Origin of the sequence: Flavobacterium suzhouense (assembly GCF_042684765.1) — a bacterium.
GTDB lineage: Bacteria > Bacteroidota > Bacteroidia > Flavobacteriales > Flavobacteriaceae > Flavobacterium > Flavobacterium suzhouense.
Genome location: NZ_JBHUMD010000007.1, coordinates 230,685 through 603,078, shown reverse-complemented (window position 1 = coordinate 603,078; position 372,394 = coordinate 230,685). Strand labels below are relative to the sequence as shown.

General features: G+C 38.7%; 343 protein-coding genes, 6 tRNA genes and 2 riboswitches (1 of these 351 running past the window's edge). Of the genes, 154 read left to right on the top strand and 195 right to left on the bottom strand.

Annotated elements, in window-relative coordinates:
* Positions 1-59 precede the first annotated feature (59 nt).
* Positions 60-1,991: an ABC-F family ATP-binding cassette domain-containing protein gene (locus ACFSR3_RS07990; protein ID WP_379820495.1), complete on the bottom strand. Its 1,932-nt coding sequence runs from the start codon at positions 1,989-1,991 to the stop codon at positions 60-62.
* A 54-nt stretch (positions 1,992-2,045) separates the two neighbouring features.
* Between ACFSR3_RS07990 and ACFSR3_RS07985 the strand changes: the two genes are divergently transcribed.
* On the top strand, positions 2,046-2,438 hold the full coding sequence (locus tag ACFSR3_RS07985; protein ID WP_379820494.1) for a DUF983 domain-containing protein: 393 nt from the start codon (positions 2,046-2,048) through the stop codon (positions 2,436-2,438).
* Here the strand turns inward: ACFSR3_RS07985 and ACFSR3_RS07980 are convergent.
* The 7 genes from ACFSR3_RS07980 to topA all read right to left on the bottom strand — a co-directional run bounded on the left by ACFSR3_RS07980 (position 2,425) and on the right by topA (position 12,010).
* Positions 2,425-3,468 carry an NAD(P)/FAD-dependent oxidoreductase gene (locus ACFSR3_RS07980; protein ID WP_379820493.1) on the bottom strand — a complete coding sequence of 348 codons (1,044 nt, stop codon included), beginning with the start codon at positions 3,466-3,468 and terminating at the stop codon, positions 2,425-2,427. The genes ACFSR3_RS07985 and ACFSR3_RS07980 overlap by 14 nt on opposite strands.
* A gap of 67 nt (positions 3,469-3,535) precedes the next feature.
* A complete protein-coding gene (porN, locus tag ACFSR3_RS07975; RefSeq protein ID WP_379820492.1) occupies positions 3,536-4,462 on the bottom strand; it encodes a type IX secretion system ring subunit PorN/GldN in 927 nt (308 codons plus the stop codon).
* A gap of 46 nt (positions 4,463-4,508) precedes the next feature.
* A complete protein-coding gene (gene porM / locus ACFSR3_RS07970) occupies positions 4,509-6,059 on the bottom strand; it encodes a type IX secretion system motor protein PorM/GldM (protein ID WP_379820491.1) in 1,551 nt (516 codons plus the stop codon).
* A 53-nt stretch (positions 6,060-6,112) separates the two neighbouring features.
* On the bottom strand, positions 6,113-6,745 hold the full coding sequence (gene porL, locus ACFSR3_RS07965; RefSeq protein ID WP_379820490.1) for a type IX secretion system motor protein PorL/GldL: 633 nt from the start codon (positions 6,743-6,745) through the stop codon (positions 6,113-6,115).
* 72 nt (positions 6,746-6,817) lie between these two features.
* Positions 6,818-8,197: a T9SS ring complex lipoprotein PorK/GldK gene (gene porK / locus ACFSR3_RS07960; RefSeq protein ID WP_114756493.1), complete on the bottom strand. Its 1,380-nt coding sequence runs from the start codon at positions 8,195-8,197 to the stop codon at positions 6,818-6,820.
* 150 nt (positions 8,198-8,347) lie between these two features.
* A complete protein-coding gene (locus ACFSR3_RS07955) occupies positions 8,348-9,502 on the bottom strand; it encodes a formimidoylglutamase (protein WP_379820489.1) in 1,155 nt (384 codons plus the stop codon).
* Between the two features lie 3 nt (positions 9,503-9,505).
* Positions 9,506-12,010 carry a type I DNA topoisomerase gene (gene topA, locus ACFSR3_RS07950; RefSeq protein ID WP_379820488.1) on the bottom strand — a complete coding sequence of 835 codons (2,505 nt, stop codon included), beginning with the start codon at positions 12,008-12,010 and terminating at the stop codon, positions 9,506-9,508.
* Between the two features lie 218 nt (positions 12,011-12,228).
* Here topA and miaB point away from each other — a divergent pair, with 218 nt between their 5' ends.
* The 8 genes from miaB to ACFSR3_RS07910 all read left to right on the top strand — a co-directional run bounded on the left by miaB (position 12,229) and on the right by ACFSR3_RS07910 (position 21,629).
* The gene (miaB, locus tag ACFSR3_RS07945; protein WP_379820487.1) at positions 12,229-13,680 is read left to right on the top strand and encodes a tRNA (N6-isopentenyl adenosine(37)-C2)-methylthiotransferase MiaB; all 1,452 of its coding nucleotides are present in this window, start codon (positions 12,229-12,231) and stop codon (positions 13,678-13,680) included.
* 62 nt (positions 13,681-13,742) lie between these two features.
* Positions 13,743-15,029, top strand: coding sequence for a sigma-54 interaction domain-containing protein (locus ACFSR3_RS07940; protein ID WP_379820486.1), 1,287 nt, complete (start codon positions 13,743-13,745; stop codon positions 15,027-15,029).
* A gap of 14 nt (positions 15,030-15,043) precedes the next feature.
* Positions 15,044-15,553, top strand: coding sequence for an LptE family protein (locus tag ACFSR3_RS07935; protein WP_114756488.1), 510 nt, complete (start codon positions 15,044-15,046; stop codon positions 15,551-15,553).
* A gap of 335 nt (positions 15,554-15,888) precedes the next feature.
* Entirely contained in the window at positions 15,889-16,644 is a 756-nt protein-coding gene (locus tag ACFSR3_RS07930) for a tetratricopeptide repeat protein (protein WP_379820485.1), read from the top strand.
* Positions 16,637-17,002, top strand: a complete 366-nt coding sequence (gene secG, locus ACFSR3_RS07925) for a preprotein translocase subunit SecG (RefSeq protein WP_379820484.1) — start codon at positions 16,637-16,639, stop codon at positions 17,000-17,002. Before ACFSR3_RS07930 ends, secG begins: the two co-directional genes overlap by 8 nt.
* 146 nt (positions 17,003-17,148) lie before the next feature.
* Positions 17,149-17,424 carry a co-chaperone GroES gene (locus tag ACFSR3_RS07920; protein WP_114756485.1) on the top strand — a complete coding sequence of 92 codons (276 nt, stop codon included), beginning with the start codon at positions 17,149-17,151 and terminating at the stop codon, positions 17,422-17,424.
* 40 nt (positions 17,425-17,464) lie between these two features.
* Positions 17,465-19,096 (top strand): chaperonin GroEL, encoded by a 1,632-nt coding sequence (gene groL / locus ACFSR3_RS07915; protein ID WP_114756484.1) that lies wholly within the window; start codon positions 17,465-17,467, stop codon positions 19,094-19,096.
* A gap of 160 nt (positions 19,097-19,256) precedes the next feature.
* A complete protein-coding gene (locus tag ACFSR3_RS07910) occupies positions 19,257-21,629 on the top strand; it encodes a hypothetical protein (protein WP_379820483.1) in 2,373 nt (790 codons plus the stop codon).
* Positions 21,630-21,668: 39 nt separating this feature from the next.
* Here the strand turns inward: ACFSR3_RS07910 and ACFSR3_RS07905 are convergent, their stop codons facing one another.
* The 4 genes from ACFSR3_RS07905 to ACFSR3_RS07890 form a co-directional block, all read right to left on the bottom strand.
* A complete protein-coding gene (locus ACFSR3_RS07905; protein WP_379820482.1) occupies positions 21,669-22,883 on the bottom strand; it encodes a Ca2+-dependent phosphoinositide-specific phospholipase C in 1,215 nt (404 codons plus the stop codon).
* A gap of 166 nt (positions 22,884-23,049) precedes the next feature.
* Positions 23,050-23,400, bottom strand: a complete 351-nt coding sequence (locus ACFSR3_RS07900) for a heavy-metal-associated domain-containing protein (RefSeq protein ID WP_379820481.1) — start codon at positions 23,398-23,400, stop codon at positions 23,050-23,052.
* A gap of 17 nt (positions 23,401-23,417) precedes the next feature.
* Positions 23,418-25,652 (bottom strand): TonB-dependent receptor, encoded by a 2,235-nt coding sequence (locus ACFSR3_RS07895; protein ID WP_379820480.1) that lies wholly within the window; start codon positions 25,650-25,652, stop codon positions 23,418-23,420.
* 66 nt (positions 25,653-25,718) lie between these two features.
* The gene (locus tag ACFSR3_RS07890) at positions 25,719-26,144 is read right to left on the bottom strand and encodes an HYC_CC_PP family protein (RefSeq protein ID WP_379820479.1); all 426 of its coding nucleotides are present in this window, start codon (positions 26,142-26,144) and stop codon (positions 25,719-25,721) included.
* Positions 26,145-26,290: 146 nt separating this feature from the next.
* Here ACFSR3_RS07890 and ACFSR3_RS07885 point away from each other — a divergent pair, with 146 nt between their 5' ends.
* The 7 genes from ACFSR3_RS07885 (at position 26,291) to ACFSR3_RS07855 (ending at position 32,167) form a co-directional block, all read left to right on the top strand.
* Positions 26,291-26,749: a GAF domain-containing protein gene (locus ACFSR3_RS07885; RefSeq protein WP_379820477.1), complete on the top strand. Its 459-nt coding sequence runs from the start codon at positions 26,291-26,293 to the stop codon at positions 26,747-26,749.
* 179 nt (positions 26,750-26,928) lie between these two features.
* Positions 26,929-27,198: a 30S ribosomal protein S15 gene (gene rpsO / locus ACFSR3_RS07880; RefSeq protein WP_114756477.1), complete on the top strand. Its 270-nt coding sequence runs from the start codon at positions 26,929-26,931 to the stop codon at positions 27,196-27,198.
* Positions 27,199-27,338: 140 nt separating this feature from the next.
* A complete protein-coding gene (locus tag ACFSR3_RS07875) occupies positions 27,339-29,648 on the top strand; it encodes a polyribonucleotide nucleotidyltransferase (protein ID WP_379820476.1) in 2,310 nt (769 codons plus the stop codon).
* Between the two features lie 111 nt (positions 29,649-29,759).
* The gene (locus tag ACFSR3_RS07870; RefSeq protein ID WP_379820475.1) at positions 29,760-30,350 is read left to right on the top strand and encodes a TetR/AcrR family transcriptional regulator; all 591 of its coding nucleotides are present in this window, start codon (positions 29,760-29,762) and stop codon (positions 30,348-30,350) included.
* Between the two features lie 73 nt (positions 30,351-30,423).
* Positions 30,424-30,882, top strand: a complete 459-nt coding sequence (locus tag ACFSR3_RS07865) for a hypothetical protein (protein WP_379820473.1) — start codon at positions 30,424-30,426, stop codon at positions 30,880-30,882.
* 2 nt (positions 30,883-30,884) lie between these two features.
* Positions 30,885-31,202, top strand: coding sequence for a DUF3817 domain-containing protein (locus tag ACFSR3_RS07860; RefSeq protein WP_379820472.1), 318 nt, complete (start codon positions 30,885-30,887; stop codon positions 31,200-31,202).
* Positions 31,199-32,167 (top strand): hypothetical protein, encoded by a 969-nt coding sequence (locus ACFSR3_RS07855; RefSeq protein WP_379820470.1) that lies wholly within the window; start codon positions 31,199-31,201, stop codon positions 32,165-32,167. The genes ACFSR3_RS07860 and ACFSR3_RS07855 overlap by 4 nt, the downstream gene beginning before the upstream one ends.
* Before the next feature lie 106 nt (positions 32,168-32,273).
* On the opposite strand, the gene ACFSR3_RS07850 is transcribed toward ACFSR3_RS07855, so the two are convergent.
* Positions 32,274-32,876, bottom strand: coding sequence for a CDP-alcohol phosphatidyltransferase family protein (locus tag ACFSR3_RS07850; RefSeq protein ID WP_379820469.1), 603 nt, complete (start codon positions 32,874-32,876; stop codon positions 32,274-32,276).
* 85 nt (positions 32,877-32,961) lie between these two features.
* On the opposite strand from ACFSR3_RS07850, the gene ACFSR3_RS07845 reads away from it, so the two are divergent.
* Positions 32,962-33,939: a hypothetical protein gene (locus ACFSR3_RS07845; RefSeq protein ID WP_379820468.1), complete on the top strand. Its 978-nt coding sequence runs from the start codon at positions 32,962-32,964 to the stop codon at positions 33,937-33,939.
* A 100-nt stretch (positions 33,940-34,039) separates the two neighbouring features.
* Here ACFSR3_RS07845 and ACFSR3_RS07840 read toward each other — a convergent pair whose 3' ends face one another.
* Genes ACFSR3_RS07840 through ACFSR3_RS07825 form a run of 4 tightly spaced genes read right to left on the bottom strand, consistent with a single transcriptional unit; the run spans position 34,040 to position 39,930 of the window.
* Positions 34,040-35,581 carry a DUF6770 family protein gene (locus ACFSR3_RS07840; protein WP_379820467.1) on the bottom strand — a complete coding sequence of 514 codons (1,542 nt, stop codon included), beginning with the start codon at positions 35,579-35,581 and terminating at the stop codon, positions 34,040-34,042.
* Positions 35,582-35,595: 14 nt separating this feature from the next.
* Positions 35,596-37,110, bottom strand: coding sequence for a DUF6770 family protein (locus tag ACFSR3_RS07835; RefSeq protein WP_379820466.1), 1,515 nt, complete (start codon positions 37,108-37,110; stop codon positions 35,596-35,598).
* 13 nt (positions 37,111-37,123) lie between these two features.
* Positions 37,124-38,647, bottom strand: coding sequence for a DUF6770 family protein (locus ACFSR3_RS07830; RefSeq protein WP_379820465.1), 1,524 nt, complete (start codon positions 38,645-38,647; stop codon positions 37,124-37,126).
* A 2-nt stretch (positions 38,648-38,649) separates the two neighbouring features.
* Entirely contained in the window at positions 38,650-39,930 is a 1,281-nt protein-coding gene (locus ACFSR3_RS07825; protein ID WP_379820464.1) for a M48 family metallopeptidase, read from the bottom strand.
* A gap of 172 nt (positions 39,931-40,102) precedes the next feature.
* Here ACFSR3_RS07825 and ACFSR3_RS07820 point away from each other — a divergent pair, with 172 nt between their 5' ends.
* The 8 genes from ACFSR3_RS07820 to ACFSR3_RS07785 all read left to right on the top strand — a co-directional run bounded on the left by ACFSR3_RS07820 (position 40,103) and on the right by ACFSR3_RS07785 (position 49,269).
* On the top strand, positions 40,103-41,638 hold the full coding sequence (locus ACFSR3_RS07820) for a helicase HerA-like domain-containing protein (protein WP_379820463.1): 1,536 nt from the start codon (positions 40,103-40,105) through the stop codon (positions 41,636-41,638).
* Positions 41,639-41,766: 128 nt separating this feature from the next.
* Positions 41,767-42,627 carry a hypothetical protein gene (locus ACFSR3_RS07815; RefSeq protein ID WP_379820462.1) on the top strand — a complete coding sequence of 287 codons (861 nt, stop codon included), beginning with the start codon at positions 41,767-41,769 and terminating at the stop codon, positions 42,625-42,627.
* Between the two features lie 38 nt (positions 42,628-42,665).
* The gene (locus ACFSR3_RS07810; RefSeq protein ID WP_379820461.1) at positions 42,666-43,214 is read left to right on the top strand and encodes an RNA polymerase sigma factor; all 549 of its coding nucleotides are present in this window, start codon (positions 42,666-42,668) and stop codon (positions 43,212-43,214) included.
* Positions 43,183-44,874: a hypothetical protein gene (locus tag ACFSR3_RS07805; RefSeq protein ID WP_379820460.1), complete on the top strand. Its 1,692-nt coding sequence runs from the start codon at positions 43,183-43,185 to the stop codon at positions 44,872-44,874. Before ACFSR3_RS07810 ends, ACFSR3_RS07805 begins: the two co-directional genes overlap by 32 nt.
* Before the next feature lie 148 nt (positions 44,875-45,022).
* Entirely contained in the window at positions 45,023-45,886 is an 864-nt protein-coding gene (locus tag ACFSR3_RS07800; RefSeq protein ID WP_020212501.1) for a sigma-70 family RNA polymerase sigma factor, read from the top strand.
* A 430-nt stretch (positions 45,887-46,316) separates the two neighbouring features.
* Positions 46,317-46,979 carry a ribulose-phosphate 3-epimerase gene (gene rpe / locus ACFSR3_RS07795; RefSeq protein WP_379820459.1) on the top strand — a complete coding sequence of 221 codons (663 nt, stop codon included), beginning with the start codon at positions 46,317-46,319 and terminating at the stop codon, positions 46,977-46,979.
* A 62-nt stretch (positions 46,980-47,041) separates the two neighbouring features.
* A complete protein-coding gene (locus ACFSR3_RS07790) occupies positions 47,042-48,487 on the top strand; it encodes a glycoside hydrolase family 30 protein (protein ID WP_379820458.1) in 1,446 nt (481 codons plus the stop codon).
* A 122-nt stretch (positions 48,488-48,609) separates the two neighbouring features.
* Positions 48,610-49,269: a hypothetical protein gene (locus tag ACFSR3_RS07785; RefSeq protein ID WP_379820457.1), complete on the top strand. Its 660-nt coding sequence runs from the start codon at positions 48,610-48,612 to the stop codon at positions 49,267-49,269.
* On the opposite strand, the gene ACFSR3_RS07780 is transcribed toward ACFSR3_RS07785, so the two are convergent.
* From ACFSR3_RS07780 to ACFSR3_RS07755, 6 genes are all read right to left on the bottom strand, one after another.
* Positions 49,266-50,564, bottom strand: coding sequence for a TolC family protein (locus ACFSR3_RS07780; RefSeq protein WP_379820456.1), 1,299 nt, complete (start codon positions 50,562-50,564; stop codon positions 49,266-49,268). The two genes, ACFSR3_RS07785 and ACFSR3_RS07780, sit on opposite strands and share 4 nt — an antisense overlap.
* 13 nt (positions 50,565-50,577) lie before the next feature.
* The gene (locus ACFSR3_RS07775; protein ID WP_379820455.1) at positions 50,578-53,652 is read right to left on the bottom strand and encodes an efflux RND transporter permease subunit; all 3,075 of its coding nucleotides are present in this window, start codon (positions 53,650-53,652) and stop codon (positions 50,578-50,580) included.
* Between the two features lie 2 nt (positions 53,653-53,654).
* On the bottom strand, positions 53,655-54,734 hold the full coding sequence (locus ACFSR3_RS07770) for an efflux RND transporter periplasmic adaptor subunit (RefSeq protein WP_379820454.1): 1,080 nt from the start codon (positions 54,732-54,734) through the stop codon (positions 53,655-53,657).
* A gap of 543 nt (positions 54,735-55,277) precedes the next feature.
* Complete coding sequence (locus tag ACFSR3_RS07765; RefSeq protein ID WP_379820453.1) at positions 55,278-55,634, bottom strand: hypothetical protein; 357 nt, start codon at positions 55,632-55,634, stop codon at positions 55,278-55,280.
* An 8-nt stretch (positions 55,635-55,642) separates the two neighbouring features.
* Positions 55,643-55,831, bottom strand: coding sequence for a hypothetical protein (locus ACFSR3_RS07760; RefSeq protein ID WP_379820452.1), 189 nt, complete (start codon positions 55,829-55,831; stop codon positions 55,643-55,645).
* A gap of 79 nt (positions 55,832-55,910) precedes the next feature.
* Positions 55,911-56,759 (bottom strand): helix-turn-helix domain-containing protein, encoded by an 849-nt coding sequence (locus ACFSR3_RS07755; RefSeq protein WP_379820451.1) that lies wholly within the window; start codon positions 56,757-56,759, stop codon positions 55,911-55,913.
* Between the two features lie 201 nt (positions 56,760-56,960).
* Here ACFSR3_RS07755 and ACFSR3_RS07750 point away from each other — a divergent pair, with 201 nt between their 5' ends.
* Positions 56,961-59,207 (top strand): TonB-dependent receptor, encoded by a 2,247-nt coding sequence (locus ACFSR3_RS07750; protein ID WP_379820450.1) that lies wholly within the window; start codon positions 56,961-56,963, stop codon positions 59,205-59,207.
* Between the two features lie 101 nt (positions 59,208-59,308).
* Here the strand turns inward: ACFSR3_RS07750 and ACFSR3_RS07745 are convergent, their stop codons facing one another.
* The 3 genes from ACFSR3_RS07745 to ACFSR3_RS07735 form a co-directional block, all read right to left on the bottom strand.
* The gene (locus tag ACFSR3_RS07745) at positions 59,309-59,695 is read right to left on the bottom strand and encodes an acyl-CoA thioesterase (RefSeq protein WP_114756456.1); all 387 of its coding nucleotides are present in this window, start codon (positions 59,693-59,695) and stop codon (positions 59,309-59,311) included.
* Positions 59,696-59,697: 2 nt separating this feature from the next.
* A complete protein-coding gene (locus ACFSR3_RS07740) occupies positions 59,698-60,702 on the bottom strand; it encodes a beta-ketoacyl-ACP synthase III (protein ID WP_379820449.1) in 1,005 nt (334 codons plus the stop codon).
* A gap of 267 nt (positions 60,703-60,969) precedes the next feature.
* A riboswitch (cobalamin riboswitch) is annotated at positions 60,970-61,163 on the bottom strand.
* Positions 61,164-61,268: 105 nt separating this feature from the next.
* A complete protein-coding gene (locus ACFSR3_RS07735) occupies positions 61,269-63,689 on the bottom strand; it encodes an outer membrane beta-barrel family protein (protein WP_379820448.1) in 2,421 nt (806 codons plus the stop codon).
* Positions 63,690-63,838: 149 nt separating this feature from the next.
* Here ACFSR3_RS07735 and ACFSR3_RS07730 point away from each other — a divergent pair, with 149 nt between their 5' ends.
* The 3 genes from ACFSR3_RS07730 to ACFSR3_RS07720 are packed head-to-tail and all read left to right on the top strand — an operon-like array spanning position 63,839 to position 66,205.
* Positions 63,839-65,191: a sensor histidine kinase gene (locus ACFSR3_RS07730; protein ID WP_379820447.1), complete on the top strand. Its 1,353-nt coding sequence runs from the start codon at positions 63,839-63,841 to the stop codon at positions 65,189-65,191.
* On the top strand, positions 65,188-65,880 hold the full coding sequence (locus ACFSR3_RS07725; protein ID WP_379820446.1) for a response regulator transcription factor: 693 nt from the start codon (positions 65,188-65,190) through the stop codon (positions 65,878-65,880). The genes ACFSR3_RS07730 and ACFSR3_RS07725 overlap by 4 nt, the downstream gene beginning before the upstream one ends.
* A 43-nt stretch (positions 65,881-65,923) precedes the next feature.
* Positions 65,924-66,205: a hypothetical protein gene (locus tag ACFSR3_RS07720; protein ID WP_379820445.1), complete on the top strand. Its 282-nt coding sequence runs from the start codon at positions 65,924-65,926 to the stop codon at positions 66,203-66,205.
* 2 nt (positions 66,206-66,207) lie between these two features.
* On the opposite strand, the gene ACFSR3_RS07715 is transcribed toward ACFSR3_RS07720, so the two are convergent.
* A complete protein-coding gene (locus tag ACFSR3_RS07715) occupies positions 66,208-67,173 on the bottom strand; it encodes a GlxA family transcriptional regulator (RefSeq protein WP_379820444.1) in 966 nt (321 codons plus the stop codon).
* A 199-nt stretch (positions 67,174-67,372) separates the two neighbouring features.
* Here ACFSR3_RS07715 and ACFSR3_RS07710 point away from each other — a divergent pair, with 199 nt between their 5' ends.
* The 6 genes from ACFSR3_RS07710 to ACFSR3_RS07685 all read left to right on the top strand — a co-directional run bounded on the left by ACFSR3_RS07710 (position 67,373) and on the right by ACFSR3_RS07685 (position 70,358).
* Positions 67,373-67,816: an SRPBCC family protein gene (locus ACFSR3_RS07710; protein WP_379820443.1), complete on the top strand. Its 444-nt coding sequence runs from the start codon at positions 67,373-67,375 to the stop codon at positions 67,814-67,816.
* A 24-nt stretch (positions 67,817-67,840) separates the two neighbouring features.
* Positions 67,841-68,368 carry an SRPBCC family protein gene (locus tag ACFSR3_RS07705; protein ID WP_379820442.1) on the top strand — a complete coding sequence of 176 codons (528 nt, stop codon included), beginning with the start codon at positions 67,841-67,843 and terminating at the stop codon, positions 68,366-68,368.
* A 6-nt stretch (positions 68,369-68,374) separates the two neighbouring features.
* On the top strand, positions 68,375-68,896 hold the full coding sequence (locus ACFSR3_RS07700) for an SRPBCC family protein (RefSeq protein WP_379820441.1): 522 nt from the start codon (positions 68,375-68,377) through the stop codon (positions 68,894-68,896).
* A 28-nt stretch (positions 68,897-68,924) separates the two neighbouring features.
* Complete coding sequence (locus tag ACFSR3_RS07695) at positions 68,925-69,350, top strand: VOC family protein (protein WP_379820440.1); 426 nt, start codon at positions 68,925-68,927, stop codon at positions 69,348-69,350.
* A 63-nt stretch (positions 69,351-69,413) separates the two neighbouring features.
* Positions 69,414-69,791: a VOC family protein gene (locus ACFSR3_RS07690; RefSeq protein WP_379820439.1), complete on the top strand. Its 378-nt coding sequence runs from the start codon at positions 69,414-69,416 to the stop codon at positions 69,789-69,791.
* Positions 69,792-69,854: 63 nt separating this feature from the next.
* Positions 69,855-70,358, top strand: a complete 504-nt coding sequence (locus ACFSR3_RS07685; RefSeq protein WP_379820438.1) for a DinB family protein — start codon at positions 69,855-69,857, stop codon at positions 70,356-70,358.
* 63 nt (positions 70,359-70,421) lie between these two features.
* On the opposite strand, the gene ACFSR3_RS07680 is transcribed toward ACFSR3_RS07685, so the two are convergent.
* A complete protein-coding gene (locus ACFSR3_RS07680; protein ID WP_379820437.1) occupies positions 70,422-71,243 on the bottom strand; it encodes a zinc-dependent peptidase in 822 nt (273 codons plus the stop codon).
* Positions 71,244-71,361: 118 nt separating this feature from the next.
* Here ACFSR3_RS07680 and ACFSR3_RS07675 point away from each other — a divergent pair, with 118 nt between their 5' ends.
* The 4 genes from ACFSR3_RS07675 (at position 71,362) to ACFSR3_RS07660 (ending at position 74,003) form a co-directional block, all read left to right on the top strand.
* Complete coding sequence (locus ACFSR3_RS07675) at positions 71,362-71,898, top strand: hypothetical protein (protein WP_379820436.1); 537 nt, start codon at positions 71,362-71,364, stop codon at positions 71,896-71,898.
* Positions 71,868-72,278 carry a YARHG domain-containing protein gene (locus tag ACFSR3_RS07670; RefSeq protein WP_379820435.1) on the top strand — a complete coding sequence of 137 codons (411 nt, stop codon included), beginning with the start codon at positions 71,868-71,870 and terminating at the stop codon, positions 72,276-72,278. The genes ACFSR3_RS07675 and ACFSR3_RS07670 overlap by 31 nt, the downstream gene beginning before the upstream one ends.
* Positions 72,279-72,438: 160 nt before the next feature.
* On the top strand, positions 72,439-73,101 hold the full coding sequence (locus ACFSR3_RS07665; RefSeq protein ID WP_379820434.1) for a DUF2306 domain-containing protein: 663 nt from the start codon (positions 72,439-72,441) through the stop codon (positions 73,099-73,101).
* Positions 73,098-74,003 carry a YARHG domain-containing protein gene (locus tag ACFSR3_RS07660; protein WP_379820433.1) on the top strand — a complete coding sequence of 302 codons (906 nt, stop codon included), beginning with the start codon at positions 73,098-73,100 and terminating at the stop codon, positions 74,001-74,003. Before ACFSR3_RS07665 ends, ACFSR3_RS07660 begins: the two co-directional genes overlap by 4 nt.
* Positions 74,004-74,034: 31 nt before the next feature.
* On the opposite strand, the gene kynU is transcribed toward ACFSR3_RS07660, so the two are convergent.
* Positions 74,035-75,318: a kynureninase gene (gene kynU / locus ACFSR3_RS07655; protein ID WP_379820431.1), complete on the bottom strand. Its 1,284-nt coding sequence runs from the start codon at positions 75,316-75,318 to the stop codon at positions 74,035-74,037.
* 86 nt (positions 75,319-75,404) lie between these two features.
* On the opposite strand from kynU, the gene ACFSR3_RS07650 reads away from it, so the two are divergent.
* Positions 75,405-76,136: an SIMPL domain-containing protein gene (locus ACFSR3_RS07650; RefSeq protein ID WP_379820430.1), complete on the top strand. Its 732-nt coding sequence runs from the start codon at positions 75,405-75,407 to the stop codon at positions 76,134-76,136.
* 47 nt (positions 76,137-76,183) lie between these two features.
* Here ACFSR3_RS07650 and queA read toward each other — a convergent pair whose 3' ends face one another.
* From queA to ACFSR3_RS07615, 7 genes are all read right to left on the bottom strand, one after another.
* Positions 76,184-77,233: a tRNA preQ1(34) S-adenosylmethionine ribosyltransferase-isomerase QueA gene (gene queA, locus ACFSR3_RS07645; RefSeq protein ID WP_114756439.1), complete on the bottom strand. Its 1,050-nt coding sequence runs from the start codon at positions 77,231-77,233 to the stop codon at positions 76,184-76,186.
* 142 nt (positions 77,234-77,375) lie between these two features.
* A complete protein-coding gene (gene aroA, locus ACFSR3_RS07640; RefSeq protein WP_379820429.1) occupies positions 77,376-78,599 on the bottom strand; it encodes a 3-phosphoshikimate 1-carboxyvinyltransferase in 1,224 nt (407 codons plus the stop codon).
* Positions 78,600-78,815 (bottom strand): hypothetical protein, encoded by a 216-nt coding sequence (locus ACFSR3_RS07635; protein ID WP_379820428.1) that lies wholly within the window; start codon positions 78,813-78,815, stop codon positions 78,600-78,602. It abuts the gene before it with no gap.
* Position 78,816: 1 nt separating this feature from the next.
* Positions 78,817-79,143 (bottom strand): nucleotide pyrophosphohydrolase, encoded by a 327-nt coding sequence (locus ACFSR3_RS07630; RefSeq protein WP_379820427.1) that lies wholly within the window; start codon positions 79,141-79,143, stop codon positions 78,817-78,819.
* Complete coding sequence (gene dtd, locus ACFSR3_RS07625) at positions 79,144-79,596, bottom strand: D-aminoacyl-tRNA deacylase (RefSeq protein WP_379820426.1); 453 nt, start codon at positions 79,594-79,596, stop codon at positions 79,144-79,146.
* Positions 79,596-80,567: a ribosome small subunit-dependent GTPase A gene (gene rsgA, locus ACFSR3_RS07620; protein ID WP_379820425.1), complete on the bottom strand. Its 972-nt coding sequence runs from the start codon at positions 80,565-80,567 to the stop codon at positions 79,596-79,598. The genes dtd and rsgA overlap by 1 nt, the downstream gene beginning before the upstream one ends.
* Before the next feature lie 20 nt (positions 80,568-80,587).
* Positions 80,588-81,694 (bottom strand): chorismate mutase, encoded by a 1,107-nt coding sequence (locus ACFSR3_RS07615; RefSeq protein ID WP_379820424.1) that lies wholly within the window; start codon positions 81,692-81,694, stop codon positions 80,588-80,590.
* A 61-nt stretch (positions 81,695-81,755) separates the two neighbouring features.
* On the opposite strand from ACFSR3_RS07615, the gene gldA reads away from it, so the two are divergent.
* Positions 81,756-82,661, top strand: a complete 906-nt coding sequence (gldA, locus tag ACFSR3_RS07610; protein ID WP_379820423.1) for a gliding motility-associated ABC transporter ATP-binding subunit GldA — start codon at positions 81,756-81,758, stop codon at positions 82,659-82,661.
* Between the two features lie 441 nt (positions 82,662-83,102).
* On the opposite strand, the gene metF is transcribed toward gldA, so the two are convergent.
* The 3 genes from metF to ACFSR3_RS07595 all read right to left on the bottom strand — a co-directional run bounded on the left by metF (position 83,103) and on the right by ACFSR3_RS07595 (position 88,359).
* Positions 83,103-84,059, bottom strand: coding sequence for a methylenetetrahydrofolate reductase [NAD(P)H] (gene metF, locus ACFSR3_RS07605; RefSeq protein WP_379820422.1), 957 nt, complete (start codon positions 84,057-84,059; stop codon positions 83,103-83,105).
* Between the two features lie 166 nt (positions 84,060-84,225).
* Entirely contained in the window at positions 84,226-87,357 is a 3,132-nt protein-coding gene (locus ACFSR3_RS07600; RefSeq protein ID WP_379820421.1) for a vitamin B12 dependent-methionine synthase activation domain-containing protein, read from the bottom strand.
* Positions 87,358-88,359 carry a homocysteine S-methyltransferase family protein gene (locus ACFSR3_RS07595; protein ID WP_379820420.1) on the bottom strand — a complete coding sequence of 334 codons (1,002 nt, stop codon included), beginning with the start codon at positions 88,357-88,359 and terminating at the stop codon, positions 87,358-87,360. It abuts the gene before it with no gap.
* 176 nt (positions 88,360-88,535) lie between these two features.
* A riboswitch (SAM riboswitch) is annotated at positions 88,536-88,642 on the bottom strand.
* Between the two features lie 98 nt (positions 88,643-88,740).
* On the opposite strand from ACFSR3_RS07595, the gene ACFSR3_RS07590 reads away from it, so the two are divergent.
* Positions 88,741-89,160 (top strand): hypothetical protein, encoded by a 420-nt coding sequence (locus ACFSR3_RS07590; protein ID WP_379820419.1) that lies wholly within the window; start codon positions 88,741-88,743, stop codon positions 89,158-89,160.
* Positions 89,161-89,170: 10 nt separating this feature from the next.
* Positions 89,171-89,701: a GNAT family N-acetyltransferase gene (locus tag ACFSR3_RS07585; protein WP_379820418.1), complete on the top strand. Its 531-nt coding sequence runs from the start codon at positions 89,171-89,173 to the stop codon at positions 89,699-89,701.
* 62 nt (positions 89,702-89,763) lie between these two features.
* On the opposite strand, the gene ACFSR3_RS07580 is transcribed toward ACFSR3_RS07585, so the two are convergent.
* Positions 89,764-90,288, bottom strand: a complete 525-nt coding sequence (locus ACFSR3_RS07580) for a hypothetical protein (RefSeq protein ID WP_379820417.1) — start codon at positions 90,286-90,288, stop codon at positions 89,764-89,766.
* Positions 90,289-90,516: 228 nt separating this feature from the next.
* Positions 90,517-90,954, bottom strand: a complete 438-nt coding sequence (locus ACFSR3_RS07575; RefSeq protein ID WP_379820416.1) for an OsmC family protein — start codon at positions 90,952-90,954, stop codon at positions 90,517-90,519.
* 731 nt (positions 90,955-91,685) lie between these two features.
* Here ACFSR3_RS07575 and metK point away from each other — a divergent pair.
* A complete protein-coding gene (gene metK, locus ACFSR3_RS07570; RefSeq protein WP_379820415.1) occupies positions 91,686-92,936 on the top strand; it encodes a methionine adenosyltransferase in 1,251 nt (416 codons plus the stop codon).
* Positions 92,937-93,025: 89 nt separating this feature from the next.
* On the opposite strand, the gene ACFSR3_RS07565 is transcribed toward metK, so the two are convergent.
* The 4 genes from ACFSR3_RS07565 to ACFSR3_RS07550 form a co-directional block, all read right to left on the bottom strand.
* On the bottom strand, positions 93,026-93,295 hold the full coding sequence (locus ACFSR3_RS07565) for a hypothetical protein (RefSeq protein WP_379820414.1): 270 nt from the start codon (positions 93,293-93,295) through the stop codon (positions 93,026-93,028).
* Between the two features lie 161 nt (positions 93,296-93,456).
* The gene (locus tag ACFSR3_RS07560) at positions 93,457-96,201 is read right to left on the bottom strand and encodes a carboxypeptidase regulatory-like domain-containing protein (protein WP_379820413.1); all 2,745 of its coding nucleotides are present in this window, start codon (positions 96,199-96,201) and stop codon (positions 93,457-93,459) included.
* Positions 96,202-96,290: 89 nt separating this feature from the next.
* On the bottom strand, positions 96,291-97,178 hold the full coding sequence (locus ACFSR3_RS07555) for a GLPGLI family protein (RefSeq protein WP_114756418.1): 888 nt from the start codon (positions 97,176-97,178) through the stop codon (positions 96,291-96,293).
* Positions 97,179-97,257: 79 nt separating this feature from the next.
* Positions 97,258-98,070 (bottom strand): GLPGLI family protein, encoded by an 813-nt coding sequence (locus ACFSR3_RS07550; protein ID WP_379820412.1) that lies wholly within the window; start codon positions 98,068-98,070, stop codon positions 97,258-97,260.
* 135 nt (positions 98,071-98,205) lie between these two features.
* Between ACFSR3_RS07550 and ACFSR3_RS07545 the strand changes: the two genes are divergently transcribed.
* Both ACFSR3_RS07545 and ACFSR3_RS07540 read left to right on the top strand, forming a co-directional pair.
* Positions 98,206-99,000: a hypothetical protein gene (locus tag ACFSR3_RS07545; RefSeq protein WP_379820411.1), complete on the top strand. Its 795-nt coding sequence runs from the start codon at positions 98,206-98,208 to the stop codon at positions 98,998-99,000.
* Positions 99,000-99,614, top strand: coding sequence for a deoxynucleoside kinase (locus ACFSR3_RS07540; RefSeq protein ID WP_114756415.1), 615 nt, complete (start codon positions 99,000-99,002; stop codon positions 99,612-99,614). The genes ACFSR3_RS07545 and ACFSR3_RS07540 overlap by 1 nt, the downstream gene beginning before the upstream one ends.
* Positions 99,615-99,681: 67 nt before the next feature.
* Here ACFSR3_RS07540 and ACFSR3_RS07535 read toward each other — a convergent pair whose 3' ends face one another.
* The 6 genes from ACFSR3_RS07535 to ACFSR3_RS07510 all read right to left on the bottom strand — a co-directional run bounded on the left by ACFSR3_RS07535 (position 99,682) and on the right by ACFSR3_RS07510 (position 107,825).
* Entirely contained in the window at positions 99,682-102,108 is a 2,427-nt protein-coding gene (locus ACFSR3_RS07535; RefSeq protein ID WP_379820410.1) for a sodium-translocating pyrophosphatase, read from the bottom strand.
* 113 nt (positions 102,109-102,221) lie between these two features.
* A complete protein-coding gene (locus ACFSR3_RS07530) occupies positions 102,222-102,752 on the bottom strand; it encodes an inorganic diphosphatase (RefSeq protein WP_114756413.1) in 531 nt (176 codons plus the stop codon).
* Positions 102,753-103,056: 304 nt separating this feature from the next.
* The gene (locus ACFSR3_RS07525; RefSeq protein ID WP_379820409.1) at positions 103,057-103,605 is read right to left on the bottom strand and encodes a hypothetical protein; all 549 of its coding nucleotides are present in this window, start codon (positions 103,603-103,605) and stop codon (positions 103,057-103,059) included.
* Positions 103,606-103,690: 85 nt separating this feature from the next.
* Positions 103,691-104,227, bottom strand: coding sequence for a hypothetical protein (locus ACFSR3_RS07520; protein WP_114756411.1), 537 nt, complete (start codon positions 104,225-104,227; stop codon positions 103,691-103,693).
* Between the two features lie 57 nt (positions 104,228-104,284).
* Positions 104,285-106,780, bottom strand: a complete 2,496-nt coding sequence (locus ACFSR3_RS07515; protein ID WP_379820408.1) for a DUF5686 and carboxypeptidase-like regulatory domain-containing protein — start codon at positions 106,778-106,780, stop codon at positions 104,285-104,287.
* A gap of 67 nt (positions 106,781-106,847) precedes the next feature.
* Positions 106,848-107,825 carry a pyruvate dehydrogenase complex E1 component subunit beta gene (locus ACFSR3_RS07510; protein WP_169519578.1) on the bottom strand — a complete coding sequence of 326 codons (978 nt, stop codon included), beginning with the start codon at positions 107,823-107,825 and terminating at the stop codon, positions 106,848-106,850.
* Between the two features lie 274 nt (positions 107,826-108,099).
* Here ACFSR3_RS07510 and ACFSR3_RS07505 point away from each other — a divergent pair, with 274 nt between their 5' ends.
* The 12 genes from ACFSR3_RS07505 to porT all read left to right on the top strand — a co-directional run bounded on the left by ACFSR3_RS07505 (position 108,100) and on the right by porT (position 116,691).
* Complete coding sequence (locus ACFSR3_RS07505) at positions 108,100-108,846, top strand: electron transfer flavoprotein subunit beta/FixA family protein (protein WP_379820407.1); 747 nt, start codon at positions 108,100-108,102, stop codon at positions 108,844-108,846.
* Positions 108,847-108,952: 106 nt separating this feature from the next.
* The gene (locus tag ACFSR3_RS07500; protein WP_379820406.1) at positions 108,953-109,921 is read left to right on the top strand and encodes an electron transfer flavoprotein subunit alpha/FixB family protein; all 969 of its coding nucleotides are present in this window, start codon (positions 108,953-108,955) and stop codon (positions 109,919-109,921) included.
* Between the two features lie 95 nt (positions 109,922-110,016).
* Entirely contained in the window at positions 110,017-110,640 is a 624-nt protein-coding gene (locus tag ACFSR3_RS07495; RefSeq protein ID WP_379820405.1) for a bifunctional nuclease family protein, read from the top strand.
* Between the two features lie 146 nt (positions 110,641-110,786).
* Positions 110,787-111,611, top strand: a complete 825-nt coding sequence (locus tag ACFSR3_RS07490) for a thymidylate synthase (protein ID WP_114756406.1) — start codon at positions 110,787-110,789, stop codon at positions 111,609-111,611.
* 18 nt (positions 111,612-111,629) lie between these two features.
* Entirely contained in the window at positions 111,630-112,454 is an 825-nt protein-coding gene (locus tag ACFSR3_RS07485; RefSeq protein ID WP_379820404.1) for a hypothetical protein, read from the top strand.
* Positions 112,455-112,541: 87 nt separating this feature from the next.
* Positions 112,542-113,378, top strand: a complete 837-nt coding sequence (locus ACFSR3_RS07480; RefSeq protein WP_379820403.1) for a hypothetical protein — start codon at positions 112,542-112,544, stop codon at positions 113,376-113,378.
* 75 nt (positions 113,379-113,453) lie between these two features.
* Positions 113,454-113,795, top strand: a complete 342-nt coding sequence (locus ACFSR3_RS07475; protein WP_379820402.1) for a 2TM domain-containing protein — start codon at positions 113,454-113,456, stop codon at positions 113,793-113,795.
* Positions 113,795-114,286, top strand: a complete 492-nt coding sequence (locus ACFSR3_RS07470) for a dihydrofolate reductase (protein WP_379820401.1) — start codon at positions 113,795-113,797, stop codon at positions 114,284-114,286. The genes ACFSR3_RS07475 and ACFSR3_RS07470 overlap by 1 nt, the downstream gene beginning before the upstream one ends.
* 2 nt (positions 114,287-114,288) lie before the next feature.
* Entirely contained in the window at positions 114,289-114,720 is a 432-nt protein-coding gene (locus tag ACFSR3_RS07465) for a hypothetical protein (protein ID WP_379820400.1), read from the top strand.
* A gap of 8 nt (positions 114,721-114,728) precedes the next feature.
* On the top strand, positions 114,729-115,166 hold the full coding sequence (locus tag ACFSR3_RS07460; protein ID WP_379820399.1) for a GNAT family N-acetyltransferase: 438 nt from the start codon (positions 114,729-114,731) through the stop codon (positions 115,164-115,166).
* Between the two features lie 78 nt (positions 115,167-115,244).
* The gene (ubiE, locus tag ACFSR3_RS07455) at positions 115,245-115,976 is read left to right on the top strand and encodes a bifunctional demethylmenaquinone methyltransferase/2-methoxy-6-polyprenyl-1,4-benzoquinol methylase UbiE (protein WP_169519592.1); all 732 of its coding nucleotides are present in this window, start codon (positions 115,245-115,247) and stop codon (positions 115,974-115,976) included.
* Position 115,977: 1 nt separating this feature from the next.
* Positions 115,978-116,691 (top strand): type IX secretion/gliding motility protein PorT/SprT, encoded by a 714-nt coding sequence (gene porT / locus ACFSR3_RS07450; RefSeq protein WP_379820398.1) that lies wholly within the window; start codon positions 115,978-115,980, stop codon positions 116,689-116,691.
* Here porT and ACFSR3_RS07445 read toward each other — a convergent pair.
* Positions 116,678-117,415: a TrmH family RNA methyltransferase gene (locus ACFSR3_RS07445; protein WP_379820397.1), complete on the bottom strand. Its 738-nt coding sequence runs from the start codon at positions 117,413-117,415 to the stop codon at positions 116,678-116,680. The genes porT and ACFSR3_RS07445 overlap by 14 nt on opposite strands.
* Before the next feature lie 39 nt (positions 117,416-117,454).
* Here ACFSR3_RS07445 and tamL point away from each other — a divergent pair, with 39 nt between their 5' ends.
* The 4 genes from tamL (at position 117,455) to ACFSR3_RS07425 (ending at position 124,042) form a co-directional block, all read left to right on the top strand.
* The gene (gene tamL / locus ACFSR3_RS07440; protein WP_379820396.1) at positions 117,455-120,010 is read left to right on the top strand and encodes a translocation and assembly module lipoprotein TamL; all 2,556 of its coding nucleotides are present in this window, start codon (positions 117,455-117,457) and stop codon (positions 120,008-120,010) included.
* Between the two features lie 47 nt (positions 120,011-120,057).
* Positions 120,058-121,125, top strand: coding sequence for a class II fructose-bisphosphate aldolase (fbaA, locus tag ACFSR3_RS07435; RefSeq protein ID WP_114756396.1), 1,068 nt, complete (start codon positions 120,058-120,060; stop codon positions 121,123-121,125).
* A 41-nt stretch (positions 121,126-121,166) separates the two neighbouring features.
* Complete coding sequence (gene accD, locus ACFSR3_RS07430) at positions 121,167-122,021, top strand: acetyl-CoA carboxylase, carboxyltransferase subunit beta (RefSeq protein ID WP_379820395.1); 855 nt, start codon at positions 121,167-121,169, stop codon at positions 122,019-122,021.
* A 170-nt stretch (positions 122,022-122,191) separates the two neighbouring features.
* A complete protein-coding gene (locus ACFSR3_RS07425) occupies positions 122,192-124,042 on the top strand; it encodes a tetratricopeptide repeat protein (RefSeq protein WP_379820394.1) in 1,851 nt (616 codons plus the stop codon).
* A 247-nt stretch (positions 124,043-124,289) separates the two neighbouring features.
* Here the strand turns inward: ACFSR3_RS07425 and ACFSR3_RS07420 are convergent, their stop codons facing one another.
* On the bottom strand, positions 124,290-125,540 hold the full coding sequence (locus ACFSR3_RS07420; RefSeq protein ID WP_379820393.1) for an ABC transporter permease: 1,251 nt from the start codon (positions 125,538-125,540) through the stop codon (positions 124,290-124,292).
* A gap of 156 nt (positions 125,541-125,696) precedes the next feature.
* On the opposite strand from ACFSR3_RS07420, the gene purH reads away from it, so the two are divergent.
* The 6 genes from purH to rodA all read left to right on the top strand — a co-directional run bounded on the left by purH (position 125,697) and on the right by rodA (position 132,800).
* On the top strand, positions 125,697-127,220 hold the full coding sequence (gene purH, locus ACFSR3_RS07415; RefSeq protein ID WP_379820392.1) for a bifunctional phosphoribosylaminoimidazolecarboxamide formyltransferase/IMP cyclohydrolase: 1,524 nt from the start codon (positions 125,697-125,699) through the stop codon (positions 127,218-127,220).
* 62 nt (positions 127,221-127,282) lie between these two features.
* Positions 127,283-128,311, top strand: coding sequence for a rod shape-determining protein (locus ACFSR3_RS07410; RefSeq protein ID WP_114756391.1), 1,029 nt, complete (start codon positions 127,283-127,285; stop codon positions 128,309-128,311).
* Positions 128,312-128,324: 13 nt separating this feature from the next.
* Positions 128,325-129,161, top strand: coding sequence for a rod shape-determining protein MreC (gene mreC, locus ACFSR3_RS07405; protein WP_379820391.1), 837 nt, complete (start codon positions 128,325-128,327; stop codon positions 129,159-129,161).
* Positions 129,151-129,657 carry a rod shape-determining protein MreD gene (locus tag ACFSR3_RS07400; protein WP_114756389.1) on the top strand — a complete coding sequence of 169 codons (507 nt, stop codon included), beginning with the start codon at positions 129,151-129,153 and terminating at the stop codon, positions 129,655-129,657. The genes mreC and ACFSR3_RS07400 overlap by 11 nt, the downstream gene beginning before the upstream one ends.
* Positions 129,654-131,531, top strand: a complete 1,878-nt coding sequence (gene mrdA, locus ACFSR3_RS07395) for a penicillin-binding protein 2 (protein WP_379820390.1) — start codon at positions 129,654-129,656, stop codon at positions 131,529-131,531. Before ACFSR3_RS07400 ends, mrdA begins: the two co-directional genes overlap by 4 nt.
* A gap of 12 nt (positions 131,532-131,543) precedes the next feature.
* Positions 131,544-132,800: a rod shape-determining protein RodA gene (gene rodA / locus ACFSR3_RS07390; protein WP_114756387.1), complete on the top strand. Its 1,257-nt coding sequence runs from the start codon at positions 131,544-131,546 to the stop codon at positions 132,798-132,800.
* A 17-nt stretch (positions 132,801-132,817) separates the two neighbouring features.
* On the opposite strand, the gene ACFSR3_RS07385 is transcribed toward rodA, so the two are convergent.
* From ACFSR3_RS07385 to ACFSR3_RS07375, 3 genes are read right to left on the bottom strand one after another with little or no spacing between them, the layout of a single operon-like run.
* A complete protein-coding gene (locus tag ACFSR3_RS07385) occupies positions 132,818-133,054 on the bottom strand; it encodes a hypothetical protein (RefSeq protein WP_379820389.1) in 237 nt (78 codons plus the stop codon).
* Positions 133,055-133,056: 2 nt separating this feature from the next.
* Positions 133,057-134,163: an ABC transporter permease gene (locus ACFSR3_RS07380; RefSeq protein WP_379820388.1), complete on the bottom strand. Its 1,107-nt coding sequence runs from the start codon at positions 134,161-134,163 to the stop codon at positions 133,057-133,059.
* Positions 134,164-134,171: 8 nt separating this feature from the next.
* Complete coding sequence (locus ACFSR3_RS07375) at positions 134,172-136,397, bottom strand: carboxy terminal-processing peptidase (protein WP_379820387.1); 2,226 nt, start codon at positions 136,395-136,397, stop codon at positions 134,172-134,174.
* A gap of 159 nt (positions 136,398-136,556) precedes the next feature.
* Here ACFSR3_RS07375 and surE point away from each other — a divergent pair, with 159 nt between their 5' ends.
* The 5 genes from surE (at position 136,557) to ACFSR3_RS07350 (ending at position 141,915) form a co-directional block, all read left to right on the top strand.
* The gene (gene surE / locus ACFSR3_RS07370) at positions 136,557-137,333 is read left to right on the top strand and encodes a 5'/3'-nucleotidase SurE (RefSeq protein ID WP_379820386.1); all 777 of its coding nucleotides are present in this window, start codon (positions 136,557-136,559) and stop codon (positions 137,331-137,333) included.
* Between the two features lie 2 nt (positions 137,334-137,335).
* Positions 137,336-137,881 (top strand): GNAT family N-acetyltransferase, encoded by a 546-nt coding sequence (locus tag ACFSR3_RS07365; RefSeq protein WP_379820385.1) that lies wholly within the window; start codon positions 137,336-137,338, stop codon positions 137,879-137,881.
* A 30-nt stretch (positions 137,882-137,911) separates the two neighbouring features.
* Positions 137,912-139,024: a lipid-A-disaccharide synthase gene (lpxB, locus tag ACFSR3_RS07360; protein WP_379820384.1), complete on the top strand. Its 1,113-nt coding sequence runs from the start codon at positions 137,912-137,914 to the stop codon at positions 139,022-139,024.
* 72 nt (positions 139,025-139,096) lie between these two features.
* On the top strand, positions 139,097-139,852 hold the full coding sequence (locus ACFSR3_RS07355) for a C40 family peptidase (RefSeq protein ID WP_379820383.1): 756 nt from the start codon (positions 139,097-139,099) through the stop codon (positions 139,850-139,852).
* 47 nt (positions 139,853-139,899) lie between these two features.
* Entirely contained in the window at positions 139,900-141,915 is a 2,016-nt protein-coding gene (locus tag ACFSR3_RS07350) for a ComEC/Rec2 family competence protein (protein ID WP_379820382.1), read from the top strand.
* Positions 141,916-141,920: 5 nt separating this feature from the next.
* On the opposite strand, the gene ACFSR3_RS07345 is transcribed toward ACFSR3_RS07350, so the two are convergent.
* The 5 genes from ACFSR3_RS07345 to ACFSR3_RS07325 all read right to left on the bottom strand — a co-directional run bounded on the left by ACFSR3_RS07345 (position 141,921) and on the right by ACFSR3_RS07325 (position 148,671).
* Complete coding sequence (locus ACFSR3_RS07345; protein WP_379820381.1) at positions 141,921-142,388, bottom strand: thioredoxin family protein; 468 nt, start codon at positions 142,386-142,388, stop codon at positions 141,921-141,923.
* Positions 142,389-142,491: 103 nt separating this feature from the next.
* Entirely contained in the window at positions 142,492-142,953 is a 462-nt protein-coding gene (locus ACFSR3_RS07340) for a thioredoxin family protein (protein ID WP_379820380.1), read from the bottom strand.
* A 44-nt stretch (positions 142,954-142,997) separates the two neighbouring features.
* Entirely contained in the window at positions 142,998-144,722 is a 1,725-nt protein-coding gene (locus tag ACFSR3_RS07335) for a peptide MFS transporter (protein WP_379820379.1), read from the bottom strand.
* Positions 144,723-144,750: 28 nt separating this feature from the next.
* Positions 144,751-146,484 carry a peptide MFS transporter gene (locus ACFSR3_RS07330; protein ID WP_379820378.1) on the bottom strand — a complete coding sequence of 578 codons (1,734 nt, stop codon included), beginning with the start codon at positions 146,482-146,484 and terminating at the stop codon, positions 144,751-144,753.
* Positions 146,485-146,496: 12 nt separating this feature from the next.
* A complete protein-coding gene (locus ACFSR3_RS07325) occupies positions 146,497-148,671 on the bottom strand; it encodes a S9 family peptidase (RefSeq protein ID WP_379820377.1) in 2,175 nt (724 codons plus the stop codon).
* Between the two features lie 165 nt (positions 148,672-148,836).
* Here ACFSR3_RS07325 and ACFSR3_RS07320 point away from each other — a divergent pair, with 165 nt between their 5' ends.
* Positions 148,837-150,189 (top strand): hydroxymethylglutaryl-CoA reductase, degradative, encoded by a 1,353-nt coding sequence (locus ACFSR3_RS07320; RefSeq protein WP_379820376.1) that lies wholly within the window; start codon positions 148,837-148,839, stop codon positions 150,187-150,189.
* Complete coding sequence (locus tag ACFSR3_RS07315; RefSeq protein ID WP_379820375.1) at positions 150,167-151,084, top strand: GYDIA family GHMP kinase; 918 nt, start codon at positions 150,167-150,169, stop codon at positions 151,082-151,084. Before ACFSR3_RS07320 ends, ACFSR3_RS07315 begins: the two co-directional genes overlap by 23 nt.
* Here ACFSR3_RS07315 and ACFSR3_RS07310 read toward each other — a convergent pair.
* The 8 genes from ACFSR3_RS07310 to ACFSR3_RS07275 form a co-directional block, all read right to left on the bottom strand.
* The gene (locus ACFSR3_RS07310) at positions 151,081-152,139 is read right to left on the bottom strand and encodes a glycosyltransferase family 9 protein (RefSeq protein WP_379820374.1); all 1,059 of its coding nucleotides are present in this window, start codon (positions 152,137-152,139) and stop codon (positions 151,081-151,083) included. The two genes, ACFSR3_RS07315 and ACFSR3_RS07310, sit on opposite strands and share 4 nt — an antisense overlap.
* A gap of 198 nt (positions 152,140-152,337) precedes the next feature.
* Positions 152,338-154,443: a peptidylprolyl isomerase gene (locus ACFSR3_RS07305; RefSeq protein WP_379820373.1), complete on the bottom strand. Its 2,106-nt coding sequence runs from the start codon at positions 154,441-154,443 to the stop codon at positions 152,338-152,340.
* Positions 154,444-154,545: 102 nt separating this feature from the next.
* Positions 154,546-155,808, bottom strand: coding sequence for a hemolysin family protein (locus ACFSR3_RS07300; protein ID WP_379820372.1), 1,263 nt, complete (start codon positions 155,806-155,808; stop codon positions 154,546-154,548).
* 2 nt (positions 155,809-155,810) lie between these two features.
* The gene (locus ACFSR3_RS07295) at positions 155,811-156,005 is read right to left on the bottom strand and encodes a hypothetical protein (RefSeq protein WP_379820371.1); all 195 of its coding nucleotides are present in this window, start codon (positions 156,003-156,005) and stop codon (positions 155,811-155,813) included.
* Positions 156,005-156,559 (bottom strand): LPS export ABC transporter periplasmic protein LptC, encoded by a 555-nt coding sequence (gene lptC, locus ACFSR3_RS07290; RefSeq protein WP_379820370.1) that lies wholly within the window; start codon positions 156,557-156,559, stop codon positions 156,005-156,007. Before lptC ends, ACFSR3_RS07295 begins: the two co-directional genes overlap by 1 nt.
* Positions 156,560-156,562: 3 nt before the next feature.
* The gene (locus ACFSR3_RS07285) at positions 156,563-157,921 is read right to left on the bottom strand and encodes a tetratricopeptide repeat protein (RefSeq protein WP_379820369.1); all 1,359 of its coding nucleotides are present in this window, start codon (positions 157,919-157,921) and stop codon (positions 156,563-156,565) included.
* A gap of 17 nt (positions 157,922-157,938) precedes the next feature.
* Complete coding sequence (locus ACFSR3_RS07280) at positions 157,939-159,201, bottom strand: hypothetical protein (RefSeq protein WP_379820368.1); 1,263 nt, start codon at positions 159,199-159,201, stop codon at positions 157,939-157,941.
* Positions 159,194-159,928, bottom strand: coding sequence for a type III pantothenate kinase (locus ACFSR3_RS07275; protein WP_379820367.1), 735 nt, complete (start codon positions 159,926-159,928; stop codon positions 159,194-159,196). Before ACFSR3_RS07275 ends, ACFSR3_RS07280 begins: the two co-directional genes overlap by 8 nt.
* Positions 159,929-160,072: 144 nt before the next feature.
* Here ACFSR3_RS07275 and ACFSR3_RS07270 point away from each other — a divergent pair.
* A tRNA-Phe gene (locus ACFSR3_RS07270) sits at positions 160,073-160,145 on the top strand.
* 79 nt (positions 160,146-160,224) lie between these two features.
* Positions 160,225-160,297 (top strand) — tRNA-Phe (locus ACFSR3_RS07265).
* 205 nt (positions 160,298-160,502) lie between these two features.
* Here ACFSR3_RS07265 and ACFSR3_RS07260 read toward each other — a convergent pair.
* The 5 genes from ACFSR3_RS07260 to ACFSR3_RS07240 form a co-directional block, all read right to left on the bottom strand.
* Positions 160,503-160,862 carry a hypothetical protein gene (locus tag ACFSR3_RS07260; protein WP_379820366.1) on the bottom strand — a complete coding sequence of 120 codons (360 nt, stop codon included), beginning with the start codon at positions 160,860-160,862 and terminating at the stop codon, positions 160,503-160,505.
* A gap of 255 nt (positions 160,863-161,117) precedes the next feature.
* Entirely contained in the window at positions 161,118-161,534 is a 417-nt protein-coding gene (locus tag ACFSR3_RS07255) for an SRPBCC family protein (RefSeq protein WP_379820365.1), read from the bottom strand.
* Positions 161,535-161,557: 23 nt separating this feature from the next.
* A complete protein-coding gene (locus ACFSR3_RS07250; RefSeq protein WP_379820364.1) occupies positions 161,558-161,938 on the bottom strand; it encodes a DoxX family membrane protein in 381 nt (126 codons plus the stop codon).
* A gap of 132 nt (positions 161,939-162,070) precedes the next feature.
* Positions 162,071-162,448 carry an SRPBCC family protein gene (locus ACFSR3_RS07245; RefSeq protein WP_379820363.1) on the bottom strand — a complete coding sequence of 126 codons (378 nt, stop codon included), beginning with the start codon at positions 162,446-162,448 and terminating at the stop codon, positions 162,071-162,073.
* Positions 162,449-162,450: 2 nt separating this feature from the next.
* A complete protein-coding gene (locus tag ACFSR3_RS07240) occupies positions 162,451-162,765 on the bottom strand; it encodes an ArsR/SmtB family transcription factor (protein ID WP_114756361.1) in 315 nt (104 codons plus the stop codon).
* A gap of 262 nt (positions 162,766-163,027) precedes the next feature.
* Between ACFSR3_RS07240 and ACFSR3_RS07235 the strand changes: the two genes are divergently transcribed.
* Positions 163,028-164,158 (top strand): OprO/OprP family phosphate-selective porin, encoded by a 1,131-nt coding sequence (locus ACFSR3_RS07235; protein ID WP_379820362.1) that lies wholly within the window; start codon positions 163,028-163,030, stop codon positions 164,156-164,158.
* Position 164,159: 1 nt separating this feature from the next.
* Here the strand turns inward: ACFSR3_RS07235 and ACFSR3_RS07230 are convergent, their stop codons facing one another.
* Positions 164,160-165,260 (bottom strand): fatty acid desaturase family protein, encoded by a 1,101-nt coding sequence (locus ACFSR3_RS07230; RefSeq protein ID WP_379820361.1) that lies wholly within the window; start codon positions 165,258-165,260, stop codon positions 164,160-164,162.
* A gap of 167 nt (positions 165,261-165,427) precedes the next feature.
* On the opposite strand from ACFSR3_RS07230, the gene ACFSR3_RS07225 reads away from it, so the two are divergent.
* The 3 genes from ACFSR3_RS07225 (at position 165,428) to ACFSR3_RS07215 (ending at position 169,120) form a co-directional block, all read left to right on the top strand.
* Positions 165,428-167,446: a thioredoxin domain-containing protein gene (locus ACFSR3_RS07225; protein ID WP_379820360.1), complete on the top strand. Its 2,019-nt coding sequence runs from the start codon at positions 165,428-165,430 to the stop codon at positions 167,444-167,446.
* Positions 167,446-168,270: a mechanosensitive ion channel family protein gene (locus ACFSR3_RS07220; RefSeq protein WP_379820359.1), complete on the top strand. Its 825-nt coding sequence runs from the start codon at positions 167,446-167,448 to the stop codon at positions 168,268-168,270. The genes ACFSR3_RS07225 and ACFSR3_RS07220 overlap by 1 nt, the downstream gene beginning before the upstream one ends.
* A gap of 169 nt (positions 168,271-168,439) precedes the next feature.
* A complete protein-coding gene (locus tag ACFSR3_RS07215) occupies positions 168,440-169,120 on the top strand; it encodes a hypothetical protein (protein ID WP_147278030.1) in 681 nt (226 codons plus the stop codon).
* Here ACFSR3_RS07215 and tsaB read toward each other — a convergent pair whose 3' ends face one another.
* From tsaB to ACFSR3_RS07200, 3 genes are read right to left on the bottom strand one after another with little or no spacing between them, the layout of a single operon-like run.
* Complete coding sequence (tsaB, locus tag ACFSR3_RS07210) at positions 169,121-169,780, bottom strand: tRNA (adenosine(37)-N6)-threonylcarbamoyltransferase complex dimerization subunit type 1 TsaB (RefSeq protein ID WP_379820358.1); 660 nt, start codon at positions 169,778-169,780, stop codon at positions 169,121-169,123.
* A gap of 3 nt (positions 169,781-169,783) precedes the next feature.
* A complete protein-coding gene (locus ACFSR3_RS07205; protein ID WP_379820357.1) occupies positions 169,784-171,082 on the bottom strand; it encodes an efflux RND transporter periplasmic adaptor subunit in 1,299 nt (432 codons plus the stop codon).
* A gap of 2 nt (positions 171,083-171,084) precedes the next feature.
* Positions 171,085-172,416, bottom strand: a complete 1,332-nt coding sequence (locus ACFSR3_RS07200) for a TolC family protein (protein WP_379820356.1) — start codon at positions 172,414-172,416, stop codon at positions 171,085-171,087.
* A 135-nt stretch (positions 172,417-172,551) separates the two neighbouring features.
* On the opposite strand from ACFSR3_RS07200, the gene ACFSR3_RS07195 reads away from it, so the two are divergent.
* The gene (locus tag ACFSR3_RS07195) at positions 172,552-173,946 is read left to right on the top strand and encodes a DUF4403 family protein (protein WP_379820355.1); all 1,395 of its coding nucleotides are present in this window, start codon (positions 172,552-172,554) and stop codon (positions 173,944-173,946) included.
* A 47-nt stretch (positions 173,947-173,993) separates the two neighbouring features.
* Here ACFSR3_RS07195 and ACFSR3_RS07190 read toward each other — a convergent pair whose 3' ends face one another.
* The 14 genes from ACFSR3_RS07190 to ACFSR3_RS07125 all read right to left on the bottom strand — a co-directional run bounded on the left by ACFSR3_RS07190 (position 173,994) and on the right by ACFSR3_RS07125 (position 191,280).
* Complete coding sequence (locus ACFSR3_RS07190; protein ID WP_379820354.1) at positions 173,994-174,230, bottom strand: hypothetical protein; 237 nt, start codon at positions 174,228-174,230, stop codon at positions 173,994-173,996.
* A gap of 11 nt (positions 174,231-174,241) precedes the next feature.
* Positions 174,242-174,826: a DUF420 domain-containing protein gene (locus ACFSR3_RS07185; RefSeq protein ID WP_379820353.1), complete on the bottom strand. Its 585-nt coding sequence runs from the start codon at positions 174,824-174,826 to the stop codon at positions 174,242-174,244.
* Positions 174,826-175,455: an SCO family protein gene (locus ACFSR3_RS07180; protein WP_379820352.1), complete on the bottom strand. Its 630-nt coding sequence runs from the start codon at positions 175,453-175,455 to the stop codon at positions 174,826-174,828. The genes ACFSR3_RS07185 and ACFSR3_RS07180 overlap by 1 nt, the downstream gene beginning before the upstream one ends.
* 2 nt (positions 175,456-175,457) lie before the next feature.
* Entirely contained in the window at positions 175,458-176,132 is a 675-nt protein-coding gene (locus ACFSR3_RS07175) for a hypothetical protein (protein WP_379820351.1), read from the bottom strand.
* 76 nt (positions 176,133-176,208) lie between these two features.
* On the bottom strand, positions 176,209-176,562 hold the full coding sequence (locus ACFSR3_RS07170; RefSeq protein ID WP_114756347.1) for a cytochrome C oxidase subunit IV family protein: 354 nt from the start codon (positions 176,560-176,562) through the stop codon (positions 176,209-176,211).
* Positions 176,563-176,583: 21 nt separating this feature from the next.
* Positions 176,584-177,573 carry a cytochrome c oxidase subunit 3 gene (locus ACFSR3_RS07165; RefSeq protein WP_114756346.1) on the bottom strand — a complete coding sequence of 330 codons (990 nt, stop codon included), beginning with the start codon at positions 177,571-177,573 and terminating at the stop codon, positions 176,584-176,586.
* Positions 177,574-177,620: 47 nt separating this feature from the next.
* Entirely contained in the window at positions 177,621-178,199 is a 579-nt protein-coding gene (locus tag ACFSR3_RS07160; protein ID WP_379820350.1) for a cytochrome c oxidase subunit 3, read from the bottom strand.
* A gap of 2 nt (positions 178,200-178,201) precedes the next feature.
* Positions 178,202-179,104, bottom strand: a complete 903-nt coding sequence (cyoE, locus tag ACFSR3_RS07155) for a heme o synthase (RefSeq protein WP_379820501.1) — start codon at positions 179,102-179,104, stop codon at positions 178,202-178,204.
* Between the two features lie 302 nt (positions 179,105-179,406).
* Positions 179,407-180,150 carry a deoxyribose-phosphate aldolase gene (gene deoC / locus ACFSR3_RS07150; RefSeq protein ID WP_379820349.1) on the bottom strand — a complete coding sequence of 248 codons (744 nt, stop codon included), beginning with the start codon at positions 180,148-180,150 and terminating at the stop codon, positions 179,407-179,409.
* 49 nt (positions 180,151-180,199) lie between these two features.
* Positions 180,200-180,517, bottom strand: coding sequence for a VanZ family protein (locus tag ACFSR3_RS07145; protein ID WP_379820500.1), 318 nt, complete (start codon positions 180,515-180,517; stop codon positions 180,200-180,202).
* 46 nt (positions 180,518-180,563) lie between these two features.
* Positions 180,564-180,944, bottom strand: coding sequence for a glycine cleavage system protein GcvH (gene gcvH / locus ACFSR3_RS07140; protein ID WP_114756341.1), 381 nt, complete (start codon positions 180,942-180,944; stop codon positions 180,564-180,566).
* 58 nt (positions 180,945-181,002) lie between these two features.
* Positions 181,003-188,346, bottom strand: coding sequence for a T9SS outer membrane translocon Sov/SprA (sov, locus tag ACFSR3_RS07135; protein ID WP_379820348.1), 7,344 nt, complete (start codon positions 188,344-188,346; stop codon positions 181,003-181,005).
* A 3-nt stretch (positions 188,347-188,349) separates the two neighbouring features.
* Complete coding sequence (ruvA, locus tag ACFSR3_RS07130) at positions 188,350-188,931, bottom strand: Holliday junction branch migration protein RuvA (RefSeq protein ID WP_379820347.1); 582 nt, start codon at positions 188,929-188,931, stop codon at positions 188,350-188,352.
* 57 nt (positions 188,932-188,988) lie between these two features.
* Positions 188,989-191,280: an NADP-dependent malic enzyme gene (locus ACFSR3_RS07125; protein WP_379820346.1), complete on the bottom strand. Its 2,292-nt coding sequence runs from the start codon at positions 191,278-191,280 to the stop codon at positions 188,989-188,991.
* 131 nt (positions 191,281-191,411) lie between these two features.
* Between ACFSR3_RS07125 and ACFSR3_RS07120 the strand changes: the two genes are divergently transcribed.
* Positions 191,412-193,184, top strand: a complete 1,773-nt coding sequence (locus ACFSR3_RS07120) for a DUF885 domain-containing protein (RefSeq protein ID WP_379820345.1) — start codon at positions 191,412-191,414, stop codon at positions 193,182-193,184.
* A 40-nt stretch (positions 193,185-193,224) separates the two neighbouring features.
* Here the strand turns inward: ACFSR3_RS07120 and ACFSR3_RS07115 are convergent, their stop codons facing one another.
* The 5 genes from ACFSR3_RS07115 to ACFSR3_RS07095 all read right to left on the bottom strand — a co-directional run bounded on the left by ACFSR3_RS07115 (position 193,225) and on the right by ACFSR3_RS07095 (position 196,768).
* Positions 193,225-193,689 (bottom strand): OsmC family protein, encoded by a 465-nt coding sequence (locus ACFSR3_RS07115; RefSeq protein ID WP_379820344.1) that lies wholly within the window; start codon positions 193,687-193,689, stop codon positions 193,225-193,227.
* Between the two features lie 11 nt (positions 193,690-193,700).
* Positions 193,701-194,627: a tRNA epoxyqueuosine(34) reductase QueG gene (queG, locus tag ACFSR3_RS07110; protein WP_379820343.1), complete on the bottom strand. Its 927-nt coding sequence runs from the start codon at positions 194,625-194,627 to the stop codon at positions 193,701-193,703.
* 121 nt (positions 194,628-194,748) lie between these two features.
* Positions 194,749-195,237: an SRPBCC family protein gene (locus tag ACFSR3_RS07105; RefSeq protein WP_379820342.1), complete on the bottom strand. Its 489-nt coding sequence runs from the start codon at positions 195,235-195,237 to the stop codon at positions 194,749-194,751.
* Between the two features lie 173 nt (positions 195,238-195,410).
* The gene (ruvB, locus tag ACFSR3_RS07100; protein WP_379820341.1) at positions 195,411-196,436 is read right to left on the bottom strand and encodes a Holliday junction branch migration DNA helicase RuvB; all 1,026 of its coding nucleotides are present in this window, start codon (positions 196,434-196,436) and stop codon (positions 195,411-195,413) included.
* Between the two features lie 29 nt (positions 196,437-196,465).
* Entirely contained in the window at positions 196,466-196,768 is a 303-nt protein-coding gene (locus ACFSR3_RS07095) for a GNAT family N-acetyltransferase (RefSeq protein ID WP_379820340.1), read from the bottom strand.
* Between the two features lie 95 nt (positions 196,769-196,863).
* Here ACFSR3_RS07095 and ACFSR3_RS07090 point away from each other — a divergent pair, with 95 nt between their 5' ends.
* Positions 196,864-198,276, top strand: coding sequence for an APC family permease (locus ACFSR3_RS07090; RefSeq protein WP_379820339.1), 1,413 nt, complete (start codon positions 196,864-196,866; stop codon positions 198,274-198,276).
* Positions 198,277-198,286: 10 nt separating this feature from the next.
* Positions 198,287-198,634, top strand: coding sequence for a hypothetical protein (locus ACFSR3_RS07085; protein WP_379820338.1), 348 nt, complete (start codon positions 198,287-198,289; stop codon positions 198,632-198,634).
* A gap of 96 nt (positions 198,635-198,730) precedes the next feature.
* On the opposite strand, the gene ACFSR3_RS07080 is transcribed toward ACFSR3_RS07085, so the two are convergent.
* The 8 genes from ACFSR3_RS07080 to ACFSR3_RS07045 are packed head-to-tail and all read right to left on the bottom strand — an operon-like array spanning position 198,731 to position 210,297.
* Complete coding sequence (locus ACFSR3_RS07080) at positions 198,731-200,539, bottom strand: cytochrome c oxidase subunit I (RefSeq protein ID WP_379820337.1); 1,809 nt, start codon at positions 200,537-200,539, stop codon at positions 198,731-198,733.
* Between the two features lie 31 nt (positions 200,540-200,570).
* Positions 200,571-201,773, bottom strand: coding sequence for a cytochrome c oxidase subunit II (locus ACFSR3_RS07075; protein WP_114756330.1), 1,203 nt, complete (start codon positions 201,771-201,773; stop codon positions 200,571-200,573).
* A 19-nt stretch (positions 201,774-201,792) separates the two neighbouring features.
* Entirely contained in the window at positions 201,793-203,304 is a 1,512-nt protein-coding gene (locus tag ACFSR3_RS07070) for a quinol:cytochrome C oxidoreductase (protein WP_379820336.1), read from the bottom strand.
* Positions 203,305-203,330: 26 nt separating this feature from the next.
* Positions 203,331-203,876 (bottom strand): c-type cytochrome, encoded by a 546-nt coding sequence (locus ACFSR3_RS07065; protein WP_379820335.1) that lies wholly within the window; start codon positions 203,874-203,876, stop codon positions 203,331-203,333.
* A gap of 8 nt (positions 203,877-203,884) precedes the next feature.
* Positions 203,885-204,409, bottom strand: a complete 525-nt coding sequence (locus ACFSR3_RS07060) for a DUF3341 domain-containing protein (RefSeq protein WP_114756327.1) — start codon at positions 204,407-204,409, stop codon at positions 203,885-203,887.
* A gap of 4 nt (positions 204,410-204,413) precedes the next feature.
* Positions 204,414-205,838, bottom strand: a complete 1,425-nt coding sequence (gene nrfD / locus ACFSR3_RS07055; protein ID WP_114756326.1) for an NrfD/PsrC family molybdoenzyme membrane anchor subunit — start codon at positions 205,836-205,838, stop codon at positions 204,414-204,416.
* A gap of 37 nt (positions 205,839-205,875) precedes the next feature.
* Complete coding sequence (locus ACFSR3_RS07050; protein WP_379820334.1) at positions 205,876-208,923, bottom strand: TAT-variant-translocated molybdopterin oxidoreductase; 3,048 nt, start codon at positions 208,921-208,923, stop codon at positions 205,876-205,878.
* Positions 208,924-208,956: 33 nt separating this feature from the next.
* Positions 208,957-210,297 (bottom strand): cytochrome c3 family protein, encoded by a 1,341-nt coding sequence (locus ACFSR3_RS07045; RefSeq protein ID WP_379820333.1) that lies wholly within the window; start codon positions 210,295-210,297, stop codon positions 208,957-208,959.
* Between the two features lie 212 nt (positions 210,298-210,509).
* Between ACFSR3_RS07045 and ACFSR3_RS07040 the strand changes: the two genes are divergently transcribed.
* Positions 210,510-210,899 carry an SPOR domain-containing protein gene (locus tag ACFSR3_RS07040; protein ID WP_379820332.1) on the top strand — a complete coding sequence of 130 codons (390 nt, stop codon included), beginning with the start codon at positions 210,510-210,512 and terminating at the stop codon, positions 210,897-210,899.
* A gap of 43 nt (positions 210,900-210,942) precedes the next feature.
* Here ACFSR3_RS07040 and ACFSR3_RS07035 read toward each other — a convergent pair whose 3' ends face one another.
* The 4 genes from ACFSR3_RS07035 to rimP form a co-directional block, all read right to left on the bottom strand.
* The gene (locus ACFSR3_RS07035; protein WP_379820331.1) at positions 210,943-212,046 is read right to left on the bottom strand and encodes a hypothetical protein; all 1,104 of its coding nucleotides are present in this window, start codon (positions 212,044-212,046) and stop codon (positions 210,943-210,945) included.
* A gap of 65 nt (positions 212,047-212,111) precedes the next feature.
* Positions 212,112-215,039 (bottom strand): translation initiation factor IF-2, encoded by a 2,928-nt coding sequence (gene infB / locus ACFSR3_RS07030; protein ID WP_379820330.1) that lies wholly within the window; start codon positions 215,037-215,039, stop codon positions 212,112-212,114.
* A 55-nt stretch (positions 215,040-215,094) separates the two neighbouring features.
* Complete coding sequence (nusA, locus tag ACFSR3_RS07025; protein ID WP_114756321.1) at positions 215,095-216,336, bottom strand: transcription termination factor NusA; 1,242 nt, start codon at positions 216,334-216,336, stop codon at positions 215,095-215,097.
* Positions 216,337-216,354: 18 nt separating this feature from the next.
* Positions 216,355-216,819 carry a ribosome assembly cofactor RimP gene (gene rimP / locus ACFSR3_RS07020; protein WP_379820329.1) on the bottom strand — a complete coding sequence of 155 codons (465 nt, stop codon included), beginning with the start codon at positions 216,817-216,819 and terminating at the stop codon, positions 216,355-216,357.
* Between the two features lie 175 nt (positions 216,820-216,994).
* Here rimP and ACFSR3_RS07015 point away from each other — a divergent pair, with 175 nt between their 5' ends.
* Entirely contained in the window at positions 216,995-217,840 is an 846-nt protein-coding gene (locus ACFSR3_RS07015; protein ID WP_379820328.1) for a universal stress protein, read from the top strand.
* A gap of 119 nt (positions 217,841-217,959) precedes the next feature.
* On the opposite strand, the gene ACFSR3_RS07010 is transcribed toward ACFSR3_RS07015, so the two are convergent.
* Positions 217,960-218,030 (bottom strand) — tRNA-Gln (locus tag ACFSR3_RS07010).
* 345 nt (positions 218,031-218,375) lie between these two features.
* On the opposite strand from ACFSR3_RS07010, the gene ACFSR3_RS07005 reads away from it, so the two are divergent.
* On the top strand, positions 218,376-221,657 hold the full coding sequence (locus ACFSR3_RS07005; RefSeq protein WP_379820327.1) for a glycosyltransferase family 117 protein: 3,282 nt from the start codon (positions 218,376-218,378) through the stop codon (positions 221,655-221,657).
* 75 nt (positions 221,658-221,732) lie between these two features.
* The gene (locus ACFSR3_RS07000; protein ID WP_114756317.1) at positions 221,733-222,371 is read left to right on the top strand and encodes a polysaccharide deacetylase family protein; all 639 of its coding nucleotides are present in this window, start codon (positions 221,733-221,735) and stop codon (positions 222,369-222,371) included.
* Here ACFSR3_RS07000 and ACFSR3_RS06995 read toward each other — a convergent pair.
* On the bottom strand, positions 222,368-222,664 hold the full coding sequence (locus ACFSR3_RS06995; protein WP_114756316.1) for a thioredoxin family protein: 297 nt from the start codon (positions 222,662-222,664) through the stop codon (positions 222,368-222,370). The two genes, ACFSR3_RS07000 and ACFSR3_RS06995, sit on opposite strands and share 4 nt — an antisense overlap.
* 84 nt (positions 222,665-222,748) lie before the next feature.
* On the bottom strand, positions 222,749-223,966 hold the full coding sequence (locus ACFSR3_RS06990; RefSeq protein ID WP_379820326.1) for a metallophosphoesterase: 1,218 nt from the start codon (positions 223,964-223,966) through the stop codon (positions 222,749-222,751).
* 157 nt (positions 223,967-224,123) lie between these two features.
* Here ACFSR3_RS06990 and polA point away from each other — a divergent pair, with 157 nt between their 5' ends.
* Entirely contained in the window at positions 224,124-226,958 is a 2,835-nt protein-coding gene (polA, locus tag ACFSR3_RS06985; protein ID WP_379820325.1) for a DNA polymerase I, read from the top strand.
* Between the two features lie 28 nt (positions 226,959-226,986).
* Positions 226,987-228,309, top strand: coding sequence for a serine hydrolase domain-containing protein (locus ACFSR3_RS06980; RefSeq protein WP_379820324.1), 1,323 nt, complete (start codon positions 226,987-226,989; stop codon positions 228,307-228,309).
* Between the two features lie 33 nt (positions 228,310-228,342).
* On the opposite strand, the gene ACFSR3_RS06975 is transcribed toward ACFSR3_RS06980, so the two are convergent.
* Positions 228,343-229,368 (bottom strand): LacI family DNA-binding transcriptional regulator, encoded by a 1,026-nt coding sequence (locus tag ACFSR3_RS06975; RefSeq protein WP_379820323.1) that lies wholly within the window; start codon positions 229,366-229,368, stop codon positions 228,343-228,345.
* Between the two features lie 285 nt (positions 229,369-229,653).
* On the opposite strand from ACFSR3_RS06975, the gene ACFSR3_RS06970 reads away from it, so the two are divergent.
* Together ACFSR3_RS06970 and ACFSR3_RS06965 are read left to right on the top strand one after the other, a co-directional pair.
* A complete protein-coding gene (locus ACFSR3_RS06970) occupies positions 229,654-230,394 on the top strand; it encodes a ferritin-like domain-containing protein (RefSeq protein WP_379820322.1) in 741 nt (246 codons plus the stop codon).
* 22 nt (positions 230,395-230,416) lie between these two features.
* On the top strand, positions 230,417-231,223 hold the full coding sequence (locus ACFSR3_RS06965) for a ferritin-like domain-containing protein (RefSeq protein ID WP_379820321.1): 807 nt from the start codon (positions 230,417-230,419) through the stop codon (positions 231,221-231,223).
* A gap of 53 nt (positions 231,224-231,276) precedes the next feature.
* Here ACFSR3_RS06965 and ACFSR3_RS06960 read toward each other — a convergent pair whose 3' ends face one another.
* Positions 231,277-231,876 carry a hypothetical protein gene (locus ACFSR3_RS06960; protein WP_379820320.1) on the bottom strand — a complete coding sequence of 200 codons (600 nt, stop codon included), beginning with the start codon at positions 231,874-231,876 and terminating at the stop codon, positions 231,277-231,279.
* 147 nt (positions 231,877-232,023) lie between these two features.
* Positions 232,024-232,105: transfer RNA gene (locus ACFSR3_RS06955), tRNA-Leu, on the bottom strand.
* A 108-nt stretch (positions 232,106-232,213) separates the two neighbouring features.
* Here ACFSR3_RS06955 and ACFSR3_RS06950 point away from each other — a divergent pair.
* The gene (locus ACFSR3_RS06950; RefSeq protein WP_379820319.1) at positions 232,214-232,495 is read left to right on the top strand and encodes a hypothetical protein; all 282 of its coding nucleotides are present in this window, start codon (positions 232,214-232,216) and stop codon (positions 232,493-232,495) included.
* Between the two features lie 81 nt (positions 232,496-232,576).
* Here the strand turns inward: ACFSR3_RS06950 and ACFSR3_RS06945 are convergent, their stop codons facing one another.
* Both ACFSR3_RS06945 and ACFSR3_RS06940 read right to left on the bottom strand, forming a co-directional pair.
* Positions 232,577-233,098, bottom strand: coding sequence for a hypothetical protein (locus tag ACFSR3_RS06945; protein WP_379820318.1), 522 nt, complete (start codon positions 233,096-233,098; stop codon positions 232,577-232,579).
* 172 nt (positions 233,099-233,270) lie between these two features.
* A tRNA-Leu gene (locus tag ACFSR3_RS06940) sits at positions 233,271-233,352 on the bottom strand.
* A 144-nt stretch (positions 233,353-233,496) separates the two neighbouring features.
* Between ACFSR3_RS06940 and ACFSR3_RS06935 the strand changes: the two genes are divergently transcribed.
* The 6 genes from ACFSR3_RS06935 (at position 233,497) to ACFSR3_RS06910 (ending at position 241,391) form a co-directional block, all read left to right on the top strand.
* Positions 233,497-234,885 carry a dipeptidase gene (locus ACFSR3_RS06935; protein ID WP_379820317.1) on the top strand — a complete coding sequence of 463 codons (1,389 nt, stop codon included), beginning with the start codon at positions 233,497-233,499 and terminating at the stop codon, positions 234,883-234,885.
* A gap of 228 nt (positions 234,886-235,113) precedes the next feature.
* Positions 235,114-235,485 (top strand): BlaI/MecI/CopY family transcriptional regulator, encoded by a 372-nt coding sequence (locus ACFSR3_RS06930; protein WP_169519695.1) that lies wholly within the window; start codon positions 235,114-235,116, stop codon positions 235,483-235,485.
* Positions 235,486-235,519: 34 nt separating this feature from the next.
* Positions 235,520-237,451 carry a M56 family metallopeptidase gene (locus ACFSR3_RS06925; protein ID WP_379820316.1) on the top strand — a complete coding sequence of 644 codons (1,932 nt, stop codon included), beginning with the start codon at positions 235,520-235,522 and terminating at the stop codon, positions 237,449-237,451.
* A gap of 110 nt (positions 237,452-237,561) precedes the next feature.
* A complete protein-coding gene (locus ACFSR3_RS06920; protein ID WP_379820315.1) occupies positions 237,562-238,893 on the top strand; it encodes a M56 family metallopeptidase in 1,332 nt (443 codons plus the stop codon).
* Positions 238,894-238,927: 34 nt separating this feature from the next.
* Entirely contained in the window at positions 238,928-240,166 is a 1,239-nt protein-coding gene (locus ACFSR3_RS06915) for a M56 family metallopeptidase (protein WP_379820314.1), read from the top strand.
* 124 nt (positions 240,167-240,290) lie between these two features.
* Positions 240,291-241,391, top strand: a complete 1,101-nt coding sequence (locus tag ACFSR3_RS06910) for a DUF4407 domain-containing protein (protein ID WP_379820313.1) — start codon at positions 240,291-240,293, stop codon at positions 241,389-241,391.
* Between the two features lie 42 nt (positions 241,392-241,433).
* On the opposite strand, the gene ACFSR3_RS06905 is transcribed toward ACFSR3_RS06910, so the two are convergent.
* From ACFSR3_RS06905 to ACFSR3_RS06885, 5 genes are all read right to left on the bottom strand, one after another.
* Positions 241,434-241,859: a 3-hydroxyacyl-ACP dehydratase FabZ family protein gene (locus tag ACFSR3_RS06905; protein ID WP_379820312.1), complete on the bottom strand. Its 426-nt coding sequence runs from the start codon at positions 241,857-241,859 to the stop codon at positions 241,434-241,436.
* An 11-nt stretch (positions 241,860-241,870) separates the two neighbouring features.
* Positions 241,871-242,605, bottom strand: coding sequence for a PH domain-containing protein (locus tag ACFSR3_RS06900; RefSeq protein ID WP_379820311.1), 735 nt, complete (start codon positions 242,603-242,605; stop codon positions 241,871-241,873).
* Between the two features lie 61 nt (positions 242,606-242,666).
* Positions 242,667-243,035, bottom strand: a complete 369-nt coding sequence (locus tag ACFSR3_RS06895; protein WP_379820310.1) for an MmcQ/YjbR family DNA-binding protein — start codon at positions 243,033-243,035, stop codon at positions 242,667-242,669.
* 77 nt (positions 243,036-243,112) lie between these two features.
* The gene (locus ACFSR3_RS06890) at positions 243,113-243,463 is read right to left on the bottom strand and encodes a DUF4260 domain-containing protein (protein ID WP_379820309.1); all 351 of its coding nucleotides are present in this window, start codon (positions 243,461-243,463) and stop codon (positions 243,113-243,115) included.
* Positions 243,460-244,212 carry a cyclase family protein gene (locus ACFSR3_RS06885; RefSeq protein WP_379820308.1) on the bottom strand — a complete coding sequence of 251 codons (753 nt, stop codon included), beginning with the start codon at positions 244,210-244,212 and terminating at the stop codon, positions 243,460-243,462. The genes ACFSR3_RS06890 and ACFSR3_RS06885 overlap by 4 nt, the downstream gene beginning before the upstream one ends.
* A gap of 78 nt (positions 244,213-244,290) precedes the next feature.
* On the opposite strand from ACFSR3_RS06885, the gene ACFSR3_RS06880 reads away from it, so the two are divergent.
* Positions 244,291-245,190, top strand: coding sequence for a hypothetical protein (locus ACFSR3_RS06880; RefSeq protein ID WP_379820307.1), 900 nt, complete (start codon positions 244,291-244,293; stop codon positions 245,188-245,190).
* Here ACFSR3_RS06880 and hemW read toward each other — a convergent pair.
* The 3 genes from hemW to ruvC all read right to left on the bottom strand — a co-directional run bounded on the left by hemW (position 245,187) and on the right by ruvC (position 247,872).
* Complete coding sequence (gene hemW, locus ACFSR3_RS06875) at positions 245,187-246,314, bottom strand: radical SAM family heme chaperone HemW (RefSeq protein ID WP_379820306.1); 1,128 nt, start codon at positions 246,312-246,314, stop codon at positions 245,187-245,189. The two genes, ACFSR3_RS06880 and hemW, sit on opposite strands and share 4 nt — an antisense overlap.
* A gap of 76 nt (positions 246,315-246,390) precedes the next feature.
* A complete protein-coding gene (locus ACFSR3_RS06870) occupies positions 246,391-247,275 on the bottom strand; it encodes a hypothetical protein (RefSeq protein WP_379820305.1) in 885 nt (294 codons plus the stop codon).
* A gap of 42 nt (positions 247,276-247,317) precedes the next feature.
* Positions 247,318-247,872: a crossover junction endodeoxyribonuclease RuvC gene (gene ruvC / locus ACFSR3_RS06865; RefSeq protein ID WP_379820304.1), complete on the bottom strand. Its 555-nt coding sequence runs from the start codon at positions 247,870-247,872 to the stop codon at positions 247,318-247,320.
* 23 nt (positions 247,873-247,895) lie between these two features.
* Here ruvC and ACFSR3_RS06860 point away from each other — a divergent pair, with 23 nt between their 5' ends.
* Positions 247,896-248,843 (top strand): lysylphosphatidylglycerol synthase domain-containing protein, encoded by a 948-nt coding sequence (locus tag ACFSR3_RS06860; RefSeq protein WP_379820303.1) that lies wholly within the window; start codon positions 247,896-247,898, stop codon positions 248,841-248,843.
* Here the strand turns inward: ACFSR3_RS06860 and ACFSR3_RS06855 are convergent.
* Complete coding sequence (locus tag ACFSR3_RS06855; protein WP_114756294.1) at positions 248,821-249,297, bottom strand: hypothetical protein; 477 nt, start codon at positions 249,295-249,297, stop codon at positions 248,821-248,823. The genes ACFSR3_RS06860 and ACFSR3_RS06855 overlap by 23 nt on opposite strands.
* Positions 249,298-249,559: 262 nt before the next feature.
* Here ACFSR3_RS06855 and ACFSR3_RS06850 point away from each other — a divergent pair, with 262 nt between their 5' ends.
* The 8 genes from ACFSR3_RS06850 to ACFSR3_RS06815 all read left to right on the top strand — a co-directional run bounded on the left by ACFSR3_RS06850 (position 249,560) and on the right by ACFSR3_RS06815 (position 260,434).
* A complete protein-coding gene (locus ACFSR3_RS06850; RefSeq protein ID WP_379820302.1) occupies positions 249,560-249,934 on the top strand; it encodes a hypothetical protein in 375 nt (124 codons plus the stop codon).
* Between the two features lie 51 nt (positions 249,935-249,985).
* Entirely contained in the window at positions 249,986-250,951 is a 966-nt protein-coding gene (locus ACFSR3_RS06845) for a hypothetical protein (RefSeq protein WP_379820301.1), read from the top strand.
* Positions 250,952-251,252: 301 nt separating this feature from the next.
* The gene (locus ACFSR3_RS06840; RefSeq protein ID WP_379820300.1) at positions 251,253-251,663 is read left to right on the top strand and encodes a very short patch repair endonuclease; all 411 of its coding nucleotides are present in this window, start codon (positions 251,253-251,255) and stop codon (positions 251,661-251,663) included.
* 424 nt (positions 251,664-252,087) lie between these two features.
* Positions 252,088-253,599 carry an AAA family ATPase gene (locus ACFSR3_RS06835; protein WP_379820299.1) on the top strand — a complete coding sequence of 504 codons (1,512 nt, stop codon included), beginning with the start codon at positions 252,088-252,090 and terminating at the stop codon, positions 253,597-253,599.
* Complete coding sequence (locus ACFSR3_RS06830; RefSeq protein ID WP_379820298.1) at positions 253,592-254,269, top strand: HNH endonuclease; 678 nt, start codon at positions 253,592-253,594, stop codon at positions 254,267-254,269. Before ACFSR3_RS06835 ends, ACFSR3_RS06830 begins: the two co-directional genes overlap by 8 nt.
* An 81-nt stretch (positions 254,270-254,350) precedes the next feature.
* On the top strand, positions 254,351-256,915 hold the full coding sequence (locus tag ACFSR3_RS06825) for an ATP-binding protein (RefSeq protein WP_379820297.1): 2,565 nt from the start codon (positions 254,351-254,353) through the stop codon (positions 256,913-256,915).
* Positions 256,915-259,290, top strand: coding sequence for a hypothetical protein (locus ACFSR3_RS06820; RefSeq protein WP_379820296.1), 2,376 nt, complete (start codon positions 256,915-256,917; stop codon positions 259,288-259,290). The genes ACFSR3_RS06825 and ACFSR3_RS06820 overlap by 1 nt, the downstream gene beginning before the upstream one ends.
* Complete coding sequence (locus ACFSR3_RS06815; RefSeq protein ID WP_379820295.1) at positions 259,283-260,434, top strand: DNA cytosine methyltransferase; 1,152 nt, start codon at positions 259,283-259,285, stop codon at positions 260,432-260,434. The genes ACFSR3_RS06820 and ACFSR3_RS06815 overlap by 8 nt, the downstream gene beginning before the upstream one ends.
* A gap of 35 nt (positions 260,435-260,469) precedes the next feature.
* Here the strand turns inward: ACFSR3_RS06815 and ACFSR3_RS06810 are convergent, their stop codons facing one another.
* From ACFSR3_RS06810 to ACFSR3_RS06795, 4 genes are all read right to left on the bottom strand, one after another.
* The gene (locus ACFSR3_RS06810; RefSeq protein WP_379820294.1) at positions 260,470-261,189 is read right to left on the bottom strand and encodes a hypothetical protein; all 720 of its coding nucleotides are present in this window, start codon (positions 261,187-261,189) and stop codon (positions 260,470-260,472) included.
* A gap of 4 nt (positions 261,190-261,193) precedes the next feature.
* Positions 261,194-261,520 (bottom strand): hypothetical protein, encoded by a 327-nt coding sequence (locus ACFSR3_RS06805; RefSeq protein ID WP_379820293.1) that lies wholly within the window; start codon positions 261,518-261,520, stop codon positions 261,194-261,196.
* Between the two features lie 204 nt (positions 261,521-261,724).
* Complete coding sequence (locus ACFSR3_RS06800) at positions 261,725-262,732, bottom strand: hypothetical protein (protein ID WP_379820292.1); 1,008 nt, start codon at positions 262,730-262,732, stop codon at positions 261,725-261,727.
* 5 nt (positions 262,733-262,737) lie between these two features.
* Positions 262,738-262,989, bottom strand: a complete 252-nt coding sequence (locus tag ACFSR3_RS06795; RefSeq protein ID WP_379820291.1) for a hypothetical protein — start codon at positions 262,987-262,989, stop codon at positions 262,738-262,740.
* 131 nt (positions 262,990-263,120) lie between these two features.
* On the opposite strand from ACFSR3_RS06795, the gene ACFSR3_RS06790 reads away from it, so the two are divergent.
* Entirely contained in the window at positions 263,121-263,354 is a 234-nt protein-coding gene (locus ACFSR3_RS06790) for a helix-turn-helix domain-containing protein (protein WP_379820290.1), read from the top strand.
* Here ACFSR3_RS06790 and ACFSR3_RS06785 read toward each other — a convergent pair whose 3' ends face one another.
* The 4 genes from ACFSR3_RS06785 to ACFSR3_RS06770 all read right to left on the bottom strand — a co-directional run bounded on the left by ACFSR3_RS06785 (position 263,355) and on the right by ACFSR3_RS06770 (position 267,299).
* A complete protein-coding gene (locus ACFSR3_RS06785) occupies positions 263,355-264,500 on the bottom strand; it encodes a site-specific integrase (protein ID WP_379820288.1) in 1,146 nt (381 codons plus the stop codon).
* 547 nt (positions 264,501-265,047) lie between these two features.
* Positions 265,048-265,124: transfer RNA gene (locus ACFSR3_RS06780), tRNA-Asp, on the bottom strand.
* Positions 265,125-265,245: 121 nt separating this feature from the next.
* Entirely contained in the window at positions 265,246-266,172 is a 927-nt protein-coding gene (locus ACFSR3_RS06775) for a DUF58 domain-containing protein (RefSeq protein ID WP_379820287.1), read from the bottom strand.
* A gap of 65 nt (positions 266,173-266,237) precedes the next feature.
* Positions 266,238-267,299, bottom strand: coding sequence for an NADH:flavin oxidoreductase (locus ACFSR3_RS06770; protein ID WP_379820286.1), 1,062 nt, complete (start codon positions 267,297-267,299; stop codon positions 266,238-266,240).
* Positions 267,300-267,428: 129 nt separating this feature from the next.
* On the opposite strand from ACFSR3_RS06770, the gene ACFSR3_RS06765 reads away from it, so the two are divergent.
* The gene (locus ACFSR3_RS06765; RefSeq protein ID WP_379820285.1) at positions 267,429-267,785 is read left to right on the top strand and encodes a winged helix-turn-helix transcriptional regulator; all 357 of its coding nucleotides are present in this window, start codon (positions 267,429-267,431) and stop codon (positions 267,783-267,785) included.
* 24 nt (positions 267,786-267,809) lie between these two features.
* Here ACFSR3_RS06765 and ACFSR3_RS06760 read toward each other — a convergent pair whose 3' ends face one another.
* The 11 genes from ACFSR3_RS06760 to ACFSR3_RS06710 all read right to left on the bottom strand — a co-directional run bounded on the left by ACFSR3_RS06760 (position 267,810) and on the right by ACFSR3_RS06710 (position 281,462).
* The gene (locus ACFSR3_RS06760; protein WP_379820284.1) at positions 267,810-268,952 is read right to left on the bottom strand and encodes a hypothetical protein; all 1,143 of its coding nucleotides are present in this window, start codon (positions 268,950-268,952) and stop codon (positions 267,810-267,812) included.
* Positions 268,953-268,971: 19 nt separating this feature from the next.
* Positions 268,972-269,655: a hypothetical protein gene (locus ACFSR3_RS06755; RefSeq protein WP_379820283.1), complete on the bottom strand. Its 684-nt coding sequence runs from the start codon at positions 269,653-269,655 to the stop codon at positions 268,972-268,974.
* Complete coding sequence (locus ACFSR3_RS06750) at positions 269,645-270,202, bottom strand: RNA polymerase sigma factor (protein WP_379820282.1); 558 nt, start codon at positions 270,200-270,202, stop codon at positions 269,645-269,647. Before ACFSR3_RS06750 ends, ACFSR3_RS06755 begins: the two co-directional genes overlap by 11 nt.
* A 118-nt stretch (positions 270,203-270,320) precedes the next feature.
* Positions 270,321-270,965, bottom strand: coding sequence for a TetR/AcrR family transcriptional regulator (locus ACFSR3_RS06745; RefSeq protein ID WP_379820281.1), 645 nt, complete (start codon positions 270,963-270,965; stop codon positions 270,321-270,323).
* Between the two features lie 234 nt (positions 270,966-271,199).
* Entirely contained in the window at positions 271,200-271,517 is a 318-nt protein-coding gene (gene trxA, locus ACFSR3_RS06740; protein ID WP_114756287.1) for a thioredoxin, read from the bottom strand.
* A 116-nt stretch (positions 271,518-271,633) separates the two neighbouring features.
* Entirely contained in the window at positions 271,634-276,133 is a 4,500-nt protein-coding gene (gene dnaE / locus ACFSR3_RS06735) for a DNA polymerase III subunit alpha (protein WP_379820280.1), read from the bottom strand.
* A gap of 130 nt (positions 276,134-276,263) precedes the next feature.
* Complete coding sequence (locus ACFSR3_RS06730; protein ID WP_379820279.1) at positions 276,264-277,853, bottom strand: MFS transporter; 1,590 nt, start codon at positions 277,851-277,853, stop codon at positions 276,264-276,266.
* Complete coding sequence (locus tag ACFSR3_RS06725; RefSeq protein WP_379820278.1) at positions 277,853-278,893, bottom strand: HlyD family secretion protein; 1,041 nt, start codon at positions 278,891-278,893, stop codon at positions 277,853-277,855. Before ACFSR3_RS06725 ends, ACFSR3_RS06730 begins: the two co-directional genes overlap by 1 nt.
* An 11-nt stretch (positions 278,894-278,904) precedes the next feature.
* The gene (locus ACFSR3_RS06720; RefSeq protein WP_379820277.1) at positions 278,905-280,254 is read right to left on the bottom strand and encodes a TolC family protein; all 1,350 of its coding nucleotides are present in this window, start codon (positions 280,252-280,254) and stop codon (positions 278,905-278,907) included.
* Positions 280,255-280,437: 183 nt separating this feature from the next.
* On the bottom strand, positions 280,438-280,806 hold the full coding sequence (locus ACFSR3_RS06715; protein WP_379820276.1) for an RNA recognition motif domain-containing protein: 369 nt from the start codon (positions 280,804-280,806) through the stop codon (positions 280,438-280,440).
* Positions 280,807-280,970: 164 nt separating this feature from the next.
* Positions 280,971-281,462, bottom strand: a complete 492-nt coding sequence (locus ACFSR3_RS06710) for a DUF6252 family protein (protein WP_379820275.1) — start codon at positions 281,460-281,462, stop codon at positions 280,971-280,973.
* Between the two features lie 231 nt (positions 281,463-281,693).
* On the opposite strand from ACFSR3_RS06710, the gene ACFSR3_RS06705 reads away from it, so the two are divergent.
* From ACFSR3_RS06705 to ACFSR3_RS06695, 3 genes are all read left to right on the top strand, one after another.
* The gene (locus ACFSR3_RS06705; protein WP_114756280.1) at positions 281,694-282,254 is read left to right on the top strand and encodes a 30S ribosomal protein S16; all 561 of its coding nucleotides are present in this window, start codon (positions 281,694-281,696) and stop codon (positions 282,252-282,254) included.
* Between the two features lie 17 nt (positions 282,255-282,271).
* Complete coding sequence (rimM, locus tag ACFSR3_RS06700) at positions 282,272-282,802, top strand: ribosome maturation factor RimM (protein ID WP_379820274.1); 531 nt, start codon at positions 282,272-282,274, stop codon at positions 282,800-282,802.
* 66 nt (positions 282,803-282,868) lie between these two features.
* Positions 282,869-283,573, top strand: a complete 705-nt coding sequence (locus ACFSR3_RS06695) for a tRNA1(Val) (adenine(37)-N6)-methyltransferase (RefSeq protein ID WP_379820273.1) — start codon at positions 282,869-282,871, stop codon at positions 283,571-283,573.
* Here ACFSR3_RS06695 and ACFSR3_RS06690 read toward each other — a convergent pair whose 3' ends face one another.
* A complete protein-coding gene (locus tag ACFSR3_RS06690; protein ID WP_379820272.1) occupies positions 283,574-284,305 on the bottom strand; it encodes a hypothetical protein in 732 nt (243 codons plus the stop codon).
* 168 nt (positions 284,306-284,473) lie between these two features.
* On the opposite strand from ACFSR3_RS06690, the gene ACFSR3_RS06685 reads away from it, so the two are divergent.
* From ACFSR3_RS06685 to ACFSR3_RS06660, 6 genes are all read left to right on the top strand, one after another.
* Positions 284,474-285,652, top strand: coding sequence for an acyl-CoA dehydrogenase family protein (locus tag ACFSR3_RS06685; protein WP_114756276.1), 1,179 nt, complete (start codon positions 284,474-284,476; stop codon positions 285,650-285,652).
* A 262-nt stretch (positions 285,653-285,914) separates the two neighbouring features.
* The gene (locus ACFSR3_RS06680) at positions 285,915-286,700 is read left to right on the top strand and encodes a DUF3050 domain-containing protein (protein WP_379820271.1); all 786 of its coding nucleotides are present in this window, start codon (positions 285,915-285,917) and stop codon (positions 286,698-286,700) included.
* Positions 286,701-286,936: 236 nt separating this feature from the next.
* Positions 286,937-288,985: a M43 family zinc metalloprotease gene (locus ACFSR3_RS06675; RefSeq protein ID WP_379820270.1), complete on the top strand. Its 2,049-nt coding sequence runs from the start codon at positions 286,937-286,939 to the stop codon at positions 288,983-288,985.
* Between the two features lie 587 nt (positions 288,986-289,572).
* On the top strand, positions 289,573-290,172 hold the full coding sequence (locus ACFSR3_RS06670) for a sensor histidine kinase (protein ID WP_379820269.1): 600 nt from the start codon (positions 289,573-289,575) through the stop codon (positions 290,170-290,172).
* On the top strand, positions 290,169-290,849 hold the full coding sequence (locus tag ACFSR3_RS06665; protein WP_379820268.1) for a LytR/AlgR family response regulator transcription factor: 681 nt from the start codon (positions 290,169-290,171) through the stop codon (positions 290,847-290,849). Before ACFSR3_RS06670 ends, ACFSR3_RS06665 begins: the two co-directional genes overlap by 4 nt.
* Before the next feature lie 206 nt (positions 290,850-291,055).
* Positions 291,056-292,423 (top strand): M43 family zinc metalloprotease, encoded by a 1,368-nt coding sequence (locus ACFSR3_RS06660; protein ID WP_379820267.1) that lies wholly within the window; start codon positions 291,056-291,058, stop codon positions 292,421-292,423.
* A 37-nt stretch (positions 292,424-292,460) separates the two neighbouring features.
* On the opposite strand, the gene ACFSR3_RS06655 is transcribed toward ACFSR3_RS06660, so the two are convergent.
* The 14 genes from ACFSR3_RS06655 to trmB all read right to left on the bottom strand — a co-directional run bounded on the left by ACFSR3_RS06655 (position 292,461) and on the right by trmB (position 303,532).
* Positions 292,461-293,489, bottom strand: a complete 1,029-nt coding sequence (locus ACFSR3_RS06655) for a hypothetical protein (protein ID WP_379820266.1) — start codon at positions 293,487-293,489, stop codon at positions 292,461-292,463.
* Positions 293,467-295,089, bottom strand: coding sequence for an NAD(P)/FAD-dependent oxidoreductase (locus ACFSR3_RS06650; protein WP_379820265.1), 1,623 nt, complete (start codon positions 295,087-295,089; stop codon positions 293,467-293,469). Before ACFSR3_RS06650 ends, ACFSR3_RS06655 begins: the two co-directional genes overlap by 23 nt.
* A complete protein-coding gene (locus ACFSR3_RS06645; RefSeq protein WP_379820264.1) occupies positions 295,067-296,584 on the bottom strand; it encodes a polyamine aminopropyltransferase in 1,518 nt (505 codons plus the stop codon). Before ACFSR3_RS06645 ends, ACFSR3_RS06650 begins: the two co-directional genes overlap by 23 nt.
* Complete coding sequence (locus ACFSR3_RS06640) at positions 296,577-296,789, bottom strand: DUF350 domain-containing protein (protein ID WP_169519740.1); 213 nt, start codon at positions 296,787-296,789, stop codon at positions 296,577-296,579. The genes ACFSR3_RS06645 and ACFSR3_RS06640 overlap by 8 nt, the downstream gene beginning before the upstream one ends.
* A gap of 11 nt (positions 296,790-296,800) precedes the next feature.
* On the bottom strand, positions 296,801-296,995 hold the full coding sequence (locus ACFSR3_RS06635; protein ID WP_114756266.1) for a hypothetical protein: 195 nt from the start codon (positions 296,993-296,995) through the stop codon (positions 296,801-296,803).
* Positions 296,996-297,000: 5 nt separating this feature from the next.
* On the bottom strand, positions 297,001-298,233 hold the full coding sequence (locus ACFSR3_RS06630; protein ID WP_379820263.1) for a DUF4178 domain-containing protein: 1,233 nt from the start codon (positions 298,231-298,233) through the stop codon (positions 297,001-297,003).
* Position 298,234: 1 nt separating this feature from the next.
* Positions 298,235-298,588 carry an S-adenosylmethionine decarboxylase family protein gene (locus ACFSR3_RS06625; protein WP_379820262.1) on the bottom strand — a complete coding sequence of 118 codons (354 nt, stop codon included), beginning with the start codon at positions 298,586-298,588 and terminating at the stop codon, positions 298,235-298,237.
* Between the two features lie 104 nt (positions 298,589-298,692).
* The gene (locus tag ACFSR3_RS06620; protein WP_379820261.1) at positions 298,693-299,016 is read right to left on the bottom strand and encodes a ferredoxin; all 324 of its coding nucleotides are present in this window, start codon (positions 299,014-299,016) and stop codon (positions 298,693-298,695) included.
* An 84-nt stretch (positions 299,017-299,100) separates the two neighbouring features.
* Positions 299,101-300,153 carry an NAD(P)/FAD-dependent oxidoreductase gene (locus tag ACFSR3_RS06615; RefSeq protein WP_379820260.1) on the bottom strand — a complete coding sequence of 351 codons (1,053 nt, stop codon included), beginning with the start codon at positions 300,151-300,153 and terminating at the stop codon, positions 299,101-299,103.
* Positions 300,154-300,257: 104 nt separating this feature from the next.
* The gene (locus ACFSR3_RS06610) at positions 300,258-300,497 is read right to left on the bottom strand and encodes a NifU family protein (RefSeq protein WP_114756262.1); all 240 of its coding nucleotides are present in this window, start codon (positions 300,495-300,497) and stop codon (positions 300,258-300,260) included.
* Positions 300,498-300,499: 2 nt separating this feature from the next.
* Positions 300,500-301,630: an Mrp/NBP35 family ATP-binding protein gene (locus tag ACFSR3_RS06605; RefSeq protein ID WP_379820259.1), complete on the bottom strand. Its 1,131-nt coding sequence runs from the start codon at positions 301,628-301,630 to the stop codon at positions 300,500-300,502.
* Between the two features lie 238 nt (positions 301,631-301,868).
* A complete protein-coding gene (locus tag ACFSR3_RS06600; protein WP_379820258.1) occupies positions 301,869-302,204 on the bottom strand; it encodes an MGMT family protein in 336 nt (111 codons plus the stop codon).
* Positions 302,205-302,215: 11 nt separating this feature from the next.
* Positions 302,216-302,857 (bottom strand): LysE family transporter, encoded by a 642-nt coding sequence (locus tag ACFSR3_RS06595; protein WP_169519747.1) that lies wholly within the window; start codon positions 302,855-302,857, stop codon positions 302,216-302,218.
* Between the two features lie 3 nt (positions 302,858-302,860).
* Positions 302,861-303,532 (bottom strand): tRNA (guanosine(46)-N7)-methyltransferase TrmB, encoded by a 672-nt coding sequence (gene trmB / locus ACFSR3_RS06590; protein WP_169519748.1) that lies wholly within the window; start codon positions 303,530-303,532, stop codon positions 302,861-302,863.
* 95 nt (positions 303,533-303,627) lie between these two features.
* Between trmB and ACFSR3_RS06585 the strand changes: the two genes are divergently transcribed.
* Complete coding sequence (locus tag ACFSR3_RS06585) at positions 303,628-304,689, top strand: glycosyltransferase (RefSeq protein ID WP_379820257.1); 1,062 nt, start codon at positions 303,628-303,630, stop codon at positions 304,687-304,689.
* Here the strand turns inward: ACFSR3_RS06585 and ACFSR3_RS06580 are convergent.
* Positions 304,663-305,706, bottom strand: a complete 1,044-nt coding sequence (locus tag ACFSR3_RS06580) for a sensor histidine kinase (RefSeq protein WP_379820256.1) — start codon at positions 305,704-305,706, stop codon at positions 304,663-304,665. The genes ACFSR3_RS06585 and ACFSR3_RS06580 overlap by 27 nt on opposite strands.
* Complete coding sequence (locus tag ACFSR3_RS06575; protein WP_114756255.1) at positions 305,706-306,389, bottom strand: response regulator transcription factor; 684 nt, start codon at positions 306,387-306,389, stop codon at positions 305,706-305,708. Before ACFSR3_RS06575 ends, ACFSR3_RS06580 begins: the two co-directional genes overlap by 1 nt.
* A gap of 182 nt (positions 306,390-306,571) precedes the next feature.
* Here ACFSR3_RS06575 and ACFSR3_RS06570 point away from each other — a divergent pair, with 182 nt between their 5' ends.
* The 4 genes from ACFSR3_RS06570 to ACFSR3_RS06555 all read left to right on the top strand — a co-directional run bounded on the left by ACFSR3_RS06570 (position 306,572) and on the right by ACFSR3_RS06555 (position 312,233).
* On the top strand, positions 306,572-309,361 hold the full coding sequence (locus ACFSR3_RS06570) for a TonB-dependent receptor (protein WP_379820255.1): 2,790 nt from the start codon (positions 306,572-306,574) through the stop codon (positions 309,359-309,361).
* A 69-nt stretch (positions 309,362-309,430) separates the two neighbouring features.
* The gene (locus ACFSR3_RS06565; protein ID WP_379820254.1) at positions 309,431-310,606 is read left to right on the top strand and encodes a hypothetical protein; all 1,176 of its coding nucleotides are present in this window, start codon (positions 309,431-309,433) and stop codon (positions 310,604-310,606) included.
* Between the two features lie 224 nt (positions 310,607-310,830).
* Complete coding sequence (locus tag ACFSR3_RS06560) at positions 310,831-311,175, top strand: T9SS type A sorting domain-containing protein (RefSeq protein ID WP_379820253.1); 345 nt, start codon at positions 310,831-310,833, stop codon at positions 311,173-311,175.
* 77 nt (positions 311,176-311,252) lie between these two features.
* The gene (locus tag ACFSR3_RS06555) at positions 311,253-312,233 is read left to right on the top strand and encodes a LuxE/PaaK family acyltransferase (RefSeq protein WP_379820252.1); all 981 of its coding nucleotides are present in this window, start codon (positions 311,253-311,255) and stop codon (positions 312,231-312,233) included.
* 192 nt (positions 312,234-312,425) lie between these two features.
* Here ACFSR3_RS06555 and tyrS read toward each other — a convergent pair whose 3' ends face one another.
* Positions 312,426-313,733: a tyrosine--tRNA ligase gene (tyrS, locus tag ACFSR3_RS06550; protein WP_379820251.1), complete on the bottom strand. Its 1,308-nt coding sequence runs from the start codon at positions 313,731-313,733 to the stop codon at positions 312,426-312,428.
* A gap of 105 nt (positions 313,734-313,838) precedes the next feature.
* Here tyrS and ACFSR3_RS06545 point away from each other — a divergent pair, with 105 nt between their 5' ends.
* On the top strand, positions 313,839-314,837 hold the full coding sequence (locus ACFSR3_RS06545; RefSeq protein WP_379820250.1) for an NAD-dependent epimerase/dehydratase family protein: 999 nt from the start codon (positions 313,839-313,841) through the stop codon (positions 314,835-314,837).
* Here ACFSR3_RS06545 and ACFSR3_RS06540 read toward each other — a convergent pair.
* The 3 genes from ACFSR3_RS06540 to ACFSR3_RS06530 are packed head-to-tail and all read right to left on the bottom strand — an operon-like array spanning position 314,773 to position 317,319.
* On the bottom strand, positions 314,773-315,225 hold the full coding sequence (locus tag ACFSR3_RS06540; protein WP_379820249.1) for a DUF4296 domain-containing protein: 453 nt from the start codon (positions 315,223-315,225) through the stop codon (positions 314,773-314,775). The genes ACFSR3_RS06545 and ACFSR3_RS06540 overlap by 65 nt on opposite strands.
* A gap of 20 nt (positions 315,226-315,245) precedes the next feature.
* Complete coding sequence (locus tag ACFSR3_RS06535) at positions 315,246-316,586, bottom strand: dihydroorotase (RefSeq protein WP_379820248.1); 1,341 nt, start codon at positions 316,584-316,586, stop codon at positions 315,246-315,248.
* Positions 316,587-316,596: 10 nt separating this feature from the next.
* On the bottom strand, positions 316,597-317,319 hold the full coding sequence (locus ACFSR3_RS06530) for a polyprenol monophosphomannose synthase (RefSeq protein WP_379820247.1): 723 nt from the start codon (positions 317,317-317,319) through the stop codon (positions 316,597-316,599).
* A gap of 107 nt (positions 317,320-317,426) precedes the next feature.
* On the opposite strand from ACFSR3_RS06530, the gene ACFSR3_RS06525 reads away from it, so the two are divergent.
* The gene (locus ACFSR3_RS06525; protein ID WP_114756245.1) at positions 317,427-318,098 is read left to right on the top strand and encodes a DUF4271 domain-containing protein; all 672 of its coding nucleotides are present in this window, start codon (positions 317,427-317,429) and stop codon (positions 318,096-318,098) included.
* A gap of 15 nt (positions 318,099-318,113) precedes the next feature.
* Entirely contained in the window at positions 318,114-318,872 is a 759-nt protein-coding gene (locus ACFSR3_RS06520) for a uroporphyrinogen-III synthase (RefSeq protein WP_114756244.1), read from the top strand.
* A gap of 275 nt (positions 318,873-319,147) precedes the next feature.
* On the opposite strand, the gene pckA is transcribed toward ACFSR3_RS06520, so the two are convergent.
* Complete coding sequence (pckA, locus tag ACFSR3_RS06515; protein WP_379820246.1) at positions 319,148-320,749, bottom strand: phosphoenolpyruvate carboxykinase (ATP); 1,602 nt, start codon at positions 320,747-320,749, stop codon at positions 319,148-319,150.
* Positions 320,750-320,828: 79 nt separating this feature from the next.
* Complete coding sequence (locus ACFSR3_RS06510) at positions 320,829-321,218, bottom strand: DUF423 domain-containing protein (protein ID WP_379820245.1); 390 nt, start codon at positions 321,216-321,218, stop codon at positions 320,829-320,831.
* 105 nt (positions 321,219-321,323) lie between these two features.
* Here ACFSR3_RS06510 and ACFSR3_RS06505 point away from each other — a divergent pair, with 105 nt between their 5' ends.
* Together ACFSR3_RS06505 and ACFSR3_RS06500 are read left to right on the top strand one after the other, a co-directional pair.
* On the top strand, positions 321,324-322,694 hold the full coding sequence (locus ACFSR3_RS06505; RefSeq protein WP_379820244.1) for a saccharopine dehydrogenase family protein: 1,371 nt from the start codon (positions 321,324-321,326) through the stop codon (positions 322,692-322,694).
* 113 nt (positions 322,695-322,807) lie between these two features.
* On the top strand, positions 322,808-323,278 hold the full coding sequence (locus ACFSR3_RS06500; RefSeq protein ID WP_114756241.1) for an Lrp/AsnC family transcriptional regulator: 471 nt from the start codon (positions 322,808-322,810) through the stop codon (positions 323,276-323,278).
* An 85-nt stretch (positions 323,279-323,363) separates the two neighbouring features.
* On the opposite strand, the gene metE is transcribed toward ACFSR3_RS06500, so the two are convergent.
* Positions 323,364-325,667: a 5-methyltetrahydropteroyltriglutamate--homocysteine S-methyltransferase gene (metE, locus tag ACFSR3_RS06495; protein ID WP_379820243.1), complete on the bottom strand. Its 2,304-nt coding sequence runs from the start codon at positions 325,665-325,667 to the stop codon at positions 323,364-323,366.
* Between the two features lie 147 nt (positions 325,668-325,814).
* Between metE and ACFSR3_RS06490 the strand changes: the two genes are divergently transcribed.
* Together ACFSR3_RS06490 and ACFSR3_RS06485 are read left to right on the top strand one after the other, a co-directional pair.
* The gene (locus ACFSR3_RS06490) at positions 325,815-326,300 is read left to right on the top strand and encodes an Lrp/AsnC family transcriptional regulator (RefSeq protein ID WP_114756239.1); all 486 of its coding nucleotides are present in this window, start codon (positions 325,815-325,817) and stop codon (positions 326,298-326,300) included.
* A gap of 50 nt (positions 326,301-326,350) precedes the next feature.
* On the top strand, positions 326,351-327,217 hold the full coding sequence (locus ACFSR3_RS06485; protein ID WP_379820242.1) for a glycoside hydrolase family 16 protein: 867 nt from the start codon (positions 326,351-326,353) through the stop codon (positions 327,215-327,217).
* A gap of 99 nt (positions 327,218-327,316) precedes the next feature.
* Here ACFSR3_RS06485 and ACFSR3_RS06480 read toward each other — a convergent pair whose 3' ends face one another.
* The 4 genes from ACFSR3_RS06480 to ACFSR3_RS06465 form a co-directional block, all read right to left on the bottom strand.
* On the bottom strand, positions 327,317-328,018 hold the full coding sequence (locus ACFSR3_RS06480; protein ID WP_379820241.1) for a zinc metallopeptidase: 702 nt from the start codon (positions 328,016-328,018) through the stop codon (positions 327,317-327,319).
* A gap of 115 nt (positions 328,019-328,133) precedes the next feature.
* The gene (locus ACFSR3_RS06475) at positions 328,134-328,829 is read right to left on the bottom strand and encodes a hypothetical protein (RefSeq protein WP_379820240.1); all 696 of its coding nucleotides are present in this window, start codon (positions 328,827-328,829) and stop codon (positions 328,134-328,136) included.
* A 99-nt stretch (positions 328,830-328,928) separates the two neighbouring features.
* Positions 328,929-329,651: a hypothetical protein gene (locus ACFSR3_RS06470; protein WP_379820239.1), complete on the bottom strand. Its 723-nt coding sequence runs from the start codon at positions 329,649-329,651 to the stop codon at positions 328,929-328,931.
* A gap of 568 nt (positions 329,652-330,219) precedes the next feature.
* Positions 330,220-333,243 carry a leucine--tRNA ligase gene (locus tag ACFSR3_RS06465; RefSeq protein WP_379820238.1) on the bottom strand — a complete coding sequence of 1,008 codons (3,024 nt, stop codon included), beginning with the start codon at positions 333,241-333,243 and terminating at the stop codon, positions 330,220-330,222.
* 203 nt (positions 333,244-333,446) lie between these two features.
* Between ACFSR3_RS06465 and ACFSR3_RS06460 the strand changes: the two genes are divergently transcribed.
* From ACFSR3_RS06460 to ACFSR3_RS06425, 8 genes are all read left to right on the top strand, one after another.
* The gene (locus ACFSR3_RS06460; RefSeq protein WP_379820237.1) at positions 333,447-334,319 is read left to right on the top strand and encodes a cell division protein FtsX; all 873 of its coding nucleotides are present in this window, start codon (positions 333,447-333,449) and stop codon (positions 334,317-334,319) included.
* A gap of 114 nt (positions 334,320-334,433) precedes the next feature.
* Positions 334,434-334,736 (top strand): DUF3098 domain-containing protein, encoded by a 303-nt coding sequence (locus tag ACFSR3_RS06455; RefSeq protein WP_379820236.1) that lies wholly within the window; start codon positions 334,434-334,436, stop codon positions 334,734-334,736.
* 12 nt (positions 334,737-334,748) lie between these two features.
* On the top strand, positions 334,749-335,558 hold the full coding sequence (locus tag ACFSR3_RS06450) for an undecaprenyl-diphosphate phosphatase (protein ID WP_379820235.1): 810 nt from the start codon (positions 334,749-334,751) through the stop codon (positions 335,556-335,558).
* A gap of 7 nt (positions 335,559-335,565) precedes the next feature.
* The gene (gene truB, locus ACFSR3_RS06445) at positions 335,566-336,258 is read left to right on the top strand and encodes a tRNA pseudouridine(55) synthase TruB (RefSeq protein WP_379820234.1); all 693 of its coding nucleotides are present in this window, start codon (positions 335,566-335,568) and stop codon (positions 336,256-336,258) included.
* A 22-nt stretch (positions 336,259-336,280) separates the two neighbouring features.
* Entirely contained in the window at positions 336,281-336,844 is a 564-nt protein-coding gene (locus ACFSR3_RS06440) for a hypothetical protein (protein ID WP_379820233.1), read from the top strand.
* A 2-nt stretch (positions 336,845-336,846) separates the two neighbouring features.
* Positions 336,847-337,479, top strand: a complete 633-nt coding sequence (locus ACFSR3_RS06435) for a YiiX/YebB-like N1pC/P60 family cysteine hydrolase (RefSeq protein ID WP_379820232.1) — start codon at positions 336,847-336,849, stop codon at positions 337,477-337,479.
* Between the two features lie 93 nt (positions 337,480-337,572).
* Positions 337,573-337,941: a hypothetical protein gene (locus tag ACFSR3_RS06430; RefSeq protein ID WP_379820231.1), complete on the top strand. Its 369-nt coding sequence runs from the start codon at positions 337,573-337,575 to the stop codon at positions 337,939-337,941.
* 84 nt (positions 337,942-338,025) lie between these two features.
* On the top strand, positions 338,026-338,433 hold the full coding sequence (locus ACFSR3_RS06425; protein WP_379820230.1) for a hypothetical protein: 408 nt from the start codon (positions 338,026-338,028) through the stop codon (positions 338,431-338,433).
* A gap of 138 nt (positions 338,434-338,571) precedes the next feature.
* Here the strand turns inward: ACFSR3_RS06425 and ACFSR3_RS06420 are convergent, their stop codons facing one another.
* Positions 338,572-339,189, bottom strand: a complete 618-nt coding sequence (locus ACFSR3_RS06420; protein ID WP_379820229.1) for a thioredoxin family protein — start codon at positions 339,187-339,189, stop codon at positions 338,572-338,574.
* Between the two features lie 122 nt (positions 339,190-339,311).
* On the opposite strand from ACFSR3_RS06420, the gene ACFSR3_RS06415 reads away from it, so the two are divergent.
* The 4 genes from ACFSR3_RS06415 (at position 339,312) to ACFSR3_RS06400 (ending at position 344,067) form a co-directional block, all read left to right on the top strand.
* On the top strand, positions 339,312-340,106 hold the full coding sequence (locus ACFSR3_RS06415) for a patatin-like phospholipase family protein (RefSeq protein WP_379820228.1): 795 nt from the start codon (positions 339,312-339,314) through the stop codon (positions 340,104-340,106).
* 82 nt (positions 340,107-340,188) lie between these two features.
* Positions 340,189-340,896 (top strand): UMP kinase, encoded by a 708-nt coding sequence (pyrH, locus tag ACFSR3_RS06410; protein WP_114758091.1) that lies wholly within the window; start codon positions 340,189-340,191, stop codon positions 340,894-340,896.
* A 23-nt stretch (positions 340,897-340,919) separates the two neighbouring features.
* Positions 340,920-341,480 (top strand): ribosome recycling factor, encoded by a 561-nt coding sequence (gene frr / locus ACFSR3_RS06405; RefSeq protein WP_114758092.1) that lies wholly within the window; start codon positions 340,920-340,922, stop codon positions 341,478-341,480.
* A 91-nt stretch (positions 341,481-341,571) separates the two neighbouring features.
* Positions 341,572-344,067 (top strand): DUF5686 family protein, encoded by a 2,496-nt coding sequence (locus ACFSR3_RS06400; protein ID WP_379820227.1) that lies wholly within the window; start codon positions 341,572-341,574, stop codon positions 344,065-344,067.
* A gap of 70 nt (positions 344,068-344,137) precedes the next feature.
* Here ACFSR3_RS06400 and ACFSR3_RS06395 read toward each other — a convergent pair whose 3' ends face one another.
* Positions 344,138-344,467 (bottom strand): DMT family transporter, encoded by a 330-nt coding sequence (locus ACFSR3_RS06395; protein WP_114758094.1) that lies wholly within the window; start codon positions 344,465-344,467, stop codon positions 344,138-344,140.
* Positions 344,468-344,670: 203 nt separating this feature from the next.
* Here ACFSR3_RS06395 and asnS point away from each other — a divergent pair, with 203 nt between their 5' ends.
* The 4 genes from asnS to ACFSR3_RS06375 all read left to right on the top strand — a co-directional run bounded on the left by asnS (position 344,671) and on the right by ACFSR3_RS06375 (position 349,536).
* On the top strand, positions 344,671-346,104 hold the full coding sequence (asnS, locus tag ACFSR3_RS06390) for an asparagine--tRNA ligase (RefSeq protein WP_379820226.1): 1,434 nt from the start codon (positions 344,671-344,673) through the stop codon (positions 346,102-346,104).
* A gap of 422 nt (positions 346,105-346,526) precedes the next feature.
* Positions 346,527-347,993: an RNA polymerase factor sigma-54 gene (gene rpoN / locus ACFSR3_RS06385; RefSeq protein ID WP_379820225.1), complete on the top strand. Its 1,467-nt coding sequence runs from the start codon at positions 346,527-346,529 to the stop codon at positions 347,991-347,993.
* Between the two features lie 6 nt (positions 347,994-347,999).
* Positions 348,000-348,614: a phosphatase PAP2 family protein gene (locus tag ACFSR3_RS06380; protein ID WP_379820224.1), complete on the top strand. Its 615-nt coding sequence runs from the start codon at positions 348,000-348,002 to the stop codon at positions 348,612-348,614.
* Positions 348,615-348,984: 370 nt separating this feature from the next.
* Positions 348,985-349,536 (top strand): hypothetical protein, encoded by a 552-nt coding sequence (locus ACFSR3_RS06375; protein ID WP_379820223.1) that lies wholly within the window; start codon positions 348,985-348,987, stop codon positions 349,534-349,536.
* A gap of 77 nt (positions 349,537-349,613) precedes the next feature.
* Here ACFSR3_RS06375 and ACFSR3_RS06370 read toward each other — a convergent pair whose 3' ends face one another.
* The 11 genes from ACFSR3_RS06370 to ACFSR3_RS06320 form a co-directional block, all read right to left on the bottom strand.
* Positions 349,614-350,375: a type 1 glutamine amidotransferase domain-containing protein gene (locus ACFSR3_RS06370; protein ID WP_379820222.1), complete on the bottom strand. Its 762-nt coding sequence runs from the start codon at positions 350,373-350,375 to the stop codon at positions 349,614-349,616.
* A 96-nt stretch (positions 350,376-350,471) separates the two neighbouring features.
* On the bottom strand, positions 350,472-351,035 hold the full coding sequence (locus tag ACFSR3_RS06365; protein WP_379820221.1) for a Crp/Fnr family transcriptional regulator: 564 nt from the start codon (positions 351,033-351,035) through the stop codon (positions 350,472-350,474).
* An 83-nt stretch (positions 351,036-351,118) separates the two neighbouring features.
* Positions 351,119-351,508: a RidA family protein gene (locus tag ACFSR3_RS06360; RefSeq protein WP_379820499.1), complete on the bottom strand. Its 390-nt coding sequence runs from the start codon at positions 351,506-351,508 to the stop codon at positions 351,119-351,121.
* A 175-nt stretch (positions 351,509-351,683) separates the two neighbouring features.
* Positions 351,684-352,247, bottom strand: coding sequence for a Crp/Fnr family transcriptional regulator (locus ACFSR3_RS06355; RefSeq protein ID WP_379820220.1), 564 nt, complete (start codon positions 352,245-352,247; stop codon positions 351,684-351,686).
* Positions 352,247-352,726, bottom strand: coding sequence for a hypothetical protein (locus ACFSR3_RS06350; RefSeq protein WP_379820219.1), 480 nt, complete (start codon positions 352,724-352,726; stop codon positions 352,247-352,249). Before ACFSR3_RS06350 ends, ACFSR3_RS06355 begins: the two co-directional genes overlap by 1 nt.
* Positions 352,726-353,445 (bottom strand): porin family protein, encoded by a 720-nt coding sequence (locus tag ACFSR3_RS06345; protein WP_379820218.1) that lies wholly within the window; start codon positions 353,443-353,445, stop codon positions 352,726-352,728. Before ACFSR3_RS06345 ends, ACFSR3_RS06350 begins: the two co-directional genes overlap by 1 nt.
* A 154-nt stretch (positions 353,446-353,599) precedes the next feature.
* Positions 353,600-354,343: an SDR family oxidoreductase gene (locus ACFSR3_RS06340; RefSeq protein WP_379820217.1), complete on the bottom strand. Its 744-nt coding sequence runs from the start codon at positions 354,341-354,343 to the stop codon at positions 353,600-353,602.
* Between the two features lie 155 nt (positions 354,344-354,498).
* On the bottom strand, positions 354,499-355,746 hold the full coding sequence (gene fabF, locus ACFSR3_RS06335) for a beta-ketoacyl-ACP synthase II (RefSeq protein WP_379820216.1): 1,248 nt from the start codon (positions 355,744-355,746) through the stop codon (positions 354,499-354,501).
* 3 nt (positions 355,747-355,749) lie between these two features.
* Positions 355,750-356,187, bottom strand: coding sequence for a PaaI family thioesterase (locus ACFSR3_RS06330; RefSeq protein WP_379820215.1), 438 nt, complete (start codon positions 356,185-356,187; stop codon positions 355,750-355,752).
* A 1-nt stretch (position 356,188) separates the two neighbouring features.
* Positions 356,189-357,370, bottom strand: coding sequence for an acetyl-CoA C-acyltransferase (locus ACFSR3_RS06325; RefSeq protein WP_379820214.1), 1,182 nt, complete (start codon positions 357,368-357,370; stop codon positions 356,189-356,191).
* 111 nt (positions 357,371-357,481) lie between these two features.
* On the bottom strand, positions 357,482-358,075 hold the full coding sequence (locus ACFSR3_RS06320) for a TetR/AcrR family transcriptional regulator (RefSeq protein ID WP_233506655.1): 594 nt from the start codon (positions 358,073-358,075) through the stop codon (positions 357,482-357,484).
* Positions 358,076-358,252: 177 nt separating this feature from the next.
* Between ACFSR3_RS06320 and ACFSR3_RS06315 the strand changes: the two genes are divergently transcribed.
* Entirely contained in the window at positions 358,253-358,570 is a 318-nt protein-coding gene (locus ACFSR3_RS06315) for an HPF/RaiA family ribosome-associated protein (RefSeq protein WP_379820213.1), read from the top strand.
* Between the two features lie 96 nt (positions 358,571-358,666).
* Complete coding sequence (locus tag ACFSR3_RS06310; RefSeq protein ID WP_379820212.1) at positions 358,667-359,767, top strand: DNA alkylation repair protein; 1,101 nt, start codon at positions 358,667-358,669, stop codon at positions 359,765-359,767.
* Here the strand turns inward: ACFSR3_RS06310 and ACFSR3_RS06305 are convergent.
* The 4 genes from ACFSR3_RS06305 to ACFSR3_RS06290 form a co-directional block, all read right to left on the bottom strand.
* Positions 359,742-360,344 (bottom strand): low affinity iron permease family protein, encoded by a 603-nt coding sequence (locus ACFSR3_RS06305; RefSeq protein ID WP_379820211.1) that lies wholly within the window; start codon positions 360,342-360,344, stop codon positions 359,742-359,744. The genes ACFSR3_RS06310 and ACFSR3_RS06305 overlap by 26 nt on opposite strands.
* An 80-nt stretch (positions 360,345-360,424) precedes the next feature.
* Entirely contained in the window at positions 360,425-361,417 is a 993-nt protein-coding gene (locus ACFSR3_RS06300; RefSeq protein WP_379820210.1) for a hypothetical protein, read from the bottom strand.
* Positions 361,418-361,450: 33 nt separating this feature from the next.
* A complete protein-coding gene (locus tag ACFSR3_RS06295) occupies positions 361,451-362,170 on the bottom strand; it encodes a LytR/AlgR family response regulator transcription factor (protein ID WP_169519800.1) in 720 nt (239 codons plus the stop codon).
* Positions 362,167-363,255: a sensor histidine kinase gene (locus tag ACFSR3_RS06290; protein WP_379820209.1), complete on the bottom strand. Its 1,089-nt coding sequence runs from the start codon at positions 363,253-363,255 to the stop codon at positions 362,167-362,169. Before ACFSR3_RS06290 ends, ACFSR3_RS06295 begins: the two co-directional genes overlap by 4 nt.
* Positions 363,256-363,462: 207 nt before the next feature.
* Between ACFSR3_RS06290 and ACFSR3_RS06285 the strand changes: the two genes are divergently transcribed.
* Positions 363,463-364,134, top strand: coding sequence for a hypothetical protein (locus ACFSR3_RS06285; RefSeq protein WP_379820208.1), 672 nt, complete (start codon positions 363,463-363,465; stop codon positions 364,132-364,134).
* 110 nt (positions 364,135-364,244) lie between these two features.
* Here ACFSR3_RS06285 and ACFSR3_RS06280 read toward each other — a convergent pair whose 3' ends face one another.
* Genes ACFSR3_RS06280 through ACFSR3_RS06265 form a run of 4 tightly spaced genes read right to left on the bottom strand, consistent with a single transcriptional unit; the run spans position 364,245 to position 369,235 of the window.
* Entirely contained in the window at positions 364,245-365,915 is a 1,671-nt protein-coding gene (locus ACFSR3_RS06280; protein WP_114758113.1) for a sodium/sugar symporter, read from the bottom strand.
* 24 nt (positions 365,916-365,939) lie between these two features.
* Positions 365,940-366,986 carry a UDP-glucose--hexose-1-phosphate uridylyltransferase gene (locus ACFSR3_RS06275; RefSeq protein WP_379820207.1) on the bottom strand — a complete coding sequence of 349 codons (1,047 nt, stop codon included), beginning with the start codon at positions 366,984-366,986 and terminating at the stop codon, positions 365,940-365,942.
* A 1-nt stretch (position 366,987) separates the two neighbouring features.
* Entirely contained in the window at positions 366,988-368,157 is a 1,170-nt protein-coding gene (galK, locus tag ACFSR3_RS06270; RefSeq protein WP_379820206.1) for a galactokinase, read from the bottom strand.
* A 22-nt stretch (positions 368,158-368,179) separates the two neighbouring features.
* Positions 368,180-369,235 (bottom strand): aldose epimerase family protein, encoded by a 1,056-nt coding sequence (locus ACFSR3_RS06265; protein ID WP_379820205.1) that lies wholly within the window; start codon positions 369,233-369,235, stop codon positions 368,180-368,182.
* 99 nt (positions 369,236-369,334) lie between these two features.
* Here ACFSR3_RS06265 and ACFSR3_RS06260 point away from each other — a divergent pair, with 99 nt between their 5' ends.
* Positions 369,335-370,333: a substrate-binding domain-containing protein gene (locus tag ACFSR3_RS06260; RefSeq protein ID WP_379820204.1), complete on the top strand. Its 999-nt coding sequence runs from the start codon at positions 369,335-369,337 to the stop codon at positions 370,331-370,333.
* A 189-nt stretch (positions 370,334-370,522) separates the two neighbouring features.
* On the opposite strand, the gene ACFSR3_RS06255 is transcribed toward ACFSR3_RS06260, so the two are convergent.
* A complete protein-coding gene (locus ACFSR3_RS06255) occupies positions 370,523-371,242 on the bottom strand; it encodes an NUDIX hydrolase (RefSeq protein WP_379820498.1) in 720 nt (239 codons plus the stop codon).
* 246 nt (positions 371,243-371,488) lie between these two features.
* Here ACFSR3_RS06255 and ACFSR3_RS06250 point away from each other — a divergent pair, with 246 nt between their 5' ends.
* A protein-coding gene (locus ACFSR3_RS06250; RefSeq protein ID WP_379820203.1) for a xylulokinase crosses the window boundary here: on the top strand, positions 371,489-372,394 show its 5' portion. The gene runs 576 nt beyond the window's last position; 906 of the gene's 1,482 nt are visible here — the first part of the coding sequence; the start codon lies at positions 371,489-371,491; its stop codon lies off the right edge, out of view.

Genomic DNA, 372,394 nt, shown 5'->3' with positions numbered 1-372,394 from the left:
AAGTTCAGACAACTTGAAAATGCCTGAACTTTTATCAAATTTGTATAATCAAAAAATAGTCAACCTATTTTAGGACTAGTCACGTTCTCTAAATCTTCCTGAACCTGTTCCCAATCTTGCATGAGTTTTTCCAGTTCTTTTTTCTTATTTTCATAAGCAGTAAAAAAAGCGGCATCAGCCATCAGCTTTTCATAATCTCCTGCTAAAAGCTTATCATCGTGCTGAATTTGCTTTTCCACTTCGGCAATCTGGCTTTCAATTTTACTTAATCTGTTCTGAAGAGTTTTATTCTTCTTCTGGTCCTCATAAGAAACCTGCTTTTTTGGAGCTTCCTTTTCTTTTTCTTTTACCACTACATCCCTTTTCTCAACTTCACGCATATTCTGCATATTGCGCTGCTCAAGATAGAAATTGATATCCCCAAGATATTCCCTTATTTTCTGATCTTTGAATTCATAAACGATATTACTCATCCCCTGAAGGAAATCCCTGTCGTGAGATACTAGCAACAAAGTACCCTCAAATTTCTGTAATGCAGCTTTCAGAACGTTCTTAGATTTAATATCAAGGTGATTGGTAGGCTCATCCATTACAAGTACGTTGATTGGCTGTAGCAATAGCTTACACAATGCCAGACGGTTTCTTTCACCTCCCGAAAGTACTTTTACTTTCTTTTCTACATCATCTCCTCTGAAAAGGAAAGCACCAAGCATATCGCGCACTTTAGAACGGTTAGTGTCAGTTGCAGCATTTTCCATCGTTTCAAGAAGCGTTATTTCGCCATCAAGATATTCGGCCTGATTCTGGGCAAAATAACCTAACTGCACGTTATGTCCTAACTTAATCGTTCCCTGATAATCTATATCCTTAGTAATGGCTTTGATCAGTGTAGATTTACCCTGACCATTCTGCCCAACAAAAGCAATCTTGCTTCCGCGTTCAACAAGCAAACTAATATCTTTAAGAATGGTTTTTTCACCATATTTTTTAGTTACGTGTTCAGCTTCAACAACCACTCGCCCGGGCGTAATCGAAACCGGAAAAGATATATTCATTACCGAATTATCATCTTCATCAACCTCTATACGCTCAACTTTATCGAGTTTTTTGATAAGTGATTGCGCCATCGAAGCCTTTGAAGCCTTCGCCCTGAATTTCTCGATCAGCTTTTCAGTCTGTTCGATTTTCTTATCCTGATTTTTTTGCGTAGCAAGTTGTTTCTCTCTAAGCTCCTGCCTTAATTCAAGATACTGCGAATAGGGTTTACTAAAATCGTAGGCTTTTCCCAACGATATTTCTATAGTCCTGTTGGTAACATTGTCCAGGAACATCTTATCGTGCGATACGATAACCACAACCCCGGGATAAGTCCTCAGGAATGATTCAAGCCATATGATACTCTCAATATCAAGGTGGTTGGTAGGCTCATCCAGAAGCAGTACATCATTATACTGAAGTAGCAGTTTTGCCAATTCGATACGCATACGCCATCCTCCTGAAAAAGTATCCGTTGCTTTATCAAAATCCTCACGCTTAAAACCAAGACCTAATAATATTTTTTCAGTATCGCCAACATAATTATATCCGCCTAAAATCTCATAATGATGCGTCACATCACTCAGATCTTCAATCAGCTGAGAGTATTCAGCACTTTCATAATCGGTACGGGTAGCCAACTGATGATTTATCTTATCGATTTTCTCCTCAGCTTTTTTTATTTCAACGAATGCCTGATATGCTTCCTCAAGAACAGCACGCCCTTTGATGAAATCGATATCCTGTTTAAGGAAACCTATTTTAATTTCCTTCTCAGTAGCGATCACACCCGAGTCATATTGCTGTTCTCCTGAAAGTATTTTTAGCATGGTCGATTTTCCTGCACCATTCTTCCCAACAAGACCAACCCTGTCTCCGGCACCAAGCCTGAAAGTAACTTCCTCAAACAAATATGTCCCTCCGAAAGAAACTGATAAATTATGTATGTTAAGCATTATTCTTTATGTCTTATTAATCGTAAATTTGTGTATCAACAAATTTTTTTGCAAATGTTAAAAAAAGGATCCAAACTATATAGCATTTTAACAGGAACCTGTCCCCGATGCCACGAAGAAAGTATGTATATTGATAAAAACCCCTTCAATCTGGCTAAAATATACAAAATGCACGAGCGATGCAGCCATTGTGGGCAACCGTACAAAATTGAACCATCATTTTATTTTGGTGCCATGTATGTAAGTTATGCACTTGGTGTGGCTATCAGCGTTGCTATATTTATTATCTGTTTCTCATTTATAGGTACCGACTTAAAAACAGCATTCATCAGTATAATCGCCGGACTCGTACTACTCATGCCCTACATTATGAGAATATCCCGAAACATCTGGATAAACTTCTTTGTAGGCTATGATAAGGACTGGAATAAACCTAAAGATTCTTAAACCTCTGAATTCCAACTTCTCTCCTTACCGGGTTACCGGTAATTATGGAATCATACAATTCTTTGGCCATAGAAGGCCCCAGCATTACACCACGAGTACCTAAACCATTCAGCAAATGGACGTTCTTGTATAGTGGATGCGTACCAATAAGCGGCTTCCTGTCTTTAACAGTTGGGCGAATTCCTGCAAAGTGTTCAATAATTTCATAATCACAGTTAATAAGCTCGTTGAGTTTTTCAACCAACTCATCCCTACCCGCCTGTGTAGGCAAAGCAGTCTTATCATACCATTCATAAGTTGCACCTACTTTGAAAAAACCATCGCCCATAGGTAATATAAAGATACTTGCATTAACGGCAACATCCAGTTTTAAGCTAGGAGCTTTTATTAGCAATAATTCCCCTTTAGTCCCATCAAGTGGCAAATGCTTAAAATAAGGATTCGCATGAATTCCGAAACCTTCAGCAAATATAATTTGGCGAGCTTCAATTCCCTTATAAACTACATAGTCTTCTTTAATTTCAAGCAGATCATGCTCAAAAGTTTCCTCAACTAACCACCCATTATCACTTAAAAATTCTTTATAAGTATTCAATAAGGTCTCCGTATCTACATAACCTGTATGCATAACTTTACCGAAACCAAACTCAGCAGGCAAACCTTCATAATCAGTATGTAGAACTTCTGGTGATAGAAAGGGCTCAAGAGCGGGTTTATCAGCAGCCTGAAACCAGTTGTTTTGTTCTTCAACAGAAGCAAATTTTCTGTAAACAGGTAAACTTATATCAAACTTAACTCCAAGACGCTCCTCAATTCTTTTATAAAAAGGCACCATATAGTCTAAATGTACTGCAGCATCCTGCGGAAGGCTAAACCTTTTTAATATTACAGGATTGTATAACCCTGCCGCAACATATGATGAATTTTGAGAATTGTCACTAATAACAACAAACGACTTGTCATTAAGCAAAGCGGTTTCCGCAAAACTAATACCGGCAAGACCAGCTCCAACGATTAAAAAATCTTTCATAGTGTAAAAATAAAAAAACTCTTACCACTAGGGTAAGAGTTTTTAATATTATTAGAAGAATAACTTCTTAGTAGTTCCACATGTCCTGCTCAAAGTTACGTATCTTATCTTTGATACGCTCAGCTTCAAGAAGCTGCATTTGAGAGTTATCTTTCATGTAGTCTTCGATAAGTCTGTCTCCATAAACGTTCTCTTCTTTAACAATCACAGCAGTGAAACGTCTTGAGTTAAGTAAGTGGTCAAAAGTGATAGGCTGCGCAGAGTTTTTCTCATTGAAAGCCTTCGCTTTGTGAAGCACGTCTCTCGCTCCTGGATAGAATACCCAGAAAAGCTCGATTGGTTCTGCTTCAGACCCTTGTCTTAACTTAGTAAGAGCATCTACAGCCATTGGACAAATTCCAAGGATTCTGTATTTCATCTCACCCTGTCTCTTATCAAAGTACCAGGTACCAACGATCTTATATTTAGATACGTCTGCACCGTTTAGCTCAGAAGTTGTATAGTGTTCAGCAGTAAGAGTACCATTAGCTTTAAGCTGCTCCTCTGTTTTACCCGGGTTCTGATTCATAAGCTCACGACCATAGTCGTTAAGCTCTTTGAAGTAGAATGAAGACTGGATATCATCACCTGTCTTTTTAAGGGTAAAGTATGAATCATCATATACCTCCGTAAGCTGACCGTCTTTGATAGCTGTCATTAAAACACTGAATAGTGACCTTCTATCATCGCCTATATTATCCTCAATAGGAAAGTACATAGGAAAGTTAATTCTTTGGTCAAGATCAATTACTTCCCAAACTTTTCTGGCAAGCAAAACATCCCTATCTCCCACATAACCGTAAGGTAGCGGCTTGTCATTATCTAATGAGTCCTGCTCAGCTGTTTTTTTACCTATTTCATCCGGCGTCTTTGCATTAAGCAAGTTTGACTGGGCAAAAGATGTAGTTACACCTGCAAAAAATAGAGCCGCTAATAAAAAATTTCTGCTATTCATTATTTTAATTTTATACTGTAAAAGAAAAACGTTCTTTTAAATCAAATTATTGTATCTCCCAAGTGAAAGACCCTGATGGCGGTGGAGTATATCCTGCTGCACCAACAATAGATGTTTCGATACGGCTGATAACTACTACGTCACCTCTTTTTGTTTTACCAATTGCAGCTAGCGCCTGAGGGCTAAATCTGTTACCCTGACAAACCATAGTACCTGAACCAGATACAAACACCTCAAACGACTTAACTGAAGTTTTAACATCGAATACGAAGTCAGGGAACGCTACGTTAATTGTAGAAGATGAAAGGTCATTTTTATTACCTTTTGCCGAAGTTCTCTTACCTCTAAGTTCCGGTACCGGAGCAGGGATAGGACGAACATTGAATTCTTTCATATCAGTAACTGTCTTACCATCAGAAAGCTTAGCTGTAACCTGAATTTTAGCTGTTGTTCCAGAAACACCAGTTACGTTCCAGTTGTATTTACCTTTAGCTCCCGCTGATCTCCAAGCACCAGGTGCCGAAGCTTTAACGTCAGTATCAGGAACACCTGCAAATGAAACTGTCATAGGGTTATCAACCCCACGGTAAACAGAGTTCATCTTATCAGCTGAAATAGTAGCAGAATTTGGTCTTGGAACAACCACATATTTACCCTCAAATTCTAATGGAATATTTTTACCATCTTCAAGGAAATTAAATTTACCTTTAATTGTTTGTTCACCAACAGAACCAGCAGTCATATCAATAACAGCCTGACCAGTAGCTGGATCAATTTTACCAGGACCTTGGAATGATGTAGGCTTAGTATCCTCATCATAACGACCAAGAACTACTTTACCTGTAACTTTTTCACCCTGGAAGTAAGCGTTTTTATCAAGAACAATAATCGCTTTATACTTACTCATTGAGCTCATTTCAAGAGCAGCTTTACCTAATGCAATGTTATAAACATTAGCCTCAATTGTCTTAACATTATTCTGTAATGCAGATAATTTTGTTAATGATGCAATCGAAGGGAAACCTTTATAATGATAGTCAAGATACTTTTTTGTAACTCCTTCACCATCTTTTACATCAGCAGTACTGAATTTTGCATCTAGCTCTTTACTTATCGGAAGGTATTTAACGTCATTACCAATAGCTGCTTTCATGTCAGCTTTATATTTCTCGATAGCAGCAACAATTTCTTTACCCTTTTTAGAGTAACCGTCACCTTCAAACCAATGCTCATCGATTTTATCACCTTTATCCATTGCTTCGTATGGTAATTTACCATTCTCTCTCTCAATGTCTTTAGTGATATCACCTTTAAGGCTTTCAATATAGCTGTTAAATTCTGCAGAAATACCTTTAACTTTTTCTGACACTGCTTTCGCAGCGCTAAAAGCTGGATTCTCAGCAGCCTTTGCAACTAAAGCATCATAAAGTCCTGTATTATTTTTAGTAGCTTCTACGTTAGAAGACTCAAATTGTTCGTTCATCAAGCCGAAAGCTGAAAGTACTTCTTTCGACATGTTTAGGGCCAACATTGCGATGAAAACCAGATACATCAGGTTAATCATCTTTTGCCTAGGGGTTAATTTTCCTCCTGCCATTTCTAATTAGTTATCTTTTGGTTTTTAGTGTTAAAATATATAGTAACTAATTATTAAGCTCTGTTACCCATAGCAGAAAGCATACCACCGTAAACATTGTTAAGAGAAGCGATGTTTTGAGTCATGTTAGCCATCTCTTGTTTTAGTTTAGCAGCGTTGTCAGCGATTTCTTTGTTAGCTTCAGCGTTACGAGAAGCGCTCTCTAACTGAACTTTGTAAAGACTGTTTAGAGACTCCATCTGAGCTGCAGCCTGAGACATTTCTTCGCTGTATTTTTTCTGAGAAGCGATTGAATCAACTGTTGGAGAAATTCCTTTGGCAGCAGATTCGAAGTTTTTGATACTGTTTCCTAGGCTTTCCATAAGAGCACCATCAATTTTAGCTTCTTTTAATAGGTTGTCAAGTTTTTGAGATAGAAGACCTTGAGCTTCAGTTGGGTTTTCTTTCTTCACGTCTTTTTTCTTAGCCTCACCACCAGCTAGTTCAGGGTAAACCAGAGACCAGTCAAGATCTTTTTCAGGTGCATCAAATGCAGAGATTGCGAAGATAAAAGCCTCAGCTCCCAGACCGATGATAAGCATCGCGCTCGCTCCAGGCCAGTGCATCAATTTGAATAGAGCTCCAACGATTACAACTGCCGCTCCAAGACCATAGGCCATGTTCATAACTCTTTTAGGTAGTGCCATAATAAATAATTTTTAGTTTTTAGTTAAGTTAATTAATTTAAATATTCAAAAAAAAATTCGAGTTGGTTAAAATTATTCGTTTGAGGTATTTTGTGTACCCATGTAATCCTGTACAGTTCTGAAACCAATGTAGCTTCTTGCAGAATCAGCATATTCCCAATCCCTGCTGCTCACCTGAAGGAAGTAAGCAACGTCTTTCCAAGAACCACCACGAACAACTTTACGTTTGTTAGCCTGATCTGGAACGTTAGGGTTCATAGTAGAAACATACTCATATGAAGATGCATCATAAGAAGAGTCAGTCCACTCAGAAACGTTACCTGCCATATTGTAAAGGTTGTGATCATTCGGATCGAATGAACGAGCCTCTACAGTATAAAGAGCACCGTCAGCAGCGTAGTCACCTCTGTTTGGTTTAAAGTTTGCAAGGAAACAACCTCTGTCGTTTTTAGCATAAGGACCACCCCAAGGGAAAGTAGCTGATTGCAGACCACCTCTTGCAGCGAATTCCCACTCAGCCTCAGTTGGCAAACGGAAAGAGTTTACAAATTGTCTCTTTTTATCTTTTTGATAAGCATTTTTATAAAGAGTTCTCCAAGCACAAAATGCTTTAGCTTTCTGCCATGTAACACCTACTACAGGATATTCTCCGTAAGCTTCGTGCCAGAAATAGTCATTATGCATCGGCTCATTATATGAGTAAGCAAAGTCTTTGATCCATACAGTAGTATCCGGATATACCTGAACCTGCTCATGTCTCATATATTTACTTCTCTTCGCCCTTGTATTTTTAGTAGACTTGTCTTTTGCAGCAGCCTGAATATCCATCCAAGAGTAACGGAATACCAATTTAGAAACATCAATAGTTCTTAAACCATTGTATGATTCCGACTCAGGCAGATACATAGAATCCATAACCTCTACATAGTACTCATCCGGATATTTCTGAGGATCAGTAATAAGCTTAGCTTTATGATTAAGCTTTCTTCCCGCATACATATCATCATCTGTACCTAAACTATAGTAGTTCTCATACATATATTTATCATACGCAGACTGATCTTCCGTAGCCTCCTGATCTTTGAACGCAAATTCTCCAATACCACCTGCACCAGGCTTCTGTCCTTGCTCATCCGCAAGAATAGCCAATCTGGTTCTGATTGTAGAATCTTTAACCCATTGAACAAACTGACGGTACTCACTGTTGGTAATCTCTGTCTCATCCATATAGAAAGAACGAACAGTTACCGTTTTTGTAGGAGCATCCTGAACATTTGCTAAGTCGTCATCCGACTTACCCATAATGTAAGCGCCACCAGGAATCAAAGCCATACCATAAGGCTTTTCAGGCCTCCACTTTCTGCCTTTAACTCCTACCAGTTCCCCTCGGTCACTGGAACCACAGCTGATTAAAAATGATAAAGTTGCTGTTAATGCAATGAACTTCTTCATAAAACTTGGGTTATTAATGTAATTCTATTTTTAAGGGCGTAAACCTATTTATTTATTTTTAAAAAAACAATTTTTTTATTAAAAAAACCTAAACAAAAAGCAAACAATTCAACACTTCTTGTAAAACATGCCATTTTTATAGCAAAAAAGTTAAATTATGTTCTTTCTTTGCGCTTTCCATAATCTTTCAGGATACTCACCGTTAGTTGCACTAAGATAATCCTGATGATTACATGGTAATAACGTGTTCCTTTTTAATTTATTGCTAAAATCCGAAACAAAAGGAACTTCAATCCACCATCTGTCGGTCTTATCACTCTTATAAAAAACGAGCTCTTCATCCTCCGACGGCACTATATATTTAATATAAGCCTCCTTACTTCCGAACGGGTATTCATTCGAGCGATAATGCACCCCTTCGATGAAATACCATATAATCTGCGCAATAAGAGCCGCTTCCTGAAGACTGTCTCCGTGATTAAAAATCCCAAAAGAACTCACCTTGTCGCTTATCCCTGCATAGCGTGCTAATGTACAAATTTCTTTGCCATCAAAACCATTTGGTATAAATTTAACAATATTTCCGGAATCACCTGACTTAACTGCCATCATATCAACACTTACAACATCAGCATCTCTTAACACAGGCTCAGCAATTACGGGGTTTCCGCACACTTCTCCAAGCCGGTAAGCATCAAAATACAGCTTTTCAATCAAATCAATCTCTTCCTGCGGATTGTAATACGTCTGATATCCTAAATTAGAATAATTGAAAAGATTATTAGGTTCATCAACAATCATTCTCGTAAGGTAAGACACTGCTGAAAGCTCATCATCCTGCTTACCAAAGTCAAACCTACTATCAATTGAAACAAAATTCACCATTTGCTCCAACTTATCGTAAGCCCTGTACATCGCATAAGATAAATCCTGAGAACCACCGATAACAACCGGCAATACACCATTTTTTATAAGCTCTTCTGCAATACTTTTGAGCGCAAAGTAAGTATCCTGCTGTGAATTCCCTGCAGGTATATTACCCAAATCTACAACCTGTTTATCCCAGTTACCCGGGAAAAGACCGTAAAGCTCCTTTCTAACATAGTTAAGATGAATGTGGTGCTCACGCTTGTTACCCGCCCCTCTGTCATCCAACACGCCAATAATAGCAATTTTTGCGTTTTCAAGATTCGGAAATCGTCCATCGGCATGAAAATCTGTTTTATGACCTAACGCCTGCGCTGAACCTTCAGAAATAAAAGTAAGAAGTCCCTCATCTAAAGGCTGTAAAAAATCGAATATCATTTATTATTTCTTTTTAGCTGCAGGTTTTTTAGTTGTAGTCTTCTTAGCTGCCGCCTTTTTCTTAGCCGGAGCTTTCTCCTCTATCATTGCCTTAACCTGATCAAGTGTCAGTTTAGAAGCATCAATATCTTTATTCAGTTCGATCTTGGTTTTTCCTTTAAGGATTACCGAACGTCCCCAGCGTGCTTTTTCCACACGGATACCTTCGTCCTCCCAGTTATGAATAACCTTATCGATGTCTTTTTGTAATTTATCTTCAATCAGCTCCACAATATCAGATTGCGAAAGCTTATCAAAATTATATTTTTTGCTTACATTGATAAAGATGCCATTCCATTTTATGAACGGACCAAATCGGCCAACACCTTTTTGCACAGGTTCATTTTTATACGTTCCTATCGGAGCATCGGCCTGTTGCTTTTCATTAATCAGCTGTTGCGCTCTTTCAAAAGTCACATCCAGCGGATCTTCTCCTTTTGGAAGCGAAATAAACACTTTTCCAAAACGCACATACGGACCAAAACGACCATTATTTACCTCTACTTCTTCTCCCTGGTAATTACCAAGATTCTTCGGCAGCATAAACAAACCTAAAACTTCATCAAGTGTAATAGTACCAATATTTTGCTCCGGAAGAAGGCTTGCAAACTGTTTATTTTCGTCTTCGGCATCACCAATCTGAGCCATTGGGCCAAATTTACCCAAACGAACACTCACCGGCTTACCTGTTTTTGGATCAGTACCCAAAATACGCTCACCCGATTCCCTCTCAGCATTTTTCTCAACATTGATCACAGTAGGATGGAAATGACTGTAAAATTCACTCATCATTTTCGTCCAGTCTTCTTTACCTGAAGCGATTTCGTCAAAATCCTGCTCCACCTTAGCGGTAAAGTTATAATCAAGAATGGTTTCGAAATGATTTACAAGGAAATCATTAACAATAATACCTATATCTGTCGGCACCAGTTTCCCTTTATCAGAACCAACATTTTCATGAAGCTCCTGTTCAGAAACTGCTCCCGCTTTTAACACCAATTGCTTATATCTTCTCTCCTGCCCTTCAAAACTTCCTTTCTCAACATAATTTCTGCTGATAATAGTAGAAATAGTCGGCGCATACGTAGACGGACGCCCGATACCCAGTTCCTCAAGTTTCTTAACCAGTGCCGCCTCAGTATATCGTGCAGGCGGTCTTGAGAAACGCTCGGTAGCAGTTATATAATTATTAATAAGTTTCTCACTCACTCTTAGTGCCGGAAGCATCCCTTCCTGTTCTACATCCTCATCATCATTCCCTTCAAGATATACTTTAAGGAAACCCTCAAACATCAACACCTCACCGGATGCTGAAAATAATTCTTTATGATTATTAGCTTCAATCTTTACATTGGTACGTTCCAATTCGGCATCACTCATTTGCGAAGCTACTGTTCTTTTCCAGATAAGATCGTAAAGCCTTGCCTGGTCACGGTCGATATTCACGCCATGTCGCGACATATCTGTAGGACGGATAGCCTCGTGAGCTTCCTGCGCCCCTTTACTTTTGGTTGCGTAATTTCTCGGCTTGCTAAACTCTTTACCATAAGACCTGATAATTTCAGCCTCGGCAGCAGCCATAGCCTCCTGAGAAAGGTTAACGCTATCCGTTCTCATATAAGTAATAAGTCCGGCCTCATACAGTCGTTGCGCAAGCATCATGGTAACACCAACCGGAAAATACAGCTTTCTTGCTGCCTCCTGCTGTAACGTAGATGTAGTAAATGGTGCTGCAGGCGATTTTTTAGCCGGCTTGGTCTCAAGATCTGACACCTTATATATAGACCCAATATTTTTATTCAGGAAATCCTGGGCTTCCTGCTTAGTTGTAAAATTTTTAGGCAGCTTCGCTTTAAAAGATTTACCGGCTTCGTTTACAAACTCAGCTGTTACACTATAAGAAGCCTCTGCGTTAAAATTTTGTATCTCGCGTTCGCGTTCAACAATTAGACGTACAGAAACCGACTGCACCCTACCCGCCGAAAGTCCGCTTTTTACTTTTTTCCAAAGCACAGGAGACAACTCATAACCTACTAACCTGTCAAGCACGCGGCGAGCCTGTTGCGCATTTACAAGATCATAGTTGATATCCCTTGGATTTTCAATTGCTTTTTGTATCGCGGTTTTGGTGATCTCATGAAAAACAATCCTTTTCGTTTTAGACTTGTCCAGTTTCAGTTCTTCCGCCAGGTGCCATGCAATAGCCTCCCCCTCGCGGTCCTCATCGGAAGCCAGCCAAACGGTCTCGGCCGATTTAGAAAGATCTTTAAGTTTTTTTACCAGTGCTTTTTTATCGGGAGACACTTCATATTTTGGCTTAAAGCCATTATTAACATCCACCCCTATTTCCTTAGCCGGAATATCAGCTATATGCCCATAACTGGACTCCACCTGATATCCTGAACCCAGAAATTTCTCAATGGTTTTTGCCTTCGCAGGCGACTCAACGATCACTAAATTCTTTGCCATATTGCTTTTCTTTGTGTCGCAAAAGTATTGGTTTTTTTTAAATATTGGTTTTTTGTCGATTTTTTTAAAATCATTTTTATGAAATCTGCAATATATATTAAGGAGTAAAACATAACAATGAGCGTTTCCTAAATCTTATCAACTAAGGCTGTCAACTTGTCATAATATTGAAATTAATGCTATCTTTGCGACCTGATTAAGCACTACAGGAGTGAATTATGGAAAAGATTATTGAAGAAAACAAACAGGGACAAAGTCTTGTTTTAGAACAGAAAGAAGGAAATACTAAAAAACTTTTCATCGAAAGCTATGGCTGCCAGATGAATTTCTCTGATAGCGAGATTGTAGCTTCTATTCTTGCCAATGAAGGTTTTAACACCACCCAAAATATTGAGGAGGCCGATCTTGTATTAGTAAATACTTGTTCTATCCGTGATAAAGCGGAACAAACTGTGCGCAAAAGACTGGAAACTTATAATGCCGTAAAAAAGATAAATCCGGGAATGAAAGTGGGCGTACTGGGCTGTATGGCCGAGCGTCTTAAAAGTCAGTTCCTTGAGGAAGAAAAAATTGTAGACATGGTTATTGGACCCGATGCCTACAAAGATCTTCCGAATCTTTTAAAAGAGGTTGAAGAAGGCCGTGACGCTATTAATGTAATCCTTTCCAAAGAAGAAACTTACGGAGACATTTCACCTGTACGTCTTAACAGCAATGGTGTTACTGCATTTGTATCAATAACCCGCGGATGCGACAACATGTGTACCTTCTGTGTGGTTCCGTTTACCCGAGGAAGAGAAAGAAGCCGTGAGCCGCAAAGCATCATGGAAGAAATTGCAGACCTTTACGACAAAGGATTTAAAGAAGTTACCCTGTTAGGACAAAACGTAGACAGCTACCTTTGGTATGGCGGCGGACTTAAAAAGGATTTCGTAAAAGCTTCTGAAATGCAGAAAGCTACTGCTGTAGATTTTGCACAGCTACTGGATATGGTTGCTAAAGCATTCCCTAAAATGCGTTTCCGTTTCTCTACTTCAAACCCTCAGGATATGCACCTTGAAGTAATTGAAGTTATGGCGAAACACCATAATATATGTAAATATATTCACTTACCTGTACAATCAGGAAGTACACGCATACTAAAAGAAATGAACCGCCAGCACACCCGCGAGGAATATATGGAGTTGGTAGACAACATATACCGTATCATCCCTGAAATGTCACTTTCTCAGGATATGATTGCCGGCTTCCCTACCGAAACAGAAGAAGATCATCAGGATACGCTTTCGCTTATGGAGCATTGTAATTATGACTTTGGTTTCATGTTTGCTTATTCTGAAAGACCGGGAACACTCGCTGCCCGTAAAATGGAGGATGATGTCCCTGCCGATGTAAAAAACCGCAGACTTACTGAGATCATCAACCTTCAGCAAAAAATGGCACTTGAAAGAACACAGCGTTTCATTGGTCAGGTAGTTGAAGTATTGGTAGAAAAAGAATCTAAACGTTCTGACGCACACTGGAGCGGAAGAAACTCTCAAAATACGGTGGTGGTATTTCCTAAAGGAGACTATAAACCGGGCGACTTTGTAAATGTATTGATCAGCGAATGTACATCGGCCACACTTATAGGTGAAGCTGTTGGGTACAACGAAATCATGCAAGCTTAATCTTTGTTTGCTACGAATTACAAAAATTTTCGCTAATTTGAGGAATAGCTAAGAATAATATAATGGAAAGTGTACAAGCCATAAAACAACGGTTCGAGATTATAGGGAACGACCCTAAGCTTAACCGTGCTGTAGAAAAAGCCATTCAGGTCGCTCCTACCGATATTTCGGTACTGGTTACCGGTGAGAGCGGTGTAGGTAAAGAAAACATTCCGAGAATCATCCATGCCCTGTCACACAGAAAGCATGGTAAATATATTGCCGTAAACTGCGGCGCAATTCCTGAAGGCACGATTGACAGTGAGCTTTTTGGCCACGAAAAAGGTGCCTTTACAGGAGCAACATCAACACGTGAAGGTTATTTTGAAGTAGCCGATGGCGGAACAATATTTCTTGACGAGGTTGGTGAATTACCTCTTACCACTCAGGTAAGGCTGCTTCGTGTACTCGAAAATGGTGAATTTATAAAAGTAGGTTCGTCGCAGGTGCAGAAAACGAATGTGCGCATTGTAGCTGCTACAAACGTTAATATGTTTGATGCTATCGAAAAGGGCAAATTCAGGGAAGACCTTTATTATAGGTTAAGTACTGTTGAGATTTCGCTTCCTCCATTGAGAGACAGAAAGGATGACATACACTTACTGTTTAGAAAATTCTCTTCTGACTTTGCGCACAAATACAAAATGCCTCCCATTAAGCTTGAAGATGACGCTATCCAATTATTACTGCGTTACCGCTGGAGTGGAAACATCCGCCAGCTACGTAATGTAGCCGAACAGATATCGGTTCTCGAAACAAACAGAAATATAACCCTGGCCACATTACGTGGCTACCTTCCTGAAGAAGGTTCTAACCTGCCGGCTGTAGTAAGGGATAAAAAACCGGAAAGCGATTTTAGTACCGAAAGAGAGATATTATATAAGGTGTTGTTCGATATGAAAAGCGACCTTAACGACCTGAAGAAGCTTACCATGGAGCTGATGCAAAACGGCAACACCTCTAAAGTTCAGGAAAGCAACAAAGGCCTTATCCAGAAAATATACGGATCGCAAAACGGAAACGCAATAAACGAGTACGAAGAGCTGCACCGCGCTGAAGTTTTCCCTCCTCAAAAAACAGTACATACCGAACCTGCTGTAATTGATCATCATGACGAAGATGAAGATGATGACAATTACCTTTTTGCCGAAACTGTCGAAGAAGAAGAAACACTTCGCCTTGACGAAAAAGAAATAGAGCTTATTAAAAAAGCACTGGAACGCAACAAAGGAAAACGCAAAGCTGCTGCTGATGAGCTTGGCATATCTGAAAGGACTTTATACCGAAAAATAAAACAATACGACCTATAGCCATTGCAAACACTATGAGATATTTAAAATTTATAATGGCGTTTGCCGTACTTTTATCTTTAGGCGGATGTACTGTAGCCTATAACTTTACCGGAACTACGGGGGCGATTAATGCCAAAACGTTTCAGGTAAACCATTTTCAGAATAATGCCGATCTGATAGAGCCGGGAATTGACGTTACGTTTACAAGAAGGCTTCAGGATCTTATACAGAACCAAACCAATCTGAGCCTTACCAATTCAGGAGGTGATTTGCTTTATGAAGGAGAGATTACGCAATACCGCATCTCTCCTATGACAGCAACAGCAGACCAAAGGGCAGCGCAAAACAGACTAAGCATTACCGTAAACGTGAGGTTTACCAACAAGAATAACGAAAAAGATGATTTTGAAAAACCTTTCAGCTTCTATCATGACTTTTCCGGAACTGACCTACCTACAGGAACTGTTCTAAATGAAGCCCTTGAAGCTATTTTTGAAAGGATAACTCAGGATATATTTAACGAATCGCTGGCGAAATGGTAAAATGAGTTTTCAGCATGCAGTCACAGTTGGCAGTTGCCTTCTGAGCACTGAACACTGAACACTGAACACTGAAAAAACTGAACACAAAAGACTATACATACCTGCTCAACAAGCCTTATTCATTAAATGAAAGGCAGACGGCCGAACTGGAGAAAATCCTTTCGGAATTTCCGTTCCTGCAAAGCGCGCGCGCCATTTACCTGAAAGGGCTATACAATCAGGACAGTTTTCGTTACAACACTGAGCTAAAAAAAACGGCTGCCTACACAACAGATCGTTCAGTTCTTTTTGATTTTATTACATCAGAACAATTCCAAAGCATTGAAAAAGACGTGATGGCTCAGCAGGAAAATGCTTTGCAGTCTATCACCGTTGCTGATAGCGAAATCTTAGAAATTGAACCTGTAGAGGAAACTATCACTCAAGCTGAAACGGTAGAACAATCTCCTGTTGACAAAATAGAGGAATCTATTAAACGCTCGATACAGGCTACAGAAGAAGCTAATAACACTACTCATGTTCAGCCTCAATCCTCAGACAAACTTGAAGACTCCATAAAACGTTCAATACAGGCAACAGAAGAACTTAATAGCTTTCAAGAAGAAGAGGTAACACCGGAAGTTGCAGAAAACACTATTGAGACAACAGAAGAAAAACTCAGCATAGGAAAACCTTTAGACTTTGATAAAAATGAAACTCATTCTTTCGCCGAATGGCTGCAATTATCAAGACTTACCCCAATAAACAGGGATAATGAAGAAAAAGCAGAGCCAAAAGAGGAAGAAAATGAGAGTCCTATCGCAAAAAAAATGGAGCTTATTGATAAATTCATTGAGACAAATCCAAAAATTGCTCCTGTTAAAAACAATACGCCAACCCCTGCAAACGTTGAGCGTAGCACGCAGGACAGCTCAATGCTGATGACTGAAACTCTGGCAAGGGTTTATCTCGAACAAAAAAAATACAGCAAAGCAATACAGGCTTATGAAATTTTAATTTTGAAATATCCGGAAAAAAGTGTTTTCTTTGCAGACCGTATTTCAGATATAAAGATAATTCAACAAAATAACAACTTAAAGAACGATGCTTAACTTTTCAATTTTTCTGGTACTTATAACAATAGTAAGCTTTTTGCTTGTAGTGGTAATCATGGTGCAAAACCCAAAAAGTGGAGGCCTTTCCTCTTCTATTGGAGGTTCTCAGATGATGGGCGGCGTTCAAAAGACCACAGACTTCCTTGACAAGAGTACATGGACACTTGCTGCTATCCTTGTAGCACTTATCCTTTTATCTAGCATTAGCTTCTCTTCAATTGGAGGTAATGAGTCATTCATTGATGAGTCTGCTGTACCGGCTGCTCAGGCTCCGGCTGCTAAACCTGCAGGTGAAGCTGCTCCGGTTGCTCAACCGGCAACAACTCCGGCTCCGGCTACACAACCACAACAGTAATTTCTTCGTAAATAACGATATTAAAATGCCAGCCTCATTAAGCTGGCATTTTTTCTGAAAATATGTCAGGTTAGTTCCGAATGGCATAATTTCTGAAAAAAAGGAAACAGCAAATATTTACAATAAACAAAATAAAATTTACCAATATGGCTTTAAACATCAAACCCCTTTCAGACCGCGTACTTATTGAACCGGTAGCTGCAGAAACGCAAACTGCTTCAGGGATTTTTATTCCTGACACCGCTAAGGAAAAACCACAAAAAGGTATTGTAGTGGCAGTAGGCAATGGCACTAAAGACCATGAAATGACCGTAAAAGTAGGTGACACTGTATTATACGGAAAATATGCCGGTACTGAATTGAAATTCGAAGGCAAGGATTACCTTATAATGAAAGAAGAAGAGATTTTTGCTGTAATCTAATTTTAGGTTAACATATTTAAAAACATATATTAAAGACACAATGGCTAAAGAAATAAAATTTGATATAGAAGCACGCGACGGTTTAAAACGCGGTGTTGATGCATTAGCAAATGCTGTAAAAGTAACTCTTGGTCCTAAAGGACGTAACGTAATTATCAGCAAATCATTTGGCGGACCAACTGTAACTAAAGACGGGGTATCTGTAGCTAAAGAAATTGAACTTGCTGACACTCTTGAGAACATGGGCGCTCAGATGGTTAAAGAAGTAGCTTCTAAAACCAACGATCTTGCAGGTGATGGTACTACTACTGCTACTGTTCTTGCACAGGCTATCGTAAAAGAAGGGCTTAAGAACGTTGCTGCAGGTGCAAATCCTATGGATCTTAAACGTGGTATAGACAAGGCCGTATCTGCAATTGTGGGCGACCTTTCTAAACAATCTAAAGAAGTAGGTAGCACTTCTGAAAAAATAAAACAAGTAGCTTCTATCTCTGCTAACAACGACGAAAGCGTAGGAGAACTAATCGCTACTGCTTTTGAAAAAGTAGGTAAAGAAGGCGTTATCACTGTTGAAGAAGCTAAAGGAACTGATACTTATGTTGATGTTGTAGAAGGTATGCAGTTTGACAGAGGATACCTGTCAGCTTACTTTGTAACAAATTCAGAAAAAATGGAGGCTGAACTTGACAGACCTTACATTTTATTATATGACAAAAAAGTGTCTTCAATGAAAGACCTGCTTCCGGTACTTGAACCGGTTGCACAATCTGGCAAACCTCTACTAATCATCGCTGAAGATGTAGATGGCGAAGCTCTTGCTACTTTAGTAGTAAACAAACTAAGAGGTGCGCTTAAGATTGCGGCTGTTAAAGCTCCGGGCTTTGGTGACAGAAGAAAAGCACTTCTTGAAGACATTGCTATCCTTACAGGTGGTACTGTAATTGCTGAGGAGCAAGGTTACACACTTGAAAATGCCACTCTTGATATGCTGGGGACTTGCGAGAAAGTAGTTATTGACAAAGACAATACTACAATCGTAAACGGTGCAGGTGATCAGGATAACATCAAAAACCGTGTAAACCAAATTAAAGCTCAGATGGAAACTACAACATCTGACTATGACAGAGAAAAGCTTCAGGAGCGTCTTGCAAAACTTGCAGGAGGTGTAGCTGTACTTTATGTAGGTGCAGCATCGGAAGTAGAAATGAAAGAGAAAAAAGACCGTGTAGATGATGCCCTTCACGCTACCAGAGCAGCTGTTGAAGAAGGTATCGTTGCCGGAGGTGGTGTTGCTTTACTAAGAGCTAAAGCTACCCTTTCTTCAATTCAGGCTGAAAACGCTGATGAAGCAACAGGTGTTCAGATAGTGGCTCGCGCTATCGAAGCTCCACTAAGAACTATTGTTGAAAATGCTGGTCTTGAAGGATCTGTGGTTGTTGCAAAAGTTGCTGAAGGATCTGGAGATTTTGGTTACAACGCTAAAACTGACGAATATGTAGATATGCTTGCAGCAGGTATTATTGACCCTAAAAAAGTTACACGTGTAGCTCTTGAAAATGCTGCTTCGGTAGCAGGAATGATACTTACGACTGAGTGTGCCTTAATAGATATCAAAGAAGATAATGCCGGAGGCGGAATGCCAATGGGAGGCGGAATGCCGGGAATGATGTAATACATTATCTTATAAAACTTAAAGGGAGCGTTAAAAATAAACGCTCCCTTTTTGCGTTTATTTTACAAATAATTTAAACCCTTTTATAAATGTACATTTAATTAAATCGCATATTTTTACGTCCTAAATTTGAAAGAAAATTTCTACCAACCATCCAACCATGAAAAAAATACTCTTAACCCTTTTAGCAACCATCCCATTGCTAAGCCTAACTGCGCATGCACAGCAAAGCCGTAGTGAAGAAATCATGAAACTAGTAACCGATTATTATCTCCTGGAAAGAGAAAATATTCACGTTCAGTTCGACAAAAACGCCTTTATGACCAACGAGACCATCTGGTTTAAAGGATATGTATTTCATCGCAAAATAAACGCCCCTTCACCCAACACAACTAACATTTACGCATCATTAATGGATGACCAGGGGAAGATTATCGAAACAAAGCTTCTTTTTGGCAACAGGGGTGGATTTACAGGTTTTTTTAAACTTAACAGCAAATTCAATTCAGGCAAATATTACCTACAGTTTTACACCAACTGGATGAATAATTTTTCGGAAGACGACTCCGCCGTTTACGAAATAGCTGTTATTAACCCTCAACAAGGATCAGGCACAGCTTTAGCAAAAGCTGACCCCTCTAAAATCAATATTGACATAAATCCTGAAGGAGGAAAAATAATAAGCGGCTTATCCAGCACTATTGGTATACATGTAACAGATTGCAATAATAATCCGTTAGCCATATCTACAGTTGATATAGTAGATGGATCCGGAAAGATCTTTAAACAGGTACAACTTAACAAGCTTGGTTTTGGAAAATTTGATCTTCCTGCAAATGCATCTACAAACTATAAAGCTGTCGTAACAATTGAAGACATTAAGCACGAAAAAACTTTTCCTGTTGCTGACTTAACCGGTATATCACTCGAAGTGAACAATTATGCGATCGCTGATAAAACAATGATAAAAGCTCGCACTAATAAAGCCACTATTAATCTACTTAATAAACAGCCGGTATACATGTTGGTGCATCAGGATGCAAAAACAGTGATAATGGAACTGAACCTGAACAATGCCAATTTTGAACAAACACTTGTTATCCCTAATGCAGATTTATCACCGGGAATGAATACCATAAGGATATTAGACAGTAACCTCATACAACTTTCTGAAAGGTTATTCTTTAATTATCCCAAAACAGGACTTACGGTAGATATTACTAAAACAGAACAATCGGCTAACAAGCAAAAATACCAGGGAAAAGTTAACCACTCTAATATGAACTTAAGTCTAACAGTGTTACCTGAAAACACAATAAGCTTTGATGACACTAACGACATCTATGGTTCATTTCTGTTATTACCCTATATACAAAACCAGCATAAAGCTTCCGGAAGACATTATTTCACAACACTTTCTAAGAACAAACTCTATGAGCTTGATTTATTTCTGATAAATCAAAAAAGTAAATACCAATGGATAAACATTAAACAAAATCCACCTAAAAGCAATTATCCTTTCGACCTTGGTCTTACTCTTAAGGGAACAATACCATCCACTATAGATAGTAAAGGCGGTCGTATAAGACTATATTCACTTACTTCAGGCATTGACGAAAATACTGAAGTAAATGATAACAGAGAATTTGAGTTCAAAAATCTTGTTATTGACGATTCTTCTTACGTAAACTTTACATTGATAAAGCGAGGCCTTAAGCCTAAGGAAATTACAATCGCACCGCAAATTTTGAATGGGTCACGCAAATTTAACAAACCATACAAACCGGAGCCTCATTTCTATACACCTCAGTATAATGATGAAACATTTAAAAACCCGAATATTTTTAGCGACAATACATCAATAGAACTTGAAGAAGTAAAGATTGAAGGTAATGCCTTAAAATACGCCAATAGCTATGGTAATGGTGATTTAAGGGGATACAAAATATCCGATTCTAATGCCAATTCATATCAAACCTTACTCCAGTTTATTAAAACCTATGGTGGCTTTTATATCAATGAGAATCATGCAACAGGGCAATTAGACATATACACCCGTACAATTAACAGTGTAAATGCGGCACAGGCAAAACCTATTATTTATCTTGATAATTTTCAGCTGATGGATTATTCCATGCTTAGTCTTATACAAACATCAGAAGTTGATGAGATTTACATGAGCTCAACCGCCATTGTACCATCAATTCGAAATTTTCAGGGTATGATAAAAATTTACCTTAAAAAGGGTGTCAGACCAAGATATTTAAAAAACAACACTCCCGATATTGTTGTCAAATCCGGGTTTGAAAAACCTAAACTTTTTCAAAATGTAACCTACAACAGCGTAGATGATAAAGGTTTTGAAAACTTCGGCATTATTGACTGGCAACCCAATGTTTGGAGCGACAATAAAGGTGAATTCAGCATTTCGATTCCTAAAATGACTTCGAAACCCATGAAAGTTTTAATAGAAGGCTTTAGTGCTGACGGAAAACTAATATCCGAAATAAAGACAATAGACCCTAAAAGCTAATATATAAAGGGGCCGTTTTAAAAAACGGCCCCTTTTCTTTTAACGATTCTCTATTATATATACTTCATCTTTTCCATGATTTTTTGAAAGCTGAGAAGCTTTTTTGGTCATATATTCTCCATTTTTTACATTTTTGATATAATACTCATTCGCTCCTCCAGTTGGAATAAGCGACCATCGCTGACAATCATCGTTAATTGTTGGCGACATGGTTGAAATAGTACAATCAAAATACTCTTGGGTTTTATAATTCTTAATCGCATAAATATCTCTTTCCGGATCTTGCTCAAAAATAAAAAGACATGTATTGCTGTCATAATGAGCTGTCATATGTGTAGCTCTATCTGTTCTGTACTCATTATTAGATTTATTACGTAAAGAACGTTTAGATATTCTGCTTTTTTCTTTAATCGGACTCGTATAATGTATTTCAGCCCATTCATGGTTTCGAACTGCGTTTGTAGCGATTTCACTAAAATTAAGATTCTTGGCAAGGTTCCATAACGTTGCATCATTAGCGCCATACCCTCTTGTTATGAAGTTTTTAAACTGAAGATCAATAAGCCCTTGCTGCATTCTCGCATTAATGAAAGGAAAAATAAAGCCTGATACTTCAGCATTAAAAAACACGATATTTGGATCAGTTGAAGGTAAATTACCTGTGTCACTAAAACAAAAGCGTTGCCTTACCCCTTTGGCATATTCAGTTTTCCAGTCTTTATTACCGCTAAGACAAAATATAAATTTACCTCTCATATCGGCTATTTTAGGCCATCCATGATTACGAATATTATCAACCAAAGATGCATTAGGGTCATATCCCCTGTTCTTTTCAAATAACTCCCCAGGCTTAAAAATGAGACTTTCATCAAAATAACATTTAAGATAGGTATCAATTTCGTTATTAAAACCATCATAGCCACCTTCTTTACTTTTTATATCTAATGTTATTAAAACAGGATAATGGTTTTTGTTAGCCAGCCAGTTATGCCAATTCTTAAGCTCAACAAGGTATTTTTTCAAAATTGTTTTACCCGGCGTAACGTGACTTACCGTAAAATACGATTCCGGAATACTTTGAAATGGTGTGTAATTAGCTGAATGTCTCCAGATATCAAATTCAAGGCCCAAACAGCCTGAATTATAGGGTTGATCGGGATGAAAAGTAAGTTGTTCCCCAATAGTCTCATTACGTTCATAGCTGTTATGAGAAGCCTTGAACATAATCTGATCGTACCTTAAGTTGTCATACATAAATTAGTAATTTAATAGTTAGGATTTCAAAATTATCTCATTTTAAAACACTGACTACAAGTACAATTACCTGATTTACATATAAAAAAACAGAAGCAACTAAAAGCTGCTTCTGTTGAAAATTTATTTAATCTTATAATTTCAATGCTATATTGGTAATACCCAATTATAGCCTTTCATATTGACAACATCCGTGAAGTTTTTCAAAATCTTCGTCTTTTGCTTTTACTTTATCAGTATCATGTCCTGCTTTAGCAATTGCTGCATGAACATCATCAATACTGCATTTGTTTTCATCTATGATTAAATGCATATCGTGATGATCCTGGTGCCACTGAGCCGATTTAACTCCTTTAACACTATAAGCGGCAGCTTCAATTCGTTTTTTACACATCCCGCAATTACCATTTACAGGAATTTCATAAGTAGCATTCTTTTTCTTTTCCTGTTTTTTCTCCTGTGCCTGCACTGCAAAACCTACAAGTGTTACAAGCATTACTAAAATTAATTTTTTCATGTTAAGTGGTTTAGTTGTTATTTTATTTTAAATCGAATTCCCGCATAATACATTTGTCCAAAAATAGGCGCATAGATAATTGAAGTGTCAAAATATGAGCCAAAGGGATCATCTGCTCCTAAAATAGCTTTCTTTTGCTGATAATTACCTAAGTTTTCTGCCCCTACATAAGCCTCAAAAACACTTGAGAATGTTCTGGTTACCTGTGCATTCATTAACGAGAAAGATGGAGAATAATTGTCCATTTGCTCATCTACAGGATTACTGCCCGTATAAGGCAAACGCTGTTTACCCATCCAGTTATAGGTAAAATCAAACTTCCATTGTTTTCCTCCGTCAACTATATGTGTTTCATAAGCCAAGTTAGTAAAGAAACGGTGTTTAGCCTGCAGTGGTCTTTCCTGCATTCCGGTTGTATATTGCGTCTCAATATCGTAATATTTATAGGCTGTACGAACATTAAAATGATGTGTTATCTCATAGTTCAGCTCCAGTTGAAGACTGTTTGCATACGACTTCCCATCAAGATTATAGAACAACACCTGTTGTGGTGAAGCAAAAAGATCGACAACTGCCTGGTTCTGAAAGTCGGTACGATAAAAGTCAATAACAAATTCGGTGTTTTTACCAAACAATGTAAAGCCCTGAATAAAACTCAGACCGTAATTCCAAGCAATTTCCGGATTAAGTCCGTATAATTTACCTCCATTGTTTGCAATGGTAAATGTTCTTGAGCTACCGAAAAGTGACTGATTTTCAGCAAAGATATTCGCTGCCCTTTTACCTCTTCCGGCCGATGCTCTGAAGGTTCCTTTTTCCCATGGATTGTAACGCAAATGCATTCTTGGTGTCACAAAAGCCCCAAGACGGTTGTGCACGTCAAAACGCCCGCCAAATACCACGGTAAAATCGTTAGCATTATCATAGGTATACTCAAAGAAAGCACCAACAGAATTATCTATCCTGCTATAATCAATAGCATTAACGAACTCGCCATACTTATCATAAGTAAAGTTAAGGCCGGTAGCAAACTTATTTCTTGTATTGGTAATGATTGAATTAAAGATAAGGTTTGAGTAAAAGCTCTTCTGATCGATATCGTACGTCCTGAAGCCAAAATAAGACTCCTGTTTGTGCCAGTTGAAAGCTGATTGTAAACCGATACTCTGAAAAGGCATATCAGGAAACACATAACCCAGTTTTCCCGAAAAATCTACTTTATCAGTATTGATTTCTGAACCCCAGTGATTAGTCGTGAATTTGTCGGTATCAGGATCGAAGCCAAGTTCTCCGGTTTGCTTTTCATCACGCATGTATCGCGCGTTGATGAAACCAACCCAGCCTTTCTCCATATCGTTGTATTGCCAACGGTTCATGATATTAATTTGTTTTCCAAGCGGATTATCCAGAAAACCATCATCATTCATATCATTTTTACTTACTCTGGCATTGCCGTGAACAAAAAGGCTGCTGCTCCATTTATCAGAGAATTTCTTGTTGAAATGGGTATTCAGCTCAAAACGGCTATCTGTAGAACCATAGGCATTCAAAAAGAAAGGTATATCATTAACAGGCTTAAGTAATTCATAGTTTATCTGCCCTGAAATACTTTCATAACCATTAACAACCGGACCGGCTCCTTTAGTAATCTGGATACTTTCAACCCATGTACCAGGAATAAAAGAAAGTCCATAAACCTGCGAAGCACCACGCACAGCCGGAATATTCTCTTCTGCAATAAGAAGGTACGGACTGGTAAGTCCCAGCATTTTTATCTGACGTGTACCTGTAAGCGCGTCTGAAAAGCTAACATCAATAGAAGGATTGGTTTCAAAAGCTTCGGCAATATTACAACAGGCAGCTTTAAGTAATTCTTTACTACCCATAGTCACTACGTTTGTTGCTTTAACATGGCTCCGCTCAAGGCTTTTACGGGTCTTATCTACCACAACCTCATTAAGATCGCTGCCCTTAGCAGGTTTCATTTTGTGGGTAATATATTGAGGCGAAACTATATCAAGCGTATCGGTAGGAAATCCTAAATAGCTAATTAAAAGTTTTTTGTGTTCCGGAGAATATGGAATTGTAAATGTACCGTCTTCTAAGGTTGATGAAGAAATAGTAGTATTAAGCCAGTTTATGCCGGCTCCCGGAAGCGGAAGATTCTGCTCATCAAGAACTTTACCGCTTAATGTTTCCTGTGCCTGTGCAAATGATACGCACACTAACAGCAATAAATATATTTTACGCATAAAAAAAGTTATATCATTAATAATCGTTCGATTCCTCCCAAAAGGAAACTAATTATAATGTATAACTCAGGCGTAGAAAATGTATTGGCAGTATAACTGGAATAAAGGCGGTGCATGAGCCTCACAATAGAAAGAAGGTGACTCATGGTTAATTACAGGAGTATATGTAGCAAAATGAGCAGGTTTCCACTCCTCTACCGTATAAAAAGCGCTAAGGTCTAATTGCAGCGATTTAACTATAATGTTATCAGCTTTGTCGTCCTGTAGTTTTACAAGATCATTTTTACAGCATTTTTTATGGCTTTCTGAAGCTTTAGCACAACAGCTTTTTGACTCTTCCTTATGATGGTCGTTACAAGGTTCGTCTATTTTATAAGCTAACGAAACTGACGAAACTTCATCATGACAATAATGCACATTGATAGCAAACCCCATATTGGAAGCCAATATCAGGAACGCTAAAAGTATACCTATGTGCTTATTAAATTTCATACCGTGACAAATGTATATATTTTCTATTAAAAGCGGACAGCCTGACAGCCAATAAAATGCATAATGTGGGAATTTTATATTTTCCAACCATAAAAACATAAGTGGAATAGTGTTTGTCGTAATTTTGTATAAAATAATTATACATCATGACATTCGAAGAATTAAAACCAAAAGTTACCGACATACTTCACCACGACAATACGCTAAGAGAAGAGAAATTACTACAGCTTTGCCATCTTTTACGTGATAACATTGACTACTACGACTGGGTAGGCTTTTATTTTGCCAATGGCGATAAACCGGAACTTTTATTGGGGCCTTATGCCGGCGAACCTACAGATCATACCGTAATACCTTTTGGAAAAGGCATTTGCGGACAGGTGGCGGTTTCTAACCAAAATTTTGTAGTGCCGGATGTTAAAGCACAGGACAACTATATAGCGTGCTCTTTTACGGTAAAATCTGAAATCGTAATTCCATTATTCGTAAACGGAAAGAACATAGGACAGATAGATATCGACTCTAATGTACTGGATCCGTTTACCGAAAGGGATGAACGCTTCCTTGAGTTTGTAAATGAAGAAGTAGCGAAGCTTTATTATTAGTTATAAAGTTGAAAGTTGGAAAGTTAAAATTCGCTGAATCACATAGTAACAAAACTTTATAACATTAAAACTTTACGACTTTCAACTATACAGGGTTGCACGTAAAAAAATATTGATTACCTTTGCAGCCGTATAGGATAAACTTATACATACATAATAATCATTTAAATAATATTAGCATGTACTTAACTAAAGAAGTTAAAGCGGAAATTTTCGCAAAACACGGTAAAGCTGCAACTAACACCGGTTCAGCTGAAGGTCAGATTGCCCTTTTTACATTCAGAATCAACCATCTTACTGAGCACCTTAAGAAAAATCGTCATGATTACAACACTGAGCGTTCTCTTGTAAAACTGGTAGGTAAAAGAAGAAGTCTTCTTGATTATCTGAAGAAAAAAGATATCAACAGATACCGTGAGATTATCAAAGAACTAAACATCAGAAAATAATCGAAATGAGAAGAGGTGCCCGCGCGCCTCTTTTTATTTTTATATAATGCAGAAAAAGTTTTGGTTTTTCATTGGGTACTAAACAACTACACGACAACAACACACTAAACAACCCATTGTTTAATCAAACGAATTAATTTATGATTCCTAACGTAATTAAAGAAATCATCGATCTGGGAGATGGACGAAGCATCTCGATCGAAACAGGTAAATTAGCGAAACAGGCAGACGGATCTGTGGTAGTACAGATGGGCAACTCTATGTTGCTTGCTACTGTAGTATCAGCAAGAACTGCTGCTCCCGGTATCGACTTTTTACCACTTACGGTAGATTACCGTGAAAAATTTGCCGCTGCAGGGCGTTTCCCTGGCGGATTCTTCAAACGTGAAGCAAGACCAAGTGATGCAGAGGTATTAACCATGAGATTGGTTGACCGTGTATTGCGTCCGCTTTTCCCGGATGACTACCACGCTGAAACGCAGGTAATGATCCAGCTTATGTCTCACGACGAAGAAGTAATGCCTGATGCACTTGCAGGTCTTGCAGCTTCTGCCGCACTTGCAGTGTCTGACGTTCCTTTCTACACACTTATCTCTGAGGTACGTGTAGGACGTGTAAACGGACAGCTTATCATCAACCCTAGCAAAGCTCAGCTTGCTGAATCAGACATCGATATGATCATCGGAGCTTCTGCTGATACTATCGCGATGGTTGAGGGTGAGATGAAAGAGATCTCTGAAGCTGAAATGGTTGAGGCAATTAAATTTGCTCACGAAGCTATTAAACTTCAGGTTGCTGCTCAGGAAAAACTAAGAGCTGCTATCGGAAAAGAATTCAGAACATACGAGCCTGAAGCTAATGACGATGAAGTAAAAGCTAAAGTTTACGAACTTGCTTACGATAAATTCTTCAACATCGCTAAAGAAAGTTCTGCTAAGCATGAGCGTTCTGAGAAATTTGCTGAGGTGAAAGAAGAAGTTAAAGCTGCCTTTACAGAAGAAGAACTTCTTGAAAAAGCGGAGCTTATCTCTAAATACCTTTACAAATCTCAAAAAGAGGCTGTAAGAAACGTTATCCTTGATCTTGGTATCCGCCTTGATGGAAGGAAAACAACTGAAATCCGTCCAATATGGTGTGAGATAGATTATCTTCCATCTGCACACGGATCATCAATCTTCACAAGAGGTGAAACTCAGGCGCTTGCTACTGTAACGCTTGGTACATCTCGTGAGGCTAACATCATCGACCTACCGTCTGAACAAGGTGAAGAGCGTTTCTACCTTCACTATAACTTCCCTCCTTTCTCTACAGGTGAGGCTAAACCACTAAGAGGAACTTCAAGAAGAGAGGTTGGACACGGTAACCTTGCACAACGTGCACTTAAAAACATGATTGCTGACGAGAACCCATATACTGTACGTGTAGTATCTGAAGTACTTGAATCTAACGGTTCATCTTCAATGGCTACTGTATGTGCGGGTACGCTTGCACTTCTTGATGCTGGTGTAAAAATGAAAAAACCGGTTTCCGGTATCGCTATGGGACTTATCTCTGACGATGCTACAGGACGTTGGGCTGTACTTTCAGACATCCTTGGTGATGAGGATCACTTAGGAGATATGGACTTTAAAGTTACAGGTACGGCTGATGGTATCACTGCTTGTCAGATGGACATCAAAATCGACGGTCTTAACTACGAGATCATGGAACAAGCCCTTAACCAGGCTCGCGACGGACGTCTTCATATACTTGGTAAACTTACTGAGGTTATCGATACTCCAAGAGAAACTGTTAAGCGTCATGCTCCAAAAATTGTTACTGTTACTATCCCTGGTGCATACATTGGTGCACTTATCGGACCTGGTGGAAAAGTTATTCAGGAACTTCAGAAAGCTTCAGGCACAACTATCGTTATCAACGAGGTTAATGAGCAGGGAGAAGTTGAGATCCTTGGTACAAGCCCTGAAGGAATCGATATGGTACTACGTAAAATTGACTCTATTATCTTCAAACCACAAGTTGGCGAAACTTACAGCGTAAAAGTTATAAAAATGCTTGACTTTGGTGCTGTAGTAGAGTATATGGATGCTCCTGGTAATGAAGTATTGCTTCACGTATCTGAGCTTGCATGGGAACGTACTGAAAACGTAACTGACGTTGTGAATATGGGAGACGTATTTGATGTAAAATACATCGGTATCGATCCTAAAACAAGAAAAGAAAAAGTTTCAAGAAAAGCATTACTGCCTCGCCCTCCAAGGGATGAGAATGCTCCTAAACGCGAAGACCGTGGCCCTCGTGACAACAACCGTGACAACCGTGGCGGTGGAAACAGAGACAACCGTGGATCAAGAGATGACAGAAACTCTCGTGACCGTGGCCCAAGAGAAGAGCGCAGGAATGACGCTCCGCAAAATGAAAATAATGGTGAAGCTCCTCAGGAGTCTTAATCATCCTTATAAAAGGTTAATTATAAAAACCCTGTTACTGAAAAGTGACAGGGTTTTTACTTTTACCGTATTTACAAAAAAGTTGCATCTTTGCAGCCTAATCAAATTATAATGTCTGCTAAAGCTGCCGCTACCCGACTCAACATACTGCAGAAAGCCTTTGGGCTTGTGTACCAGAACGGCTACCGCAGTACCAGCGTAGACGAGATTATTGCTACAACACAGGTTACAAAGGGTGCTTTCTTTTATCATTTTAAAAACAAGGACGAAATGGGTCTGGCGATGATAAATGAAGTTATAGTTCCCGGTATGCAGGGAGCATTGATAGGTCCGCTTTCTGATAGCGACGACCCTGTTACCGAGATTTATGCCATGATGCATTCGCTACTCATGGAAAACCCTTTTTTCATTGTGAAATATGGCTGCCCTGCCGTTAATCTGGTTGAAGAAATGGCTTCTCACAATGAGGCCTTTCAATCGGCTTTAATGAAGCTTAACAACCAATGGCACGAAGCCATAGCTATTTGCCTGGAAAAAGGCAAAACTTCAGGAAAAATAAAAAAAGACACTGACAGCAAGCAGGTTGCCTACTTCATTATGGCAGGTTATGGGGGCATCAGAAACCTTGGTAAAATCTATGGAAAAGAGATTTACAAAGGCCATTTGGAACAGCTTAAAATTTACCTTGAAACACTGATGTAATTTTTTTTTATAAAAACATACTAATTGGTATGTTTTTAATATATCTTTGCATCATCAATCAAAAATCACAGTTATGCATCAATCACTTCTTGCCGCCCATTCCCTCTTCAGGTGGGCGGTTCTTTTCGCTTTGCTGTTTTCAATTTATAAGGCATGGCAGGGACATAGAAAACTATTGCCCTTTACTAAAACAGACAATTCCTTACGCCACTGGACAGCAACTATTGCGCACATCCAACTGCTATTGGGAATTATACTATATACCCAAAGTCCGGTTGCCAAAGCAATGGTTTCTGAAATAAAAAACGGCTGGAGTGATCCTGTTTTCTTTGGGTTGCTGCATCTATGCCTGATGCTTACCGCAGTTGTTTTTATTACAATAGGATCAGCGAAAGCTAAAAGAGCAGCAACAGACAGCAGTAAATTTAAAATTATGCTGACATTCTTCTCAATTGGGCTATGCATCATCCTGATAGCTATTCCATGGCCTTTCTCACCTCTTACGCAACGCCCTTATCTAAGACATTTTTAACTATGACACATTTATTCAAAACCAATATTGGCCGTCTCAGGATACTGGGATTTTTAGAAGGCCTGTCACTATTAGTACTTGTATTTATTGCTGTACCCCTTAAATACTTTTCGCAGGATCCATCACTTGTAAAAGCAATGGGACCTATACATGGTGGACTTTTTTTGTTGTTCATTTTCAATGCGCTGAGTGTTGGCGTAGAGCAGCAATGGAAATTCAAAGAAACAACATGGAAAGTATTACTTGCCTGCTTTATACCTTTTGGCACATTTTACATTGACCATAAAATATTGGCTAAAATCGCAACACCTAAACAATGAAATCAGGAATAACATCCCTTCTCTTCTGTTTTATTTTAATAGCGTGTTCATCTAATAATGGAAAAGAAGGCTTTTCAAAAAACAATATAAAGTTCCCCGATTCATTATCATCCTTCCATTTGTTCAAAGGAAACATGGCAGATTTAATTCCGGCGGACAGTGTTCAGGCACTTGAACTCTCCTCTACCCTGTTTACAGACTATGCAGAAAAACAGCGACTGCTAAAGCTCCCAACAGGAACATCAATAAAGGGAAAAGGTGACGGCCTTCCTGATTTTCCTGACGGAGCTATACTTGCCAAAACTTTTTATTATACTGCAAAACAGACAGAAGGGAAGAAAAAAATTATTGAAACACGAATATTAAAAAAGCATAACGGCTTATGGAATGTCGCTACTTATAAATGGAATGACAATCAGACTAATGCTTTTTTGGTAAATGATGGCGACAAAGTCCCGGTAACTGTTACCCTACCGGATGGCGAAAGAAAACAGATAAATTATAAAATCCCTACCGTATATGATTGTTATGATTGCCACAGAAGCAATAACGAACTGACACCCATTGGCCCAAAACTCCATAATCTTAATGTGGATATTTTCATTCAGGGAAAAACGATCCCTCAATTACAATTACTGAGCAATAAGGGATTGCTTTCGTTAAAAGGGCATGAAAAAATAGCAAAGCTGCCATCCTATAAAAATGGCAACCTCACTACAGAAAAAAGAGCAAGGGCCTATTTTGAAATAAACTGTGCCCATTGTCATAACCCTAACGGCTTTGCCGGTGCATATAGTCTTGATCTGCGGTATGAAAATGAGTTTGAAAACACTGGCATTTTCTTCAACAAATGGAATATAGAGCACCGAATGACCGTTAGGGACATGCCTAAGCTAGGAACAACCATAGTTGACAAAGAAGGCCTGAAGCTTATTCAGGACTACCTTAAGACCCTAAAAAAGTAATCAGGTTTTATGGCTAACCCAGTAAAAAACCCTCGCTGCAAAGTAACAGGCATCAAAGTAAAAAATGGAATGCTGCCAAAGCCTGATTATAACGGGGAGCATACAGCTATCCGTTAAAAAGACTGTTCTTTTTAAAGCTTTTCCCTTTTCTGATAAGCCAGGCGTGGTAGCAGCTGGGCACATCATGCGTCCATTTGGGCAGGAACAGGATTATGAGGTAAACATCTATATGGGAAATAAAAGCAAAAACTATTGCCAGCGCAAATGCCCAGCCTGCCTGACCAAAACCTATAATAGACACAAAAGCCATAAACAAAGTTATTCCCCATAATTTTGAAAGAAAGGCATGGGTACAGGTTTCCTTCCCAAACTTCAGTATACTGAACAGATAGGTAAGGCCTTCCATAACAAAGATCATGATGATCGCATATTTATTATGGATTACAATTTCAGGATTGAGCAGCCAGGCACACCATCCGGCACTCACCCAAAAGACTAAATCAGTCTGACTATCCATTCTTCTCAGTTTTTCAGAAGAAACACCAGTTTTGCGTGCAATGATGCCATCGAAAACATCAGACAGTATACCTAACAACAGTAATATCACCAATTCACTCCTAACAGCATCATGATACGTATAAGTAAGCAGAATCATTACCGGAGCCAGTAAAAAGCGGAATCCAATCAATAAATATGGTACAATTTTCATAATAAAGTGGTTAAATTTCATATCAAACTTATTGTGATTAAAACAATTAAAGTTGTGGAAATGAATAATATTAAATATTATATTTGTGAAAATCGCAAATATGGATAACCAGGATAAATTGCTGAAAGCCATACGGCAGAAGCTGGAAAAATCAGTTTCATTAATTGATGAGATTGCTGCAATACTCAACATCAGCTATGATGCTTCGCACAGGCGTGTATCACAAAAGAGTAAGTTTTCTATTGAAGAAACCATAGCGCTATGCAGGCATTATTCGTTATCAATGGATTCGCTTTTTACCGGTGAGGAAAATGTAATAGTGCAAAAGACAAGTGAGATACGCTCCATGCAGGATATGGAAAACTATTTTAAAGAGTCGTCCGAAAAACTGAAAGACTACCTTCATATGCCTGATACCGTTATGTATTATTCAGCGAAGGACATCCCTCTATTTTATACCATAGGCGGAACACTGCTATCTAAATTCAAATTATATGTATGGCTCAACCTGCTATCGGGTACGCAAAACCAGGACAGCTTTGAGAATTTTTCCATAAACAGTTCACTAATTGAATATAGTTCAGGACTTAAAGCTGTTTACGACAAAGTGGAAGTAAACGAGGTGTGGAACGACACTACCATAAACAGTACACTGCAACAGGTATATTATTTCTTTCAGTCGGGGCTGCTCTCCCTGCCCAATGCCATAGCCTTGTGCGAAGACCTGAAAAAGATTCTTACTACCGCTGAAGAACGTTGCAGTAAAACTGATACAGGCTTTAACCTTTACTACAATGAACTACTGATTTTAAATAACAATGTTTTGCTTTCTGCGAAACAACAGCAATCTTTATTTGTGCCCTACACCATGTTAGGTTATTTTATAACTTCCGATATAACAACCTGCCAAAATGCACTTGACTTTTTTAAGCATCAGGTTCGCAGTTCAAAATCGCTGAACCAGTCGGGTACGCGCGACAGAAAATTATTCTTTAACCGCGGACATCAGAAGGTTGAATTTTACCTTCAGAAAATGCAGAACGAAGTAGAAATCAGTTTTTAAATTTTGCTTCAAAATAATGGAACAAAAAAACCTGCTCAATCTAATGAACAGGTTTAGTATAATTTTTTTAATTAAGAGTCATCTTTTAGATGCGCTCATTCTAATAATTAATCTTTTCAAGCCTATATTCTAAAGGTTTTTGTCCTTCAAAATCTTCTACTAATAAAATATAGCCTTGTTTAGCATTATAAGCACTTATTGTGCTTGTCTCTGTCTTAAGTTCTAATGTTTGCTTTTTAAATTCCCCATCAGAGTAGGATACTATACCATAATGAGTGCTTTTTTTCTTTTTATTTGATTTCTTCTCATTATCATTAAAGAAAAACAAATACTCATTATCACCCAAATCCTGATAGTCTATAAAATCGAATGCTCCGGCCCTCTTAATTGTTCCGGAAAACGCATTAGACCCTGATAATTTATTCCTGAATTTAGACACTTCAAAAACCTCTTTAAAAGCCAGCTTATTATCGAGCTTAAAAAAATACAGATTATTTGTTGTTACGGGCTTATTAATGAATGCTTCTGTAACAACTATTACGTCTCCATTTTCCTGCAAGAGCATATTATGAGTATATAAATACCCTTCTTTTTTTACGTATCCTTTTTTAGTGATGTCCAGTTTGCCTGCAAGACTCTCCCATTTTAAATAATCCTTACTTAATAAATTTCCGGTTGACTTATCCAGCACAAAACAATACCAGCCAATATTCTTAACATCGTCAACCAGCTTCCCTGCATAATAATTCCCCATAAGATATATCTTATCTTTTGTGAGCTTACATTCCATGGTATAGCTGTATTTGTCAATTTCAGGATAGACAAATTCACTTTGTTGTTTTCCGGTTTTAGAATCAACTAATAAAATAGAAAATCCACGCTTATACTCAACATATATTTTTCCTCTCACCTTTGCTTTTTGATTAAGCATCACTATAACATCCTCATCTGATTTAAGGTAAATCAGTCTTTTTAAGTCATTTTTCGGGTTAACCTGATATACATATTTCCATTTTTCTTTTAAATCGCCATCATAGCACTTTAAATACCTTTCCGTAACATCTTCTTCGTTTAAAAGGCCTTCTACATTAACTACCAGACCAACTTTATCATAAGGTTGAAAATACTCCGTTTGATTTTTTTTCCAATTTGTATTTTTTCTATCAAAAACAGGATTAACAAATAATTCGTTGTTGTTAAAAATAAACGGCTGACTTAGTTCATTGGTTTTAAGATCAAGAATCCTATATCGCCCAAAATCAAATCCATATGCAGATATAAAACCATCAGATGTTACATTATCCCTGAAATCAAGTAATAACTTGTTATCTTCGCTCAAAGTTGCATTGACTTTAACCCCCTCTGCTTTTATTAGCCACGATTCATATTTCATTTCTGAAATAAAGCCGTTTGTAACTTTTACCAGATTTTCGTCAAGAACCACATATTCAAGCTCATAAGTTTCTTTAGCTATCTTATCAGACATAAAAAGAAGAAAATACCCTTTTATATTATTTCTGCTATCTTTAATAATAGATGTAGAGTATAGTTTGCCTTTAGAAAACTCATTAAGTTTAGCAATTTGTCCATTCATGGAAAAAAGGCAAAACAAAGAAAACACCAGCAAGTATATCTGTCTCATTTTAAATATTTAGTTTAGTAATTTATCTTTTCAAGCCTAAACTCTGAAGACTTATTGCCATCAAAATTTTCTATAAGTAAAAGATATCCTTTTTTTGCACTGTAAGCACGGATAGCACTTTTATCTGTCTTTAAGTTAATTGTTTGTTTTTTAAATTTCCCACCTGAATAAGAAACTACACCATATAATGTAGCTGATTTTCTGTTTTTTACATTCTTTTCGTTATCATTAAAGAAAAACAAATATTCATCATCGCCAAGATCCTGACAATCCATAAAGTCAAAATAACCACGTGCCCTTATGGTTTCTGCCGTAATGCTTGCTCCTGAAAATGAATTTTTAAATTTACTTACCTCAAGCATATCCTTAAGTCCCAATTTGCTGTCAAATTCAAAGAAAAACAAATCATTAGTAGTTATGCCATCAGTAAACGCCTCTGCTACCGCTATTATTCCCCCATCCTCTTTCAACAACATACGATGCGTATATAACAAACCTTCTTTTTTTACATACCCATTCTTTTTTATATCCAGCTTGCCCATCAAACTTTCCCATTTAAAATAATTGCTTTCCAACAATTTCCCGGAAGCTTTATCAAAAACCAGTTCATACAAACCAAAATTATCCTCATCCCTCAACAAACCTATCTTATTACCATCTCCATATTTCCCTAACACATACACTTTGCCTCCTTTAATATAACAGTCAACGATTCTGTAACTAAACTCTTCTCTTTCAGGAAATCCGGTTTCGACTTTAAGTTTACCCTTTTTTGCATCAATAAATAACAATGAAAGCTGATTCGTAGCCTTATCATATTTAGAATATTGATTAAACAAAACCAAAACGTCTTCATCTGATGCCAGATATGAAATATTTTTAGTTTTTTCCCTATTGTTTTTATCGCTATACTCATACCTCCAAACTTCCTTAAAATTATCATCATAATGAGCCAGATACCTTTTAGGAGAGTTTTTGCTAACCTCGTAATGGTTATCTACAACAAGTCCAATCCCATCAAAAACACCAATACGTTCAGACTCACGCTCATAAGCCAGAGACATACGGCTGCGTTTAAACACAGGATCCATATCCATTTTATTTTTTTTATAAACAAAGGGCTTGCTTATTTCATAACTTTTCAAGTCAAGCACTCTGTAGCGTGTATAAAAATCAATGCCTTCAATTTCATCAGAAAGTTCAATCAATAACTTATTATTATACACGCCCACAACATTTACATTAATTCTTTCAGAATCCAGTATCCAAGATTCATATTTCATTTCTGTAATATAGCCATTTGTAACCCTGGTAAAATTTTCATCAAGCACTACATATTCAATACCAAAAGTTTGATTCGCCACCTTATCCGTCTTATACAATAAAAAGTAGCCTTTGATATTATTTTTTTCATCCCTGATAACATCTGACGAATAAAAATTTCCTTTAGAAAACTCGTTCAGTTTAGCAATTTGCCCCTTCATTGAAAGACAAAACAAGCAAAGCAACAATAAGTATATGTGTTTCATTTTAAATATTAATTTAATAATTTATCTTTTCCAATCGAAGTTCAGATGATTTATTGTTTTCAAAATTCTCTACAAGCATTATATATCCTTTTTTTGCACTGTAAGCTTTAATAGAACTTGTTTCCGTCTTTAAATTAAGCGTTTGTCTCTTGAATTTCCCTTCTGAATAAGAAACTATACCGTATAATGTAGAAGCTTTTCTGTTTCTGGAATTCTTTTCGTTATCATTTAAAAAGAAAAGATACTCATTATCTCCTAAATCCTGAAAATCAATAAAATCAAAGAGACCATATCTATCAATATCGCTCGAGTGTGCAGCAGTTCTGGGAAATTTGTTTCTAAACTTTTCAACCGTAAAAATCTGGTTTATAGAAAACTCTTCGCTAAGTTCAAAAAGATACATGTTATTCGTAATAATAGGTCCGGATTCAAATGTTTCAGCTACAGTCACTATCTTTCCGTTATCAAGCATTAACATATTATGAATGTAGATATAGCCTTCCTTCTTTACTTTTCCTACTTTATTAATTTCAAATCCATCTCTCTTAATCGTTTCCCACTTAATAATCTTACTTTCTTCAACTTTTCCGGTTTGTTTGTTTAGCACAAACTTAAAAAGTCCTAAATTATTAGTATCGTCAAGCCACCCTGTTTTAGACCTCGCAGAATAATTCCCCATAAGATAAACCTTATCATCAGTAATCTTACAGTTTACTACCCTGTACGTATTCTTATCCATCTCCGGAAAATTAAACTCTGTTATAAGTATACCCTTTTTAGAATCCAGCATAACTACAGAATGCCCTTCTTTCCAGTCTAACATCGAATTATTCTTAGTCTCATGATTAAAAAGAAGAATAACGTCCTGATCAGAATTCAAATAAGTAAGATCTTTTAATAGCTTATCTTTAATATTATTATAGGTGTAGCTCCAGACTTTATTGAATTTATCATCATAGTGTACCAGCCTGCGTGATGTAACATTTTCTTTTTTAAAAAAAGCTCTGGAATTCACAACCATCCCAACCTTGTTGAAAAGTAAAATTCTTTCAGATTGATTATCCGAAAAATTAGACAACTTACGGTCAAATTCAGGATTTAGCTTTATGGAATCTTTATTAAAAATAAAGGGCTCGGTCAAATCGTTTGTTGATATATCCAGCATCCTGTATCTCTCATAATATTCTACACCATTAAAACTATCTGTAAACTTTAGCAATAGTTTATCTTTCTCCAGCGAAGCGCGTACACGCACCTTATCAGCTTTAAACATAAAGCCTTCATACTTCATTTCTGTAATAAAACCATTGGTAACTTTTGCAAGATTCTCATCAAGAATTATATATTCCAATTCATAAGTTTCTTTTGCAATCTTATCAGTTTCAAACAATAAAAGATAACCTCTTATATTATTATTTACGTCTTTAATAATATCTGAAGAATAAAATTTCCCTTTTGAAAGTTTACTCAAGTTAGTGATCTGAGCACTCATAGAGAGGTAAAAGAAGCAAATCAACAGTAGAAATTTAGGTCTCATTTTTAAGATTTAAAATTGTTAATGATAAGTTCCAGGTCGGTGGTTTTTATGTTATTTATAAAAGAAATAAAGCGGTTGAGACTTGAGGTATTATTAAGATTATCCCGCCTAGGCACATATCTGTTTATTGTGTGGTTTTCTCGTGAATTGCGAATCTTTACAAGATTTAAGTATATGATATTTCTCAAAACCTCATTTTGAGTATCTTTCTTATAGAGCTTCAGCCCCTCATACAAAGAAATCCCATACCTCTGAAGTGCAATTAAATTAAGCAAGTTTTGATAATCGCTATTCTTTTTTATTTCAGAAAAATTATCTGAAACGCTGTAGTTTTCAGATAATTTAACATCAAGATTATTTTTTATCAATTTAATGCGTGTGGCACAATCAGGATGCGATTTTAAAGAATCAACATCCATTCCTTTATCCTTGTCATATTTAACAAACAAACTTTGCTCCTCCTCAAAGTATTTTTGCTTAACTAAAAAACCATTTTTCTCAAAAATCAATTTATAGTCTGCTATTGTTAGCGAATCCTTTTCTCTATCTGAAACATTTAATTTCTCTAAAACACTTATGGCAGCTTTAGGATTACGAAGTGTTTTTTTGTAAAAAACAAAGCCCAATGAGTCCGCTTCAATTTCTTTTTTTCTGCGCACATTATAATTTTGGTATGTTATATCTTTTAATAAATCATTTGCTTTAGCAGCTTTCCCATACTTCTGACGTTCAATGGCTTTAGTTTTAGCTTTAATTTCATCTGAAGTTGTGACTTTTACGTAGCTTTCAATACCTTCTTTTACATGATTCAGATACTGATGCCCAATTTCATGCGAAATGACAAAAACTAATTCATCTTCATTATCAAGACTCAAAAAAAGACCATAATGCACCACTATGGTACCGTCACCAGTATTATATGCATTTTCGGTAGAATTTCGTGATAATAAAATTCTGTAATCTTTTTTATTCACGCCATTTTTCTCAAGTACTTCATACATTAGCTTTTGCAGATAAGGATTAACCTTATCATCGCAAATAAAATTGTTGCTATCAATTTTATCAAAAAAATTATTCTGTACATCATTATAAATCTCCTTGATAATATTCTGCTGCGAACTGGTCAACGTCCCCATATTTGTGTTGAGACTTTGAAACTTAGATTTATATTCATTATGTAATGTTGTTCTACAAGCAGCGGATGTATCAATAGAAATGATATTAATTTGTCCAAGTGAACACAAGCTATTAAAAAATAACAACAGACATATTATTCCTTTCATAATATTGTTTAAAAAAAAGTTAAATATACATTTTTTTAACAAATTGTTGTTTGCCAAAAATATTTATTGCCGACACAACATAGTCTTATGTAAAAATTACCTTTTTTTATGTTCTGATTTATTTCTATAAAAAATTATCCCGAACTTAGAATCTTAAATAAACAATACTACAATGGCAGATACAGCCCGCTTTTTAGAATCCATTACTTCAGGTTATCAGCCTAAAGGCTCATCAATAACGCTTGGTACGGCAATGCTTAACGAAACCCCTGTTGAAGGCGCATTCGTGAAGATCCCGCTTAAGACCATGAACCGCCACGGACTGATTGCCGGAGCAACAGGTACCGGTAAAACAAAGACTCTGCAAGTACTGGCAGAACAGCTTTCTGAAAATGGCGTTCCTGTACTGATGATGGATATAAAAGGCGATTTGAGTGGTATTGCCAAAGCTGCCATAGAACAACCATTCATTACTGAAAGGCATGCTAAAATTGGTTTGCCTTATGAGGCAAAAGCTTTTCCTGTAGAGCTGATGTCATTATCACATCAGGATGGGGTAAGACTACGCTCTACAGTGTCTGAATTTGGCCCCGTACTGTTTTCAAGAGTATTGGGATTGAATGATACCCAGACCGGTGTTGTAAATGTGATCTTCAAGTACTGCGACGACAATAACATGCCATTGCTTGATTTGAAAGACATTAAAAAAGTACTGCAATACATTACCGATGAAGGCAAAGCCGAAATTGAAAAAGAATACGGAATGATCTCGACGTCTACATCGGGAGCTATACTTCGCAAAATAATTGAGTTGGAACAGCAGGATGCCGACTTATTCTTTGGCGAACTGTCATTTGATATTCATGACCTGATGCGCATGGACGACCAAGGGCGCGGTTATGTAAACATCATCCGCCTTACTGATATCCAGGATAAGCCTAAACTGTTCTCTACATTCATGCTTTCGCTATTGGCGGAAATTTATAACACCATGCCCGAAAAAGGCGATGCCGACCAGCCGGAGCTGGTAATATTCATTGACGAAGCCCATCTTATCTTTGATGAGGCAACTAAAACATTGTTAGACCAGATCGAGACCATTGTAAAACTGATACGTTCTAAAGGTGTTGGTATCTTCTTTGTGACCCAAAACCCTACCGATGTACCTAACGGTGTACTAAGCCAGTTGGGGCTTAAAATTCAGCATGCGCTTCGTGCCTTTACCGCTACCGACCGAAAAGCTATTAAGCTTACCGCTGAGAACTATCCACTATCTGACTTTTATAATACGGATGAGATAATTACCCAACTGGGAACCGGTGAAGCCCTTGTTACCGCACTGAGCGAAAAAGGAAATCCTACCCCACTTGCGGCTACGATGCTACGCGCACCCATGAGCCGTATGGATATTTTAACCGCTGATGAAATCTCACAACTGAATGCTTCCTCAAAACTGGTTAAAAAATACAGTGAAGTTATAGACCGCGAAAGCGCCTGCGAAATCCTGACCCGTAAGATGGAAGCCGCATTGCAACAAGAGGCACAGGCAGAACAACAGAAAGCAGAGGAAAAAGCCGCTAAAGCAGCTCCAAAACAATCAACTTCCACTATGGGAGGCACTATTGAAAAACAAATTATTAAAACTGTAACCAGTGCTACGTTTATAAGGGGTGTGTTTGGGGTATTGAATAAAATGTTTGGGAAGTAAAAAACATTAAACATAGATATAAAGCTCCTATCCAGGGGCTTTTTTATTTTACCTGAAAATATTTTTAATACCATACGCAACCTTTTTCATTTTCAATTACTAAAGAGTAAATCAAAAAAGTAATTATTATGAAAAAACATTTCCTTGTGGCTTTTACAGCCTTATCAGTTTTAGCTTCATGCTCGGATAGCGATACCGAAAACATGAGCCCGAATGAGTCTCCGGTGACACTTCAAAAAACCATTACTTATTTTCCTGCCCTGGAAAATTTTGAAACCCGTAATGTAAAATACTATGACAGCAACATGCACATTGTTGCGGATAGCACCTATGATGCCAGCGGTAATTTTATATCGCGTAATGTACATACCTACAACACGAGCAACTATACCATTGATAAAAAAGATCCTGAGGGAACAATCATTGCTTCGGCCGCTGAAGAATATGACACACAAGGCAGGCTAATTGCCTTTTTTAATTATGGCGATCATTATGAATACACGTATGAAGACAATACCGTTTCAGTAGATTATTACGATCCGGCCGGCGCATTTATCAACATCGGTGTTTTTATGATAAACAATGATGGTAATATAGAGTCGCATAGTGAATTAACGGGCGACATTATCAGCAATGCTACCGCCCTGCAATTTAGCGGTAACACCAAGCCGGTTGCGCTAATGGCTCAGGGAATTACAGGCCCTATGGAACAGATAGGGACTTTCACGTATTATTCTAATAGCATGCCGGCTATGCTTCAAAAGTCTACAGTGCAGATAAACAACGAAGTCCTTAAAGCCCTTAAACTGGAATCTTCAGCATTATTAGGCAATTATTTTTTACAGGATTTTACAGTTGCAGGTAATCCTTACTACCATTCTGACATAGTATTCAATCCGGTTTCAGGAATGGAAGGATATCCGCAGAACCAAACTGTATCTATCCAGGGACAACCATTCTGCTATATTGATTATTTTTTCCAGAATTAAACCCTAAATACTTAGCTTTAACACTTTAAACTTCATTCTTGGACTTAGAGCAAATCATAAAAGGCTGCCGAAATTATAATCGCGCTTCGCAGGAAGAACTGTACCACCTTTATAAAGGGGTACTTTTCTCTCTGTGCCTCAAGTATTGCCGTAACGAAGCTGAAGCTGAAGACAACCTGCACAATGCATTCATCGAAATATTTACTACCATCGATAAATTTAAGGGAACAGGCTCCTTTGAAGGCTGGATGAAGCGTATCACTATAAATAAAGCCATAAGCAGCTTTAAAAAGAACAAACAACTGACACCTATAAAGGATAACTTTACAAGCGACACCGATGTGGGCGAAGAAGAAATGAATATTCCGGCAGATATAATACTCGAAATGGTACAGCAACTGCCCGATCAGTATCGGCTTGTATTCTGCCTTTATCAACTGGATGATTATCCGCATAAAGAGATTGCAACAATGCTGTCGATATCCGAAAGCACATCGAAATCGAACCTGCATAGGGCAAAAGCCATATTAAAAGAAAAAATTACAGCACTGAAAAATGCTGAGCATACCCAAAGCCATGGAAGCTAAAAAAGACATAGGAAAAGTAATTCGTGAAAAACTGGACAGCCTCGACAGGCAGCCCAACGATGCTATGTGGGGTGCTATCAGTGCCGACCTCGACAAACAACAGAAAAAGAAAAGAAAATTTTTCCCATTCTTCTGGTTGTATATCATCAGTTGTACCGTTGCAGGTATTACGGTAGCAGCATATGTGCTTTTTAATACGGAGAACACTGATAAAAAGGACAATTCTCAGCGTAAAGAAACTATAAATACTACTGTTACTTCTGAGGACTCTAAAAACGCTGAAAGTAATACAATAAGCACTCCTACCCCATCTGGGAGCAACACAAGCGAAAATAGAATTGCTGCAGAAAATAATACAGTTTCGATTTCGACAACAAAAACGGAAGGAAATACAACTATGCCTTCTAAAAACGTAAAAAACACTGTGAACGATTCTAAAGCTTCTCATAAAAATTCCGCGGCAAAAGTCACAATACAATCCTCATCAGTCAAAACCAAACAAAAACAGGCACGAACAAATAACAACATCAGCAATAAACATTCGCAGCCTGAAACAGCTTATACAGAAAAAAACAAACCTGTAAAATCTAAAAAAACATCAAAAACCGATACAGCCGCGACAGATCATATAGCCACTTTAGGAAACAAGTCTAAAAATGCTAATCGCTCTGATGCTTTAAATAAAAATACTACTGCAAAAAACAACCAAAGAACTGAAAAAACGGACACTATAAATGATTCATCATTAGCTGCCACCACTAACAACGATAATGCTGCTACAAATGATAAAACGAGTTCATCGGCTATAGAAACAAAGAACATTGGAAATGGAAATATTGAAAGCATAACCGATACAACAAAAGTTGCAGCAGACAGTCTTAAAGTAACTGTTCCCACAGAAGAGGCTAAAAAAGAAGATGAAAACAAAAAAGACAGCATACCACCTGTGCCCTACACAAAATTCTCGGTATATGCTTATGGAGGCCCGTCGTATTTTAGCTTCCCGAACAGAACGGTTGTAACCGATTCCACGACTTCTGACATCAATACCAAATCTACAACACGTTTTGGTGTGCTTTTTGGCTATCATTTTAATCATAAGCTAAGCATTCGCACCGGTGTTTCAGTGTATAAACTGAAACAATCGGCTAATGGCATTAAGCTAAATTATACAATGGAATCCACCGGTACAGAAATCGGAATAATGCCACCTGATAATTTTACCTGGATAGACTACTCTGATGGAGTAACCAATGGTTCCGTAATTGATAAACTTGCTACTGTTTCTGTTAACAACTATGACGCTATAATAAACATTGACCGCGAACTAAGTTACCTTGAGATTCCCCTTGAAGTGAATTATAACCTGTTTGATCGTCGTTTTGGTGTAAATCTATTTGGAGGAGGCAGTATGCTTTTACTAAACAAAAATGAAGTGACCGCTTATAATGAAAATGGAAAAATGTATTTAGGAAAATGGAATGCAGCTGAAAAAACAAGCTTTACGGGAACACTGGGACTTGGATTATACTATAAAATAAGACCCTCTTTCCTGGTGAATACCGAACCGGTATTTAATTATTATTTCAATTCGTATAGCGACAGTAAACCCTATTCCTTCACTTTCAGAATTGGCCTTCAATATAATTTTGACTTCTAAAACACTAACCCACAAACAAATACATCATATACAAAATTTTATCTTTCCTTATGAAAAGTTAAAATCAAAAAATAATTACACTATCGTGTAACTTTTTGCCTGCTCGCTACGTATAATATATACATACATAAAACTCAGGAAACGTTACATGAGACAATTAAAAATTACCAAGCAGGTAACCAACAGGGAGACTGCTTCATTAGACAAGTACCTTCAGGAAATTGGAAAAGTGGATTTGATCACTGCAGATGAGGAGGTAGAGTTAGCACAACGTATAAAAGCCGGAGACCAGAGAGCACTTGAAAAACTGACAAAAGCTAACTTACGTTTCGTTGTATCAGTAGCTAAACAATATCAAAATCAGGGTCTGACACTTCCCGATCTTATTAATGAAGGGAATTTAGGACTTATTAAAGCCGCACAACGTTTTGACGAAACACGTGGTTTTAAATTTATATCCTATGCTGTATGGTGGATTCGTCAATCTATACTTCAGGCTCTTGCAGAGCAATCACGTATAGTACGTTTGCCACTTAACAAAATTGGTTCTATCAACAAGATCAATAAAATGTATGCTTTGCTTGAGCAGAGCAACGAGCGTGCTCCTTCAGCTGAAGAGATTGCAAAAGAGCTTGACATGACAGTAAATGACGTTAAAGAGAGTATGAAAAACTCCGGTCGTCACCTGTCAATGGATGCTCCGCTTGTAGAGGGTGAAGATTCTAACCTTTATGACGTACTACGTTCAGGTGAGTCTCCAAACCCGGATCGTGAACTTATCCACGAATCGCTTCGTACTGAAATTGAGCGTGCACTTGAAACATTAACGCCTCGTGAGGCCGATGTTGTTAGACTTTACTTCGGTTTAGGTGACCAGCACCCAATGACACTTGAAGAAATTGGAGAAACTTTTGACCTTACACGTGAGCGTGTTCGCCAAATTAAAGAAAAGGCAATCAGAAGGTTAAAACATACTTCGAGAAGCAAGATACTTAAAACCTATTTAGGCTAATTACATATTACTACAAAAAAGACTGCCCGGATTTCATATTTTAAATAAAATTTGTATTTTGGCAGTCTGATTTTGTATGTAAAAACTAAAAATATTTAAAACTACAAACAGTTCAATAACTGTTCGTTTTTTGATTGATGATTGAACTCCGGCTGATTACCGGAGTTTTTTTTGGTCTAAACCTTCCGTTTTAGCATAACTCAAATTAATTAAATACGGAAAATCTTACATCATAACGCAAACAGTAAACAATAAATTGTACGATTTATCTTTTATTTTACTCAACACTTCTTATCACCACTCCAATATAGATTAATAGAAATTCGCTAAAAAATACATTATTGCGATTTTTAGAATGGTAATTTTATGACATTGGCATTTTGTAGCTTAGGCAGTTAAGGTTATCTTTGCCTAAACATACAAATTCACGATGAAAAATACTCTAATTGCACCTTCTGTGCTTTCGGCTGATTTTGCCAACCTGCAACGCGATATCGAAATGATTAATAACAGTGAGGCTGACTGGTTTCACATTGATATCATGGATGGTGTTTTCGTACCAAACATCTCTTTCGGTATGCCGGTACTTGAGGCTATAACACGTCACGCTAAAAAAACAATTGACGTACACCTTATGATCGTTAATCCTGATCAGTACATCAAAACATTTGCTCAGCTTGGCGCTACTAACCTTACCGTGCATATTGAGGCTTGCACCCACCTTCACCGTACGCTTCAGGCTATCAAAGCTGAAGGCATGAAAGCAGGTATTGCAGTTAACCCGCATACTAACGTATCGCTTCTTGAAGACGTTATAAAAGATGTTGACGTAGTTTGCCTTATGAGTGTTAATCCCGGATTTGGCGGACAATCTTTCATTGAAAGAACATACGACAAAGTAAAACAGCTAAAAGAAATTATTACCCGTAACGGTGCTTCTACACTTATCGAGATTGATGGTGGGGTGAGCGACAAAAATGCAAAACAACTGGTTGAGGCAGGTGCCGATGTGCTTGTTGCCGGAAACTATGTGTTCAGGGCTGAAGACCCGGTTGCAACCATAGCGGGACTTAAGAAGCTGACCTCTTTTTAAATTTCCAAAACCCAAATAAACATCCAAACCGGCCGAAAGGCCAAACATCTATTCAACATTCTATGAAAAAAATTCCATTATTAATCCTTTTGGCTTCAGGCAGTGTGCTTTGGGGTCAGAACAAAAATCCTTTTGCTACAGATGGCAAAAAGGTAACAGTGTACACCACTGCCGAAAAAACAGGCCAAAAGCTAAGCGCCGAACAGGGCACGCTTTCGTTCACCGAACTGAAGCAGCCGCTTGAAACGCAAATTTCTGTATTTGTCGACCCGAACAAGACTTTCCAAACGATTATGGGTATAGGTGGTGCGATTACTGATGCTTCTGCGGAGACTTTTGCAAAATTGCCAAAAGACAAACAGAAGGAAATCATCGAGGCCTACTATGACCCGAACAAAGGTATTGGCTACACGCTGGCAAGAACTACCATCCACAGTAGTGACTTTTCAAGTGGCAGCTACACTTACATCAAAGAAGGTGATAAGGAACTGAAATCGTTCAGCGTAGACCACGACAAGAAGTACCGCATCCCGATGATCAAGCAGGCTATTGCTACTGCAGGAGGCAAACTGACGATGTATGCTTCTCCCTGGAGTCCACCAGCTTTTATGAAGGACAACAAAAATATGCTGAAAGGCGGAAAATTGCTGCCTGAATTCTACCAACCATGGGCAACCTATTACACTAAGTTCATTAAAGCTTACGAAAAAGAAGGTATTCCAATCTGGGGAATCTCTATCCAGAATGAGCCAATGGCAACCCAAACATGGGAGTCTTGTATCTTTACAGGTGAGGAAGAGCGTGATTTCCTTAAAAACTACCTTGGGCCAACAATGAAAAAAGAAGGTCTTAGTGATAAAAAGATCATCGCATGGGACCACAACCGTGATATGCTGTTCCAAAGGGCAAGCACTGTGCTTAACGACCCTGAAGCTGCAAAATACGTTTGGGGTATCGGTTACCACTGGTATGAGAACTGGAGCGGTGGTGAACAGATGTTCAACAACCTGAAACTGGTTCACGAAACATATCCTGAAACCAACCTTATCTTTACCGAAGGCTGTAAAGAGAAATTTGACATCAACAAAGTATACGACTGGAAACTGGGCGAGCTTTACGGAACGAACATGATCAACGATTTCAATAATGGTATCGTTGCATGGACAGATTGGAACATCCTTCTTGATGAAACAGGGGGACCTAACCACGTTTTCAACCTTTGTTTTGCACCAATACACGCTAATGTAAAAACAGGAGAGGTTATGTACACCAATGAATATTACTACATCGGTCACTTCTCTAAATTCGTGCGTCCGGGTGCTAAACGTATCGCTGTTTCACCAAGCCGTAGTGCTATCAGTGCAACAGGATTTATTAACACTGATGGTAAAGTTGCTGTTATCGTAATGAATAAAGGCGACCAGAAAGTAAACTACAACCTTTGGATAGAAGGTAAAGCCGTAGAAGTTGCGAGTGAACCTCACTCTATACAGACACTGGTTTTCTAAACTAAATTCTCTTATAAAACAAAACCTCCAAAGGCAGCTTTGGAGGTTTTTTGTTTATATTTACAACTTAAAATATAGTATTATTATTGTATTGTTTCTCAACCCAAACCACTTCCAATTTAATGAAGAAAATTATCATCATGGCAGTTTGTTACTGCTTAATCTCTTGTGGAGGCATAAGATCAAATCCTGTTAAATCATATCCCTATTCAAACGACCTTTTAATAACCGATAAGATTTATGTAAAAGAGATTGGAAATCCTTTAATTGAAAAAACAAGTGGATATCAATCAAAATCCATATTAATCACCAAAGGAAGTAGAATAATAAATTCAAGATCAAAGATTGAACCGGGTGATGTTTATGCTCTTAAAGGGGATTCTGAAAAATATGATTTTTATTACTCTATAACAACTGGAAGTACAAGGGGAATAGCAATCCCAAAAGATGGAAGCAAACCAAAATATTTCTATGCTCTTTCAGGCACAACAAGTTTGACTTTGGAGACAATAAAAGAAGATATAGAATATAAAGCACAAACAACTCCTGACGCATCCAAAGATTATTTTAAACAGGAATTTATATTTAGTGGAAGGTTTGGAAATGAAGCAAGATTCACATACAGAGAATACATAAATGGTTTAGCTCGCAATTCTTTTTCTCAAGATCTTCAATATGATTTATCTCAGGACAATGTTGTTGGATTCAAAGGACTCAGGATTGAGGTAATTAAAGCCAATAATACTTCTATAGAATATAAAATATTAAAAACATTTGATTAAAAAGTAACATTTCCTGCCAGTTGCTTTAATGTAATCTCCGATATTTTTGCCTGAAACTGCGCTGTACTACTACGTACACGGGCATTTACATAGTTAAGCTGTGCTGCACGAACTTCTAACTGCGTTATCGTTCCTATGCGGTATTTTTCGAGCGTAATATCAAGGTTTTGCATGGCAATATCTTCGTTGGTTGCCTCAAGCTTTACCAATTCTATATTCGTTAGATATGTCTGAAAAGCCGAGATCAATTGAGAATTGATAGTCTGCGTTTGCTGATCGACAAGTACTTTACTGTTATCAATCTGTATTTTAGCGATCTTCTCGTTACGGTTCTGCAAAAAGCCATTAAAGATATTTATAGATGCAGAAACACCATAGTTAAGTCCGCGGCTGTTGCTCTGCTGGGTAAATCCAAGGCTCGATTCACTGTTATTAAAAACATAACCGGTATTTACCGCTACCTGCGGATAACGTGCACCCTTAACCTGTTTGAGGTTTAGTTCTGCCACCCGTTTATTGATGAGTGCCAGTTGTATCTGCGGATTTTGCTGTGAAGCGATATTCATCAGGTCGGCAAGCTTTAGTTTATCATCGATATTAACCGAATCGATCACCATAAATTTTGTTGTCAGGTCGCGCGCCAAAAGTTCATTCAGGTAGGTTTTTGTATTCTCATACAATTCCTTCTGTCGAAGCAGGTTCGTTTGGTCGGTATTCAAATCCACCTGTGCATTCAGCACCTCGAGTTTTGCGGCTTTACCAATCTTAAATCGGTTGTCTGCTGTGGTTACCCTTTGTTTTGAGATTACAATAGCCGTATCCATCACGGTAAGATTCTGCTGTTGCTGCACCAGGTCAAAGTACGTTGTCATTACATCGCTAACCCTGTTCAGTATCATCAGCTTTAATTCAGTTTCTCCCTGCTTCTGTAATTCCTGTAATTGGTCATAACGGGCAAACATCTTAAAACCATCAAAAATGGTCCACCCCAGGTTCACACCATAATTCATACTGTTATTATGTGCATTATCCTGTTCCTGAACTGTACCGTCACTACGTGTCTGTTTCAGGTGCTGAATATTATTATTCTGCGTAAATGTACCTGCTACATTGGGTAACAAACCGGCATTCGCAAGGCTAACATTCTGCTCATCAATTTTCAGGTCATTTTGAGCCAGTTTGATGTCGTAGTTATTTTCTAACGCAATAGCTATGGCCTGTTGCGGCGTAAGCACTTCCTGTGCCTGCGAAAGCGTTGTGATAAATATAAATGCTATATATAAATAAAACCTCATAGGTACAATGGCTTTAGTCTTCAAGATTATCAAATTCAGGTCGGTGCTTCTTAGGGCGCGACCACATAAAGTAAATTGCCGGAATTATAAAAAGGGTAAGTACAAGTGAAAATACCGTTCCTCCAACAATTACAACCCCCATACCAATACGGCTTGTAGATGCTGCCCCTAATGACATCGCAATTGGTAAAGCTCCAAGAGCAATCGCCAAACTCGTCATTAATATCGGGCGAAGGCGTGATTCGGCAGCCTCCATAATGGCTTCATATTTTTCTTTTCCTTCTTCACGCAGCTGATTGGCAAATTCCACGATAAGGATACCATTTTTAGTTACAAGCCCAATAAGCATAATGGTACCAATCTGGCTGAAAATATTCCATGTCTGCCCGAACAACCACAATGATAATAATGCCCCGGCAACTGCCATTGGCACGGTAAGAATAATAATAAAAGGATCTATAAAACTTTCAAATTGTCCTGCCAGTATCAGATATATTAGCAATAATGCCAATCCGAAAGCAAAAAGGGTGTTCGAGCTACTTTCAACAAAGTCACGCGACTCACCACCAAGATCGGTAGTAAATGAATCGTCCAGCACTTTTTCTTTGGCACGCTCCATCGCATCAATACCGTCGCTTATACTCATACCCGGCGCAAGCCCGGCCGAGACGGTAGCCGACATATACCTGTTGTTATGGTATAACTGCGGCGGACTGCTTTGCTCATCTACCGAAACAAGGTTATCCAACTGTATTAATTGTCCCGTATTGCTCTTTACAAATGTTGATGTTAAATCGATAGGTGCTGCACGGTCATCCTGTTCAAACTGCCCGATAACCTGGTATTGTTTACCATTCATCATAAAGTATCCAAAACGCTGCCCGCTTAAAGATAATTGTAATGTCTGCGCAACATCAAGCAATGATACGCCAAGGCTTTCTGCCTTTTCACGATCTATGGTCACATTGATTTCAGGCTTATTGAACTTAAGATTAACATCGGTCATAGAAAAAGTAGGATCTTTAGCTACTTCATCCATAAATACCGGAATTTTTTCCTGTAGTTTCTCAAAATTCTGTGCCTGTATAATATATTGAATCGGCGGGCCTCCCCTACGGTTTACGGCAATCGTAGGCTGCTCAGACACCGCTGTTTTGGCCTCGCTGTATTTTTTTGTCCATTTGGTAAGGTTAGCAGCGATTTCTTTCTGTGAACGCTCCCTGTTTTCAGGTTCTGTAAGTGCAATTCTAATACGTCCGCTATTTACAGAAGCAGAACCAAAGCCCGGAGATGTAATTACAAGACTCGCCTTTTTCTCAGGAACAGAATCCTTTATCAACTGCTCCATTTCTTGCATAAAACGATCCATATATTCATAGGAAGCACCTTCGGGTGCCGTAATATTCATCCCTATAAAACTCCTGTCGTCGTATGGTGCTGTTTCTTTTTGAATGATAGTGTAGAACAATCCAATAAAACCAATACAGATGATAAGTATAGGGAAACTCACCCATTTCCTTTTCATAAAATTGGTAAGCATTCCTGCATAGCCTTTGTTCATCTTTTCGAAATAAGGCTCGGTAAATTCGTAGAACCTCGATTTTTTATGCACTCCTTTTATCAGGTAGGCATTAAGCATTGGTGTAAGTGTAAGTGATACAAATGCCGATACCAGTACTGCTGCCGCGATTACGACCCCAAACTCCCGGAAGAGTCGGCCTACAAAGCCTTCAAGGAAAATTACCGGAAGGAACACTGCCGCAAGTGTTATAGAAATAGAGATAACTGCAAAGAAAATCTCGTTAGCACCTTTCATAGCTGCCTCAATAGGCGTCATACCTTCTTCCACCTTTTTAAAGATATTTTCGGTAACAACAATACCATCATCTACTACAAGCCCGGTAGCCAGTACAATAGCCAATAGCGTAAGTACATTTATGGAGAATCCGAAAATATACATGATAAAGAATGTAGCAATAAGTGAAACCGGTATATCTAATAACGGGCGCAATGCTATTGCCCAATCACGGAAAAACAGGTAAATAATCAGGGTTACGAGTATAATTGATATTGCCAGTGTTTCAGCAACCTCGAGTACCGACTTTTTGATGAATCTGGTATTATCAATAACGATATTAGTAACCAGATCGGCAGGAAGGTCTTTCTTCATCTGGTCATACTGTGCATAGAAAGCATCAGCAATCTCTACATAGTTTGTTCCCGGCTGCGGAATAATTGCAAGCCCTACCAGCTGCTGGCCATCATTGGTCATTTTAGTTTCTGTATTCTCAGGCCCCAGTTCGGCATTACCTACATCACTGAAGCGTACTATCTTCTCCCCTTCGGATTTTATTATGATATTATTAAACTGCTCAGGTGTTGCAAGGTTACCCAATGTTTTAATGGTCAACTCTGTATTAGCTCCTGTAAGCTTACCTGTTGGCAACTCTACGTTTTGGCTATTCAGCGCATTGCGAACATCACTAACAGTAACTCCATACGAATTTAGTTGTATAGGGTCAAGCCAAAGCCTCATGGCATAACGTTTCTGCCCCCATATCTGCACGCTACTCACACCGGGAATCGTCTGTAACCTTTCGGCAATTACATTCTCGGCATAATCACTCAATTCCAATGGATTTCTTGTAGCACTTTGAACGGTCATTGTAATGATCGGTTCCGAATCGGCGTCAGCCTTAGATACTACGGGTGGAGCATCTATATCCTGCGGAAGACTGCGAACGGCCTGCGATACTTTGTCACGCACATCATTAGCAGCTTCCTCAAGGTTCTTTTCAAGTTCAAATTCTATGGTAATATTACTAGAACCCTGGTTACTCGACGAGGTAATATTTCGGATACCATCAATAGAGTTAATGGCTTTTTCGAGTGGCTCTGTAATTTGCGATTCAATAATATCGGCATTAGCACCGGCATAACTTGTACGAACAGATATTTGTGCCGGATCGATTGAAGGAAACTCCCTTACTCCAAGAAAGGTATAACCAATAACCCCGAAAAGGATTATACCCACATTCATTACAATGGTAAGTACGGGGCGTTTTATGCTTAAGGTAGATAAACTCATCGCTACTTCGCTTTTTTAGTTAGCGATACTTTTACCGGAGTCTCTTTCTTCAGGGTTAGCACACCAGTAGTTAGCACAGTATCTCCGGCTTTTAGTCCTGAAAGCACTACAATATCCTTATCAGTACGTGTACCTGTTTCTACAGTAGCTTCCTGAGCCTGCCCATTCCTTACAACAAATACCTTTTTACCTCCCTGTACAGGAACAATAGCCTCGGTAGGAATTACAAAAGCATCCTTAACCTCATCAAGCGGAAGGATAACATTCGCAAAAGTACCAGGTAACAATTTACCCTGTGCGTTTTCAGCAATAGCCCTAACCTTTAGGGTACGGGTAGTAACTTCTACCGAAGGCTCTAATGCATATACTTTAGCCTGGAATGTCTCGTTGCTTCCTGATACAGTAAAAGTAATTACTGAATTTACCTTCATTTGTGATGCATATTTTTCAGGAACAGAAAAGGTAATCTTAATCTGGCTGCTATTTACAAGATTTGTAATAAGCGTAGTAGGCGTTACATAAGTTCCGGGCGAGATATTACGCAAACCAATAGTCCCTGAAAACGGGGCCCTTATTGAAGTTTTTCCTATTTGTGCATTAATAAGTTCTGTTTGCGCCAAAGCTGTTTTATAATCAGCACTTGCTATATCATATTCTTCCTGGCTTATGGCCTCTTTTTGCAGCAGCAATCGGGCGCGTCTTTCATTTTCAGCCGCAAGGGTTTGCCTTGTTTTTGCCTGACCTGCCTGAGCACGCAATTCTATATCATTAATTTTTACCAATACCTGGCCTTTGCTCACCTTAGCACCTTCGGTAAAAAATATTTTCTCGGCAATACCCGACACCTCTGAATGCACTTCAATCTGTTCATTAGCCTCGATTGAACCTGAAAGCGAAAGTGTATTGGCAAATTCCTGAGGAGCAACAACTACTCCGTTTACAGCCATAGGAGGCTTTTTACCATCTTTTCCTCCACCTCCGGCAGCGTCCATTTTTTGTTTTTTATTTTCAGATATCCTGTAAAATACAAGGGCTCCAACGCCCGCAATCAAGAGTGTGTATACGATGTATTTAACCTTCATAATTATGATATAGTATAGCGATTCGCAAATCTACACGAATAGCATGCCATTGTTATTACGAAACTGTAATAAATGACCAATTCAATTCGTCAAAGGCATAATATGCAGTTGCTTTGCAAAGCTAAGTCAATATACTATTGAATAATAAAAATCAGCCAATACTTTAACACAAATATTCAGACTTATTTTCTTACATAAAACAATAATTATCAAACAACTACATATTTTTCCATACAGGAAAAATGAAGCTTTTTATAAAAATGCTAAAGAAAAACACGATAAGATGGCAGAATATCAGGACAAAAGGTAATTTTTAACCGCTTTTTAATGAGCTATGTTTTTTTTAGGTAAATTGACTCATTGTTAGTTAGTTAATTGCATCACAAACAGTATTTGCGGTCCCAAACAGATACTTAAAGATAATGTGTGTGCTTATTTCAGAAAAAAGGCTTCCCGTTCCTTGCGGGAAGCTTTTTTAGCAAAATATACTTATGAGAATTTCCTGTATAAAGGTAATAATCATTATTATAAACTGTAACATAACTATTGTTTTTTAATTGTGGTTTTTCTTTGATTAAAGAACATTGTAAACGTGATAATAAAGCCAAATAGTATGGGCTTTACAAAATCGATCCCAAAAATAATGTGACCTAAAAATCCAAGAGCACTAAAAATAAGCAGTAGTACTAATATGCCTATCCCAAACCTTAAATAAGGATGAGCCGTCTCCATGAAAGGCTTTGGCTGGCTATTGATGTACAGAAAACAGCTTATTGCTGCTCCCACTGCAAGGTAACCATACCATCTTACATCAAATAATGTATCGGCAAGATAACCTATAACCATACTAATGAATAGTGTAGTGCAAAAAATTAAAATATGCTCGAAGGTAATTTTCATTTGGATAACTATACCTGAGGAAGTTGTTTTTTCCTCATATTATACTGAATAGCTGTAACTGCTGCAGCGGCACCTAAAAGAGGGGCAAGAATTCTTATTCCGTCAAAGTAAAACAGTACTGCTCCAATAATTGAAAAGACAAGAAGGTTTACAAGAATCAGGATGGCAAGCAATTGTTTTTTAGTTGTAATTTTCATATTCGGTTGATTTATCTGATTTATAATACAAACTTACCAAACCTCTAAAACAGAAAATTGTAAAATTGGGACATCCCGTTTAATCTTCAAAATACCAATACGTTTCCTGGCTTCCCAATTTTGTAAGTTTAGACAGCAACGCTTTAGGTGACTGATTCGTAACCGATTTAAAATGTTTAATGTAATGTGCCTGATCGTAGTAAAGACTGTAAAGAGCAACATCGGTTAAAGATGCTTCTTCTCCCATAGCCTGAGAATAGTTTAATGCATTACGGAACATTACCAACTTCTTATACTCCTCCACACTACAGCAAAGATGCTTTTTAAAAAGGCGCAATAAAGTTTTACGGTTCACATTCAGAAGTTCCGAAAGTTCATCAACCTTAACCGAACCATTTGAATTTAAAATTTCCTGCACCGCTTTCTTTACGACCGGCTCATTAAATCCTGAAAAAGCATCGGCAAAAAAAGTATCCAGCACTGTACCTTTAGCTTCAGCATCTCTTTCGGCAAACACACTTTGCAAAGTTTTTACAAAAGAGGCTCCAAAGCAATCGAGCTTATTAGTTGCCTGATCGAAAAAGTTTCCCAGGGGTTCTTTTAGGAAATGATTCAATCCCAGAGGATTGAAAACAATACCCACCTTATTGAAAATGCCGTTAAGCTGTACTTTAAAATTCTGGTCTGTATTAATTGAGTAAAAAGAAAGTATAGTATCGTCTGCTGAAGGCAGGACTACAGATCCTTCTTCGGTAAGACTAACGTCGGATCCTTTGTAAACCGTAATTGCATGCTTGTAATTAGGATAAAAAAAGAATCTTTTAGTGAATAAAGGATCGTCAGACACATGAAAATAGTAGTAGTCAATATATTTTGCTACTACCTCATCTTTTGGTTTTATAGTTATGAAATTACCCGTCGAATCCAAATTTCATTTTCTTTTCTGTCCTGTAAAAATAAGGAATTAGAAAATATAACAGAAAAATAACCTAAGATATTACACATAAAAACATTATTGGAACAGCAATAATAATTAGCCTTCCAAAAAATTATTTTAAAATAATATAAAAAATAATTTTTAGACTAATCTAAATTTATACTTTTGCAATACTAACTATTAGTTTAGATAATGAAAAAAAATATACTTTTTATATTATTATTTGCTACAATACCCCTGTTTGCACAAACCGGAAGCATAAAGGGAAAAATTACGCAAAACAATGAACCCGTTCCCGCAGTAAGCATTGTTCTGCTTCCTACAGGACAATCAATCGCCGCCGATAATGACGGAAAGTATGAAATAAAAAACATACCGTTCGGCACCTATGAGGTTATATTCAGTTCGGTTGGAATGCTTAACGAACGTAAAAAAATTACCGTAAACAGTACCACACCTATAATCCTGAATATTGTTATGCAGGACGAGAATAAAGCCCTTGATGAAGTGGTTATTACCGGTACCATGAAGGAAGTAAGCCGTAGTGACAGCCCTATTCCTGTAGAAATAATAACACCAAAATTGTTTAAAAAGAATCCCACTGCCAGTCTTTTTGAGGCTGTAGGAATGGTAAACGGTGTTATGCCACAACTTAACTGTAACGTATGCAATACAGGTGACATCCATATTAATGGTATGGAAGGCCCATACACTATGATACTCATAGACGGTATGCCGATAGTTAGTGCCCTGTCCACCGTCTATGGGCTTAGTGGCATTCCCAACAGTATTGTAGAACGCATTGAAGTGGTAAAAGGCCCTGCATCATCATTGTATGGTTCTGAAGCGATGGGCGGCATTATTAATGTGATAACCAAAAGTCCAACTAAAGCGCCTGTTGTAAGCGCCGATTATTTTTTTACAAGCTGGGGTGAACAAAGTCTTGATGCCGCAGTAAAGCTTAAAGCCGGAAAAGCTACTTCACTATTAGGGGTAAACTATTTTAACTATAGTGTACTTGCCGATAAAAACGGTGATAATTTTACCGATGTTACCCAACAAAACCGTATCTCAGTATTCAATAAGTGGAATTTTGAACCTAAAGAAAATCGTGCTTTTAGCCTGGGTGCGCGCTATGTATATGAAGACCGTTGGGGTGGCGAAATGAACTGGACCAAACAATGGCGTGGCAGTGACAGTATTTATGGCGAGAGCATTTATACCAAACGTGCAGAACTTATAGGATTGTATCAGCTACCTACAACCGAAAGGATATTTACTCAGTTCTCCTATAACTGGCATGATCAAAATTCGTATTATGGTTTTACGCCTTATATGGCCAATCAGCAGGTAGCCTTTATACAAACCTATTGGGATAAGCAGTTTGGAGCTAACCACAATTTCCTTTTAGGCGGGGCTTTCCGTTACACTTATTATGACGACAACACTCCGGCTACCTCCAGTACAGATGGTTTAGCCAACAGGCCACAGGAAACACCACTACCGGGATTATTTGTACAGGATGAATGGACACTTAATGAAAAACACAAGTTATTGGGAGGTTATCGTTTTGATTATGACAAAAACCACGGTGGCGTGCATTCGCCAAGGGTAGCTTATAAATTTGCTCCTAACCACAATAATACTGTGAGAGCAAGCTTTGGTACAGGCTTTAGAGTGGTAAACCTTTTTACCGAAGACCATGCGGCGCTAACAGGTGCACGCGATGTTGTAATTACCGAAGCACTGAAACCGGAACGCTCCTATAATGGTAACCTGAACTATATATTAAAAGTTCCTTCAAATTTTGCCTTCCTTAATTTTGACATTACAGGCTTTTACTCCTATTTTACCAATAAGATCGTAGGCGATTTCGATACTGATCCGGATAAGATTATTTACGACAACCTGAAAGGGCATGCCATATCGCAGGGTGTATCCTTAAACACAGATGTAACTTTCAATTTTCCGTTGAAGATGATGGTGGGCGTATCATACATGGATGTTTTCCAGATAGAAAACAAAGGTAATGGCGAAGAAAGGTCACAACAGCTTCATGCGCCTAAATGGACCGGTAATTTTGTTGCTACCTACAGCTTTAAAAACAATTACAGCATAGATGTTACCGGCAACTGGTATGGCCCGATGCGGCTACCCATATTACCTAATGACTACAGACCGGAATACTCACCGTGGTTCTGCATTGCCAATATTCAGTTTACCAAAAAATTCACTTACGGACTTGAATTGTATATGGGAATGAAAAACCTGTTTGATTTTGTACCGAATGCGCCGTTAATGCGTCCGTTTGACCCTTTTAATAAAACAGCCGATGATCCGGTAACCAATCCTAACGGATACACTTTTGACACCAGTTATAATTATGGATCGCTACAGGGCAGAAGAATTTATATAGGGATGCGCTATAACCTGTTTTAAAACAGGAATAATTTTTAATCATTGCGAGTGAAGTGAACGTAACGCGACAATCCTTGAGATTACCGTGCTATACTTCCACGCAATGATAAAAAGGGAACAGGTTACTTATTAATTGGGATTGGTTCTTTCTGTTCATTAATAGCCACAAAAGTAAAATCGCCTGTTATGGCTTTTTCCCTGTTATCAGAATACATATTCTCGACATATATCTCAACATGTACCTTAAGGCTGGTATTACCAATATGCGTAACCTTGCCTATCAGTTCAGCAAAAGTACCCGCCGGTATGGGCTTTTTAAAATCAATACGGTCACTGCTTACGGTAACCATTCGCTGTCTACTGAAACGTGTAGCAGTAATAAAGGCTACCTCATCCATAAGATGCATGGCCATACCTCCAAAGAGCGTATCGTAATGATTGGTAGTATTAGGAAATATTGCTTTAAAAATGTGTGTTTGAGCAGCGTCTATTTTTTCTTGTAAAGTCATTATTAGTTATTGTTTCTAAGGTCTCCCCACACTACGCAGGTACTCCCCCATGTGAATCCGGCACCAAAAGCGGTAAGCAATATTTTATCGCCGGGTTTAAAATCATTATGAAAATCCCACAGGCAAAGCGGCAATGTCGCTGCAGTGGTGTTGCCATAGCGCTCAATATTTACCTTTATCTTTTGTTTAGGAATACCAAGGTTTTGCCCTACTGAATCGATAATACGCAGGTTAGCCTGATGTGGCACTACCCAGTCTATGGTTTCGGTCGTAAGGCTCAGCTTTTGCAAAAGTTCATTGCTGGCTGTAGTCATACCATTTATGGCGTTCTTAAACACTGTGCGTCCATCCTGTTGTACATAATGCCTTTTCTCATCGAGTGTCTGCTGACCTGTTCCTTCTGCCGATCCTCCTGCCGGAACCGAAAGAAACTGTATACCGCTTCCGTCAGATTTATAGACTGTATCTAAAACTCCTGTCCCGTCCTGAGCAGGTTCCAGTAATACCGCTCCTGCCCCATCTCCAAAAAGCACACAGGTATTACGGTCTTCGTAGTTTACAATAGCACTCATTTTGTCGGCTCCAACTAAAAGTACTTTTTTATGCCTGCCGCTCTCTACAAGTGACGCTGCTACGGAAAGCGCGTATAAAAACCCACTACAGGCAGCATTCAGGTCAAAACCCCAGGCATTTTTGAGACCTGCTTTTACACAGGCAAGCGGTGCAGTAGGCGAAAGTATCGTATCAGGTGTAGAAGTAGCCAGTATAAGTACTTCTATTTCTTCTGGGTCTACTCCTGAATTCTCAAGCAGGTTTTGTATTGCAAAAGCAGCCATATCTGAAGTTGCTTTGCCCGGTTCGAGTATTCTGCGTTCTTTTATTCCGGTTCGGGTAATAATCCATTCGTCTGATGTATCTACCATCTTCTCCAGAGTGGCATTATCAAGTATGGTTTGGGGTACATAACCACCAACAGCAGTAATTGCTGCATTCATTTTGGTATTCATAAAATTAAATTGGTAAATAAGTAAGCCTTAGGCCGCAATTGTTTTGCCCGACTAACCCGATGCCGTTACTACGGCAAATGTTGCTTTAGGACTCAGGCGTTCACCAAAGTAACATTTCTGAATGTGTCTCATGTTTACTTGCTTTTAAAAAATTAATAAATTAGTTAAAAGCCCTTTTGCCCATTTCACAATGCCTTAAGAAGCTTAGGTTCGGGCACGGGAATACCATGAAATAACCGAAAACCAATTGCTTCAAACCGCGAAAGCATTGTCAAGTAAGTAATGGCAGGTCTCCTGACTTATGCCGTTTTTACGGTCCTTCCCATCCGCCTATTGCGAACAGTGGACATGAGTAGTAAAAACTGTGGTGTGGCATTTACAGTTGCGCGACAGTTCGTGATTTGCACACGATTCCCTTTTCATTCCGGCTAATGCCGAAAACCATTCCTGTTTGAAAAGAAATTAAGTAAAGAACTTATGGCTGCAAATATACCAACAATAATCTATACAAAAGTCCTGTCCCGCCAATAATGACGGGGTAGGACAACTAACTCAAACGTTATTGTTTATAAACGGTTCTGTTCTTCGGTTTTTTGTACAGCTTTTCCATCCTGCAATTTCTGGTTACCAAAACGGTACCTGAACTGAATCCTGAAACTTTGTGTATCTCCATAAGACCTATAGCTACTGTACTGATTGGCATAACTTGTAGTGGTAGTTTGGCGTTCCCCTCTATAGATATCAGAGAATATAAGTGAGATTTCGCCATTTTCCTTCCAGAATCGTTTCCTGAAGCTTATAGAGAGACTCGAAATATCTCCTAATTTGTAAGCACCATATACCGTTGGCGATGAGTAAAAGAAACTAAGCTCTGCAAAGAAGTCCTTCTTTTTATTCAGCATAAAACGGTTGTTGGTATTGCCGTAAAATGTCCACCTGTCTATTTCCCGAATAGCTCCATCTGCCCCCTGAAAGCTGTTTTGCTGATAGCCTGCCGTTAAAAAAGTCCCTGCTTCCCACCACGGAAACAATTCTACATTAGTATTGAATTCAGCTCCCACTGATACATTGCTGCTGATATTGGTATACTCTGTTATTATGGTACTGGTTTCATAGTCCTGATAAGTAATATTAGCAAAAGGATCTTTTTCGTAGCGGTAAAACGCACCAAACATATATTTGCCTTTTAGCGTATACTGCAGCCCAAAATTATGGGCTATGGTAGGCTGTAGTTGCGGATTTCCTGTTGTATAGGAAAAAGGAGTACTGTAGGACCTGAACGGATTAAGCATCCCATACTGTGGCCTTATGATGCGCTTGCCATACGAGAACCCAATCTGGTGATTGTCGGAAGCTTTATAAAGCGCATACGCCGACGGAAATAATTTAAAGTAGTTCTGACTGTTTACCTCTCCGGTAGTTTCGAGATCGCCCTCAAGCTTGGTGTGTTCGCCACGAAGCCCCAACTTAAAGCCCCATTTACCAAACTCCCTGTCGGCACCAATATAACCGGCCATGATGGTTTCATCATACAAAAACATATTCGAGAGGTTGCCCGGAACCGGTACACCGTCAATTTCGCTATAGTAATCAAAGTTATTTTCGGCATCAACCTTGCCATAACGCATTCCTCCTTCAATTCTGGTGGTTCCTAACTGTCCGTTATAATCCGCCTGAACGGATAACAAATCGATACGTCGGGTGTCATCACTCTGAATATTCTGTCGTCTGTATGGCGCGGCATCGGGCAGTGAAAAAGCAGTATTTATATCCTGATCCTGATTAGTGTAATATGATGTATAATCGGACGAAAGAACCAGCACGTGCTTAGCATTAAACTTATGCTCAAAAGACCCTGTAAAAGTGCTGTTCTTTTCCGGATAGTCCCTGTGGTTATAGCTGGTAAACAATGAGTCAAGCTGCCCGGATGAATTGTAAATATAGGTTGGCGTATCTACAAGCGCAGTGCTCTTAAGACTTTGAAAACCGTTGAATCCTGCCGAAAAGGCATTAAGTGAATCGATGGCATATTCAGCAGTTATGTTATAGCTGTTTTGCTGTTTTGCACGGTAATGCGATATCTCTATGCTCTTCCATGTAGATGAGACATCGCCTTTGGCATCAAAGTATTTTACATCACCTTTGCTTTCGCCATAATAATGCCCCGACCCAAACATATACCCACCAAAAACCGTAAGCTTCTTACCTTTATAATAATGGTTGGTCGCAACCACACCTTTAGGATACATTGACTGTACATAGGCACCCGTTACCATACCTTTATAACCCCCTCCAATATTCTTTTTCATTTTAATGTTTAGCACAGCACTACCCTGGGCTTCATATTTAGCCGGCGGAGTGGTTATTACCTCAACCGATTTTATATTGCTGCCATCTGTATTTTCAAGAAGATTTTTGAGTTCCGTTCCTGTAAGGTATACTTTCTTGTCGTTTATGGTAACCAGTATACCGCTGCTTGCGCGAATGGAAAGTCCGTCGCCCGAAGCAATCACTCCTGGAGTTTTCTTAACTATTTCCCATGCATTATCAGATGACAGTATCGAATTTTCAACATCAAACTCAAGACGGTCTATCTTACGTATTACCACAGGCCTTTTTTGATCTATCACTACACCATCAAGCTCTTTAGCCGATGCCTGAAGCACAATATCCGGCAGTTTCAAATTTGCTGTTATCTCAAGTGCGGCACTATAACTCTCGTAACCTATAGTATTTATCTCTAATGTATATTCTTTCTGATTTGGATCGGATGCAATTTCAAAACGGCCATTTTCATCTGTAAACGATGTCCTCATAAAAGTACTATCCTTTACTACTGCTTTCAGTATTACATTGGCAAATGCAACCGGCTGTTTATTGGTATCTATTACTTTACCCGATACGGCGGGGTTCTGCGCCGCACAGGCAAGTGAAATGAAAGTGATTAAAAATGAAAACAAACGTTTTTTGTTGATGATTGAACCCATGATGATGATTTGATGATTATCGCAAAGCTCAGTAAATGTTCTCTCCTTTATGGTTAATGCTAGGTTAACTAGAGGTTAATGGGGTTATTCACTTACCATCGGAATAAAGAAAACCTTAGTTTTGTATCTTGCAGATAGTATACCTTAGTATGAAACGAAAGATTCTTTTCCTTATCATCGGATGCATTGTTACTGTATCGGCTCTTGCCGTAATACAGGGCTATTTTATTTATAACACCTATAAGCTTAAAGCCAAGGAGGCTAACGCCGAAATAACCAGTCAGTTCCTTGCTCTGGAAACTTCAGGAAAACTGGATACCCTTAATAGCGTATGGATGATGCGCACTGGTAAGTTCATCGAAGATTATTACAATCAAAAAGCAAGCAAAGACGAATATGAGGATATGATTGCTAAAGTTGCCGATTCACTTTCCGGCATTATGGGTAATTACGTCAATAGCAATACGATATTTCAAGAATATGAAGTAAACTATATCGACTATCTTAAAACGATAGTACTATTTAGGGAAAGTAGTAAAATACCGGATACCATATTTAAAGGCAAATTGATGCTTTACGGTAATAACGAAGCAAGAACGCCCGAAACTGCAGCATCACAATCTACATGGCGTGATGGTAAATATACCGACAGCTCACTAAAAAAGACCAATTATACTTTTGAAGTGGTATCGCAACGCTATTATAGCATTGCTAACTGGGAACGACAGGTATATATAAAAATGGCAGGCCTGCTTATATTTTCAGTGCTGCTGCTCAGTTTTGTAGTAATCCTCTTTTACCTCTCGATAAAGAATCTGATAACCCAGAAAAAAATTGCCGAGATAAAAACCGACTTCATAAACAATATTACCCACGAGTTTCAAACACCTATAGCCGCACTTGATATTGCCGTAAAGACCCTACGTAAAAAAGAAGGCGAGCTTACCGAAGAACATTTCAGGCATTCGCTCGAAATTATCGACAGGCAAAACATTCGTATGCAAAAGCTCTTTGGACAGGTAACCGAAGCTTCCCTAACCGAAGGAAGCATTACCGCTGCAAGAGAACAAAATATTGACAGGAATTGCATAAATGAGATTTTAGAAGACTTTATGCTTTCGCATCCAGACATTAAAATAGATAACAATGTAACTGCTACTACATTTCGAATGGACAGGTTTCACTTTTCGACCATGCTCATTAATCTTCTTGATAATGCTGTAAAATATGGCGCCAACTGCATTACCATAAACCTGAAGGAAGACAATGATAAAGTTACATTAAGCGTAAACGACAACGGTATCGGCATTGCTAAAAAAGAGCAAAAAGCAATTTTTGAAAAATTCTACAGGGTTCAGAAGGGAAACATACATACATCTAAGGGATTAGGACTCGGACTGTTTTATGTTCAGCAGCTTGTAAAAGCTTACAAGGGATATATAACCGTTAACAGTGATGAAGGCAAAGGTGCTGAATTCTTAATTTCAATACCCCAGCCATGAAGCATATACTATTAGCCGAAGATGATTTTGATTATGCCAGCATCCTGAGACAATATCTGGAGATATCAGGATTCACGGTTACCTGGGCCAAAGATGGCGCTGAAGCATTAGCGTTATTTCCTGACACAAGTCCCGACATATGTGTATTTGATGTAATGATGCCCAAAATGGACGGCTTTAGCCTCGCAGAGAAAGTAATTGCTATTAAGCCCGAAATCCCATTGGTCTTCCTTACAGCAAAAGGCATGAAAGAAGACAAGATAAGAGGCCTGAAATTGGGTGCTGATGATTATGTAGTAAAACCTTTTGAGGCTGACGAACTTATTTTACGCATTACCAATATACTGAAGCGTTCGCAACGCAGTTTTGCTTCCCAAACTTCAGCTGACAATATTATCGCTATAGGGCAATATAAGTTTGACAATGCCAATTATACCCTGACCATAAACGATCTGATACATCGCCTGACTGAAAAAGAAGCCCATCTTATAAGCTATCTGTTTACCAACAGGAATCGAATGATTAAACGTGAAGATATACTCACTGAGGTATGGGGTAACGACGACTTCTTCTCCGGCCGTAGCATGGATGTATTCATCAGCAGGCTCAGAAAGTATTTTGGTGAAGATGCTTCAATTGCAATCAACAGTTACCGCGGACTTGGCCTTGAGTTTAAAATTAAAAACTGACAATCAATATTTTAGTTACATTTACACAACCAACAGTAAAATCATGGCACGAATATTACTTTTAGCACTTTTGTTTTTCTTTTGCGTATCGGATGCTTTATCTCCCGATTCATTAAGATATGATTTCAACAATGAGATTAGTCTGAATTTACCCTTTAACAGTGCTGTGACAATAGTTGATGCTTCAGAAATGTGTAAACCTACCGGGGTTGAAACAGTTATTTACACTGATGGCAAAGCAGAACCAGCTCCTGAAAAAAAGAAGCCTGTGGCCAAAACACCTAAAAAGAAAGCTTCTAAAAAAACACAGCCCAAAAAGGCATGAGTTTACACTAACTGCCCACTAAATTTTTCCCTGTACATTTTAGGGGTCATGCCCACATTCTTTTTAAAAAGTGTCCTGAATGTTTTAAGGTCATTATACCCCGACTCGAGCATTACTTCAAGTATACTATAGCGTGACTGCTCTAACATTTGTTTTGCAGCTTCAATACGGGTTTTTTGTAGGTATTCTATAGGCGTTATACCGGTAACCTGCTTAAAACGACGCACTAAATTACGTCTGCTTGCAGGCACATCGGCAATGAGTTCTTCAATAGTATTTGCCGTATTAAAATTCTTTTGTATCTCTTCCTGAGCCTTTTTAACCAAATCATCTCCATGATCTTCGGCAGGGGCAAATGTTCCAAAATAAGTTTGCCTGTTACGATCCATATCAATAGAAAAAACTTTGGCCGCTTTTACCGCTACCTTTCTGTTGCAATAAATTTCCAGCAGACGCATAAGAAGGTGAAACGTATTAGTTGCTCCACCACTGGTAAACACCCTGTCCTTTTCGGTAACCACGGCTTCAGCCTGCACCTGTACCAAAGGGAATAGTTTTGCAAAAGATTTTTCGGCATTAATATGTGTAGTTGCAGGTTTGTTATCCAGCAGTCCTGATGCTCCCAGTAAAAAAGCACCGGTACAAAAACTTGCTACCGCGGCACCCGATTTATATTGTTTTTGCAGCCAGGGTATCCAGGCCATATTGGCTTTTAACGACCCTGACAGGTTATCTCCTGTAAAAGCAGGAATGAGTATTAAGCCGTATTGCTCCTCCTTTGCCGCTGTTTTTGAAAGATACCCTGAATAAGATACACTTTCATCTCCTGACTGATGAAGCAGGCTTATAGCAAAAGGCTCCTTATCGCCTTCATTCCGATAAAAACGATTAGCCGTTTCAAGTACGTCAAGTAGTGCCGCCACACTTAGCAGACGGTGGTCTTTAGTCAATAGAATTCCTAATTGCATAGCGATAAGATTAGAGGGGAGTAACAAATATACTGTTTTTGTCTCAAACACCCCCTTTGGTTGACTTTTATAACACCATGCCTATAAAATGTTTAACTTAACTTTGTGTAAGTAACTCAAAACAAACACATTTACAATTCAGATGTTAATTTTTTAAAAATACAACATCTCACTAAAAATCAGTAAAATTGAAAAAATCATGAGTGCAAAAATCATACATAAAACAGTAAACCTTAAAGCCTCTCCAGAGAGAGTATGGCAGGTATTGCTTGAATCTCCTTATATAGAAGAATGGTATGCCGAATTTGGCGAAGACCTTAAAGTAGAAACCGACTGGTCACCCGGAAGCAAATACAGGGTTGTCGACAAAAATGGTTTTGGCATGATTGGGAAGATAGCTGAAAATGTACCTATGAAAACCTTATCTATTGAACCAGAAGGTATGGTAAAAGATCATAAAGACGATTTTGAAAGTGCCGAAGCCAAACAATTAAAAGGCAATCGTGAAACCTATTGGCTATCAGAAACTGCTGAAGGGACAAAACTTGATATCGAATCAGCCTGTTCTGAAGAGTATGCCGGGATGATGGCCGATATGTGGGACAAAGCCCTTGTTACTATTAAAAAGCTTGCTGAAAAATAAACCTGATAATATAAAACCCCTCTTATGAAAATACTTAAAAGAATCCTTATTGTAATTGTAATTCTTGTGGCACTGCCATTTGTCGTTGCTTTATTTATAAATAAAGAATATGATGTTACCCGCGAAATCGTAGTTAACAAACCCAGAGCCGAAGTATTTGACTATGTAAAACACATTAAAAATCAGGATTACTATAGCGTTTGGAATATGGCAGACCCAACAATGAAAAAAAACTTTACAGGTACTGATGGCACCGTAGGTTTTATATACCACTGGGATGGTAATGATGAGGTAGGTGAAGGCAAACAGCAAATAACGGCAATTAGCGAAGGTGAGCGTGTAGATATGGATCTTAAATTCATACGTCCGTTTGATGGAGATGCACATACCTACATGGCCACAAAAGATACCACTGGTGGGACTAAAGTAATATGGAACATGAAAGGTTACAGCAACTATCCTATGAATATCATGAACCTTTTTATGAACAAACAATTGGGTGGTGCCTTTGAAGAGGGACTTACTAATTTAAAAAACAATCTTGAAAAATAATTCGATATGATCGTAATCTGGATACTACTTATCATACTGGCAATTCCTGCCATAATAGCCCTTTTTATACCTAAAGAATATGTTGTTGAAGCCCTGACAATAGTAAACAAGTCAAAACACGAAGTATTCGATTATATTAAATACATAAACAATCAGGAAGAATACAGCAAATGGGTAAAAACCGATCCTAATATCAAAAAGACCCTTACAGGAGTCGATGGTACTGTTGGCTACATCTACGCCTGGAACGGGAACAGTAAAGCAGGTGAAGGCGAACAGGAAATAACCGGAATTATTGATGGCGAACGCATAACTACTGAAGTTCGTTTTGTAAGGCCTTTTAAGAGCATCGCTCATTTTTATATGACTACTGAAGCAGAAAGCGAACATAGCACAAAGGTAGTATGGCACATGACCGGAAAAAGCCCGTATCCGTTAAACCTGATGACAGCTCTGATGAAAAATGCGCTGCGTAACGATATGTCGATTAGTCTTAATGACCTGAAAAAAATACTGGAAAGCAAATAAAGCAAACAAACAATTAATCCATAATATTATGAATTCTTTAAACCCGTACCTGAACTTTAACGGAAACACCGAAGAAGTTTTCAACTTTTACAAAAGCGTTTTTGGCGGTGAATTTGCCATGGTGATGCGCTTTGGCGATACGCCCGGTTGTGAAAATATGCCCGAAACTGAAAAGAACGGTATTATGCACATTGCATTACCAATAGGATCGAATGTTCTTATGGGTACCGATGTTCCAAAATCTATGGAGCAGGTAACTGCCGGTACTAATATGTCTATCAGTGTAAATGTAAGCAGCCGCGAAGAGGCTGACAGGGTATATAATGGCCTCAGTGCAGGAGGTAAAGCTACAATGCCTATGAACGATATGTTTTGGGGAGATTACTATGGCATGCTTACTGACAGGTATCAGATACAATGGATGATAAGCTATAGCGAAAAATATCAGTCGTAAAATCTCATCTTCAACCACAAGCAACGCAAAGCGTTGCTTGTGGTTGAAACAAATACCAAAGTTATGTTTAAAGACACTAAAGCATTTAGCGGATATTCGGTAGATGATACTGCCAGGGCAAAGGCCTTTTACAGCGATATTCTTGATATTAAGACAAAGGAGGGTGAAATGGGAATTCTGGAGCTCCACATCAATGGCAATAACCCAATAATACTATACCATAAGCCTAACCATAAACCAGCAACTTTTACCGTTTTAAACTTTCCTGTAAGTGATGTTGAAAAGGCTGTACAACAGCTTAAAGATAAAGGGGTGGTTTTTGAAACCTATGACTTTGAAAATCTTAAAACCGACGCTGATAACATTTTTCGCGGAGGCGGACCAAAAATTGCCTGGTTTAAAGACCCCTACGGAAATATACTATCAGTACTGGAGGAGTAGCCAGTGTTTAAAATTATGAGGCACTGATCCTTAAACTAAAATCATCAATCAAAAAACGAATTTATGTCTAAAGAAATCATCAATCAAATGGACGCTGCATTAACGGAAACTTTACAGCTTTTATCTTCTTTGAATGAAGAACAAATAAATAAAATCCCTTTTGCGGGCAGTTGGACAGCAGCTCAGGTTGTACAGCATCTCTATAAATCTATAAAAGGAATGGATGAGCTGCTGTATACCCCTTCGCAACAGGCCGACAGGAATCCGGAAGAGAAAGCCCAGTGGCTAAAAGATATATTCCTGAACTATGAAAACAAGATGAAATCGCCTGATTTCATCTTACCCGAAGACAAATACTACGATCAATCAGAGCTTAAGGATTCTCTTGAAAGTGCAAAAGATAAAATGACTGAAGCTGCAAAGAATTCCAAACTGGAAGAAATGGCTCCATTACCCGAGGGACATCCGTTAAATGGAATTACTAAGCTGGAAACACTTTACTTTGTGACCTATCATACCATTAGGCACAACCATCAGATGAAGAATATTCGCGAGAATCTTCAATAGTTTTCAGCGGCAGTAACAGCTGTAAGTAATTGATTGAAATTAACTGACACAGATAAATGATAACTAATTTTCCCTGTAATTAATCATCTTTTTTATCATCTCATACAATTCAGGCAGCCTTTGCCTGAATTCCTGAGGTGATTCAAAGAAATATTCAAGTGCCACAGCAATAAACTCATGCTCATTTGTAAAGGCATAATCCCTAAGGTAACCGGCATTAAGTATCTTATCACGGTTATAAGGAACGGCGACATATTGTTTTATACTTGTAAACATATCACTGTAAATTACAAATGCCGATCCCAGCCTTTTAATACCCATCGCGTTGACATGTAACACATGGCCAAACTCGTGTAATCCAAGGTTTATATTACTATTATCGAATTCTATACCTTCCTGAAAATCCCTCCACGAAAAAACAATAGCTCCCGCAGCCGGATTGAATTCGCCTTTGTGATAATCTCCGTTCGCTGATTCAAAAACATCGGGATAAACAATAATAACCTCAAAAAGATCTGGCAGGTATTCCCTCATACCAAATGTTAGCATGATGGCCGTTGCAGCTATTTTCACCTTCATTTCCTCAGTAACTTCAAGGCCTCCCCTACCTACAAACTTATAGTTATCAATAAAGGCATGGATGCGATGGCGAAAATACTTTTTGCGTTGTTCTGAAAGATTACGGTAAAATCTGAAGTTTTTTTCCAGCACTGCTTTCTCACTAAAAGACAGCTCTTTGGGAAACGGATAAAAATGTACATATACCGGCTTATTGAAAAGAAATATATAAGTAGGCTCTACAATTCGCCCGAATATAAAATATAACAGTACACTTATAATAAACGCAAGTAATGAAAAGGCAATAAAGGCTATTAATATTTCCATGCTCAAGGTTAAGAGTGCAAAATAGTATAAAATTATTAATTGCTTTGCTTTACAAATAATTGTTATTTTCTCTTTTTGAGTACATTTGATAACCAATTATTTATACAAACCTAAATCCATGAAACAATTATTATTAGCAGCTTGTCTGCTTACCCTTATGATATCCTGTAAAAAGGAAGATGAAATGAAAAACAAGGCTCCGCTTGCCTACACAGAAGTACCTAAGGAGTCCCATAAAGAACTGTATGGATTATGGACAGGAACTCTTCTGCCTGAATATGACAGTTATGTTTTGAATGAAGACGACACAACAGATACAGGTTATGATGACGGACCTAAAAAAATCACTCTGAAGATTAATCGAATACATAATGATTCTGTGTTTGGGCAGAGTATCGTTGGCGGAAACCAAAGGCCCCTAAAAGGAATCCTCACGAAAATGGGGGCTAATCTTTACATTACTCTGGATGAACCAGGGAAAGCAAAAGATGATGGCAGATTTGAACTCTCCTTTTCTAACGACACACTACAGGGAAGCTGGATAATTTACAAACCCAACAAGCAAATTATACCTAAAAAGAAACTAAAACTTTTCAGAAACAATTTGTATATAACCCCAACTTTATGCTGGCTAAAGATCTTGATGACGCTATAGTAGAATGGGATACACCTTTACAACGTCAGGACACCATCACAGACGAAGACGGTGAGGAGCATATATACCTTAAAGATATATATAGGGTAGCATCAGATGAAATATTCAACATTAATGCCTCAACCGATACACTAACGGAAGAATCACTCAAAAATCTGAGAAAGCTTGATCTTGAAATCGTAAGGAATTGCGTTTTCGCCCGTCACGGTTATTCATTTAAGAAAAGTTCCCTACGTTATTTCTTTGACTTCAGCGACTGGTATGTCCCTGTTTCTAATAATGTTGATAAAGACCTTACTGTGCTCGAAAAACAAAATATCGCTTTGCTAAAACGTATGGAAGAATACGCCACTGATCATTACGATACTTTTGGAAGGTAGTAAAAAAGGGAAGTTATAACTTCCCTTTTTTAATTCTTGTTTTCCTAAAGTCTATAAACGCTACAATCTTAAAAAAGTAAGATTAAAACTGCAAAACAATTTCAAAGACACAATAAAATAAAAATTTTAACGTTTTTAAAATCAACCAATTACCAACATCATGAATACAAATGTAATAAAAGCTTTTCCGTATTTATATTCCAGACGGAACCTGATTCTTACTTTGCTATTCCTGTATTTTTACTGGCTTATGGTAAAAATTACGCTGTATTATGTTCCGTTTAGCACTACAGCGGCATTTTTGAAGATAAAACAAACCGAAGTCACCACCCTACCCGAATATATTTATATATTCTACGCTCATGTATATACCAGTATTTTTTTACTGCTGTTTGGATTTATACAGTTTTTTAATTTCAAATCTAAAGCAGGAAAGCTTATTCATCGTTATTCAGGATACCAATATATCATTTTACTTTTAGTCTTTGCCGCACCAAGTGGCATCTATATGGGCTTTCATGCCAATGGCGATTTTTGGTCAAAGATTTCCTTTGTAATACTTGGCACTTTATGGTGGATATCTACCTTTATTGCTCTCATACGAATAAAACAACATCGATTTGTAGCGCACCGTAACTGGATGATGCGCAGTTATGCCTTATCTTTATCTGCTGTTACTTTACGCCTTTGGAAAGTAATCCTGGTGTATTGTTTTGAACTTCCTCCAATGAACACTTACCAAATTATTGCCTGGCTGGGCTGGATACCGAACTTACTGATCGCCGAATTACTTATTTATAACAAATCCACTCAAAAATCATGAAACACCTACTATTGGCAGTTTGCCTGCTTTCGCTTATTGTTTCCTGTAAAAGGGAAGTCTTCCAGTCAGAAGACGTGATGGATAAAAGCCTGTTGGCTTATGCAGAAATACCTAAAGAATCTCATAGGGAATTGTATGGATTATGGACCGGCATAGCCAAACCCGACTATAACCTTGACGAGGTTGATAATGTGGAGGATACTCCCAGCAAACTGACCATAAAAATAACCAGGATAATAAAAGATTCCGTTTTCGGGCAAAGTATTTCAAAAGGCAGTAGAAGTTCGTTTAAAGGCATATTAAGCAATAAAAATGGGCTGTTATTTTTTACGCTTAATGAAACCGGAAAAAACAAACAGGACGGCAAATTCGAATTGTCTATAAATAATGATACGTTACAGGGCAAATGGGCTATTTACAAACCTAATGATGAAACGAACCCAAGAAAAAAGCTGAAGCTGGTTCAGAAAGATTTTATATACGACCCGAAAGTTATGCTAGAGGAAGACTACAATACCTTTATAGATTGGGATAATCCTGTGGTAAAAGATTTTAGCTACACTACTGAAGAAGGCAAAGAAATACCATACAAAAGAGAGACCTACAGGATAAGTTCTGAAGATGTCTTTAAAATAAATGCCTCTACGGATGTTCTTACTGAGGAATCACTTAAGAACTTTAAAAAAGTAGACCTTGAAATTATAAAAAACAGTATCTATGCCCGCCATGGTTATGCTTTTAAAAAGAAAGCATTCCGCGACTTCTTTGAATCGAATGAATGGTATGTACCACTATCAGACAATGTAGATAAAGAACTAACCAAACTGGAAAAGAAAAACATAGCCCTGCTGAAACGCATGGAAGAATATGCCACAGATCATTACCAGACTTTTGGAAGATAAAAAATGGGAAGCAAGTGCTTCCCATTTTGTTTTATTTCTTATGCGACAAGATACCCTCTTTAAGTACCTGCCCAAACTCATACATGTCTTCAAAAGAACAATACAATGGTACCGGAGCAAGTCGGATAACGTTAGGCTCACGCCAGTCGGTTATCACTCCGTTTTTCATTAGGTACTCAAACAGCGACCTTCCTTCTCCATGAAGGAACACAGATATTTGCGAAGCTCTTTGTACAGGATCAGTTGGCGTTATTACTTCAAAGTTCCCGTTAACTTCTTTATCAACTTCACCCAAAATAAATTCAAGATAAGAAGTGATCAGGTCGCGCTTCTGGATAAGAGCCGGCATACCTACCTCATCAAACATCTCTACCGATGCCAGGTATGGCGCAAGCGCAATTACAGGAAGACAGCTTACCTGCCAGCCGTTTGCTCCACGAATTGGGTCAAAGTTTGGCTCCATAAGGAAACGACGCTCTTTGTTGTGACCCCACCATCCTGCAAAGCGGTTTAGATCCATATCATTGTGGTGCATCTCGTGAATGAACGCCCCAGATGCATTACCCGGTCCTGAGTTCATGTATTTATAGCTGCACCAAGCTGCGAAATCTACATTCCAGTCGTGTAATTCAAGTGCTATATTTCCCGCAGCATGCGCAAGATCCCAGCCTACATAAGCCCCGGCATCCTGACCTGCTTTAGTTATGGTTTTCATATCAAAAACCTGTCCTGTATAATAGTTTACACCACCTATAAGTACAAGCGCAAGCTCATCTCCAACCTCATTAATCTTTGCAAGAACATCTTCCAGACGGATGTTGTGTTCACCCGGCCTTCTTTTAAGTTCTACGATAGCATCTTCAGGATTAAGTCCGTGAAATTTCACTTGGCTTTTGATCATGTACTGATCGCTTGGGAAGGCTTTCTCCTCACAAATGATTTTGAATCTCTTAGCTGTAGGACGGTAAAAAGAAACCATCATAAGGTGTAGGTTAATCGTAAGGGTATTCATTACAGTAACCTCAGAAGGTAATGCACCTACCACTTTACTAAGCGGAGCTGCAAAACGCTCATGATAATCCCACCAGGGTTTATCTGCATAGAAATGTCCTTCTACGGCAAGTTTAGCCCAGTCGTCCATAATTTCGTCAACATAAGCTTTAGTCCTTTTCGGCTGAAGCCCAAGCGAGTTACCCGTAAAGTAAATAACCTGCTTTCCGTTTACGTGCGGGAAATGGAACTCGTCCCTGTATTTTGCCAGCTTATCTTTAGCGTCAAGCTGTTGTGCGAATTCGCGTGTATTTTGAAAATCCATTATAGTTTGTTTGTAGGCTGCAAAAATACTAAATAAAGTAACTATAACGTTATCAGGAAAAACGTATTTTTATATAAAAAAACTTTATGAAGTATCTTGCAAATACAATTGTCGCGGCTTTAGCAATAATTATTGCCGCCTACTTATTCTCAAATGCTTTCCAAAACCGTAATCGTTCTGCCGACACTATTAGTGTAACAGGATTGGGCAAACAAGATTTTATATCTGACCTCATTGTTTGGAGCGGATCGTTCACCAAAAAAAATCCCGTTCTGCGTGATGCCTATGCTTCTCTTGATCAGGACCGTGAAGTAATCCGAAAATACCTTACCTCAAAAGGTATAAAAGCGGAAGAAATTGTATTTTCTGCGGTGTCTATAAACAAGGAGTTTCAATATCAATATGACAGCAATGGCAATATGAGACAACAAACTTTTAGCGGATTTGCACTTACCCAAAATGTAACTATTGAATCTAAAGAAGTAGATAAAGTAGAAAGTATATCGCGCGAAGTATCACAACTTATAAATTCGGGTGTAGAATTTTATTCTAACCCACCAGAATATTATTACACGAAGCTAGCCGAACTGAAAATAAAAATGATCGCTGAAGCTACCAAAGATGCCCATGCACGTGCAAAAAGCATTGCTGAAAATGCAGGATCATCTTTAGGAGATCTAAAAAAGAGTGACATGGGCGTTTTTCAGATCATAGCCCAAAACTCATCTGAAGAATATTCCTGGGGAGGTTCGTTTAATACCTCAGCAAAGAAGAAAACAGCAAACATTACCGTAAAATTAGCCTACCAGGTTGATTAAAAAAGAAAATCCTGCCAATGGCAGGATTTTCTTTTTATTATTATCAATTACAGAATAAGCATTGCGTCTCCGTAAGTATAAAAACGGTATTCTTCTTTAACCGCTTCTTCGTATGCTTTTTTCATCAGATCATGACCCATAAAGGCAGAGATCATCATAAGCAATGTTGATTTTGGTGTATGGAAGTTAGTGATCATACAATCAGCAACGCTAAAGTCGTATGGAGGGAAGATGAATTTGTTTGTCCACCCAACATAAGGATTAAGCGTTTTAGCCGATGATACCGAACTTTCCATAGCACGCATGGTAGTAGTACCTACAGCACATACTTTATGTTTACTTGTCTTAGCTTTGTTTACGATATCACAAGCCTCCTGAGTGATGATAAGTTCCTCAGAATCCATTTTGTGTTTCGAAAGATCCTCAACTTCAACAGGATTAAAAGTACCAAGACCTACGTGAAGTGTAATTTCAGCAAAATCAATACCTTTTATCTCAAGTCTCTTAAGCAGGTGCTTAGAAAAGTGAAGACCGGCAGTAGGAGCTGCTACAGCACCTTCCTCTTTTGCGTAAATTGTTTGGTAACGTTCTGCATCTTCAGGAACTACCTCACGGTTAATATATTTAGGTATTGGAGTCTCACCAAGTTCAGTAAGTTTGTTACGGAATTCTTCATAAGAACCATCATAAAGAAAACGAAGTGTCCTACCTCTTGAAGTTGTGTTATCGATAACCTCTGCTACAAGAGAATCGTCATCGCCAAAATATAGTTTATTACCAATCCTTATTTTTCTTGCAGGATCAACCAAAACATCCCAAAGACGCTGCTCTGAATTAAGCTCTCTTAAAAGGAAAACCTCAATTCTTGCACCGGTTTTTTCTTTGTTACCATAAAGACGCGCAGGGAAAACCTTAGTATTATTAAGTACCATTACATCACCTTCATCAAAGTAATCAAGTACATCCTTAAAGAGTCTGTGCTCTATAGTTCCTGTTTTCCTGTTTACCACCATAAGGCGTGACTCATCTCTGTTTTCTGCAGGGAATTCGGCAAGAAGCTCTTTTGGCAGGTTGAAATTGAAGTTAGATAATTTCATGTTCTGTTTTTATTTTTAGGCAGTTACGGCTTACTTGCCGCCCGCTTTAATTGCGTGCAAATATACTATCGCCAAACAGGCGTTGTCAAGTGTTTTTGCATTTATTTATTCCAGTAATTAAAAAACAGCTATTTAGGAGAGCTTACAACGTATTTATTTCAAAACCCACCTTTTTTAAATCTTCCCAAAAGGCGGGATAAGATTTAGAGACTACTTCGGCATCGTTAATTTTTATCGGCACTTTAATTGCCAAAGGAGCAAAGGCCATTGCCATACGATGATCGTTATAGGTATTAATAGCTACCTCTGCATTTATTGCTAAAGAGGGCTTCAGAAAAAGTGTATCGTTGCTAACCTCAACTTCAGCACCAAGTTTTTCAAATTCTGTTTTAAGCGCCTCAAGCCTGTCAGTCTCTTTTATCTTTAGCGTATGCAATCCGGTAAGATTACAGCCAATTCCTAACCCAAAACAGCTCACAGCTATTGTTTGTGCTAAATCAGGAGTATCTTTTAAGTTTCGGGTAATGGATTTTGAGTTATGGGTTTTACTCAACGTTAAAGTACTTTCTTTAAATTCGGTAGTTACACCAAGATCCTGGTAAATATCTGCCAGGGCTCTGTCTCCCTGTAAGCTTTGTTTTTTAAATGACGATAATGTTATTGATGTACCTATTTCCGAAAGGGCAACTATGGAATAAAAATAAGAAGCTGAACTCCAGTCACTCTCTACAATAATGGCTGCTGGTTGTTGGTTGCCGGTTGCCGGACTTACTTTAATGACATTATCCTGAAATAATGATTTAATTCCAACTTCCTGCAATAGTGAAAGTGTCATTTCGAGATAGGGACGGGATGTAATTTCGCCTTCGAGAATTATCTCAAGTCCATTTTCAAATTTAGCACCGATTAAAAGTAAAGCAGTAATATACTGACTGCTCACATTAGCTTTAATCGTAACACTATCAACCGTAAGTCCTTTACCTTTAATTTTGAGGGGAGGATATCCTTCATTGTCCGTATATTCAATATCAGCACCAAGGGCTCGTAAAGCATCGACTAGCACACCAATAGGGCGTTCCTTCATTCGGGACGAACCCGTAAGCACCACTTCCCTGCCCAGATGAATGGCATAATAAGCAGTAAGGAAACGCATTGCAGTGCCGGCATGGTGTATATCAACTACAGAGTCATTGCCTGCAAGTGCTTTACGCATCGCTTCGCTATCATCTGATTCCGACGCATTTTCAATTGTAATCCCGGGGTAAAGAGATTGTAATAGTAAAAGCCTGTTGGTCTCAGATTTACTCCCGGAAATTTTTATAGTTTCAGAAATAATATTTTTTGATATATGCAGACGTATATCCATTTATTGCTTTTTCTTTTGCAATTCAGCTTTTCTTTTGGCCATTTTCATTCGCATAGGCTCAATAATAAGTACATGCATTAATGACATGCCTACAATCCAGATGCTGAGAAAAGTCCACTGTCCTTTAAACCCAACTCCTGATATCCATATCATTAATGCCCCAAATATTGAGTAAAGAATTATACCTCCAAAAAACTGGGCAATTTTTAATCGCATATTATTTCAGCTTTTCGTTGTTATGATGCCTGTCGTGATCGCGTTTGCTTTTTATATCCATCTTTTTATCAAAAGCAGCCTGAAGGTCTACCCCTGTTTGATTAGCAAGACAAAGAACCACAAATACTACATCGGCAAGTTCCTCACCAAGGTCTTTATTCTTATCGCTTTCTTTTTCGCTCTGCTCACCATAGCGGCGTGCAATAATACGGGCTACTTCACCTACTTCCTCTGTAAGCTGGGCCATATTGGTAAGTTCATTAAAGTAGCGTACTCCATGTTCTTTTATCCAGTTATCTACGTCAAGCTGTGCATTTTTGATATCCATCTATTCCTTATTTTTTGTATCTATGATTATTGTCACCGGTCCATCGTTAATAAGTGCCACCTTCATATCAGCCCCAAACTCACCTGTTTGCACTTTTTTACCAAGGTCTTTTTCCATTTGCAGTACAAATGCTTCATAAAGCGGAATTGCAATATCCGGTTTTGCAGCACGGATATATGACGGGCGATTGCCTTTTTTGGTAGCCGCATGAAGTGTAAACTGGCTCACCACTATTACATCACCATTAATATCTTCTATGGAACGGTTCATAAGCCCCTCATCATCACCAAAAATCCTAAGCTTTACTATTTTGGCAGAAAGCCAGTTGATGTCTTCCAGAGTATCGGCATCTTCAATTCCAACAAGGATAAGTAGTCCTGCTTTTATATCAGCAACTCTTTTTCCTTCAATAGTTACTGATGCCTCACTTACACGCTGTATAACTGCCTTCATTATTCCTGCTCCTCTTTGTTTCTGCCATCAGCATAGGCATCGGTACGGTAATGCTCCTCATCGCCTTCCAGCATTTGCAAATAACTATTGTAACGCGACCACGCAATTTCATCGTTATCAAGCGCTTCTTTTACGGCACAATGTGGTTCTTCCTTATGCAGGCAGTTGTTAAACTTACATTGGTCTTTCAGCGCAAAGAATTCCGGAAAGTAATCCCCAATTTCTTCTTTCTCCATATCAACGATACCAAAACCTCTAATCCCGGGAGTATCAATAATTTTTGCCCCAAAATCAAGATCAAACATTTCAGCAAAAGTAGTAGTATGCTGTCCTTGGCTGTGCTGTTCTGATATTTCTTTAGTCTTCAGGTTAAGATTGGGCTGTAGCGTATTGATAAGAGTAGATTTACCAACTCCTGAATGTCCCGAGAACATACTAACGTTATCCTGCATTTCTGCTTTAAGCTCATCAATACCTTTTTGCTGGGTAGATGAAACCCGCAGGCATTTGTAGCCTATATTACTGTAAATATATTGAAGATACAGCTGCTCATCGAGCATGGCGTCGTCAAACGTATCTATCTTATTGAAAACAAGGATAGCTTCAATACCATATGCTTCGGCGGTTACCAGAAAACGATCGATAAAACTTGTAGTTGTAGGCGGATTGTTTATAGTAACCAAGAGGAAAACCTTATCAATATTCGAAGCGATTATATGCACCTGTTTAGACAGGTTTACCGACTTACGGATAATATAATTTTTCCTTTCCTGTATATTATGGATAAGCCCCGTAGTGGTATCAGAAGTTTCATCAAGGTCAAAGTCAACAATATCACCCACGGCAACGGGGTTTGTACTCTTAATACCCTTAATACGGAATTTCCCTTTTATACGGCATTCGTAAAAAGTTCCCTCTTCTGTCCTTACAGTATACCAGCTTCCGGTAGATTTATAAACCAATCCTGTCATAGCGCAAAGATAGCCAATTATTATTGGCTGTTATTCTCATCTTTTTTACCTCCTATTATTTTCTCCTGATGCGCAATACTTTCCTGATGTATTGCCCTGAACAAATCCAAAATAAACTCTTCACTAAGGTTTTCAGGAAGCCCTTCGGCCTTCATCCTTTCCAGTATCTGTTTCCAGCGCTGGGTTTGCAATACGGCAACGTTATTTTCTTTTTTAAGCTCCCCTATCTTATCTGCAATACGCATTCTTTGCCCCAATACCTGAATAAGCTTCGAATCATACTCATCGATACGCAACCTTAACTTCTCAAGTTCTTCGTTAAAAACACTGTCTTCGTCAGTTTTTTTACGAACGATAAGACTGCTCAAAATTTCTTTAAGCCTTGCCGGAGTAACCTGCTGAGCGGCATCACTCCAGGCCTTTTCAGGGTCATTATGGGTTTCAATCATCAGTCCGTCATAATTCAGGTTCAGTGCCTGTTGCGCTACTTCCTGTATCATATCACGACGTCCCGTTATATGTGATGGATCACCTATCAGCGGCAAATCAGGGAAACGTTCGTGAAGTTCAATGGCAAGCTGCCACTCGGGTATGTTACGGTATTTTGTTTTTTCATATGTAGAAAACCCTCTGTGTATCACACCAAGCTTTTTGATACCCGCATTATACAAACGCTCCACACCTCCCAGCCAAAGGCTCAAATCAGGATTTACCGGATTTTTTATCAGTACAATTTTATCGGTACCTGCAAGCGCATCGGCAATCTCCTGCACCGCAAACGGATTCACTGTTGTACGTGCACCTATCCACAGTACGTCTATATCATGTTCAAGGGCTAATTTTACATGGGTAGCATTGGCCACCTCAATTGCCATAGGCAATCCGGTTTCTGTTTTTGCTTTTTGCAGCCATTTCAGTCCGATGGCACCAACACCTTCAAAACCTCCCGGACGCGTTCTGGGTTTCCAGATACCGGCACGATAAATACTAACATCTGAATCTTTTAACTGACGGGCTATATTCATAACCTGCTCTTCAGTTTCGGCACTGCAGGGACCCGCTATAATCAAAGGCTTAGACGCTTTAAATTCGTCAAGCCACGTTCTCATCTCTGTATTATTTTCCATTTTTTGAAATCTACCACAAATTTAATGTTTTCTTACTACTTTTGTTTCAAATTCAAAGGCTATGTCAATCGAGGTAAAGGATATTTCTAAGAGCTACGGCGAACAAAAAGCGCTTGATGCTGTTTCATTTTCTGTAAACAAAGGAGAAATTGTAGGTTTCCTGGGGCCAAATGGTGCCGGAAAGTCTACCCTAATGAAAATCCTGACCACTTATCTTAATGCCGATAGCGGCACAGCACTGGTAAACGGATCTGACGTAGCTACAGAAGAAAAAGCGGTGCAAAAATCGGTTGGTTACCTTCCGGAACACAATCCGTTATACTTAGATTTATACGTAAGGGAGTACCTTGAATTCAATGCTGATGTTTATAAAGTAAACAAATCACGCATTGAAGAGGTTATCCAGTTAACAGGCCTTACGCCTGAAGCTCATAAAAAGATCGGTGCACTTTCTAAAGGATACCGCCAGCGTGTTGGTCTTGCATCTGCATTACTGCATAATCCCGAAGTACTTATCCTCGATGAGCCTACTACCGGACTTGACCCTAACCAGATTGTAGAGATACGCGATCTTATTAAGAACATTGGTAAAGACAAAACCGTTTTCCTTTCTACGCACATCATGCAGGAAGTCGAGGCCATTTGTGACAGGGTTATCATCATCAACCACGGAAAGATCGTTACCGATAAAGAAATAGGCAATCTTGTAAAAGATCACAAAGAAGCTCAGGTTATCGAGGTGGAATTTGACCAAGCTGTAAACAAATCTTCACTTGAAAGCCTTTCAAACCTCTCGTCGGCTATTAATACTAAAGGTAACGTTTGGGAACTTACTTTTGAGTCTGATAACGATATGCGCCCTGCAGTATTTGACTTTGCTCAGGCTAACAACTTGAAAACGCTTCAGTTATCACTTAAGAGCAAAAACCTAGAAACGGTGTTTAGAGAAATGACGAAAAAGAAGTAAAGGTGAAATTACTTTACTATATTTATTATAAAGAGTCAAGGAACTTTAGACGTAGGTCTGATTTGTTATTCCTGTTTTTTCAAATAGTTGTCTTTATTGCAATGCCTTTATCAATTATCAATTGGTTATTCCCTTTTGATTCAATTGAACAAAGTACTAAAGTAATTATAACTATTATTTTTAGTGGCTTGTTATTTATTTATGATTATATCTATTATTTCAGACCAACTAAGAGAAAAGAGATTCTTGCAAAGTATACTGGCAAATATGAATTCATTGATCAAAGTACAACATTAGCATATTTACTCTTTTTCATGTTCCCTTTCATGTTATCAATGTTTATTTGTGTAATACTAAATGCTGACAGATTACCTTGGCAATAATAAAAAAGCCCAACGCTAACGCCGGGCTTTCTTATACAAACAACAAACAAACAATTATCTAAAATATCGCTGATGCGATAGCTTTTACATTTTCAGCTTTACCCATAGAGTAATAGTGCAGTACAGGAATTCCGGCTTTTACCAGTTCCTTACTTTGCTCGGTACACCACTCAATTCCTATCTGTCGTACAGCATCGTTATCTTTTGCTTTCACCACAGCCATAATAAGATCATCCGGCAAATCTACCTTAAAGCGGTGCGGAATAAGGTTCAGTTGCTTCTTAGTTGCAATAGGCTTTAGTCCCGGAATGATAGGCACAGTAATTCCTTCCTTACGGCATTTAGCCACAAAATCAAAGAATTTCTGATTATCAAAGAACATCTGCGTAACAATGTAAGATGCTCCGTTCTTTATCTTCTGTTTCAGGAAGTGTATATCACTGTCAAGGCTTGGTGCCTCCATATGTTTCTCCGGATAGCCCGCCACACCAATACAAAAATTCGTCGCCGATGTATTTTGTAAATCAGCATCAAGGTAAATACCTCTATTGAGATCAGAAATTTGTGTAACCAATTCCGTTGCGTAATGATTACCTTCTTTTTCCGGCTTGAAATAAATTTCACTCTTTACAGCATCACCTCTCAGCGCTACTACATTTTCAATTCCCAAAAAGTCAAGATCAATAAGGAAGTTCTCTGTATCTTCTTTGGTAAAACCACCGCATAGTATATGCGGAATAGCATCTACCTGATACTTATTCTGTATCGCCGAGCAGATACCTACCGTACCCGGACGTTTCTTTACGATTTTCTTTTCCAGCAGTCCGCTTGGCAGTTCTTTAAATTCGTACTCTTCCCTGTGATAGGTCACATCTATAAACGGTGGATTGAACTCCATCAGCGGATCAATACTGTCAAAAATAGACTGGATGTTCTGTCCCTTTAGCGGAGGCAGTATCTCAAAAGAAAAAAGTGGTTTGCCATTGGCATTCTCTATGTGCTCTGTTACTTTCATTATTTTGTTGTTGGTTGGCGGTTGATGGTTGTCGGCAGCTTCTCTATCCGGCAATTACTTTAATCAATCGGCAACAATTAATCAGCTATACTAAATTTTAAATCCAAAAATCAGGTGTGGTTATAAAATCCTGCAAATCCAGCAACTGACAACCATCACCCGACAACTAATCTGCTATGTTAGGATTGAGCCATTTTGTGGCTTCGTCTGTACTTATATTTCTTCGTTTGGCGTAATCAACAACCTGGTCTTCTTTTATTTTACCAAGTCCAAAATATTTACTCTTCGGATTCGCAAAATAATATCCTGATACCGATGAAGCCGGCCACATGGCAAGGCTTTCGGTTAGTGATACACCTATTTTATTCTCTACATCCAGCAGTTGCCAGATGGTCTTTTTCTCTAAATGGTCCGGACAGGCAGGATAGCCCGGTGCCGGACGTATACCTTCATACTGTTCCTTAATCAGTTCATCATTGCTAAGCGCCTCATCCGATGCATAACCCCAAATTTCCTTACGCATTTTTAAGTGCAAGTATTCGGCAAATGCCTCAGCCAGACGATCAGCGAGTGCCTTAACCATGATAGCGTTGTAATCGTCATGTTCCGCTTCAAATTCAGCAGCTTTTTCATCCACACCAAAACCGGTAGTTACACAAAAGGCACCCATATAATCGGTCTTACCAGTGTCTTTTGGCGCAATAAAGTCAGAAAGTGCAATATTAGGCGCACCTTTTGTCTTTTGCGACTGCTGTCTTAGTGTTAAGAATTTTACATTAGGCTTTCCATTCTCATCATACAACTGAATGTCGTCATCATTTACCTGCTGCGCCGGGAAAACTCCATAAATACCTTTTGCTTCAAGCCAGTTCTCGTCAATCATTTGCTTCAGCATTTTTTGTGCATCGGCAAATAACACCTTAGCCTGTTCGCCCACAACCTCGTCATTCAGTATCGCGGGATATTTACCGTGCAAATCCCAAGTTTGGAAGAAAGGTGTCCAGTCGATAAAATCAACCAGTTCCGACGGATGGGGTTCAATTGTCGCTACTCCTGTAAACTTAGGCGTTACCGGAGTAAACGCATCCCAGTCCAGTTGCAGCTTATTTCGGCGTGCATCTTCAATACTCAGAAAGTCCTTGTCGCGTGAGCGGTTCAGATACCCTTCACGAAGCTTGTCGTATTCCTCACGTATACTCTTTGAATAATCCCTTTTAGTGGCAGTATTCAGTAAATTACCTGCAACAGTTACCGCACGCGACGCATCGTTAACATGCACCACGGTTTCGCGGTATTCAGGAGCGATCTTAACGGCAGTATGTGCACGTGAAGTGGTTGCCCCACCTATCATTATCGGAATACTGATATTCAGCTTATCCATTTCCTTAGCCAGGTACACCATCTCATCAAGTGAAGGCGTGATCAGTCCGCTAAGACCAATAATATCCACCTGCTCCTTAACTGCCACTTCAATGATTCTTTCCGGTGGTACCATTACGCCAAGGTCAATTATCTCAAAATTGTTACAGCCTAAAACTACTGCAACTATATTTTTACCAATATCGTGAACGTCCCCTTTAACGGTTGCCATAAGTACTTTTCCAGCCCCCCCCGCCCCCGAAGGGGGAGCTTGCAACTCAGCCGTTAATTTGTTTGCAGCTAACTCGGACACTATTTTATCCAATACTTCATTTAGCCTGTATATAACCTCATCATTTGTAAACCTTATAACTCTGCAGCCTTGTTCTTCAAGCCATTTTGTTCTTTCAATATCGCTCGCAATATTATCAGGTAATTGATGAATTAATCCATCAACCTCAATAATGATATTTTCTTTAAGACAAATAAAATCGGCGATATAATTACCTAAAATATGTTGCCTTCTAAATTTATATCCTTCAAGCTTCTTACCGCTTAACGCCTCCCATAAAACTTTTTCAGCTTCAGTGGGTATATTCCTCATTGTTTTACAAAACTCTTTTAAGAGTCCGTAATTAACAGGATTAGCCGTTTTCCAATAGAGTTCTCCTTTGACGTCCTGCTTGGGAGTTCCCCCTTTGGGGGCGGAGGGGGCTTGTCTTTTTGCTTCTTCAATAAACGGAAGCAGATAGGCTACCGCTTTTTTCATTACACGTGCCGATTTTACCACCTGTGGCAGGAACATTTTTCCGCTTCCGAAAAGGTCACCCACTACATTCATACCATTCATCAGGTTGATCTCAATAACCTCAATAGGTTTTGATGCCTGCTGTCTTGCCTCCTCAACATCGATCTCGATGAATTCGTCAAGGCCTTTTACAAGCGCATGCGTAAGCCTTTCCTGTACCGGAAGCGAACGCCATTCCTGAGCCTGCTTTTCATTTACCTTAGCATCTCCGGTTACATTTTCGGCAAATGCCAAAAGACGTTCGGTAGCATCATCACGTCGGTCAAGCAATACATCTTCGATATGCTCCAGAAGGTCTTTCGGAATCTCGTCGTAGATCTCAAGCATTTCCGGATTAACGATACCCATATCCATACCGTGCGCAATGGCATGATATAAAAACGCCGAGTGCATCGCTTCCCTTACCTTATCATTACCACGAAAAGAGAATGAAACATTGCTCACTCCCCCACTCACGTGGGCATACGGCAGGTTTTCACGAATCCATTTGGCAGCAAGGAAAAAGTCGAGTGCATTTTTGCGGTGTTCTTCCATACCTGTTGCCACAGGAAATATATTCGGGTCAAAAATGATATCCTCGGGCGCAAAGCCTACTTTATCAACCAGTATATCATACGATCGTTTGCATATCTCGATACGTCTTTCATAAGTGTCTGCCTGACCTACCTCATCAAAGGCCATAACAATTACGGCAGCACCATAACGTTTTACTTTTTTAGCATGAGCTATAAATAATTCCTCACCCTCTTTAAGGCTGATGGAATTTACCACACTCTTACCCTGCGTAACTTTAAGCCCTGCCTCGATAATTTCCCATTTAGAGCTATCGATCATCACAGGAACACGGGCAATATCCGGCTCAGATGCGATGAGATTCAGGAACGTAGTCATGGCATGCACGCCATCCAGCATCCCCTCGTCCATATTGATATCGATGATCTGGGCACCACCATCTACCTGTGCACGGGCAATATCAAGAGCCTCCTCATATTTCTCTTCTTTAATAAGACGGAGGAATTTTCGCGAACCCGTAACGTTTGTACGCTCGCCTATATTCACAAAGTTGCTCTCAGGTGTAACAATAAGTGGCTCTAATCCCGAGAGTTTCAAATATCTTTCAGTCACTTTCATTTATACAGCAATCTCACTTTTTCGGGGTTTGTATTCAGAGGCTACCTCTGCTATAAGACGGATATGTTCCGGCGTAGTGCCACAGCATCCGCCAATGATATTGATAAGGTTATCGTCAAGGTATTCTTTAATGAGTACCTGCATTTCTTCAGCGGTTTGGTCGTACTGGCCAAAGGCATTGGGCAGTCCCGCATTAGGGTGTGCCGAAATACTGAACGAAGTATTATGCGCCAGTCTTTTCAGGTAAGGTTTCAACTGGTCAGCACCAAGGGCGCAGTTAAAACCAACACTCAATAATGGTAAATGCGATATGGATATAAGGAAAGCCTCAACCGTTTGCCCAGAAAGCGTGCGACCTGAAGCATCGGTAATCGTACCGCTCACCATAATAGGAATATCCAGACCTAATTCATCTTTTACTTCTTCTATAGCAAAAAGAGCTGCTTTGGCATTCAGCGTATCAAAAATGGTTTCAACCAAAAGCACATCACAACCGCCATCAATAAGTGCTTTTACCTGCTCTTTGTAAGCAATCAGCAAATCATCAAAGGTCACAGCACGGAAACCCGGATCGTTTACGTCGGGGCTCATACTGGCTGTACGGTTAGTCGGACCTATAGAACCTGCAACAAAACGGGGCTTATGAGGCTCCTTTGCCGTAAACTCATCAGCTACCTCGCGGGCTATGCGAGCCGACTCATAATTCAGTTCATACACCAGATCTTCCATATGGTAATCTGCCATACCGATAGTAGTTCCCGAAAACGTATTGGTCTCTACAATATCGGCACCTGCCGCAAAATATTGGGCATGCACATCGCGAATAGCCTGTGGCTGCGTAAGCGACAACAGGTCGTTATTACCTTTTAAGGGGTGTGGAAAATCTTTGAAACGCTCTCCGCGAAAATCTTCTTCCGAAAAATTATAGCGCTGCAGCATGGTGCCCATAGCTCCGTCGAGCACGAGTATCCTTTCATTTATGGCGTCTTGTATTTTTGACATTTTTACAGTTTCGGGTTTATGGTTTGGCGTTCAGAGTTACTTCTGAGCACCTTGAAAAAATCCCATAACAAAACAGCAAACGACCTCAGGGTTATGAATCCTGCGTTCATTACCGTTGTACTTAAATTATGTCATCAAAATTGGGAGTTGGAATATTGCGAAGAGCAATATTACGTGTGTTATCTATCCGCGCTGTAGCTTGGTAGAATTTAGCACCTTCTTTAGAGATAAAGGGTTGCTAAGGCTTCATCGGGTCTATTCCCTCTGCCTTTCGTGATAACATATCAGTGTGTTAAAGAACACTGCAAAGAAACAACATAAATTTGTGGTTTGCAAATTTGTTTTATTTTCGTAGGACAGATTCCAATTATCTAAACAACAATGAAACCTAAACTGGATTTTACAGGAGGAAATAATAGCTGGTTTGACTTATGGCACACTCATATAGATTTTGACGGTGAAGGAAATAAAAGTCCCGAGTTAAGAAAGATTTATTTGAATAAACTGCTTACAACATTCATAGAACTTAAATCAGAATTAAGAGATTACCCTTATAAATTTCAAATTTGGATCCTTCTTAATGAAAATGATAGCTCTGAAGATGGAGTTTATATACACACCAAAAATCCCAATGAAGATAATTTTCCTTTGAAGATAACTTCTGATAATAATTACCAACCGAATAATACAGTCATTAAAGAATTTATAGCACAAACAGGCTTAAGATCAATTAGTGTAAATCATAATGAGAATATATATTTTTACCTTTACGATGACACTTTTGGCGAAACCTTACTGTAAAAATAACCCTATGACCACCAACCCATTCAACCCCTTTCCTATCCTAACCACCGAAAAGCTCCTCCTCAGGAAAATTTCACCAGATGATGATCAGGCTATTTACCTGCAACGTTCCAGCCCGGTTGTAAACAAATATATTGCACGCACTCCTGTTGCTGATATTACCGAAGCTCAGGCATGGATCGCAAGGATAAACAATAATGTAGATTTAGGACTAAGCATCAACTGGGCGATTACCCTTAAAGATAGCGGAACTTTTATCGGACTCATCTGCCTGTGGAATTTCTCTGAAGACCGCACTATTGCCGAAACGGGTTATGAGTTATCTCCTGCATATCATGGTAAAGGCTATATGAACGAGGCATTGCAATGTGTATTGGACTATGGTTTCTCTAAACTCAACCTGAAAACCATTACCGCCTATACCCATTGGGAAAACAAAAAATCATTAGCACTTTTAAAAAAGATTGGTTTCATCTGGAACGAGGGCGAAATTGATGAAGGCTTTCCGCATAATGTGATCTACTCCATATCAAAATAAAAAAGACAGGCACATTACCACCTGTCTTTTTAAAAACCAAACCAATCTAATTACGGGCTGCCTTATGCTACAGCCTTTGTTTTCTGGGCAATCGCCAGTATCGCTTCAAAAAGCTCATGAGCTGCTGCCTTATCATTACCTTTGGGCAGATCGATAAAATTATAATCGAGACCGCGGTTTAGAGCGGTACGTAATACTTCGCTTTCAAAATCAGGATGCTGATTTTTGAGATTATCATTTATTGATACCAGGTTAAATCCACTTTTTACAAGTCCGGCATATTCTTTTATAAACTCAGCACTTCCGGTAGCATCTACCGCAACAACATTTTCCAGGTTATTGGCATATACGTAATCCACAACGTTTTCCAGATTAAACGGAATACTGAACTGTATAAAATTCGCTTCCCATGAATATTTAGCACCTTCTTTCTCAAAAAACGCTACTGTTGAGTTAGTAATTACAGGAAACCTGATATCTATCTGTTCCTCTATGGCAAGTTCTTTACGGCTTTTTACCGCTTTATTTATGAGAGCACTCCCGGCCTTACCGATTCCAAAAAGCACTATGTTTATCTTATGGTTCATGAGATTAATTTTAAAAAAAAGAAACGGCCTCTAGCCCATCCAGAGGCCGTTTTCTTAACAAACAAACAAAAAACAACTTATAACAAAACTTATATTTTTGGCCTCTAACACACCCCTAACCCCTCTCAAGAGGGGAACTCTTACTCTTATGCAGCCACTGTTGCTAAGGTTGGAGTGAAGCTGGTTCCCCTCTTGAGAGGGGCTAGGGGGTGTGTTTCAATTCATGTTCTAATTATAGGAATACTCCTTAAACAGCGTCACGTCTACCGGGGTGTTATTCACCAGATTATCATAAACCGGGCTTCGTCGCTGTACTTCCTTAAGCCATTCCTGCAGTGTTTCCAAACTGGTGGCCGCAGCAGGCTTAAGTGTAATTTCTATGTTATTAAACCCCGGCCTGCTCTTCCCTTTTTTAGGCTCGTTCAGGTTTCCGGTTATTTCAATCTGCAAAGACCTCAACGTAATGCCCTGCTCATTAGCCACCTGTTGCCCAAGTGCGTTAATACAGCCTGCAAAACCTGCAAGGATATATTCGTAAGGGTTTGGCCCTTCCAACTCGGGATATTTTGAATTTTCGCTAATGCGAAGGTTAGCGTTTAATGTCTTTACGACAAACTGGCTGTTGTTACCTGAGTAACCTAAAACGTTGATGGAATTTGAGTTCATAGCTGTAAAATTTATAATTTGTGAAAAGATGGATTTTAAAAAAAAAGGTCCTTTTGGCTGGGAAAACCAAAAGGACCTGACACTTGAATTTGAAAACTAAGATCTATGTCGAATACTTTTGGCAACATCGTAAAATCATAATACACCATGTGATGCACCATGTACATGTACAGAATGTGCAATAAAAATGGTTGAATATGTTAGAAAATGTTTTCATCGTATTGTTCAAAAATATTGTAATAAAAAAGCCCCTGCTGTTGCAGGGGCTTTAAGTGTTATATAATTTTAAATCTAAAATTAGTCAACAGTTACCCCTGCAGAATCTTTCCACATAAAGAAGTAAGTATGACAAATAATTGATTTCATTTTTTTCTCAGATTTTGATACCACAAACTTCGAAAGTATTTTTTACCTGACCAAACAAAATTTTAAATTTTAACATATATCGTTTTCGAAAACAAGGTATTAAATATTATATATTTAAACTTTTTCAGCCCAATGCTGATTTTAACATTTTATCAAAACCCGATCCTGTTTCGTTTTGCGTAACTATCTAAAATTAAAATACTAAATCAGTTTTTTTTATTCAGATTAGGTTTTTACCTTTGTGGCATAAAATTAGAGGAAAGATTTGACTGATTGCGACCTCATGAAAAAATGCTAAAGCAGGACCTCCCTACTTTTTAGCCGTATCGCAATCTCTTTACTCTACTAAAATTATAGAGAATACTATGGCTTATTTATTTACGTCAGAATCAGTGAGCGAAGGGCATCCTGATAAAATTGCTGACCAAATTTCAGATGCACTGATTGACAACTTCCTTGCTTTCGACCCTGAGTCTAAAGTTGCATGCGAAACCCTTGTTACTACAGGACAGGTTATTCTTGCAGGTGAGGTAAAATCTAAAATATATCTTGATGTACAGCAGATAGCACGTGATGTTATCCGTAAAATTGGGTACACTAAGAGCGAGTATATGTTTGAAGCTAACTCTTGCGGCGTGCTTAGTGCTATTCACGAGCAGTCTCAGGACATTAACCAGGGTGTAGACCGTGCCAGTAAAGAAGATCAGGGCGCAGGAGACCAGGGTATGATGTTTGGTTATGCTACAAACGAAACTGAAGACTATATGCCTTTAGCGCTTAACCTGTCGCACAAACTGCTTCAGGAACTTGCTGCACTTCGTCGTGAGAACAGCGAAATCGCATATCTTCGCCCGGATGCAAAATCTCAGGTAACCCTTGAGTATGACAATAACAACAAGCCTGTGCGCATTGATGCTATTGTTATCTCTACACAGCACGATGATTTTGCTGACGAGCCTGCAATGCTTGCAAAAATCAAAAAAGACATTATTGAGATTCTTATACCAAGGGTAATTAAAAACAATCCTCAGTATGCGCATCTTTTCAATGATAAGATCGAGTACCACATCAACCCTACAGGTAAATTTGTAATCGGTGGACCTCACGGTGATACAGGACTTACAGGAAGAAAAATCATTGTAGATACTTACGGTGGTAAAGGTGCTCACGGTGGTGGTGCTTTCTCAGGAAAAGACCCAAGTAAAGTAGACCGTAGTGCTGCTTATGCAACACGCCATATTGCTAAAAACCTGGTAGCAGCAGGTGTTGCAGATGAAATCCTTGTACAGGTTTCTTATGCTATTGGTGTTGCTAAACCAATGGGTATTTACATAAACACATATGGCACTTCTAAATTAAGCCTTACCGATGGTGAGATCGCTAAAAAAGTAGAAGAATTGTTTGATATGCGTCCTTACTTTATCGAGCAACGCCTTAAACTTAGAAATCCTATATACAGTGAAACTGCTGCTTACGGACACATGGGCCGCAAGCCTGAAACTGTTACCAAAACCTTTAAATCGCCTAGCGGTGAAGAGAAACAGATAACTGTTGAGTTGTTTACATGGGAAAAATTAGACTATGTAGAAAAAGTAAAAGCTACTTTTGGAATATAACTCCTGTAGCTTGTAATATAAAAGTCCCATTCGCTTTTGCAGATGGGACTTTTTTTATTCAGAACTAAACAAAAATAACACTTCTTTTTTTAGGTATAAAAATACTGGAGACAGGCATACAGTATTGCAAATGTTATGACTCCGGCACTAAACATTAGCACTATATATTTCCCTGCGGGCATAAGGCTCTGTTCAAAGTAATCTAAAATAATATAGATAACGGCTGCCAGCATTACCACAACTGAAGCGCATACTATAGCAGAGGTGACATTACTGAAGTCAGAATCACCTTCCTGCCAAATTATAACTGACAGACTAAAAGCAACAAGAATTGGTATGCTTTTAATAAACTTATCCATTATAGCAGTCATCAAGTGCTTTTAATTTTTAGATTGTGATTGGGCATTTGCTAAAAAACCAATTCAAAAATAAAAATTAAGGCTTACAATCAAATCGCAATGTGTTTTATATAGATTAAATGCAAAAAAAGCTGTCAAACGACAGCTTTTTGTAAGAATTTTTATAGGTTGTATTTTATAGTAAGTAAGAGATATCTTGGCTGAACCCTGTAGCGAGATGTTCTTGTAGATACCTGGCTAAAGCTATCATCATTCAATGATGTAGTGTTTAACAGGTTCGTTCCGCCCACCTTAAACTCCCAGTGACTGTCTTTTTTGCGATACATAATATCTGCACTAAGAAAATCATATTCATTATCCGATGTCTTGATATCATTGTAATAATGGGTATACTCGTAGTTTGCTGTTACAGTAAAGGCATCCCAAAAGTAATAATCAAAGTTTACGAATGGACTATGGTTATAAAATTTATTGTCCGCATAATCATTCACAGTAAGCGAATACCCCACTTCAAGATTTGGCCATTGTTTGTAATTGGTTCCTATACTTCCAACATACGTCTGCGAAAACTGTTCACTTGTCTGCCTTATGGAATTTGCGATAGTAACTTCTGAACCGGTTAGCGGATCGTACCTGAAGTTATTAAATTTATTCCATGAAACATTAACGTTAAGTGAAGCTTTATAAAATCTGGCAAAACTTCTGTTATATCCTGCAGCAGCACTAAGCGACTCATCTGCAAACGGAGAATTCTCTACCGTGCTTATCTGGTTTATACCATCAAAAGAAGAAAGGCTTTTTATAGCATCCATTCTATGATTGTAAGTAACATTACCATAAATCTGAGTAAAGTTGAACATATTGTATTTAAAATAGTTCAGCGAGTGGTTTTGGTACAATCCGTTTTTAAGGTTCCTGTTACCCTGAAACAACGATTTATAACTATTAAGCACCAATCCTCTTGCAAAGTCAGACACATCGGTAAAGTCAGTAGTCATTGAGTAGTTATAGGTAAGCCTCTCCGATTTTTTAATCTGAAACTGGGCAAAAACATCCGGCAATACCCTAAAGAAATTATTCTCTACCCTTGTCCCTAACTGATCATTGTACATATTATAGCTATGAGCAGTTACTCCGGGATTAAACTCAAACTTACCGGTAATAAACCTGTAATGAAGGCCTACAAATGCATCATTTAAGCCATAACGAACATTATTAGTAGTAGTTGGGCCAAGGTCATTCTGAGTGTTATCATCCAGAAGCTGGAAAAGAGAAGAATTAAAACTCTGATATAAATAGGCGTCACCTAAGGTAACATTGATGATACTTTTCGGTGTAAGTGAATAATAGTAATCCAGTTTTGCATCTGCCTTATTCGTTTTTATAAAGCGGTTTTGAGTAATATCATAACGATTGGCAGGCTCCAAAACTAAACCTGATAAACTACCGCTACCTCCCGGAAAAGGATTATTCCCCAGGTTAGCATTATATAAAGGATCTTCTTCCTGATACAAATGCTGCGCTTCGAAAGCAAAGACATTTTTATCGGTCAGCGTATAATATATATTTGCGTTTTGATTGAACGAGAAAGGTTTTTGTTTTTTATTGGTATAAATCGACTGTGATTGGGATGTTTCCGGCATTACTGATGATATAAGTCCGCTCCCCTCAGTTTGTTCTGAGGTTTTCATGAAAGCATCATAATCAAACTGGAAATTTTTATTTGGCTTAAAGCTCGAACTCAGTTTGGCCATAGCATAATCTGTCTTTTGCTCTGTAACCTCTTCTGTATCCTGAATGGTTTGTGGCTCTCCTGTAAGAGGATCAAGCAATGTATTTCTGGTTTTGGTATCCATCTCCGTTTTGTTGGAGTTAATTATGGCAAAACCACTCAGCGACCATGTTTTGGTAGGGTTATAACTAAAGTTTGCCGCACCAAATTTGGTTTCGATCTCCTTAGCCCGATTATTACGCATAAGCGAAAGACCCAAATCGTTAGAACCAATATTAAAGGTTGTTCCTCCTTTTTTCATAAGGTTTCTAAAACCTCCAGAGAATTTAAAATAATCCTGCATAGTAAGCGGCAGTTCTCCATTATTATTGAGGTTTCCAATAAAATTGAAGCTAAACTTAGGATTGTAATAAAACAGTTTAGGGTTTACCAGATAACGATCGCCATCGCCAATACTTGCTCCTGCACTCACATCACCAAACCAAAAGTTCTTTTTACCCTCTTTTAATTTAATGTTCATTGCTACATTATCCTGATTGTTTTCAACCCCTTTAAGCTGGCTTATCTCATTATAATTTCGCAGTACCTCAACCTTGCTTATAGCGTCAGCAGGAATATTCTGTACTCCAAGTTTAGTATCACCATCAAAAAAGTCTTTACCTTCAACCATTAGCTTAGATACCTCTTTCCCTTCTACAGTAACACCGCCATCCTTGTCAACCACAACTCCCGGAAGTTTTTTCAAAACATCGCCGAGTTTCCGTTCACTGCCATTCGTAAATGAATCTGAATTATATACAATGGTATCACCTTTTATGGTTACGGGCATTTCGTGTACAATTTCAATACCACTAAGTTCTATACCCTGTTTAAGAACGATGTTCTTAATCATATTTTCCGCTCCCGTAGTAACCGTAATTTCAAACGGAACATAGCCAATATAACTTGCTTTTATGATATAGGTACTGTTAGCCGCCAAAGACAGCTGATACCTTCCTGCCTCGTCAGTAATACCGTAAGAATCCATGCTGTTAGTTACCTTATTTACAGCCATAACATTGGCCATCTCAAGCGCCACGCCGGTAGAATCTTTGATTGTTCCCTGCATGCGGATATTTTGTGCAAATGCTGAAACCGTAATAAGTAAAAGCAATGCGGTAAGATACTTTTTCATTGTGTGATGTTTTTTGGTTTGTGCTTTTTGGACATAGCTACGCCCAAACAACTAAAAGTTGTCATAAAAATCAATCATCCGGAAATTGATTATCCGCCGATTCTCATACCACCAGGTCTGCCTCCCGGACCTCCCATTTCCTGAAGTTCCTTCATCTTTTTCATCATGATATCGGCAAATTCAGCCTGAGTAACCTTCTCGCCTTTTTTCAGCGGTTTTATTTCGGCTTTTTCTTTAGGATTCAGCACTACTTTAGAGCAAAGTATTGTAGTTACACCATCGGTCACTTCAAGGATAAGCCCCGGAAGTCCGTAGTAATTTTCAGGTCCCTGGCTTACAGGTACCTCTGGCGTATACCATGCTGTTATTGTTTTGTCCTTAGGCATTTCGACCATATCCATAAAGTTGGTTTTCTGGGCGTCTTCCTGCTTTAAGTTCTTAAGTTTTTCTTCCTGTCCTTTTTTAGGACGGTAGTTCATCATGTTCGATTTATCAGTAGGCACTACAGCAGTAGCTTTATAACAGGTATACTCTCCTATTTTTTTAGTTTCAGTACCCATAGTCCACTTGATTTGTGGTAACGTATCCGAAACCAGAAATTCTTTCCCAAAAATCTCTTTTTCCTGCAGTATCGTCTTATCCTTTATGTTCTTATACTGCTTTCCTCCGCCGCCCATCATTGAGCCCATCATTTTAAAGCCTCTGCTCATTTCGTCTCCGGCATCAAGCTTTTCCTCTTCAGCATAAATAGAAGCCGTTTTATCAAAATTCAGAACAAAGGTTTTTTCGAACATTGCCTTCATGCGTTCCTCAATCATTTTTTGCATATCGGGCGGAATTTGCTTGTCATCAAATTTTGGCATTTTATCTCCAATACTTGTTTTAGACTCATAGATAGCCATTCCCTGAAAATTTTGGGCATTTATGCTAAGCATAGAAAAAATGGCAACAAAAAGGGTAAAGAATATTTTTTTCATGATATGGATTATGTCTTTACTGATAAGACTACCTCAAACCCTTTTTGTTACCGGGGACAACCATTTTTTTTCTTAAAACTTATCCCCCCATATTAATTATTATGCTGTTACCATCCTGCTCATGCTGTTGCTCAAACTCTTTGGCTTTTTCTTCTTCTATTTTCCTGTACTCTGCAGCCGAAACTTTTTTACCTTTTTTAGGTGCTTTAATCTCGGTCTTATCTTTAGAATTTAAAACGATTTTTGAGCACAAAAGCGTGGTTATACCGTCATTTACTTCAAGAATAAGCCCCGGCAAACCCCAATAGGCACCCGGCCCATGACTTACCGGAATTTCAGGAGCGTACCATGCAATAATTTTGGTGTCTTTAGGCTGCCCTAAGAATACCGTTTTATCGGCTTTTTCCTCTTCAGATTCTTCAGCAGATTTTAAAACGGCAACGGCTTTATAACAAGTATAGTTTCCTATTTTTTTAGTTTCTTTTTCTAATTTCCAGTCAAATTTTTGAAGGTTATCAACAATCAGGAATTCTTTATCAAAGAGTGTGGTTTCAGTTACCATTTTTTTCTCTTTTACATTTTTATACTCAACTCCTTCTGCACCTGTACTTATTGTTATCGCAATCGAAGGGTTATTAGGTGTTAGTTTTTTCTCTTCCTGATATAATGATGCATTTTTATCAAAATTCAGGATGTATGTCCTGTTTAAGGCATTTGCCAACGCTTCTTCAATAAGCTTATTGGTTTCATCATCCATCTGAGGGGTTTCTGTACTTACACCTTCCGGAAGTGTCACCTGCGATGCGTATGTAGCCTGCCCCCTGAATTCCTGAGCTAAAGTGCAGTTTATTACACCCAGGCTTAACACGGTAAATAATGCTAGTTTTTTCATAATTTTACTTTTTGTTTATACGGCTAAATTAGTCCTGCACAATTTTATTTACGGTTATCCAGTTTTATTTAGTGTTAACGAATGTTAACGCGGTCTTCGGTTGCTATTCTGTCTATTTTTTGTATTTTTCGACTAATGAAAAAACTACTTCCGATTATCATCTTTATTTGCTGGAATTCCATAACTGCACAAGAATTGGAAATCCCTGTAAAACTACTGTCAAATTCAAAAGCAGTAACACAGCGCTACCTTGGCATGGATGCCTTTGGATGGGAATACACTATTGCAGATAACGAATTCAGGAAAACAAAAGACAAACAGACTCTTAAATACAGAAGCGTTTCATTAGGAGAAATTTATAAGGCTGATATACAAAACCCTTTACAGATCGTATTGTTTTATCGAAAATTCAATACTGTTGTCCTGCTCGACAACCAACTCAACGAAACATCGCGTATTAATTTTTCAGACCTGCAACAACCCCTTATTGCAGAAGCTGCCGGGCTTTCTTCGCAAAACAAACTATGGTTGTATGATATGACGTCGCAACAATTAGGTTTGTATGATCTTGCCTCCGGTAATTTTAAAACCATTACTCCTCCGTTTAATGACAGCATAAAATATTTTCAGAACGATTACAATTACTTTTACTGGATAGACAGTCATAATAATAGTTATAGAGTAAATATTTTTGGCAATGTGGCCTCCATGGGGGCTGTCCCGGATTTTAACCGGGTGCAAATATTATCAGGTAATGAGCTGATATATGAAAATGACAATAAATTATATTTCTACAACCTTGAAAAACAAAGCAAAACCGCAATACTAACAGTTGAAAAAAGCTTGCGCAATTTTCATTATGCAGCCCAAATTTTAACTATTTTTACAGACTCCGAAATCAACACATATAAAATAACATTACCTAAATAATGCATATAGCTGTAGCAGGAAACATTGGTGCCGGAAAAACAACACTTACCGGGCTGTTATCTAAACATTTTAAGTGGGAACCACATTATGAAGACGTGGTAGACAATCCTTACCTCGACGACTTTTACCACCAAATGGAACGTTGGTCATTCAACCTTCAGGTATATTTCCTTAACACCCGTTTTAGCCAGGTAATGCAAATTCGCCAAAGCGGAAAAAACACCATACAGGACAGGACTATTTATGAAGACTCGCATATTTTTGCACCCAACCTGCATGCTATGGGACTAATGACAAACCGTGATTATAACAACTATAAAACACTGTTTGACATGATGGAAAGTTTTGTTGGCCCACCTGATTTGCTGATTTACCTTCGTAGTTCGATCCCTAACCTGGTAAAGCAAATCCATAAACGTGGTCGTGATTACGAAAATACCATATCAATCGAATACTTAAGCCGCCTGAACGAACGCTATGAGGCCTGGATTCAGAATTATGACAAAGGCAAATTACTGATCATTGATGTTGACAAAAACAATTTTGTAGATAACCCGGAAGATCTTGGTGAGATCATCAACCGAATCAATGCCGAACTCAACGGATTATTTTAATAACATATATAAAAAATGCCCCTCATTTGACTGAGGGGCATTTTCATTTAAATATAGTAGGTTTAGCTTATTTCTTTTTAACAGCTTCTATCTGAGCATTTACTTCATCCTCCGTACCTTCAAAAACTTTTTGTTCGGTCTTAACCTCTTCACTACTTGTTTTGGTAGAGATTGTTACTGTAGCGGTAACTTTGCCATCAGCATTTTTCTGACGGTCTATAGAAATCTCAGTAGTCGATTCCTGTCCTGTAACTACAGGCTGCTCAATAACTGTTGCCGCCTGAATGTTTACAATTTCTGTACCTTCTGTATGACTGCCTAATATTGGTGCTATAACAAGCCCAATAAGACACGAAAGCTTAATAAGGATATTCATCGATGGGCCTGATGTATCCTTGAAAGGATCTCCAACAGTATCACCTGTTACAGCAGCTTTATGCGCATCTGATCCTTTATAAGTCATCTCTCCATTGATCATTACACCAGCCTCAAAAGACTTTTTAGCATTGTCCCATGCACCTCCGGCATTATTCTGAAACACCGCCCAAAGCACACCTGATACAGTTACACCTGCCATATAACCTCCAAGCATCTCAGCTACAAGTTGGTTATTATCCGGATAAATAAGCATTCCCAATAAAGCAATCGCGATTGGGAAACCGATTGTCAGTATTCCCGGAAGCATCATCTCTCTTAGGGCTGCTTTTGTAGATATTTCGACACATTTACCATATTCAGGTTTACCCGTTCCTTCCATAATACCAGCAATTTCCCTGAACTGCCTTCTAACTTCATATACCATATCCATTGCTGCTTTACCCACAGAGTTCATCGCAAGAGCAGAAAACACTACAGGAACCATGCCTCCCACAAAAAGCATAGCCAATACAGGCGCTTTAAATATATTGATCCCATCTATACCTGTAAAGGTTACATAAGCGGCAAACAGTGCCAGTGATGTAAGTGCAGCTGAGGCAATTGCAAAACCTTTACCTGTTGCAGCCGTTGTATTTCCCACAGAGTCTAAAATATCAGTACGTGTACGCACTTCTTTAGGCAGTTCACTCATCTCGGCAATTCCACCCGCATTATCTGATATTGGCCCGAAAGCATCAATAGCCAGCTGCATTGCAGTAGTAGCCATCATGGCAGATGCTGCAAGCGCCACACCGTAGAATCCTGCAAGAGCATAAGAACCCCAGATAGCACCGGCAAATAATAATACCGTTGGGAATGTAGATACCATTCCCGTAGCAAGTCCGGCAATAATATTGGTTCCTGCTCCGGTACTCGATTTTTGCACAATAGCAAGAATAGGTTTTTTACCAAGTCCAGTGTAATATTCCGTAACTGAAGAAATAACACCTCCCACAAAAAGTCCCACTATACAGGCTCCAAAAACTCTTAAAGATGATATTTCTTTACTGCCTTCTCCATAAAACTGCATAGTCATAATTTGAGGAAGCATGTATTGCACAAGGAAATAACATGAAATAGCCACCAGTACGATCGACACCCAGTTACCCACATTAAGAGCGCCCTGTACCTGTGCTTCTTTAGCATTATTATCTTTTATCTTAACCAGCATGGTACCCACAATAGAAAACAATATACCAAAACCAGCAATTGCCATTGGCAATAATATAGGCCCGATACCTCCAAATGCATCCGTGAATGTTGGGTTAGCAACAAGTATATCCCTCAACACATAATTACCTAGCACCATTGCCGCCAACACCGTTGCTACATACGATCCAAAAAGGTCGGCTCCCATACCGGCAACATCTCCCACATTATCACCTACGTTATCGGCAATAGTTGCCGGATTACGGGGATCATCTTCAGGAATTCCGGCCTCAACCTTACCTACAAGGTCGGCACCTACGTCGGCAGCTTTAGTGTAAATACCACCCCCTACACGGGCAAACAATGCAATAGATTCAGCACCAAGTGAAAATCCTGCAAGCGTTTCGAGCACTACGGTCATATCAGCAGCAGTAGTCCATGTACCGTCCATGAAATAGTGAAAAAAGAATATAAAAAAACCGGTAAGCCCTAAAACGGCCAAACCGGCAACACCAAGTCCCATTACAGTTCCTCCGCCAAAAGACACTTTTAAAGCCTGAGGAAGGCTGCTTCGTGCAGCCTGTGTAGTACGCACGTTTGTTTTAGTGGCTATCTTCATCCCCATATTTCCTGCCAGTGCCGAAAATATAGCCCCAAAGATAAAGGCGATAACAATAAGGAGATGTGTTTTAGCTCCCGGTAAAAATGTTATCCCTGCGAGTGCCACACTCGCTATAATAACAAAAATTGTAAGTAACCTGTATTCTGCTTTAAGGAAGGCCAAGGCACCTTCATAGATGTAATCTGAAATTTCCTTCATCTTGCCATCACCGGCATCCTGTTTCAAAACCCATGATCTTTTGGCTGCCATAAAAAGCAGTCCCAAAACGGCCATAATCACGGGCACGTAAATCATTATTGAATCCATAAATAAAGTTTTGGTTTGTTGTTAATATTGTAAATGTAACAAAAAACAAAATAAAAAAAGCAACACTCTTTAACAGAATATTGCTTTTTTTGATAATATCTTATGAAAACTTCTTATCTGATACTGAATAATTCTTCAGGTCTGTTCTCAAGAGCTTCAAAACGATCTACACATTGGTCAATGATTTCGCGTGCTTCGGCAGCATCACCCCATCCACCTACGTCAACTTTCTTGTTTTCAAGATCTTTATACACCTGGAAGAAGTGCTCAATCTCTTTAATTAGGTGAGGATTCACTTCGTTAAGGTCGCTAAGTTTGTTCCAGATTGGGTCTGATACAGGTACACAGATAATTTTTTCATCCGGACCTTTTTCATCTGCCATATGGAAAACACCGATAGGCTTAACTTCCATAACACAACCAGGGAAAGTAGGCTCAGTTACAAGCACAAGAATATCAAGCGGGTCACCATCAAGTGCTAATGTTTCAGGAATAAAACCATAATCAGCAGGATACATCATAGACGAGAACAGCATTCTGTCATAACGTATTTTCTTTAACTGAAAGTCATATTCATATTTGTTTCTGCTCCCTTTAGGGATTTCAATAAGCACGTCAAACGTCTTTAATCTTGCTGCTGTCATCTTTACTAAATCTTTATATTGGTATTTAAGCGGGTGCAAAAGTAGTACAAAAATACTGTTTTGCAAAGCTTTACCCTATTAAAAACGCGGCATTCAGCTTGAGTTTACCGTAATTTAATACCAACAACCCTATCTATTTAGTATAACAATATTATTTCAGCAAAACAGAGCATTATAAGCAAACTAAAATTTCACAGTAACCTATATAATTTGAAATACTACCGAACCAACCGCACATTTTGTTCATAAAAAAACCTGCTCTAAAAAACTGAGCAGGTTTTTGTTTTATATTATTTAAAAGTTACTATTCTAACTTAATCCTGAAGCAATAATCGCCACATCCGGCAGAATCACAATACCCAAGAAGGTGTGTTGCGTCTAATTCATAAAATTCAAGGAAACAACCTCTTGCACACCCCCTGCACATAACTAAAGGCGGACGCTCATGTCCTGAAGAACCAATCATAAAATTATTATTCACCTCAGTCAGCACATAAGCAAATGACATAGAAGAGCCATCAGTACTTAGACCACCTCCCGTAAGAACAGGAAAAGGTATTGACGGAGAATTTGTAGCAAATTTATTTACAATACTTATATTGTCAATTTTAATCTGAACTCCGTTTTCCTGAAGCGCTACATCTTCCAAAGCACTCATAAGTTCCCTTTCATCGACAACAATCTTATATATCCCATTGCCTAAATTTTCTCCAATGACACCAGACAAAACATCTCCTGTTTTTTGCTGAACCTGAGTAGTGCTTTGCATCTGCACATCATTTTCGGTACTACAACTCCAGAAAACACTTAACATAAGAGCACAAATCAGCCCCTTTAACATAATTTTCTTCATAATAATTGATTGTTTTTTTAGTTGGATTTATTTTCTCTAAAATAAAACAAATAATAGAAATATTCCAAAAGCTAATGTTAAAAAATTACCACCAGACTTTTCCTCCAGTTTTTTCACAATTACCTGACGAATCACATATCATACGCTCTTTTCCGCCATGAATTAAAACAAGAGGCTTACAGTCTACTCCTACATTTTCTTTCTTACACATAATTACTTCACTGGAAACTGTCTTAGTTCCTTCATTGATTCTAAAGTAAAACTTATCGCCTTTTAAATCTACAAACAGTGCAATTGAAGCCAATTCATCAGAAGTATTCGTTAAAAAAAGAAAACTGTCTTTTGCTGATTCGCCTTGAGTGGTGGTCTTTATAATTTTGAATTTAGAAAAACTTATACTATCAGACAATCCAAAACACTCCCTTAACCTGCTTTCCAAATACTTAGTTATAGAGTCATCGGTTGATACAACATATTCTCCTTTATTATTTTCACCTATAACCTTTGATGATATATCCAGATGTTTCACTGCCGTAGCCGGCAAAGATATTTCTTCTTCCTTTTTTGTATTACATGATACCGCAAAGAAAAAAAACAACAACCCTACAAGGTAATTTTTCATGTTAAATAAGTGACAGAGTTTATATTACTAAATTACATTTTTTTTATAACATCCTGATTAAAAATGGAATCCAAAAACACCTTTTACAGTAAACATATTAGCCCCCGGAACATCTCTGTAGCCTCCTCTCCAGGCAAAATCAATCCTGAATACCTTAAAGATATTACCGATACCGGCATGATATTCCCAATATAAATCATCCGGAGCTTTATAAACAATACTTGAAGCATTCATGTTGATATTATCCTGCGACACGGTTCCATAGATACCTTTTATACCTACAATCTCCCTCAAATTAAGACTGCGAAGCCCGGGAATCCTTGAAAACAGCCTTCCGTTGAAATTATGTTCAAAATGCAGTGACACATATTCATCAGCCACAAACTCATAGTAATCCAGCAAATTATAAGTATTCTCTATAATAAAATACGACTGGTTACCCGGCACAATTCCCATTAAACCCAGCGGAACCTCTCCAAATATTTTTCCGGCTTCAAGCGTTGCAAACAACCTTCCGAAACCTCCAACCAAAACCGGCTGACGATAATAAAATTGTAATTTTTTATAATCAAAATCACTATCCATTATACCTTTAATCCCCTGAGAAAAGTTCAAATAAATACGTGTGTAATTATAATCTACATCGGTACGCTCAACACCATAACCCACAGTTCTTCTTTTTGGTGTAAAATCCACAAGAAAACCAAATTCATATTGTTTTAAAGATCCTTTAGTCCCTTTAGAATGATCGTTAGGATCTAAATAATAATCCATTTTAAAAGTTGAAGGCGATGCCGATTCTAATGTACGATAATTAAAGCTGCCTCTCAAAACAAGATTCTTAAAGGGCTCTATTTCTGCCGAAAAAGTAGTAAAGTTAACATTGGTAAGTTTACTATTATCGCCACTTGCAAAAAGGGATGAAGAAGCAAAACTTCTACCCAGCACATCGCTCGTCGCCGTTAGGCTGACTCCAATCTGCTCTACATCACGCCTGTTCCCTCCTGCAAGGATAATACGCTTATCCTTATTTACCATCCATTTCCCTGAACTTCCGTATTTGAATTTATTATCCTTAAATCCGTAAGCAACATAACCTTCAACTCGCCATGGGTCATTTTGCCCGAAATAGGTACGCCCACCTGTTCTTAATCGAATCCCTTCAACATCATTATAGCCAAAACTAGAGAAGATCGGACCATAATCAAAATGTCCCATCTGATAATACCCACTACCTAAAGTTGCCACCAAATTATACATCCTCTTAAATTTGCTGACTGTTTGCAGGGTATCTAACATTTTGTAAACCCCTTTCTCGTCTTTATTAAGAGACTCGAAACGGTTTTCTTCCCAAAATTCGTCACTCTTAGTAAGTATAGCCTCATCAAATTTGTTTACGTCGGCTGTATAAAAATTGTCGGGCTTTTTCTTATTAAAGACATAGTCCCTGAAAAGCGTGGTTCTTTTACCATACACGCCTTTCGATTCTTCTTTTTTACTAATTGCGAAATCAGACATCATGTGGTCGCGCTTAAGAAGGAAGACCGAATCATTCAGCACGTCAAATTCCTGTTCGATATAAATATCTTTTACCCAGTTGATATTAGCTTCCTTACTGGCAGACATTGCTATCTTTTTGATGGCAAAAGTCGTGTCGTTTACCCAAAAATTCCCTTTAAAAGTAAGTTCACCTTTGCGCCTTGGATAAAAAACTATATTATAACACCATTTTTTTTCGATAAATGTGCTATCTGCCAATACATAGTTATAAACATTAATACCCGTTCTTGATAAAGGACTCACAAAATCTTTATCAAAAAACTTAAGGTAATTATCGTAGATGTCATAATCAACATACAAATCCTTTATAAAAGCAATTACCTGCTGATTATTACTAAATCCTGAATTTTTATTTGCTTTGGTAATTTCTTTTTTTCTTTTAGCTACATTATCTCCATATACATTACTAAGCGCTTCATTAATAAATATAGGCAGATATGTTTTTCCTGTAACATTAGAAGTATCAACATGATTGAATATGAATTCCATACCCTTAAACACCTTTCTCTTCATAAAAGCACTATCAATGCTGTTCATGTCAAATTCTACCTTTTCGTATTTATCGAATTCATATTGATCAAACATCTTAAGCCCGTTCTTTCTTCGGCGCTCCCATATTTTTCGAAGTATATCTATGGCAGGATTATTTTTTTTAGAAGTTTTTCCGGAATACAACACCAGCTCTTTCAACTCCTGTCCTTCACTAAGTTTTACAGTAAGCCCGTAAGAAACTGCTTTAGTCAGTGTTATTTCTTTAGGTGCAAAACCGACGAATGAAACAACAATTGTAGTATAATTATTAGGAGATTCAAGATAAAATTTACCGTTTTCATCAGAGATAACTCCTTCACTTGTCCCTTTAAAGTAAATATTAGCATAAGGTATCGGGCCATTAGTATCATCTAAAACAATCCCACCCACTTTGGTTTGTGCCAAAAGAGAGCCTGAAAGAAGCAATACAAACCCGAACAAAAACAGTAACTTTTTTTTCATGTATTCTATAAAACAAAAAACTTCATCAAATAGTATGATGAAGTTTCAAATATAGGTGTTTATTTTCTTATTTATACATAACTTTTTTCACCGCTTTTATAACGTCTGCCGCATTTGGAAGCCATTCTTTAAGCAACACTGGTGAAAAAGGTGCCGGTACATCGGCAGTAGTAATTCTCTGGATAGGAGCATCAAGATAATCAAAAGCTCTCTCCTGAACAATGTAAGTTATTTCAGACGAAACACTTGCAAATGGCCAAGCCTCTTCAAGAACAACTAATCTATTTGTTTTCTTAACCGAATTAAGTATCGCATCATGATCCATCGGACGGATAGTTCTTAAGTCGATAATTTCACAGCTAATACCATCCTTAGCAAGTTCATCAGCAGCAATAAATGCTTCTTTAAGGATTTTACCCCATGAAACAATAGTAACATCTTTACCTTCACGTTTCACATCGGCAACGCCAAGAGGAATTGTGTATTCTCCTTCAGGCACCTCACCTTTGTCTCCATACATCTGCTCAGACTCCATGAAGATAACAGGATCATTATCACGGATAGCTGATTTTAAAAGTCCTTTTGCATCATAAGGATTTGAAGGAACTACAACTTTAAGACCCGGAGTATTTGCATACCAGTTTTCAAAAGCCTGAGAGTGCGTAGCAGCAAGCTGACCTGCTGAAGCAGACGGCCCACGGAACACCATTGGCATTGTAAACTGTCCACCTGACATCTGACGCATCTTAGCTGCGTTATTAATGATCTGGTCGATACCTACAAGTGCAAAGTTAAATGTCATAAACTCAACAATTGGTCTGTTACCGTTCATAGCACTACCAACAGCAATACCTGCAAAACCAAGTTCGGCAATAGGAGTATCAATTACCCTTTTTGGACCGAACTCATCAAGCATTCCTTTTGAGGCTTTGTAAGCACCGTTATATTCGGCAACTTCCTCACCCATTAAATATATAGACTCGTCGCGACGCATTTCTTCGCTCATCGCTTCGCAAATAGCTTCTCTAAACTGTATCGTTCTCATGTAACTTCTTATTCGTATTAAATGAATGGCAAAAATAAAGATTTAAAATTATTTAATACCCTTATATCTTTAAATAAATACATTGTTAGCAAGTTGTTGGCAAAACATCAACTATTCGCAATAATCAGTATTTTAACGATTAATTTTTATGATTAATAAATTTATTTTCGGATATTTTTACAAAAATTACATTTGTTATGCATGCATAGTTTTTTATTTAGATAAATTTATTATTTTCGTAACGGAAAAACCTCAACTTTATAACTTTATAAAAATGAAAATATTAGTCTGCATCAGCCACGTGCCTGATACCACAGCAAAAATTAACTTTACAAACGGCGACAGCGAGTTTGACACTAACGGTGTTCAGTTTGTAATCAACCCTAACGACGAATTTGGTTTAACAAGAGCAATATGGTTTAAAGAGCAAGCCGGCGCAAACGTTACAGTTGTAAACGTAGGTGGTGCTGATGCTGAGGCTACGCTTAGAAAAGCCCTTGCTATTGGTGCTGACGAAGCAATACGTGTTAATGCAAATCCAACTGACGGCTTCTTTGTTGCAAAACAGCTTGCAGAAGTTGTTAAGAACGGAGGGTATGATCTTGTAATTGCAGGTAAAGAATCTCTTGATTATAATGGAGGAATGGTTCCGGGAATGCTTGCAGGACTACTTGGCTACAACTTTGTTAACTCTTGTATTAACCTTGATGTAACAGGAACTGACGCTAAAGCAGTAAGAGAAATTGACGGCGGTAAAGAAACACTTAGCGCTACATTACCTCTTGTAATTGGCGGACAAAAAGGTCTGGTAGAAGAAAAAGACCTAAGAATCCCTAACATGCGTGGTATCATGATGGCAAGACAAAAAGCGCTTACTATACTTGAGCCTGTAGGAGCAAACAACAACACCAAAGCTGTGAAATTTGAGAAACCTGCTCCAAAATCGGCTGTTAAGCTAATAAGCCCGGACAACCTTGACGAGCTTGTAAACCTTTTACACAACGAAGCGAAAGTAATCTAATGTAACAATAGTTTAATGTAACAATTAATCAATTCCTTAATGTAGCAATTCTGAGCACAACTAAATTGGTACATTGTTACATTAGTTAATTTTAAAATTGAAAAAAATGTCAATATTAATATATGCTGAATTTGCTGAGGGTAAATTCAAAAAAACAGCTTTCGAGCTTGCTTCATACGCTAAAAAAATTGCAGGAGAAACAGGAACAACTGTTACTGCCTTAACTATAAATGCATCTAACACTGCCGACCTTGGCAAATATGGCGTAGACAAAGTGCTTAACGTAAAATCAGACAAGCTTACTGCATTCAGCGCTAAAGCTTATGCTGACGCTATCAAACAGGCCGCTGAAAAAGAAAGTGCTAAAATCGTTCTTTTCAACTCTACTACAGACAGCCTTTATATCGCTCCGCTTGTAGCTGTAGCTCTTGAGGCTGGTTATGCTTCAAACGTTGTGGCACAGCCGGTAAGCCTTTCTCCTTTCCAGGTAAAAAGAAATGCTTTTTCTAACAAAGCATTCAATATAACTGAAATCAGTACAGACGTAAAAGTTCTTGCTATCGGTAAAAACTCGTATGGCGTATTCGAAAACGCCGCATCAGCTACTGAAGAAGAATTCTCTCCATCACTTAACGATGCAGACTTCGCTGTAAAAGTAGAATCATCAGAAAAAGTTTCAGGAAAAGTAACTATTGCTGATGCTGAAATCGTAGTATCTGGAGGTCGCGGACTTAAAGGCCCTGAGAACTGGGGTATGCTTGAAGATCTTGCTGCTGTTCTTGGCGCTGCTACTGCTTGTTCTAAACCGGTATCTGACCTTGGATGGAGACCTCACAGTGAGCACGTAGGACAAACTGGTAAGCCGGTTGCTTCTAACCTTTACATCGCTATAGGTATTTCAGGAGCTATACAGCATATTGCAGGTATCAACTCCTCTAAAGTAAAAGTAGTTATCAACTCTGACGCTGATGCTCCTTTCTTTAAAGTAGCAGACTATGGTGTAGTTGGTGATGCTTTCGAGATTGTTCCTAAGTTGACTGAAAAAATTAAAGCGTTCAAAGCGCAAAACTCATAATTTTATTATAAATTGTGCCCTTAAAAGGGCTATCAGGCTAACGATAGTTTTTATCTTTGCCCGATAGCCCTTTTTCTATTTAGGTAAAACCAATTATGAGCTTAGTAAAACTTACTATAAAAGGAATCTCATACAGCCAGACTCAAAATGGTGCGTATGCGCTTATCCTTAATGAAGTGGATGGAGAAAGGAAATTGCCAATAGTTATTGGTGCTTTTGAAGCACAGTCTATCGCAATTGCCTTAGAAAAAGAGATCAAGCCTCCAAGGCCGCTGACTCATGATTTATTCAAAAATTTTGCTGACAGGTTTGATATTATCGTCAAGCAGGTTATCATCCATAAACTTGTCGATGGTGTTTTCTTTTCAAGTATTATCTGCGAAAGAGACCGAATTGAAGAGATAATTGATGCAAGAACATCTGACGCAATTGCGCTTGCATTGCGTTTCAACGCACCTATATTTACCTACAAGAATATCCTTGACAAGGCCGGAATTTACCTGAAGATAAATCCGGAGCCGGATGCTGAGGGCAACATTAACGAAGCGGAAGACATCCTTTCAGAACCGCAGACTTTTGGCACCGAAACCGTATCGGGCGAAGGCTATTCTGCATATAATTTACAGGAATTGAACGAAATGCTGGAAAGCGCAGTTCAAAACGAAGATTATGAAAAAGCGGCAAAGATCCGCGACGAGATATCGAAGAGAGAAAGTTAATCAATTGAAGATTTTAAAATTTGAAAATGCCTGTGGATAACTTATAGACAACTGTAGTTTGAAACAGGCATTTATAATTTGATTTATTTTTAACTTGCAGCAGTAATTTTCAAATTACTACATCTTCAAATTTTCAAATTATTACTATGAAGCAGTATCACGATTTAGTAAAGCATGTTTTAGAGAACGGAGTACAAAAAGGCGATCGCACCGGAACGGGCACAAAAAGCGTTTTTGGCTACCAGATGCGTTTCGACCTTAGCGAAGGATTTCCAATGGTTACAACCAAAAAACTGCACCTTAAATCGATTATATACGAGCTGCTTTGGTTCTTACAAGGCAATACTAACATAGGCTACCTTAATGATAATGGCGTACGCATTTGGGACGAATGGGCAGACGAAGACGGAAACCTTGGTCCCGTATACGGCCATCAGTGGCGCAACTGGGACGATAAAGAAATTGACCAGATCACAGAGCTTATCGAAACCCTGAAAACCAACCCTAACAGCCGCAGGATGCTTATATCTGCTTGGAATCCAAGCGTATTGCCGGACACTTCAAAATCATTTGCTGAAAATGTTGCTAATGGCAAAGTTGCACTACCACCGTGTCACGCCTTTTTCCAGTTTTATGTAGCTGAAGGTAAACTATCATGTCAGCTATACCAACGCAGCGCCGATATTTTCCTTGGAGTTCCGTTTAATATTGCTTCGTACGCATTATTAACAATGATGATTGCTCAGGTAGCAGGATTACAACCTGGAGATTTCATCCATACTTTTGGAGATGCCCATATATACAACAACCACATTGAGCAATTGGAATTACAGCTTAGCAGAGAGCCAAGACCACTTCCAACCATGAAAATAAATCCTGAAGTGACCAACATCTTTGATTTCAAATTTGAAGACTTCACTTTAGAGAACTATGATCCGCACCCTCATATTAAAGGTGTAGTGGCAGTTTAACTATCTTCATACCATCCGATGACCAAAACTACTATAGCAATTGTTCTTACCTTTTTATCATTCATTGTAAATGCGCAGGAGCAACGTCTTGAACACGCCGTATTTAAGGAGTGCCTAAACACAGAATCTCCCACAAAATGCACATCTGAAAAGATCAGAGATGATATATCAGCATTAATTTCACCCGAAATCACCGCAGACATACGATGGAAGATGGGGAAAATTTTTTTTTCAGTTGGATTAGCATTCTTGTCCGACCAAAATGGCAACGTAATCCCTGAAACCATCAAGATTGCATGTGATAATAAAGGTTTAGAAAGTGCTGTAAAAGAATATATACTACACCTCTCTCCTTTTAGCCCTAAAGGAGAAAATGAAGAAGACAGAAGAAGCGCTCATTTAGAGAGATATACTTTTATATACAATTCCGAAAGTAAAACATACGAGGCCGCTTCAGAGGAAATTCTTAAAGAAAAAGGCATCAAACCCAACTATGTTAGCTTGGGGAACGAGCCCGTTTTACCTAAATGTGCTTGTGACGATGCTGAAAAAGCCAAGAAATGTACCGTTGAAAAGTTATATGAACATATCTCGAAACGTATTAAGACAAATAGCATTGATAAGAATTTCTCCGGACAAATTTATCTTGTTGCTTCTTTTGCCATTGAAAAAGACGGCTCAATAACCGTAAACGATATCCTATGCAATCTTAACGATTGCGAAGCGCTTATAAATCAATACAAAAGAGCATTTACAGGTTTACCTAACTTTATCCCCGGAAACTATGAAGGCGTCAAAGTAAGAGCCACATACAATCTTCCTGTAACGATAAATATCAAATAGCTTTAAACAACTGCCCCCCTCAATAAGCATAAGCCAATTAAATGACCATATTTAAAGTACGGTCACTTTTAACCACCAAAACCAATCATGAAATCAATATTGATGACACTTGCACTTGCAGTGTGCTTTTTCAGTTTAGCGCAAAACTCAGGTATAAAACCGGGAGATCAGGCGTTATTCAAAGAGTGCTTAAATCAGGAAGACCCATATTTCTGTACCAACGAATCATTTAAAAACTTAATATCTAAATTAATAACCCCTACTCTTACGCAGGAAATTAAAAACTCCACGTATAAAGACGGGCTGGACATATCAATACTCTTTATATCAGACGAGCAGGGAAAAGTAATGCGTGAAGATATAGAAGTATATTGCGAAAACAAAAACCTACAGGCATCAGCGCGATACCTTATATCAAAGCTACCTGCTTTTGAACCCAAGAGTGACAAACATTTAACACGTCAAAGTGTGCACGTTTACAACCTGACATTCATTCCGACACCCGGATATGAAAGCTACATGCTTGCACCACCTCTTCTGACAAATAAACGCATTGGCTACGAAAGATTAGCAACATACAAAAACTGCGAAGGTGACTTACATGAGTCTCAAATCTGTTTCCATAAAAAGGTCTTCGAAGTCATCAGAAAAAATGTAACCCTGCCAGAGACTTTAGTTAGCTACACAGATCAAATCAATGTTTTCTACCTTGTAAATACAGATGGGAGCTTTATACTTGTAGATGTTGTAGGAGGAACCCAGGAACTTCATAAAGAGACAAAAAAACTTAAAGAAGACATTAAAAGAGCTTTTACAAAAATACCTCCTGCACAACCGGCACTAATAAGAGGAATCCCTACAATTCAGGATTTTAATTTACCTGTAAAAACAAGTATGACCATAAAAAATTATTCCGGTAATTAATTTAACTGTAACCAGACTAACACAGATTGTTATCTTCAACATTTTCCCTATCTTTAGCTTACCAAAACCTAAGAAATGGAACCTAATCAACAGGAGCTTTATGAATATGCCCGAAAAAGAGTAAAGCAAAAAAAACGCGTTTATTTTCACTTTATACTGTTTTTCGTTTGCAGCTTCTTCTTTTACATCATCAACAAATGGCTCGATGTAGATCCGCAGGATGACTGGTATCTATGGGCTATAACTGCATGGGCTTTCCTTTTTATCATGCACTTCATAAAAGTGTTTGTTACCGAAAGCTTCATCAACAAAAAATGGGAACAGGACCAGATAACCAAACTTGTTGCCCGCCAGGAACGCCGCATAGAACAACTGGAAAAGAAACTTGAGAACAACAATACAACCTCAACACTATAATGACACTTACCCTTATTGCTGCCATAGCAGAAAACAACGCCTTAGGCAAAGACAACAAAATGATGTGGCACCTGCCGGACGATTTTAAACATTTTAAAACCCGTACTTCCGGACACTACATTATTATGGGAAGAAAGACCTTTGAAAGCTTCCCTTCTGCCCTGCCTAACCGCACTTCGGTAATCATTACCCGTCAGGAAGATTATAAAGCACCGGAAGGATGCATTGTTGTAGGCAGTCTTGACGAGGCTATAAAAGTGAGCCCGAAGGATGAAGAAGTTTTTGTAATTGGAGGCGGCGAAATTTACAACCAGAGCATTGACCATGCCGATAAACTTGACCTGACCCGTGTACACGCTACTTTTGAAGATGCAGACGCTTACTTCCCTGCCATCGACCCTACAAAATGGGAGGTTTCATCTGAAAACTTTCATCCAAAAGATGAAAAGCATAAATATGATATGACGTTTCAGGTGTATACAAAGAGATAAAAATGAGAGCAATAAAACTTATTTTAACATTACTGATATTTGTAAGCTTTACTTTTGCAAAAGCCCAAAACAAAGAGAAACAGATTATTACTGCAGTCGAATTTACCACCGACAAAATCATTCTTAACAAAAAACACGCATTTAATTACGCCCGGGTAGAAAATGATTTCATAATTAAGAATCTCGACGGCAAAATTTTAATAAGCGGCAAGATTACACCTGAAGGGAATAATAAATTTTCGACAACAATTTATTTTATTGATTTAGAAGAACAATTCTACAATGAAAAGATAATTAGTCGCAATGATTTAATTTTTGCACTTTGTGAAAATAATGTCATTACAAAAAAATTTGACCTCGATATCGAAAAGCTTAAACTGTTTATAAAAAATTACAATCAGTTCGAAGAAGCTCCATTAGCAGCCGACGAATAATTTAGTCTATGACCATCCGTTCCTACACTCCTGCCGATGACGAGAGCATTATAACACTGCTCAGACTGAACATGCCTAAATATTTCGCACAGGAAGAAGAACAGGATTTAAAGGATTATTTCGCTAACCACATCGATCGTTATTTTGTAGTGGAAGACAACGGCAACATTATAGGTAGCGGTGGTATCAATATTACCAATAATGGTAAAAACGCAGCACTATCATGGGATATCATTCATCCCGATTATCAGGGCAAAGGAATTGGCAGCCAACTCACTCAACACCGCCTAGATGTGATCAAAACCATTAAAAGCATTGAAAATATATCTGTCCGAACCTCTCAATTAGTATATAAATTCTATGAGAAATTTGACTTTGTGCTACAGGAAATCGTAAAAGATTACTGGGCGGATGGAATTGATATGTACAGGATGGAGATTATGTAATGTCTTTTATAAAACAGAAAACATTTCTAACTCCCTATTAACAAAACTATTTCTATCTTTGTTGCGTAAATAAAAGTAATGTCGCAAAACGTAACCCCCTATAAAGATTCCGGCCTGGGCAAAAAAGAACAGGTAGCACAAATGTTTGATACTATTTCAGGCAATTACGACGGCCTTAACCGTGTAATTTCGTTTGGTATAGACGTTAAATGGCGTAAAAAAGTATTGAAGCTTGTTTCGGATAAAAATCCTAAAACCATTCTTGATATCGCTACAGGAACCGGCGACCTTGCCATTCTTATGGCACAGACATCGGCTACTGAGATTATTGGAGCCGACATTTCTGAAGGCATGATGGAAGTGGGACGCAAGAAAGTGACCGAAAAGGGTCTTGATTCAAAAATCAAACTGGTATACGGCGATAGTGAAAATCTGCCTTTCGAAGACAATTATTTTGATGCCATAACGGTAGCTTTTGGTGTACGTAACTTCGAAACCCTTGAAAAAGGACTTGCTGAAATTTTACGCGTACTGAAACCGGGTGGTATTTTTGTAATACTGGAAACTTCTGTGCCAACAAAATTCCCTTTTAAACAAGGTTACAATTTTTACAGCAAAAACCTGCTGCCTCTTATTGGCAGACTGTTCTCTAAAGACCGTTCGGCTTATGCTTACCTTAGCGAATCGGCATCAGTTTTTCCACATGGTGAAGCTTTAAACAATATTTTACGTAAAATTGGGTTTATAGAGGTTAAGAATATGCCGCAAACTTTTGGAGTGGCAACAATTTACACTGCTTCAAAACAATAAAATGAAGAAACTGTTTTTATATATACTGCTTGTTACCGGCCTGTGCGCTCATGCTCAGTTTGGTACGCAGGTGTTCAGCAAAGACCCGATTGTTAACCTTGAAAACTTTGACAAACAAAGAGTTCACTGGGGGTATTTCCTCGGCTTTAACAGCTATGATTTTAAATTTGACTACATCAACGATCCAAAAGTTGACATAGAACTTAAAAAATCTACTGGTTTTAACGTAGGCCTTGTGGGTAACTTACGCCTTTTTGAATACCTGGATCTTCGTTTTGAACCGGGACTATATTATACGCAGCGTGACCTTACCTTTCATAATGTAGAGGGCACAACTGCTGACAAATTAAGAGAAGTAAAATCGACCTATCTTCATTTTCCGCTATTACTGAAATTCTCATCTAAAAGAACAGGAAATGTAAGGCCTTACCTTGTAGGTGGTGTTTCACGCTCCCTAAACCTTTCGAGTAACTTTAATGTAAAGGACGATAACATGACAGGGGCACGTTTCAGAATGAAAAAATGGACTAACTATTATGAAATTGGTGCCGGAGTCGATCTTTATTTTGAATTCTTTAAGTTCTCGCCGTCTATTCGCGGGGTATTCAGTTTAAATGATGAGATTATCAGGGACAACGACCCTAACAGCCCTTATACCGGAAACATTGAATCGATGAAAACCAGAGGTATTTTCATCAATTTTACCTTCCACTAAAATTTCTCCTGAATTCGCTTAAAATAATAGCTGCTGCCGTGGCTACATTAAGGCTTTCTGTCTGCTGAAGGTCGCCAAAACGTGGTATGGAAATTCTTCGTGTTGACCTGGCCTCTATAGCTTCAGATATACCGTTAGCCTCATTCCCCATAACAATGATTCCGTTAGCTGGCAATGCCTCTTCGTAAATATTATCGCCATCCATAAAAGTACCAAAAACCGGTAGTTTTGTATTTGCCAGATAATTTTCAAGATTGGTATATACTACGTTAACACGTGTGAGCGACCCCATGGTAGCCTGTACAACTTTAGGGTTATAGACATCTACACATTCTTCAGAACATATAAGATGCTGTATCCCAAACCAGTCGCAAAGACGCACGATTGTCCCCAGATTACCCGGATCGCGAATATCATCGAGCGCAACAATAAGTCCATTATTTGGTAACGGTTTTTCATCGGGCATTACAAAAAGTCCGAGACAACCATTAGGCGTAGTGAGTACGCTTATTTTTTTAAGCTCAGCTTCTGTAATAAGTTCAATCTTATCCTTTGCTATTCCCCTGAAGATATCCTGAGTGGTAAATAATTGGTGTAATTCAAAATTGGAATTCAGTAATTCCTGTACTACCTTTATCCCTTCGGCAATAAACAATTTATGCTGCTTCCTGTATTTTTTTTGCTGTAAGCCCGTTATTGTTTTAATTTGGTTTTTACTAAGCATAAAAAATGTATTTTTGAATTACTATTTGGCTATACCGTCTTGAGAAATAAAGCAACAAAAATAATACTATTTATCTTATCGGGCTGGATTTTATATTCCTGTTCTCTTGTAAGGAGAGTTCCGGAAGGTAAACACCTGCTTGAAAAAAATGAAATCCTTGTAAACGACAAGGTTAAGAATGACGAAATAGTTCACGACCAGCTCTACCAACAGCCAAACAGCGACATATTGGGCTTCCACCTCAGGTTGCACATGTATAATATGGCTAAACCCAATGCCGATTCTATGTACCTGGACTGGCTGGACAGAAAACCCGGAAGACACGAACGCTACAGAAAATTACTCTCCGAAAAGCAGGTACAGCGTCTTGGAAATTCATTTGTTGTATCGGGAATTAGTAATTTCCTGAAGAAAACAGGAGAAGCTCCTGTACTTGTAGATATTAACAGGATAAAAAAATCGAGAAATCGTTTGTTTACCTATTACTACAAAAAAGGGTTCTTCAGGGCAAGTGTTGGCTACAAGATAGACACACTCCCTGACAAGAGAGCAAAGGTTACTTATGATGTAATTACAGGCGCTCCATATATGCTGGACACAATTAATCGCTATATAGAAACACCCGCACTTGACAGCCTTTATGCTACTATAAAAGACAAATCACTCATTAAACAGGGGCAGCAGTACGAGGAAACTAATTTTACAGCCGAAAGGGAAAGGATTACCAATCATTTTAGAAATCATGGTGCTTATAATTTTCAGCAGAACTACATTACTTATGTTGTAGACACCGTAAACAATGGAGGAAGAAAAGCCAATGTAGACCTTATTATAGACAATGAGTCGGTAAGGCAGGGGGACTCAACTTTTATAAGGCCATTTAAGCTTTATAAAGTAAGCCAGGTAAATATTTATACCCAAAACCCAAACAGCGAAGACCAGTCTATAGACAGTACCAGCTATAAAGGCTTTAATATTTACAGCACAGGAAAACTTAATTACAGGCCAAAAGCACTAACTGATGCTATTTTCGTTGCTCCGGAAACTGATTATTCCGATATCAGAAGAACACTTACATCACGTTATCTGAGCAACCTTAGGGTTTTCAACAACCCTTCAATAGAGTACACCGAGGATAAAAACGACCCTTCAGGCAAGTCCCTGATTGCAAGCATTAAGCTGATTCCGAAGAAAAAATTCCGATTTAATGTAAGTGCTGACTTTATGCACTCTAATATTCAGGATATAGGTATTGCAGGAAGCCTCGGGGTTTCTATGCGTAACGTTTTCAGAGGTGCAGAAATTCTTGATCTTTCCACGCGTGGAAACATAGGTTCGTCAAACGATAACGCCATAAAGGACAAAGCGTTTTTTAACATCCTGGAATATGGCGCCGATCTTAAACTTACATTCCCAAGGATATTCTTCCCTTTCAATACCGAAAAGATAATTCCTAAAAATCTGATTCCATCAACTATTTTCAGTTTGGGTATAAGCAGTCAAAAGAATATTGGACTTGACAAGGAAAATTTTACCGGAGTATTGAGTTACAACTGGGCTCCGATAAGAAAGCACTATTCTTCCAGACTTGACCTTTTGAATCTTCAATATGTAAGAAACCTTAATCCTGAAAACTACTTTAAGGTATACCAATCATCCTATAATAGATTAAATAACATTGCGCAGGATTATCCAAGCGTACCATCTTCTTATTTTAACGAAAACGGAGATCTGGACATTGAGAACGGAGGTGCAGACAACTTTATTAATGATGTTGAAAACGGCTCAATAGCTGTTTCAACAACAGACAAAGACAATGTAAACAGTATAGAACAGCGTAGGGACAGGCTAACAGAAAACAACCTTATATTCGCGAGCAATTACACCTATACCAGAACCAGTCGTGAAAACCTAAACGACAACACTTTCTTTATATTCAAAACAAAAGTAGAATCGGCAGGCGCGCTTTTATCCCTGCTTGGTGGTACATTGGTAGACCCTAACAACAGCAGTAGCCAGAGAACACTTTTTAATGTGGCATACTCACAATATTTAAAAGGGGAACTCGACTTTATAAAACACTGGGACCTAAGGCGCGGTAAAGTACTTGCCATGCGCGCTTTCTTCGGACTGGCTGTTCCTTATGGCAACTCTACCTCTATTCCCTTTTCCCGAAGTTATTTTGCAGGAGGTTCAAACGACAACCGTGGCTGGCAACCTTATAGTTTAGGCCCCGGAAGTAGTGGTGGAGTTGACGATTTTAACGAAGCCAACCTTAAGATGGCCTATAGTGCAGAACTTCGTTTTAACATCTTCGATAAACTAAATGGAGCAATCTTTGGTGACATCGGAAACATCTGGAATGTTTTTGATGAAGTTGATGACCCGAAAAAAACTTTTAACGGATTCTCATCCTTTAGAGACCTTGCCTTTGGCTCAGGCCTTGGATTCAGGTACGATTTTAACTTTTTCGTGATACGATTTGACGTAGGTTTTAAAACCTACAATCCGGGTCGTGAAGAGGGCGATCGCTGGTTTAAAGAATATAATCTTTCAAAATCAGTTCTAAATGTCGGAATTAATTATCCGTTCTAAGTATAAAATATTATTTTTGTCAATTCTAATTCTAAAAAACAAAAACAATGGCCCACAATATTAAGCCCGGTGTTGCTACCGGAGATCAGGTTCAGGAAATATTCAGATATGCAAAAGAAAAAGGATTTGCACTTCCTGCAGTAAACGTTACAGGTTCAAGCACAGTTAATGGTGTAATGGAAACTGCAGCAAGACTTAAAGCTCCTGTTATCATCCAGTTCTCTAACGGTGGTTCAATTTTCAACGCTGGTAAAGGATTATCAAATGCTGACGAAAAAGCAGCTATCCTTGGTGCAGTTGCAGGTGCAAAACATATACACACGCTTGCTGAAGCTTACGGTGCTACTGTAATTTTACATACTGACCACTGTGCAAAAAAACTTTTGCCTTGGATTGACGGTCTTCTTGACGCCAGCGAAAAACACTTTGCTGAAACTGGAAAACCTCTTTTCAGTTCGCACATGATTGATCTTTCAGAAGAATCTCTTGAAGAAAACATGGAGATCTCTAAAAAATACCTTGAGCGTATGAGCAAAATGGGCATGACCCTTGAGATCGAGCTTGGTATTACAGGTGGTGAAGAAGATGGTGTTGACAACTCTGATGTTGACAGCTCTAAACTTTATACTCAGCCGGAAGAAGTTGCTTATGCTTATGAAGAACTAAGCAAAATATCTCCTCGCTTTACCGTAGCTGCTGCTTTTGGTAACGTACACGGTGTATACAAACCGGGTAACGTAAAACTTACTCCAAAAATCCTTAAAAACTCTCAGGAGTATGTTCAGCAAAAATTCAACACTGGAAACAACCCGGTAGATTTCGTATTCCACGGAGGATCAGGGTCTACTCTTGAAGAAATAAGAGAGGCTATTGGTTACGGTGTTATCAAAATGAACATTGACACTGACCTTCAGTTTGCTTTTACAGAAGGTGTTCGTGATTATGTTGTTAAAAACATCGATTATTTAAAAACACAGATAGGTAGTCCTGACGGACCTGAGTCGCCAAACAAAAAACACTATGATCCAAGAAAATGGATACGTGAAGGTGAACTTACTTTTAATGCAAGACTTGAGCAGGCATTTAAAGACCTAAACAACGTAAATACACTATAATTACAACAAACTGCTTGCAGTACTAAACTTAACTGAAAAAGATGGCTTGGTTTAAAAGAACAGAAAAAGGGATTACAACACCAACCGAAGACAAAAAAGATGTACCTAAAGGACTATGGTACAAGTCGCCAACCGGTAAAATTGTTGATGCAGACGAGCTTGCTAAGAATTTTTACGTAAGCCCTGAAGATGGTTACCACGTAAGAATAGGAAGTAAAGAATACTTCAACATCCTTTTTGATGACAATGAGTTTACAGAGTTTGACAAAAACATGACTTCTAAAGATACCCTAAAGTTTGTTGACACAAAAAAATACGGGGATCGTATAAAAGAAGCTACTGAAAAAACCAAACTTAAAGATGCTGTAAGAACTGCTGTTGGAAAATCTAAAGGAAAAGACCTTGTAGTTGCCTGTATGGACTTCGCATTTATCGGAGGTTCTATGGGAGCTGTAGTGGGTGAAAAGATTGCTCGCGCAATTGATCACTCTATCCAAAACAAGATTCCTTTTGTGATGATATCTAAATCAGGAGGTGCAAGGATGATGGAAGCTGCCTACTCACTAATGCAGTTAGCGAAAACATCGGCTAAACTTGCTCAACTGGCAGATGCTAAAATACCATACATATCATTATGTACTGACCCTACTACAGGAGGAACAACAGCATCGTATGCTATGCTTGGTGATGTAAACATCTCTGAACCTGGTGCACTTATCGGATTTGCAGGGCCACGTGTCGTAAAAGACACTACCGGTAAAGACCTTCCTGAAGGCTTCCAAACTGCAGAATTTGTACTTGAGCACGGCTTCCTTGATTTTATCACTCCACGTAAAGAGCTTAAAGATAAAATAAACTTATTCCTGGATCTTATACAAAACCAGCCGGTAAGATAAAAACCATCCCCCTTTTTAAGGGGGATTTTTTTTACAACAAAACAGGTACATCTCCCCATCTTAAAAATGAATTTAAAATTTCAAATCACTCAATGTTTTATTGAAATTTTATGATTTAATTTGCACCGCATTTCATCTACCCCCGGATATAAAAAATGCTTGTTTGGACTATGAAGCAACTTTTATTCGGTATTATGGTTTTGCTGCTACAATCTGCTTATGCCCAAAACCAAGATATAAATATTCTGGAAAAAGAACGCCAGATAAAGCGTATTATGACTTCTGAACCTGATAGTGCAAAAGTTTTCATCAAAGAAATACTAGCCTATAAAGGAAAACTTCATGACACGGTATATTCAAATACATATCTATCATATGCCTATTATTACCACTTAAAAAACAATACCGACTCTTCCTTATATTATTATGAACGCGCTTTACCATATGCAAACAAGGTAAAGTATCCAAAAGTATATGCACGTATACTCCGAAATAAAGCCGGAACGTATAAAAAAAGAGGAGAAAGTGAAGTTTCACTTAAAATCCTTGCCGAAATAGAAGATATATACCGACAGTTGGGAGACGAAACCGGACTCGCCATAGTTTATGGTGAAATGGCATCAAATTACAACTTATTACTTCGTAACGACGAAGGAATAAACTACCTATTAAAAGCTTTAGCCCTTTTTGAAAAAAACAATGACAACCAACACAGCTTAAATGTTAAGCACAGCCTTGCCAACACTTATCTTAATGCAGGAAACTTTTACTTTGCCGCTGATCTATACAAAGAAGTAATTAAAGGGTTCAAAGAACAAAATTCTACAAAAAACTACTGCATTGCACTTTTAAATTACGGCGATTGCCTGACACATCTCGAAAGATATGAAGAGGCACAAAAAGCTTTGAATGATGCCCTACCCGGCCTTAAAAAGTTCAACGACCAAGAAATTATAGGTATTGTATACTCAAAAATGGGAGCGATACAGGAAAGACTCAACCACCTGTCAACTGCTGAAGGTTACTACAAAATCGCATTAGAGAAAGCTATAAGTTACCATTCCCTTAAAACCATCCCAATTGCATCTGAATACATCGAGATACTTTTGAAACAACAAAAACACAAGGAAGCATTAGAAATCATTGATTTGGTCGAGAAACCAGAATTTCTTCAAAAGGCATCTATTAAAGACCGCATGTTCTTTGAAGCTGTTAAAGCAAAATTACATGAAAAAATGGATAATGATGATGAGGCGCTTTTGTCGATCCAGAATAGCCTTAAACTTCAGGACACACTAGATAAAACAGGAAACGACCTTACCACTTTAAAACTCCAGGAGCAATTCCAGAACAAATACCAGTCAAAAAAAGGAGAAAATCTTGAAAACACAAATCTTACTCTAAAAGAAAGGCTTAATTACAACAAAAAAATACTGTTGCCAATTATAACAGTTCTTTTTCTATTAACAGCGATATCCTTTATTTACATCTACAAAACCAGAAAACGACTTCATAAACTCTCTGTTGAAAAGCATAAAAAAGAAAAAATGCTTCAGGAATATGAAAATGCAAAAAAGTTAAATGAACTGAACAAGCAAAATCTGGAGTATAAAACAGAAGAACTTAGCTCTGGTATTATTTGGCTATCCTCTTTAGAAGTAAGCATCAGCAACCTCATTGTACTTTGTAAAGAAAAGCCACAAGACTTATGTATTGAAAACATCAAAGAACAATTACAGGCTTTAACCAGCGAAAAAAATTATTGGTCTGTATTCAAGAAAAGATTCAGTGAAACCTATGCCGGATTTCAAAAAAACCTGGGAGAACAATTCCCTGCGCTTACCAAAAATGATCTTTTCTTTTGCGCTTTGCTAAAACTCAATTTACCATATAAGGACATGGCCACTTTGATGCAGGTAACTCCCGAAACAATTGTGAAAAAAAAATACAGGGTTAAGAAAAAGATGAGTATCGAAACCGAATCAGACCTTGAAAACATATTATTAAACACACCTTTATAGGAGCAATCAAATACACGCCCAACAAGGCTAAATCACTAAAAAACCCTTTAAAAACAAGGAATGTCCGTGTTTTGTCTATACCTTTTTTAGTCGGTTTTTCAAAAAAGATGTTAGATTTGCTTGCGAAAAATAATAACATCGATATTATTATTTTCATTGTTGTTCATGAAACATATCAGTATGTGAATGGATCGCAATACAAATGCGGCACGTTACAAGTGGGGGCTTAAGACGTGCCGTTTTTTTTTTACATACCACTTCTGATTGCTTCAACAGGATCTAGTTTTGAAGCAGCAATTGCAGGAAGAATTCCGGATACCAATCCTATAAAAATTGCAACCGCAGTACCAAAACATACTATCCCAAAACTCAATACAAATTTGAATTCGATCATACTCGAGAGTAAAGCAGCAATACCCCAAACCATAAGTATACCTATCAGCCCTCCAAAAAGAGAAAGAATAACCGCTTCGAATAAAAACTGGAAAAGTATAAACCTGTTTTTCGCCCCAAGCGCTTTTTGGATACCTATAAGGTTAGTTCTTTCCTTAACCGAAACAAACATGATATTAGCTATACCAAACCCGCCCACTAAAAGTGAAAAGGCGCTGATACCAATACCAATCATGTTCATGGTACCAATTATCTGATCGATCATATCGGTAAATCCGGAAAGTATATCTATGATAAAGTTATCCGTCTCACCTGCCTTTATTCCACGATAGTTACGCAGCTTCTGAGCCACTTCAGCCTTAACCTCTTCTCCATCCTCTCCTGCTTTGGGCTTTATGATAATTATTGGCGTCATAAAATCATTATGGTCGCCATACATATTTCGTAAAAAGTTTACCGGAATTATAATTGCAGTATCGTTGTTTTCGCCAAACATACCCTGCCCCTGTTTTTCGAGCACTCCAATAACTGTAAATCGCTGTCCATACATCCTGAATTTTTTCTCGAGCGGATTAGCGTCACCAAAAAGAGTTTTGGCTATCTCATAACCAATTACAGCAACCGGTGTTCCTGAATTAGATTCCGATTCATTATAAAATCGCCCGTGTTCTATCTTCAGGCTTTGAATTTCGGCAAATTCATAGGAAACCGGAACCACATTTACACTACTGGCAGCTTTATCTTCATATCGAGCCGTTTCACTTTTGGTAAATATCTGAAATGCGGCTTCCTGTATAGAACTTACATTATCCTTTATGTATTGATATTCATCATAACTCACATCCGGAAACTGTTCTCTTTTCCAGCGTGGTATTTCACTTGGCCCAAAAGAGAATCGTTTAAGATACATAGTATTCTTATCGATACTGCTCATATCCTCTTTTATTTTCCTGTCGAGCGAATCGACGGCAGCCAAAATGGCAATAATTGAGAATATCCCTACAGTAACACCAAGAAGAGACAGAAAGGTGCGCAGTTTATTGTTCCTAAGGGCATTTAGGGCAAAAGAAAGACTTTCTTTAAGTAAACGCAGGTATAGCAGCATGATTGTTTTGATTGACTTCTGTAAAATTCCGCATTTTTTTTAAATGAAGCGAACCCAAACGAAATAAATTTTCAATTTCTTTAAAATTTAGTGTTCACAGCTTTTGAATGTTAACGCTACAATAACTACTTTTGCACTTTATTTATACTTACAAAAATGAGCATCAAAAAAATTTCATCAGCACTAATTTCGGTATTTGACAAAGACGGTCTGGAACCTATTGTAAAAAAACTGCACGAGCAGGGCGTAACGTTCTATTCTACAGGCGGTACAGAAGCTTTCATTAAAGATCTGGGAATACCTGTAGTTCCTGTTGAAGATGTAACTTCATATCCATCTATCCTTGGCGGAAGGGTAAAAACGTTGCATCCAAAAGTTTTTGGAGGTATACTTAACCGTCAGGACAATCCATCTGACGTACAACAAATGCAGGAATTTGACATCCCGCAAATAGATCTTGTTATCGTAGATTTATACCCATTTGAAAAAACTGTAGCTTCAGGTGCTTCTGAGGCTGACATCATAGAAAAAATTGACATTGGTGGTATTTCACTTATCCGTGCAGCTGCCAAAAACTTTAAGGACACTGTAATTGTTGCTTCTGTAAACGAATATGCAGAATTTCTTGAGGTAATCACCAACAACAACGGAGGCACTACACTTGCAGAACGTAAATCTTTTGCAACCAAAGCTTTCCACACTTCTTCACATTACGACACAGCCATCTTCAATTATTTCAATGAAGATGAAACTTTCTACAAAGAGAGTGTTAGCAACGGACAAGTGCTTCGTTATGGTGAAAACCCTCACCAAAAAGGTTACTTCTTTGGTGATTTCGATAAGATGTTCACTAAACTACACGGTAAAGAACTATCTTACAACAACCTTCTTGACGTAGACGCTGCCGTTAACCTTATTGGTGAATTTAAAAATGACAATCCAACTTTCGCCATTCTTAAACACAATAATGCTTGTGGTCTTGCTACAAGATCTACAGTAAAAGAAGCTTACCTTGACGCACTTGCAGGAGACCCTACTTCAGCATTTGGAGGTGTACTTATCTCTAATGCTAAGATTGACAAAGCTGCAGCAGACGAAATCAACAATCTTTTCTGCGAAGTTGTAATTGCTCCGGGTTATGAAGATGACGCTCTTGTGGTCCTTCAGGAAAAGAAAAACAGAATTATTCTTATCCAAAACGAAGTAGAACTACCTGCTAAACAGGTTCGTACATGCCTTAACGGATTATTAGTTCAGGATAAAGATAATATTACAGACAATAAAGAACACTTAACTACCGTTACTGTAACATCACCTACTACTCAGGAAGTTGAAGATTTACTTTTTGCCTCAAAAATTTGCAAGCATACAAAATCAAACACGATAGTATTTGCAAAGAACAAACAGCTTTACGCATCAGGTACAGGACAAACCTCTCGCGTTGACGCTTTAAGACAGGCTGTAGAAAAAGCACAATCTTTCAATTTCGACCTAAACGGCGCTGTTATGGCCAGCGATGCATTTTTCCCATTCCCGGATTGTGTTGAGCTTGCTAAAAATGCCGGAATCACTGCGGTTATACAACCCGGAGGTTCAATAAAAGACGAACTTAGCATTAACTACTGCAACGAAAACAATGTTGCCATGGTATTTACTGGTACACGTCATTTCAAACATTAATTTTACTACTTTTGTAGGCTTAAACATTTTTTTATACCAAAACCTTAATACACTAAACCAGTATGGGATTTTTTGATTTCATGACCGAGGATATCGCAATAGACCTTGGTACCGCAAATACCCTAATCATACATAACGATAAAGTTGTTATAGACAGCCCTTCTATTGTTGCTCGTGACCGCATCTCGGGCAAAATAATAGCCGTAGGAAAAGAGGCCAATATGATGCAGGGTAAAACCCATGAAAACATTAAAACCATACGACCACTTAAAGACGGTGTTATTGCTGACTTTGACGCATCAGAAAAGATGCTTACAATGTTCATTAAAAGCATACCTGCACTTAAGAAAAAACTATTCACACCTGCCCTTCGCCTTGTTATCTGTATCCCTTCAGGAATTACAGAAGTTGAGATGCGTGCGGTAAAAGAATCAGCTGAAAGGGTTAATGGTAAAGAGGTATACCTTATCCATGAACCGATGGCAGCAGCAATTGGTATTGGTGTAGACATCATGCAACCTAAAGGTAACATGATTGTAGATATAGGTGGTGGTACTACCGAAATTGCGGTTATTGCACTTGGAGGAATCGTATGTGACAAATCGGTTAAAATTGCCGGTGACGTATTCACAAACGATATTGTTTACTACATGAGAACGCAGCACAACCTTTTTGTTGGGGAAAGCACTGCAGAAAAAATAAAAATAACCATTGGAGCTGCTATAGAAGATCTTGAAAATGCTCCTGAAGATATGTCGGTACAGGGACGTGACCTTTTAACGGGTAAACCAAAACAGGTAGACGTTTCTTACAGGGAAATCGCTAAAGCACTTGACAAATCGATTCAGCGTATTGAAGATGCCGTAATGGAAACATTATCGCAAACACCACCGGAACTTGCTGCCGATATCTACAACACAGGTATCTATCTTGCAGGTGGAGGATCGATGTTAAGAGGTCTTGACAAACGTATCTCTCAAAAAACAGACCTTCCTGTCTATATTGCCGAAGACCCGCTTAGAGCTGTTGTCAGAGGTACAGGAATGGCACTTAAAAACATACAAAAATTCAGAAGCATACTTATCAAATAAAGCAGGCTAAACGATGCAGCAAATATTTAATTTTTTATTTAAAAACAGTATTTTATTACTGTTTTTGCTGCTTTTGGGCGTTTCGTTAACGCTCACTATACAATCGCACTCATACCATAGAAGCCGTGCCGTTACTTCGGCTAATGCTATATCTGGCTATGTATATGAGCAGGTAAACACAGTGGAAGAATACCTTAGCCTTAAAGAGCAAAACGAAGCGCTGGCAGGTGAAAACGCACGCCTGAAAAAAATGCTTTTCAATACTCAGGATACTGTTAATGCCCCGGAGGTAAAAATACCTCTGGCAATGGGTCAGTTTGCTGTAATACAATCTAAAGTAATTCGTAACTCCTACAGTGCTCCTGAAAATTATTTCACGATTAACAGCGGTATTAAAGAAGGCATTAAACCCGACATGGGAGTCGTAAGCAGTCTGGGCGTTGTGGGTATCGTTGAAAATGTATCTAACGGATATGCTACAGTACTCAGCGTACTTAACCCTAAGTTTGAACTTAACGCTAAAATCAAGAAGAATAATCATTTTGGAACCCTTACCTGGAATGGAAAAAATACAGGCTTTGCTCAGCTTATTGATGTACCAAGGCTTGCCACCGTACGTAAAGGCGACACTATAGTAACTGGGGCGGAATCGAGAATATTCCCGGAAAATATACCTATCGGCACTATCGAAAAGGTATATATGGACAAAAAGACAAACTATTACACACTTGAGGTAAGACTATTTAACGACATGACAAGCCTGGGTCATGTTTACATCATAGAAAACAAAGACCGCGACGAAATTATAAAACTGGAAGAAGAAACCACAAATTCGAACAATGAGCAGTAGTACCATAATGAACATATTCAGGTTTATACTCCTGCTTGCCCTTCAGGTAATTATTTTCAGCAGGCTGAATTTGTTTGGATTCCTTAACCCTTACCCTTACATACTATTCATACTTTTATATCCGGTTAACGGAAATAAAGCCGGACTCCTGCTATCCTCTTTCCTTTTAGGATTGATGGTAGATATGTTTACTGATTCTGGTGGTGTGCATGCCACGGCCTGCGTTACGCTTGCGTATCTGAGGCCAACATTCTTTAAGTTTTCATTTGGACTTAGTTACGAATATCAAACTGTAAAAATAAATGAACGATTATCGCCCGAGCGTTTTTCATTTATCCTGATTTCTATTGTAACACATCATTTAATTTTATACCTTTTAGAAGTATTTAAGTTTAGTGGTATTCTTTTGGTTTTGACAAGAACATTGTTTACAACAATATTTACACTGATACTTAGTATAATCATCATTTACCTAATTAAGCCGGGCAAACAATGAGAAAGAGTTTATTGCCAATAATTATAATTGCCGCAACAGTTGTTATTGTGGCAAGGCTTTTTTATTTGCAGATACTTGATGACTCATACATCAAGAAATCTGACAACAACGCTATCAAGATACAGTATGACTATCCTGAAAGAGGATATATATACGACCGTAACGGTAAACTACTGGTAGCAAATCAACCATCTTATGACATCATGGTTACGCCAAATGAAATGGCGAAAGACCTTGACACACTTGAAATATGCTCATTACTGAACATAACTAAAGAATATTTTATCCAAAGGGTAGAAAAAGCCAAGGTATACAGCCCAAGGCTTCCTTCCGTATTCTTACCTCAGCTTAACAAACGGGAATTTGCCGCATTTCAGGAAAAGATACGCCGTTTTAAAGGCTTTGATATTGTTAAACGTTCACTTCGTGACTATCAAACCACTTCGGGAGCTAACGTATTTGGTTATATCGCCCAGGTTAATGACCCTATCATCAAAAAAAATCCTTATTACAAAAGTGGTGACCTCATCGGAAAACAAGGTGTGGAAGAAATGTATGAAGATATCCTGCGAGGGGTAAAAGGGGTAAAATACATCCAGAAAGACCGTTTTAATAGAGAGATAGGCTCTTTTAAAGAAGGAATCTATGACACTATAGCTGTACAAGGCACTGATATAACATTAACCATCGACAAAGAATTACAGGAATATGGTGAACGTCTGATGTTTGAAAAACGTGGAGGTATTGTTGCAATCGAACCCAAAACAGGTGAGATTCTGGCTTTGGTTACTGCTCCCTCTTATGACCCATCCATACTAGTTGGACGTGAGCGTTCTAAGAACTACACCAGAATGTACAAAGATACTATTGAAATGCCACTGTTTGACAGAGGTCTTTTAGCCGAGTATCCTCCCGGATCACCCTTTAAGATACTTACCGGGCTTGTTGGGCTTCAGGAAGAAGTTATTGATGTAAACACAACTTTCATGTGTCACCATGGCTTCTCCTACGGACGCGGTGCGTTTATGAAATGCCATGGTTTTGGGCCTCACCAATTAAATAATGGTATTTATAATTCTTGTAATGCCTATTTTGGAAACGTATTCAAGCTTACCATAGATAAATATCCTAAACCTCAATATGGTGTAGATGCATGGAGCAATCACCTTAAAAGCTTTGGACTTGGCGATTTTCTTGGTTACGATCTTCCTCCGGGACGTAAGGGGCATATCCCAACTGCAAAATATTATAACCGCTGGTATCCAAACGGCGGATGGAGAAGCTCAACTATAATTTCAAACTCAATTGGACAGGGTGAAGTATCGATGACCCCTATACAACTCGCCAACATGATGGCAACTGTAGCCAATCAGGGTTGGTATTATACCCCTCACGTAATTAAAAAAATTGGGAAGAGTGGTAAAAACATAGACAAAAAATTCAGAACTAAACATTACACCACTATAGACAAACAGCATTTCCAGCCCGTTATAGACGGATTGTTTGACGTGTATAACTATGGTACTGCAAGCCATCTAAAAGTAGAGGGTATTGAAATCTGCGGTAAGACAGGTACTGCCGAGAACTTTACCAAGATAGGCGGTGTAAGAACACAGCTTACCGACCACTCTATTTTCGTAGCCTTTGCACCAAGGCACGATCCTAAAATTGCTATTGCGGTATTTGTAGAAAATGGTTACTGGGGATCACGTTGGGCCGGACCGATAACAAGCCTTATGATAGAAAAGTATCTTAAAGGCGAAGTAACTCAAAAAGCCCGTGAGGAATGGATCACTACCCATGGTCTTAGATCAGAATACGACAAAGTAACGAGCGGACAACCATTTAAGATTAATCAAAGCTATAAGCCTTAACAGGCAAAAGGAATGAAAAACCAAAGTGTAACCAACAATATCGACTGGATAACCATATTACTTTACTGTCTTATGGTTATTGCAGGATGGATGACTATTTATTCGGCCTCCCTGCCTAATGAAGAGACATCTATATTTGATATTGGGCAGATATATGGAAAGCAGATACTTTTTATCATATTCAGCATCCCGCTTATCATGGTTATCCTTACGGTTGATGCAAAGATTTATGACAAGTACGCCTTTATCTTCTACGGCTTAGGCATTGTATTACTTGCAGGGCTTTTTGTGGCCGGAAAAACAATTAAAGGACAAACCAACTGGTATTCTTTTGGGGGGTTCAGTTTACAGCCATCAGAGTTTGCCAAGATTGCTACCGCACTCGTGCTTTCTAAATACCTGAGTGACGTACAAATCAATCTTAAAAACATTAATCATCAGCTAATCGCTTTTGCCATAATTGGCTTTCCTGTAGCACTGATCATGATGCAACCTGATGCCGGTAGCGCCATGATATTTGCTTCACTTACCCTTGTACTTTATCGTGAAGGACTGCCCGGCTGGTATCTTGCAACAGGTGCCATTGCGATTATTCTCTTCCTATTGGCTTTATTGGTGAAGCCGTTATTTGTGGTATCACTTGCGTTAATAATTATTATTCTGCAATTCTTTTTGACGAGGAGAGCACATAGAAATCCAATACTTTCGGCAATCGTATTTGTAGCTATAGCCGGATTTGTCTATTCTGTTGACTTTGTGTACGAAAACGTACTGGAAGATCACCAGAAAGACCGTATAAATGTATTATTTGACAAAGATGTAAACCAGCAGGCCGAAGGCTACAACCTTAATCAATCGATGATCGCTATCGGTTCGGGAGGCTGGTTTGGAAAAGGATATCTTGAAGGCACACAAACTAAAGGTGGTTTCGTTCCGGAACAACACACTGACTATATTTTTACCACCGTAGGTGAAGAATGGGGATTTGTTGGGGCATTAGTTGTAATAGGGCTATTCGTAACTCTATTGTTGCGCATCATATATCTCGCAGAGCGTCAAAAATCTAAATTCAGCCGGACATACGGCTATTGTGTCGCATCAATATTATTCATGCACTTCTTCGTAAATATCACAATGCTTATTAAGCTGTTCCCAACCATTGGGGTGCCGCTACCTTTCTTTTCATATGGTGGTTCAAGTTTATGGGCATTTACCATATTGCTATTCATTTTCGTAAAAATGGATGCCAACAAGGTGAATGAATGGTAGCCTCAGCACCAATAAGTTTACTTGATTAAATAGCCATTACTTTCGCAAACTTTTAAATATAACACAGCATCCTTTTCAATCAAAGAATAGGCCTTTATGTTTTTATCAGGAAGATCTTTAAGATATTTCCCAAGACGTGATATTATTTCTCCTCCTGTGGACCCCAAAGTAATACAATCCTTTATTTCTTCAATAACCTCAGGATAATTCTGCAAATTACTCGTTGCTTTTTCTAAAATCAATCGATAATCCATTACTACTCACTCTTTACATCCAAAGCATCCCTCAAAGCATTTCCTACCATCATAAAAGCCAGTACTAGTAACAGCATTGCAATACCAGGAGCCATAGCAAGGTAAGGTTTGCCAAGGATAATATAATTATAGTGATCTTTTATCATTCCGCCCCAGCTTGGTATGGGTGGCTGCGCTCCAAGGCCAAGAAAGCTCAACCCGCTCTCCACTAATATGGCAGAAGCAAAATTAGCCGCTGAGATTACGATAACCGGCGCCATACTATTAGGCAATATATGGTTGAAGATAATTCTGCTGTTTTTATATCCCAATGCTCTTGCTGCCGTAACAAACTGCGTTTGTTTCAAGCTCATTACCTGCCCTCTCACAACCCTTGCAACCTCAACCCACATCGTAAGACCTACAGCGACAAAAACCTGCCAGAAACCTTTACCTAAAGCCAGTGTTATTGCAATTACCAAAAGTAGCGTAGGAATACTCCAAATGATATTTACCAGCCACATTACAAAGGCGTCAACTTTACCGCCATAGTAACCGGCTATAGCACCAAAGAATATCCCGACCACTAACGAAATAAATACTGCAACGAAACCAATAGCAATCGATACTCTTGAGCCAACAATCAAGCGACTAAGAAGGTCACGCCCCTGACTATCGGTACCCAGTATGAATTTCTGCTCTTTTACGAATTCATTACCTACATAATCAGCCTTTGCATCTTTACCAAAAACTGACAAAGGAATTGTTTTGGCAACTGCAAAAGAAGGCTCATCAGTATATTCATAATAGGTAAGACTGTCTTTAGTGACCGAATATTTAAGGATTGGTATTTTTTCAGAAGCCACTTGTTTACCTATAAAATAATCTGAAACACTACCCTCATCCTCCTTTGAAGGAATAGTAAGCATCTTTACTGTAAACCCGGGAGATTTAGAGTGTATTGACAGATCACCCCAGTTTGCATTAACGGTTTTATCGGGTGCCAGCACGTAGGCAAAAATGGAAATGAATAATAGAATTACAATAAATACAAAACTTAAAACGCCCCAAAAATTCTTTTTGAATTTTTGGAGCGCTAAGCCTGTAAGCGAATGATTGGTTTTATCCATCAGGGCTTTTATCTCGTTTTAACCATTTTATCTTTCTTTACGGTTACAGCATTGCTTTTGGCAGCAGGCTGCATATCGCCAAGTACGTTAAGCGCTTCTTCCACATAAATATCCTTAGAAAGGCTTTCATACCATCTTTGTTTTTTCTCGGCCAGCAAAGGCTCTTTTGCAAACAAAGCTTTTTCATAAGGCAGCGCTTCAAACGTAAGGTTGTTTTTGTAATCGTTCAACACCTTGAATTTTTTAGCTGTAGCTTCACTCTTCGCTACATCTGCTTTGAATTTATCAATATTCAGGCTAAAAGTATTTTCATCTTTTTTCTCAAATACCCATTTAGCATTCTCATCCATAAGTTTGAACTGGGCATTGTTAGCCATCCTTTGTTTACTGCTAGCAATAACCCCTGAGAAGTTAGCTGCAAGTGGTTTATAATTAGCAGGGTCAATTTTATCCCACGGCATAGCATTATCAACATCACGCTCGCCCATATCGATATAAGAATATCTGTCCGGCATAACGATGTCACTCATTACACCTTCTCTTTGAGTAGAACCACCATTAATTCTATAGAATTTCTGAGTTGTTGTTTTTAATGCACCAAGGTCACCCATTGAGTTGTTGCGTACGAACTGGTTAAGATCGATAAGATTCTGAACCGTACCTTTTCCGTAAGTATGTTTGCTACCCATAATAATACCTCTGTGGTAATCCTGGATGGCTGCAGCAAATATTTCAGAAGCCGAAGCCGAGAAGTTATTTACAAGAACTACAAGCGGACCATCATAAAGCACTGATGAATCAGTATCGTTAAGCACCTCTTTTTGTTTTCCGGCCGACTTAACCTGAACAACAGGTCCTTGCGGAACGAATAATCCCGTAATATCTACAACCGTTTTAAGTGATCCTCCACCATTATCTCTAAGATCCATGATGATACCATCTACTTTTTGCTCTTTAAGTCTTTTTACTTCAAGTGCAACATCTTTAGCGGCATCACGACTATTTTTATCTTCAAAGTCAATATAGAATTTAGGCAGGTATATCACACCATACGTCTTACCATCTTTTTTAACAACGCTCGATTTAGCATAAGTTTCCTCAAGCTCAACCACTTCCCTAACTATAGCGATAACTTTTATAGAACCGTCTACTTTTTTAACTGTAAGCCTAACCTCTGTTCCTTTAGGTCCTTTAATTTTCTTTACTGTATCATCAAGGCGCATACCTGCAATATCAACCGGAGCATCTTTACCCTGAGCAACTTTCATGATCAGGTCTCCCTGCTCAAGCTCTTTACCTCTCCATGCAGGCCCGCCCGGAATAAGTTCCGATATTTCAACATAATCGCCTTTCTTTTGAAGTCTTGCACCAATACCTTCGAGAGAACCTCTCATACTGGTGTCGAATTTCTCTTTATCATCCGGAGCAAAGTAGAACGTATGCGGATCGAAACGTTCAGCAATAGCATTTAGGTAAACACTAAACCACTCATCGCGCTCAAGATCGTCAATTACATCAAAGTAATCATTTAAGGATTTAAGAGAAGATTCACGTGCCTCTTTTTCCAGTTCTTCGAAAGATTTAGGCTTAGTATCCTCATCCTTTTTATCCTCAAATGCTTTATTTGCTACAGGATCGTTAGCCATCTTGGCATCTTTATCTTTATCAGCAGGAGTCTCCTGAATCTTTTGTTTATCAGTTATAGTAGAAAGCACTGATAACTTAAGTTGCTTTTCCCAACGCTTTTTCAGGTCAGCATCATTTTTAGGATAAGGCATTTTTTCATAATCCACGCTAAACTCTTCGTTAGTGGTAAAATCAAATGGCTTAGCTAAAATATCTTTATAAAAACCTTCAGACTCTTTTATTCTTTGTTGAAGTCTGTTATAAGTAAGATCAAAAAACGAAAGATCTTTGTTAAGTATCATATCGTCAATCTTATCCTCGTATTTAGAGAACTCGTCAATATCAGATTGTATAAAGAAACGCTTAGAAGGATCCAGCGATTCTAAATAACTTTTATAAACTCCTTTCGAAAATGTGTCGTCAATTTTTGCCGGGTCATAATGTCCTTTTTCAATCACAAAAGTTATAAGTTCCAAAAGCAGCTTGTCTTTTTCCGGATCACTTACTGCCTTTTGCTTCGGCATAAAACTCCATAGCGCAACTGCAAGTATAGCAACAAACGCTAAAATTTTATAATTTCTCTTCATATAGCTTAAAATGGCATTCATTTAAATTTCATAGTATTATCAAACACATTAAAAAGTGTGCCAAAATACATCTTACCTAATTTTTTCTTATCAATCTGCGCAGTTAACAACAGCTCCTAAAAAATTATGTACTTTAGCTAAACGTAAAAGTACAATACTTATTTTGATTTTTCTACACCCATGAAGAAAAAACCACTAATACTCGTTACCAATGACGACGGCATTACCGCCCCGGGAATAAGGGCATTAATCAGTGTAATGAAAGAGCTTGGCGATGTGGTAGTTGTCGCACCTGACAGTCCTCAGTCGGCAACAGGACATGCAATAACCATCAACAATACCTTATCTATTAATAAAATTGATATTGACCCGGATGTAGAGCTCGAATTCAGCTGCAGTGGCACTCCGGTAGACTGCGTAAAGTTTGCCGTTACCGAAATACTGAAAAGCAAACCCGACCTGTGCGTATCAGGTGTAAATCACGGCTCCAACTCTTCCATAAACGTAATTTATTCCGGCACTATGAGTGCGGCAGTAGAAGCCGGCATTGAAGGCATTCCCGCTATTGGATTCTCTCTACTGGATTACAATTGGGATGCCGATTTTGAACCGATAAAAACATCTATAAAAAAAATCACTAAAGAAGTACTGGAAAATGGACTTCCCGAAGGTGTCATCCTTAATGTTAACTTCCCCAAATTAAAAGAAGATGAGATAAAAGGCATAAAAATATGCCGCCAGGCCAAAGCCATGTGGCAGGAACGTTTTGATAAACGCCAGACTCCAATGGGCAAAGATTATTACTGGCTTACCGGAAAATTCGTTAATCTTGACCATGGCGAAGATACCGATGAATGGGCACTGGCACACGGTTACATTTCTATAGTCCCGGTACAGTTTGACCTTACCGCACATCATGCAATGCAAACCCTTAATAGCTGGAACCTGAACGATTAATTATGGATATCAACATTCAGCCTGTATTAGAGAATGAAAAGGTTATTTTATATCCTTTACAGGAAAATGATTTTGAAGATTTGTATGCGGTAGCATCCGACCCTCAAATATGGGAACAACATCCTAATAAAGACCGCTGGCAAAAAGATGTGTTTCAAACATTTTTTGAAGGAGCAATGCAAAGCAAGGGAGCTTTTAAAATTACAGATAAAGCCTCCGGCAAGACCATAGGCAGTACACGTTTTTACGATTACAATAAAGAAGATGATTCCATACTTATAGGATATACATTTTACGCAACCTCAATCTGGGGCATGGGTATCAACAAAGCTGTAAAAGCGCTTATGCTCGATTATATTTTTCAATTTGTATCAAGAGTTTATTTTCATATCGGAGCAAACAATGTCCGTTCGCAAATTGCCATTACCCGCATAGGTGCCGATAAAATTACCGAACAGGAAGTCGCCTATTTTGGTGAACCGAACCGGCTGAATTTTGTATATGAGATTACTAAAGAAAAGTGGCAGACTTTAAATGTATCAAAATAATTTACCTTTGCTGCCAAACAAACAACAGGCATGAAATACTATATAATAGCAGGAGAAGCATCGGGCGACCTACATGGATCTAACCTGATGAAAGAACTTTTTAAACAGGATCCAAATGCAGAAATACGATTTTGGGGAGGCGACCTGATGGAAACCGTTGGCGGCACATTAGTTAAACACTATCGCAATCTTGCTTTTATGGGATTTGCCGAAGTAGTTCAGAACCTGAAAACCATCCTTAACAATATAAAATTCTGCAAGCAGGACATTAAAGCTTTTAGTCCCGATGCTATCATATTTATTGATTATCCTGGGTTTAACATGCGTATTGCCGACTGGGCTAAAAAAGAAGGTTTCAAAACCCACTATTACATTTCTCCGCAAATATGGGCATGGAAAGAAAACCGCATCAAAGCTATTAAGCGCGATGTAGACCACATGTATATCATACTGCCTTTTGAGAAGGATTTCTACGAAAAGAAACACAATTTCGCTGTAGATTTTGTTGGCCATCCGCTTATTGATGCGATTCATAACCGCCCACAAACTGATGCCTTAGCCTTTAGAAAAGAATTCGACCTTGATGACAGACCTGTAATCGCCCTGTTACCCGGCAGCCGTAAGCAGGAAATTTCAAAAATGCTCGAAGGAATGCTTTCGGTAGTAAGTGACTTCCCGGATTACCAATTTGTAATTGCTGGCGCACCATCTCAGGAATATTCATTTTATCAGCAGTTCTTAGGAAAAAGTAATATCAAATTTATTTCAAACAGAACATACGATCTACTTAGTATAGCACATGCAGCCTTGGTAACGTCGGGAACAGCTACTCTGGAAACAGCATTGTTTAAAGTACCGGAAGTAGTATGCTATAAAGGAAACTGGATATCGTACCAGATTGCAAAACGAATCATTACGCTGAAATATATCTCGCTTGTCAACCTGATCTTAGATAAAGAAATTGTTAAGGAATTAATTCAGGATGATTTTAACACTAAAAACATCAGAACCGAACTACAAAAGATTTTAACACCCGAACATCGCGAAAACCTTCTGAAACAGTACGATTTACTGGAAGAAAAATTAGGAGGCGAAGGAGCCAGCAATAAAACAGCGGCGCTTATTATAAAATCTTTAACATAAACTCTAAAAATTGGTTTAAAATTATTTTTCTATATTTGTCAAAACCGACTGAAATTTGATAAAATAAAAGATTTGAAAAACATCCTATCCATATCCCTGTTTTTGTTCCTGTTGATAACTACTACATCAACAGCGCAAATAATCACCACAAAAAAAGAAGCTCAAAAGAAAGGCGTTTATTCGTATACCGAAAAACAAAAAACCGCTGAAGCTTCCAAGCCTGCAATAGACAAACAGGCTGTTGTGAAAGAAGTTGCGACACTAAAAAACAGTGATGTAATTGCTTATGAGCCTGTAGCAAAAAAGGATATGGCTATGAATCCGGGCAAAATGGAAGCACCGGCAATCAAAAAAAATACTACTTCAAAGAAAACAATCGTTATAAACGATACAGATGAAGATACTGACTATATAGAACCTGATGTTGACAGCTACCTTGGCCAACAAATAGCTACAAATGCCATTGCAGAATTTAAAGGTGTTCGCTACAGAGGCGGAGGAACCACTAAAGCAGGTATGGATTGTTCAGGTATGGTATATGCTACATTTAAGATATTTGATATCACTTTGCCAAGAAGCTCTAATGAAATGGTAAAGGCTACAAATGAAGTAAAACTTTCAGAAGTAAAGAAAGGCGACCTGCTTTTCTTCAGAAACAGCCATAACAGAAAAACAATCAATCACGTAGGTATTGTAACAGAAGTTACGCCTGAAGGTGAAGTATTGTTTATCCACTCTTCTACAAGTTCAGGAGTTATTATCTCATCTATGAATGAGAATTACCATTCAAGAACTTTTGTTAAGGCCGGAAGGTATATCGAAGAATAACATCTATAATGTATTCCGGTTTCAATAGGCAGAAATTGCCCGCTGTATTGAAATACCCCATTGGCATCATCACTTTTTTTTTGGCGTTAGGCATCATAGCCGGACATTACTTTGGCTTAGCTCAAAATATTGCTTTTTTAATTGTCATTGTAGCCATAACGTTATTGATTGTGTCTTTTTGGCTTTCAAAAAGAACATTTACACCTACAATTCATTTCAGTGTTGTCGTTCTATTCTTTTCCTTTTGTTTTGGCCTTTCAATACAGTCTGTTCACTTTCCACCAAATCATAAACTACATTACACACATTTTATACATTCAGGCAATCCGATAATAAAAGGATATGTTTCTGAACGCCTAAAACCTAATGATTATCAGGAGCGGTATTATTTTGAAATCACGTCGGTCAATCAAAATCCCGTAAACGGAAAAATACTCCTTACAGTTGCGAGAGACAGCACTCAAAACAATTACCCACATCCCGGGGACAGTTTTATAATTGCCGACAACCCCTCTCCCATTTCGAAGCCCCTGAATCCAGATCAGTTTAACTATGCATCCTATATGGAAAAGCAGGGTATCTTTCATCAGTTAAAACTTAAGGACAACTTCATCCGTACGGGAACCATTACAAAATTTGACTACTACCTGGGTAATTTCAGGGAAAGGCTAATCAATAGTTTTAAAACCCACCATTACAGCCCACAAGTACAAAACACACTCAATGCTTTATTGCTCGGACAAAGGCAGGATATGGATAGCACAACCAACAACGCCTATAAAAATGCAGGTGTACTCCATATACTTGCCATATCGGGATTGCATTTTTCAGTCCTGTTTTATTTGCTCACAATATTGTTTAAACCTTTTAACCGGTTTAAAAAACATGGTAGAATCTTGCGATTCTTATCAATTATAATAATCATCTGGGGCTTTGCCTTTATTACAGGTTTATCAGCTTCGGTTATTCGTTCGGTTGTAATGTTTACCATAATAAGCCTGGGGCAATACCTTAACAGGGATACAAACATTTACAATTCAGTATTCATTTCGATGCTCATTTTACTGGTAGCAAATCCTTACTTTATTTTCGATGCCGGTTTTCAGTTAAGCTACCTTGCAGTGTTTGCTATTATATGGCTCGAGTCATATTATAGAAAGTTTAGCCTATCAAAACATAAACCCATTAGTTATATTACCGATATTATCTCGATCTCTTTAGCAGCCCAAATTGGAGTATTTCCACTCAGCCTGTATTACTTCAACCAATTCCCTTTGTTATTTCTTGTTGCTAACATAATTGTCATTCCCCTCTCTAACATAATCCTGATTTTAGGGCTTTTTGTACTACTATTGAACTTTATATGGACAGATGCTGCTCTTATAGCGGGAAAAGCCTTAGAACTTCTTGTAATAGCAATGAATAGCTTTATAAATTGGATAGCTTCTTTCGAAAGATTTGTCATAAAAGAAATCTCCTTTACTCTGTTGCTGACATTACTCTTATATGTAGTAATCGCATTTTTTTGCTTTTGGCTTTACAAAAAAAGCTACAGAAACACTATTGCTTTGCTATTTACAATATTGATATTCCAGGGAGCCTACAGTATTACGACTTGGAAACATAATCAAGATGAAGAATTCATCGTATTCAACAATCGTAAAAGCACAACCATAACTCTTAAAAGCAGTAAACAACTAACAGTACTTAGCAATGACAGTACAGCTTTGAGCAATGCAGCTATAAAAGCGTATTCACGAGCTGGTTTTGCAACTAAAATTGAGCAAAAACCATTGCAAAATGTATTATGGTTCAGCCAAAAGAAAATATTAATCATCGATAGCTGCAATACATATCTGCCCAACCTAAAATCTGAAATTATAATCCTGTCGGGCTCCCCAAAAATCAATCTGGAAAGAGCAATAAACGATTTACAACCAAAAGAAATTATTGCAGATGCTACCAATTACAAAAGCTACATTAAACGCTGGAAACAAACCTGCATAAAACAAAAAATCCCTTTTCATGCAACTGCCGAAAAGGGATACTATAGTTTAAAATAACAATCTTAGGTTTTGTTAGCCATAATTTTATTGGCTCCTTCTATCCATGCCGATGGACCGCCGGCCACATAACCGCTGCTGCCACGTGGAGCAAATTGTATCTTGCCCTCTTTGGTTTTCGATATATCCGTAATCCATACAGTTGGATATCCCCTTACCTGAAAGAAACTTCCAAGCTGTGCATTTTGCTGTTTGACAGCATCATCCTGAGGGGTTCTTTTCGGGAAGTCCAGTTCTACCAGAACCACATTCTCTTTGGCCCATTTAGCAAACTCAGGCGTTTTAAAAACTTCTTTCTGCAGCTTCATGCACCAGCCACACCAGTCACTGCCTGTAAAGAACAAAAACAAGGGCTTCTTAGACTTTTGCGAAACAGCCATTGCTTTATTAAGATCGGTATGCCACTCGGCTTCCTGAGCCTGAACAGCCATCATGCTAAAAGTTACCAGAAGGGTAAGGAATATTTTTTTCATAATTAATTCGTAATAATAGAGGAACTAAAATAACAAAAGAAACAATACGGAAATAAAAAATCCTTCCCGAAAACGGAAAGGATTTTTATAGTATTAAAGAAACTTAGTTCGCTTTAAGTGCTTCAAGCAACTGCGCCGGCGTATGATAACCTACAATCGTATTATTAATTTCGCCTTTCTTGTCAAAAACCACCATGGAAGGGTAGCCTTCAAGATTTAGCGTAGCTGCAAATTGATGCTGGGCATTCCTGCCTTTACGATCAGGGTTATACTGTGGGTTAGTGTATTTTTTACCCTTAAAGTTAACCTCAGTATTACTTTCAGCATTAAACTTTACAGCATAATAATTCTCACTGATAAATTTTACTACTTCCGGATCATGGAAAGTATTCTTATCAAGCATTTTACAAGGTCCGCACCAGTCGGTATACACGTCCATAAAAATAGGCTTTGCCTTTTTCTTCTGAGCCGCAAGCGCCTCATCAATGCTCATCCATTTTATTTCCTGTGCCTGTACCGCAAAAGTTCCAAGCATAATAAACAGTGCTAAAAGTATTTTTTTCATATTGTATAAAGTTTATACGTCAGATTTCAAAAACAGTGCCGAAATTATCGGACACCATGCATCATGTCCATCAGTTTTTTACTTAGAACAAACAGGATAATAGAAGCAACCCCCGCCATAACCACAAACAACATGAAAAAGTCGTATAGGTTAGCTATAGAGAAGCCCATGAACTTCTTAATATTCTCAACCTGTTTAGAGTAAAGTTGTTTGACAACATCTTCTTTTACAGTCTTATCAGTAATTGATGCAAGATTAACTCTTTCAAACGGAATAACTTTTTGTCCGCTTACTTCAGGAGCACCCGCTTTGTCAAATCCTTCAGGGAAAAGCTGAAGTGTTTTATCTTTTTCTATAGTCTCAACATCAGAAACCGCAACTACTGCCTCAGGATAAAGACCACTTAAAGTACCTGCAAATTTATTTGCTGCTGCAGTACTTAAAAACCAAACTCCCATTAGAAGTGAAGCAAACTTAACCGGAGCAAGCTTATTAACCATTGAAAGTCCAATAGGCGAAAGACAAAGTTCCCCAAGTGTATGGATTGTATATAAGCTTAATAACCACATCATGCTCACTTTTACTCCCGGCTCAAGACCTTTTACTCCAAAAGCAATTACAAGATATCCTAAAGCAAGAAGGAATAATCCAATCGCCTGTTTGTATGGTGAAGCAGGCTCCATGTTCTTTTTACCAAGAACACCCCATAACCAAACAAATATAGGTGCAAAAACCACAATCGCAATTGCATTAACCGACTGGAAGTACGATGCAGGAACTGTTGTTCCAAAAACCTCTCTGTTAGTTTGCTCTTCTGCAAAATAAGTTAGTGATGCACCAGCCTGTTCAAAAGCAGACCAGAAGAAAATAACAAAGAATGCTACGATATAGATAACCCAAATTCTTTGCTTCTCAACTTTAGTAAGACCTGGGTCAGAAATAATATATCCAGGAGCAGCGATAGTAAGCGAGAAAATGAATGCCCCGATAATATCTTTATCAAGAGCAAAGTAAAATGCCCCTAAAAGCACTAACCAGATAGCAACCCATATTACAAGAGTTTTCATAGATACAGGAGCTGCAGGCTCATCTGTTTTCTCTTCTCTCGATTTATTTGGCGCAGCACCAATCTGCTGTCCGTCAGGAGTAACAATATATTTATTTTTTAGAAGCACGAAAAGTATAACACTCAGTATCATACCCATACAAGCTAAAAGGAATCCCCATTTAAAATCAGCAGGATTTCCGGTATCTCCAAAGAAACCACATAAAAGTGGAGCTATGAATGCCCCAAGGTTAATACCCATGTAGAAAATCGTGAAAGCAGAATCTACTCTCTTATCTCCTACCGGATATAACTGACCCACCATTGTAGAAATATTCGGTTTAAAGAATCCGTTACCAAAAATAAGGAACCCTAAACCTGTATACATCATAATTTTGGCAAAACCAACTTCTTCATAAAAGCTACCCGAAAGGAACATAAAGAACTGACCAATAGCCATAATGATACCCCCAACAATAATGGATTTTCTATTACCCCAATACCTGTCGGCAACGTATCCTCCAATAAGCGGAGTAAGATAAACAAGACCTGTATAGCTACCATATATCTGTGAGCCTAATGCCTTGTCAAATAATAATGCTTTGGTCATGAAAAGGATGAATAATGCTCTCATCCCGTAATAACTGAAACGTTCCCACATTTCAGTGACAAACAAAACGTATAATCCTTTTGGGTGTCCGTTATTTATAGTGTTTTCTGCCATTTTAAAAGTATAGTTATGTAGAATTTAATTAAAATACGTTGTTTTCTTTCATTACCCTGTTAAGCCATTTCAGCATTAGGAATAATAGTAATGCTGCAATAAGTACCAGCGCGAAGTTAAGGAAGAAGAAGTTTTCTTTCTGTTCCATATCTTCCCAAAGACTTGAAAGCATACCTGCCAGCTTATTACCTACCGATATAGCAAGGAAGAAACCTCCCATCATAAGTGCAGTAATCCTTGGCGGGCTTAATTTAGACACCAATGAAAGTCCCATTGGCGACAGACAAAGTTCCCCTAAAGTAATAACACCATATGATGCAAGAAGCCACCAGCTGCTTGCTTTCATAGTAAGGTCATTTGTAGCATATACAGCACCCACCATTACCAAAGCCGATAATGCAGTGATTAAAAGACCTAATGCAATTTTTGTAGGCGTGCTTGGCTCTTTTCCACTTTTTCTAAGCGCCGTCCAAATACCTACAAGTATAGGTGTAAGCATAATTACCCAAAAAGGATTGATTGACTGATAAAGCTCAGTCGAATATAATTTCAGGTCTTTTCCTTTAGCAGGCACTTTTTCTGCCGCAAGATTGCTGAAATATTTTCTCGAAGATTCCAGTTTAGCGATTTCTTTAGCACTGGCTTTTTTAGCAGCCATTTCAGTTTCAGTAGCTTCAGGCATAGCGTTGTTTGCAGCTCTTAACTCTTCAATCTTAGCTTTAAATGCAGGCTCATCAAGAGCAACAATATCATTGTTCTCTACAGTTTGCGCCATATCTACTTTATTAAATACAGTAGCTACACTTTCAGGCATTTCCCTGTCGGTGTAATCTTCTGCCCAAACGGTAAGCGCGTCACCATTCTGGTGGAAGATGGCAAAGAATAATATTACACAAGAGAACACCGCAAGAAGAGCAGCAATAGCTCTTTTTTCAAGACCTGTAGATTTAGCCCATAAATAGATGAAGAATGCGATTACCGGTACACATCCAAAAATAAAGGCATCATTAGTATCTGAACCTAATATATTATTATCACCTCCTGTTCCCATTATAAAATATCCAATGATACCAAACACAAACATTGGTAAAATTGTAGATCCTAATATTTTAAGGGTTGGCATATCACCTTCCTGAAGTGGTTTGATCACATCTACATGTTTGATATGTTTTGTTCCGCTAAGGAAGATAACAACCCCAATTAACATACCTACACCTGCTGCAATGAAAGCAAAGTTCCAACCGAAGTTAATCCTCATATAAGCTGCAACGAAGTTACACACGAATGCCCCAACGTTGATACCCATATAAAAGATGTTATAACCTGAATCTTTTTTATGCTTAAGTTCATCGCTGCTATAAAGGTTACCTACCAATGTAGAGATGTTTGGTTTAAAGAAACCGTTACCCAAAATGATAAGCCCTAAACCTGCAAAGAAAGTTGTAATATCATGAATTGACAAAAGGAAATAACCCGCTGCCATCATCAGGCCTCCCATAATGATTGATCTTCTGTAACCCAGCACCCTGTCAGCAAGCAAACCACCAATAAAAGGGGTAAGATATACAAGTCCTAAATATGTTCCGTAAATATCGGATTTGGTGTGTGCATCAAAGCCCATACCTCCATTATTCCAGCCATCAAGCATATACAGGGCAAAAATCCCCAACATAAGGTAATAGCCAAAACGTTCCCACATTTCTGTGCCGAATAAAAACCAGAGCCCTTTAGGATGCCCCTTTTGCGTAGTAGTTTCACTCATAATATGCCTGTTTTATAGTTTTTCTTTGATAAAATTGGTCATTTTAGTATACAGCTGAAGCCTCGTCTTACCACCATAAATACCGTGGTTTTTATCAGGGTAAATAGCCCAGTCAAACTGCTTGTTAGCCTGAACAAGTGCCTCAACCATTCTCATGGTATTTTGCACATGGACATTGTCATCAGCCGAACCATGTATCAATAAATAAGAACCTTTTAGCTTACTTACATGGTTAATTGGTGAATTATCATCATAACCCGACGCATTCTCCTGTGGCGTTTGCATATATCTTTCTGTGTAAACCGAATCGTAGAATCTCCAGTTGGTTACCGGAGCTACAGCGATAGCCATTTTAAATACATCGTTTCCTTTTAGTATACAGTTAGAAGACATAAAACCACCATAGCTCCATCCAAAGATACCGATACGTGACGCATCAACATAACTGTATTTACCTATAGTCCTAGCAGCATCAATCTGGTCTTCCACTTCATACTTACCAAGCTCTTTATAGGTTACTTTTTTAAATTCAGCACCTTTAAAGCCTGTACCACGACCATCAACACAAGCTACAATATAGCCTTGTTGTGCAAGCATCATGAACCAGTAATCGTCATAACCGTTCCAGTCGTTGTTTACCTGCTGAGAACCCGGGCCGCTATATTGATACATAAATACAGGATATTTTTTGTTTGGATCAAAATCTTTCGGTTTTATCATCCATGCATTCAGCTCCTGGCCTTTTTCAGTTTTAAGCACCATGAATTCTTTTACCGGAAGGTTGAAATCGGCAAGTTTACTTTTAAGTGCATCATTATTAAGGATATCTTTTACCTTTTTACCATCTTTTGCGCTGTGAAGCGTAAATGTTGTTGGAACTGATGAACTTGAAAATGTATTGATGAAGTATTCGAAATTCGGACTGAAAGTTGCCGAATTAGTACCTGTATTAGGTGTAAGTCTTACTTTATTTTTACCATTCAGGTTTATCCTGTACACATCACGGTTAATTGACCCGTTTTCTGTAGACTGATAGAAAATGTTTCCTGTTTTATCATCAAAACCATAGTAGGCTGTCATTTCCCATGCTCCATTGGTGATTTGGGTGATAAGCTTACCAGTTTTGGCATAATGGTAAATATGGTTATAACCATCTTTTTCGCTTGTCCAGATAAAGCTGTTATCGTTAAGGAAAGTCAGGTTATCTGTAATATCTACGTAGGCTTTGTCTTTTTCGTTAAGCACAACTTTAGGAGTTCCGCTGTTAGCATCAACAAAAAGAAGATCCAGATCATTCTGGTGCCTGTTGATTACCTGAACACTTAAAGTCTGGGCATCGTTTGTCCATTTTATGCGAGGAATATAAAAGTCATTATAATTACCAAGGTTTATCTTTTTAGTTGTACCTGCCTTAACATCATATATGTGTAATGACACTAATGCATTCTTCTCACCTGCTTTTGGATATTTGAAAACATCCTGTATAGGATAAAGACTTGATCCATAAACATCCATTGAAAATTCCGGAACATCAGTTTCATCAAAACGGATATAAGCGATCTTATCCCCTGACGCATTCCAGTCATAAGCCCTTACAAAAGCAAACTCCTCTTCATATACCCAGTCGGTTATACCATTAATGATCGCGTTCTTTTTTCCATCAGTAGTGACCTGAGAAGCCTTTTTTGAAGCAACATCATACACATAAAGATTATTCTGGAAAGCATAAGCGACTTTAGAATTATCTGCTGAGAATGTTGGCTCCTGAATTTTACCTTCAGCTACTTTAGATAACGTTTTCGAACCGATATCATAAATATAGAAGTCGGCCACAAATGAATGTCTGAATATCTGCTCCGAATTTGTAGCAATCAGCAATTTCTTCTCATCGGCACTAAAAGTATAACTGTCAATTCCGTTTTCTAACTGAGTGAAATTTTTAGAGTTAATAAGGGTATTAACCTTATCCAGTGTAGCAAAATCATACAGATCAACAGCATTGCTTTTCGTAGCCCTGTTCAAATTCAGCACAGTATACTGATTGGCTTTCTTCATAGCCTGAAGATCATCCATGTACTGGAGCCTGAATTGGCCTCCCCATATTTGTTCGAGAGTTAATTTTTGCTGAGCAGCAGCCGGCATTACTGCCAGTATAAATAAGAAAAGTGACCTTTTAATATATTTCATTTCGCGTACGGTAAAAAACTTCCAATTTTAGTAATTTTTTATGAATAATGAGTGCTTTTTTTTGTTAAATGCATTTTTACTGAGTTTTTGCTAATACAATAATTTTAGCAAATCCGTTTAGTAAAGCGTATCTTTGCACCACACTATTATTATAAGCAACTGAAAATGAGCAAAGCAATTGCAGGTTTCTCAAAACTGACTAAAGAAAAAAAAATTAAATGGATCGCTGAAGAATATTTTTCTGAACCGGAAGAAGCTATTTCACTGCTAAAAAATTACTGGAACTCAAACGAATCACTCCAGAAATTGCACGATGAGTTTATCGAAAACACCATAACCAATTTTTACCTGCCTCTCGGAATTGCACCAAACTTTGTCATTAACGGCAAAAATTACACAATCCCGATGGCAGTTGAAGAAAGTTCGGTTGTTGCTGCCGCTTCTAAAGCTGCTAAATTTTGGGCAAAACGCGGCGGATTTAAAGCTACTGTACTCAACACCGAAAAAATCGGTCAGGTACACTTTCTTTTCAACGGAAGTTTTGAAAAGCTTTCTGCTTTTTTCAATGACATAAAACCTAAATTTTTTGAAGGCTCACAAGACCTTACCAAAAATATGCAGGCTCGTGGCGGCGGTATTCTTGATATCGAATTAAGAGATAAAACCAGTGAACTTGCTAACTACTATCAGCTGCATGCTACTTTTGAAACCAAAGACAGCATGGGAGCTAACTTCATCAATTCATGCCTGGAACGTTTCTCTAAAATAGTAAAAGAAGAAGCGTTTAATTGTGACGTATTTACCGAAGACGAAAAACACATACAGGTAATTATGAGCATACTTTCCAATTATGTTCCTAATTGTATTGTCAGAGCTGAAGTTTCATGCCCTATAGAAGAACTGCACGAAGACGCAAGCGTTAGCTCAAAAGAATTTGCAGAAAAGTTCCTTACTGCCGTTAAGATTGCAGAAATTGAACCTTTCCGTGCGGTTACCCATAATAAAGGCATTATGAACGGCATTGATGCTGTAATTGTAGCCACAGGAAACGACTTCAGAGCCGTAGAAGCAGGAGTACATGCCTATGCCTCTAAAGATGGACAATACAGCAGCCTTTCTCATGCAAAAATTGAAAACGGAATATTTACGTTCTGGCTTGAGATCCCATTGGCATTAGGCACCGTTGGCGGACTTACCACTTTACATCCACTTGTAAAATTCTGCCACGAACTCCTTGGTAAGCCTTCGGCAGCCGAACTTATGCAAATTGTTGCTGTTGCCGGTTTGGCACAAAACTTTGCAGCATTACGTTCACTTACCACAACCGGAATACAGCAGGGACACATGAAAATGCACCTGATGAACATACTGAACCAGCTTGGCGCCAATGACCATGAAAAAAAACAGGCTGTAAAACATTTTGAAAAAAACACAGTAAGCCATTCTGCAGTAGCTGATTACATAACCGAGTTACGCACCAACAACCCTGAACGCATTGAAGAAGACTTTTTACAGTAACGGAAAACTATTACTTATAGGTGAATATACCGTCATTGACGGCTCCGAAGCTTTTGCTGTACCAACTATTTATGGGCAACATCTGGACATAGAAGATTATGATACAGACATCTTAAAATGGGAAAGTTTGGACGCTAACGGAAAGTCATGGTTTAAAGCATCATTAAGCTATCAAACCATTCATGAAAACAGAAGAACCGGTAATGCTATAACCGACACACTCATTGACATTCTGCACCATGCCCATAAAGCAAATCCGGCAGTTTTAGCTCCAGACACAGGCTACAAAACAACATCGCGTCTGACATTTCCAAAAAACTGGGGACTTGGCAGTTCTTCGACACTCATCAATAATATAGCCCAATGGTTTGAGATTGACGCATTCGAACTTTTAAAGCATAGCTTTGGAGGAAGCGGTTACGACATCGCCTGCGCACAGCATAACACTCCTATCATCTATCAGATAATAGAAAACAAACCAACTGTTAAAACCATCAGCTTTAACCCTGCTTTTTTAGACAAATTATATTTTGTTTACCTTAATAAAAAGGAAAACACGCGTGCTTCAGTCATACGCTATAAAGAAAAGACAGCTGAAATCCCGGTACTAATCAATGAAGTGAATACCATTATCGAAGAAGCGTACAAAACAGAAGATTTTAATCGTTTTTGCGAATTGCTTGACAAGCACTCAGCTTTAATGAGTAACGTTTTAGAACTCAAAACTGTAAAAGAGGATTTATTCTCTGATTTTAAGGGGACGCTAAAAAGTCTTGGCGCATGGGGTGGTGATTTTATATTGGCCGCAGCCAATGAAAATCCGGAAGCCTATTTTAAATCAAAGGGATTTGAGACTGTAATCCCATATAAAGACATGATTATAAATAAAGATTAAGCGTATTGCAGTGATTCAGATTGCTGACTGCTAAGTATCTTTTTAACCTTAGCAATATTCTCATCGAAATCCACCTTATTGGTATCAATAGCTATACTGCCGTTTCCATAGGGTTCATATTTTTCAGGCTTGGTAACTGAAAACAGACCTACTACAGGCGCCTGTGAAGAAGCAGCAAGATGCATAATACCACTATCAGCTCCAATAAATATTGCACTGTTGGCTATCACAGCCGCAATCTCCCTTACATCTTTGCTGTAGAAAGAATGCGCTTTAAATCCTATTTTAGAAATATTTTCTACCGGCAACACTTCAACAATATTATATTCCGGAAATGCTTTAAGTAACTTATTGTAGTATGTATCCCACCAGTTCTCATCATAACATTTACTACCGGTTGCGTAAGTAAAGATTGAAATAGTTTTTTTCTCGGGTGATACAATCTTTTCAAGTTTTTTTTTACCCTCAAAAAGTTCTTCAGCCGTTAGTTTTATATCAAGATTAGGAATGGGTTGCTGCATTCTGTCATAACCCAACATCTGCATATAATAACGAAATAAATATACAGGCCTTTTACCCATATGAACATAATCCCTGAATTGCATCTGAAGCTCTTCTATGTTCTCACCAAACACTTTATTAGACGCGCTTGCAAACTGTGTAGACAATCTCCCTGAAGATGAATCCTTATCAAGGTTTATCACCATATCATAACGATGCTTCCTCAATTTTACCCATACATTCATATACTTAAAAAGCTCTTTAAAAGGCTTCTTAGGCAATTTGATTATCCTGGATACATTTTGATAATTTTCAAAAAGAATTGGGGCAAGCCCACCCTTCACAAAAAGATCAACTTTACATCCCGGAACGGTATTATGAATTTCCTGTAAAAGAGGAGTAATAAGCAACAGATTACCCAACCTGTGATTGGGCCTGTTTATAAGAATACGCTTTATATTCCCGCCGGATTTTGTATTAATACGTGATTTACCAACATTTTTGGTTAGGCCAATCATTATACTTTTTCTAACCTTATTAATACGTTTTAGCATGTCCGGTGCTTTTAATAATTAAATTATGAGATTATCATATTAGGCAAAGTTAATCCCACTGATTTAAAAAAAAACTCTTAAAAAGAAAAATAACAAAAAATTAACCTACCAAAGTCTTACACAAAATTTAAAATTATAACACATAAAAAAAACCGGCCTGAAGCCGGTTTTCTTTTATATAGTGAATAACGCGATCGATTAGTTAAACTCTGATCTGTTATCTTCGATATCAGCATTTTCTTTAAGTGCATTAGAAAGTCTTCCCTGAACTTGTTGTCTTGCTTCACCATTAAGTCTTGAAGTGAAAGCAGTATAATTAGGAAGCGCCGGAGCTTTTGCAATTGTTTTTGTTCTTACCATGAATACTCCAAGCTGACCATCGATAAGCCCGGATGTTTTACCTGCAGACAGACCGAATGCTTTACCAACAACTTTTGGTTCAGAACCAACATTAGCAATTGTAGGGTTAGCAAGAGTTACATCAACAGCACTTGCAACTGTAGAACCTGTTTTTTGAGCTACAGCTTCAACACTTGTACCTTCCATTTTCTTTCTGATCAATTCAGCTTTCTTCTCATTACGAACGATTGGAAGAACTGATATTTTAGCTTCTTCGATAGGAAGCACACCTTTTTCGTTGATAGTTTTTAGTCTAACGATTACGTGTCCCTGAGGGATGTCAAATTTCTTAACATCTCCCACTTTAGTATCATTAGAATAAGCCCATTTAACAATACCTCTCTGGCTTCCGATTCCCTGAATGTTCTCGTCGTTAGCCATAACTTTATTAGCCGGAGTTACTGTAAGGCTTAAGCTTTTTGCAAGATCAGCAAATGGTTTCTCTTCAGCTTCCATTTCCATTTTTGAAGCTTTAGTAAATATAGCGTCAGTTGTAGCTTCAGAAGGCTCAATTTTCTGAGCAACAGTAGCAAGCTGAACTGCTTCGTTTTTACCGGTTACTTTGATTACGTGGTAACCAAAATCTGTCTCAACAACACCAGTAGTTCCAACAGGATTATTGAACACGAAATCATTGAATGGCTTAACCATTTGGTTTGGCATAATGTTATCATATTCACCACCTGTTTGTTTAGAACCAGGATCATCAGTATTAGTCATGGCAAGCATAGCAAAGTTTCCTGGGTTAGCATTAACCTGCTTTAAAAGGTCATCAGCTTTAGCTTTAGCTTCTTCTTTAGTTCTTGTTATTGACGGATCCGGAGCCGCACCACCTTTGAAAGCTACAAGAATGTGGCTTGCTTTAGCAGAAGCATTTCCTTTTTTGTTGATCATTTTAGTCAGCTTGTAGTAACCGTTGTCGATGTAAGGACCAAACACCTGACCTTTTCCTAAGTTATAAATTTGCTCAGCAAACTCAACCGGAAGTTGTTTTTTAGTTACATAAGTAGTATCATACTTTATGTCTGAATATTTGTTTACAAACTCTTCATTGTTTGCAACACTTGCAAATCCAGGCACAGTATCGTTAGCTTTAGTAGTTTCGTTATACTCTACTTTAGGCAGAAGTAAAGAGTTGATCTCCTTTTTCATCTCAGCCTCATCTTCCTGAGAAGGCTTATTTTCAATCAATACAAACTCAAGGTCACGAGAAGCCTCTGATTTGTATTTCTTTTCGTTTTTCTTCATATAGGCTACAAGCTCCTCATCAGAAACTTTAACCTGATCATCATTGATGCTGCTATAAGGAACAAACACATAATCAAATGAAGCTTTGTCAGTTTCAGAAGCATATTTAGCTTTACCATCGGCATCTGTAGCAAAGAAAGCTGCTTTTACCATCGTAAGGTAAAGTTGTTTTTTTGCTGCATTTTCTACAAGACCTTTATTCTTCTCAATCATTTGCCATTGAGCAGGGTTTGTAGTTTTCATATTAACAAGGAATTCGTTGAATTTAGCCTTATCAAATTTACCTAATGCATTTTGGAATTGCGGATTTTGAGCAACCTGAGGATCCTGAGCATACACATTAAAGATATGATCTTTACCTACTCTAAGACCGGCTTTTTCAAATCTTTCTTCAAAAAGAATGTTATCAACTTCCTGGCTCCAAACAGCGTTTGCTGCCTGAGTAGGGCTTATACCCTGCTGCCTTGCCTGAACATCATTTACTTTTTGCAGAAAATCCTGAACAGGAATATCTTTACCATTAACACTTCCTACATTTCTGGTAACACCAAAGCCACCACTGTTTATAATATCACCTATTATAAAAGCCAGTAAGCAAAAGCCTATAACCAGTATCAGAATTAATGAACGCTGCCTAATTTTTGATAAAACCGCCATTTTTTTGTTTGTTAAAATTTTATATCAGTGGGCGAAAATACAATTATCTGTTTAATAATAAAAGTAGTGACGATATATTTTCGCATGAAGTTGCATTTTTTTTTATTTCCCTTGTAATCGCTGGATTTTTACAAGCTCTATCTTTTTAGAAGACGCCTGTTCTATCGAAATTTCGAAGTTTTGAAACACTAGTTTTTCCCCTGTTCGTGGTATTTCCTTTACATTATGCACTATAAAGCCTCCAAGGGTAAGATAAGAGTCGCTTTCAGGAATATCAAGCCCGTATTCCTCATTAACATACTCTACATCAAGCCTCGCCGACAAAAGATACACTCCTTCCGAAATCACCTCTTCGGCTAGCTCTTCCTCATCATCATGCTCATCTTCAATTTCTCCAAAAAGCTCTTCTATTATATCCTCAACCGTAACAATTCCTGCGGTTCCGCCATATTCATCCAATATGACAGCCATGCTTTTACGCCTTCTTGTAAGCAAATTCAAAAGCTCTTTGATATAAATAGTTCCCGGCACGTATTCAATTGATATAGTGACCTCCTTAACAGTTTTAGGCTTTTTGAACAGTTCAAAAGAATGTATATAACCAACAATATTATCAAGCGTATCCTGATAAACGACCATCTTAGAATAATCCGTTTCTATAAAAAGTTCTTTAAGCTCAGAAACTGAATCGTTCAACTCAACAGCAGCAATCTCAGTACGGGGCGTCATGATATCGCGCGCCTTTAATCCTGAGAACTCAAGTGCATTCTGAAAAATCTGTATTTCAGAATCCACCTCTTCCTGCTCATCAGCACCAATAAGCTGCTCGGTAATGTAATTACCTAATTCACCCCTGCTAAAAAAAGACCTTTTACGATCACCCTGAGTCCTGAAAACTTTTACCAGGATAAAATCCGTCACCTGAATAACAAAACGAGACACCCAATAAAACAGGCAATAAAAAGCATAGGCCGGCAATGCAAAAATCTTAATCAACTGATTTGCATAAACCTGAAAAAAAATCTTAGGAATAAACTCTGCCGCAATGAGCAGTAAAAATGCAGATATAAATATCTGAAGAAAAAGGCTATACAGAGGGTGCAGTACATACCCTGCAGAAAACCATCTTAAAACCGCACTTCCCATAAAATAAGAATACAACACTAAAACAATGGTATTCCCAACAAGCATCGAAGTAATAAACTGGGCAGGTTTTTCTATAAGTCGCGCAAGTACTTTTGAAATAATTGTAGATTGTTTCTTTTCAACTTCAAGATAAACCTTATTCGATGAGATATATGCTATTTCCATCCCCGAAAAGAATGCTGAAAGAAGCAAACATATAATAATCATCGTTAGCTCCATAATTATTCGTTTTTATGCGAATCTGTAAATTTCCTGTATTTCCATCTCTGAAAGAAAAACATGAAAATCAACGCACCAACAAAAAGAAAACTAACAACAGCATCCTCCCCACTTCTCAGCCTCGTTATAGCATCATAAAGGAAAAGTATTCCAAGAATCAGGAATACGTATGGAAAAATTTTAAAATAAGTCTTCATTATTTGTCGCTGATATTGTTTATATGCCCACGGTTTTGTTGCGCATTAACCACTTTAAAGTCTTTACTGAAATCTACCCCGGGCCCCTCAAGGAGACTACCCTCCTTATTTGTAAATTTAAACTTTTTCTCGGTATAAAACCATTCATTTTTCCTGTCATAGAAAAGCTGTTCGGTTTCAAGCCTGTTACCATCATCAGTGGTAATCTTTACATTACCCTGCAAATCGATGATATATGTTTTTTCATAGGTAATAGCATAATCAGACTCAATATAGCTTTTTTTACCGCTATCATCAAAAAGAGTTACATGCACACCTTTAGGAAACTCATTAAATCCGTATTCAAGATTAGAATAATCATACATTAACGGACTTACAAGCACCGCCTTAACCTTACCTGAATCGGTGTATTTAAGATTAATATTTTCCGTTTCTCCGGAAGGACTAAACGCAACACTGTTTATACGCTGAACATCTTTAAAATTACTTTCGCATGAAAACAGCAAAGCAATAAAAGCCACAGTTACAACAGCTATACCTCTATACAATTTCATGAATTATAAATTTGGAAGAGTTACACTTTCGTTGACCCAACAGCCAAATGTAATAACATCCCCTTTTTTCTTACCTAAAACTTTAGCCTCTGCTTTAGTTGGCAGATTTTTACTATATCGTTTAACAGCCTCATCAGAAGCAACTTTATACTTCGCTACAGAAGCAGCCTTTTTCGCAGTATCGATTGCCAGATAATTAAGCACCTTTCTTTCAAAGTCATTAAGTTTACACTCACTTTTTGAAGACATGTTAGCATACATTTCCGACAAGACAAGATATACCTCTACTTTGTTTGGGTCTACCTCTATCGTTTTAAAAATATATTTTTTTGCAAGCGCCTTATCTTTATTTTTAGATGCATTAACTATCTCGTAATAAATTTTAGCTTTTTGACTAAAATCTTTTTCAAGATTTGCAGACTGGTCCAGATATTTAATGCCGGCATCCACATCTCCCTTTTTCAAGGCAAGCATACCCAACTTATAGACAGACTCCTTTGAATGTTTTATTGAATCCAGCGCTAAAGCACCTTTTTGCAACACTTCAGATTTAAAACACTTTTTAGCATAAAGTGCATTTACCATTGCCTCCACCCAAATATAATCTGCTTTATGAGCATCATAATTCTTAGCATAATAAGCATCCAGCTTATCACAACTTACATAATCTCTACTTTGTGAAAAAATAACTTCATTCACGTTTTCAAGGCCATCAATATTGATATCGGCATCAGCAATAAATTGCCTTTCTATATCTGTCATTGACTGATTTTCCGCCTTTTTTAAAAGTGCTTCTTTTTCCCTGGCAATTTCAGCCTGAGCGCTAAGCACCTGAGCAGTTATCTCACCATACTTATCAAAGTACTGATCATCCGTAATACCCTTTCCCGCTTTATACTCTTCAAAAAACAGGTTATAATATGTTAGCAGAACATTATAATCAGTAAACGATTTCCTGTTTTTAACAAAAGCAGCATCGAGCGCTTTATAGGCTTCAGCGTCATTAATTAATTTATAATCATACTGCAGCTGAATCTTATTAACCGCACCTTTGCTCGCAGGATAATTCAGTAACTGCTCATTATAAACAGAAACAAGCTCTGCAATAAAAGGTTTTTTCTCATCCGGCAAAGTAGCCACCTCAATCTTATATTTAAGTATTACCTCAGCATAATTATATAGATTCTCACTTACTTTAGGACATCTTTTTCTTAAGTCTGCAAGCAAATCATATGCATCATTATACTCTTTGGTTAAATACTTCCCCTCAAACACCTTAAAACTGTCCTCACATTTGGGAGCAGTCTGTGCCAGGGCAGAAAAACCGAGCATACTTATTAAAAAGACCCTAAGTAATTTCATAATCCGAACTTTTTAGATTAATCGTATCTTCTTTTAGCGAACCATCTATCATTTATAGAAAGACTCAACATGATGTTTACATAATTTTCCTGAATAAGATTAGCCTTGGTCGTACCCTTCTTGCCAATCTCAAATCCAACATTCAAATTTGAAAAACCTGTCCCTAAAGGAAGGCCTGCTCCAAATGTAAATGCTGTATCATTAATATCTTCATTATTTATTACAAGTCCCGTATTTTCAAATCGTAAACCTGCTCTGTAGGTAATTCTGCTCAGGTAGCTGTTGTAAGAATTATATTTAGGAATAAAATAACCTCCAAAAGCAATTCTTGAAACCGACTTAAAATCAACATTAGTAATATTATCAAAACGGGCCCCTAATGTATTACTGCTTTGCGAAGTATATTCAACTCCGGCAAACCACTTGTTTGACTGTCCGAAACCAGTACCAATTGTAAATACCGATGGCATATCAACGTTATCTTTAACTGTAACTGTTGCCAGCTGATCCTGAACAATTTCAGCATCACGTGCTGTAAGGGTAATTGTCGCCAAATCCCTGTCAGTAGTACTTTTCAGCGTACTCTTTGGCGAATAGGTAACACTGCTTGTCCAGTTAAGTTTTTTTAGTTTTGTTTGGTATGTAGCACCTAAATTAAAGGAAACACCATTATAGAAAGATTCATTTATCTCACGTGTAGGATACTGCACCGCATTACTTGGCAAGGTAACAATAGACTTCGTCTCTATCTGTCCGAAATTATACTGAAAATCAGCACCAACACTTAATTTAGGAGTAATCTTATAAGCCCCTCCAAAAAATACCCGGTTAATACCTCCACTACCATTAAAACGTCTTACATATTCTATTTGCGATTCGCTATCAACCTTATTATCCTGAATTTTATATCCTACGGAAGTAAATGGCATAAGTCCGAAAGCAAAACCAACTTTATTAAAAGGAAGTGCAACTGCCAGATAATCTAAAGTGGCACGGTTAGCCGTTTCTTTCCCATCATCCGCTTTTAATGTTCTGGCTTTATCGCTGGCACCTATAGTATAGGTTGTAAATTTCAAAGCACTATATGTAGCAGGATTTTGCAGGTTTAAGTGTATACTATCCGGCAATATACCCAAACCACCCATAGACCTGTTTTCAGTGGTACCTTTAAACTTAACATCTCCAATACCATAGTATGAATATGGAGACGCATTATTTTCCTGTGCAAAACCAGCCGCTGAAAAAATCAGGCACACGCCTGCAATAATTTTTTTAATCATTTGTGATCGTATATAGATATAAAAGATTCAAACTTTCTAACAAGAAATTTGAATTGGCAAATATGGTGTTTTTTAATCTTTTAGCCAAAAAATCAGCATCACCACCGGTCAATATTATCGTTAGCTCCTGATACTGTTCATTATACTGCCTTACAAAGCCCTCTAACTCATGCAACATACCATTTACAACACCCGAATGCATAGACCCGGCAGTAGTATCTCCGATGTATTCCTTTGGCATTTCCGGATATAACAACGGAAGTTTTGCTGTAAAATTATGCATGGCATTATACCTTAATTGTAATCCGGGAGATATTGCCCCGCCAAGGTAGTTGTCATTGCTATCAATAAAGTCATATGTAACACAGGTTCCCGCATCTATAACAAGCCTGTTTTTGCCCGGATAAAGTAACACAGTCCCCGCCGAAAGCACCATCCTGTCAACCCCTAAAGTTGCTGGCGTCGCATATTTATTGGTAAAAGGATATTTTAAATCGCGGTCAATTATTACCAATCTGCCTCTTTTCTCCAGTTCTAATAACAACTCCGGAGCATCTTTCCCTACCGAGGAAATCACACTAACAGTAATTTCAGTATAACTCTTAAAAATATTTTCAATAGTAACTGCTGTATCATTCTTGTCAAAAACAAAGCGTTCTAAAAGCACATCATCCTCAAAGACAGCCGCTTTAATTTTCGTATTACCTATATCAACTGCTAAAAGCATTTCTCATTTATTTATTCCGTAAAGATAGTGATTGATTTTTTTTATCATTTGCTTTGGATAATTTAAAAATGGTTCTATATTTGCACCCGCAAACAAGTTCACCGAACAGCTTGAAAAAACAAGAAATAAGTGAATGTAAGCAATGGTACCTTAGCTCAGTTGGTAGAGCAATGGACTGAAAATCCATGTGTCCCTGGTTCGATTCCTGGAGGTACCACAAAAAAGAGCCCTTGAAAACTCAGGGGCTTTTTTATTCGAAAATCCGTTTTCGATTTAAAATTAAAAGTTATTGTAGCGGTACCTTAGCTCAGTTGGTAGAGCAATGGACTGAAAATCCATGTGTCCCTGGTTCGATTCCTGGAGGTACCACAAAATCCAAGAAAAACCCTTGATAATCAATAGATTTTTCAAGGGTTTTTCTTTTTAAGTCAAAAAGTGGCCAACTGAACTACAGTAAAAAAGACGGTAATAATTTGATGATTACAACTTTTAAAGCACTTTAGTTTAATTTAAGTATAGGAACAGGCATAAAAAAACCATTCAAATGAATGGCTCTCCTTTTATTAGAAAATATTTATTCAGTTTTTCTTTGGATGGTTCCAAGCTTTGCAAGCTTATCAAAATATGGAACTCCATTCTTTGAGTTTTTTAAAGGATGGTCGTTATCTATGTACAAAAAGACTGTATCAATTTTCCCGTCAGCATCCCTCTTTACAAATTTTTCATCTCCTGCAAGTTCTAATAACCTGGCATCAGTTAAATTCGCATACTTCGTATGAATTGGCAAGTCATTAAATAATCCATTCTCAGAGGGACTTTCATTTTTATTAAAACCTAAAGGAGCATAATCCCTATTAAAAGCAAACCATTCACCGTCTGCATTTCTTTTAATACCATATGGTAAATTGATTTGAAAAAAGGAATTAAGAGCCATATCTGTCTAAATTTTGATGAGTATCAAATATAATAAATATGTCACGAAAACACTTAAAGAAAGTAATACTTATTTATAAAAAATGATCAAATATTTATAGATGTTTATAATTAGTTTAGATGTTTTGAAAATTAATTAATTGCGTCATTTGCCGTTTTCCTATTATACTGTAACATATACAAGCACAACCTTTAGATACTGGAGATACCACAAAAAAAGCCTTTGAAGTTTCAAAGACTTTTTTTATTCCGCTTGTTAGTTATTTTCAGCATACTTCTTAAAGTTATCAAGTATAGCCTGCCAGCCGCCTTTCTGCATTTCAACAGGATTTTGGCTTTCTGCTTCAAATACTACTTCAACATCGGTTTTACCGTCTTTTTCCTGAAAACCAACCATCACTTTTCGTCCATCCGCAATGGTGTAAACAATACGATTATTATCAACCACTTCATCATAGATGGCTTCAAAATCAAAACCAAAACTTCCATCTTTAGCTTCCATTCTCGAAGAATACTTACCTCCTACCCTCATATCATTCTCAGCACTCGGGCAATACCAGTCGTCTGAAGCGAAATTCCAGTTTACAATATGTTTTGGATTCGTATAATAATCCCACACTTTATCTTTACCCGCAGCAATAGTTGCTTCAACGGTAATTTTTGTTGCACTCATTGTTAAGTATTTAAGATTAATGATTATTCTGTGAACATAGGAGCATACTTACTCCTGTTTTCATACAGCACCCATAAATTAATAACAAAGAAAACCAATGCTATCGGCAAACCAGATGTATCGGTTACTGTATTGGTCAACATGATACCTACCATAACAGGAAATACCATAACAGCTGCAAATGCTCGCGTTTTAGGAATAATAAATAATATCCCGCCAACAACTTCTGCAATACCCACCAAAGGCATAAGCCAGCCTATCGTCATAAAAGCTCCCATAACCTTCATCAAGTGCTCAGGCATCTCAGGAGGTGGCGGCATAAAATTTAGAAATTTGTTCAGTCCGAACACAATAAACAGAAGCCCAAAAAGAAGGCTGACTACAAAAATGATCTTGTTTTTCATAATATAATTAATTGCTTAGTTTGTTCAATAAATCATCAAGTCTTTCAAGGGTAGACTTCATACCTTCTTCCATTCCCATATTTATAACCGTCTCTATATCATTAAGCGAATTGTAAGTTACAACATTCTCTACTATAGAGGCTCACCTTTATCTATAAAACTAACATCCCATACAGCACGTGGTAAGTCAGGATTAAGATTACCATTTTCATCACAAAAACCATCAAGTCCTGAATAATATTCGATCGGATTGATTTTCACATAATCCATACGACCCCAATACTCCGTCCCATCCGGATCAATCATTGCATATATCCAGTGACCACCTTCGCTAAAATCCATAGATTTCGTTTTAGTTGTCATAGGTTTTGGCGCAAACCACTGATTTAGCAGCTCGCTTTTAGTATAAGCATCCCACACCAATTGTCTTGGCGCTGCAAATTCCCTTTTTATGGTAAGGGTGTTTTTATCCTTATCGACAATGAAGTCAAACAGCAGGTTGTTTTTCATTTTTATTGTTGTTTTAGGTTATTCAATAAATCATCCAGCTGACTAAAGCGGTCTTCCCAAATTTTCCTGAACTGTTCCAGCCACTTATCAACCTCTTTCATTTTTTCAATTTCCAACTGATAATAAATCTCCCTTCCCTTATGATCCTGTTTAATAAGCTCACATTCAGTCAGTATCTTCAAATGTTTAGACACAGCCTGCCTGCTCATGTCAAAATGTTCAGCAAGGGCATTTGGCGTCATTGCCTGTAAAGCTATCAAAGCAATTATAGCTCGTCGTGTTGGATCGGCAATCGCCTGAAAAACATCTCTTCTCATTTATCAAACCTCTTTTAAGAAAACAATTAGTTGCAAATATACAAATGCAACCGAATAGTTTCGTAATTATTTTGTTTTATTTAATGATCTTAGTTAAATATTTCATTCACAAACAATTACAATTACCATAAGTGTTGTATTTTAGTAGTAAATTCCTGAATAGATTATGACAAAAAATTACCACTATGCGTTTTCTTTGCCCATTCTATTAGCAATGCTTTTTTTCAGCACAGCGCTCTTGTGTCAGGAATCTTCTCAAACCATGAAAGACACAACCAAATTTGTCTCCGTAAAATATGGCAAGAAAGGGTTTGAGTTTAAAACCGCTGACGACAAATTTCTTTTGCAGATACAAAGCCGATTACAATTCAGGCTTTCCACACCTACCGACCAAGACCCACTTACCTATGACGATTATGAAACAAAAAATAAAACCGCCTTTAAAATAAACAGGGCCCGATTAAAAGTTGGCGGGCACGCCTATGAAACATGGTTAAAGTATTACTGGGAATACGAGCTATCCCAAAGCAACCTGCTTGACTTTAGGTTCATGATTGAAAAATGGGAGTATTTCAACTTTAAAGCAGGACAATGGAAAGTAGAATTCACCCAGGAACGATTTACCAGCAGCGGTGAACAGCAAACTGTTGAACGTTCTATAATCAACAGGCCTTTCACCATCGACAGGCAGCAGGGAGCCACCATATACGGGCGACTTAAAGGCAAAGGAATTGCAGATTTCAATTACTGGACAGCCGTGCTAACCGGAACAGGCCGAGGCAATACTGCCAATGATGATGGGAATCTGATGTATTTCGGGCGACTGCAATGGAATTCTTTTGGAAGAGAAATGGAATTTGAAGGCAGCGATCTTGAACACACCGAGAAACCTGTAGCAAGAATAGCCGCTGCAGCCGTAACCAATCGCAGCCCATACACACGGTTTTCCCAGGCAGGAGGAGGTTATCTGGAAGGCTTTGAAGACGGTTTACCGGGACAATACCGTGTTAATCAGTCGAACATTGAAACGGCATTTAAGTATCATGGGTTTTCATGGCAAAGCGAATGGCATCATAAAGAGATTATCGATAAGCTCAACAGCGATACTACCACCAAAATGAGAGGCTACTATGTGCAGGCAGGTTATTTTTTTAATGGCGCCTTTAACTGGTTCCCTAAAAACCTTGAAATTGCAGCAAGGCATGCCACCTACAAGCCCAATGTAAAAATAAGTGAGAATTCACAAAGTGAAACTTCAATAGACCTAAACTGGTTTTTTAAAGGACATAAATGCAAACTTACCGCCGAAGGAAGCTATTTTGACTATCAGGACAAAACCCTGCAACAGGAAAGCGGATGGAGAGCCCGCCTGCAGCTCGACATTTCATTTTAACTTATATCTCTCCTGTCATCATAATATTCTCCTGCACTCCTTTATTCTTGAGCATCCTGAAGTGTGAGCGCACAGCCGCATAAAAAGGATAATTAGTATAGGGCAAACCATACTCTTCTGCATAGCGCTTTATGATTGGGGTAATATATGGATAATAGGTATGACCAACCGCAGGAAAAAGATGGTGGGCAACATGATGGGTAAATCCACCGTATAAAAAATTAGCAAGACCACTATTAGCACTAAAATCTTTAGTCACAATCATCTGATGCATAGCCCAGGTAGAAGAAAGCTTTCCTTCCTCATCTGCTTGTGGAAAATGAGCATGCTCGTCTACATGCGTTGACACAAGCGCAACAACTCCTACAACACTTGCGCACACATGCATAGCAAACCAACCTCCAAGCACCACATACCACGGTTGATTGAGTACCGCCATTGGTACAAATAACAAATAAAAGAGATTTAACGCTTTTGTTATAAAAAGCCTGTACACTTCAACTTTGGGAATGGTTGTAATTCTTTTAACGTAATTATTCTTTGTGCCAAAAAAATCTTTAAAGTCCCTTATATAGAGCCAGTTTAAGCTATACAACGGATATATGAGCCACATATAAATATGCTGATACTTATGATAATTAAACAATGGACTGTTAGGAAATATCCTGACTATATCACTTTGTTTCATATCAACATCCCAGTCCTGAACATTAGGATAAGCATGATGAAGGCTTATATGACGCCTTATCCATAACCAGCGGTTGCTCCCAAAAAGTTCCAGCACATAAGTAAACATATCATTGTGCTTCGGCTTTTTAAACAAAGCTCCATGAGCAGCGTCATGAAATGCATTGATAAAAAGCACTATCATGGTAATTCCGCACAAAATATAAAAAAGATACAGTAAAGCTGTATTGTTGCCCAAAAACAGTATCCCTGCGTAAAACAAAAAATAGAGTGAGAGAACTCCCAGAGATTTAATAATATTATATTGATGTAATGACTTGTTTTTTAAAACCGTCTCCTCCACCTCCTTATGCATCTTCTTAAAAAAATCATCAGCCCCCGGCTTAAGGTACACCGGTCTTTTTAATTTTTCCATGATGTGTATTGGCTATTATAGTTACAATCAAATTTAACAAAAAGGGTCTGAAAATTAAGATTTTTAATACTCCTTTAACACCTCTGAAGACAGCTTGTTTTTGTTTTCCAAAATCCCTTTGAAGCCCTCTTTGGTTTTAGTAAATTTGGTCTCTTTTAATGTCAATTATGAACGAACTGCATTTAGAAACCAGCCCTTATCTGCTTCAGCACGCCAATAACCCTATCCACTGGTTGGCCTGGAACGAAGCTGCCCTGGAAAAAGCCCGAACTGAAAACAAACTCATCATTCTCAGTGTTGGTTATTCGGCCTGTCACTGGTGCCACGTTATGGAACATGAAAGCTTTGAAGATGAAGAGGTAGCAGCAATAATGAACCAAAACTTTGTATCCATAAAAGTCGACCGTGAAGAACGCCCCGATGTTGACGCTACTTACATGAAGGCCGTACAAATAATGACCGGACGCGGAGGCTGGCCAATGAATGTAGTACTACTACCTGATGGCAGGCCTGTTTGGGGAGGCACTTATTTTCGCAAAGCAGAATGGATTGATTCTCTAAAGCAACTTCAACTATTATTTGTTACTGAACCTGAAAAAATGACTGACTACGCTGTAAAATTACTGGGTGGTATACAGTCATTAGTTTTAGTAGCCGAGAACACTACCGGACAGATTACACATCCTGACAATATAGCCCCACTGATTGAAAAATGGGCAAAAAGTTTTGACTGGGAATTTGGTGGAAACGCACGTGCTCCAAAATTCATGATGCCAAATAACTATCTTTTCCTGCAACGATATGGCTTTCAGGAAAAAAGAGCCGACATACTGGAATTTGTAGATATTACTCTTACCCGCATGGCCTGGGGTGGGCTTTTTGACACAGTAGATGGAGGCTTCTCGCGCTATTCTGTAGACATGAAATGGCACGTGCCTCATTTCGAAAAAATGCTCTACGATAACGGTCAATTGATGAGCCTTTACGCAGAAGCTTATAAACGAACACATAATCCGCTTTACAAAGAAGTAATTGAAAAAACGCATGGTTTCCTTACCCGGGAACTTCTTGATAGCAGTGGAGGTTTTTACAGTGCCCTTGATGCAGACAGTTTGAACGACAAAGGCCATCTCGAAGAAGGTGCCTTTTACGTATGGCAAAAGCAGGAATTAAAAGATGTGCTGAAAGATGATTTTGAGCTTTTCGCTAAGATTTTCAATATAAATGAATTTGGATATTGGGAAGAAGGAAATTTTGTTTTAATACAAAATGACTCACTTGAGAATATAGCAGAAGCAAACGGCATTTCTTTCGCAACATTACATTCAAAAAAACAGGCGTGGGAAAAAACACTCTATAACGAACGCGAAAAACGTTCTAAACCTCGCCTTGACGATAAGATACTCACGTCATGGAATGCTCTTATGCTCAAAGGCTATGCCGATGCCTATAAAGCATTAGGCAATGAAGATTATTTAACAGCCGCAAGAAGAAACGCATCGTTTATATGTGACCAGCTGTGGCATCCTGACGGATTCTTGTGGAGAACCTACAAAAACGGAACGGCTAAAATAAATGGTTTCCTTGAGGATTATGCTCTCACTGCAGAGGCTTTCGTATCGCTGTATGAAGCTACATTAGAAGAAAAATGGCTGCTTTATGCAAAACAGATTATTGATTACTGCCTTGAGAATTTTTACAATGAGCAGCAACAATTTTTTGCCTATAACTCAAGACAGGATGAACAGCTTATCGCTGCCCATTTTGAAACGGAAGACAATGTAATCCCGGCTTCAAATTCAGTTATAGCAAATGTATTGTATAAGCTTAGTATTCTGTTTAACAACAGCTATTATGAAAAAACAGCGCTGCAAATGCTGTACATGATCATTCCAAACCTTGATTACCCTTCAGCTTTTTCAAACTGGCTGAATTTATGGCTTGACCTTTCGGATAAAAACAAAGAACTTGCTGTTTGCGGAACTAATGCTTCCGAAAATATTAAACAGATAAACAATCAGTATATTCCGCACGTTATTGTTGCAGGAAGCACATCTGAAAGCACCATACCTTTCCTTGCGAATCGTTTTGTTCAGAACGAAGAGCTGTTTTATATTTGCCAGAATAAAGCCTGTGGACTTCCAAAAAACACCATTGAAGAAACCTTAAATGAATTAAACGCATAATGTTACCACTATTTTTTTCTGAGATTGCAAATCTTGATGTCTACATCGAACGTCTTTTTATTCACGTTGTCGATTTTATTCCAAGTCTTTTAAAAGCTTTATTAATCCTAACAGTTGGAATCATTGCCATTAAGATCTTCAGGAGGATAATGACACGGATAATGACTTCACGTGAGATGGATCCAACTTTTCTCAAATTCGTTCTCGATGTATGTACCTGGATTTTCAGAGCTACATTAATTGTTGCAATCATACAGCAACTGGGAATTGAGACTACCTCTTTGGTAGCATTACTGGGTACAATCGGTATAGCTGTAGGCTTATCATTACAGGGTTCACTGTCAAATTTTGCAGGTGGCTTACTTATTGTATTATTTAAGCCTTTCCGCGTTGGTGATTATATCGAAGCCCAGGGACAGGGTGGAACTGTACAAAGTATACAAATTTTCAGCACTCAGCTTCTAACTTCTAACAACCAGGTAGTTTACCTGCCCAACGGTACGCTATCAAACAATACCATTAAAAACTTCTCTCAGGAACCCTTACGCCGCGCCGAAATCTTACTATCGGTAAGCTATAACAGCGACCTTAGGATAGTTAAAGAGGCAATCCAGTCGGTAATTAATAGTGACAATAAAATATTATTAACCCCAAAACCGGGTATAGAGGTTAACAATCTAACAGAAAATGGGATAATAATGAAAGTATTGCTATGGTCTGAAAGGAGCAATCATTCGTCAATGGTATCTGACTTTTATGAGAATATAAAAACTGCTTTCGAAAATTCAGGAATAGAAATGCAATTGCCTCATAAAGAAAAATAACAAGTGCAGAAAAACATCAAAGCATTCGCAATAATTTAAAACATAACACGTTAGTAGTTTTTCGGTTTTTATACGAATCCCAATTAAGCAAAAAAAACATAGTAACTTTTTATATTAAAAACTATATTTGCTTCCTATTAAAAAAATTGCACAAACTATAATTCCAAAAATGAAAAATTCAAGACTATTTTACGTTGCGACATTTGCGATAACATCAGTTGTCGCTAATGCACAGGTTAATCAAACACCTGTAACTGCAGGGGGAAGACAAATTACAGTAATGAAAGAAGAAAGCCAGCCTGCTACTGGCTCGATGTTCGTTACTGAAAAATACATGCCTGCAAAAATATCTAACATGGATAACACTGTGTTAGTACGCTATAATGCTTATGCTGACAACTTTCAGTTAAAAGACCCTATTGCAGGTTCAGAAAGAGTATTACCTCAGGAAGCAGGTGTAACAATTACCTTTACAGGAACAGCAGATGTTTATACCGTTCAGGAATATAAAACTGAAAAAGGAGAGGTAGTTACCGGATATTTAAGCCTGGTGAGTGACAACCCAAATGTAAAAATCTACAAACGAGAGAGAATATTCCTTCAGCCGGAAGTTTTCCCTGCAAGCAGCTACCAGACTTATAAAGCAGCTGCTTACAAAAAACTTGATGATGAATTTTATATTAAAATAAAAGATCAGAATTTACAGTTTTTCTCGGGTAAAAAAGATCTTGCCAAACTTGTTCCTTCAAAAAGTAAAGAAATCCTTGATTTCATAAAAAAGAACAAACTGGATGTTGAAAAACCAGCAGATTTAGAACAGGTAGGAGCTTATATCAACAATAATTTATAATTATTTTCCTGCGATAAAATCCTTAAGATAAAAAGGTTCAAAATAGGCAACATCTACGGTGTTGCCTTTTTTATAACTATCAAATGAAAGAGCTGCCATTTCGTTAGCGGAAGGATACAGTATCTCCTCATGATATACAAAGCGTTCCGATGAAAGCACTTCACGACATTTAGAAGCCCCATCACCCAAAAGATGTATTACTCCCTCAAATTGAGTAAAAGAATCTGAAGTTATTATTTCAGATTCAGTATCCCTTACCTTATTACATTTTGCATCAAAAACAGCCGTATAAACTTCCATACGACGGGCATCAATCATGGGAATTACAACACCCTCTTCTATAGCAACTTTTCTCGCAAGTAATTCAAGAGTTTCTATAGCAAACAAAGGTATGTTTAATGCATAACAAAGCCCTTTTGCCGCTGAAACACCAATGCGTAAGCCTGTATATGACCCAGGCCCCATGCTTACAGCTACAGCAGTAAGATCTTTAAAAGAAATACCTCCTTTTTGAAGTACTTCTTCAATAAATACATGTAATTTTTCAGCATGGGCATAGCCCTCTCCTGCATATTCGGCCAATGCAACTGCTACCCCATCTTTAGCAAGACATACAGAACAGTTTTTAGTAGCCGTTTCAATATTTAATATAAAAGCCATAGCTTATTTTGCTTCTTTATCTTTTGGTTTTACCCTAACCTTATCATTAGGCGCTAATTCTTTTGAAACGATATTATAAGGTCCTATAATTACTTCATCTCCTTTTTTAAGTCCTTTTATCACCTCTATATTAGTATCATCCTGAATACCTGTAGAAATTGGTCTAAGAACAGCCTTATCACCCGATTTTACAAATACACATTCGTGCTTTTTAGTTGTAGTACCTTCTTTTAATTCCTTTTCCTTCTCTTCCATTTCCGCAACAATATCTTTCTTCACAGCAGTAGTATCGGATTTCACCACTACCGCACTAATTGGAACTGCAAGAACATTTATTTTGTTTTCTGTAATGATATCCACTGTAGCAGTCATTCCGGGTCTGAAGGGAGAGTAATTAGCCGGTTTTCCTTTAGTCATATCTTCATATGATTCTTTAAGTATTCTAACCTTCACTTTAAAGTTAGTCACCTGGTCCGCTGTAAGGTCACTGCTCGCCGAATTTGAAATACTGGTAACAACACCTTTAAATTGTTTTTTCAGGTAAGCATCTACTTCAATATTAGCAGCATCACCAATATCTATTTTAACGATATCATTTTCATTAACATCAACTTCTACCTCCATATTATTCAGGTTAGCCACCCTTAATATTTCAGTACCTGTCATTTGTTGTGTTCCCACTACTCTTTCTCCAAGTTCTGCATCCAGTTTTGAAATGGTGCCATCGACAGGAGCATATATCGTAGTCCTGTTCAGGTTATCTTTTGCCTCAGTAACCGTTGCATTTGCGCTTGCTACATTATAGTAAGCCGATTGTTTAGAAGCAATTGCAACTTCATAAGCCGAAACGATCTTATCCCATTCTGATTTAGAGATCACGCCTTTCTCAAAAAGACGTTTGTTTCGGTCATAATTAGCTTTAGCCTCTTTAAGCTGTGCTTCTGACTGACTTAGACCAGCTTTCGCAGTAGACAATGACGCTGCAGTCCTGCTTACCCCCGACTCATATAGATCCGGGTTAATACGCACTAAGAGATCACCTTTTTTTATCGCCTGACCTTCTTTAATAGGTAATTCGATAATTTCCCCTGAAACCTCAGATGATATTTTCACTTCTACTTCAGGCTGTACCTTACCTGTTGCAGAAACAGTTTCTATAAGATTGATTTCTTTTACAACTGCTGTTTCAACTTCTTTTCCCTCTTCATTCTTACCCACAACACCAGATTGTTTCAGCACTATCAGCAGAACGATAATAGCTACTAACCCGCCTAATAAAAGATAAATTGTTTTTTTTGACATGACTATTGTTTTTGGTAGATTGGTATTCCGAAGTAGAACTCCAGTATTTTTACTTTAAAGATAAAATCATATTTGGTTCTCAGCACCTCTGACTGAGCATTTACAGCAAGCGTTTGTGCCTGATTAAGGTCAAAAACATTGATAAGACCTACTTCATATCGCTCTTTTGCATATTCTAGCGCCTGAGCTCTCGCTTCTTCTGCTGAGACTGCAGCATCATACGCTTTAAGTGCACCCTGAGCATCTGTAAAGGCTGTATATACACCACGCTCAAGGTCTACATTTTGCTGATCAAAAGTGAGTTTAGACCTTTCAAGAGCAATCTTATTACGCTCAACAGTATTTCGTGTGCTAAACCCATTGAAAACAGGAATACTAAGCTGGAATCCGTAGGTATGACCTTTGTAATCATCAACCTGACTCCAGAAAGGATCCGGTAAAGCTGAGGATGCTCTGGTATTAAAATTATAGAAAGCTGATAATGATGGCTGATAAGCTCTTCTTGCAATCTTCACATCGGCTTCAGCCAAATCTAAATTAGCCTGTGCCAATTTTATTTCAGATCGCGTTGTTTTTGCCTTTTCAAAAATTGCCTGAGGAGATTCTGACAATACTACACTATTCTCTTTCTTATAATCTTCGTCTGCAATATCAAAAGTTTTAAAATCATCCAGCTGCAGCAATTGGGCAAGACTTAACTTAGAAATCAACAACTGGTTCTCAGCCTGAATTACTTTTTGCCTGTCAAGCTCAACAGTAGCGTTAATATCTAACAGGTCCCCTCTTGGTATTAGGCCTCCCTCAAGAAGTTCTGAAGAACGTTCAGACTGTTTTATATCTGTCTCCAGCTGTTGCTGTTGCACTTTAAGATTCTCTCTGTTAAATAATATCTGAAGATATGCGTTAGCCACATTTAAACTAATGTCATCCTTCATCTTCTGCAATTGATACTGAGAGGCAACTATAGCCATTTTTGACCTTTGAAAACGCAACTGGTTCTGCAATCCCTTATATACATCAGTCTGTGCAGAAGCATTAAAAGTACTGTTGGCAGTAGTAAGAACCTGGTTGATACCCGTAATTGGGTTCTGGTTAAGACCAACATTCCACGAATGATTTGCCGTCATATTGATTGCAGGAAGAAAACGACCAATTGCATCGCTTTTGTCTACTTCAGTAAGATTAAGATCGAGTTCTGACTGCCTTACTGAAATATTGTTTTTTAGAGCATATTCTACGCATTCCTGTAATGTCCACTTTTTATCCTGAGCCTTTAGCCGGGATGCAAAAAGTGACATCGCAAGAAAGAATATCACACAGAATTTATTTTTCATAGATTGATTGATGAGTTTACAAATTTACCCAAATTATCTAACGTTACTATACCAAATATATTTTTATTCGACGAATTTGTGCTGAAAATGTTACAAATAAAAAACTAATTTTGCCTAATATTCTTACTATCCCAAATGAAAACATTATTATTTTCAAGTTTGTTGACCGCTTCAGTCCTCCTAAGCGGATGCTCATCAACAAAAAAAATAGAAGCTCTTAAACCGGAGCCGAGCAATAATACACCTTTGGTTTACCAAAGCACCAATTCTTTCATTAATCTCCCCGTGTCTATTACCATTTCCGATATAGAAACACAGGTAAATAAACTGCTTACCGGAATGGTTTATGAAGACAAGAACATTGAAGACGACAATATCGCTATGCAGGTATGGAAAACGGCTCCTATAAAATTTTCTGAACAGACCGGAAAATTACAAGTAATTGTTCCCATAAAAGTTACTGCAAATGTGCGCTATGGTACTTCAGCGCTTGGTATGAACCTGTATGACACTCGTGAAGTAAACCTTGACGGCATCGTAACCTTAAAAAGTAAAGTAGGTTTATCCAACTGGAAAATGAAAACCGATATTACAATCGAATCTATTGACTGGAATGAAAGCCCTACAGTTACCATAGCAGGTAAAAAAGTCCCGATTACCTATGCTATCAATCCTTCAATCAAGCTTTTTAAGTCAAAAATTGAAAACAAGCTCGATGAGGCTATGGCTAAAACAATGGATTTTAAACCGCAGGTTTTGGATGCACTCGAAAAAATAAGCACACCTTTCCTGACCAGTGAACAATACGAAACATGGTTTAAGCTAAATCCTATTGAACTATATGCTACCGATGCTGTTCTTAGCAAAAAACAAGTAACTCTGGAAATGGGCCTAAAATGCTCCATGCTTACCATGGTAGGTCAAAAGCCAAAAAACACCTTTAAAAAAGAAGACATTGTACTTAAAGCGGTAACTAAAATGCCTGATAATATCAGTGCTGTAGTAGCTGCCGTTTCAACCTACGAAAGCGCATCGAAAATTATAACCAAAAATTTCCAGGGACAAGAATTTGGATCGGGAAAAAGAAAAGTAACAGTACAGAAAGTTGACCTTTGGAATAAAGATGGAAAAATGGTTGTTGCCCTGGACATGACCGGCAGCATAAATGGTACTATCTATCTTACCGGATATCCAAACTACAATGCCATAACCAAAGAAATATACTTTGACCAAATGGATTATGTACTTAGCACAAAGAGCGTATTGATGAAAACCGCAAACTGGCTTGCGGAAGGCATGATACTTCGTAAAATACAGGAAAACTGCCGCTACTCAATAAAGGACAATCTGGACCAGGGAAAAAAGAGCTTGCTTCCTTATCTCAATAATTACTCTCCTATGGCAGGTATATTTGTAAACGGGACATTGAATGATTTCGAATTCGACAAGGTAGAACTTACAGACAAAGCCATTATAGCATTCATAAAAGGTTCCGGAAAAATGGATCTGAAAATTGACGGGATGAAGTAACCAACCAGTCCATAAGTAAAAAAGCCGTGCTAAGCACGGCTTTTTTACTATTCTGCAAGATCATCTTTTTTCTTGTTCCTTAATCTGTACACAGCATACCCAACAAGACCTACAAGTAAATAAGGAAATATCATCAGGTAAACTATACCATCATTAACCGCCTCTGCTTTTACATTACCATCACTGCTTTCTAATGCCGCACGACACATAGCACATTGCGCATTTGTTGTTACTGAAAAAAGCATTATTAGCGATAATGCAAAAAGGTATTTCATTCTCAACATAACAATTCGAATTAATTATAATATGGAGAAATCATAAGGTAAACTATCACTCCTGTAACTGCAACATATAACCACATAGGATATGTAATCCTTGCAAGCTTCTTATGTCTGACAAAACTCTTAGAAAGCGCACGCACATAAGTCAGCAATACAAAGGGTATTATAATTACTGATAATAAGATATGCGTAAGCAATATAAAATAATACAGATAACGTATACCACCTACTTTAGCTTTTTCCATTGCATCGGCGATACCATCATGATTCATATCTCCAAAAGCCGTAGATTCCGATGTCATGTGATAAGCAACATACATTCCTAAAAAGGCAACTGAAAGGCAAATAGCAAACTTCATCAGTTTTTCATGCAAATCCTGCTTCCCGTTTTTAATGGCACGTACGGCTACAATAAGCACTACCGCAGTAATACCGTTTATTGTAGCATAAATGGGAGGAAGAAAAGTCAAAGGTTTTACATCAAAACCAAAATCCTTAAGTTTTACAACCATCAGTAAGGCTACTACCAACGGGATCGCCAGTGATAGTATTATTATCCAGATATTGTATTTTTTTTCAATAGCGTTAGTATTATCCATTACTCTTCTAATAATTTTTTAATATCCTCTTTAATATCTTTTACACCATTATCATCAAGTCCGTCATAAAAAGCAATCGGATTACCATACTGATCCCTTCTGCTGCGAACGTTTCCCTCTTTATCAACTAAAGCAAAAAGCCCCGAATGCTCAAAACCACCCGGTGCAGTCTTATCAGCACCAGCATACAGGTTAAACCCTTTCTTCGCCAGATTATAAATATATTCCCTGTCACCCGTTAAAAAATGCCAGTTATAATGTTTAACCCCTAAAAGTTCAGCATGTTCTTTTAAAACTTTTGGAGTATCATATTCCGGATTGATCGTAACCGATGCAATTCCAAATTTAGGGTTACCATAAAACTCCTGCTGAAGCAGTAGCATATTCTGGTTCATTTTTGGACAAATGGAAGGACATGTGCTAAAGAAAAATTCAACTACATAAACCTTACCCAGGTAATCTTTATCAGTTATCACTTTATTATTCTGGTCTGTTAACTTAAATTCAGGAACACGACCTATGGTAACTAAATCAGATTTTTGGAATTTTTCAACAATTTTTGGCACAGCCCATATACCGAATATCAGGATTATGAATGAAATCCCAACATATGAATATTTATTCTTCATAATTATATTTCTCTCTTAACCCCCTTCAGATTATTATTCTTTTTCAGTGCCAAACGATATTCCCTAAGCAATATCTTAATATCATCCGTCATTTCATTATGAAGCTCAGCGACAATAAAAGAATTATATCCATCTTTAAATTCATATTTGCCGGTCTTTTTATCTTTCATCTTCCCGTCTCTACCCCTAAGTTTACGGTTCTTATCAACAATGAAAAGATAATAAGTACCATTATCGGCATCCATAGGTTCTTTAACTTTAAGAGAACTATGGAATTCAGCAATCTGATTAGGCTCTACAAACAAAAATCTCCAGTTAGAAATATCAGCCATAACTTTAAGTTCAGCCATAACTTTCTCAACTTCCTGCTCTTCACCTTTAGGCATAAGCATCACAATCTGAAAATCAGTAAAGCCTTTATACTTATTGTTTATTTTTTCATTGATATTAAAAACCGTTTCCTTTTTTTTAGTAATATCATTACCCAAAAAACCAACGATACTTATGCTTCCCTGAAGGGAAACAGGTTTATTATCTAGTGTACCCCCCTTAGGAAGTTCACTCACATTTTCAGTAATGACAGGTAAATTAAGGGCATTATGTTTAGCCAGTGCAAAATAGATATAACACGAAAGAGGCAAAACAAGAAGTATGATCAGAACAATTTTCTTTTTCATGGTAATAAGGAAAGCATCCGAATGCAAAATTAAAAAAAAGGCGGTTTAAAAACCGCCTTTTATAATTAATGTGTTATTAGAAAATCCACTTATAATTGTGAGCTGTTCCAAACACTTCAAAAACATAATTACCTTCTATCAGCAAGATGAACACTAAATAGATAATTAGGAATACTAACGGTGCCACAATAGACCACCTTAGACTGCTCTTCTCACCCTCAAGGTGCATAAACGCCCACATAATGTAGTAAGCCTTTACTATAGTAAGAATAATGAATATCCAGTTAAGCAAATTCATCTGGGCAAGATGAGTATCATGTAAAGATGCCGGTTTAGCAATACCAAGTATCACCTCTACAATTGTTATTATTGATAACAATCCGAAAACTGTCCAGATTCTTTTTGTATTAGATTCGTGCGAATGTGCCATGATAAATACTTTTAAATAAAATTAAACAAGGTAGAAGAATGTGAACACAAATACCCACACTAAATCTACAAAGTGCCAGTAAAGACCAACTTTCTCAACCATCTCGTAGCTTCTTCTTTTTTCGTATGTACCAAGCAATACGTTAAAGAAAATAAGCACATTAATCATTACACCTGAGAATACGTGGAAACCGTGGAAACCTGTAATAAAGAAGAAGAAGTTAGCGAACAATTTGTGTCCATACTCATTTCTTATAAGGTTAGCACCTTCAACTACGATAGTAGCATCTTCAATTCTCTTAAGAGACTCTTCTCTGCTTAATACCTCTTTGTGTTTCTTAACAATCTTTTCCGTTCTCACAAGAACTTCAGGATGAGCTTTAAGCCCTTCTTTAACTTCTTCAACAGAATAAGTTGGTAAAGCAGCAGTTTCTTCAAACCAAATACCGTTACTTCTTACTTTGTTAACACGATCAGTAGGCAGTGTTGCAGCAAAATCTGCAAGAGCAACCCTTTCGTATTTACCATTCTCTCCCATCTTCACAAACTGAAGAATAGAACCACCCTTAGTTTCTACTGCTCCAAACTCACCTTTGATGAAGTTTTTCCATTCCCAAGCCTGAGAACCAAGGAAAATAAAACCACCAACGATAGTTAGCAACATATAGATTGCAACTTTGGTTTTTTTCAGATGATGACCTGCATCTACTGCAAGTACCATTGTTACTGAAGAGAAAATTAGTATAAATGTCATGAATGCCACATAATACATCGGTGCATCAACACCATGCATAAATGGAAAGTGATTAAACACCTCGTCGGCTATAGGCCAAGTTTCAATGAATTTAAATCGAGAAAAACCGTAAGCTGCAAGGAATCCCGAGAAAGTTAGCGCATCCGATACGATGAAAAACCACATCATCATCTTGCCATAACTTGCTCCCATAGGCTCATTTCCTCCGCCCCATGTTTTACCTGTAGTAGTAGCTGTTGTAGTAACTGTCGCTGCCATATAAAGTTATTGGTTAAAAAGTTTCCAAATTTACACTATTTTTTCTATTAATAGAAATAGAAAAATAAAAACAAATATACCCATAAAATATCGAGAAAGTGCCAAAACATTGCACCTAACTCTAATCCAAGGGTTTGAGAAGCATTGTATTTTTGTTTAAAATGATTATAAATTACAACAAGCAATACAATAAGCCCCGCAAACAGGTGCAACATATGCACAACTGTAACTATATAAAGGAAAGAAGTAGTAACTGTACTCTCCGGTCCGGTAAAATAATACCCCTCTTTAATCACCTGTGAAAACCCATTAAACTGAGCCAAAACAAAAGCAACACCTAACACAAGTGTAACTATAAGCCACATCCCTGTTGCCTTCGTATCGTTTTTCTTAATCGAAAGCTTCGCCATATGAAATGTTATACTGCTGGCTAAAATCACAACCGTGCTTATTACAAAAGCAGACGGTAAGACAAAATCCTTCACCCAGTCAGGCCTTGACGAACTTACAACATAGGCACTGGTTAACCCCGCAAACATCATAAACATGCTTATCATGGCAAACCATAATATCATTTTTTTAGATCTGGCATTCCTTTCGTTATGCTCTTTAAGAGACATTTCCATAATTATCGAATAAATTTATCAATCACATATATAACCTGAAGCAATGAAATGTATGAAACACTCACCAGCATCAGTTTTTTTGCCGCCGCTGCGTCCATCTGCTTATACAATTTAACTGCATAAACCAGCATCCATAAACCTAAAAGAAACACAACCACAGCCGACACTACACTAAGCTTAAGTTCACCCGTAAAACCTGTTACAGGCAACAACGAAGCAATTATAAGCCAAACCGTATATAAAATTGTCTGTAATGCCGTTTTTTTATCTTTCCTGCCCGTAGGTAACATAAAGAATCCCGCCTTCTTATAATCATCATACAAGAACCAGCCTATTGCCCAAAAGTGCGGAAATTGCCAGAAGAACTGAACTAAAAACAATGTTCCGGCTTCGACACCAAACTCGCCGGTAGCAGCAACCCATCCTAACATGAAAGGTATGGCCCCAGGAAATGCACCAACAAAAACCGCAAGAGGTGTCTTAGTTTTAAGCGGTGTATAAATACTAGTATATAAGAAGATTGAAATAGCCCCAAACATAGCTGTTTTAGGGTTGATGCTATATAAAATCGCAATACCTATAATCGTAAGGACTGCACCTAATATAAATGCAGTTTTTACAGACATTTTACCTGAAGGCACCGGACGACTCTTAGTCCTGTCCATTAAAGCATCAAGATCTTTTTCTATGATCTGGTTAAAAACGTTTGAAGCCCCAACCATACAATAGCCACCAATAGTAAGAAGTATAAGAGTAGCCCAACTGAAAGGATAGAATTCGGAAAACCCTAAAAGGTATCCGGCTACAGATGAAAAAACAACACTAATAGCCAGCCTGGCTTTCGTTATTGCAACAAAATCTGCAAATAGAGATTTAAAAGATATCTGATTTTCCTGAGCGTTCAAAATGATTTTCATTGTATTTCAAAAACTCCGGCAAAGATAGTCCAAAAATCAGTAATCCCTCAAAAGGACTGCAAAAAAGATGCATTATAAATAATTTTAAAAAAACATTATTTATAACGCAACCTTTTCAAGGTTTTATCATCTATACTATGTAACCATCTCATAAATGGTTTCGCTAAGTTAAGTTGCTACAGGAAAAGATAAATTTCGTCGGGAAACATTGCTATGAAAAAGAAATAAAATCCGCTTACGAAATTTGCTATGAAAAAGGAAAACCTTCCCGTTTGGGAAGGTTTATTTTTTTAATAGCCTCCGGATCCGGCATCATCATTAATGATAGCCTTCGCCGAAGACGTACCTATACGCTTAACCCCTATAGCAATCATCTGCCTTGCCTCTTCCAAAGTACGTACACCTCCTGCAGCTTTGACCGGCAAGGGATAGGCATTTTCAAGCATAAGCTTAATTCCTGACAAGGTCGCCCCATTAGGAATTCCATCCCTGGTCTTGTAAAATCCTGTAGATGATTTTACATATACTTTTGAATAACTGCTTTCATCGAAATTTGTAAGCACTACGTTTTTAACTAATGCACTCAACTGTACAATTTCATGATCATTCAGCGCAGCTATTTCTATAATCCACTTTACAATTTTGTTGTGCTCTAAGCCCAAACGTGTACATTCAAGCACCTGGTTTTTCACAGCAGCAACATTACCGGCCTTAAAACCTTCATAATCCAGCACAAAATCAAGATCATCAGCACCATCTTCAATAGCCTTTTCAGCTTCAGCCAACTTATCTGCCAGCGAGCCTTGTCCTGAAGGAAAGTCAATAACGGTTCCAACCGTCACTTTACTTCCGGCAGCATCTATCATTTTACGCGCTATAGCAACCACCTCCGGTCGAATCATAACCAACTTGTACTTTTCGGTTATAGCTTCCTGCACCGTGTTTTTAACCACTTCATTATTTTCTGCTTCGGTCAATCCTGCCTGTTCTGCAGTCTTTAAATAGGTCGAATCTAAATATTGTCTTATATCCATTTGTAATAAAATAAAAATCCCTTTCCAAAAAACGGAAAGGGATCATAATCTATTTTTTCAACTTCTGACGAAGCCATAATATTAAAATTCCAAAAGCACTCCCTGAAGTATTAGCAATTACATCTAAAATCTCAGCATTACGTCCCGATGTAAACAGCCATTGGCATATCTCGATTAAAACACCATAACTTACCGCTGTGATAAAAGCAAAAGCAAACGACTTCTTCAATACACCCCACTTTAGTTTAAAGTCTTTATAAAGCAACAAGGTTAATACAAAATAAAAAACAAAATGTACAACCTTATCTTTATGAGGTATAACCAACCAGGCAGCAGTAGGAATTTTAGAAGCACTGACCAGACACATATAGGTTATAAACAGAACCCATACAATAGTGGCCAGTACAAACCTATTAGGCACCTATCAGCTCTTTGTATTGTTCGCTGCTCAATAGTTCGCTCTCCTCAGACGGGTTAGCGATTTTCACTTTAACCATCCATCCGTCACCGTAAGGATCAGTATTTACTTTCTCAGGAGTAGTTTCAAGAGAATCATTGAATTCAATAATCTCACCAGAAAGTGGAAGGAAAAGGTCAGATACTGTTTTAACAGCCTCTACTGTACCAAAAACCTCGTCTTTATCAAGAGTCTGATCAAGAGTATCAACTTCAACATATACAATATCACCAAGCTCTTTCTGAGCGAAATCTGTAATTCCTACAGTAGCGATATCACCTTCAATTTTTACCCACTCGTGGTCTTTAGTGTACTTTAAGTTTGCTGGAATATTCATCTTAGTTTGTTTTTGGCAAATGTATGTTTTATAAAAATAAATGTAAAATGTTTTTCTATTAATTTCCGAAATTATATCTCAGCGTAAATCCGGTACGGATATTCGTTAACGGATATGATGTTGATATAACAGCTTTAGAGAACGAATGATCGTAATAGAATATCGCAGTCAGGTTTTTACTGAATGCATAATCCGCTGTAAGCTTAATAGACCAGATATTTTGTCCACCACCCAGTTGGTTGTTGTCATAATCCAAATAACGAACAATAGTTTCGTTCTTTCTTAAAGAGAAATCGGTCTTGATATTGATATCACTCTTAATAGTATTGGTAGGGTTATCCGCAAGACTGGAATTAATTATAACATCTTTAATACGATAACCTAAACCTATAATATATTCATTTCCTTTCACCTCTGTAAGAAGGTTGTTATCAAAGCTCATGTTAAGTGATCTGTCTTTACGTATCTCAGCAAGGATCTTAACTGAATTCTTCATTTCAAAATCAACACGAATAAGCGGATTAAACTGCTCCATAAGGTTAATGTTCGAGATAATATTCTTGTTGTAGAAGTTACCTTCTCCGTTATTATCACGAGCAATATCTCCAGTAGCATCGTCCACACCATAATCAAAATTCGAGCGGTAAGCATTAACACTATATGTTGCTTTGTAACCATGCTGTAATGAAAAACGCTTAAACTTATCTTTAAAAAACTTATAACGCATCAGGCCGGTATATTTAACAATCCAGTTAGGAAGAGGAACATCCCTAAGGAAACCGGTTGAAACTTTAGAAGCGTCCTGACCAGAGTAAGCCGCCATAAATGCAGGAAGCAACACCGCCTGGCTGTTTCGTCCAAAACCTACAGGATAACCTGCATTCGCTTTAGAGAAATCACTATCAGTTGGGTTATCTGTATAAACAGGGAAGCTTGTTGTACCATAATGTTGTGCAGCAAGCCTGTTAGCAATTACAAGCCTGTTCTCCCTCATTTGGTTAAAGGCGTCAGAACCATTTACATCACTCTTACTGAATGCTGTACCTATAAGTATGGTCGACATCTGGAAATTACCAAATGTATATGGAGACCTTGAGTTATAATCTAACACCCCATCATTATTAATATCACTAACATCATATTGCTCCGAGTAATTATTAGCATAATCCCTGTTTGCAGTAAGATCAATAGTGAAATCAGGAAATAAATCTACCCTTGCAGTAAGATCAAGCTCTTTAGTATTAACCTGCGTAAAATTCTGGTTGTATTCCGGATACAATGTCAGATACCCGTTGCGGGCAGCAATCATACGTACATCATCATCCTGACTACCAAAAATAAAATCAAGTGTAGGTTTACTTGTTCCAAAGAAACCTATACCCGGAAGATATCCCGGAAGCACAGTTCCATTCGTTTCTGTATAATTCACCTGAATATTCTTCACACTGGTAAGTACCCCTATCAATCCATTAACAAATGGATTACCATCTGTTGCCGGTTTAGGTGCAGCAGTAATTTTTTCACCAGGTTTTGGTGCTACTTTAGGAGCTGCTCCGTTTACAGGTTTCTTTTTACCGGTAAGACCAACATACTTATATAACTGATCTAAATTCAGTGTCGTATTCAGCTTTTGCATGTTTTTATTCTGAACAGTATTACCCAAATCATACTGTAAATTACCAACATAAGCTGTTGCCAACGCGTCATTAGAACGTAACCACCCGTACGATCCACCATACGAATAAGTAGCCTTAACAAAACTTAATGCAGGTATTTTATTAATCGGTAAATCGTAGTTCAGTAAATAACTCTGATCGTGCTGATTTGTTTCACCCATGTCCCAGAAATCACTCCAGATATTATAACCCTCCATTGGAGCCCCTCTCTGATCGAGATAATTCCTTACAATGTTACTCGTAGCTACGGTATAATTAAGCTTAAGCGATCTTGTTATATTATAATTAAAGCCGTATCTGTACTCAAAGAAATAATTTCTTCTGTACAATGGACTAATCGGAATACCGTCAACATCAACATTCCTGAACTCCTGCCTGTTAAACTGCCTCATGATATTAGTACTGAAGGTAATATTGTTAGGAAGGTAATTAAAATTAAAATCCTGCAGTATTTTCCAGTACTGGCTTTTCTTCATATAAGCATTGTTCTTAAGCGGCTCTATAGCTTTAGGTTTAAATGCAAAATTGTAATCTACCCCAGTTTTCAGCTGTTGATCAAGAAGACTCTCAATCTCATAGTCATGGTGATTCGTCTGGTTAAACGAATAATTAAAGGTTAAGTTTTCCGGATCATAAATATGTTGTTTCTGCTCAGGAGCCCTATCCTTTTTAACACCTATAAAGTTGATACTTTTACGCTTGGTATAATCAATAGCCCTATCACGCAGGTTGTCTTTCTCAGCCTGATCATTTGTATTGTCAATCATCTGTTCAAGCTTAACATCCTGCTGGAACGGGTCATATTCAGGTGTAATTATCTCTTCACCTACTCCATAGTTAAATGGCAGGTTAATTCCCCATTTCTTAGGAAGCATCTTACCAAGGTTAACATTGGTAACAATATCATACTGCTTAGTATCTTCCCTGCTGCGCTCGTTAGGACTTTGCTCTATAGTACCAAAACCGATAGTACTCATTCTACCCGTTGCAGATACTGTTGCAAAATCTGCAAAGTTGGTATCCATACTTGCCACAGCAGCCATACCACCCTTGTTATCCATATCTGAAAGTCGAAGTTCATTAAACCATACTTCTCCTCTTAAATTTTGAGATGTATCGTTTCGAACCCCTAACATTAAAGTTCTAATGTTACCAAAGTTAGGATTACCCCGAATACCAATCCACATATGCGGACTCAATGAAGGGTCAAGTTCCTGAGCCGGTACATATACTACGCCATTTGCGTCTGGCTGAGGAACATCCCCATTTAGTTTTCGAACCTTAAGCTTGGTCAACGCATCCAGAGTAACCAGCATTTCGTTATTCTCAGGCCAAATATCTTCCGGAATTCTTGCAGTTTGTGGTGTAACCTCCAACTCCATTTGTACTTCGTAGAAGTTATCTGTAAAGTCATTACCAAAACGCATAAAACCTTTCATCTGATATGGCTGCAATGCCCTTGAAGTACCATCATCAGCCGGCAAAGCCTCAGCATGAAGGAACATTCTCAGCTTTTTAAACTGACGCATATCAATATTCACGTTTTTGAATACAGCACGTGAATCACCCGACTGAAGGCCATCGTCTGAACCTCCTGTAGGATCAGGATACACTCTTAACGACAGAGCCTGTTCATTTTGATTGATTACAGCATTATTGGTATACAATTGCTCTCTTCTCACTCCCGGAGGCGAAACATAAGGTATTGGCGAACGTGAACCATTTTCCTGAACGTTAAGCGCCACAACATCAAAACCTGTACGGTCATCAGTAGGATCTGCATCACCCGCCTGCAATGTACTTGTATATCTCCTCCATTCACCTCTAACAAGGTCAAGAGCCGCAAAACGAAGGGTAACCTCGTCTCTAAAGCCGGTCATTAACATCCTCATGAAACGAATAGAACGCACACTCTCAATACCACCAATAGGATCTCCGGCGTCAACAGGTATTTTATACAATAACCATCGCCCTTTAGCTTTATCACCTCCAGGTGTATCGCGATCAAAATTTCTTGTATCCACCAGATAGCCTTCACCCGGCATTTGTCCGGGAGTAATTGGAATTCGGTAACGATAATATGAATCAATAGTATTCATGGTATTATCCCTGTTGATATCTTCAGTATCCGGCAGCGTAGTAGAGCCTCTGTTATTACTGCTTATATCTACAGGAGAGTTACCCTGAGTACCGTTGTAATCTTTATATTTTTCTAACACATTCCCTGAAGCGGCAAGATAAAAACGATAGTTATCACCGGAAGGGTCTTCAAGACCTGAAAAATCCGGATATTTAATAGCCTCTTCACTATCTGTAAGCCCATCAAATCCTACATCCTGAACATCACGATTAGCCGTATTGGTATCAAAAGCATAGATAAGCGATTGCGACACCGGAACATCTCCCCATACAGATGAGAATACGGGCTGGTTACCCCCTGCCTCAGGCAGTCCGTTTTCATATTGTTTCCTGTTATCTTTCAGTATATCCTCCGAAATTTCACCAAGGTTTATTTCAAGAACACCTGTATTGTTCGGATCGATTCCGTCTCCACCATCAACTGAATATGGATCCATTACCCAAAACTGGATGTATTCCACATTGGTCTGCTCAAAGTTTGTTGAGTTAATGGCACGCATAATACCCGCCCAGTTATCTGTTGCTTCCGTTTCAGTAAATCGGAATCCATTAGCAGGAAGCGTTGGGTTAAAGTTATATGGTCCTCTTTCCTGCGGATAATAGCTAAGGTCTAGCGTATTTACTACAAGGCTTTGCCCCGGGGCCACATCGGTAACCGGATAAAGCTCCTGATAATAAATTCTTCGCGTACGGTTTGACGAAATATCTTCCGGCGGAACATCAGCTCCTCCCGCTCCCTGAGCATAGAATACAGGATCGATGCTATACCATGCGAGCTTTGCTCTTTTATATCCGTAAGAAAGATCATTAGCCGGAATAGGCTGTTCAGGTCCGTCTCCAAAAGCCGCCGGAGAACTCGAAAGCGTCCATCCAAGCGCAGAACGCATATCTATATTAGTTTGTGAACCCTCAAAATCTTCAACATAAGTAGTCGCTTCCCCATTAAATCGGTCAGCTTTAGAAGCTCCGGGCTTAAGATAAGCCACCTCACCTCTGAATGAGAAGTTAGAAGGCACATCGGTATCAAGATTTGGAAGTTTATTTACCAAACGGGTAAAGAATGGCACCTCTGTAGCATAATTTACATTAAACCCAAAGATGGTATTATTTACAGACTCCTGACCGTAGTTTGTTTTATTGGTAAACGGTCTTTCTGACATATTTAGCAAAGTACCGCCAATTAAGAACTTATCGTTGAATTTATGCTCGATATTAAATCCGGCAAAACGCCTTGTTTGTTGGCCAAATACAGAGTTATTCTCAACAGACACCTCAATAGGCGTATTTGATGCCTGAAGTGAAGGATCTAATATCTGCACCCTACCCAACTGGTAGTTCACCGTATAATCAACACCCTCCACAAGCACCCTTCCTCCGGCTGTAACCACAACCGAGCCCTGAGGCACGTTAAACGCACCAATAGGAATACCGTCTCCGCCGGTCGATTTGAATCGCCCTCTTAACTGAAACTTATTCTTTTGACTATCCTGCAATGCATCCGCCTGAGTACTCTTATATAGTTTTCGGAATACGTATTTTTTCTGGTTGTTATTTACATAACTGGTTTCGGGTGTGGTATTATAATCCGGTGCCGTTGGGTCTAGCTTATAGTATAAATGCTCTCCAAAAGGCTCAACGGTCGTAAAGATGATGCGCCCGTTATCGGTATCAACCGTAAGACCGGGTACAAAGTCAAAGAAACCATCACCATCAACCTGAGGGTCATTGGTATAATTTAGCCTGTCTACGTTAAATACACGTAAAAGTGGAGTATTAGCAACGGCTTCATCTTCAGGAGTAGATATGTTTTGCTCCGGTAATGGCGACTGATCATCAGCCGGTGTTATATAGTTTAACGGAGATGGATCGGTATATAAGATATTCATCCTGAAATCTTCCTGTGCCAGCTGGAAAGCACCCGGGATCATATAGATGTTTTTCATCATCAAATCCCATACCGGCTCAGAAGTATTTACCAGATTACTCTTAAGCATCTTAAGCATCAAACTCTTCGTGCTTGGTACAGGTGATGCTTCCGGAGTTGCGCCCGGAGTTACATCGGTAGCCGCAACACCATCAGTACCAAATTCACCCACCTGATATACTTTATCACCTACCGTATACTGATAAGCAACAGCAAGTACCTCGTCGTTATTCAGTTTTTGGTTTAAGGAAATATACCCCAATTGCGGGTGGTATTTATATTCACTTGTGGTAAGCTTTCTTGCATTCTCAAGTTTAGAATAATCCCTTCCTTCAGAAATTGGTCCTAACTGAGGATCAAAACTATTACCATCTACTGTTACAATTTCTCTTATCGAAGACCTAAGCCAGCCACTGGCAGTGCCAATCTTTTCGGGATCCAGCTTATTATTTTCGTTATCCGGAAACAAATTAAACTTACTTCCGTCAACCGCGTTAAAGAATTCATCAGTGGTATTAGCAAAAACACCAACGGTTTCTGCCGTAACTTCAGTGTTAGTATTAGGCTTAGTCATTCGGCTTTCTCCCAAATCCTGAAGCGCTATAATATTTCTCGAGTTATTTTCAGTTGCGTTTATCCTGTTTTGCCTGTTGGTTACCCAGACCTCAATACGGGTAATTTGCACCCTGCTGTAAATTTGCGGATACTGTCTTAACGCATTGTCGTAATTGTTCCTGAAGTATTGTGAAAGGAAAAAGTGTTTATCAGCATCATAGTCGAGCGCAAACATCTGGAAGTCCTGAATGGTTCCACCTCCCTGTGCGGTAACTGTTTTGGTTTGCGATTTTTGTTCAGAGAAGATACCCGTTACTGTTGTTTTACCAAACTGTAGGGCCATCTTAACCCCAAAAAGGCTTTGCGCCCCTCTAACCAGTGAGTTGGAAAGTGGGAAACTCACGTTACCCACCTCGATCTTCTGAATGATATCATCCTCTGTAGGAGTATATTCAAGTTTTATAAGGTTCTGGAATGCAAAGGTAGATTCGGTATCATAGTTTGCGGTTACATTAAGCCTTGTACCTACTTTACCCTGAAGGCTCATGGAAATTCGCTGGTCAAAGTCGAAGGTTAGGGTTTTTCGGTTTCGTGGTGATATTGCAGGGTTATCCTGTTTGGTATAACGAACCCCTAAGTCTAGCTCAACCGATCCCTGAGGTTTAATATCAATAGTATTACTACCAAATATAGTTTCGAAAAAGCTTGAATTCACATAATAACGCGGCAAAAGATTTTTTTGCTGTTCTTCAGTACCTTTTCCATCCATAGCATTGGATTTTTCCTGAAAATAGGTACGCATCGATTCCCTTAACACTAATTCCTGATACTGTTCGGGAGTTAGTATTATGGGATAATTTATATTAAATCCGTCAAACTTCTTAGTAAAGATATACTTGTTTGTAACGGGGTCATAGGTATATGCCTCTACTATACTGGTAGGATTCGGAATTTCGACTTTTCCGGTATTATATCCCTTTATAGTATCGCGTGATTCTTCCTCCTCTTCCGTTACCTGTGCCTGCACCGCAACGCCAAAAAATAAAAACAATACGGAAATGGCGTATTTTAAGTTCCTGCAATAATCTTTAGAGTAATCTGTTTTCAAGGATTATAAATTTTTTAATGCTTGTTTTATAATTGTCTCCACACTCGCCGACGGATTCTCTTTAACAATCTTCTCAATAACCTTCTCTGCCAATTTCTTGTTAAAGCCTAATACCTCCAAGGCAGATAACGCTTCTTCTTTGTTTGTATTGTAGCCCGGACCTGAAACTTCCTCTAAATCGTATAGTTTTAACACTTTATCCTTTAAATCGAGTATTACCCTTTGGGCTGTTTTAGCACCAATCCCCTTAATCGACTGAATGGTGCCTACATCACCTGAGCCTATGGAATGAATAATATGTTTGGGTTCCAGCGACGACAGCATAGTGCGGGCAGTACCGGCTCCAACACCGGAAACTGATATAAGCAGCTTAAAAAGTTCTCTTTCCGCCTTTTCAGCAAAACCAAAAAGCGTGTGGGCATCTTCTTTTACCTGCAGATAAGTGTAGAGCTTTATATTTTCTGAATCAGGCAGCAACGAAAACGTATGCAGCGATATATTAACCTGATACCCTACTCCATTACAGTCTATTACCACATCGGTAGGTGTTTTTTCTACTAATCTCCCCTGAAGGTGTGCTATCATAAATATTTTTTAAGCCGTTCCCAAAAATAATAAAATTCTTTAACCCTGCACCAAAAACTATTTGTTTGCCATTTTAAGACGATATTCTTTTTCCTGAGCATCAACCACCGCTACTGCAGCCATATTTACCATCTCTTCAACACTTGCACCAAGCTGGAAAATGTGAGCAGGTTTATCAAGTCCCATCATAATAGGACCAATCGACACCACATGATCAAGCTCTTTTAAAAGCTTATAAGTAATATTTGCAGCATCAAGATTAGGGAATACAAGTGTATTTACTTTTTTACCCGCAAGTTTAGAGAACGGGAATTTATCTTTAAGCATATCCGGATTTAGTGCAAAATCTGCCTGAATCTCTCCATCAACAATAAGATCAGGATGTTCATTATGTAAAATCTCAACAGCTTTTCTCACCTTAACAGCATTTGAATGCGTTGATGAACCAAAGTTTGAGAATGATACCATAGCTACAACCGGCTCAATTCCAAACATACGTACGGTTTTTGCAGTCATTATAGCAATTCTTGCAAGATCTTCTGCTGTTGGATCAGGGTTAATTGCAGTATCAGAAAGGAACATCGGACCGCGTTTGGTAAGCATCATATTGGTTGTTGCGATCCTGCTAACACCCGGAGCCCTATCAATAAGCTGCATAACAGGCTTAACAGTAGAAGGATAACTTCTTGAATATCCTGTAACCATTGCATCCGCCTCACCTTCATTAACCATCATTGCAGCAAAATAGTTACGTTCCCTCATCCATTTCTGAGCATCAAGAAGGTTCACGCCACGGCGTTGTCTTGTTTCCCAGTAAGACTGTGCATAACGCAATCTTCTTTCGTCTTCTTCATCTGTTTTAGGGTCTATAATCGCTACTTCAGCATCAAAGCCAATTTCTTCCTTCAGCTCGTTTATCGTTTCGCGGTTTCCTAAAAGTATTGGTTTACCAATACCCTCCTCCATAACTATCTGTGCTGCTTTAAGCACATCCAGGTGATCTGCCTCTGCAAATACAATTCGTTTAGGATCTGTTTTTGCTCTGTTGGTAAGTAATCTTACCATTTTGTTATCATTACCCAGACGCTCTAAAAGCTCTTCTGTGTATTTATCCCAATCCTGAATAGGATTTTTAGCCACTCCACTATCCATCGCAGCTTTAGCAACAGCGGGTGCTACTACAGCTATAAGTCTTGGGTCAAATGGTTTTGGAATAATATAATCACGTCCAAAGTTAAGTTTTGTCTCGCCATAAGCAATGTTTACCTGCTCCGGCACCGGTGCTTTTGCAAGCTCCGCAAGTGCGTGAACGGCAGCCATTTTCATAGCCTCATTTATTTTCGTAGCACGAACATCAAGTGCTCCCCTGAATATATAAGGGAAACCTAAAACGTTATTCACCTGATTAGGGTGGTCGCTACGACCTGTTGCCATAATAATATCGGGACGCGTACCTATTGCCACATTATAATCAACCTCCGGAATTGGATTTGCCATTGCAAATACAATAGGGTCGTTGTTCATGCTAAGCAGCATTTCAGGAGTAAGTATATTACCTACCGAAAGCCCAAGGAACATATCAGCTCCTACAATTGCTTCAGCTAATGTTTGAGCATTGCCCGGCTGAGCATATTTCATCTGCTTAGGAAGCAGGTTTTCACGACTCGTAACCAACATACCGTCAACATCAAACATTTTGATATTTTCAGCTTTTACACCAAGAAGTATATATAAATCCGCACAAGCCAAAGCCGCCGATCCTGCTCCTGATACTACCAGTTTAATATCGCTGATATTCTTACCTGCAAGTTCAGCCGCATTAATAAGTGCTGCTGACGAAATGATCGCAGTACCGTGCTGGTCGTCGTGCATTACAGGAATATCCAACTCTTCAACAAGTCTTCTTTCAATTTCAAAAGACTCCGGAGCTTTGATGTCCTCAAGGTTGATACCTCCAAAAGTTGGGGCAATATTTTTAACAGTTTCGATAAAAGCGTCAATGTTCTTAGCATCAACTTCTATATCAAACACGTCGATATCGGCAAAAATCTTAAACAGAAGTCCTTTACCTTCCATTACCGGCTTAGAAGCTTCCGGACCTATATCTCCAAGGCCAAGTACCGCAGTACCATTAGAAATTACAGCTACAAGGTTACCCTTGGCAGTATATTTATAAACGTTATTTACATCTTTAGCAATCTCAAGACAAGGTTCTGCAACGCCCGGCGAATAAGCCAGTGACAGATCTCTTTGTGTAGCATAAGGTTTTGTTGGCACTACCTGTATTTTACCAGGATGTGGTTTAGCGTGGTATAATAGTGCTTCTCTTCTCTTACTGTATTGGTTCATTATGAATACTTTTTTCTGGAATCCACAAAGGTAACCCTATCGGCGAAACTGCGAAATTTTTAAGACGATTCTTTTTGCAATCGTTTTTTATGTGAAAAATGTATCTTTAAACAAAATTTAGCATCACAACCATGAAAAAAATATCCTTAATACTATTTGCGGCGGCGGCAATATTGCAATCGTGTGCAAAAAAAGAAACCACAGCTGAAGATAATAATGAGTTTAAAACAGTTCTTGACAATTACTATAAAGAACGAATGAAGCTCTTTCCTGTAGAATCAACCACTTCAGGCGACAGTATTTACAATAATCTGTTACCAAATAACCTTACGGATGAATACAACAATGAGATAAAGACTTTCTTTGAGAAGTACCTTACGGAGGCAAAAAAGTACGCAGATAACGACCTTTCAGAAAATGACAGGCTAAGTAAAGAGTTACTGCTTTGGGAATGCGACATCAACATCGAACAACTGGGTTTTAAAGAATATCTGATACCGATGAACCAGTTTACGTCACTCCCTCTTACCATAGGACAGTTTGCCAGCGGTTCAAGTGCTCAGCCTTTTAAAACCTATAAAGATTATACCAACTGGCTCGAAAGACTCGAAAGCTTTAACAAATGGCTTGCTACCGCGCAGCTACGAATGAAGGAAGGCGTATCCAAGGGCTACGTATTACCAAGATCACTTACTGTAAAAATGATTCCTCAATTAAAAGACCTGGCAAATGAAGACATACAAAACCACCTTTTCTATTCGCCTGTAAAAGCTTTCCCTACATCATTTACCGACGCTCATAAAAAAGAGCTTACAGACAAATACACAGCCATACTTAAACAGAAGCTAATACCATCTTTCAATGAATTATACAATTATGTGAGTAATGACTACCTAAAGGCCAGTCGTTCAACAAGTGGTATATCGGCCATTCCTGACGGGAAGAAATATTACGACCACCTGATAAAACGTTACACTACTACCGATATGACGGCGGAAGAGATCCATCAGCTTGGTCTTAAAGAAGTAGCCCGCCTTACGGCAGAAATGGAAAAGGTTAAAACACAGGTTGGTTTTACAGGTCCGCTAAAAGATTTCTTCAACTATGTACGTAATAAAAAAGAACTGATGCCTTTTACCGAGCCACAACAGGTAATAGACAACTTCAATGCTATTCATGAGAGGATGAAACCGAATCTTGAAAAACTTTTTGATCTTAAGCCAAAAACTCCTTTTGAGGTTAGAAGAACAGAAGCTTTCCGTGAAGCATCGGCAAGTGCCGAATACAACCAGGGTTCGCTTGATGGTACACGCCCGGGTATTTTCTATGTTCCAATACCTGACGTTAAAAAATACAATGTGTATGCCGATGAAGACCTTTTCCTTCACGAAGCCATCCCGGGGCATCACTATCAAATATCAATACAGCAGGAAAACACGACCCTGCCTGACTTCAGAAAAACAATTTGGTTCAACGCTTATGGCGAAGGATGGGCTTTATACACTGAATCACTAGGTAAGGAACTTGGTCTTTATAGCGATCCTTATCAATATTTCGGGATGCTTAGCGCTGAGATGCACCGTGCGCTCCGTCTTGTTATAGATACAGGCCTTCATACGAAAGACTGGACAAGGGAACAGGCTATTAAATACTCTATGGAGAATGAAGCCGAGCCGGAAGAAAGCATCATTGCCGAAGTAGAACGTTATATGGCAATACCGGGACAGGCATTGTCTTATAAAATAGGTCAATTAAAGATACGCGAGCTACGCACTAGAGCCGAAAAGGAACTTGGTGCAAAATTCAGCATTAAGGAATTCCATAATCAGGTGCTGGATGCAGGATGCCTTCCACTAAAAGTACTTGAAGGAAAAATAAATAAATGGATAGAGAGTAAAAAATAATCTCTTATATAGCAGAAAGTCCGGTATGAAACCGGACTTTTTATTTTACCTCACAAACAGGATTATGATAAACTGGGAAATTACAGGAGTTGGCAATAAAACAAAGTTCGTTTGCTTTTTTGTCAAGCAGCAAGGCTTCCTCTATCCTGTTGGCATCCGTAATTAGTACTTTTGGATTGAGTGTTACTTCCGTAAATCGTCCTGAACCATCATCTTTTACCTCTAATGTTGCTATGGCATCATCCGCATAAGAAAGGATTTCAATTCCTGCCTGGGCACACACATACAAATACGACATCATATGGCAGGAAACAAGACTACTTAACAGCATATCTTCCGGATTGTACAATGCCGCATCTCCCTTGAAAGCTTTCGCAGCCGAGACATCTAAATCAGGTTTACCTTCAATTGTAATGCTATGATTACGGCTATAGCTCTTTATATTTTCATCTTTCCTTTTTAAAGTCCAGATTGCTTTTGCTCTAAATAAATGTTTGAATGGCATTTCGGGATTATTTATAATTTCAGGAAATCTATATTTCTTTTAAGCCCCTCAAATTTTGTTCGCTTTACAGCCGAATTTTTAAATACCGCCCTAAAAGTATCTTCGGTAATCTCTTCCCAGTCTTTTTTGGTCAGGGATAATAAATCAGGATGGGGGTTGAACAAAGGTTCATTATGCGGTTTAGAAAAACGATTCCACGGGCAAACGTCCTGGCAAATATCGCAACCAAAAGCCCACTCATCAAACTTACCTTTCATTTCCATAGGCAGGTTATCCTTAAGCTCAATGGTAAAGTAAGAAATACATTTGCTGCCATCCACCACATACGGTTGAATGATTGCCTGGGTAGGACAGGCATCGATACAGGCTGTACATTTCCCACAATGATCCGTTACGGCATGGTCGTATTCCAGTTCTAAATCAACAATAAGTTCTGCAATAAAAAAGAAGGACCCCACCTGTTTGCTTAGCAGGTTACTATTTTTACCAATCCAGCCAAGACCGCTTTTTGCCGCCCAGGCTTTATCCAGTACCGGTGCCGAATCTACAAAAGCCCTGCCTCCTACTTCGCCTATTTCAGCCTGTATGGAATGAAGCAGTTCTTTCAGTTTTTCTTTGATGACAAAATGGTAATCCTGTCCATAAGCATATTTAGAAATCTTAAAAGTATTATCCGTTTGGGTTTGTTCGGGATAATAATTCAGCAATAACGAAATAACACTTTTAGCATCATCAACAAGCAATGTAGGATCAAGACGCTTGTCAAAATGATTCTCCATATACTGCATCTGTCCGTTATGCTTAGCTTTGAGCCAGGCTTCTAATCGGGGTGCTTCCTCTTCAAGAAATCCCGCTTTGGATATCCCGCAAGAAATGAAGCCAAGGCGTTTTGCCTCGGCTTTTATGAATGCTGTATATTTTTCTTTGTTGTTTATCAACTTTCCTCTCCCCTAGCCCTCTCCAAAGGAGAGGGAGTTTATAACTCTTTCTATAGTACAAAGGTATAACATCTGTAAAACAAAACCGCTCCATAACGGAGCGGTGCATATAATTTTAGGATTATCCCTGAGCCAGCAACTCGTCGAGATTTGAAAGCCCCATAGAGAAGCCTTCTTTGAAGCCCATAGCAACAATCTTTTCAAGATCTTCTTCGTTGTCAAAAGCCAGCTCCATATAGGCATTTGTTTTATTCCCGGAACCTTCAAATCTGTTATTCCAGCGACCAACAGATAATTCTGTTTTATTCCCCTGTTCATCACAAAAGGCATTATCAGCCGAAAAGCTTTTACCTTCTTCTATAGCAGTAAAGTCTACCCTGCACCATTGTTTGTCTCCTTCAGGGCCAACCATCGCATACAGCCATGTACCGCCTACTTTAAAATCCATAGACTTTGTTTCGGCCCTGTAAGGTTTCGGTGCCCACCATTTATCCAATAGTTCAGCTTCGGTCCAGGCTTTCCATACTTTTTCTACCGGCGCGTCAAAACTACGGGTTATAACCAATTTTTTGCCAGAAAGGTCTTTTTCGATTTTGGTTTCGTTACTCATAATTATTTGTTTTTTGTTTGATTTAATTTAAATACGCAATCATTCAGTTGCAAATATATGAAACGAAACCAAACGGTTGCTATTAAGTAGTGTTAAATTTTAATCCTTATTAAAATTAAAAAAGCTGCAAGTGAAACACTTACAGCTTTAACGTATAATTATAACCTCTAAACCTATGCGAACAATCCTCCCTGAATTCCGGGATTTGTCCTGCCAAGGTGTTTATATGCTTTCTCAGTAACTTCTCTTCCTCTTGGTGTCCTGATAATAAAACCTTCCTGAATGAGGAATGGCTCATACACCTCTTCTATAGTCTCTCCACTCTCTGATACAGCAGTTGCCAAGGTTGAAAGTCCTACCGGCCCACCTTTGAATTTATCAATAATCGTGGTTAGTATCTTATTGTCCATTTCGTCAAGTCCATGCGCATCTACATGAAGTGCCTTCAATGAGTAACGGGCAATTTCAATATCAATCTTTCCATTTCCTTTTATCTGGGCAAAGTCACGCACACGACGCAAAAGCGCATTGGCAATACGCGGTGTACCACGGCTACGCCCTGCAATCTCAATTGCTGCTTCCATTGTGATAGGCATTTTGAGGATCGCCGAGCTACGTTCAACAATGGTAGTAAGCAGTTCAGTAGTATAATATTGAAGTCGGCTCTGAATTCCGAAACGCGCACGCATAGGAGCTGTAAGCAAACCTGAACGCGTTGTTGCACCAACTAATGTAAATGGATTAAGTCCTATCTGTACCGATCGGGCATTGGGCCCTGACTCGATCATAATATCAATCTTGAAATCCTCCATAGCCGAATAAAGATATTCTTCTACTACCGGGCTAAGACGGTGTATCTCGTCAATAAAAAGAATATCCCTGTCATCCAGATTGGTTAAAAGACCTGCGAGGTCACCGGGTTTATCCAAAACAGGACCCGAAGTAATTTTTATCCCTACACCAAGTTCATTGGCAAGAATATTCGCCAAAGTAGTCTTACCAAGCCCCGGAGGCCCGTGAAATAAGGTATGATCAAGCGCATCACCACGCATATTGGCCGCCTGAACAAATACCTGAAGATTTTCAAGCACCTGTGCCTGTCCGGTAAAATCATCAAACGAAAGGGGTCTCAATTTTTTTTCAAGATCCAGTTCTTCCGCATTGTAATTACTATTGGTAGGGTCTAAATTCTCATTCATATCGCAAAGATAATCGAATTTGGCACGAATTACATCTGGTAACCATCAGATAAAACGTCTATCCACTCCGGGTGCTCATTTACATAATGGGCAACATAAGAGCATAACGGAACCACGGTAAGCCCATTGTCTTTGGCACATTGCAGGGTACGCTCAATAAGTTGAGCCGCTATACCCCTCCCACGGAGTGCTTCAGGGGTTTCGGTATGCGTAAGGAATATCTTTTCACCTTCGCGATAGTACTCTACAAAAGCCATACCTCCGGGCACATACAGTTCAAACTGTTTACCTTCTTCGTTTACTTTAAAATTATTGTCGTTATTGTGTTTCATAGCTTTCAATTCTTAGAACCAAGTTAACCAATAATTCGGTTTAAACGGCAACCGTAAGATATTTTAAATATCTTTAACCAAACCAAACACAAATTATGGAAAACCAAAACGAAAACACACATTTAAAACGTGAACTTGGACTTCTTGACGGCACTATGCTTGTTGTAGGATCAATGATAGGCTCCGGGATCTTTATCGTAAGTGCCGATATGATGCGCAATGTGGGTAGTGCCGGATGGCTAACCTTCATCTGGATATTATCGGGTCTGATGACAATGATAGCTGCTATTAGTTATGGAGAGCTGAGTGCAATGTTTCCAAAAGCAGGCGGACAGTATGTATACCTAAAAGAAGCCTACAACAAACTCATTGCCTTCTTATACGGATGGAGCTTTTTTGCCGTGATACAAACGGGAACAATTGCTGCTGTAGGAGTAGCATTTGCCAAGTTTACAGCGTACCTCTACCCTCCCGTTAGTGACCAGAATGTCTTATACGAAATAGGAAGCTTTAAACTGAACGCTGCACAATTGGTATCTATAGCTACCATAATAATCCTGACATACATTAATAGCAGAGGTGTGAAAAATGGAAAATGGATACAGACAATATTAACCATTACTAAAATAGCTTCACTTTTTGGTTTAGTAATTTTCGGATTAGTTATGGCTTTTGACTCTAATATCTGGGCTACCAACTGGACCGATGCCTGGAATGCACAATCTTATGACAAAGACACCAACTCATGGCTGCCAATAGGCGGAACTGTTCTGATGTCTGCAATTGCAGCATCAATGGTGGGTTCACTTTTCTCAAGTGATGCATGGAACGGTGTTACCTTTATTTCAGGTGAGATAAAAAATCCACAACGTAATGTAGGGATGAGCCTGTTTTTGGGTACGCTGATTGTAACTGTAATCTACATCTCTGCCAATATTATGTATCTCGCAGTATTGCCAAACGATAGCATCGCTTTCGCAGCCTCCGACCGTGTGGCGGTAGCGGCATCACATCCCATATTTGGAAACATTGGCACTTACATCATAGCAGTGATGATCATGATCTCAACATTTGGATGTAACAACGGACTGATAATGGCCGGAGCAAGGGTTTATTACACCATGGCTAAAGATGGGCTGTTCTTTAAGAAAGCAGCCAAACTTAATACCGCAAGCGTACCGGGTTGGGGACTATGGTTCCAGTGTTTTTGGGCATCGGCATTGTGCCTTACCGGAAAATATGGCGACCTGCTCGATTTTGTAATGATCATTGTTGTGATATTCTATATCCTGACCATTTACGGCATCTTTATCCTTAGAAAGAAAATGGCAAATGCAGACAGGCCATACAAAGCTTTTGGTTATCCGGTACTACCTGCTATTTATATCATACTGGCAGCAGCATTTTGTTTCTTCTTGTTAAAGGACAGAACCAGTACCTGTGGTTGGGGCGTTTTGATTATGCTTGCCGGTATACCTGTATATTATTTGACGAAGCCGAAGGAATAACCAAAATAATATGAAACAAAGATATATAGTTGTACCAAAAGATACATCAGCCGAGAAAGCATTAGACTATAATGAAGCAACTGATGAACAATTAATACAAGTTATATTAGATAACGAACAATTCAATTCTTTATACCATTCTACTTTTTTTGAATTTATTAATGATGTTGGAAATGCAAATATTGATGATTACGAAGACTTGAGAATAAATGAAATGAAGGATATCGAAAATGTGCACAATGTCTTAAGTAAAAACATTAATAAATTTGGCACCGAGAATAAATCGATAGTTACTGAGATAATGAACTTATTTAAACAAGCAAAAGAAAGAAAAACTAGTGTATGGTTCTATTTCTGACAATCCAGATAAATCAAAATCATCATTATTAAAATGTAAAAACAAAAAAGAGGATACCGATTGGTATCCTCTTTTTTGTTTTATAGTACAGAGCTCCTAGTGGTGTAGTTGCTCTTCTCCTTCTTTCATTGGAACAGTCTGCGGTACGAAATCCTCATCATGTCCGGGTTTGCTGTAGTCGTAAGGCCATCTGAATACTTCAGGGATCTCACCAGGCCAGTTACCGTGGATATGCTCAACCGGAGTAGTCCATTCAAGCGTTGTAGACCTCCATGGGTTTTGAGACGCTTTCTTACCTTTGAAGATGCTGTAGAAGAAGTTCCAAAGGAACACCAACTGGAATGCAGCTCCAACGATAGCAAACATTGTAATAAGAACGTTAACGTCAGCAAGGTCATCAAATAATGGGAATGCAGTGTTAGTATAATAACGTCTTGGAAGACCAGCCATACCGATGAAGTGCATTGGGAAGAATACTCCGTAAGCACATACTGCAGTTACCCAGAAGTGGATGTAACCAAGGTTTTTGTTCAACATTGTTCCGAACATCTTAGGGTACCAGTGGTAGATACCTGCAAACATACCGTAAAGAGCAGAGATACCCATTACAAGGTGGAAGTGAGCAATAACGAAGTATGTATCGTGAACGTTAATATCAAGTGTACTGTCACCAAGGATGATACCTGTAAGACCACCAGTGATGAATGTAGAAACGAAACCTATTGAGAAAAGCATCGCAGGGTTAAGCTGCAGGTTACCTCTCCAAAGCGTTGTAATCCAGTTGAAGGCTTTTACCGCTGATGGAATCGCAATAAGTAGTGTTGTAAATGTAAATACAGAACCAAGGAATGGGTTCATACCAGAGATGAACATGTGGTGACCCCAAACGATAGTCGAAAGGAATGCGATTGCAAGTATCGAAGCGATCATCGCACGGTAACCAAAGATTGGTTTACGTGCATTTGAAGCCATAATTTCAGACACAAGACCCATCGCAGGAAGGATTACGATGTAAACCTCAGGGTGTCCAAGGAACCAGAAAAGGTGCTCGAACAATACCGGAGAACCACCCTGGTAGTGAAGAACTTCACCAGAGATGAAGATATCAGAAAGGTAGAATGAAGTACCAAAGCTTCTGTCAAATATAAGCAGTAAAGCAGCAGATAAAAGCACAGGGAATGATACGATACCGATAACAGCCGTAATAAAGAACGCCCATATAGTAAGAGGTAGTCTTGTCATAGACATACCTTTTGTTCTAAGGTTGATTACAGTAACAACATAGTTAAGTGATCCCATTAGTGATGAAGCGATGAAAATAGCCATAGAAACTAACCAAAGCGTCATACCTGCTCCAGAACCTCCAATTGCCTGAGGTAACGCACTCAATGGCGGATAGATTGTCCAACCAGCCGATGCAGGACCTGCTTCAACAAAAAGAGAGATGATCATTATAACTGATGATAAGAAGAACAACCAGTATGAAATCATGTTCATAAACCCGGAAGCCATATCACGTGCACCAATCTGTAACGGAATAAGAAGGTTACTGAAAGTTCCACTCAAACCGGCAGTCAATACGAAGAATACCATGATAGTACCGTGTATTGTTACAAGTGCCAGATAAATATCATTTTTCATTACTCCTCCCGGAGCAAATTTTTCACCTAAAAGAACTTTAAAAATTGTAAAAGACTCTTCTGGCCATGCAATCTGCATACGGAATAATAGAGACATTACAATTCCTACTACTCCCATAATAATACCCGTAATAAGGTACTGCTTAGCGATCATTTTGTGATCGATACTAAAGATGTACTTCGTTATGAAGGTCTCTTTATGATGATGATCGTGGTGATCGTGAGCATCGTGATGACCGTGTTCTTCGTGTCCTACTGCTGACATATTTCTTTAATTTGAATATATTTAAAAAGAATTATTTTTTTACAACCTGTGCTACTACTACCGTAGAATCCGGTTTAGCCGCTGTAGCTGAATCTGCTGGTTTTGCAGGAGCAGCTTCTGCTTCCGGTGCCGCAGCTGCAGCCGCAGCTTCTTCTTTTGCTTTCTTAACAGCTGCAGAAAGTTTTTCTTTTCCGCTTAACCATTTTTTGAAATCTGCATCGTCTTCAACAACAACTTTCATTTGCATGTTGTAGTGAGAAGCACCACAAATTTTATTACAAAGAAGTAAGTAATCAAAAGTATAAGGATCAAGAGGAGTTTTTCCTTCTGCTACAAGCTCGGCACTCTTTTTCGATCTTATCTCATTGATATGAGCTACTTTGTTAACGATTTTAGGATCCTGACGCATTTCGTCTGTAGTAATTGTAGGTGTGAAAGCAAATTCAGTAACCATACCAGGAACTACGTTCATTTGCGCTCTGAAGTGAGGGAAATAAGCTGAGTGTAATACATCCTGAGAACGGAATTTAAACACAACTTGTTTTCCTTTTGGTAAGTGAAGTTCAGTAGACTGGATATCATCCTGAGCATTCGGATCTGACATATCAACACCAAGTGTGTTTACACCCTCGATATATCTTACGTTAGCTTTACCAAGTACACCATCCTCACCTGCATAACGAACTTCCCAGCTAAACTGTTTTGCATAAACTTCTACAAAAACAGTATCTTTTTTCTGCTCATCAATGAACATGATGTTAGTCCATGCATACAATCCGTAAAGGATAAGACCTGCAAGAACGATTACCGGGATAATAGTCCAGATAAATTCAAGTTTATCATTGTCAGCGTAATAGAAAGCTGTTTTACCTTCTTTACCTCTGTATTTGAATGCAAAGTAATGTAATAAAAACTGAGTAATAGTCTGTACAATAAAGATAAGCCACATAGAGATAGCCATAAGATTATCGTACTGAGGACCGTGCTCAGAAGCAGGTGTACCTAATACAAGGTGACCCCACTTGTAAAGAGAATAAATTGTAAAGACATAGATGAAACCAAGGAAGGCAAACATCACATAACCATTAACATTATTATCCCTATCGTTAGCAATTTCACTGTTAGCATCATTAGCACCAGCAGTTCCAACCTGTGTTAGGTGAAATATTTTAGTTAATTGCCATATTGCAATGCCTAATAAAACTAAAACTATAATTATCAATAAACTTGTCATTTGTTTATTTCTTTAAATATTAATAATGGAAATGCTTACTTTCTTCTATAAGCGGATTACGTTTCGCTAATAACGGCGCTTTAGTAAGCGCAGTAAATACAACGAATATAAATAGACCAAGGAAGAATAATATCGCACCTATTTCACCTGCTCCGATAAACCACTGATCACCTACTGTAGCCGGCATGATCATGTTGAAGAAGTCGATATAGTGACCACAAAGGATAACGATACCAGCCATTACAACAATCCAAGAAAGACGTTTAAAGTCAGTGTTGATTAGGATAAGAACAGGGAATACGAAGTTCATTGCAACCATTCCAAAGAAAGGAAGGTTATAATTTTCTATACGCATTTTGAAGTAAACGATCTCTTCAGGTATATCAGCATACCATATTAGCATGAACTGAGAGAACCAAAGGTATGTCCAGAATACGCTGATACCAAACATGAACTTAGCTAAGTCGTGGATGTGGCTTGTGTTAACGTATTCAAGGTGACCAAGAGATTTAAGATATAAAGTAATCATAGCAATTACAGTGATACCGCTTACAAAGAAACTTGCAAACACATACCATCCGAATAGTGTACTGTACCAGTGTGGGTCAACCGACATGATCCAGTCCCAAGACATGATAGATTCAGTTACAATAAAGAATACTAGGAATCCGGCAGAAGCCTTAAAGTTTTTCTTGTAGAAAGAGTTATCTGTAGCATCATCCTGAGCAAGAGAGTTCTTTCTCGCATATTGACGGTAAAGTATCCAGCCACCCATAAAGATAGCAGCTCTGATAAGGAAGAATACTTTATTCAGGTAACCCGATTTTGCCTGGATTAGATGATCTTCAGCAACAACATCTTTATCCATCCAGATGAAGATTTTGTGAAGATCCATTGTACCCGCAACAAGAATAAGGAATACAATGATAGCACCAGGAATTAGGTAGCTAGAAACACCTTCCATAACCCTGAACAATACAGGAGACCATCCAGCCTGAGCAGCATTTTGGATAGCATAGAAAGCAAGAGCTCCTAAAGAAATTAGCATAAAGAACAATGCAGCAACATAAACAGCAGACCAAGGCTTGTTTTGTAATTGACCAAGTACGTGTTCTAAATGGTGTTGGTGTTCAGCGTGAGCATCATGTGCTTCTTCGCCATGAGCTGCATGAGATTCAGCATGAGCTGTTTCAGCAGTACCGTGATCATCATGAGCAACAGCTGTAGCATGAACAGTGTCATGTTCTCCGTGAGCTGCTTCAGTTGCAGCAACTGCATGAGCAGTATCGTGCGTAGCTTCAGCTGCAGGTTCATGAGTTTCTTCAGTTGTAGCATCATGAGCATCATGTGCAGCAGGCTCGTGATGAGCTGCATCGGCATGTCCTCCACCGTGGTGGCTGTCAGCCGCTAATATTTTCTCTACGTCTTCAACGGTTTTTGGTGCAGTGAAAAAACTATAGCCTATCCCAAGGATACCTAATACCATCAGGACTAAAGCAATCGTTTTTAATCTACTTGAAAATGTGTACATATATTTATGCTTTCAGTGTTCTACAATTATAATTCACTCCTAAGTTTCATCACGTAGTGAGTAACCTGCCAACGCTCTTCCTGAGAAAGCTGGTTAGCGTGAGAGCCCATTGCGTTTAATCCGTAAGTTATTACATGGAATATACTTCCTTCTGTAACAGCTCTGTCTTTATAGTTAGGCACCCCAAGGAATTTTTCCCTTTTAACCAGATTTCCTTTTCCGTCTCCTTTATCACCGTGACAGATTGCACAATAGATAGTGAAAAGCTGTTTACCTCTCTCAAGGTCGATAGCTTCAGGAGCAAGAGGAGATTTCAGATTTGCTTTTGCAAGTTCTAAACCTTCAGTAGAGTTTTCATATTCATAAGGAGTAAAACCCCTTGGAATAGATCCTTTAGCAGGAAGCTGACCTTCTTTACCGCCAGGGAATGCAGCTGATTCCTGATAAGTTTCATAAGGAACAGGTTCATACATGTTTGGCATGTACTGGTAATTAGGCTCTGATTTATTGAAGCAGGCAGTCAGCGAAGCTGATGCTACTGCCAGTAATGCTATTTTAGATAACGCTTTCATACTTCTTCTTAATGCTTTTCAATTACTTTTACTTCCACAGCACCTGTGTTCTCAAAGAACGAAACAAGTTGGTTCTCATCCCCGTGAACAGCAACCTCCATAAGGAAATGGTCATCTGTTGTTCTTACATCCGGGTTTTCAGCGCTTTTAAATGGCCATAATTTACTTCTCATATAAAAAGTGATAACCATTAAGTGAGCTGCAAAAAATACTGTCATCTCAAACATTACAGGAACAAATGCAGGCATGTTCTGAATATAGCTAAAGCTTGGCTTACCACCGATATCCTGAGGCCAGTCTTGGATCATGATGAAATTCATCATAGCCGTTGCAACCGACAAACCTACTAAACCATATAAGAATGAGCAAATAGCGATTCTGGTTGTAGCAAGACCCATTGCTTTGTCTAGGCCGTGAACCGGGAAAGGCGTATAAACTTCTTCAATGTGATGATGAGCAGCGCGAGTTTTTTTAACTGCATCCATTAGGATATCATCATCATTGTACAATACGTGTATAACTTTATTACTCATGATCTTAGTGATGATTATTTTCTGAATGTGAATGATTATCGTGACCACCCTGCTCTCTTAACTTTTTGTAAGTTTCGCTTGAAGTCTTCATGATTGATTTAACCTCTGCCTGCGCAATTACAGGGAAGCTTCTTGAATAAAGAAGGAATAATACGAAGAAGAAACCAATTGTACCGATGAAGAAACCTGCATCTACAAAAGTAGGTTGGAACATTGTCCAAGAAGATGGAAGGTAATCTCTGTGAAGTGAAGTAACGATAATTACGAAACGCTCAAACCACATACCTATGTTTACCACGATTGAAATTACGAAAGAAACGTAGATGCTTGTTCTGATCTTTTTAAACCACATAACCTGTGGAGAGATAACATTACAAGTCATCATCAGAGCATAAGACCACCAGTAAGGACCAGTTGCCCTGTTAAGGAAAGCATATTGCTCATATTCAACACCAGAGTACCATGCTACGAAAAGCTCAGTGATATATGCTATACCAACGATTGAACCTGTAATCATGATGATGATGTTCATCAACTCGATATGTTGTATAGTAATGTATGCTTCAAGGTTAGAAAGTTTTCTCATGATGATAAGAAGGGTGTTTACCATTGCAAATCCTGAGAAGATAGCTCCCGCAACGAAGTATGGCGGAAGGATAGTTGTATGCCATCCAGGGATAACTGAAGTAGCAAAATCGAAGGATACGATAGTGTGTACAGAAAGTACAAGTGGCGTTGCAAGACCTGCAAGTACAAGAGAAACCTCTTCAAAACGTTGCCAGTCTTTTGCTCTACCGCTCCAACCAAAACTTAGTATAGAATATACTTTTTTAGTGAAAGGAGTAATTGCTCTATCACGAAGCATTGCAAAGTCAGGAAGTAGACCTGTCCACCAGAATACTAATGATACCGAAAGGTACGTAGAGATCGCAAATACGTCCCAAAGTAGTGGTGAGTTAAAGTTTACCCAAAGTGAACCAAACTGGTTCGGGATCGGCATTACCCAGTAAGCTAACCACGGACGCCCCATGTGGAATACAGGGAACATTGCCGCCTGAATTACCGAGAAGATCGTCATCGCTTCTGCAGAACGGTTAATCGCCATTCTCCATTTTTGACGGAATAATAATAGTACCGCAGAGATAAGAGTTCCTGCGTGACCGATACCTACCCACCAAACGAAGTTGGTGATATCCCAGGCCCAGCCAATTGTTTTATTTGAACCCCATGTACCGATACCAGTTCCAACTGTATAACTTACACACGCAACCCCCCAAAGGAATGCAGCAAGTGCAATTGAAAATGCGATCCACCATTGTTTATTTGCTCTTCCTTCAACAGGCGCAGCAACATCAACGGTAACATCATGGTAATTTTTGTCACCTATAATTAAAGGTTTTCTAATGGGTGCTTCGTAATGAGACGACATAATCCTTTATAGTGTTTCTTATTAATATTACTTCTTATTATGTATTTCTAACTTTAACATGATAGAATACATTTGGCTGTGTTCCTATCTGGCTAAGTAGGTGGTAAGCTCTATCGTCCTCTTTAAGAGCAACGATTGGATCTTCTTTCGAATTCACATCACCAAACACCATTGCACCACTGCTACAAGCCTCTGAACAAGCTGACTGGAACTCATCTTTGTTTACCGGACGACCTTCACGCTTAGCTTTTAGTATAGTAGCCTGAGTCATTTGAATACAGAAAGAACATTTTTCCATTACACCTCTTGAACGAACGTTTACATCCGGGTTAAGAACCATACGACCAAGATCATCATTCATGTGGTAATCAAACTCACTGTTCTTGTTGTACAGGAACCAGTTGAAACGACGTACTTTGTAAGGACAGTTGTTTGCACAGTAACGAGTACCAACACAACGGTTATAAGCCATGTGGTTTTGTCCCTGACGACCGTGTGATGTAGCAGCAACCGGACATACAGTCTCACATGGAGCGTGATTACAGTGCTGACACATTACCGGCTGGAATACAACCTGAGGGTTTTCTGAAGGATCTTCCATCGCATTAAAAGTGCTGATAGAATTCATCAAACCTGAAGTTCCCTCTTTAAGCGTTACGTCACCTGCAAAAGTCTCTTCGTGAGAATAGTATCTATCGATACGTAACCAGTGCATATCACGGCTTCTTCTTATTTCTGACTTACCAACTACAGGAACGTTGTTTTCTGCGTGACATGCGATAACACAAGCACCACAACCTGTACAGGCATTAAGATCGATTGAAAGATTAAAGTGGTGGCCTGTAGTTCTGTCAAACGACTCCCAAAGGTCGATTGAAGCAGCAGGAACCTCTTTGTGATCGTAAGACACAACCGGCATTATATTCCATTCAGAAGCATCCTTCTCATTGAAATCTTTAAGCGTTGTTTCTTTAACGATATCTCCTCTACCCATTAGAGTTTTTTGAAGCTGAACACAAGCAAACTCATGCTCTCCGACTTCTTTAGTCAACGTAGCTGACTGGAATGAGTTAAGGCCATTATATAAAGTGTAAGCGTTAACACCTACAGTCATTTCTTTTTTCATGCCTTCTTTACGGCCGTAACCTAAAGCAAGACCTATAGTACCTACAGCCTGGCCCGGCTGGATGATTACTGGTACGTTTTCAAGTTTCTTACCGTTAACATCGATAGAAACATAGCTACCGTTAAGACCACCATTGGCAACGTTCCAGTTCTCAAGTCCAAGCTTTTCAGCATCGGCTTTAGCAACAGTTACGTAGTTATCCCAAGACACTCTTGTGATTGGATCCGGAAACTCTTGTAACCAAGGGTTGTTAGCCTGCTGGCCATCACCCATACCTGTTTTAGTATAAAGCACAAGCTCTAATTTTCCTGAAGCTTTCACAGCAGCAAGATTAGCAGCAGCACCAGCGAAATCAGCAGCACCAGCAGAAACCGGAGCAACCTCAGACACTGCTACACCATCATGAACAAGCTGGTTCCAGGTTTTACCTGTAGCAACCGCAGAAGCTTTAAGGTAAGTATAGTAGTCCTGAGCGTTACCTGACCATGCAAGTAATGCATCCTGGAATTGTTTTGTATTAAATAACGGACGGATCGTAGGCTGAGTTACAGCATAATATCCTTTAGCAACGCTAACATCTCCCCAAGACTCAAGGTAATGAGGTGCAGCAGCAGCTATTGTAGTTATAGAAGCAGTTTCATCTTCTTTAAGAGAGAAAGAAACTGAAAGTTTTACTTTTTTAAGACCTTCAACGAAGTCAGCACTGTTTGGAAGTGTATAAACCGGATTAACACCGTTCATAATTAATGTATGAACGCTACCCGCCTTCATGTCAGCAACAAGCTGAGCAACCGCTTTAGCATTTCCTTTACGAACAAGACGAGCTCCCGCAGGGTTAAATGCAGCAGACTGAAGTGCGTTATTGATAGCAATAACAAGTAGTTGAGCATTTACATCATCAAGACCTGTCACAACAACACCTGCTGATCCGGCAGCTTTAACCTGCTGTGCTGCTTTAGCAACAGCTTCAGCATAAGCTTTGTTTGCAATTGCAGGAACAGAAACTCCAGCACCTGTAATAGCATTATATATAGCAACAAGAGCATATTTTTGCTCAGTAACTGTCAATGGAATACGTTTGTCAGCGCTCGCACCTGAAAGTGACATATTAGCCTCAATCTGGATATGCTTAGACATTTTGCCTTGCTTAGGAACACGTCCAGCCGCATAACCTTTGTCAAATCCACCACCTTGCCAGTCGCCAAGGAAATCAGCACCTACTGAAAGGATAACATCAGCTTTACCAAAGTCATAATCAGCAAGAGCTCTGTCACCATATACAGCCTGGAACGCATCCAATGCCTCAGATGAAGAAACCGCATCATAAACAACGTGTCTGAATCCTGGATATTTAGCACCAAATTCAGCAATAAGCTTATCTGTTGAAGGACTAGCAGTAGTGCCTGTAAGAACTACAACCTGACCAGCTCCGGCAGAAGCAAGACCAGCTTTAACTTTAGCATTTACTTCTTCCCATGAAGCAGGTTTACCCGCAATCACCGGCTGCTTAAGACGCATGCTGTCATATAAAGACAGTACAGAAGCATGAACCCTTGCGTTAGCAGAAAACTTAGCACCCGCAAGCACATTATTCTCCACTTTAATAGGACGACCTTCACGCGTCTTGATTAATATATTAGCGAAATCAAAACCATCATTCATTGTTGTTGCATAATAATCAGCAACACCCGGGATGATTTCTTCCGGCTGAACTACGTAAGGAATAGACTTGATAACCGGGCCCTCACAAGCAGCTAACGATGCAGCCGCTGTACTGAACCCAACATATTTCAAAAAGTCACGACGGCTTGTTGATGAAGATTCAAGGGTTTCCTTGTCACCAAGAAATTCATCCGTAGGAATTTCCTCAACAAACTCATTGTTTCTTAGCGTCTCAACAATAGAGCTATTTTCATTTAGCTCCTCAACACTTTGCCAGTATTTTTTGTTTGATGCCATGTTGTATATAGATATTAGCTTCTTAAAAATTGATTAATAGTGACATTTACCACACTCCGTACCACCCATGTTTGCAGCAGTAAGCTTAACTACGCCATATTTTTTGGCAAGCTCGTCGTGGATTTTCTTATAGTAGTCGTTACCTTCCACTTTAACATCCGTCTCACGGTGACAGTTAATACACCAGCCCATTGTTAACGGAGCATGTTGCTTCATAACTTCAAACGTCTCAACAGGACCGTGACAAGTCTGACACTCAACCCCTGCAACAGAAACGTGCTGTGAGTGGTTGAAGTAAACGAAATCCGGAAGATTATGAATTCTTACCCATTTAACTGGCTTTTGTTTTCCGGTATATTTTTGAGCTGTAGCATCCCAACCAACAGCATCGTATAATTTTTTAATTTCACCAGAGTAGAACTCTTTTGAATGCTCAACATAAGTAGAATCCTTATCTCCCTGGAATTCAGAAATATTTTTATGACAGTTCATACACACGTTAAGTGATGGAATACCGGAAGTCTTACTTACCCTTGCAGAAGAGTGACAGTACTTACAATCGATACCATTATCACCAGCATGAATTTTATGCGAGAAGTGGATTGGCTGGATTGGCTGATAATCTTTATCAACACCAACCTGCATTAAATAACCATACAGGAAGTATGATGAAGCCAACATAAGAAGAATAACCGTAACCAATACAAGGAACTGGTTTTTAGCATACGCTTTCCAGAAAGAAACCGAAGAAGTTTCAGGAAGCTCTAAACCTTTCACCTCTGCTACTTTCCTAAGCGTTTTAGTCACCATAACAAGCATTACGATAAGAACCGCAAGCACAAGCACAAGCAAACCAAGCACTAAATTATTAGACATCCCACCATCCTGAGAAGCACCTCCGCCAACAGGAGCAACAGCACCACCAGCAGGTTTCTCAATTGGAAGCGACGTATACGCAAGGATATTATCAATATCCCCGGTAGACAACTGCGGGAAAGCAGTCATGACAGCATTGTTATTTTCAGCAAAAAGCTTAACTGCAGCAGGATCACCTGCTTTTATCATTGCACTACTATTCGCTACCCACTTGTAAATCCACGCACGATCATGCTTGTCCGCAACACCTCTTAATGCAGGCCCTGTAGACTTGGCATCAAGTTTGTGACATGCAGCACAAAGAGTATTAAATAACTCTTTCCCTTTTACAGGATCACCAGCCCCTTCAGCAGGTGCTGCCGCAGCCGCATCGGCCGCCGGAGCTGCTGCAGGTGCCGTAGCATCCTGTGCATAAGACGTAATGGAAAATGACAGCGAGAACGCCAGACAGAACAATAAAATTCTTGAAAACGAAGTATGGTTACCCACTTTTTTCATATTAAAAATGATTATCGACTTAAATTGGTATAGTTTTTTAAGCCCTAGCTTAGAAACACTATGCTTTTTTAAAAACTCCCACAAAAATACGACTTATGTATTATTCTCAAACCTTAAATAAATCTTAATAGTTAATTTATAAAGATTCTAAATAAATCCCACCTAGCCCCATAAAATAATATATTGTACTTTTGCGTTAAATACAGTTCATTATGAGAATTTTAAAACCAAACACTTACTTCGCCAGCCTAATTTTACTTACATTCTGGAGCATAAACACACATGCTCAGGAGAGCAATGTTTCTGTGAATCAGGATACCAGATTTGAACAGCTTTTAAAGGAAAAACGTAAAATAAACCCTTCAATAACTGTTAATGACCGCTATAAAGTCCAGATTTTTTACGGAGACAATGACAAAGCCCGAAAAGCACTCTCAGACTTCAAAAGAGACTTTAAAAACATAGACGGGACGATAGTTTTTGAAAGCCCAACATATAAAGTATGGGTTGGCAACTTTAAATCAAAAATAGATGCCGAAAAAATAATGGTAGATATAAAGAAAAAATACCCTCACGCGTTGTTGATAAAACCAAACAAATAATTTATCTATATAACAAAAAGCCCTGCAAATGCAGGGCTTTTTGTTACTGTTTCTGTAATGCGTAATACTTATTTAAAACCGCTTTTATATCTGAATTAGTCTTATCGCTCTTCTTATATTCCTTAAGCAATTCAGGGTATGGAGAAAGCAGCGTTTTTATTTCGCTATTAGACAGAAAAAATGGCTGTCCACTGTTGCCATCCATAAGCATAGGAAGCATATAATCATCGTTAAATATCAATTTCCCTATAAGTCCAAACATAGCACTCATCAAAGCAGCATTATCTGCATCATAAATAACATTTTCAATAAAATATTTACCTCCAACAATATCTGTTTTTGCATAATATGCGTCTTTGGCATACTTAGACACATTAAGATAAACCACCTCTCCATCACTGTAGGCATAATAATTATCCTCTCTTTTCGCAGTAGTTGTATTTACCACATAATATTTATTTCCATCTGCTTTCAGATAATAATTAGTATTACTCAAAGGCACACCTTTAAGCATATCGACATAGGAAACATACACCCCTTTCGGAGCCTTCCCTGCCGCTCTGCCCGCAACAAATTCATTAGCATCAAAAGGAAGTTTAATAAATTCCTCCATAGCCATAACTTCAAATTTGGCTATACATTTCAACAATGCTTCTTTAATCCTTTCGTCATGTTTCCCGGTAACATCCACACCATTGCCTTCTACCCGGGCCGCAACAGCCGCGACAACATAATCCCGACCATCCTCTTTCATTATAACATCAACTACTACCGATGCATAACCCGTCTCCGAAAAGGAACCTGTAAATTCAGAAACATAAAGATCAGTAATCCTAAGAGATATTGGCATTACCCCATCGCGTTTGGGAAGCACCTTTACCAAATAATCTTTTACTTCTTTATCAAATTCTTTTTCGAACCGCGCTAAAACTTTTGCATTGAAAGGCCCTTTTTGTACCGTTCCAATATTCTCTTTAAATTGTCTGCCATCATAAACGTCAACAACATAATATTTATAATCCAAAGGAATATCATTTTTATCTTCAAGCGATATCAAGTGATAATTAACAGTTTTCTCATTCCCTTTTTGAGCCTGAGCTATTGTTACAAACAAGCAGACAACTGCTGCAAAAAATATTTTTTTCATTTTTAAAACTTCAAAAAAAATCCCGACTGTTCTACAATCGGGATATATTTATAGATAAGCTAAAATTACTTAAGCTTTTTCTTAACTTCAACTTCCTGGTAAGCTTCGATAACATCATACTCCTGAATATCGTTGTAATTCTTTATCTGCATACCACAGTCATATCCTTTTGAAACCTCCTTAACGTCATCTTTGAAACGTTTAAGCGTTGTAAGTTCTCCGGTATAGATAACCACACCTTCACGGATAAGTCTGATTTTAGAACTTCTGAATATCTTACCATCGGTAACCATACATCCTGCAATAGTACCCACTTTAGATATTTTGAATGTCTCACGGATCTCAGCAGTACCGGTAACTTCTTCTTTAAGTTCAGGAGAAAGCATACCTTCCATCGCATCCTTAAGATCATCAATAGCATCATAGATGATAGAGTAGTTCCTGATATCGATTTCCTCTTTATCAGCAAGAGTTCTCGCACTTGCCGAAGGACGAACGTTGAATCCGATAATGATCGCATCTGAAGCAGACGCCAGCAATACGTCAGATTCTGTAATTGCTCCAACACCTTTATGAATAATCTTGATTTCGATCTCTTCAGTACTTAGTTTAGAGAATGAGTCTGCAAGAGCTTCAACCGAACCATCCACGTCACCTTTGATAATAATATTAAGCTCTTTAAACTGACCAAGAGCAATACGTCTTCCAAGCTCTGCAAGCGTAGTATGTTTCTTAGTACGTGCAGACTGCTCACGGATAAGCTGAGTACGTTTAGCTGCAATTTGCTTAGCCTCTTTCTCATCTTCGTATACACTGAATTTATCACCCGCAGTAGGCGCACCGTCAAGACCCAGTATTGATATTGGCGTAGACGGACCGGCAACTTTTACATTGTTACCACGCTCATCGTGCATCGCTTTAATTTTACCGTGGTTTTTACCGGCTAGAACATAATCTCCTACCCTTAATGTACCACCCTGAACAAGCACCGTAGAAACATATCCTCTACCTTTATCAAGGAAAGCCTCCACTACAGCCCCAACAGCCGCTTTATCCGGATTAGCTTTAAGGTCTAATATCTCTGCCTCAAGTAGTACTTTTTCAAGTAGATCCTTAACACCTATACCTTGTTTTGCCGAAATATCCTGTGATTGGTATTTACCACCCCAGTCTTCTACAAGAAGGTTCATACCGGCTAGTTTTTCTTTAATCTTTTCAGGATTCGCCGTTGGCTTATCAATTTTATTGATTGCAAATATCATTGGAACACCAGCTGCCTGAGCGTGGTTGATTGCCTCTTTTGTCTGAGGCATGATATCGTCGTCAGCCGCAATCACGATAATCGCGATATCGGTAACCTGAGCACCACGTGCACGCATCGCTGTAAACGCCTCGTGACCCGGTGTATCAAGGAATGTAATTTTCTGGCCGTTATCAAGCGTTACACCATAAGCACCAATGTGCTGTGTAATACCACCCGATTCACCTGCAATTACGTTCTCTTTACGTATATAATCCAGAAGGGACGTTTTACCGTGGTCAACGTGACCCATTACGGTAACAATAGGAGCCCTGTGAACAAGATCTTCTTCCTTATCCTCAATAACCTCCATTGCCTCTTCAATATCCGTAGTAATGAATTCTACTTCAAAACCAAACTCATCAGCAACAATACTAAGGGTTTCAGCATCAAGACGCTGATTCATGGTTACCATGATTCCAAGCGACATACATACTCCAATCACTTTAGTAATTGGCACATCCATCATGGTTGCAACCTCACCTACAGTTACAAACTCTGTAACTTTAAGTACTTTGCTTCCTTCTTCAAGCATTCTTTGCTCATCATCAGATTTCTGACGGTGGCTATCACGCTTATCTCTTCTATATTTAGCCGCTTTTGACTTATTTCCTTTACCCTGAAGTTTTTCAAGGGTCTCACGGATTTGGTTTTTAACCTCTTCTTCGGTAGGCTCTACTTTAGAAACAATAGCTGGGCGCTTTTGACCGAATTTATTACCACCTTGTTGGTTGTTTGGACGGATAGTTTGTCCTGTTCCGCCTGGTCTTGGGCCATTATTACCCTGACCCTGCTGGCCACCTCCCTGCCCTTGCGGCTTAGGAGCAATCCTGTTTCTTTTTTTCTTATCATGGTTTGCACCACCACCTTGCTGGTTAGCACCTGGTGTACCCGGTTTGCCACCATCTTTCTTGAAGTCCTCTTTTTTCTTCTTAGGCTTATTGAACTGCGAAAGGTCAATTGTCTGCCCTGTAAAAGTAGTACCGCTTAATTTTTGGTATTGCGTTTTAATCTTTTCATCCTCCTGGGTTGCAGGCGCACTCTGAGGAGTTTGTGCCTGTGCCTGGGGTTGTGGTTTTGTCTCTGCAACAGAAGGCTTCTCAACAACCTCTTTAGGCGCTGCAGGAGCTTCTTGTTTCTGAACAGGCGCTGCTGGCTTCTCCTCTTTAACTTCAGCTACAGGAGCAGCTTCGGTCTTTGGAATCTCCGCTTTAGGAGCTTCTTCTTTTGGAGTTTCCGCTTTTGGCGCTTCAAGTTGTACCTTAGGCTCCTCAACTGGTGCTTTAGGCTCCTCTTTTGCAGGAGTGGCTGAAGAAGTTTCTGCTTTTTTAGTACCAAGGTCAATTTTGCCCACAGCAACCGGACCGGATAGTGTAGCTCTCGCCTTGATCACTTCCTGTCTTTGCCTTTCTTCATCCTGCTTCCTTTTATCCTCAATCTCTTTTTCTCTTTCGATACGAAGTGCTTCTTTCTCTTTGCGTTTTTCTTCGCTTACTTCAAGAGAAGCCGCCTTCTTACCTTTATCGGCAGAAAACTGATTGAAAAGGGCATTATATTCCTCATTGGATATCTTAGCATTAGGACTCGACTCAATTACGTGCCCTTTGTCCTTAAGATATTCCACGGCTCTGTCCAGCGAAATATTTAATTCCCTTAATACTTTGTTTATTCTTATTGCTCTTTCTTCAGACATACAATCTTTTTAATTTTATCTTCGGTGTTGTACTGGCTTGTAAATTTAAACCTTCTTAATCTTCAAACTCTTCTTTAAGGATTCTCATTACCTCAAGTATTGTTTCCTCTTCAAGATCGGTCCTTCTTACAAGATCCTGTACATCCTGGTTCAATACGCTTCTTGCGGTATCCAGACCTATTTTTGCGAATTCTTCTATCACCCATCCTTCGATTTCGTCAGAGAACTCAGTTAATTCAACATCTTCATCTTCTGCAGCATTTCCTTCACGAATAACATCAAGCTCATAACCTGTTAAAAGACCTGCAAGCTTAATATTGTGTCCGCCACGTCCGATTGCTTTAGAAACTTCCTCCAGCTTAAGGAAAACTTCAGCTCTGTTATTAGACTCATCAATTTTAATCGATGATACTTTAGCCGGGCTAAGCGCCCTTGAGATATAAAGCTGTGTATTAGTCGTGTAATTGATAACATCGATATTCTCGTTACCAAGCTCACGAACGATACCATGGATACGCGATCCTTTCATACCAACACAAGCTCCTACAGGATCAATCCTGTCATCATAAGAATCCACAGCAACTTTTGCTTTCTCTCCGGGAATCCTTACCACTTTTTTAACCATGATAAGACCATCGAATACTTCCGGAATTTCCTGTTCGAATAATTTCTCAAGGAAAAGCTCAGATGTTCTTGACATGATGATCTGTGGCTTATTACCTTTAAGCTCAACGCTTTCTATAATTCCACGAACGTTATCTCCTTTTCTGAAAAAGTCAGATGGTATTTGTTTTTCTTTAGGAAGCACAATCTCATTTCCTTCATCATCCACCAAAATTACAGCTTTTGGTCTAACATGGTGCACTTCTGCAGTATAAATATCACCTATAATGTCTTTAAACTGCTTATAAAGGTTAGTATTATCATGCTCATGGATCTTAGAAATAAGGTTTTGACGTAGTGCAAGTATCGCTCTTCTTCCTAACTGGATAAGCTTTACTTCTTCCGACACATCTTCACCAACCTCAAAATCCGGTTCAATTTTTCTTGCTTCAGAAAGCGATATCTCCTGGTTAGGATCTTCCACCTCACCATCAGCTACCACCACACGGTTTCTCCATATCTCCATATCCCCTTTATCCGGGTTTATGATGATATCAAAATTATCATCCGAACCATATTTCTTTTTCAGTGCATTCCTGAAAACATCTTCCAGGATAGCCATAAGCGTTACTCTGTCTATAAGCTTATCGTCCTTAAACTCTGAAAACGAATCTATTAACGCGAGATTTTCCATGCCAACTTTCTTATTTTTTTAAAATTTTATTACAACAACTGCTTCTTTAATATCCTGATAAGGCAGTTCAAGCCTTTTCTGGACAGTTTCTTTTCCTTTACCTATTTTTTTAGGTTCGCGGGCTTCCCACTCCAACACTATAAATTCATCATTAGCATCGGTAATTTCAGCCTCAATCTGTTCTGTAGCGGTTTTTACACTTAATGTTCTGCCAATGTTTTTTCTGAACTGCCTTGGCATTTTAAGCGGGCTTGCCGCCCCACCTGAAGCAACCTCCAGCGAAAAATCTTCTTCTTCCCTGTCAAGGTTATGCTCAATTGCCCTGCTAATATCAATACAATCCTGAAGATTTACTCCGTTATCACCATCAAGCGTTACCATTATCTTGTTTGCACCGGTAATGGAAAAATCGATTAAAAACAACGAAGGACGCTCCTCAAGAGCTGTTTTTAGCAAGTCTGCAACTTTTTCCTTAAATGTCATATCTGTATAAAAAGAGGGGACTCCCGTCCCCTCATTATTTAGTATTTAGTAAATAACGATGCAAATATAGTATTTTTTTTTATATCTTGAAAATCATTGGATAATGCAATTTTAATTCTTACCTTTATGATATTAAATTTCCACCCAAATTTTTGTTAACTATACATCATAAATTATGAAGAAAATTTTAGTCCCTACCGACTTTTCAGCCCATGCAGAATACGCCCTTAAAGTTGCCGCTCAGATAGCACGCAAAAATAACGGCGAGATATTCCTTCTACACATGCTGGAGCTACCGGCTCTTGCCAGCGACGGAATAGGCGAAAGTAACGCAGTAGGAAGCAGCACAGACCTGCCTGAAGTTATGTTCTTTATGGAAAAGACCAGAGAGCGCTTCGAGGAGTTTGTAAACAAACCTTATTTAGCCGGCATTAATGTAGTAGAAGCCATCCAGTTTGAAAAAACTTTTGAAGGCATCATAGGGCACAGCAAAAAACACAACATAGACCTTATAGTAATGGGATCTCACGGAGCAAGCGGCTTCCAGGAGATGTTCATCGGATCAAACACTGAAAAAGTTGTAAGAACATCAGACGTACCTGTACTGGTTATCAAAAAAGAAGAAGACAACTTCAATCCTCAGAAATTCGTATTCGCTTCAGACTTTTCGGATGAGATCAAAAAACCATTCGCTAAAGTGGTTGAATTTGCCAACAGCTTCGAAACAGAGCTTCACCTGGTATCAATAAACACACCTAACAATTTCAAATCAACTCACGCTGCAGAAAAGACAATACAAAACTTCGCTTCTCAGTTTGAAATCAAGAACGGATACACATCACACATCTATAACGACGTAAACATCGAAAAAGGTGTACTTCATTTCGCAAACAGCATCAATGCCGACCTTATAGGTATGAGCACACACGGAAGACAAGGCCTTGCCCACTTCTTTAACGGAAGCGTAAGCGAAGACCTGGTTAACCATGCTGTTCGCCCGGTTATCACTTTCAGAATATGATAAGCCTTTATATTATTACAAAAAGCGGCCATGAGCCGCTTTTTTTATCCCCACAATCCTTTAATTTACAATTGAACCAAAAAAAAGGAAAGCCTCTCATTTCTGAGAGGCTTTTTCTGTTGGTCTACTAGGACTCGAACCTAGAATGACTGAACCAAAATCAGTAGTGTTACCATTACACCATAGACCAGTTAGTTCCTTATTGCGGGTGCAAATGTAGTACATAATTCCATTTTTGCAAACTTTTAAACTGAAAAAAATCAATTTTTTTTCTGCTTTTTCACTTACATATCCGTAACACAAACATAAACAATCAGATAGACAGAAATAAAAAATTTAAAAAAATTGCACTCTTAATACATCACAGCAATTTATTTCCCTAAACCCCGTTAACTACACTAAATATAAAATAAGTGTGCTTCGAAAAAAGATGGATTTTTCTTTCTAAAACACATATTATATACAAAATTGAGTTTTGCTTAACGAAAAAAATAGTTTCTTTGCATATTAGATATCACCGAACAACAATCATTACATGATAACATTCAATTTCAAAAAATGGAATACCATCCTTGGATGGTCAGTTTTTGCCATTGCCTTACTTGTTTATTCCTTAACAGTTGAACCCACCCTTAGTTTTTGGGATTGCGGTGAGTACATTGCCACCTCTGCAAAACTTGAAGTAGGCCACCCACCGGGAGCCCCACTTTTCCAGATGATGGGCGCGTTCTTTGCGATGTTTGCCACCGGACCTGATAAGGTAGCCCTGATGGTAAATATGATGTCGGTGTTTTCAAGCGCCTTTACCATACTATTTATGTTTTGGTCGCTTACTATATTATTAAAGAATCTTATCAATAAAGTATCAGAACTAAACAACAATAACGCCATTGTTATATTAGGAGCCTCTGCGGTAGCCAGCTTGGCTTACACTTTTACCGACAGCTTCTGGTTTAATGCAGTTGAGGCAGAAGTATATGCCATGGCATCGTTATTTATTGCCCTACTATTATGGCTAGGCCTTAGATGGGAACAGGAAATGCATACCCCAAGAGGCAACAAATGGCTTCTTATCATTTCATTGGTTGTAGGTTTATCATTTGGTGTACACTTTATGGCCTTGCTTACAATTCCAAGCATCGGTTTTATCTACTACTTTAAAAACTACCAAAAGATAACCGTAAAGAGTTTTATAATCGCTAACATTGTAATCGTAGCGATACTTCTTTTCATATTCAAACTATTATTACCATATACCATGGCACTATTCGGTAAAACTGAAATCTTCATGGTAAACTCCTTCGGACTTCCTTTTAACTCCGGAACCATCTTCATGGCACTTGTTATTATTGCTTTCTTTTACTTTGGTTTGCAATACACTAAAAAGAAAGAACTTCCTTTCTATAATACTATACTACTTTGTGTACTATTTATCTTTATAGGATTCTCTACATGGATGATGCTGCCTATCCGTGCTAACGCTAATGTAGTAATCAACGAAAACAGGCCATCGGATGCTGCCGAGGTACTTGCCTACTATAATCGTGAGCAGTATGGAGAGCAAAAGCTTTTCTACGGCCCTATGTATTCTGATGCTTTTGCAGGTCTTGACAAAAACAACCCATACGAGGACGAAAAACCTAACTATCAAAGGGATTACAAAACCGGCAAATATGTTATTGTAAACAATTTCAAAAATGCCAAGCAAAACACCGACGATAACCACAAAGGATTTATGCCAAGGATGTGGAGTACTGAGCATGCTGCTAACTACATGCGTTATACAAAACCGCTTGAATTCAGACTTAATCCATCATACGATTATGAAAATGAATTAAGAAAATACGGTTTACCCGTAGAGCAGATGAGCGACGAGGATTATAATGCCGCCATGGGGCAGATCAGAGGTGAAATAGAAAATATCGTTAACGACTTTAAAGCTTCATATAAGTCAGGACAGGCTGATTATGAAGATTACGAGAAATTCCTTAAAACTTACGGCGATTACCTTATCATTGAAAAGCCATCATTTGGAGACAACATGAAATACATGTTCGAATACCAGTTTGGCTACATGTACTGGAGATACCTGATGTGGAACTTCACTGGGCGCCAAAATGACCTTCAGGGACGTTGGGACATTATCGAAGGGAACTGGTTAAGCGGTGTAACCCCAATTGATGAAATTCATCTTGGCTCGCAGCAAAACCTTTCTACAGATATGAAAGAAAACAAAGGACGTAATACTTATTACTTCCTTCCATTCATTCTTGCACTTGTAGGGATTGCATTCCACGCTAAAAAAGATCCTAAGAGCTTTTATGTATTACTCACACTATTCCTATTTACAGGTATTGCCTTAAAGATATACCTTAACGAAAGACCTTTTGAACCACGTGAAAGGGATTATGCCCTTGTAGGTTCATTCTATGTATTTGCCATGTGGATTGCCTTTGGCATTTATGCCATCTATGACGGACTTAAAAAATATGTTCAGCCTAAAGTAGCAGGACCGGTTATTCTTGTAGTTAGCTTACTTGCCGCACCAGTACTTATGGCTTCTCAAAACTGGGACGACCATGACCGTTCAGGAAAATATACTGCTATAGCAATGGCAAAAGCTTATCTCTCGTCATGTGACCAGAATGCAATACTATTTACCATTGGTGATAACGATACCTTCCCGTTATGGTATGCGCAGGAGATCGAGGGCTTCCGTACCGATGTGAGGATCGTAAACACAAGTTTACTAATGACTGACTGGTATATTGACCAAATGAAGGCCAAAGCCTATGAGAGTGAGCCAATGCCAATTAGCTTCCAGACAAGTCAGTATAAACAGGGAACACGTGACTACAGCCTTTATGTACCTGAAACAGAAAACAGATGGCCTCTTAGCAACTTTATCGATTTTCTTAAATCAGATGATGAAAGGGTTAAAAAAGAACTTAACAATGGTCACTTTGTAAACTACTACCCTACTAACAAGGTAAGAATACCGGTTAACAAAGAAGAAATAATCAAGAACAAAATCGTTGCACCTAAGCAATTCGATTCTATCGCACCATATATTGATATTACTATCAAAGGTGATGCACTTTACAAAAACCGTCTTATGATGCTTGACATCATCAATAATAATAACTGGAAGCGACCGGTATATTTTACCGGAGGAAGCTTTGGTGATGATGATTATCTATGGATGAAGGATTACCTTCAGCTTGATGGCATGGTATTTAAACTTGTTCCAGTAAGAACAGCCATCCCTAAAGATGGTAGCCCTCTTGATATGGGCTACATAGACACTGATAAAATGTATGACATTGTTATGTCCTGGGATTGGGGTAATAGCGACAGCCCTAAAATTTACCATGACCCGGAGACACGTAAAAACAGTATTACCTACCGAACCAATCTTGCCCGATTGATGGAGGCGCTTATTAAGGAAGGTAAAAAAGACAAGGCTAAAAAGATCATCGATCTTGCCATGACTAAAATGCCGGTAGACTTCTATGAGTATTACACCCTGCTTGAACCTTTTGCATCAGGCTACTATCAGTTAGGCTACCAAAAAGAAGCGCATGAACTACTTGACACTCTGATTAAAAAGTATCAGGAGAACCTAACCTTTTATAGAGGCCTTTCAGTAAGTGACCAAAACCTTGTAGCCATAGACATTATTACCGCAATTGAGCGTTACAGAAGTCTGCTATGGGTTATGAAAGATAATGGTGATGAGCAATACTATAACACTGCAAAAATTAAATTCAATGAATTCAACGAAAAAGCAGGAAGATATAAGAGAGATAAAGAATAGTTAACACAACTATTACTAACTTTGAGATGCAGTACTATTAGTGCTGCATCTTTTTTTTTAAAAAACAATAGCTTTATGAAACCGTATTGGGTAAAAACAGGATGGCTTATCAAAAAAATATTCTCCGGATATGTTTGGGACATTCCTGCTGCCCAAAAAACAGTATACCTGACATTTGACGACGGGCCAATACCACAAGTAACAGAATGGGTACTCGATCTACTTAAACAGCACTCTATTAAAGTTACTTTTTTCTGTATTGGAAATAACATCGACAAGAACCCTGAAGTATTCCAAAAAGTAATAAAAGAAGGACATACTATAGGCAATCACACCTATAACCATATCAATGGCTGGAATACTGATACTGCAGCTTATCTGAAGAATATGGAAACCTGCAGACAATCTATTATAGATAAAAGCGGTATTGACACAAAACTATTTCGCCCACCCTATGGAAAGATAAGCCGCGAACAAGCAAAAGAAGTAAAAAACCTCGGATATCAAATAATAATGTGGGATGTTCTCAGCGCCGATTTTGATACTACTATCACTCCGCAAAAATGCCTGGACAATGTAATAAAAAACGCCGCCAATGGCAGCGTTATTATTTTTCATGACAGTATAAAGGCATTTCCAAATCTGGAATATGCACTGCCGAAAGTTATTGAATATCTTAAAGAAAAGGGATTTAGCTTTGGAACCTTATCTTAGATCTGTTCCTGAACAAGACCAATGATTGTATTAGCATCAAGCTCTCCTGATTGCCTCCACACCATTTGTCCGTCTTTATAGATCATAAGTGTCGGAAGACCTTTAATCCTAAGCGCGTCAGCCAGTTCCTGATTTTTGTCTACATCAATTTTTATCACTTTAGCCCTGTCGCCAAGTGCAGCCGCAACATCCCTTATTACAGGATGCATAGATACTGAAGGCTCATTCCACTCTGTATAAAAATCAATCAGTACAGGTACCTGGGAGTTTATTAGTTCTCCAAATTTTGACATATAATGAAATTTTAAACTGACTTTAAAACTTTTTATAAATAAATATTATACAAATATAGCATTTTTACCAAACGAGCCTACTTTTTAAGCTTTTTTTAGTTCCAGCACTGTAATTTCAGGCCAAATGCCCACACGGCCAGGGTAAGCATGAAAACCAAAGCCACGGTTTACATACACATACCTGCCTAAATTTTCATATAACCCAGCCCATTGTTTATACCTGTATTGCACTGGACTCCACTTAATTACTCCCGGAATTTCAACACCAAACTGCAAGCCGTGAGTATGTCCGCTTAATGTAAGCTGATAATGGTTCGGACTGTCCTTAACTTCGTACTCCCAATGTGATGGATCATGGCTCATAAGGATCTTAAAGTCTTTAGCCGATGTTCCAATGGCTGCTTTACCTAAATCTCCTGCCTGTTTAAAGCCTTCACCCCAGTTCTCTACTCCTATCAGGGTAATCTGTTGCCCGTCTTTTTCGAGCTTTACATTCTCATTAAGCATAAGATTAAAACCTATCTGACGGTGCAGATCTTTTATATCTTCAAAATTCTTTTGTTTATCTGCCTGCGAAGGCCAGGTAACATACTCTCCATAATCGTGGTTACCCAAAACAGAATATTTACCCATAGGAGCCGACTTAATACGCTTAAATGTATCAATCCACGGATGCATTTCTGTAGCATGCGTATTCACGATATCACCCGTAAATAGAATCAGGTCAGAATTCTGTTGATTGATAAGATCAATAGCATGTTCAATTTCTTCAGGATTATCAAAGCTTCCGCTGTGAATGTCTGAGATTTGTGTAATTGTCATTCCATCAAAAGCATCAGGCAGATCAGGGAATAAAATAGTCTGTTTAATAACCTTAAAATTGTATTTACCCTTAGTCATTCCGTACAACAATGAAAGAAACGGAATTGCCGCCAGCCCTAAAGCCAACTGACTGACGAATTTTCTCCTTTCAGGAAGAAAGGACTCATTACTGTTGCCCAAAAACTCTTTCATTAGCCCATCAATAACCCTTACTACATCTTCACCAAACATTACTACTGTTATTACCATTTTTGGCAGGTAAGTAATCAACAACAATCCTAACGTGAATAAGGTGGTTTTATTTTGGCCAATGCTACGGTCAAACTGGGTAAACTGATAGACAATGTACAGAAGAATAAATAGTGAAATGGCAATGTATGCATACTGCACCCATCGTACCCTAAAAACTGTCTTTACCGTCTGAAAAGCATAAATTTCAATTAATGCGACAAAGACAAAGAATAATATCCAGCGAATCATTTAATTTGTTTTTACAAATTAACGAATAAAGGGCTGATTTGTTACAAGCTTATACGAGTATTATAATACATCGAAACCTCTTTTGTTCAAAGTTCATTTAGCAGGCACTTCCTATTGTGCATCGGTTTGCTTATTTTTACGGCAAATTGATTTTTACATGTCACAACAAAAACGCCTTTTCCTGTTAGACGCTTATGCGCTGATATTCCGTGGTTACTACGCTTTTATTAAGAATCCCAGGATTAATTCCAAAGGCATGGATACCTCTGCCATTATGGGTTTCATGAATTCCCTGCTCGATGTAATAAAGCGTGAAAAGCCCGACCATCTGGCTGTTGCATTCGACAAAGGCGGAAGCCTTGTACGTACCGAGATGTTTACAGAATATAAGGCAAACCGTGACGAAACACCTGAAGCAATAAAGGTTGCGGTACCATACATTCAGGAACTGCTAAAAGCAATGCACATACCTGTTATTGAATTAGAAGGCTGTGAAGCCGATGATCTTATCGGCACACTTGCAAAACAGGCCGAAAAGCAAAACTACCAGGTATTTATGGTAACTCCCGATAAGGATTTTGCACAGCTTGTAAGCGAAAACATTTTTATGTACCGCCCTGCACGTATGGGGAACGGTATAGAAATTTGGGGTGTTCCGGAAGTATTGGAACGTTTCGAGATTGAAAGACCGGAACAGGTAATAGACTTTTTAGGCATGATGGGTGATGCAGTGGATAATATTCCTGGATTGCCTGGTGTTGGCGAAAAGACAGCTAAAAAATTCCTGAAAGACTATGGAACGATGGAAAACCTTTTGGCAAACACCCATGAACTGAAAGGAAAAATGAAAGAGAACATCGAAGCCAATAAAGAAAAAGGTTTGATGTCAAAGGTACTCGCTACCATTATAACCGATTGTGATGTAACTTTCCATGAAGAAGATTTTGAACTTAGCACTCCCGATATAGAAAAAGTTGAAGCTATTTTTAATGAGCTTGAGTTCCGCCGTATGGCAGAGCAATTCCAAAAGCTTTTTGATGACAGCACACAACCTGAGTCAGGAGCTCCTAAAGCGGCAACCCCTAAAGCTTCTTCGAAGAACGACCAACAGTTCTCTTTGTTTGGAGGAGGCGAGCCCGACAGCGAAACAGCTGAAACAACAACAACAGGTTTTTACAACACTATAGCAAACACGGACCACTTTTATCAGGCAGTTCAGGGCACTATGGCCATCAATTTCCTGATGCGTGACCTGATGAAGCAAACCAGTGTGAGCTTTGACACTGAAACAACAGGGGTAAATCCTCTGATTGCAGAATTAGTAGGTATGTCATTCTCTTGGGAAAAAGGAAAAGGATTCTATGTTCCGGTTCCTGCCAACCGTGAAGAAGCGCAACAGGTAATAAACCTGTTCCTGCCATTTTTTGAGGATGAAAACATCGAAAAAGTAGGCCAGAATTTAAAATACGACCTTGAAGTACTTGCACAATATGGCGTTACCGTAAAAGGTAAGATATTTGACACTATGATTGCGCATTACCTTATCAATCCGGATATGCGTCACGGAATGGACATACTTTCTGAAACCTACCTTAAGTATTCGCCAGTTTCTATCGAAACACTTATCGGCAAAAAAGGGAAAGGACAGAAATCAATGCGCGATGTAGAGTTAGATCTGATAAAAGAATATGCAGTAGAAGATGCCGATATTACACTTCAGTTAAAAGAGGTGTTTGCCCCTATGCTGGAAAGCACCGATACCCGCAAACTTTTCGATGAAATCGAAATTCCGCTTATGCCGGTACTGGCAGCTATGGAACAGGAAGGTATTAATCTGGATGTTCCTTACCTAAAAGAACTCGCAGCAGAACTTTCGGCTGATATCAAAAAACTGGAACAGCAGATATATGAAACTGCAGGGGAATCGTTCAACCTTGCATCTCCAAAACAATTAGGAGACATTCTGTTTGATAAATTAAAAATAGGAGGAGCCAAACAAAAGAAAACTAAGACAGGACAATATGCGACAGGCGAAGAAGTACTTTCTTACCTGGCAGCCGAGAACCCTATTGTTGCCGACATTCTTGAATGGAGACAACTTGTAAAGCTACTTAATACTTATGTGGAAGCACTTCCTTTACAGGTTGAACCTTCAACTGGGCGTGTACATACGGACTATATGCAAACTGTTGCGGCAACCGGACGTTTAAGCTCCAATAACCCGAACCTTCAGAACATTCCTGTAAGAACAGAGAGAGGAAGACAAATACGTAAAGCATTTATTGCCAGAAATGAGGATTATACCATCCTTTCTGCCGATTACTCTCAAATAGAACTTCGTATTATTGCTGCGCTGAGTGGCGATCCGGAAATGGTTAGCGCTTTTCAGAAAGGAGAAGACATTCACGCTTCTACCGCAGCTAAAGTATTTAATGTAGCCCTTAACGAAGTTACCCGCGAACAGCGTAGCCATGCCAAAACCGTAAACTTTGGTATTGTATATGGCGTATCAGCTTTCGGATTGAGCAACCAGACATCATTAAGCCGTTCTGAATCAAAAGAGCTTATTGACGCTTACTACAAAACCTACCCTAGACTTAAGCAATACATAAGTGAGCAGGTTGAAATTGCACGCGAACAGGGCTATGTACAAACCATATCAGGAAGAAGAAGGTACCTGAAAGATATAAACTCCCAAAATATGGTAGTGCGTGGCGGTGCCGAACGAAATGCCGTAAACGCCCCTATACAGGGAAGCGCAGCCGATATTATTAAAATTGCGATGATTAACATCCAGAAAAGGCTTGTTGATGAAGGATGGAAGAGTAAAATGTTACTACAAGTACACGATGAGCTTGTTTTTGACGTTCATAATAGTGAACTCGAAAAAATTAAGCCTATGATCAAGCAGGAAATGGAAAGCGCATTTAAGCTGGATGTTCCTCTTGAAGTAGATATGGGTACCGGAAAAAACTGGTTAGAAGCACATTAATTTCGGTTCATAAGTCAATTTACTATTTATGAAAAGAACATTTTTAAGCGTAGTAGCATTTATGCTTGTTGCACCATTGTTTGCACAACATGACGGAGCCAAATTTGCAAAAATAGACAGCTTGCTAAACTACCTGTATAACAACAATAAGTTTATGGGTTCGGTTGCCATACAGGAAAAAGGCAACATTGTTTTTCAAAAAGCCTATGGTTATGCCGAAGTGGAATCGAAAACTAAAGCTACACCGAAAAGTAAATACAAAATAGGTTCTATAACAAAAATGTTTACTTCGGTAATCATCTTCCAGCTTATTGAAGAGAAGAAACTAAAACTCGACACTAAGCTGTCTGACTTTTTCCCAAAAGTAAAGAACGCCGATAAAATTACTATTGGCGACATGCTGAGCCACAAAAGCGGTATATACAACTATACTGACGGCCCTGATTTTGACAGTTACAAAACCAAACTGCAAAACAGAAGAGATATGCTTAACCGAATTGAATCGGCTACTGCCGCTTTTGAACCGGGCACTAAAGCCGAATACAGTAACTCAAATTATTTATTGTTGGGTTATATCATTCAGGATATTACCAAAAAGCCGTACAAGGAAAATGTAATGGCACGAATTGTAAACAAGGCCGGCCTTAAAGAGACGTATTATTATGGCAAGATCAATCCTAAAAAGAATGAAGCCTACTCTTATGCTTTTGTTGATGGAAAATGGACAAAAACTGAAGAATGGAACGAATCTATAGCCGGAGCTGCCGGAGCGCTGCAGTCTACTCCTGCCGACCTTACAAAATTCGTAAAAGCCCTTTTTGACGGTAAGCTTATTAAAAAAGAATCGTTGACAGAAATGACAACATTAGACATGGGCTTTGGCAAAGGTATTTTCGCTTATCCTTTTATTGAAAGGAAGTTTTTTGGACACAATGGCGGCATAGAATCATTCACATCGATTTTAGGTTATTATCCAAAAGACGACATGGGCATCGCATTGCTTATGAATGGCGTTGACTACAATACCAATGAAATAATGATTGGGATATTAAGCTGCTATTATAAGCTGCCGTATATTTTTCCGAATTTCAAAACTGCAAAAATTGACGAAAACATTTTAAAGAATTACGAAGGTTTTTACAGCAACCCTTCATTGCCTTTTAAAGTAGATATAAAGCTGGTTAACGGAGTACTTACTGCTCATGCTACCGACCAGGGTTCTTTTCCGTTGAATCCGCTTAGCGAAACCGAATTCAACTTTGACCCTGCAGGAATAACCATTACCTTTAATCCAAAAGGATTTACCCTGAAACAGGCCGATGGCAGTACGTCGCAATTTACAAAAGAATAGACCTAAAAAAAGCTCCGCATAGCGGAGCTTTTTTTATAATTTCTTTGTTGACTCTCTTTGTCGCAACTCGGTTTTAATAACCTTAGTTACATATTCCGGTGCTTCTTCAGATTTATCCTCTAACCTATCGATAAGCATTTCGGCAGCCGCCTGACCAATTTCCGGTGCGTGCTGGCTAACTGTAGAAAGACTTGGTGTAAGTCGTTTCGACCAAACCCCGTCTGCAAAACCTATTATCTGAACATCCTCAGGAATTTTCAATCCTTTTTTAATAGCAAATTTCATTGCCATTACCGAAGCATGCTCATCAAGAGCGAATATGCCATCAATAGATTTTGTATCGAACAGTCCCTTAAGTTTTTCATCAAACTGATCGGTATTATCTGTATGGATCATTATTTCAGGATTCAGTGAGTAGCCATTATCTTTTAATGCTTTTTCATAACCCTGCATGCGAAGCTTTCCAACACTTAGGTTGTCTATGGTAGAAAGCAAAGCGATATTTTTACATTTCAGTTTTATAAGATGCGTAGTACCATCTACAGCCGAATCAAAATCATCTACAATAACCTTATCGCAATTCACCTCGTCTGATATCCTGTCGAACATTACAATAGGCAAATCATCGGCTATAGCTTCTTTAAAATGCTTGAATTCCTGTTCTTTCTGAGTTTCTTCCGAAATTGAAAGTATAAAACCATCTATAGTACCGTTACTAAGGATATCCATAGCATGTATTTCTTTTTCCAGAGACTCATTCGAAATACACGTAATTACATTATAGCCCCTGTCATTGGCAGCCTGTTCTATTCCGCTAAATACTTTGGCAAAAAACGGATTCAGGATATTCGGAATGATAACCCCAATAGTTTTTGTTCTTTTATTTTTCAGGTTAACAGCAATATTGTTCGGCTTGTAATTTTTAAGCTTGGCAAACTCCTGCACTTTGATTTTTGTAGGCTCACTGATTTCAGGACTGTTACTCAATGCCTTAGAAACGGTAGACACCGATACGTTCAACTCTTTGGCAATTTGTTTTAATGTAGCTTTTTGTTTCATGGCCTTGAAATAGTTTTATAGTGTAAAGAAACAAAAAATTGATGATTTTTTTGTCTCTTGCTCGATATTACTCACAATTTACAAAAATTCTTTACGAAAACGTTTTATTAAACAAATATATAGGTTTTATCTTAACAATTCCGCATAAGCACCTACCGTTTTTGCCAAATTAAAGTTAAATAGCCCTATATCGTTACCAAATCAAAACCTTTTTAACCAAACTTCCGTATATAAGTTAAAACCACCACACCTGCCACACTATTAACCTTTTAAATCATTAAGATTATGAAAAAAGTAAACGTTGAGGAAGTAAAGCCACTGCACAGCAGAAGAAGCTTCCTTAGAATCAGCGGAATTGCCCTTGCAGGAGCAGGGCTTGTAATGGCCGGCTGCAGCAGCGATGACGATAAAGCACCTGCCGACAACCAGGCTCCGGGTGTCAGGAACGGTGTTTTCGACCTTGGAGGAGGCGACCTTGGCATCCTGACCTATGCTTATGCACTTGAGCAGCTTGAAGCTGACTTTTACACGCGAGTAGTAAACAGTAATACCTTTGGAAGTACTTTTAATAGTGAAGAGCAGGCAGTACTTGCCGACCTTTACCGACATGAAGTAATACACAGAGAATTCTTTAAAGCTGCAATTTCTGGAGTTATCACAAACCAAAATCAGCTATTGCCTGCACTGGAATTTGATTATGGATCATTGAGTTTCAGCAACAGAACACAGGTTTTAGCTACCGCCAAAACACTTGAAGATACCGGAGTTGCCGCCTATAATGGAGCCGGAAGATATATTACCACACCGGACTATCTAGTGCTTGCGGGCAAAATTGTATCCGTAGAAGCAAGACATGCCTCTGCCATCAGGAGCCTTATTAACCCGGGATCGGCTGATTTTGCCGGAGACGATGTTGTAACCGCTTCTAATGGTTTAGGACAAGCCATCAAACCATCGGGCATTATCTCAGCCGTATCTGCACTGGATGTGATACAAACTCCATTTACAGCACAATTTTTACCGTAATCTAACTTAAATCTGAAACATCATGAATATCATAAAATTTATAGAGTCCTTTACTACTGAAGGCATGATAAACGACCTGAACGCTAAAGGCTCAAGAAGAGACAGTTTTACCCAATTGCAAAAAATGGGTTCAGTAGCAGCTATGGCTGCAATACCGTTTGGATTATCTGCATTTTTTGCTCCGACAAAGGCAAAGGCTGCAACAACATTTTTTGGACCAACAGAAACTCCCACTGAAGCTTTGCAATTAGCGCTTATACTTGAATACCTTGAAGATGAATTTTACGCAATGGCATTAGATTCAGGCATAGTACCATCAGCAGATCAGGCTATAATTGCCCAGATTGCCAAACATGAGAACGCACACGTGAATTTCCTGAAATCGGCTCTGGCTGATGCAGCTCCTGAAAAACCAACTTTTGATTTTACTGCAGGAGGAAATTTTGATCCTTTTAATGACTACCCTACCCTGCTTGCCTTAGCTCAGGCATTTGAAGACACAGGAGTTCGTGCCTACAAAGGACAGGCCGGTAATTTAATCTCTAACGGAGACTTATTGACAGCTGCCCTGCAGATACACTCTGTAGAAGCAATGCATGCCTCACAAATAAGAAGACTGAGAGGCCAGAAAGGATGGATTATAGGTAGCGACCGTGGAGGACTGCCCGATGCAGCCCAGGCCATTTATACCGGTGAAGAAAATGTAATGCAGGCAGGATTTGACACCTCAATGGTTGGTAATTTTGGCTCAGGATCGGCTTCAGAATCATTTGACGAACCTATGACAGGAGCAGTCGCTACAAACATAGCCAGCTTGTTCATTGTATAATTATAGTTTTTGTATTAAAACAAAAGCAGCCCGATTATGGGCTGCTTTTGTGTTTATTTCGGGATAATATTTTTTAATTCCTCATGAATGCCCCCACTTTTACCAAAGCTCATAATGGCATCCATAGCCTGTTTCATGGTTATTATATGAAATTCAGCTTCGGCTTTTATAAGATACCTTACTTCACCTGAATCAAGCCGAGGCGCACCGGCAATATATATACTTAATATAGGTTCGTCCATGCTATTGGTAACAAATACCAAATCGTAATGACAATCGTCCTTAAGTAAAATTGGTGTCCATGAACTTTTAATAAAATCATTCTCGCCCGTCATTTTGTACTTCATGATTTGTAACTGAGGCATAAACAGATAGATCTTTTCTTCTACTTTACTTCCCCAGCTGCTTACAAAACCCAGTTTTAGCATTAAACCCGCCAGGTAGCAAAACACCAGCAATATCAACAGGCATATTATGGTAACAGTAGCTCTTCCAAACAAAGTACTGATCCCAAAGACATTTCCAATATTCTCCCCTAAAGGAGCAAGTAAACCAAGGGCATGCTTAGCCACAATGATGAGAATGACTAACGGAATTAAAAGAAAAAGCCCTCCAACAACAACTGATTGTGTAGTTTTTCCGAATACAGACATACGATTTTAGATTAGGTTGGTACTGATTAAAGAACTTAAATCAAACCTAAAGTTATGGTTATTACTGAATTACAAGCAGTAAGCCCTAAAATAAAACGGAAGAAGGTATAAAAAAAAGCCTCTGAGACAACAGAGGCTTTTAAGCTGTGCGGGTGAAAGGACTCGAACCTTCACACCGTGAGGCACCAGATCCTAAGTCTGGCGTGTCTACCAATTTCACCACACCCGCAGGCTGTAATAAAACAGATATTGTTTCATTAAGAGGGTGCAAATATACGATTAGTTTTTAAACTTCAAAGGAAAAAGAAGGAAAGAAAGATATTTTTATTGCGAATTTATGGGTAAGGCGGTGGCAGATACCCTGCATACACCGATGTTTGACAGGCATGCCTACAATTGGGCGCGTGAACGCTATAAAGCTACTAAAGACAGCAGTGGCGTTTATCACATCGGCATCTACGAAAGTGGTATCTGTAAGTATGCCATTATAAGCGGTAACATCGGTAAACTCCATGGCATAATCCAGCAGTATGCCCGATTGTATCTTGCTTTTATCAAGGTGCTGGAAGGTAGGATTGATAATGTTTTTTCAATTGTTGTCAACGTGTATCTGTGCTGACAGCATAAAAGGAAGTAACAAAAAAAGAAAGGTGATTTTTTTCATTGTATTGATTGGTTTTGGTTTGGTTTTTTGGTCTTACTATTCGGTAAAATGCGTATCAAAACGGCCTTCAGTTATTTTATAAACTTTTCCGGAGGCAGGATCTGTAACAGTAAATTCAAAAGTTGCGGAAACAATTTTTTTCTCCATATCAAATTTTGTTATCGATATCGTTCCCGTATCTATTAAAGAAGTTTCAAAATTATTATCAGCATCAACAAATACATCAGCACTAAAATTCCCCGCTCCAATTTCTCGTAATTGATAACTGCCAGCTTGTAGTAGTTCGATTTTCTGAGAACCTAAACCAATTCCTTTAATGGACTTATTAAATTTAGCCGATATAGAAAAATAATACTCACCATCAAAAAATTGGTAAAAACAATTAAAGCTACGGCTTTTATCGACAAAGGGTTCGCCATTTACCAGACACCCAAAAGTATCAGCACCGGTTTGCGTAGCCGGCGGCAGGCAGTCTGCACCGGAGCAATTTTTATCATCATTCTTATCGCAGGAAGATAAAAATGCAAATAATACATAAAGCAGGAATATTTTTCTCATGACCTAAAGATTACGATTTCACAAGTATAAAGCATAAAGCGTAAAGCTAACGTTATAAATGTAAGGTTTATAATCTTAATTCCTGTAAGTTAGCATGAAAAGGAAAAATAGTTGCAGTTGATAATTTTCGGGCATAAAAAAAGCCTCTGAGACAACAGAGGCTTTTAAGCTGTGCGGGTGAAAGGACTCGAACCTTCACACCGTGAGGCACCAGATCCTAAGTCTGGCGTGTCTACCAATTTCACCACACCCGCAGGCAGATAATAAAACTGATATTGTGTTTCATTATTACGGGTGCAAATATACGACTGTTTTTAAACTTTCAAAGTAAATTCAGGGAAAATTTAAAATTATTTTTTCCTTATTTTTGCCTGTAAATCGTATATCACTAATTTATAATGGATAACATAAAAAATTACGTTCAGGAAAATAAAGAAAGATTTTTGAATGAACTTATTGAGTTACTAAAAATACCATCGGTAAGTGCCGACAGCGCTTATTCGCAAGATGTAATAAATACTGCCGAAGCTGTAAAAGCAAGCCTTGAAAAAGCAGGTTGCGATAAAGTTGAACTTTGTGAAACTCCAGGTTACCCTATTGTTTACGGAGAAAAAACAATCGACCCTGCACTTCCTACCGTATTAGTGTACGGACACTATGACGTTCAGCCGGCAGACCCAATCGAATTATGGACTTCTCCTCCATTTGAACCGGTTATCAAAACAACCGAGCTTCATCCTGAAGGTGCTATTTTTGCTCGTGGCGCATGTGACGATAAAGGCCAGATGTATATGCACGTTAAGGCATTTGAATATATGATCGCTAACAACTGCCTGCCTTGTAACGTGAAATTCATGATCGAAGGAGAGGAAGAAGTAGGATCGCCAAGCCTTAGCTGGTTCGTAGAGCGCAATCAGGAGAAACTTAAAAATGATGTTATCCTTATCTCTGATACAGGAATGATCTCTAACCAGCAGCCGTCTATCACTACAGGCCTTCGCGGACTTAGCTATGTAGAGGTTGAAGTTACAGGTCCTAACCGCGACCTGCACTCAGGTCTTTATGGTGGTGCTGTAGCTAACCCGATCAACATTCTTGCGAAGATGATCGCTGAGCTTCACGACGAAAACAACCATATTACCATCCCTGGCTTCTACGACAGGGTTGAAGAACTTTCACGCGAAGAAAGAGATGAAATGGCGAAAGCTCCATTCTCACTTGACGCTTACAAAAAAGCTCTTGACATAGAAGATGTATATGGTGAAGCTACCTACACAACTAACGAAAGAAACTCTATTCGCCCTACGCTTGACGTAAACGGTATTTGGGGTGGTTATACAGGAGAAGGTGCTAAAACGGTTATTGCAAGTAAAGCTTTTGCTAAAATATCAATGCGTTTGGTTCCGGATCAGGACTGGAATGAAATCACAGAACTTTTCACAAAACACTTTATAAGCCTTGCGCCTAAAGGAGTAAAAGTAAAAGTTACACCTCATCACGGTGGCCAGGCGTATGTTACACCAATTGACAGTATTGGTTACAAAGCCGCAGCAGCTGCTTATGAAGAAAGCTTTGGTATTAAGCCAATCCCTGTACGTTCAGGAGGTAGTATTCCTATTGTTGCCCTTTTTGAAAAAGAACTTAAGAGCAAAACCATCATGATGGGCTTTGGCCTTGACAGTGATGCCATTCACTCTCCTAACGAGCACTACGGTATCTTTAACTACATGAAAGGCATTGAAACCATTCCGTTATTCTACAAGCATTTTACTGAAATGTCGAAATAGTTGACAGTTATAAGTTTACTGTTTACAGTCAAAAATCCGCCCATTGAGGCGGATTTTTTTATACCCTTATTTATCCCAAAAGCCCTTTATTTATTGATGTTTCAAAAAATAATCATTTAACAACAAACTGAAAAACACTACCTTACAGTACATTTTTTTTTACAAAAAAAGTTGCAGGCGTTATTTTTTATTCTACATTTGTAGAAACAACTCTAAAATTGTAGAGCAATGCAATTGACAAAAACAGAAGAACAGTTAATGGAATTTCTCTGGACACAGGAAAAAGCCTTTATGAAAGATTTACTGGAAATGTTTCCTGACCCCAAACCAGCCACTACAACAGTTGCCACCTTATTAAAGCGAATGTCTGAAAAAGGCTTTGTAGGGTATAAGGAATATGGAAAATCGAGAGAGTATTATCCGTTGGTAAAAAAATCCGAATACTTTTCAAAACAGGTAAACGGAATGATAAAGAGTTTCTTTAATAACTCGGCAGCACAGTTTGCTTCTTTCTTTACAAAAGAAACCGACATGAGTGCTGATGAGCTGGAAGAACTGAGAAAGATCATAGATAAAGAGATTGCCAAAAAGCAGCAGTGATAGCATCATAATAAACCAAACCAACCAACTAATTATGACAGACTTCCTTATAAAATCGACCGTTGCAATGGGAGTATTGCTTGGTATCTACTACATTTTATTTGAAAGGGAAAAGATGCACCGTTTCAACAGGTTTTACCTGCTGAGTGCACTGGTTTTTTCTCTGGTGTTGCCGTTTGTCACAATTCCTGTTTATGTTGAAGGAGAAGCTCCCATTCAGCCTTTACCAATGGAACAGGCGATGGAATTCAGGGAGCAACAAATGCCCGATAATACATTCGACACCAAAACTGCGACAGTACCCCCTGCCCCTGTTGATGTCAAAACAGCAACAGAACCTCAAATGAATTATTGGCCTTATTTAGGCTGGGGATTATACATAACCATTGTCCTTATACTCACCATAAGGTTTTTATTGAATATTTTACATTTTTATAATACCAAACGAAACAATCTCACAGTAAGCTACAAAGGTACCAGCCTTGTTTTATTGAATTACAATGTAATGCCGCACACCTTTTTGGGTAACATTTATGTAAGCAAAGAGGAATACGACAATAAGCTTATTGCAACCGAACTTTTCACACATGAGCTTGTTCATGTAAAACAGTACCATACCCTAGATATTTTATTTATAGAAGCATTGAAAACCATATTCTGGTTCAATCCGCTACTATATTTTTATAAAAAAGCCATACAGCTCAACCATGAGTTCCTGGCCGACGAAAAAGTAATAGATGCTACAGCCAACACCACCTATTACCAAAACCTGCTACTGGAAAGAGCCAATGTTGGCAAGGCCTTTTCTTTGGCAAGCAACCTGAATTTTTCATTAACTAAAAAAAGATTCATTATGATGACCAAAACCACCAACCACACTAGGTCGATGATTCTGAAACTGACATCATTGCCAATACTTGCGGGGCTTATTTATTTTTTAAGCACCGAAACTGTTGTTCTTGCAAAACCCGCAGACAACAGGATACCTGAACTTGCACCTGTTTCTGAAACTGTAATTCCGGCATCCGATACAGCTACAATCCTACAGGCTGACAGCGTTAAGCAACAGCCTGAAGTAAAAAAAACATCTACATCAGACCCTGAGGCACGAAAAAACGAGTACTATAAAGGTGTCCGTATAATTATTGAAGATGCGCAAAGAGGGAAGTATGTAGACCTACCTTACGAGAAACTCACTGCCGAAGACAGAAAATATTACCTGCCTGAAGCACCTGATAAAAAAGGAAAAGCAAAGGGTATTCAGGAAGCGGATTACAACTATTCCCTGTACAAGCTTTATGAAGAAAAGCAGAACGTTCAGTATTTTGTTGACGACAAAAAAGTAACCCGCGACGAAGTCCTGAAATATAAAAAAGAAGATTTTGCCACCTTCGCTTCCAGATCCTCGGGGATGAAAATCGTAAATGGGAAACTGGAAGGTAATCATAGGGAGTTTTTTTACAGCTACTCTTATTATGATAAATACCTCAAAAACATCTACGACCGTTATCCTGATAAAACCATTAAAATTAATGTTACTGCCAAAGCAGAATCCTATAAATCAGATCTTGCCGATGAAGCAAAAGCAACAGGAAAAACAGAATTGCAAATAAGCGAAGAAAGGGAAAAGAAAGAACTTGAGGCTAATACCTATAACACGGTTGAAGACAGAAAAAATCAGCAACGTTATTTCTACCCCCGCTTCTCCGGAGGTAACGAAGAATTTGACCAATACCTGACTAAAAATTTAGAGCTTCCTGAAAGATATAAAGACAAAAAACTTTCTATTCACTTTACTGTAAATACAGATGGTAAATTGTCAGACGTATGGATTCCCGGTGAGAAAGACGAAGAATTCCTAAGCGAAGTAAAAAGGGTAATAGAGAACTCTCCTGCATGGATTCCGTCACAAAAGGATGGACAGGCACTAAGAGTTGGATTTTCGGCCGACTACCCTGTTAAATAATAAACCAACCTACCAATTCATATTCTTTAATTCGATTAGTTTTTGGGAGACTACCGATCCGCCTGAAAAGGCGGGTTACCCTCCCTAATGAATGATTAAAATGTAAAGCCATGACCGACTTCCTTATAAAATCAACCGTTGCAATGGGAATATTACTCGCTCTCTATCATTTGTTATTTGAAAGGGAAAAGATGCATCGTTTCAACAGGTTTTATTTGCTGGGCGCATTGGTCTTCTCATTGGCTTTACCTTTTATCACTGTTATAACTTATGTTCAGGAGGTTCCACAAGCTAATACTATAATTGAAACTTCACAATTGGTTATGTCACCAGAAGTTCCCTATAGTACTGCCAAAGGAACCATTTACAAACCAATAACCAATTGCATCCCTTATCTGGCATGGAGTGTTTATGGCGTAATAACGTTTCTGCTTGCAATACGCTTCATTAAAAACGTACTTTCATTTTTCAGGAAGGCCAAAGACAATCCAACAATAAATATAGAGGGAGCAAAACTGGTTTTACTGGATGAAAAAATCCTTCCGCACACTTTCCTAAACTACATTTTTATCAATCGGGAAGAATATGAAACAAACAGTATCGAAAATGAATTGTACACCCATGAGCTTACTCATGTAAAACAAAAGCATACTCTTGATATTCTATTTATAGAGGCACTTAAAACCATATTCTGGTTCAATCCGCTGCTCTATTTCTATAAAAAAGCCATACAGCTCAACCATGAGTTCCTGGCCGACGAGAAAGTAATAGATACTACTGCCAACACCGTCTATTACCAAAACCTGCTGCTTGAGAAAGCCAACGTTGGCACGACTTTCTCCATGGCTAGCAACCTCACTTTTTCATTAACTAAAAAAAGATTTATCATGATGACCAAAACAACCTCATCAATCAAAGCAGGTCTTTTAAAACTTGCTATAGCTCCGGTAATTACCGTAATGATGATGCTATTATGTACAGAAACTATTGCGCAGGAAAAAATAAGCGATATCCCTGCAGACAAAATCAAAACACTTAATGTAAATAAAAAAATAAGCCAAAAACAGGTAGACTCGTTGCGAAAAGCCAATCCATCGGTTTACAAATCAAAAAATCCTGCCGACTATTCGCAAACAAAAGTGAGCTACACCGACAAAAAAGGAAAAATTGCCACCAAATCATTTTTTGAGAATGATACCCTAGCCGCTAAAAAAGATAATTTATCATCACAGATCAAAAATGCTTTGTCTTTTGTTCCTGTTGATAAGATCAAAACGATGAAAATTAGCAAAGATGTTACGCAACAGCAGCTGGATTCGATCAAACAATCTACGCCAAGAGTATACAAATCAAACAATCCGGACGATTACGGAAAAATGACGGTAGAATATACTGACGAAACAGGGAATAGCGCAAGCAGATTGTTTTTCATTGAGCAATAGAGCAAATAAGCTGTAACAAACTAATAATTAACTTATGACAGACTTCCTTATAAAATCGACCGTTGCAATGGGAGTATTGCTTGGCCTGTACTACGTTTTATTTGAAAGGGAAAAAATGCACCGGTTCAACAGGTTCTATTTGTTGGGAGCACTCATATTATCATTGGTTTTACCTTTTATTAGTTTTTCAGTTTATAACGAAAACCTGGCTTCAACAATAACGCTTTTGCCTTTGGAATTAGGTAAAAATCAAAATCAGGTTCTTCAAACAGGAAATAATAGTACAACAACCATATTATGCTGTTTATATGCAACCGGGACCTTACTGATGCTCTTTCGTTTTGTAAAGAACATAAAGGCCATCCGTTCATCTGTCAACAGCAACAAAAGACTATCGCTTAAAAACGCCAGCCTTGTACTAGTTGATGCTAAGATTCTCCCTCATACATTTATGAAATATATTTTTGTAAATAAAGATGAGTATGAAAACAGGGAACTGGAAAAGGAATTCTTTACACACGAACTGGCTCATGTAAATCAACTGCATACTCTTGATGTTATTTTTGTTGAACTGATCAGGGCTTTTTACTGGTTTAATCCTCTTATTTATTTTTACAAGAAAGCCATTCAGCTCAACCATGAATTTTTAGCCGACGAAAATGTCCTGAAAAACCATAAACATGTAATTACCTATCAAAATTTACTTCTAAGCAAAGCTTCCGGCAAACAACATATTGCCCTTGCCAGTAACCTAAACTTTTCTCTAACCAAAAAAAGATTTGTTATGATGACTAAAACCACCAACCGATTTCTTGCAACATTTAAACAAGCTGTTGCCATACCTGTAATTGCAGGACTCCTTTTAGTATCGTGTGTAGATACTCCTGAAGAGAAGACAGAAAGCCCGCACCTGCCTAAATCAAAATCCAAAACGGTAGTTCAATCCAATGAAGACACTTACAATGTAGCGGCACTGAACACTCAACCCGAATATCCCGGCGGAATGCAGGCATTTTACTCACAGGTTATGAAAAATTTTCAGGTACCTGAGATTGACCATGACCTTACAGCTAAGATATATGTATCCTTTGTTGTTGAGAAAGATGGAGCAATAACAGACATAAAAATTCTGAGAGACCCCGGTTACGGCTTAGGAGACGAAGCCAAACGTGTACTGGAACTGGACGACACAAAATGGAAACCGGGCATACTTAACGGGAAACCTGTAAGGGCTTCTTTTAACCTCCCTATTACCATCAATGTAAAAAGCTAATTTAATCCGCCCCAGAGGCGGATTTTTCTTACCCCTAAAGTTAAACATATCAACCGCTTATACCATAGTATCAAAAAACGCGTTACCTTTGTAAACATCATCATCATCAAAAAACAAAATCAACATGCTAAAGCGTTTTTTTATCACCTGTTCAGGGGTCGACAAAGACCTCGTGTACACCTGCTCTAACGGCGAGCAGAACAAATATGCCGGAATTGGCGCCACCGTTTTTTTTACTGCACTCATGGCATGGCTGGCAGCTTCTTATGCCCTTTACACTGTTTTCGACAATGTATACACCGCAACCTTTTTTGGGCTTTTATGGGGCTTGCTGATTTTTAACCTTGACAGGTTTATAGTTTCCACCATACGTAAGCGAAATAAGTTCGGTCAGGAATTCCTGCAGGCTACGCCACGTATTGTGCTTGCCATGATTATTGCCATTGTTATCTCCAAACCCCTTGAGATAAAGATCTTTCAGAAAGAGATTGATACCGTTCTGCTCAAAGAAAAGAACGAACTGGCTATGGCCAATAAAAAGCAGGTTGCCAATTACTTCAAAGGTGACCTTGACAAGAACAAGGCAGAGATTGATAACCTTAAACGTGCTATTACCAAGAAAGAAAAAGAGGTAAACGACCTTTACAGCACTTATATTACCGAAGCAGAAGGCACTAAAGGCACAATGAAACTGGGCAAAGGTCCTGTATATGCTGAAAAGAGAATGAAGCATGATGCTGCCTTAGCAGAACTTGATACCCTTAGAAAAACCAATCAGGCGAAGATTACTGCTCTTGAGAAAGATGCTACTACCCTAAAGACCAGTCAGGACAAAAAGGTAACAGAGACGCAGCCTATCATCGATAGTTTTGACGGACTTATGGCACGTATCAATGCGCTGAATAAGTTACCGTGGCTGCCTTCATTTTTTATTATGTTATTGTTCCTCGCTATTGAGACTTCGCCCATAATTGCGAAACTGCTTTCGCCAAAAGGAGAATACGACCTGAAACTGGAAGATACCGAAATGGCCCTTGCCACAAATCTGGCACAAAACAATTATCAGCGTGAACTGATGCGCACTACCGATGCCGGCATTTATGACGATGTATACGCCGAGATAAGGGATGACCGCGGCCTTTATACCTACAAGAAGAAAAAAGCATTGGAACTGCTCGAAATGCAGGCCGATAGTTTTTCAAACAAACAGAAAAACGTGATGTAAATAGAAAGTCCCCGCATAGCGGGGACTCTTTTTTTAAATCTGCTACATTGCAGATGTATCTATCTTTATGCTAAGCCAGGCGGCTTCGAGAATCAGTTCATCGTTTACATAAGCCCTGCCTTCCTGTTTTACCATTTTAGCACTAAGCCTTACATTTTTTATGACGTATTTTATCTGTTCATTGTAATGCACTCCTTTATAAAACTGCGCTGTTTCGATATGTGCCAGGGCAAAAACACCTTCGGCTACACCAAGCAGACGTACTCCGGCACCACCACACTGCGCCATCGATTCTAAAATTATAGTCCCCGGAATCTTACCCGGTGGAAAGTACCCTGTCAATACAGGATTATCCCTGTCATTAAATGTTTGAAGTCCTACAATCTCTTCCCCGCTTATTGAAACAATTTCATCAACAAACAAAAAAGGCTTCCTATGAGGAATAAGCTCTTCTATAGTTTTACTCATAGCAGACCTAATTACAGGTACGCCAGTATCTCTTTTTTAAAGGCATCATATTCTCCCTGAAGGATAAGACCGTTATCAAGCAGTTTTTTATAGTTCTGAAGCTTATCAAACAGTTCTTCTTTGCTCAGTTCGCTAAGTGCTTTGTCTTTATTGCTCTTTTCTTCAGCTACTGGAGCAGACTCGCTGTAAGCCGGAGCTACAGGCTGTGGCAGCGGACTGATGATCTCAGCATAATCGTTTACCTCTTCAGTTTCTACTTCTTCCACCTCTTCTACTTCCTCAGCAACAGGAGGATGCTTCTCCGCAGAAGGTTCAGCAAAAAACGTTTCAGGTTTCGCCGGTGCAGCTGCTTCTTTAAGATCCTCTAACTGTTCCTTAGCAAATGTATTGATCTTTCTTGCCTGAATCTTTGGAATATAATCAATTGAAACGGTCAGATCAGTATTCGTATTGAATGAGAATTCAGAACCAAGTATATTTTCTTTAACGAAAGTAGCAGTGATGATGTTCCAGCTAAAATCAGTAAAATCCATAGACAAACCCAGATTCTTTGGCTTACACAAAATAATCCTTTTGTTAGTAAGCACTATACTGTCAGGAAAAACAGTAATAGCAGGCTTCTTCTGAACCCCGATATAACCTATCTCTTCACCCCTCATCAGGATGTCGTTAAGTTTAGAAGTGATTTTCTCAACTGCTTTAGGATCCTGCTCTTCGTTCAGGAAGTTTTTTATATGCTCTTTCATATTGTTTACAAAGTAATTACGCGCTCAAAGTTACAAAGCCGAATATTAATTTACTAATAAATTATTGCTGTTCAATAATTTCTGCCTGAAGCTTTTTCGTAAGGCTTTTAAAAACCAAATCGTAAGAATGATCTATCAGTTCCCTGAACATTTTTTCAGACACATCACCATCAACTGTAACGGTATTCCAGTGTACCTTGCTCATATGATACCCCGGTTCGATAGCGTCATATTGCGCACGAAGTTCCAGCGCCCTGTCGGGATCGCACTTAAGGTTAACCGATGCCTCGCCCTTTTCCCATTGTGACAATGAAGAAAGCGCAAACATCTTGCCTCCAACCTTAAACACAAGCGTATCCTCATCAAACGGAAAATGTTCAGTAACGCCTTTTTTGGCAAGACAGTAATCGTAAAATCCTTGTATATTCATTTTTAAAGCTGCTTAGTTGCTGAGGAGCTTAAATTCTTAGGTTCTCAATCTCAAATCTAATATCTCACTACTCAATTCTATTTCCCTATCTCTCCCAAATGCGTAAACTTAAATCCCTGCTCCAGTTTCAAGCCATAGCCAAACATCCTGTCCATACTGGAATGCGCAAATAGTATGACTCCGGCTAACTGAACTGTCTCATTATCCAGGTATATACCTAAAAGATATACACCAATGGCTAACGCCCTGTGATGTGCAATATTATAACACCATGCTCCCACTTTATTTCCGAAAGCATACCCTATCATGGAAAGATCGGGAACCAAAAGCAAAGCAGGAAACCACCACCATGCATAATCAAGCAGACTAAAAAGATATATACCCAAGCCAAACAATAAGGCTTCTTCCAATTGTATCAGCTTTTTCATGAGAGTTTGTATAAAACAGGTTTACTCGGACTCGCATCGTTCTCAAAAGAAGCGATCTGAAGGTTTAGCAGGTAGCTGCCGTCTTTTACTTCATCGTTTACATATATCATTTCGGTAATGGTAGCATCGTGTCGGGCATCGGCATTCAGGTTGTTGATGTCTTTTACATTCCAAAAAGCTTTATGCGAAACAAGTCTGCCTTCATCATTTTCCCTGTCTACGCTCGGCATATCAATTAGCAAATGCTTTATACCGCATTCGCGGATGAATGTCGCGGCTGCTTCTTCAAGATAAGGTGGATTGGTATTGCTGTAGTTCTTTGATGTTTTGCTGCTATCATTAGGAAGCGTACGGATAACGATTGCCTCAGGTGATTTTCCGTTAAGGGCTTTTTCGATCTGAGCTTTGGTAATTACAAAATCTTCGTCCTGTGCTTCTGGAAGTACAGATACCAGCTCTGCCATAAAAAAGAACTGTTTCAGTGCCTGGTTCACACTATAGAAATCACGCGTAATATGCCCCAGGCATTCAGTATGTGTACCATGCCCGTGCGGGTTGAAAAAGATATTATTGAAATTGGTCGACGATCCCTCGCTTACCTTACCTACCCAATCGTCCATTTTTACAGGCTCGATAACCGGTTTATCAATATACCAGGCTATCGGGTTGTTTTCATCGTTAGTAAGCGGAATTGAAATATCTATAGGTTGCGAAAGGTTTACAGTAAAACCTTCAATGGTTGCCAGCATATTTTTTATTTACAAAATAAAGAAATAGATTCATATAATTCCGAAATGTATGTATTATTGCTAAAAAATTTCCCTAACATGCAAAAAAGCCAGGACGGCACCATCTATCCTATAGAATTCATGAGGATAGTCGGTGTAATACTTATAACATTTACCCACATAAGACACGATTTTACAGAGGGAACTACTTTTTTTATACTGGAAACATTACCACGATACGGAACATTGCTTCTATCTATAATTTCAGGCTATCTTTTTTGCATGAATCCCCTACAGGGAAATTTATTGACAAAAAAAATAAAAAGCCTGCTTATACCGTACCTGATAGCCAACCTGGCAGTAATCCTTCCTGTTTTATTAGCTAAAAGTCTTGGCTTCGATTACCTGAACAGGCTTAGTTTCGATTATACATTATTAACTGAAGGGCTATTCTCTTTACACTCTCCTCCGGTAAATCCTCCTACTTATTTTATCAGGGATCTGTTCATTATTTTTTGCCTTATATCCATTACGCGGAAAAATTTCCTGGCGCTACTTTTTATCGTGCCTCTCTTAGCGTTCGGTATGCTACTGTTACGTTGGGATATTGCTTTTTTATTCCTGGCCGGCTTTCTGATACGAAAATTCAATATCGAAAATCAAAACAAACTGATTATTAATTCAATCGGAGCAATAGCTTTGGCTATTGGGATATTTTTCTTAAAAGAAAACAGCTTTAGGTACATTATTGCCGTGCTGTTTTTCCTGAATTTTATTACCCTTAAATTTACTTTTGTAAAAACAGGAGGCTATACTTATTTACTGCATTTATATCATTCTCCCATTATTGTATTTCTGTTCCCTATACTACACAGAATTTATCCTGAGCCATACTTTGAGATTGTTGCCCAAATAACACTTGCTGTAGTGGTAAGTTATATCGCCTGGATAATTATCAAAAAATTAAATTGGGGGTTTATGGTCGGCAACAGGCTCTAAGTCACATAAAACAGATCAGACGCAATACCATCGGCCAAAAACTTTCCTTCGCGGGTAGTTTTAATGATTCCATTGTCGTTTACCAATAGTCCCTGCAGTATAAACTTGGTTGCTTCAAGAATCAAATGATCACTAAATAGTTTTCCTAATTCATCATGTACTCTCTGTAACGACACGCCCCAAATGGTGCGCAGACCGGTCATTACATATTCATTATACCTGTCGGCAGGACTTAGTTTTTCGGTTTCAGAAGGAAGTTTACCGCCTTCAATCCCTTTCAGATAAAGGGAGTTATTAGCGATATTCCAGCTGCGGTGTATTCCGTCATAACTATGCGCCGAAGGCCCAATACCAATATACTTTTTCCCAAGCCAGTATGCCGTATTGTTCCTTGAGAAATACCCCTCCTTACCAAAGTTAGACAACTCATAATGCACAAAGCCATTCGCCTGAAGTACATCAACCAATAACAAAAAGTGCTCATGCGAAACCTCTTCACTTGGGGCGGCAATCTCACCTTTTTTCACGAATTTATCCAGCGCGGTCTTAGGTTCTACCGTAAGTGCATAACTGGAAATATGAGGCACCCCAAAAGACAATGCTTTGTTTACATTCTGCATCCAGCGTTCGTTGGTCATACCCGGAACACCATAAATGAGGTCGATAGAGATATTATCAAAATACTTTACTGCTTCGGCAAGGCAAACTTCGGCTTCGGCTGCATTGTGGGCACGGTTCATCATTTTGAGGTCGTCCTCAAAAAAAGACTGTATCCCGATACTCAAACGATTAATCGGACTTTTAGACAGTTCCATTATCCGTTCTTTGGATAAATCATCGGGATTTGCTTCTAGTGTAATTTCCGGATTGGCACCTACCTGATAATTTTGATAAACAACGTCTATTAATGTCTCTATTTCTGCGTTGGTAAGTACCGATGGTGTCCCTCCACCAAAATAAATGGTCTCTACCATTTCATTGGCAAACTCATTTTTCCGCATGGCAATTTCTTTGGCTAATGCCAAGATCATATCATCTTTCTTTTTCATTGAAGTAGAAAAATGAAAGTCGCAGTAATGACACGCCTGCCTGCAAAAAGGAATGTGTATATAAATACCCGCCATACTGCAAAGCTACAACGATTTTACAATAAATAACAAAGGCCTGCGAAAGCAGGCCTCATAAATCTATATAAGACTATTAATAATTTATATAGGCTTGTTTAAATGTCCCATTCTGGACTATTATCGTAGCTCCCGTTTCAGGATGTTCAGCAGTAAAGCTGAATGTTCCTGATATAATCGTTAACTGAGAACCTACAGTTTTTTCAGTGATGTTCATCGTTCCTGTCGTAGTAATGTATTCAACATCTACATTTTCCTGAGTATCATACACAAATAGTTTCATTTTATTTGGTGAATCAGCTGTTCCAAATGTATGAACTCCAGTAGTAGTATCCTGATGATTAGTTACGATTCCGATAGTGTATTTAGTATCGTTAGAAGCATTAAGTGTAAGGTTTTCACCTGAAAAGAAACCACCTTCCTGATCACCGTCACTATCATGCCATTCCGCTCCATTTACAGTTGCTGAAACTCCTAAGCCTGAGACCTGTGGCGTCACCTGAGTATAAGCAACTTTAAAACTTCCTTCTACAGTAGAAAAAGCTGAGGTTATATCGTATTCTTCATCAAATACTTTTCCTGAGAAATTAACCTCAACGGTTTTGTTAGCCTCATCAATAGCTACAAGTTCAAATGTAAAATAATTAGATTTAAAATAATGATAGCTTGTTCTCCACGGAATTTCAAAATCGTTCGCCATAGTAGAAGCATCACCCATATTACCCCACTGGTTAAAGGTAAAATGTATTACTCTTCCACTTGCGGCAGTTCCCTGAACCTCAAAGCTGCTTTCACTTCTTGCAGCTATCCAGGTGGTAACATTTTGTTCCTCCCCGTCTATGGTGTACTCAAAAAATTCTTCACCGGAAGGATTGTTTACAGGATTACTGTCATCAGACGAACAGGAAACAGCGAAAGCAGACAAAAACAGCACTAATGCCGCATGTTTAAGTTTTTTCATAAAAAAATAAATTGGTATTTGGTTAATTTAATGCAAATATATTTATTTTTTAACACGATTTTCATTTTGCTTCACAAAAGCGTCCCAACCACTATAACTTTTTCCTGACACAATTTTTCCTGAATTAAAGAAATGACATACAGCCGCAGCAAGTCCGTCAGTACTATCAAGGTTTTTTGGAAGCTCTTTTAAACCCAAAAGTTGTTGCAGCATTTTTGCTACCTGTTCCTTACTGGCATTACCATTACCGGTAATAGCCATTTTTATTTTTTTAGGCTCGTACTCGGTAATAGGTATTTGGCGCGAAAGACCTGCAGCCATAGCAACCCCTTGCGCCCTACCCAACTTTAGCATAGACTGTACGTTCTTTCCGAAGAAGGGCGCTTCAATAGCAATTTCATCCGGATGATGAGTTTCTATAAGCTCTATGGTGCGCTCAAAAATAATCCTGAGTTTTATATAATGATCTTCATACTTATGAAGTTGGAGTTCGTTCAGCTGAAGGAATTCCATTTTTTTATTAATAACCTTTATAAGGCCGAAACCCATAATGGTTGTCCCCGGATCTATCCCTAATATAATGCGTTCGTTTGCCAATGTATTTTCTTTACTTTTGCAGCATGTCTGCCACACGCAAAGCTAAACAATTCCTCGTTGCCATAGTCAAACTTTTGATCGTGGGCGGAGCATTTTATTTTATCTACGACAGGCTCGCACACAACAACGGGCTTGACTGGAAACTCCTCCTGGAAACTTTAAAACAGGAAGATTCGTTTTTGATAGCCGGTTTATTATTAATTCTCACTTTTCTTAACAGGTTTCTGGAGATCATCAAATGGCAGAATCTGGCATCAGTAATACAACCTATTTCGTTAGGCCGTTCTGCCAAAGAAGTTCTTGCCGCTGTTACAGTTGCTCTTTTTACACCAAACGGTATAGGCGAATATGCCGCTAAAGCCATGTATTATAAAAAAGATGAAGCAGGAGAGATTGTTTTCCTGAACCTTATATGCAATGGCATACAATTGATAATTGCCGTTATAGTGGGAATGACAGGCCTTTTTTATTTCAACTACAGCTATCCGTCGCTATCAGGAAGCCTTGCCTTTGGTATATTAGGCGCAGTAGTTTTGCTTTTTGTACTATTCTTTTCTGCACGAAAGATCACTATTAAAGGCTATTCACTGCAAAGACTGGGTGAAAAAATAAACGCCATGCCAAAAAAGGCACACCAAAAAAACATCTTTTTGGCGGTATTGCGTTACCTTACCATCATGCACCAGTATCATCTGTTGTTTTTACTTTTCGGAACAACACTGCCTTATCCGCTCCTGATGGCGACTATTGCCGCTACCTATTTTTTAGGATCTTCCATACCTAACCTGCAGTTTCTTGACTTTGCCGTAAAGGGTAGTGTGTCCATCTTCTTTTTTGGGGCTTTAGGCGTAAACGATTGGATTGTGGTATTTACTGCAACATTGATATGGCTGTTAAATACAGTTCTGCCTGTTATTGCAGGAAGTTATTTTGTATTTACGTTTAAACCTATTTCTGAACACTCAGAATAACAGGAAGCACGAACTGGGTTGTAACCGGAACCCCTTCTTTTTGTGCCGGCACTACCGGAGGAAAATTAACCAGCCTTTTTTTGATAAGACTGTCAATCTGAGCCATATTATAATTTGGATTAGGTGGAAGCTGTGGCTCAAACCTCAATGTAGCGTTAGAAAACACTGTCACCTTTACCTGTATTGTATCAACTTCAGGGTACATAAGGGCAAGCGTATCGATATCCAGCTTTTTTTGAATCAGTAGTGTCATCTGCGCAAAAAAACAATCTTTTCGCATTTCCTTATCCGTTATAGCATCACATTCGGCTATGGTTGGATAACTACTTACCTCCTTCCAGTTAATCTCCTTAAGACGTTTTTGCAGAAGTTCTTCCTCATTAGGTACCTGACCGTCAAAGAAGCGACAGGAACAAAGCAAAATAAGAAAAGACAAGGCTGCAATTTTTTTCATCCGGCAGATAAGAGATAAGGTTAAGCCAAAAATAAGGAAAATTTCTTAAGGAGACGAATCAGAAAAACGAAGTATCCAAAAATCAAAAAAGCCCTCCAATTTAATGGAAAGCTTCTCATTCGGTCTAACTACTAAACCGTGTCACGCGGAGCGTGACGTAAACAACACAACTATCTTAAATACTTTAGGCGAAAAAAGCCCCGCAAATCTGCGAGGCTTCTTTTCCTTTTAACTGGCGGTCTGTATAAGGTTTGAAAAGGAAGTGTACAACGGAGGTTATAATTTTTGGAGTATTCATAGTTGCTACACGCTATCAGATATCAGAGAAAACTGGGAGGAAATCGGGCGGGAAATTATTTCCAGTCTAAAATCAGTCGAACTTAATGATAAAGTAAACGCTAAGGATGTTTTCAAAGTAATTGATGCGCAAGAATTTGTTAAATATCTAAGAAGTAGAAAACCTGAACTTTTAGATCATTCAGCATATCTAATAACAGTGTTGTACATAAAAGGATACACTACAAAGCAATTCAAGGAAATATTTAAAACATTCACCAAGTGTAACATTGAAGAAGTCAAGCTTAGGGATGAAATGCTTATGGATTTGGAAAAGCATGCTAAAACGGTTTTTTCTTAATAGTAGTAATTTATGCCCGGCTCAAGCCGGGCTAATCTCAAAATCAAAAGAATGTTGGATAAACTAAAAATAAGGATTGAAAACTTTATAGCTACAGGTACAAAAAACTGGAAGTATCGGGGCAGCGGTCTGTATCCCGGACAAAAGATATACACTCTCAAAATTTATAATCCAAATGCCACAAAAAAGCGTTTTGCCATACAGTTGTGTAAGATAGTAAATATTGATACAGGTGAAGAGTTTATTATGTTTGAGAATAGTATTCGCAAATGGTACTTTGGCCGTAACACGAGGCAAGACCTTAAGTACTTTCAGTACGTCGATTGTATAAAGATTCTCAGCAGGGAAATCGGTGTTAGAGAAATTGACTTGTGGAATGCCCGGGTTATGACTTTAGAGATGGGTATAAACCTTCTGTTAAAAAGCAACATGAAGAATGTAAATGAATGCCTTATTCGCTACAGAGGTTTAAAACGTGTGACTATATTATCATCTGTTTATTTTGAAGGAAAGAATCTAAAATTAAGGATTTACGATAAATGGGCAGAAATATTCCGGTCTAAAAAAATGAACATTTACCAACTGAGGTTTGCGTCAAAGTACCATTTGTTGAGAGTTGAAGTAGAGGTCAAAAAGATGACAGGATTTTTTCAGGCGAAAGCTTTTACATTAGGTAACGTTAAAGACAATTGGAATGAAATTGTAAGTAAACTAGAATGGTATATTAAAGGGATTAATTTTGTAGATAGAATCTCACCGGCAATTAGTAAAAATGAAATAAAAACGCCGACTGACTTTTATGGTTATCATCTCTATGAGAATATGAACAAGGATTTTTTTAGGAACTTACGACAATTTGAAAAACTGACTTTCAGTCAAAATAATAAGTCTGGTAGTATTAAAAATCTTTTAAGTTTATTTGAACGTGGAGTTTCAAAAATCGCTGACTTTAAACAGGAATTTTACTCAACTGTATATCAGAAAACAGGTAGATTATATAATAAAGGTAACTTATAGTAATTAATAACTTATATATACTTTAAACTAATACCTAAGAGCAAACAAATAAGTATAAATAAATTTAAGCGCGATTGTACAAGCCCGGTGATGAAAAAGTATAAATAGCCGGGTTTAGTACAAATGCACTAACTTAAAGAAATCTTATTTGCGGATATATTCTTCTATTATCTTTCTATTGGTTGAAATCGTTGATTTAAGGCGTTGAATTGATATATGTATCTTAAGGGGCGCGCTAGTTTTAAATAAGTTCTTATATCGCTTGTTTTCCATATCTTAGATTTTGAATAAATGAGGAAGGATGGATAAATGGTCAAAAGAGAAGCGTAGTGAGGTGATGTCTAAAATAAGGTCAAAAGACACTAAGCCTGAAAAGAAGTTAAGGTCATTGCTTTTTAGTAGAGGGCTACGATTCAGGATTCACTCTAAGAAGTTACCGGGGACACCGGATATTGTATTAGCTAAATATAAAACAGTAATTTTTGTCCACGGCTGTTTTTGGCATTACCATAAGGAGTGTAGGGATGGTAGAATACCTGACACTAATAGCTTGTTTTGGGAGACAAAATTATCACGGAATATTTCGCGGGATAATAAAAATCAAAGAGAAATTGTAGAATTAGGTTGGAAAGTGATAGTTGTTTGGGAATGTAAAATAAAAAAGGCCACCGACGACTTTGTTGATGATCTTGTATTGACAATTAAGTCTTAAGCTACTTTAGTAAATGCAGCGTCTCTTATATCTTAGACGAAACTGTATTTAGCATTACCTTTCACATCATTTACTCTTTGTTGATATTCATGTGCAGGTGCTTTTTTTATTAACTCGGTTAATTTAGAGAATTCTACGCTGTATACCCCATTAATATATTCTACTTCTGTCGTATTCCCACACATCACTAACTTTACGGAATGCCATTCTACCCAGAAATATATTAGTCTCTGGATAATGTTTTGAGTAACGGTCACAATCCTTGCTGTTAAAAACGACTGCTTACGATGGGTCAATAAAGATAAAAATATTGAAGCCCTAAATAAAGTTTAATAAGAAAAAATACTGTATGTAAAAGATGGTTAATTTGGATTAGTGAATTATTATTTTAATTTTGAATAACAACACAGCCAATTATATTATAATGCAAAAACATGATTTTAAAGTTATTAATCTTAAACTTAAGGATAATAATATATTTGATGATATTGACATAAATTTTTTTGATAAAAATGACCATCCAAGTGAGCCTTATACAACACTTATCATTGGGCCTAATGGTACTGGTAAAAGTAACTTACTGAGGATTTTGGTTCTTCTGTTTATTGAATTAAAAGAGTTTAAGAAGAATAAAAAGCGCACAGGTAGAGTTCAAGGTAAGTTTTGCCTTGAATATCAAATTGATGGGAACCGTATTCAATATAGTAATTATGATTTTGAATCTGATAAGGAATTAAGGCCTCAAATTATTTCAGATGGTGCTATACTTGATGGAAGTGATTTTCCAACACCTGAAAGAATAATTGCAACAGCGGTTATGTTAACGGATAAATTTCCGGTCGAAATACCTGGCGCTACAGATTATACTTATTTAGGGGTCAAGACTAATTACTACATGGCCAAAACGACTTCTTTTGTAAATAAGACGATTGATTTATTGTTTGAATCATTGGAAAATGAGGAGGCTAAAGATAATATACAGAAGGCTCTTAATTTTTTAGGGTATGATAAACAGCTTTTTATATATTATTATCCTAGGTATAAACATATATTTTTTAAAGGGAATATTACCCAATATGTGTTTGAGAGATTTTTTACGCATTTTTGGGAGTACACTAAACGAGCTTCAGATAGTCCACCGTGGAGTTTTAATAGATTTAAATCTCTCAAAAAAGAAAATCCTGAAATAATTATTGAATTGGTAAATTTTTGTAATAAGATTTACAGAAATCTTCATCCTGAATATCCGGGAAGTAGAACAAAATTTTTTGAATTTGATTTATATGACAATGACTTATCTCAGCGTGAATTAAGTCTCTTAAAGACTCTTCATTCTCTAGATATTATTAGTTCTCCCTCCATAGGATTTAAAAAGTTAGATAAGGTTTTTGAATTACAACACAGTAGCTCAGGTGAATATCACTTTATCTCAAGCTTTATAGGATTGCTTGCTAAAATAAAATACAATAGTCTTATTGTAATTGATGAACCTGAGAATAGTTTACATCCTAACTGGCAAATGAAATACATATCCTTCCTTAAGGAATTGTTTAAAAACTATAGAGACAGCCATATAATAATAACTTCTCACTCACATTTTATGGTTTCTGATTTAGCAAAGGAAAGTTCCAGTATTGTTGGATTAAATAAAACTGATAAAATTGTAGCCTCAAATATTCCAGCTAATACTTATGGTTGGTCTGCGGAAGAAATTTTAATGAAAATATTCAAAACTCCTAGCTCAAGAAATTATTATTTAACGCAGGAGCTAGGGAAAATTTTTGAATTAATTTCTCATGAGCCGAATGAGAGAAACTATGGGGAATTAAAAAGACGAATAAATGACTTAAAAAATCTTGATTTATCAGGGTTGAGTGATGATGATCCATTAAAAGACGTTATAAATACTTTATTTAAAAAATTTAAAGATGTCTAACTATTCACTTGAAGGCCTGATTGATTTATCAGCAGCAGAGGTTTCTATCGTAAAAAAAAATCCATTGAGCAAAAAAGAACAGTGGAATGATAAGTTATACGACCCGATTAAGCAAAGGTTGAAAAAGGAATTAATTATCAAGCAGTTTGATAGATGTGCTTATTGTAGGAGAATAGTTGAGCCAAATGCATATTACGAGCCTCTTGAACATATTGTGCCTAAATCACTATATCCGCAATGGATGTTTGAACCAAAAAATTTAATTGTCACTTGTAACACCTGTAATAATTTAAAAGGGAATGATGATACTTTGGTGGCTAGCTATAAATCCTCAATTAAATTTCCATTATTATCCAACGCTTTTTTGATTTTTAACCCCCACTTTGATAAGTGGCATGAACATTTAAGATATGAGGATGGAATTTTTTTAGTGGCCGTACCCAATTCAAAGGGTAAAGATACAATCCGGATATGCAAATTATATAGGTTCCATGTCATTGTTAACAAAGCAAAGGAATTAAAAATGAAGCAAAAAGAGCCGATGCGTAAGATTGTAAGTAGATTAAGTATACTTGAAAAAAAATCAAAAGAGAGTAAAGAAATTATACAGGAACTTTATGATGCTATAAATTTTTATATTGATAGGGTGGATGATAATGATAATTTTTAATATTATGTATCACCTTACTGATTAATTAATAATAAATTATATGAAAAGTAATTTTGTAACTTTCGCCTATAATAAACTCCAATGAAATTTAAATATAATCCACGAATTTTAGCTCAACTTGGAACAGAATTAATTACTTCTGACGAGGTTGCCTTTACTGAATTATTAAAAAATTCCTATGACGCTAAAGCATCGCAGGTTAAAGTTCATTTTGTAGACTCGCTAGAATCTCTTAATAGGAGCCTATTAGTAACTCCCGTAAATGACGACGTACTTCTTAAGTTGAAAGCAACGATAGGGGACGAAAAAGTTATCATTTTAGAAGATAACGGCATTGGTATGGATGAAAAAAGACTTCTTGAGGGTTTTTTCACCGTAGGCTCTGATTTAAAAGAAAAGCTAAAAAGGGCTGAGTCTGATGCAGGTAAAAAAGAAAAAATAACACTAGGAGACAAAGGCTTAGGAAGACTTTCTTCCCAAAGATTAGCTTCTATTTTAATAGTGGAAACTTGTACAAAAGAAGATAGTGAAGTAAATTATGTCGAGATTGAATGGGCGAAATTTTCAAAAGATTTAGAGGAAGATGCTCCAGTTTTACATTTTAAGAAAAAGGAAGATGTTTCATATACGCGCCTCTGGTTTGTAGGCTCGGTTGACTTTAGTACATTCATTGAAGACAAAAGAAGTCTTCAAAAGTCTTTATTTGAAGACGACGGCGACGGGGGTATACATCTCCAGGAAAAGCTTCAATCCTCAGTTAGCTTTTTGTATTCCCCTTTTGAAAAATTAGAAGAGGATTTTGAAATTAAATTCTATTTAAATGATCTTGAAATTCAATCATCATTTAATAATGAGAGTATAAATATTGCAGAAACAATCCACAGGTTTAAAATCTCTAAGGAAAGGAATCAGTCAGTTGTAAATTTAGAATTGGAGATAAAGCCTTGGTACGTTGAGTTAATTCACTTAAGAATTTTAGGTAAAAATTTATTTACTGAAAGAAAAAGAGATACACATTATTATTTATCGCTTATTGAAAAACATAAGGTAAGGTTGGATAATAGTCTTAAGAAAAGAGTTCTGTTAATTGATTATCTCAGGAGCAAATCCAACTTTAGCTCTTCGGAAATAAAATTATTGGAAGATATAGCACCTATTGAAGGCAAAGTTTATGCATTCCATAGGGAGCAATTTCGTTTAAACTTAGCTGTAAATGCTGCGAAAGCCGTTGGAGCAATAAAAAAAAATGAAAATATTACATCCATTAGAGAATTTCTAAATTACCATAACGGGATAAAATTATATAGAGACCGATTTAGGATTGCTAATTTAGGAGATAAGGAAAGCGATTGGTTAAATTTACAGCAGGCACGTACTAGAGGACAACAATTTTTCAGGTTTGAGCTAGGTAATGTAATAGGCTTTGTCAAGATTAGCGATTTTTACCAAAAATATATTAAAGAAATAAGTTCCCGCCAAGAACTGAGTCAATCAGGACATGCGATTGCCTTAAAATCATTCCTGCAACAAATATTCAATGATGACTTCTACCAATTAAGTACATCGGCTTATTATTTGGTTCGGGATATTTTGACAGAAGAAGGTCAAATACCTCACAATACCCCCAAAGAGTTAAAAGATCAAGTTGATGAGTCGGAAGCTATGCTGAAAGAAACACTAAAAAGTTTAAATATCTTCCAAAATAGTTTTAGTGAAATTAAAGATAATATATTGCTTGATACGCCTGAGAAAATAAAAAAGGTACAACGGGTAATAACTCAATTAGAGGGGCAAGATAATAGTCTTACTGAAAATATTAATAATAGTATCACGACGCTAAAATCAGCTAAAGATACTTTAACTGTAATTGAAGAAAAACAAAAAGAGTCATATAATAATTATAAGTTAATGGCTAATGGCCTTATTACTGAAGTAATGACCCATGAGCTACATTCAATTTTATTGAATACAAAATCCGGAATTAATTATGAAGTTCATATCGCAGCATTGAAAAGCTATTTGCTTGATATGAAGCAAATTGGTCTTTATAAAGAAAATTTAAAGCCTGTAAACGAACGAATGGATTTTTTACATACAAGAATAAGTGAGCTGGATTTATTCTATAACTTTTTAGAAAAAACCTTTATTCGTCAGGGAACTCATGATGACTTTGAAAATGAAATCATTAAAGACCTTTTGCTAGGGTTCCAAAAAAGATTAGATAAAAGATTGAAGGATTTAAAAACCGATATTGTCTTTGAGAATCTTCAAAATTATTCCTGGTATGTTCCTAAGGGTACGTTAACCCATGTTTTTTACAACCTTATAGATAATTCATTGTATTGGATTGGAGAGCGCCAAAAAAGAGGTGCCTATGATCAACAGTTTAAATCTGATTTACGTGATTTGATAAAAATTGAAAGAATAGATGAAAATACAATTCATTATTATGATTCGGGAATAGGAGTTATAGAGGATTTACAATTTACACTTTTCCATCCTTTTAAATCCGGAAAAAAAGAAGGAAGGGGTATGGGTATGTACATTGTCAAAAATCTTTTAGAATCGTTTGGAGGTAGTATAGAACTACTTCCAGACATGAATGCTTATGGAAACCGACATATTTTTTCAATAACTATTAAATAATGGAAAGTAAATTTAGCAAGCTTATAGACGAATTATACACTGGTATAGTAGTTTTTATAGACGACGATTTTGTTCCTGTAACTAATTCAGGTGAAATATTGTGTCATTTACTTGGGATTAATGATATAGATTACAGCCACATATCTGAGCCTATAGAAAAACTTGTACCGGAATTTATGGCGGAGCTCAATGCTTTTAAACAGGCATTTGTTCAAATTATTTTATCAGGAGAAGATACTACGTGGCTCGAATCTGGCGAAATAGTAGAACTGTTGAAAAATAAGCAGTTAGATGATCTTGCTCAAACAGCTAATTCAATCTGCACGGCCATTTCAGATAATATTGAAGAATTTTCAAAAATAGCTATGAATTTTGGGTTGGTAGCTACTGATGGAGCGGCCTGTTATAAATCATTTTTTAAAAGCTTAAATTCTCATTCGCCAAAAAAATCTGTTAGGGTATTCAAAGGTCTTGAAGGTGATGTTTTTAATCAATTTGAAGAGGAGGTCGCTCAAGTAATTAGTAAAACAAATGAAAAACATTGTTTATTAATAGTTGATAAGAAACTAGGCAATCAGCAAGACGGGAATCAAATTATTCTAGATATAAAAACAAGTGATAAAATAAAATCTTTTTTTAGTGTTCTGTTTACGTCTCAGCCTGAAGATCCACCAAAACAAGAATTGAACTCTGAACTACATTTTCATTTTGAAATTCCGAAGGAAGGGGATGGAGATTATAGCGCGTTGGAAAAAGTTTCTGAGGGACTTGCTCTATGTGCCTACATATCATTATTCGTAAAATTATTTGATTTAAAGCACAATGCCTTAAAGCACGCTAAAGATATAGTATTATCCTCAGGTAAAGGAAATATGCTCTTTTTGTCAGACATGGCACACGCCGAGGGTATCACTGTTTTTCAAACTATAAATAATTGGTTTGATTTACTAGTCCAGAAAATTATACAAGACCGACTGTTAGATAAAGATGAAACATTGGATTTTGATTTCATTATGGGTCTAACAACGATACTTAATCCAGAGTTTTTAAAAGATTCTGAAAATAATATTTCTGAAATTTTTAGGAACGAACTTAATGAATTAAATCGTTTTGAACTGTTTAATTATTCTTTGAATCTTACATATGCTCCACCAAGTCCCGGAGATTTATATTTGATTGATGGTAAGATTTATATTTTAACGGGACAAGACTGCGATTTAATAGTACGAGATAATTCGAAAGTGATTTCAAGGAAGGAAAAGCTAGCTGAAATGATCGAATGTGAATTCGTCCATAATTTGTTAGATGAAAGAAAAAGCGAAGATGAAAAGACGCTTTCAATGAACTATTTTCTGTTTGGTGAAGACTTTGGCCACTTAAAAATTCATTTAAATAGAAGAGCTTTCTATGATTTTAGAATATTAGATTTATGTAGCTTAAATGAAGACGGACAATCTATTTTAAGTAAGAATGAAGAATTGAAAAAGTCAGCTATAAAAGCTCTTCCAAAGATGTGGCAGGAATATTATCCTAAGCTTAAATGTGAAATTATAGAGAAAATAAAAGTATACAATTTCATTAAAGAAAGTGGTATAAATAGCAATGTTTTATCCGCAGATACAAGTTTCCTTTTGGAACCTTTTGAGGATGAAAATAAAATAATATTTCCTGTTTCGAGATTGGCCAGTGTAAAAGGGCAGATAAAGGATTATCTTTTACAAAAATATTGGGAATATAAGACAAGAAAAGGATTAAACACGATTTCGTTATTTAATAGGCGGGAAATCACTGTTGATGCCTTTAAATGTGGTTTCGACGAAGTTGTTGAGTTCGCTTCAAAGCCCAAAGCAAGTTTAAAATTATCCAATGACAGGGAAACTAATAAAAAAATATCAAAATTACCTTTAATTTTAGAACGTGAAGATTTAATGTCATTGCTAGATTCACCCTACAAAGAAATTTTTAAGCTAGTGTCTAAGGATGAAATAGTTCTCGCAACAAACGATTTCATCAGGAATGAAGAGTCAATGATAACTTTTAAAAAAAGTTATACCGATAAGAAATTAGCTATTGAAATTAGGTTTCCATACTATAATTCTATTACTCAAAGATTTTTTATAGTAAAAGGTAAGCTATCTTTGCTTGATATTTTTGGAGAGGATTTTATGAATGAAAATCCCCTTTCTCAAGACTCTTCTTATTTAATAGAAGGTAAGGAAGAGGCTATAGCTATGAGTAATAAAAAACACGAATCTTTTACCCCTGAAATTTTAGAGAAAGGAGTAATAATTACAAGTCCTGATCTTCATATTAAATTAGATAGGAAGTTAGGGGTTATCAATCTTGTAGAAAAAGTAAACGTAGATAATGAATAATGTAGATGCACAGAATATTAATATTTTATCGTTATTCTCTGGTGGAGGATTTTTGGATATTGGATTTTTGAACCAAGGTTATAATATCAATCAGGCGATAGAAATAAATCCTTTTTTTATTGATTGTTATAACGAAGGAATAAAATCTTATTACACGAATACAAATTCTATATCCAAGGGATTGTACTCGCCAATTGAAACTCCTTTTGATGCATCCACTAAACAAAATCAGAAAATAATTAAAAGCTTAAATCACGGTGTTTCCGGGATTATAGGTGGCCCACCATGTCAGGATTATTCTATTGGAGGTAATAATGCCGGTATGGAAGGAGAAAGAGGAAAACTGATTTATAGTTATTTCGAAATTGTAAAAAATGTGAATCCGGAATTTATTTTTTTTGAGAATGTGCCAGGGCTTTATAATACCAAAGTTCATCAGATTGCTTTTCTAGATTTGGTTTCGAGGCTAGAAAAGGTTGGTTATTGTGTTTGGTATACTATTCTTAATTCATTAAATTTTGGAATTCCTCAAGACCGGCCTAGGCTAACACTTGTTGGTTTTAAAAAAGATATAGTTAAGAAATTAAAGAAAGCTGGGTATAAAGATTTAAAAGAGGAAGTAAAAAGTGAAGAGGAGTTTATTTTTAAATGGCCGAAAAAAATTATTGAAAATCCGAAAAATATCAAATGGCCTTCGAAATGGGAATTTGGCTCGGATATTATAGAACAGGATTTGTCGCTAATACCTGACGATCATAAAAATCTCCAAATTATCAGTGCTTTTCAAGGATTGACTATGGATATGCCGAATCAAGATGAATTTTTTGTTCCTAAATCGCATCGTTTTAATACTGTCCACGAGGGAGATACAAATCGAAAATCTTTTAAAAGATTACATAGGTATCGCTATAGTCCTACAGTTGCCTACGGTAACAATGAGGTGCACCTGCATCCAACTGAAGCAAGAAGAATTTCTGTTAGAGAGGCACTTAGAATACAATCAGTCCCTGATAGTTATGTTTTGCCTAAGGATATACCATTGACACATAAATTCAAAGTAATTAGTAATGGTGTTCCTACTCATAAATCTGAATTGATAGCTCAAGAAATTAGAAGAACGTTGGAAAATTTCAGGAAATTATAATAGTTACTTCACAGCTTGAGGATAGGATTGAAATTTTAGTGTCGGAATAGGTTATACCAAATATTATTAGTGTTATTTACCCCTAATAAGACCCCCGTTCTTTTTTTATTGTTATAAAGGCTTGTAAATAATACGGTTATGGGTTTAGGTTCGAGTCCCGTCCAATCGTGCTCGATATTTTCAACCTTTCGACGAGTCAGCATTATATTTTTATCAATGACTTCATTAGTGTTGTATAAAATAAAATCTCTACTATCATGGTAAACATAATTATAGTCTTTATACTTATATCTTAAAGCTGAACCTTCGTCAATAAAATGTGTAAATTGAGTATACCATGAATAGCATTTATTGATATTTTCATATTTTTTATCGAGTTTCATGCTAACCCCGAAAGATGCCTTATTAACGAATGACTCCCATATTAGTGATTCGGCTAGGCCAAGTCGTTCAGCCAACTTACTTACAGTTTCTTCAAATTGATTTAATAACATATTCTGACCTATATCTTCCCCAAAACACCATTCCGTGAGATTGGCGTTGATTGTCAGTTTGAACGTATCAGTTTTAATATTATACCGTGACCTAATAGAAAAAAGCACACTACTCCCTTCCTCTGTATGAATTTTTTTCTTAAAGTATACATACTTCTTGATCGAAGGCTTCACATCTTTAGGTACATATTCAATCCAGTCGCCACCTAAGTCTATCGAAGACTTTAGATTATCCAAAACAAACTCAATATTTCTTATCATGACTCTACTTCTTAATTAAAAACTTATCCAGCTCACTTCTTTTAACCCATATCGTTCCATTTGGTGTCTTTTGGATTACCTTCAAACCTTTTTTTCTAAAGCCGTCTAACTGCTTACGACTGATTCCGTATTCGTCGCTAACCTGTTTTACGGTTAGATTCTCTTTAGCTAAGCCAGGTCTATCTATTAGTTCTGACAGTAATTCTTTAAGTTCAGCGTTTGATTTTTCAACTCTTAAGTTAGTCTTCAATACTGCGCTTAGTACCTTAGCATTAACGTATACACCTGTGTTCCCCTGTGGGCTCAAATTACCCTTTGATTGTTTTTGCATGATTTAATGATTTTACGGCGTATTGCCCGATTTATATTTTACTAATACTCGGATAGCCCAAATTTTGTCATGAAAAAACATTATTAGTTATTAACAATTTTACAAGTATCAGAAAACCAATTGCTTAAAACTTAAATTGTTAACAACTTTTCAGCAATAAAAAAGCACCCACAAAGGGTGCTCATCTTGTATTAAATAAAGTTTTTATTTAATGGAAGCTTTCTTTTTTATCAAACGTTCAAAACGAATTTTGTTATTATTATCGTTCAGTAAATTTTCGTCGTTAGGGTCAGCCTCGTAATGATAAATAATATTATTTTCAACCATAATTAATTTTGACAAGTCTGAGACACTTAACTCTGCACAGCAATAAAACCCGAAAGGATTAATCAGCAGTCTTCCTTTATTATTTTTAATAGTATAAGTTTTTACAGTACCAATACAACCGTTCATGGGGTTCTGAGCAATACTAAATTCATCCGTTCCATCATTATTCAAGTCTCCTTCATTAACAAGTCTGAACCAACAGCAACCAACGCTAACAGAAGAGATAATTCCATCAGAAAATTGTATCTCATATTCATCCGGCGTACCATCTTCAACCGGATTACCTTTACCTCTTTTAATTAAAACACGATAAGCATATTCTTTTTTACCATCTCCGTTGAAGTCCCCCTTGATCCTTTCATTATCAGGATTATATTCACCTTCGACAACCGGAGGTCTTTCTACTTCTTCTTTTTCATCAATCGCAGGCAAAATTTCAGTTCCTTCTTTTGCTTTTTGTGTCCCTTTAGGGTATAGCCTATCATAAGAATAAAGCATTCTCTTCACAGCATCAAAACTTAAATTGTCCTGAGTAACCAAATACCACAAACGATTATATGCTCCGTCATACATCCATGTATATTTTACGGCTTCTTCCAAAGTCACATCCTTACCTCTACCGACTAAATCCTCAAGGGCTTCTTCCATTTTTTCCGGTTCTGCCTCAATCAGGATTTTAGGCAACCTGTATTCAATATACTTACGAATGTATATTAGTTCCTCTCCTCTATCAGTAAATTTAGTTTTAGAAAAATCTACCTCATCACTGTCCTTGCCTTTAGAAGCAATTTTACCGTCAGTAGACAGATTTCCTTCTTTTCTATCAGAAACACCATTACAAGAGAAAAGAAACACAGATACAACAATGATAATAATATACTTCATAACGATTAATTTTTATAACGCATTTTAATTTGTTCAGCAGTTATAATCCATTCTTCTCTTTTATCGTCCGTCTCTCCTAAGAAGTAAAGAAACACCATACATAAAAATGGAGAGAATACAAACGATAGCAATACCCATATCAATCCACTTCTACCCCTCTGTCTTGCCATCTCAGCAATAACATAGCATATAAAGACAAAAAGAACCAAAAGGAAAAGAAGGATATAAAAGACAACAGAACTACTTAAATTTTCCATATACCGAAATTAGTTTTGTAAGGTTATACATAATTTCAGCTAATATATAAAATCCTATTTAAATAGGGATAATAATTGCGGTTCGTTATTAGTAGGTAACATATAAGCGGATAAATCCCCAATTTCAGCCTATGGAAAAGACTGAAAAACCCTTTGATGATAAGCTCATAATAATAGCAGAAAAAATCAAAACCCTGAGAAAAGAAAAAGGCTTCACTAGTCATGAAACCTTTGCCTTTGAGCACGAATTGAATCGCGTACAGTATTGGAGAGTCGAAGCCGGTAAAAATATTACATTGAGAACTTTACTAAGAATATTAGAAATCCACGATTTGACCTTAGATGAGTTCTTCAGAGGGCTTTAACTAAAAAGATATATTTCTTAAAACGTCCTTTAGATTTTCAGGTGTAGTATGACTATAGCTAAAGGACTGACTTAGCTTCTTATGCCCCATCAAATAAGCAATATAAAATACATTAACATTATTCGCTAACAGAGTAGCACCAAATGTATGACGTCCCACGTGAGAGGTCAGATTCTTAGTAATTCTTGCCTCTTTAGCCAAAACTTTTAAATCAAGGTTCAATGCTTGATTACTAATATCAGGCAATATTTTTTTTACTGATTTTAATTTCGCTTTCGTTAAATAAGGGTAGAAAATCAATTTAGCATCCTGAGTCATGGGTGTCTCTTGTCTATTCCCGGTCTTCCTATGATTAAAACAAAGCATCGCATCTTTATAGTTATCTGTCGTTAAATCGTAGGCATCACTATATCGTAAGCCAGTATAACAGCAAAATAAAAAAAAGTTTCGAGACTCTCGTAACTGCTCATCATATCCAGACAAATCGAGTTCAGAAATTCGTTTTACTTCAGCAGGAGTCAAAAAAACTTTTTTGCCTTCAGGACACTTCGCTGTAACATCTTTCCATGAACTATCACTAAGCAATTTAAGCTTCATCGCTTTACTAAGCGCGGTCTTCAGAAACTTAATCATATTATATGTTCCGCTACCAGTATCATCAAGAAAGTCTTTAAACCCTTCCATGAATGCATAATCTATATCCTTAAACTTCAGCTTAGGACTGTATATTTTAAGCTTTTTTTCTAAAGTCAAATATTTCGATTGAGTAGATTCCACAATTGTTTTAAAATGGCTTTGACAGAAAGAGCTATAAAATTTATAAAAATCAACCTCACGATCAGCTTTACCATTCCAATAATTAGAAATATCTTTTTGACTCAACCTATTTCCATCCGCCAATTCCTTTCTAATAAAGTTTAGAACATCATTTTTCTTCTGAAGAATAATACTATTAACATCTCCATATCCTTTTGCATTAACACGCTCCTTTTCCTTATCCCAAATATTCTTTGGAATGTATTCCGCTAAAGAAAACTTCTGAGTAGCACCGCTACAATAAACAAATAGATAAATTGGATAGTATCCATCTTTTCTTTTTTTGTCAGCTCTTATATCAGCTCTAACATTGTAATAATCGTTTTTCATTGTAATAAAAATTAGAATTAATACTTCTAGTAACTCCGGGAAGCGAAATTTCAAGTCGCATTTTTCAGTACTAAATTATAAATTTTTTCTTACAAAATAAAATCCAACTAGTTGATTTAATGACAACTAACAATAAAAAGACATTAAACTGGTGTTATATTTACAACAAATAAAAAATAGCCAAACATAGCGAATCACAATAGACACAGCTTTTGTTATAATTACAACTACTTATAATCAACAAAAGATGAAAGAAGTAAACAAAATTTACCAAACCTTATAAACAAAGGGATTTCATAAAAAAACGGGGGTATTAATAGGGGTATAAGAATAGGCGAACCAAAGCAATAAAGGGAAAAGATATGTGTCTTTTTTTTTTAGAAAACGAAAAGGCATTAAATCAAAAAAGCCCTCCAATCTAATGGAAAGCTTCTCATCGGTCTAACTACTAAACCGTGCTATACAGCTGTATAGCGTAAACAACACAACTATCTTAAATATTTTAGGCGAAAAAAGCCCCGCTATTGCGAGGCTGCTTTTCCTTAACTGGCGGTCTGGACGGGACTCGAACCCGCGACCCCATGCGTGACAGGCATGTATTCTAACCAACTGAACTACCAAACCAGCGTTTCAAATGTCCCTCGCAACTCATGTTGTTTGTTTCATTATTACGAGTGCAAATATACGGCTGTTTTTGATATCTGCAAGTGTTTTTGAAATAATTTTTCGATTATTTTTTTGAGAATTATCCAAACTTTTGTTTCTCAACAAGGTACGTGGTTAAAATTTTTTCAAATTTTTCATCCACCGAAACCGGAACGTACTTAATTTTATACATCATGCAGGTTTCGGCTACCTTTTTAAAGTAGGCATCGGCCAATTTTTCGTATTCTTCCTTTACATTTTCTGCAAAAAGGTTCACTTCCTCCCCCGATTCGAGGTCAATAAATTTCCTTGGAGCATTATCAAAGTCAAAATTGAACTCCGTTTTTTTGTCGATTACATGAAAAAGCACCACTTTATGCTTATTGTGCTTTAAATGTTGCAGCGCATTAAAGAGCGATTCATCATTTCCCGGCTGAAACATATCGGTAAATAATATGATCATCGAACGGCGATGCATCTTTTGCGCTATCTGATGTAAAAAAGTTGTCGTATCTGTAGCCTTACTCCTTCCGGGAGATTCCAGTATCCCCTCAAGCTTATTTAAAAGCATCCTGTGATGCCTGCCACTCCCCTTTTCCGGAGCATAATACTCATACGAGTCCGAATAAACACTTAGTCCCACTGCATCACGCTGATGTTTTAGTAATTCCATGAGCACAGCAGACGCCAATACCGAAAAGCCTATCTTATTTTCATAGAACTGTTGCCCTGCCTTTAACTTCGGGTAATGCATCGAAGAAGAATTGTCTATAATGATATGACACCTCAGATTTGTTTCCTCTTCGTAGCGCTTAGTATACAACCTGTCTGTACGGGCAAACAGCTTCCAGTCGATATGCCTGGTACTTTCACCGGGATTATATACTTTATGCTCTGCAAACTCTGAGGAGAACCCGTGAAACGGACTCTTGTGCATTCCTGAAATAAAACCCTCCACAATCTGGTTTGCTAACAGCTCCAGATGTGAAAAACTCGATATTTTTTCTAATTGGCCTTCTAACTTCATAATTTCAAATGTAAACAAAAAACCGCACAAAGCATTGTACGGTTTTAGTATTTGCTATAGCCTGATTAGTATAATGTACCGACACTGGCAGGGTTAAAGGATTTCAACTCATCCAAACGCCCTTCTTTAAGTTTTTGTACCCATTCCGGATCCTGAAGCAGTGAACGTCCAACAGCTACCAAATCGAAATCGCCTCGTTCATACCTGCGAAGTAACTCGCTAAAATCGGTTGTATCTGCTCCTTTACCTTCACCAAAGAACTCCATAAAATCGCCGCTTAGTCCAACCGAACCTACTGTAATAGTTGGCTGGCCCGTTACTTTTTTAAGCCATCCGGCAAAATTCAGGTCACTGCCATCAAATTCATTTTCCCAATACCTGCGCTGCGATCCGTGAAAGATATCCACTCCGGCTTCTGCCAATGGCAATACCCAATCCTCAAGTTCCTTAGGATCATTAGCCAATTTTACTGCATAGTCTTGTTGTTTCCATTGCGACAATCTCATAATAACTGTAAAGTCATCACCTACAGCTTTACGGATGGCCTTTACAACCTCAACACCAAAACGGGCTCTTTCTTTAATGGTCTTTCCACCATACTCGTCTGTACGATGGTTCATTCCTTCCCAAAAGAACTGATCTATCAGGTAACCATGCGCGCCATGTATCTCCAACGCATCAAAACCCAGCTCTTTTGCCGCCTTAGCTGCATTTGCAAAAGCTGTAATGGTATCTTCGATATCATTTACCGTCATGCTGTCGGGACTCTCAAAGGGAGCCGGAGCTTCCCATCCGTAAGGTGTATTACCCACATGCCATATTTGTGGCGCGATAGCACCTCCTTCAGCATGTACCCCCTTTACTACGTTGCTCCACGAATTTAAAGCTTCTGTTCCATAAAAATCAGGGATGTCTTTCAGATTCTTGGAAGAAGGACGCCCTATTACTGTACCTTCAGTCAGGATCAGGCCAACACCGGCAGCGGCCCTTCTTGAATAATAATCTGCCACCTGTTGTGTAGGCACACCATCGGGAGACTGCGCCCGAGTCATAGGTGCCATTACAAACCTGTTCTTTAAATTTAGTTTTTTGTATTGAAAGGGTGTGAATAACGATTCCAGATTCATTTTAGATGTTTTTAAAGTTAATACTAACGACTTACGTCGTCATTTCAGCATTTTATACAAAGTAAACAATAATAGTTTACTTTTATAACTATTAAAAGTATATAGTGGTAACCACTAAGTAACCAGAAAATGAAAAAAGACATATTCAGATATAGTCATTGCCCAATGCACCGCTCCATGGCAATATTAGGCAACAAATGGAAACCCATTATTATTTACGCTTTGCGAAACCGTACAGCCCGTTTTGGACAAATTCATGCGACTATAGGCACAATATCAAAAAAAGTATTAACATCAGTATTAAAAGACCTTGAGGCTGACGGCATACTTATCAGAGAAGAATTTAAAGAGCTTCCACCAAGAGTAGAATATACCCTGACAGAAAAAGGACAAAGCCTTATCCCTATTATAATAGACCTTGCCCGATGGGATAACAAACATTATGAAAGTAAGGCCGACACAAAAGAAACAGAAGCCGCAGAATAATACTGCGGCTTCTGACATATAGAATTAAAGGTCGACCCTGAAACCGAAAAACAAAGCATGATCCTTATACTCCGATTTACTGAATACAGAGTTGAGCTCATAGTGTGCAAAAAGGCTTAGGCTGCCAAACCCTACATAACCTTTTAAACCATACACAAATTTTTCGGTGTTATAGTCACGACGCAATTTTACTTTTACATTCTCCCCGTTTTCAACATATTTCATCCATTGCATGGTACCTAGATTCATTCCTGCAAAACCACCTATTCCCACTTTAAAACTGGTAGAAGTATCATACCTGAAATGATCTTTGTATTCTTTCTTCTTCGATGGACCAAATTCTAATAAAACCGGAACAACCAAATTCTCAAACACCATCATATTTCTTTTAATCTGATTTGGAGAAACTACAAGGCTCGTATAGCCATTATCGTTAACGAAATACTTGTTATCCTTAGGACTAAGCGTATTTTCCTGATAGGAAAGTCCATAGGCCAGTCGCCAGTAATTAGAGTCCTTTAGCAGCCGTGTTCGAAAAGTAAAGCCTATCTCGGCAAAACCACTCTTCCCAAATTTATAGACATCACCTATACCAACACCATCACCTACAGTCCCACCAAAACCAACAGCAAAAACCATATCCGTATAGGTACGCTTATCATATTTAGGTTTTTTATCAGCTGCTTTGTATCGTATACCTAACAAAAAACTCCCTCTGTCATCAGTTGCATTTCCAACACCTGCCTCAACATAACCGGTTGTATTAGGCTGATAATTGTAGAACACATCTCTTTTGGTCAACTCTATCTGACTCTCTACTATAGCTGTTTTATTATCGATATTCTGTGCCGATTTTTTAGCTGCCTCCTCCTTAAGAGCCTTTGCTTTTTCAGCTGTTATCTCACCGCTCTCAAGTCTTTTGTCTATTTTCTCCAGTAATTTTTTAAGCTCAAACTTTTCGGTTTCAACAATATTCTGTTTTTCGGCTTCAAAAGCTTCTAACTTGCGCTTTTTAAGCTCTTCATAATAATCTTGATCGGTTTCATTCCACCATGATTTCTTTTCTGCAGTTTGCTGCTTAAGAGTGTCATTCTCAGTCTGAGCGTTGGCTTTAGGCAAAGAAATCCCTGTCGCCACAAAGGCGATGCATAATAAGATGCGTTTCATAATTAAGAGTTGATTGTTATTATTCTTTTACAGCGAAGCGTATTTTTTTGTTCTTAAGTGCAAAAATACTCATCGCCTTATCGCGGTAATATTCGTCCATTTCAGACTCTACTTCTTTAAGCAGAGCAGTATTATCAGTTTTTTTAGAAAATTGTTTGTCAGCAGCTACCTCTTTAATGGCATTTTTTAGCAGATAATCCACCTCAGCATCATAATTTTTATCTTGGGCAACAATCTTAGTCTCCATAAGCACCGTTGCATTTAACTGCGGCGTTTTTTCAATCACTTGCGATTGTCTATCAGCTTCCTGAGCTACTGCTACCTCCTGTTTATAAACCGGAACAATCACTCCCTGTTTACTATTTTCATTATGCACTTCTTTCAGCGAACTCTGTTTAGGTTCAGTAACCTGTTTTGAAACCGCCACCGTCTGATTATCCGTAACCGTTGGCAATTCAGTTTTATTTGTGCCCACTACCTGTTGCTGTGGTGTATCCGGAGTATGAGCCACAAACCAATAACCTCCAAAAAGAAAAACTAAAACAGCTGCTGCATAATACATAAACAGCCTTTTTTTGTTTTGCTGTTTTTGCTTTCCCTGCTGCCTGTTTCGAGCAATGCGCTCCCATGCCTGATCCGAAGGTGCTATACTTCGGTTACCAAGCTTCTCTGTCAGTTGTTGTTCCAGGTTCTTATCTTTCATTTTCTAATCTCTTTAATAAGCTCAATTGTTCCTGCAATTGCTTTCTTGCCTTAAACAATTGTGATTTTGATGTACTCTCGCTAATCCCGAGCATTTTTGCAATTTCTTTATGATTATAGCCTTCAACAGCAAACATAACCAGCACTGTACGATAACCCTCGGGCAGTTTGTCAATCAATAACTGTAAAAGTTCCACATCCATATCTACTTCAACTGTTGTAACAGGCGGCACTTCTGCAGTCTCAATATCTTCAAAGTAAATCTGGGTACGTTCCCTCAAAAAGTCAATCGACTCCCTTACCATTATCTTTCTGAGCCAGCCCTCAAAACTACCCTCAAACCTAAATTTCCCCAAGTTATCAAGAGCACGCATAAATCCTCTTATCATTACATCTTCGGCATAGTGAAGGTCTTTAATGTACATCCTGCAAACACCAAGCATTTTTGCAGCATATCGATCATATAACTGCTTTTCTGCCCGGGCATCTCCCTGGAGTATCTTTTTAACAACTGCCTCATCGGAAGCATATAATCGGATAATTTTCAAATTGGTTTAGGTTGGTTTATATCTGTAAGACGGAAAATATTTTTAAGAAGTTGCCTGAAGGTTTCTTTTTTTTTATAAAAATATACAAAAAACAAAAAACCGGCTATAAAGCCGGCTGTTATCCATTTTGTTTTTTTCCATCTTCATAAAGCATATCTACCAGATTGACTATGGCTTTTTTAATCGCCTTTTCCCCCTGCTCCTTAGCAGGATCAATACCGCAAAAGGTACTGTTGCTGGCTCCGGAATACATATTTAAATAATAAGCACCCGAAATAATAATAGCCATCGATGCCCTGAAATTCTCCGCTTTATCTTTAAAAAAAGGATCTGTTATATTTTTAAGCAATACTTCACCAACTACTTCACGTTCATCGGCCAGATTTTGCAAAGATTTTCTCTTTTCAGATAATCCCCATAAGAGAATCTTTTGAAATTCTTTGTTAGAAGCCACATAATCATATTGCTGCAGTACCATTTGTTTTGTGAACTCACAACCTCCATCAGTAATTACAGGCTGTGCATCATCCTGTCTTACGTTACTCCAAAAGTCAATAGAAACCAGATACTGGTCTACCAGCTGATCCCTACCCCCAAAATACTTATAAATCAGTTTTTTATCAAGTCCTGCCACAGCAGCAATGTCATTTACCTTGAGGGCAGAAAAACCTTTTGTCCTCAAAAGCTTCCCCACGGCATTCAGAAACTTTTGTTTGCTTTTTTCCTTATCCCTAACAGGACTATTTCCGGCTTTATCTTCCACGTAAAAAATTTTGAATAAAAGTAATAATAAATAAGTCACTATTAAGTGACTTATCTTATATTTGCATATCATCAATCCAAAAAGAACAGAAATTTAAAAACATTAATCTTGGCGTTTATTTATAATTCCTGGTTCATAAATTAAAGAGGGTTAGTTATTTTTTTAGCACAAAACCATCCTCCAATGAAAAAGCCCACATCACTGTGGGCTTTTTTTATGAATTTTATCTGCTGCTTATATTAAAGCGTCGATAGCATCAGTATATGTTTTTTTAGGAGCAACACCTACCTGACGACCTACCACTTCTCCGTTTTGGAAAACTAATACCGTTGGGATGTTTCTAACTCCATATTTAGCTGCAAATTCCTGATTCGCATCTACATCAACTTTACCAACTACAGCTTTACCTTCGTACTCTGAGCTGATCTCATCGATGATAGGACCTACCATACGACATGGTCCACACCATGCTGCCCAAAAATCTACTAATACCGGTTTATCTGATTTAAGTACTACTTCATCAAAAGTAGCATCTGTTATTGCTTGTGCCATTATATTTTTTCTTTTAGATTAAATTTAGGTAACAAATTTACATATTAATATCAATAATTCTGTTAAACATATATTAGTTTTACCTATGTATGCATAGATTCAGCTTATTAGCAAATTTAATTCAGTTTAAAATTCACCTGAAGCTTTTCTAATTCATGCAATAACTCATTACTAATCTTAACTTTAAGCTTTCTGCTTGGCATACTCAGTTTAGTTACTACCTGAATATCCTCAACATCAGCCATTACAGGCTCTGATACCTCTGCATCCAGCTCATCACTTTCTTCCTGCACTTCCTTTGTAGGTGCTGCATTGTTTATCTCTACTTTTTTAAGCACTTTTTTCAATTCCATCACTTCAAAAGTAACTGAGTTATCACCTGAATTAACTCTAAACAACTCATTAAGCGTAGCGATAAGCTGATCCTGCAATTCAGCAATATTAAACATAATAACAAGTTTCTTGGCAAATGTTGTCAATACATCCTGAAGATATTGAATAGCTATAAACTGAAGTCTTGGCTCACCTTTTTTACCTTCAGCATTGGTCCAGCCCTCTTTAACAAGCACTTTCATAAAGGTAAAGTTATTCCCTATCAGGAAATGCCTGAATTTTAAGTATTCCTCTCCATATATCCTGAATTCGTAACTCTCATCATAGCCCTCCAGAACAAACGACGCCCAGCCTTTACCGTTTTTGGCAACCCTGTGCTGTACGTTAGAAATAATCCCCCCAAAACTCAGGTTCTTAGTAACATGCTGCTCCAGATTCTTTAATGCTTCCAGCTTGGAATTACAAAAATATTTCATCTCAAACTTATAGTCATCCAGCGGATGTCCTGAGATATAAATACCCACAACTTCCTTTTCTTTTGCCAGCTTTTCCATGGTACTCCATTCTTCGCATGGCGGCACTACAGGTTCAGGAATCTGCACCTCACTAGCCTCCCCAAACAGACTTACCTGTGAAGAGTTTTCATTCTCCTGGAATTTCGAACCGTAACGCATTGCCTTTTCCAGGAATGAGATATTCTCACTGGCATCCATATGAAAATACTGTGCCCTGTGTGTGGTATTGAAACAATCAAAACCACCTGCGAGCGCAAGATTCTCAAAAGCTTTTTTATTGGCTGCCCGAAGATCGATACGTTTAGCCAAATCAAATATCGATTTATAAGCTCCGTCTTTTCGGTTCTCTACAATAGTATCTACCGCACCGGCTCCAACACCTTTAATAGCCCCCATACCAAAACGTACGGCACCACTATCATTTACGGTAAACTTATAATACGATTCATTTACATCAGGCCCCAATACCTGTAAGCCCATTCGCTTACATTCTTCCATAAAGAAAGTAACCTGCTTGATGTCGTTCATGTTGTTGGAAAGTACCGCCGCCATATATTCTGCCGGATAGTGCGCTTTAAGATAAGCCGTTTGATAAGCTACCCACGCATAACAGGTAGAGTGCGATTTATTGAAGGCATAACTCGCAAATGCCTCCCAGTCTTTCCATATTTTTTCAAGTACTGTAGCATCATGTCCCTTTTCCGCGGCCTGCGCAACGAACTTAGGTTTCATTTTATCAAGTACATCCTTTTGCTTTTTACCCATCGCTTTACGCAGTACGTCGGCCTCACCTTTAGTAAAGCCGGCCAGCTTTTGCGACAGTAGCATCACCTGCTCCTGGTATACCGTAATACCATAGGTCTCCTTTAGGTATTCTTCACAGGCATCAAGGTCATATTTTATTTCTTCCTCACCGTTTTTCCTTCTAACGAAACTCGGAATGTACTCCAGAGGTCCCGGACGGTACAAGGCATTCATGGCAATAAGGTCGGCAAATACAGTAGGTTTCAAATCCTTCATGTATTTCTGCATCCCGGGCGACTCGTACTGGAACACCCCTACGGTCTCACCGCGTTGAAACAGTTCGTATGTCTTTACATCATCTATCGGAAACGATTCAGGATCAAGCTCAATGCCATGCTTGTATTTTACCAGTTTAACGGTATCCTTAATCAGGGTAAGGGTCTTTAGCCCCAGGAAGTCCATTTTTAGGAGTCCGGCACTTTCTACCACCGAGTTATCAAACTGGGTAACATAAAGATCGGAATCTTTTGCTACCGATACCGGAACGAAATTGGTAATATCATCAGGCGTAATAATCACCCCACAGGCATGGATACCTGTATTACGCAGCGATCCCTCAAGCACTTTTGCCTGCTGTATGGTCTCGCCGGTAAGGTCGCCACCATCTGCCATAGCAATAAGCTCCACAACTTTTTCATATTCCTCGGCACGCAGCGCACCTTTAAGTGCATTGGCATCAAGCGAGAATATTTTAGCGAGTTTAAGGTTAGGAATAAGCTTGGCTATCTTATCAGCTTCAAATAGAGGAAGGTCAAGCACCCTTGCAGTATCACGGATAGACGATTTTGCCGCCATGGTACCATAGGTTATAATCTGCGCTACCTGACTGGCTCCATACTTATTGATTACATAATCCATTACACGTCCACGCCCCTCATCATCAAAGTCGATATCAATATCGGGCATAGATACACGGTCAGGATTCAGGAAACGCTCAAAAAGGAGGTCGTATTTAATAGGGTCAATATTGGTAATCCCTAAACAATAGGCTACCGCACTACCCGCTGCCGATCCCCTTCCCGGCCCTACCGATACTCCCATATTTCGGGCTTCGGCAATGAAATCCTGCACAATAAGGAAATAACCCGGATATCCACTGTTCTCAATCGTCTTAAGCTCGAAATCAAGGCGCTCACGAATATCTTCTGTTATTTCGGCATAACGTTTTTCAGCACCTTTATAGGTAAGATCCCTAAGGAATTTGTTCTCCCCTCTTTTACCTCCGTCGGCTTCATCCTCTGCAACAAGGAATTCTTCCGGAATATCAAACTTAGGAAGGAGTACATCCCTGTACAGGGAGTAAATTTCAATTTTATCTACTATTTCCTGAATATTGGCAATGGCTTCCGGCAGGTCTTTAAAAAGCTGCTTCATCTCATCGCCCGACTTGAAATAGTATTCGCTATTAGGAAGACCATAACGGAATCCACGGCCACGGCCAATAGGCGTTGCCTGTTTTTCCCCGTCTTTTACACACAACAAAATGTCGTGCGCATGCGAGTCTTCTTTATTTACATAGTAAGTATTATTGGTAGCAACCAGCTTAACGTTGTGTTTTCTGGCTAGGCTTATCAGCGACTGGTTCACACGGTTCTCATCTTCCTGTCCGTGGCGCATCAGCTCCATATAGAAGTCGTCGCCAAACATTTCTTTCCACCACAGCAATGCTTCTTCCGCCTGGTTTTCACCAATGTTCAGTACCTTGTTAGGAATCTCACCATATAAGTTACCCGACAGCACAATAATATCTTCCTTGTATTGCTCAATAACTTTTTTATCAATCCTAGGCACATAGTAAAATCCTGCCGTAAAGGCAATAGACGACATTTTTGCCAGGTTATGATAACCCTTTTTATTTTTAGCCATTAAGACAACCTGATAACCGTTGTCTTTACGGGTTTTATCTTTATGGTCTTCACAAACAAAGAACTCAACACCAACAATGGGTTTCATTAACACCTCGGTTGGTTCTTCACCATTTTCTACGGCCGCCTTGTTTTTAGCTTCAGCAGCTTTATTGTGATTCAGCACATTACTCACAAAATGAAATGCCCCCATCATGTTACCATGGTCGGTCATGGCAACGGCAGGCATTTTATATTTGGCAGCAGCCTTAACCAGATCGGGAACCGCTATGGTAGACTGTAGTACCGAAAACTGCGTATGATTGTGCAGGTGAACAAAATCGACATCTGCAATATTATGGGTTTCACCTGATGTATGAACCTCAACATTTTCGGCTGACCTTAGTTTCTCAAGGCGCTTTCGCACCTCATCAGAAGCCTTTTTAAGGTTGATATGTTTTAAACCTATAAGCTGTATCGGCTGAGGATTCTTAGCGGTAAATTCACCAAAATAAGAAGCAGGAACATCAAGCTCTTCTTTAGTGAATATCTGGCGTTTTACAAGTTCAAGGAAACAACGGGTAGTTGCTTCAACGTCGGCAGTAGCGTTGTGTGCTTCCGCAAACGGCTCACCAAAGAGATATTCGTGTAACTCGGTTAGTGTAGGCAACTTAAATTTACCTCCACGACCTCCGGGAAGCCTTAGCAGTTCAGCAGTAACTTCGGTACAGGTATCGAGTACTTTCATCGATGCCATACTATTCTCTACACCCATTCGGTAAAATTCCGAGCCCATAATATTCACGTCAAAGCCAACATTCTGACCAACTATGAATTTAGATTTGGAAAGCGCTATATTGAATTTTTCCAATACTTCAGCAAGGCTTATTCCCTGCTCTGTAGCCAATTCGGTAGAAATACCGTGAATACGTTCTGCATCATAGGGAATATTAAAACCATCAGGCCTTACCATATAATCCTGATGCTCTATAAGCTGCCCCATTTCATCATGCAGCTGCCATGCTATCTGAATACAACGTGGCCAGTTGTCTGTATCGGTAATGGGAGCATCCCATCGTTTGGGTAATCCGGTGGTTTCGGTGTCAAAAATCAGGTACATAACCGGTTTAGGATTTGAAGGTTAGAAAATCATACAGCATATAAACGCCGATTTTCAAAATTATGATTTTTAACGCTCAACTACAAACCCTGAACAGGCTACCACGCATTATGTTTTCAACAAATGGTTATTAACTGCCCCACACCTTATTTTTAAAGATATCTACAGCCATGCGCAAATGCCTGTTGTATAGCAACAAAACCGACACAGCGATTAACACATAGCCTATAACAGTAAATATCTCCATATTAGCCAACAGAAACGATTGTTTACTAACGGCAGCTGTAATGCTCTTTATCGCCAGCCTATAGGCATCATCCTGAGCATATCCTTTGGCAACAAAATTTGCTGTTAGCTGACTAATTCGCTCCTGAGCCTGTGCTGTCTCCGGTAACACATTGCGATTTAGCTGAAAAACATGAAAGCGCATTAAATACACCTGTGCATTCTGCATAATGCAAAACCCAATCGTACTACCCCAAAAACGGCCTGCAACACCAGTAGTCCCGGAATAAGGAGCCAACTCTGACGGTACCGACGAGACCGTAAAAAGCACCATAGGCACAAACAACAGCCCGACACTAATTCCCTGTATTACATACGGGACCACAATATCCGCAAGAGCAACATCCGGCACAAATAAAAAAGTAAACCATAGGTGATAGACAGCCATCAGCGCAAATCCCATTGAAAAAATATAACGGTGAGGTATCTTTTTCATTAAAAACAGCCCCGCCAAAACCATCCCTATACCATTACCTAATACATTAAAATACTGAACACCTGCAACCCTGGCAGGCTCCCAGTTCCACACAGTAAGCATAGTACTATGACAGATATTTAATGTGGCACGGGAAATATAGAACAATATAAAAAGCAGAAAGCCTATTCTTAGGTTTGCATAGCTAAAGACCTTAAAGTCAAACACAGGTCTTTTTCCCCACAGTTGCCTCATAACAAACAACGCCATACTCAATAAACAAAATACCAAAGCCGCAACTATCTGTCCGGAATCGAACCAGTATTTCTTTTCTCCATAGATAAACACAAAAGTTCCGCACAAAATCGCAACCAGCACCAAAACAAAACTAGCCCAGTCTATCTGATACAATGGTAACTTTCTATGAAACCGGTTGTTGGTAAAAGTGACGAGTATCAACCCTACACATAATAACTGAAATACCGCCGAGCCATACACCATGTATTTCCAGTCGTAATTATCCAGCAGCCATACCGCAATGTTCATTATAAATGGAGACGCCAATAACAATGCTGCATAATTGAGCGAAAAAACAACTATCGTAGCATTACGCGATGTAAAACGAGTAAAAAGCAATTGCCTCATAGGCAGCCACGGCAACGCCATAAGCACACCTTCAACCATCCTGAGCACAAGAAAAAGAATATAATTCTCGGTATAACCCGAAAATACAAATACCAACGAAGCAAGACTGTAAATAACCAGAAAATAGCTTTTGGTGGGAAAATATTTAAACAGTCTGCTTTCCACCAATAATGTAGCGAGAAAAGTTCCGTAAGTTACGCACAGCGAAAACTGAAGATCCTCGGGTTCTATATCCAGAAAACTTGCCGAATAGGTTATGTTTGAGGTATAGACACCTAACAGCACCATGGAATGCAGCATACAAAACACCAGCACAAACACTATAAGCCAGCCCGGCACCCAGGATTTGAATATCCCGGCATTATCTTTTATCATCAGTTCTGATGTTCAGCAGTAACCATTACACTCATACCTGCTCTTAGTAGCGACAGTTCATTTTCAGAACCCACAAGCTTTATCTTAACCGGAATACGCTGCTCTATTTTCACAAAGTTACCTGTAGCATTATCCGGCGGCAATAGCGAAAAGCGGGCACCACTTGCCGGCGACAACGATTGGATCACTCCTTTAAACACCTTATCATGAAAAGCATCCACATCAAGTTCAACCTCCTGTCCTTCTTTCAGGTATTCAATCTGAGTCTCCTTAAAATTAGCTATCACCCATTTTTCACTGCTAACTACCGAAACCAACGTTTGCCCTTCCTTAACCATCTGCCCCGGCTGGATTACCCTTTTACCCACATAACCATCATAAGGAGCTGTTATTACAGTATACGACAAATAAAGTGACGATTTCTCTGCCACTGCTTTTCTGGCCAGCAATTGCGACTGCATTACAGGCAGTTTTGAATAAGCCTCCTTAACCGCTAAACGCGCAGACTGCACAGCCTTTTCCAATTCCTGATAGTGTGATCTTGCCTCATCATAATCCGCCTTTACACGTTCAAGCTGTTGTAATGTGGTAGCCTCCTCTTTATACAAAGCCGAGTATCTCTCAAACTCAAGTCGGGCTTTTAATAAATCGGCTTTAGCACCGGGCAGCTTAGCTTCCTCAACCTCCTTCATGCTCTCAGTAGTTACAGCAGCATTTTTAGTACTCCCAACAGTATTTTGCGCGGTAAATTCATCGGCCAGTGCCTGATTGTGATAAGCGCCATACTCCCTGCTGTCAATCACAATAATTGTATCTCCTTTATGCACAAACTGATTTTCTTCATAACGAACCTCCTGCACATATCCTGTAATCCTGGCCATTACAGGAGTCATATATTGTTCTACCTGGGCATCATTGGTTTCTTCATGGCTTTCATGAAAAACAAAAAACCAAACCACCACTAAAAGGGCTGCTACAACCAAAAGCGATGCCGCAACGGTAACAAGATTATGAAAATAACCTTTAGCCTTTTTACTCATTTTTCAGATTATTAATTGTTGTTATTAAGCGTTAAGGAAATTCCCGAAGCATGCAGCAACTCATAATATTTCATTGCAGCATCAATACGAAGCGCCACTTTATTATAGCGTGCTTCAAGCAGCGCATTATCAGCATCTATCATTTCGGTTACAAGGGAAAGTTGGTTCAGGTATTGCAGCCTGACAAGCCTGTAATTTTCCTTAGCTAGCTGCTCGGCTTTTTCCGCTACAGGAAACCTGTCGAGCAACTCATTGTACTGGGTATAATTACGAAAGACTTTTTCTTCAATTTCATTCTCTTTTACCTGAACTTCAGACCTGGCTGCCTCTTCTCTTTTTTTAGCAGTGGCAACTTTTGCCCTGTTCTTATAAAGTCCTGAAACACTAAACACTGCATCTATACCCACCTGACCGAAAGTGTAAGGATAAGGATCGGGTGGAAAAAACATGTAGTTAGGGTATTTATAGGCGTAATTACCAAATAATCTTATTTGCGGATAATAGCCGGATCGGGCAATCCTGACATTAAGATGCTGCAGTTGTTCGCCCTGCCTTGAAAGCAGAAGTTCTTCATTACCTGTAGCAGCAATACCCTGATAATCTCTTTCTTTATACATCAGTCTGCTTAAAAGACGGGTACTATCTACCTCTACATGCACTTCTTCAGGAAGCTGAAGCATCAGCCTGATTTCGTGCAACATGATATCAGTTTCCTTTTTATTAGCAAGTAAAGCCTGTTCGCGCTCGGCAATCTGAAGTTCTGCTCTTAGTATTTCATTCTTAGTAACAACGCCATTTTTATACAGCGACTGAACTTCTCTAAGCCTCTTTTTTTCCTCTTCAATATTTTCAGCGATAAGCTTTTTGGTCTCCATCAGCTTATATACTCCAAGATATAACGAGGCAACTTCAAGATGAACATCCTTAATAGTCTTTTGATAATTAAGCTGTATCATTTCGTTTTCAATTTCAGATTTACGCACAGCAGCATTAATAGCCCCTCCTTTATATAAAGGAACACTAGCGGTTAGGCCACTGCCATACATCTGAGGAATAATAGGGGTAATTTTACTGTTCCCAAAATTACCGTTGGTAAATTCGGTTATATTGCTAACTCTGGCATAAGATGAGTTAAAATCGATTTCAGGAAATCGCTGCTCTTTGGTTTCTTTAACCATCTCCTCACCGATTTCACTCTCGATTCCGTACCTGATAATTTTTGCATTATTCTTTTCAGCAAGGCGAAGCGCATCATCAAGATTTAGCAAATAAACAGGATGTTCCTGAGCAACAGCACTTACAGACATCACAATCATCACACCGGTAAACCTGCCAAGGTTTAGTAATTTATGCAGACACATAAAATCATATATTAAATATGATGCAAATTTCAGGCAATTCTTAGCTAGTCTGCAAATGACAAAAAGACAACTTTTTATTAAAAAAAGACATAATATAAACTATACCGTTTGAGCAAAAAAAATCCCGGCACACGAGCCGGGATAAAATATATACTGTACTTAAAACTGTAAATATCTCTTTTCTTAGTAACGACCTCCGCGGTTGTAATCACCACCGCCACGGTTGTTATCTCTGTTAAAACCACCACCACGGTTGTTGTCTCTGTTGAAACCACCACGGTTATTGTTAAAACTCCTTCTTTCACCTTCCGGTCTTGGTTCAGACTTGTTTACTACAATAGTTCTGCCTGACACAGTAGCACCATTAAGCTCATCGATTGCTTTTTGAGCCTCATCATCGTTTGACATCTCAACGAAGCCAAAACCTTTACTTCTGCCTGTAAATTTATCTGTAATAATCTTTACAGACTCTACAGCGCCATAAGCCTCAAAAGACTCTCTTAAATCTGCCTCCTCTAAACTAAATGGAAGGCTACCTACGAATATGTTCATAAAAAAAAATTTGTTCGGTGTTTATACTTCTTACAAATGTAAACTTATTTACTTATAAAACAACTTATTATTTTTTTTTAATAAAACTTTAAGAATGACTTTACGTATAAGGAACATAAAAAAAACCGCCCTAAGGCGGTTTATACATTTTTAATCTTGTTTTATTATGGCTCTACGGTAAGCGGTACCCTGTAGAATACACCCTGCTGAAAGTTTACAACATTAGATTCATCTGAAGTGTAAGCATTAAAATAAAAACTACCTGATATAAATCCTTTTCCTCCTGTTCCGTTGATGTTGTTATCATCTTCACCCATAATAGTAACACGGCCATTCCCTACACCTGCACCTGTAGTAAAGCTCTCAGAAATACCATCTATATCATAACTGTAACCGGCAGTATTAAGATTATCTAACCCTAAATTATGTACTGAACCCGGAGCAGCCGCAGTAAGCGTCAACGTCAAAGTTTCAAAATTACCTCCTCTATGAGCATTTATAATAATAGTATTACCCGTTTTTTTAGCATCATATGTTGTTGCTTTCCAAAGCTCATTATCTTTCAAACCCTGTACTGCAGGATTGTTGAATTTGATATCTTCTTCACACGACACCAGGGCAGTCACTAATACTAAAAGTGATAAAAATTTTTTCATTATTCGATAGTTAGAAAGGAGTAGTTCAAATTTTACAAGGACAAAAATAGTTTTTTATGGAATATATCCTAATCAAAATGAAATAAATCACAATAAAAATATAAAATTTCAATTAACAGCAGGATAATAAATCATAAAATATATGTTTTAAGCCATTGGTATAGTAAAGTTTTTATATATTTGCACCCTAATTTTAACGAGGTCGGGTACCTCACTTTAATCAAACAGATTATGCCTGTAAAAATCAGATTACAAAGACATGGTAAAAAAGGGAAACCTTTTTACTGGGTAGTAGCAGCGGATAGCCGCTCAAAAAGAGATGGTAAATTCCTTGAGAAAATAGGAACTTACAATCCAAACACTAACCCTGCAACTATCGACATCAACCTTGATAGCGCTGTACAGTGGTTACATAATGGTGCTCAGCCAACTGACACTGCAAGAGCAATCCTTTCTTACAAAGGTGCTTTACTTAAACACCACCTAGACGGAGGTGTACGTAAAGGTGCGCTTACACAAGAGCAGGCTGACGCTAAACTAGCTAAATGGTTAGAAGAAAAAGCAGGAAAAGTTGATGCTAAGAAAGCTGGTCTTTCTACAGCTAAAGAAGACGCGAAAGCTGCTGCACTTGCTGCTGAGAAAAAAGTTAACGAAGATCGTATCGCTGCTGCTAAGCAAGCTGAGGCTGATGCCGCTGCTGCTGCATCTGCAGAAGAAGCTACTGCTGAAGGTAACGAAGAAGTTGCTGACGTTGAAGCTACTGAAGAAAACAACGAAGAAACTCAAGCTTAATTATTCCTTAGCGATACATGCGTAAAGAAGATTGTTTCTACTTAGGTAAAATCGCTAAAAAATTTAGCTACAAAGGTGAAGTCCTTATCTGGTTAGATACTGACGAGCCTGAGTTGTATGAAAACATGGAATCAGTGTTTGTTGAAATAAACAAACACCTGGTTCCATTTTTTATTGTTACCTCTTCCCTACACAAAGGCGATTTCCTAAGAACACGTTTTGAAGACATTGACAACGAAGACGATGCCGACGGCATTATGGGAAAAGCTGTTTATCTTCCACTTTCTGCCCTTCCAAAACTGGATGGCAACCGTTTTTATTTCCATGAGATCATAGGCTTTCAGGCCGAAGACGAGCGTCTTGGCAATATCGGAGAAATTGTTGGCGTAAACGATAATTCGGCACAGGCTCTTTTTGAGATCAGAAAGGGAGAAATAGAGATACTTGTCCCTATGATTGATGATTTTATCGTGAAAATAGACCGCGAAAACAAAAAAGTAATCCTAAACACTCCTGAAGGATTAGTTGACCTTTACCTTAACAGCTAAAGAGTTTCGGGTTCAAAGTTTCGGGTTGCCAATCTGAAATCTACATTCTAAAATCTAAAATCAGGCATGTTCCAATTCAAGCAATTTACAGTTCAGCAGGACAAATGCGCTATGAAAGTAGGCACAGATGGTGTATTGCTTGGTGCATGGACACCTGTAGACCACAATCCTTTTAGCATACTGGATATTGGAGCCGGCACAGGCCTTATTGCCCTGATGCTGGCGCAACGTTGCCATGCCGAACAGATTGACGGACTTGAAATTGATGCAGACGCTCATGAACAGGCAGTAGACAATTTTGAGAATTCTCCATGGGGAGACAGATTGTTTTGCTACCACGCCAGTCTTGATGAATTTATGGAAGAGCCGGAAGATGAATATGACCTCATTGTTTCCAATCCTCCTTTTTATACCGATGGGTATTTTTCGGGAGATGAACAACGCGATATGGCACGCCATAACAATTCACTTCCCTTTGAAGATCTCATTCAGGCCTCTGAAATACTATTGTCAGAAATTGGTATACTGGCTGTGGTTATTCCTTTTAAAGAAGAAGAGAAATTCATAGCACTGGCAAAGGAAGAACAACTTTATCCCTTTAAAATTACAAGAGTAAAAGGAACACCTGAAACCGAGATAAAAAGAAGCCTGATTGCTCTAAGCAGGTCAGAAAAAGAAATAAGCACTGACGAGCTTATTATAGAAACAGCCCGTCATAAATATACTGATGAGTATATTTCGCTTACCAAAGATTTTTACCTGAAGATGTAATTATTTGACTCCTACTTTCAATCCGAAATTAGGTGCAACCAGCATTTTTTGAGGAACTTCTTTTTTGAAAGCATAATTGTAGTCTACTTTAAGCATCTTGTTGCTGTTTATCCAAAATTCACTGTCTTTTCCGTATAAAGTTGCTGACCCACAGTAATTATCTGTAACAGATGGACGAAAACTAATCTGCGTTAAATCTTTCGATTTCAAACTGGCTATTTTATTACCATCTATATCAAAATATCCATCTCCTTCAAGACTAACAAAAAGGCCATCGGCAGGCATCGCGATATTGTATTGCGATAAATCAATTTCTACAATCCCTTTTTGTCCCGGCTCTATATACACCACAATATCACTTGCTTCAATAACTTCTCCGGGAACAAATGAAGGATATGTCAAAGTACCTAAGTCAAGATAAACTTCCTGTACAAATTCTTTCTTTTTATAAAAACGAATATTTGCCTTTGTTCTGTGGTTTGCTTTATCAACCTTAAAAAGAAACGACTTTAAGAAAACACCTTTAGTCTTTTCCTTATTTTCAAAAAAGTAAGCATCTCTGCCCAATGCCCTACCTTTTCCGGATTCGACATCATATTCTCCAAGCAATACATCCTGTGCCTTAGACACTGAAATATCATTATTTGACAGATCTGAAAAAGCAACAAGATCATTTTGCGCAAAAGCCAATAAACTTAAAAACAAAGCCGAAGTTAAAAGTAATTTTTTCATAAGTAGCTGGAGGTTTTTACATTAAACGGTACAAGTTACTAAAAAAATGCTTTTGCAAAACTTCTTTTTTAATTTACCCGAAAACGATTTAGCTTGAAAAATTACAACATTTTATTATGGTATTGTTATAATACTTCTTTACATTTGCTGCTGTTAAAACTAAAGCAAATGAAACCGGATTTATTTCAGGCTCCTGATTACTACCTGTTAGACGAACTTTTGTCTGACGAGCATAAAATGGTACGTGACGCTGCCCGTGAGTGGGTTAAGCGCGAGGTATCCCCTATTATTGAAGACTATGCCCAAAAAGCTGAATTCCCTAACCAGATCATTAACGGACTGGCAGAAATTGGTGCTTTTGGCCCTTATATCCCGGAAGAATATGGAGGCGCTGGCCTTGACCAGATTTCTTACGGACTTATCATGCAGGAAATAGAGCGCGGCGACAGCGGTGTTCGTTCTACTGCATCAGTACAATCGTCTCTTGTTATGTATCCTATATGGAAATATGGCAATGAAGAGCAACGCATGAAATACCTTCCGAAACTTGCTTCAGGTGAGTTTATGGGCTGTTTCGGACTTACAGAGCCGGACTTTGGTTCTAACCCAGGCGGTATGATCACCAACTTTAAAGACATGGGAGACCACTATCTTTTAAATGGTGCTAAAATGTGGATCTCTAACGCTCCGTTTGCAGACATCGCCGTCGTATGGGCTAAAGACGAAACAGGCCGTATTCACGGACTTATCGTAGAGCGCGGCATGGAAGGTTTTACAACACCTGAAACACACAATAAATGGTCACTAAGGGCTTCGGCTACAGGTGAGCTTATATTTGACAACGTAAAAGTTCCAAAAGAAAACCTGCTACCTAACAAATCAGGATTAGGCGCACCACTTGGCTGTCTTGATTCTGCACGTTATGGTATTGCATGGGGAGCTATTGGTGCTGCTATGGACTGTTATGATACAGCACTTCGTTATGCTAAAGAGCGCGTACAGTTTGACAAACCTATTGCTGCTACCCAGCTTCAGCAAAAGAAACTTGCAGAAATGATCACTGAGATCACTAAAGCGCAATTGCTTACATGGAGACTTGGTGTACTTAGAAATGAAGGCAAAGCAACATCAGCACAAATATCTATGGCGAAGCGCAACAACGTAGACATGGCTATAAACATAGCACGTGAGGCTCGTCAGATTCTTGGAGGCATGGGTATTACAGGAGAATACTCTATCATGCGCCACATGATGAACTTAGAGAGTGTTATTACCTATGAAGGTACACACGATATTCACCTGCTTATCACAGGTATGGATATTACAGGCCACGCTGCTTTTAAATAAGAGAAGACCTTACCACTCAATATAATGCTACCCGGACTGTAATTACAGCCCGGGTTCTTTTTAAAAAAAGTTTTCAACAGAAAACCTTTTCGCGCTTAAAATCGTAAGTTAGTTTAAACACCAAACTCAATAATTTACAGATATTTGGCGTTATAATAAAAAGCATGCTTGCATAATAAGGCATTATTTTTGTATTGATAAAATTGATATAAAAAAGATTTGCTTCTGCCAGAGCTTTTATAATTTTGTAAAAAACAATGCTATGAACACCGCTACTATTAACAGTATCATCCAACCCCAAAAGGAAAAACTGTTGCAACACTCGCTGTATGGAAAAGTAAAAACCATTGAAGATCTTAGACATTTTCTTGAAGGCCATGTGTATGCCGTTTGGGATTTTATGTCGCTACTAAAAGCATTGCAGGCTAAACTAACGTGTACCACCACACCGTGGCTGCCGGTAGGTAATCCTGAAATACGTTACCTTATAAACGAAATAGTTCTTGCCGAAGAAACCGATCTGACTATAGACGGCAAAAGACAAAGTCACTATGAAATGTATATTGACGCCATGAATGCATGTGGTGCCGATACACTTACTATAGCAGCTTTTCTTGAAAACGTTGAGAGCACACAAAATATATTTGTTTCTATAAAACAAAGCACCCTTCACGATAACATCAAGGCGTTTATTGATTTTACATTCAGGGTAATTGAGCAGGGTAAACCTCATGAAATTGCTGCTGCATTCACTTTTGGCCGTGAAGATCTTATTCCGGCAATGTTTACGGAAATCCTGAAAAATTTCCAGCAGAATTTCCCGGAAACTAACCTGGATAAGCTTATTTATTATTTCGAAAGACACATAGAACTTGATGCCGATGAGCATGGTCCAATGGCAATGCTGATGATAGCCGAGCTTTGTGGAACAGATTCCCAAAAATGGAAAGAAGTAGAAGAAGTATCAGTACTTGCTCTTGAAAAAAGAATAGGCCTTTGGGATGCGCTTGAAGAAAATATAATGCAGCACGACATGGCTTCGATATAAGACTATATTTCAATAAAAATCACCGAATCCCGGCTTAGCCGGGATTTTTTTATTTATGTCCCAATTTTACAATTCAGGATTATTTCTTTTACTAAAATTTGCAATATCATGGAAAAGAGTTAAGACTTATGCTTTTTTAACAGTCTTCAACTTTATAATTTAACTATTTTTAACTTGTTTTGTAACAAAATCAGAATTTGATCGTTCTAAAATCACAACTATTTTAAAAAACGCAAATGAAAAAAATTACCTTTAAAGCTTCAATGCTTATCATTGCAGGTATGTTTGCCTTAACAGCAAATGCTCAACAAAAGCAAAAAGGAGCAAAAAAATTTGGCCTCCCGGCAATTGAAACTCAACCGTGCGGAACAGTGCAATATGAAAACTTACTGCATAAGAAAAACCCATCGCTAGACAGTAAAAATGAATTTGAGCAATGGATAGCTCCTAAAGTAGCCGAAGTAAAAAGAAAAAGAATTCAGAAAAGTGGAAACACTTCAAATGAGGTAGTAACTATTCCGGTTGTATTTCATGTCATCCATAACGGAAGCCCGGTAGGTGTTGATGAAAATATTGCTGACGGACAGATAATTTCTCAAATCGATGTTCTTAATGAGGACTTCAGAAGAATGGAAGACTCTAACGGATACAACACTAACCCTGTGGGAGCCGATATGGAAATTAACTTCTGCCTTGCAAAACAAGATCCTGACGGGATATTATCTACAGGTATAGTTCGTTATAACCTTGGGGATGGTAATGGCTGGACAATGGAACAAGCAGAGGTAATTAAAGCACAAACGCAATGGGATCCTAACAAATACCTTAACATTTGGGTATTTGATGAACTATTCGGTTTGGCAGGATACGCGCAGTTCCCTACTAATTCAGGGCTTGAAGGCATAGACTTTGATGGACTTCCTTCGGCTGCAAATACTGATGGTGTTGCTTTAGGCCACCTTTATGTAGGTTCTGAAGAAAAATTCCCTGCCGGGCAATACAGTGAAAACAGAAATCTTGGAAGAAGTGCAACGCATGAAGTAGGCCACTTCTTTGGACTACGCCACATCTGGGGAGACAGTGACAGCTGTGAAACCGCAACAGATTATTGTGACGACACCCCTACGGCTCTTCAAGCCAACTATGGTTGCCAGATAGGTCTCGACTCTTGCCCTGACAATTCTGGTAACGATATGATTGAAAACTATATGGATTATAGTGATGATGCGTGTGTTAATGTATTTACACAAGATCAAAAAGACAGAATGCAGGCAGTACTGCTTAATTCTCCAAGAAGACACTCACTTATAACATCTACGGGATGTGTACCGGGTATCGTACTTGAAAATGACGGATCGCTTGAAATTCAAAACGGTTCTGACAGCGAGTGCGGTAGCAGCACATTTGCACCGGAACTGGTATTGACAAATACCGGATCGGCTACTCTTACTTCTGCCGTAATAGTATACAGCGTAGACAACCAAACTCCTACTACATACAACTGGGAAGGAAATCTTGCCGCTAATGCGTCAGTCACCATTTCAATCCCTGAAGTTACATTACCTGTAGGCGCGCATACTTTCAACGCTGATATCACAACTGTTAATGGCGTAGCTGATACAGCAACATCAAATGACAATAAATCAATTGATTTTACAATATCAGGATCACATACAACTACAAGTATTAAAATTACAATAGTAACCGATGATTTTGGAGATGAGACACTATGGGCTCTTGTAAGAGAAGGGGCTCAGGACGACATCATTGCAGGAAACATCAACCCTAACAATCTTGGTCAAAGTAACTGGTATGGTGATAATGAAACTCACATAACAAATGTACCTATCACAGTTGAAGATTGTTATGCATTTGTTATTATAGACTTTGGCGGAGACGGCATGTGCTGTGAATTTGGAGAAGGCTCTTATAAAATTGAGACTCTTGAAGGAGAAATAATTGCTCAGGGTGGAAGCTTTGCTGATCAGGATCAAAAAACTTTTAAACTTAAAACTCCTACAGCCGGACTTGAGGATGTAATTGCTTCAAATGGTATTAAGCTGTATCCTAACCCTACCAACAACACATTAAACATTGCTGTTGCTGATGAGGCAGGAACTCCTGACAACTATGTAGTATACAACACTCTTGGACAGGTTATGGACAGCGGAAACATTACATCTGCAGTTCATTCACTGGATGTTACTAAATATGCTAATGGAGTTTATTTTGTAAAACTGGCTAAAGGACAGGATTCAACTACGCTTCAGTTCATTAAAAAATAAGTCATTGCTTTAAATGAAAAAAGGCCTCATTCTTTATTGATTGAGGCCTTTTTTTTTTACAGAGATTTACCGCCGAAAAAAACGCGTTTACCGCATAATTTAGATTAGGCGTTAACTTATTTCTACATTTGAAGCTTATGCGAACCACAGACAAAAAGCTTCAAAACTACTTACTATACATATTAGGAAGCGTCCTTTTTATTAGTATTCCGGTATTTTCGTCTCCCGACTTTAATACCCCTGGACATCTTTTTAATATTGCCCCTTTTCAGCGAAATTTTATTAGCCATCTTTTATTGCTTGGCTTTTTTTATGCCAACTATCTTTATTTTTTACCAAAGTTTTACTTTACAAAAAAACAACCACTATATTGTGTAATATTGATAGTTTGCTTCCTGATTATTAATTTCCTGCCACAACTTATTATTGAGTCAGAACATTTAAAATTTGCTTCAGGCTCAATACCTCCACCCCCACCACATGGACATCCTATGATGCCGGACATAATGCCTATGTTACCGAGTGGACCTTTGTTCAACTTTTTGATAATATTCTCGCTAAGTTTTCTTTTAAGGGTCAATCAACGTATGACATCGATGCAAAACGAGAACCTTAAAACCGAAATCTCATATCTTAAAGCACAAATAAATCCCCATTTTCTATTCAATACTCTTAACAGCGTATATGCACTTGCACTGGAAAAATCCGATTCGGCTCCCGAAGCTATTCTCAAGCTTTCATCCATGATGCGTTATGTGGTAACTGAAAGCAGCAGAGAAACCGTTTCTCTTGAAAAGGAAATGGATTATATAAAAAATTACATCAATCTTCAGCAATTACGAATGGATGGTGAAAATTCATTCTCATTCATAGTAACCGGCAGCCCAATAGGAAAAAGTATATCTCCCCTTATACTCATACCATTTATTGAAAATGCATTCAAATATGGCTTAAACCCAGAAAGAGAGTCCTATATAGCCATAAATATAGACATAACTGCACATGAGTTAACACTTATGGTTAAGAACGATAAAGTTAATTTACAGCTGTCATCAGAAGAAAAAAGCGAACAAGGGTTAGAAAATACCGTCAAACGACTGGACTACCTGTATCCTGATAAACATAAATTGCTTATCTTTGATGAAGAGCACACCTTTACCGTTAACTTATCCATAACTTTGCTATGATAAAGGCTATAGCTATTGATGACGAGCCACTTGCGCTTAAGATTATAGAGCACTTTTGCAAACAAACAGACTTCATTGAACTCGACAAAACCTTCACCAAAACGGATGAAGCGTTAAAACATATAAAAAAGTTTCCGGTAGACCTCCTATTTCTTGACATACAAATGCCGGGGAAAAACGGAATAGACTTTTACAGACAACTCGACACTGATGTTATGGTAATCTTTACCACAGCATTCAGTGAATATGCTGTAGAAGGCTTTAATATAAATGCTTTAGACTATCTTTTAAAACCTTTTTCCTACGAACGCTTCATACAGGCTGTAGAAAAAGCAAAAAAAGAAATGCTGAGCAAAAAAAACACTTTAGACCATACACACCTTCTTATTCGTGCCGATTACAAACTTAATCGTATCGAATTTGACGACATTATGCTAATCGAAGGATTAGATGACTATATCCGTATACATCTAAAAAACAAAACAACTATTACTGCCAGGCTTTCAATGAAGAATATTCTTGAAAAACTTCCGGCTGCCTTATTTATAAGAGTGCACCGATCGTATATAGTTCCTGTAAAAAAAGTAAAATCTTTTTACAATAAAACCATTCAGATTGAAGACTTCGTTATACCTATAGGAGACACTTATAAAGAAGAAGTCAACAAATATTTTTAATTTTTTTTACCAGTTCACCGACGTTTTTTGACGGTTCACCTCAATTTATACATTTTTTTAGTTTATTCTTTTGCTTTTACGCAACCTTTGAAAAGTTTTGACATCTATTCTTAACAGAATATTAATATTTAACTATTAAAATTTTTCAATACCGCTGAATTTGAATATCTTGCGGCGCTAAAAAAATGAATACCTCTATTAACTACATGAAAAAAATTTTAACATTTAAAAATGCAACATTGGCTTTATGCTTTTCATTACCAATGTTCATAAATGCTCAAAATGCTCCCAAAACATTTGGCAAAAGCATAACTGAGAATGCAAATCCTGAAAACGGAATTATCCGTTGTATTTCTACCGAGTATGAAAAATTTCTTCAGGAAAACAATCCAAACAGAGCAAAAGATGCCCAGTTTGAATCTTGGATTAACAACAAAATCACTGAAAGGAAATTAAATGCAGCAGGTCAAAAATCATCAAATGCAATAGTAACAATTCCTGTTGTAGTTCATGTCATTCATAACGGCGATGCCATTGGATCTGGCGAAAACATCACAGATGCGCAAATACTTTCTCAAATCAGAGTTCTAAATGAAGATTATAGAAGAGCATTTAACACTCCGGGATATAATGAAGATCTTGTAGGTGCCGATACTCAAATCGAATTCTGTCTTGCTCAGATAAACGAAACCGGTCAGCCGACAACGGGTATTACCAGAACAAATTTAGGAGTTTCAAGTTGGGAAAGAGCTCAGGTTGAATCATATCTTAAACCAGAAACACAATGGGATCCTGAAAAATACCTTAACATTTGGGTTTGTCGTTTTGGTGGCGATCTTAGTGATGTTTTAGGATATGCACAGTTCCCTCAGGGATCAGGACTACCTGGTTTAGACCAGTCTGGCTTTGCATTCACTGACGGCGTTATTATAAGCTATCAATGTTTCGGATCTTCTACCTACTATCCACAAGGAAGCTATAATTCATCATATAATCAGGGTAGAACTACGACACACGAAGTTGGCCACTATCTAGGACTAAGACACATTTGGGGAGATGGCAGCAACTGTACAACCAATACTGACTATTGTAACGATACACCATTTTCGGCACAGGCTAACTATGGCTGTCAGTTTGGAATCGACTCTTGTCCAAATCAAGACGGACTTGATATGATTAACAACTATATGGATTATTCAAACGATATCTGTATGAACATCTTCACTAATGATCAGAAGACAAGAATGCGTACCGTTCTTGAAAGTGCTGACAGAAGAGCTTCGTTACTTACATCAGGAGTTTGCGGTCTTCTTACAACTGCTGACTTTGATGCACTGCGCGAAACAACAGTATATCCTAACCCTGCACAAAATGAGTTAAACATTTCTGTCGCTAACGGAGAATTTCCTGACAGCTATGTTATCTATAACACTTTAGGACAAACTGTAGCTAACGTAAAAGTAAGCAGCGAGTCTAACCTTACTGTAAACACATCTGGTTACGCTAATGGGATTTATATCATCAAAATATTCAAAGGAAGCGAGTCTAAAACTATCAAGTTCATCAAGAACTAGCTATAAAACTTCTTAAATACACAAAGGCATTCTGTTTTCAGGGTGCCTTTTTTGTTTTCCATATAAATCCATCTAAAAGATAATGTGTAAACTGAGGTACAACTAAAATAGGCACAAGTAAAAAATGCCAGTTTTCAAAAGCACCTGAACCAGTTAACGTAAACTGCTCATTCCAAACCATTATCTCCCAAAGGTATTCTTCCGAAAATGCCAATACTATCAATATTGCGGCATAGACAAAAACACCTTTGTAAGTATTGAGATAATGAATCAATCCAATACTACCTGATTTATCCTGCTTTATCTCTTTAAGATAGATAAGTGCCATATAAGGAATACCATGCGAAACTATATTGAGCATGGTAAAAACAAGATCATTATTAAAATATACAATACCAAAATACCACGATAGTGCTGTCCCTGTTATAATTAAATTCTTAGGAATATTAAACTGCATGGTTTTAAAATATGTCAATCCTATCCTTAAAACATATATTCCAAGGATAATGAAATAAAGATATCTGGCAACATCAAGTAACGCATCATTTTTATAGGTAAAGAATTCATCTTTCATAAACCATGTAAAATTGCGCTGCGGACTCATAAACCAGTAAAGCATAGGATAACCCGTAGCTGTATATATAGTGAGATTATCCAGAAAAACACCAAGTCTTGTTTTAGTTTCATATCGTGAATAAAGCCTCATAAAACCGTATTGCTGACGTATGAAGTGAAATACTGCAACATAAGCAAGCGTTACCCAAAATACTTTACTACCAAGCATGAATAATATCACACCTATGAAAAAACAGATTACCGGAAGCGCAATAAGCAGTTTTTTTCGTTCCTGAAAAGCTTTAGGTACGAGGTAGGTCTTAAAAAGTGTAGCATACACATGAGCTACATCTATAAAGACCACAAAAAAAAGCCAGGTATAAAAAGAATAATGCGCTTCAAGAGTATGTAACCATCCCTGACAAAAGAATACTATTGCCAATATTACAAAAGGAGGCGACAATATAAACAGACTGTCGGTTTTAGCTTTATCTATCCAGGGTTGTTTCATTGAGCATTTTGTTTACAGCATTTATACCCTGATGAAAGGCCTCTTCAAATATAGAAATCCCCGACAGGTCACTATGAGCAAAGTAAATAGTGTTATCAATACTTTTTGCAGACAAAGCCTTAGCTTCCCCAAAAATAAACTCCGGCACAGGGCTTATCATTCCGTGCCCTACTATATGAATATCAATTTGCTCAATAAACGTCTCAATACCCGGATGGGCAGTCTTTAAATCAGAAATTACAAAATCTTTCCAATACTCTTTTGAAGTCTTATAAACCCATTTTCTGTTCTTTTTGCTATCTGCAGAAGAAAAACTGTGATAGTAGGTAATCACCACCCTGTCCTGCAACTGTTTTACCGACTGGTGCTGATCGTAGATATAGCCGAGTCCCTTTCCTTTGAAGATAACATTATCCCAGCTTAATGGCTGGCTAAAATCATCCGGCAGTTCTGTTAATGTCAGCGTTGCCAACAGCCACGGTGCATAGGTGAACTTTTGAGAAAGTTTTTTTCTCTCCGGCAACAAATAAGCATTTACAAACTGTGGCGTTGCCATAATTACTTTTCCTGCTCTTATAGTTATCGACTCATTCTTTGATGCATCAAAAACTGTCACAAGTGCTTTTCCATCCGCTAAGGCAACATCATAAACAATATGATTTACCAGCGTTTTGCCTTTGGAATATTTTTTAAGATGTGTCGCCAGCCTTGCATTTCCTTCCGGCCATGTTAGCACATTTTCTTTATACTTATCACCTGCATTGTGTTTTCGGGCAGCAAAGTAATGAATACCTGCCCAAGCCGAGACATAATCTATACCCAACCCAAAATCATCACGGCAACAATAATTTACATATTCAAATAACTCCGAAGTTGTAAAACCTGTCTGCACCAACCATTCTTTCATTGTCATTAGATCAAGCAGCATATGCTTAGGATCGTTAGTAGTATTTGATATAGGAATATCAAAACTATATTTCCCGTCGGCACCTTTAGCCTGTCTGTAATCCTCCATCATTACAAAAAAGCTCCAGAATTCCTTATTGGCAACAGAACCTAATCCATACTTAGGAACCAGGCCTTCCTGCCATGAGTTTTTATAAAACAGGCGTTCCTGAGGAGCAAACGTAAGCTGTTCCTCATCAAATTCAGGAAAACCATTACTGTCATATCCGGTAATAATGTTTTCCTCCTCTAAAAAAGCCAAAAGTTCCTTATCATGAAAGTTCGGAAGTGGTAAATAGTGTGCTCCCAGAGGATATTTTGAATACTTATTTTCTCCTGATGAAGAATTACCCCCCGTATGATTTTCAAGTTCAAAAAGCAAAAAATCATCAATCCCTTTGCGGGTAAGCTGACGGGCAGCACTTAATCCCGAAATACCTCCACCAACGATCAGGTAAGGTATTTCTATTTCTTTAGTCGATTTAGGAAAATCTTTAGCCCAAAGCCTGTGACCCAAAATATGGGTGGTTCCGGTAAGCTTTACAATGAGCGATATAGCCTTTTGCCTGCAAGCCTGAACTGCCGGCACCAAAAGCAATGCTCCTGCAATACTTTTTAAGAAGTTACGCCTATTATAATTTTCCCCATTCTTCATCAAAATAGCGAACTAGTATCTGGTTATCCAGCCTGTTAATTTCTATCTCATCAGCAACCATATCTTTAGAAAAGACACTCAGTTTGCTGTAGTCATAATTATAAAACCTAAGCCCTTCTACCTTTCGTCTTACATTATTAAAACCAGCCGACGGATTGTTAGAAGCAATAGTATAACCCCATTCACCAAACGAAGGCACATAAACATGGTAAGCATCTGTTTTTGGTAATATTTGGGCAACAGTCTTATTGATACACCAAAACGATTTAGGTGCAAAATAAGGCGAAGTAGTCTGTATGGTTACTACAGCATCGGGTGTTAATATATGTTGCAGTGTCCTGTAAAAGTTAAGTGAATATAATTTCCCAAGGCTATAATTAGAAGGATCGGGAAAATCAATAATGGCAACGTCAAACTGTTTTTTACAAGTCTTAGCCCATATATAGGCATCGCTGTTTATTACTGTTACTTTTGGGTTTGTAAGGGAGCTTCCATTAAAATCTGTTAGTATCTTATTGGTTTCAAACAGTTTTGTCATACCCTCATCAAGATCCACCAGCGTAATGCTTTTTACATCTTTATACTTCAGGATTTCACGAACAGCCAGGCCATCGCCTCCACCCATAACCAAAACATTATCTACCTTTTTTGCCACTGACATTGCCGGATGAACCAATGCCTCATGATAACGGTATTCGTCTTTTGAGCTAAACTGAAGGTTATTGTTGAGATAAAGCCTGTAATCACTTTTGTTATGCGTGAGCACAATTCGTTGATACGGTGTTGCGTGTGTATACACAATATTTTCACCATAGAGCTTAGACTCTGAATATGACAGAATCTGCTCCGAAAAAATAAACACCGCTACCAGTATTATAAACGAAAGTATTGCCTTAGCCTGTAATAATCCCTGATTTTTCAGTTCTTTTTTCAGTACCACGCATAGCACTATAGCGATACTTATGTTTATCATCCCAAAGAACAGTGACGTTCTCATAATTCCCAATTGTGGCACAAGTACCAAAGGAAACAATATTGACGCCAGTAATGCCCCGATATAATCGAACGTAAATACATTCGATACCAGATCGCGGAATTTAACCTTATCTTTAAGGATGTTCATTAACAGTGGTATTTCAAGCCCGACAAGGCAGCCGGTTATGAATACCAAAAAGTATAATATGAACTGAAAATAATAGACACTCTCAAACAGCACAAACAGCAGTACAGAACTTAGTCCGCCAATAAGCCCGACAAGTATCTCTATCTCAACAAATGTATTGAGAAGATTTTTTCTGATGAATTTTGAAAAATAAGAGCCTATCCCCATCGAGAAGAGATAAACCCCAATAATAAATGAGAACTGCTTTACTGAATCCCCAAGCAGATAACTCGCAAGCGTACCCGCGACCAGCTCGTAAACGAGACCGCATGTGGCAATGGTAAAAACGGCAAGCAATAGCAGTACCTCAAACTTAAGTAATTTTTTAACCATGTATTGCTCCGCTGATAATAATCGCGATTCCTATTATAAATGCACCAAAAACAATAGCCAACGCTACATTTTTATTCTCAACAATTTCTTTCCATGTGTTTTCAGGTGTCAGTTTTTCCACAATATAATAGGCTACAAGCAGTACCGCAAGGCCTAAAAATGAAAAAAGTATCGAACCTGTAATTTGCCATAGTAAATGTTCCATGATATGTATTTTTATTTATGATAAAATCTGTTAACTCCCACACGTCCTCCTGAGCCCGAAGCCGGCTTATATTTCTCTGTCGATTCGCAATCACAAATCCTGTTACCTGCAAAAGTAAACTGCAGGTATACCAGATAGAAAAAAATGCCAATTGCCAATGCTATATAATTCTGCTTTAAAAAAGCAATTATCTTTTCTTTATCCATAATTATTAAGTTGATGAGTAAGGAGAATAACTACTGTCAGCCCATCTCCTTTGTTCAAAATAAACACCCAGATAATAACATACTACTGTAACAACCAGCATAATTATTATAGGTATCACCATGTTCCAAACCGATGGTTTATTCCACTCAGCCTCTACCGAAATAAAGTTATTGTTAGCGTCTTCAGGAGCTTTTTGAGGTGTTATGACCAAATGATATGTCCCAGCACTCACACCACAGATATTAAAATTTTCATTGGTATCACCTTCTGACCAGTGTTCACCACTTTCATAGCCATGATAATACTCTATATCCTTATTAGCATATACCTCGTCACTCGTTTTTTCGTTGATCAATGCTACCTGAACCGATGCCCACGAGTTATTTACATCCGAATGTACCGATATGGTAAGCGGTGCAGATCCTCCCTCTAATGTAAAAGGTTTTGTTACAAAATCTTTACCATCGGATTCACTAAAGCTAAGCGCTTCTTTTACCACTGTTGTACTCTGTCTGCCGGAATAAATAATTAAGTGGCTCACAAGAATAAGTACCGCCACACAACAAAAGGTAATTGCCATTTTCCTTATATTGATCAAATAAGGCTGCACAATCCCAACGCCTGCTTTATAAGGCATGGACTTTACATTAAAAGCCTTTTTCACATCACCTTTAGAAATATGTTCTCCAAAAAAAGAAGCTTCATTTCTGTCTATTTCTATAGAGAATATATAAGGCGGATTGATGTATTCAATCATTTTTACCCTTCCGTTAGGCAGCTCATAGCTAAAAAATCCCTGCGCGCTTATAATCCTCGTGTTCGAATGATCATAAATATTCATGTGTATATCATCATACACCAGCGTTTGAGGGTAATCTTCTACATCATAGCGGTCTTCAACTTCATGAAGCAGTATCCAGTGCCCTTCGGTTTCTGACAGATAAAGCCATTCATTATCCGCAGAAGTGAGTATATATTCTGTCCAGAAGTAAATAGGATCTACTTTTTTGACAATAATTGCGGTAACGGTATACTCCTTACCTTTAAGCATACCCTTTTGCCCCACAGACAATGCAGGGGCAGGCCGGTTATTACTAAGATCGTCTACAATAGCACCTTCTGGCACCTTTTCATAGGAAGTAACTTTTTTGCAATTGGGGCAACCAAAGTTTACAACTTCAAAATCTACTCCTGCCGCTTCGGTTACAGTGCCGCATTTAATACACTTTATCTGCATACTATCGGTTAATTTCAAAATCGTTCAACACTCCGGCTTCAAAATAGGCAATATAATCAGCAGCCACCTGCTTTACCTTATGACTATTATCCCTAAGGTAATTGCACAGGTAAATATCAATGGTGAGTTGTGAAAATTCAGGCCATGTGTGTATGCAAATATGCGATTCCTTTAAACAGACTGCGGCAGTAAAACTTCCATTATCAAAAACATGGGAAGAAAACCCAACCTTTTCAAGGTCATATTTATCAAGAATAGTAGCTGTAACGGATTCAAAGCCCTGCAACGAAGTAAGTTTCGCGCTGTTTTCTACGCGAAGTGTAAGCAGTTTATGAAGTCCTGGCGAGTAATTCATATCCATCGGCATTTATCATCATAATATCTCCAAAGATATTTTTATTTCCGAAAAATGCAAAAGTTTTCCTAAAAAAATAGCGCTCCTTTTAGGAGCGCTGTATATTATTCAGGAGCAAGCTCCAGCTCGAGCCCTTCCAGTTCGGGTGTTAGGTTTATCTGGCAACCAAGACGACTGTTTGGCTTAACATTAAAAGCTTCACTAAGCATCGCATCTTCATCGGCACTCATTTCAGGCAATGCTACATCATTTAAAATGTAGCACTGGCAGGAAGCGCACATTGCCATACCTCCGCAAATACCTATAGTCCCTTCAGGAGCCAACTCATACGACCTTACCAACTCCATTATATTCATAGACATATCAGTAGGTGCCTGCACTTCGTGGACAATCCCTTCTCTGTCTGTAATTTTTATTGTAATATCCATTTTTTAGTTCTTAACGTTGTAATGTTGAAAGTTATAAAGTTCTTGTAAAAACTTTTAAACATTCAACATTCAAACCTTCAACTATTACTCTATTGCTTTAACCACTTGTTTCTCGGCTTCTTTGCGTGTACCGTCAAAACCATCCACACCGCTTACGGTAGTGTATTTAAGCACATATTTTTTACCCGGATTCAGCTTATTATAAACGCTCTGACACATTAGCGTCGCCTCGTGGAAACCACAAAGGATAAGTTTTAGCTTACCCGGATACGTATTGATGTCGCCAATAGCATAAATGCCTTCCACATTGGTTTGATAATCCAGGGCATTATTAACTTTTATAGCATTCTTTTCTATTTCTAGTCCCCAATTGGCTATTGCACCCAGTTTTGGTGTAAGACCAAAAAGCGGAATGAAGTAATCCGTTTCTATGCGCTGGTGTGCACCATCAATCTCAACATCAAGAGCTTCAACTTTTTCAGCTCCGTGAATACCTGTAACCTCTGCAGGAGTGATGAGCTGTATCTTACCCGCTTTTTTAAGCTCCTGTACTTTCTCAACAGAATCAAGCGCTCCCCTAAACTCATTCCTTCTGTGGATAAGCGTAACGTGAGAAGCAACATCAGCAAGGAAGATACTCCAGTCAAGCGCCGAGTCTCCACCTCCTGCAATCACGATCTTCTTATCACGGAAAAGCTCAGGATCTTTCACAAAATACTCAACACCTTTATCTTCGTAGAATTCGATATCTTCAATTAATGGCTTACGAGGCTCAAAGCTACCAAGACCACCTGCAATAGCTATCGCTTTAGCATGGTGTTCAGTACCTTTATTAGTCGTTACTATAAAAGTTCCATCTTCCAGTTTCTGAATGGTTTCTGCCTTTTCATTAAGTGTAAAACCAGGCTGAAACTGTTTTATCTGCTCCATCAGGTTATCTACAAGGTCGCCGGCAAGTACCGACGGGTAACCCGGGATATCAAAAATAGGTTTTTTAGGATACAGCTCGGTAAGTTGCCCTCCCGGCTGTGGAAGCCCGTCTACAATGTGACATTTTAATTTAAGAAGTCCGGCTTCAAACACGGCAAAAAGACCTGTGGGCCCTGCGCCTATAATAAGTATATCGGTTGTAATCATTTTGAGTTAATAAGATAAACAGTTTTAAAGCACAAATCTCTTTAAAACTGTTTGTTTTATTTATGATAAATATCAGCTTATGCTAAGCTGCTGCACACTATAGATTAGGCAACGTTAACCACGGTTTCTATCTGCGGTACATATTTTTTAATTGTAGTTTCCACACCGGCCTTAAGTGTCATCTGGTTTACACTGCAGCCTACACAGGCACCTTCAAGGCGCACTTTAACGTGCTTATCGTCCTCTATGCCTATTAGTGTAATATTACCTCCGTCTGACTCAAGGAACGGACGGATCTCATCCAGTGCCTTTTCCACATTAAGTGTAATTTCTTCTGTCGTCATTGTTATTTCTTTTTAACAGCCGAACAGCCGGCCATAGTCGTTATTTTTATTGCCTCTGTAGGCGGAAGGTTGTCATTTCTGTTTACCGTTTCCTGAACTACGTTACGAGCCAGTTCCTCAAAAGCAGCTTCAAGCGGCGTAGCAGTCTGCAATGCAGCCGGACGTCCGTAATCTCCTGCCTCGCGTATGCTCTGAACGATTGGAATTTCTCCTAAGAACGGCACATCAAGATCTTCGGCAAGGTTTTTAGCCCCTTCTTTACCAAAGATGTAGTATTTGTTATCCGGAAGTTCGTCTGGTGTAAAGTAAGCCATGTTCTCAATAATTCCCAACACAGGAACATTAATACTTTCCTGCTGAAACATCGCTACACCTTTTTTAGCATCTGCCAAAGCTACTGCCTGCGGCGTACTAACCACAACAGCTCCTGTAATAGGAAGCGACTGCATGATAGAAAGGTGGATATCACCTGTTCCCGGAGGAAGATCAAGTAACATAAAGTCAAGCTCACCCCAATCAGCATCAAAAATCATCTGGTTCAATGCTTTTGAAGCCATCGGCCCTCTCCAGATTACTGCCTGTTCAGGACTTGTAAAGAATCCTATCGAAAGTATCTCTACACCATAACTGGTAATAGGTTTCATTTTAGATTTTCCATCAACTTCTACAGATATTGGGCGCTCACGCTCTACGTCAAACATTATAGGCATTGAGGGACCATAGATATCGGCATCAAGAACACCTACCTTAAAGCCCATTTTAGAAAGGGTAACAGCAAGATTTGCCGTTACTGTAGATTTTCCAACACCACCTTTACCCGATGATACGGCAATAATATTGCTGATTCCCGGTATTGCTTTACCTTTAATTTCAGGTTTTTCAGGCGCTTCAACTTTTACGTTTACTTTCACCTTAGCATCGGCATGTATTTTTTCCTGTATTGTTTTTATGATATCGGCCTCAGCCCTTTTACGAATATGCATTGCAGGAGTTGTCATAACAAGCTCCACCACAACTTCATCTCCAAACGTAAGCACGTTTCTAACAGCACCACTTTCTACCATGTTCTGGCCTTCTCCGGCAAGTGTAATGGTTTCAAGGGCGCTTAGTATCTCTTTTCTGTCTAACTTCATGATTTATATTATGCTAACAGCCTCTTATTAAGACTGATTTCAAATTGCAAAGATAGTATGAAAAGTTTATATGGTAAAGTTTTATGAGGTAATCCTTTTGAGGATTTAACGATTTAATCGTTAGTTTTTTGTCATTTCGCCGAAAGGAGAAATCTTTTAGATTTTTCAACTGAGCTACGCTACGCTCAAACCAACAAGGCAACCATCGAAACATCCAACAGTCTAACAATCGAACAATCTAAATACTCAGTTCCTTTACCGGATCCCAAAAGTATTTTTCGAAGTTCACGATTTTGTTGTCTTTTACCTTTACGCCTTCGCTCTCTAAGAGTTGCTGCATAAGGTTAGTACCTTCAAAATGGTGCTTTCCCGAAAGTAGCCCTACGCGGTTTACAACCCTGTGCGCAGGGACATCGTCACGCCCGTGACAGGCGTTCATTGCCCATCCCACCATTCGTGCCGAACGTGCTGCACCAAGACATTTGGCAATAGCACCATAGCTGGTTACCCTACCGTAGGGAATAAGGCGGGCAACATCATATACTCTTTCGAAAAAATTGTCATCTTTAGCCATATTACACAGCTTTAGTTGCGAAACATCTTAATAAGCGTTACTATGGCAATAAGCCCTGTAATGGTACCGATAAGATAGTTTACATTTCGCATCAGGAAATCGGTTTTATGCTCAAACCTCTTAAAAAAGGCAATGTAAATATAGAATACTGTGTAAGCCCCTAATGAGGCCCCAAGTACAAATAAGAAGATAGGCAGATTGGTAAATTCAAATGTTTTAGATGCCGAAAACGACACCCCTAAAAAAACATAATAAGGAATGGCAAAAAAGTTAAGTGCAGAAATAAGAGCCCCTAGGAAAAAGTTACCTGTCTTACTTCTTCTTTTTGATAAACGTTCTAACTCATCATCATCTTCTTTCTTTTTTGTTTTGGCAAAAAAGAGAAAATAAACAGTCAGTATGCCAAAAATACAAACCCCGGCTTCCTGAATATTTAAAAGAATATCCGGACTACGGTTAATCAGTTTGGCAAATGTAACCGCGATATAAGCCTGTACAAATAAAATTAACGCAGCACCAAAGCTAAAAAACCTGGCATTGGCCCGCCCTTCGCGCAGGCTGATTTTTGCAGCAGTCATGTTTAACAGTCCCGGCAACAGAGTAGCAACAAACGATACTAAAAAGCCCAATCCCACCGGTACTATTAATTTCATCCTTTATTTTATTTTAAACTTAATATAGGTTATAGGCTTATTTTGCTCAAGATATTGTTGTTCGTAAAACGTTTGTATCGCCGTAACCACTTCAGGAGCACCTTCGTTGCGGTAAACGTTGTGGTTCGCATAAATAACTTCATGTCCTTCGCCGTGCAGCAACCCGAGCGTATAACCATGCATGAATTCGCTATCGGTCTTAAGGTTCATGAAACCATCTTTTTTAAGTATTTTTTTATAACGCTGAAGAAACTCAGAGTTGGTAAGCCTGTGTTTGGTACGCTTGTATTTAATCTGAGGATCCGGGAAGGTAATCCATATCTCGGTTACTTCGCCTTCGGCAAAAAAGTGCTCGATAAGCTCAATCTGCGTACGAAGGAAAGCTACATTATGCAAACCATTCTCTACAGCAGTCTTGGCACCTCTCCAAAAACGGGCTCCCTTAATATCAATACCAATAAAGTTAGTATCAGGATAGCGCTCTGCCAGTCCTACCGAATATTCTCCTTTACCACAGCCAAGCTCCAGCACAATAGGATTATCGTTCTTAAAAAATTCATTCCATTTGCCTTTCAACGCAAAATCTCCTGCTACCGCCTCTTCTCTTGAAGGCTGCATTACGTTGCCAAATGTTTCGTTTTCCCTAAACCTTTTGAGTTTGTTCTTGCTTCCCACGTCTTAATTTAAATTTTTGGTAAAATTATGGAAATATACGACACTGGAAATAATTTTAGATTGCACTTATTAAATAGTTATCAAAAAACACCGCTTTGTCGTATAAAAAGAGAATACTCGTTGCCCCGCTCAACTGGGGGCTAGGCCATGCTACACGCTGCATCCCCGTTATTGAAGCACTCGAAAACCACGGATACGAACCTATAATCGCATCTGACGGTATTGCGCTCGCATTGCTAAAAAAAGAGTTTCCTCACTTAACAGCTCTTGAATTACCACATTATCATATAGAATATGCCAAGAGAGGCGTATTCTTTAAGCTTAAAATCATCAGGCTGCTGCCACAGATGCTAAAAGCCATACGCACTGAAAAAAGGATCATTCGTAATATCATTAAAGAGTATGCCATACAAGGTATAATTTCCGACAACAGGCTTGGCGCACGATCTAAGTCAATACCATCGGTATTTATAACACATCAATTAAATGTCCTTACCGGAACCACTACATGGATAACCACACCACTGCATCGTAGGTTCATTAAAAAATATAACGAATGCTGGGTTCCCGACGTTGAACACGCGCCGAACCTTTCAGGCAAACTGGGCCATAGTGAAGAAAACAGCCTCAGGTTAAAATACATCGGCCCTCTAAGCCGCCTTCACAAAAAGCCTATCGCTAAAAAGTATGATCTAATGGTGATACTCTCCGGTACCGAACCACAACGTCGTATGCTGGAAGAAAAACTACGTGAAGAACTGAAAAACTATTCCGGCAAGACCCTTTTTGTGCGTGGTGTAGTAGAAGCCGATGAAGAAGTTATTCAGGATGGTAATATTACCTTTTATAACTTTATGAATAGCGCTGCCCTTGAAGATGCCTTTAACCAAAGTGAAGTGATACTTTGCCGTTCGGGCTACAGCACCATAATGGATTTGGCACAGATGGGAAGAAAGGCTTTTTTTATACCAACTCCCGGAAGGTATGAACAGGAATATCTGGCAAAAAAATTAAAGAAATCAGGATTGGTGCCTTATGCCACACAAAACGATTTTAAAATAAGTGATCTGCGCAAGGCAGATCACTATAAGGGTTTAAAACATATCGCAGGTGATATGAAATGGAAAGACTTATTTTGTCTTTTCGAGGGTAAATGAGAATTCTGATCCTTTCCCGTATTCACTCTCTACATACATTTTTTCGTCGTGGGCTTCTATTATGTGTTTTACGATAGCAAGTCCAAGACCGGAACCACCTTCGGTACGGGCACCACTCTTATCTACACGGAAGAAGCGTTCAAAAAGGCGTGAGATGTTCTTTTTCTCGATACCCTCACCGTTATCTTTTATACGAACGATTATCTTGTTGTTTACCAGATCTTCGATAGCCACCTCAGTCGTTCCGTTCTCTTTACCATATTTAATAGAATTCACAACCAAATTGGTTACCACCTGCTGTATTTTCTCCTGATCACCATATACCATTATAGGCTTATAGTACTTCATGTCGAACATCAGCATGATTCCCTTGGCATCGGCTTTCATCTCAAGAAGGTCAAATACATTTTGTATAACATCTACAATATTAAAACGGGTAAAACTAAGATTAAGGTCACCTACCTCTAGTTTGGTGATCATATCAAGATCCTGCACTATGTAGATAAGTCTTTCAACTCCTTTTTCAGCACGCTGAAGGTATTTTTTTCGCAATTCCTTATCATTCATGGCGCCGTCAAGCAGCGTAAGGATATACCCCTGAACAGTAAATAAGGGTGTTTTTAGCTCATGCGAAACATTCCCCAGGAATTCTCTTCGGTATTCCTCGCGGATTTTAAGGGTTTCGATCTCAATTTTCTTATCTCGGGCAAACTTCTCAACCTCTCGGGTAAGAGTAGCCATATCGGTAGTAATGGATTTATTCCTGAAACTACTCGATTCTAAGAGCGACACATCATCATATATTTTTTTTACCCTTCGGTAAATAAAACGCTCCACCCTGTACTGCAGCACAAAAAATGAAAATATGAATAATGCTATGGAGAATATTACAACAAAATTCCAGTTTAACGTCTGGAAATAATGCAACATAACCGCCATGAAGGCGGTTGAGAAAAGTGATATATAAAGTGCCGATTTTACGGCAAACCTATATGTTTTTTTAAAGTTTATTGCCACTAAATTTCGAGCTTATAGCCCACTCCTTTTATGGTTTTAAATAAATCATCGCCTATTTTCTCGCGAAGCTTCCTGATGTGAACGTCAATTGTACGTCCGCCTACAACCACTTCGTTACCCCAAACCTTATCAAGAATTTCTTCTCTTTTAAATACTTTACCCGGTTTAGAAGCTAAAAGATAAAACAGTTCAAACTCTTTTCTTGGTAAAACAATTTCTTTGTCTTCCAATACTATTTTATATTCTTCACGGTTGATCTCGATGTTACCAACTCTCAGAACGTCTTCTTTGGTTTCATCATCCTTAAGTCTTCTAAGCAATGCTTTTACTTTGCTTACAAGCAATTTCGGCTTGATCGGTTTCGCAATATAATCATCTGCACCTGCATCAAATCCTGCCACTTGTGAATAATCTTCGCTACGTGCAGTAAGGAATGTAATGATAACGTTGCTAAGCTCAGGTATTTTCCTGATGTTCTCTACCGCTTCCATGCCATCCATCTCAGGCATCATTACATCTATAATAATAAGATGCGGAAGTTCTTTTTTTGCTTTTGCTACTGCTTCTTTTCCATTAACCGCGGTAGACACCTGATACCCCTCCTGTGTCAGGTTGTAGCCTACAATTTCCAGGATATCCTGCTCATCGTCAACCAGTAAGATCTTGATCTCTTTTTTCTTCATAATGATAATTCATCTATGTTTTCGGGCTCAAAGGTAAAGATAATACAAAACCATCAAACGTGTTAACAATTATTTAATGCCTTAACAATTTAATAATAAATACCAAATTCAGTGATAACGATTATGTAACACAGCATCAAAATCGCGGCAGTTACTTTGCAGCAAAAATTATAACACACGAAATGAAACTTAGATTTTTATTAATTGCACTGTTTTTTGTAACTCTGGGCTTTGCACAAAACAAGGGTACTGTTACAGGTACCATTACAGACAAAGACATGGGTAATGAAACGCTGCCATTTGCCAGCGTACTTGTAAAAGGAACTAAAATAGCTGTTAACGCCGATGAAAACGGTAATTACTCTATTACAGCGAATGAAGGACCTCAAACATTAATATTTGCATTTTTAGGCTATCACAATGCCGAAGTACAGGTTACTGTAAAAGCTAATCAGACTATAACAGTAAACAAAGCACTTGAATCTACGAGCGTACAACTACAGGACGTAGTAATCGAAAAAATTGTAAGCCGCGAGAAAGAATCAGCTCTTATAGCAGAACAACAAAATGCCATCGAGATGAAACAGGCTATTGGAGCGCAGGAACTTAGCCGTAAAGGTATTAGTGACGCTGCTGCAGCTGTTGTAAAAACATCAGGGGTATCAAAATCAGATGACGTAAACAACGTATTCGTACGTGGACTTGGTGACCGTTATAACTCTACAACATTAAACGGATTACCATTACCTTCAGAAGATCCGGTATATAAAAACATATCTCTTGAGTTCTTTGGTTCATCAATTATCAAGAACATCAATATCAACAAAACATTCAGTGCTGATATTTATGGAGATAATGCAGGTGCTAATATAGACATCTCCTCTAAAGAAGTTGATAAAAGAAGCTACCTTAACGCAGGTATAGGCACAGGATATAACACTAATGCTGTAGGTGCAGGTAATTTCCTTGTAGCTGATGGTGCTTATAATTACTTTGGTTTCTTAGAGAACGGAAAAGATATTCCGCTTACAAACCTTAAAAGCTACGACTTTAAAACCAGCTTTAACCCTGTACAAAAAAACAACCTTATCAATTCAAGCTTCAACATTGCAGGAGGTGGTAAATTTGACCTGGGTGGAGAAAAATCACTTTCAGTATTTGCCACAGTACAAAGTTCAAGCGACTTTACTTACAAACATGGCCAGGCTCGTCAGGTTAACCCTCAGGGTGGTGCAGGAATGGACATGAATTTTGAAAAATCAGAATATAAAGCGACTCAGTCGGCTTTAGGAAACGTAAAATACAAATTTGGAAACCAAAGAAGTATTTCATACAACACCCTTTTCATTCACGACAACAACCAGTCTGTAGGAGATTATCGTGGTTTTGCAAAAAATATCAATGACAATAACGACGCTAACAACTCAATTATCCGTCGTCAGCAGTTAAACAACAACAACCTGTTCGTTAACCAGTTATTAGGTGAATACAGATTTACTGATAAGATAAAAGCAAACGCAGGTGTAACTTATAACACTATCAGATCGAGCCAGCCGGACAGACGTACAAACTCTTATGACTACGACTATAACGGAACAAACGGTAATGGATATACTGTAGCGAGTAACTCAGCAGGACTTAACAACCGTTGGTACTCTACTCTTGAAGAAAATGATGTTGCCGGTAAAATTGAAGGAGAATATACATTTAACCCGGAAAGCAACCTGAAAAAAGTATTAACGGCAGGATTCAACATGCGTAGTACTGACAGAACTTTTGATTTCACTCAGATCAACTACGACTTTAACAACCCGGTACCGGTAAACCCGAACAACCCGGACGCAGTATTCAACCAGGAAAACCTGACGCTTGGAAAAAACAATGGAGGTTTTGACCTTGTAACTACAAGAGGTAAAAACGCTAACGCACTAGATCCTTTCTACTACCTTGCTGACAGACAAATCTATGCAGGTTTTGCACAAATGGTATACCCATTCAGCGAAAACCTAACAGTTCAGGCAGGTGTACGTTATGAAAAAGTAAGCCAGAAAATTGACTGGGATACTAACCTTTCAAGTAGCGTAAACAATCTTGCGATAGACCCTTCTACAATCGACAAAGATTATTTCTTACCGAGCCTTAACCTGAAATACTCTTTAAACGAGAAAAATGCTATCCGTTTCGCAGCGAGCCAAACATATACAATGCCTCAGTTTAAAGAAACAGCAGCTTTCCTTTATGAAGATGTAAACATCTCAGAAATGGGTAACCCGAACCTATTACCATCAACAGATTATAACGTTGACCTTAAATATGACTGGTATATGTCTGACAACGAAATTATCTCAATCGGTGGTTTATACAAATACATCAAAGACCCTATCAGCCGTATGAGAATCCTTTCTGCTGCTAACGACCTTTCTTATGTTAACACAGACAAAGCTTTCGTAGCGGGTGCTGAATTAGAAGTAAGAAAAAACATTTTCAGATTAGGAAGCGATACCCGCAAAAAAGACCTGACATTCGGACTTAATGCTTCATACCTATATACTGAGCAGGTACAGAATGATGTTGATACTGACAAATTCACAGTACAGTTTACGCATGATAAAGGAAAAATGCAGGGTGCATCTCCGCTACTTATCAATACCGACCTTAGCTACAATGTAAGCGATGATAAAACAGCTTTACTATCAACTCTTGTTTTCTCATACTTTGCTGACAAAGTTTACTCAGTAGGCACAAATAGTAACGAAAACATAATAGAGAAAAGCGTGCCAACCCTTGATTTCATTAATAAATTTGACATCAAAGACAAAAAGCTACAGCTTAGCCTGGGAGTTAAAAACTTACTTAACCCAAGATACAGACTAACACAAGACACTACCATAAATGGTGTACCTACAGAATCTATTATAAGCAACTATCGTAAAGGTATGTTTGTATCGTTCGGCCTTAACTGGACACTATAATAAGTAAATACAATAACTATATAAATTTTAAACTTTTAATTGACTTTAATTTTCAAAACTATGAACACAATGAAAAAAGTTCTTATGCTTTCTTTAGTAGCAAGCTTCTTCGTAGCTTGTGGAGACGATGATTCTAAACCTGCAGTTAACCCGGGTGTTGCTGACGGTGTAATCACTTCTTTAGAAGATCCTGATTTTGACGCTACTAACCTTAAAGGTATTATCGGTGCTAACATCGAGCTTCCTGCTGGTGAATATGTTCTTACAAGTGGCCTTATCGTAAGACAGCCTTACACACTTAAGCTTGCTGCTGGTACTACTATCAAAGCTGCTGCTGGTGGAACTGACGTTTACGTTATTGTTGAGCAAGGTGCTAAACTTGATGCTCAGGGAACTGAAGCTGCTCCTGTAACTTTTACATCTAACGCTGCTACACCTGAGCCAGGTGACTGGGGTGGAGTTATCCTTTGTGGTAAAGCACCTATCAGCGGTGGTGGTACAGCTGTAACTGAAGTTGTTGACCATTTCTACGGTGGTGATGATGCTAACGATAACTCTGGTGTTCTTAACCACGTTGTAATCAGATATTCTGGTGCTCGTATCAACGGTGAAAAAGAATTTAACGGTCTTACTTGCTACGGTGTAGGTAAAGGTACTTCAATCTCTAACATCGCTATCTACAATGGTGACGACGATGCTATCGAATTCTTCGGTGGTTCAGTAAACGTAACTAACCTTCTTGTAGTTAACGCTAAAGATGATATGATCGACTGGACTCAAGGATATACTGGTACTATCACTAACGCTTATGCTGTTAGAGAAGCTGCTTACACAGCTGTATCTTCTGACCCAAGAGGTATCGAAGCTGATGGTAACCTGGACGGTCTTAACCCAACTCAGGCTGGTCAGTCTAACCCAACTATCTCTGGTCTTACAATCGTAAACAACGCTCCTGTTGCTCTTTCAGACGTTATCAAAATCAGAAGAGGTAGTGGTGCTAACATCTCTAACACTCTAGTTGTTTGGTCTGCATCTGCTACAGTTGCTCCTGACGATCTAGTTGACTGTACTGACTCTTTAGGTGATGCTATGGCTAGTACTTCGGTAACTTTTAACGCTAGCGGTGCTATCCTTAACCTAACAGACCTTAAGCCAGGTGTTAATGCTGCTTCAATCAACGTAACTGCTGGTACTTCTGGTGGTGCTGATACTTCAGCATTCGGATGGACTGGATATGCTTTCTAATTAACAAAGTACATCTCTATACATAATTTCAGGTCTGAAATTATTTTAAACGCCCGCAAGCCTGCGGGCGTTTTTTTTATATACCATTAATTTACAGCATATTAAACAAACCAAAACATCTATTAGCATGTTGCAAAAACATATCTTTCTGCTATTTTAACAAAAATTGCATTTTGGTATAATATTTGAAACATCTTTCGTATATTTACACAATATTACACCATATGACAAAAAAATACTTTTATATTGCCTTACTACTCACCTGCCTGTTTTCTCTTAGCGCCGTAGCTCAGGAAAGCAGAGGGACTTCTGTAGCCGGTAAAGAGCCTATAGAAGGACTTAACATTTACCCAAATCCTGCCAAAGCAGACAGGATTTACATTACAACTGCTAAACCAAGCATCTCTAAAGAAATAGAGATTTACAACACGGTTGGAAACAGAGTAATGCAGGTAACCCTTAACGGTGGAGCTAAAGAACTTAATATCTCTTCCCTTTCACGTGGAATGTACTTTGTAAAGGTAAAAGAAGGAGATGCATCTGCAACACGAAAATTAATGGTCGAATAACACCTTTAAAATATAATAACAGGCACCGCAATAGCGGTGCTTTTTTATTTTGTATTTTTACAAAAACATTTATTCCATTGGTAACCACACAAGACATATTTACCATATCGTCAAAAAAACAGTTCGAAAAGATTACACTAAAAGTATTTCGCCATCAATATGACAACAATACGGTGTATCGCGATTTTTGCAGCTTCCTGAAAAAGGACAAACAGAATGTAAAATCAATTCAGGAAATACCATTCCTGCCCATACAGTTCTTTAAGAGTCACGAAGTACTAAGCAGTACCGATCCGGTTCAGGAAACCTTTACAAGTAGCGGAACTACCGGAATGATTACCAGCCGACATCTTGTTACCGACCTGAATTATTACGAGCAGAGTTTCCGCCAGGCATTTTCACAGTTTTACGGTAATATAGAAGATTATGCCGTACTGGCATTACTTCCCTCCTATCTGGAACGCACCGGATCTTCGCTCATTTACATGGTAGAAGACCTGATTGAAGGCTCCAACAATCCTGACAGCGGCTTTTATCTCAACAACTATGATGAACTTATAACAAAACTCACTACTCTTGATAATGCCGGACAAAACGCACTGCTTATAGGCGTTACCTATGCCTTGCTAGACCTTGTAGAAAAGCAAAGTTTCGATCTTAAGAACACCATTATCATGGAAACGGGAGGCATGAAAGGCCGCCGTAAAGAAATGATTCGTGAAGAACTGCACGAAGTGCTGTGCAACGGCTTTGGTGTAAGCAAAATCCATTCTGAATACGGAATGACCGAACTGCTTTCTCAGGCTTATTCACTTGGCGACGGTATATTTGAGTGCCCGCCGTGGATGGACATCCTTATCCGTGATACCGAAGACGCCCTTAGCTATATCGAAACCGGAAAAACAGGCGGCATCAACGTTATTGACCTCGCCAATATCAATTCCTGTTCGTTTATCGCTACGCAGGATCTGGGCAAAAAATACCCCAACCAGTCGTTTGAAGTACTGGGACGTTTTGACAATTCTGATATAAGAGGCTGCAACCTGATGGTTTACTAAAGAATCGTTAGATTGTTAGATTTTTCGACTTCCGGGTCATTGCGAGCGGAATGCAATGGAGCGTGGCAATCTCTTTCAGCAAAGAATAAATCATAGATTGCTTCGTCGTTCCGCCTCGCAATGACGAAACTCTAGAAAACAAATCATAAAAAAGGAGCCCTAAAGCTCCTTTCATTTTATATTGATCTTTGATTATCCTTCAACAGGAATCACAAAATTCTTTTTCTTTCCGTGCGATACAAGAATGTATTTACCAAGTATAACATCCGATTCTGATAGCGTATACGTTTCAGTTACTTTTTCTTTATTGATAGCAACCGCATTAGCAATAAGCGCTTTTCTTGCCTCACCTCGCGAAGTAAATATATTAGTTGAATCTGCCAGTATGTTTACAATATTAGCCTCAACACCAAGGTCGGCTTTTTTGATAGCCGGAGTAAAGAACTCTCCAAAAATATCAGTAAAGAACTCATCGCTAAGTCCTGCAAGATCCTCTTTATTATAATTAGAGAAAACAAACTCCGATTTTTTAACCGAATCTTCCATATCCTCTTTAGAGTGTACAAAAGTTGTTACTTCGGCAGCAAGCTTTTTCTGAAGCACCCTTAAATGAGGTGCCTCGGCATGCTGTGCGATAAGCGCTTCAATCTCCTCTTTAGGAAGGAACGTAAATATCTTTATGTATTTCTCAGCATCAGCATCAGAAGTATTCAACCAGAACTGGTAGAATTTGTAAACCGAAGTTTTATCAGCATCAAGCCATACGTTTCCACCTTCCGACTTACCAAATTTAGAACCATCTGCCTTAGTAATAAGAGGACACGTCATAGCAAAAGCTTCTTTCTGGCTTTCTTCATTGTTCATACGACGGATAAGCTCCGTACCCGTGGTAATGTTACCCCACTGGTCGCTACCACCTAACTGAAGTTTAGCTCCAAGCGTTTTGTGAAGATGGTAAAAATCGTACCCCTGGATAAGCTGGTAAGTAAACTCAGTAAACGACATACCGTTCCCTGCCTCACCCGAAAGACGCTTCTTAACCGAATCCTTAGCCATCATGTAGTTTACCGTAATACGTTTACCCACGTCACGTGCAAACCCGATGAATGAGAATTCTTTCATCCAGTCGTAGTTGTTTACCAATACCGGCGCATTAGCCTCGGTAGAATTAAAATCAAGAAAACGCGAAAGCACTCCTTTAATACCTTCTACGTTTTTGTTAAGTGCAGCTTCATCAAGCAGGTTTCGCTCATCTGATTTACCCGAAGGGTCACCAATCATACCAGTAGCACCACCCACAAGCGCAATAGGCTTGTGTCCGCATTTTTGCAGGTGAACAAGAATAATGATAGGCACAAGGCTACCGATATGCAATGAGTCAGAAGTTGGATCAAAGCCTATATAGGCAGTGGTCATTTCTTTGTTCAGTTGCTCTTCAGTTCCCGGCATCATGTCATGCACCATGCCCCTCCATCTTAGTTCTTCTACAAAATTTTTCATACGTTTATTTTAATGAGATGCAAAAATACAATACAATATGATTTTTTTACATTAATTGACATCAATTATATCATTTAATCTTACACTTAGTGTATTTTTGTCGTAATGATATTAGTAACCGGAGGAACAGGATTAGTAGGAGCCCATTTGCTGCTCGAGCTTACAAAAAGCGGGCAACAGGTGCGCGCACTCTATCGAAGTGAAAAATCACTGGCAAAAACCCGTACCCTTTTTGCCGCAAATTCCAACCCACATTTTAATACAATCGAGTGGCTAATTGGCGACATTACTGATATCCCTTCTCTTGAAGATGCTTTTCAGGGCATAGGAACCGTATACCATTGTGCTGCCTGTGTTTCGTTTGAACCAAGCGACGAAGAACTTTTACGTAAGGTAAATATAGAAGGCACTGCTAACATGGTAAACTGTGCACTCGATTTTGGCGTAAAAAAGTTTTGCCATGTAAGTTCTATTGCTGCATTGGGCGACCCTAAAGAGAATGAAATTATTACCGAAGAAACCGACTGGAATCCTGAAGTTCGCCACAGTGACTATGCCATTAGTAAATATGGAGCCGAAATGGAAGTTTGGCGCGCCTGGCAGGAAGGCCTGAATGTGGTTATCGTAAATCCCGGGATTATTTTCGGAAAAGGCTTTTGGGAATCCGGCAGTAGCGTTATTTTTAAAACCATAAGTAACGGACAGTCTTTTTATGCCGAAGGAAGCTGCGGTATTATCGCTGTAGAAGATGTAGTAAAGGCTATGACACAACTTATGGCTACCAGCATCAACGGTGAAAGATATACGCTTATTGCTGAAAACATGCCGTATAAAGATATAATGGATAGTATTGCAGGCAACCTGAAAGCAAAACATCCATCTATACAGGCAACACCTATAATTACTTCTATTGGATGGAGGCTGGACTGGTTCCTATCAAAACTTTTAAGGCAAAAAAGAAGACTTACGCAAAGCATGGCACGTTCATCACACAATCGTGAAACGTATGACAACAGTAAGATTAAGGAAAAACTGGATTTTACTTTTGTACCGCCTTCTGTTTTTCTAAAGCAGCTTGCCGAAGACTATCGCGCTTCGCTTTAAGGTTAGCTTTAGCCGAACCCTGCTTAAATTGTTTTGAAGGTAAAACAGTGTCTTTTGATGACTTAAGTGCGTCCATTTCTTTCTGAACCCTCTCGGATGCTTTTTTATGAATCTTTTCATAATTCTCCATATCAGTAGCATACCATGCGTTGTTTTGCGCCAGGTCAAGGCTGTCTATCTTATATTTTTTGTATATATATTGCTTTGCAACCACATTATTATCCGGCATTGCCTGAGACTGCATCGAACGCAAAGCCTGGACCATATTGATATCATATATAATATTAGCCATTTCGTCTTCAGACAACAGGTGTTTGGGCTTTTCTACAGTCCCCTTTCCACAGGAAACTACCATAACAGCCACCAATAACAATGTAATTCTTTTCATATACACTAAAAGACCGTTTTTTATCTGTCAAACAAAAGTCTTTCGCCGCAGCGAATGTCTTTTACCTTAAAGTTGTTGTATACAAGCGAACCGTTTACGAAAGTATGAGTAATTCTCGATTTGAAGTTTACCCCCTCAAACGGAGACCAGCCACATTTATAAAGGATATTCTCTTTTTTCACATTCCATGGTAAGCCTGGGTTTACGATAGCAAGATCGGCATAGTAACCTTCCCTGATGAAACCTCTTTTCTCGATTTTAAAGATTTTGGCAGGATTATGCGCCATCTTCTCAACAATCTTCTCTACCGATATTTTGTTTTGGTGATAAGCCTCAAACATTGCTACTACAGCATGCTGCACCAGCGGCCCTCCCGAAGGTGAGCTTGTATATGGGTTTTTCTTTTCGTCTAGTGTATGAGGAGCGTGATCTGTAGCAATAACGTCAATTCTGTCGTCAAGAAGAGCAGCCCATAAAGCATCACGGTCTTCAGCTGTTTTAACAGCAGGATTCCATTTTATAAGCGCCCCTTTTTTCTCATAATCAGCATCACTAAACCATAGGTGGTGTACACACACCTCGGCAGTGATCATTTTTTCCTCCAGAGGAATCTTATTGGTAAACAATTCTGTTTCTATTCCTGTAGACACATGGAATACATGCAGCCTTGCCCCTGTTTTTTTAGCCAGCTCAATAGCGCGTGACGATGATATGTAACAAGCTTCAGCACTACGGATAAGCGGGTGGAATTTTACCGGAATATCGTCACCATACTCGGCTTTGTATTTTTCAAGATTTTCGCGAATGGTAGCCTCATCCTCACAATGCGTTGCAATAAGCATCTTAGTACTCGAAAATATCTTTTCAAGCACCTGCTCATCGTCAACCAGCATGTTTCCTGTAGATGACCCTAGGAAAAGTTTAATTCCGGCAACATTCTTAGGATTTGTTTTAAGAACTTCTTCAAGGTTATCATTTGTACCCCCCATCATAAACGAGTAGTTAGCATACGAAACCTCAGATGCCCTTTGGTATTTTTGCTCTAACAGCTCCTGAGTAACCGCATTAGGCACGGTGTTAGGCTGTTCTATAAAAGATGTGATACCACCGGCAACGGCAGCACGCGATTCAGTCTCAATAGTCCCTTTGTGGGTAAGGCCCGGTTCACGAAAATGCACCTGGTCGTCTATCGCACCCGGAATAAGAAAGTTCCCTTCAGCATCAATAATCTGCACATCTGAAGATTTCGGGCTTATTTTCTCGGCAATCTCTTTAATGAACTTATCCTCAATTAAAAGATCACCCTCAAAAATAGATCCTTCGTTTACAATCTTCGCATTCTTAATTAAAATCCTGTTCATCAATTCTCTTCTATAGTCTGTTAAGCATTTTTTTTATTCGCAGCGCTACTACCCCAAAGATAGCTTCTTTTATGATAGCATTGCTCATTTTAGATTCACCTTTTGTCCTGTCAGTAAAGATAATAGGCACTTCTACTATATTAAAACCGTTAGCATAAGCACGGTATTTCATTTCAATCTGAAAGGCATAGCCCACAAATTTAATCCTGTCCAGATTTACGCTTTCAAGCACCTTGCGTTTATAGCATATAAAACCCGCGGTTGCATCGCGTATTGTCATTCCGGTAATTGCACGAACATAAGCTGACGCATAATACGACATCAACACCCTGTTTAACGGCCAGTTTACCACATTAACACCTGTTACATAACGGGAACCTATGGCTACATCGGCTCCTTTCACACAAGCCTCATATAACTTTTCAAGGTCATTAGGATTATGCGAAAAATCAGCATCCATCTCAAAGATGTAGTCATACTTTTGTGCAATAGCCCACTTAAAGCCATGTACGTAAGCAGTACCCAGTCCGGATTTACCGGCCCTCACTTCAAGAAAAAGCCTTCCGGCATATTCATTTTGAAGCTCAGCTACCTTTTTAGCAGTACCATCAGGCGAGTTATCATCTACTATAAGCACATCAAAGGCAGTATCAAGCAGAAAAACCGCCCTGATAATAGCTTCAATATTGTCAATTTCGTTATAAGTAGGAACTATAACTATGCCTTTGCTCATGAGGTACCTTTGAATTTTGGTGCAAAAATAATGTATTTCTAACGGTCTGACACCATATTTAAATTATAATTAAAATAAGAGAATGCAAAAAATGCTAATTTTGCAGCATGATGGACCTGGTATACCACGAAAGATTAATTGGCACCAAAGATTGGGCAACATTGGTATTTGTTACCTGCTTTGCACTTATCGCCATAAACAGAAGCGTATTTGAGAATCGTTTTGCCGAATTCATAAAACTGGCGGTTTCAGATAAGTACACTAAAATATATAAAGACAGTGGAAATATGCTGAGTTGGTTTACCATCTCATTCTTTTTTATCCAGGTGGTATCGTTTACTTTTCTTATTCAGTTTTTACTGAGTTATAACGATGATGACCCTTCCAAAAAAACAAGCTGGGTGTTTTTTATACAGCTGTTTACGCTTATAGGCGTTTTCATACTTGCCAAATACCTTATCGAAAAAATTATAGCTACAGCCTTTAATATAGAGGAATTTAATGAGCTTTTCAATTTGCACAAAGTAAATTACAGAACCTACATCGGATTATTGCTTTTACCTGTAAATATTTTCTTATTTTACAACAACTCACAGCACGCAATTGTCATTTATGTAATTATTGGCCTGATAATCGCCGCCAGTATCGCGTCTTACCTTGTTTCATTAAGGATTTATCAAAATTTAATCCTCGGCAAGTTATTCTATTTTATTTTGTATCTTTGCACACTTGAAATAGCGCCCTATTATTTCATGTATTATTGGTTTACAAACAGTTAAGTATTACAATTAAATATGAAAGTGAAAACAATTTTGGTTTCCCAGCCGGAACCTAAAGTAGAAAATTCACCATACTTTGAAATTCAGCAAAAATTAAAAGTAAAAGTTGATTTTAGGTCATTTATTCACGTAGAGGGTGTAACCGCTAAAGACGTAAGGGCACAAAAAATTGACCTTAACAACTACACTGCTATCATTCTTACCAGCAAATTTGCGGTAGATCATTTTTTTCGGGTAGCAGAAGAAATGCGATACAAAGTACCGGAAACACTTAAGTATTTCTGCCAGAGTGAAGCTATTGCATTTTACCTGCAAAAATATGTAGTGTACCGCAAACGTAAAATATATGTAGGCCAGAAAGATTTTGCTGATATGGCTCCGCTTATCAAAAAATATAAAGACGAAAAATTCCTGCTGCCGTCTTCAGACCAGCTTAACCACGATATACCTCCTACTCTTAACAACCTTAAGGTAGACTGGACTCCGGGAACTTTTTACAAAACCGTAATGAGCGACCTTAGCGACCTTAAAGATGTATATTATGACGTACTTGCATTCTTTACACCAACAGGAATCAAATCGCTTTTCAAGAACTTCCCTGACTTCCAGCAAAACAATACACGTATTGCCGTATTTGGAAGCTCTACACAAAAAGAAGCTCTTGACCATGGCCTTAGAGTAGACATTATGGCTCCGACACCGGACACCCCGTCTATGACAATGGCTCTTGAAAAATACATTATTAAAGCTAATAAAGAAACTAAGGAAAAATAGAACTTTACTTTACAATACAGGAAAGCCGCTCAATGAGCGGTTTTTTTTATATCGGATTTTTCCAAATCAGCATCATCCTCCACTCTTTTTAGCCGTTAAGGATAAAAACACAAACTCCATATCTTTTCAAATCAAACCACCTTGGCTTTCAGCCACACTCCAAAGAAAGAAAAGACTCATTCTTACTCTCAAAAAAGTTGAGGTGAGAAACAAAAAAAACTGCCCCATCTCTGAGGCAGCCTTCTTTCCAAAAAACATCTATTCTAAAATTCACATTATGCCAACGGTCCGCCGGACATAATTTCTTCATTTGCAAACTCTTCGAATTTGGCAAAATTATTTTTAAATGCTGCAGCCAGTTCAAGGGCTTTTGCATCATAAGCTTCTTTGTTTTCCCATGTATCCCTCGGGTTAAGCACCTCATCAGGAACATTAGGACATGTTTGAGGAATGGCAAGGCCAAACACCTCATGGTTTTTGTATTCTACATTATTAAGCTCACCGTTTAGCGCTGCGGTAATCATCGCTCTTGTAAGCTTCAGTTTCATACGCTGACCTGTACCGTAAGGACCACCGGTCCATCCTGTATTGATAAGCCATACGTTTACTCCTGCTTCTTTCATTTTGCTGCTAAGCATTTCTGCATATTTAGCAGGGTGAAGTGGCATGAATGGCGCACCAAAACAAGCTGAGAAGTTTGGTTGCGGCTCGTTTATACCCGCCTCTGTACCGGCAACTTTAGCCGTATAACCAGAGATAAAGTAGTAGGCAGCCTGTCCCGGAGTCAGTTTAGAGATTGGAGGCAGGATACCAAACGAGTCAGCACTCAGGAAGAAAATATTCTTAGGATTATGTCCTACTGAGCCCGGCTGTATGTTATCAATATGTGTTATTGGGTAACTAACACGTGTATTAGGAGTGATAGAAATATCCTCAAAATCTACCTCGTTAGTGCCCGGTTTAAAAATTACATTCTCAAGAAGCGCACCTCTTTTAATAGCTCTGAAGATATCCGGCTCGTTTTCTTCGGTAAGGTTAATCACCTTAGCATAACAGCCACCTTCAAAGTTAAACACAGAGTTATTGCTTGTCCAGCCATGCTCATCGTCTCCAATAAGCTTACGTGCAGGATCGGCAGAAAGCGTTGTTTTACCTGTGCCTGAAAGACCAAAGAAAATCGCTGTGTCTCCGTCTTCACCTACGTTAGCACTACAGTGCATCGGCAGGGTATTCTTATCTACAGGAAGGATAAAGTTCAAAGCAGAGAAGATGCCCTTTTTCATCTCGCCTGTATATCCCGTACCGCCTACTAAAGCGATTTTCCTTGTAAAATTAAGTATAGCAAAATTAGACTGACGTGTACCGTCTACAGCAGGATCTGCCATAAAGCCAGGCGCACATACAACGTGCCAGTCTGCTTTAAAATCTTCAAGCTCTGATTCTTCAGGACGAAGGAACATATTATAACAGAAAAGGTTAGACCATGAGTTTTCTGTTACTACCCTCACATTCAATCTATAATCTTCATCGGCGCACACATAACTGTCGCGCACAAAAACTTCTTTATTAGAAAGGTAATCCGTAACCTTATCGTAAAGCGCATCAAATTTTGCACTATCAAACGGAATATTCACGTTACCCCACCAAACTTTATCTTCTGTAATGCTGTCACGAACGATGAAACGATCCTGAGGCGATCTTCCTGTAAACTCACCTGTATTGATAGCAAGTGCTCCTGTATCGCTTTCAACTCCCTGGCCTTTTTCAATCGTGATATCATGTAACTCATCGGGAGTCAGCTGATATCTCACATTAGCATTCTTTATTCCCAAGTTCTCTAACGAAATCGTTTTCGTAGAAAGGCCGTAATTCTCCATACTTTTAGATATAAGTTGCATTGTTACAAAGGACAAAAGTAAAAATATTTTTTTTACAACCTATAAATTTCCGAAAAAATTATCGCTTTTGTTTAATTAAATGTAAAAATAAGGTTATCCACGCGCCTATTAATAGTAATCCTCCAATTGGAGTAATAATACCAATTTTCTTAAAATCAAAAGAAAACAAATTGTTGCACGCCAAAAAATAGATAGATCCTGAAAAAAACGCAACTCCTGTTATCACCAACCAAAGGATAGTATTCTTAACCTTATCAGATACCAGTGCCGTATTTCCTAAAAATAACAAAAACAGCGCATGGTACATTTGGTATTTAACTCCTGTTTCAAAAACGGCAATTGATTCCGGTTCGATAAGTTTTTTTAATCCGTGAGCTCCAAAAGCCCCTAAAACAATGGCTATCGCGCCTAATATCGCAGCAACTAAAATAATTTTTCTATTCATCATATTAGTGTTATGCGGTAAAATTATGAACTTTCTGTAATTTTTTTCGTTTAAAATTTTTGATAAATATAACATATTACTACTTTCGTGTGATATTATCCTACCGCTATGAGAAATATTTTCATCATCGGAGCCGGACGCTCGGCTTCGTCACTTATAGATTACCTGCTTAACAAATCGCAAACAGAAGACCTGCACCTAACAATAGGCGACTTATCACTGGAACTTGCCCAAAAGAAAATCAAAGGGCATCCGCGAGCTACTGCCATTGCATTTGACATCTTTAACGAACAGCAACGCAAAAGCGAAATAAGCAAATCAGACATTGTAATATCCATGCTTCCGGCACATCTTCACTTTGAGGTTGCCAAAGATTGTATTACCTACAAAAAACATATGGTTACCGCTTCATACATTAGCCCTGCCATGCAGGAACTTGATGAGCTGGTAAAAGAAAACAATCTTGTTTTTATGAACGAAATTGGCCTCGACCCGGGTATAGACCACATGAGCGCCATGAAAATATTAGACGAAATACGCGATCAGGGCGGCAGGATTCTCCTATTCGAGTCGTTTTGCGGAGGCCTTGTTGCCCCTGAGAGCGACAACAACCTGTGGAATTATAAGTTTACCTGGAACCCACGCAATGTAGTACTTGCGGGACAGGGAGGTACAGCCAAATTTATACAGGAAGGTACTTACAAATACATTCCTTACAACAAACTTTTCAGAAGGACTGAATTTATGGAAGTGGAAGGTTATGGCCGTTTTGAGGGATATGCAAACCGTGACTCTCTTAAATACCGCAGCGTATATGGCCTTGATGATGCACTTACACTATACCGCGGAACCCTTCGTCGTGTAGGCTTCTCAAAATCATGGAACATGTTCGTGCAACTGGGAATGACTGACGATTCTTATGTTATGGAAAACTCAGAAACCATGAGCTACAGGGATTTCATTAACTCATTCCTGCCTTACCACCCTACTGATTCGGTAGAACTGAAGCTACGCCATGTTCTTAACCTGGAACAGGACGACATTCAATGGGAAAAACTGGTAGAGCTCGATCTTTTTAATTCAAAAAAAATAGTCGGCCTTCGCAATGCTACACCTGCACAGATACTTGAAAAAATACTGTCTGACAGCTGGACACTTAGCCCTGAGGATAAAGACATGATCGTAATGTACCATAAAATAGGCTACGAACTAAACGGCGAACGCAAACAAATAGATGCTACAATGGTATGCATTGGCGAAGACCAAACCTATACCGCTATGGCAAAAACGGTAGGATTACCGGTTGCTATTGCCGCACTGCTCATACTAAACAAAAATATTACCACTCCCGGGGTACAGCTACCGATTAACAAAGAGGTTTACCTGCCGATACTTAAGGAGCTTGAAGAATTTGGGGTTGTTTTTCATGAAAAACAGAGCAGCTACATGGGGTACAACCCAATGAATGTAGTAAGCTAAAGACCTTAATAACTAACTCAAACACTGCAGAACCTTCCTTTTTGTAGGGGGGTTCTATTTTTTAAATTACAATCATCAATCAAAATCATTATATTTGATTTCAATCTGAAACCATGAAGATCAACTCACTACAGATAGAAATAGACGGCATTGATAAGGAAATCCTACGATACCTTATGGAAGATGCACGCAAACCCATATTGCAAATTGCCGGAAAAATAGGTATCTCGGGAGCCGCCATTCATCAAAGACTTCGCAAGTTGGAGCATTCCGGTGTAATATCGGGCTCAAAATTTATCGTAAACACAAAGGTATTAGGCTACAGCACTATGGCTTTTGTGGGTATATATCTTGAAAAAGCAGCCAACAACTCTGAAGCTGTAAAAGAACTCCGTAAGATCCCTGAGGTACTGGAATGTCATTACACTACCGGAAACTGGTCGATACTCATAAAAATGATATGCCGGGATAACGAACATCTTATGCAACTACTGAACACCAAAATACAACCTATTGACGGTGTATCGCGTACAGAGACGTTTATCTCACTCGAACAACAGATTGAAAGACAAATACAATTATAGTTTCAGGTTGCTTACTCCTTCTTAAAATGTTTTAATAAATAAGAAAACCTCCTTTGTAGCGGAGGTTTTTCTATTATATCACTTTCTAAACCGCTACTGTTTCTCGCAGGGCTTTGGCTGCACCTACCATAGCTATCAGTGCTTTTTTGGTTTCATCCCAATGGCGGGTTTTCAGTCCGCAGTCCGGGTTTACCCATAGCTGGTTTGCCGGCAATACCGCCTGTGCTTTTTCAAGCAGTACGATCATTTCTCCCTGAGATGGTACCCTTGGCGAATGGATATCATATACTCCGGGACCAATATCGTTCGGGTAATTAAAATTGGCAAAGGCATCAAGCAGTTCCATTTGCGAACGCGAACATTCGATGGTTATAACATCGGCATCCATTGCAGCTATATCTTCTATAATATCATTAAACTCCGAATAACACATGTGGGTATGTATCTGTGTTGCATCTGCCACACCCGATGCCGATATCCTGAATGCCCTGATCGCCCAGTCAAGATATTGTCCCCAGTCCTCTTTCTTAAGCGGAAGCCCTTCACGGATAGCCGGCTCATCAATCTGTATCACCTTTACTCCTGCTTTCTCAAGGTCGGTTACCTCATCACGAATGGCAAGTGCTATTTGGGTACAGGTAATATCCCTCGGCTGATCGTTACGCACAAATGACCATTGCAATATGGTTACAGGCCCTGTAAGCATCCCTTTTACAGGTTTATCCGTAAGCGACTGCGCATATTCTGTCCAGTATACCGTCATAGGTTCAGGACGGCTTACATCGCCATAAATAACCGGTGGTTTTACGCAGCGGCTGCCATAGCTTTGTACCCATCCGTTTTTAGTAAAGGCAAAACCACTTAGCTTTTCACCAAAGTACTCCACCATATCGTTTCGCTCAAATTCGCCATGTACCAAAACATCCAGACCTGCTTCTTCCTGAAAGCGAATGGTCTCTTCGGTTTCCTTTTTCAATAAGGCATCGTATTGCTTTTGGGTAATATCGCCATTCTTAAACTGTGCCCTCCACGAACGAACTTCTTTAGTTTGCGGAAACGAACCAATAGTGGTCGTTGGAAACAATGGCAGATTCAGCTCTTTTCCCTGAAGCTGCTTACGGGTATTAAAACTACTGTTTCTATTAGCATCTGCATCGGTAATGGCAGCTACCCTTTGCTTTACGGCAGCATCATGTATCAATGTTGATGTTTTTCTCGTTTCAATTGTTGCTATATTAACCTTAAGGGCATTAGCTGCAAACGTAATGTTTTCGCTATTGGCAAGCTGCTTTAAAACAACAACCTCATCCAGTTTTTGTCGGGCAAAAGCAAGCCATTGCTTAATTTCTGGAGTTAGTACCTCCTCATTGGTTTCGGCTGTAAGGTCACAGGGAGAATGCAGTAACGAGCACGATGGCGAAACAATAACACGGTTGGCACCAAGCTTATCTTTAGCCTTTGCGATAAGTTTTAACGATTCCTGATAATCATTTTTCCAAATGTTACGGCCATCGACAACACCCAGTGAAAGGCTTACGTTTTCAGGCAGAACCGGCAGCACGCTATCCAGCTGTTCCGGATTGCGTACCAAATCGATATGCAGGGCACAAACAGGCAGCCTTGCTGCAAAAGCAGCATTTTCGCCAAGCCCCTCGAAATAGGTAGCCAACAAAATTTTTAGTGATGGATAGGCCTTGCGAATGGCTTCATACGTTTTAAGAATACATGCTTTAGCTTCCGCATCAGTTCCCAGAGCCAGAAAAGGCTCGTCAAGCTGAATCCATTCAGCACCTGCATCCACAAGCCTTCCTATAAGCTCTATATATACAGGAAGCAAGCGCTCAAAAAGCGATATACGGTTAAAACCTTCCTCTTTTTCTTTACCCAGTAAGAGGTAAGAAACCGGAGCTATAAGTACAGGCTTGGTAATAATACCCTGCTCTTTAGCCTCACGAAACTCATCAACCGCTTTATCAGACAGTAACGAAAACTGCTGTTCTTTATAAAATTCAGGTACAATATAGTGGTAATTGGTATCAAACCATTTTGTCATTTCCATAGCGGTAACATCGTTACCATCCTTTTGGTTTCCTCTTGCCATTGCAAAATAAAGATCGGTAAGATTTCCATCGGTCAATCCGGCATAGCGTGTTGGTATCGCGCCTAAAGTCAGCGTAAGGTCGAGCACCTGGTCATACAACGAAAAATCATTCGACGGAATAAGATCGATGCCTGCATCTTTTTGCAGTTGCCAGTTGGTAAGCTTTATGCTTTTAGCAACATCCTGAAGTTCGTTTAATGTTATTTTCCCTGCCCAGTAATTTTCACAGGCTTTTTTAAGTTCGCGTTGGTTCCCTATTCTCGGATAACCCAAAGTATTTGTCAGCATAGAATTGATTTTTTAGTTTGATATTTTTCTGTGACAAATTTAATTTTGAAGTTTTTAGTTCTGACAAAAGTAAAAAAATAAGAATATTTATCTTAGTTTTGACTTTAAAACAAAACAAAAACCTATCAAAACAATCATTACAACCTAATGAAAGAAAATTATTCTGCCGAAGGGATTGACACCATCGATTTACAACTACTGAATATACTGCACGAAAACTCAAATCACACCACAAAAGAGCTTGCCAAAATGGTGAACCTCTCGCCATCGCCTGTATTTGAAAGGGTAAAAAGACTTGAGAAAAATGGCTACATAAAAAAATATATAGCCATATTGGATGCCGAAAAGCTTAATCAGGGCTTTACCGTATTTTGCAACATAAGGCTCAAGCAGCACGACCGCAACATAGGCAACGAATTTGTAAAAGACATACTGGCGATAGACGAGATTATTGAGTGCTATAACATCTCGGGCGATTATGATTTCCTGCTTAAGGTAACCGTAAGAGACATGAAGCATTATCAGGATTTTGTTTTCAACAAGCTTGGGTCTGTTACAAGCATAGGCAGTACCCACAGTATGTTTGTAATGGCCGAAATGAAAAACACCTATGGTGCCGCCATTCGTATGTAAAACATTAATACTTACATTTGGATAAAGCACTATACCCTTAAATTCCTGTCATGAAAAATGTCCTAAAAATAGCTGTATTACTTCTGGTCTTAACGGGTTGCAGCAGCAGTGAAGATGCGGTAAAAAACAATACGCAAAATGATTTTGACCTTGACGAAGCCGCTCTGGAAGCCGATGGTTATTCAAAAATCTATGAAGACAATTTTGATTCTGGATTGAGCGGATGGAACGTTTGGGAAGGTGGTGCCTATAATGAAGAACTTCAGCTATACAAGTCGCAAAACCTTATACTCGCCAACGGAATACTCGAAATCCGCTCGAAAAAAGAAGATGTAACAGGTCCTGTAACACCGGGAGATACCGAGTTGTCTGACTTTGCCTATACATCAGGAAGAATTGAGTCGGTTTATGAGGTTACCCATACCTCTCCATCACAAAAAATACGTATTAGTGCGCGCATAAAGCTGCCTGCCTCTTACGGAATGTGGCCCGCCTTTTGGAGCTATGGCAACCCATGGCCTACCCATGGCGAAATTGACATACTTGAAGCCACGGGTGACAAGCATGGTTACATTACTAACTATTACTATGGCAGCCAGTTTGACACTCCGCAAACCAATGATGACCTTACCTCTGAAGAAATAACAACCCCTAAAGACCTGAGCAGCGGTTTTCATGTTTATGAGGTGATCTGGGCAAAGAACAGCCTTACCTTCCTGCTTGATGGCGAGGTGGTAGAAACCCGTAATGCATCCGAAACCGGGCAGCAGAACATTCCAGATTTCTTTGGAAAAAGCCAAAATATCGTACTTAATCTTGCCGTGGGCGGCACTATGTTTGGCGCCGATTTCGACGAATCTAAAATCAAGGCCTCATCAATGTATGTAGACTGGGTAAAAGTTTTTAGTAGTCAGTAAGCCGTGTTACGTCAGTAGTTAGTTGAATCAGACAAATAAAAAAATCCGCCCGGCATTGCCGAAGCGGATTTTTCGCTCTATATATAGAAAGGGCAGCGCTTATCGCTCCCTTGATCCGCCGAATACCTGCAGGGCAAAGTATAACAATGTAGCTACAGCTCCTATCGCAGCCACAAGATAAGTCCTTGCTGCCCATTTCAGTGAATCTTCTGCGCCTTCATATTCGTTCGGAGCCAGCATATTCTTGTTCTTAAGCCATGCAAGGGCACGGTTACTCGCATCATACTCTACCGGAAGGGTAACAAGGGTAAAAAGCGTAGTTATAGCCATTAGTATAAGTCCGGCAACAGCCACATAATACCCTATACCTATGTGAGCAGCAGCTCCCATACCAAGCCCGATTATAATAATCCATGGCGCCATTCCTGACGAAAAACTAACTACCGGAACCAACTGAGAACGCAGTTTTAGCATTTGGTATGCCGTAGCATGCTGAACGGCATGGCCTACCTCGTGGGCAGCCACGGCAGCCGCAGCCGCATTACGCTGATTGTATACCGCTTCACTTAGGTTTACGGTCTTATCGGCAGGATTATAGTGGTCGGTTAGCCTACCCGGAGTAGAGATAACCCTTACGTCATAAATTCCGTTATCACTAAGCATTTGTTGGGCAATCTCTGCCCCACTCATACCATTGCGCAAATGTACTTTAGAATAATGCTCAAACTTGCTCTTGAGCCTTGCACTAACGGCAAAGCTTACAATAGCAATCAATCCTATCACTATATAATATCCAATCATTCTGTTTTAATTTTGGTTTCTAACTATACATCAAAAAGAAAGCCAATCTTTACGGGATTGGCTTAACTCTGAAATTTTGGCAGTACTCACATAAAGAGTCTCCTGTTTTTTGCAACTACAATTCTGCGTAGTTATAGTCTATAGTGCGGGTTACACCACCTTCGGCCGTTAATACCATTTTAGTAACATAGCCTTCTTCGTCATAGGTATTAGTTACGGCATATTCCGTTCCGTTTAAGGTTATCTTTTTTACGGCCTGTGCAGAAATATAACCGTAAAGCTCTGTAAACAATGGCAACAAATAAACATTATTTGTAGGCACATTGTATAAACAGCCCGGCTTTTCTTCGTCATACTCCATCTTTGCCAGAACAACATCATCGGCATCGTTCACAGAAGCAATATCCCTGCTTTTAAGCAGTACTTCAATACCCGACCCCTCAAAAGTGTACTTTTTGGTCGTTGAGTTATAGGTAATAAACCACGATTTTCCATCGCTGTCTATATAATCCGTTGGCTGGTTGTTTTGGTTAAGTATATTGTACAGCTGCTTAGTATCGGGATTATCCAGCGCACCATCATAAATAATAATCAGGTTCCCTTTATTATAAGCAAACGAATATTCAGTCACGCCATCTTTAGTGATTCCTGTTATATTCCAGTTAGCGTCGTAAGCAAATTCGGTAGTTGATGTACTGCCGCTTTCGGTTATAGCAAACGACGATAACAGCTTTTTAGTCACAACATTATTATCATCGCCGGAACACGACGCAAGCAATACAACTGCAACAAGCAAAAAGATCTTCTTCATTTTTTCAGATACTTATTATTCGCCATAAAGATAAAACTTCCCTTAGATATTGAACAATAAAAAAACCGGCATTAACCGGTTTCTTATAGTATGAGCTAATTAATCGAGCATTAGCGTAAGCTTAGCATAAAAATGCCCCTGCCCGTTTTCTCTAAAAGTATTTTCTACATTACCATACTGTGACCTCCATTTACCGGTAAGAACTGCCCAGTTGTAGCCTACATTCAGCCTCATTTTGTAATCAGTGTTTTGTAAAAAACCAAACGCTGCCGATGGGCCCAGTATAAACTGGTCGTTGTAAAGGTTTACATGTCCCGGATTGTTGGCAGGATTCAGGTCGTTAAGGTCGATAACCCTGTCGCGTGTATTGATATTAAAATTATTGAAGGTATAACCAAGATCGGCACCACCTGTAACAAAGAATTTATCACTGGTAAGGATATTATAGTGCCCACGGAAGTTAACCCCTGTATTAAAGTTACGCACCCTGTTTACAGCATCCTTTTTATCAGAATAGCTACCCACGAATTCAAAATCGAAAGACAGTTTTTTAAACATCAGATAAAAACCTACTGTCGACTCAAAGGCTGTCGAGTTAAGCTCCGGCAATCCCTGAGCTTTTAGCCTGTCATTCATTTTAAAACCATCGTTTCCGGCAACACCAAAAGAAACATAGATTCCTTTACCCGGATTATCGTCGTCATACCTTTGGGCATAAGGCCTTGGAGGTTCAGGTGGAGTTGGCGGGGTTGGTGTGTCTTGTGCGCTTACCGATAGTTGCATGCCCATAAGAGCAATAACAGCAAATACTAATTTTTTCATTATGATTGATTTTAATTGATTTGTTTTCGAAAAACCAAAGAGTATGCCAAAATTTCGCATAATCACCTGTAAATATAGGGGTTTTGGCTCTTGCGGAACTATTTTATTCCGCAAATTTAGCAGGAAAAAATTCACCTGAATTGTAAAATTGGGACAAGGAATAACAATAAATTATGAATTTTAAATTTTGAATTACGATAAACTTAATAAGGCCTCACCCCTGACCGCTCTCCAAAGGAGAGGGGAGTGCTTCACTCATAGTCCGAGTTCAGTTAAATCATCTAAGCATTAGACAAGAGTGAAGCTAAGGCATTAGGCTCCGTGGCGTAAGCAAATTATTGAGAAAGGCGTTAAAAAGCATTCGCTGTCTGAGCCGAAGGCGAGTTCGAATGGTTTAGCCGAACGAGATAATTTGTAGCCTAAGGAGTCAGAGCCTTGAATTTTTGGTTCTTTTGTTTCAAGACAAAAGAACACACAACAAAAAACCGCAGTATAAACTGCGGTTCTATATCCATATAAGCAACTCGACTTTACTACTTTGTTACTCTGTCGCTTTACCACTTTAAATCTACATCACAATATTAATGATCCTGCCCGGTACTACGATTACCTTTTTAGGAGCACCACCATTAAGCTGCTGTGCTGTACGCTCATCGGCAAGGATGGCTTTCTCAATATCGGCAGCAGTCATATCCATAGGCAGCTCGATCATAAAGCGGGTCTTACCATTGAATGACACAGGGTATTCCTTACTGCTTTCTACCAGATATTCAGGATTGAATTTAGGGAATGGTACATGGGCAATACTACCCTGATGCCCTAACCTGTTCCAAAGTTCCTCGGCAATATGCGGCGCATAAGGCGAGATAAGTATGGCAAGCGGTTCAAGGATAGTACGCTCGTGGCAGTTCATAGCCGTAAGCTCATTAACCGCAATCATAAACGAACTTACCGAAGTATTAAATGAGAAGTTCTCGATATCTTCCTGTACTTTCTTAATGGTCTTATGAAGCGTTTTGTATGCCTCTTTGCTACCCGGGTTAGTGTTAACTATAAGTCCGTTATCGTCAAAATACAATTTCCATAGTTTTTTCAGGAAACCTGATACTCCCGTAATACCGGCAGTATTCCACGGTTTAGCCTGCTCTAATGGCCCAAGGAACATTTCGTATAAACGAAGGGTGTCTGCACCATACTGGTCGCAGATATCATCCGGCGTTACTACGTTGTATTTTGATTTCGACATTTTCTCTACTTCACGGCTCACAGTATATTTACCATTCTCCTCGTTTAAGAAAATAGCATTATTATATTCCGGCCTCCAGTTTTTGAATGCTTCGATATCAAGTTCATCCGATGCATTAACAAACGACACATCAACGTGAACATTGGTAAATATCTTTTTCGCAGCCTTAAGCTCTTCGTCAGTAGTATATGTAGAGATTATCTCATCTACCTGACTACGATAAGCGGCGTGTGCTTCTTCTCTTTCAGCGTAGTATCTTTTTGAAGAAATGAATATCGGCGGAACGATCTTATTAAGTTCACCCTCAAAGTTTATACGGATAGCAAACGCACTCATACCAAGAATCATCCCCTGGTTAATCAATTTTTTGAATGGCTCCTCCTGATTGATATACCCCCTGTCTTTAAGGAATTTATTCCAGAAACGGCTGTATAGCAAGTGGCCTGTAGCGTGCTCGCTACCACCAATATATAAATCTACATTCTGCCAGTAGGCCTCTGCTTTCGAGTCAATGAATGCCGCATCATTATGCGGATCCATATAACGCAACCAATACCATGAGCTACCTGCCCAACCCGGCATGGTATTAAGTTCAAGTGGGAACACGGTTACATTATCAATTAGGTCGGTAGCCACTACTTTGTTAGCAGCTGTATCCCATCCCCATTCTTTAGCATTACCTAATGGTGGCTGCCCGTCTTCAGTAGGAAGGTATTTCTCTACATCAGGAAGGCGCACCGGCAAATGCTCGGTAGCGATCATTTGCGGCATACCGTTTACATAATATACCGGGAATGGTTCACCCCAATAACGCTGACGGCTGAAAACCGCATCGCGAAGACGGTAATTCGTCTTGCCACGTCCCTGCCCTAAATCCTCAAGCGACTCAATAACTTTCTTCGTCGCTTTTTTATAATCAAAGCCATTAAGGAAATCTGAATTCTTAAGTTTTACGTTGTCTTTAGACCCATAAGCTTCTTCAGAAATATCAGCTCCGTCAAAAATATCTTTTATCTCAATATCGAAATGTTTTGCAAAATCATAATCACGCTGATCGCCCGCAGGTACAGCCATAACGGCTCCTGTACCATAACCGGCAAGCACGTAGTCGCCTATCCATACCGGAATTGGCTCTTTGGTAAACGGATGTTCTGCATAAGCACCTGTAAATACCCCCGAAATGGTTTTTACATCGGCCATACGCTCACGCTCGCTACGTTTAGCAGTAGCTTCAACATAGGCATCAACAGCCGCTTTTTGCTCAGGAGTTGTAATTTTAGCTACAAGCTCATGCTCCGGTGCCAGTGTCATGAAGGTAACCCCGAAAATAGTGTCAGGTCGCGTTGTGAATACCTCGATAGTGTGGCGATTATCATTGTCGCCAACTTCACTAAGCATATCCTCAATAAACTTTCTTACACCAAGCCCTTTAGTTGCTTTATGAGCATCTTCAGCCTCATCCGGCGTAAGTACTTTAAACGTTACCGATGCACCTACCGATTTCCCTATCCAGTTACGCTGGCTCTCTTTAAGCGACTCGGTCCAGTCGATACCTTCAAGACCCTGAAGCAATCTTTCGGCATACGCCGAAATACGCATGCTCCACTGCGTCATTTTTTTACGGATAACCGGATGTCCTCCTCTTTCAGAAACTCCGTTTATAATCTCATCGTTAGCCAATACCGTTCCTAATGCCGGACACCAGTTTACTTCGGTCTCAGCAAGGTAGGTAAGCCTGTATTGCAACAATATCTCCGATTGTTTTTTTGCATCATAACCTTTCCACTCATCAGCACTGAAAACAGCAATATTATCATCGCTAACGGCATGTACTTTAGCATTGCCATCAGCTTCAAAAGCAGTGATAAGCGTAGCGATATCCTCTGCCTTATCAGTATCTAAGTTGTACCATGAGTTGAACAACTGGATAAATATCCATTGTGTCCATTTGTAATATTCCGGGTTAGAAGTTCGCACCTCACGATCCCAGTCAAACGAAAAGCCTATCCTGTCCAGCTGTCCGCGGTAACGCGAAATGTTGGTTTCGGTAGTAATGGCAGGGTGCTGCCCGGTCTGGATAGCATACTGCTCTGCCGGAAGGCCAAAGCTGTCGTATCCCTGCGGGTGCAGTACGTTAAAACCCGTGTGGCGTTTGTAGCGTGCATAAATATCAGATGCTATATAACCCAGCGGGTGACCTACGTGAAGCCCCGCTCCCGATGGGTACGGAAACATATCCAGCACATAGTATTTAGGTTTGTCGCTTACGTCCTCGGCACGGAAAGTACCATTCTCAGCCCAGTATTTTTGCCATCTGGCTTCAATTTCGTTCGGATTGTATCTCATTGTTATGTCGAAAGTTCTAAAGTCGTAAAGTTTATAAAGTTCCGCAAGCGGAACGCAAATTTACGCTTATTGTACGAAAGTCAAAACTTTGCCCGTTATAAACTAAGAAGTTGTGCTTACTTTTATGCATAAATGAAAAAGTCATCATAAGTTCTGTCTATAAACAAAATAGTTTCTTTATTTTTACGGCTAAAATCTAACCTATGTCCACATCTTTTGAAAAGTTCCAGAAAAGACGCCTGATCTCTTCTTATTTTTCTGTTGTACTGTGTATTTTCATCGTGCTTACGCTACTGGGAACCCTTGGATTGTTTGTAATAAACACCGAAAAGATCTCTTCCCACGTGAAGGAAAATATACCTATGACGATTTATTTTAAAAGAGAAGCTACCGACAGCATTAAAGAAGCTTTTGGCGTACAGCTAACGAATTCAAAATACATAAAAGACAGCAAATATGTATCTAAAGAAGATGCAGCAAAAAACAATCCCGACATTGTAGGCGATTACGAAACGCTGCTGGACAGCAATCCGTTACTGGACTCATACGACGTACACCTTAAAGGCGAATATGTACAGCCTAAAAAAATAAAAGCCGTTGAAGTAGAACTGCGCTCTAACCCCTATGTAGGCGATGTAAGCTATGACAACACCCTTGTAGACATGGCTAACGAAAACATAAAGAACATAAGCTTCTGGATACTGGTTATCAGCGGAATTCTTGCCGTGGTTGCCATGCTGCTTATTAACAGCGCGCTAAGGCTGTCTATTTACAACCACCGTTTTACCATTAAAACCATGCAGATGGTAGGCGCTACCAAATCGTTCATCCGCAAGCCATTTATATGGAGAGGTATAAAACTTGGAATTATCGGCGCATTATTCAGCATCGCCGTGCTATTGTACCTTGTACACTGGTTTGACGGACTTTTCCCTGTGCTTAACATTTGGGAAGACTGGATCCCTACAGCCATCGTGCTTTCAGGCGTATTGGGCTTCGGTATCATTATCAGTATGATAAGCACGTTCTTTGCTACTCAGCGATTCCTGAACCTTAGAACGGACGATCTTTATTAGTAGTGAGAGAATAGATATTAGATAATAGACGAAAGACATAACATATAATTTAGGTATTGTGGCGTTTGAGTGAGAACTCAAAACTCAAAACCCAAAACCCAAAACCCGGAACTTATGAAAAACAACGAAATAAAATCAGAATTCCTTTTTGAAAAGGTAAACTACAAAATACTACTTATAGGTATTGCTGTTATTGCCATTGGCTTTATACTTATGAGCGGTGGCGGAAGCAACGACCCTAAAGTATTCAGCGAGGATATCTTTAACTTCAGAAGAATCAGGCTTGCACCAACAGTGGTGCTTATCGGCTTTGGCGTTACTATCTATGCCATCCTTAAAAATCCTGCGAAGGCAGAAAAAACCACTACAGGAGAAACTTTCCCTGAAGACGCATCAATCAAGAATTTTAAACAATAGAACTAATACAGAATGGATTTTATCCAGAGCATCATCCTTGCCATTATTGAAGGTTTAACCGAATATTTACCTATATCGTCTACCGCCCACATGATTTTTGCCAGTTCTTATTATGGCATTCAGGAAGACGACTTTGTAAAACTGTTTCAGGTATCCATACAGTTTGGCGCCATACTGGCTGTAGTGGCATTGTACTGGAAAAAATTCTTCGACTTTAGCCGCCTTGGTTTTTATGTAAAGCTGGCCTGTGCCGTAGTACCTGCACTGGTACTGGGCTATATTTTTGACGACATGATAGACGCCGCATTAGGCGATCCAATTCCTATTGCTATTGTGCTTATCCTGGGCGGAATTGTACTATTGTTTATTGATAACTTCTTCAAAAATCCTGAAATAGTAAAAGAAGAAGACATCACCATACAAAAAGCGGTTACCATAGGTTTTTGGCAATGCCTTGCCATGATGCCGGGTACCAGCCGTGCAGCAGCCTCTATTATTGGAGGTATGCAGCAAAAACTTACCCGCGAAACCGCTGCCGAATTCTCGTTTTTCCTTGCTGTGCCTACCATGGCTGCAGTAACGGTATATTCGGTATTCGTTAAGACCTACCACCAGACAGGACTTAAAGGTTATGAGCTGCTTACACAAAATAGCGAGAACCTTAAAATGTTCCTTGTAGGCAATGTAATTGCCTTTATTGTTGCCATTATTGCTATTAAAGGTTTTATAGGCATCATTAAAAAATACGGATTCCAGCCTTGGGGTTGGTACAGGATAATTGCCGGAGCTGCGCTACTGGCTTATTTTACAATCTATAAATAATACTGTTGTGGCTACACCCGAAGATTTCCTGGAAGGAAAAGTTGTGCTGATTGACAAGCCATTGACCTGGAGCTCATTTCAGGCTGTAAATAAAGTAAAATGGGCGCTAAAGAAACACTTAGGCCTAAAAAAACTAAAAGTAGGCCATGCCGGAACACTCGATCCGCTTGCCACAGGACTCCTTATAATATGCACAGGTAAGTTTACCAAACGTATTATGGAACTTCAGGGTATGCCTAAAGAATATACCGGCACTATTATGCTGGGCAGTACGACCCCTTCATTCGACCTTGAGACCGAAGTAAACGCTACTTTCCCTACTGAACATATTAACGAAGAACTGATACACGAAACTGTAAAACAGTTCCTTGGTGAAATCGACCAGCAGCCACCTGTATTCTCGGCCATTAAAAAAGATGGAAAACGCCTTTATGAACACGCCCGTGCCGGCGAAGAAGTAGAAATCGCTTTCCGTAAGACTACCATATACGAATTTGAGATTACCCGAATTGCCCTGCCCGAAGTAGATTTCAGGGTAGTATGCAGCAAAGGAACTTACATTCGTTCCCTGGCAAATGATTTTGGTAAAGCACTGAATTCGGGTGCACACCTTACCGTTTTGCGCCGTACCAAAATTGGTGAATTTGACGTTGCCAATGCTATATCTCCCCAGGATTTTGAAGACGAAGTTTCTGCATAAGATATACTTCATACTTTTATGTATGGCATACTGTGTGTATGCACAGGACAATGCCAAACCTGAAACCGTGTTTGTTACCAAACCAAATCCTGACGGCAAAGTACAAAAACGCCTGCCTCTTTTTGGTCAGTTGGCAATTTCAATACCGCTTACAGCTACACCTGAAGCCAGTAAGAATGGCGACCAATACAACACCAATACGGTTTTTGATTACGTGATTCCTAACGGACTGAGTGCTAATTTCGGACTTGGACTACACCTTAACGAATGGGCCGGCATTAGCGCCAATACCGGCATTGACTGGATTGCAAGCGAAAAACTGGTTACCACCCCTATGTATGGCAGCATAATGCTAAAACCTTATGTACACAACGACAATTCAGTGCTTTTGCAGTTTGGCTACGGCTACTCATTTGCTTTAGGACGCGGTGACCTTTCGGGCGATTTTCAAAAATACAGGCTGGGGTATGTAGTCGAAGATTCAGTATCTTTATATTTGGAAATAAACCAATACGGCTTTCCGCTTTATGACATGAACCCTGCGGGCAGCATCTGTGTTGGAGTTAGTTTCTTTGATTTTTGGTAATTATGAAACAATTCATTCTTCTTTTTCTTTTCAGCTTCACATCGCTTTTTGCACAGCAAAAAACAACACTTAAAGATGGTGACCTGCTCTTTCAGGATATGGACTGCGGTCCGCTTTGCGATGCTATCGAAGCGGTAACAGAAGGCTACAAAGGCAACGACTTTAGCCATATGGGAATGGTATACCACCGCAACGATACCATTTATATTATAGAAGCTGCCGGCAATGCCGTGCGCCTTTCTACCCTTGAGAAATTCTCTAAGAACACTAAAAAGCCAATGCTCATTGGCCGACTGAAAAAACAGTATACAAAGCTCATACCACAGGCAATTAACTTTTCCCTGAAACAGCTTGACGTGCCCTATGACGACGAGTATGTTTACGATAACGGAAGCTATTATTGCTCCGAACTGATATACGACGCTTTTATGTTTGCCAATGGTGGAAAACCTTTCTTTACCCTTTTCCCTATGACGTACAAACAACCCGGAACGAACGAATTTTTCCCTGCATGGGTGGACTACTATAAAGCCATCGGCAAAGAAATCCCTGAAGGGAAACCGGGATGTAATCCGGGAGGGATGTCGGTATCGGATAAGATTGAGATAGTAGGTTGGTTGCCGGTTGGCGGTTGATGGTTGTCGGAAGTCTGAAGTTACTGTCATTGCGAGGAGCGAAGCACCCGAGGCTGAAATCCGAACGGACGAAGTAATCTAAAATAAAGCACAATGAGAAAGATTTTTTTAGGATTTATTTTTATATTGATTTTCGGTTTAATTATAGCATCCATCATTAAAGGATACGAAATAAAAAACGATATTGAAAATAATGGTAAGGCATCTGTAGGTAAATATATAAAACGAGAATGGGGTAAAGAACCGTCAAATATAATCCGCTATTATGATAACGGGAAAGAGTATGAAAGCGATGGTGGAAGAGCACCGCAAGGATTTGAAAAAAATATTGGCCGCTTTTACAGAATATCTTACTCCGAAAAATATAAAGGTTCCCTTCATGCGGATTTCACGCACGAAGTTACAGACACCGCCGAAATTCTCAACGCAGGATTCCGTTTGATTGATGGCAAGATTAGATAGATTAACACCCTCTATTGTATTCTACTCGCAATTACATGTGAGCCGTCATTGCGAGGAACGAAGCAATCTAAAAAATTAAAAACAATGAAAAGAATATCTGGTAAATTTGGGCCTGTATATCGTAAACTATATGCCGCTTTTTGTGTAGCAATCGTATTTGTGATGATTTATTTATCATTTACAAAAAACTTCCCTTCTTTTATATTTATTATACCACTCATTTTTGCATGCATAGCTTATTTCACAAAACGCGAGGTAGTTTATATCGATAAAAACGATTTTGTCGTAAAAGGAAAAAAGATATTGATTACTGATGTAATCTCTATTGAGAAAGAATTCATTTTACATATCTACAAGGTTAGGTATTATGATGGAGATAAAATTAAAAGCTTTAAGTTTGAAATTGATCGATTTCTACCTATTAAACCTGACTTTATAAAAAAGCTACAAGTTTTAGTTGTAAAAAACAACCATAATACCAGTCTTCTGTAAGAGATCTCTCCACTTCGCTACGCTACGGTCGAAATGAACACTCATACCCATAAAAAATCCCCGACTAAAAGCCAGGGATAAAATATATAAGGCACAAGTCAAGCTGACAACCATCAACCGACAACCGACAACCAAAATTTACATATTTTCAGCGTTCTCAAGCAATAATGTAATTTCCTCCATAGTACTGATACCTTTATCATGCAGGTACCAACGCTGTAAATCTTCTTTTGCCTGCGGAGTTACCACACCGTGTTTAGCTTTGTCGTCTATTATAAGTTGTGCAGCATCATGAGGACGTGGTCCCCAGCTACCACGAGCTACAAGGGTATCACTTTCAACCAGAACCAGTTTTGGAATAGAACGTGCACCGTTGGTTAGGTAGTCGTTCATCAGTTCGTCGTTCTCATCACGAAGCACGATTTTCAGGTCAAGCTTATCACTTTCGGCAACCAATTTATTCATTACCGGAACGATCTGTGCAGCATCGCCACACCAACCTTCAGAGATCACTAAAAGTGTATGCTGTTTTTTAAGTTTTCCTAATTTTTCTTTTATCTCATCCGGCACGTGTATAGTCTTGTCAAGACGGTTCATACGTGTCTCGTTCAATGTCGAATAATGGGTTAAATCTTCGCTTTGCGTATTTCCTGTAGAGAGGCCATCGGCAAGCAGAGCAGAAACATGCTTCCTGTAATTCTCATAGGTAAAGCTTTTGTTTATGCTATTTTCAATCAATGATGTTGTTACGTTCATATCTCTCAATTTTAAGTGCAAAATTAGTGATACTTTTATGATATCAAAAAAAAGACCAATTTGAAAAAAGTCAGGAGGAGTTCAACAAAAAACTGTAAATTAGTCAGTAAATAAATAATGTAATGAAAATTGATGGTGGGTCCATTGGACTTGTGCTTTCGGGTGGGGGCTCGAAAGGTATAGCCCATGCGGGCGTTTTGAAATATTTAGATGAAATAGGCCTTGAGCCTTCACATATTGCCGGAACAAGCTCGGGTGCCATTGTGTCGTCTTTGTATGCCTGGGGCAAGCGTCCCGAAGAAATACTCGAATTCTTTAAATCGATATATTTTTTTCATTGGAAGCATTTCACCTTTCGCAAGGCAGGCTTTATCGACTCGGAAGCTTTTCGTGATTATTTTTATTCAGTTTTTAAAGATGCTACCCTTGGCGATATGCCATATAAGATGCACCTTACCGCTACCGACCTGGTATCGGGCAAGCTGCGCATTTTTGGGCCCGAAACCAAAATTGCCGATGCCGTACTGGCTTCATCTGCATTTCCGGGTATCATCTCGCCTTATGAAATAGACGGCAGACTCTACAGTGACGGTGGCATCATCAACCACTTCCCTACAGATATCCTTCAAGGACGCTGTGACAACCTGATAGGTATCTATGTGAGTCCGATACAAAAAATTGACGCCTCCGATTTGCGCACCATACGTTCGGTAACCACGCGTGCCTATGATTTGCTTTCCGCCAATACCAATATGCAAAAATTCACGCTATGTGACTGGGTAATAGCACCTGACGAATTGGCACTATACAGTACCTTTGAAACCAATAAGACTAAAATGGATGAGATATTTCAGATAGGCTATGAGGCTGCAAAGAAATCACATAGCGAAATTATTCCGGCTCATCCCATACCCTAGTTTATTTGGACTGTGAGGTTACAAAATTGTTATTTTACGAAAAACAATTATTACTATATTTGCACCAGTCAAAATTTACCCTATGAAATACAATAGAATCCTGTTAAAGCTTAGTGGCGAAGCCCTGATGGGCGACAGGCAATATGGCATTGACCCTAAAAGGCTTGCCGAATATGCAGCGGAGATAAAGCAAATACATGAAAAAGGTGTTGAGATCGCTATCGTAATTGGCGGAGGAAACATTTTTAGGGGTGTATCAGGTGCCAGCAATGGTATGGACAGGGTTCAGGGAGATTACATGGGTATGCTTGCTACCGTAATTAACGGTATGGCACTACAGGGAGCTCTTGAAGATGCAGGAATGCAGACACGCCTTCAGACAGCACTTAAAATAGAGGCAATTGCCGAGCCTTATATCAAGAGAAGAGCGGTTCGCCACCTTGAAAAAGGAAGAATCGTAATTTTTGGAGCAGGTACAGGTAATCCTTACTTTACTACCGATACGGCTGCCGTATTGAGAGGTGTAGAGGTTCACGCGGATGTTATCCTGAAAGGAACACGTGTAGACGGTATATATACTGCCGATCCTGAAAAAGACCCAACAGCAACAAAATATGACACCCTTACGTTTAATGATGTACTTGCCAAAGGTCTTAACGTAATGGATACTACTGCTTTTACGCTTAGCCAGGAAAACGAATTGCCTATTATTGTGTTCGACATGAACAAACCGGGCAATCTGGTAAAAGTTTGTGAAGGCGAACTGGTAGGAACTACTGTAAATGTTTAATTTTTTATCATAAGAATTACACCATGGAAGAAATCGATTTTATCTTAGATAGCGCTCAGGAGTCTATGAACAACTCTATAGCACACCTTGAAAAAGAATTCCTTAACATCCGTGCAGGAAAAGCATCACCGGCTATGCTTGGTGGTGTGTTTGTAGATTACTACGGTTCTCAAACACCACTTTCTCAGGTTGCCAATGTAAACACTCCCGATGCAAGAACTATTACAGTTACACCTTGGGAAAAAAGCATGCTACAGCCTATCGAGAAAGCGATAATGATCGCTAACCTTGGGTTTAACCCAATGAACAACGGAGACAACATCATCATCAGTGTTCCGCCATTAACAGAGGAGCGCAGGAGAGATCTTGTAAAGCAGGCAAAAGCTGAGGCAGAAGATGCAAAAATAGGTATCAGAAACGTTCGTAAAGACGCTAACAACGACATCAAGAAACTTGAAAAAGACGGTGTTTCTGAAGATGCTTGCAAAGGCGCTGAAGAATCGGTACAGGACCTGACAAACAGCTTCATCAAGAAAATTGACGAACTACTGGTTGTTAAGGAAGCCGAAATCATGAAAGTATAATTGAAAATCCGCCCACCGAGGCGGATTTTTATTTTCTATATCTTTGCAGTAACAATTTTGCACTTCTTTCGTTTTAGCCATAAAGCCTTCAATGAGACTACTTACGTTTTTGCTTTTCTTTATCTCCTTCGCATGCGGGGCACAATCGGCCATTACCGGCATAGTGAAAGACAGCAAAACCGGTGAAATTTTACCCTTCCCTACAATTTATCAGCAAAACGGAAAAAGCGTAATTGGCGATGTTGATGGCAAATTTGTACTTGACCACCCGCAAATGCACGAGATATTTACCGTTGACTATGTTGGTTACACCGAACGTTCGTTCAAGATAACACCCGGAAGGATATTTTACTCTGTAGCATTAGAGCCAACAGCAGGGCAATTACAGGAAATTGTTATTGGCGGTGAAAATCCTGCCATTGAAATCATAAGAAAAGCCATTCGCGGAAAAATCATAAACGATCCTCAGCAAAAGCTCAACAGCTTTAGCTACAATACCTATGAACGGTTAATTGTTACGGCTAACCCTGACTCTATTGCAGGTGCACTCGATTCTATTTATGAATATGAAAAGGCAGCCCGTATCTTTAAGAAAATAGATTCTACCGAGTATAAATTTAAAAAACTGATTGAGAAAAGGCACATTTACCAAACGGAGAAGGTCTCTGAATTCCTCTTTAACAAAAAGCAGGGGCTTAAAGAAAATGTACTCGCTACCAGAATGGCAGGTTTTAAGCAGCCTTTATATGAATTCATCGGACTGAAACTGCAATCGTATTCGGTATATACCGATAAAATAGATATTCTTGAGACCAAATATGCGGGACCTTTAGCTTCAGACGCGCTCAAAGAATACCATTATAAGATACTTGACACGGTTACTATTGATGGACGCAATACTTACATGCTTTACTTTACGCCTAAAGACAAGAACAAAAAGAAAAAGCTCGATGGTATCGTTTACCTTGACATGCAGAACTATGGCGTTGCAAAAACCATATTCAGGGTTAAGAATGTAATTGATGTCACTTCAACACACTTTTTTAGCTATGAAAAAGAAAAAGGCATTTGGTTCCCGGACAGGAAAACCCTTAAAATAGTAAAAGGAAACAACAAACAGGATATTAAGATACTTGGGGAAACCATAAAATTTGATGCTGAAGGCACAGGCAAACGCAAACGCGACACCGAACCTACCGATCTTATTTACGTTTATTCGGAAGCGGGAAATTTTGATAAAAAATTCGATATTCCGGTTACCATACGACGTACAGGAGTTGCCATAGATATTAAAAAAGAAGCCATAAACAGGCCTGAAGACTACTGGAATAACTTCCGCCCTGATACTCTTGATACCCGAAGCCTGACCACCTATACTGCCATGGACAGTATTGTGGCCAAGGAAAACTGGGAGCAGATTATTATTAAAGGAAAACGCATCATTAACGGATATTTTCCTGCCGGCCCTATTGATATTGACCTTCAAAAAATTATAAAATACAACAACTACGAAGGCTTCAGGCCAGGTTTGGGTTTTGTAACCAATAATAAATTTGCCGAGACATTCAGGCTTAGCGGTTATGGCGCCTATGGTACTAAAGACGGTGTCTTTAAGTATGGTATGGGTGGCGCTGTACGCGTAGGCAACTTCTCAAACTCATGGATAGGATTCAACTACGCTGATGACATTACCGAGATTGCGAGTACCTCATTTGCTACTGACAAAAAAGTCTTTAAGATCTACGACCCAAGGCTCCTGAACCTTCTTACCTTCTATAACCACCAAACTTACATGGGGTATATAGAAACGAAGATACTACCTAAAACCGAAAGCCGTTGGCAGTTGGAACGCAGCCGCATTGACCCGAAATTTGGCTATACCTACATCCCTGAAAATACTCCGTATACCCTTTTTTACCTAACTCTGGCAACAGTATCGGTTCAGTGGAATCCGTTCAGTGATTTTATGCAAACGCCTACCGGAAGGATAGAATCTGAGAAAAGATACCCTAAGTTCACATTCCAATACACACAGTCGCTTGGCGGACTGCTTGACAGCGATTTCTCCTTCAGCAAATTTGACGCAAGGGCAGAATATGAACAGAAATACCTTAACGGACAAAAAACATCGGCTCTAATACAGTCAGGACTTGCCTTAGGCGATACTCCGCTTACACACCTGTATAGCACTTCGCCCAACAATCTGAGCAAGGACGGCGTATTGGCACGTATCAACTTTGCCAGTAAAAATGGTTTTGAGACCATGTATTTCAATGAGTTTTTCTCAAGTCAGTATATTACAGGACAACTAAGGCATTCTTTCAGGAAATTTACCATCTCCGGCATCCTGAAAATGGCACCTGCCCTTGTTACCCGTGCAGCATGGGGCAGTATGGATAATAAAAATGACCATATAGGCGCCAGCTTTAATACTCTCGAAAAGGGTTATTACGAAAGCGGTGTAGAACTTAATGAAATTTTAAGCATAGCCGGTATATCAGCATTTTACCGTTACGGTCCCTATCACCTGCCACAGTTCGAAAAAAACATCGCAGTAAAGATTACGTTTGTACTGAATTTGTTTTAAAAACTTAACCACGAGGATCACAAAGCTTTGTGTACTTAGTGCCTTCTTAGTGACCTTTGTGGTTAAAAAACTAATGCGCCGAGACAAACTTCAACCCTACAATAGAAGCGATAAGCGTAGTAAGAAAGAACAGCCTCCAGAAGTCTGAAGGTTCTTTAAAAACAAAAATACCTACCAGTACCGTACCCACTGCACCAACACCTGTCCATACAGCATAGGCAGTACCAATAGGCAGGGTTTGGGTAGCTTTATACAGCAATACCATACTGATGGTAAGGCAAACAAAAAAGCCACCCATCCAGTAATTAGAAACTGCGCCAGAGGTTTCTTTAGCCTTTCCAAGACATGAGGCGAAACCTACTTCAAACAAGCCTGCGATGATAAGTAATATCCAGTTCATGGTAAATTGTTTTACCGACAAAGATAGCCCTTCCTGCCAACTATGGTTCAATTTTAACCCCGCCGCGACATTTTTATAAATTTGATGCAATTACAACACAAAGGCCTATCAACTTTTTACGCTTTTTACTACATTTGCAGGCATTTGCCTCTCTAGACGCTAAAACGGGGCATTTTCCATAAAACAAGTTTAAATTTTAAAAAATGAAACACACAAAAGTTAAAGACCTGCTGAACAGCGCGAAGCCTGTTGATGATGTATTAGTAAAAGGATGGGTAAGAACTTTTAGGAATAATCAGTTTATAGCCCTTAACGACGGATCTACTATAAATAATATCCAGTGTGTTGTTGACTTTGAAAATACACCCGCAGAAACTTTAAAAAGAATAACAACCGGTGCTGCTGTAGCTGTTAAGGGTAACCTTGCAGAAAGCCAGGGCGCAGGTCAGAAATATGAAATACAGGCCAAAAGTGTAGAGATACTTGGAGATTCAGATCCTGAGAAATTCCCTATGCAGCCTAAAAAACACTCACTGGAGTTCTTACGTGAGAACGCCCACCTACGTGTACGTACTAACGTATTTGGTGCTATCATGAGAGTACGTTCGGTACTGTCGTTTGCGATTCACCAGTACTTTCAGGAAAAAGGTTTCGTATATGTGAACACGCCTATCATTACCGGATCGGATGCCGAGGGTGCAGGCGAAATGTTCCAGGTAACGTCGCTTCCTGTGGGTAACCCACCATTGAATGAAGAAGGAAAAGTAGACTACAAGCAGGATTTCTTCGGAAAGGAAACCAACCTTACCGTATCGGGTCAGCTTGAAGGAGAGACTTTTGCTATGGCATTGGGCCAGATTTACACATTCGGACCTACTTTCCGTGCAGAGAACTCTAACACATCACGCCACCTTGCAGAATTCTGGATGGTAGAACCTGAAGTTGCCTTCAATAATCTTGATGACAACATGGATCTTGCTGAAGATTTCATCCAGTATGTGATCAAATATGCAATGGACCGTTGCCAGGACGACCTTAAATTCCTTGACCAGCGTTTAGCTGATGAGGAAAAACAAAAACCAACGGCTGAACGTAGCGAGATGGGCTTATTAGAGAAACTTCAGTTTGTACTGGAAAACAACTTTAAGCGCGTAAGCTATACTGAGGCTATCGATATCCTTAAGAACTGTAAGCCAAACAAGAACAAGAAATTCAACTATATCATTGAAGAATGGGGTGCCGACCTACAGAGTGAGCACGAGCGTTACCTTGTAGAGAAACACTTTAAATCGCCTGTAATATTATTCGATTACCCTGCGAACATCAAAGCATTCTACATGAGACTTAACGACGACAAGAAAACTGTACGCGCTATGGACATCCTGTTCCCTGGTATTGGTGAGATCGTTGGAGGATCGGAAAGAGAAGAGCGTCTTGACGTGCTTCTTGAGAAGATCGCCGAGCTTGGCATCGACGAAAAAGAGCTTTGGTGGTATCTTGACACCCGTCGTTTCGGAACAGCTACCCACGCTGGTTTCGGACTTGGTTTTGAGCGCCTTGTGCTATTCGTAACCGGTATGGGTAACATCCGTGACGTTATTCCTTTCCCAAGGACACCACAGAACGCTGAATTTTAATCTTTTCAGTATTGAGATATTAGTACTGAGAATTGAGATAATAGAATTTAGAAAGCCTCGCAGAAATGTGGGGCTTTTTTTTGTCCACCCCTGTTCAGACGTTGCAGTGCAACGTCTCTACAAAACCTAAAACAAGAATATTAATCTTAAATAATTTCATATTTCTTCCGTAGAGAACTTGCAGGGCAACGTCTGCCATAACAACCAAATTTTAATCAGAATTACCTACAATAATATCAGAGGCATTGTAGTTTATATTGTGGTCTTTTTTTATTAAATGCATTTTGTATCTAACAGCATAAGAACGCAAAAAGCCTAAAACAAAGGTTTTAAAGTATCCTTTTTATAATTTTATCCAAAAAGCATCAATAATTATGCCTGTTTTTTGTAATTTTATACTGTAAAAATGACTGTGTTTATCTATGCTTAAGCAGAACTTACAACTTAAATTATCCCAGAAACTATCGCCACAGCAAATTCAGCTGATGAAGCTGATACAATTGCCTACGCAGGCTTTTGAGCAACGCCTTAAAGAAGAAATGGTTGAAAATCCTGCACTGGAAACAGGCAAGGAGGATGAATATGAGAAGGACGAATACGACACTTCTGAGGATTTTGACGACTATGATGATTACGACAACGATCGCATTGATGCCGACGAGATCAACATAGACGAATACCTGAGTGATGATGAAATTCCCGGATATAAAACCCAGGCGAACAACTACAGTGACGACGATGAGGACCGTACGATGCCTTTTGCCGCACCCGTAAGTTTCCACCAAAACCTTATCGAGCAGCTGAATACCTTTATCCTTACCGATGAAGAACGCGAGATTGCCGAGTTCCTTGTGGGCAGCATAGACGATATGGGCTACATCCGCCGCAGTATCCCCGATATTGTTGACGATATGGCCTTTACACAGGGCATTTATACCGATGAAAAGACCACCGAACGCATACTGCACGTTATCCATGAACTCGAGCCATCGGGGGTGGGTGCGCGCGACCTGCAGGAGTGCCTTTTACTACAGCTTAAACACAAAACGCCTACCGCTTCGGTAGAGCTTGCCACCGATATAATCGAACATCAGTTTGATGCTTTTACCAAAAAGCATTACGACAAACTGTTACAGAAATATGACATCTCTCAGGATCAGCTGCGTGCTGCTATTGATGAGATCGAACGCCTGAACCCTAAGCCGGGCGGCTCTTACGAAAGCAACATTAAAGCCGTAGAGCATGTTGTACCTGACTTTGCCATACGTATTGTAGACGGCGAACTGGAACTGACACTAAACGGACGTAATGCTCCCGAACTGCACGTTTCTAAAGACTATCAGGAAATGCTGCAAACCTATAAGGACAGCCGCGATAAAAGCAATGCCCAAAAAGATGCAGTTCAGTTCATCAAACAAAAACTGGATTCGGCAAAATGGTTTATCGATGCTATCCGCCAACGTCAGGAAACCCTGTTCGTGACAATGAACGCCATTATGCATTATCAGGAGGAATATTTCCTTGATGGTGATGAAGCGAAACTGAAACCCATGATCCTTAAGGATATTGCCGATATGATCGGGCTTGATATCTCGACCGTTTCGCGTGTGGCTAACAGTAAATATGTGGAAACACCTTACGGCACTAAACTGATAAAAGAATTCTTCTCCGAGGCCATGAAAAACGATCAGGGTGAAGATGTATCAACCATTGAGATCAAAAAGATACTTGAAACCGTTATCAGCGAAGAGGACAAACGCAAACCACTTCCGGACGACAAGCTTGCCGAGATACTTAAAGACAAAGGCTACCCTATTGCAAGGCGTACCATTGCTAAATACCGTGAACAGCTCGATATTCCTGTTGCCAGGATGAGAAAGAAAATATAGATTGGCATGAAGAAGTTTCTTGCTCTGTTTTCCTATATTTTCCATCCGCTGTTTGTGCCGGTATATGCTACACTGTTTTACTTTGTGGTGGCCAACAGCTTTTTTTACGAGCACGAAATTTATCTCGCTTTTGTACAGGTACTCATACTTACTGTACTATTGCCCATGTCTATATTTTACCTGTTACGTTCGCTGGGCAAAATGAAATCGAAACTGCCGAATGCTAAAGAACGCCGGTTACCGCTCGCTATTTATGCGCTGCTGATACTCTTCCTCATAAAGTACAGCCTGTCAATAGTCGTTATCCCGGAGCTATACTATTACTTTACAGGCGTACTGATAAGCACTGTAATAACCCTTGCATTGGTACTGGGTAATTTTAGCCCAAGCCTGCACACCATGGCTACGGCTTCCCTAGTGCTTTTTGTAATTGGTATCTCTTCCTATTATCATATCACTTACCTGTACCTCATCGCACTATTAGTAGTATGCACCGGTATTGTGGGTTCATCGCGCATGGCTGCCCGTTCGCATTCACTAAGCGAAGTACTGCTTGGTGCACTCATAGGCATAGTGCCACAGGTAGGACTTTGGTTTATATGGCTGGTACCGGCTGTTTAAAACCCGAAGGCGTTGCCTCCGGTTATTATATCTGAGCCTTTCAGGCTCAATCAATCAACTCCTAAAACATCGCTACCAACATAAATCGCTACGCGATATTATCCTCTGATACATTTCCCGTTAAGGAAATAATTTTGGTAGAAAGGAATAAGGATATGGAAAGTTTTCCCGTAGTGATAAACAAAGCAGTTAATTAAAAGTTAAATCCTACAACGCTCTATCTTGCCTAGAAGCTACATAAAGACGATTCCTTTGGTAATTTAAAACATCCTTAACAAAATACCGGCATTTTGAATTCACGATAAGCTATACTGATTTTCAAAAAACCATGATTTGTAATATTTTTATCACATAATTAAAATTACAAGACATGAAATTAACCAACTTCATCTTTAGAAAATCACCTTTACTATTACTCATTTTTTCTTTATTGACAGTTGGCTGCGGCGATGATGACGGCGGAAGCACAAATCCGGCTGCAAAAGGTTACCTGACCTGTAAAATCAATGGTACTGACTATGATTTTAGCCAACAGGTTAACGCTAATGACCCTCCATCTGAAGAAATCGTTCATTTTGTAACCATTGGCGGACATCTGACCGATGATCTTACTTCTCCGGGGTTTGGTTTTCAGCTCGTATCTGAAGTAGGAGCAGTTCAGGGTGAAACGTATACATCGGCAGATTCTGAGCTTCACGGAAACTATTACATCCAAAACCTGGATGACAACGGGGACATTATAGGTACAACCGTTTACACCGGCGATGGATCTGATGGATCAGGTTTTACCATGACCATTACTTCCCTTACCGACTGGGGCGTGGAAGGAACTTTTTCGGGAGTATTGAGACTCTCAGGTGGTAATGAATATCTTACCGTTACCGACGGCAAGTTCTCTGCTCCTTACAATTATCAGAATTAATGATGGATTATTGAGGTTTATAAAAAAAGCGCTGTATCAGATTCCCGATACAGCGCTTTTCACTTAAGCATTATTATTTATTTCTTTTTCAATTCGGCTAATATAGCTTCCCCTACACCTTTTGCAGATTGTGGGTTCTGCCCTGTTACAACCCTTTGGTCAACTGTCACGTGCTGCTGCCACATCCCTGATTTCTCAAATTTAGCACCGTGCGCTTTCAGTCCGTCTTCTAACAGGAACGGCACAACTTTAGTCAGCCCTACAGCCTCTTCTTCTTCATTCGTAAAAGCATTTATCTTTTTACCGTCAATAAGGTAGTTGCCGTTAGACAGTTTTATATTCACCAGTCCCGCAGGGCCGTGACATACCGCTCCAACAATTCCGCCTTTTTCATAAATGACAGCGGCAATCTTTTGCAGTTCGGCATTATCGGCAAAGTCCCACATGGCACCGTGACCACCTGCATAGTAAATAGCAACATAATCAGCAGGGTTAACCTGAGATGGTTTTAGTGTATTTTCTATTTTATTATGGTATTCGGCATTCTCCCAAAACTCTTTGTTTACAGGATCTTTCAGGTCGAAACCATCAACCGGTGCTTTTCCGCCTTTTGGGCTTACAAAATCAATAGTGTATCCTGCATTGTGCAACACTTCCCACGGGTGTGATGCTTCGCCAAGGTAAAAACCTGTAGGTTCGCCCGTGCTTCCTTTTTTGTCGTGGCTGGTTACCACAAACAGTATTTTCTTCTTATCCATATTTTTTGCTTTTTTAGCCTGTGCCAATACAGGTACAGTACTGATTAACAATATCGCTATAACTTTTGCTATATTTTTCATGTTGTAATCGTTGAAAATTTATAGTACAAAGTTCGGCAGAATGAGAAGAAGAAGCACTTGATCTACATCACAAATATACTGTGACCTGAATCACGCTCAGGAAGAAAGCCTGCTTAGAGTTTCGCGCGTAACTCCCAGATAAGAAGCCAAAAGGGTTTTAGGAACCCTTTGAAACAATGAAGGATATTGCTTTAGCATTTGCTCATAGCGTTCTTTGGCACTCGTAGTGAGCAATGACAATATGCGTTGCTGAAGGGCAACATAACCGAAATTAGCCTTGCGCCTGAAGAAATGCTCGGCCTTTTGGAGTTCGCTGCACAGCTTTTCAGAATTTTCAAGTGACAGGCAGAGTACCTCTGTATCTTCAAGACAGGATAACGAAAGTGTAGCCGGCGTTTTATAATGATAGGCCTGATAATCGCTTACCCACCAGTCTTCCATGGCAAACTGAAGTATATGCTCCTTGTCCGACTCGTCGGTATGAGATGCTTTAATAAGCCCCGAAACCACAAACCATGAATGGTACACAGCATCCCCTTCCTGAATAAGGAACTGGTGTTTCTTTAGCTTTTTGGAAGTAAAATGAGACAGTACAAATGCAAACTCATCATCGGTTAGCGGTACAATCTTTTCTATATGTTCACGGAGATTTACACTCATAAGATTATCATGTCTTACAAAGATGCAAAAGTTTACCGCTTATGCCAAAAATAAACGCCATGCTTACACATGGCGTTATCTTTTTATTTTACAACCGTGGCTTCAAGTTCTACTTTTAAGGTCTCGAAAAGAGTTTTTACTTCCATCAGCGTGGTCGCCTGTTTTATGCCGTGTTTTGCGATCCACTCCTGAAGAATAGGGAAATTAGGCCACAACTCTTCTGTTGAAGTTGTGTATATGGTTAATCTAACAATATTTTTAGGATCGTAACCTGCATGATTAATAACCTGCTCTAAATTTGTTATCGCTTCCTCCAACTGGCTTTTCATATCGGCATTACTGGAAGTACCATCGGCGTGTACTGCCGCCTGACCTGAAATATATAATGTTGCCTGAACATTTTTAACCTCAACAGCCTGAACATAGCTGCGTTCATCCTGCCATTTCCAAGGACTGAATTCTCTTTTTTCCATTTGCTTTGCGTTTTTGGTTTGTGCCAGTAAAGGCATAACCGTTAATAATGTAAATACTAAAATTTTCGCTGTGTTTTTCATGTTTAAAACTGAAATAGTTACACTGCAAAATTGCACAGAATGGATGGCTGCCACCTATGACATTCGTCACAGATATGAAGTGAGGTTTGTCACGCTAGTTGGTAAGCCTGCTCAGGGTTTCGCGCGAAACGCCCAGATAGGAAGCGATCATGGATTTGGGTACTCTCTGAAACAGAGATGGGTAACGTTCAAGCAATTGCTCATAGCGTTCTTTGGCATTGCTGGTAATAAGCGATAAAATGCGTTGCTGCGAACCTATATGTCCTCTGTTAGCCTTTTCCAGAAAAAAATACTCCATCTTCTGAAGTTGGGAACACAGGCTTTTATAATCTTCAAGGGTAAGACAAAATACTTCAGTATCTTCAAGGCATTCTAACGACATGGTAGCTTTAGACTGATTGTGAAAAGCCTGAAAATCGCTTTCCCACCAATCTTCCATCGCAAAGGACACGATATGTTCCTTGCCGGAAGCATCGGTATGTACAAGTTTTAAGAGTCCAGAAACTACAAAATAAGAATACAGTACAGGTTCGCCTTCCTGAATTAGGAACTGATGCTTTTTATATTTTTTTGAAGTAAAATGCGAAAGTACTAACGCAAACTCATCGTCAGTAAGTAATACGATCTTTTCTATATGTTCACGGAGATTTATGCTCATTAGAGAATCAAATTTTTAAATTCTTCCAGTATTTTTAAATAAAGCGTCTTCTCAATACTGAACATATTAATCCTCTCACTTTGGTTATTTAAATCGAAAAATGGTGTTTTAGCATTCCTTAGTTTCCACAATATGTAAATCCGGTCATTAAAACAGAATGAAAATATATAAAAGTCATCGCAAAAAGTTGCAAAACTTCTTATAGAATATTTAAGATGTTCAGCATTATTTTGGTCTTTATATGACTCTAACAGAAATTTAAACAGACTTGTCTTATTTGGAGTAAATTGAAAATCATTAGCTTCAGAATTTGCTATATCTTCCAAACCGGCTAACAAATAACCCTTTAAATATATTAAATCCTCATTAGTTCCCAGAGAATATCCACCAAACCAAATTTTAGCAAATCCGAGTAATTTCTGCTTGTCAGTTATTTTATATTCAACAGCAAAAATATTTTTATCACCATAAATTTCCATTAGAGTATATAAAACATCAGTCCGAGATTAATAGCCCGTAATTTTAACTTTTGATCGGTTCCTTCTATAGGTGCACTGTTATAAACCGGCGTAAGACCATAATAAGCATAAAAATTCCAGGTATTCCACCCCGCAGAAATATACGTACCGTATACAAAATCGTTCAGGTTCGCATCATGTTTTACCGTAGAATTTACATCTCCCCTGAATATGGCTTTATCGGCAAACATCCAGCTGGCCTTAAAACCAAGATAGATGCGCCAAAACTGGTGATCAGTCGGATTACTGTTACGCCAGCGCAATTCTAATGGGATTTCCAGATAATGCAATACCAGTTTGTTCTTATCAAAAGAACCGTTCGATACCATTTGATACGTATTGGTGCCGTCCACATTAAGCACCTGAAGGTTATGCTTAAGGTTACTATACGAATAACCCAACCCTAAAGCTACGGCATAAGTGCGGTTCTTATTAACAGGCATATCCCGTAAAAAACCTAAAGAGATACCTGTAGAAACCCCATCCTGAGAATAATTGTCAGGCTTAGACTGAATCAGGTTATAGGTTAATGAAGCATAAAACTGATCTTCACGGTATTTAACATCATATACCGGAGGTAAACTGTCTTTTTCTATAGTATCGAGTACTTTAGGCTCAAACACCTGAGCCGTTGCCAAAAAGCCCGAAAAAAATAGTAAAACCAAAAATAATTGCCTCATAATGGTATTGCGTGATTGCTGTCTTACAAAGATGCAAAAGTTTGCGCAATAGTTTCAGGCTTACGCCAAAAATTTAAGAAGAAACAAACAGTCCCGTCATAAGCGGGACTGTTTACAGAATAGATGTATATAGACGGCTTGTGCCGGGATGTTTTTAAGAAAGACCGTTCATTGCCAATAATGCCTGCGCAGGATTAGCAAGGCTTAACCTGTATATGTCCTCGGTTTGCCCGGTGTGTATCTGGAATCTGTCAGTATTCAATGCATCAATAAGGTCATTTACCAATACCGATGGCGGTATACCATTCTCTCCTCCTATTTCTGCCGAAAGTGCTGTGTTTACCAGTGGAGGCATTAGCTCGAACACTTTTACTGCAGTATCCCTAAGTGCCAGCCTTAGCGATTTTGTATACGAATGCAATGCCGCTTTGCTTGCCGAATAAGTAGGCAGGCTTTGCGCCGGAGCAAAAGCAACAATTGATGAAACGTTTACGATAGCAGCATCTTTTTGAGCTTTAAGTACCGGAAGCAATTTCTCGGTAAGTCGCACCACCGAAAGAAAATTAGTATCAAACTCGGCTGCTGCGATTTCATAGGCTTTCTCTCCTGAATCAGCAAGGTTGTGAACATCTGCACGACCGGCATTGTTTACCAGCACATTCAGCTCAGGGAATTCGGTTTTTATACGATTAACCAAATCTTCAACACTTTGTGCATTGCTCACATCAGAAGTAATTGCCGTAACATTACCTAGTTCAACTGCTGCTTTTTTAAGTCTTTCCCCATCCCTTCCGGTAATGATTACTTTGTTTCCTAACGCCACGAACTGACGTGCCATTTCTAATCCTATTCCGGCACTACCACCGGTAATTAATATTGTATTTCCTGTTGTTTTCATTGTTTTAGAATTTATATATTATTGTTTTTTACCACAAGGTTCACTATCCCGATAGCTATCGGGATCACTAAGAACACTAATCACTTATATTTAGCACAACCATTTTAGAAGAACACAAAGCTTTGTTCTTTGTGCGTTCTTTGTGTTCTTTGTGGTTAAGTTGTTTTTTTAAATATCGATGTTGCCGTATGCCCACCAAAACCAAAGGTGTTGTTCAGCGCATACTGTATGTTTCTTTTTTCGGGTTCGTTAAGTACCAGGTGAAGTCCTTCGGGTATGGCTGGATCTAAATACTCTACATTAATTGTAGGCGGTACTATATCATTTTTAACTGCCAGCACACTGATAATACTCTCGATTGCCCCTGCTGCCCCTAACAAATGCCCCGTCATCGATTTGGTAGCGCTTACTGACACATCCTGCCCGTTAAAAACAGTATTGATAGCATTCAGCTCACTTAAATCGCCTACAGGGGTTGAAGTTGCATGCGCATTAACGTAATCAATATCTTTTGGAGACAGATTGGTATCCGCCAATGCTTTTTGCATCCCCAGTGCTGCACCAAGACCATCAGCAGGTGTTCCGGTTAGGTGATAAGCATCAGCAGCCATACCGCCACCTATTATTTCGGCATATATTTTTGCACCTCTCGCCACTGCATGATCCCAGTCTTCCAAAATAAGTGCCCCTGCACCTTCTCCTGCCACAAAACCATCCCTGTTGGCATCAAACGGACGTGATGCTGTTTGAGGACTATCATTACGCTTTGACAATGCCTGCGATGCATTGAACCCTCCTATTGAAGCAGGTGTTATTGCGGCTTCGCTTCCTCCTGCTATCATAATAGTAGCTTTACCAAGGCGAATGGTATCGAAAGCGGAGATAATCGCCGTATTGGATGACGCACAGGCTGATACCGTTGCATAGTTAGGACCATGCAACCCATAACGGATAGACAACACCCCTGCAGCGATATCGATGATCATTTTAGGAATAAAGAACGGATTGAATCGTGGTGTCCCATCACCTGAATTAAACTCCTGAAGCTGTTCTTCAAATGTGCTGATCCCACCATTCCCCGATGCCCATATCACACCTACATCAAAACGTTCGTTTTGCGGCATGGCGGCAAAATCCAGTCCGGCATCTTTTACAGCCTCATCGGTTGCCGCTATGGCATATTGCGTAAACAGGTCATACTTGCGCGCCTCTTTTTTTTCTATATATTTTTCTATATCAAAATCTTTTACCTCGTGGGCAAAATGGGTCTTGAACTTCGTAGTATCAAATTTGGTTATAGGCCCTGCACCGCTTTTTCCTGCAAGGATATTCTCCCAGAATTCAGCTACCGAATTACCAAGCGGTGTTATGGCTCCAAGCCCTGTTACAGCTACTCTTTTCATTGTTTATTTTTTAATTTCTGTTTTCAGCAGGTTAGTATATCCTCTGGCAATAAGCCTTGAACGGTCGGCATTCCATAGCTCACATTCAGCATTTACCAATTGTTTGCCTTTCTTAACTACTTTCGTTTCAGCAATTATAATGTCTCCCTCTACGGCTGCCGATAAATAATCGATAACCAGGTTCACTGAAACATAAAAAAAAGGCTCACCATACGATATTAATGTTGCCCCAATAGCATCATCTATAATTGCGGCAGTAACGCCACCATGCAGGGTACGGAAAGGATTTGTCATTTCTTTGCGGACTGTGTACTGAAAGCGAAGATTACCTTCATTTACTTCCAGCATTATCGGCTTTAGCCAGCTCATAAAAGGTGATGGCGAATCGGTAACTTCTTTACCTACCCTGTCTTTGAGGAATTGTGCTGCTTCTGAGAACATATTACTGGTTTTTTAGGTTTTCTATTACTATTGCCGATGCTCCACCGCCACCATTACAAATGGCTGCCACGCCATACTTACCGCCTTCCTGTGCAAGCACCGAAGTAAGGGTAGCAATTATTCTTGCTCCCGAAGCGCCTATAGGATGTCCCATAGCCACACCTCCTCCGTAAACATTTATCTTTTCGGGTGGTATGCCTAATATTTTTCGGTTAGCCAGTATTACTGCCGAATAGGCCTCATTGATCTCAAAATAATCGATATCATCCTGAGACAATCCTGCCTGGGCAAGTGCTTTTGGTATCGCCAGTGACGGTGCTGTGGTGAACCACTCCGGTGCCTGGGCGGCATCGGCATAGCCTATTATTTTTGCAATAGGTTTCAGGTTGTATTTTTCTACCGCTTCGGCAGATGCCAATATAACAGCTGCCGCACCATCATTAAGGTTACTGGCATTGGCAGCAGTAATGGTTCCACCTTCTTCAAATACAGGTTTAAGTGCAGGAACTTTATCAGCTATGAGTTTGTATACATCTTCATCTTTGTCGATGGTTACCTCTCCTAAGCGTTGTTTTATAGTTACAGGTATAATCTCGCTGCTGAACTTTCCGTCTTCAAACGCTTTGGCAGCCCTGACGTATGACTCAAGTGCATAAGCATCCTGCTCTTCCCTCGATATATTGTATTGACGCACTGTAATCTCGGCAGCGTTGCCCATGTGAAAGTTATTGTATGCATCGGTAAGGCCGTCTTTTAAAAGACCATCAGTAAGAAGGCTATGCCCCATTTTGTTACCTACACGTTGCTGTATATAATGTGGTACATTACTCATGCTTTCCATACTTCCGGCAACTACCACATTGTCTACACCCAGTTGAATTTGCTGAGCACCAAGCATCACCGCTTTCATACCCGAAGCGCATACTTTATTAATGGTTGTAGCATCGGTATGATCGTCTATGCCTGCAAACTTCGCAGCCTGTCTTGCGGGCGATTGCCCCAGATTAGCAGATAGCACATTACCCATATATACTGAGTCGATCTCATTTGCAGGAATATTGGTTTCTGCCAACGTACCTTGTATGGCTATTTTTCCAAGTTCTGTCGCGGTGATACCTGATAGGCTCCCCAGAAAACCTCCAATAGGTGTCCTTTTCGCTGAAACTATAAATACATCTTTCATAATTTTATGTTTTATACCAATCGGTATATTTTGTCTCAAAAAAATATATCTTCAAAATTTTAATATTATTCTTCTAAAATATACCGATCGTTATATTTTAGAAGAAAATTTTTAGGTTGCTATGTCCTTAATCATTTTTTCTGCCTGCTTCATGGCAGCCTTAAGTCCCTGCATCTTACCGGTAACCTTCGCCAGCATTATTCCACCCTCAATAAGCGCGATAAATGCCCCTGCAAAATCTTTCGCATTAGTACCCTGTTTTATTTGTCCTGCTTCAACGCCATCATTAATCACTTTCTCTAAATGGCCGTACCAGTTTTCAATAGCTCCTACAGCTTTAGCCCTAAGCTGCCCGTGCGTATCATCCGATTCAATAGCTGTATTCAAAACCGGGCACCCCCCATGCAACATAGGAAGATTGACAAAATCAGAAAATACCGTAAGGTATACTTTTAGCTTATCTATATTATGGGGCTTACCTGCCATTTTAGACTTTATAAGGGCAACTACATTCCCATAGTTATAGTCAAAGGCAGCCAAGGCAACCTCATCTTTGCTTTCAAAATTACCATAAATACTGCCTTTAGTCAGCCCTGTGGCCTCAACAATATCGTTTATAGAAGTACCCGCAAATCCTTTCCTGTTAAAGATGGGAGCTGTTTTTTCTACTATAAATTGTCTTGTCTTTTCCGCTTTGCTCATCATGGCATTATCATTTTATCACTACAAAATTATACCAATCGGTATATTATTCCAAGCATATTTCAATTATTTTTTTCTATGATACCATAAACCAATTAAATATTAATGTTAACCTATTTTGTTTCGTTATTGAATGAAAAATCGCTAAATTTACTATGAATAACCACAAAATACATAACTATGCAAATTCAGTTTAGCATTGACTGTAAAGACAACGGTCATGAGAGAATAGAAAATTATTTTACCACAGTAATAAACGAAACACTAAAAAGATATGATGATAAGATAACAAGCGTTACGGTACACCTGGCCGATGAAAACGGTGCCAAAACAGGTCCGGACGATAAACGCTGTACTATCGAAGTTCACGCAATGGGTCTTAATCCGGTTGCAACAACAAACCACGCCGATTCGGTTGAGAAAGCCATTAAAGGCGCAGCCGACAAAATGAAAAATGCACTGGAGCATGCTTATGGCAAACTACAGAAAAGCCACTAAGATTTTACAAATTTCTATACGCAAAAACCCTCCGCTTTCGGAGGGTTTTTATTTCACCATAATTAAAGTATGTTTGCTATGTAAACTATCATTTCTATGAGCGTCCTTAAAAACATATACTCTCCTGAATTTTACGAACGCCTTTCTGCTGTTTTGGACCAATCGCTTCCCGAATTTGACAAAACTAAATTCATTACACTTATAAACTCCGATGGTTTTGACCATAAGGAACTCAAGGCAAGGATGCGTCATACTGCCGTAGTCCTTCACGAATTTATGCCAAAGGATTTCAGTAAAGCCGTTGTTGCTTTAGAGACTATAATAGAAAATATGAGAAAGGCTCATTTCACTCAGGACAGCCTCGCCTGTATGTTCCTGCCGGATTATGTTGAGCTATACGGACTCGATCATTATGACGATGCCATCCGTGCGTTCGAATATATTACGCAGTTTACCAGTTGTGAGTTTGCCGTTCGCCCATTCCTTATCAAATATGAAAAACAGATGCTGGCGCAAATGACTACATGGTCCAGGCATCATAACCATCATGTTCGCCGTTTTGCCAGTGAGGGTTCAAGACCAAGATTACCCTGGGCAATGGCGATACCTTCCCTTAAAAAAGACCCTACACCTGTACTACCATTACTGGAAAATCTAAAAAATGATCCTTCGGAATATGTCCGTCGCAGTGTAGCCAATAACATTAACGATATTGCCAAAGATCATCCGCATATTGTTTTGGATATTGCTAAAAAATGGAAAGGCAACAGTAAAGAGACCGACGCCATTGTAAAACACGGTGCCCGAACTCTGTTAAAGCAGGGGCATTCTGAGATATTAAAAGTTTACGGACTTGATGCCTCACAAATTGACTTTTCAGAATTTAAAATAGATACGCCTAATGTAAAAATGGGCGACAGCGTAGAGTTTAGCTTTGTCATCGAAAACAAAGACAACAGGCCACAAACCGTACGCCTTGAATATGGTATGTACTACCGTAAGGCTAAAGGACAGCTGGCTAAAAAAGTCTTTAAGATAAGTGAGAAAATATACCAGCCGGGTGAAAAGGCTGTGATAGTACGCAAACAATCGTTTAAGGCAATAACCACAAGGGTATTCTATGCCGGAGAACATCAGTTATCCATTATTATCAATGGTGAAGAGAAGCAGCCTATTTTGAGTTTTGAGTTGGTTTAGGTTTTGAATTTTGAGTTTTAGGACTCCGGGATTTCGAATTTGTTGTTTGGGTTTTGGCACTTGCTTTTTTGGCCTTGGAATCAGAATCTTTTGTCCCGGGACTTTTGGCTTTAGACTTTTCCCTTTCCGCCACTTTCATTTCATGCCTTGCCTGTGCTTCACCTATAGAATGTGACTCCTTTAGTGAACGGGTCTTTTGAGCCAAAGCTGCCAGTTTTTGATAATATTTTTCCAGCACTTCCATTTCTTCTTCGCTTATATCCTCGATATCAACAATGCGGTTAGAGGCAAGCTCATGCGATGCCACCAACTCGTTAAGCTTTATCTGAATCGCAAGCGAATCTTTATTCTGTGACTTTTGGATAAGGAATACCATTAAAAAAGTAATGATGGTCGTTCCCGTATTAATGACTAGCTGCCAGGTTTCGCTGTAGTCAAAAATAGGTCCGCATATCGCCCAAACTACTACTATTAAAAAAGCTCCAAGAAATACAGGTGTACTTCCTGTGGCTTTGGTTACCTTCTCCGCAAATTTTTCAAACAGATTCTTTCCTTTTTCTTTAGATTGCGCTGCCATAACAACTTATGTTTATATTCAACCTAAAGTTATGCAATAAGTAAATTACTGTGTGGTAAAATTATCTTAATACCGGTAACCTATTTTTTCTTTCTGTTGCTAAAAGGATCGTATGAAAAACCAAGACTAAAATAGCCCGTGCCATCCTGTTTAGTTGAGAGTAAATAATCATTGGTAGATTCTCCCCTAGAACTTACCTTTGATATAAAAACATTAGATAATCCGGTTTTAAACTTACCTACAAACCCGTCTCCTAACCAATGCTCATAGGTAACCCCCGAGCGAAGTTCAAGCTGTCGGTAATCGGACACATTGCCCGGATTGATTTGAGATGACTGAAAGTAAAACCCATCACTTACCAGCTCGGTCCCAAACGAAAGCCTTCCGTTTTTATAAATATCATGCTTTATAAATAAACGCTGTGGCAAAATTATATCCAGCATCCACCCGGAGTTAAATTTGTGATCTAATGTAAACACAGGCGCTACAGGTACCGGAGACGTTTTATCTATTAATGCAATCATACCTAAGGTCATTTTTGTTTTTTGGTTCGCCTTAATTACAAAACTTCCTCCAACAAAACCCTTAACACGCTGTGCATCGCGTTCAGTACCATCAACAATTAAACTCGCATTATATATAAATGGCTTTTTGAATAAAGTTGTAAAACCTGTAAAACTTACTACTCCCGACAAGTAATGAAAATCGTATTTTTTATCATAAAAAGGAGCCACCATTCCTGCTCCGTCCTTTACCTGCTCCGTTTCCATGAATTCATACTTGTAATTCGCCGTTGCCGTAATATTCCATTTCTTTTTTATGACAACTGGAATATTGGCGAAAAAATTGAACTTCCCCCTGTTTTTTATCCTCCCGCTTATAAAGTCCTTATCCAGCAATTCGCTATCAAAATCCTGAGGGATATACTGAACATATTTCACATCGAAAACCCGGGCAAAAGGGAACTTATCGGCAATTACAGTCTGGGCTTTTTGCTTTAGGGAATCGGCCTCCTGAGCAGTTACATTAAGGCATAGCAATGCCGATGAAAATAAAAACAGCTTTTTTTTCATGATTGGGTTTGATTTGATTGATGATTGAACTTCCTAGAGTTTGCCTGAGAGATCTTTACCTAAATACATCTCTAAAAATTCCTTGCGAAATACATCGCCAATGGGTATTTCAGTATTCTTTATAAAAATGGTATGATTGTCAAATGAATCGATGTGATTAATGTTTACTACATATGACTTGCTTACCCTGGAAAACATTCCTGCACTGAGGTGGTTATGGATGGTCTTCAGGTTCATCGCAGTAATGATCTTATTGTCTTCAATATAAATTACCACATAATCCTTAAGCCCTTCTATATACAGTATATCCCTAAACATTATTTTATGGTAACGCCTCTCCGATTTTATCAGCATAAATTCGGCATCCATGCTTTCCATCTGGGCATTTTGCCCGGTTAGCAGTGCGTTGTAACCTATAGCCTTTTGCACCGCTTTTAGCAGCCTTTCTTTTTTTACGGGCTTAACTATATAGTCTACCGCCTCTACCTCATAGCTTTGCAGGGCATACTGCGAGTAGGCCGTGGTAAAGATCACCAGCGTTTCACCCGAAATTGTAGCTGCAAAATCAAGTCCCGTTGTACCCGGCATCTGTATATCAAGAAAAATAAGATCTACCTTATTTTCTTCCATAAATGCCCTGGCTTTCTTGGCACTGTTAAAGCTACCGATAACTGTCAGCCCGGCTATATCCTGTAGCTGAAGCAGCATTCCTTCACGCGCCAACGGCTCATCGTCTACTATAATACAATTCATACCGGTAGTATCAGGTTAACTTCATATTCTTCATTATGGTCGTTTATCACTAATGTATAATTCGTACCATACAATAATTCCAGTCGTCTCTTCACATTGGCAAGCCCCAGCCCTCCATTGGCCGACTGCTCCATTGGCTCTGTCGGTTTAGAGTTGACACATCTAAAATGAAGCTGATTGGCCATTATTGTAAAATCCGCTTTTACAAACGACGGATTATCTAAATCAACACTATGTTTTATAGCATTTTCTATAAACGTAATAAACATATTTGGCGGTAGTATAAGCCGCTGTACTATCTCAGCATCGGCAGTTGCATTCTTCACCTCCAGGCTGAAGGTAAACTCATCACGCCTTATTTTTTCGAGTTCCATAAAATCATTCAGGAACTGTATCTCTGGTATCAGCTGAACCGATGCCGCATTATTCTCATACAACTGATAGCGTAAAAAATCAGACAGCTTCATTACTATAAGCGATGCCTTAACCGGATCTTTGGTAACCAAAACATTTACATTGTTCAGCATATTGAACAAAAAGTGCGGATTTATCTGGTTTTTCAGCTCTTTAAGTTCCATTTGCAACGAGTTCTTTTCCAGCTCCGCCATACGGGTAGTATCGGTTTTCCATTGCTGAAACAGCTTTATTGCCGTTGACGAAAAAACGGTAAGGGTAAGAATATTAGCGGCAGCCAGTATTTCCCTCCACACATTCATCTTTATAGGCTTAGGCAATATCCTGTGCGGATCAAAATAAGTAATATTAATTTGTCGCATTGACGAAAACGTAAGCACTATAAGCCCTGTAAGGGTTATTATATAGGTAATGTATTTCCCCTTAAAAAGCTGATAGGGCACCAATACATACATATTAAAATAAACCATAGTCAGGAAATAGGCCATCCACATTATACGGACATACAAGTAATAATTACCTTCAAATTCTCCGGCTTCTCCACTGTCAAGTAGTGTCAGTACCAGGTACAGCCATATCATTAAATGGCGGTATATCCTGTATTTAGGTTCTACAAGAAAGTTTACAAACCCGTTGTTATCGGTACAATATATATCCCTGAATTTCTGCATACTTTTTTAAATCACTGCGAAATACGTTAAAAACAATGTCTTATAAAATCATTTTATACCAAACCCCACTTATTTTATACGAAAACGGTTTACTGATTTTTTAAAGTAACAAGCTAAAAATGTTTGGTATAACAAAAATGCCGTTTGGTATAAAAATACGCATCCCGATGTCATACAACGCTATTTTTGATAGAAAACTTTTATACTATGGATGCCAAAATGATAGAAAAATGGATAAGTGCTCTTGAAAGCTGTTCAGCTTCAGACAACAATAAAGACATTGATAATATTATCAGTTTATGGAAGTTTGCGTCGTGCTATGGCCCCAAAACCACAATTAACGAAAATGGCTCATTTAACGACGGTAAAGGAAGCGACATCAAAATTACTTTTACAGATGTTGCCCTAACCAATGCTGATACTCCCAATATACTTTCTACATTAGGGCTGAACATAGGCGCAGGACTTCATGAACTTAAAGACTCTTATTACGTTTTGCTTCATGACCAGAAAAAAAATTATACTCCTGCGCGTTTAATTGATTTAGAAGAAGAAATAATAAATGCCATACATGGAAAGATAATCCCTTACAGCTATGTAAGAAGACTGACACGCGTTAATGGCAATGCCGGCATTTATACCAATACATCCGTAAAAAAATGCGGCAGGCAGGACATACTATCAGCTATCAATGATTCCCCGGCTCCAAAAGATGACTCTGACTGGCTGGTACTGATACTTGATAATCTATCGTCGCAATGTGATAGTTTTTATTTTGACCTTAGTGTGCTATCGCAGCCTTTTGCCAGCAGCTATAAAAAAGTAATGCTGTTCGATTTTTATAAAGGTGAGATTATCGATCTGGTAACCATCAAATAAGAAAAGCCCTTTAAGTGTAACACTTAAAGGGCTTTTGTTTTCTCTCAATATTTAACTGGCCTCATCCCCAAGCTCTCTCCAAAGCGGAGAACTGGGGTGAGCCTAAAATTCTACCAGAAGAAGATGTACAGCGCAGCGATAAGCGCCGTAACAATAACAGATCCTGCAAGGAAACCGTTAGACACCTTAAACATTGAAGTATCTACCTCAAGACCATTAGGCGTAATGCCTTTACGGTATTCTTTAAGACTGATGTATACCATACCTGTTACACAGATAAGGAATACAAAGCCCATCCTGTCGATGAACGGAATCTCGTAAATACCATCGGCATTTGCTACTGCAAAGCCCCAGTCGTATAACCAAGATAAGTCTGTCATACCCGGAAGGAACTTAAAGATAACCGAGAAGATAAATCCGCCTATCATACCAAACAATGCTGCGTTAGACGTAGTTTTTTTCCAGAAGAATCCAAGGATGAACATCGCAAAGATACCCGGACTCAAAAAGCCTGTAAACTCCTGAATGAACTGGAAACCTCCTTTTTTATCAATTCCAAGGAATGGTGCAATGATGATCGCGATTATCATCGCTGCTACTACTGTAATCTTACCTATTTTAACTAGTTTCTCTTCGCTGGCACCCGTATTGATTCTTTCTTTATAGATATCTAGTGTAAAGATTGTCGAAATACTGTTTGCCTTACCTGCAAGCGATGCAACAATAGCCGCTGTAAGTGCTGCAAACGATAGTCCTTTAAGTCCTGAAGGCAAAAGGTTAAGCAGTACCGGATAAGCACGATCAGGATTAAGTTCTCCTCCCTGAAGCATTTCCGTCTGGAAACCACCCTGCTGGTGCAGTACATAGGCCGCAATACCCGGCAATACCACAATAATAGGCATTAGCAATTTAAGGAACGAAGCGAATAATATACCCCCACGGGCAGTCTTAAGATCGGCACCAAGGGCACGCTGTGTTATATACTGGTTACAACCCCAGTAGTTCAGGTTAATAATGATCATACCTCCTATCAGTACCGATAATCCCGGAAGGTCGGCATAGTTAGGATTGGTCTTATCAAATATCATATGGAAATGGTCTCCCGCCTGAGTAGTCATGTGGTTAAAACCATCAATTACACCCGATCCGCCAAAGTGCTCGGCAACAAGGTTAAGCGCAAGGTAAGTAGTAGCAAGACCTCCCAATATCAGGAAGAATACCTGTATAACATCGGTATACCCTATTACCTTCATACCACCAAGAGTAATAAATATGGCAAAAACAGCCAGGAACGCCATACACAGGTTCAGGTCAAAGCCCGAAATACTACTGATAGCCAATGCTCCTAAATACAATATAGAGGTAAGGTTTACAACCACATATAATAACAACCAAAACACCGCCATAATCATGGCTACACGTCCGTTGTAGCGCTGATTCAGGAACTGCGGCATGGTAAATATCTTGTTCTTCAGGTATACCGGTATAAAAAATACGGCAACCACTATAAGTGATACGGCAGCCATCCATTCGTAGGTAGCAATGGCAAGCCCCATTTTAAAGCCGCTACCGCTCATACCAATAAATTGCTCGGCACTAATGTTACTGGCAATAAGTGATGCACCAATAGCCCACCATGTTAGTGAGCCTTCGGCTAAAAAGTAGTCGTTACTACTGGTGCTTTCTTTCTTTTTTCGCCTGTATATCCATAATCCGTAACCTACAATGAGGACAAAGTAGAATAAGAAAACGATATAGTCGGCAGTCGATAATGCTTTCATAGTTTCTTGTGTGTTAGTGTTCGGTTATATAGTTTGTTTGTAGTGTTTTTCAGGAAGATTCCTAAGAATTTCGGCACTTTTCTCGGGCGAGATATCCCTTTGTGCCTCGGCCATCATTTCGTAACCCACCATAAATTTCTTTACGGTAGCCGAACGCAGCAATGGCGGATAAAAATGCATGTGGAAATGCCATTCAGGGTGCGGCTTTCCATCGGTAGGTGTTTGATGTATCCCCGATGAATAAGGGAAAGACGTTTCAAACAGGTTATCGTAACGCACAGTAATAGCTTTCAGAATTTCGGCAAATGCCAAAGATTCCTCTCCTGTCATTTCGGTAATGTTGCCAAAATGCCTTTTGCTGATGATCATGGTTTCATACGGCCATGTAGCCCAAAATGGCACTACTACGGCAAAATGTTCGTTCTCTGCCACAATGCGCTCGCGTTTGGCAAGTTCTTCGGTAAGGTAATCGGCAAGCAGGCTTTTTCCGCTTTTTTCATAGTAAGCAAGCAGATTGACCTGTGTTTTTTCAACCAATGTTGGCAATGACGACTGTGCCCATATCTGCCCGTGCGGGTGCGGATTGCTACAACCCATTACTGCACCTTTGTTCTCGAATATCTGTACGTGGTTAATAAAGTCTCTGCTGCCCAGTTCGGTGTATTGCTGTTTCCAGGCTTCAACTACTTTTACCAGCGCGCTTACTTCCATTTCAGGAATGGTCAGGTTATGTATTGGCGAAAAACATATCACTTTATTGATTCCCCTTTCCGGCCTTAGCTGAAACAGATCGCTGCCCTGAGGCACAACCACTTCATCGGTAAGCAATGATGGAAAGTCGTTATCAAATACAAAAACATCAGTGTATTTATCATTCTGCACACCATTTGAGCGCACATTTCCGGCGCACAGGTAGCATTCCGGATCATATTCCGGTAAAGTGGCATTGGCAGCATTTTCCTTTTGTCCCTGCCACGGCCTTTTGTTGCGGTGTGGCGATACCAGTACCCATTCTCCCGTTAGAGGATTATAGCGCCTGTGCGGATGTTCGTTATTGTCAAATGCCTGCATGTTATTTTTTATAAAGGGTTGTACCTTTTGAAATCTTAATCTTATATGGCTTAAGCGTAATGCCAAATTTGGCTTTGTACTCAGCACTCACACGCTCTATAAGCGCATCTTCACTTCCTTTTTTTACCAGGTTGATAGAGCATCCGCCAAAGCCTCCGCCCATCATACGTGAGCCTAACACATTATCATCATTCCTTACGGCATCTACCAGAAAATCGATCTCCTCGCAGCTTACCTCATAACCTTTAGAAAGTCCGTCGTGGGTAGCGAACATCAGTTGTCCCAATTTAGCAAAGTCCGATGCTTCAAGCGCATCAACAGCATCGAGAACGCGTTGAATTTCCTGTACTACAAACAGGCAACGCTTAAAATTGATCTCACCCAGTTGTCCACGCTGTGCAATTACCTGCTGCTCGTTACAGTCGCGGAATGTTTTAATACCGGGATATACCTCTTTTAAAAGGGCAAGCCCTGCTTCAACCTCCTGCCTACGGGTATTGTAACCCGAAGTAAGATGTGTATGTTTAACATTACTGTCTAACAATAATAAGGAATAATCTTTAAAATCGGCTTTGTGGTATTCATATTCCAGTGAATTGCAGTCCAGTTTTATCACACTGTTCTTTTTACCGAACACTGAGGCAAACTGATCCATAATACCGCAATTCACACCCACAAAAGTATGCTCCGACTTCTGTCCAATCAGTGCAATTTCCTCTTTTGTAAGTCCAAGACCAAACATATGGCTAAACATATAGCCGATACCGCACTCCAGTGCCGCCGAAGATGAAAGCCCGGCTCCCATAGGGATGGTACTGCTAAAAACAATGTTTACACCTTTAATCGCATTGCTTCTGCCTTTAAGCTGATGGATAACACCTAAAATGTAGTTAGCCCACATAATATCGGTAGGCCTTAATTCGTCAGTTATATCAAAACTATAGGTCTCTTCAAGGTCTTTGGCAACAATAGTGCATTTAGAACTTCCCGACTCTGACACCGCAAAGCAAATGTATTTATTGATGGCTGCCGGAAGCACAAAACCATCATTGTAATCTACGTGTTCACCAATAACATTTATCCTGCCCGGAGACAGGAAAATATGTTGTGGTTCGGTTCCAAAAGCAGATTCAAAAGCTGCTGTAACCTGTTTAATTAACTTCTTTTTCATGTATCTTTTACCTTATCAGGTATTATATCGTTTCAAATTTCCAGATCGTTTTCTGGGTATAGGTATCGCCTTTACGCAAAATGGCATTTGGAAAATTATCGTGGTTCGGTGCATCGGGAAAATTTTGGGTTTCAAAGCATATCCCACTCTGCGGATGATATGCTGCAACCTCTTTTCCTTCAACTGTACCAAAACAATTCCCCCCAACATAAATATGCACCGAAGGCTGATCGGTATACACCGTCATTTTCAGTCCGGTCACATCACTGAATAATATTGCTGCCGGCTGATCATTGGCTGTAAGCACAAACGAATTATCAATTTTAGCCGGACAGCCCGACGGTATCTTAAAATCAAAACCTTTTTCGCCGGCTTTCGCATAACTGCCGGTAGGTATGCCATCGTCAGTAATATCTACTAAAACTGAACTGTTTACCATTAGTTGTTGGCGCAATACATCTCCATTATGACCATCAAGGTTAAAGTAGCTGTGCTGCGTAAGGTTTATCACTGTATCCTGACTGCTCCTAGCAGTATAATCAATATTAATTTCATTTTCAGAGGTAAGCGTATATGTTACTTCCGTAACCAGTTCACCCGGAAAACGCTCATCGCCATCTGGGCTTGTGTATGAAAAAGTTATGAAAGCACTGTCTGCTTCCCGCTTAACTTCTTTTACTTCCCAAATCACACGGCAAAAGCCAAATTTCCCTCCGTGCAGGGTATTTTTACCAAGATTTTTATCCAGGTTATATAGCTTGTCATCTATTTTAAAGCTTCCGTTTGCAATGCGCCCCGCATAGCGACCGATAATGGCCCCAAAATATGGCGGGCTTGGTAAATCATACGATGCGACATAACCTTCAATAGTATCAAATCCTAAAACCACATCTGTTTTTGTATTGCTCTTGCTATCAACCAATAACGACTGTATTGCAGCTCCATAGGTAATAAATGTAACCTCCAGCCCTTTGTGGTTCGTAAGGGTATATTTATATACTTCACTACCATCCGCAAGAGTCCCGAATAATTTCGCAACAGTATTATCACTAAAATGTGAAATGTGATTTTTTTCCATTATTTTTTTATCGAATCGGCATCAAATGTAAAAGTTAATGCATAACAACCGTACCAGTACCCACCAGTTTTTGTATCTTTACTACCAGTTTGCATTCTCATGAAAATAATAAACATAGACAACCGCAGCAGCCTCCCCAAATACAAACAGATAATCCTGTCTGTAGAGACCGCCATTGCCGACAAGAGACTAAAACGTGGCGACAAGCTGTCGTCTGTAAACAAAGTAGCCCTTGAGTTTTCCCTTTCGAGGGATACTGTACTGCTGGCCTACGACGAACTTAAAAAACGAGGCATTATCTATTCCCGACTTGGTAAAGGTTACTATATAAAAAGCGAGGAATTCAGTTTTGAGCAGCGCATCTTTTTGCTGTTTGACGAATTCAACTCCTTCAAAGAAGACCTATACAATTCGTTTCTGGAAACAATGGCTAACAATGCACAGATAGATATCTTTTTTCATTATTTCAACATTGAGGTCTTTAAAAAACTAATTAATGAGAACAATGGTGATTACTCAAAGTACATCATTATGCCTACCACTCTTAAAGGGGCGGCTTCAGCTATTAAGGCGTTACCAAAAAGTGATGTGTACATACTTGACCAAACGAACGAAGAACTGCATGATTATCCATCAGTACATCAAAATTTTGTAAAAGACATTTACAATGGCTTATTGCAGGGCAAAGAAAAACTGAGGAAATACAGAAAACTGATACTCATATTTCCTGACTTTAAACAACCCCCCGGTATGGCGGAGGGCTTTACAAACTTCTGTACTGAGAACAGTTTCGATTTCGAAATCATTCCTGATTTTGAGAACCGGCAACTAAAACACGGTGAAGTTTATATCATTCCTAACGACCGGCATTTAGTAAGTGTTATGGAACAGGCACGCGACAGGCATCTGAAAATAGGCACCGATGTGGGCGTAATATCATACAACGACACCCCGCTTAAAAAAGTTGTGGGTCATGGTATCACTACCATTTCTACTGACTTTACCGAAATGGGAAGACTATTAGCCGAAATGATATTGTCACAAAACAAAACTCAAATTGAAAATAAAAGCAGACTGATAGAGAGAGGGTCGTTGTAAGCTGGCTATTTAGACATTAGTAGGTTTCCCCTCCTCCGGAGGGGTGGCTGAAAGCCGGGATGGTTTATTGATCATCTAACTACCCCGCCCTACGGGCACCCCTTCAAAGAAGGGGAATTTCACTCATACTCTAAATTGGTTGAAATAAAAAAGAGCCCCGAAGGACTCTCACGCATATATACAAACGATTTAAAACTCAAAGTTAAAGCCTTTTTTGGTAAGCTTCTCGTAGATTTTAGGATCAAATTCATAAAGCTCGGCGGCGCGATGGGAAACATCTTTTTGCTTTTCACCGAGAGCAACAAGCAATTTCATACGCAATATTTTTCTCCTGAAGTTAGATTTATCCATCTCTACCCCAAGTATCTCTTCATACAGTTGCATTAGTTCAAACAGCGTAAATTTCTCAGGAAGCAGGTTAAACCCAATTGGCGCCTGTTTAACACGGGTTTGCAGATTGGTTAAACTATAGTTCAGTATCTGATTGTGGTCATAAATAAGATTAGGAACATCGGCAATTTTGTACCATTTAGCATCGGAAGCCGTAAAACCGGCACGGATATTATAATCTTCTCTTTTCACAAGCGCATAGTAGCCTATAGTTATTACACGCCCTAGCGGAAAGCGATCGGGCTCGCCAAACGCCTTTAGCTGTTCCAGGTAAATATTATCAAGACCGGTAAGGTCGGCAAGTAGTCGGTGTGCGGCATTATCAATACTCTCATTCTCGTGAATCCAACCACCCGGTAAACCCCATTCTCCTTTTCGGATACCTTCGGCGTGCTCAATAAGCAATACTTCTAGACTGCCTTTATCAAAACCGAAAATTACGCAGTCGATTGTGATGGCATTCATGACTGAACGCTCCGAAACTTTACCCGATTCTTTGTCTATAATTTTTTTTGCCATCATTCCCATTTAAATCCCAACGAATATAGGGATTTTTTCAAAATTACCAACAATAGGTATTTTTTTACACATCCGCTAATAAACTGCTTTTCAATTGGTAATAATAAATTTTTTTGCTTAATATTTTGTTGATATAAAAATAATGTTCTATACTTGTGGTCAAATTAACCATAAGAAAAAACGTTGTAGTATATTCGCAACTGAAATTTCATAATAGTTAATTTACAAATACCAAATAATCAGGTTATGCATTTTTTAGGAATAGATTTAGGAAGCTCATCCATAAAACTTTCGGTACTCGATGCCGAAAAAGGCGACATCATAGCCACTGTGAGTGTACCTGATTCTGAGATGGATATTATAGCTCCAAAATTCGGCTGGGCAGAACAGGACCCCAACCTTTGGTGGAACTATGTTAAATCAGGAATAAGCCAGTTAGGGCAAAAACACAGTGTAGACCTGAAACGCATTGCAGGTATAGGCATTGCCTACCAAATGCACGGACTTGTACTTACTGATGCGCAACTAAACCCCATACGTCCTTCTATCATTTGGTGCGACAGCCGTGCCGCAGAAATAGGTGATAGCATTTATGATCTTATAGGGCATCAAAATGCACAAAGCATTATTTTAGGAAGTCCGGGCAACTTTACCGCTTCAAAACTAAAATGGGTAAAGGATAACGAACCGGAAGCTTTTGCCAAAGCAGCCTACTTTATGCTTCCGGGCGATTTTATAGCTGCAAAACTTTCAGGAAAAGCACAAACCAGCACCTCGGGATTATCGGAAGCTGCTTTGTGGAACTTCTCTAAAGGTCGTCTGGCAACAGAAGTACTTGAAGCCATGGAACTTCCAACAAATCTTGTACCTGAAATAGTAGCCAACTTTGGCCAACAGGCTGACATCAATCCGGTGGTAGCTTCAGAGCTTGGATTGAGCCCAACAGTAAAAATCACATATCGCGCCGGCGACCAACCCAACAATGCTCTTTCTCTCAACGTATTAAAACCGGGAGAAATAGCTACTACAGCCGGAACTTCGGCAGTAGTTTATGCCGTTAGTGACAACGACACTTATGATGCTAACAACCGCATCAATACTTTCCTTCATGTAAACAATACCGAAAGCGAAAAACGCAATGGCGTAATGCTA

Excerpts from the sequence above, each read along its gene's own strand:
- ACFSR3_RS07905 (WP_379820482.1), bottom strand. The coding sequence starts at position 22,883 with ATGTATGACAACTTAAGGTACGATCAGATTATGTTCAAGGCTTCTCAT.
- ACFSR3_RS06655 (WP_379820266.1), bottom strand. The coding sequence starts at position 293,489 with ATGAAACAACCCTGGATAGATAAAGCTAAAACCGACAGTCTGTTTATA.
- accD (WP_379820395.1), top strand. The coding sequence starts at position 121,167 with ATGGCTTGGTTTAAAAGAACAGAAAAAGGGATTACAACACCAACCGAA.
- ACFSR3_RS06260 (WP_379820204.1), top strand. The coding sequence starts at position 369,335 with ATGAAAATAATAAACATAGACAACCGCAGCAGCCTCCCCAAATACAAA.
- ACFSR3_RS06280 (WP_114758113.1), bottom strand. The coding sequence starts at position 365,915 with ATGAAAGCATTATCGACTGCCGACTATATCGTTTTCTTATTCTACTTT.
- ACFSR3_RS06775 (WP_379820287.1), bottom strand. The coding sequence starts at position 266,172 with ATGAAGTTAGAAGGCCAATTAGAAAAAATATCGAGTTTTTCACATCTG.
- ACFSR3_RS07180 (WP_379820352.1), bottom strand. The coding sequence starts at position 175,455 with ATGAAGAATAAATATTCATATGTTGGGATTTCATTCATAATCCTGATA.
- ACFSR3_RS06545 (WP_379820250.1), top strand. The coding sequence starts at position 313,839 with ATGATATTAGTAACCGGAGGAACAGGATTAGTAGGAGCCCATTTGCTG.
- ACFSR3_RS06265 (WP_379820205.1), bottom strand. The coding sequence starts at position 369,235 with ATGGAAAAAAATCACATTTCACATTTTAGTGATAATACTGTTGCGAAA.
- ACFSR3_RS06800 (WP_379820292.1), bottom strand. The coding sequence starts at position 262,732 with ATGAAGTATATTATTATCATTGTTGTATCTGTGTTTCTTTTCTCTTGT.
- ACFSR3_RS07690 (WP_379820439.1), top strand. The coding sequence starts at position 69,414 with ATGTTTAAAGACACTAAAGCATTTAGCGGATATTCGGTAGATGATACT.
- ACFSR3_RS07550 (WP_379820412.1), bottom strand. The coding sequence starts at position 98,070 with ATGAAAAAACTAGCATTATTTACCGTGTTAAGCCTGGGTGTAATAAAC.
- ACFSR3_RS06755 (WP_379820283.1), bottom strand. The coding sequence starts at position 269,655 with ATGAAAGATAAGAACCTGGAACAACAACTGACAGAGAAGCTTGGTAAC.
- gldA (WP_379820423.1), top strand. The coding sequence starts at position 81,756 with ATGTCAATCGAGGTAAAGGATATTTCTAAGAGCTACGGCGAACAAAAA.
- ACFSR3_RS07615 (WP_379820424.1), bottom strand. The coding sequence starts at position 81,694 with ATGGAAAATAATACAGAGATGAGAACGTGGCTTGACGAATTTAAAGCG.
- ACFSR3_RS06840 (WP_379820300.1), top strand. The coding sequence starts at position 251,253 with ATGGATAAATGGTCAAAAGAGAAGCGTAGTGAGGTGATGTCTAAAATA.
- ACFSR3_RS07240 (WP_114756361.1), bottom strand. The coding sequence starts at position 162,765 with ATGAGAAGAGATGTTTTTCAGGCGATTGCCGATCCAACACGACGAGCT.
- ACFSR3_RS07255 (WP_379820365.1), bottom strand. The coding sequence starts at position 161,534 with ATGAGTGCAACAAAAATTACCGTTGAAGCAACTATTGCTGCGGGTAAA.
- ACFSR3_RS07875 (WP_379820476.1), top strand. The coding sequence starts at position 27,339 with ATGATTCCTAACGTAATTAAAGAAATCATCGATCTGGGAGATGGACGA.
- metK (WP_379820415.1), top strand. The coding sequence starts at position 91,686 with ATGGCTTATTTATTTACGTCAGAATCAGTGAGCGAAGGGCATCCTGAT.
- ACFSR3_RS07940 (WP_379820486.1), top strand. The coding sequence starts at position 13,743 with ATGGAAAGTGTACAAGCCATAAAACAACGGTTCGAGATTATAGGGAAC.
- ACFSR3_RS06485 (WP_379820242.1), top strand. The coding sequence starts at position 326,351 with ATGAAAAATGTCCTAAAAATAGCTGTATTACTTCTGGTCTTAACGGGT.
- ACFSR3_RS07235 (WP_379820362.1), top strand. The coding sequence starts at position 163,028 with ATGAAAGACACAACCAAATTTGTCTCCGTAAAATATGGCAAGAAAGGG.
- ACFSR3_RS07040 (WP_379820332.1), top strand. The coding sequence starts at position 210,510 with ATGAGAATTTTAAAACCAAACACTTACTTCGCCAGCCTAATTTTACTT.
- ACFSR3_RS07475 (WP_379820402.1), top strand. The coding sequence starts at position 113,454 with ATGGAACCTAATCAACAGGAGCTTTATGAATATGCCCGAAAAAGAGTA.
- dtd (WP_379820426.1), bottom strand. The coding sequence starts at position 79,596 with ATGAAGGCAGTTATACAGCGTGTAAGTGAGGCATCAGTAACTATTGAA.
- topA (WP_379820488.1), bottom strand. The coding sequence starts at position 12,010 with ATGGCAAAGAATTTAGTGATCGTTGAGTCGCCTGCGAAGGCAAAAACC.
- ACFSR3_RS06345 (WP_379820218.1), bottom strand. The coding sequence starts at position 353,445 with ATGAGGCAATTATTTTTGGTTTTACTATTTTTTTCGGGCTTTTTGGCA.
- ACFSR3_RS07670 (WP_379820435.1), top strand. The coding sequence starts at position 71,868 with ATGCTGGCTAAAGATCTTGATGACGCTATAGTAGAATGGGATACACCT.
- ACFSR3_RS07815 (WP_379820462.1), top strand. The coding sequence starts at position 41,767 with ATGAAAAAACATTTCCTTGTGGCTTTTACAGCCTTATCAGTTTTAGCT.
- ACFSR3_RS07250 (WP_379820364.1), bottom strand. The coding sequence starts at position 161,938 with ATGAAAAACAAGATCATTTTTGTAGTCAGCCTTCTTTTTGGGCTTCTG.
- ACFSR3_RS06925 (WP_379820316.1), top strand. The coding sequence starts at position 235,520 with ATGACAGACTTCCTTATAAAATCGACCGTTGCAATGGGAGTATTGCTT.
- ACFSR3_RS07935 (WP_114756488.1), top strand. The coding sequence starts at position 15,044 with ATGAGATATTTAAAATTTATAATGGCGTTTGCCGTACTTTTATCTTTA.
- ACFSR3_RS07485 (WP_379820404.1), top strand. The coding sequence starts at position 111,630 with ATGACCAAAACTACTATAGCAATTGTTCTTACCTTTTTATCATTCATT.
- ruvA (WP_379820347.1), bottom strand. The coding sequence starts at position 188,931 with ATGATAGCACACCTTCAGGGGAGATTAGTAGAAAAAACACCTACCGAT.
- ACFSR3_RS07590 (WP_379820419.1), top strand. The coding sequence starts at position 88,741 with ATGAAACCTAAACTGGATTTTACAGGAGGAAATAATAGCTGGTTTGAC.
- ACFSR3_RS06380 (WP_379820224.1), top strand. The coding sequence starts at position 348,000 with ATGAAGAAGTTTCTTGCTCTGTTTTCCTATATTTTCCATCCGCTGTTT.
- ACFSR3_RS07200 (WP_379820356.1), bottom strand. The coding sequence starts at position 172,416 with ATGAAAAATAAATTCTGTGTGATATTCTTTCTTGCGATGTCACTTTTT.
- ACFSR3_RS06825 (WP_379820297.1), top strand. The coding sequence starts at position 254,351 with ATGAAATTTAAATATAATCCACGAATTTTAGCTCAACTTGGAACAGAA.
- ACFSR3_RS07300 (WP_379820372.1), bottom strand. The coding sequence starts at position 155,808 with ATGGAGCTAACGATGATTATTATATGTTTGCTTCTTTCAGCATTCTTT.
- ACFSR3_RS06535 (WP_379820248.1), bottom strand. The coding sequence starts at position 316,586 with ATGAACAGGATTTTAATTAAGAATGCGAAGATTGTAAACGAAGGATCT.
- ACFSR3_RS06450 (WP_379820235.1), top strand. The coding sequence starts at position 334,749 with ATGGATTTTATCCAGAGCATCATCCTTGCCATTATTGAAGGTTTAACC.
- ACFSR3_RS07840 (WP_379820467.1), bottom strand. The coding sequence starts at position 35,581 with ATGAGACAGATATACTTGCTGGTGTTTTCTTTGTTTTGCCTTTTTTCC.
- ACFSR3_RS07120 (WP_379820345.1), top strand. The coding sequence starts at position 191,412 with ATGAAAAAAATATCCTTAATACTATTTGCGGCGGCGGCAATATTGCAA.
- ACFSR3_RS07310 (WP_379820374.1), bottom strand. The coding sequence starts at position 152,139 with ATGCTAAAACGTATTAATAAGGTTAGAAAAAGTATAATGATTGGCCTA.
- ACFSR3_RS06435 (WP_379820232.1), top strand. The coding sequence starts at position 336,847 with ATGAAACAATTCATTCTTCTTTTTCTTTTCAGCTTCACATCGCTTTTT.
- ACFSR3_RS07675 (WP_379820436.1), top strand. The coding sequence starts at position 71,362 with ATGAAACAATTATTATTAGCAGCTTGTCTGCTTACCCTTATGATATCC.
- ACFSR3_RS07005 (WP_379820327.1), top strand. The coding sequence starts at position 218,376 with ATGATAACATTCAATTTCAAAAAATGGAATACCATCCTTGGATGGTCA.
- ACFSR3_RS06670 (WP_379820269.1), top strand. The coding sequence starts at position 289,573 with ATGACATCGATGCAAAACGAGAACCTTAAAACCGAAATCTCATATCTT.
- ACFSR3_RS06285 (WP_379820208.1), top strand. The coding sequence starts at position 363,463 with ATGGATGCCAAAATGATAGAAAAATGGATAAGTGCTCTTGAAAGCTGT.
- porM (WP_379820491.1), bottom strand. The coding sequence starts at position 6,059 with ATGGCAGGAGGAAAATTAACCCCTAGGCAAAAGATGATTAACCTGATG.
- ACFSR3_RS07480 (WP_379820403.1), top strand. The coding sequence starts at position 112,542 with ATGAAATCAATATTGATGACACTTGCACTTGCAGTGTGCTTTTTCAGT.
- ACFSR3_RS06950 (WP_379820319.1), top strand. The coding sequence starts at position 232,214 with ATGGGTAAGGCGGTGGCAGATACCCTGCATACACCGATGTTTGACAGG.
- ACFSR3_RS07400 (WP_114756389.1), top strand. The coding sequence starts at position 129,151 with ATGAGCAGTAGTACCATAATGAACATATTCAGGTTTATACTCCTGCTT.
- ACFSR3_RS07095 (WP_379820340.1), bottom strand. The coding sequence starts at position 196,768 with ATGAAACACAATAACGACAATAATTTTAAAGTAAACGAAGAAGGTAAA.
- ACFSR3_RS06785 (WP_379820288.1), bottom strand. The coding sequence starts at position 264,500 with ATGAAAAACGATTATTACAATGTTAGAGCTGATATAAGAGCTGACAAA.
- ACFSR3_RS07545 (WP_379820411.1), top strand. The coding sequence starts at position 98,206 with ATGAAAAAACTACTTCCGATTATCATCTTTATTTGCTGGAATTCCATA.
- ACFSR3_RS06310 (WP_379820212.1), top strand. The coding sequence starts at position 358,667 with ATGAGCGTCCTTAAAAACATATACTCTCCTGAATTTTACGAACGCCTT.
- ACFSR3_RS06970 (WP_379820322.1), top strand. The coding sequence starts at position 229,654 with ATGAAAAAAGTAAACGTTGAGGAAGTAAAGCCACTGCACAGCAGAAGA.
- ACFSR3_RS06765 (WP_379820285.1), top strand. The coding sequence starts at position 267,429 with ATGAAAAAAGACATATTCAGATATAGTCATTGCCCAATGCACCGCTCC.
- ACFSR3_RS07225 (WP_379820360.1), top strand. The coding sequence starts at position 165,428 with ATGAACGAACTGCATTTAGAAACCAGCCCTTATCTGCTTCAGCACGCC.
- ACFSR3_RS06465 (WP_379820238.1), bottom strand. The coding sequence starts at position 333,243 with ATGAGATACAATCCGAACGAAATTGAAGCCAGATGGCAAAAATACTGG.
- mreC (WP_379820391.1), top strand. The coding sequence starts at position 128,325 with ATGCAGCAAATATTTAATTTTTTATTTAAAAACAGTATTTTATTACTG.
- ACFSR3_RS06360 (WP_379820499.1), bottom strand. The coding sequence starts at position 351,508 with ATGGAAAAAAGAGAATTCAGTCCTTGGAAATGGCAGGATGAACGCAGC.
- ACFSR3_RS06895 (WP_379820310.1), bottom strand. The coding sequence starts at position 243,035 with ATGAATATACAAGGATTTTACGATTACTGTCTTGCCAAAAAAGGCGTT.
- nusA (WP_114756321.1), bottom strand. The coding sequence starts at position 216,336 with ATGGAAAATCTCGCGTTAATAGATTCGTTTTCAGAGTTTAAGGACGAT.
- ACFSR3_RS06490 (WP_114756239.1), top strand. The coding sequence starts at position 325,815 with ATGAAAGAAAATTATTCTGCCGAAGGGATTGACACCATCGATTTACAA.
- ACFSR3_RS07515 (WP_379820408.1), bottom strand. The coding sequence starts at position 106,780 with ATGAAAAAAAAGTTACTGTTTTTGTTCGGGTTTGTATTGCTTCTTTCA.
- ACFSR3_RS06510 (WP_379820245.1), bottom strand. The coding sequence starts at position 321,218 with ATGATGAATAGAAAAATTATTTTAGTTGCTGCGATATTAGGCGCGATA.
- pckA (WP_379820246.1), bottom strand. The coding sequence starts at position 320,749 with ATGGAGAATTACGGCCTTTCTACGAAAACGATTTCGTTAGAGAACTTG.
- ACFSR3_RS06350 (WP_379820219.1), bottom strand. The coding sequence starts at position 352,726 with ATGGAAATTTATGGTGATAAAAATATTTTTGCTGTTGAATATAAAATA.
- ACFSR3_RS07230 (WP_379820361.1), bottom strand. The coding sequence starts at position 165,260 with ATGGAAAAATTAAAAAGACCGGTGTACCTTAAGCCGGGGGCTGATGAT.
- polA (WP_379820325.1), top strand. The coding sequence starts at position 224,124 with ATGTCACAACAAAAACGCCTTTTCCTGTTAGACGCTTATGCGCTGATA.
- ACFSR3_RS06690 (WP_379820272.1), bottom strand. The coding sequence starts at position 284,305 with ATGAAAAAATTACTTTTAACTTCGGCTTTGTTTTTAAGTTTATTGGCT.
- ACFSR3_RS07770 (WP_379820454.1), bottom strand. The coding sequence starts at position 54,734 with ATGAAGGTTAAATACATCGTATACACACTCTTGATTGCGGGCGTTGGA.
- ACFSR3_RS06705 (WP_114756280.1), top strand. The coding sequence starts at position 281,694 with ATGCCTGTAAAAATCAGATTACAAAGACATGGTAAAAAAGGGAAACCT.
- ACFSR3_RS07910 (WP_379820483.1), top strand. The coding sequence starts at position 19,257 with ATGAAAAAAATACTCTTAACCCTTTTAGCAACCATCCCATTGCTAAGC.
- kynU (WP_379820431.1), bottom strand. The coding sequence starts at position 75,318 with ATGGATTTTCAAAATACACGCGAATTCGCACAACAGCTTGACGCTAAA.
- ACFSR3_RS06620 (WP_379820261.1), bottom strand. The coding sequence starts at position 299,016 with ATGGATATTACAATAAAAATTACAGACAGAGAAGGGATTGTCCACGAA.
- ACFSR3_RS06855 (WP_114756294.1), bottom strand. The coding sequence starts at position 249,297 with ATGAAAAAAATTGCAGCCTTGTCTTTTCTTATTTTGCTTTGTTCCTGT.
- ACFSR3_RS07700 (WP_379820441.1), top strand. The coding sequence starts at position 68,375 with ATGATCGTAATCTGGATACTACTTATCATACTGGCAATTCCTGCCATA.
- ACFSR3_RS06980 (WP_379820324.1), top strand. The coding sequence starts at position 226,987 with ATGAAAAGAACATTTTTAAGCGTAGTAGCATTTATGCTTGTTGCACCA.
- ACFSR3_RS06720 (WP_379820277.1), bottom strand. The coding sequence starts at position 280,254 with ATGTGTCTGCATAAATTACTAAACCTTGGCAGGTTTACCGGTGTGATG.
- ACFSR3_RS07955 (WP_379820489.1), bottom strand. The coding sequence starts at position 9,502 with ATGATATTCGATTTTTTACAGCCTTTAGATGAGGGACTTCTTACTTTT.
- ACFSR3_RS07560 (WP_379820413.1), bottom strand. The coding sequence starts at position 96,201 with ATGAAAAAGTATCTTACCGCATTGCTTTTACTTATTACGGTTTCAGCA.
- ACFSR3_RS07165 (WP_114756346.1), bottom strand. The coding sequence starts at position 177,573 with ATGGCAGCGACAGTTACTACAACAGCTACTACTACAGGTAAAACATGG.
- ACFSR3_RS07335 (WP_379820379.1), bottom strand. The coding sequence starts at position 144,722 with ATGGCAGAAAACACTATAAATAACGGACACCCAAAAGGATTATACGTT.
- ACFSR3_RS06960 (WP_379820320.1), bottom strand. The coding sequence starts at position 231,876 with ATGTCTGTATTCGGAAAAACTACACAATCAGTTGTTGTTGGAGGGCTT.
- ACFSR3_RS07410 (WP_114756391.1), top strand. The coding sequence starts at position 127,283 with ATGGGATTTTTTGATTTCATGACCGAGGATATCGCAATAGACCTTGGT.
- ACFSR3_RS06355 (WP_379820220.1), bottom strand. The coding sequence starts at position 352,247 with ATGAGCATAAATCTCCGTGAACATATAGAAAAGATCGTATTACTTACT.
- hemW (WP_379820306.1), bottom strand. The coding sequence starts at position 246,314 with ATGGCGGGTATTTATATACACATTCCTTTTTGCAGGCAGGCGTGTCAT.
- ACFSR3_RS06255 (WP_379820498.1), bottom strand. The coding sequence starts at position 371,242 with ATGGCAAAAAAAATTATAGACAAAGAATCGGGTAAAGTTTCGGAGCGT.
- ACFSR3_RS06315 (WP_379820213.1), top strand. The coding sequence starts at position 358,253 with ATGCAAATTCAGTTTAGCATTGACTGTAAAGACAACGGTCATGAGAGA.
- ACFSR3_RS06900 (WP_379820311.1), bottom strand. The coding sequence starts at position 242,605 with ATGAAAGAGCATATAAAAAACTTCCTGAACGAAGAGCAGGATCCTAAA.
- porN (WP_379820492.1), bottom strand. The coding sequence starts at position 4,462 with ATGAATAGCAGAAATTTTTTATTAGCGGCTCTATTTTTTGCAGGTGTA.
- mrdA (WP_379820390.1), top strand. The coding sequence starts at position 129,654 with ATGAGAAAGAGTTTATTGCCAATAATTATAATTGCCGCAACAGTTGTT.
- tsaB (WP_379820358.1), bottom strand. The coding sequence starts at position 169,780 with ATGGCTTTTATATTAAATATTGAAACGGCTACTAAAAACTGTTCTGTA.
- ACFSR3_RS07685 (WP_379820438.1), top strand. The coding sequence starts at position 69,855 with ATGTCTAAAGAAATCATCAATCAAATGGACGCTGCATTAACGGAAACT.
- ACFSR3_RS06835 (WP_379820299.1), top strand. The coding sequence starts at position 252,088 with ATGCAAAAACATGATTTTAAAGTTATTAATCTTAAACTTAAGGATAAT.
- ACFSR3_RS06530 (WP_379820247.1), bottom strand. The coding sequence starts at position 317,319 with ATGAGCAAAGGCATAGTTATAGTTCCTACTTATAACGAAATTGACAAT.
- ACFSR3_RS06395 (WP_114758094.1), bottom strand. The coding sequence starts at position 344,467 with ATGAACTGGATATTACTTATCATCGCAGGCTTGTTTGAAGTAGGTTTC.
- ACFSR3_RS07280 (WP_379820368.1), bottom strand. The coding sequence starts at position 159,201 with ATGATTAAAAAAATTATTGCAGGCGTGTGCCTGATTTTTTCAGCGGCT.
- ACFSR3_RS07190 (WP_379820354.1), bottom strand. The coding sequence starts at position 174,230 with ATGTTGAGAATGAAATACCTTTTTGCATTATCGCTAATAATGCTTTTT.
- ACFSR3_RS07985 (WP_379820494.1), top strand. The coding sequence starts at position 2,046 with ATGTTAAAAAAAGGATCCAAACTATATAGCATTTTAACAGGAACCTGT.
- ACFSR3_RS06885 (WP_379820308.1), bottom strand. The coding sequence starts at position 244,212 with ATGCTGGCAACCATTGAAGGTTTTACTGTAAACCTTTCGCAACCTATA.
- ACFSR3_RS07805 (WP_379820460.1), top strand. The coding sequence starts at position 43,183 with ATGCTGAGCATACCCAAAGCCATGGAAGCTAAAAAAGACATAGGAAAA.
- ACFSR3_RS07735 (WP_379820448.1), bottom strand. The coding sequence starts at position 63,689 with ATGGGTTCAATCATCAACAAAAAACGTTTGTTTTCATTTTTAATCACT.
- ACFSR3_RS06365 (WP_379820221.1), bottom strand. The coding sequence starts at position 351,035 with ATGAGTGTAAATCTCCGTGAACATATAGAAAAGATTGTACCGCTAACC.
- ACFSR3_RS06665 (WP_379820268.1), top strand. The coding sequence starts at position 290,169 with ATGATAAAGGCTATAGCTATTGATGACGAGCCACTTGCGCTTAAGATT.
- ACFSR3_RS07580 (WP_379820417.1), bottom strand. The coding sequence starts at position 90,288 with ATGAACCATAAGATAAACATAGTGCTTTTTGGAATCGGTAAGGCCGGG.
- ACFSR3_RS07060 (WP_114756327.1), bottom strand. The coding sequence starts at position 204,409 with ATGAGTAATAAAGTTATACACGTATTGTACAATGATGATGATATCCTA.
- rimP (WP_379820329.1), bottom strand. The coding sequence starts at position 216,819 with ATGACATTTAAGGAAAAAGTTGCAGACTTGCTAAAAACAGCTCTTGAG.
- ACFSR3_RS06455 (WP_379820236.1), top strand. The coding sequence starts at position 334,434 with ATGAAAAACAACGAAATAAAATCAGAATTCCTTTTTGAAAAGGTAAAC.
- ACFSR3_RS07650 (WP_379820430.1), top strand. The coding sequence starts at position 75,405 with ATGAAGTATCTTGCAAATACAATTGTCGCGGCTTTAGCAATAATTATT.
- ACFSR3_RS07325 (WP_379820377.1), bottom strand. The coding sequence starts at position 148,671 with ATGAAATATATTAAAAGGTCACTTTTCTTATTTATACTGGCAGTAATG.
- ACFSR3_RS06330 (WP_379820215.1), bottom strand. The coding sequence starts at position 356,187 with ATGTTCTCAGAAGCAGCACAATTCCTCAAAGACAGGGTAGGTAAAGAA.
- ACFSR3_RS06630 (WP_379820263.1), bottom strand. The coding sequence starts at position 298,233 with ATGCAGATAAAGTGTATTAAATGCGGCACTGTAACCGAAGCGGCAGGA.
- ACFSR3_RS07595 (WP_379820420.1), bottom strand. The coding sequence starts at position 88,359 with ATGTCAAAAATACAAGACGCCATAAATGAAAGGATACTCGTGCTCGAC.
- ACFSR3_RS07245 (WP_379820363.1), bottom strand. The coding sequence starts at position 162,448 with ATGAAAAACAACCTGCTGTTTGACTTCATTGTCGATAAGGATAAAAAC.
- ACFSR3_RS06420 (WP_379820229.1), bottom strand. The coding sequence starts at position 339,189 with ATGAACGTAACAACATCATTGATTGAAAATAGCATAAACAAAAGCTTT.
- ACFSR3_RS07470 (WP_379820401.1), top strand. The coding sequence starts at position 113,795 with ATGACACTTACCCTTATTGCTGCCATAGCAGAAAACAACGCCTTAGGC.
- ACFSR3_RS06810 (WP_379820294.1), bottom strand. The coding sequence starts at position 261,189 with ATGATAAGAAATATTGAGTTTGTTTTGGATAATCTAAAGTCTTCGATA.
- porK (WP_114756493.1), bottom strand. The coding sequence starts at position 8,197 with ATGAAGAAGTTCATTGCATTAACAGCAACTTTATCATTTTTAATCAGC.
- frr (WP_114758092.1), top strand. The coding sequence starts at position 340,920 with ATGGAAGAAATCGATTTTATCTTAGATAGCGCTCAGGAGTCTATGAAC.
- ACFSR3_RS07745 (WP_114756456.1), bottom strand. The coding sequence starts at position 59,695 with ATGACTTTACAAGAAAAAATAGACGCTGCTCAAACACACATTTTTAAA.
- ACFSR3_RS07500 (WP_379820406.1), top strand. The coding sequence starts at position 108,953 with ATGTCAATATTAATATATGCTGAATTTGCTGAGGGTAAATTCAAAAAA.
- ACFSR3_RS07185 (WP_379820353.1), bottom strand. The coding sequence starts at position 174,826 with ATGGATAATACTAACGCTATTGAAAAAAAATACAATATCTGGATAATA.
- ACFSR3_RS07000 (WP_114756317.1), top strand. The coding sequence starts at position 221,733 with ATGAAACCGTATTGGGTAAAAACAGGATGGCTTATCAAAAAAATATTC.
- ACFSR3_RS06645 (WP_379820264.1), bottom strand. The coding sequence starts at position 296,584 with ATGGTTAAAAAATTACTTAAGTTTGAGGTACTGCTATTGCTTGCCGTT.
- ACFSR3_RS07275 (WP_379820367.1), bottom strand. The coding sequence starts at position 159,928 with ATGCTTTTAGCAGTTGATATAGGTAATACGAAAATTAAAGCGGCTGTC.
- ACFSR3_RS07630 (WP_379820427.1), bottom strand. The coding sequence starts at position 79,143 with ATGGATATCAAAAATGCACAGCTTGACGTAGATAACTGGATAAAAGAA.
- ACFSR3_RS07295 (WP_379820371.1), bottom strand. The coding sequence starts at position 156,005 with ATGAAGACTTATTTTAAAATTTTTCCATACGTATTCCTGATTCTTGGA.
- ACFSR3_RS07425 (WP_379820394.1), top strand. The coding sequence starts at position 122,192 with ATGAAGCAACTTTTATTCGGTATTATGGTTTTGCTGCTACAATCTGCT.
- ACFSR3_RS07510 (WP_169519578.1), bottom strand. The coding sequence starts at position 107,825 with ATGAGAACGATACAGTTTAGAGAAGCTATTTGCGAAGCGATGAGCGAA.
- ACFSR3_RS07220 (WP_379820359.1), top strand. The coding sequence starts at position 167,446 with ATGTTACCACTATTTTTTTCTGAGATTGCAAATCTTGATGTCTACATC.
- trxA (WP_114756287.1), bottom strand. The coding sequence starts at position 271,517 with ATGGCACAAGCAATAACAGATGCTACTTTTGATGAAGTAGTACTTAAA.
- ACFSR3_RS07170 (WP_114756347.1), bottom strand. The coding sequence starts at position 176,562 with ATGGCACATTCGCACGAATCTAATACAAAAAGAATCTGGACAGTTTTC.
- ACFSR3_RS06830 (WP_379820298.1), top strand. The coding sequence starts at position 253,592 with ATGTCTAACTATTCACTTGAAGGCCTGATTGATTTATCAGCAGCAGAG.
- ACFSR3_RS07705 (WP_379820442.1), top strand. The coding sequence starts at position 67,841 with ATGAAAATACTTAAAAGAATCCTTATTGTAATTGTAATTCTTGTGGCA.
- ACFSR3_RS07080 (WP_379820337.1), bottom strand. The coding sequence starts at position 200,539 with ATGTCAGCAGTAGGACACGAAGAACACGGTCATCACGATGCTCACGAT.
- ACFSR3_RS07530 (WP_114756413.1), bottom strand. The coding sequence starts at position 102,752 with ATGACAGCAGCAAGATTAAAGACGTTTGACGTGCTTATTGAAATCCCT.
- rpe (WP_379820459.1), top strand. The coding sequence starts at position 46,317 with ATGAAAAATACTCTAATTGCACCTTCTGTGCTTTCGGCTGATTTTGCC.
- pyrH (WP_114758091.1), top strand. The coding sequence starts at position 340,189 with ATGAAATACAATAGAATCCTGTTAAAGCTTAGTGGCGAAGCCCTGATG.
- ACFSR3_RS07565 (WP_379820414.1), bottom strand. The coding sequence starts at position 93,295 with ATGGATAAGTTTATTAAAAGCATACCAATTCTTGTTGCTTTTAGTCTG.
- ACFSR3_RS07305 (WP_379820373.1), bottom strand. The coding sequence starts at position 154,443 with ATGGCGGTTTTATCAAAAATTAGGCAGCGTTCATTAATTCTGATACTG.
- ACFSR3_RS07920 (WP_114756485.1), top strand. The coding sequence starts at position 17,149 with ATGGCTTTAAACATCAAACCCCTTTCAGACCGCGTACTTATTGAACCG.
- ACFSR3_RS07520 (WP_114756411.1), bottom strand. The coding sequence starts at position 104,227 with ATGAAAAATTACCTTGTAGGGTTGTTGTTTTTTTTCTTTGCGGTATCA.
- ACFSR3_RS06560 (WP_379820253.1), top strand. The coding sequence starts at position 310,831 with ATGACAAAAAAATACTTTTATATTGCCTTACTACTCACCTGCCTGTTT.
- ACFSR3_RS07050 (WP_379820334.1), bottom strand. The coding sequence starts at position 208,923 with ATGGCATCAAACAAAAAATACTGGCAAAGTGTTGAGGAGCTAAATGAA.
- ACFSR3_RS06945 (WP_379820318.1), bottom strand. The coding sequence starts at position 233,098 with ATGAGAAAAATATTCCTGCTTTATGTATTATTTGCATTTTTATCTTCC.
- ACFSR3_RS07820 (WP_379820463.1), top strand. The coding sequence starts at position 40,103 with ATGGCAGATACAGCCCGCTTTTTAGAATCCATTACTTCAGGTTATCAG.
- ACFSR3_RS07375 (WP_379820387.1), bottom strand. The coding sequence starts at position 136,397 with ATGAATGCCATTTTAAGCTATATGAAGAGAAATTATAAAATTTTAGCG.
- ACFSR3_RS07800 (WP_020212501.1), top strand. The coding sequence starts at position 45,023 with ATGAGACAATTAAAAATTACCAAGCAGGTAACCAACAGGGAGACTGCT.
- ACFSR3_RS07125 (WP_379820346.1), bottom strand. The coding sequence starts at position 191,280 with ATGAACCAATACAGTAAGAGAAGAGAAGCACTATTATACCACGCTAAA.
- ACFSR3_RS06845 (WP_379820301.1), top strand. The coding sequence starts at position 249,986 with ATGTTGGATAAACTAAAAATAAGGATTGAAAACTTTATAGCTACAGGT.
- ACFSR3_RS07525 (WP_379820409.1), bottom strand. The coding sequence starts at position 103,605 with ATGAAGAAAATTATGTTAAAGGGGCTGATTTGTGCTCTTATGTTAAGT.
- ACFSR3_RS07990 (WP_379820495.1), bottom strand. The coding sequence starts at position 1,991 with ATGCTTAACATACATAATTTATCAGTTTCTTTCGGAGGGACATATTTG.
- nrfD (WP_114756326.1), bottom strand. The coding sequence starts at position 205,838 with ATGTCGTCTCATTACGAAGCACCCATTAGAAAACCTTTAATTATAGGT.
- ACFSR3_RS06375 (WP_379820223.1), top strand. The coding sequence starts at position 348,985 with ATGAAATTAACCAACTTCATCTTTAGAAAATCACCTTTACTATTACTC.
- ACFSR3_RS06295 (WP_169519800.1), bottom strand. The coding sequence starts at position 362,170 with ATGAATTGTATTATAGTAGACGATGAGCCGTTGGCGCGTGAAGGAATG.
- ACFSR3_RS06760 (WP_379820284.1), bottom strand. The coding sequence starts at position 268,952 with ATGAAACGCATCTTATTATGCATCGCCTTTGTGGCGACAGGGATTTCT.
- ACFSR3_RS07065 (WP_379820335.1), bottom strand. The coding sequence starts at position 203,876 with ATGAAAGCGTTATCTAAAATAGCATTACTGGCAGTAGCATCAGCTTCG.
- lptC (WP_379820370.1), bottom strand. The coding sequence starts at position 156,559 with ATGAAATTGTATAGAGGTATAGCTGTTGTAACTGTGGCTTTTATTGCT.
- miaB (WP_379820487.1), top strand. The coding sequence starts at position 12,229 with ATGGAAAAGATTATTGAAGAAAACAAACAGGGACAAAGTCTTGTTTTA.
- ACFSR3_RS06500 (WP_114756241.1), top strand. The coding sequence starts at position 322,808 with ATGAAGATCAACTCACTACAGATAGAAATAGACGGCATTGATAAGGAA.
- ACFSR3_RS07105 (WP_379820342.1), bottom strand. The coding sequence starts at position 195,237 with ATGAGTAACGAAACCAAAATCGAAAAAGACCTTTCTGGCAAAAAATTG.
- metE (WP_379820243.1), bottom strand. The coding sequence starts at position 325,667 with ATGCTGACAAATACTTTGGGTTATCCGAGAATAGGGAACCAACGCGAA.
- ACFSR3_RS06770 (WP_379820286.1), bottom strand. The coding sequence starts at position 267,299 with ATGAATCTGGAATCGTTATTCACACCCTTTCAATACAAAAAACTAAAT.
- fabF (WP_379820216.1), bottom strand. The coding sequence starts at position 355,746 with ATGAAAAGAGTAGCTGTAACAGGGCTTGGAGCCATAACACCGCTTGGT.
- ACFSR3_RS07980 (WP_379820493.1), bottom strand. The coding sequence starts at position 3,468 with ATGAAAGATTTTTTAATCGTTGGAGCTGGTCTTGCCGGTATTAGTTTT.
- ACFSR3_RS07320 (WP_379820376.1), top strand. The coding sequence starts at position 148,837 with ATGAGCAAAGCAATTGCAGGTTTCTCAAAACTGACTAAAGAAAAAAAA.
- ACFSR3_RS06605 (WP_379820259.1), bottom strand. The coding sequence starts at position 301,630 with ATGAAGTTAGACAGAAAAGAGATACTAAGCGCCCTTGAAACCATTACA.
- ACFSR3_RS06305 (WP_379820211.1), bottom strand. The coding sequence starts at position 360,344 with ATGGCAGCGCAATCTAAAGAAAAAGGAAAGAATCTGTTTGAAAAATTT.
- ACFSR3_RS06425 (WP_379820230.1), top strand. The coding sequence starts at position 338,026 with ATGAAAAGAATATCTGGTAAATTTGGGCCTGTATATCGTAAACTATAT.
- ACFSR3_RS07865 (WP_379820473.1), top strand. The coding sequence starts at position 30,424 with ATGCATCAATCACTTCTTGCCGCCCATTCCCTCTTCAGGTGGGCGGTT.
- ACFSR3_RS06570 (WP_379820255.1), top strand. The coding sequence starts at position 306,572 with ATGAAACTTAGATTTTTATTAATTGCACTGTTTTTTGTAACTCTGGGC.
- ACFSR3_RS07870 (WP_379820475.1), top strand. The coding sequence starts at position 29,760 with ATGTCTGCTAAAGCTGCCGCTACCCGACTCAACATACTGCAGAAAGCC.
- ACFSR3_RS07780 (WP_379820456.1), bottom strand. The coding sequence starts at position 50,564 with ATGAGGTTTTATTTATATATAGCATTTATATTTATCACAACGCTTTCG.
- ACFSR3_RS06290 (WP_379820209.1), bottom strand. The coding sequence starts at position 363,255 with ATGCAGAAATTCAGGGATATATATTGTACCGATAACAACGGGTTTGTA.
- ACFSR3_RS06680 (WP_379820271.1), top strand. The coding sequence starts at position 285,915 with ATGAACACCGCTACTATTAACAGTATCATCCAACCCCAAAAGGAAAAA.
- ACFSR3_RS07665 (WP_379820434.1), top strand. The coding sequence starts at position 72,439 with ATGAATACAAATGTAATAAAAGCTTTTCCGTATTTATATTCCAGACGG.
- ACFSR3_RS07285 (WP_379820369.1), bottom strand. The coding sequence starts at position 157,921 with ATGAAATTACTTAGGGTCTTTTTAATAAGTATGCTCGGTTTTTCTGCC.
- ACFSR3_RS06730 (WP_379820279.1), bottom strand. The coding sequence starts at position 277,853 with ATGATAAAAGATAATGCCGGGATATTCAAATCCTGGGTGCCGGGCTGG.
- ACFSR3_RS06520 (WP_114756244.1), top strand. The coding sequence starts at position 318,114 with ATGAAAGTGAAAACAATTTTGGTTTCCCAGCCGGAACCTAAAGTAGAA.
- queA (WP_114756439.1), bottom strand. The coding sequence starts at position 77,233 with ATGAAATTATCTAACTTCAATTTCAACCTGCCAAAAGAGCTTCTTGCC.
- ACFSR3_RS06505 (WP_379820244.1), top strand. The coding sequence starts at position 321,324 with ATGAGAAATATTTTCATCATCGGAGCCGGACGCTCGGCTTCGTCACTT.
- rsgA (WP_379820425.1), bottom strand. The coding sequence starts at position 80,567 with ATGACAGGATTGGTTTATAAATCTACCGGAAGCTGGTATACTGTAAGG.
- ACFSR3_RS07930 (WP_379820485.1), top strand. The coding sequence starts at position 15,889 with ATGGCTCAGCAGGAAAATGCTTTGCAGTCTATCACCGTTGCTGATAGC.
- ACFSR3_RS06870 (WP_379820305.1), bottom strand. The coding sequence starts at position 247,275 with ATGAAAAAACTTAAACATGCGGCATTAGTGCTGTTTTTGTCTGCTTTC.
- ACFSR3_RS06340 (WP_379820217.1), bottom strand. The coding sequence starts at position 354,343 with ATGAAAACAACAGGAAATACAATATTAATTACCGGTGGTAGTGCCGGA.
- ACFSR3_RS07345 (WP_379820381.1), bottom strand. The coding sequence starts at position 142,388 with ATGAAAAAAATATTCCTTACCCTTCTGGTAACTTTTAGCATGATGGCT.
- rodA (WP_114756387.1), top strand. The coding sequence starts at position 131,544 with ATGAAAAACCAAAGTGTAACCAACAATATCGACTGGATAACCATATTA.
- ACFSR3_RS06790 (WP_379820290.1), top strand. The coding sequence starts at position 263,121 with ATGGAAAAGACTGAAAAACCCTTTGATGATAAGCTCATAATAATAGCA.
- ACFSR3_RS07085 (WP_379820338.1), top strand. The coding sequence starts at position 198,287 with ATGAAACAAAGATATATAGTTGTACCAAAAGATACATCAGCCGAGAAA.
- ACFSR3_RS07385 (WP_379820389.1), bottom strand. The coding sequence starts at position 133,054 with ATGGATTATCGATTGATTTTAGAAAAAGCAACGAGTAATTTGCAGAAT.
- ACFSR3_RS07535 (WP_379820410.1), bottom strand. The coding sequence starts at position 102,108 with ATGGATTCAATAATGATTTACGTGCCCGTGATTATGGCCGTTTTGGGA.
- ACFSR3_RS07540 (WP_114756415.1), top strand. The coding sequence starts at position 99,000 with ATGCATATAGCTGTAGCAGGAAACATTGGTGCCGGAAAAACAACACTT.
- ACFSR3_RS07465 (WP_379820400.1), top strand. The coding sequence starts at position 114,289 with ATGAGAGCAATAAAACTTATTTTAACATTACTGATATTTGTAAGCTTT.
- fbaA (WP_114756396.1), top strand. The coding sequence starts at position 120,058 with ATGGCCCACAATATTAAGCCCGGTGTTGCTACCGGAGATCAGGTTCAG.
- ACFSR3_RS07490 (WP_114756406.1), top strand. The coding sequence starts at position 110,787 with ATGAAGCAGTATCACGATTTAGTAAAGCATGTTTTAGAGAACGGAGTA.
- ACFSR3_RS07635 (WP_379820428.1), bottom strand. The coding sequence starts at position 78,815 with ATGCGATTAAAAATTGCCCAGTTTTTTGGAGGTATAATTCTTTACTCA.
- purH (WP_379820392.1), top strand. The coding sequence starts at position 125,697 with ATGAGCATCAAAAAAATTTCATCAGCACTAATTTCGGTATTTGACAAA.
- ACFSR3_RS07850 (WP_379820469.1), bottom strand. The coding sequence starts at position 32,876 with ATGAAAATTGTACCATATTTATTGATTGGATTCCGCTTTTTACTGGCT.
- ACFSR3_RS06715 (WP_379820276.1), bottom strand. The coding sequence starts at position 280,806 with ATGAACATATTCGTAGGTAGCCTTCCATTTAGTTTAGAGGAGGCAGAT.
- ACFSR3_RS07855 (WP_379820470.1), top strand. The coding sequence starts at position 31,199 with ATGAAATCAGGAATAACATCCCTTCTCTTCTGTTTTATTTTAATAGCG.
- ACFSR3_RS07495 (WP_379820405.1), top strand. The coding sequence starts at position 110,017 with ATGAGCTTAGTAAAACTTACTATAAAAGGAATCTCATACAGCCAGACT.
- ACFSR3_RS06370 (WP_379820222.1), bottom strand. The coding sequence starts at position 350,375 with ATGAAAAATATAGCAAAAGTTATAGCGATATTGTTAATCAGTACTGTA.
- ACFSR3_RS06600 (WP_379820258.1), bottom strand. The coding sequence starts at position 302,204 with ATGGCTAAAGATGACAATTTTTTCGAAAGAGTATATGATGTTGCCCGC.
- ACFSR3_RS06965 (WP_379820321.1), top strand. The coding sequence starts at position 230,417 with ATGAATATCATAAAATTTATAGAGTCCTTTACTACTGAAGGCATGATA.
- porT (WP_379820398.1), top strand. The coding sequence starts at position 115,978 with ATGAAGAAACTGTTTTTATATATACTGCTTGTTACCGGCCTGTGCGCT.
- ACFSR3_RS07680 (WP_379820437.1), bottom strand. The coding sequence starts at position 71,243 with ATGGAAATATTAATAGCCTTTATTGCCTTTTCATTACTTGCGTTTATT.
- ACFSR3_RS06990 (WP_379820326.1), bottom strand. The coding sequence starts at position 223,966 with ATGATTCGCTGGATATTATTCTTTGTCTTTGTCGCATTAATTGAAATT.
- ACFSR3_RS07825 (WP_379820464.1), bottom strand. The coding sequence starts at position 39,930 with ATGAAAGGAATAATATGTCTGTTGTTATTTTTTAATAGCTTGTGTTCA.
- ACFSR3_RS06275 (WP_379820207.1), bottom strand. The coding sequence starts at position 366,986 with ATGCAGGCATTTGACAATAACGAACATCCGCACAGGCGCTATAATCCT.
- rimM (WP_379820274.1), top strand. The coding sequence starts at position 282,272 with ATGCGTAAAGAAGATTGTTTCTACTTAGGTAAAATCGCTAAAAAATTT.
- deoC (WP_379820349.1), bottom strand. The coding sequence starts at position 180,150 with ATGGATATAAGACAATATTTAGATTCGACCTATTTAAAGACTGCAGAA.
- ACFSR3_RS07750 (WP_379820450.1), top strand. The coding sequence starts at position 56,961 with ATGAAAAAAAATATACTTTTTATATTATTATTTGCTACAATACCCCTG.
- ACFSR3_RS07115 (WP_379820344.1), bottom strand. The coding sequence starts at position 193,689 with ATGCCATTCAAACATTTATTTAGAGCAAAAGCAATCTGGACTTTAAAA.
- surE (WP_379820386.1), top strand. The coding sequence starts at position 136,557 with ATGAAGAAAAAACCACTAATACTCGTTACCAATGACGACGGCATTACC.
- ACFSR3_RS06615 (WP_379820260.1), bottom strand. The coding sequence starts at position 300,153 with ATGATTACAACCGATATACTTATTATAGGCGCAGGGCCCACAGGTCTT.
- ACFSR3_RS07045 (WP_379820333.1), bottom strand. The coding sequence starts at position 210,297 with ATGAAAAAAGTGGGTAACCATACTTCGTTTTCAAGAATTTTATTGTTC.
- ACFSR3_RS07860 (WP_379820472.1), top strand. The coding sequence starts at position 30,885 with ATGACACATTTATTCAAAACCAATATTGGCCGTCTCAGGATACTGGGA.
- ACFSR3_RS06935 (WP_379820317.1), top strand. The coding sequence starts at position 233,497 with ATGGATAACATAAAAAATTACGTTCAGGAAAATAAAGAAAGATTTTTG.
- ACFSR3_RS06440 (WP_379820233.1), top strand. The coding sequence starts at position 336,281 with ATGGCATACTGTGTGTATGCACAGGACAATGCCAAACCTGAAACCGTG.
- ACFSR3_RS06635 (WP_114756266.1), bottom strand. The coding sequence starts at position 296,995 with ATGGATAAAGAAAAGATAATTGCTTTTTTAAAGCAGAATTATATAGCA.
- tyrS (WP_379820251.1), bottom strand. The coding sequence starts at position 313,733 with ATGAAAAATTTTGTAGAAGAACTAAGATGGAGGGGCATGGTGCATGAC.
- ACFSR3_RS07175 (WP_379820351.1), bottom strand. The coding sequence starts at position 176,132 with ATGAAAAAGAAAATTGTTCTGATCATACTTCTTGTTTTGCCTCTTTCG.
- ACFSR3_RS06525 (WP_114756245.1), top strand. The coding sequence starts at position 317,427 with ATGATGGACCTGGTATACCACGAAAGATTAATTGGCACCAAAGATTGG.
- ACFSR3_RS07340 (WP_379820380.1), bottom strand. The coding sequence starts at position 142,953 with ATGAAAAAAATACTTTTAGCACTGTTTATTATGCTTGGAACTTTTGCG.
- ruvB (WP_379820341.1), bottom strand. The coding sequence starts at position 196,436 with ATGAATGAGAATTTAGACCCTACCAATAGTAATTACAATGCGGAAGAA.
- ACFSR3_RS07900 (WP_379820481.1), bottom strand. The coding sequence starts at position 23,400 with ATGAAAAAATTAATTTTAGTAATGCTTGTAACACTTGTAGGTTTTGCA.
- ACFSR3_RS06675 (WP_379820270.1), top strand. The coding sequence starts at position 286,937 with ATGAAAAAAATTACCTTTAAAGCTTCAATGCTTATCATTGCAGGTATG.
- secG (WP_379820484.1), top strand. The coding sequence starts at position 16,637 with ATGCTTAACTTTTCAATTTTTCTGGTACTTATAACAATAGTAAGCTTT.
- ACFSR3_RS06320 (WP_233506655.1), bottom strand. The coding sequence starts at position 358,075 with ATGATGAGCAAAGCGGAAAAGACAAGACAATTTATAGTAGAAAAAACA.
- ACFSR3_RS07885 (WP_379820477.1), top strand. The coding sequence starts at position 26,291 with ATGACATTCGAAGAATTAAAACCAAAAGTTACCGACATACTTCACCAC.
- ACFSR3_RS06685 (WP_114756276.1), top strand. The coding sequence starts at position 284,474 with ATGAAACCGGATTTATTTCAGGCTCCTGATTACTACCTGTTAGACGAA.
- ACFSR3_RS07260 (WP_379820366.1), bottom strand. The coding sequence starts at position 160,862 with ATGGCTCTTAATTCCTTTTTTCAAATCAATTTACCATATGGTATTAAA.
- ACFSR3_RS06930 (WP_169519695.1), top strand. The coding sequence starts at position 235,114 with ATGCAATTGACAAAAACAGAAGAACAGTTAATGGAATTTCTCTGGACA.
- ACFSR3_RS07195 (WP_379820355.1), top strand. The coding sequence starts at position 172,552 with ATGAAAACATTATTATTTTCAAGTTTGTTGACCGCTTCAGTCCTCCTA.
- ACFSR3_RS06325 (WP_379820214.1), bottom strand. The coding sequence starts at position 357,370 with ATGAAAGATGTATTTATAGTTTCAGCGAAAAGGACACCTATTGGAGGT.
- ACFSR3_RS07775 (WP_379820455.1), bottom strand. The coding sequence starts at position 53,652 with ATGAGTTTATCTACCTTAAGCATAAAACGCCCCGTACTTACCATTGTA.
- ACFSR3_RS07730 (WP_379820447.1), top strand. The coding sequence starts at position 63,839 with ATGAAACGAAAGATTCTTTTCCTTATCATCGGATGCATTGTTACTGTA.
- ACFSR3_RS07330 (WP_379820378.1), bottom strand. The coding sequence starts at position 146,484 with ATGAGTGAAACTACTACGCAAAAGGGGCATCCTAAAGGGCTCTGGTTT.
- ACFSR3_RS07075 (WP_114756330.1), bottom strand. The coding sequence starts at position 201,773 with ATGACAAGTTTATTGATAATTATAGTTTTAGTTTTATTAGGCATTGCA.
- ACFSR3_RS06905 (WP_379820312.1), bottom strand. The coding sequence starts at position 241,859 with ATGAGTAAAACTATAGAAGAGCTTATTCCTCATAGGAAGCCTTTTTTG.
- ACFSR3_RS06880 (WP_379820307.1), top strand. The coding sequence starts at position 244,291 with ATGCAAAAAAGCCAGGACGGCACCATCTATCCTATAGAATTCATGAGG.
- ACFSR3_RS06725 (WP_379820278.1), bottom strand. The coding sequence starts at position 278,893 with ATGAGTAAAAAGGCTAAAGGTTATTTTCATAATCTTGTTACCGTTGCG.
- groL (WP_114756484.1), top strand. The coding sequence starts at position 17,465 with ATGGCTAAAGAAATAAAATTTGATATAGAAGCACGCGACGGTTTAAAA.
- ACFSR3_RS07090 (WP_379820339.1), top strand. The coding sequence starts at position 196,864 with ATGGAAAACCAAAACGAAAACACACATTTAAAACGTGAACTTGGACTT.
- aroA (WP_379820429.1), bottom strand. The coding sequence starts at position 78,599 with ATGGATATACGTCTGCATATATCAAAAAATATTATTTCTGAAACTATA.
- ACFSR3_RS06610 (WP_114756262.1), bottom strand. The coding sequence starts at position 300,497 with ATGACGACAGAAGAAATTACACTTAATGTGGAAAAGGCACTGGATGAG.
- ACFSR3_RS06860 (WP_379820303.1), top strand. The coding sequence starts at position 247,896 with ATGTCTGCCACACGCAAAGCTAAACAATTCCTCGTTGCCATAGTCAAA.
- ACFSR3_RS06805 (WP_379820293.1), bottom strand. The coding sequence starts at position 261,520 with ATGCAAAAACAATCAAAGGGTAATTTGAGCCCACAGGGGAACACAGGT.
- ACFSR3_RS06625 (WP_379820262.1), bottom strand. The coding sequence starts at position 298,588 with ATGAATTACTCGCCAGGACTTCATAAACTGCTTACACTTCGCGTAGAA.
- ACFSR3_RS07380 (WP_379820388.1), bottom strand. The coding sequence starts at position 134,163 with ATGGATAAAACCAATCATTCGCTTACAGGCTTAGCGCTCCAAAAATTC.
- ACFSR3_RS06595 (WP_169519747.1), bottom strand. The coding sequence starts at position 302,857 with ATGAAATTAATAGTACCGGTGGGATTGGGCTTTTTAGTATCGTTTGTT.
- ACFSR3_RS07505 (WP_379820407.1), top strand. The coding sequence starts at position 108,100 with ATGAAAATATTAGTCTGCATCAGCCACGTGCCTGATACCACAGCAAAA.
- ACFSR3_RS07790 (WP_379820458.1), top strand. The coding sequence starts at position 47,042 with ATGAAAAAAATTCCATTATTAATCCTTTTGGCTTCAGGCAGTGTGCTT.
- infB (WP_379820330.1), bottom strand. The coding sequence starts at position 215,039 with ATGTCTGAAGAAAGAGCAATAAGAATAAACAAAGTATTAAGGGAATTA.
- ACFSR3_RS07835 (WP_379820466.1), bottom strand. The coding sequence starts at position 37,110 with ATGAAACACATATACTTATTGTTGCTTTGCTTGTTTTGTCTTTCAATG.
- ACFSR3_RS07445 (WP_379820397.1), bottom strand. The coding sequence starts at position 117,415 with ATGCTTAGTAAAAACCAAATTAAAACAATAACGGGCTTACAGCAAAAA.
- ACFSR3_RS06400 (WP_379820227.1), top strand. The coding sequence starts at position 341,572 with ATGAGACTACTTACGTTTTTGCTTTTCTTTATCTCCTTCGCATGCGGG.
- ACFSR3_RS06415 (WP_379820228.1), top strand. The coding sequence starts at position 339,312 with ATGAAAATTGATGGTGGGTCCATTGGACTTGTGCTTTCGGGTGGGGGC.
- ACFSR3_RS07830 (WP_379820465.1), bottom strand. The coding sequence starts at position 38,647 with ATGAGACCTAAATTTCTACTGTTGATTTGCTTCTTTTACCTCTCTATG.
- ACFSR3_RS07555 (WP_114756418.1), bottom strand. The coding sequence starts at position 97,178 with ATGAAAAAAATATTCTTTACCCTTTTTGTTGCCATTTTTTCTATGCTT.
- ACFSR3_RS07890 (WP_379820479.1), bottom strand. The coding sequence starts at position 26,144 with ATGAAATTTAATAAGCACATAGGTATACTTTTAGCGTTCCTGATATTG.
- ACFSR3_RS07895 (WP_379820480.1), bottom strand. The coding sequence starts at position 25,652 with ATGCGTAAAATATATTTATTGCTGTTAGTGTGCGTATCATTTGCACAG.
- ACFSR3_RS07710 (WP_379820443.1), top strand. The coding sequence starts at position 67,373 with ATGAGTGCAAAAATCATACATAAAACAGTAAACCTTAAAGCCTCTCCA.
- ACFSR3_RS06710 (WP_379820275.1), bottom strand. The coding sequence starts at position 281,462 with ATGAAAAAATTTTTATCACTTTTAGTATTAGTGACTGCCCTGGTGTCG.
- ACFSR3_RS07720 (WP_379820445.1), top strand. The coding sequence starts at position 65,924 with ATGGCACGAATATTACTTTTAGCACTTTTGTTTTTCTTTTGCGTATCG.
- ACFSR3_RS06995 (WP_114756316.1), bottom strand. The coding sequence starts at position 222,664 with ATGTCAAAATTTGGAGAACTAATAAACTCCCAGGTACCTGTACTGATT.
- ACFSR3_RS06795 (WP_379820291.1), bottom strand. The coding sequence starts at position 262,989 with ATGGAAAATTTAAGTAGTTCTGTTGTCTTTTATATCCTTCTTTTCCTT.
- ACFSR3_RS07035 (WP_379820331.1), bottom strand. The coding sequence starts at position 212,046 with ATGAAAAAAATATTTTTTGCAGCAGTTGTCTGCTTGTTTGTAACAATA.
- ACFSR3_RS07600 (WP_379820421.1), bottom strand. The coding sequence starts at position 87,357 with ATGAAAGTGACTGAAAGATATTTGAAACTCTCGGGATTAGAGCCACTT.
- ACFSR3_RS07695 (WP_379820440.1), top strand. The coding sequence starts at position 68,925 with ATGAATTCTTTAAACCCGTACCTGAACTTTAACGGAAACACCGAAGAA.
- ACFSR3_RS07585 (WP_379820418.1), top strand. The coding sequence starts at position 89,171 with ATGACCACCAACCCATTCAACCCCTTTCCTATCCTAACCACCGAAAAG.
- ACFSR3_RS06300 (WP_379820210.1), bottom strand. The coding sequence starts at position 361,417 with ATGAAAAAAAAGCTGTTTTTATTTTCATCGGCATTGCTATGCCTTAAT.
- rpsO (WP_114756477.1), top strand. The coding sequence starts at position 26,929 with ATGTACTTAACTAAAGAAGTTAAAGCGGAAATTTTCGCAAAACACGGT.
- ACFSR3_RS06640 (WP_169519740.1), bottom strand. The coding sequence starts at position 296,789 with ATGGAACATTTACTATGGCAAATTACAGGTTCGATACTTTTTTCATTT.
- ACFSR3_RS06820 (WP_379820296.1), top strand. The coding sequence starts at position 256,915 with ATGGAAAGTAAATTTAGCAAGCTTATAGACGAATTATACACTGGTATA.
- ACFSR3_RS06475 (WP_379820240.1), bottom strand. The coding sequence starts at position 328,829 with ATGAAGAAGATCTTTTTGCTTGTTGCAGTTGTATTGCTTGCGTCGTGT.
- ACFSR3_RS06430 (WP_379820231.1), top strand. The coding sequence starts at position 337,573 with ATGAGAAAGATTTTTTTAGGATTTATTTTTATATTGATTTTCGGTTTA.
- ACFSR3_RS06480 (WP_379820241.1), bottom strand. The coding sequence starts at position 328,018 with ATGATTGGATATTATATAGTGATAGGATTGATTGCTATTGTAAGCTTT.
- ACFSR3_RS07205 (WP_379820357.1), bottom strand. The coding sequence starts at position 171,082 with ATGTCAAAAAAAACAATTTATCTTTTATTAGGCGGGTTAGTAGCTATT.
- rpoN (WP_379820225.1), top strand. The coding sequence starts at position 346,527 with ATGCTTAAGCAGAACTTACAACTTAAATTATCCCAGAAACTATCGCCA.
- dnaE (WP_379820280.1), bottom strand. The coding sequence starts at position 276,133 with ATGTACCTGATTTTTGACACCGAAACCACCGGATTACCCAAACGATGG.
- galK (WP_379820206.1), bottom strand. The coding sequence starts at position 368,157 with ATGAAAAAGAAGTTAATTAAACAGGTTACAGCAGCTTTTGAATCTGCT.
- metF (WP_379820422.1), bottom strand. The coding sequence starts at position 84,059 with ATGAAAGTAACAGAGCACATAGAGAATGCCAATGGCAAACCACTTTTT.
- ACFSR3_RS06660 (WP_379820267.1), top strand. The coding sequence starts at position 291,056 with ATGAAAAAAATTTTAACATTTAAAAATGCAACATTGGCTTTATGCTTT.
- ACFSR3_RS06975 (WP_379820323.1), bottom strand. The coding sequence starts at position 229,368 with ATGAAACAAAAAGCTACATTAAAACAAATTGCCAAAGAGTTGAACGTA.
- gcvH (WP_114756341.1), bottom strand. The coding sequence starts at position 180,944 with ATGAATATTCCAGCAAACTTAAAGTACACTAAAGACCACGAGTGGGTA.
- ACFSR3_RS06815 (WP_379820295.1), top strand. The coding sequence starts at position 259,283 with ATGAATAATGTAGATGCACAGAATATTAATATTTTATCGTTATTCTCT.
- ACFSR3_RS07365 (WP_379820385.1), top strand. The coding sequence starts at position 137,336 with ATGGATATCAACATTCAGCCTGTATTAGAGAATGAAAAGGTTATTTTA.
- ACFSR3_RS07160 (WP_379820350.1), bottom strand. The coding sequence starts at position 178,199 with ATGGAAATGTCTCTTAAAGAGCATAACGAAAGGAATGCCAGATCTAAA.
- porL (WP_379820490.1), bottom strand. The coding sequence starts at position 6,745 with ATGGCACTACCTAAAAGAGTTATGAACATGGCCTATGGTCTTGGAGCG.
- ACFSR3_RS07660 (WP_379820433.1), top strand. The coding sequence starts at position 73,098 with ATGAAACACCTACTATTGGCAGTTTGCCTGCTTTCGCTTATTGTTTCC.
- ACFSR3_RS07725 (WP_379820446.1), top strand. The coding sequence starts at position 65,188 with ATGAAGCATATACTATTAGCCGAAGATGATTTTGATTATGCCAGCATC.
- ACFSR3_RS06695 (WP_379820273.1), top strand. The coding sequence starts at position 282,869 with ATGTTCCAATTCAAGCAATTTACAGTTCAGCAGGACAAATGCGCTATG.
- ACFSR3_RS07420 (WP_379820393.1), bottom strand. The coding sequence starts at position 125,540 with ATGCTGCTATACCTGCGTTTACTTAAAGAAAGTCTTTCTTTTGCCCTA.
- ACFSR3_RS06915 (WP_379820314.1), top strand. The coding sequence starts at position 238,928 with ATGACAGACTTCCTTATAAAATCGACCGTTGCAATGGGAGTATTGCTT.
- ACFSR3_RS07575 (WP_379820416.1), bottom strand. The coding sequence starts at position 90,954 with ATGAACTCAAATTCCATCAACGTTTTAGGTTACTCAGGTAACAACAGC.
- ACFSR3_RS06460 (WP_379820237.1), top strand. The coding sequence starts at position 333,447 with ATGTCCACATCTTTTGAAAAGTTCCAGAAAAGACGCCTGATCTCTTCT.
- ACFSR3_RS06540 (WP_379820249.1), bottom strand. The coding sequence starts at position 315,225 with ATGAAAAGAATTACATTGTTATTGGTGGCTGTTATGGTAGTTTCCTGT.
- ACFSR3_RS07215 (WP_147278030.1), top strand. The coding sequence starts at position 168,440 with ATGAAAAATTCAAGACTATTTTACGTTGCGACATTTGCGATAACATCA.
- ACFSR3_RS06565 (WP_379820254.1), top strand. The coding sequence starts at position 309,431 with ATGAAAAAAGTTCTTATGCTTTCTTTAGTAGCAAGCTTCTTCGTAGCT.
- asnS (WP_379820226.1), top strand. The coding sequence starts at position 344,671 with ATGAAACACACAAAAGTTAAAGACCTGCTGAACAGCGCGAAGCCTGTT.
- ACFSR3_RS06650 (WP_379820265.1), bottom strand. The coding sequence starts at position 295,089 with ATGAAGAATGGGGAAAATTATAATAGGCGTAACTTCTTAAAAAGTATT.
- ACFSR3_RS06920 (WP_379820315.1), top strand. The coding sequence starts at position 237,562 with ATGACCGACTTCCTTATAAAATCAACCGTTGCAATGGGAATATTACTC.
- ubiE (WP_169519592.1), top strand. The coding sequence starts at position 115,245 with ATGTCGCAAAACGTAACCCCCTATAAAGATTCCGGCCTGGGCAAAAAA.
- ACFSR3_RS07070 (WP_379820336.1), bottom strand. The coding sequence starts at position 203,304 with ATGTACACATTTTCAAGTAGATTAAAAACGATTGCTTTAGTCCTGATG.
- ACFSR3_RS07460 (WP_379820399.1), top strand. The coding sequence starts at position 114,729 with ATGACCATCCGTTCCTACACTCCTGCCGATGACGAGAGCATTATAACA.
- ACFSR3_RS06890 (WP_379820309.1), bottom strand. The coding sequence starts at position 243,463 with ATGAAAAAGCTGATACAATTGGAAGAAGCCTTATTGTTTGGCTTGGGT.
- ACFSR3_RS07740 (WP_379820449.1), bottom strand. The coding sequence starts at position 60,702 with ATGAATACCAAAATGAATGCAGCAATTACTGCTGTTGGTGGTTATGTA.
- ACFSR3_RS06470 (WP_379820239.1), bottom strand. The coding sequence starts at position 329,651 with ATGAAAAAATTAGTATTTGCTGTTATTGCTCTTATGGGCATGCAACTA.
- ACFSR3_RS06575 (WP_114756255.1), bottom strand. The coding sequence starts at position 306,389 with ATGAAGAAAAAAGAGATCAAGATCTTACTGGTTGACGATGAGCAGGAT.
- ACFSR3_RS07760 (WP_379820452.1), bottom strand. The coding sequence starts at position 55,831 with ATGAAAATTACAACTAAAAAACAATTGCTTGCCATCCTGATTCTTGTA.
- ACFSR3_RS06910 (WP_379820313.1), top strand. The coding sequence starts at position 240,291 with ATGCTAAAGCGTTTTTTTATCACCTGTTCAGGGGTCGACAAAGACCTC.
- ACFSR3_RS07015 (WP_379820328.1), top strand. The coding sequence starts at position 216,995 with ATGAAGAAAATTTTAGTCCCTACCGACTTTTCAGCCCATGCAGAATAC.
- ACFSR3_RS07715 (WP_379820444.1), bottom strand. The coding sequence starts at position 67,173 with ATGCAATTAGGAATTCTATTGACTAAAGACCACCGTCTGCTAAGTGTG.
- lpxB (WP_379820384.1), top strand. The coding sequence starts at position 137,912 with ATGAAATACTATATAATAGCAGGAGAAGCATCGGGCGACCTACATGGA.
- ACFSR3_RS07785 (WP_379820457.1), top strand. The coding sequence starts at position 48,610 with ATGAAGAAAATTATCATCATGGCAGTTTGTTACTGCTTAATCTCTTGT.
- ACFSR3_RS07145 (WP_379820500.1), bottom strand. The coding sequence starts at position 180,517 with ATGTGTCTGGTCAGTGCTTCTAAAATTCCTACTGCTGCCTGGTTGGTT.
- ACFSR3_RS07765 (WP_379820453.1), bottom strand. The coding sequence starts at position 55,634 with ATGAAAATTACCTTCGAGCATATTTTAATTTTTTGCACTACACTATTC.